Origin of the sequence: Flavobacterium sasangense DSM 21067 (assembly GCF_000686885.1) — a bacterium.
GTDB lineage: Bacteria > Bacteroidota > Bacteroidia > Flavobacteriales > Flavobacteriaceae > Flavobacterium > Flavobacterium sasangense.
In genome coordinates, this window is the sequence record NZ_JMLU01000001.1 from 57,672 (window position 1) to 402,221 (window position 344,550).

Here is a 344,550-nt window from a genome sequence, read left to right on the forward strand (position 1 = left end):
GTCCTTTGTCTTTTATATGCGTTTCGTAAGCTAGATTACCAAAAACTCGATGTTTTGCTTGAAGCGCTCTTTGCATTTGACCTGTTACAAATTGCGTTTGTACATCGTAATATTTGTAAGCCGTTTTAAAAGTCAAATGTGTCATTAAATCAACAGAAAATTCAGCTTGAAATGAATTCGCAAAACTATTCCCTTTTAAATTGTAAAATAAAACATCTTGTGGAGAAGCATCAATATCAACCACCGCTTGATTTTGAAAATCAGTACGATAATAATCTAAAATTACCTCAACATCTTTTCCTACTAATTTGAATTTTTGGATAAAACTCAAACCATAATTCCATGCAATTTCTGGATTTAATCCGTACAATTTCCCATCCGTATTCAAAATTGAGAAATTTCTGTTGGATGCAAATAATTGTTGGTTTTCAGCAAAAATATTAGCCGCACGTTTTCCTCTTCCGGCTGAAGCTCTAATAACAGCTTCTTTCCATGGATTATAACGAATGTGAAGTCTTGGCGTAACAAAAGTTCCTAAACGATTGTGATTATCAACTCTTGCTCCAGCCACTAAACTAAAATTATCAGAATTATCATAAGTGTATTCAAAAAACGCACCAACTGAGTTATCAATTCTTGAAAAATCGCGATTAAAATTCATCGCTACGAATTCGTTGTAATCATCGTAAGAGAAATTTAAACCCGTTGTAAATTTATTCTTTGTGTTATTGATAATCGAATTGAATAATAAATTCGAATAAAAACTTTTTTGATGAATGTCATATTGACTCAAACCAAAATACGAATCTTGTTTGTGCGATTGAAATGAATTTTGAAATCCGAAACTTTGATACGGCATATCTGGAAAAACGTAACCTGTTTTGTTTGAAATTTCAATTTTCTCGGTGTTAATTTCACTTCCCCAAGCGTTTGTAGTTAATCTATCTGTATCGGGATTGAAACTCATTTCTCCGGCTTGTTTTTCATCATTCATGTAGCGAACATTTAAAAAACTTACGATTCCATTTTCAGCATCGTTATATTGCCAACGATTTAAAATATTGACTTGTTTCCCAATTGGACCATCTAAAAATCCGTCGTTGTTCATATCGTTTTTTCCTACACGAGTATTTCCATGTAAAAACAAAGTTGAGCTTAATTTATCTGAAAATTTGTTATTGAAATGCGTATTGATTTCATATCGTTCATCTTGCGAAGCATAGGCATTTAAGAAAAACGGAATATCATTTGAAGGTTTTAAAACCTCATAATTGATTTGACCCGAAATACTTTCGTAACCATTAATTACGCTTCCTGCACCTTTGGTAATTTGGATACTTTCCACCCAAGTTCCGGGTACAAAAGACAACCCATACGCCTGAGAAGCTCCACGAACCGAAGGAATATTCTCTTCCGCAATTAAAATATATGGACTTGTTAAACCTAACATTTTAATTTGACGATTTCCTGTTACAGCATCCGAAAAATTCACATCGATAGATGGATTCGTACTAAAACTTTCAGATAAGTTACAACAAGCTGCTTTAAGCAACTCTTTTTGTCCCATTACTTGAATGTTTTGGACTTTATACAAAGAATGTTCCGTTCCTTTTTTAGTCTTGGTAATCGTTACTTCTTTTAAAGTTTTTACTTCTTTCAAAATAACAGAGATGGTATTATTTACTACATCGATTTTTTGAGTTTCAAAACCAATATAACTGATTACTAAAGAAGACGTTTCTGGAGATTTTTTTATAGTGAAATTCCCATTTTCATCTGTGGTGGTACCTACTGCGGTATTGAACCAAAACACATTGGCACCTAATAAAGGTTGATTATTTTCGTCTGTTACTATTCCTTTTATGGTTTCTTGTGAATAAATAAATTGAGAAACAAAGAATAGCAAAAACGCTATATTTTTAAACATAATAAAGTTATTTATTGTTATTAATTCTTTGATTTACAGAATAAAAAACAATAAACTTATGCGTAAAAAACCAATTGACAATAGAGTTTGTAGAGTGGTGGTGCGTGAGAATCGCAATAATACGCCGCTTCATTTGAAATGGTGTTTTCTGATTCAAATGCAACTAAATTAGGCTTCCAATCAGCAACAAAAACTGCTTGTTCTAAATCTAATTGAAGGGTTTTAACCAATATATCATCGGTCTTTTTTTCAACTTTGATTAGCTTGTTAGAACAACAAGAATCGTGAGAATCTTCTTTTGCACAACATGATTTTACATCTTCAACACAAGGTTCGTCTTCTTGATATTGAAAAGAAACCGATGCAATTTCATCTTTACAATAATGTACAGCAAAACTCAACCCTAAATTGGCAAGCAATACTAAGGAAGCTAAAACTATACTTATGTGTTTTCTGAAATTCATCGGAACAAAAGTAGCAAATTGAATTTTAATTTGCGTTAATTTTAATCTAAATTTCAATGACTTGACCTAAAAATGGCACTTGAGCATCAAAACCATATTGCTCTTGAACTTTCAACCGAAGTTCATCAGCAGCCTCATTTTCACCGTGGACTAAGAATACTTTTTTAGGTTTCGTCTCCAATTCGGATAACCAATTCAGTAAATCTTTTTGGTCGCCATGTGCGGATAAACTTTCAATTAACAAAATATTCGCTTGCACAGGATAATAATTACCGTAAATTTTGATTTCTTGAGCGCCTTCTAATAATTTTCTGCCGCGTGTTCCTTCTGCTTGATAACCAACTAAAGTTACAGTGGTTTCAGGTTTATCGATTAATCGCTCTAAATAGGACAACACTCTTCCACCTGTAATCATCCCGCTTGCAGCGATGACAACTTTTGGTTTTTTATCAAAAACTGCATTCATGCTGTCTTTGTAATCGGAAATTAAGGTGAAAACTTTGCACATTTCATCGCAATCTTCAAAGGAAAGTTTGTGCCAAGTGCTATTGTCTTTAAAAACATCTAAAACACTAATTCCCATTGGTGTATCAATGACAAAAGGAATATCTGGAATGCGTTCTTCTTTTTTCAATTGCCAAATCAAATACATCATGGTTTGCACACGTTCCACTGCAAAACTTGGAATTACAACGGTTCCGCCTTTATTGAACGTATTGTTGATAATGGTTTCCAATTCAAGTAAAGCATCGGTTTGTGGATGAAGTCGATTTCCATATGTACTTTCTAAGAAAACATAATCTGCTTTTTTCGGTTTTTGAGGCGGAAACATTAGCAAGTCATCGTCTTGACCAATATCACCTGAAAACACCAAAACTTTTCCATCAATCGTTAATTTAATTGAGCAAGCGCCTAAAATATGACTTGCATAAAAGAATTTGAATGAAATATCATCATCTAATTTCACATCTAAATCTTTATCCACCACTCGAAACTTCGGAATTACAGCGTCGACTTCGGATACTGTATACAAAGGTTCGGCTGGATCGTGTTTTGAAAAATGTTCTTCATTGGCTTTTTTTGCTTCTTCCTCCTGAATTTTTGCACTATCATATAAAATCAATCGCGAAATTTCTTTCGTTGGTCGGGTACAGAAAATTTTTCCGTTAAAACCTTCGTTAACCAATTTTGGCAACCAACCACAATGATCCAAATGGCCATGCGTAAGAATTACAAAATCAATCGTTTCAGGTAAAATGGAAAGTGGCTCCCGATTTAATTCACGCAATGATTTTATGCCTTGAAACATGCCACAATCAATCAGAATTCGAAGATTATTGTGTTCGATTAACGTTTTTGAACCTGTTACGGTTCCAGCTCCGCCTAAAAAATGAATTTTCATGATTTTTGCTTTTAATTGTTTAATTGATTGGCTTCTTTAAGTACATTTTTAATCCGATTGTGACTTAACTCGATGGTTTTTAAATAATCGGGATGCAGCACCAAATCTTTGATGGTGATACAATCTAAAATAAGTAATTGATCTTTTTCTGCCTTAGTTAAAGTAGTCAAACAAGTTACGGGATATACTCTGTATTTATCTACCAATTCTTTGATGCCATTTTTTTGAGGATAATCCCAACTCAACATATTTAAACCTGAACATTCTCCAAATTGAATTGCATCAGTGGTAAACTTGTTATTGGTTACAATGATACATTTTGAAATATTTCGCTTAGCCGAAAACAAGTCGTATTTTCTATCTTTCACATCATTAAATCGAGACAAAATATACATTGGCACTTTTACATCACTTTTTGCATCTTGACCAGAGTGGAATTTGCATTCAATCATGGAAATCACATCGTTTTTGAGAAGCAAAATATCGATTTCATGTGATATACATTTTCCGTTTAATGTAACACTAACTTTCGTTTTAAAACCTTGTTCCTGCATTACTTTTGCAATGAACTTTTCAAAGAAAAATCCGGCCGGACCAAGTCCTAACAAAGCAGTTCTAAGATTGTATCGCGCCGCATGAACATTAGAAATATTTTTTAATAATTGATAAGCACGCTTGTAGATTTTTTTTGAAGAAATACCTTCATACATTTCGCTTTCAATTTCTTTAACGATAGTTTCCGCCATAGCTTGGTCGGCTCCCGATTTTCGAAGAGAATTGATCAGTTTTTGTTCATCATAATGAACCAACTCACCGGAATATTTAGTAACTTTCATTTCGCTATAAATAATACCTAAAGGTACGAAAATTTAGCGAGAAATTTGCTGATAATAAAAAGCTGGAATAAAAAGTACTAAAAACAAAGGTTGAATTAAAAATCTTCGGATATAGAATAAAATTAAATAATCAGGCTGTTCAAAAAAAGAAAGCAATCCAAAAAACAAAACTATTAATACCACAAAAAAGAAAGCATATAAAAGCATTGCGAATCGAACTAACGGTAATTGCTTGAATAATAGATAGATAATCCCCAAAGAAAGTAACATATTCAAAACATACCGAATTAATAGTCCGAAAAACAAAGAAATACCATCAAAATCAGGCAATGATTTGTTTTGGTAATCTAATTTAAAAAAAGCTAAAAAAGGATCGTAAAAGAGTTGACTTTCGAATGCTCGTATGAAGATTAACCCTAAAAGAGATAAAAGAAGTAAACCAATTCTGAACTTATGCTTATTTATTTTTTTTAACATAGCCCGAATATTTAGTTACCCAAAGAATCCATAAAACAAACACTACTCCATATATGAAAAGTGGAAATAAAGTTCCATGAAGAACTTCTTCGTATTCTGAAAAATAAAATAAAGACAGAGACAGAACAGCAATTCTAATAATGTTTAAAATATGAATTACAGAAATGCCTATTAGAATATACAAAGCGGTTTTTTTCCATTGCGATGAAAACGCAAAAACAAAAGAAGCGAATAAAATCATTACACTTATCGCATTACAACCTTCTATAATTCGCGCTACATATTTGGTTTTGTAGATCATTTTTATTGAAGGCTCATTTTCATTTTTCACTACATTAACGTCATTCTCAAACCACAACATGAATTGTTGAGTCTGATAAGCTACTGACTTTGTGATGCCATCTACTTCGTTTTTTTGCAAATCAAATTGACTTAAATACAACTTGTAAACAAAAATAAAAACGACATAAAACAAAACAAACTTTAGTAAAAAAGTAAAAAAATGCTTGTACTGATTAAAAATATTTTTCAAACCATCTATTTTTAACAAAAATATAGATTTTTTAATACGAAGGAATAAATACTTTTGCAAAAAAAATACAACTATGACATTTGAAGAATTAAAACCAATTGTTTCGAGCATTATTGAAAAAGAAAATGCTACTCGCGATGAAAAACTAAAAGAAATTTGCCAATTATTAAGTGAGAACGTAAGTTATTATGATTGGGTAGGATTTTATTTTGCTAATCACGAAGCTAGAACTTTACATTTAGGTCCGTATGTTGGAGCTGAAACTGACCATACTGTAATTCCATTTGGAAAAGGAATTTGCGGACAAGTAGCAGAATCAAATGCTAATTTTGTAGTTCCTGATGTGAAAGCGCAAGATAATTACATTGCTTGTAGTTTTACTGTGAAATCAGAGATTGTAGTTCCATTATTCGTTAACGGAATTAATATTGGACAAATTGATATCGATTCTCACGTTATAGACCCTTTCACAGAAGCTGACGAACGCTTTTTAGAGTTTGTAAATGAACAAGTTGCAAAATTATTTTAAGTAACAAATAATCTTTAACTCTTTTTTATACATTTGTCGTGATTATAACTAACACGACTCTTGCTATTTATGGAATTTAATGTCCCAAGTTTAGAACTTCCTTTTTTTGCTAATTTATTGCTATTATTAGTTTTAGCACGTTTTTTTGGCGAAATTATGGAGCGTTTTAAACAACCTGCTATGATTGGAGAAATTTTAGCCGGTGTTCTTTTAGGACCAACCATTTTAAATTTCATTCATCGTACTGAGGAATTAAAAGTAATTTCTGAGTTGGGAGTTTTCTTATTGGTTATCATTGCAGGTTTAGAAATTAATTTGGATGAAATTGTGAAATCCATGAAAGGTCGAAATATTGTGATTTCACTTTTGGCCTTTTTTGTTCCAATTGTTTCAGGTTTTTTTGTGGGAAGATATTTTGAATTAGATGTAATGTCAACCATATTCATAGGATTATGTGTTGCCATTACCGCTTTACCCGTTAGTATTCGGATTTTGATGGATTTAGGTAAACTAAATTCTCCTGTAGGACAAAAAATTATTTCGGTAGCCATTTTTGATGATGTAATTGCACTAACCATTTTAGGTATATTATTAGACATTAAAGATGTTGAGCAAACATTTGCTAACATAACTCATGCAACTTTATTAACACTATTAAAATTAAGTTGTTTCTTAATTTTGGTAATTGCCACCTATCGTGTTATCCGAAATGTATCAAGAGAAGAAAATTTAATAGAAAACAAACTAAACAAGATACTTTCACTATTAAAAGGAAAAGAATCGCTTTTTGCAGTATTCTTTGTGTTTATTCTAATCTTTGCTACTATTACTGAAAGTATTGGATTGCATTTTATAATTGGAGCCTTTTTTGCTTCGATGCTTATTTCAAAAGAATTAGTTGGCGAAAAACATCTAAACACGTTTCACAACACAACTAATAGCATGGCAATGGGATTTTTAGCTCCTATCTTTTTTGCTGGAATTGGATTAGAATTTCAATTTTCATCCATTCAAAATTATCCGTTGTTATTTGCCATCATTGCCGTTTCATTCTTTTCAAAAATAATAGGTGGATATGTTGGTGGTCGTTTTGCGCGATTAGATCATAAAATTTCGCTTGCATTAGGTTTTGGATTAAATGCCAGAGGAATTATGGAGTTAGTAATTGCAAACATTGCTTACAAGGCTGGAATTATCAATACCGAAATCTTTTCGATGTTAGTAATTATGGGACTTATTACCACATTGGCTACTCCATTTTTATTAAAAAGGGCGTTCAAATCGATTGATAAAATTGCTTAAGTTTTGAATTTGAAAAAATAATTCCTGATTTATAATTCATAATTCACAATTATTTCTATCTTTGCACCCGAATTGCAACCATACAATTCATACATAAAAATCATTTAAAATAATATTGGCATGTACTTGACAAAAGAAACTAAAGCTGAAATTTTCGCTAAACACGGAGGAAAAGCTGAAAACACTGGATCTGCTGAAGGGCAAATCGCATTATTTACATTTAGAATTTCTCACTTAACTGAGCACTTGAAAAAAAATCGTCATGATTATAACACTGAGCGTTCGTTAGTACTTTTAGTAGGTAAAAGAAGAAGTCTTCTTGACTACTTAAAAAAGAAAGATATCAACAGATATCGTGAGATTATTAAAGAATTAGGTATTAGAAAATAATCAACTAAAGGGGCTTCGTGCCCCTTTTTGTTTTATTTATATTGACAGAAAAAGTTTGGTTTTTCATTGGGTTACAAACAACTACACACACAACAACAACACAACTGACCCTTTGTTTAATTTAGAATTAAAAATTTATGATTCCAAAAGTATTCCAAGAAGTTATCGATTTAGGTGACGGAAGAAGCATCACAATCGAAACTGGAAAATTAGCCAAACAAGCAGATGGATCTGTTGTTGTTCGTATGGGCGATGCCATGTTATTAGCAACAGCAGTATCTGCAAGAACATCAAATCCTGGTGTTGATTTTTTACCTTTAACGGTTGATTATCGTGAAAAATTTGCAGCAGCAGGTCGTTTTCCTGGTGGTTTCTTCAAAAGAGAAGCGCGTCCAAGTGACAGCGAAGTATTAACAATGAGATTAGTTGACCGTGTATTACGTCCACTTTTCCCAGACGATTACCATGCTGAAACACAAGTTATGATTCAATTAATGAGTCACGACGAAAATGTTATGCCAGATGCATTAGCTGGATTAGCTGCTTCAGCTGCATTAGCAGTTTCAGACATTCCTTTTTACAACTTAATTTCTGAAGTTCGTGTAGCACGTATCGACGGAAAATTCGTTATCAACCCAAGTAGAGAAGAATTAGAGCAATCAGACATCGACATGATGATTGGAGCTTCTATGGATTCTGTTGCTATGGTAGAAGGAGAAATGAAAGAAATTTCAGAAGCAGAAATGGTAGAAGCTATCAAATTTGCTCACGAAGCTATCAAAATTCAAATTCAAGCACAAGAGCGTTTAAGAGCTGCTATTGGCTCTCCAGCTTATAGAGAATATGAAGGCGAAAAAGAAGATGAAGCTATTTATGCAAAAGTAAAAGCAGCTGCATACGACAAATGTTATGCAATTGCTCAAGAAGCTTCAGGAAAAAGCGAAAGAGGTGAAAAATTTGCTGCTGTAAAAGAAGAAGTTAAAGCTTTATTTACAGAAGAAGAATTAGCTGAAAATGGAGATTTAGTAGGAAAATATTTCTACAAAACTAATAAAGAAGCGGTTCGTAATGCAATCTTAGAAAAAGGGTTACGTTTAGACGGAAGAAAAACAACTGAAATTAGACCAATTTGGTGTGAAACAGATTATTTACCTTCTGTTCACGGTTCGTCTTTATTTACACGTGGAGAAACACAAGCTTTAGCAACTGTTACTTTAGGAACTTCAAGAGAAGCTAACCAAATAGATTCTCCATCGGAACAAGGTGAAGAAAAATTCTATTTACATTATAACTTCCCTCCATTCTCAACAGGTGAAGCAAAACCTTTAAGAGGAACTTCAAGAAGAGAAGTTGGTCACGGAAACTTAGCTCAAAGAGCTTTAAAAAATATGATTCCTGCTGATTGTCCTTATACAATTCGTATTGTTTCTGAAGTTTTAGAATCTAACGGTTCTTCTTCAATGGCAACGGTTTGTGCTGGTACAATGGCATTAATGGATGCTGGAATTCAAATGGTAAAACCAGTTTCTGGTATTGCTATGGGATTAATTACTGACGGTGAAAAATTTGCTGTATTGTCTGACATTTTAGGAGATGAAGATCACTTAGGAGATATGGACTTTAAAGTAACTGGAACTGCTGACGGTATTACAGCATGTCAAATGGACATCAAAATTGATGGTTTACGTTATGACATCATGGAACAAGCTTTAGGTCAAGCGCGCGATGGTCGTATGCATATTTTAGGAAAAATCACTGAAACTATTGCAACTCCAAGAGCTGAAGTAAAACCAAAAGCACCAAAAATTATTACAAGAACAATCCCTGGAGCTTTCATTGGAGCCTTAATTGGTCCTGGTGGAAAAGTAATTCAAGAATTACAAAAAGCTACTGGAACTACTATCGTAATCAACGAAGTGGATGAGCAAGGTGTAGTTGAAATTTTAGGAACAAGTCCAGAAGGAATTGCAACTGTTTTAGCTAAAATTGACTCAATCATTTTCAAACCTGTTGTAGGAGAAGCTTACGAAGTAAAAGTAATTAAAATGTTAGATTTTGGAGCTGTTGTAGAATATACACAAGCACCAGGAAACGAAGTTTTATTACACGTATCGGAGTTGGCTTGGGAAAGAACAGAAAATGTTACTGATGTAGTAAATATGGGAGATGTGTTTATGGTAAAATACTTAGGTATTGACCCTAAAACACGTAAAGAAAAAGTGTCAAGAAAAGCACTTTTACCAAGACCTCCAAGAGAAGAAAAACCTATCGAGAAGAAAGATAAACCTCAAGGTTAATATACTTATATTAATTCATAAAAAGCCCTGATTCATTTAATTGAATCGGGGCTTTTTGATTTTATTTTAATAACATATTTATGTGTAAGAATAATTTTAACATTTTTGCGTTAAAAATTTAACTAAATTGCCATAAATTAAAATAAACATGAATATGCAAAAGTATTATTCCCTAATTTTCACTTTTTTCCTGCTCTTAAACACCTCTCTTTATTCTCAGGATAAAATAGAAGAATTTTTCGATAATGCAGTTGGAAAAGACAACTTATCATTAAGCAATGGTAAATTATTCACAAATGATTATAAAACAACAGAAATTAATCAATTTTTTTTTCCAACATATTCAATTGAAAATATTACTTATAAAAATCAAGATTATTCAAATATTACCTTGAAATATGATTTATATAGGGATATAGTAATTTATAGACCTTATGGGAATTCAGAAAATTTTGGAATTGAATTGATTCAAGAAAACGTAAATTCATTTACAATAAACAACAGTAAATTCGTTAAACTAAGTGGAATTTATAAAGGCTATTATGAAGAAAAAATAAGCGGCAATAAAATAAGTTTATACATAAAACATAAAAAAGAAATAAGAGATTTAGTAAAAAATAAATTAGTTTACTACAATTTCATTTTAAAAAACGAATATGTAATTCAATATAAAAACGAATTTTTCACAATTAAAAATAAAAAAGATTTAGTTGATATTTTTAAAGAAAATAAAAACGAAATAGCAGATTTTTTTAAGAGAAATTCAAATCTATTCAATGAAAATAGAACTTTGTTTTTTGAAAACTTAGTAAAGCAATTAGAAAATAATATTAAATAATTCAATAGTAAATATGAAAAAGAGACTATCCTTTATATTATTTTTCGTTTGCCTATTTGTTTTTTCACAAGATAAAAAGATTACTATTGAGTTCAAAGATGCTACTATAGAAGAATGTATTAATCAAATTGAAAAAAATTCTGAATATCAATTTTATTTCAAAAAAGAATGGTTAAATAAATCTCAATTGATAAATTTAAATTTCAACAATGCTTCTATAAATGAAATTTTAACAGCAATTTTTAATGAATCAAAGATAAATTTCTATCTGACAGATTCTAAAATAATATTAACCCTAAATAATTTAATTTACGATAAAGTTTCAAGTTCATTTTTAGAAAGTGAATCAAATAAAAATGAGAAAGAGTCAGCCCCAGTTTTAATATCTGATGAAGAAAATTATAGAAATTCTGACAATGAAAATATTTCGCTATATACAATAGGAAAAGAATCAAAAGAAAATCAAAGAGGAATATTTGAAATTAAAGGTAAAATTTTAAATAATAAAACGGGGGAACCAATATCAAATGCCGTCATAAAAATAAAAGGTAAATCCAACTTATTTGTTTCTGATGAAAAAGGAGCTTACAGAATTCAACTTCAATATGGAAAACATATTATTGAAGTTGAATCATTTGGATATAAAAAACTAACAATTCAAATTTTAGTTTATGATAGCGGAACTTTTGATTTCAATGTATCTGAATCAGTTACTGAATTGAACGAAGTTGTTGTAGAAGCAAAAAGTGATAAGATCATAAAAAACACAACGTCTGGTGTTACCTCTTTTAATATGGAAGAGATGAAAAATGTACCAATGGTTTTAGGTGAAAGGGACATACTAAAAATTGCTACAACTTTACCTGGAATTAAAAATACAGGTGAAGGTTCATCTGGAGTAAATGTTAGAGGTGGAAAAGAAGATCAAAATTTATTTTTACTTGATTATGCCACAATATACAACCCAAATCACTTTTTTGGTTTTTTCTCTTCTATTAATCCTTACATTATAAATGAAGCAGACATATACAAAGGAAGCATTCCAGCAGAGTTTGGAGGAAGAATCGCTTCTGTTTTTAATATCACATCAAAAAACGGTAATTCTGAAAAGATATCAGGAGAAGGCGGCTTAGGACCTGTTACTAGCAATTTAACATTAAACCTTCCAATTATTAAAGAAAAATCTAGTTTACAAGTTGCAGCAAGGGGAACATATTCTGATTGGATATTAAAATCGGTCGACAACGAAGAAATTAAAAAAAGTAAAGCTTCATTCTATGATTTGTTCTTGAAATATAGCCATAAAATATCTGAAAAAACAAGCTTTGATGTTTTCACTTACTACAGTAAAGACAAATTTAAATTAACTCTAGATTCCACTTACTCATACAGCAACAGAATATTAGGTATTAAAGCAAGGCATTACTTCAAAGAAGATCATAGTGCACAAATTGGCATTACTAATTCCGAATATAAATTTGATATTGGATATGATGGCAATAATCAAAATTCTTTTGATTTCAACTTCAAAGTAAATGAAACAAAATTATTTTATAAGGGATCTTTAAATTTTAGAAAAAAACACAAAATATCTTATGGTTTAAACTCTGTTTTGTATAATATTAATCCAGGGACATTCTCCCCTACGGATACAAATACAATTTTAGAATATAAATCAGTTGATAAAGAAAAAGGATTAGAAAGTGCGCTTTTTGCCTCTGACATTTTTAATATCACTCCCAAGCTTACTTTAAACCTTGGGCTTAGATATTCAAATTTCCTAGCTTTAGGAAGCGGAAAACAAAGAGTTTATCAAAATAATTCACCAACAACTAACGAGTATCTTATAGAAGAAGTATCCTATGGCAACAACCAAGTAATGAAAGCTTACAATGGTTTGGAGTATAGAATAGCATTAAGACAAATGATTACTGAAACATTTTCTACGAAATTAAGTTATGACACAAACTATCAATATATACATAAACTATCTACAAACACGACACAATCTCCAACAGATACTTGGAAAATTTCCGACCTAAATATTAAACCAACCTATGGACAGCAGATCTCATTAGGTTTATTTAAAAATTTTAAAAATATTCCTTATGAAATAAGTTTAGAAAGTTATTACAAAAAATCTTCAAATTTTATGGATTTTAAAACAGGAGCGCAATTAATCCTTAACGATCACATAGAAACTGAAGTTTTACAAGGAGAAGGTAAAGCCTACGGAATTGAACTATTAGTAAAGAAAACAAGTGGTAGATTAAATGGATGGGCAGGATATACTTATTCGAGAACACTAGTTAAATTAGATAGTCCTTTTGATGGAGAAACTGTAAACAATGGAAAATATTTTCCAGCGAATTTCGACAAACCACATGATTTTAATTTAATTTTAAATTATAAATTTACTAAACGATATAGCGCATCTACAAATTTTGTTTATCAAACTGGAAGACCGATTACATATCCAGTTGGCAGCTATGATTATGGCGGATCACAATATACACTTTATAGTAATAGAAATGAATTCAGGATACCGGATTATTATAGATTAGACATTGGATTTAATATTGAAGGGAACCATAAAATTAAAAAACTAGCACACAGTTTTTGGAATATTTCTATATACAATGTATTAGGAAGAAACAACCCTTATTCTATTTATTTTGTTACAGAAGACGGAAAAATAAAAGGATATAAAACATCTATTTTTTCGATACCAGTACCAACAATTTCATATAATTTTAAATTTTAAGTATGAAAAAAAACATCTTAATTAAATCGCTATTACTATTATTTATAGTTTGCAATTTAAGTTGTACTGAGCCTTATGTATTACAATCAGACGTTTATCAAAACTTATTAGTTGTTGAGGCTACTTTAACTAATGAATTAAAGCATCATGAAGTAAAATTAACAAGAACATCAAGGTTGAATGAAAGTCAGCCAGAAATTGAGACAGGTGCGTTTGTTAGAATAATTGGCGATGATGGTTCTAGTTACGCCTTTGAAGAAATTGACAATCTTTATAAATCTGAAAATGAATTTCAGGCACAACCTGGCATTTTATACAAACTTGTAATTGAAACTTCAACTGGTAAAACATATTCCTCTAATCTTGAAAAATTACCTACCAGCTCACCTATAGAAAGTGTAATTCCATTTGTAGAGAACAACAATGATGGAATAAGAGGAGTTGCAATAAAAGTGAATAGTTATGACCCAACAGCCACTTCAAATTTTTATCGTTACACATACGAAGAAACGTATAAAGTTATTGCTCCTAAATGGTCATCTGAAAAACTAACATTTACAAGTAACAATGAAGTAGTTATTTCTTTGAGAGACGATCCGAATACTCAAGTATGTTATAAAACAGAAAAGTCAAATGAAATTATTTTGACTTCAACCAACAATCTAGCGGAAGATAGAGTAACAAATTTCCCTATCTTGTTCATTCCACAACAAACAACAAAAATAACACATCGATACAGTATTAATGTTACTCAACATATTGAAAATTACGATTCATATGTCTTTTACAATACCCTTAAAAACTTTTCAAGTTCTGGAAATGTGCTTTCACAAGTTCAACCAGGTGAAGTTGTTGGAAATATTAAATGTGAAACTAATCCGAGTGAAACAGTAGTTGGCATTTTTAATATTGCATCAGTATCAAGTAAAAGACTCTTTTTTAATTATGAGGATATTTTTCCAGGAGAACCTCTTCCAGAATATTATGGAAGTTGCGACGTTCAAGTATATGACAGCAGATGTCTTTCTTTGAATGATCCATGCACACCATATGGCTATTTTAATTTGAAATATGGATACGAAAATGGACAACTAGTATATTATAGGAGTGATGGACGTTTTTTTGAAATGGTTGATCCTTTTTGTGGTGATTGTACAGTTTTAGGTTCTAACGTAATACCTCCATTTTGGCAATGAGAAAATATATAATTTTAAATTTTAATTATGAAAAAAAACATCTTAATTAAATCGCTATTACTATTATTTATAGTTTGCAATTTAAGTTGTACTGAGCCTTATGTATTACAATCTGACGTTTATCAAAACTCATTGGTTGTTGAGGCTACTTTAACTAATGAATTAAAGCATCATGAAGTAAAATTAACAAGAACGTCAAGGTTGAATGAAAGTCAGCCAGAAATTGAGACAGGTGCATTTGTTAGAATAATTGGCGATGATGGTTCTAGTTATAACTTTGAAGAAATTGACAATCTTTATAAATCTGAAAATGAATTTCAGGCACAACCTGGCATTTTATACAAACTTGTAATTGAAACTTCAACTGGTAAAACATATTCCTCTAATCTTGAAAAACTACCTAGCAGTTCAACTTTAGAGAGCGTTGTTCCATTCGTAGAAAATAACAACGATGGAATAAGAGGAGTTGCAATAAAAGTGAACAGTTACGACCCAACAGCCACTTCAAATTTTTATCGTTACACCTATGAGGAAACGTTTAAAATCGTTGTACCTAAATGGTCGAATGAAAAACTAACATTTACAAGTAACAATGACATCATTATTTCTTTGAGAGACGACCCCAATACTCAAGTATGTTATAGAACAGAAAAATCAAATGAAATTCTTCTGACTTCAACCAATAACCAAACGGAAGATAGAGTAACTAATTTCCCTATCCTGTTCATCCCACAACAAACAACAAAAATCACACATCGATATAGTATTAATGTAACTCAATATGTTGAAAATTACAATTCATATGTTTTTTACAATACACTTAGAAATTTTTCAAGCTCAGGAAATGTTCTTTCTCAAATTCAACCGGGTGAAGTTGTTGGAAATATCAAATGTGAAACAAATCCGAGTGAAACAGTAGTTGGTATTTTTAATGTTGCATCGGTATCAACTAAAAGACTCTTTTTTAATTATGTTGATCTTTTTCCAGGAGAACCTCTTCCGGAATATTATGGGCGTTGTGACAGTCAAGTATATGACAAAAGTTGTCTTTCTCGAATTTCTCCATGTGCAGCATATGGCTATTTTAATTTGAAATATGCCTATGAAGCTGGTCAAATAGTATATTTTAGAAGTGAAGGGGATCTTTTTGAAATGGTAGATACTTTTTGTGGTGATTGTAGAGTTTTAGGTTCTAACGTAATACCTCCATTTTGGCAATGAGAAAATATATAATTTTATTAGCTTTTACATTTGGATGGTTATCCAAATGTATCGCTCAGAATAACAATTTTGAAAGCGAAACTATTTTTATACATACAAATGAATCAACATTTATAACAGGCGAAACCTTATTGTATAAAATATATTGCTTGAATGCTAATTCTAAAGAATTAAGTAACATAAGTAAAATTGCTTATGTAGAAATTATCGACAATAACGGTACTTGTATAAACCGAAATAAAATAACATTAAGCAATGGCGTTGGAGCCAATGAAATTTTTATCAATACCACATACAATTCAGGTAACTACAAACTAATTGCTTATACCAATTGGATGCAAAATAACTCAAAATCAAAATATTTTGAAAGGGAAATTTTAATTATAAATCCATTTTTATCCTACAAAAACAAAGAAAAAAGCACAAACGAAACAATTACCGAGACCTTGAAAAAGGATACTCAATTTAAAAATCAAGAGGTACTAATTAAATTTCCAAAGAATACTTATTCAAAAAGAGAGAAAGTTGAATTAGATATTACCACTTTATCCGAAAAATATAAGGGTGGGAATTTTTCAGTCTCAGTAAGAAAAACAGACAATCTAGCATTTAATAAAGCAATAAACAGTATAGATTTTATTAAAAATAATTCAGAAAGCTTTATCAATTCGTCAACTATAAAATATTTACCCGAGTTAAGAGGTGAATTGCTATCTGGAAAAATCTCCACTAACGATTCAAATAAAACAACCGATGAAAAACATATTGCTTTATCTATCATTGGAGATCCTTTCGAATTTAAAATTGCTAAAACAAATAGTAAAGGAGAATTTAATTTCATTTTAGATCAAGATTTAAAAAAATCAGATATTATTCTTCAAGTTTTCGAAAATGAAATAAATGATTTTCAGATTACCTTAAATGCTTCGACAAAAACACAAATAAATAACCCGATTTCTAAAAATAATTTAACAATTACAAAAGACCAAATTAAAGATATAGAAGCTCGATTGGTTGCTTGTCAAATTGTAAATACATATGCTACAAAAACAAATTTAGAGCAAAAAAATCAAAGCTCCAGCCCTTTTTACGGCTCTAATGCAGAGGAATTTATATTAGATAATTACAAACGTTTTCCAACATTTAAAGAAATTATAACAGAAATTATTCCATCCGTTTATTTTAAAGAAAATAAAGGCAATTATGAATTATACATTAGTGATTATACCGTTTCTGCTGGTTCTTTTGGAAGTGCATTAGTATTAGTTGACGGACTATTATTACAAGATGTAAATGAACTTTTTACTTACAATACTAATAATATTTATAAAATAGATGTTGTAAAAAAAGCTTATTCTTATGGTTCAAAAATTTTCAGCGGCATAATTTCAATAACAACATTCAATAGAGAGTACAATCCAAAATCAAAGAATATTTTACCGCTACAAATTGAAAGATGTATTGCTGAAAAACCTTATCTAAACATTAACTATGATTTAGAAAAAGATTATTCTCGATTCCCTGATTACAGATATCAACTGGCTTGGGAAACAAATTTTCTTCTATCAAAAGAGAAAAATCCATTTCATTTTTTCACATCTGATATTGAAGGAACATTCGAAATAAGTTTAGAAGGATTTTCGCCAAATGGTGAGCCTATTTCTATAAAAGAATATTTCGAAGTAAAGTAAAACTCTTGATTTTAAGAAATTTAAAAAATTATTTATTATTCTTTGTAACTTTTTTGAAACCTCTTACGTATAACAACCAGAACTTTTAAAAAGTAAGGAGAAATTTAGATGAGACAACTTAAAATCACCAAGCAGGTTACCAATCGTGAAACTGCTTCCTTAGACAAGTACCTACAAGAAATTGGAAAAGTTGACCTTATTACTGCTGACGAAGAAGTAGAATTAGCGCAAAGAATTAAAGCCGGAGATCAACGCGCTTTAGAGAAATTAACAAAAGCTAATTTACGTTTCGTAGTTTCAGTAGCAAAACAATATCAAAATCAAGGACTTACACTTCCTGATTTAATTAACGAAGGAAATTTAGGATTAATTAAAGCCGCGCAACGTTTCGACGAAACACGTGGTTTCAAATTTATTTCATATGCCGTTTGGTGGATTCGTCAATCGATTTTACAAGCTTTAGCTGAACAATCTCGTATTGTACGTTTACCGTTGAATAAAATTGGTTCTATCAACAAAATCAACAAAATGTATGCCTTGTTAGAGCAATCTAATGAGCGCGCTCCTTCGGCAGAAGAAATTGCAAAAGAATTAGATATGACGGTAAATGACGTAAAAGAGTCAATGAAAAACTCAGGTCGTCACTTATCAATGGATGCACCTCTTGTTGAAGGAGAAGATTCTAACTTATACGACGTTTTACGTTCAGGTGAATCTCCAAATCCAGATAGAGAATTAATTCACGAATCGTTACAAACGGAAATCGAAAGAGCATTAGAAACATTAACTCCAAGAGAAGCTGATGTGGTTCGTTTGTATTTTGGTTTAGGTGATCAACACCCAATGACTTTAGAAGAAATTGGAGAAACTTTCGATTTAACTCGTGAGCGTGTTCGTCAGATTAAAGAAAAAGCCATTAGAAGATTAAAACACACTTCTAGAAGTAAAATATTAAAAACATATTTAGGTTAATTCCTAAATACAGCAACAACAGTCTAAGACTGTTCGTTTTTTGATTGATGATTGAAACTCCGGCTGATTACCGGAGTTTTATTTTTAAAAGCAACTTCAAAATTCAACATTTGTTATTCATTGTTCATTGTTGAAAACTAAAAATTTTGAATATTCAACTTGGAATTTTGAATGTTGAAATATTTTAAATATTGTACATTTGCACTTAACAACACACACTTTATAAGTTTATGAAAAACACACTTATTGCTCCATCAGTTTTGGCAGCTGATTTTGCTAATTTACAACGCGACATTGAAATGATTAATGCAAGCGAGGCCGATTGGTTTCACATTGATATTATGGATGGCATTTTTGTTCCTAATATTTCTTTTGGAATGCCTGTTTTAGATGCCATCAACAAACATGCTAAAAAAATCATTGACGTTCATTTGATGATTGTTGATCCTGACCGATACATTGCAACTTTCAAAAAATTAGGTGCTGATGTTTTAACGGTTCATTATGAAGCTTGCACGCATTTACACCGAACACTTCAAGCTATTAAAGCTGAAGGAATGAAAGCCGGTGTTGCATTAAATCCACACACAAATGTAGATTTATTAGAAGATGTGATTCAAGATATTGATTTGGTTTGTATCATGAGTGTAAATCCTGGTTTTGGAGGACAATCTTTTATTGAAAATACTTATGCTAAAGTTGAAAAACTAAAAGCATTAATTAATAGAAAAAACGCATCTACTATAATTGAAATAGATGGTGGTGTAACCAATAAAAATGCCAAACAATTAGCTGATGCTGGTGCTGATGTTTTAGTAGCGGGTAGTTACGTTTTTGGAGCTCAAGATCCAATAGCAACTATTGCTGATTTGAAACAAATCACAAAATAATTCAAAAAAGCCTAACACTTTAAAATGTTAGGCTTTTTCATTTAATATTGATCGATTAAGTATTTTATTAAATCGGTTGTAGTTACAATTCCTACCAACAATTCTCCTTCACAAACGGGTAGTGCATGGAACTCTTTTGTAGCTAAAATTTCAGCTGCTTCTTTAATTGTTGTTTCAGGAGAGATAGAAACTATTTTTTTAGCCATTACTTGCTCCACAGTAAACATATTATAAACTGTTGTATCCACAACATCTTCGTCGTCATAAACAGCATCTGCAAAAGAAATACGCAACAAATCCGTATAACTTAACATTCCTATAATCTTATTACTATAAACTACTGGAATGTGCCTTAAGTGGTACTTTTTAAACAAGCTTTCCGCTTTTGTTAAATCATCTGATAAGTTCAACTTCACTACATTTTTTGTCATGATAGTTGACACGGGCACTTTTTGTTTCATAATACCGAAATTTTAATAACATAAAGTTACTCAATATCCCAGTATAAAAACATGATAGATATCAGTATTTTAGACTACAGGAGAAATAAAATATCTTTCATTAAAATTAATCATATGCTTAACTTTCAAGAATATAGATGGAAATTTTGACTTAAACTCATCTGGTGACTCAAAAAAGTACTCCAATAAAACCGCTACAAATTCAAATTGATTTTCATAAGCATAATCTCTTAAAAATCCAGATTCAACTAAGCGATGTTTCATTTCTGGAATTGAAACCACTCGGAATAAATTCTGAAGTGATTCATTAAACAATACAAAAGTAGCTTTGTCACTTTTTAAGGCATAAATATGAAAGGCATGTGTAAACTCGTGCAATCCTAAATTGAGATTATCATTTGAAATATCAATTCCTTCTTTGAAATGTTTCCATGAAAAAACGATAGATTCCAATCTCGGATTGAATTCTCCTTTGTGGTAATTATCATTTTGGGAAGAATAGTAAATATCTGGATAAATGACAATTCTCTTGAAAAGAGGATTCAAATACTCGCGCATCCCAAAGGTTAACATCACATAAGTAGCTGAAATGGTTACTTTCATTTCTTCTGTTACCTCAATATCTCTTCCGTCAAAATCGTAATGAAGAATTAGTTTTGAGACACGATGTTCAAAATAGCGCTTATATTTAGGCTTTAATCGATTATAGAATTGAAAATTAGAAACTAAAATATGCTTTCTAGTATCACTTAACTTTAAAAAATTAATATTAGCAAATACTATTAGAGGTTTTTTATAATTTCGGAGATAAACGATTTCGGCTACATAAAATGCAAAGGAGAAAAATATTACAGCAAAGGGCGCTACCACTATAAACATACCGATATAATCGGCTAAAAATAATTCGTGTTCTACAGGTGGTGGATTCATTTATTTGAGACTATCTTACAAATAACGTAAAAATAATGTGTTTAAAAAAAATAAACGCCAAGAAATCTTGACGTTTATTTGTGACCTCGGCAGGGTTCGAACCTGCAACCCTCAGAGCCGAAATCTGATATTCTATCCAGTTGAACTACGAAGCCTTTTTTTTAGCTAAAAGAGCAAAAGAGGAAAGAATAAAGACCTCAATCTTTTATCTTTGTTCTTTCTTCTTATTTAAACTAATAATTTCTTTACAATTCCAGAAATTACTTTTCCTTCTGCTTGTCCTCCAATTTGAGCTGTTGCTAATCCCATAACTTTTCCCATTGAAGCAATCCCTGAAGCACCAGTTTCTGCAATGATTTTAGCAATGATTGCTTCTACTTCAGCTTCTGATAACTGAGCTGGTAAAAACTTCTCAATTACAGCAATTTGAGCTAATTCTGGTTCTGCTAAATCAGGACGGTTTTGCGTTGTGAAGATTTCAGCACTATCCTTACGCATTTTAACTAATCGTTGTAACATTTTGATTTCTTGATCTTCTGACAAACCATCTCCTGCTCCAGCTTCTGTTTTAGCTAAAATAATTGCCGATTTAATAGCTCTTAGCGCTTCTAAAGCTACACTATCTTTTGCTTTCATGGCTTCTTTCATGTGATCCATGATTTTTGCTTCTAAACTCATATTGTATTTTTTTATTTATTGTAGTTGATTTATGTCCAAACCCTAAAAACAGGTTTTGCAAACATAGTGCAAAGGTAATAAAAAAACCCGAAAATTGCTCTTCGGGTTCCTTTGGGTAGGTTAGTTTGTTGTAGATTTAATCTACATTATCATGTAGGAAAGAATTGTTTGAACGTAATTGAATATCGTCATTACTATCTGTTCCTAAAGACATTCTAGATTGATTACTAGCTGTGTTTGGTGTAGATGTTACATCAAACCCCATTCTTTTATATGCAGGAACTCTTTCAAACTCATCAATTTGCGAAGCGCTGTTGTTGAATTTATGATTGAATTCTTTCATTTTTCTTTTACGTTCTTCAGCTCTAAATTTTAATGTTTCTTCGATTGACATTTCTAAAGGCGACGTGTTATCTAATTGAGCCGCATCTTCAAACTTTTGAACATTCGTTTTCATCGTGAAGTTCAATTCCTCATCGATAGGTTCTTTAACCACTTTGATAGGTTTAGAAGCCACTAATTCTTCTTCTTTTTCTAAGTAATCTTCTAACGAATATTTGATAATTCCGTTTTGATTTACTTCCGTAACTGGAACCACATTAATTGGATCTTTCACTTCCATTTGACGTGTTTCTGGAGTTAACTCAAAAACAATAGTACTCTCTTGAGTTACTTCTTTTACTTCTTCTTTTGTAGCAAATAAATCGAATGAAAAACTGATTTCTTCTTCTTTAGCTACTACAAATTCAGGATCTTTTACTTCGATTTCTCTGATTTGTGGTGTGATAATTTCGAATGTTGGCGCTACATTTGGTGTAATTACCTCAAATTGAACGTCAATATTTTTAATTAATTCAGAAGTTGGTACTAAATCCATTGCTGGAGCTACTGGAGTATGAATTTCAAACTTTGGCTCCTCAACTTCTTCTTCTAAAGTGAAAACGATTTTTTGTTCTACCACTTCATCACAAATAGGATTGATGATGTCCGCTTTAATTTCTTCTACTTTTGGAGTTTCGAAAATTGGATTATTTACTGTAATATTTGAAGCCGCTTTATTCATTAACTCGTGAACAATTTTTTGTTCGTCTTCTAATGAATGAATAATTTTCTTTGGTTCTGTATTTACGATTTCAGCTTGTTGCTCAATGTTAAAACCTGTAGCAATTACTGTTACCGAAATAGCCTCACCTAAAGCTTCCTCCTCACCAACACCCATAATGATATTTGCATTGTAACCAGCTTCAGACTGAATGAAATCATTGATTTCTCCAATTTCATCGATTGTAATTTCGTTAGCTTCATCTGTTCCAGAAACGATTAACAACAACACATTCTTAGCACCTGTAATTTTATTATCGTTCAATAATGGAGAATCTAAAGCGCTTGAAATGGCTTGTTTTGCTCTATCTGAACCAGCAGCAGTTGCCGAACCCATGATTGCTGTTCCGCTATTTGACAATACGGTTTTAGCATCTTTAAGGTCAATATTTTGTGTATAGTGGTGTGTAATTACTTCAGCAATTCCTCTTGATGCAGTTGCTAATACTTCATCTGCTTTTGAGAAACCTGCTTTGAAACCTAAGTTTCCATACACTTCACGTAATTTATTATTATTGATAACAACTAAAGAATCTACTTGCTTACGTAAACGTTCTACTCCAGCTAACGCTTGCTCAGAGCGAACTTTTCCTTCAAATTGAAAAGGAATCGTAACAATACCCACTGTTAAAATGTCGCGCTCTTTTGCCAATTGCGCAATTACAGGAGCCGCACCCGTTCCAGTTCCTCCACCCATTCCTGCGGTGATGAAAACCATTTTGGTGTTGCTGTCCAACATTTTTTCAATTTCGGCAATACTTTCAATAGCAGACTGTTGACCTACTTCAGGATTAGCACCAGCTCCTAAACCTTCTGTTAAGCTAACACCTAACTGAATTTTATTTGGCACAGGACTGTTTTGTAATGCCTGAGAATCAGTATTACAAACTACAAAATCAACACCTTTAATACCTTGTTTAAACATGTGGTTAATGGCATTGCTACCTCCACCACCAACGCCAATCACTTTGATTACGTTAGACTGGTTTTTTGGTAAATCGAATGAAATGTTTCCAAATTCTGACATAGTATCTCCTTTTATTCTGCGTTATCTAAAAATTCTTTAATCTTATCAATGTATTTATCAAAAAACGAACGTTTGATTTTATCATCAGTTGTTTCGTGCTTGATAGGTTGAGTTGCTTTTGGCTCCTCTTTTTCTTCCTCAATAATTGGCTCTTCAACCACTGCTTGAGGACGAACCACTACTACTGGTTCTTCTTTTTTCATTTCTACAAACGGAGTAGCACTTTTGGTATTATTTCTAATACTGTTCATTACTAAACCAACCGCTGTAGCATATAATGGACTTGACAATTCTTCGTCTGAATCTCCTGCTAAATGTTCGTTTGGATAACCAATTCTAGTATCCATTCCTGTGATATATTCTACTAATTGTTTGATATGTTGCAATTGCGCTCCACCTCCAGTTAATACAATACCTGCAATTAGTTTTTTCTTAGGATCTTCGTGTCCGTACAATTTAATTTCAGCATATACTTGTTCAATGATTTCCACAACTCTAGCGTGAATAATTTTTGACAAGTTTTTTAGCGAAATTTCTTTTGGCTCTCTACCTCTTAAACCTGGAATAGAAACAATTTCGTTGTCTTTATTTTCTCCTGGCCAAGCTGAACCAAAACGAGTTTTTAACAACTCCGCTTGTTTTTCGATGATTGAACATCCTTCTTTAATATCTTCCGTAATAACGTTTCCTCCGAAAGGAATAACAGCTGTATGACGAATGATTCCATCTTTAAAAATGGCTAAATCGGTTGTTCCTCCACCTATATCAATTAAAGCAACTCCTGCTTCTTTTTCTTCCTGACTCAATACTGCATCAGCCGAAGCTAATGGCTCTAATGTTAATCCAGATAATTCTAATCCGGCACTTTTGATGCATCTTCCTAAATTACGAATCGAAGCCGCTTGCCCTACCACTACGTGAAAACTAGATTCTAATCTTCCACCGTACATTCCGATAGGTTCTTTAATTTCTGCTTGACCGTCTATTTTAAACTCTTGTGGCAAGACGTGAATAATTTCTTCACCTGGCAACATCGCTAATTTATGAACTTGTCCAATTAACGTATCAATATCAGCATCACCAATTACTTCTTCTGCATTTGGGCGACTGATATAATCACTATGTTGAATACTACGGATGTGTTGTCCTGCAATACCCACCACAACATCATTAATTTTATAACCTGAATCGTTTTCAGCATCGGTAACTGCTTGCTGAATCGATTGAATGGTTTGTGTAATATTATTTACAACACCTCTGTGAACACCTAAACTTTTTGATTTTCCTATTCCTAGAATCTCAAGCTTACCGTATTCATTCTTCTTCCCTATCATCGCTACAATCTTAGTTGTACCGATGTCTAATCCTACTGCAATGTTGTCTTTGTTCATAACTTCTCCTATTTCTTACAAACCACTTGTTGTGTAAACATCAAGTTTACTTCTTTATAATTTTTAATCAATGTATCTTTAATAGCATGATGGTAAAAAGCTTTGTAATTCTTAAACTTTCTTTCCACATTTTTTGGTTGCCCAAATACTATTTTGTAATCATAACTTCTGTTGGTTAACACCACATTTCCAGAAGGCATAATCTTAGCAGCCGTAATGTTTTTGCTTAAAAAATCATCTTTTTTGATTTCGTTAAACAACTTCAAAAATGGCTTACAATTTTCTTCACTTATTGCGCCGACAACCAGCGGAACACGTGCTGAAAAATTCTCCGACAATGACATCCTATCTCCTTTTGAATCAAGATAGTAACTATCAGCATCAGTAATAACTCTTACGATTGGGGTCTTTTGAGTAATACGCGTATTTAGAAATCCGTCTACTGTTGAAAAAACTTGAGCTTTTTCAATCATCTCGTGATCATCGAGAACAGTTTCTAAAGTATTCAAATCTACTTTATCTTTTTGTATTGATGAAGTACCTCCTAAATTTTGTATTAACAAGTTATTAACCATTTCATGTGTTAAAAACATATTCTCATTCGACTCAAATTTGATATCTATCTTACTGATTTTACGCTGACTATTTCTCTTTGACGAAAAAGAGTACAGGAAAATCATAGCAAAAATGATTAACACCAATCGAATAGTATGCCAATTAATTCTTCTCATGAAGCGCTTTTTTTAGGTCTTTTACTAACTCACCAATGTCGCCCGCACCTATCGTTACAAACACATCAGCATCTGAATTTTCAAAAGCCGTGAACAACTCGTCTTTGCTGACTAATTTCTTATTTGGATTGCTAATTTTATTCAACAACCAAGTCGAATTTACACCTTCCATTGGCAACTCGCGAGCTGGATAAATTTCCAATAATAAAATCTCATCAAATTGACTTAAACTTTCGGCAAAACCATCTACAAAATCTTTCGTTCTACTGAACAAATGCGGTTGAAAAGCAGCGATGATTTTCTTACCAGGATACAATTCACGAACCGCTTGATGCACCGCGTTAATTTCGGTTGGATGGTGAGCATAATCATCAATATAAACCAATTTTTCTTCTCTAATTTGGAACGAAAAACGTCTTCTTACTCCTTTAAAACTTGCTAATGCTGCAATTATTTTTTCATTGGAAACGCCATACGATTTCGCCATAGCAAAAGCTAATAATGCGTTTGTTAAATTGTGATGACCAGGTAATCCAAATTTTACATTTTGAACTACTTCAGTTGGTGTTTTTACATCGAATACATAAAACCCGTTTTCGATTCGGATATTTTGTGCAGAAAAATCGGCATCATTGTTAACTCCGATAGTATTTCCTTCCAATGGTAATCCTTTGATTACGTATAAATTTTCACTTGGAGTTTTGGCTGCGAATTCTCTAAAAGAATCTTCTATACTTGCTGCATCTCCATAAATATCTAAATGATCCGCATCCATAGAAGTTACGCAAGAAACATTTGGATGCAAATGCAAAAACGAACGATCAAATTCATCTGCTTCCACCACCGTAACCGTTTTTCCCGAACCGATTAAATTGGAATTATAGTTTTCAACAATTCCACCTAAAAAAGCAGTTACATCTACGCCACTTTCATATAAAACGTGACCTAAAATACTCGAAGTTGTTGTTTTTCCATGTGTTCCTGCAACAGCGAAACAATAGGTATCTTTTGTAATGATTCCTAAAACTTCAGCACGTTTCTTAATAGTAAATCCTCTTTCGATGAAATAATTCCATTCGGAATGCGAAACTGGAACGGCTGGCGTTACGATTACTAATGTATTTTCAACATAGAAATCGGTTGGAATTAAGCTGATATTATCTTCAAAATGAATTTCTAAACCGATAGCTTGCAACTCATCTGTTAACTGCGTTGGGGTTTTGTCGTAACCCACTACTTTTTTTCCAATGTATTGAAAATAGCGTGCCAAAGCACTCATTCCGATGCCTCCGATGCCGATGAAATAAACGTTATGTATTTGATTTAGATTCATTTCTTTAGTTAAATTGTTTAACTGTTAATTTGTTTAGTTGATTAGCTTAACTATTTCTTCAACAATATCTTTTGTTGCGTTTGGTTTGGCTAATTTCTTTATGTTTTGACTTAATTCAACTTGTTTGCTTTCGCTTGAAATCAAATCAGAAAAAACCGTTTCAAATTGCGTTTCTAATTCTGACTCTCTGATTAAAATTGCTCCGTTTTTATCTGAAATGGCTTTAGCGTTTTTCGTTTGATGATCTTCAGCCACATTTGGTGATGGAATGAAAATCGTTGGTTTTCCCACAATACATAATTCTGAAACCGATGATGCGCCTGAACGAGAAATTACAACATCTGCAGCAGCGTAAACCAAATCCATTCTATCAATAAAAGCTACTACTTGAACGTTTTCTTTTTCATTATATTTTGAGTAATCGTTCAAATATAATTTTCCGCATTGCCATATGATTTGAATGTTTTGACTCAATAGAAAATCCAATTCTTTTTCAATCAATTGATTGATTCTTCTAGCGCCTAAACTTCCGCCTAAAACCAACAATGTTTTTTTATTTGCATCTAATTTAAAATAAGCGATAGCTTCACTTTTGCTTGCTTCGTTAATCAAATCTTGACGCACTGGATTTCCAGTTAAAATCATTTTATCTTTTGGAAAAAATCGTTCCAAATTTTCGTAAGCGACACAAATTTTATTCGCTTTTTTAGCCAATAATTTATTCGTGATTCCAGGATACGAATTTTGTTCTTGAATTACTGTTGGAATACCCAACATCGAAGCCACTTTCAAAACGGCACCGCTGGCAAAACCTCCCGTTCCAATTACAACATCAGGTTTAAAATTTTTGATAATTCGGAATGAATTCCACATACTTGAAAGCAGTTTGAATGGAAACATCGCGTTATCTAAAGTTAATTTTCGTTGAATTCCCGAAATCCACAATCCTTTAATCGCATAACCCGCTTGAGGCACTTTTTGCATTTCCATTTTATCTTTGGCACCTACAAAAAGAAACTCCGCTTCAGGAAAACGAGATTTTAATTCGTTCGCAATCGCAACGGCTGGATAAATATGTCCGCCAGTTCCGCCTCCGCTTATTATGAATCTTGGTTTTTTCATTATTTTTTATTTAAAACTGCGTTCATTGGATTTTGTCCGTTTACTAGCACATCTCCGTTTTCATCTTCGATTAAAGATTCTCTAATCGAACTTTTAATATCGTTTATTTTTTGCTGATTTTCATCGGCATCTTTCTCTTCATTCAAGGCTACTTGCGCATCGATAATTTGCTGTAAAGCTTCATCTCGTTTGCGTTTTTCTTCTAAGTCTAAAGCAACTTCTTCTTCTTTCTTGGTAACACTTAAAATAATTCCGACAGCGATACATGTCATCCAAATCGAAGTTCCTCCACTACTAATCAATGGTAAAGGTTGCCCTGTTACTGGCAATAATTCTACAGCAACTCCCATATTCACAAATGCTTGGAATATGATTGGAAATCCGAGTCCGATGATTAATAATTTTCCGAATAAACTCGAAGCCTTTTGAGCATTGATGACAAATCGAATTAACAATAATAAATACAATCCAATGATGGTTACTGCACCAACCAATCCCCATTCTTCAACAATAATTGCAAAAATAAAATCGGAAGAAGATTGCGGTAAGAAATTTTTCTGAACACTTTTTCCTGCTCCTAATCCAATTACTCCACCTGAAGCGATGGCGATTTTTGCTTTTTCAATTTGGTAATCATCTTCATTTGGCGTGTCTTTTGTAAAACGCTCGATACGATTTTCCCAAGTATTTACACGACTAAAAAACTTATTATCTGGAAAAGCTTTTGCTAATAATATAAACAACAACATGGCTGAAACTCCCATCGCTAAAACATATCCCAAATATTTTAAAGGATATTGTCCGATAAAAATTAACATGCAAATCATCGCAAAAATTAAGGCTGTTGTTGAAAAATTGGCAGGTAAAATCAACACTAAAACTCCTCCAACAGGCACCCATAGTTCTAAAAATGATTCCTTAAACGAATATACTTTATCGCTAACTTTTGCTAAATAGCGCGCTACATAAACCATTATAACAATAAATGCCAAAGTAGAAGTTTGAAAACTTACTCCCACAAATGGAATTTGAATCCAACGACTTGCATTTGCTCCACCAATTTCTGTTCCTTTAAACAATGTGTAAACCAACAATAAGGCTACTAAAGGAATTCCAAAAATAGACAAGGCTTTGAAGTAATGATAGGGCATTTTGTGAATCCAATAAATGATTCCAAACCCCAACAAAACATGGATAGCATGTTTAATTAAATGTCCGATTGTAGTTCCGTTTCCAATAACGTAAACCAAATTAGTACTAGCACTATACACTGGTAAAAAAGAGACCAAAGCCAATAGAAAAACTATGGCCCAAATGGTTTTATCTCCTCGTATTTTACCAATGATATCGAACATTTTTATGCGTTATTATAAATTATAAATGGCTTGTTTAAATTGTTTTCCCCTGTCTTCGTAGTTTTCGAATAAATCGAAACTTGCACATGCTGGTGATAACAAAACGCTATCTCCTTTTTCTGCTAAACGCTGCGCCAATTGAACGGCTTCAGACATAGAAGTTGTTTCTACCATTACATCCACCACATTATTAAATGCGTTAATGATTTTTGTATTATCAACACCCAAACAAACGATAGCTTTAACTTTTTCACGAACTAATGGCATTAATTCATCGTAATCATTTCCTTTATCAACACCACCTACAATCCAAACGGTTGGAGTATTCATACTATCTAAAGCATAAAAAACCGAATTCACATTCGTAGCTTTAGAATCGTTAATATATTGTACCCCTTGAATTTTCAATACTTTTTCTAATCGGTGCTCTACTCCTTGGAAATTAGTCAAACTTTCTCTGATAGTTTGTTTTCTAATGTTCAACAATTGTGCTACAGCTGTTGCTGCCATTGCATTTTTAATGTTGTGTTTTCCTTCTAGTGCTAGTTCGTTGATTGGCATAGTAAATACTTCGTTTTTAATGGTACTGTTGATGTTGTTATCTTCTATATATCCTCCATCATTTTCAGGTTTTCCTGTTAATGAAAAAGGAACTTTATTTGCTTTAATCTTGTTATTTTTTAACCAATTTTGAATCGCTTCGTCTTCATTGTCATATATCAAATAATCGGCTTCTGTTTGATTTTTTGTAATTCTGAACTTAGAATTGATGTACAAATTGTAATCGTAATTGTATCTATCTAAATGATCTGGACTAATGTTTGTAATAATCGCAATATGTGGCTTGTAATTGATGATTCCATCTAATTGAAAACTACTCAACTCTAACACATAAATATCGTGCTTGTTTTCGGCTACTTGCCAAGCGAAGCTTTTCCCAATATTTCCAGCTAATCCAACATTCAATCCACCTTGTTTTAACAAATGATACGTCAAAAGCGTTGTAGTTGTTTTTCCGTTACTTCCTGTGATTCCCACTGTTGTTGCATCCGTAAATTGAATAGCAAACTCGATTTCAGAAATTACTGGAATTCCTTTCTCGATTAGCTTTTTAACAATCGGTGCTTTTTCGGGAATACCTGGACTTTTCATTACTACATCGGCATTCAGAATTAATTCTTCTGTATGCTTTTCATCTTCCCAAGGGATTCCATTAATGGTAAGAACTTCTTTGTAATTTTCTTTTATTTTTCCAAAATCCGATACAAAAACATCATATCCTTTTTTCTTTCCTAAAATGGCGGTTCCTACTCCACTTTCGCCTCCGCCTAAAACTACCAGTCGCATCTTATCTTAATTTTAAAGAAACCAGTGAGAAAATCGCTAATAGAATTCCAACAATCCAAAAACGCGTTACGATTCTACTTTCGTGATAACCTTTTTTCTGATAGTGGTGGTGCAATGGTGACATTAGGAAAACTCGTCTTCCTTCGCCGTATTTCTTTTTGGTGTATTTGAAATAACTCACTTGAATCATTACCGATAAATTTTCGGCTAAGAAAATTCCACAAACTACCGGAATCATTAATTCTTTACGAATAGCAATTGCAATTACCGCGATAATTCCACCAATAGTTAAACTTCCTGTATCTCCCATGAATACTGATGCTGGATACGCGTTATACCAAAGGAATCCAACTAAAGCTCCAACGAAAGCAGCAATATAAATCGTCATTTCACCCGAATTTGGAATATACATGATGTTCAAATAATCTGAGAAAATGATATTACCCGAAACGAAAGTGAACAATCCGAGCGTAAGTACGGAAATTGCGGAAGTTCCTGCGGCCAAACCATCGATTCCGTCAGTTAAATTAGCACCGTTTGAAACAGCTGTGATGATTAAAATTACCATTGGAATAAAAATCAACCAAGCGTAATCTTTGTAATTATCACCCATAAATGATAATACTTCTGCGTAATCGAATTCGTTATTTTTGAAAAACGGAATGGTAGTCGCAGTAGATTTTTCTTCTAAATCTGCTGGTTTTATGTTGTTTTCGATTTTTACTCTTGATGTTAAAGTGTCTTTACGAACCGTTACATCTGGACTCAAATACAAAACAGTTCCAACGATTAAACCTAAACCAACTTGCCCAATAACTTTGAAAATTCCTTTTAAACCTTGTTTATCTTTCTTGAAAATTTTGATATAATCATCAATGAAACCGATAGTCCCCATCCAAAGCGTGGTTACAATCAATAAAATGATGTAAATGTTATTCAACTTCGCCAATAACAAAACCGGAATTAATGTCGCCAAAATAATTATGATTCCTCCCATTGTTGGCGTTCCAGCTTTTGCAGTTTGACCTTCTAAACCAAGTTCGCGAACGGTTTCACCTACTTGTTGGTTTCTCAAATAGTTGATGATTTTTTTACCGTAAATCGTAGCAATTAACAATGACAAAATAAAAGCTAATGCCGAGCGAAAAGTAATGTATTGAAACACTCCTGCTCCAGGAACATCAAAGGCTTTGTCTAAGTATTGAAAGATGTAGTATAACATATTGTTTGCTTAGTTTTAAAGGTTAATTATTGGCTTTTATTTATTTAATTGTTGTAATAATTCTGTTACTATTTTTAAATCGTCGAAATCATGACGGACTCCGTTAATTTCTTGATACGTTTCATGACCTTTTCCTGCGATTAAAATAATATCGTTTGGATTTGCCAATTGACAAGCGGTTTTAATAGCTTGTTTTCTATCTAAAATGGAAACCGTTTTCTTGAAATTTTGAGGCTCTACTCCTTTTTCCATTTCTTCGATAATCGTTTCTGGATTTTCGGTTCTTGGATTATCTGACGTAAAAATGGCTTTGTCGCTCATTGATGAAGCAATGTTTGCCATAATTGGTCTTTTTGTTTTATCTCTATCGCCACCACAACCTACAACTGTGATTAATTGTTCGTTTTTGGTGCGAATATCTTCTATCGTTTTTAATACATTTTCCAATGCATCAGGCGTATGAGCATAATCTACAATTGCTGTGATTTTTGAATCGGAAACTATAAATTGAAAACGTCCAGAAACACTTTCTAATTCTGAAAGTAAGCGTAAGGCTTCTGTCTTTTCGATTCCTAATTCTACTGCTACTCCGTAAATGGCTAATAAATTATAAGCGTTAAACGATCCAATTAATTTCACCCAAACTTCGTTATCATTAATTTTTAGTAACAGTCCTGATAATTGGTTTTCTAAAATTTGAGCTTTGTAATCAGCATACGATTTTAAAGCATAAGTCAATTTCTTAGCTTTTGTATTTTGAAGCATTACCAAACCGTTTTTGTCATCGATATTGGTAATCGCAAAAGCTGATTTTGGTAAATTATCGAAGAACGATTTTTTTACATCTCTGTATTCAGCAAACGTATTGTGGTAATCTAAATGATCGTGTGATAAATTGGTAAAAACACCACCTTCAAAACGCAACGCTTCTGTACGTTTTTGATGAACGCCATGCGAAGAAACTTCCATAAAGCAAAATTCGCAACCTTCTTGCACCATCAAATCCAAATACTTGTTGATAGTTAAAGAATCTGGCGTTGTATGTGTGGCTTTGAATTCTTGTTCGTCAACCATAATTTTTACGGTTGATAACAATCCTACTTTATAACCTGCTTTTTTGAATAATTGATATAATAAAGAAGCAATCGTTGTTTTACCATTTGTTCCTGTTACACCAACTAATCTGATATTTTCTGAAGGATTTTCGTAGTAATTAGCTGCTAAAAAAGCCAACGCTTCGTTAGAATCTTTTACTTTAATATAAGTAACGCCGTTTACAATTACACTTGGGAATTCTTCACAAATTACAGCAATTGCGCCAAGACTTAATGCTTTTTCAATATAATCATGACCATCAGAAAGTGTTCCTCTGATGGCTACGAAAACATCGTTCAATTCAATTTTTCTCGAATCGAATTCAATTTTTGAAACAGTAATATCGGTAGCTCCATGAACTGCTTCAATGTGTACTTTATATAATATGTCTTTTAATTGCTTCACGATAATTCGATTATGATAGTTTGGTTTTTGTTAAAAGCTTGTCCCGATGTTAGTGATTGTTTTTTCACTCTTCCCACACCTATAACTTTTACTTTTAATCCTAAATTTTCTAATAAAGCCACTGCATCCATTCCTTCCATTCCTTTTACATTTGGCACAATTCGCTCTTCTTTTTCTACTTTTTTATAATACTCTGAGTAGTTTTTTTCTTGAGAAACTACTTTAGCATCGATGTTTTTTACATGATTTGTTGACGGAGAATCCGTAAATATTTTTTGTGCGATTCTTTTAAAAACAGGTCCAGCAACATCCGCTCCGTAATATCCCGCGGCAACATTTGGTTTGTGAACTACTACGATGCAAGAATATTTAGGTTCGTCCGCTGGAAAATACCCCACAAAAGAAGAAGCATAATATAATTTCGATTTGTCTTTATAATTCACTTGAGCAGTTCCTGTTTTTCCAGCCATTGAGAAATCTTTGGAATACAATTTAGAACCCGTTCCTTTTCTTACCACGTTTTCCAAAACCGCATGAACTTTATCCAAAGTTTCTTGTGAACAAATTTTCGGGTTGATAACTTGTGTATCAAATTTCTTAATGGTTTTGTTCCACTCTTTGATTTCGCTAACAAAAATTGGTTTTACCATCACTCCGTCATTAGCAACCGCATTATATAATGTTAAAGTTTGCAATGGTGTAACGGATAATCCGTAACCAAAAGCCATCCAAGGCAATGCTACTCCCGACCAACGATTTGTTCCTGGTTGAGGAATAACCGGAATTCCTTCTCCTTTTATTGGCAAACCAAGAGGTTTGTTCAATCCATAACTATTTATTCTGTCTACGAATTGTTTTGGATTATTTTTATAACTCTCGTAAACCGATTGCACTAAAACAGTGTTTGATGAAACTTCAAAACCTCTTGCTAAAGAAATCTTACCATAACCTCCTTTATGTGAATCTCTTACTCTTCTTCCGTAATATTGAATTTCGCCACCAAAAGAATTATAAACCGTTCCTGTATCTGCTTTTTTATCATCTAAAACCGCAATCAAATCCATCAACTTGAAAGTCGAACCTGGCTCATGCGACTCGGTAATCGCGTAATTTTGTGTTTCATAATACGACCCATCCTCAGCTCTTCCTAAATTTGAAATCGCTTTGATACGACCTGTTTTGGTTTCCATTACTACCACACAACCGTGATCGGCGCTGTAATGTTCTAATTGTTTCAACAAGGCATGATGGGCAATATCTTGAATGTAAACATCAATCGTTGAAATAATATCGTAACCATCTTGTGGCTCTTTTTCGTTTACATCATTAATAGGTTTCCACTGATTTTTTGCGATTTTTTGCATCATTCTGTGGCCATTTTTACCGTTTAAATAATCGCGGAAAGCGTACTCTAAACCTTTACCATCTTCGTTTGAACGTTCGTAACCGATAGTTCTTTTTGCTACCAAACCGATTGGATGTTCTCTCACAATTTTTTGCTCAATAATCAATCCTCCTTTATTAGCTCCTTTATTAAATAATGGAAATGATTTGATTCGCATTTGCTCAGTATAGCTCAACTTTTTTGCGATAAATAAATAGCGACTTTTATTTGCACGTGCTTTTTGCAATTTTGCTTGATAATGTCCGGATGATTTTCCAAACATCACTGAAAGTGAATCCGAAAGCGCTTGAATATTTTCTTTGAAAAGTTCTGATGAAGGCGCTACAGCATCGAAATAAATTGAATATTCTGGAATTGATGTAGCTAATAAACTTCCATCTGCCGAATAAACATTTCCTTTATTTGCTGGAATAGTGAAATTTTTAACGGTTCTTTCTTTAGCTAACTTTCGGTAATAAGGTCCTTCAACCCATTGAATATTGTTGAGTTTTATCAATATCAAAACAGCCATCACGAGAAACATGAAAGCTACAAAATACATGCGGTACGATATTTTTTTATCTTCTACTGCCATATTTTCAATTTATCCCAAAAACTCTTATTGTTTTCTTTATCTTCAACTACTATTTTCACAGGTGGCACTTCAGAAGGATAGATTTCGCGAGCTTCCATTTTTTTAGCCACTGTAGATTCCATTTTTAACTTCATCAATTCCGAACGACGATCAACAAATTCAGAACGCAGTTCTTTTACTTGATTGGTTAATTCGGTAATTCGGTAATTTTTTGCATCGTATTGATGATTGTTTGCAATAGCCATCATTCCTAAGATTACCAAAAAAACGATGAATTTCCAGTTCTTAAGAGCGTCATCACTTATAAGAAATTTTGCTTTTAGTAAACTGTAGATTCCGTCTTTCATGTACTGCTATATTTTTTCCGCTACTCTTAGTTTTGCACTTCGTGCTCTGTTGTTTGATGCTATTTCCTCTTCTGTAGGAACAATTAATTTTTCAATGATTTTGAAAGGAACTTTAAAATTTCCGAAGAAATCTCTTTCGGGTTCTCCTTCAAACATGCCGTTTCGCATGTAACGTTTTACCAATCTATCTTCTAGTGAGTGATACGAGATAACACTCAATCGACCTCCGGGTTTTAGAATTTCTAATGACTGCTCTAAAAACTCTTTCAACACATCCATTTCTTGATTCACTTCAATACGAATGGCTTGGTATATTTGAGCTAAAATTTTATTGCTTTTATGTCCAGGTAAAAATTTCGCTAATACTTTTTTCAATTCGTCCGAATTACGGATTTCTTTATCTTTTCGAGCGGTTACGATTACATTTGCCATCGCTCTGGCGTTTTTTAACTCGCCATAATCGAACAACACTCTTGCAATATCTTGTTCATCGTATTCGTTTACTACGTGATACGCACTGATATCGCCTTTTTGATTCATTCGCATATCCAATTCGGCATCAAATCGGGTTGAAAAACCTCTTTCAGCTACATCAAATTGGTGTGATGAAACGCCTAAATCAGCCAAAATTCCATCTACTTGCTTGATTCCATGGAAACGTAAAAAACGTTTTATGAATCTGAAATTCTCATTAATTAAAGTAAATCGCTCGTCGTCAATTGCATTTTTTAAAGCATCTAAATCTTGGTCAAAAGCGAATAATTTCCCTTTTTCTCCCAAACGACTCATAATTTCTCTCGAGTGACCGCCACCACCAAAAGTAACATCCACATACACACCATCAGGATGAATATCCAATCCATCAACTGTTTCTTTTAACAATACTGGATTATGATATTCCATCTTCGTCGTCATTAAAATTACCCATTACTTCTTCTGCCAAATCTGCGAAATCACCCACAGCGTTTTCAATCGCATTTTCGTATTTATCTTTATCCCAAATCTCGATAATATTGATAGCTGAATTCAACACAATATCTTTATCAATTTGAGCAAAAACCACTAAATCTTTCGGAATTAAAAGTCGCCCTGTCGCATCAATCTCAATCATTTTAACTCCTGCTGTAAATCTTCTGATAAAATCGTCATTCTTTTTATTGAAACGATTTAGTTTATTGATTTTCAACATCATTTTATTCCATTCCTCCATCGGAAACAACTCCAAACAAGGCTGAAAAACCGAACGTTTTAACACGAAACCTTCCTCTAAAGAACCCAATTGTTTCTTTAGCGAAGTAGGCAGCATCAGCCTTCCTTTGGCATCCACTTTACACTCGTATGTTCCGATTAATGTTTTCAACTTTTTTTTTCGATTAGAATATGGACAAATTTAGAAATTTTTTACCACTTTTTACCACAAACTACCACTTTGTTAATAAGTTTTTGAATTTTAAAACATGATTTTCCACTTTTAACAAAACATTATTTGCAAAATCAAGATTTCAGAAGAATTTAACCATTAAAACCGACCGATGTCTTTTTTTGTGTTTTTGTTAAAATTTGAATAAAATTGTTGATAACTAACATTTTACAATTCTTAAAATCCAGAAAATATCTGTAATATTTTTTTCTTTACTTTCTTCAATAAAATAGTATATTTGTCAATCATTAGAACTAATACCTTAAGTGGAATTTATGTTAAAAAAAGAAAAAAAATACACCTATTTTGAAGCTGGCGAAGGAACCCCAATAATCATTCTTCATGGTTTAATGGGCGGCTTGAGTAATTTTGATGGTGTAGCTAATTTTTTCCCTCCTAAAGGATACAAAGTGGTGATTCCTGAATTACCAATTTACACGCAAAATATTTTAAAAACCAACGTCAAAGCCTTTTCCAAGTTTGTCAAAGACTTTGTAGTTCATAAAGGATTTGATCAAGTAATTCTTGTCGGAAACTCGTTAGGTGGACACATTGGATTGTATTTTACTAAAATGTATCCAGAACTTGTAAAAGCATTAGTAATTACTGGAAGTTCAGGTTTATATGAAAGCGGAATGGGAGAAAGTTACCCAAAACGTGGTGATTACGAATACATCAAGAAGAAAGCTGAAGATGTGTTTTACGACCCAGCGATTGCAACTAAAGAAATTGTTGACGAAGTTTTTGCAACGGTTAATGATAGAATCAAATTGATTAAAACTTTAACGATTGCTAAGAGCGCTATTCGTCATAACATGGCAAAAGATTTACCAAAAATGACCACTCCAACTTGCATTATTTGGGGTAGAAATGATAAGGTGACACCACCAAATGTAGCTGAAGAGTTTGATAAATTATTACCTAATTCAGAATTGTTTTGGATTGACAAATGTGGACATGCTGCCATGATGGAGCATCCAGAAGAGTTCAATCAAATTTTGTTTGATTGGTTACAAAAGAAGAATTTATAATAGTTCCCCTTTTTGGGGAATTTTATTTTATAGCCTATGAAATCACCACTAACAAACTGTTTACGTAAGTAAACTCCAATTATTAAAAAGGTGATAACATATGTTACCGCTAAAAAATAAAATTTAAACATATGAAAATTAATACCGCCGAATTCGTAATTAGTAATTCAGAAGTAGACAAATGTCCAAAGGACCGCTTACCTGAATACGCTTTTATTGGTCGTTCCAATGTGGGAAAATCATCCTTGATTAACATGTTGACGAATCATAAAAATTTGGCAAAGACCTCATCAAAACCAGGAAAAACGCAGTTAATTAATCACTTTAAAATCAACAACAATTGGTTTTTAGTGGATTTACCGGGTTATGGTTATGCCCGAGTTTCTAAGAAAACGAAAGCCGTTTTCCAACAATTTATTATGGATTATTTTGAGCGAAGAGAGCAACTAGTTTGTGCTTTTGTTTTAATTGACATTCGATTAGAAGCTCAAAAAATCGATTTAGAATTCATGGAATATTTAGGCGAAAGCGAAATTCCGTTTGCCATTATTTTTACCAAATCAGATAAATTGGGAAAAAACAAAGTCAACAATCATGTGGAAGCTTATAAGAAACAATTATTAGCAGGAGATTGGGCTGAAATGCCTCCATATTTTGTTACCTCATCATTGGAAGCCATTGGTAGAGAAGGAATTTTAGAATATATCAATCAAATTAATGAAGATATTTTTAAAGATAATGGATTTGTTTAAAAAATAAACAAAATAAAAAAGTCGCTAGAAATAGCGACTTTTTTTTATGCTTTTAAATCCATTTTTTCAGCGAAGTAATCACAGAAATCACGCATGGTATCTGACATTTTCTCATCAGTAGTAGCGCGTTGAAACGTATCTGCCATTGCTACTAGAGTTTGATGGAAAAATTGTTTCATTTCGTCTACTGGCATATCTTTTGTCCATAAATCTATACGAAGTGTTTCTTTTGCTTTGCTATCCCAAACTGACAATAACATTGCTTTTGCTTCTTCTTGCTCTACGCCACCATCTTGTGCTGTCCACAATAATTTGTCTGGAACGTTATTTTCGTCTAATCCTACGGTGATTTTTATATCGGATGTTTTCATATGTTTTATTGTTTCTTTGGTTTGTATTTTGAATTATCGAAGATGGTTTTAGCATCCATTGCTAATAATTCTTGTAATGTTACTTCTTCGTGGTTTTCCATATAGCTTCTTACGATTTGCCAACCTAACCATTGCCCTACTCTTCCTGGGGTTTGGTTATCAATTTCTAAATAGAATTTCGAAAAAGGAGCTGGTTTTATAAAACGTAATTCGTTCTTTGGATTAGAATCGAACAATAATTTGTTTTCGACTAAATTACTCCACATAAAATATTCGTTTTCTTGACAGAACTTGATTTGCATATCGGTATAACCAATTTTATCCGCATCTGAGTAAAACGGAATCAATTTATCTTTTACATACAATTCTTTTCCGTAATAAATCATTGCAGATAATAAAGTTCTATCAGTTGGAGGTGCAATTTTTCCATAACAGAACGTTGAAACTAAATCGGGTAAAATTTGATTTGGTTCTAAACTTTGCTTTTTATATTCAGGAAAATCCACATAAAAACGGTGTTCCTTTCCTAAATAACAATCTAAAGACACCAAAGCTAATGTATCTACATAAAAAGATTTTGCTTCCGTATCTACTTCATTAATTAAGGTAATTACTCTTGGTGTTTTGAATTTTGGAAAATAATACTGCACGTAAGCAAACATTTTTTCCATATCTGCTTCAATAGGACCCAACGTTGGATATTTTATTTGTACTTCTTTGTACAATTCCTTTAGTAAAGGATTTTTTAACTTGTTTACCCAAACAGAATCTGGATTTCCCGCAGGAAAAAAGAACGGATATTGCGCTTTAATTTTATTTAAATCCTCTGGTTTTGATTGATAAAAGATTTGATCGAAACGTTCTACTTTAAATTCAATTGGAATTTTAGCTACGGCTTCCTCTACCTTACTATCTTCTTTACATGAAAATAAAGTAATAGCAACAAGTACAAATAATAATTGCTTCATATAGCGTATTTTTTATATTTTTATCAAATCTAATTTTGGTTTGCAAATATACAGTTATCGACTAATAAATTTTCATAAAAAAATGACAAATTCATCCACATTCCAAGCCGAAAAAATCAATCAACATATTGTAAAATGGTTACTCGATTATTCTACTAACGCAAAAGTTAAAGGTTTTGTTGTGGGAATCTCTGGCGGAATTGACAGTGCTTTAACTTCTACTCTATGTGCGCAAACAGGATTACCAACATTATGTATAGAAATGCCAATTCATCAAGCGGAAAGTCATGTTAATAGAGCTTACGAACATATTGACCAATTAAAAAAACGTTTCTCAAATGTTTTTAACGAAAGAGCTGATTTGACTCCTGTTTTTGAAACGTTTAAAAATCAAGTTCCGGCATCAGAGAATGAAGCTGTTTTGAATTTATCTTTAGCCAATACTCGTGCACGTTTAAGAATGACTACTTTATACTATTTTGCTGGATTACATGGATTTTTAGTAGCAGGAACTGGCAACAAAGTAGAAGATTTTGGTGTTGGATTTTTTACAAAATACGGTGATGGCGGAGTTGATGTTAGTCCGATTGCGGATTTAGTAAAAAGCGAAGTTCGCTTACTTGCTGAATTTTTGAAAGTTCCTGAAAGCATCTTAAAAGCCAAGCCGACAGATGGTTTATTCGGCGATGATAGAAGCGATGAAGATCAAATTGGAGCAAATTATGATGAATTAGAATGGACGATGAGCCAAATGGAAAAAGGAAAAACTATTGAAGATTTTTCTGGAAGAGAAGCTGAAGTGTTCAAAATCTACAAAAGACTGAATACTATTAACCAACACAAAATGAACCCTATACCAATTTGCAGAATCCCGAAAGACCTTAAATAATTATCTTTATAATTAACAAGTAATTACATTTTTTTTAGTAACTTTGGTGATAAAGTATGAATAATATAATTTTTTAGTTATGACAAAAATAGGTATAGCAGACAGTTTGCCAGTTGTAGTCCATGGATTACAATCATATTTTCATGGTAATACTAAAATGGAAGTTATTGGATCAGCTAAAAACTTAGAATCTTTACTTTCACTTTTAGAGACAAAACGTTTTGATATCCTTCTTCTTGATGTTGAGTTAGAAGGTTTATCTAGCATTAGAGATATTAAAAGTTTATTGAAAGATTTTCCTGAAACTAAAATTATCCTTTTTACTGACGTTTCTGAACAAATGTATGCGCCAACTGCCATTAAAGCTGGGGTTTCGGCTTATGTTTCTAAACGAAGTGATTTAAAAGAACTAGAAGGTACAATTTCAAAAGTATTGGAAGGGAAAGTTGTTTTCAGCGAAACCGTTAAGAAAAGCATTGAAATGCTGAGTAAAGGCAAAAAATCGGAGCGATTGTTTAAAAAATTATCTACGAGAGAAATTGAAGTACTTCGTTACCTAAATGATGGTAAGAAAAACAAAGAAGTAGCCCAAATTCTAGGTTTAGATGAAAAAACAATCAGTACGTATAAATTGCGTTTGTTGGCTAAATTAAATGTAACCAACTTAGTGGATTTATTGAAAAAAGCAAAAGATTTAGATGTAATTTAATTGTATCTTGAAAGAACTCTACCCAAGTTTTTAGAAAAGATATGTGTTAACCCCAAATAAGCCATTACCATTTCCAGAGTTTCTGAGTTATCAGAATTTTCGTCGGTTGAAATTGAATTTTTCAAATCGTCGATAATGTTATTGACTAAATACCATCGCAATGTGATAATCGTCTCGGTTACGTATTGGCTTATGGTGGTTTCTTTTTGTTTTACATAAATTTGCTGTACTTCCCAATTGTGTAATACCTCACGTTCTTCGTTCATAAGAATCGTGGTGACTTCTTGTGCCAATTCTTCAGGCAATTGCATTAAGTATTTATCCAACTCAAAAACCTCATTTTCATTGAAATACGCAATTAAATGATTAAAAATGGCTTTAAAAATTGGGTTAGCCAATTCTACCTCATCTTCTTGCAAACTTAGATAGATTCGTTGAAAAACTTTATAGTTATTTTGCTCTTTTACTTCAACCATTTCCCCATCTTCATTTTGAGCTAAAATGGTATCTTCAAACTCTACTTCTTTGTCACCATACAACAACAAAATCTGAATGATTTTATGTTCCAATTCGTATTGAATATCTACTTTAGTTGTTGGCTGAGCAATATCGTTTCTAACAACTTCAAAAGCTTTCTGTTCCTCTTTAAATTGTTTATTAGCTTCCGATACATCTTTCTTTACTAATTGCGCTAAGGTATTAAAAAGCACATCTTCGGAAATATCCATGATTCGGGAACATTCCTTAATATAGACTTCTCTTTTAATTCGGTCTGGAATTTTTGAAATACTGATGACCATATCGCGAATTAAATCTGCTTTTTTAATGGGATCATTCTTGGCTTCTTGCATCAATAAAGACGCTTTGAACTGAATGAAATCTTTGGCGTTATCTTCGAAATATTGCAATAAATCTTCATAAGAAGTTTTTCGAGCAAAACTATCAGGGTCATCACCATCTGGAAACGTACACACTTTTACGTTCATTCCAGCTTCCAAAATCAAATCGATTCCACGAATCGAAGCTCGAAGCCCGGCCGCATCACCATCAAAAAGTACAGTAATATTAGGCGTTAAACGATTGATTAAACGAATTTGGTCTGGTGTTAAAGCCGTTCCTGAAGAAGCCACAACATTTTCAATTCCGGCTTGATGCATTTGGATAACATCGGTATACCCTTCAACTAAATAACAATTGTTCAGTTTGGCGATAGATTGCTTCGCATGGTAAATTCCGTATAAAACTTTACTTTTGTGGTAAATATCACTTTCTGGCGAATTTAGGTATTTTGCCGCTTTTTTATCATTGGTTAAAATACGACCTCCAAAACCCAAAACACGACCACTCATGCTTTGAATCGGAAACATCACGCGACCTTTGAAACGGTCGAATTGCTTGTCTTCCTTAACAATTGAGAGTCCGGTTTTATCTAAATATTCTAGTTTATATCCTTTTCCGAGTGCTTCTTTGGTAAAAGCATCCCAAGATTCAGGCGAATATCCTAATCCGAATTTTTTAATTGTTTCGGAAGTAAAACCACGTTCTTTGAAATACGATAATCCGATAGCTTTTCCTTCTTCGGTTTCTAATAAAGTATGATGGAAATATTTCTGAGCGAATTCTGAAACCAAATACATGCTTTCCTTTTCATTGGCTTGCGCTACATCTTCGTCGGTTTGAACTGTTTCTTCAATTTCGATATTGTACTTATTCGCTAAATATTTAATGGCTTCGGGATAGGTAAAATGTTCGTGTTCCATCAAGAAAGTCACCGCATTTCCGCCTTTCCCAGAAGAAAAATCTTTCCAAATTTGCTTTACAGGAGAAACCATAAACGAAGGCGATTTCTCGTTCACAAACGGACTTAATCCTTTCAAATTACTTCCGGCACGTTTGAGTTGTACAAAATCACCAATAACCTCCTCAACTCGGGCGGTTTCAAATACTTTTTCTATGGTGTCTTTTGATATCAAACTTAACGTTAAGGTGTTTAACTGTTGAATTGTTTAGAAAATAAGTCAAATTATGCTTGACAAAATTACATCTCTAAATTTGAAGTGGCAAGTTACAAAGTTTTTGAAAAATATAGCTATTAGCATCTAAATCATTTAAAAACAAAAAAAGCACTTCATATGGCTGAAGTGCTTTTTTAAACAGAGAACTTAACTTAACCCTAAATTTAATTAAAATCAAAGCGTAATCCTAATGAAACGTTGTTTTGATCTATATTATTGTTCTTGAACATCGGATTTAAGTCATATTTAACATATAGACTGGTTTGACCATATCCTAAATAAGCGCTTAACCCGTATGTAAAGTCAGAAACATTGAAATCTCCTTTTTGTTTTTCTTTTACTTTAATGTCGTCTGCTTCGTATTTTAAAATTTGCTTTGTTTTGATACGAACACCTCCATAACCTCCAATTCCTAATCGAACTGACTCGTGTGTTCTGAAATAAGTCTTTGTTCCATCTTTTGAAAGTTTCTTAGGCGTAAAGTCGAATTCTAAATGCAATGGCGCTGTTAAATAGACATTTCTAAAACGCGATTCATCTAATTTTACAGTAGATGTAACTAAATCTGTTTGATCTCCGTTTTTTACAAAATAACGATTATCCGTTGGGCGAAGATTATTATACATTAATGAAAGTCCGTATTTTGCGTGAAGCAAATTATTGTTTTTGAAAATTCTTGAATTATAAGTAATTCCCCATTCGTAAAAATGCGAACCCCAAACTCTGTAATCTGAATCTTCTAAATTTTCGCCTTCAGTAATTACGTTATTTAAGCCAAAGGCAAAAACAAATTGCGAGGTTGTTCTTTTGGATTTTCTTTCCACTTTGTCTTTTTCACCCGTGTATATTTTCATAGAACCTAAGTTGATTTCAGTTCTATTTTCTCCAATAGAATCATCTTTATTGCTTCCTAAAACAATCTTAGTCCCTCCTCTTTTTGGCTTATCATCAGAATCTGCGATTTTTCCATCTACTTTATCTTGAACCAATTGCGCTAATTTTGCTTCTTCAATTGCTACTTTTGTTTCTATGTTATTGGCACGTTCTTGAGCAATATTCGTTTTTAATTCTTGTGCTTTTTCAGCTGTAATTTTACCTTCGCTTACTTGTACATCAATGGCTTCAACTTCTTTTTTCAATGCATTTTTCTCTTCGGTAGTAATCATTTCAATGCTGTTTGCAATTGCTTTAGCTTTATCTTCAAATGAAATACTTTTTGAATTTCTACCTTTTATAATTCCTGTTTCTGAAACAGAATCTTCTACAATTTCAAGTTGAATATCTTTAAACCAAATTTGACCTGTTCCATCCAATAAAACTCCGTAAGAAAAATCTGTTGCATCTTGAGGCACAAATAAAACAACTTCGTATTTAGTCCAATCATTTGTTCCTTCAATAGCTCTATTTTGCATATTATCAAAAGAAAGAACTTTATCATTATAGTAATCGATACGCATCCAAAGTCCAGCCCAAGATTTCACTTTTTCACTTTTGACATAACCCGTCATTTTGATAGTTTTACCTAAATATAAATCAGGTTTACTCGATTTCATTAAAGTTCCAAAACCATCTATCTTTTTATCGATAGATCGTATAGTAAAAACTTCTTGCTCGTTAGAAGTTGATTTTTTTGACAAACCCATTTCATAACTCTCGGGCTTAGTTCCGCGTGCCATCCACTCGGTTGATTTTTCTATGGTTTCTAGCTCCTGAGCAACTGCCTTTGTTAGGAAACTAAACACAATAACAATTGTGTACAAAATAATTTTTTGCATGACTGTTTGATTTTTAATTAATGATGATTTTTATTTATTCGTAATTTCTATTGGCTAATGCTGATTTAGCATCTTGAAATTTTCTATTTAATTTATCCAAAGTAGTTTCTCTGTAGTTTTCATCTAATTCTTTCTCAACATTTGTTAGCAACGAATTAGCATCTACTTTCATTTTAGTTTTTGGGCTTATTTTTTTATCTGAAGTGATTACTTTTTCACCTGTTTGAACTTCGGCTAATAAATTTTCTGGAGAAACGTATTTGTATGAGTTTGGTGATGGATGATGGATGATGGATGATGAATTATCTTTAGTTATATCCTCCTCTTTTGTCAATTTATCTGTCTCTTCAGATTTTTTATTTGTTTGCGTTTTTGAAAAACTCACTTCATTTTGAACTAAAACGGGTTGCTCTTTTTCAACTGAAATTTCATCTATTTCATTAGTTTCAACCGTATCAATTTCTTCGTTTATAGTAGTTACAATTGGTGTTGAATTATTAATTTCGGTTTTTTCGTTTGAATTGAAAAGGAAAAATCCCAATCCGAAAAAAAGTATCGTAGAAGCGGCTACAAAGAACCATCCGTAACCTTTCTTTGGTTTTTTTTCTTCTGAAACCGCAAGCATAGCATCCAATCTATCCCAAGCTTGAGCAGAAGGCTGAATCTCTCTAGCATTCAGCTTTTCTCTTATTTGATTATCTATTTTATTTGGTTTCATAAATTTCATTTTATTTTTTATAGGTAATTTATGCAATCGCCTTTAATTCATTGGTGTTTGTTTTCAACAAACTATCTTATAGTGGCGATGCCATTTAATTTGTTTTTTAAGTCGGTGATTTGTTGTTGCAATAACTTTCGGGCGTGTGATAATTGCGATTTTGATGTTCCTTCACTTATTTTGAGCATTTCAGCTATTTCCTGATGTTTGTAGCCTTCAATCGCATATAAGTTAAACACCATTTTATAACCGTCGGGCAAATTGTCAATCATGTTTTGAATGTCATCAACTGAGAAATCTTCCATTTCATAAACCGATTCATTCTCGCTTATCATAACATCATCTATATCCTGGTGATTGAAATTATTCTTTTTCACCCGAAGAAAATCGATACATTCATACACCATAATTCTTCGAATCCAACCTTCAAAACTACCTTTGTGTTCAAAATTTTTCAAATTGGTAAACACTTTCATAAATCCGGTAATCATTACATCTTCTGCGTGGTGAATGTCTTTTATGTATTGGCGACACACACTTAACATTTTAGAAGAAAACTTGGCATAAATTTGCTGTTGTGCTTGTCGATTGTTTTCGACAGCCAACTTAATGAGTTGTTTTTCTTCTTGATGTAATTGAATTACTTTCATTTTCAAGTTCAATGTCAAGTTCAATATCAAAATCAAATTTATACTATTTGAAATTGATTTTTGTTCTTGCTCTTGTTGTTGAATTATTGCTTCTAATTATATAGACGAGAATGATTTTAAAATGGTTGTATGAAATATGAAAAAAATTATTTTTTTCTTTCAATCACGTAATTTACCATTAAAATAAGGGAATCTTTGTATGGAGATGTTGGGAAATCTTGTAATAACGAAAGTGCTTCTTGCTGAAATTGCACCATTTTTTCTTCGGCGTAAGTTAATCCGTTTTTGTCTTTTACAAATTGGATAACTTCTTTTACGCGCTTTTTATCTTTGTTGTGATTTTTAACCGAATTGATTACCCAGCTTTTTTCTTTTGGGGAACAATTATTCAATGCATAAATCAAAGGCAATGTCATTTTTTGTTCTTTGATGTCGATTCCGGTTGGTTTTCCAATGGCATCATCGGTGTAATCGAATAAATCATCTTTGATTTGAAACGCCATTCCAATAAGTTCTCCGAATTTGCGCATTTTTTCAACCAAAACAGCATCTTCTGGAGCCACTGAACAAGCACCAAGTGAACAACAAGCCGCAATTAAAGTAGCGGTTTTTTGTCGAATGATTTCGTAGTAAATATCTTCAGTAATATCTAATCTTCTCGCTTTTTCGATTTGAAGTAATTCACCTTCACTCATTTCGCGAACAGCTACTGAAATGATTTTTAGCAAATCGAAATCGTTATTATCAATAGAAAGCAACAATCCTTTTGACAACAAATAATCCCCAACTAAAACAGCAATTTTGTTTTTCCAAAGCGCATTTAAAGAGAAAAATCCACGACGTTTGTTGCTGTCATCAACCACATCATCATGTACTAAAGTTGCCGTATGAATCAATTCAATAACCGAAGCACCACGATACGTTCGTTCATTAATAGTACCACCCGAAACCATTTTGGCAGTCAAGAAAACAAACATTGGTCGCATTTGTTTTCCTTTACGATTTACAATATAATGTGTGATTCTGTTTAATAAAGCCACTTTTGAAGACATGGAATCGCGAAACTTCTCTTCAAAGAGTTCCATTTCATTTGCGATGGGTAGCTTTATTTGTTCGGTTATTTTCATTGAGATATCAAAAGTACGAAAACAATTGCTAAAGGCAAAAATTTAAGATTTATTCGCCAATTGTCCACAAGCCGCATCAATGTCTTTACCGCGACTTCTTCTTACTTTAGCCACAATATTATTTTTTTCTAAAGCAGTTATGTAAGCATTAGTTGCTTCTTCAGATGCTTGTTGAAACATGCCATCATCAATTGGATTATATTCAATCAAATTTACTTTACAAGGAACATATTTGCAGAATTTCACCAAAGCATCAATCGATCTTTTATCGTCGTTGATTCCCTTCCAAACCACATATTCGTAAGTAATTTTACTTTTTGTTTTTCTGTACCAATATTCCAAACTCTCTCGCAAATCGGTTAAATGAAAATTTTTAGTAAACGGCATGATTTCATTTCGAATTTCTTCCACAGCGGAATGCAAAGAAACCGCTAACTTGAATTTCACCTCGTCATCTGCCATTTTTTTTATCATTTTCGGAATTCCAGATGTGGAAACGGTGATACGTTTTGGCGACATACCTAAACCCTCAGAAGATGTAATCATATCAATCGCTTTCATTACATTTGGATAATTCATCAAAGGCTCACCCATCCCCATAAAAACAATATTGGACAATGGTCGGTCGTAATACAAACGACTTTCATTATCAATAGCAGCAACTTGATCATAGATTTCTCCTGGTTCCAAATTACGCATACGTTTTAATCGAGCTGTTGCACAAAAATTACAATCTAAACTACAACCTACTTGGGAAGAAACACATGCAGTAGTTCGAGTTTCTGTAGGAATTAAAACCGATTCTACAATTAAGTCATCGTGCAAACGAACGGCATTTTTAACGGTTCCATCTTCACTACGTTGTAAGGTATCAACTTTAATGTGATTGATTACAAAATTAGCTTCTAACATAGCACGCGTTTCTTTAGACACATTGGTCATATCTTCAAAAGTATGAGCTCGTTTTTGCCATAACCACTCATACACTTGGTTACCACGAAATGCTTTGTCTCCGTTAGCAACAAAGAAGTTACGCAATTGTTCTTTTGTAAGTGCTCGTATGTCTTTTTTCTCGATTTGCATGGTGCAAAGTTAGGTTAAAATGTCAAAACGTTTAATTGTTAATTTGTATTTTTGTCAAAATTTGATTTTATCATGCATTTCATATCTGAAGATTTAGAAGATTACGTTGCCAATCATTCACAAGCAGAACCTGAATTATTAGCGAAATTAAATAAAGAAACCTACCAAAAAATCATGCAACCTCGTATGTTGAGTGGTCATTTTCAAGGTAGAGTTTTGAGTATGCTTTCAAAAATCATTCGTCCGAAACATATTTTGGAAATAGGAACCTATACAGGTTATGCGGCGTTATGTCTAGCAGAAGGAATGGCTGAAAACGGAACTTTAGACACCATTGATATTGAAGAAGAATTGGTTGATTTTCAGCGAAAATATTTTGATGCTTCGCCATGGAAAGACCAAATTTTTCAACACTTAGGTGATGCGGTAGCTATTATCCCAACTTTAAATAAAAAATTCGATTTGGTTTTTATTGATGCTGATAAAGAAAATTATGTGAATTATTTCCATTTAATAGTTCCCATGATGAATAAAGGTGGAATTATCTTATCCGATAATGTATTGTGGAGCGGAAAAGTTTTAGAAGAAGTAAAACCAAATGATAAAAGCACACCTGTTTTATTAGAATATAATCAATTGTTAAATACCGATCCAAGAGTGGAAACGGTCTTATTGCCTATTCGTGATGGTTTAACCGTTAGCCGAGTTTTATAATGACTTTTAAAGAAAAAATAAACCTATTTAGAAAAAGTATTACAAAAAACCTCTTTGTAAAAACAATTAACGAAACAAAATCAGTACAAAATAGCATTAAAAATCCCTCTGAAATAAAGAGAATACTAATTGTTAGACCTAATCACAGATTAGGAAATCAACTTCTAATCACGCCTTTATTACAAGAAGTAATTACTACTTTTCCTGAAGTAAAAATTGATCTTTTTCTGAAAGGTAATCTTGGTCCAATACTTTTCAAAAACTATCCCGAAGTAAATAAAATAATTGCGTTACCTAGAAAACATTTTAAAGAAATTATAAAATACTTAGGCTGTTGGTTTTACTTACGCAAAAACAATTACGATTTAGTCATTAATACCGTTAGCTACTCATCTTCTGGATCAATTGCTACTAAGATAACAAAATCAAAATATAAAGTATTTGGAAAAATTAAAGATTTAGATTCTTCTGTTCATAGCGATTATATGCATAATGCAAAACGTCCTATTTATGATTTTAGAGACGAAATCAAAGCATTAGGGATAGAAATTCCAAATAATAAAATTCCTAAAATTGATATTCGACTAAACTCAGATGAATTAAAAAAAGGAGCAGAAGATGTATTTGAAATTACTGGAAACACAAAAAAAACCATTTGCATTTTTACTTATGCTACTAATGAAAAGATTTACTCAAAAGAATGGTGGAATGCTTTTTATGAAATTTTAAGAAAAGAATGTAAAGACTATAATATCATTGAAGTTTTACCCGTTGAAAATGTTTCACAAATCGACTTTAAAACACCTAGCTATTACAGTAAAAACGTCAGAGAAATTGCCGCCTTTATAGCAAATACAGAACTTTTTATAGGTGCTGATAGTGGCATTATGCATTTATCAAATGCTACTAATACAACTACTATTGGGCTTTTTTCAGTAACAGACAAAAATTTATACCAACCTTATTATAATAATAGTTTTGGGATAGACACTAATGGAAAAAAAATTGATGCAATTTTAAAAGAAATCAAAACCGTTATTCCGTAATAATTCCTGTATTTAATTCGTATCGTTTGACTACATAATTGTATAGTTTATAAAACGAAAATCCGAAAAGTCCACCAAAGAAATAACCTGTTAAAATATCTCCAGGATAGTGTAATCCTAGATAAATTCTACTAAAAGCAAAGATTAGTGGAAACAAAAACAGTAAATAAGTGTGTTTGTAATATTTTCGAATAATCAAAACTATAAAAGTTGTTGAAGCCATAGAATTTGCAGCGTGACCAGAGAAGAAACCAAAAGATTTTCTAGTGATAACTTCACGCATTAAACCATCAAATTCGGGATTATTACAAGGGCGTAAACGTTCGAATGAATATTTGAATAAATTCGTAATTTGGTCAGTAAAGGTTAACAATACCGTTAAAAAAAGGATAATAATTCCCAAACCTTTCCAACCTAATTTCTTTTGAATTAAATAAAAAACTCCAACAAAAAGAGGTGACCAATAGATTTGTTTGGTGATAATTTTCCAAAAACCATCAAATGGTTCAGAACCCAATCCGTTTAAAAAAAGGAATAATTCTTTATCTAAGTTTATTAAGTGCTCCAAAATTACATTTGTCTTTTTATAGGTCCGGTAATATTTTCAATATCTTCTTTAACTTGCTCTAAAGGGTTTTGAACATCTAAATTAATGTTTTCCATAGGATTTACCATTTTAGTAATCCCTTCTTTTGCTTTAGCTATTTCTTCAGAAACTCCACCAGTTAAAGTATTCATATCTAATCCTGCTTCTTGAGTTCCTTTTTGGATTTCACTCTTAATTTCGTTGGTAGCATTTTTTAATTGCGCCATTCCTTTACCTAAAGCACGAGCAATATCTGGAATCTTATCTGATCCAAATAACATCAAAACAACTAAAATGATGAAAAACAATTCACCTCCTCCAATTCCAAACATTGTATATTTTTGAAAATTAACTTCGCAAAGTTACAAAGTTTTACACCTACTTTATCTTAAAGTAATCAAAAAAAAAGACTATCCGAAGATAGTCTTAATTCTTATTTTTTATCTAATGTATCAAATTTTGATACTATTTCTACTTTAGGCCAGTAATTGTTTTCAACATCTACATCGGCTGTTTCTAATTTAGGATCCAATTGAATTTTAACAACTTTTTTCTCTGTTGCAAAAACACGTTTTGCAGTATCATTGTTTCTTCTCCAAATTTGAGCAGGGAATTTTTGAATTTCGCTTGTTCCATCTTCAAATTGAAGCTCTACGATGATTGGCATGATTAATCCTCCTGGTTTTTCAAACTCTACTTCATAGAAATATTTAGGAGATTTTAAAGCATTCTTTTCTTCAGCTGTATAATTTTTATTTACATAGTCAGAAAGTGCTTGAACACTATTAACATCCATTGCTTTTTTTAATTCAGGTTTAAAATCAGGTGCATCTTCAGCAACTAAGTACAACATTGGTTCTCCATCGCTAATTTTTCTTCCTCTTCTATTAAACATAGCCTGAGTTTCTTTTGAAGCTTCTGTAGAAACATAATATTGTTTTACAGTTTTCACACCAATATCGGTATAATCTGTTGAATAGAACCAACCTCTCCAAAACCAATCTAAATCAACTGCAGAAGCATCTTCCATTGTTCTAAAGAAATCTTCTGGTGTTGGGTGTTTGAATTTCCAACGATTCGCATAAGTTTTGAATGCATGATCAAATAATTCATGACCCATGATAGTTTCTCTCAAGATATTTAAACCTGTTGCTGGTTTTCCATAAGCATTAGCTCCAAAGTTGTAAATATTTTCAGAATTTGACATAATAGGCTCTAAATATTTTTGATTTCCTTTCATATAAGGTACAATATTTTTAGCTGGACCTCTAGATGCAGGGAAATTTGGATCGAAAGAAGTTTCTGTTAAGTATTCTAAGAATGTATTTAAACCTTCATCCATCCAAGACCATTGTCTTTCATCAGAGTTTACGATCATTGGGAAGAAGTTATGTCCAACTTCATGAATAATAACACCTAACATTCCATATTTAATTCTATCACTTACGAAACCTTTTTCATCAGGACGACCGTAGTTCCAACAAATCATTGGATATTCCATTCCTTGATCTTCTGCAGAAACTGAAACTGCTTTTGGATAAGGATAATCAAATGTAAAATGAGAATACGTTTTTAAAGTATGTGCTACCGCTTTTGTAGATAAATCACCCCAAAGTGGATTTGCTTCTTTTGGATAAATTGAAATTGCTAATGGTTTGTTAGTTGGTAAATCAACTGCCATGGCATCAATTATAAATTTTCTTGAAGTTGAGAAACCAAAATCACGAACGTTTTGTGCTTTAAATTTCCATGTTTTCTTTTTATCTGAAAAGCTACTCTCTTTAGCAATCGCTTCTTCTTGGGTAACAATTACTACTGGCTTATCAAAAGTTTTTTCTGCTAATTCCCATCTTTTTACTTGTTCTGCGGTAAAAACTTCGCTTCTGTTTTGTAACACTCCTGTTCCTTCCATAACGTGGTCAGCAGGAACTGTAATATTTACTTCGTAATCACCGAAAGCTAAAGCAAACTCACCTCTACCCCAGAATTGCATGTTTTGCCATCCTTCTACGTCATTGTAAACAGCCATTCTTGGGAAAAACTGCGCCATTACATACAAACGGTTTCCATCAGGAAATTGCTCATATCCAGAACGACCATTATTGGCTTGTTCCTGATAATTTACAATATTGTACCACCACTTGATTGAGAAAGAAACCTTTTCGCCATTTTTTAATGGTTTAGGTAAATCAATACGCATCATGGTTTGATTGATGGTGTATTTCATTGGATTCCCCTTAGCATCTTTAACATATTCGATATTAAAACCTCCTTGAAAAGGGCTTCCCATGTATTTTTTTGCAAAACCACTTGTTGAAATCGCCTTGTCCATGTTTTGATTTTCTACTAAAGGCGTTTTAGAATCAGGTCTTTCGATATTTTGGTCTAATTGTACCCATAAATATTCTAACGATTCTTTAGCGTTGTTGTGATAAGTAATGGTTTCAGAACCATAAAGTTTTTTATTCTTATCATCTAACTCCAAATTCATTACATAATCTGCCTTTTGTTGATAATAAGCTGGTCCTGGAGCTCCAGAAGCGGTTCTAAACATATTAGGAGTTGCCATTTCGTCATACATTTGACGGAATTTATTCTCATTATAATGTCCAGGTTCGCGCTTTTTTTCTTCTGGTTTAACATCCTGAGCGATTGCTCCGAAAGTTACTGCTAAAGTCAAGAAAGCACTAAGTACAATTGATTTTTTCATAATATTTCAATTCTTTTAATAGTCAATTTTTTGTTGCGTATCACTATTAGTAAACAAAAAGCTATTTTTGTTACTATTAATATTTACATGAACAATATTTTGTTGCTCTTTATAAATATCTATTAATAATGAATTAAAGATTTCGAAGGTATTTATTTTTTTTGATATAGCAATTTTAGTATAAAAAATTAACACATCGCCTTCCACTTCTCTAGTTAAATAAACAATCTCTTGAGGTTTTTTATTGATAGAAATTTTAATATTTTCTTTAAGATATGTTTTAATTAATGTTTCAGCTTCGGGCAACTCTTTTGTTGAAGTTAAATACACTTTTTTCTTGTATTTTTTCTCCAAAGCTTTTTCCAAATCATCAATAAAAATTCGATGGGTAATTTCTATTCTTTTTTTATTTGGCACATAGTCGATTTGGGTTACCGAAACATAAAATTTGTGCCAAGCAAATGAGCTCAATAAAACTACTAAAACAATTGGAGTAAAATATCGTAAAAAGTTCTTCTTCATGTGGTAAAAATAGCAATTATTCTTTTTGATTTCCTAATTTGTATTCTTTTGCTTTTATAGTTAAATATTGAATTAGTTGTAATTCATATTCAGGTTTTAAAAACAATGATAAATCTTTAATTGGCATTTCGGCATATTGCAAAAACATTGGAATATCTTCATGCTTAATTTTCAAGGTTTCTGTAAAGAAATTATGTGTAAAACGTTCAAACATATGATCCGAGAATGATTTTGTTTGAATATCACGTTGTCTTCGTTCCTCAAAAACAAACTCTGAGTTCTTTTTTGGATTAGCTTTTATTCCGAGTAATTTCCCAATACCTTTACCTATTAACTTTAAATCAAAATTAGAACCATTAGGAGCTAATGGATTGTAAATTGCAGTATTTACAGGTGTTCCTAAACGAACATCATCCTCATAATATTTCACTGCCTTAGCATCAATACCACTGAAAGCTTCTCCATAAACCTGAATTCGTTTGGTATCTTCTTTTAAAGCTCCAGTTAAAGTGTAAGGAGTAATTTCTACTTCATTAAGCTCAGTAATTTTTAAATGCAATCTAATCTCAAGTTCTTCTAACCAAAAATCTTTTTCAGTTAGCACATATTTTTTAGAATCATAGGAAAGTCCCTGAATATACAATGTATCCGTTGCTTTTGCTTTAATCGAAAACTTTCCATCAACATTTGTAACAGCGCCAATATTTGAGGTGATGTTGAAAACCGTTAGATTTTCCACTTCAATGGAATCTGCTACTATTTTTCCTTTCAAAATTTTTCTCTCAACTTCTTGGGAAAAGAATAATTGACTAAAAAGAAACACAAAAAATAAAATCGGTTTATTTCTCATTCTTAAAGGATGTTGAAGCTTTTAACTCATTTATTTTTAAATATTCCACAGCAAGTTCTGATAGAATAAAAGTTGCCATTGTTTTATTTTTATCTTTCATTGCCGTAACAAATCGGCTATTCTCAACTACATAAAATAAAAAACCATCTACATAATCTACAGGAATTTTTAAAACATCCGTAAAATATTCTTTTTGATAATAATCGGCCGTTACATCAATTAAAAACTCTTTTTTCTCTACTTCAACTTCTTTTTTAAGCATTCTTGTTCTACCAGAAATCCAGTTAAGCAAAGGATCTAAACCTATTTTTGTGTTAGTACCATATAGTCCATCAAGATCGCTTGCCGCTTTAAGTTTTCGTTCTGCCGGTGTGTAGGTTTTTTGATTTTTTGGAATAATTCCTAAAGAAACTGCATTAATATTTTTATACTGAACAATCGTAACTTCTTCCAATTCATTAAGCTTAGATTTCATTTCTACAAACAACAAATTTTCACCAAAATCATCTTTTTCAATGATATGCTTTGTTGCAATTAAATGAATTGCGCTAAATTGTAACGTATCACCAATTGCAACTCGAATAGCAAAATAACCTCTATCATCGGTTGCAATTCCGATTCCTTTATTTAAATTTAAAATATGGATTCCTTCTAAACTACTAGAAGTAGAAACTACTTTTCCTTTTATAATTGTATCAGATTGAGCCCAACCCAACAAAGAGAAAAACATAAAAAAAAGAAGTAATCGTTTTATCATAAAGGAATTGTTTATTTGATATGTAAATGTAATTGGTTCTCTTCAAAATGAAATCCTAACAAGATGATAAACTTATGTTAAGACAAATTTGGTAGTTTTGTAAAAAAATAATCCATGAAAAATATAATTATTGCCAGCACTTCTACTTTACACGGAGGTGAATATTTAGACTATTTATTACCTGAATTGCAATCGTTCTTTTCTAATGTAAAAGAATTACTTTTTATTCCATATGCAAGACCTAGCGGAATTTCGCACGATGATTATACTAAAAAAGTTAGCGAAGCTTTTGTTAAAATTAATATCTCCGTGAAAGGAATTCACGAATTTGAAAACCCAATCGAAGCCCTTGAAAAAGCACAAGCAATTTTTACGGGTGGTGGAAATACTTTTTTATTGGTAAGTCAATTATATAAAAATAACGTTATTGACACCTTAGAAAAAGTAGTCAAAAACGGAACACCTTACTTAGGAACAAGCGCTGGTAGCAATATTTGTGGTTTAACAATGAGCACTACTAACGATATGCCAATTGTGTATCCGCCAAGTTTTAGAACCTTGGGATTTGTTTCATTCAATATCAATCCACATTATTTAGATCCGATTGAAGGTTCAACTCACATGGGTGAAACGCGTGAAACTAGAATCAATGAATTTCATCATTTTAATCCACAACCTGTTGTAGGATTAAGAGAAGGAAGTTGGTTAGAAGTGAAAGGCGATTCTGTAAAATTAAAAGGAACTTTAACAGCAAGAATTTTCAAGAGAAACGAAACTCCTTTTGAAGTAGCTCCAGAAACCGAATTAAACGAATTGAAATAAAAAAAGCCTTGCAAATGCAAGGCTTTTTTTTGTGGAGCGGAAGACGAGGCTCGAACTCGCGACAACCAGCTTGGAAGGCTGGAGCTCTACCAACTGAGCTACTTCCGCAGGTGATAATTTTTAAAACTTTATCTTGTTTTAGAGCGGAAGACGAGGCTCGAACTCGCGACAACCAGCTTGGAAGGCTGGAGCTCTACCAACTGAGCTACTTCCGCATAACAAAAGCGTTAACTTTTGTGGGTGCAAATATACTTTAAAAGTTTTGGTAATTGCAAATTTTTTTTGATATTTTTTTCAAAGCTATTGTACTAACTTTACCCTAGAATTAAAGCTTTTCCCTAAAATATTAACTATTAATTAGTTATATAATTATGAAAATAAAAAAAATCAGTTCGATTGAAACATATCCTGTACGACATGAAGTTTTAAGAAAAGGAAAACCAATCGAAACTTGTCAGTTTAAAGGCGATGATGATGAAAATACGACTCATTTTGGATTGTTTTTAGAAAACAAACTTGTTGGAATCATCTCCATTTTTAAAGAAAACAATACTTTATTTCCAGAATTAAATCAATTTCAAATTAGAGGAATGGCGATTTTAGAAGTGTTTCAAGGAAAAGGATTTGGAGCCGAATTAGTAAAAGAAGCTGAAAATCATTGCATTAATTTGAATGCCGATTTAATTTGGTTCAACGCACGAGAAAACGCGGTTCCGTTTTACAAAAAATTAGATTATAAAATTATTGGCGATTCTTTTCTTATTCCTGATGTTGGCATTCATTTTGCGATGTACAAGAAAATGCACCGAGAAGATTTTCAATAATTCTTCTTATATTTATATCAGAATTGCTGCTCTCTATGAAAAAAATTACTTTTTTATTTCTTATACTCTCTGTTATTTCTTGTAAAAAGGAACCCTTACCTATTGCGTTTGACAATAGTATTATAAAAGATACCGTTTTAAATATTATTATTAGACCCGTTCATCCTGATTTACTAAGCAATAAATCCGACAGTATAAAATTGTACTATCAAAAAATGAATTTTCATGAAATTTGGTATTTAGATGAAAACCGAAAGGATTTGATTAATGAAATTAAGTTTTGCTATCAAGAAGGTTTAAATCCTGAAGATTATGAAATTAAAATTATTGAAGATTTAGAAAGCAAAAGAGCAAAATTAAATGATGAAGACATTGTAAAATACGACATTCTACTTACCGAAACCTTTGAAAAATTAGCCAACCATCTCCACAAAGGAAAATTAAACCCAAAAGAATTATATACCGATTGGGATTTAAAACCAAAAGAAATAGCACTTTCTCCATTATTAGAAAAAGGGATTAAAGAGAAAATGATTGCATCAACCTTTAAAGATTTAAAACCGAATCATATTGTTTACCAATTACTTAAAAAAAGTTTAGTTGAAATTGATAAATTTCCAAACGTAACCTTTGAAAAAATAATTACAAAAAACAAAATTGTTGTAAACGACACTTTACCTGAAATGGTAAAAATTAAAAAGAGATTGGCGTATTGGAAAGATTACAAAAACAAAGATAGCATCATTACTTGGGCTTACGATACTTTGACTCTTAAAGCAGTAAAACGCTTTCAAGCACGTCATGGATTAGCTCCTGATGGCGTTATCGGAATTGGAACACTTAGAGCTTTAAACACCACTAAAAACGAACGAATTGAACAAATATTTGCCAATTTAGAACGTTGGCGTTGGTATCCTTCCGATTTAGGCGAAAAATATTTGATTGCCAATATTCCAGATTACATGTTGCATTATGTAAAAAATAATGACACGATTGCTTCACATCGAATTGTGGTGGGAACTCCAAAGAGAAAAACTCCAATTTTGAGTTCCAAGTTATCTAATTTTGTTTTCAATCCAACTTGGACAATTCCGCCTACTATCATCAAAGAAGATTTAACTCCTGAGGCATCAAAAAACCGAAATTATTTTCCATCAAGAAGACTAACAATATACAATAGTCATGGAAAAGAAGTGAGTCCATACGAATGGAATCCGGCAAAAGCAAACAATTACAAATACGTTCAAAAACCCGGTTATAATAACTCATTGGGGTTGGTGAAATTCAATTTTGTTAACCGCCATTCCGTTTATTTACACGACACCAATCATCGCGATTATTTTGTAAAAACGTATCGTTCATTAAGTTCGGGCTGTGTACGAGTTGAAAATCCATTGGTTTTAACCAAACAAATATTAACTGAAATCAATCCAGAAAAATGGAGCGGAGGCGAAATTGATTCCATTCTGAAACAAGAAAAAACAAAAACAGTGTCTATTAAAGACACTGTGAATGTATATTTGTTTTATTGGACGAGTTGGATTGAAAATGACAAACTGCAATTTAGAGATGACATTTACGAACTCGATAAAGCATTATTTCAAAAACTAAGGAATCGCGATTAATAAAACTTTGCGTTAGCAAAACCAATAAAAAAAGCGATTACATAAATAACAACTTGAAATCAAATCCACATTTATGAAACTAGTTTAGATTTTGCCACATAAGCTCTTGATGGGTGATAAATGAAAATACAAGATTTTCCTTTGATCGTTTCTATTAATTCTTTGTGTATTTCATAAGGAACAGCAGGACAACCTTGACTTCTTCCTAATCTTCCCGTATTTTTAATAAACGATTTACTTACATAATCAGCTCCGTGAACTACAACTGCTCTATTTCTAGCGTTATCGTTAATTCCATATTCCATTCCGTCTAAACGTAAAGACAAACCGTGTTTTCCTGTGTAAGTTTCACCAGTGATATAAAAACCTAAACTACTTTTAAAAGATTCGCTTGCATTAGAAAAATCAGTTGCATATTCAGAACCCGAATTTCTTCCATGAGAAACTAATGATTTTAAAATTACTTTTTGTGTTTTCATATCAACAACCCACATTCTTTCTTGAGATGATGACAAGCTAAAATCAACTATGGTTAAAATTTCATTTTGAATTTTCCCCAATTGCTTTAATTGCTCATATCCTTCAAAAGCTGCAATAAAACTTTCAAAAGAAGGTAAAGAAAAACCATTGGCATCAATAACTGAGTAAAATGATTTAGTCTTAGCTTCAAAAGTAGCTTTCGCATTTGCAGCAATTAATTTTGGATCTGTTGATGTAACTTCATTCTTAGTGCCTTCTGTTGTATTTAAAGGCTTGAACGAAAAAACGCAAAATAAAATTAGGGGCAAAAATCTGTAAATCATTGTTAATCTTGTAGTTATATTATTGTTGTGATGTGCCAAATATATTTATTTTTTTTAAACCTGCAAACTTTTTTATGCATTTTATCGAAAATTTTAACCTTTCGTCGATTATTCCCACAAAAGTTAAACATTATATAAAAAAAGTAGACATATAAAGTAATCCAATATTTTTGCAATCAAAATTCATTACATGACAAACAAATTCGGCATCACTATATTTATTTGCTTCACAAGCTTTCTTTTGTCATTTTCACAAACAAAAAAAAGTGTATCTACAAAGAAAACAACTGAAACCATTTCAATTGATGCTGAATTAAACGAAGCTTCGTGGAAAGATGCTGAAATCGCTACCGACTTTGTTTCTCTAGAACCTAAAAACGGAACACCAATTCCAGAAGAATTTAAAACCGAGGTTAAAATACTATACTCAAACGATGCTATATATATAGGTGCAAAATTGTACGACCCAAATCCAGAGAAAATTTTAAAAGAATTGGTAGAACGCGACGAAATTGGCACTTCGGATTTTTTTGGGATTTTTATTAATGGTTACAACGATGGCCAGCAAGAATTTAGATTTTTCGTTACTGCTGCCAACGGACAAATCGACACCAACTTTACTTCTGCGGAAGGTGAAGATGGTTCTTGGAACGCTATTTGGGAAAGCAATGCAAAAATTACGGATTTTGGCTATGTGGTTGAAATGAAAATTCCTTATGCCGCACTACGTTTTCCTGAAAAAGAAAAACAAACTTGGGGACTTAACTTTTTTAGAGAAGTTAGAAGAGAACGTCAAAAATACACTTGGAGTCCTATTGATAATAAAATTGGAGCCATTTCGCAACAAGCCGGAATTTTAACTGGAATCGAAAACATCAAAACCCCTACCCGATTGTTCTTAATACCTTATTCTTCCTTTTATCTTTCAGGAAGTGACGCTCAAAAAACAAAAGGCGAATTAAAAGGAGGATTGGATGTTAAATATGGAATTAATGACGCTTTTACTTTGGATGCGATTTTAGTTCCCGATTTTGGTCAAACTAAATATGATAATGTAATTTTAAACTTAGGTCCTTTCGAACAACAATTTAACGAAAACCGTCCTTTCTTCACAGAAGGAACTGACTTATTTAGCAAAGGAAATTTATTGTATTCGAGAAGAATTGGACAAACCCCTGATTTGAATTTAAACATAGCTGCAAATGAATCGGTAGCGTATCCCGGAGCTGTAAATTTATTAAATGCAATGAAAATTTCAGGTCGCGATAAAGATGGTTTGGGAATTGGTTTTCTTAATGCAATCACTGAAAAAACAATGGCAACCGCAACAAACTCTATCGATAATTCAACTCGACAAGTAGAAGTTTCTCCTTTGACAAATTATAATGTGATGGTTTTTGACCAACGATTTAATCAAAATTCATCGGTAACTTTCATCAACACAAATGTAACACGAAACGGAAGTTTTAGAGATGCCAACGTAACCGGATTATTATTCGACTTGAACAACAAAACCAACAAATACAATCTTTCTGGAGGATTAAAATCGAGCAGTATTAATGATGTTGAAAATAAAAACGGTTATAATGCATCGTTATATTTTGCAGAAACAAACGGAAAATTTAGATATAGTTTCGGAAGCGAATACATGTCAAAAGATTTCGAAATAAACGATTTAGGAATTAATTTCAGAACCAACTATTATTCGTTTTCTGGAAACACCAACTTTCGTATCCTAAACCCAAATAAAACTTTCAACACCTTCAGAATTAACTTAAATTCTTACTTTGAATTTTATACGCCAACAAACCAAATTCAAGCGAGTAATTTCAATGTTAACTTAAATTCTACAAACAAGAAAAATCATTATTTTGGCGCTGGAATCAACTTTAACCCTTTCAAAAATTACGATTATTACGAACCGCGTGTTGCCGATAGATATTTCGTAAATCCTACAAATATTGGTGGATTTTTATATTTTTCATCGAATTACAATTATAAATTTGCTGTAGACATCAATCCCTATATAACCCACGTTATAAACCAAAACAGATATGAAGCAGGGATAAATGTTAGTCCAAGATATCGATTTAACGACAAATTTTCTTTATCATACAGTTTTGATTATTTCAAACAGCAAAATGACATTGGTTTTATTGATTTTGAAGGCTCAAATATCATTTTTGCCAGAAGAAATAGAGATACTTATACGAATTCAATATCTAGTAAATTTTCGATAAGCAGCGTGATGAATTTTAATTTATCGGTTAGACATTATTGGTCTTTGGCTGAAAACAACAAAATCAACAACTTAAATGAAGATGGAAGTTTAGCACTAAACACCACTTATACAGGTAATAAAAACTCAAACTTTAGCACTTGGAATTTAGATTTAAGTTATTCATGGTGGTTTGCTCCAGGAAGTCAAATGTCGATTTTATACCGAAATAATGCTGCAACTTTTGACAGAACTATTAATAAAAATTTCAATTCGAATTTTTCTAATTTATTACAGGACAATTTGAATCATATTTTATCAATAAGTGTTCGTTATTTTATCGATTACAACCAAGCCAAAAACTGGATTAGAAAAGGTTAAACCACTTAATCGTTTTCGTAATTTTAAGTCGGATTTTCATCTAAAAATTTACCAATTGTTTATCTTTGTACAAACACACAAAAATGAACAAAAAAGTAATTTTAATGATATTGGACGGTTGGGGAAAATCGCCCGATCCAAAAGTTTCTGCAATAGACAACGCCAACACACCTTTCATTGACAGTTTATATACCAAATACCCAAATGCACAATTAAGAACCGATGGTTTAAACGTAGGTTTACCCGATGGTCAAATGGGAAATTCAGAGGTAGGTCATATGAATTTAGGCGCTGGAAGAATCGTTTACCAAGATTTAGCCAAACTGAATTTAGCGGTTGAACACAAAACCATGAGTCAAGAAAAACCACTTATGGATGCTTTCGATTATGCCAAAAAGAACAATAAAGCAATTCACTTCTTAGGATTAGTTTCAGATGGTGGCGTGCATTCTCATACTTCGCATTTAAGAGGTTTGATTGATGCTGCTCAAGAAAGTGGTGTTCAAAAAATGTTTGTTCATGCCTTTACCGATGGTCGTGATGTAGATCCAAAATCAGGAGCAAAATACATTTCTGATTTAGAAAATTATCTTCAAAATACCAATGCAAAATTAGCTTCTGTAATTGGAAGATACTATGCAATGGATAGAGACAAACGTTGGGAAAGAGTAAAATTAGCTTACGATTTAGTAGTAAATGCAGAAGGAAATCACTCAAAAAATGCGGTTACGACTATCAACGAAAGTTATGCAAATAATGTAACCGACGAATTTATCCAACCTATTGTGATGGTGGATAAAAACAACAATCCTGTTGCGAAAATTCAAGACGAAGATGTGGTTATTTTCTTCAATTTCAGAACCGATAGAGGAAGAGAATTAACCGAAGTTTTATCGCAAAAAGACTTCCACGAATTCAACATGCACAAACTGAATTTGTATTATGTTACGATGACCAATTACGATGAAACCTATGAAAATGTTCACGTAATTTACGACAAAGACAACATTACAGAAACACTTGGCGAAGTTTTAGAAAAAGCCAATAAAAAACAAATTCGTATTGCTGAAACCGAGAAATATCCGCACGTAACCTTTTTCTTTTCTGGCGGAAGAGAAGAACCTTTTGTAGGTGAAACGCGTATTTTGAAAAATTCTCCAAAGGTAGCTACTTACGATTTACAACCTGAAATGAGTGCTTTCGAATTAAAAGATGCTTTAGTTGAAGAACTTAAAAAAGGTGAAGTTGATTTTGTCTGTTTAAACTTTGCTAATGGTGACATGGTGGGTCATACAGGTGTAATGGAAGCAGCAATTAAAGCTTGCGAAGCCGTTGATGTTTGCGTTAAAGAAGTGGTTGAAACCGCTTTAGAAAACAATTACACCACAATAATCATTGCCGACCATGGAAATTGCGAAACGATGATAAATCCAGATGGTTCGCCAAATACAGCACACACTACAAATCCAGTTCCAATTATTTTAGTTGATAAAGAATTAAATAACATTCAAAATGGTGTTTTAGGCGACATCGCTCCTACTATTTTAGAGTTAATGGGAATTAAAAAACCAGAAGTAATGACTTGTAAATCATTATTATAAATAACGACTCAAATAAATTTAAAAAAGAGATTCATTAACTTGAGTCTCTTTTTTTATATAACAATTGCAAATTAAAAGTTAAACTTTTATAAGTTGATAGTATTACTATTATATTTGCATTCATAAATATTATGTCATGCAAAATTTACTATCCAATTTAAAAATAACCATCAACGAAAAACTCTATGTTAAAGATCCTGAAACTTCAGAATTAGGACGTAATATCCTAAAAAATAGCATCATACTAATTGACGAAATAGGATTTGAAGCATTTACGTTTAAAAAATTAGGTGAGAAAATTCAATCTAACGAAAGTTCTATTTATCGTTATTTCGAAAACAAGCACAAACTATTGGTTTATTTAACCTCTTGGTATTGGTCTTGGATGGAATATAGAATGGCATTTGCTACAACAAACGTTTCTAATCCGATTGAAAAACTAGAAAAAGCGATTAAACTCGTTACTGAGAATATAGTTGACGATAATGCAACTCCACATATTAATGAAGAAATTCTAAATCGAATAATCGTGGAGGAATTTACGAAAACCTTAATGACTAAAGAAGTTGACAACGAAAATAAAGAAGGTTTTTTCTTAGTTTATAAAAGAGTTATCAATCGTATAATCGACATCATAAAAGAAGTAAATCCAGAATATCCATACGCAAAAAGTTTAGCTTCAAACATTGTCGAAGGTGCGCTGCATCAACATTTTTTAAAAAATCATTTAAAAACTATTACCAACTTATCTGAAAAAGAGTGCGCAACCGAATTCTATACAGATATGGCTAAAAAAATATTACTATGACACCATTAAAAAGATTCAAAAACCTCATTTTAATAGACAAACAAGATATTTATCAAATCTTCTTGTATTCTATTATAGCTGGATTAATCAGTTTGTCTTTACCTTTGGGAATCCAATCAATCATCAACTTTATTCAGGCTGGAAAAGTTAGCACTTCTTGGATAATCTTAGTAGTTATTGTTGTGGTTGGAGTAGCTTTTGTAGGATTACTAAAAATCATGCAATTTAGAATCACCGAAAACTTACAACAAAAAATATTTGTGCGTTCCTCATTTGAATTTGCATATCGTTTTCCGAAAATAAAATTCAATGAACTACACAATCAATATCCGCCAGAATTAGCGAATCGATTTTTTGATACTTTAACAGTTCAAAAAGGATTTACTAAACTTTTATTGGATATTTCTGGAGCTGCTTTGCAAATCTTTTTCGGTATTATTTTACTTTCTTTATATCATTCCTTTTTTATCTTTTTTGGCCTTATACTTTTGATATTGTTGTATTTGATTTTCAAAATCAACTTCAATATAGGATTAGAGACCAGCTTAAAAGAATCGAAATACAAGTATAAAATTGCACATTGGTTACAAGAAATTGCTAGAAATCATTTGAGTTTCAAAAGCAATTCAATTTTTAATTATTCGCTACACAAAAACGATAAATTGGTTAATGAATATCTGAAACAAAGAGAAAGTCATTTTCAGGTTTTGATGAAGCAATTTGTTCAACTAACGGGATTTAAAATTTTAATCACTGCTGGTTTATTAATAATTGGAGGATTATTAGTAATCAACCAACAAATGAACATTGGACAATTCGTTGCAGCTGAAATTATCATTTTGAGTATTATTGCAGCGGTTGAAAAGCTATTTTCTGGATTAGAATTGTTTTATGATGTATTAACTTCTTTAGAAAAATTAGGTTCTGTTGTGGATATGGAATTAGAAGAAGATATTCAAAATTCAAATTATTTAGTGGATCGAAATAAAATTACGATTGAAACTGAAAACGTTTCTTTTTCATATCCAAAATCAGATAAAGAAATACTAAAAAACATTAATTTATCGATTGAGCCAAAACAACACACCTTAATTTTAGGTGAAAATGGTTCTGGAAAAACAACTTTAATTCGTTTGTTAGCGCGATTAATTGAACCAACATCGGGAAGTATTTTTATCAATAATACCAATTACAAAAAGTATTCATCTGACGAATATCGCTCAAAAATTGGAATTATCACAGCTCATGAAATGCCTTTTGAAGGTACAATTTTAGAGAATATCACTTGTAATAATCCAGAAATTAAAATGGAAATGGTTTTTGATTTAATCGAAAAATTAAAACTAACCGAAGCCATCAAAGCACTTCCTCAAGGATTAGATACTAGGATTTCATCTGAAGGAAAACAAATCAATTCTTCAACAATACAAAAAATTGTATTAGCTCGTTGCATCATCAATGAACCAAAATTATTGTTCTTAGAAAATCCTTTAGACAAATCAGACGAACAAACTTGTAAAGAAATCATTGATTTCTTGAGTGAAGAAAAACATCCATGGACATTAGTTGTTGCAAGTAAAAACAATTATTGGAAACAAATTTGTAAGCAAACCATTCTTTTAGAAAAAGGTGAAATTAAATCCATTTAAGCCATGCTAAACATCACAAAAAATAGAATTGATCAATTCGTAAAGTTAGAGCAATTCAAATCAGGACAAATATTTAAAGAACAGAAGCATTACAAAGTAATTCGAAAGATTATTTGGGCTTTTGTTATCATGGTGGTTTTATTTCTTTTTCTTCCTTGGACTCAAAACATACAAGGAACAGGGAATGTAACCACTTTAAAACCAAATCAGCGTCCGCAAACCATTCAAACCATTATTGGTGGCCGAATCGAAAAATGGTTTGTAAACGAAGGTGATTTTGTTAAAAAAGGTGATACTATTTTGTTTATTTCCGAGATAAAAGAAGATTATTTAGATCCAAATTTGATTGAAAATACAGGAAATCAAGTAAAAGCTAAAGAAAATGCAGTTACTTCTTATGCTGATAAAGTAAAAGCATTAGAAGCTCAAATGGGCGCAATTCAAAATGAAAAAAATCTGAAATTAAAACAAGCGCAAAACAAATTAAAACAGTCGTATTTAAAAGTACAAAGTGATAGTATTGATTTTGAAGCAACAAAAACACAGCTTAAAATTGCTAAAACTCAATATACACGTTCTGTAAACTTAAACAAAGAAGGTTTAAAACCAATGACCGATGTGGAAGAAAAACGCATGAAATTACAAGAAACGGAGGCAAAAATTATTACACAAGAGAACAAATATATTACTAGTAAAAACGAGGTTTTAAATGCGACTATGGAGCTTAACAGAATTAGCGCCGAATATGCCGAAAAAAACGCAAAAGCAAGTAGCGACAAACAAACTGCTTTGAGTTCTCAATTTGATACTGAAGCACAAGTAAACAAACTTAAAAACCAATATAAAAACTATCAAATTAGAAATGGATTGTATTACATTACAGCTCCACAAGATGGCTATGTTAACCGTGCTTTGCAATCTGGTATAGGCGAAACCATAAAAGAAGGGACTTCTGTGGTTAGCATTATGCCTTCAAAATATGATATTGCTGTGGAAACTTATATTAATCCTGTTGATTTTCCTTTAATAAATAATGGTGAAAAAGTAAGAGTTTGGTTTGATGGATGGCCTACAATTGTTTTCAGTGGTTGGCCTGATGTTTCTTACGGAACTTTTGGAGGAATCATTGTTGCCAAAGAAAATTTCATTAGTCCAAACGGAAAATACCGAGTGCTAATTGCTCCCGACCCGAATGATAAAAAATGGCCAAAGCAACTAAGCATCGGAGCTGGAACTCAAACTTTAGCATTGCTAGACGATGTGCCAATTTGGTTTGAAATTTGGCGAACTCTAAATGGATTCCCTCCTAATTTTTACCAACCTGCAACCGAAAACACTAAAAAATAATGAAATCGAAACTATTTTATATCTTCATTTTCATTTGTAGTTCAATGAATTTATTTGGGCAAAATAACCCAACAGAATTCACGTACAATGAATTTTTAGGTTATGTAAAAAAATATCATCCGTTAGTAAAACAAGCCGATTTAAAACTGAACGAAGCACAAGCTAATTTAATGCAAGCGCGAGGTGCTTTTGATCCAAAAATTGAAGTTGATTTCAATGAAAAACAATTCAAAGACAATCAATATTATTCTATTTTAAATAGCAGTTTTAAAATTCCAACTTGGTACGGAATTGAGCTAAAAGCAGGATTTGACAACTCTGAAGGAATATACGTAAATCCAGAAAACACATTACCAAACAGCGGATTAACTTCGTTTGGAATTTCGGTTCCTGTGGGGCAAGGTTTGTTCATTAATCAGCGAATGGCTGATATTAGAAAAGCAAAAATTGCACAAAATTTAAATGCTGCCGAACGCAATTTACAGGCAATTGATGTTTTGTATGAAGCTTCTGTAAGTTATGCAAACTGGAAAAGAGCTTTTGAAGAAGTAAAATTATATGAAAATTACCTGGTTAACGCTTCAAATCGATATAAAGGAATTGAAAAATTAATCTCAGAAGGCGACAAACCAGCAATTGACAGCATAGAAGCCGGAATTGTTGTAAAAACCAGATTGTTAAACTTAGAAGATGCTAAATTAAAACTTATTAAGGCGAAGTTAGAATTATCAAACTATTTATGGTTAGAAAATAATGTCCCTTTAGAATTAAAGGATGATTTAACACCAGAAATTACATTATCAAAAACGATAAAAGAAGTTTTACAAATAAACGAATTAAACCCAATTGACTTAAACAATCATCCAAAAATAAAAGCTTTAGACGCCAAAATCGCGATGCTTAAAGTAGACAAAAAACTAAAAGCCAATGCGCTATTACCCAAACTTGATGTAAGTTATAATTATTTATCCGAACCAAGTTATATTGATAATTATCGCTTTGAGGATTATAAAATTGGAGTAAATTTCTCTTTTCCGCTTTTTTTAAGAAAAGAAAGAGCTGGAGTAAAATTAGCTACTATTAAAATTCAAGACACCGAATTTGGATTGCAATTCGAACGAAAAAGTTTAGAAAACAAGATAAAATCGCAACAACAAGAAATTGCCTCTTTAGAAAAACAAAGAGAATATATCCGAAAACTAATTCAAGATTACAACACGCTATTGAATGCGGAAGATCGCTTATTTGAAATGGGAGAAAGTTCGTTGTTTGTAATTAATTCGAGAGAAAACACCTTGGTAAGTTCACAAATAAATGAAATAGCTTTAGAAAATCGGTATTTGAATGCTATAATTGGTTTGTATAAAACTTTGGCAAACCCCAAATAAACTAAAAAGCCTTCGCGATGCGAAGGCTTTTTGCGTTTTATATCCAAAAAGTATATTAATAACGACCTCTTGAGTTGTTATCTCTATTATTAGAATAACCACCTCTACTTCCACCAGCATTACGATCGAAGCTTCTTCTTTCGCCTTCTGGTTTTGGTTCAGATTTGTTAACAACGATTTTTCTACCTTCGATAGTTCCACCGTTTAATTCGTCGATTGCTTTTTGAGCTTCAGCATCATTAGCCATTTCAACAAATCCAAATCCTTTACTTCTTCCGGTAAATTTATCAGAGATAATTTTAACTGATTCTACAGCTCCATACTCTTCAAAATAACCTCTTAAATCTGCTTCCTCTACACTGAAAGGAAGACTTCCTACAAAAATATTCATCTATGAAAAATTTAATTCCTTACAAAGGTAGGCTATTTAATGTTGTCAAAAGGTTAAAGTTTGATTTATTTTCAAAAACAACCCATTTTAGCTAAAAAATTCAAAATCAAAAGGTTAGTTTTTTGAAAAAAATTTAATAAAAAAAGACAACCTTACGATTGTCTTTCTATTACTAACTCAACTTTTTATTATTTATGGCCACCTGTCATATCGTAATAAGCACGTTCTATTGCTTCTTGATGATTAGGATGTGCAATTTTTACTAACTCTGCAACTCTTTGTTTTAATGTTTTTCCGTATAAATCAGCAATACCATTTTCAGTAATGATATAATGTGCGTGAGCTCTTGTTGTTACTACTCCAGCACCTTGTTTTAAATAGGGCACAATTCTACTTTCTCCTCTTTTGGTAATTGAAGGTAGAGCAATAATCGCTTTTCCTCCTTCACTTAATGATGCTCCACGAATAAAATCCATCTGACCTCCAACTCCAGAATACATAGTACTTCCGATAGAATCCGCACAAACTTGACCAGTTAAATCTACTTCGATAGCGGAATTAATCGCCACCATTTTAGGGTTTCTACGAATTCTAGCGGTATCATTCACCATTGAAGATTCCTTCATTTCGATAAACGGATTATCATCCACAAAATCATACAAACGTTTTGATCCCATTAAAAAAGTAGCTAGAGCTCTTCCACGTAAAGTTCCTTTGTAGTTACAATTGATAACGTCGTTTTCTATTAAATCTATAACACCATCTGAAAACATTTCGGTGTGTAATCCTAAATCTTTGTGATTGGTTAATTTACTTAAAGCCGCGTTTGGAATAGAACCAATTCCCATTTGAAGCGTACTTTTGTCCTCAATTAATGAAGCTACATACGTTCCTATTTTTTCTTCTTCGGCTGTAAATGGCGTTACATCATGTGCAAAAATTGGTAAATTAACTTCTACTAAATAATCAATTTCTGAAACGTGTAAAATTCCATCACCAAAAGTTCTTGGCATTTGCGGATTAACCTGAGCTATTACAATTTTAGCATTTTCAATTGCCGCTACCGAAGCTTCAACCGAAACCCCTAAAGAACAATATCCATGACTATCGGGAGGTGAAACGTGAATGAATGCTACATCTAATTTCACCACATTTTTTCTAAACAATAATGGTAATTCACTCAAAAAAACAGGTGTATATGAACCATTTCCTGCTTTTAAAGTATGACGCACATTGGCTCCAATAAAAAAGGAATTCACATGAAAACTTTCAGCTAATTCTGGATTTGCATAAGGTGCATCTCCTTCTGTGTGCAAATGACATAGTTCTACATTTCTAAGCTCTGATGCTCTATCTGTTAATGCTTTTGTTAAGATTGTCGGTGTAGCAGCAGCAGCCTGAACGTAGACCCTATCACCACTTTTTATTACTTGTACAGCTTCCGCTGCAGTTACATATTTTCCCATACCTAATGAAATTTATACTGCAAAATTATGCCCTAATTTAGGGATAAAATATGACAATTCTCATATTTAGTTAGCCGTTTTGGGTTAAAGCAATCGGAGCATCAAATTAAAATTGAATTATGAATTTGTACTTATAATTGAACTTGAATTCGTACTTTTGCTTCGAAATTTCACATTATGATTGTAATAAAAACTTTAGAAGAAATTGAATTAATGCGTGAAAGCGCTTTGATTGTTTCTAAAACATTAGGAATGATTGCGAAGGAAATTAAACCTGGCGTAACTACTTTATATTTAGACAAATTAGCAGAAGATTTTCTTCGTTCGCACGGAGCGGAGCCTGCATTTTTAGGTATGTATGGCTTTCCAAACTCACTTTGCATGAGTCCAAACACACAAGTAGTTCATGGTATTCCAAATAATGTTCCGTTACAAGATGGCGATATTATTTCAGTAGATTGTGGTGCTTTTAAAAATGGTTTTTATGGTGATCATGCTTACACTTTTGAAGTAGGTGAAGTAGCCCCAGAAACTAAAAAATTATTACAAGTTACTAAAGAATCACTTTACGTGGGAATTCGTGAAACTAAAGTAGGAAATCGTGTAGAAGATATAGGACATGCAATTCAGCAATATTGTGAAAGTCATGGTTATGGTGTAGTTCGCGAATTATGCGGACACGGTTTAGGTAGAAAAATGCACGAAGATCCAGAAGTTCCTAATTACGGAAAACGTGGTCGTGGAAAAAAATTAGTCAACGGAATGGTGATTGCCATCGAACCAATGATTAACATGGGTACCAAAAACATCAAACAACATAAAGACGGTTGGACAATTACTACTGCAGACGGAAAACCAAGCGCTCATTTTGAACACGATGTTGCAATCGTTGACGGAAAACCTGAGTTGCTATCTACTTTTGCCTATATCTATGAAGCTTTAGGAATTGTGAGTAATGAAGAGGATGGCTTAAGACAAAAAACCTTAGTGCTGTAATGAAAAAACTATTCAAACTTATACTTAACACCATTCCTCGTCCGATATTGATTCGGTTGAGTATTGTGGTGCGTCCTGTTTTGGCTTTTTTATTAAAGGGAAGTCGTTTTACCGATCCTATTGATGGAAAAAGCTTTCGTATGTTTTTACCTTATGGATATGGAACACAACGAAACAACGTGTTGTCACCAAGCACGCTTTCTTTAGAAAGACATCGTTTGTTATGGCTATATTTACAAAACGAAACGGATTTTTTTACCGCTCCAAAAAAAGTATTACACTTTGCTCCTGAGCAAGAATTTTACAAGCGTTTTAAAAAACAATCGAATTTAGATTACACTACTACCGATTTATTTTCACCATTAGCTGATGTTAAAGCAGATATTTGCAACTTACCATTTGAAGACAATTCATACGATATCATTTTATGTAATCATGTTTTGGAACATATTCCGGATGACACTAAAGCCATGCAAGAATTATATCGCGTTTTAAAACCAGGCGGAATGGGAATCTTTCAAATTCCACAAGACTTATCAAGAGCGACTACTTTTACAGATGATTCTATTACTGATCCAAAAGAAAGAGCAAAAATCTTCGGACAATATGACCACGTGAGAGTTTATGGTAGAGATTACTTTGATAAACTAAGAAGTATTGGTTTTAAGGTTGACGAAGTAGATTATACCAAAAAAATTGCACCTGAATTAGTAGAAAAATACTGTTTAGCAAAAGGAGAAATTATTCCGGTTTGTTATAAATAAATTTTACTTAGATGCTGAAATGAATTCAGCATGACAAAAAAATCTATACTTTTTATAAATAAAAAAATCCCGCAATCATTACAATTGCGGGATTTTGAATTTAATAAAAACCTATCTATTCTTCTGGCATTAACATACCAATTACTTTATCTTTAGCCAAATATTTCTTAGCTACATCTTGAAGTTCTTTAACGGTTAAAGCATTCAATTTAGCTTCAAAATCAAATACTTCTTCTGGATTTACTCCGTCAGTATATTGACGTTTTAAAACTGCCATCCAGTAGCGATTATCTTTTAAACTTTCTTTGTATTCTAATCTTGATGCTTCTTTAAATTTATCCAAATCTTTTTGTTCTGGACCATTAGTAACCATTTTGTTTAATTCTCTTAAAGCAGATTCCGTAAGTTTTTCAGCATTTTCTGGTCCGCATGGGAAAGAAATTGAGAAATTATAACTTCCGTAAGGTACTTTATTCATACTTCCTCTTGCTCCTACTCCATACACACCACTTTCGTTTTCTCTTAATTCTTCTACTAATTTAATTGTTAATACTTCACCTAATGCTTTGAAAGCAAATGCTTCTTTAGCATCGTATTTTGTATCACCATAAATCATGATGTTCACTGTGCTTTTTGGATCTTTTCCTTTGTTTACCACTTTTTTGTGCGAACCTTTAAGCATTCTATAACCTAAATCTTTAGCACTTTCTTTAGTGTTTTTATCAGAAGGTAATGATGCTATATATTTTGCAGCAAAAGCTTCCAATTGCGCTTCATCAAAATTTCCAACAATATAGAAATTAAAATCAGCTGCATTTGCAAAACGCTCTTTGTATTTTTTATACGCTAATTCATAATCCGCTTTATCAAAATCTTCTTCTTTTGGAAACCCTTTATATCTTGGATTTTCTTTATTCAAATAGGTATAAAATTCATTTGAAAAATAAGACGCTGGTTGCGACATCATATTTGCCATAAACCCTTTTTGCTTTGAAATAAAACCAGTAAAAGCTTCTTTGTCAAAGTTTAAATCGGTGAAATATGCATACGTCATTTGAAATAAATACTCTAAATCTTTTGGAGTAGAAGAACCGTTTAATCCTTCATAAATTCCACCAACATATGGATTTATTCTTGCAATTTTACCTGTCATAAATTTGTTGATATCATTTTTAGACATTCCAGAAAAACCTGCTTCAGACAAACCACCCATTGCTAATGAAACTTTTGCCATTTCATCATTTGAAAATAAATTTGAACCACCAAAACTGATTGCTTCAAACATAACTTGATCGTTTTTAAAATCAGTTTTTTTGTAAACTACTGTAGCACCGTTTGAAAGTTTCAAAGTTGTAGTTCCTAATTTAGCATTAATTTCTTTTGAAACTACGCTTCCTTCTTTAACTGGATTTCTCAATAAACTTTCCGAAACTTTTGTTTCCGTGTAAGCAGTCAATTCGTTTTTGTTTACCGTTAATGAATTTAAAACTTCTTGTTCTGTTGGTTTTACTAAACCATCTTTTTCAGGACCAGTTAAAATAACTACTCTATTATCTTCTTTTAAATATTTAGCAATTAAACCATTTGTATCTTCAACAGAAATGGTTGGCAACATCTTTTTAAAGATATCAAACGTCCATTCAATACTTGGAATTGGTTCTTTTTCTAAGAAATTTGCTTGATATTCTGATACGAAATTTTCAGATTCACTTTTCTCTCTTTCGTTATACTGTCTTTCAATTTGTGATAAAAATTCAGCTTTTGCGCGATCTAATTCGCCTTGGGTAAACCCAAATTGCTTTACTCTTTCATTCTCTTTTACTAACACTTTTAAAGCCTCTAGTTGCTTGTCTTGCGCCACCATTGCAAAAGATTGAAATGCTTCTTTTGTTCTTGCAAAAGTACCACCATGATAGGTGTAGCCAAAGTTAAATGGAGGATTTGGACTGTTTTGTAACTCTTCTAATCTGTTATTTAACATCGTAGAAAAAAGTCCTTTGGCAAGATATTCTTTAAAATCTCCAAGAGTTGTAACTTTCTTTGGAGCATCATAATCTTTATATAACAATTGCACCTCTGCAAAAGCCGCTTCTTTATCGGATTCTACAGCTACGAAAGTTTCTTTATGATTAGGAACATCATAAAACTTTCTTTCTTTTTGTTTCTTTGGATTTTTATATTTCCCAAAATGTGCGATAATTTTTTGCTCCATTTCTGCAACATCAATATCTCCAACAACAATTACTGCCATTAAATTTGGGCGATACCAATCTTTATAAAAACTCGTTAATTTATCATAGGTGAAGTTTTCTAAAATTTCTTTTTGGCCAATAGGAAGACGTTTTGCATATAACGAATTGTACATCATTTTTGGCATAAAACGTCCCATCATTCTTTTATCAGCACCTAAACCTAAGCGATATTCTTCTAAAACAACACCTCTTTCTTTATCAATTTCTTCTGGAGTTAAAGTGGTATTGAACGCCCAATCTTCAATAATTTGGAACCCTTTTTCTACTTTTTCCTTATCATCTGAAGGAATTGGTAAAAAGTAAACCGTTTCATCAAAACTCGTGTAAGCATTTAAGTGTTGGCCGAATTTAACTCCGATACTTTGAAGATAATTTACCAATTCATTTTTAGGAAATCGTTTTGTTCCATTAAAACACATGTGCTCCATAAAATGAGCTAAACCTTGCTGTTCATCTGTTTCTTGAATGGAACCTGCATTTACAACTAGGCGTAAATCAACCTTATCTTCAGGTTTTGCATTTTTACGGATGTAATACGTTAATCCGTTTGAAAGCTTTCCGATTTTTACATTAGGGTCAGTCGGAATTGGATCTTCAAGCTTGAAATCCTGCGCAAAAAGAAACGCTGGAGCCAAAAGCAATAAAGAAATGGAAAAGTGAAATTTCTTCATAAAATTTGATTTTGTTTGGATAAAATTATCTTTATAACTACAAAATCAAAAGTTTATTATACAAGTTTTAACAATTATTTTCTTATTTAGAATTAGTCTATAATCAAAGAATTAAAGTTTTCTGTAGTAAATTGCTGCATTTTATTGTCAGAATCCGAGTACAAAAGCATTACATACAATTCTGGATGCTTTTGTAAAAATACCTTACTTTCTTCTAAACTCATTAACATAAAAGCTGTAGCATAACCATCAGATAAACCAGATGACTTTGATAAAACAGTTGCACTTAATACATTATTTTTTTGAGCCAATCCCGTTTTTGGGTTAATGATGTGAACAAACTTCTTACCTGTTTTTTCATCAATCATTACTTTTCTATAATTCCCTGAAGTTGCCATTCCCAAGTTTTCTAAATTAACTTTGGCAATTAACGTGCGTTCTTCTGGTTTTTGTAATGGATCGTCGATTCCTACTACCCAATTTTTATTGTCGATTGTATTTTTCCCTAGAGCGAATAATTCACCGCCAATTTCTACAATCGCATTTTCAATTCCTTTCGATTTTAAATAATTCACTACAACATCAACGGAATAACCTTGTGCAATTGCATTAAAATCGATGAAAGTTTCTTTATACTTTTTTGATATGGTTTTATTTGCGTTTAATGCAATCTTATTAAAACCTACAAATTGCAACAAACTATCGATTTGTTTTAGAGCTAAATCTTGGTGCTTTTTATTTGGTCCGAAACCGTATGCATTCACTAAAACACCAATTGTTGGATCGAACAAACCATTCGTTTCTTTATAAATTTGGTTGGAAAGTTGGAATGTTTCTGTAAAAAAATCATCTACAACAACTGTTGAATCGCCGGCATTAATTTTAGAAATTTTAGAATCTGGTCTGTATGTTGAAAGCGATAAATCAAAAGCAGTTAATAACGAATCGATTTGATTTTTAGTTACTTTTTCTTCCGTTGAAATGTATTTTATAGAATACGTACTTCCTTGTGCTTCGCCTTGAATGGTATAAAAATCTGTAGTTTTATCACATGAAATAAACAGAATAGCTACAACTAGAAAATTACAAAATCTCTTTAATTCCTTCATAATTTAAAATATAATCTTGACTTTTTAAAATCGGTTTTTCGAAATCTTCGGCATTGGCAAAACCAACTCCTGCAAACAAAACTTTAGCTTTTTTTTCTTTAGCATGACTGATGAAGGTTTCCATGAAAACAACATCATATTCAGCAGGATTATCAGGATACGTAACGGCTTGAACCATTACAAAATGCAAGGTATTCGTAGGTTTATCTACACAAACAAATTGCGGATGTTTTTTCAACTGGCTGTTAATGGCAATGAACTCAAATCCTTGTTTTTCGAGTTCTTTTCCCACGTGATTCATGGCCAAATGATGTAAATCTTGAAGTGATAATGGTTCCATGATGCAAAGGTAGTTATTCTATTTGAAAGCATAAAAAAACCGACTCATTTCTGAATCGGTTTTGATAATATATTTATCTCAAATTTCCATAAATATCTTTATTTTCAACTGCTTCTTTTGGAATGGTTTCCCATGTTTGCCCTTCATAATATTGAAAATCTTCTGCCACTGGTTTACTTAAATAGATTCGACTATATTTTGGTTTCTCTACACTAAATTTTACGAAAAACTTTTTGCCAATTACAAGTTTTTGCATTTTTTCAAAATTATATCCAAATTCTTTATAAATTGAATTTTTCAAAGGATCTCCTGGATCACCTTCACTTTGAATCATAATCCCATCTAAAAAGAATGTATAACCAATTGAACTTCCTATCTTGCCTTGATCTTTATAATGAACAACCTCTCCAATGGTATACAAAGTTTCGCCATTTTCAAAGTATTTTTCTCTGTCTCTCATCCCAAAATAAATATAAATGAATACCCCTATAAAAGGTAGTATGCTTATAATATTTAATTTATTTTTAATTAAAAAATCTTTCATTCCTCGTTATATATCAAAATTATATAATACCAAAAATAAACAATTTCACCTTCAATCATAAAAAAACCGACTCATTTCTGAATCGGTTTTGATATATAAAATTTGGATTAACCTCCGAAGTCGTCGAAACGAACATTTTCTTTTGGCACACCCCAATCGTCACACATTTTTACAACGGCTTGATTCATCATTGGCGGTCCACAGAAATAGAATTCGATATCTTCTGGTGAATCGTGTAATTTCAAGTGGTTATCGATAACTACGTTATGGATAAATCCTACGAAACCATCACCTTCTCCATTTGGTCCATCTTTTACTTTCCAGTTATCTTCTGGTAAAGGTTCAGATAATGCAATATGGAATTTGAAGTTAGGGAAATCTTTCTCTAAAGCTCTAAAGTGATCTACATAGAACAATTCACGTTTAGAACGACCTCCGTACCAATACGTAACTTTTCTTCCAGTTTTAACTGTACGGAATAAGTGGTACAAATGCGAACGCATTGGCGCCATACCAGCTCCACCACCAACATACAACATTTCTGCATCAGATTCGTTGATGAAGAATTCTCCATAAGGTCCAGAAACCGTTACTGTATCACCCGCTTTTCTTGAGAAAACGTATGAAGAAGCAATACCTGGGTTTACTTTCATCCAATCGTTTGTAGCTCTATCAAATGGAGGCGTTGCAATACGAACGTTCAACATGATTTTTCTTCCTTCTGCTGGGTAAGAAGCCATAGAGTAAGCTCTTTCAACCAATTCGTTATTTTTCATAACTAATGGCCATAATTTAAACTTATCCCACTCGATTTTGAATTTTTCAGGTTCACCAGGATGTTCCACTGGGTGAGCAGTAATATCAATATCTGTAAATTTAACTTCACAAGCTGGGATTTCAATTTGGATATAACCTCCTGCTTCGTAGTGCATATCTTCTGGTAACTCAACAATAAATTCTTTAATAAAAGAAGCTACGTTGTAGTTAGAATATACTTTTGCTTCGAATTTTTTGATACCAAAAATTTCTTCTGGCACTTCGATTACCATGTCTTGTTTTACTTTAACTTGACATCCTAATCTCCATCCTTCTGCCAATTCTTTACGCGTAAAGTTTGGTATTTCTGTTGGTAAAGGTTCTCCACCACCATCTAATACTTTACATTTACATTGTAAACAAGAACCTCCACCACCACAAGCTGATGGTAAGAAGATTTTATTATTACCTAAAGTAGTTAAAAGTGTACTACCTCCACCTACTTCGATTTCGTTTTCACCGTTAATTTTAATCTTAACAGCACCCGAATTCACTAATTTAGATTTTGCATATAATAGCATAAACACCATCAGTAAAATAAGCGCTAAGAAAGCTAAAATTGAATATGTAATTAATTCTGTTATACTAAACATGAGTTCAATTTTTAATGTTATACTATTATTTAACTACTTGAGTTGAATCTACTTTTACAGAATCTACAGCTACTTGAACTGAATCAACTACAGGAGTTTCAACAACAGCTGGAGCTGGAGTTTCTACTTTTGCTTCAGGCTTTTTATTTAATGCGTTAAGGTCAATTCCTCCAAAACTCATGAAACCAATTGCCATTAAACCTGTTAAGATAAAAGTAATACCTAAACCTCTTAAAGGAGCTAATACGTTAGAATATTCCATTTTTTCACGAATAGCAGCCATTGCAACGATAGCAATTGTCCAACCAAGTCCAGATGCAAATCCGAAAGTTACTACGTGACCTAATGAAGAATATACACCACCATCAACTCTTTGTTGCATGAATAATGAACCTCCTAAGATAGCACAGTTTACTGCAATAAGTGGTAAGAAAATACCCAATGAGTTATATAATGAAGGTGAAAATTTCTCCACAATCATTTCTACTAACTGTACCATTGTTGCTACAGAAGCAATGAATAAAATGAAAGTTAAAAAGCTTAAATCTAATTGAGCTAACGATGGATCTAACCAAGCTAATGCACCAGCGCCTAACACATAATGGTAAATTAAATAGTTTAATGGAACGGTAATTACTTGTACAAAGGTTACTGCAATTCCAAGACCTATAGCTGTTGATACTTTTTTAGAAACGGCCAAAAACGAACACATTCCTAAGAAGTATGCAAAAATCATGTTATCAATGAAAACTGATTTTAAAAATATATTGATATATTCAAACATAGCTATTATTTTTTCTCGATTAATTTCTTGTTAATACTTCTCTGTACCCAAATTACAATACCTACCATAACTAAGGCCATAGGAGCTAATAACATGAATCCGTTGTTAACATATCCTGTAGCATATAATCCTGTTTTTTCAACAGAATTTCCAAAAATTTCGATTCCGAATAATTTTCCTGAACCAAATAATTCTCTAAAAAATGCTACTATCATTAAAATGATTCCATATCCTAAACCATTTCCTAAACCATCTAAGAATGACGGCCATGGTTTGTTACCTAAAGCAAAAGCTTCAAAACGTCCCATTAAGATACAGTTGGTAATAATTAATCCTACGAATACTGATAATTGTTTGCTGATATCATACGCATACGCTTTCAAAATTTGGTCAACCAAAATTACTAAAGCAGCTGCTACAACTAACTGAACAATGATACGGATTCTACTTGGAATTAAGTTTCTTAATAATGATATAATTACGTTACCAAAAGCTACTACCGCAGTTACTGAAAGTGCCATTACAAAGGCATTTTTCATTTGAACTGTTACCGCTAAAGCCGAACAAATACCTAATACCTGAACGGTTACTGGGTTATCGTCATTAAATGGATTCGTAATTAATTTAATATTACTTTTTGAAAATAATCCTTCTTTGTTGTTTTCTGCCATGACGATTATTTTTTATTAGATTTTAAATATTTTTCATATGGTTTTAAACCTCTAACTAACATTTCGGTTACACCATTACCCGTTAAAGTAGCACCAGAAATTGCATCAACTTCACCATCAGCTTTGTTGTCTTTTCCTGAATAACCTTTAACTACTTTTAAACCTTGTAAGTTTCCGTTAGCGTCAAAAACACTCTCTCCAATAAAACTTTTTTGGAAATAATCTTGTGTAATTTCACCACCTAAACCAGGTGTTTCACCTTTGTGGTCAAATACGATACCGTCAACTTTCAAGTTCTCATCTATAGAAACATAACCCCAGATAGCATCCCATAATCCCATTCCTCTTACTGGAATAACATAGAATTTTTTACCATCTTTTTCAGCATTGAAAATTGGAAATTTTCCTTTTTCTTTTGCGATATCAACTGTAAAAGCTTCTTTACTGATTTCTGTTCCGTTCTCGTCAAAAACTACTTCACTAATGATGTGTTTTTTGTATGCTTCTTCAGAAGCATCTCTATCTACAGCTACTCCAAACGATTTTAGAATGTACTGCATTTTTTCTTTCTTAATGTTTGCCTCTTGATCTGGCTTAAGTGCTGTTGCAGCAAATGCTAATGCAGAAGCTACTAACACCACCATTACAGTCGCAAACAAAAATGTATATCCGTTACTTTCTCTATTCATGACTATGCAGATTTTAATTGTTTAGACTTAGCCAATCTTTTCTTTCTCTTAGCAATGTTTCCATTAACTACGAAATAATCGATAGTTGGCGCTAAAGTGTTCATTAATAAGATAGCCAACATTACTCCTTCTGGATACGCTGGATTGAAAACTCTAATTAAAATACTAAAGAATCCTATTAATAAACCGTAGATGATTTTTCCTTTATCGGTTTGAGCCGCAGAAACAGGATCAGTTGCCATGAATACAATACCAAAAGCAAAACCTCCAACTACTAGATGATTCATCCAATCAAAATTCATTAAAGCCGTTAAACCAACAGCATTAAACATCAAAGCAGTTAAAGCCGCTCCAATAACTCCAGAAACCATAATTTTCCAACTACCAACTCCTGTTGCAATTAAAATAAATGCACCAATTAAAATAGCTAAAGTTGAAGTTTCACCAATAGAACCCGGAATGAATCCTAAGAACATATCCATAGTTGAATACGCTACTTCTTTTCCTTGTGCTAATGAACCTAAAATTGTTTCACCTGAAACTCCATCAATTGTTGAAGCATCACTAACCCAAATTTTATCTCCCGACATAAATGTTGGATAAGCAAAGAATGCAAAAGCACGCGCTAATAAAGCAGGGTTGAAAATATTCATACCTGTTCCTCCAAAAGCTTCTTTACCAATTACAACTGCGAAAGCAACTGCAATAGCTAACATCCATAAAGGCAAATCAACTGGCATAACCATTGGAATTAACAAACCAGATACTAAGTATCCTTCGTTAACTTCGTGACCTCTAAAAATTGCGAAAGCAAATTCGATACCTAATCCTACTGCATACGATACAATAATCATTGGTAACACTTTCCATAATCCGTGGAAAAATAAATTTCCAAATGACATGTCAGAACCTTCAATTTGAATGAAGTGTTGGTAACCTGCATTATAAATTCCGAATAGTAACGCTGGAACTAAAGCTAAAACCACAGTAATCATGGTTCTCTTTAAATCTACAGCATCTCTAATATGAGCTCCGTGCTTTGTAGTATGATTAGGCACATATAAAAATGTATCTAATGCATTGATAGCAGGTGCGAATTTTTCAAATTTTCGCCCTTTCTCAAAAGGCTTTTTAATTTGGTCTATTTTATCTCTTAAAAACTTCATAGCTATTATCCTACTTCTTTAATCATTAAATCAAGAGCTTCACGAATTATTTGTTGCGCTTCTAATTTAGATGTGTTAGTATAATCAATTAAAGCAAAATCTTCTGGAGCTACTTCGTAAATTCCTAAGTTTTCCATTTTATCGATATCGCTAGCCAAACAAGCTTTTAACAATTGCATTGGAAAAATATCCATCGGCATTACTGCTTCCATTTCTCCTGTTACAACTAAAGCTCTTTCTTCACCATTTAAATTGGTGTTAGGCGCATATTTTTTACCTGGCATTAACCATGATAATCCTGTTCTTGAAGCACTATGAACACTTGGTGATGCAAATGGCATCCATCCAAACATTCTGTAGGTATTACCTTCAGGAATTACAGTTACGGTATTGCTGTAGAAACCTAAATTTCCATCCATTTTCACTTTAGCACCTGTTAAAACATCTCCAGAAATAATTCTCACATTATCTCCAGCAATTTTACCACCTACTAAATCTTCAATAGCAGCACCAGAAATCACATTATAATATTGAGCTTCTTTAACTTCAGAACCTACTAAAGCAACAGTTCTTGTAGCATTGTATTTTCCAGTTAAAAACAATTCACCAATAATAGCAACATCTTGTGGCGTTACTGTCCAAACTCTCTCACCAGCATTAATTGGCGAAATTTTTGCAATTTGAACCCCAACATTTCCAGCAGGGTGCGGACCGTAAACTTGGTGCATTGAAACTCCTTTAACATCTTTAAAAATTGATTTTCCTTTACCTTTTACAGATAAATGAACTTTTCCTGATGTTAATTTTGCTAAAGCATCGATACCAACTTGAAATGCTTCTAATTTGTTTTCTAAAACAAACTCAACATCTGCAGCTAATGGAGCAGTTGCATAAGCTGAAATAAAAATAGCTTTAGGTGTATCAGCTGAATTAGCAATCACATCATATGGACGTTGATTGATAAATGGCCAACATCCTGAAGCTAACAAATGTGCTTTTACTTCTTCTGTTGATAAATCATTAGGATTTTTCTTGCTATGCTCAACGAAAACATCTTGAGAATCTGCAGCAATAAGAATCTCTAAAATGACTCTTTTTTCACCACGTTTGATTTCTTGAATTTTTCCGCTTACAGGGGCAACGAATTTAACTTTCTCATCTGATTTAGAAAAGAAAATTACTTCTCCCGCTTTAACGTTATCTCCTTCTTTTACTACCATCTTTGGAGTTACTCCATGGAAGTCAGAAGGTTTAACAGCATAGACTTTCGAGCGAGTTACTTGAGCTACTTTGTGAGCCGCTTCACCCTTCAACTTAAGGTCTAAACCTTTTTTAATTCGAATGTCTTTTGACATATTTTTGAAGATATGATTGTTAAAAAATTTACTATAAAACGTGCAAATTTAATCAAATACATAACACCTTACCAAAAATAAAGAAAGAGATTGGCTTTATTTATAACTATTCTAAATTAGAAATTGCTAATAAATTTAAAGGAATTACGTTTGTTCTTAAAGATTTACTATTTTTACGTCTTTATAGCTATAAAATGAATAAAATTATAATTCTATTTTGTCTATCCCTACATGCTTTTATTTTCTCACAAGCAGGAATAGAACAAGATCCATCATTCAATATTAAAACCATCTCATTCCGAGTAAATGGAAACAATGTGATTCCATTTTTTAAACTTGGCGAAACTTTTGAATTAAGTTTTGACGATTTATACGGAGACGAAGCCGATTATTACTACACCATCACTCAGTACAATTACGATTGGTCTGCACCATCTGATTTAGGAAAAGTAGAATATTTAAATGGAATGGATAATCAGCGCATCATAACTTATGAAAATTCATTCAATACTTTACAACTCTATTCACATTACAGACAAGTTTTTCCAAATAGATTTAATCAAATTACCAAAAGTGGTAATTATTTAATTTCTGTTTTAAACGACGAAAATGAAATCGTTTTTTCTCGTAGAATTATAATTTATGAAGAACAAGTAACCGTTGGTCTTTCAATAAGAAGAGCAAGAGACTTTGATAGTCTAAATCAAAAACAGAATGTTGAAATGTCGATAAATTATGGCGACAGAATTCTACAAAACCCCATTCAAAACGTAAAAGTTACACTTTTTCAAAACGGAAATTGGAAAACGAGTATTTCCAATATAAAACCTCAATACACACTTGGTTCTGAATTAATTTACAGATACAATAAAGAAACACAATTTTGGGGTGGAAACGAATGCTATAGCATTGATAACAAAATCATAAGAGCAACTAATAATACTGTTGCAAAAGTAACATCAGGCGAAAACATTTACAACACTCATTTATACACAAATACTCCAAGAAAAAACAAACCTTACACTTATTTCCCTGATATCAATGGAAACTTTTTTATTCAGAATGTAAATTCAACAAATTCTCAAATAGAATCCGATTATTCTTGGGTGTATTTTACCTTAGATGCACCAGAATTTTTAGAAGAAAACATTTATGTTTCCGGTATGTTTAATAATTACTCATTGACTGATGATTATAAAATGGAACTAAATAAAAAAACTGGACTTTACGAAAAAGCCCTTTTAATAAAACAAGGTTTTACCAACTACCAATATTTTGTTACCGATAAAAAAGGAGTAATTGATTTTAAAAATGCAATTGATGGCAATTTCTTTCAAACGGAAAATAACTATACTGCAATTGTATATTATAGAGGAAATAACGACAGATACGATAGAGTAATTGGAATAGCAAACACGAACAGCGAAGTTATCCGCAATTAATAATGAACAGAAAAGATAAAAAATATAGAGGCACTCAATGCATCAATTGTGAAACTAAATTAGATGTTAGCGAAAAATATTGTCACGCTTGCGGTCAATTGAATTCAACAAAAAAACTTACCATAAGAGATTTTATAGAGGAGTTTTTCGCTAATTTTTACGCGTATGATTCCAGATTGCGAAATACTTTCTTTTCTTTATTTTTAAAACCTGGTATTGCTGCAAGAGAATTTTGTGAAGGAAAAAGACACCATCATGCCAATCCGTTTCGTTTGTTTTTGAGTATTTCTATAATACTTTTTATCGTAATGGATTTTGGAAGTTCAATTAAAGAAACACCTTCAAAAACAAAAGAACCTAATAAAAATAGCATAACAAGCGATAGTTTAAAAACAAGTAAGGTCTTTAATCGAAATCCTGAAATTGTTGAAGTTGACCCAAAAACAGCAAAAGAATTTCATCGTGATTCAATATACAAAGCAAACGAATTAGGAAATGACCCTGAAAATCTGAGTCATTTGAATTTAAAATTGACCATATTTAGAAATTACAATATTAAAAATCCAAATTTATCAAATGAGGAGGCTTTAAAAAATCTTGGGTTCGAAAACAAAAACTTGAATCGTTATTTATATGAAAAAGCAAAAAGTCTAAAATCAAATGATGTACTTAGAGAGGCTGGAGACTACATTTTAGGCAAATTACCATTTCTGATTTTTCTATCAATTCCTTTTATTGCAATTATCTTTTGGATTGCCTTCTATGATAAAAAATTCAATTATACTGACCATTTGGTATTCTCTTACAACTTCTATTCATTCATGTTTATATGTTTGATACTTTTTGAATTCGTTGGATTTATTTCCGAAGATATATCACTATTTCTAGTTGGGATAAGTTTTTCCATTTTATTTCCAATTTACCTTTATAAATCTTTAAGAAATTTTTATCAAAACAGTCGTTGGAAAACAATTTTTAAATTCCTACTTTTGAACATATTATTCATACCTATTTCATTATTAGCTGTTTTCGTATTAATGGCAGTGTCAATAATCTTATTTTAATTTATGGTAAGTCAAATTACAAGAGGCATAAAAATTTCAGTTTTAACTAGTTTTGAAGGAACCTACTTCAAGAACTATAAGATACATTTTGCCTTTACTTATCATGTTACTATTGAAAACCAAAGCAAAGATTCGGTACAATTAACTACACGTCATTGGGAAATTTACGACGCATTAAACAATGTTGAAGTGGTAGATGGCGAAGGTGTAATTGGTAAAAAACCAGTTATTAAACCTGGCGAAAGCTACACCTATTCATCTGGATGCTTACTTTCTTCACCAATTGGAGCAATGAAAGGTTATTTCAACATGGTAAACTTTACCTCAACAAGAAGTTTTAGAGTTTCAATCCCAACTTTTAAACTTAGCGCTCCTTTTGCTATTAACTAATAAGCGAACAAATTAGCTTCGTAACATTTGTTATCGATAATTCAAAATATACTTTGTATTTTTGTAATCGTTTACGATTATTTCGTAAATCTGAGTACAAATTTGTCTAATCTCAAAATACAACACCATGTTAAAAGGATTTTTTAATGTCCCAAAAGCGGTAAACGAACCCGTAAAATCATACGCTCCAGGTTCTCCTGAAAGAGCAGCCGTTGCAGCAACTTATACAAAAATGTGGAATTCTCAAGTAGAAGTTCCTTTATATATTGGTAGCGAAGAAATTAAAACGGGCGATACCAAAAAAATGTCAGCTCCACACGATCACCAACATATTGTAGGTGTTTATCATCAAGCAGACAGAGCTTTAGTTGAAAAAGCCATTACCGAGGCATTAGAAGCTCGTAAAAAATGGGCAGCTTTATCTTGGGAAAATCGTGCTAGTATCTTCTTAAAAGCGGCTGAATTATTAGCAGGTCCATACCGCGCCAAAATCAATGCAGCGACTATGATTGCTCAATCAAAAACCATTCACCAAGCAGAAATTGACTCTGCTTGTGAGTTAATCGACTTCTTACGTTACAACGTAGAATTCATGACAAAAATATACGCAGACCAACCCGCTTCAACATCAGACATGTGGAATCGTGTTGAATACAGACCATTAGAAGGTTTTGTATATGCCATTACTCCTTTTAACTTTACAGCTATTGCAGGTAACTTACCTTCAAGTGCAGCATTAATGGGGAATGTGGTAGTTTGGAAACCAGCAGCAACTCAAGTATATTCTGCTAATGTGATTATGCAAGTTTTCAAAGAAGCAGGTTTACCAGATGGTGTTATCAATATGGTAATGGGTGATTCTGGAATGGTTTCTGACGTTGTTTTATCAAGTCCTCATTTAGCGGGAGTTCACTTTACAGGTTCAACTGGCGTTTTCAATGATATTTGGAAAACTATCGGAAACAACATTGCAACTTACAAAACGTATCCAAGAATCGTTGGAGAAACAGGTGGAAAAGATTTCATCATTGCACATCCATCAGCTAATGCAAAACAAGTAGCAACCGGAATTTCTCGTGGTGCTTTTGAATTCCAAGGACAAAAATGTAGTGCAGCTTCTCGTGTTTACATTCCACAAAGTTTATGGCCAGCAGTTAAGTCTAATTTAGAAGCAGATTTAGCTTCAATGAAAATGGGTTCTCCAGAAGATATGAGTAATTTTATTACAGCTGTTATCTCTGAAGCGTCATTTGACAAATTAGCACGTTATATCGACCAAGCTAAAAACGATAGCGATGCTGAAGTAATCATGGGAGGAAATTACGATAAATCAAAAGGGTACTTCATTGAACCAACAGTTATTTTAACTTCAAATCCAAAATACTCTACTATGGAAACCGAATTATTCGGACCAGTAGTTACCATTTATATTTACGAAGACGCAAAATGGTCTGAAACATTAAAATTAGTTGACGAAACTTCAGAATACGCTTTAACAGGTGCAGTATTTAGCCAATGTCGTTATGCGGTGGAAGAAGCAACCGTTGCCTTACAAAATGCAGCTGGAAACTTCTACATCAACGATAAACCAACAGGTGCTGTTGTAGGAATGCAACCATTTGGAGGAGCAAGAGGTTCTGGAACTAACGATAAAGCAGGTTCTGCACAAAACTTATTGCGTTGGGCTTCTGTTAGAACTATTAAAGAAACATTCGTAACACCAGAAGATTATAAATATCCATTTTTAGGTTAATCCGAAATAATTAAAAATCTATCTAAAAGTAACAGAATAAAAAAGCTTAAAATAATTAAATATGGCAGCTATAATTTTTATTTTGTTACTTTTTGTGATTTTTGTTGGAGGTGGTTGGTTTATAGGCAGATCAATAGGCGGAATATTATTTAAAAATGATTCCGAAAACAACTATAATGCACCAATTACAAATCCTATAAAAACAAAAGAAAATCCAAACAAGAATAAAATTACCCCATCTCCTATTAAAATTTCAAAACCTAATTACAAAATCCCTTTAGAGGATATTATCAAAAAAATTGAAATTGTTAAATTTCAATCAAAAAACAACGAAACTTCTATTTACTTTAATAATGTAACTATGAGTCAATATAGGTTTTTACCTATGTATTATGATTCTGTTAATAATGATTTTTTAGGAATTAATTTTAAGATTTTAGGAAATACTATTTTCATCGAAATAGCAATTTCTGACAAAAAAATCAACATATTTAAAGGAACTGAATTATTTTTCTATTTCGAAAATAACGAAAGTGTAAAATATACATTCACAAACAGTTGTGTTAAAACACAAGATTACAATATAAACTTAATTATCCCAAAATTAAATGAGCTAGAATTATTTGCATTTCAAAATTTAGAATATTGGAGTCTAAAGAATCTTAAAAAAGGGATTGATATTGAAAGCGATAATACTTTTTTTGATTTAAAAAATAGAATGAACTCAAAAAAGGACTTTCAAGAAATTTTAAAGTTTTTAACTAATAAAATAGTTCAAGAATTAATAAATCTTAACAAAGGTAAATTAAAATAAGAATTTATTTTTAGAATCCCAATTTTCAGTTGAGAATTGGCGTTCTTTTTATAGCTAATCACTAGTTACTTTTCACTAATCACTTATTTCTTATACTTCAACGGCAAATGCACCACTTTCTTCGTTTCAAAAAACTCATCTGAAAAGAAATCAGATAAATTGTATTGAGTTGCTTTTGGAAAAGCTGCCAATTCTTCGGTTAAATCGCCACCTTTTAAATATAAAATTCCGTTGGCTAATTCGTGATTTTGTTTTTTAGCTACTTTGTCATCTACCCATTTTACAAAATCAGGCATATTAGTTACCGCACGACTTACGATGAAATCGAATTCTTGTTTTACTAATTCGGCACGTTTTTGTTCGGCTTTTACATTTTTTAATCCTAAACCTGCGGCTACTTCATTCACTACACGGATTTTTTTCGCAATAACATCAATCAAATAAAAATCAACTTCAGGAAATAAAATTGCTAATGGAATTCCAGGAAAACCACCACCTGTTCCCACATCCATAATTTTAGAACCTGGACGAAAATCAATAATTTTTGCAATCCCAAGTGAATGTAAAACGTGACGCGTATATAATTCGTCGATATCTTTTCGTGAAATCACGTTAATTTTGGCATTCCAATCTTCGTATAAACCTTGTAATTTTTGAAACTGAAGTATTTGATTATCAGATAAATCAGGAAATTGCTTTAAAATGGCTTCCATTCGTTAAATTTTACACAAAAATACGCTTTTTAGTGAATAAAAAATGACGAATATCATAAATGAAAAAATTATAATAATTATCTTTGACGAAATTTGAATTCACAATATATGAATACCACAGCCCCGATTTTTTCAAAAGAGGACAATCTGAAATTTTTCAGAACTTTAAATAAACGAGTAAACGACTATTTCAAAGAAAATAAAATCAACAAAACTGGAAACTGGAAATTACATTTAAAAACAATTGTAATGTTCGGTCTTTTCTTAACACCTTATTTCTTCCTGTTAGCTATGGATATGCCGTTTTGGGTATATTTATTATTAAACGTAGTAATTGGAGTTGGAATGGCAGGAGTTGGAATGAACGTAATGCACGATGGTAATCATGGTGCTTACTCTACCAAATCTTGGGTAAACAAATTAATGGGCGGAAGTATCTATATCTTAGCTGGAAATGTTTACAACTGGCAAGTACAACACAATGTTTTACACCACACGTATACGAACATCATTGGTCATGATGAAGATTTAGAAGCGGGAAGAATTTTACGTTTTTCTAAAACAGCTAAATGGTACAGCCACCACAGATTTCAACATTATTATTCTGTTTTCTTATACGGATTATTAACGTTCAACTGGGCTATCACTACAGATTTCTTACAGATGAAACGTTATTTAAAAAGACAATTATCTTACGGAGAAGCAAAAAGTCCTGCTTTTCAATGGACCACTTTAATTATAACTAAAACGATTTACTTCTCAATTTGGTTAGTATTACCAATGATTTTAGGAATTACTTGGTGGAAAGTTTTATTAGGATTCGTTGTAATGCATTATACTGCAGGATTAATTTTGAGTGTTGTATTCCAATTAGCTCACGTAGTAGAAGACACAGTAAATCCAATGCCAGATGAAAACGGAGAAATCGAAAACACTTGGGCCATTCACCAATTGTTTACAACAGCGAACTTCGCACCAAAAAACTGGATTGTAAATTATTATACAGGTGGATTAAATCACCAAATTGAACACCATATTTTCCCAAATATAAGTCACATTCATTACAATAAAATTGCTGAAATTGTAAAACAAACGGCAGCGGAATGTAACTTACCGTATCACGAGTTCAAAACTACTCGAGCGGCTATCGCATCTCACTTCAAGCATTTGAGAGAACTAGGAAGAAAACCACAATTAGCATAATAAAATAAAGAGACGCGAGGAATCGCGTCTTTTGTATTAACTATAATAACTAACACACAATGAACCCGTTATCGGACAGAATCAACAACTTAGCTGTTTCACAAACATTAGCAATGGCAGCTTTGGCAAGAGAATTAAAAGCACAAGGAAAAGACATTATCAGCCTTAGTTTAGGAGAACCAGATTTCAACACTCCTGAATTCATTAAAGAAGCTGCAAAAAAAGCTATCGATGAAAACTACAGTACGTATACTCCAGTAGAAGGTTACTTAGAATTGAAAGAAGCGATTTGCAAAAAATTCAAAAGAGATAATAATTTAGACTACAAACCATCACAAATTGTAGTTTCTACAGGAGCAAAACAATCGTTATACAACATTGCACAAGTAATGTTAAACGATGGTGACGAAGTAATTCTTCCAGCTCCATATTGGGTTTCGTATTACGAAATTATCAAACTTTCTGGCGGAGTTCCGGTTGAAGTTCCCACTTCTGTTGAAAGCGATTTCAAAATTACACCAGAACAATTAGAAGCAGCCATCACGCCAAAAACAAAAATGATGTGGTTTAGTTCGCCTTGTAATCCAAGTGGTTCGGTTTACAATCGTGAAGAATTAACAGCTTTGGCCAAAGTTTTAGAAAAACATCCACACGTATATGTAGTTTCTGATGAAATCTACGAACATATCAACTTTTCAGGAACATTTTGCAGTATTGGCTCTATTCCTGGAATGTTAGAAAGAACGATTACAGTTAACGGAGTTGCGAAAGCTTTCGCAATGACAGGTTGGAGAATTGGCTACATCGGAGCACCAGAATTCATCGCAAAAGCGTGTACAAAAATTCAAGGTCAAGTTACTTCAGGAGCAAATTCTATTGCACAAAGAGCTACAATTACCGCAGTTGAAGCAGACCCAAGCGTATTAAACGAAATGGTAACTGCTTTCAAAAATCGTAGAGATTTAGTTGTTGGATTGGTAAAAGAAATTCCAGGATTTAAATTAAATGTTCCAGAAGGTGCGTTTTATGTTTTCCCAGATGTTTCTTCTTACTTTGGAAAAACATTGAAAGGTCAATTAATCAAAGACGCTACTGATTTCTCAATGTTCCTATTAGCAGAAGCAAATGTGGCGACTGTAACAGGAGACGCTTTTGGAAATCCAAATTGTATTCGTTTCTCATACGCAACCAGCGAAGCTTTATTAAGAGAAGCTATGAGAAGAATCAAAGAAGCAGTTTCTTAAAAAAAGAAAAAAACAATTCAACACGAATTGCACGAATTGGCACTAATTAATTGGTGTAAATTAGTGTAATTCGTGTTTTTTTATGCCCTAAATTCTTGAAAAGTAAATTCAACTATGTTTTCCTACAAGGATTTAAGGATTTAAAACAATTAAAAAGAATCAGTAAAAATCCTTATAATCCGTGGCAAAAAAAGGGATTCATTTAAAAAAATCAAATCAGAATTAGAAATCTTGGATTTTTTATAAGAACTTTGCACACTTTTTTTCGGCAAATCCCGAAAGATTAAAGATTTAGAAATGAAATCGCCACAACAAAAAGATTGCGTAAGCAATCACAATTTAAAAAAAGCGATTCCATATGTTACCTCTGAAAAATTATAATCAGAACATATGAAAAAGAAGATTGAAATTTTAGCACCTGCAAAAAACTTAGTACAAGGAATTGCTGCAATAAATAGTGGTGCCGATGCGGTTTATATTGGCGCTCCTTTATATGGCGCTCGTTCAAACGCAACCAATTCTGTGGAAGATATTGCCGAATTGGTAAAATACGCGCACTTGTTTAACGCTCAGGTTTTTGTGGTTATCAATACGATTTTATACGATAACGAATTAGAACCTTGTCGTCAATTGATTTGGAAATTGTATGATATTGGCGTAGATGCTTTAATCATTCAAGACATGGCGATTATGGAAATGGAGTTGCCTCCTATCGTATTGCATGCCAGCACGCAAACCAATAATCGTGATGCCGATAAAATTAAATTCTTAGCGGATGCTGGAATCAAACGTGTGGTTTTAGCGCGTGAATTGAATTTAAGTCAAATCAAAGAAATCCACGAAACTACAGATGTGGAATTAGAATTCTTCGTAACCGGTGCTTTGTGTGTTTCGTTTAGCGGAAATTGCTATATGAGTGTTGCCAATGGCGAACGTTCGGCAAACCGTGGTTCTTGTGCACAAAACTGTCGTTTACCTTATAATTTAATTGACGGAAATGGCGATACTTTAATTAAAAATAGTCACTTACTTTCGATTAAAGATTTTGATGTTTCCAACCAAATTCCAAATTTAGTGGAAGCCGGAATTGTTTCGTTCAAAATTGAAGGTCGTTTGAAAGACATGGTTTATGTAAAAAATAACGTTTCCTATTTACGTCAGAAATTAGATGCTTTCTTGAACGAAAACAGCGATAAATACACCAAAGCTTCTTCTGGAAAATGTACGTATTTGTTTGATTCTTCATTAGATAGAACGTTCAATCGTGGTTACACTGATTATTTTGTAAACGAAAGACATCAAGCCATTGGTTCTTGGGAAAGTCCAAAATCAAAAGGGCAATACATTGGAAAACTGATTAAAACGGTTGGAAATGCTTACGAAATCGAAAACGGTGAATTACTAAATAATGGTGACGGATTGTGTTTTATCAACGAAAACAACGAAGCCGAAGGAATTTACGTGAACCGTGCCGAAAACGGATTTGTATATCCAAACGTATTGAAAGAAATCAAAGAAGGTACTTTCATTTATAGAAATAACGATGCGGCTTTCATTAAATTAGTAGAACGTGAAGATAGTGCGGTTCGAAAAATCAGCACAACTTTACTATTAAAAGAAAACGAAAATGGTTTTGAATTAATCGCAACTGACGAAGATGGAAATGTAAGTGTTGTACATTTGGCTCACCCAAAAGAACAAACAAAAAACAACGAATCTTTAGCTGAAAACTTCAAAACTAATTTAGCTAAAACAGGATTTACGCCTTATACTGCTGATGAAATTACAATTGAATTTTCTGGGAATTGGTTTCTTCCGATTTCAAAAATCAATGAAATGCGAAGAACGGTTTACGAACAATTATCGGAAATTCGTTTGAAAAATTATGTTCGAAAAGAACACCAATTGGTAAAAACATCACATCCTTATCCAGAAACAAAATTGGATTTCATGTACAATGTTGCCAACAAAACCGCTCGTAAATTCTATGAACGCCATGGTGTAACTGAAATTGAAAAAGCGTTCGAATTACAATGGGATCCAGGAAAATCCCGTGTAATGACTACCAAATATTGCATCAAATATGAATTAGAGCGTTGTCCAAAATACCACAGAGAAAACATGGACAAAAAGCTAAAGGAACCTTTAGTTTTGAAACAAGGCGAATTGGAATACAAATTAAAATTCAATTGCAAACCTTGTGAAATGGAAATTTGGGAAAAAGATGCCGAATTTGAAATTGAAGAAGATCACTTTCATTAATATAGAAACCGATGTATAACGCATCGGTTTTTTCTTTTCTAGAAAACCAAAATTAAATTGTATTTTTGGAGTAATGCAATCCATTTTAGAAAATATCGCCAAACATGTTACGCTAACACCTGAAGAGCAAGAATTGTTTTTGTCTAAAACCGAAACCAAACAATTCAAAGCCAAAACCATTTTATTGAGTGCGGGCGAAGTGGCGACTTGCACGTATTTTGTGAATTCGGGAATTTTGAGAAGTTTCAATATTAATGATAACATCATTGAACACGTTTTACATTTTGCTTGCGAAGGTTGGTGGATTGGCGATATGTACAGCTACATTTCGGAAAAACCAGGTAATCTATTCATAGAAGTTCTAGAAGATGCCGAAGTAGTAATCATTACCAAAGAAAACCATCAAAAACTTTATCAAGAAATTCCGAAATTAGAACGCTTCTTCAGAATTTTAGCCGAAAACTCCTTAGTTTCTCACCAAGAACGTTTAATGGATAATTTGAGTTTGACCGCTGAAGAACGTTTTGAAAAATTTTGTTCTAAATATCCTACCTTAATTCAGAAAGTTCCTCAAAAACATATTGCTTCATACATTGGCGTTACACCCGAGTTTTTTAGCAAAATGAAAGCTCGCTTACTGAAAAAATAATTTCTTAATCTAGGTTAAGTGCTCTTCCCTATTCATAGGTGTAAATTTGTATCATAATAATTACTAAATTTATAGAATATGAAAACGATAGTACATAAAGCAAATGAAAGAGGTCATGCTAACCATGGTTGGTTAAATGCGTATCACAGTTTTAGTTTTGCCAATTGGTATAACCCTGAAAAAGTACAATTTGGAATGCTTCGCGTTTTGAACGACGATACCATTGCAGCTGGAATGGGTTTTGGAACCCATCCACACGATAATATGGAAATTATCACGATTCCATTAGAAGGTGATTTGGCTCATAAAGACAGTATGGGAAATGGCACGACTATTAAAAGTGGTGACATACAAGTAATGAGTGCCGGAACTGGAATCCAACATAGCGAATTCAATCCAAATCACAATCATCACACAAAATTGTTTCAAATTTGGTTGTTTCCAAAATATAGAAATGTGGAACCTCGTTACCAACAAATTACGTTAGACAAGTCGTTAGAGAAAAATGATTTTGCACAAATCTTATCTCCAAATCCAGATGATGCTGGAGTTTGGATTCATCAAGATGCATGGTTTTATTTAAGTGATTTTGACAACGGTTTTTCAAAAAAATTAAATTTGAAAAAAGAAGGAAATGGTTTCTACGTGATGAATATTGAAGGGGAAATCGAAGTAAATGGTGAAAAATTAGAAAGAAGAGACGCAATCGGAATTTGGGAAACCAATGAAATCGAAATCAAAGCGAATTCTAATGCGAAGTTTTTGGTAATGGAAATTCCAATGGAGCAATAAATTAATCATTTCAACATTCAAAATTCCTTGTTGAATGTTCCAAGTTTAAAATGTTGAATATTCAATTTTGAATAACGAATGTTGAAATTTAAAAAAAGAATTATGACCGAAGAAGTACATCTTAGAATAAACGACAACAAAGGTGCTTTTTACATTGAAGTAGAAGGCAAACAAGAAGCTATGATGACCTTTGTTTTTGCTGGTGAAGATAAAATTATTATTGACCATACTGAAGTAAATCCAGGAAATGAAGGTAAAAGTTTTGGTAAAAAAATGGTAATAAAAGCTGTGGAATTTGCAAGAGAAAAAGGAATCAAAATCTTGCCTTTGTGTCCGTTTGCGAAAAGTGTTTTTGATAAAACTCCTGAATTTAGAGACGTATTATAAATTTAAAACGACATAATCATGGATCCAAAGAACCTAAAAAAAGAATATACAAATGGTGAAGTAACCATTGTATGGCAGTCTGGAAAATGCACTCATTCTGCAAATTGTGTTAAGAACAATCCAGATGTTTTTAAACCAAAAGAACAACCTTGGATTACACCTGATAATTCAACTACAGAAAAAATTATTGAAACCGTTAACAAATGTCCTTCGGGAGCATTAACTTATTATTTGAACAAGAATGACTAAAAAAATTATCGCTTTCGGAGCTTCTTCAAGCAAGCAATCCATAAATAAACAATTGGCAACTTTTGCTGCTAACCAATTTCAAAATGTTTCTGTTGAAATTTTAGATTTAAACGATTACGAAATGCCTATTTTCTCTGTTGATAAAGAAAAAGAAAACGGAATTCATCCTTTAGCACAAGAATTTTATAGCAAATTAGGAAGTGCTGATTTAATCATTATTTCGTTTGCCGAACATAACGGAAATTACTCTAGTGCATTCAAAAATATTCTAGATTGGACTTCACGTATTAACGCCAAAACCTTTCAAGAAAAACCAATGTTGTTATTAGCAACTTCCCCTGGTGCTCGAGGTGGAAGTTCGGTTTTAGAAATTGCTTCAAAACGTTTTCCGTTTCAAGGTGGAATTGTAAAAGGTAGTTTTTCATTACCAAGTTTCTACGAAAATTTTGATGTGATAAATGGGATTATCCATCCAGAATATAAAAATCAATTATTGGAAATTGTAAATTCAACTGAATTCTAATAAAAATGTTATTTTTGCCACTCAAGAAAAACTTGAAACTTTAAACTTGAAACAAAATTTATGAAAGCATACGTATTTCCAGGTCAAGGAGCACAATTCACAGGAATGGGTAAAGATTTATATGAAAACTCCCCTTTAGCAAAAGAATTATTCGAAAAAGCCAATGATATTTTAGGTTTCAGAATCACCGATATCATGTTCGAAGGAACGGCTGAAGAATTGAAAGAAACTAAAGTAACCCAACCAGCCGTTTTTTTACACTCAGTAATTTTAGCTAAAGTTTTAGACGTAAGACCTGATATGGTCGCTGGCCATTCTTTAGGAGAATTTTCTGCTTTAGTAGTAAACGGTGCTTTATCATTTGAAGACGGATTAAAATTAGTTTCTCAAAGAGCAATGGCAATGCAAAAAGCATGTGAAATTACTCCTTCTACTATGGCAGCCGTTTTAAACTTAGACGACAAAATCGTAGAAGATATTTGTGCTTCAATTGATGGAGTTGTAGTAGCCGCAAATTACAACTGTCCAGGGCAATTAGTAATTTCTGGAGAATACAAAGCAGTAGAATTAGCTTGCGAGAAAATGAAAGAAGCCGGTGCAAAACGTGCTTTAATTTTACCTGTTGGTGGTGCTTTCCACTCACCGATGATGGAACCAGCAAGAGAAGAATTAGCTGCAGCTATAGAAGCAACTACTTTTGCTACACCAACATGTCCTGTATATCAAAACGTTACTGCAAATGCGGTTTCTGATGCAACAGAGATTAAGAAAAACTTGATTTCGCAATTAACAGGAGCTGTAAGATGGACTCAATCGGTACAACAAATGATTGCTGATGGAGCAACAAGTTTTACGGAAGTTGGTCCAGGAAAAGTATTAGTTGGATTAGTAAATAAAATAAACAAAGACGTAGAAACAATTTCTGCTTCTTTATAAAATAAAAATACTTTTAAAATAGAATTCCTCATGAAGTTTATTCGTGAGGAATTTTTTATTTTTGAGAAAAAGAAAATATGGAAAATCTAATTGCTTTGTTCAAATCAATTGAAGCGGCTAAAGTCATTTCACCCGAGATTGATTACTCTGAATATGTTCGCTTGAATCTATCTGTAACTAATCCTGAGTTGAATCAACATAAATTAGAGACCGCTCAAGATTATGAAATTTTCATACAAAACCATTTAGATAAAAATCAAGGTAAAATTGCTTTTGGTGGCTACATTGAAACCCGAAATTTATATCAAAGAAGCACAGTTTTTAAAAACACGAATTCAGACGAACGTAATATTCACATCGGTTTGGATTTATGGATTAATGAAGCAGCTTCAATTCACGCTGTTTTAGATGGAACCATTCACAGTTTTCAAAACAATACCGCTTTAGGTGATTATGGTCCAACTATTATTTTGGAGCACGAAGTTGAAAGTATCAAATTTCACACGCTTTATGGGCACTTGAGCGAAGCAAGTTTAATCGGGAAAAAAGTTGGTGATATCGTAAAAAAAGGAGAACAAATTGCGACTTTAGGATTACCACCTATCAATGGTGATTATGCACCGCATTTGCATTTTCAAATCATCATCAACATGGAAGGAAAAGCAGGAGATTATCCGGGAGTTTGTAATGAAAAAACACTCTCGTTTTACAAATCAAATTGTCCAGATCCTAATTTACTTTTGAAGATTATTTAGAAAATTTGGCATCAATTTTGTAACTTTATTTTCATTAAATCAATTCAACCATGAGAAAAATATTTTTAGGAATTGCAGTTGTAGCAGTCTTATTATCTTGTAAAGAAGAAACGAAAGAAAAAGTAAAAGAAGCTTCTGAAGCAGTAGGTGCTGATTTAAAACAGGCTACTGATTCAGCTAAAGTAAAAGCTAAAAAAGCAATAGATTCTTCAAAAATAGGTGAAAAAGCAAAACACATTATTGCTAAAGGAGCCGAAAAAGTGGAAGAAGGCGCTAAAAAAGTAAAAGAATCTGTAGAAGAATAAAAAAATCCCAAGTAGTTAGTACTACTTGGGATTTTATTTTTACTTCACTTCTATTTCGTATTTCTTCTCAACTGATTTTTCCTGATTCATTTTTTTTGGTCCAATTGGAAATCTAACGTCAACGTGTTTAGATGCAATAGTTCCATCTTTTTCTAACGTATCGGCTCTATTAGCTACCATATTCCATGAAAAAGAAACATTCGATCTACCGTTTTGTAATTCTTTTACTTTAAAACCATTTTTTGTTTTTTCGGTTACATAAACTCCGTTACAATCACCTTCTAATTGAATAAAAACCTTCATTGGATGTCTTTCATCAACAAAAATATGATCGCTCATTAATTCATCTATTTTAATATATGCTTCACCGTTTACTAATTTTCCAGTTCCAAAATCTTCAAATAAAATTTCTGGTGTTTCCGTTGCGTGAAGAATTCTATTGTTTCCATTTCTATCTTCTACCATTGTAGATAAAGAACCGCCACCTAAAACTTTATATGACGTATTATTATTTCTTGCTCCAACAAAAACATAATCGGTTGTTGATGTGTTCGCGTCAAAATATCCACCATAAGTAACATCTCGCCTAGCAGCACTGCCTCCAGTAAAATAATCAACATCTTTACCTGCTATTCTAGCAAAAGGTCCATTACTTGTACTTAAATTATCGTCTTGATCGTATTCAAAATAAGCCGAAAAATAATCAACTCCATTTCCTTTACCAACACCTCTAACATGTAAACCAGTGGTTCCTTGTCCTGAAACCCCTATCGATTCTCCCGGCAATTCAGTAAAAGTTGTTCTTCCTCCAACTCCTAAAACCCCTATTACAGTTGAAGTTGCATTCGCAGCTAAAGCGGCACTAATTCCAATTACACCTCTACCTCCGTTAGGATCTAAATTTCCACCATCAATTACAAATTGAGTATTGGTTGCGTTTAAAGCCCTAATAGTTCTTTGCGAATTATTACTATTAACAAAAAGACCTATTTGTCCAGCACCAGCATTAATTGTTGTTAACGTATTAGTAATCGGAGTTGTATTTGTTCCTAAAATGACCTGGCCGTCGTTTTCAACAGTAACTCTGTTCGTATTATTTGTTCTGATTTGGAAATTTTGATTATCAATAGTTCCTAAAAAATTAGTAGTTGGATTGGTGCCTGTATTTCCTGTTAAAGACCAATCTTGGCTTGCCGCTAATGGAGCAGATTTCAAAGCCACCCATTCTGTTCCTGACCAATAATAAAATCCAGGAGAAACAGCTGTTATTCCTGCTCCAGCAGTTGCCGTATTGAAAACAAGCACTCCAGTTGCAATTGGAGCTGGTCCAACAGGCGCCACAACATTAGTAGCTGTAAGAGCAACCCTTGGAATTAATAATCCTCTCGAATTGCTTTCAATTTGAAATTCAACTCCGTTCTGAATATTAGTTGTTCCAATTCCAACCTGTGAGAATACATTTAAAGTAAATAAGAAGCTTGTAACTAAAAATAATGTCTTTTTCATAATCTGTATGTTTTAATTACTTGCAGTTACGAAAAGAACAAAAGATTGGTTTTCTTAATTTAGAAAAAAGTACGTTTTTAACTTTTGTTTATTTATTTCTGATTTTCTGTTCCCATTGCCAAGCGCTTGACAAAGCTTCTTCTAAAGAATATTGAGCTTTCCAACCTAAAATAGCATTAGCTTTATCGGTATTTGCATATGCTTCAATTACATCGCCTTCTCTTCTACCCACAATTTGATAATTTAATTTTTGATTGGACACTTTTTCAAAAGCATTAATTACTTCTAAAACAGAACTCCCAGTTCCGGTTCCTAAATTAAAAATTTCTACTTTTTCTGAGTTTTGTTTTTTCAACAAACGTTGTAATGCTATTACGTGTGCTTTTGCTAAATCTACAACATGAATGTAATCGCGAATTGCGGTTCCATCAAAAGTTGGATAATCACTGCCAAAAACAGATAGCTTTTCTCTGAGTCCTATAGCAGTTTGTGTAATAAAAGGAACTAAATTTTGTGGAACACCTAAAGGTAATTCGCCAATTTCAGCTGAAGGATGCGCTCCAATAGGATTAAAGTAACGTAATAAAATAGAATTGATGCTAGTTACTTTTGCAACATCAGTTATAATTTCTTCACCTATTTGCTTCGTGTTTCCGTAAGGTGACATCGCAACTTGAATAGGAGCATTTTCGGTAATTGGCATTTTTTCGGCTTGACCGTAAACGGTACAAGACGAACTAAAAATAAAATGAGCTTCTGGCTTTCTCTGTAATTCTTGTAATAAGTATACTAAAGAATTGATATTGTTTTCATAATACAACAAAGGATTTTCAACACTTTCTCCCACCGCTTTTGAAGCAGCAAAATGAATAACTCCTGAAATATCTTGGTGTTTAGAAAAGAAATTTTGAACAGCCGATTTATCTCGCAAATCGATATTTTCAAACAAAGGTTTTTTTCCTGTAATTCGCTCAATTCCGTCCAAAACATCAATAGATGAATTAGAAAGATTATCAATAGCAATTACTTCAAAACCTTCATTTTGTAATTCAACAACTGTGTGAGAACCTATAAAACCTAAACCGCCTGTAACCAGTATTTTCATTCTTTTTTATTAAATTGAGAAACGCGATAAATCGCGTCTCTCAAATATGAATTAAACAAATTCTAAAACCGAATCTGTAATAAATTTAATTTGTTCGTCATCTAACTCCGTGTGCATAGGCAATGCAATGACTTCCTTAACTAATTGATTTGTTACAGGGAAATCAGCTTCGTTATAACGAGCATCTGCATAGGCTTTTTGACTGTGTAATGGAATTGGGTAATAAATTGCACATGGAATTCCTTTTGCTTGTAAATGCTCTAATAAACCATCACGTTTTCCATTCATAATACGGATTACATATTGATGAAATACGTGACAATCACAAGATTCACAAATAGTTGGAACCCAAATATTAGGGTTTTTTCCAAGAATTTCTGAATACTTTCTTGCAGCATCCTGACGTGCTTTGTTGTATGCATCCAAATGTGGTAATTTCGCTTTTAAAACTCCAGCTTGGATACTATCTAAACGCGAATTCACTCCTACTACATCATGATGGTATCTTTCGTACATTCCATGGTTTACGATTCCTCTGATTTTATGTGCTAAAGCGTCATCATTCGTAAAAATCGCTCCACCATCACCATAACAACCTAAGTTTTTAGATGGGAAAAATGAAGTTGCAGCCACATGTCCAATAGTTCCTACTTTCTTTTTAGAACCATCTTTTGAAGTGTAATCTGCTCCAATAGCTTGAGCATTATCTTCGATAACATATAAATTATGTTCGCGAGCAATTTCCATAATCGCATCCATGTTTGCAGCACGACCGAATAAATGTACCGGAACAATTGCTTTTGTTTTTGGCGTAATGGCTTTACGAATTCCGTCAAGCGAAATGTTCATATTGTTCATGTCTACATCTACTAAAACTGGAGTTAATTGTAATAATGCAATCACTTCCACTGTAGCTGCGAATGTAAAATCGGCTGTAATTACCTCATCACCTGGTTTCAAATCCAATCCCATCATGGCTATTTGTAACGCATCGGTACCGTTAGCACATGGAATTACGTGTTTTACTCCCAAATATTTTTCTAAATCGGCCTGAAACTGGTGAACCAAAGGTCCGTTGATGTATGTATTTGTATCTAAAACCTCTTGAATAGAAGCATTCACCTCTTCTTTTATTTTTTCGTATTGACTTTTTAAGTCAACCATTTGTAATTTTCTCATTGAAAAATAAGTTTAAAAGTTTAAAGTTTAAAAGTTTAAAGTGAAATCACCTTCGTTTTTACTTTTAACAAGAACAAAAATAGTCAATAATTGATTAGTTGGCAATGAATTTTCATAAAGAAACTGTATTTTCGCAATAGATATTTACCAACATGTTATTTCTATATAATTTAGTAGTCATTTTAGCCTCACAACTTTTGAAGCTTGTTGCTCATTTCAGTCCAAAAATGAAACTTTTTGTTGATGGACGAAAATCGGTTTTTCAAACTTTGTCTGATAAAATTCAATCTTCGGATAAAACCATTTGGTTTCATGCGGCTTCATTAGGTGAATACGAACAAGGTTTACCTGTAATTGAAGCAATCAAACAACAATTCCCAAATCATAAAATTGTGGTTACTTTTTTTTCGCCTTCGGGTTATGAAGTTCGAAAAAACAATACAGTTGCTGATGTTACGGTTTATTTGCCTTTGGATACGATTTCGAATGCGAAACAATTTATTCAGTTGGTTCATCCCGAAATGGCATTTTTCATTAAATACGAATATTGGCCAAATTATCTGAACGAATTAAAAAAACAGCAAATCAAAACCTATTTGATTTCTGGAATTCTTAGAGAAAATCAAGCGTTTTTTAAATGGTATGGCGGATTTTACAGAAACGCTTTAAAAACATTTGATTACTTCTTTGTTCAGAATGAAAGTTCAAAAAAACTACTTCAAAGTATCGGATTTAACAATGTAAAAGTTTCTGGCGATACGCGTTTTGATCGTGTGGTTTCAATTTTAGAACGTGATAATTCATTAGATTTTATCGAACAATTCAAAGACAACAAAACTACAATCGTAATCGGAAGTTCATGGCCAAAAGATGAAAGTTTATTGATTAATTACATCAATCAGAGTTCGGATGATGTGAAATTTATTATTGCACCGCATAATATTAAACAAGAGCAAATTCAGGAATTGAAAAATGCTATTACTAAAAAGATTGTTTTATTTTCTGAAAATGTTGAGACAAGGCATGCCTTGTCTTTACAAGAATATTCTGTTTTTATAATAGATACTATTGGAATTTTAACCAAAATTTATTCGTATGCCGATATTGCCTATGTGGGTGGTGGTTTTGGAAATCCGGGAGTTCATAATATTTTAGAACCTGCGACTTTTGGAGTTCCGGTTGTCATTGGACCAAATTATTCCCATTTTGCTGAAGCCACGGCATTGGTAAATATGGAAGGTTGTATTTCGATTCAGAATCAAACGCAACTTAATGAGGCTTTTGATTTATTGCTTCACAACGAAGACGAACGATTAGAAAAAGGGCACATTTGCAGCACATTTGTTCAAATGAATAAAGGAGCCACGCAAACGATTATAAATCATATTTTGGACTAATGACAAGCTTCAAACCATTAGAAATTGTAGATATTGAAATCATTACCCAAATGATGCGAGATTTCTATGAGATTGACAATTATCCAATGAATGTTGAAGTAGCTAAAACTTTATTTCAAGAATTTATTACCAATGAACATCTTGGGAAATCTTGGTTGATTTATTCCGAAAATGAAATTGTGGGTTATATCATTCTCACTTTTATTTTCAGTTTTGAATATGGCGGAAAAATTGCTTTTGTAGATGAATTATTCATCAAAGAAACCGCTCGCGGAAAAGGCTTTGGAAAAGAAGCGATTCAATTTATTCAGCAAGAAGTTCCTAAATTATCGTTAAAATTACTGTATTTAGAAGTCGAACCGCACAACGAAAACGCACAAAAATTGTATCTTGCACACGATTTTGAACTTCACAATAGAAAATTAATGAAGTACAAAGTCACTAAATAAAATTATACCTATGAAATTTTTAAAATTACTACTTGTTTTATTTGTTATCCAAGTTCAAGCGCAACAAGGAGGCATGTGGATTCCTTCGTTATTGAAAGGAACCAACGAAAAAGAAATGAAAGCTTTAGGAATGAAAATTAGTGCCGATGATATTTATTCGGTAAATAATTCCAGCTTAAAAGATGCTGTTCCTCATTTTGATGGCGGTTGTACCGCAGAAATGATTTCTCCAAAAGGACTTTTATTAACCAATCATCACTGTGGTTATGACAACATTCAAAGTCATTCTACTGTTGAACATGATTATTTAACGAATGGTTTTTGGGCTTACAAAATGGAAGACGAGTTACCAAACAAGGATTTAACGGTAACATTCATCATCAAAATTGAAGATGTAACTACAAAAATCTTTGAAGGTGTTTTAAATCTTCCTTCCGAAAGTGACAAACAAAAGAAAATCCAACAAAATATCGCGGCTTTAAATAAAAGTTACTCAAGAGAAGCTTGGCAAGAAACAATGATTCGTGCTTTTTACGATGGAAATCAATACTTATTATTTGTAACTGAAACTTTTAAAGATGTTCGCCTAGTAGGTGCACCACCAAGTTCAATTGGAAAATTTGGTTCGGATACTGATAACTGGGTTTGGCCTCGTCACACAGGAGATTTCTCTTTGTTTAGAGTTTATGCAGACAAAAACAATCGTCCAGCTGAGTATTCAAAAGACAACGTTCCTTATACTCCAAAACACTTTTTCCCAGTTTCAGCAAAAGGAATTCAGGAAAACGATTTCACCATGGTAATGGGTTATCCAGGAAGAACTCAGGAGTATTTACCATCATTCGCAGTAGAACAAATTGTAAATGATTTGAATCCGGCTAAAATTGAAATTCGTGATGCTGCTTTAAAAGTACAAGATGGCTTCATGAGAAAAGACAATGCGATTAAAATTCAATACGCGTCTAAATATGCTGGAGTTGCGAATTATTGGAAAAAATGGATTGGAGAAACTAAAGGTTTGAAAAAATCGAATGCAGTTGCCTTTAAACAAGATTTCGAAAAGAAATTCCAAGAAAGAGTTAACAAAGCAGGAAAACAAGCCGAATACGGAACTATTTTAGCAGATTTCGAAAAGAACTACAAAGACATTAGAGAATATGCCATTGCAAGAGATTACTTTACAGAAGTTGTTTTACGTAATTCAGAAATTTTATCTTTTGGATACCGTTTGTACCAATTAGAGCAAGTGTATAACACTAAAGGCGAACAAGCTTTTAACGATAGAAAGAATAATTTAATTTCAGGATTCGAAGGTTTATATAAAGATTACAGCGCTCAAGTGGATGAAAAAGTTTTCGAACAATTGATTAATTTATATGCTACGAAATCACCAAAACAGTTTTTACCTGAAACATTGAACAATATTAATGCTTCAACTTTAACTACAAGTGTTTTTGGTTCTTCGAAATTAACTAGCTTTAATGGTTTGAAAGAATTATTGAATGGTGATGCTAAGTCAGTTTTAGAGAAATTAAATCAAGACAAAGGTTACCAATTAGTAAAATCAATTGCGGATAGTTACCAAAAGAATGTAGCTCCTAAGTTTGATGAAATTAATTTAAAAAACATCGCATTACAAAGAACCTACATGAAAGGAATTATGGAATTCTTCCCTAACGATAGAATTTTCCCTGATGCGAATAGTACGTTACGTGTAACTTATGGAAAAGTAAAAGGCTATAAACCAAGTGATGCTGTTATTTACGAACCTGTGAGTTATTTAGATGGAGTGATTGAAAAATACATTCCAGGTGATTACGAATTTGACGTTCCAAAAAAATTAATCGATTTGTATAACGCAAAAGATTACGGAAGATATGCGGATAAAAACGGAAAAATGCCATTAGCGTTTATTGCAACCAATCATACTACAGGAGGAAACTCTGGAAGTCCAGCTTTAGATGCAAAAGGAAACCTAATCGGATTGAACTTTGATAGAGTTTGGGAAGGTACAATGAGCGACATTTATTATAGTCCAGAAATCTGTAGAAACATCATGGTTGATGCACGCTACATTTTATTTGTGATTGATAAATTTGCAGGAGCTAAAAACCTTATCGAAGAGATGACAATTGTTTATCCTAAGTCACAAAAAGCCAAATAATTACAAATATTTTTAAAAATAAAAAGTTTGGCACACCATTTGAAATAAAGCATTTCGGAATCCAGAGAAAAAAAATGAAAAAAAATGTTCAAAAATATTTTGACATGTTAAAAAATTTATATCTTTGCTCCGAATTAATAATTAACCTTTATAATTTAGTAAGATGAAAAAAGTTGTTTTAAGTTTAGCAATTGTTGCTGCTATGTTCGTTTCATGTAAAGAAAATGCTGCTGAAGAAACTCCAGCTGTTGACTCAACTGTAGTTGAAACTCCTGCTGTTGAAGAAGCTCCTGTAGCTGATTCTACTGCTGTAGTTGCTGATTCTGCTGCTACTGCTGCACCTGCTGCTGAAGCTGCACCTGCTAAGTAATTTATTGCTGACAGAAAAAATCAAGCTCCACAATGTGGGGCTTTTTTTTAAACATATAGAGAAGAGAATAGTGCAATCCTATTCAAAATAAAATTTTAACCTTTTATAATTAAAACAAAATGAAAAAAGTTGTATTAAGTTTAGCAGTTGTTGCTGCTATGTTCGTTTCTTGTAAAGAAGCTGCTGCTGAGGCAGAAACTGCAGTTGATTCTACTGCTACTGAAGTAACTGAAACTGTTGAAGCTGTTGCTGACTCTACTGCTGTAGTTGCTGATTCTGCTGCTGCTAAAGTTGAAGGAGCTGCTACTGAAGCTGTTGAAGCAGTTAAAGAAGAAGTAAAAAAATAATTTTAAATTATTTTATAATAAAAAGCCTTGCAGTGCAAGGCTTTTTTTATTCTGACGGTCCAAATATATCTTCAGCAGAAGAAAAATCCAAAAACTCTGCTTTATCTGCATATTTTACTATTTCATCAATCCCTTTTTGAAGCAGCAATTGGGTCGTATATCTTCTACTAACAGCTATTTCGTGCTCATCCAATATCAATCGAAAGAAAAACTTTCCGCTAGACGATTTAAAACGCATAAAAACGCATCGTTCTAAAGAAGTTTTAAGTTTTTCTATCTCCTCTTCACATTCAAAACGCAATTCGAAATCGTTGCTCGTAAAAATCGTTTTTCCTTTTCTGGAAACAAACTCATATTTATAAACTCCACTTAATCGTTGTGCGATTACAAATGTACCCATATAGTTGTGATTGATAATTTTATAAAGAATTCTTTAAAGATAATAGAAAATTCTAAACTAAGAATTTTATAAACAAAAAAAGCTCCGAACAATGTTCGGAGCTTTTGTACTCAAGGCGGGAGTAAAACCACCGCAAAAATACATTTTATAGCTTCCTACTATTCAAGGGCAAAAATACACTATTCACTTGAGTAATGCAATTTTATTGACTTTTTTATAAAATTAATTTTATGTTTTAAATTGTAATTGATTTTATTTAATTGCAATTTGCCGTACAAATACCGTACAAATTATTTACATTTGTATTACTAAAGGCAAACGTATGGCAACTATTAATTTTTTATACCGTTCAAATAAAGACAAATCAAATCTAAATTTGAGATTACTATACAGAAAAAACGGTATTGATTACGTTATTGGTGGGGTTTCAAAAATTGAAGTTTCAAAAGAATATTGGAGCAAATACCACAACTCAAAACGTATTTCGGATATTGATATCAAAAACCTACAAACTGAAGTTAATAACAAAATTTCAGACCTTGAAAACTACATTTTAAACGAGTTTGAAAACACTATTGAAGAACCAAACAAAGACTGGTTAAAAAGAACTATAAATGAATACTACAATCCTACACCAGTTGAAACAATTCCAAACGAATTGGTTAATTATTTTGAGTTCTTCAAAGACCGTAAAAAAAGCGAAATAACAGAAAGTACAGAAAAAAAATATAACACAATTAAAGCACTTTTAAAGAAGTTTGAAACCTCAACAAACAAAAAGTTTTTAATCAAAGACGTAAACGAAAATTTCAAAAAAGCCTTTGAAGACTTTTGTAATAAAAATCAATATTCACACAATACAATTGCAAGGGCGTTAAGAAGTATAAAAACCATTTGTAAACACGCACAGCATAACGGCATCGAAGTAAGCCACCAGTTAGACGGCTTAAAAGCAAAGTACAAAGAAACTGATAATGTTTATTTGACTTTTGAAGACCTTAACAAAATTGAAACAATAGAACCAAGTAAGTTAACTGAAAGCCTTAACAATGCGAAAGACTGGTTAATTATTAGTTGCTATACTGGTCAAAGAGTTTCAGATTTTATGAATTTTACAAAAGACCAAATTAGAATTGAAGACGGTAAGCACTTACTGGAGTTTACTCAAAAGAAAACTACTAAAAACATGACTATTCCAATACACAAAAAAGTACTGGAAATATTAGAAAAAAGAAACGGACATTTTCCAAAACCAATTTCAGACCAAAAGTATAATGATTACATAAAAAAAGTTTGTGAAATTGCTGAACTTAACGAAATAGTCAAGGGAGGTAAAAAAACAGAAACTGCACCCGAAAGCAAAGTTTACCGTAAAGAAGTCAAAGAGTTTCAAAAGTGGGAATTGGTAACCTCACATATTGGTAGACGCTCTTTTGCTTCAAACTTTTACGGAACTATTCCAACTACTTTTTTAATTTACATTACAGGACATACAACAGAAAAAATGTTCCTTAACTACGTCGGAAAAAGCAATAAAGACTTAGCAATTGAATTAACAAAATACTTTTAATTTGTTGATAACCATTATAAAACAATCATAAACAGGCAAAATATGAGAAATAATAACTCCGAAAATCCAAAAGAATTATCATTAAAAGACAAAATTAGTTTTATTCAAAACTATCAAAGAACTTTTAAAAACTGGGAATCAAACTACCAAAATAGAGTAATTGAATTTATAAATCAATATGAAGACAATTCGGAAAATATTTTTATTGAAAACGAAATTGAAAATGCTGAAAATGTTTTATTACAACTGGGCCAGGCGTTAAAAGATAATTACATTGAAAAAGATAGTATTGATTTATTAGATACAAACCCAATGCGAGATCTTTATATTGATTTAAGAATTGAATCTACTATAAAAAGCAAAAGCACTTACAAAAAAATCAAAGCCTTTTTAGAACAAAGAAAAATTGAATTAAAACAACCTCAACAAATAGAAATCAAACCTCAAGAATCTAAAACAATTGAAGCGGAAAAGGTCGAAATCAAACCTCAAGAACATACTGATTATTTCAAAGATAATGCCTTTGAAATTTGGGAACGTCTTTTTGAAAATTTCAATATAGACAAAACCAAAAGAACTGATTTAAGATTTATGTATGAAATTATGAAGCATAACGGACAAATACATAAAACAGTTACTGTTAAAAGCATTACCGACTGGATAAATGAAACTTATGATTTTGGCATAGATAAACTACAATACACAAATATTAAAAGTAAGTCGAACGAAAACAGAATGAGTATTTACAACCTAATTAAATAAAGAGTACAAACCGTACCCAAAAAGGTACAAAACATAGTCTTTTAGGGTACAATCCCAAACCAATATTTGCACTGTATAACAAATAATACTTTGCAAAATGACAAAAGCAACCTTACTACAAAATTTGAGTCCAGAAGATTTAACGGACTTAATCGGAAACGTATTTGATGCAAAACTCAAAGACTTTCAAACACACCAAAACACCCAAACTGCAAAAGACGAACTATTAAGTCGGGAGCAAGTTTTGGAACTACTACAAATAAACTCTTCTACACTTTGGCACTGGCAAAATAAAGGTAAAATTACCGTTTACAAATTTGCTAATAAATGTTACTACAAGCGTAGCGAATTAATGGAATCTATAACACCATTAAAAAAGTAGTATCATGAGTTTACAGGCAAAAACAAAAAGATACGTTAAATCTGAAGCTATCAAAGTGCTTGAGAATTTAGAATTTGAATTACAAAAAGCTAAATATCCAAACTTTAGATACCCAGTTAAACCAAAGCGAACCGACGCTACTACAAACGGTTTAACTAAATGCGTAATATCATACATCAAATTAAACGGCTTTCATGCTGAACGTATCAACTCAACAGGAGCTATAAAAGACAATCGTAAAACCTCAACAGATATTTTAGGGAACATTAGAACTATTGGGAGCGTACAATGGATTAAAAGCAATACACAAACTGGCACTTCAGATATTAGTGCAACTATTCGAGGGCGTAGTGTAAAAATCGAAATCAAATGTTTTTATAGTGGTGATCGTTACCAAAGCGAATCACAGAAAGAGTATCAAAGGCAAATTGAAAAGTCGGGCGGAATCTACATAATTGTAAGGACTTTTGAAGACTTCTACAATTGGTTTAATGCTTTTATAAAACAATAACACTATGAATAACGAAAAGTACTTAAATTTTCCTATTCAGTTGCTAACTGGTTTTATTACCGACACCCGTAAAACACTGGATAATATAGTGAGTTATTCCGTTTATGAAAAGGCTTTAAAACTGGAACACGGTACGGAATTACAGAAAATGAAATATATCGCTAAAGAGTCTTATCAAATGAAATTGGGAAGTGATAAACATTCATTAGATAACGGCAAATTACTTTATAATAGCGTACCTAATAATTCCCCAAAAGTAGGAATGAATTTATCTATCTGGTGGGACTTTTACAAAAATGAGAAAACTGAATTTGATAAAGTGTGTTTATTAGGCTTTTTAGCAATCAAAAGCATACTAGGGAACAAATCGTATTGTAAGGTTACAAACTTGTATTTGTGGGCAAGAATGGACGGTAAAACAAACACAATAGAAGAGGTTAGCGAATTATCAAATGAAATCAGAAAATACGCCAACAGATACCAAACCGAAAACATTAAAAACGAATTGATATTGAACTGGCATCTTATTTATTACAGTCGCTATACGAGAGGTTTTTATGTTTCATTAAAAATGAGTTTAGAAGATCTAATTTTTGAAGCTGAAAAAAAGAGAAAAAGCATCAAAGACAAACAACAGAAACAACTTCAAAATGAAGCATTAAAGAAAGTATTAGAGAGATTGAAACCAGAACCACCATAACAGCACCATAACAACAACTATATAAAAGGATTTACACGATTATTTTTTTTAATCAACAATTAATTTACAAAACTACAACACCTATATAAAGATTATTTAATAAGATATTCTAAAAAGGTATTTTAAAAAGATAATGTAAAAGAGTGAAAATTTTATTTTTTTTTTGAAATTAAAAATTGATAAAAAAAGTTTGTTAATTCTTAGTAATCTAAAGAGAGAAAAAAGAAAAAAGTTTCGCTAAAAAAGAAAAGAACAAAAATTATAAATCATGAAACAACAAGAAGAGAAAACACCAGAAGAAGTTGAAAAAATAGCTCATGAAGTTATTTCAAATCAAACAGAATCCGAAAAGTTCAAAAAGAACTCAAAGGACAAACCGAGCGAAAAATCCGAAGAAGAAAAAACAGTTGAAGAAATTATTGCAAACTTATAAACAATCACACACCATGAAAAACAGAATTTTAATCAAAGAAGACCAAGAGAGATTTGTAGAAATCTCTAAAGATTTAAAGCAATTTATGCCAGTTCTAAAAGAACTAAAATCAAGTTTTGAAGCCTTAGAAATTGGAGAATTTACAAATGATACTTTTAAGCAAATTATTTTATTAGGAGCGTCAAAACAAATCGAATCCTATATTAAAGATCTAAATAATCAATTAGACAAACAGGGAATTACAAGCTCTATAATACGTCAAAACGCAATTAAAGACCATGAAAGCGTAATTGAAAGATTTAAAAAATCAGTTGATAATGCAAAGCGTTTTCAACCACAAATCTATTCATCAAACCGTCCGAAATTATCCTTAAAATTTATTTCATATGAAAATGGTTTTTGTATTAGTGAAGAAGACAAAGAAATGATTTTAGAATCATGTTGCAGGATCTACTTAGAAACAGAAGAAGAAATTAAGCTTTTTCAAGTTTCTCAAAATTTAGCCGAAGCATTTAATGAATATTTAGAAATCTTCAAACAAACAGGAATACAATCTATTAATAAGCATTACAGCGGGAGCCATGTACTAAAATATGATAACGAAAACAATGTAATGATCATAAATCCTGAGGGAGTAAAAGGTGTTTCTAACTATAAAAAAAGACGTGAAGAGTTAGGTATTTAAAAAATATTACTCTCAAATATCCAAAGGCATTAAACTAAAGTAGATTAAAAATAGTTTCAAAAGTTATGGCAAATACAACAGGAAAAAAATTCGGAGGGCGTCAAAAAGGAACACCCAACAAGGTTAACACCACCACAGCAGAAACAAAACAAATGCTTCAAAATGTAGTTACAAAACAAATTGAAAAGTTAGAAACTACATTAAGCAAGTTGGAGCCAGTAGAGAGAGTTAACGCATTATCAAAGTTGCTTCCGTACATTTTACCGAAGCAACAAGATATTGCAATTACAAACTATGAAGAGTTTTCTGAAGAAGAAAGGGAACGTAGAATAGAAGTATTAAAAAACAAATTATTAGAACCGTGAAAAAACATATAGAATTTACAGATGCTGAGGTTTACGAACTTGAAAATCTATTTATACAGAAGTTTGAACAACTGGAATTTAAATCTATTGACTTTGATAAAAAAGCAAATATTGTAATAATTAAAAATCCAGAGATTGAACAACTTGTAAATACTTTTTACAAAGGGCGTTATTCCAAAGATGAAAACGGAAATATAAAAATGAGTTTATTTATATTTAGATTATTACAGTACCGATTTTTCAGAAACAATAAAAGCTCATATAATACAAAAGAGGGAACTTATTAAAGTTCCCTCTTTGTTTTTAATAGTATCTTACAGGCAATGCAGAAACTAAAAACAAAGTTAATCTTTATATTTTTTAGTTTCATTTTAAACTCAAAATAATCTTAATATTTTGTTTAATAATCGGTTACCGTACAAAAATCGTACATTTTAAAGCATAAAAAAACCGCAAATAATTAATAATCAATTATTTACGGTTAATTAAAGTACTCAAGGCGGGACTTGAACCCGCACGGGCATTACTACCCACTGGATTTTAAGTCCAGCGTGTCTACCAATTCCACCACTCAAGCAAATATTTTTGGTATAGAGCGAAAAACGGGGTTCGAACCCGCGACCTCGACCTTGGCAAGGTCGCGCTCTACCAACTGAGCTATTTTCGCGTTTCGTATTGTAATCTTTTAAAGAACGTTGCTATACTTGTTCCGTATTGCGAGTGCAAATATAGCACATATTTTTATTCTTGCAAGTACTTTTTAAATAAAAATTGAAACTTTTTTATAACCTTTTGATAACGAATTATTTATTTTAAAAATATTTTACTTAAACATACATTACAAAAAAACCAGAAATAAACTTGTAGGAAATTTTAACACAAAAAACTTGTTTTTCATTTTTTTTTTTTTTTTATTTCGAATTCATAATCTTAAATTTTTTATAAATTATGAAAAAACTATTTTTTAGCTTAATTGCTACTGTTATGATTTCATCATTTGCTTTTGCAAATACAAATGAAATGAAAGTAAATGATTTTATTGAAAATCAAGAAATCATTTTAACAAACACTCAAGAATTAAATGAAGATGATTTTTGGTTTTGTTATGAAATTGATAGAGATAGTAGTATTGATTTAATGACAGGTGACACTATCATAACAGTTACTTACAGATGTAGATGGTATTCACTATAAAAAACTAAACAGGCTTTAAAAAGCCTGTTTTAAATTTAAAACAATGAAAACAAAACAAATATTTTTTTTCCTTCTTTTTACTTGTTCATTAATATGCTATTCACAAACAGTTAAAGGAATTTATACTATACAACCTTTAAAAGGCGTTGGAGACACGAGTGAATTATCTGAACGTGCAAAAAAACCATTATACTTTAGCTATACATATGCTAAAAATAAATCCTTACAAGAATTAATAGAAGGTGGCGGAACATTTATAGACACCATTTACAATGAATACAAAGAAGTACCGGGTGAAAAATTTGCTTCTAAATCTGTTACAAACAGACCCAAAAAAGGCTTCTATTACAAAGATTTTACATCTTCAAATTATAGAGTGTATTCTGAGAAAAATAACATTGAAATTTATGTATCAGATAATTTACCAACTTACGAATGGAAGTTAGAAAACGAAAGTAAAACTATCTCTGGTTATAATTGTAAAAAAGCAACAACAATTAAAAAGTCGCTAAGTAGAACAATTAACATTGTAGCATGGTATTGTGAAGATATAGCAATTAATGATGGTCCTCTTGATTTTTCTGGACTTCCAGGTTTTATAATCCAAATTGAAAATAACGATACTACAATAATAAAGTTTGAAAAAATAAAAATAATTTCAAACACAACAACTGAAATTGTTTTACCTGAAATTGCATCAAAACCAATAACTATAAAAGAATACGAAACAAATACTCTGAATGGAAAATAGTTCAAATTTGATTTTAAAATTTAGAATATTCATACTGTTATTCCCATTTATAAGTTTAGGTCAAACATTCAAAGGAAAAATTGAGGATACTAATGGTAATCCAATTAGTAATGCTTCTATTCAAATTAAAAGTTTTGATGATTCAAATACGCTACTTTTTACAACAAGCAACTCAAATGGAGAATTTGAATTGTCAAAAAAATTAAATCAAACTCAAATTTTATTAAAAATCTCATTTATTGGTTTTGAAACCATAAAAAAGCAAATTAAAATTAATGATGGCTTAAATGATTTTGGCACAATTACATTAATTGAAAATATTGAAGAATTAAAAGAGGTAATAGTAAAAGCTGAATCTTCGGGTATTTCTCAAAAAGGAGACACCACAACCTATAAGGTAGAGAAATTTTTAAATGGAACAGAGGAAAATCTAAAAGATGTAATAGAAAAAATACCTGGATTAAATGTAAATGATAAAGGAAAAATTACTGCAAATGGTAAAACAATTGATAAATTATTAATCGATGGTGAAGATTTATATAAAAACCAGCATCAAATCGCAACAGAAAATTTACCTTCTAATTTAATTAATTCCATTGAATTAATACAAAATTATATTGGCTATGAAAATTTAAACAAAGAAGAAAATTCTGGAAAAACGGCTCTTAACATAAAAATCAAAGAAGAATATAAAAACAAAGTTACTGGTTTTATTGAGGCTGGAAAAGGTTTTGACAGGCAGTATAAAATAAAAAATTCAATTTTCAACTTTAATAAAAAATTTCAATTTTCTGTAATAACAAACTTAAATAACATTGCTGAAAATCCTATTTCAATAGATGATTATTTGGATTTAACAGAAGAAAAAGAGGAAAGCAATGAAAGTAAAGTTGTTTTTTCAAATCTCAATGACATTCCTAATTTTTTAACTTCAAAAGACAGGGTTTCTTCTAAAAAAAATATTTTCAATTCAATCAACTTAATTTATAACATTAACAAGAAAACTAAATTCGATTTTTATTCTATAATAAATAACTCCAATCAAACTTTGAATTTATTTAGGGAACAAAAATATTATGATTTAGAAACTGATTTAACAATTATTGAAGATAAAAGAAATATAGAAAAAAACACATTTGGAACACTAAATGCAAAATTAGTTTATAAAAAAAACGAAAATACAATTCATACAATAAAATCCAATTTCTTATTTGATATAAACAAAAACACAAATAATATGCTGAATCTTACGAATTCTATCTCAAAAGAAATTAATCAGGGCAATCAATTAGAAAATCAAACTTTCAATTTATCCTATAATTTAAGCAAAAAAATTAAAAATAGTTATTTTAATTTTAAAACCTTCTACATAAACTCAAACAACAACAATGATTTGGAAATCAAATCTAATGATGTTTTTTTAACAACAAATTACTTAAATAGTGACAATAGCTTAGTTCAATACTCAAAAAAATCAACAAGTGAATTTAAAAACTTAGGATCATATCAGTTCACAAAAAATAAGTTTACGTTTCAATTTTTACAAACTCTTAATATTAATAATTCTAAACTAAATTCAGTATTAAATAATTCTGACAACATAAATAATTTAAAATTAAACAATTTTATAAGTTCGTCAAGTTTGAGTATCAAATATCAAATTAACTCTATTTTTGACATTTCATTTAAACCAAATTATTCTGTTAACAATATTAATTTTAATAACAATTCGCAATTTGTTTCTTATTTTGGATATAACGCAAGTTTAAAAGCGCGATTTAATTCTACAAATATTTTACAAATAAGCAATTCTTTATCAAATAACAATACTAATGTTGACAACTTATTAGTTTATGACATTGTAAAAGATTACCGAACAGTAACTAATAATTATAATGTAGCATCTACAAGTATTTTACCTTCACAACAATATAATTTAAATTATTTTAGTTTTGATATTAAAAATAAATTTTCTTTCATATTTAATGCCTCACACAGAAGAAACATAAAATCTATTGAAAATAACATAATCTCAACAGAAAACATTACTTTTCTTAGTAATAGCATAATTTCAGGAGAAAAATTTAATTCCATGTTAGTTTTCATTGAAAAGCAACCACGAAAATTACCATTCGCTTTTTCTATTAGTACATCTTATACAAATTTATCCAAAACAGTGCTTAATAATAATGACGAAGTAGAATTTAAAAATCACTTATTCTCTGGAATGTTTGAAATAAAATCAAGATATAAAGAATTTCCAGTTTATTTTAATGTAGGCATAAAAGCATCTAACGACACCTATTTATATAACGATTTCAAAAGTGAATTAAACTCATATCAAATATATTGTAAACTAAATGGTAAAGTATTTAGAAATGTCTATTGGAATTTAAATACTGATTATTTTAATTTCAAAAATCAATCTATACAAACTAATTATTTAAACATTAGCCCAATTTTAAGGTTTTCAAAAGAAAAAACAAACTTTGAATATTCATTAATTGGTAATAATATCTTAAACATAGATAATGTAAATGTTTTAGAAAATTACAGTAATTCAAACTATTCAGAACTTGTAAGAAAACCCGTTTTAAGTGGTTATGTACTTTTTCAGCTAAAATATAAGTTCTAAAATTACTTTTTTACCAACATTCGTTTTATTTCATTTAACTTCATTAAAGCCTCAACAGGCGTTAAAGTATTAATATCGATATTCATGATTTCTTCTTTAATATCCTCCAAAAGCGGATCGTCTAAATTGAAGAAACTCAATTGTAATTCATCATTTGCCGATTTAATTCCGGATAATTCTTCGCTGGAATGTCTTTTTTCTAATTGCTTCAATAATTTTTGTGCTTTTTGAATTACAATTTGAGGCATTCCTGCCATTTTTGCTACGTGAATACCAAAACTATGCGCACTTCCACCTTTCACTAATTTACGGATAAATAAAACCGTATCTTTTAATTCCTTTACTGAAACATTGAAATTCTGAATTCTATCAAACGTAACTTCCATTTCATTTAATTCGTGATAATGCGTAGCGAAAAGGGTTTTCGGTTTGTTTGGATGTTCGTGCAGATATTCTGAAATCGCCCAAGCAATCGAAATTCCGTCATAAGTTGAAGTTCCTCTTCCAATTTCATCTAACAAAACCAAACTTCTTTCCGAAATATTATTCAAAATCGAAGCGGTTTCATTCATTTCCACCATAAAAGTAGATTCACCCATCGAAATATTATCGCTCGCTCCTACTCGGGTGAAAATTTTATCCACCACACCCATTCTCACGCTTTCTGCTGGAACAAAACTTCCCATTTGCGCCATCAATACAATTAAAGCCGTTTGACGCAAAATAGCCGATTTACCCGACATATTCGGACCCGTAATCATAATGATTTGCTGGGTTTCTCTGTCTAAATACACATCATTCGAAATATACGGCACACCAACAGGCAATTGTTTCTCAATAACAGGATGACGACCTTCTTTGATTTCCAAATCGAAACTTTCATCTAAATCAGGACAAACGTATTTATTATCAATTGCTAATTGCGTGAAAGATGTCAAACAATCTATTTGTGCGATTAAATTCGCATTCAACTGAACGTGTTTGATATACGTTGCAATCCAATTCACTAATTGTTCAAACAACTGCGTTTCTAATTGATGGATTTTTTCTTCAGCACCTAAAATCTTTGATTCGTATTCCTTTAATTCCTCTGTAATGTAACGCTCAGCATTCACTAAGGTTTGCTTACGAATCCATTCCGCTGGAACTTTATCTTTATGTGTATTTCTTACTTCGATGTAATATCCAAAAACATTATTGAAAGACACTTTCAAAGAAGGAATTCCGGAAGCAGCGCTTTCTCTTTGTTCTAATTCCTCCAAATACCCTTTTCCAGTTGAAGAAATAGCTCTTAACTCATCTAATTCGGGATGAACTCCAACCGCAATTGCGTTTCCTTTATTCACACTTACAGGAGCGTCTTCTTGAATGGTGGTTTTGATTTTTTCTCTCAATAATTCACAAGCGTGTAAACTATCACCAATTACTCGCAACGCTTCATTATCGCTACCTAAAGCCAATGTTTTTATTGGAATAATTGCGTCTAACGAATCTTTCAAGAAATTAACTTCTCTTGGCGAAATTTTCCCTGTAGCTACTTTTGAAATCAAACGTTCCAAATCGGAAATTTGTTTGATTTGATATTGAATTTGTTGTAAAACTTCGGGATTGGTTTTCAAATACGAAATCACTTCATGACGACTTCTAATTTTTGAAATATCTTTCAACGGAAGTGCCAACCAACGTTTCAAAAGCCTTGCTCCCATTGGCGAAAGCGTTTTATCAATCACATCTAAAAGCGTTACTGCATTTGGATTATAACTATGATATAATTCTAAATTTCGAATGGTAAATTTATCCATCCAAACGTAAGCATCTTCTGCTATACGCTGGATATTGGTAATATGTTGAATTTTATTATGTTGCGTTTCGGACAAATAATACAAAATTGCACCCGATGCAATCAAACCTTCAGTTAATTCTTCTACACCAAAGCCTTTTAGTGAATTGGTTTGAAAATGTTTCGTCAAACTTTCTAAGGCATAATCTTCTTTATACACCCAATCTTCCAAAAAAAACGTATGAAAATCATCTCCAAAAACCGAATTAAACTGATTTTTAAATTGTTTCGGAATTAAAACTTCACTAGGACGAAAGTTTTGCAAAAGTTTATCAATGTATTCTTCATTGCCTTGCGAAACTAAGAATTCGCCTGTTGAAACATCTAAAAACGAAACTCCAACCGATTTTTTCCCAAAATGTACCGAAGCTAAAAAGTTGTTCGACTTCGATTGTAACACCTCATCATTCATCGAAACTCCAGGCGTAACCAATTCCGTAACTCCTCGTTTTACAATGGTTTTTGTCATTTTTGGATCTTCTAATTGATCGCAAATCGCCACTCGAAGTCCGGCTTTAACCAACTTAGGTAAATACGTATTTATGGAATGATGCGGAAATCCTGCCAAAGCCGTTTCCGTTTCAGAACCAGCGCCACGTTTGGTTAATGTGATACCTAAAATTTGTGACGCACGCACCGCATCTTCTCCAAAAGTTTCATAAAAATCGCCCACACGAAACAACAAACAAGCATCGGGATATTTGTTTTTTATCTCGTTGTATTGCTTCATTAAAGGTGTTTCCTTGGGTGCTTTATCGGGAGTTGCTGCAGATTTTTTAGCCACAATTTGTAATTTTAAGTATGCTTGCGAAGGTAAGAAAATCAAGTTCAATTTCAAGGGCAAGGACAAGAACAATTTTCAAGTTCAAATGCAAGTTCAAATTCAAATATAAAATTTTAACAACAAATTACAATTCAATTAATTCTTAAAAATTTACATTTGAAAAAACAAACACTGAAAAATGAAGTACATAATTACCCTATTTATGATTAATTTAAGTTGTTTTTCACAAACATATTTAGCAAATTATATTGAAAAACCAATCAATAATGAAAATACTTTCAAAGATTTACCTTTAGAAATTAAAATACACCAAGAAGAATTAAGAAACAAAATTCATAGTTATAGTTTAGTGTATAGTAATGGAATCTCTTTTTATGAAAACACAACTGATGAAACAATTAATTTTAGAACTTTTGACAATAAAAAATATACCTCTACTGATGATAAATATTTTTATTTCAATTTTAATAAAAATAGCATGTTTTTCAAAACAAGGTTCAAAAAGGACTATCTTTATATAGAGGACAAACCTATTGAATTTAATTGGGAGATCACTTCTGATACTTTAACTATAAATAATACACTTTGTAAAAAAGCAAAAACAAATTGGGGAGGTTTTACAACCTATGCTTGGTATACTGAAAGCATTCCTATAAATGCTGGTCCAGAAAAATTTAACGGTTTACCAGGGTTAATATTCAAAGTACAATTGCCTGCAAGAGAATTTACATTAATTGGAATTGAAAAAAAAGAAAATATTACTGAAATCAACAATCCAAAATCAAATCAAAACACTATTTCATTTGATGAACTTGTTAGACTATCAGATGAATTAATAAACACACTTAAAAAACAAAATACTTCTTCCAATCCAAATGTTATTATTATCAAAAAAGAACAGTAAAATATAAATATTTTTTGTTTTTTAATAAACCGATTATCTTTGTTCATTGAAATCAAACAAATGAGAAAATTAGCCAACGCAGAATTAGAACGCAAAAACATCAACGAGTTTAAAGAAGCTCAAAAAACACCCATTATTGTAATCTTAGACGACATTAGAAGTTTACATAATATTGGTTCGGTTTTTAGAACTTCGGATGCTTTTTTGATTGAAAAGATTTATTTGTGTGGTATTACGGCCGTTCCTCCTAATAAAGAAATTCACAAAACAGCTCTTGGTGCTACGGAAACTGTGACTTGGGAATATGCGAAAGACGTTTTAGAAGTGGTAAATCAATTGAAACAAGAAAATGTAAAAGTGTATTCTGTGGAGCAAACTGAAAATGCGATTATGCTGGATGATTTTCAACCTGAAACGAATACCAAATATGCTTTAATTTTTGGAAACGAAGTAAAAGGCGTTTCTCAAGAAGCGATTAATTTAAGCGATGGTGTAATTGAAATTCCGCAGTTGGGAAGTAAACATTCTTTGAACATTTCAGTGAGTGCTGGAATAGTGATTTGGGATTTGTTTCAGAAGCTTCGCTAGAAAAAAGAACAAAGAATAAAGAGTCATAATTTGTCATGCTGAACTCGTTTCAGCATCTCGTCTTTTAGAAGCTGAAATAAATTCAGCTTGACAAGACTAGATTTTAATACTTTTCAATCTTCGCATTAATCTCATTTAACAAAAACACATAATCTTCCTGTTTCTTCACAAAATCTAAATCCGAAACATCAATAATCAAAACATTTAAATCAGTTTGAGTTTTGATGTAATCTAAGTACCCTTGATTGATTTTCTCTAAATAATCAGCTGGAATTTCTTGCTCGTAACTTCTACCACGTTTTTTGATGTTTCCCAAAAGACGATCGGTGTTTTGATACAAATACACATACAAATCAGGTTTTGGCATTTCTTTATGAATGATGTCGAACATGGTTTTGTACAATCGAAACTCATCTTCTTGAAGCGTTACTTTGGCAAAAATTAATGATTTAAAAATATGATAATCTGCCACCACAAAATCTTTGAATAAATCAAATTGTGCTAAATCATCTGATAATTGTTGGTATCTATCGGCTAAAAATGACATTTCTAATGGAAACGCGTAACGACTTTGGTCTTTGTAAAACTTTGGCAAAAACGGATTGTCAGCAAAACGTTCTAAGACTAATTTCGCATTGCAATCTTCCGATAATTTGGTTGATAAAGTCGTTTTTCCTGCTCCAATATTTCCTTCAATCGCGATGTAATTGAATTGCTGTAATTGTAATTTTTCAATTGGAGAAATTAGAGAATGAATTGCTTTTATTTCGCTTGTATCTTCAGTCTGTGATAATAATTGAGCAACCGACTTTTTTAACGTTGGATGTTCCCAATTCAACCCTAAATCCATCATGGGTTGCAAGACAAATTTGCGATTCTGCATTAATGGATGTGGAATTTGCAAGGTTTCGGTCGAGATAATCTCTTCATCAAAAGCGATTATATCTACATCAATTATCCTAGCCTGATAACCCGAATCTTTAGAACGAATTCTTCCTAACTTCTTCTCTACTTTTAAAACCTGATTCAAAATTTTTTGAGCCGATTTTGACGTATGAATTAGAATCGCAGCGTTATAAAAAGGTTCGCTTTCAAAACCCCAAGCAGGTGTTTCATAAATTTTGGAAACCTTTACAACTGTTGCTACTTCGTTATGAATCAAATCAATACAAGACTGAATCGTTTCTAATCGATTGCCTTGATTACTTCCTAACGATAAAATGACTTGGTGCTGACTCATATTGGCAAAATAACAAACTATTTTAGACTTCTAATTTACCTTTTTCATTTTTTTATGAACATGTAACAATTTTATGCTTTTTACTACTTATACAGTAAATTAAAATGAAATTGAAATGAGATTTTTAGGAAATGTATTAGCAACCATAGTAGGCCTTTTCGTCTTTAGTATTATTGCTTTTTTTGGTATAATTATAATTGGAGTTATTGCAGGAAGCAGTGACGAAACCGTTACTGTAAAAAACAATTCCGTTATTGAATTAGACTTATCAAAAGTATCTTTGGATTATGCTGGAAAAACCAATTATAAAGACTTCAATTACTTTGAAGCGCATCATGATGGTGTTACCGATATTTTAAATGCAATTGAAGCGGCTAAAACCGATGACAAAATTAAAGGAATTTCTATTCTTAACAACCAATCACAACTAGGTTTAGCCCAAAGCAAAGCAGTGCGAGATAAATTGGAAGATTTCAAAAAATCTGGAAAATTTGTTTATGCTTACGCTAATTTTTACACACAAGGCGAATATTATTTAAATTCTGTTGCAGATCAAGTATATTTAAACCCAATGGGAGAAGTTGATTTCAAAGGATTATCTTCTGAAATTATTTACATGAAAGAGTTACAAGAAAAATCGGGTGTTAAGTTTGAAGTAATTCGTCATGGAAAATACAAAAGTGCTGTTGAACCTTTCTTAGCTCAGGAAATGAGTTCCGAAAATCGCGAACAAATGACGGTTTTATTAAACTCGGTTTGGAGTACTATTGTAGAAGATATTGCTAAAAGCAGAAAATTATCAATTGCCCAATTAAATGCCATTGCAAATACGTTAGGCGCAAGAACTCCAGACTTGGCATTAGCAAATAAATTAGTGGATAAAGTAGCCTATGAAGACGAATATCATGATATGATTAGAGCAAAATTAAAGCTTGACAAAAAAGAAAAATATGATATCGTAAGTATCACAGATTATGCAAAAACTGCCGCTTCAACAGTTGAAGATTACTCTAAAAAAGATATAATTGCCGTAATTTATGCTCAAGGTGAAATTGCAGGTGGCGAAGGAGATGTAAACGTAATTGGTGAAGGTTCTATCAAACGTTCTTTACAAGAAGCACGTGAAAATGATGATGTAAAAGCTATTGTATTACGCGTAAATAGCCCAGGTGGAAGTGCTTTGACTTCAGAGTTAATTTGGAGAGAAATTGAAATAACTAAAAAAACAAAGCCTGTTGTAGTTTCTATGGGGAATTATGCCGCTTCTGGAGGATATTACATTGCAGCTAATGCCGATCGAATTTTCGCAGAACCAAACACGATTACAGGTTCTATTGGAGTTTTCGGAATGTTACCCAACATGAACCAATTAGGTAAAAACATCGGAATTAACGCCGAACAAGTAAAAACGCATGAAAACGCTAGTGGTTACAGTATTTTTGAACCTATTGACGAAAACTTCAAAGGGTATATTTTAGAAAGCATCGAAAAAACATACGCTACTTTTTTACAACGTGTAGCTGATGGAAGAAAAATGACCACTGAACAAGTTGATGCCATTGCACAAGGAAGAGTTTGGACAGGAGTAGATGCACAAAAACTTGGACTCGTTGACGAAATTGGTGGTTTAGATACAGCCATTAAATATGCAGCAAAACTTGGAAAAACAAATTCGTATAGAACCGAAAACTTCCCAGAATACGAAAAAAGCTTTGAAGATTTACTTGCCAATTTCACCGGAATGGCGATGTTTAAAACTAAAGAGCAATTGTTAAAAGAACAATTAGGTGTAGAAGGCTTTCAAATGCTAGAACAAATCAAACGAGTAAAAAGCAGAAAAGGTATCCAAGCCATGATGCCTTATGAAATTGAGATTCATTAATCTTTACTATAAACACTAAAATCCCAAAGACAAAATGTTTTTTTGGGATTTTTTTTACATATTCACTTAAAATTAATACTTAAATTTACAATTGGTATTACTTTTGTATCATTGAATTTTAATCATCCCTAATTACACTATCATGTTAAAGAAAGTTTTAAAAGGTTTAGGAATATTTCTTTTGGTAACCATTATAGCATTAGCAGCCGCTCCATTTTTGTTTAAAGACAAAATCAAGGAAATGATAGCTAAAACATTAAACGAAAATGTAAATGCTAACATTGCATTCGAAGATGTAGACTTAAGTTTATTAAAGAGTTTTCCAAAAGCTCATGTTACCATTGATAAGCTGAGCATCATAAACAAAGCCCCTTTTGCTGGCGATACGCTTTTGTATGCTGGAGAAACTAATGTAACTATGAGTGTAAAAGAACTTTTTAAAGGAGATGGTGAAACCATGAGCTTAGAAAGTTTTAGCGCCGTTGACGGAATTGTGAACATCATTTTTAACAAAGAAGGTCTTGGTAATTTTGATATCGCACTAAAAGAAGCAGAAGAAAAAAAACCTTCTGAAAGCAAACCTTTTTCTTTAGACATACAAAAATATGGTGTTGAGAATCTTAAATTCAGTTATATTGATGAAGGTTCGAACATGAAAATGGTTTTAGACAGCATTTACCATGAAGGAAAAGGAAATTTTGCTGCTCAAAAATTAGATTTGGAAACTAAAACCAAAGCTAAACTTTCTTTTGAAATGGAGAAAATGAACTACATGAACAATGTAGGAATCACTTTAGATGCTGTTTTAGGAATTGATTTAGAAAAAAGCAAATACGAATTCAAAAACAACAAAGCTTTAATTAACCAATTACCATTAGAATTTAATGGTTTTATTCAAATGGTGGAAGCAGGTCAAACCTATAACTTAACATTCAAAACACCAACTTCTGATTTCAAAAACTTCTTGGGATTAATTCCAGCAGCTTATTCAGGCGATATCAACAAAGTAAAAACAACCGGACAATTTTCAGTAGATGGAAAAGTAAAAGGAAATTTAACCGAAACTACAATTCCAGCTTTTGATGTGAAAATTGCTTCGAATAATGCCTCGTTCCAATATCCAGATTTACCAAAATCGGTAAAAAAGATTGTAATTGATACTCATATTATTAACGAAACCGGTTTAATGAATGACACTTATGTGAATTTACACCAATTGTCATTTGCTATTGATCAAGACGTTTTTAATGCGAAGGCAATTGTGAAAAATATTGCCACAAATGCTTTAGTGGATGCCGAATTAAAAGGAACCATCAATTTAGCAAATGTTACCAAAGCATATCCAGTAAAATTAGACAAACCGCTAACTGGAATTCTAAAAGCCGATGTAAAAACAAAATTCGACATGCAATCAGTTGAGAAAAGTCAGTATCAAAACATACAAAATTCGGGAACTGTGAGTTTAACAGGATTCAATTACGAAGGTCCAGAAATGGCAAAACCATTCAAGATTAATCAAGCTAATGTAGCGTTCAATCCAAACCACATCAACTTAAGTAAGTTTGACGCTAAAACAGGTTCGTCTGATATTCAAGTAAATGGAACATTGGATAATTTCTACGGATTCCTATTCAAAAATCAAATCTTGAAAGGGAAATTCAATATGAATTCGACCAAATTAGTAGTCTCTGATTTCATGGCACCTACTACAACTGTTTCAGAAGAAGGTAAAAAAACTACTGAAGCGGTTAAAATTCCTTCTTTTTTAGATTGCAGTATTACAGCAAAAGCTGGAACTGTAGTTTATGACAATTTAAATTTGAAAGATGTTTCAGGAACTATGCTTATCAAAGATGAAGCGGTAACCCTAAACAATTTAAAAATGGGTGTTTTTGGTGGAAATATTGGTTTAACCGGAACGGTTTCAACTAAAGGGAAAACACCTACTTTCAATATGAATTTAGGTTTAGATAAAGTCAATATTGCAGAATCGTTTACCCAATTAGACATGTTAAAATCGATTGCTCCAATTGCTGGTGTAATTAATGGAAAACTAAATTCGACCATCAAACTTTCTGGAGATTTACAAAACGATATGACGCCTAACTTAAAAACCATTTCTGGTGATTTATTTGGGCAATTATTATCAACTACTATCAATGAAAAGAACTCTGCAATGCTAACTTCTTTAAGTTCTAACTTAAAATTCATCGACATGAGTAAAGTAAACTTAAACGATGTAAAAGCGGCTTTATCTTTTAAAGATGGAAAAGTTAATGTAAAACCTTTTGACATTAAATACCAAGACATTACAGTGAATGTTGGTGGAAGTCATGGTTTTGATCAAACGATGAATTACAATTTGAAATTTGATGTTCCGGTGAAATATTTAGGTAAAGACGTAACTAATTTAATTGCGAAATTAACACCTGCCGACCAAAAACAAATAACCAGCATTCCAGTAAATGGATTGATGACAGGTAACTTTTCGCAACCAAAGTTTAATTCCGATTTAAAACAATCGACCACAAATTTGACTACGCAATTGGTTAAAATGCAGAAAGAGAAATATGTGAATCAAGGCACGAATGCATTAAACAATATGTTGAATGGAACCAAAGGCAATACTTCTGGAACCACTACAACTGCAACAGATACTTCAAAAACCAAAACCACACCTAAAGAAGAAATTAAAAACACGGTAAAAGACAAAGCAACCGGAGCTTTAAAGGATTTATTTGGCAAGAAGAAAAAAGAATAATTAAAAAAAGAAACCCTTTCAAAATTGAAAGGGTTTCTTTTTTTATAAACTCATCTTCACCACATAACCTTCATACGTTCTTACGTTAAAAACGGTTCCGTCTTCAAAAAGTAAGTATTGGCCTTTAATTCCAGTTAAGGTTCCTGAGAAATTGGGAGTTTTATCTAAATTTAAACTCGTTACTTTTTTAGGATATTGCAACACTGGAAAATCGAGCTGAATGATTTTTTCTTCTTTTGGAAAATAATCTTTTACTTCGGTTGGTAACCAATCGAAAACTTTATTGCGTTCTGCAATCAAATCCATTTGTAAATATTCGTTTTTTAGCATTTTTTGCCAATTGGTTTTATCAGCAAAATGGTTTTTCAATGCTACTTCGGTAATTCCCGCTAAATATCTGTTTGGAACTTCTACAATTGGAATGGCTTGCACGGCGCCTTGGTCAATCCATCTTGTAGGAACTTGAGTTTTTCTGGTTACACCAACTTTTACTTCACTTGATAACGCTAAATACACTACATGAGGTTGTAATTGTACACGCTTTTCGTATTCTAAATCGCGGTCTTCAATATCTAAATGAGCGGTGCTTAATTCGGGCTTCATAATCCAATCCCCTACTGCTGGGCTGCTCATAAAACAATCGTAACAAAATCCTTGACGAAAAATTTTCTTAGCTTTTCCGCAATTCAAACATTGGTAGCCTTGAAACTCTATTTCCATTGGTTTTCCTAATAATTGGTTCAGGTTTAAAAAACTATTTTCAAAAACCAAATAGTATTGAATTGGGTTTCCAAATTCGGTTTGCATTTTACTTAGCGTGCCTTGATAATTCATTTGTGTTAAGATTTACTTTTTCGTTTGATTATTTAAAAAAAATGCTATTTTTGGTAAAGTTATTATTCCGTTTTAATAATTCAAAATTAGAAATAGGTAAATGCCATTACAAATTATAAATTCTGTTGCCACTTGGATTTTGAAGAAACGAATTCATCAAATGGAATTGTTTTTAAAATATCCGCATGAAGTACAAGAAGAATTGATTTTCAACCTTATAAAATCAGCTGAAAACACGCAAATTGGTAGAAAATATGACTTTTCTTCTATGAAGAATTACACCACTTTTAGTGAGCGAATTCCTGTTTCTACCTATGAAGAGTTAGAACCTTTAATTGAACGAACAAGACAAGGCGAACAAAATGTTTTTTGGAATTCTAACATCAAATGGTTTGCAAAATCAAGCGGAACGACTAATGCTAAGAGCAAATTTATTCCGGTGAGTTCGGAAGCCTTAGAAAATTGTCATTACAAAGCGAGTAAAGACTTATTGTGTTTGTATTTAAACAACAACGAAGACTCGCAAATGTTTACAGGAAAGAGTTTACGTTTAGGCGGAAGCAAGCAATTATACGAAGACAACAACACGTTCTTTGGTGATTTATCTGCCATTTTAATTGACAATATGCCGATTTGGGCCGAATTTAGTTCCACTCCAAGCAGCAAAATTTCCTTAATGGGCGATTGGGAAACAAAACTTCCAGCCATTATTAACGAAACTATTAATGAAAATGTAACGAGTTTAGCTGGAGTTCCAAGTTGGATGATGGTTTTATTGCAAAAAACATTAGAAACTACTGGAAAATCAAACCTATTAGAGCTTTGGCCAAATGCAGAAGTGTATTTTCATGGTGGTGTAAATTTTGATCCTTATAGAGAGCAATACAAAAAATTATTTCCAAAAGATGATTTCAAATACTACGAAATTTACAATGCTTCGGAAGGCTTTTTTGCGATTCAAGATCAAAATGATTCGAGCGAATTATTGTTGATGCTGGATTATGGCATTTTCTACGAATTCATTCCAATGGATACATTTGGAACACTAAACCAACGTGTAATTCGATTAAATCAAGTAGAATTGAATAAAAATTATGCTTTGGTAATTACTACTAACTCGGGTTTATGGCGTTATTTAATTGGAGATACCATTCGATTTACCTCATTAAATCCATACCGAATAAAAGTAACCGGCAGAACGAAGCATCACATCAACGTTTTTGGAGAAGAATTGATGGTTGAAAATACCGATACTGCATTGACCAAAACTTGTAAAGAATTCAATTGTGAAATTATGGATTATACGGTTGCTCCCATTTTTATGAGTGATAAACAAAAAGGGGCACATGAATGGATTATTGAATTTAAAACCAAACCAGACAATATAGAGAATTTTAGAAAGGTTTTAGATGAAAATCTTCAAAGTATCAATTCGGATTACGAAGCCAAACGTTACAACAACATGACCTTAAATCCGTTAGTATTAAATGTGGCTCGTGAAAATCTTTTTTATGATTGGTTAAAACAACAAGATAAACTAGGTGGTCAACACAAAGTACCAAGACTTTCTAATGAGCGAAATTATCTGGAAAGCCTATTAACACTACAATAAAACAGTATGAAAAGAAGATAATATATACCCTTATGACATTGGTCCTAATAACAGTATCATGCGGACCAAGACGTTATAAATGTGGCCCTTACAGAAAGTGCGAAAACACAATAGAAAAAACTAAAAAAAGTTATTTTAATAACGAATTCTATAAAAACCAATATTGTTAATTTGGTTTTATTGCGAAATCTTCAAGAAAATCGATTTACTCAAAATGCAGTAAATCGATTTTTTTTGCATTATATCGGTTTTTTGACTGATAGTCAATAAATAAATGGTTAGAAAATTTTTTTTATTAAAAATAGCTCTAATTTTGCGCCCGATTTAACCCCTAGATTAACTAACTATTATTTAAGTATTTAAATTATGAAACTAAACAAAATCCTTACGTTATTTTTACTTTTAGGAAGCTTAGTATCTTTTGGACAAGAGCCAAAACGTTCAGAAGGAGCAGAAGCAATTGTAAATGCAATCAATAAAAACACAAAAGGAATTAGCTTCATTACTAGTGATACGGGAATCAATACAGAATTAAATGAAATTGGTACCACTTTCTTTAAGAACAAATACATCATCTTATCTAATAAAAAAAGAAGACATGCTGATGTAACTGTTAATCCAATTACAAATACTCCAAACAATAACTTATACTGTGTAGATGTAAAAGAAGACGGAAACTTATCTTTTCCATTACTTTTCTCTCAAGCGTTGGATTCTGAAAACGATGAAGGTTCAATCGGATTTTCTTCTGACCAAAGAACTATTTTCTTTACTCAAGAAAACCCTAATAATAAACAATTATTTACCCTACACAAAGCAACTCTTAATGAGAAAGATGCTAAAAAATGGACAAACATTACTAATTTAAATGTAGTTCCTGAGCAATATTCAGCTGAAACTCCAAGCGTTTCTCCTGACGGAAAGAAAATCTATATTGCTTCAAACATTCCTGGTGGATTTGGTGGATTTGATATTTATGAAGCTACCATTGCAGAAGATGGAACTATAGGAAAATTAGTTAACTTAGGTCCAAACGTAAATACTGCAGACGATGAGAAATATCCTTATATGTCTTCTGACAGCAAATATTTATATTTTTCTTCGAAAGGACATTTAAATTTAGGTGGTTATGATGTATTTAGATCGGCTTATGTTGACAATTCATTCTTAACAGCTATGAATTTAGGTACTGATTTAAATTCAAGAAGAGACGATGTTGCTTTTGTGATGACTTCTCCTTCTAAAGGATATATTTCAACAGATAAAAAACAATCGGGTAATTTTGATATTTTAAAATTCGAAATTAAAAAGCAAGAAAATTTACACTTTAGCTATACTGTAGTTGAAGAAGTTACTAAAACAGCTTTACCAAACGCAACAGTTGTTGTAACTGACGAATTTGGAACTAAATTAGCAGAAACTCAATCTGATAATAATGGTAAAATTAAATTAGTTCTAGAGCCATTAACAACTTACAATGTTGTAGTTAATAAAGATGGTTACGAAACTAAAAAATTAAATATTGCAACAGGTGATACCGATAAAAACATTGCTTTAACTCAGAAAAAAGCAGTAGTTACTGAAGATGCAATTGTAATTGAAAATATTTATTTTGATTTCAATAAATCAACAATTAAAAAAGAATCTGAATTATCGTTGAACAAAATTGTTGAAGTTCTTAAGAACAATACAAACATGAGTATTACAATTAATGCACACACCGATAGCAAAGGTTCTGAAACTTACAACCAAACACTTTCTGAAAGTAGAGCAAAATCTGCATATCAATATTTACTTAAAAAAGGTATTCCAGCAACGCAATTAACTTACAAAGGTTTTGGTGAAAGCGAATTGTTAGAAAAATGCGAAAAATGTTCAGCTAAACAAGACCAAACAAATAGAAGGGTTGAATTCAAAATCGTAAAATAAAAGCACACTCTCAATTAATCACAACTATAAAAAAATGAAAAAAATCTCTCTAGTATTAGCCTTATCAACAATTGTATTATTAACATCATGCTCTAGCGGCTGGAGTTGTAAATCAAGCTATGTAAATGCTAAACAAACCAAAACAATCGAGCAAAAGAAAAATGCTTAATCATAAAAAAAGGTCGCCAATGGCGACCTTTTTATTTCTATTACTTTCTAATTAGGAAACAGCTTTCAATCTTTGTAATAAATTTTTACTCAAACTGTTTTCAGCATATTCTTTTGTAACTTGTAAGTGTTTGTCATCAGAACTTGGCAATTCGTACATAGCATCGGTTAAAATAGCTTCACATAACGAACGTAAACCTCTGGCTCCAAGTTTATACTCTAGAGCTTTTGACACAATATAATCCAAAGCTTCTTCTTCAATATCTAAAGTTACTTCATCCATTTCAAACAATTTCTTATATTGTTTTACTAAGGCATTTTTAGGCTCCGTTAAAATAGCTCTTAAAGTTTCCGCATCTAAAGGATCCATGTGAGTTAGAACTGGTAAACGACCAATAATTTCTGGAATTAATCCAAAATCTCTTACGTCTTTTGGAATCAAATATTGTAACAAATTATCTTTATCAATTTGGTCTGTTCCAATAGATGAACTATAACCAACTGCTTGTCTATTCAAACGTTTTGAAATGATTCTTTCAATTCCGTCGAAAGCACCACCAGCGATGAATAAGATATTTTGTGTATTTACCTCAACAAATTTTTGGTCGGGATGTTTTCTGCCTCCTTTTGGTGGAACATTTACAACCGTTCCTTCAAGTAATTTCAGCAACGCTTGTTGCACACCTTCACCCGAAACATCACGAGTTATCGATGGATTATCGCTTTTACGAGCAATTTTATCAATTTCGTCAATAAATACGATTCCTCTTTCAGCTTTAGCTACATCATAATCGGCAGCTTGTAACAAACGAGTTAAGATACTTTCTACATCTTCTCCTACATAACCCGCTTCTGTTAAAACAGTTGCATCAACGATAGCCAATGGAACATTCAACATTTTAGCAATGGTTTTTGCTACTAATGTTTTACCCGTTCCGGTTTGACCAACCATTAAGATGTTACTTTTTTCGATCTCAACTTCGTCTTCTAATTGCACTTGCATCAAACGTTTGTAGTGATTGTAAACCGCCACACTCATTACTTTTTTCGTTTGGTCTTGTCCAATTACATAATCATCTAAAAACGCACGGATTTCTTTCGGTTTTAAAAGAATCAAATCGGCAATCAAATTCGAATTACCTGATTGTTTTAATTCTTCTAATACAATTCCGTGTGCTTGTTCGATACACTTGTCGCAAATATGCGCATTAATCCCTGCAATTAATAAATTGGTTTCAGGCTTTTTCCTTCCGCAGAATGAACACTCTAATACTTCTTTAGCCATTTTTTAGTGATTAGTGAAAAGTGATTAGTAAATAGCTTATCACTTTTTACTAATCACTAATTACTTTTTAAATTATCTTGTTAAAACCTCATCAATCATTCCGTATTCTTTTGCTTCGGCAGCAATCATCCAATAATCTCTTTCGCTGTCTTTATAGACTTTATCGTAAGGTTGTTTTGAATGTTGCGAAATGATTTGGTATAATTCTTCTTTTAATTTCAACATTTCCTTCAAGTTGATTTCCATATCAGTCGCAACTCCTTGCGCACCTCCTGATGGTTGGTGAATCATTACTCGTGAATGTGGTAAAGCCGAACGTTTTCCTTCTGCTCCAGCACATAATAAAACGGCTCCCATTGAAGCTGCCATTCCTGTACAAATTGTTGCCACATCAGGTTTTACGAATTGCATAGTATCGTAAATTCCTAATCCAGCATACACACTTCCTCCTGGAGAATTGATATAAATACTGATATCTTTAGAAGCATCAACGCTCTCTAAAAACAACAATTGCGCTTGGATAATGTTTGCTACATAATCATCAACTCCCGTTCCTAAGAAAATGATTCTATCCATCATTAAACGAGAGAAAACATCCATTGAAGCTACGTTTAACTGGCGTTCTTCAATGATATAAGGCGTCATACTGCTAACGATTTTATCGTAATATAAACTGTTTACTCCGTGATGCTTTGTAGCATATTTTTTAAATTCTTTTCCGTAGTTCATAATTTTTTGTTTAAATGTTTAAGCGTTTAAAAGTTTAAATAGGTTGAACTAAAAAACATTATATTTTAAATAGTTATCTTTTATTTTATGAAACAAAATGGTTTCAATAAAAAAGCGCCAAAACTAGTCTGACGCTCAAAGATAATTATTTTTTGTGAGATATTATTCTCCGTACATTTCTTTGATGAATTGCTCGTAATTTACTTCTTTCGTTTTAGCTTTTACTTTTTCTTTGTAAAGACCTAACATTTTTTCGCTCATTACTTGTTCTGATAAACGTTTCACCTCGTCTTGGTTTGACATTACGCGAGCTACAATTCCGTTAATTTCATCTTCTGATGGATTTAATTGACCAAATTGTGCCATTTGTTTCTTAATTAAATCAGCAGTATGTGCTTTTAAATCTTCGAAAGTGATTTGTAAATTGTTATCAGCCATTACTTTTCCTTCGATTAATTGGAAACGTAATCCTTTTTCAGATCTTGCGAATTCTTCTTCTGCTTGTTCAGCAGTTAAAGGTGTTTCACCTACATTTTGAATCCATCTTTTTAAGAATTCTGCTGGCAAATCGAATTTTGTAGTTTCGATTAAGAATTCTGTAACATCGTTTAAGAATTTTTGATCTGCTTGTTGCGCAAATTGTGCTTCAGCATCTTCTTTGATTCTAGCTTTTAAATCTTCAACTGAAGAAAGAACTCCAGGTCCGAATAATTTATCTAATAATTCTTGGTTTAATTCTGCTTTTTCAACCGAATTGATTTCTTCAATTGTAAAATCAACATTGATATCTAAACCATGAACATCATCATGACCTACTTTTAAGTAATCCATTAATTTATGATCATCGTCAAATAAACCTTTTGTTCCGATAGTTACAACATCACCTACTTTTTTACCAATGAATGCTTTTGCTGCTTTTTTATCAGCAAAAATATCTAAACCAAAGTTAGCTGGAGCGTTGATTCCTTTTTCTTCATTTGTAAAAGTTCCTCTTACTTCGAAGTCTGCTTTTACTTCAGATTGAGAAATTAATTTTCCGTATTGTTTTTGGATTCTTTCTACTTGCTCATTCAACATTTTATCATCAGCAATAACGTTGAATTTTGTAACATTATTTTTAGCTGTTAAGTCTACTGAAAACTGAGGCGCTAATCCTAACTCGAAATCAAATGATAAGTTATCATTATCCCAATTGAAATCTTCTGTTACTTTTGGAAGTGGATTACCCAAAATATCTAATTTCTCGGCTACTAAATAATCATTTAAAGACGATTGTAAAATTTTGTTTACTTCATCTAACAACACAGCTTTACCATATTGTTTTTGAATTAAACTCATTGGAACTCCACCTTTTCTAAAACCTGGAACCGATGCATTTTTTCTATAGTCAGCTAATACTTTTTCTACTTTATCTGAATAATCTTCTTTCGTAATTGCTACCGTTACAATAGCATTTAAATCATCAACTTGCGTTTTTGTAATGTTCATTATTTCTTTTGTTTAAGTACCATAAAATTTGGGTTGCAAAATTATAGAATTTTTGCAACCCAAACAAGTTTTTAATTTACTGAAATTCAATTCGCTAAAAATTAATCCTCACTAACAAAGATTTTATTTAAAATTGACTGAATAATAGACAACAAGACACTAAACAAAAGTGCATCTACAAATCCATCAACTCGAAACTCTACAATAAAATAATCGCAGATTAAAATTATTATAGCATTGATTACCAATAAGAATAAACCAAGTGTAAAAAAAGTTACTGGAATAGTAAGCAATACTAAAATAGGCTTTAAAAATGTATTCAAAAGACCTAAAACTACTGCAACTAACAAAGCTCCAGTTAAATCAGTAACATGAACACCTGGTAAAAAATAAGACAGCACAAAAACTACTATTGTACTAATAAGAAGTTTAATTAATAAATTCATTTTATCTTTTTTAGAAATTTAAAATTACAAAAAAAGGCATCAATAATGATGCCTTTTTTAACTATTTTTTTTCAAATTTAATTTGAACCTACAATATTAATTCCTGGGAAAGAACCCGCATTATGTAATGGTAAGTTTGAATTATAATGACGATTAATTACTTTAATTATTTCATTTGCAATTACAGCGTATCCACGAGCATTAGGATGAACTCCATCTAATGAAAATAGTACTTTCCATTCATTTGCAACTCCACTAAAATAATTAGCCGTGTAAACTTGACCAGTTTCAATTCTTAAACCACCTACTAATTGATTCATTATTTGATTCATGTCTGCTACCGCTAAACCATTAGCATTAGCAATTGAAACAATAGCCGCATTATATGCTGCAGTAGCGTTTGCTACTTTTGCTTTTTCATTAGCTGTCAACACCCATTTATTAGAAAGTGGTACACTCACTCCATTAATTAATGATGCATTTCCACCAACTAAAGTACCAATAAAAGAACTTGCAGGTAAAACTATTAAATCTTGTGAAGTAGTCATTCTATAAGAAGGTATTCCCAATCCAGATAAATCCGTTAAATCGCTATCAACTATTACAACAGGATTTTTTCCTGCAACAAAGTTAACTTTTCTTTTCAATCTTTCTTGATTCGTAATTAAACCATTCGAAAAAGCCAAATCTAAACCACCATTATATGCAGCATAAACACTATTCAATTGAGCTGCAGTTGCATTATCTAAAGGAACTGGATTAAACGGAACTGTCGTAAAATAAGGAATAGATGTTACACTTGGAACTGTCGCTACAACTCCTTTAGCTCCACCTGAGATTAAAGTGTTAACTATAGTTGAATAAACACTTGCAAACACATTAGCATTCGTAATATCATTACTTCCATAAGTTGCTGGATTCAAATTTCCTGTAACATTATGGTCATCTGCAGGAGTTACTCCGTCTGATTTTGCACCACCGTTAGTAGCATAAGCTAAAACATCATTAGCTCCAATCCAATTGGTAAAGAAAGTTGGATTTTTCGACATAGCATCTCCTAAAACTGTAGCAGATGGAGAAGTTGCATGTCTAACAAAATAAGGATTTGATTGCCCTAAAGCCACACCAGCAATGTTTCCATAACCTGGCGCCAATAAATGAAACGATTTTGCTCCAGGAACCCCCATGTTATTATATGCCGTTTGTTGTAAAGGATTCGAAATTTCAATATCAACAGGTCCTGACATATCTGCAGTACCTCCAATATACTCTACTCCTCCAGCACTTGCATCAATAATTCTTCTAGTTCCTGAAATAATGTTTCCATATAACTTTAATCCCCCAAAACCACTAACATCATCTGCATATGATGGTTGAGTAAATGCTCCACCACCAACAAGAGCAAATTTTTGAGCTAAAAGATTAGGAAATGAATACGTTTGCCCTACTCTAGAAACCGTCCCATCCATATAACCTGCAGTTAATGAATTTCCAACTGCTACATAGGTTGAAAAGTCAGCATCACCCGAAGTATAATTTGCATTTACTTCATTTTCAAATTCTGGTTCACACGAAGCAAAACCAGCAGCTAAAACAGCTAAATATATAAATTTATTTTTCATTTTTCTTTAAGTTTAAATTAGAAACCGTAAGTTATACCAATACCTGGTGAGAAAACAACTGATTTATATGTCCCTCCAAAGTCAGGATTTGGCTGTCCAGATATTGGATCAGTTGAATGATTATATGAATTATCAATTTCATCAAAATGTAAATACAAGAATGAGAAATCAACACCTAACTTACTATTTACTTGATATGTTAAACCACCTGTATATCCCATTGAGTCATTTCTTGGAGTTTCTGGAGCAAAATAACCATCTTGAACTGGACTTTCATCAAAATAATAACCTGCTCTAAAAGTAAATTTATCATTTGCTTTATATTGAGTACCAACTCTATAAGTACTTACATTTTGATAATTTCTTGGATTTAATGATTCTGTACCATTTCCAAATGTTACATCTAAAGCTTCATAAGCGCTCCACATTGTTCTATTATAGTCAAAAGCTAATAACCATTTATCTGTAACTTGATAAGACAATCCCACTGTTAATTCAGCTGGCAAAGGTAAATCTGCATTAAATGTTGTGTTTGCTAATGGGTTAAAAGTTGGTGTGTCATTATAAATTGCATCTCCATCGCGAGCCTCCATGATAATTTCAGAACGGTAATTCATACCAATTCTTAATTTATCTGTTGGATTGAACATGAAACCAGCTGTATAACCCCATGCCGTAATTCCTTTTGCATCAATTGTTACATCTGAAGGTTGACCATCATCAGAAAGCAATGGATTCATTGAAAGATTTCTATTTAAATTAACTGAACCTGAAGCGTAAATAACACCACCACCTAAACTAAAGTGCTCTCCCATTCTAATTGAAACCGAAGGTTGAACAAAAATTGCTTGTAAATCAATATTATTAACTAAATGAGCCCCTTCCCAATCTTGATCCCAATCAACTGCACTACCATAAGGAGTGTACACCGCTAAACCAGCTGTTAACCAATCATTCAATTTATAAGTTGCATAAACACTAAAAGGAGTTCCTACATTTTTACTTTCTGCAGTCCAATTATAAGTTGAATTTTGAAATTTAACATTTGCAAATAAAGCATTCGCTCCAACAGACAAGTTGAATTTTTTGTCTAAATAAACCATACCCGCTGGATTGAAAAATGCAACCTCAGCACTATTAACTACAGCAACACCCGTGTGCCCCATAGCCAATTGCTTTTGACCTTGAATACTTACTCTATATCCACCTGCAAAAGCAGTAGAGCCAGCCAAAGCCAATAATGTTAAAGAAAGTAATTTTCTCATAATGTAAAATGTGTTAGTTTTTCTTTGTTTGTAAAATCTTAACCTCAAAATTAAAACAAATTATGAATTTTACAAATTTTTTAACAAAAAAATTATGCATGCATAATTTTTTGCCCTTTTATTTAATAAAATCTATTACATACAAATAAAAATCTTTTGGATTTTCAGCATGCAACCAATGTCCTGCATTTTTTACCGTTTCAATTTTTGCTTTTGGAAAATGATGATAGATTGTTTCAAAATCACCATCTAAAATGTAATCTGATTTATCTCCTCTTAAAAAAAGAGCCTCTTTACTAAAAGTGTTTTCAAAAGGCAAAGCTGTTCCGATAGTTTCGATTTTTTCATTAAAAACTTTTAGATTGAAACGAAATGCAAGTTGCTCTTGAGAAGCCCAATATAAATTTTTCAGTAAAAACTGTCGGGTTCCGAAATCTTTAATGTATCCTGCAACAATTTCTTCCACTTCTCCTCTACTCGGTTTTTTAGCAAAATCAACTGCATTCAATGCTGCCAAAATGGTTTGGTGATGTGGCGCATAATATTTTGGACCAATATCCGCTACTATTAATTTAGAAACCAATTCAGGATAAGTTGTTGCTAAAAGCATTGCAACTTTTCCGCCCATCGAATGCCCGATAATATTGATATCTTTTAAATTATGATAATCACAATATTTCTTAACATCTTCTACCATAATATCATATGAAAATTCTTCGGAATGAAAACTTTTACCGTGATTTCGTAAATCTAAAGCATGAACTTGGAAGCCTTCATTAGCAAATTGAGTTCCTAAAGTTTTCCAATTGTCTGACATCCCTAAAAAACCATGGATAATCACTAACGGTTTTCCTTCGCCTTCTATTCTTGAATGCAACAACATCTTATTTCAATTTTTGAAGATACATATTCACTACATTTTCCAATCCTAAATATAAAGATTCTGAAATTAAAGCATGACCAATCGAAACTTCAAGCAAACCAGGAATATTATCTTTAAAAAACTTAATATTTTCCAAACTCAAATCATGTCCTGCATTAATTCCTAATCCTAGTTCATTCGCCTTGATTGCCGCTTTTACGTATGGCTCAATCCCTTTTTTGTTTCCCAAACCATATTCGTGCGCGAAAGATTCGGTATACAATTCGATTCTTTCTGTGCCAGTTGCTTTTGCACCTTCAATCATTTTTTCATCGGCATCTACAAAAATAGAAGTTCGGATTCCATTTCTTTGAAATTCTTGAATTACCTCCACTAAATAGGATTGATGTTTTATTGTATCCCAACCTGCATTTGAAGTTAATGCTCCAATAGCATCAGGAACCAAAGTCACTTGAGTAGGTTTGCACTCTAAAACCAAATCAATAAAATTATGTTGTGGATTTCCTTCAATATTATATTCGGTGTAAACTACCGATTTTAAATCGCGAGCATCTTGATAGCGAATGTGTCTTTCATCAGGTCTTGGATGAATGGTGATTCCATCAGCACCAAATTGCTGAATGTCTTTTGCAACTTTCAATAAATCAGGCACATTTCCTCCTCTTGAATTACGAAGCGTGGCTATTTTGTTGATATTTACGGATAACTTTGTCATAATAATTTTTAATTTATACAAAAATACAAAGTATAAGTTAGCTAGCATGTGGTATTTTTTGATTATTTTGCGATATATTTTCATCCCATCCACAATGAATAATTTAACAAGCTACATCAATAACGAAATAAAACCGCTAAAACACACCGATTCTATCGCTGAAGCACAGGATTTATTTTTGGATTTTCCTTACACACATTTTCCAGTTACCGAAGATGGTATATATATAGGATGCGTTAGTAAAGAAAATGTAGAACTTTTAAATAGCAATGCCATTATTAATGATAGTCGATTTCATTTTGAACGTTTTTTTGTTCGCACAACAACAATTTGGCTTGATGTTTTAGAAATTTTTGCCAAAAATGAAAGCAACTTAATTCCGGTTTTAGATGACAAAAATACTTATTTAGGATATTACGAACTTGAAGATGTAATTCGATTTTTTCATGAAACGCCATTCTTAAAAGAAGAAGGCGGAATTATTGTCGTAGAAAAAGAATCGGATAAATTTTCTATGAGTCAAGTAGCTCAAATTATTGAAAGTAATAATGCTAAAATTTTAGGATTATTTATTTCGAATGTTGTAGGAAATAAAGTAGAAATTACTACAAAAATAAGTCAAAGTGGTTTAAATGATATTATTCAAACATTTAGACGTTATGAATATGAAATTATTTCGGAACATCAGGAAGATTCTTATTTAAATAGCTTAAAAGAACGTTCAGATTACTTAGACAAATACTTAAATATTTAAAATAGATCGTAATGAAAATAGCATTATTTGGTCAATATTATCAAAATAGTACGGCAGAAACGGTTCAAAAAGTAGTGGCTTTTTTAGAATCAAAAGAGATTGAAATTGCTTTTGAAGCACATTTTTTAGACATTTTAAAAGAAAAAAATATCGTTTCAAAAAACTACGAAACCTATTCCTGCCACAAAACATTAAATAATGATTTTAAAGCTTTAATAAGTATTGGTGGCGACGGAACCATTTTAAAAGCAGCCACTTTTGTTAGAGATAAAAACATTCCCATTATAGGAATTAATGCCGGAAGATTAGGTTTCTTAGCAACTATTCAATTTGATAATATTGAACCTCTTTTACAAAAATTATTAGACAATGACTATGCTATTTCTAAGAGAAGTTTATTGAGCATTGAAACTACTCCCGAATACGATAATTTTAGAGAATTAGATTTTGCTCTAAACGAAGTTACGGTTGCAAGAAAAGATACCACTTCGATGATTACTATTATTACGTATTTAAATGGGGAATACCTTACATCCTATTGGGCAGATGGTTTAATCGTTTCGACTCCAACTGGTTCAACTGGATATTCACTAAGTTGCGGCGGACCTGTTCTTACTCCAAATGTAGAAAGCTTAGTTATAACTCCAATGGCACCTCACAATTTAAATGCCAGACCATTAGTAATAACTGATGATATGGAAATTGAGCTTCGAATTTCGGGTCGAGAAGAACAATTTTTAATTTCATTAGATTCCAGAATATCGGCAGTTTCAAAAGACACGATTGTTAAAATTAAAAAATCACCTTTTACCATTTCAATCATTGAATTTAAAGAAGAATCATTCCTAAATACGATTCGAAAAAAACTACTTTGGGGAGAAGACAAAAGAAATTAACACCTTTATTATATCATTTTTCGTTTTTTAACGTTTTTAGTTTATCAAAAGACAACAAAAAAATCCTTTAAAATAGGGATAAGAAGTCATTATTGTTATATTTGCAAACTATTTTAAAAAATGAAGTACTTTTTAATCTATATATCGCTGATTTTCTGCGGGTTTAGCACACATGCTCAAATAAACGAATTAGGTGTATTTGTTGGTGGTGTTAATTATATTGGTGATGTTGGTCCAACGACCTATATCGCGCCAAATGAACCTGCAATTGGAATTTTATATAAATGGAACAGAAGTCCTCGCCATGCTTATCGTTTTTCATATACCCAAGGTAGTTTGAAATCGAAAGATACAGACAGCGATGTTCCAAGTAGAAACCTAAGAGGAAATTCATTTGAAAATAGCGTAAAAGAATTTTCTGCTGGATTAGAATTTAATTTTATGGATTTTGATTTACATGATTCTAAAACAAAGGTTTCTCCTTATGTTTACAGTGGTGTAAGTTATTTTATTTATGATGAAATTTACATATTAGGCAATACAAGCCATGTCGATTATCAAAGTAGTGCTTTTGCTATACCAATGGTGATAGGATTAAAAGGTCGATTTTTTCAGAATTTTGTAATTGGTGCCGAAATAGGATTTCGATATACATTTACTGACAATTTAGACGGAAGTAATCCCAAAAATAACAATTTTGAAACGTTGCGTTTTGGGAATTTAAATAGTAATGATTGGTATGTATTTACCGGTTTAACATTAACATACACATTTGGCAAAAACCCTTGTTTTTGCGCAGAATAAAAAATGGAGCTAGTTCAACAAATAAATACAGCAACTCTACCACAACATTTAGCCATAATTATGGATGGAAATGGAAGATGGGCTAAACAAAAGGGATTAATTCGAGCATTGGGTCATGAAAGTGGAACCAAGTCGGTTAAAACCACTGTTGAAACTTGTGCCAAACTTGGGATAAAAAACCTTACTCTTTATGCGTTTTCAACTGAAAATTGGAATCGCCCAAAATTAGAAGTAGAGACCTTAATGAAACTATTAATCTCTTCTTTAAAAAAGGAAATCAAAACATTACAAGCCAATAATATCAAATTAAATGCTATAGGAAATTTAACAAATTTACCCGTAAGCGTTCAAAAAGAATTACAAGAAGTAATAGACAAAACTTCTGAAAACACTAGGATGACATTAACTTTAGCATTGAGTTATGGTGCTAGAGAAGAACTTATTCAAGCTGTTAAAAAAATTTCAAACAAAGTTAAAAATAATATAATTTCTGAAGAGGCTATTGACGAATCAATTATTAATCAGCATCTTTACACACACAATTTACCAGATGTCGATTTAGTAATCAGAACAAGTGGCGAACATCGTATAAGTAATTTCCTGTTATGGCAAATAGCCTATGCAGAATTTTATTTCACAGAAGTCCTTTGGCCTGATTTTTCAGAAAATCATTTATATGAAGCAATTATTAGTTATCAAAAAAGAGAACGCCGCTTTGGAAAAACTAGCGAACAAATTATACCCGAAAAAAATGTTTAAAAAAGGATTACAACTACTTTCAATTTTTATATTACTAAACAGCTCAGCCATTTTTTCTCAAGACACTAAACTTGAAAACGGAAAAGAATACATATTAGCTAAGGTATCTGTTACAGGAAAAATTTCCTATAACGAACAAACTGTAACAACCTTTACTGGTTTAGAAAAAGGACAATCAATAATTGTTCCTGGAGAAGACATAAGTATCGCTATTAAAAAACTTTGGAAATTAGGATTATTTTCTGATGTGAATTTTTATGTCAACGAAATTAAAGGCGATAGTATTTACCTTGAATTAAACATCAATGAATTACCAAAAATATCTGATGTTAAAATCAAAGGAGTAAAAAAAGGAAAGTCTGAAGAGATAATCAAAGAAACGGATTTAAAGAAAGGGAAAATAGTAAACGAAAATTTACTAACTACTACCAAAAACTATATTGAAAACAAATATAAAAAAGACGGTTTTTATAATGCAAAAGTTGCCATAAATACCATTCCAGACAGCACTGGAAATGAAGTTAAAATGGTGGTTAACATTGACAAAGGAAGCAAGGTTAAAGTTAGTAAAATTGATTTTGAAGGAAATACTAAAATTACAGACTCAAAACTAAAAAAAGCTTTAAAAAATACAAAGGTTAAAAATCCAATTCGAATATTTAAAGCTTCTAAATTTATAAAAGAAAAATACAAAGAGGATTTAAATACAGTTGTAAACAAATACAAAGAAAACGGTTATCGTGATGCAAGAATTGTTTCAGATTCCGTTGGTTACGACAAAAAGAAGAACACCATTGCTATAAAAGTCAAAATTGAAGAAGGTAGAAAATACTACTTTGGAGATATTCGTTATTTAGGTAATACCGTTTATACTGATAATTTTTTAAATTCATATCTTGGGATTAAAAAGGGTGATGTTTATAATGGTACACTTCTAGAAGAACGAATTGCAGACAAAAGCAAACCCGACGGTGAAGATTTAACTAATTTATACCAAAACAATGGATATTTGTTTTCAAATATAAATCCTGTAGAAATCAGAACTGTTAATGATACTATTGATTTTGAGATTAGAATTACAGAAGGTCCAATAGCGTATTTTAATAAAATTACAGTTGTAGGAAACGACAGAACAAATGACCACGTAATCTACAGAGAATTAAGAACAAAACCTGGACAAAAATACAGCAAGGATGATTTAATTCGTTCTATTAGAGAAATTGGACAATTAGGCTTCTTTGACCCTGAAGCAATTAAACCCGATTTTAAAAATGTAGATCCTCAAGCAGGAACAGTTGATATTGAATACAATGTAGTTGAAAAAGGATCTAGTCAGGTTGAACTTCAAGGTGGCTACGGTGGAGGTGGATTCATAGGTACATTAGGTTTGTCTTTTAACAATTTTTCAGCAAGAAATATTTTCAATAAAGAAGCATACAAACCATTACCAATGGGAGACGGACAAAAAATGTCTTTACGCTTACAGGGGAGTTCTTATTTTAGAACTTACAGTTTATCTTTCTCAGAGCCATGGTTTGGAGGGAAAAAACCTGTGAGTTTTTCAACCTCTTTTTCATATAGTAAACAATTTTTATACAACTATCAAACAAGAGCAGTTACAAAAGATCAAAGTTTCAATATTATTTCGCTATCAACAGGTATTGCGAAAAGATTAACTGTGCCTGATGATTACTTTGTTTTGTCACAATCTATTTCTTTTCAGTACTATGATTTAAATAATTACAAAACAGGTTTGTTTACATTTGGAAATGGTTCATCAAGAAACTTAACCTACACTATAGGATTAACTAGAAATAGTAAAGGAGTAAATCCAATATTTCCAACATCAGGTTCTGAATTTAGTGTGATGGCAAAATTCACACCTCCATACTCATTACTTAATGGAGTTGACTACGGGGATCTGAAAAATAGAGCTGAATATAAATTAAAATACTCAAGCACTCTTGGTTACACTTACGTCCCTACAGACCAAGGAATCATCCCAAGAGAAGGTGATTACATAGGAGCTAATTATGATGCTAATGGAAATATTGTATCTGTTTATTATGTTGAAGACCCGAGTGATGCTGCAGTAGACCAAGGAAAAGTAGACCAAAAAAGATTTAATTGGTTAGAATATTATAAAATTAAATTCAAAGGAGATTGGTATACTAGAATTTGGGACAAACTTGTTTTAAGAACTTTAGGAGAGTTTGGATATATGGGAGCATATAATAGTGAGAGAGGAGTTGTTCCATTTGAAAGATTCTATTTAGGAGGAGATGGATTAGCCAATTTCTCACTTGACGGAAGAGAAGTTATTCAGTTAAGAGGTTATCCAAACAATTCATTATCACCTATTCTTGAAGAAGGCCCTCAGAAAGGACAACAGGTTGGTGCCACAGTTTATAACAAATTCTCATTAGAATTAAGATATCCAATTACACTAAATCAATCCGCTTCTATTTATGCATTGTCATTTCTTGAGGCTGGTTCGTCATATAACGATTTTAAAAGCTACAACCCTTTTAATTTACAGCGTTCTGCAGGAGTTGGTTTACGTGTATTTATGCCTGCTTTTGGACTGTTAGGAATTGATTTTGCACATGGTTTTGATCCAATTCCTGGGCAAACAGTTAAAAGTGGTTGGCAAACACACTTTATTATTGGACAACAATTTTAAGGTTTGTTAGTACTTTTTTGTTAAATTCGTAAAAATATTTTACTATTTATTACGTTTAGCAATTATTAAGTTAGGCCAGCTACTAAACAAAATTAAGTTGAAAATGAAAAAATTATTATTTATACTTGTTGCACTAATCACTTTTTCTTCTAAAGCACAAACAGCTAGAGGAGTAAAAATCGGCTATATAGATATGGAATATATCTTAGAAAAAGTGCCTGATTATGCTGATGCTATTAATCAATTAGAGCAAAAAGCACAAAAATGGAAGCAAGAAATTGAAGTTAAAAAAACCGAGATTACCAAGTTAAAAGAAAATTTAAAAACAGAGAGAGTACTTTTAACTAAGGAATTAATTGAAGAGAGAGAAGAAGAAATTGCTTATTTAGAAAAAGAACTTTTAGAATATCAGGAAAAACGTTTTGGACCAAAAGGAGATTTGATAATTCAAAAATCGGTTTTAATTAAACCTATCCAAGACCAAATTTTCACCATAGTTCAAGATGTTGCCGAACAACGAAAATATGATTTTATTTTTGACAAATCATCTGACTTAACAATGTTATTTGCGGCTCAGAAATATGACATTAGTGATTATGTTGTAAAGAAATTAACTGCTTCTCAAAAAAGAGAAGAAATGTCTAAAAAGCAATTGAAAGCCTTAGAAGCAAAAGAGGCACTTGATGAATCTGTAGAAGAAAACCCAGCATTCACGGAAAGACAAAGAATTTTAGATGAGAAAAAAGCAGCAAGAGAAAAACTACTTGAAGAACGCAAATTAGCGAATGAACAAAAGAAAGCCGATGCAGCTGAAAAAAGAAAAAAATTACTTGAAGAGCGCAATGCCAAAAAAAATGGCACAGTAATTGAAAATAAATCTTCTGAAGGTGATAAAAACGAAAAAATAGAAGATAAAAAAGAAGAAAAATCTAGCGAAGAAAAAGACATTGTAAAAGACGAAACAAAAAAACTTACTCCTGAAGAGGCTCGTCAAAAACTTATCGATGAAAGAAATAAGAAAATCGAAGAAAGAAAAAAGGCCTTAGAAGAAAAAAAGAAAAAAATAGCAGAGGAAAAAGAAGCTGTTAAAAAAGCAAAAGAACAGAAAACAGAAACAGAGAACAAAAATTAAATAACTTAAATTTTAAAATTAAAAATGAAACAATTAAAAACTTTAGCAATTGCAATCGTACTTTTTATTGGAACGCAAGTTTCAGCTCAAACAAAAGTTGCTCATATAGACGTACAAGCATTAATGACTTCTATGCCTGAAATGAAAACAGCACAAGATCAAATGAAAAAAATTCAGGAGACTTACGATAAAGATTACAAAAACATGGTAGCTGAATACCAAACAAAATTACAAAAATATGAGCAAGAAGCTCCAACTGCAGGTGATGCTTTAAACGAAACTCGTTCTAAAGAAATGCAAGACATGGGTGCTCGTATTCAACAATTTCAACAAACAGCTCAAAAAGAGTTAGGTCAAAAAGAAATGGACTTAATTAAACCAATCATGGAAAAAGCTCAAGCTGCCATCAAAAAAGTAGCAAAAGAAAAAGGGTTTAACTATGTATTAGACTCAACTACGGGAAGTGGCGTTTTAGTTGCTGACGGTACAGATTTATTAGCTGATGTTAAAAAATCATTAGGTTTCTAATTAATTCAAACCAAAATTTTAAAAACTGCTTAATCTTAGTTTAGATTAAGCAGTTTTTTTTATTTTTGTTGTTATGATAAACGAAAATCCAATAGGCTTGTTTGATTCAGGTATTGGCGGTACTTCAATATGGAAGGAAGTTCATGCCTTAATGCCTTATGAAAACACCATTTACCTTGCCGACAGTAAAAATGCGCCCTATGGACTAAAATCTAAAGACGAAATTATTGCACTTAGCTGTAAGAATACGGAGTTCTTATTAGAAAACAACTGTAAAATTATTGTTGTAGCCTGTAATACCGCCACCACAAATGCAATTAAAGAACTTAGAGCTAAATACAACGTTCCCTTCATCGGAATTGAGCCTGCTATAAAACCAGCTGCACTTCAATCAAAAACACAAACGATTGGTATACTAGCAACGAAAGGCACTCTTAATAGCGAATTATTTCATAAAAGTGTAGCAAACCATCCCGATGTTAAAATAATCGAACAAATAGGACACGGATTGGTACAATTGATAGAAAATGGCGATATGGATTCCGCAGAAATGGAAGAATTATTAAAGAGCTATTTAAATCCGATGGTAGAAAAAAATATTGACTATTTGGTACTAGGTTGTAGTCACTATCCTTATTTAATTCCACAGATTAAAAAAATCATTCCACCGCAAATTAAAATAATTGATTCTGGTGAAGCAGTAGCCAAACAGACACAGAAAATATTAGAACAGAATAATTTATTAAATCTTTCTAAAAGAAAAAGCTCGCAAATATTCTATACGAATAGCGAGCCTGAAGTTTTAAAAAATATACTAGAAAATAATGAAACTGTAATTTATAAGAATTTTTAATCTATTCTTTAAACCAACCCGAATACATCACATAATTATTTGAAATACGTTCAATTTCTCCTGCAAAATCACTTTGGTCAATATCTTTCACTTTTTTAGCAGGAACACCAGCATAGATACAACCCGATTCAACGACTGTATTTTGCGTAATAACAGAACCAGCGGCTACAATTGAATTACTCTCAATTACGCAGTTATCCATCACAATAGCGCCCATACCAATTAAAACATTATCTTTTATTGTACAACCATGTACGATAGCATTGTGTCCAATAGATACATTATTTCCAATAAAAGTTGGATGTTTTTGATATGTGCAATGAACTACTGCCCCATCTTGAATATTTACCTTATTCCCAATAGTTATCGAATTAACATCACCTCTTATTACCGCATTAAACCAAACACTACAATTGGAACCAAAAGAAACTTCACCAACAATAGTTGCATTTTCAGCTACATAACAATCATCTGGGATTTGTGGAAATTTCCCATTAACTTCTTTGATCAACATAATTAATTATTTTAAAAAAAATGTCCCGATAAATCGGGACAAATATACTTGAAATTTATTTTATTAATTAACAGCAGGACAATTACAATCCCATTGTTTGTCTTTACAGAAAACATTAATACCTAAAGTAATTTGATGGAATCCTCCATTATCAAACTTGATATCACCCATTACATGACTATAAGTATAAGAAAACATAAAATTGTTATAGTTAACACCTAAAATCGGCGAAACCCATTGTAAATTTTGTTTACCACCTTCATACTGTGCACTATCAAAACTTCTTCTGTAAGAAACTGCAGCCCATAATTTACCAAAATCAACAGCTTTATAAACTTTAAGATTTAAGTCAATTGAAGATTCTTTAGTTTCAGAAATACGTTGATACATAAAAGAAGGTTCGAAAAGTAATCTATCTTCATTACCAAAAACAGCACCTACACTCCATAATAATTTACTCAAATTGTCAGATTCAAATCCTTCAGAATACAACTCTCTTCTTTGGCTTGCTAAAAAGTTTTTCATTGTAACATGAGTAAAAAAGTCCATATAGTGATATGAAACACCCAAATCAATATTAAAATAAGCATCTTTTTGAATAACACCATTTACAATAACAGGGTCATTACCTGTAAATGTAGAACCATCCAAAGTACTTTGAACGAAAGCAGTACTTAAACCAAAAGACAACTGATTTAAATCAACTGTACCTCTAGAAAATCTTAAATGGTGAGCATATGTTAACTTAGCACCTTTTTGAGAATGATAACCATTTCGATCATTAAACAGAATCATACCAACTCCAGATTTACCATCTTCATCTACAGCTGTATTAAAACTAACTGTTTGTAATGATGGCGCTTCACTTTGTCCAAACCATTGTTGACGACCAGTTAATCTAATTTTACCACAATTGGCAGCACCTGCCATTGATGGGTGAATTAAATAATAATTATCCGATAAATAATCAGAATAAACAGCTATTCCCTCTTGTGCGAAAGAAAATTGTGCCAATAAAAATGCTAAAATAAAATAACTCTTTTTAAAATTCATTGTAGTTATTGTTTAATGAAAACATACCTCTTACTATCCTAATCAAACTCTATGGCTTAAAATTAGAATATTATTAATAAAAAACAATAAGTAAATATGGTTTTTTACTACGAACTTGCCAAAGATATAAATTTTTGTGTTTCTTTTACAATACACTTAAAATATTATTAGATTTAATATGTGATTTTTTATGTTATATAACACTTTTACATTGTATTTATCAAAATCTAATAAAAAGTTAAATAAAAAAAGTGCTCTACTAAAACAAACCACATATCTTATGAACTTTGTATCTTTGCAAAAAAACAAATATCATGCAAGTAATCGCAAATAAAATAACACAAAATCCTGCCATTGTAAAATTTGAATTGGACGAAATTATTGTAAGAACTGAGAATTTTGAATTCAAAAATATTGACGAAACGCAAAATTCTCCTTTAGCAAAACAATTATTCTTTCTTCCTTTTGTTAAAACAGTCTATGTTTCTGGGAATTTCATTGCAATTGAAAAATTTTCAATTGTAGAATGGGAAGATGTTCAAGAAGATGTAGCCAATCAAATTAATGAATTCATTTCTAATGGTGGAGAGATCATCAAAATAGATGAAACCAAAACAAAAAAACAACCAATAACCGTTTATGCCGAAACCACTCCTAACCCATCGGTTTTAAAATTTGTTTGTAATAAACTACTAACGAAAACTGCTCTGGAATGTAAAAACATTGATGAAACATCTGTTTCTCCTTTAGCAAAAGAATTATTTAAATTTCCTTTCGTAAAAGAAGTATTCATCGACGAAAATTATATTTCGGTTACCAAATTTGCTATAACAGAATGGGATGAAATTACTCTTGAATTAAGAACTTTTATTAAAGAGTACATTGAAAACGGAAACATTGTAATTGATGAAACGGCAATTGTGAAAACAGAAATTCATCAAAAACAACAAGAAGCTTATTTTGACACTCTTGATGTTACTTCTCAGCAAATCATAAACATTATTGAAGAATATGTAAAACCAGCTGTTCAAAGTGACGGTGGAAATATTATGTTTGAATCTTTTGACCCAACAGAAAAAAGAGTAAAAGTAGTTTTACAAGGCGCTTGTAGTGGATGTCCTTCATCAACTTTTACATTAAAAAATGGAATTGAAAATATGTTGAAAGACATGTTAAAAGACGAAGGAATAAAAGTAGAAGCCATTAACGGATAATTCTAAACCATATAAAAACAAAAAAGAGCCTTTCGGCTCTTTTTTTATTTCTTATTCTGTTGATTAAATTCTTTAAACAACTCTAATAAATTCATAATTGATTTTATCAAGTCGTTTGTTTCAAGAAGTAAAGAGAAATACAATTTACTGTTTTTAGGACTTGTTTCTGTAGTTCTAATTCTATTAATCTGTTTTGTGATTAATTCAGAAACGGTGTCTAAAAATGCTTTTTTGTCTCTTAAAATCTCATCTAATTTAGAAAAATCTTCAGTTTTAAAACTTTCCTCTAAACGGCTGAACAATTCTTGTAGTTGTGTATCAACAGTTTTAAGATCACGAATTTGATTGAATTTTAATTTTTTATGATTGTTATTTACATGCGAATGACTACTTGATGTTATATAATCAATCGACTGAACCATGTCTTGTAAATAGCCTAAAATTAAAATATAAAATTTACTTGCTTCAACCGAATTTTCATCTAAGTTTTTGATGAAATAGAAAACATTACTTTTTAACTCGTCGATTTCTTTTTCAAGTTTTTTTAATGCTTTTTTATTTTCTTTCAATTTAGCCAAATCTTGTAAACCTAAATTATCAACAACATTTGAATATAAGGCACTAGTTTTTCTTAACACTTTAGAAATCTGAGAAGAACTTTCTGTAATCATTTCTTTTAATGTTACGATGTCTTCTTTTCTTAGTTTCTTAATTTCCTCTTCTTCTTTAACTTTCTTTTTGTGAATTTGGTTACTTCTGTAGAAGAAGATTGCGACAATAATCATGAAAGCAAAGAACGCAAATACTTCTCCAATGAATAAGATGTAAGCAATAATGGCAGAAGATAAAAATGCAGCTAAAGCAGTTACAAACCAACCTCCAATTACATTAAAAACACCCGCAACACGATAAACAGCACTTTCTCTATCCCAAGCTCTATCTGCAAAAGACGAACCCATTGCCACCATAAAAGTTACATAAGTTGTAGATAAAGGCAATTTCATTGAAGTTCCGATAGAAATCAAAATAGAAGCTACAATTAAGTTTACAGAAGCACGCACCATATCAAACATAGGTTGTTCATCTCTTTTTCCTGTATATTCAGGCTGAACAAACTGAGCGTCTAATTTTTTCTGAAGCGATTTTGGTAAAATAAAACTAATAATATTACCAAGATACATAAATCCTCTTACAATGTTTCTTGAAAGCGTATTAGCATTATACTTCTCATTACCTTCACCTTGACGAGATAAATTCTGCTCTGTTTCAATTACTGATCTAGCTTTTTTGGATGTCCATAATGTATAAACCATAATTACACCAGCTAATGCTAAAAATATAAAAGGAGCTGGTAAATTTTCACCTTCAAGTCCCGACATCATAAATTCATTGGCAGCAACTGTTTGTCCTGGTGCAGCCCAAATTTCAAAAGCTTGATAAGCCGCAATTGGCACTCCAATGAAGTTAACTAAGTCATTACCTGCAAAAGCAAGTGCTAATCCAAAAGTACCAACGATAATAATGAATTTAAAAACACTGTATTTAAAAACACTAATTAATAATTGACAAACAATTGTCCATAAAACCAATGAATACGCAATAATTGTAAATGGACTTTCTTTAATAAAATCTTTTACTTCAGAAGGCACAAATGTGATTGATTTTAATCCTTTTACTAAGATAAAGAAAGTAATAGCTGTCATAGCAACTCCACCAAAAAGTGCTGCTACATATTTATATCTTTTTTCGATATGAAATGTGAAAATTAACCTTGACACATATTGTACTAACGAACCTAAAGCAAAAGATAATGCTACAGAAAGTAAAATACTATATACAATTTCAGAAGCTTTTTCAGTATTGATATAGTTTCCAAGAGTATCAAAGCCATCTCCACTAACATATACTTTATAAACCGCTAAAACTACTGAAGCTCCTAACAAAGAGAAAATTACAGAAACTGTCGTTGATGTTGGCAATCCTAATGTATTAAAAACATCTAACAGCAATACATCAGTAATCATTACGGCTAAAAAGATAATAATTACATCGTTGAAACTGAACATACTTGGCGTAAAAATTCCGTTTCTCGCAATTTCCATCATACCGTTAGAATAAAGTGCTCCAACAGCAACTCCTAAACTCGCAACAATCATAATGGTTTTAAACGAAACCGCCTTAGAACCAATAGCCGAGTTTAAGAAATTAACCGCATCATTACTTACTCCTACCATTAAATCGGTAATTGCAAGAATCGCTAATGCGATTAACATTATAATATAAATTTGTTCCATTTTTTTATGAATTAATTTCGATGCAAAATTCCTTTAAGAAATTTAGATTTACGTTAATTTAATGTTATCAATTGCTCCAAAAACAATTATTTAAAATAATTTTCTTAACTTTAATTTAATATTAAAATCTATTTTTTATGGCCGTATTAAAAGTAATTGAAGTATTGTCTAGTTCAACTTCAAGTTGGGAAGACGCCACAAGAAAAGCTGTAACTCAAGCAGCAAAGTCTCTAAAAAACATTAGATCAGTTTATGTTCAAGATCAAAGCGCTTCGGTCAAAGATAACGAAATAACTGAATTCAGGGTAAATTTAAAAATCACATTTGAAATTGAATAACTTAACAAGCGTCTAATAACATAGGCGCTTTTTTATTTTTCTAAGATTTCTGTGTTCAATATCTTTGCAAAAAAAAGAATATGACGTCAATTGAAATTCAAAATTATTTCGAAACCATTAAAAAACTAATCTTAGAGTATTCTCCAAAATTTGTAGTTGCTGTTTTAATTCTTCTTGTTGGACTATGGGCTACCAGCTTTATAACCAAAACAGCAAAAAAGATAATGGTAAAACGTAATGTAGAAGTTACGCTATCAACTTTTATCGGAAATCTTATTTTTTGGACACTTCGTATTTTACTTTTTGTAACTGTAATTTCAAAACTTGGCATTGAAACTTCTTCTTTTGTTGCAATTTTAGGAGCTGCTGGTTTAGCGATTGGTTTATCGTTACAAGGTTCGCTTTCTAATTTTGCAGGTGGTATTTTAATTATTCTTTTTAAACCCTTTAGAATAGGAGATTTTATAGAGGCACAAAATGTTTTAGGAACGGTTAAAGACATTAAAATATTCTCTACAGTTATCACGTCGCCAGATAACAAACAAATTGTAATTCCAAATGCCGCCTTATCAAATGGAGTTATTACCAATTATACAGCAAATGGTTTTAGACGAGTTGACTTAATTATTTCGGTAGATTACAAAACCGATTTACAATTAGCCAAATCTACTTTAGAAAACATTTTAAAATCAATTCCAGAAGTATTACCTGAACCCGCAGCAGTAGTATTTATAAATAATTTAGCCACTAGTTCTATTGACTTTGCTGTAAGACCTTTTACAAGCAATGAAAATTACTGGAAAGTAAAATCAGAAGTGTTAGAAAAAACTAAAGTGACTTTTGATCAAATTGGTATAGAAATACCATATCCACATCAAGTAGAAATTCACAAAGAATAATTATTTTATTTACTTAGATAAAACGAAATCTTTCAAATAATAAGGTTCAAAATAAGCGACATCAACAAAGTCGCTTATTTTGTATTTATCAAACGATAATTCACTCATTTGTATAGCCGATGGAAATATGACATTAGAATGAAACTCAAATTTATCACCGGTTAATGTATTTTTAAATTTTTCTGTTCCATCGCCAACCAAATGCATTTTTTCTGAAATTTCTTGATATGAAGTTTCATCAATAATTTCGGCTTGCGTATTTCTGATTTGCTCGTGATTTTTATCGTAAATAGCCGTAAAAACTTCCATTCTGCGAGCATCAATCATTGGAATGATGATTCCGTCTTTAATTTGAATTTGCTTTGCTAAAAGTTGCAATGTATCAATAGCAATCATTGGAATATTCAATGCATAACAAAATCCTTTAGCCGAAGAAACGCCAATACGCAAACCCGTATATGAACCCGGACCTTGACTTACCGCAATTGCATTCAAGTCAGAAAATTGCAAATTATTTTCAGCCAGTAATTCTTCGATAAAAACGTGTAATTTTTCGGCATGAGAAAAATTTTGCTCTGCAATTTCTTTGCATGCAAGCGTTTTTCCTTCCTTTGCTAAAGCAACAGAACAATTTTTAGTAGCGGTTTCTATATTCAGAATAATAGCCATATTTGGTTTTTTGAATTGCAAAGTTAAGAAGATAAACCCGTAAAAAAAATAAGGCATAGTTTCCTACGCCTTATCTACCCAAATTAACTAATAAGAAATCTATTTCTTACTCTCTTTTTTATCTTTTTCTGTTTCCACACGAACTTTATCATTTGAAACTAAATCTTTTGAAACCGTTGTATAAGGTCCAATAATAATTTCTTCACCCGGTTTTAAACCCGAAATAATTTCAATATTGGTGTCGTCTTGAATTCCTGTTTTAACTACTCTCAATTTTGCTTTATCTCCAACTTTTACAAAAACACATTCGTATTTTTTATCACTTTTTGGAGCCGTTCCTTTTTGTTCTTGCTCTTTTTTATCTAATTCAGCAACAACATCTTTCTTAACCGAAGTCGTATCATCTTTAACTACAACTGCGCTAATTGGCACAGCTACAATGTTTTCTTTACGTTTTGTAATAATGTCAACTGTAGCAGTCATTCCTGGTCTAAATGGAGAGAAATTATCTGGTTTTCCTTCTAATAAATCTTGGTAGGATTCTTTTAAAATTCTAACTTTTACTTTAAAATTTGTAACCTGATCTGCTGTTAAAGTAGAACTTGCTGAATTTGAAATACTCGTAACAATTCCTTTAAACTCTCTTTTTAAATAAGCATCAACTTCAATATTTGCAGAATCACCAATGTTTACTTTTACAATATCGTTTTCATTAACATCCACTTCTACTTCCATATTGTTTAAGTTCGCAATTCTTAAAATTTCAGTTCCTGCCATTTGCTGCGTTCCTAAAACTCTTTCACCTAACTCTACATTCAACAACGAAATTGTTCCGTCAGCTGGAGCATAAATAGTTGTTCTTCCTAAGTTGTCTTTAGCTTCAGTTACTGTTGCAGATGCACTTTGTACTTGGTAATAAGCCGATTGTTTATTGGCAACCGCAACTTCATAAGCCGATACAATTCTATCCCATTCCGATTTTGAAATGATTCCTTTTTCGAATAATTTTTTGTTTCGATCGTAATTGGCTTTAGCTTCTTTTACTTGAGCGTCTGCCTGACTTAAACCTGCTTTTGTAGTTGACATAGAAGCCACAGAACGATTCACTCCAGATTCATATAAATCAGGATTGATTCTTACTAATAAATCTCCTTTTTTAACTTGTTGTCCCTCTTTAATTGGCAAAGCAATGATTTCACCTGAAACTTCAGATGATATTTTTACTTCAATTTCTGGCTGGATTTTCCCTGTTGCCGAAACCGTTTCTACAATTGTAGTTTGAGCAACTTTTGATAATTCAACGACTTTAGATTCATCGTTATTTCCGATTATACCACCTTTTTTAAGTCCAACTAATAACAAGATTAATCCGATTGCACTTCCTAATAAAATGAATATGGTTTTCTTTGACATGACTAGGTATTTATATTTTATTATTGTTTTTTAATTAATGGAATTCCAAAATAGAATTCTAATATTTTGGTTCTAAAAATGTAATCGTATTTAGTTCTTAATACTTCTGATTGTGCGTTTTCATAAGCTATTGTAGATTGAGAAAAATCAAATGAATTCATTAAACCTACTTCATAACGCTCTTTTGAAAAATTGAACGATTGTTTTCTAGCTTCTAAAGTTTTTTGAGCTGCTTCAAATGATTTTTTAGCATTAATAACATCATTATAAGCTTGATACACATTTCGCTCTAAATCTAACTCGGCTTGTTTCAGCTGAAATTCTGAACGCTCTTGATTAATTTTAGCACGTTGTACTCTTCCTCTTGTAGCAAATCCATTTAAAATTGGAACGCTTAACTGTAAACCAACAGCTGTACCATCAAATAATGACAATTGATCTGCAAAATTAAATGGTGTACTTTCAGACCAACGAGTATTATACCCAACAAAACCTGTTAATGTTGGTAAGTAAGAAGAACGTGAAATAGAGACATCTTTTTTAGCAACATCAACATTTGACAAAGCTATTTTCACATCTTTAACCGATTCTTTAGCTTTAGCCAAAATAGCCTCCTGAGTTTCATTTGTTATATTAGACATTGGCAAATCAATCACTTCATCTGAAATATCAAACGTAGCATAATCTTCTAACAATAAAGTTTGACACAAAGCAACTTTAGAAATTAAAAGTGCATTTTCAGTACTAATAATTTGTTGTTCTTGAGTAGCATCTGTAGCTTGTAGTTCGAATATATCTCCCGCAGGAAGTGAACCTGCTTCTATTAACTCTTGAGTTCTTTTGATATTTTCTTTAGTAACTAAATTTTGATTTTTTTGAACTTTCAATTGTTCTTTATTAAACAATATTTGTAAGTACGAATTTGCAATTGAAAGAGCAATATCATCCTTCATTTTGTCTAAACGATATTTATTTGCTATCTGATTTAGTTTAGATCGCTGCAATGTTTTCCAATTAGCCAAACCATTAAACAACATTATATTTGAGTTTGCAGAAGCTGAAAACGATTTAAATGTTTGATTTTGAAACTGGTTTGTAACTGGGTTAATACTTGCTCCTGTATTTATACTATAATTTGCATTTCCATTCAATGTAGGTAAAAAACCACCAATAGCTTCTAGCTTTTCAACATCTGAAGTTTTTAAATCTAATTCAGACTGCTTAATCGAAATGTTATTCTTAATAGCATAATCTACGCACTCCTCTAAAGTCCATTTCTTATTCTGTGCCGAAAGTTGAAAACCTATCAACAATAGAAAAAAAACTATTTTTTTTGTTATCATTTTATGTGCTTTTATTCTCATTTCTTATAAGACCTCTTTTTCAATATTTTGTTACAGTATATCAATTAAAATTTTACTTTTACATCGAAAATTAGATTTCCTATGAAAACATTTCTTGTAATTTTTGCCTTACTTTTTACCTTGCTTCTAACCATTTCATGTGGTACAGCAAAAAAAATTGATGCCATAAAACCAGCACCTTCAAACGACAACCCTGTAGTTTTTAAGAATAAAGTTTCTTTTATTTCAATGCCTGTTGAAATAACATTGAAAGAACTCGAACAACAACTAAATAAAAATGTAACCGGATTAATATTTAACGATTCTATCTTAAATGATGATAAAACCGAAATGAAAATCTGGAAAACAGCTCCAATTAAACTAAGTGAAAAAGACGGAAATATTATTTCTGAAATTCCTCTTAAAATTTGGGCAAAATTCAAATACGGAACTGATTTTATGGGATTAAATGATACTCGTGAAATCAATCTAAACGGAATCATAACTTTAGACAGCAAAACGCATTTAACCAATTGGAAACTTACTACTACTTCTAAAATAGAAGATTTTGAATGGAGTGAAAGCCCTACGATTTTGGTAGCTGGAAAAAACGTTCCAATTACTTATATCATCAATCCTACATTGAGTATGTTTAAATCGAAAATTTCCAAAAAAATTGATGAAGCTATTGACAAAACCTGTGACTTTAAACCTCATGTTTTAGACGCTTTAGACAAATTAAGCAATCCTATTTTAACAAGTGAACAATACGAAACCTGGTTTAAAATGGTTCCTTTAGAATTATATGTTACCGAAGCCAAACTTAACAAAACTAAAATCATGTTGAACATGGGATTAAAATGCAACATGCAAACTATGGTGGGACAAAAGCCAAAAAGCGGGTTTGATGCGACTAAAATTGTATTGAAACCAGTTGAAAAAATTCCGGACAACACAACTGTTTCGGTAGTGGCGGTTTCTACATTTGAAAGCGCAAGTAAAATTGTGACTAAAAATTTTCAAGGACAAGAATTTGCATCGGGAAGTAGAAAAATAACTGTTCAAAAAGTAGATTTATGGCAAAAAGATGGTAAAATGATTATTGCTTTAGATGTTTTAGGAAGTATTAATGGAACAATTTATTTATCGGGGATTCCAAATTACAATCCTATTACCAAAGAAATCTATTTTGATCAAATGGAATATGTTTTAAATACAAAAAGCGTTTTAATGAAATCGGCTAATTGGTTATTACATGGCACCATTTTAAAAAGTATTCAAGAAAATTGTCGCTATTCGATTAAAGGAAATTTAGAAGAAGGCAAACAAAACATGAAACCTTATTTAAACAACTATTCTCCAATGAAAGGTGTTTTTATAAATGGAACTATTAATGATTTCGAATTTGAAAAAGTTGAATTAACAGACAAAGCCATTATTGCATTTATTACCACTAGTGGAAAAATGGATATTAAAGTGGATGGATTAGAATAAAACAAAAAAGTCGTTTCAATTGAAACGACTTTTTTTATATCTCTTTTTTCTTACGGTATTTTAATCTATAAATGGCATAGCCTAAAACCCCAACTAATATATATGGAATCGCCATTAAATATACTATTCCATCGTTAACGGCTTCGGCCTTAACACCACCTTCTTCGCTTTCAAGTGCAGCACGACACATGGCACATTGCGCTTGAGCAGAAATGCTGATGACGAAAAAAACGATTCCAAATAAAAACTTTTTCATCTAATTTGCGTAATAAGGAGAAATCATTAAATAAACAACCACACCAGTAACCGCAACATATAACCAAATAGGAAATGTAATTTTTGCTATTTTTTTATGTTTATCAAATTGTTGTGACCACGCTTTTACATAAGTAGTTAAAACTAAAGGAATGATAATAATTGATAATAAAATATGCGTTATTAGGATAAAATAATACACGTATTTAATTACACCTTCACCACCAAACTTAGTAGAATCAGAAGTCATGTGATACGCTACATACATTCCAAGGAAAGCTACTGAACAAGCAATGGCAACTTTCATTAAATTCTCATGTAATTTTCTGTTTCCATTTTTGATAGCGATAACCGCAGCAACTAAAACCACAGCGGTTAATCCATTAATAGTAGCATAAATTGGAGGTAAGAAAGATAGAGGTTCTACATCATACCCTAATTTTCTCAAATTCACCCCAAAAAGCAAAGCTACTACTGCCGGAATTGCAACTGATAAAACAACAATAAGTTTGTTATATTTTGTTTCTATATTATTTTCCATAATTATTCTTCAAGTAATTTTTTAATATCTTCTTTGATTGCTTCAACTCCGGCAGCATCAAGTCCATCGTAATATAAAATTGGATTTCCTTGTGCGTCTTTTCTGCATCTGATTTTTCCGTCTTTGTCAATTAAAGCGAATAAACCCGAATGTTCAAATCCTCCAGCAACTTTATTATTTTCACCTGCATATAAATTAAAGCCTTTATTTGCAAGGTTGTAAATATATGCTTTGTCACCCGTTAAAAAATGCCAATTATAATGCTTTACTCCTAAAAGTTTGGCGTGTTCTTTTAAAACCTGTGGCGTATCATTTGATGGATCAATGGTAATAGAAACAATTCCAAAATTTGGATTCCCATAAAATTCGTTTTGCAATTGCAACATGCTTTCATTCATTTTAGGACAAATCGTAGGACAAGTAGAGAAGAAAAACTCTACTACATACACTTTTCCTAAATAATCAGCATTAGAAATGGTTTTATTATCTTGATTCGTTAATTTAAAAGATGGAACTGGACCAATTTCAACTAAATCTGATTTTTGAAATTTAGCAATGATTTTTGGTACTGCCCAAATTCCGAAAATCAAAACGATGAATGAAATTCCGATGTATGATTTATTCTTCATGAAAATTACTTTTGTTTTTCAATATTCTCTTTGATGTTATCACGGAAAGCATCTTTTCTTTCGTTTTTATTCTTCTTAAGCGCCAAACGATACTCGCGAAGAATGATTTTTACGTCATCTGTCATTTCATTATGTAAATCGGCTGCCGAAATAGTATTGTAACTTTCTTTGTACTCCTCCTCACCTTTTTTGTTTTTGCCTTTTCTTCCGCGATGATTCAATTCTTTATCTACGATAATTACTGCAGGAGTTCCTTTATTTTCATCCAATTGTCCTATCAATTTATAGCTATCATAGAATTCTTGAATTTTGTCTGGAGTTGAAAAAACAAATCTCCATCCTTTCATATCACCAGTTATTGGTGCTAATTCATCTATGATTTGTTGGCATTTTTTTTCATTTCCTAAAGGAACCACCATTATCATTTGAAAATCTTTAAAGCCTTTATACTTATTATAAATCTTCTGATTTAAATTAAAAAAGTTACCGCGGTTTTCAATAACACTATCACCAACAAAACCTAAAACCGTTATCTTACCTTTCATAGACTCTTTCGAGCCATCTAAACTTGTCCAATCGACTGGAATATCTTTATTATTCTTAGAAATTCTTGGTAAAAAAAGAGAATTATGAGATGCCGTTGAAAAAACTAAATAAATAGCGATAGGCAATATAAAAAGTGAAATGAGGACTAATTTATTTTTCATTATATGAAACTTATTTTGTTCATACAAAAGTAAAAAAAATCCCGATGTAAATCGGGATTATATAATAGAAACAAGTGTTAAAATATCCACTTTAAATGACCTGTTTTATAAACATCAAAAACATAGTTTCCTTCAACTAATAAAATAAAAGATAGATAAAGGATTAAGAAAACTACTGTCCAAACGATAGATCTTCTAAACCATTTTTTCTCACCTTCCATGTGCATAAAAGCCCAAGTAATATAATAAGCTTTTACAATAGTTAAGATGATAAATAACCAGTTAAGCAAGTTCATTCCAGCGAAATTGTTAAAAAACAATGCCTTTGGTTTATAGATACCGAATAAAACTTCTACGATAGTAATTACAGATAGAATTCCAAAAACTACCCAAATTCTTTTTGTATTTGATTCGTGTGCGTGTGCCATGATATACTTTTATTAAATAATTATACTAAATAGAAGAAAGTAAATACGAATACCCACACTAAATCTACAAAGTGCCAGTACAATCCAACTTTTTCAACCATTTCGTAACTTTTTCTTTTCTCGTAAGTACCTAATAACACATTAAAGAAAATGATGATATTAATCAATACTCCTGTAAATACGTGAAATCCGTGGAAACCTGTAATAAAGAAGAAGAAGTTAGCAAATAATTTATGACCGTATTCGTTTCTAACTAAGTTAGCACCTTCTACAACATACTTAGCTTCAGCTAGTCTTTTTAAAGACTCTTCTCTTGATAAAACAGTTTTATGTTTTTCAGCATTTAAATACTCTGAACGAACTAAAATAGACTCATCTGCTTTAAAACCTTCAACAACTTCATTCACAGAATAAGTTGGTAAAGTTGCTTCATCCATGAACCAAACTCCGTTACTTCTTTCGTGTTGAGTTCTTGCTTCTGGTAATGTTGCTGCAAAATCAGCCAATGCTACTCTTTTAAAAGTACCATCTTCTTGTTTTTGAACAAATTGCAAGATTGAACCTCCTTTAGTTTCAACAGCACCATATTCTCCCTTGATGAAGTTTTTCCATTCCCAAGCTTGAGAACCCAAGAAGATAAAACCACCAATAATAGTTAAAAACATGTAGAATGCTACTTTTGTTTTTTTCATGTGATGACCTGCATCTACAGCTAATACCATAGTTACAGAAGAGAAAATTAAGATAAAAGTCATTAACGCAACATAATACATTGGCGCATTAACACCATGTAAAAATGGAAAGTGGTTAAAAACTTCATCGGCGATAGGCCAAGTTTCAATGAATTTAAATCTTGAAAAACCATACGCGGCTAAGAAACCAGAAAAAGTTAATGCATCTGATAAGATGAAAAACCACATCATCATTTTACCATAGGTTGCTCCTAATGGTCCTGGACCTCCGTCTAAAGCGTGTTCGTCTGTAATAACTGTCGCTCCCATAAATTTTTTAATTGTTAAAAAGTTCCCAAATTTATTATTTTTTTTCTATTTGAAAAAATAGAAAAATAAAAACAAATAAACCCAAATAAAATCCATAAAGTGCCAATACATCGCACTTAGCTCTATACCAAGGGTTTGAGCCGAATTGTATTTTTGTTTATAATGATTATAAATTACTACTAAAAGCGAAATAATACCCCCTAAAAGGTGAGCAATGTGAACCAAAACAGCAATATACAAAAATGAAGTCGTTACATTACTTTCACTTCCTGTAAAGAAATAGCCATTATCAATTACTTGTCCAAATCCTTTAAATTGTAATACTATAAACGCGATTCCAAGCGCTAAAGTAATCAATAAAAACATTGAAGCACCATTTCTGTTATCTTTTTTTGTTGCTTGTAATGCTAAGTAAAAAGTAAAACTACTTACTAACATAGCTACTGTACTGATTACAAATGCAGAAGGCAATACAAAATCTTTCAACCAATCTGGTCTTGATTTACTTACTACATAGGCACTTGTTAGTCCAGCGAAAATCATACAGATGCTAATCATTCCAAACCACAACAACATTTTGTACGTTCTGCCTTTGCGAGCTTGTTCTTCTTCCAAAGTCATTCTATTTTCCATAACTATCGTAAAAATTTATCTATAACATATATTATTTGCAACAACGAAATATACGAAACACTAACAATCATTAATTTTCTTGCCGCTTTTGCATCCATTTGTTTGTGTAATTGTACCGCATAAAACAACATCCATAATCCTAACAAAAATACGATTACCGCTGCAGTTTTCGATAAAATCAAATTACCGGTAAATCCGAAAGCTGGAATTATCGAAGCTAAAATCATCCAAATCGTATACAAAATAGTTTGAAGTGCAGTTTTTTTATCGCGTTCTCCTGTTGGCAACATAAAGAAACCAGCCTTTTTGTAATCGTCATATAAGAACCAACCGATTGCCCAAAAATGTGGGAATTGCCAGAAGAATTGAATAATAAATAACGTTCCAGCTTCAATTCCGAATTGACCTGTTGCCGCTACCCAACCTAACATAAAAGGAATAGCTCCAGGAAATGCTCCAACAAAAACAGAAAGCGGAGTTAATGTTTTTAATGGAGTATATAAACTCACATACATGAAAATCGAAATCGCGCCAAACATAGCAGTTTTAGGATTTACATTATACAAAATAGCTAATCCTAAAATGGTTAAAACGCAACCTAATATAAAAGCATTTTGTTTAGAGATTCTTCCAGAAGGTAACGGACGGTTTTTAGTTCGGTCCATTTTGGCGTCTAATTCAATTTCGATGATTTGGTTGAAAACATTTGAAGCACCAACCATGCAATAACCTCCAACGATTAATAGCACTAAAACTAACCATTGAAACGGTTGTTCCTCGTTAAATCCTAACAAATAACCAGCAATAGTAGAAACCACTACACTAATAGATAAGCGTGCCTTTGTAATTTCTACAAAGTCTTTGTAAAGAGATTTTTTAATTTGAGGTTGTGTATTTGTGTCCACTTTAGTGTTTTTCGCTGTGAAATTGCGCGCAAAGATACGATATGAAAATTAGAATTTAGAATTTAGAATTTAGAAAATTCGTTAAATCTATTAATAATCAAAATACCAGTTAAATAAATCGCTTCTTAGTCCAATTGAAAACCAAGTTGTGTTTGATTTTACAGTTGCAGCAGTTTCAGTAGTTGGATCGAAATTTCTGAACATAACATTTCCAAAAACTTTTAAATTTGAAGCTGGATTAACCAAATACCCTACTTGTAAATCGGCAATCATAACCGTTGTTTTATTTCCTTGTGCAATCGAAACCCCGGTATCGTAAGGACGATTTTCATCGTAATCTAAATAGATATTACCTCCGTAGTTGAAGTTATCAGTTCCGTTATTGAAATCAAATCCGCGTTGGCCGTAAATTAATTTCGCATCAGCAAAATATCTTCCTTTGTAATAACGTGCAATAGCAATAAATTCTCTAAAATTCGCTCCCCATAAATGCCCCATACTTTGATTGTTGTGACCATAATTAGTAATAGGATCACTATGCGAATACACATAAGGCCGCACTTGGTTGTATTCTACTTGAAGTAATAAATTCTTTATTTTAAACGCATCATAATATTTTACTCCAATTTGGTAAGCAAATTTATTTCTCCAACTTTGATTGCTTTGTTTTACATCACCAATTGCAAACTCGTCAATTAAAAACTGTCCGTAGAAGTTAATTTGATTGTTCCATTTGTATTTTGAAGTTAATCCAAGTAATGCATTTCCTGTTTTAGACGATGAGCCAAACTCAACCGTTCTGTAAAAAATTAATGGATTCACAAAATTGAAATCGAAACCTCTATCGTTGGTATTCGTCCAAACCACATTTTCAAAGAAACCTAAATTCCATCTTTTCGTTACATTCCAACTCAAATAATGACTTGCCATGTATTTAGTAGCATAGGTTCCGTCAACTGTAGCAGCATCACGAACGTCTTTTAGCCACATGTAGGTATTGGTGTATTTAATTTTCCAAAAAGTAGTGTTGATTTTGAAATACGGATATGGGCTTGCACCATCACTTTGTAATAAAGAACGATATCCATCACCTAAGAAATTTCTTCCGTAACCTAGTTGTAGATTTATAAACTTACTTGGTTGGTATTTGATATTTGCTTCAGCTAATGGAAAATCATAAGCATCATCTTTAAAACGTTTCGCAATTCCAATTCCTGGAATAATCGCTGGATTTCCTCCCGAAGGACGAATACTTTCTGCATATGCATTGTAATAATCAGCAAATCTTCCTTGACTTTCATAGATAGAAGTTGTGAAAGTTAATTGCTTTCCTAGACCACCATTAACAATTAAACCTCTAGTGTTAACAAATGTATTCGAAGCTTCACTTTCTGTATCTTTTCCAATTCTAAAATCGAAAATTGGATTTAGAGTGAACCAATATTCTTCACCTTGAATCGCTACTAAATTTTCGTTCCATAGTTTTCTTCCCCACCAAGATGCTTGTTGTTTCAGAAAAGATTGGTTTGCCGTTTCGAAATCATAATATTTTGCTACTTCATCATACGAATAAGGTTTTGAAGCCGTATGGTTATTGCTTCCTACTTGATTTAACAAAGCATCGAAAACACCATAATTTTGATGTGAAAACTGCACAATTCCCGAACTTTTAAATTGCGGATTTTCGAATGGTTTTATCACCAAATTATCGTATTCAGATAATTCTTTTTTGTTATCAATTAACAGCGTATTTGTTTTGGCATACTTAGTAGCTACATCTTCTTGTTTGTTTGGAGCAACTAAAGGAATATTGATTTTTATAGAAAATTTGGAATACGTTGGCTTTCCTGCATAAGTAGCAGGTGAAACTTTTGGCAACGATTCAAAAACGCGAGCAGCTTCTTTTTTTAGTGACTCATGTGCTGCGTCGGTATACAAAACCTTGAAATTACCTGTAGTATCGACTTCAAAAACAGCAATTACGGTTCCTTTGTAATTTTGTTCTTGAAGTTCTTGTGGTACTTTAAAATTATTATAAAAATAATTTTGAATCGTATTATAAAAACAAGATTCTTGTTGTTTACCAATTGCATTTACGCAATCAGGAAATTTCGGAAATTGTTCGCTTGAGGAATTTTGAGCAAAAGTCGTAAATCCGAAAACCAACAACAGTAAACAGTATATTTTTCTCATAAGATATTTTTAATAATCGCTATTTGAAATTTCGCCATTTGCAATTGCTTTAGCAGCTGAAGTTCCAATTCGCTTTACGCCTAATTGAACCATTTCTACAGCTTCATCATAGGTTCTTACTCCACCTGCAGCTTTAACTGGTAGCGGACAAGAATTTTCAAGCATTAATTTAATGGTTGGAACTGTAGCTCCATTTGGAACACCCTCTGGCGTTTTATAAAAACCTGTTGATGATTTCACAAATACCTTATCGTATTCTTTTTCGCTGAAATTAGCAATCACCACATTCTTAATTAATGCCGATAATTGTACAATTTGATGATTATCTAAAGCTGCTACTTCAATAATCCATTTTACAATTTTATTGTGAGCTAACCCTAATTTAGTTCCTTGTAAAACTTGTTCTTTTACAATATCAATTTCACCTCTTTTAAAAGCTTCATAATCTACAACATAATCTAAATCATCAACACCATTTTCTATAGCTTGTTTGGCTTCAGTCAATTTATCCTCTAAAGTTCCATTTCCTAATGGAAAATCGATAACCGTTCCAATTGTAACTTTCGAATTAGCCTCATGAATCATTTTTCTTGCCATAGCAACTTTGTCTGGTCGAATCATGATTAATTTAAAATCATTATCAATGGCTTCTTGAATACAATTTTTCACAACTTCAGTATTTTCTTTTTCAGAAAGATTCGCCTGAGCTGCGGTTTTAAGATAGGTTGAGTCTAAATATTGTTTGATGTTCATTTCACAAAGAATTATAAAGTGTAAAAATAAAAAAATCCCATCGAAATGGGACTTTTTATCACAAATAATATTTAATTATTGAATTTTAAACACAACTGGGATGGTATATTTAATTCTTACCTCTTTATTTCCTTGTTTAGCAGGAATTAATTTAGGTATTCTTTTCACGGCTCTTTCGGCTGCTTTTTGCATTTCTGACGAAGCTCTCTTATTATTTATCGCTACAACATTTGTAATAGCTCCGTTTTCATCGATAACAAATTCCACTTGGGCAACCCCTTGTTTTCCTATCGCCAAGTCTCCTTCAGGATACACCAAGTTTTTCACAATCGCTTTAGCCAATTGCTCATCAAAACATGCTTTTTGTTCTGCTCTACTCAACCCCTTACATGCTGGAAACATAGGTAACTGCTCAACAGTAAATGCTGTTGGCGTTTCTACGACACCTCCATTACCATTTTCTTTTGGAATTTCTGATGGAGTTGTATCGGTATTATTTTGATTATCTGATGAATTATCTTGATTAGCCAAGGTTGTTGTGTTGTCCTCTTTTTTAGGCTCGGCTTTTGTTGGCTTAAAAACATGAGTTACTTTAGGAACATTACTTACAACAGGCTTTGTTGTTTCTTGTGGTTTTGTAGTTGGAGCTGGATTATAAACGTAAGTTGGCTCTGAATAAATACCAGTAGAAATAACATGACTAAAGGGTTTTGATACATCCTTAAAATTAAATTCTAAAATAAAAAGCACAACTAACATGGTTGCAATTAAACCAACTTGAAAATAGATAAAGCTATTTTTTACTCTTTTCGGGAAATCAACATTTGCTTTCATGATTATATAGATTAATAGTTAACGGTTTGTTAATTAATCTATACAATTTATATGCCAAAAAAAAATCCCAACTCGAAAGTTGGGATTTAGTATTATTGTAATTTGAATGTAATAGGTTGACTGTATTTAACTCTTACAGGCTTACCTCTTTGCATACCTGGTTTGAATTTAGGTAATTTGTCAATTACACGTTTTGCTTCTTTTTCTAAAAGTTCACCACCTTTAGGACCACGAACTTGAACATTAGTAATACTTCCATCTTTATCAATTACAAATAAAACAGAAACTCTACCTTGAATTCCATCTTCCATAGCCTTTTCTGGATATTGTTGGTTTTTCTTAATGTGCTTAGCCATTTGCTCCATAAAACAATCTAAACGTTTGTTTTTTGCAACACCTTCACATCCAGGAAATACTGGAACATCTTCAATAACTGTAAAAGGAACTTCTTCATCAATTTCTTCAGCAGTTCCACCTTCTTCACCATAAGAAGAAGCTGTATTAACTACAACCGCTTTATTTTCATCAACTTCTGTAGTTTCAATCTTTTTCTCTTCAAGCACTTGTTTGTTATCAACAATTTGAATTACCTCTGGCGCTGGAGGAGGTGGTGGTGGTAGTCTTTGTGTAGGAGGCATTGTAAGAATAACTTCTTCATCTTCCATTGCCATATTATCTGAAACTACAAGTTCAACTTTTTCTTCTCTAGGATCTTCCGTCTTCATTTCAATGCTCACATACGTTAACATTAAAACAGCTGTTAAACCAATAAGGAAATACAACGAACTATTTCTCTTAGGGTCTACATTAGGATTTTTCTTTATTTCCATAATTTTAATTTTGAGGTGCTAATATAGTTAATATTAGAAATGTTTTAAAAAAATTTATTAAAAAATTTATACTTCACACAATAGAATCCGAAATATCCAATAATTGCACCCAATGAGTTTGCAAATACATCATATAAATCAGGCTCTCTTGTAGTTGTTAATAGTTCTTGTAAAACCTCAATAATTATGCCATAAACTATTGCAAATACAACAATAATAAAACTATATTTTTTTGAATAAAAGTTTTTATGCAATGCAATACTCCAAAACACAACAAAAAAGAAGTAAAACAAAAAATGTACAAGCTTATCATTTCCTGGTATTGCTACCTTGGGGACGCTATTAAAACTCACTAAACTTGCAACTGTAATGAAAACAGTCCAAACAATAGCGAAAAATAAAAAATTACGCTCCGATAAGTGCTTTATAATCTTCACTCGATAAAAGTGCATTTATTTCAGAAGCATCAGAAATTTTCACTTTCACCATCCATCCATCTCCATAAGGATCTGAATTTACTTTTTCTGGATCTGATTCTAAAGAATCATTAAATTCAATAATTTCACCAGATAGTGGTAAAAACAAATCAGAAACCGTTTTAACAGCTTCTACTGTTCCAAACACCTCGTCTTTATCTAACGTTTGATCTAAAGTTTCCACTTCTACATATACGATATCACCCAATTCTTTTTGAGCAAAATCAGTAATCCCTACAGTTGCAACATCGCCGTCAACTGAAACCCATTCGTGGTCTTTAGTGTATTTTAAATTAGTTGGTATATTCATTTGGTTATAATTTTTTGACGTACAAATGTAATTGTATTTATTGAATTGAAAAAAAGGTTTTTGTTATTTTTTTACATAAAAAAACACCCGTTTAAAAAAATACTTTCTAACGGGTGTTTTACTTTATAGTTAAATTATTTAATTCCCAAAATTGTATCGTAAGGTAAATCCACTTCTAATATTAGTTGTTGGAAAAGATGTTGAAATAACTGCTTGAGAAAATTGATGATCATAGAAGAAAATTGCGGTTAAATACTTACTAAACGAATAATCTGCTGTTAATTTTATAGACCATAAATCTTGTCCTCCTCCCAATTGATTATTATCATAATCTAAATATCGAACAATGGTATTACTTTTTCGTAATGAAAAATCAGCCTTTATATTGATATCACTCTTTATAACTCCCGCAGTATTATCCGCTAAAGCAGAATTAATGGTAACATCTTTAATTCTATATCCAAGACCAATTATGTATTCGTTATCACTAACCTCAGTAAGTAGATTATTATCAAAACTCATATTAAGTGTTCTTCCTTTTTTAATTTCCGCTAAGAATTTAAATGAATTTTTTAACGTCATATCAACTTTCACTAAAGGATTAAATTGTTCAGTAAGGTTAACATTAGACACAATCTTATTCGCATAAAAATTACCATTAGCATCTACTGGAGCGTCATTCAAATTAGAACGAAAAGCATTAACATTATAACTTGCTCTGTAACCATGTTGGATTGAGAAGGTTTTGAAATTATCTTTAAACCAAGAATAACGCATTAAACCTGTATATTTAATATTCCAATTTGGTAATGGCGTATTTCTAAAAACTCCCGTTGCTACTTTACTTGCATCTTGACCGGAATAAGCTGCAATGAAGGAAGGCAATAATACTTGTTGGCTATTTTTACCGTAACCAACCGGATATCCTTCAGCATCTCTCGGGAAAGTTGCAGAACCGTAGTAACTTTCTGCTAATCGATTTGCTACAACCAATCTGTTATCTCTCAAATCTTGAAAGGCTTGAGAAAAATTCACATCGCTTTGAGAGAATGAAGTTTTAATTAATATTGTTGAAATATTAAAATTACCAAAATCGTATGGCGAACGAGAATTATAATTCCCATTAGTCACATCGTACTGCTCTGAAAAATTATAAGTATAAGAACGATCTGCACTTAAATCTATTTTCAAATCAGGGAATACTTCTAACTGAGCTGTCAAATTCAATTTTTTATTTTCTACTTGAGTGAAATTTTGGTTAAACTCTGGAAATGATGTCAACCATCCATTTCTTGCAGCTTCATAACGCACATCCGCTTGGCTTCCAAAAACAAAACCTAAAGAAGGTTTAGAAGAACCAAAGAAACCTAAACCAGGTAAATATCCCGGCAACACAGTCCCTTTATTTTCAGTATAATTTACTTGAATATTTTTTACGCTTGTTATAACACCTATTAATCCCGACATAAAAAGATTGCGTTCATTAGAAATATTATTATTTCCAGCTGAAGTAACTTTTTGACCAGGTTTTGGCGCTACTTGCTTATTTTTAGGTGCATTTTTACCTTTATTTGACTTCGCTTTAGTTAAACCTACATACTTATAAAACATATCCATATTCAAAATAGTATTCAACTTATGAGAACTCGCGTTTTGAACTGTATTACCTAATTGATACGTTGTTCCATCTTCTGCTTCTATACTTGAAAACGCATCTGAAGAACGTTGCCAATTATAATCTCCTGTGTAAGTATAAGTAGATTTTACAAAACTAAATATTGGTAACTTATTAATTGGAAGATCATAATTTACCACAAATTGTTGATTGTGTTGATTTGCTGTTCCTGTATTCCAGTAATCATCCCAAATGTCCAATCCATCAATTGGTAAGTTGTTTTCATCTAAATAATTTCTAACGATATTATTAGAAGCCGCTGTATAATTTACACGTAATGATTTTGTGATATTATAATTGAAACCATATTGATAATTAAAGAAATAATTTCTTCTATATAAATCTCCTAATCCAACACCTTCAACATCTACTAAACGGAATCTCTGTTTGTTAAACTGTCTTAGTATGGTAGAACTGAATGAAATATTTGTTGGTAAGAAATTAAAATTAAAATCACTCAACAATTTATAATAATTACTCTTTTTAAATACTTTAGTTTCTTTAAAAGGCTCAACAGTTAACGGTTTAAATGAAAAAGCATAATCTACTGTAGATCTATTTTGTTGATCAATTAAATTTTCAATTTCATAATCATGATGTTGCGTTTCGTTTAATGAGTACGAAAGTGTTAAATTCTCAACATCATAAAAATGAGGTTTTTTCTCTGGATTTTTCTCTTTTTTAACTCCAATTAAGTTGATACTTGTTCTCTTTGTATAATCAATTGCTCGATTTTCGATATTAGAACGATCAGTCGGATTTGTAGTAAGATCTAACAATTGTTGTAGTTCAATATCTTGATAAAAAGGATCGTATTTTGGCGTAATAGTTTGTTCACCTACTCCGTAATTAAAAGGTAGATTAATTCCCCATTTTTTTGGTAATAATTTCCCTAAATTTATATTTGTTACAATGTCATATTGAAAAACATCTTCTCTACTTCTTTCGTTTGGACCTTGTTCTAAAGATCCAAATCCAATAGTACTCATTCTGGTAGTTGCAGATACGGTAGCAAAATCAGCTAAATTAGAATCTAAATTAGCTACAGCAGCATAACCGCCTTTATTATCCATATCAGACATACGCAACTCATTGAACCAAACTTCACCTCTTTGAATTTGCCCTGATTTATTTTTTACACCAATCATTAAAGTTCTAACTAGACCAAAATTAGGATTTCCTTTTATTCCTAATGTTAACCTATCATTTGAAGAACCTAAATTTTCCTCTTCAACAAAACCTATTCCGTTTGCATCATAAGTGATTGAAGCATCATTAGCTAAAGCCAATATTTTTAATTGAGTTAAAAGAGAAAATGGCACATCTATTTCATTTTCCGATGGCCAAATTGCCTCAGGAGATGATGCTCCATAAGCGGTTACCTTTAAAGGAATTTCAACTTGATAAAAGTTATCTGTAAAATCATTTCCAAAACGAATAAAAGCGGTTAGGCCTTCATCTTGTAAACCTCCATTTTCAGTAGCTTCAGCATGTAAAAACATACGCAGTTTTTTATACTGACGCATATCGACACTTACATTTTTGAAAACAGCTCTTGAGTCGTTTGGTTGTAAACCATTTGCAATACCACCTGTTTTATCATAAACTCTCAACGACAAAGATTGTTCATTTTGATTTATTACCGTATTGTTATTGTATAATTGTTCTCTAACTACTCCAGGAGGCGTTACATATTTAATTGGAGTTCTATCTCCGTTTTCTTGAATGTTTAAAGCCACAACATCAAACGCAGTATTATCATCATCAGTTTGTGGATCATTAAAATCTAATGAATTTACGTAGCGTCTCCATTCTCCTCTTACTAAATCTAAAGCTCCAAAACGTAATGTGACTTCATCTTTAAAACCAGTCATATACATTCGCATAAAACGAATCGATCTAAAATCGTTGATAGGTCCTACTTTATTTGCATCTGTAAATTCTTGAATTGGAATTTTATATAAAATCCATCTAGCATTAGCCGTTTCTCCATTCGGTAATACTTCTGTAGATTTTCTTGAATCTACAATATAATTTTGACCAACTGGAACTCCATTATCGGCATCCGGATATTTCAAGATTGGCACTTCAAATTTAAAGTAGGCATTAATTGTATTCATCGTATTATCACGATTGATGTCTTCAACATCAGGATACGTTGTGTTACCTCTATTATTATCCGTTACTGATACGGGAGAATTACCCTCAAAACCATTATAATTTTTATATCTTGTAACAATATCACCTGTTGTATTTAAATAAAATTGATAATTATCTGCTGATGGATCCGATTGAGATGCGAATGTTGGGAATTTTAAAACTTCATCGTTATCGGTTAAACCATCAAAACCTGCATCTTGAACCGCTCTATTTCCCCCATTTGTATCAAAGGCATAAATTAATGATTGTGCTGCCGGAACTTCTCCCCAAGAGGTTGAAACTACTGGCTGAAGGGAATTTTCTTCAGGCAAACCATTTTCATATAACTTTCTTCCATCTCTCAAAATATCCTCTGAGATTTCACCTAAATTGAATACTATTTTTCCAGTATTTGTAGGGTCTGCAACATCTCCTGGATTTCCATAATAAGGATCTAACACCCAAAACTGAATATATTCAACATTTGACTGTTCGAAATTGGTTGAATTTATAGAACGCATAATTCCACCCCAATTATCCGGAGCTTCAATATCTGTAAATTGATTAGTAGCAGCCAAAGTAGGATTAAAGTTATATGGACCTCTATCTTTTGGATAATAAGTTAAATCTAAAGTATTAATTACTGTTGATTGTCCTTGAGCAATATCAGTAACTGGATACAACTCTCTACTAAAAATTCTTCTTGTTTTATTCAAAGATAAATCCGCATCAGATATACCTGCTGGTGGCTGAATGTAAAAAATAGGATCAATAGTATACCATGACATTTTAGCTCTTTTGTAACCAACACTTAAAGCATCTACCGAAGTTTCATTTGATGTTGGATCACCATCAAATGCGCCTTCTAAAGGAATACTAGCTAACGACCAAGCTTGTGGGCTTCTCATGTCAATGGTTGACTGCGAACCTTCAAAATCATCAATGTAAGATGTAGGTTCTCCATTAAATTGGTCCGCTTTTGAAGCGCCTGGCTTTAAATAAGCAATTTCTCCTCTTAAGGAAATATTTGAAGGAACATCGGTATCAATATTTGGAAGTTTGTTTACTAATCTTGTTAAAAAAGGAACTTCAGTTGAGTAATTTCCATTAAATCCAAAAATAGTATTATTAACCGATTCTTGTCCATAATTAGATTTGGTTGTAAATGGTCGCTCCGACATGTTTAACATTGTTGCGCCTAATAAGAACTTGTCATTAAACTTATGTTCGACATTGAAACCCCAAAATCTTCTTGTTTGCTGACCAAAAACCGAATTGTTTTCTACCGAAACTTGTATAGGTGTACTAGCTAACGACGGATCTAAGATATTAACTTTACCCATCTGGTAATTAACGGTATAGTCTACACCTTCAACTAAAACTCTTCCTCCAGCAGTTACAACAACAGAACCTTGTGGCACATTAAAAGCACCAATCGAAATTCCATCGCCACCCATAGATTTAAATCGCCCTTTTAATTGAAATTTATTTTTAGCACTCTCTTGTAAAGCGGCAGCTTGTGTTGTTTTATATAAATTTCTAAAAACATACTTAGCCTGATTGCTGTTATAAGTTAATGGGTCATCGTAATTTTCAGCAAGTGTAGAAACATCTAACTTATTAAATAAGTGTTTTCCAAAAGGTTCAACTTTTAAGAAAATAATTCTCCCTTTTTGAGCATCAACAGTTAAACCTGGATAAAAATCGAAAAAACCATCTCCGCCTTCTTGAGGGTCATTCGTAAAATTCAACTTATCTAAATCAAAAACTTTTAATAATGGTGTTTCAACAACATCTGCTGGTAATGGATCCGTTCCCGCTTGAGTAATATAATTTAAAGGAGAAGGATCTGTATATAATATATTTAATTTAAAATCATCTTGTTGTAATTGAGCACCTCCAGGAATTTGATAAATATTTTTCATCATAATGTTCCATGTTGGCATGGTAAAATATGGTCCAGAACCCCCTACTTGATATTTATCAATTGTTAAATTACTTTTTAACAATTTCAAAATTAAGGCTTGAGAACTTGGAACTCCAGAAGCATCAACGTTTGTAGCATCTACACCGTCTGTACCAAATTCACCGACTTGATAAACCTGATCACCAACTGTATATTGATAAGCGACAGCCAAAACTTCATCATTTGCTAAACGCTGATTAAGGGAAATATAACCAAGTTGAGGATGAAATGTAAACTCTGAAGCTGTTAACTTTCTTGCATTTTCTAGTTTAGCAAAGTCAACCCCTTCAGCCATTCCTGGAATATTAAAACCATTAGACGCGGTAGAAACATCTCTAATAGAACTATTCAAAAAGTTACTTCCAATATTTGTTGGGTCAAATTTATTGTTTCCGTTGTTTGATGGGTTATCAGCAGCTACATTATAGAAAGTTGGATTGGCTGTGGTATTAACATGAACAGTTTCTTCAGGCAAAACATTGGTTAAAGGACCTTCACCTATATCTTGTAAGGCTACTATGTTTCTTAAATTATTTTCTGTTGAATTTACTCTATTTTGTTTGTTCGTAATCCAAACTTCAATTCTGTTAATTTGAACACGTGAATTTACATAAGGAAATGTTTCCAAAGCCTTATCATATTTATCCCTAAAGTATTGCGATAAGAAATAGTGACGATCCACATCATAATCTAATGCAAACAACTCAAAATCTTGGAGTGTTCCTCCACCTTGCGCTGTTACCGATTTAGTTTGCGATTTTTGCTCTGAAAAAACTCCAGTAAATGTTGTCTTACCAAATTGTAACTGAGCTTTAACTCCAAACAAACTTTGTGCGCCTCTAATTAAAGAATTAGATAAAGGAAAACTAACGTTACCCACTTCAATTTTTTGAATAATATCATCCTCAGTAGGTGTATATTCTAATTTTATTAGGTTTTGAAAAGCAAAAGTTGATTGTGTATCATAATTTACGTTAACATTCAAACGAGTTCCTACTTTTCCTTGAAGACCAACACTAATTCTTTGATCAAAATCAAAACTTATTGTTTTTCTATTTCTAGGAGAAAAAGAAGGATTATCTTGTTTGGTAAAACGAACTCCTAAATCCAATTCGACAGAACCTGTAGGCTTTACATCGATTGTATTTCCACCAAAAATTGTTTCAAAAAACTTAGAATTAACATAATATCTGGGTAGTAAGTTCTTCTTAGCCTCTTCAGAACCCGCTTTTTTACCATCAATTGCTGCAGATTTATCCTGATAGTATTTACGCATTTGCTCACGCAACACCAATTCTTCATATTGCTTTGGTGTTAGTATCATTGGATAATTGATATTAAAACCGTCTACAGAACTGGTATAAATATAACGATCAGATGCAGGATCATAAGTATATTTATCCAATATACTAGCTGGATTTGGCAAACTTAACTTACCTAAATCAACACCTGTTTTCACAGAATCTTTTTCTTCTTCATCTACCTGAGCTTGTAGCGAAAAAGAAAAAAGCACACATAATAATGCAAGGCTATGTTGTAATTTATTTATTGCTTTTATAATTATGTCTTTCAAGTTTTATAAATTTTTTAAAGCTTGTTTTATTAAGTTTTCAACAGTAGCATTTGGGGTTTCTCTGATGATTTTGTCGATTACTTTTTCGGCTGCTTTTCTTGCAAATCCTAAAACTTCTAAAGCAGATAACGCTTCATCTTTGTTTGTATTGCTTTCAACAACAGAAACTTCATCTAAATTGTACACTTTTAACACTTTTTCTTTCAAATCTAAGATAATTCGTTGGGCTGTTTTAGCTCCAATACCTTTCATCGATTGAATCGTAGCCACGTCATTAGCTGCAATTGCCTGAATAATTTGGGCTGGTGCTAAAGACGACAACATTGTTCTAGCCGTACTTGCCCCAACTCCTGAAACCGAAAGTAATAACTTAAAAAGTTCTCTTTCTTGTTTTTCAACAAATCCAAACAAACTATGTGAATCTTCTTTTACTTGAAGAAACGTATATAATTTTAAACTCTCAGAATCTGGAATTAATGAAAAAGTATGCAATGAAATATTAATATGATAGCCCACACCATTGCAATCAATTACAACTTCGGTAGGTGTTTTTTCAACTAATCTTCCTTGAATGTGCGCTATCATATATCAATTATCTGTTTTGTTTTCTATTTTTTTCTTGTGCATCTACAACAGCAACTGCCGCCATATTCACCATTTCTTCAACACTTGCACCTAATTGAAATACGTGAACTGGTTTATCTAATCCTAAAATAATTGGACCGATTGATTCTGCCTTATTCAACTCTTTCAATAGTTTGTACGTGATGTTTGCTGCGTCTAAATTAGGAAAAATAAGTGTATTTACTTTTTTATTTACCAATTTCGAAAATGGAAACTTACTTTTTAGCATATCTGAATTCAATGCAAAATCCGTTTGAATTTCTCCATCTACAATTAAATCAGGGAAGTTTTCATGTAAATACGCCACAGCTTGACTTACTTTGCTTGGTCCTTCATTGTGTGATGAACCAAAATTTGAGTAAGATACCATTGCAATTACAGGCTCCATTCCGAACATTTTAACTGTTTTAGCAGTCATTAAAGCAATTCTTGCTAAATCATCTGCTGAAGGATTTGGATTGATTGCAGTATCCGATAAGAAAATCGGACCTCTTGCCGTCATCATCATATTCGTAGTAGCAATTTTAGAAACTCCAGGCGCTTTATCAATTAATTGCATTACTGGTTTAATAGTGGTTGGATAACTTCTAGAATATCCCGTTACCATAGCATCTGCTTCACCTGTATTTACCATCATTAAACCGAAATAGTTACGCTCGCGCATCCATTTTTCAGCATCTAACAAAGTAATTCCTTTACGCTTTCTGGTTTCCCAAAAATGATTGGCATAGGCTAATCTTTTAGCTTCCGATTCTTTTGTTTTTGGATCAAAAATTGGCACTTCGGTATCGAAACCAATTTCTGATTTTAACTCTTTAATGATTTCTTGATTTCCTAATAAAATTGGGAAACCAATGCCTTCTTCATGAACAATTTGCGCTGCTTTTAACACATCTATTTGATCTGCTTCCGCAAAAATGATACGTTTTGGATTCGTTCTAGCTCTATTAGTTAACAAACGAATCATTTTGTTATCTGAACCCATTCGTTCTAACAATTCGTCTTTGTATTTTTCCCAATCGGTAATTGGAGCTGTTGCAACACCTGATTCCATAGCAGCTTTTGCTACGGCTGGAGGAACTGCTGCAATTAATCTTGGGTCAAAAGGCTTTGGAATGATATAATCGCGACCAAACGTTAATTTGGTTTCTCCATATGCAATATTTACTTGCTCTGGAACTGATTCTTTCGCTAATTCTGCTAAAGCGATAACAGCTGCTTTCTTCATTTCCTCATTAATTTTAGTCGCCCTAACATCTAAAGCACCTCTAAAAATAAATGGGAAACCTAATACATTATTCACTTGGTTAGGATGATCAGAACGGCCTGTTGCCATAATGATATCTTTACGCGTATCGATAGCTAAGTTGTAATTGATTTCTGGTGTAGGATTTGCCATCGCAAAAACGATTGGATTATCCGCCATTCCTAACAACATTTCTGGTGTAACGATATCTCCCGAAGACAATCCGATAAATACATCGGCGCCTTTCATAGCTTGGGCTAAATCGTCATAATGTTTATCCGTTGCATAACGGCGTTGCATATCAGTAACTCTTGGATCGTCTTTTCTTAAGGCTCCTTTACTGTTGAACATTACAACGTTTTCTGGTTTCACACCAAAAGAAACATATAAATTAGCACAAGCAATCGCTGCCGAACCTGCTCCAGAAATAACCATTTTCACTTCTTCCATTTTCTTTCCTGCTAATTCCACAGCATTTAATAAAGCGGCTGATGAAATAATTGCAGTTCCGTGTTGGTCATCGTGCATTACGGGAATATTCAACTCTTCTACCAAACGTCTTTCAATTTCGAAAGATTCTGGTGCTTTGATATCTTCCAAGTTAATTCCTCCGAAAGTTGGAGCAATATTTTTTACCGTTGCAATGAATTCTTCAATGTCTTTTGTTCCTACTTCGATATCAAATACATCAATATCAGCGAAGATTTTGAACAACAAACCTTTTCCTTCCATTACAGGTTTTGAAGCTTCTGGACCAATATCTCCTAAACCTAAAACTGCGGTTCCGTTTGAGATTACAGCTACTAAATTTCCTTTTGCGGTATATTTATAAACGTTGTTAACGTCTTTTTCAATTTCTAAACAAGGTTCTGCTACTCCTGGAGAATAAGCCAAAGCTAAATCTCTTTGTGTTGCATATTTTTTTGTGGGAACTACCTGAATTTTACCAGGTGTAGGTTTTGCGTGATATAATAAGGCTTCTCTACGTTTACTATCTTTATGCATGATTTTTTTATTTTACTAACTTACAAATATAAGGGTATACGTATAAAATGAGAAATTATTTTGGCATTCTTTTGAAAAAATAAATGGATTATTTGTTGAAATTATTTTGATTTTAGGATTGAAGACCATTTTGAATAATTAATGAATTCAACGTACGCATTCATAACTAAATTCAAAAACACTCGTCTAATTACCAAAAAGCAAATCATAATTATCTTTTAGATAATCTTTTGAACTAATAAATCTTTCAGATTTTCCAAATCTTTCCTCAATCGTAGAATAAGCTTCTTTATAGCCTAATTCATAAGATTTGAGAAGATAATAATTAGCATATACGTTATTAATTTCATTTTTTTCATTGATAATGTCCGTCATCAAAATAGAATAACTAGTGTAAAATGCATAATCATAATTATAAACATTAGCCATAAACGTTGAATAATATAAAAATTCATTTTCATGGCCACTATTGTAATATATTTCTTTTAACTCTTGAAAAGCTAATATATCACCTTCTTTTCTAACTTTATTTTTAAGGCTATCCATTTTAACAACATTAAAAAACTCATCAGAATATACATCATAAGTATTAGTTTCCGACAAATTAGAATTTTTATTTCCACTTTGATTATTTTCTACACGACTATTACATGAAAAAAAACAAGCTGTTAATAAAATTAAAAATATAATTTTCCTCATTTCTTACTTTTATAAAATTAAATTTAACTCATAAAAAAATCTATATTTTAACCAAACCCTTTACCTTCTTAAACCCTGTCATCAACAAAACTGCTAACAACCCGAATGTAATTCCAACGCCAAATTCAGCTATTGTTGATGGAACACTATGTGGAATTAAATGATGGATGTATTCAATATTGTGAAGAAAAATACCTCCAGAAACTAAGATAAGCGCAATCGTTCCTAACACAGCAAGCCCTTTAATTACTAATGGTAAAGCTTTGATTAGAGTTTCTCCAAAAGAAGACATAAATCCTTTATTATCCGATTTTCGCATCAAATAAAAACCAGCATCGTCCATACGCACAATTAAAGCTACGATTCCGTAAACTCCAATAGTTGCTAAAATAGCTACTATACTAACACTAATAATTTGGGTAATAAGGTCATGTTGTTTTTCCATTGCTGTTCCTAGAGCGATGATAACAATTTCAAGCGAAAGAATAAAATCGGTTTTAATAGCCGAACTTACTTTTGCTTTTTCAGAGTGTTCGTCACTTTCTTCCAATTTACTCTCGGTAATTACTTCCTCTCCTTTTTTAGCACGATGAAAAAAATATTCGATAATTTTCTCCACACCTTCGTAGGCTAAATAAACTCCTCCGATGATTAAAGCGGCTTTAATGGCTGGCGGATACAACCAATTCAAAACAAAAACAACCGGAAGAATAATCAACTTATTGATAAACGAACCTTTTGTAATTGCCCACAACACTGGAATTTCTCTTGAAGCTAAAAAACCCGTTGCTTTTTCAGCATTTACAGCCAAGTCGTCTCCTAAAATTCCTGCTGTTTTTTTGGTTGCTAATTTACTTGTCATTGCTACATCATCCATCAATGCAGCGATATCGTCTAAGATTGCGAAAAATCCTGATGCCATAATTTTAAATTTATTTTTTCTTTTTAATAACTCTCAAAACTACGCCAAAGTTTTTTGATGTGAAAAATTTTTTGTCTGAAAAAGACTATGTCATTTTATTTCTTCAAAAAATTGATATTACGAAGTAAGCCTTCATATTTAGTTCTTTTTACAGCTGAATTTTTAAATACCTTTTGAAAAGTATCTACTGAAATTTCTTCCCAATCGGATTTTGAGAAATTCAAAATATCTGAATTTGCTTCAAAAAGTGGTTCATTATGAGGTTTTGAGAATCGATTCCACGGACAAACATCTTGGCAAACATCGCAACCAAACATCCAATCGTCGAATTTGCCTTTCATTTCTTGCGGTAAATTCTCTTTCAATTCAATCGTGAAATACGAAATACATTTACTTCCATCTACCACATAAGGCGCCACAATAGCTTCCGTAGGACAAGCATCTATACAAGCTGTACAACTTCCACAATGATCAGTTGTTGGAGTATCATATTCTAATTCCAAATCAACAATTAATTCAGCAATAAAATAAAAAGAACCGACTTTTTGGGTGATTAGATTGCTGTTTTTTCCAACCCAACCCAAGCCACTTTTTGCCGCCCAAGCTTTATCCAAAACCGGTGCCGAATCTACAAAAGCTCTTCCTGAAACTTCGCCAATTTCGGATTGAATGAAATGTAATAATTCCTTTAATTTTTCTTTTATGACTTGATGATAATCTTGCCCGTAAGCGTATTTTGAGATTTTATACGAATTCTCATTTTGAATTTCGGAAGGATAATAATTCAATAATAACGAAATCACACTTTTAGCATCATCTACCAAAAGCGTTGGATTCAAACGTTTGTCAAAATGATTTTCCATGTAACTCATTTGACCGTTCATTTGGTTATTCAACCAATTTTCAAGCCTTGGAGCTTCTTGTTCCAAAAAGCCAGCTTTAGAAATACCGCATGACAAAAAGCCGAGGCGTTGGGCTTCGGCTTTTATCAACTTTGTGTATTTTTCTTTATTGTTTATCAAACTAAAATAAACCTCCTTGAATATTGTTTTTAATTTTTCCTAAATGTTTGTAAGCTTTTTCGGTAACTTCTCTTCCACGAGGCGTTCGCATAATAAAACCTTCTTGAATTAAAAAAGGTTCGTATACTTCTTCAATGGTTTCGCCACTTTCGGAAACTGCGGTTGCCAATGTAGTTAAACCAACTGGACCTCCTTTGAATTTATCGATAATTGTAGATAGAATTTTATTATCCATTTCGTCTAATCCGTGAGCATCTACATTTAAAGCTTTTAGAGCAAATCTTGCGATTTCAATGTCGATTTTTCCATTTCCTTTGATTTGAGCAAAATCTCTAACACGACGCAATAAAGCATTAGCAATACGAGGTGTCCCCCTACTTCTTCCTGCGATTTCAATAGCCGCTTCCATTGTAATTGGCATCTTTAAAATAGATGAACTACGTTGTACAATTGTGGTTAATAATTCGGTATTATAATATTGTAATCTACTCTGAATTCCGAAACGAGCACGCATTGGTGCTGTTAATAATCCTGAACGAGTTGTTGCACCGACTAAAGTAAATGGATTCAAATTAATTTGAACGGTTCTTGCATTTGGACCCGATTCAATCATAATATCAATCTTAAAATCTTCCATTGCCGAATACAAATACTCTTCAACAATTGGGCTTAAACGATGAATTTCATCAATAAATAAAACATCGCGCTCTTCAAGATTCGTTAATAATCCAGCTAAATCACCTGGTTTATCTAAAACTGGTCCTGAAGTGATTTTGATTCCTACACCTAATTCATTTGCCAAGATATTTGCTAAGGTTGTTTTCCCTAAACCTGGAGGTCCGTGAAACAAAGTATGATCTAAAGCTTCTTTACGCAAATTAGCTGCTTGTACGAAAACAATTAGGTTTTCTAACACTTGTTCTTGTCCAGAAAAATCATCGAAACTTAGCGGACGTAATGCCTTTTCGATATCAATATCTTGCGGAGAATAGGATTCTTTATTGGGATTCAAATTATCGTTCATAAAAGCAAAGATAAGTAAAGTTATAAAACAAAAACCTCTCCGATTGGAGAGGTTTGTATATTGTGGAAAAAATCTTAGTGATGTAAAACTTCTTCTCCTTCTTTCATTGGTGTAACTTGAGTAACGAAATCTTCATCGTGACCTGGTTTACTGTAATCATAAGGCCATCTGTGAACTTCAGGGATTTCTCCAGGCCAGTTACCGTGAATATGCTCCACTGGTGTAGTCCATTCTAAAGTATTCGATTTCCATGGGTTTTGAGTTGCTTTCTTACCATAGAAAATGCTATAGAAGAAGTTCCAGAAGAATACGATTTGGAACGCAGCTCCAACGATTGCAAAAACTGTAATCAATACATTAACATCAGCTAATTCATCGAATAATGGGAAAGCTGAATTGGTGTAGTAACGTCTTGGTAAACCAGCCATTCCAATAAAGTGCATTGGGAAGAAAACTCCGTAAGCGCAAATAGCAGTTACCCAGAAGTGAACATAACCTAAGTTTTTGTTTAACATTCTTCCAAACATTTTAGGGAACCAGTGGTAAACACCAGCAAAGAATCCGTATAATGCAGAGATACCCATTACTAAGTGGAAGTGAGCCACTACGAAATATGTATCGTGAACGTTAATATCCAAAGTTGAATCTCCAAGAATAATACCTGTTAAACCTCCAGTAATAAAAGTAGAAACGAAACCAATAGAGAACAACATTGCTGGATTCAATTGTAAATTACCTTTCCATAGAGTTGTAATCCAGTTAAACGCTTTAACAGCAGAAGGAATTGCAATTAATAGGGTTGTAAATGTAAATACTGAACCTAAGAAAGGATTCATTCCAGAAACGAACATATGGTGCCCCCAAACAATTGTAGATAAAAAAGCAATTGCAATAACAGAAGCAATCATTGCTCGGTAACCAAAAATTGGCTTTCTAGAACTTGTTGCAATAATCTCTGAAACAAGTCCCATTGCAGGCAAAATAACAATGTATACTTCAGGATGTCCTAAAAACCAAAATAAATGCTCAAATAATACTGGAGAACCTCCTTGATAATGTAAAACTTCACCTTGAATGAAAATATCTGACAAGAAGAAAGATGTTCCAAAACTTCTATCAAAAATCAATAACAAAGCAGCAGAAAACAAAACTGGAAAAGAAACTATACCGATAATAGCAGTTAAGAAAAAAGTCCAAACTGTTAATGGAAGCCTAGTCATTGTCATACCCTTAGTTCTCATGTTGATTACTGTTACAACATAATTTAATGACCCCATCAAAGAAGAAGCAATAAATATAGCCATAGAAACTAACCATAAAGTCATACCTAAACCAGATCCAGGAATTGCCTGAGGCAAAGCACTTAAAGGAGGATAAATTGTCCAACCCGCAGATGCCGGTCCTGATTCAACAAATAGAGAACTAATCATGATAATGCAAGAAACAAAGAACAACCAAAAAGACAGCATATTCATGAAACCTGAGGCCATATCACGAGCTCCAATTTGTAACGGAATTAATAAGTTACTAAACGTACCACTTAAACCAGCAGTAAGTACAAAAAATACCATTATTGTTCCGTGAATAGTTACCAAAGCAAGGTAAATATCGTTACGCATTACTCCATCAGGTGCAAAATTATCACCTAAGAATACTTTGAAAATTTCGAAAGATTCTTCTGGCCATGCAATTTGCATACGGAAGAATAAAGATAAAACAACTCCAACAATACCCATCAATAAACCTGAAATAAGGTATTGTTTCGCTATCATTTTGTGATCAAGACTAAAGATGTATTTAGTGATGAAAGTTTCTTTATGATGACCGTGATCGTGTGACATACTAATTCTATTATATTTAATATAAAATAACTTATTTAATAACTTGAGCTACAACTTTAGTTGAATCAACAGCTACTGCATTAGTAGCTTCAGCTGGGGCCGCTGCAGGTGCAGGAGCATTAGCTTCTTTCCATTGTTGTGCTAATGTAGGTTTTTCAGCTAACCATTTTTTGAAATCTGCTGGTGTATCTACAACAATTTTCATTTGCATATTGTAGTGAGACGCACCACAAATTTTATTACATAATAATAAATAATCAAATGTGTAAGGATCTAAAGCAGTACCACCTTCTGCAACAATTTTCTTACTGTTCTCAGTACGAATTTTGTTAATTTTATTCACTTTAGCCATGATAGCTTCATCATTTCTCATATCAACTGTTGTAACTGTTGGAGTAAATGCAAACTGAGTAATCATCCCTGGAACACAGTTCATTTGTGCTCTAAAGTGAGGCATGTAAGCTGAGTGCAATACGTCTTGAGAACGCATTTTGAAGATTACTTTTTTACCAACTGGCAAATGTAATTCCGTTACTACTTTATCATCTTGAGCAGCTGGATCAGCTAAATCAACTCCTAAAGTATTTATACCTTCAATCAATCTAACGTTTGCTTTTCCTAATGTTTTATCATCACCTGCATAACGAGCTTCCCAACCAAATTGTTTTGCGTACAACTCGATAACAATAGCATCTTGCTTGTCTTCTTCATCAACAAACATAATGTTATTCCAAGTATATAAACCGTACATGATTAAACCAGCTAAAACGATAACTGGAATAATTGTCCAAATAGCCTCTAACTTGTTATTATCTGCAAAATATAATGCTTTTTGACCTTCTTTACCTCTGTATTTAAAAGCAAAGTAGTGCAATAAGAACTGCGTAATTGTTTGTACGAAGAAAATCAAAGCCATAGAAATAGCCATCAAATTATCTACGTCTTTACCATGCTCAGAAGCTGGAGTTCCTAATACTAAATCACTCCAAGAATATAATGAATAAATAGTGAATAGATAAATGAAACCAACAAAGGCAAACATTAAGTAACCATTAACACTATTATCTTTGTCATTTGCAATTTCGTCATTGTCTGAAGAACCGCCAATTTGGGTTAAATCAAAAATTTTAGTTAGTTGCCAAATTGCAATACCGACTAGAACTAAAATTATAAATACCAAGAAACTTGTCATTTTTATTTCTTTTTAACTATTAATAATGAAAATGTTTACTTTCCTCAATTAAAGGATTTCCTTTTGCAACTAATGGAGCCTTAGTTAAAGCTGAGAACACAACGAAAATGAATAAACCTAAGAAGAACATTAAAGCTCCAATTTCAGGAATACCAATAAACCATTGATCACCAACTGTTGCAGGCATAATCATATTGAAGAAATCAATATAATGTCCACATAATATTACGATACCTGCCATAACAACAATCCAAGTTAAACGTTTGAAATCTGTATTGATTAAGATTAACAATGGGAAAATGAAGTTTAAAGCTAACATTCCGAAGAAAGGTAATTTGTAATGTTCGATACGAGTTACGAAATAAGTAACCTCTTCTGGGATATTAGAATACCAAATCAACATGAATTGAGAGAACCATAAGTATGTCCAGAAAATACTGATACCAAACATAAATTTAGCTAAATCGTGAATGTGACTTGTATTTACATTTTCTAAATATCCTTTAGATTTTAAATATAATGTAATCATAGCAATTACAGTAATTCCACTTACAAAGAAACTTGCAAATACATACCATCCAAATAATGTACTGTACCAGTGTGGGTCAACAGACATAACCCAATCCCAAGACATGATAGACTCAGAAACGATAAAGAATACTAGGAAGAATGCAGCAAGTTTGAAATTTCTCTTGTAAGGAGCATTGTCTTCAGCGCTATCTTGAGCAATAGAATTTTTTACAAATTTGAAACGTACATAATTCCAAACAATTAAGATGATAGCAGCAGTTCCTAAGAATCTTCCAACATTTAACCATCCTTTTTTAAGGAAAATTAATTTATCAAATTTAACAGATTCTGGATTAACAACTTCTGGATCCATCCATACAAATAAATGATTGTGTCCCCAGTGCATTCCAGCAGCAACTAACAATACGAAGAAAATAATAGAACCAGGTAATAAATACGCAGTAATACCTTCCATTACTCTAAATAAGATTGGAGACCAACCTGCTTGAGCCGCATATTGAATAGCATAAAAAGCTAAAACTCCAACTGAAATTAACATAAAGAAGATACAAGCCACATACAAAGCAGCCCATGGCTTATTCTGTAATTGGTGAAGTACGTGTTCTAAATGTGCTTTGTGGTCATCATGTGAATGAGCATCTGCCTTAGCGTGAGTGTCATGATTATCTGTGTGAGCTGGAGCTTCAGCAACCGCTACAACAGCAGTAGTATCTTCAACATGAGCAGTAGAATCTACTGTAGTTTCATGAGCAACAGTATGAGTTGAATCTGCAACATGAGTTTCAACAGCTTTAACAGTATCAGCTACAACATGAGCTTCTGTAGCATGAGGAGCAACTTTCTCTACATGAGCAGCTTCATGACCGTGATGACTATCTGCTAATAATTTTTCTACATCCTCAATTGTTTTTGGAGCATTTAAGAATCCAATTACAATACCTACAACTCCAAGAGCCATTAGGACGAATGAAAAAGTTTTTAATTTACTTGAAAACGTGTACATATCTATTATTTTCAAAAAGTTTTACTATTATAATCCAGCTTTTAATTTTAAAACGTAATCAGCAACAACCCAACGCTCTTCTTGAGACAATTGATTAGCATGAGAACCCATAGAATTTAATCCATAAGTAATTACGTGAAAAACACTTCCGTCTGTAATTTCTCTATCTTTATAACTTGGTACTCCAAGGAATTTTTCTTTCACCACTAAGTTACCTTTTCCATCCCCTGCATCACCATGACAAATTGCACAGTAAACTGTATATAATTCTTTTGCTTTATCTTGATTGATTGATAAAGAATCTAATGGTGATTTCAAAGTTGCTTTAGCTAAAGCATAACCTTCTGGTGTATTAGGAATTTCGTAAGGCACAAATCCTCTCTTAATTGATCCCTTTGCAGGCACTTGAGCTTCCACTCCACCTTTAAATACATTATGCTCAGAATAGGTTTCGTAAGAAACTGCTTCGTACATATTAGGGAAAAACTGATAGTTAGGTTTTGCTTTATCGAAACATGAAGTTGCCATGAAAGACAAACCTACTACTGCTACTATTTTATATAAACTTTTCATAACTATCTATTAATGCTTTTCTACAACTTTAACTTCTACCGCTCCAGTGTTTGTAAAGAAAGAAACTAATTCCTCTTCGTTACCGTGAACTCCAACTTCCATTAAAAAATGGTCATCTGTAGTTCTTACATCAGGATTTTCAGCTTGTTTAAATGGCCATAATTTACTTCTCATATAAAAGGTGATAACCATTAAGTGAGCAGCAAAGAAAACAGTTCCTTCAAACATAATAGGCACAAAAGCAGGCATATTATCAATATAATTAAAACTTGGTTTTCCTCCAATATCTTGCGGCCAATCTTGAATCATAATATAATTCATCAATGCAGTGTATATCGAAAGACCAACTAATCCATATATAAATGCACAAATTGCAAGTCTTGTAGGCGCTAACCCCATAGCTTTATCCAAACCGTGCACTGGAAAAGGTGTATAAATTTCTTCAATATGATGATGAGCTGCTCTTGTTTGTTTAACAGCATCCATTAAAACATCATCATCATTATATATAGCGTGTATTACTTTATTACTCATGATATTAATGATTATCTGAATGATTATGACCGTGTTGTTCTCTTTCTCTCTTGTAATTATCACCAGACGCTTTTAAGATTGTCTTAACCTCTGCCTGAGCAATTACAGGGAAACTTCTAGAATATAATAAGAATAATACAAAGAAGAATCCGATAGTACCAATATAAATACCAGCATCAACAAAAGTTGGTTGGAACATAGTCCATGATGATGGTAAATAATCTCTGTGTAATGAAGTCACGATAATTACGAAACGCTCAAACCACATACCAACATTAACCACAATAGAGATGATGAAAGACGCCATGATGTTAGTTCTAATTTTCTTAGACCACATAACTTGTGGAGAAATTACGTTACAAGTCATCATTAACCAATATGACCACCAGTAAGGACCAGTTGCTCTGTTTAAGAATGCATATTGTTCGTACTCAACTCCAGAATACCAAGCTACGAATAACTCCGTAATATAAGCACAACCTACAATAGAACCAGTAATCATGATTACGATGTTCATTAACTCGATATGTTGTACAGTGATATAATCTTCTAAGTTAGACACTTTTCTCATGATGATAAGAAGTGTATTTACCATTGCGAATCCTGAGAAGATAGCTCCAGCAACGAAGTATGGAGGTAAGATTGTTGTATGCCATCCTGGAATTACAGAAGTAGCAAAGTCAAAGGATACAATCGTGTGTACAGAAAGTACAAGAGGAGTTGCTAAACCAGCTAAAACAAGAGAAACCTCTTCAAAACGTTGCCAGTCTTTAGCTCTACCAGACCATCCAAAAGAAAGGATAGAATAAACTCTTTTTGTAAAAGGAGTTACTGCTCTATCACGTAGCATAGCAAAGTCAGGTAATAAACCAGTCCACCAGAAAACTAATGATACTGATAAATAAGTAGAAATTGCGAATACGTCCCATAATAATGGTGAGTTAAAGTTAACCCATAATGATCCGAATTGATTTGGAATTGGTAATACCCAGTAACCTAACCATGGGCGACCCATGTGAATGATTGGGAATAAACCTGCTTGCATTACCGAGAAAATCGTCATTGCTTCTGCAGAACGGTTAATAGCCATTCTCCATTTTTGACGGAATAATAATAATACGGCAGAGATAAGAGTTCCGGCGTGACCGATACCTACCCACCAAACGAAATTGGTGATATCCCAAGCCCAACCTACTGTTTTATTTAATCCCCATGTTCCAATACCAGTGGTAACGGTATAAATCATACAACCTAATCCCCATAGGAAAGCGGCTAATGCGATTGAAAATACTATCCACCATTGTTTGTTTGCTCTACCTTCTACAGGTCTAGCCACATCTACCGTTACATCGTGGTAAGATTTACTTCCTACTACTAAAGGTTTTCTAATGGGTGCTTCGTAATGAGACGACATAATCCTTTATATTGTTTCTTTAATTAATACTTATTTATCGTTTCTAACTTTCACGTGATACATCACGTTTGGTTTTGTTCCGATGTGCTCTAATAAATGATACATTCTGTCAGATTCTACTAATTTAGCAACATCTGATTCTGAATCATTGATATCTCCAAATTTCATAGCACCACTTGAACAAGCTGCAGAACAAGCTGTTTGGAATTCATCCTTACCTACTGCTCTACCTTCACGTTTTGCTTTTAATTTAACTGCTTGAGTCATTTGGATACACATAGAACATTTCTCCATAACTCCACGAGAACGTACATTTACATCTGGATTGATAACCATACGACCTAAATCATCATTCATGTGATAATCAAACTCGCTGTTTTTGTTATATAAGAACCAGTTGAAACGTCTTACTTTATATGGACAGTTGTTAGCACAGTAACGAGTACCAACACATCTGTTGTATGCCATGTGGTTTTGACCTTCTCTACCATGAGATGTTGCAGCTACAGGACATACTGTCTCACAAGGAGCGTGATTACAGTGCTGACACATTACAGGTTGGAAAGCTATTTGAGGATTTTCTGAAGGATCTTCCATACTTGAGAAAGTATCGATAGAATTCATTAATCCACCAGCAGACTCTTTTAATTCAATATCACCAGCGAAAGTTTCTTTAGAAGAATAATATCTATCGATACGTAACCAGTGCATATCTCTACTTCTTCTAACTTCTGCTTTACCTACAACCGGTACGTTGTTTTCAGCGTGACATGCAATAACACATGCTCCACATCCTGTACAAGCATTTAAATCAATAGATAAATTAAAGTGGTGTCCAACGCTTCTGTCAAAAGAATCCCATAAGTCAACTTCTGTAGCAGCTGTTGGTTTGTGATCTAATGATACCATTGGAACTGGATTCCAAACTTTAGCATCTTTAGTATTGAAAACTTCTAATGTAGTTTCTTTGATAATATCACCTCTACCCATTAATGTTTTTTGCAACTGAACACAAGCAAATTCATGCTCTCCATCAGCAACAGTAATAGTAGCAGATTGATTTGAGTTTAAGTTAGCGTATAAAGCATAAGCATTAACACCTACTTGCATCTCTTCTTTTAATCCTAATTTTTTACCATATCCAAAAGCTAAACCTAAAGTTCCTTTTGCTTGACCTGGTTGAATTATAACTGGTACATTTTCTAAAGTAGCATTTCCTACTTTAATAGTTGCATAACTTCCGTTTAAACCTCCGTTAGCTACATTCCAGTTTTTGAATCCATTTGCTTCAGCATCTGCTTTAGACATAGTTACGTAGTTATCCCAAGATACTCTTGTAATAGGATCTGGAAATTCTTGTAACCAAGGATTGTTTGCTTGTTGACCATCTCCCATTCCAACTTTAGAATATAATACTAAATCGAAATTAGAAGACTTTGCTTGAGCTAGAGCTGAAGCTGCCGAAGCATAATCAGCAGAAGCTGCAGTTAATGGACTTGCTACAGAAGCAACAAAACCATCATGAACTGCTTGATTCCAAGATTTTCCAGCTAAAGAAGTAGCAGAAAAAGATTTTAAGAAATCATAATAAGCAACTGTATTATCTGTCCAAGTTAATAAAGCGTCTTGGAACTGTTTTGTATTGAATAAAGGACGAATCGTTGGTTGCATGATGCTGTAATTACCTCTAGTAATTGTAACATCACCCCAAGACTCTAAATAATGTGGAGCCGCAGCAGCAATTGTAGTTAAAGTTGAAGTTTCATCTTCTTTCATTGAGAAAGCAACTGAAAGCTTAACTGATTTTAAAGCTGCAGCGAAATCCTTAGAATTTGCTAAAGTATAAGCTGGATTAACACCATTCATAATTAATGTATGAACTTTTCCAGCTTTCATATCTGCTACTAATTGAGCAACCGCTTTTGCATCTCCTTTTCTAGTAAGGATAGCATCAGAAGGATTGAAAGCTGCAGATTGTAAAGCATTGTTAATAGCTAAAACTACTAATTGTGCATTTACATCATCTAAACCAGTCACAACAACACCTTTGCTCTTAGCAGCTGCAAGTTGTTTAGCCGCTTTAGCTATTTGAGCATTTTTAGGTTGAGCACCATTAACAACAGCATAATATAAATCTGCTAAAGCTTGTTTTTGTTGCGCAACTGTCATTGGAATTCTAACATCTGCATTAGCACCTGCTAAAGACATGTTAGATTCAATTTGAATATGTTTAGACATCATTCCGTTTTTAGGAATACGACCTTGAGCATACCCTGCATCAAAACCTCCTCCTTGCCAATCTCCTAAGAAATCTGCACCAACAGAAACGATAACATCTGCTTTTGAAAAATCATAATTAGCTAAAGCTCTTACACCGTAAACTGCTTGAAAAGCATCTAAAGCGTTTGATTCAGAAACTGCATCATAAACAACATGTTTAGTTGTTGGATATTTAGCAACTAGAGAAGCAATTAAAGCATCAGTTGAAGGACTTGCCATAGTATTTGTTAACACTACAACATTTCCACCTTTTGCTTTAGCATCTTCTAAACTAGCTTTAACTTTAGTGTTTACGTCAGCCCAAGTTGCATCTTTACCAGCAATTTTAGGTTGTTTCAAACGTAAACTATCATATAATGAAAGAACAGAAGCATGAACTCTTGCATTTGCTCCAGTTTTTGCTCCTTCTAAATTATTGTTCTCTACTTTAATAGGACGACCCTCACGAGTTTTGATTAAAATATTAGCAAAATCAAAACCATCAGCCATTGTTGTTGCATAATAATCAGCAACACCAGGAATAATTTCTTCTGGTTGAACTACGTAAGGAATTGACTTTACAACAGGACCTTCACAAGCTGCTAATGAAGCTGCAGCCGTGCTAAATCCAACATATTTTAAAAAGTCACGACGAGTAGTTGACGAAGCAGACAAAGATTCTTTATCTCCTAAAAACTGGTCAACCGGAATTGGTTCCACAAACTCGTTGTTTCTTAGCGTCTCAACAATAGAACTATTTTCGTTTAGTTCTTCAACACTTTTCCAGTATTTTTTGTTTGATGCCATTGTATAGTATATTAGCTTCTTAAATTATTTTATTAATAGTGACATTTACCACATTCTAAACCTCCCATTTGAGCCGCAGTTAACTGAGATACTCCGTATTTTTTAGAAAGTTCTTCATGGATTTTTTTGTAGTAAGCATTATCTTCTACTTTCACATTTGTTTCTCTGTGACAGTTGATACACCATCCCATTGTTAATGGAGCATGTTGTTTCATGATTTCCATTTCTTCAACTGGACCGTGACAAGTTTGACACTCAACTCCTGCAACAGTTACGTGTTGAGAGTGATTGAAATAAACGTGATCTGGTAAATTATGAATTCTAACCCATTTAACTGGTTTAGTTTTTCCTGTGTATTTTTGTAACGATTTGTCCCATCCAACAGCATCATATAATTTAGCGATTTGCTCATCATAGAACACTTTAGAATGCTCTTCTGTAGCAGTTGTTTCAGCAACTTCACTAATGTTTTTGTGACAGTTCATACAAACATTCAACGAAGGAATGTTAGAATGTTTACCAACTCTTGCAGCAGAGTGACAGTATTTACAGTCAATTCCGTTTTCACCAGCGTGAATTCTGTGTGAATAGTGAATTGGCTGTACTGGCTCATATCCTTGATCAACACCTATTTGCATCATCCATCCGTATGCAAAATAAGCAGAAACCAACAATAACAAGATTGCAGAAACTAATACTAAAAACTGATTTTTAGCATACGCTTTAAAAATGTTCATTACAGAACGATCTTTTTGCGCAACTTCTAATCCTTTAGCACCTGTGATCTTAGTTAACATATTGTTCACTAAGAACAACATAACAACCAACATCATCATTACTAACGAAAGCACTCCTAATATTATATTATTAGAAACACCTGAATCATCAGCAGCAACATCACCAGTTGCAGCAACAGGCGCTCCAGGAACCGCAGCAGGTGCAGCAGGAGCTTGCTCAGAAGTGTAAGCTAAAATATTGTCAATATCTTCATCTGACAATTGTGGAAATGCAGGCATTGGAACTTTATTGTTCTCCTCAAAAACCTTTACAGCTTGTGCATCTCCTGACTTGATTAATTCTCCACTATTCTTTACCCACTTATACAACCATTCTTTGTCATACTTAGCCTCAACTCCACGAAGTGCTGGACCCGTAGCTTTTGCATCTAATTTATGACATGCTGCACAATTGGTATTGAATATTTCTTTACCCTTTGCTGCATCTTGAGAGAATGCAGATAAAGAAGTTACTAGCACGAATGCTAAACTGAAGAAAATCTTTGAAAACGATTTATGGTTACCCACTTTTTTCATATTTAAAATGATTATCGACTTAATTTGGTATACTTTTAGATATACCTTATCTAAAAACAACACGTTATTTTTTCAAAACTCCGACAAAAATACAATATTCGAACTATTATTAAAACCTTAATTTTATCTTAAAATGTAATTTATATTTATTCTAAATAATTTTCAGTCTTTAAGATATCATCTTAAATTGTACTTTTGTATTAAAATCAATTGCATATGAAAAACTTATCAAAACATAACTTATTGTACTTCTTTATTCTATCTTCATTTTTTTGTTTATCGTCAAGGGCTCAGGACGGAAAAACAAATGTTTCGGTGGACCCAAAAATTGACCAATTGTTAAAAGAAAAAAGAAAACTAAACACCGGTTTATTTTTAAATGAGGGATATAAAATTCAAATTTTTTATGGAAACAGTGAGGAGTCCAAAAAGAAATTACAAGAATTTAAAAAAGAATTCAAAGATCTTGACGGAACTATTATTTTCAACAGCCCCAACTATAAAGTATGGATTGGAAACTTTAAAACAAGAATAGAAGTAGAACGCGCAATGGTAGATATTAAGAAAAAATATCCAACAGCATTAATCATCAAACCTTCTAATTAAAACAAATAAAAACAAAAAAGCCATTCATTTGAATGGCTTTTTTTATTGCTTATAATTGAATTATTTCAATTTTTTCTTCACTTCCACTTCATGGAATCCTTCGATTAAATCGTACTCACGAATATCGTTGTAGTTTTTAATCTGCATACCACAATCGTATCCTTTAGAAACTTCTTTAACATCGTCTTTGAAACGTTTTAAAGTAGCCAATTCACCTGTGTAAATTACAACTCCTTCTCTAATTAAACGTATTTTAGAATTTCTAAAGATTTTACCATCAGTAATCATACATCCTGCAATAGTTCCCACTTTAGAAACTTTAAACAATTCTCTAATTTCGGCAGTACCTGTAATCTCTTCTTTCATTTCTGGAGATAACATTCCTTCCATAGCGTCTTTTAAGTCGTCAATTGCGTCGTAAATAATTGAATAGTTACGGATATCGATTTCTTCTTTTTCAGCTAATTGTTTTGCATTTCCTTGAGGACGAACATTAAATCCGATAATAATCGCATCAGAAGCAGAAGCTAACAATACGTCAGATTCTGTAATTGCTCCAACTCCTTTATGAATAATGTTGATTTGAATTTCTTCGGTAGATAATTTAGAGAATGAATCCGATAATGCTTCAACAGAACCATCCACGTCTCCTTTAAGAATAATATTCAATTCTTTAAACTGACCTAAAGCAATACGACGACCAATTTCGGCAAGCGTAATATGCTTTTGAGTACGAACCGATTGTTCACGTTGTAGTTGTGTACGCTTAGCTGCAATTTGTTTTGCTTCTCTCTCGTCTTCGTAAACATTAAATTTATCACCTGCAGTTGGCGCCCCATCTAAACCTAGAACAGACACTGGAGTTGACGGTCCAGCCTCTTTAATTTGGTGACCTCTTTCATCAAACATGGCTCTAATTTTACCATGATTTTTTCCAGCTAATACATAATCTCCAATACGAAGTGTTCCTGCTTGAACTAAAATAGTAGAAACATAACCTCTTCCTTTATCTAACTGAGCTTCCACTACAGTTCCAAGAGCTAACTTTTTAGGATTGGCTTTTAATTCTAAAATTTCAGCCTCTAACAATACTTTTTCTAATAATTCAGGCACTCCTTGACCAAATTTAGCCGAAATATCTTGAGATTGATATTTACCACCCCAATCTTCAACTAGCAAGTTCATACCCGCTAACTGTTCTTTAATTCTTTCTGGATTAGCAGCTGGCTTATCCACTTTGTTAATAGCAAAAATCATTGGCACACCAGCAGCTTGAGCATGACTGATAGCTTCTTTTGTTTGTGGCATGATTTCATCATCGGCAGCAACTACAATAATAGCTATATCGGTAACTTGAGCTCCACGGGCACGCATTGCAGTAAACGCCTCGTGACCAGGTGTGTCTAAGAATGTGATTTTTTCGCCATTTTCTAAAATTACTCCATATGCTCCAATGTGCTGTGTAATTCCTCCTGATTCACCCGCAATAACGTTTGCTTTACGAATGTAATCTAGCAAAGAGGTTTTACCGTGGTCAACGTGACCCATTACAGTAACAATTGGCGCTCTGTGTACTAAATCTTCTGGATTATCTTGAACTACTTCTGCAGCTTCTTCAATATCTGTTGTAATGAATTCTACTTCATATCCAAACTCATCGGCTACAATAGATAATGTTTCCGCATCTAATCGTTGGTTCATCGTAACCATAATTCCAAGCGACATACAAGTTCCGATTACTTTTGTAATTGGCACATCCATTAAAGATGCAATTTCACCTACAGTAACAAACTCAGTTACTTTTAATGTTTTGCTCCCTTCTTCTTGTGCTTGTAATTCATCATCCACACGTTGACGGTGTGAATCTCTTTTATCTCTACGGTATTTTGCCGATTTTGATTTATTACCCTTGCCTTGTAATCTTTCAAGGGTTTCTTTAATTTGGTTTTTAACGTCTTCTTCAGAAGGCTCTACCTTTTGAATAATTGGTTTTTTACCTTTATTAAAACCTCCTGCTCCATTACCTTTAACAAACTCTTTTTTAGGTCCGCCAGCGTTATTGTTTGTTCCAGGAGCTCCAGGCGTACCTGGTTTAACAATACGCTTACGTTTGTTTTTATTATTAGCCGCATTTGCTCCACCAGCATTTTGACCTTGAGGAGTTCCAGGCTTTTTAAAATCTTTTTTAGGATCTTCTTTTTTCTTTTTAGGTTTATCAAATTGAGATAAATCAATTTTTTGACCCGTGAAAGTAGCTCCTGATAACTTTTGATATTGTGTTTCAATTTTTACTTCACCTACTTCTTCTGAAGGGGTTTCTACTTTTGACTCAACCTCTTTAGCCGGTTTAGCAACTTCAACCTTTTTAACAACAGGAACCTCTTCTTTAACTTCCGTTTTAACTGGTTCTGAAACTTTTGCTTCAACAGACTTAACTTCAGCGACAACAGGCTTTTCTTCTGACACAACAACAGGTTTTTCTTCAGAAACTGGTTTTTCAGACTTAACTTCTTGTTTTTTAGGATCTAAATCGATTTTACCAACTGCTTTTGGAGCAGATAAAACTGCCTTAGCTTTGATAATCTCTTGTCTTTGACGCTCTTCTTCCTGCAAACGTTTCGCTTCTTGTTCTTTTTCAAGTTCGCGTTTTAGCGCCTCTTTCTCTTTTCTCTTTTCTTCACTCACTTCAAGAGAGGCTACCTTATTCCCTTTGTCAGCAGAAAATTGACCACATAAGACTTTGTATTCCTCTTGAGATATTTTAGCATTTGGACTCGACTCAATTTCATGACCCTTTTCTTTTAGAAAATCCACAGCTCTATCAAGAGAAATATTTAACTCCCTTAAAATTTTGTTTATTCTTATTACTCTTTCTTCAGACATATAACCTTTTTAAAATTCTTTGTATTGTTGTGTTGTTTGGTTAGAGAATTATCCTTCTAATTCTTCTTTTAATATATTGATTACATCTAAAATAGTTTCCTCTTCAAGATCTGTTCTTCTCACCAAGTCAGCAACATCTTGATTTAATACGCTTCTAGCTGTATCTAAACCGATTTTTTCAAATTCTTCAATTACCCAAGCTTCGATTTCGTCAGAGAATTCTCTTAATTCTACGTCATCTTCTTCTTCAGTAACACCTTCTCTGATTACATCTATTTCATAACCCGTTAATAAACTAGCCAATTTGATGTTATTTCCACCTCTACCAATAGCTTTAGAAACTTCTTCAATTTTTAAGAATACTTCTGCCGTTTTAGCTTCTTCGTTGATTTTAACTGTAGAAACTTTTGCCGGACTCAATGCTCTTGTAATATATAACTGAGCATTTGTTGTATAATTAATTACATCGATATTTTCATTCCCTAATTCACGAACAATTCCATGAATACGAGAACCTTTCATTCCCACACATGCTCCAACAGGGTCAATTCTATCATCATAAGAATCTACTGCCACTTTTGCTTTTTCACCTGGAATACGAACTACTTTTTTGATAGTAATTAAACCATCAAATACTTCAGGAATTTCTTGTTCGAATAATTTCTCAAGGAATTCAGGAGCAGTTCTTGACATGATGATTTGAGGTTTATTACCTTTCAATTCAACATTTTCAATAACCCCTCTTACATTATCTCCTTTTTTGAAATAATCGTTTGGAATTTGCTTTTCTTTTGGTAAAACAATTTCATTTCCTTCATCATCCATCAAAATTACAGCTTTTGGACGAACATGATGCACTTCTGCCGTATAAATATCACCAATTAAATCTTTAAATTGTTTATAAAGATTTGTATTGTCGTGTTCATGAATCTTAGAAATCAAATTTTGACGCAAAGCCAAAATAGCTCTTCTTCCTAATTGAATTAATTTTACTTCTTCAGAAACATCTTCACCTACTTCAAAATCAGGCTCAATTCTTCTAGCTTCAGACAAAGAAATTTCAGAATTTGGATCTTCAACCTCACCATCTTCTACTACAACACGATTTCTCCAAATCTCCATATCTCCTTTATCAGGATTAATGATGATATCGAAATTATCGTCTGATCCGTATTTCTTTTTCAATGCATTTCTAAATACATCTTCTAAAATTGCCATTAGTGTAACTCTATCTATGAGTTTGTCGTCTTTAAATTCTGAAAACGATTCGATTAATGCAATATTCTCCATGTCAACTCTTTATTTAAAATGATATTATAACAATTGCTTCTTTAATATTCTCATAAGGGATTTCCAGTTTTTTATCCACCGTCTCTTTTCCTTTACCTATTTTTTTTGGCTCACGCGCCTGCCACTCTAAAGTTATTTTTTCATCGTCAGCCATTGATAATTTAGCTTCAATTTCTTCTGAAGAAATGGTCTTAACCTTGATAGTTCTACCAATATTTTTCTTGAATTGTCTTACTAATTTTAACGGACTTGATACACCCGCCGAAGCCACTTCTAAAGAAAAATCTTGCTCTTCACGATCTAAATTATTCTCAACCGCTCTACTTACGTCGATACAATCTTGCAAATTTACACCAAAATCACCATCTAAAATAACACTAATTTTATTAGCATCATTGATGGACAAATCAATTAAAAAAAGATGCTCACGCTCGGCCAATGCCGCATCTAGCACTTCTTGAACTTTACTTTTAAACGTCATATTTTTATAAAAAGAGGCACGCTTTGCGTGCCTCATAATCCTTAGTCCTTTAATAACGATGCAAATATACAAATTTTTTTGAATTAAAAAAAACATTGTCAGTTTGGATATTTTTTGTACTTTTATAGTGTAATTCATTTTACACCATTAAAATAACCTAAAACAAACTTATGAAACGAATTTTAGTACCAACCGATTTTTCAAAACACGCAGAGTACGCATTAAAAGTTGCAGCACAAATCGCCAAAAAAAATGACGGTGAGATTTTTTTACTACATATGTTGGAATTACCAACAACAGGAAACGACGCTCTTTCAAGAGCTCACGATATTCCAGAATTAATGTTTTTCAAAAATGCAGCCGTAGCAAAACTTGATGAATTAATGGATGCTGATTATTTAAACGGCGTTAAAATTTCAAGAATTATTCAATTTGAAATGGCTTTTGAAGGAATTATTAAAAACGGAGAAGCTCACAATGCAGATTTGATTGTTATGGGATCTCATGGAGCAAATGGTTTCCAAGAGATGTTTATCGGATCTAACACAGAAAAAGTAGTAAGAAATTCTGAGGTTCCAGTACTAGTTATAAAAAGAGAAGAAGACACTTTCAGCGCAGCAAAATTTGTATTTGCTTCTGATTTTTCAGACGAAATTAAAAAACCATTTGAAAAAGTTGTAGAGTTTGTAAACAAATTTGGCTCACACCTTTATTTAGCAAACATCAACACTCCGAACAATTTCAAATCTACTAAGGTAGCTCAAAAACAAATGGATGAGTTTATTGCTAACTTTAAAATCGACAATTACTCAACACATATTTACAACGATGTTAATGTTGAAAAAGGCATCTTACATTTTGCAAAAAGCATTGATGCGGACATCATCGGAATGAGCACACACGGTAGAAAAGGTTTATCACACTTCTTCAATGGAAGTATTAGTGAAGATTTAGTAAATCACGCTAAAAGACCAGTTATTACATTCAAAATCTAATTTTCACAGATTTGTATCCATAAAAAAAGACCGCAATAGCGGTCTTTTTTTTATTATAACTTATACAATATTAAATGTTTACAAAAATAAAAAACTCCACTTATTTCTAAGTGGAGTTTTGTTGGCCCACAAGGACTCGAACCTTGAATGACGGTACCAAAAACCGGAGTGTTACCATTACACCATGGGCCAATACCTAACAACCTTTTCGATTGCGAGTGCAAATGTAATGCATATTTTTTATTCTGCAAATTTTTCTAAAAAAAATATTAAAAAAATTATTAAAACGAAATCGTAAACAAAAAAATAGTTTCTTTGTAGGAGAATATAGAAAAATCAAAATACAATATGAATTCATTCAACTTTAAAAAGTGGAACACTATTTTAGGATGGTCTACTTTTATGGTAGCATTAATTACTTATTCATTAACAGTAGAACCTACAATGAGTTTTTGGGATTGTGGTGAGTATATCGCAACTTCGGCTAACCTAGAAGTAGGACATCCACCTGGAGCTCCTTTATTTCAAATGCTAGGTGCTTTCTTCGCAATGTTCGCTTTTAGCCCAGACAAAATAGCTTTAATGGTGAACTACCTTTCTGTATTCTCAAGTGCTTTTACAGTTCTTTTCATGTTTTGGTCGTTAACCATTTTATTGAAGAAATTAATTATTGGAGAAAAAGAACTTTCAACAAACAATGCTGTCATGATTTTAGGCAGTGCCGTTGTTGCAACTTTATCATTTACTTTTACTGATAGTTTTTGGTACAATGCAGTGGAGGCAGAAGTTTATGCCATGGCAACTTTCTTGATTGCCTTGTTATTTTGGCTAGGATTACGCTGGGAACAAGAAATCAATACACCTCGTGGAAATAAATGGCTATTGATTATTTCATTGGTAATCGGACTTTCATTTGGAGTTCACTTTATGGCTTTATTAGCTTTTCCCGCAATTGGATTCTTATATTTCTTTAAAAAATATAACAATGTAACTTTAAAAAGCTTCTTAATAGCTAATGTAGTTATTATTGCTATTCTACTTTTTATTTTTAAATTATTACTCCCATATACGTTAGCTTTCTTTGGTAAAACTGAAATTTTTATGGTGAATAGCCTTGGAATGCCATTTAACTCAGGAACAATCTTTGCCTTTATTTTAATTGTGGCTGCTTTCTATTTTGGATTAAATTATACTAAGAAAAAAGGTCACGTTTTTTACAACACCTTAATTTTAGCAACTCTTTTTATCTTGATTGGATTTTCAACTTGGATGATGTTGCCAATTCGTGCAAATGCTAATACTCCTATTAATGAAAACAAACCATCAGATGCTGCAGAGGTTTTAGCTTATTACAATCGTGAGCAATATGGAGAACAAAAATTATTTTATGGACCTCAATTTTCAGACACTTACTCTGGATTAGATCCTGTTACACCGTATTTAGACGACAAGCCTAACTACGAGCGTGATTACAAAACAAAAAAATATATCATTACCAACGATTACATCAACGCAAAACAAAATACGGACGATGCTCACAAAGCATTCTTACCTAGAATGTGGAGTAATGAGCATAATGAAAATTATATGATTTTTACTGAACCTTTAGAATTCAGAATAAATCCAGAATACGCACACGAGGATGAATTAGTAAATATCGTAACCCAATTTAGAAAAGCTTATGATGCCGGTGAGGTTGACGAAAAAGACTACGATAAATTTTTAAAAGGTTATGGCGAATATTTAATTGTAGACAAACCTACTTTCTTCAACAACATGAAGTTTATGGTACAATATCAATTTGGATACATGTATGTTCGTTATTTGATGTGGAATTTTGTAGGAAGACAAAGCGATGAACAAGGAAAATATGACAACACCAATGGTAATTGGTTAAGTGGTATTGATTTTATTGACGAAATGTTCATTGGAACTCAAAAAAATCTTCCTTCTGACATGGCTAACAACAAAGGAAGAAACACCTATTTCTTCTTACCTTTTATTTTAGCTATTATAGGAATGGTATTCCATGCAAAAAGAGATATTAAAAGTTTTTATGTCTTACTTACATTATTTTTATTTACAGGCTTAGCTTTAAAAATATACTTAAACGAAAGACCTTTTGAACCAAGAGAAAGAGATTACGCTTTAGTAGGTTCGTTTTATGTATTTGCTATGTGGATTGCTTATGGTATTTATGCTATTTTTGATTCTTTGAAAAAATACATTCAACCTAAAATTGCTATTCCAGTTGTATTAGTTCTTTCTTTATTAGCCTCACCAGTAGTGTTAGCGTCACAAAACTGGGACGATCATGATCGTTCTAATAAAGACACTGCTTTAACAATGGCTAAGGCTTATTTAGATTCTTGTGAGCCTAATGCTATTTTATTTACAATTGGCGATAACGACACATTCCCTCTTTGGTACATGCAAGAAATTGAAGGCTATAGAACCGACATTCGTATTGTAAATACTAGCTTATTCATGACGGATTGGTATATTGACCAAATGAAAATGAAAACGCATAATTCTGAACCAATTCCAAGTTCATTTAACAGAGAACAATACAAAGGAAGCAACAGAGATTATAGTTTATTTGTAGAAAGAACTAAAGAACCTTTATTATTAGACGAAATGCTTAAATTCATTGCTTTAGATGATGAAAGAGCTAAAATCGAATTGAATAATGGTCGTAAAATCAATTATTTCCCATCTAAAAAAGTAATTTACCCTATCGATAAAGCAGCGGTAATAAAAAATAAAGCAGTTTCAGAAAAATTCTATGATTCAATTGTTCCGGCAATAGAATTTGAAATTAAAGATGACGCGCTTTACAAAAATCGTTTGATGATGCTTGACATCGTAAATCAAAATAATTGGAAACGTCCTATTTATTTTACAGGTGGAAGTTTTGGTGAAGACGATTATCTTTGGATGAAAGATTACCTTCAATTAGATGGTATGTGTTTTAAACTAGTTCCAATTAAAACGCCTGCTGAATCTCCAAGTCCAATGAAAATGGGACAAATTGATTCTGAAAAAATGTACAATATTGTAATGAAATGGGATTGGGGCAATAGCGGAAAACCAATTATTTATCACGATCCTGAAACACGCAAAAACAGTATTAGTTATAGAACTAATTTGGCTCGCTTGATGGAAACCTTAATTATAGAAGGCAAAAAGGATAAAGCTGAAAAAGTAATTGACTTAGCAATGGAAAAAATGCCAATTCAATATTTCGAATATTATTCTATGCTAGAACCATTTGCAATGGGATATTACGAAGTTGGTAAAAAAGAAAAAGCTAGAGAAATTATTTCTCAAGTAATTAAAAAATATCAGGAAAATCTAACTTTTTACAATAGTTGGAAACCTAGCGAACAAAACTTTGGCGCTATGGATATTGTTACCGACATTGAACAATATAGGAATTTGCTTCAAGTTGCAAAAAACGCAAATGACTTAGAATTTTATAATAAAGAAAAAGTGAAATTTAATAATTTCAATAAAATGTTTCAACGTTTTGGTAGAGACATGGAATAACTAATTTCTAAAACACAAAATGTTCCAAGTGAAAGAAATTTCGTTTGGAACATTTTTTTTATGCTAATTTTACAACATGAACTTCAATTGGGTTAAAACAAATAAATGGATTAAAAAGGTTTTCAATAATCTGGTTTGGGATATTCCAAATTCGGATAATAAAATCTATTTAACGTTTGATGACGGCCCAATTCCAGAGGTAACTGAATGGGTTTTAAATATTTTAAAATCGAAAGACATAAAAGCTACTTTCTTTTGTATAGGTGATAACATGAAAAAACATCCCGAAGTTTATAAAAGAATCCTTGCTGAAGGTCATCAAACAGGAAATCACACCTTTAATCATTTGAACGGCTGGAACACCGAAACTAATCATTATATAGAAAATTTCAAGTTGTGCGAAACTGAACATTCAAAACTGAACACTAAACACTCGTTTTTATTTCGTCCTCCTTATGGAAAAATCAAACCAAGTCAATCTAAAACAATTAGACAATTTGGTTACAAGATAATTATGTGGGATGTGTTAAGCTATGATTTTGACTCAACCGTTTCAGAAGAAAAATGCTTAGAAAATGTAATTTCAAATACGGAACAAGGAAGTATTATCGTATTTCACGATAGCGTAAAAGCAGAAAAAAATCTGAAATATGCACTGCCAAAAGCAATACAAGTTTTAAAAGATAAGGGGTTTGTTTTCGATGTAATTTCTTAGGCTTGTTCTTGCACTAAAGAAATTAAAGTGTTAGCATCAAGTTCACCGCTTTGTCTCCATACCATTTGACCTTCTTTATAAATCATTAAAGTAGGTAAACCTTTAATACGAAGCGCTTCAGCTAATTCCTGATTTTTATCCACATCAATTTTAATTACACGCGCTTTATCTCCTAAAGCAGCCGCTACATGACGAATTACTTCATTCATAGCTACTGAAGGTTCATTCCACTCTGTAAAGAAATCGATTAGTACAGGTACTTGAGCATCGATAAGTTCTCCAAATTTTGACATAAATTGCAATTTATTAGTATCAAAAATATTAATTTTCACACGAAAATAATATACAAATGTAGCATTTTTACTGAATTACGCTACTTTTTCTCCTTTTTTTAGTTCAATAACCGTTATTTCGGGCATAATTCCTACCCTACCAGGATAAGCATGAAAGCCAAAACCACGATTTACATAAATATATCTTCCAGCATTTTCATACAATCCTGCCCATTGTTTGTAAACATATTGTACTGGACTCCATTTTACCCAACCAGGTATTTCTATCCCAAATTGGAATCCGTGTGTATGTCCTGATAATGTTAAATGATAATGATTGTCATCGTGCTGAATTTTCTCATCCCAATGACTCGGATCATGACTCATTACAATTTTGAAATCTTCTTTAGACAAACCTTTAGAAGCTAAATTTAAATCGCCACGTTCACCAAATTTTCTTCCCCAGTTTTCAACTCCAACGATTGCCAATTCTTGATTGTCTTTTTTGATTTTTACATGTTCATTTAACAACAATTTAAAATCAATTTTATTATGAATCGATTTGATATTCTCAAAGTTTTGAAGCTTATCTTGTTTTGATGGCCAATCCACATACTCCCCATAGTCATGATTTCCTAAAACAGAAAATTTTCCATATTTAGGATTATGAATTCCTTTAAAAGTATCAATCCAAGGATCCATTTCGGTAGCATGAGTATTCACAATATCACCCGTAAACAAAACCATATCCGAATTTTGTTCATTAATCAAATCAATTGCATATTGAATTTTTTCTGCATCATCAAAACTTCCACTGTGAACATCCGAAATATGTGTAATCGTTGTTCCATCAAAAGCATCTGGCAAATCAGGAAAAAAAAGCGTTTGTCTGATTACTTTGTAATTATATTTTCCAATGGTAATTCCGTATAAAAAAGAAGCAAACGGAATAGCAGCTATTCCTAAAGCAATCTGACTCACAAAACGCCTTCTTTCTGGCAAAAAACCTTCTGAATCACTGTTAACCAAAGAAAATAAACCCACAAAAAAACGAACAATATCTTCTCCGAATAAAATAATTGTCAATAATAACTTTGGCACATAAAGTAACAATAACAAACCAAAAGTCGTCATGGTTTGTGGCGTTTGACCAACACTTCTGTCAAAATGATATAATTGATAAATAATATATGCTAAGGCAATAGCAGAGGTTACATAATAGAATACAAAAAACCACTTTGATTTTATCAAAGTCTTAAATGCCTGAAAAGCATAGATTTCAAGAATGATTACAAATACTAAAAAAACAATCCAACGAATCATTAGCTCTTTTTTTTGCAAAGTAACTACAACTTTGTCAATTCAATACGTATTTATTAAAATTTTAACGATTAAAAAAGGCTGTAAAACAATTTAGATTTACAGCCTTTGAAATTAATAACTAAAACTCTTTAAAATCCTAAGCCAACAGTCATTGCAGTTACGTTTGGTGAAAAATTCACTACACGAGTTGCAGCACCAGTTGTTAAATTGATTCTGTAAACAGCTTGTGTACCATTTACTGTTAAAATTGAGAAGGCTTCATTACTGTTTCCTCCAATATCAAAACCATTCATAGATGAAGCGGTTATACCTAAACTTCCAACTAAAACTAACGTTCCATTATTTGGTGGATTTTGTAAATATAAATTATTGTTACTTGTGTCAATTACAAAAAGTTGTGTAGTAGTACTTTGTGCAAAATTATTAGTGTAGGCAGCAGCAGTTACAGAAGGTGTTCCTGGATTTAAACTCCCATCCGTTGATACAACCGTTCCTAAATCAGGGTGTAAACGTAAGTTTTGTCCAGTATTACTTACCAATCGAATTCTATCAACTGTTGGGTTAAAGTCGAAGCCGAAATCTGAACCAGAAAGCGCCGGAGTTAATCCAGAACCTACCGCTGTTACTTGTCCGTTTGCCGTATTTATTGTTAACAATCTACTTTGATTCGTTACCGCATATAAAGCACCGTTTGCTGGTCTAAAATCTAATCCTACAATTTGCTCACTAGCATTCATTCCAGTTAAAGCAATTGAATTTGAAGAACCTAAAAGCGGATGAATTCTATATAACATGTTAGAAGAAGAGGTTGCATAAGCAATTGGTTTTGATTTAAAAGCTACTTCAACAATTTGCTGAGAAAAAGTTCCTATCCAAGTAGCTTTTCCAGACATTAAACTGATTGTATATAATCTTGATTCATTATTTTTATTATTCACTGCCATTGCATAGTTAGAATCTGGTAAAATATCCAATCCTCCCGTTCCTTCAAAATCTACTTCTAAAGCCCCTACAAGTTCTAAAGTCCCATTATTTGGTGGGTTTTGAAGATACAACTTGTCAGTAGTATAATCAATATCATACAACATAGTTGCTGTACTTCCCGCAAAACTGTTTGTATAACCAACTGCTTCAATTTTAGTATTCATAACACCATTGATACTTCCATCTGTAGCCACAACAGTACCTAACTCAGGATGTAATCTTAAATTTTGACCGTTATTTGAAACCAAACGAATTCTATCTACCGTTGGATTAAAATCAATAGAACTTGAAGTGCCTTCAATCAGTGGTGAAAACGGAGCAGCTCCAATTGGCGTTGCCAAACCAGAAACTTCATTGATAATATACAAACGGCTAGTAGAACCCAAACCGTATAGCTGACCCGTAGCAGGTCTGTAATCAATGCTCAAAATGTTTTCACCTGATTGTAATCCCATTATTGTTAGATTACGAATTGGTGCTTCCAAATTTCTAGCATTAAAATAGTAAATCTTATTGTCATTACTAAGAGCAGTAAAATTTACCAAAGGAGCCACTTCTGGCATTGGAGTTGGTTCTGGTTGAGGCATTGGAGCAGTATCGTCATCAGAACATGCTACAAAAATTGTCAAAAGACTCATCAGTAAAACTGATTTCACAGGTAATAAAATTTGTCTCATAATTAATTTGTTTTTCTTCACTTACGAAAAACATGAAATCATGGTTTTATTTTATGAGATTTTTTCTGTAATAAACAAAAAAGACCAAAAACACATATATTTTTATAACTTTGAAAAATTAAAGAACACCAATATTATGTCACAAAAACGCCTTTTTTTACTCGATGCTTACGCCTTAATTTTCAGAGGTTACTATGCTTTTATAAAAAATCCTCGTATCAATTCGAAAGGAATGGATACTTCTGCCATTATGGGATTCATGAATTCTTTGATGGATGTAATTAAACGCGAAAAACCTGACCATTTAGCAGTAGCATTTGATAAAGGCGGAAGCGATTACCGTTTTGAAATGTATCAAGAATACAAAGCGCATCGTGACGAAACTCCAGAAGCAATTAAAATTGCTGTTCCTTATATTCAAGAATTATTAAGAGCAATGCACATTCCAATTATCGAAAAAGCAGGTTTTGAAGCCGATGATTTAATTGGAACATTGGCTAAACAAGCCGAAAAAGAAGGTTTTCAAGTGTTCATGGTAACGCCAGATAAGGATTTTGCGCAATTGGTTTCGGAAAATATTTTCATGTACAAACCTGCTCGAATGGGGAATGACATCGAGATTTGGGGAATTCCCGAAGTCTTAGAAAAATTTGAAATTGAGCGCCCAGAACAAGTGATTGATTTCTTAGGAATGATGGGCGATTCTGCCGATAATATTCCAGGATTGCCTGGCGTAGGTGAAAAAACTGCTAAAAAATTCTTAGCGGAATATGGTACTTTAGAAAACTTATTAGCCAATACGCATCAATTAAAAGGTGCGATGAAAGATAAAATTGAAGCCAATAAAGAATTGGGAATTTTATCCAAAAAATTAGCCACTATCCTACTCGATTGTCCGGTGACATTTGATGCTGACGATTACGAATTATCAAAACCTGATGTGGAGAAAACTGATGCTTTGTTTCAGGAATTAGAATTCCGTCAAATGAAAGCGCAGTTTGATAAACTTTTTGGAAGCGGAAAAGAATATGATGAGATTGATTCTAACGGAACTACTTCTGAAATTCAGCAACCCATTAAAAAAGCTCCAGCTAAAAAATCAAACGAAGATCAATTTGATTTGTTCGGTTTTAGTGAAGAATCGGATGAACCAACAGCGAATCATTCGTATTATGCGACTTTAGAAAATACAACGCATTTCTATCAAATTGTTCAAGGCGATTTGCCAGTAAAATTGTTAATGCAGAATTTATTGAATCAAACTTCGGTTTGTTTTGATACAGAAACTACTGGAATTGACGCTTTGAATGCCGAGTTGGTAGGAATGTCATTCTCTTTCGAAAAAGGAAAAGGGTTTTATGTTCCGTTTCCTGAAAATCAGGAAGAAGCACAAACATTAATTGAAAAATTCCGACCATTCTTCGAAAATGAAAACATCGAAAAAATTGGTCAGAACATGAAATACGACTTGAAAATTCTTTCCAATTACAATATTCAAGTCAAAGGAAAATTATTCGACACCATGATTGCGCATTATTTAATTAATCCAGATATGCGACATAATATGGATGTTTTGTCGGAAACCTATTTGAAATATTCGCCTAAATCCATTGAAACTTTAATTGGTAAAAAAGGAAAAAATCAATTGTCGATGCGCGATGTTCCTTTGGAAGATATCAAAGAATATGCAACCGAAGATGCTGATATTACCTTCCAATTAAAAGAACATTTCCAACCGATTTTAGAAAAAGTAGGTACGAAAAAATTATTCGACGAAATCGAAATTCCGCTAGTTCCTGTTTTAGCAGACATGGAAAAAGAAGGAATTCGCTTAGATGTGGAATTTCTAAAAAGTATGTCGGTTGACATGCAAAAAGAAATCGATGCGTTGGAACAACAAATCTATGAAACCGCTGGCGAGAAATTCAATTTGGCTTCTCCAAAACAGTTGGGCGATATTTTATTCGACAAACTAAAAATTGGTGGCGCGAAACAAAAGAAAACTAAAACCGGTCAATATGCCACTGGCGAAGAAGTGTTGAGTTATTTGGCTAACGAACATCAAATCGTGCGCGATATTTTAGAATGGCGTCAAATGGTGAAATTGCAAAGTACCTATATTGACGCTTTACCAAATCAAGTTGATAAAAAAACAGGAAGAGTGCATACTGATTATATGCAAACGGTTGCCGCTACAGGTCGTTTGAGTTCGAATAATCCGAATTTACAAAACATTCCTATTCGTACCGAAAGAGGAAGACAAATTAGAAAAGCGTTTATTGCGCGCGATGAAAACTACACGCTACTTTCTGCCGATTATTCTCAAATTGAATTGCGTATTATTGCGGCTTTGTGTGGCGAAGAAAATATGATTAAAGCGTTTCAAAATCACGAAGACATTCACAAAAGTACGGCCGCAAAAGTGTTCAATGTGCCTTTAGACGAAGTGACAAAAGAGCAAAGAAGTCATGCAAAAACCGTAAACTTTGGAATTATTTATGGTGTTTCAGCTTTTGGATTGAGCAACCAAACCAACTTATCAAGAAAAGAAAGTGCTGAATTAATTGAAGCGTATTACAAAACGTATCCAAGATTAAAATCGTTCATTCAAGAGCAAGTGGATTTTGCAAGAGAACACGGCTATGTAGAAACGATCTCGGGAAGAAGACGTTATTTAAAAGACATCAACTCAGCCAACGCAATTGTTCGTGGTGGTGCGGAACGAAATGCAGTGAATGCGCCAATTCAAGGTTCAGCTGCGGATATTATTAAAATTGCGATGATTAACATTCACAAAAAACTGACTTCTGAAAATTGGAAATCAAAAATGCTATTGCAAGTACATGACGAATTAGTATTTGATGTACACAACTCCGAATTAGAAAAAATTCAACCAATGATCAAACACGAAATGGAAAACGCGTTCAAAATGGCAGTTCCATTAGATGTGGAAATTGGATTGGGTAAAAATTGGTTGGAAGCGCATTAGGAAAGTGTTCAGTGGACAGTAGCAGTTGGCAGTTTATAATAACAATTAAAACAAATATTTAGAAATGAAGAAAATTTTATTAGTAGCCGTTTTAGCAATTTTGGCTTCATGTGAAAACATTACCACAAAAAACAATGCTCCTGAAGATATTGAATTTGCTAAAGAATTAGCAACTAAATTTTATGAAGAATTATCTAATAAAGACACAACCAAAATTAGTAGTTACTTAGACAAATCTATTCCTAAAGAAGAACTTGGCAAATTAGTCAAGAAAAACCTACAAGACTATGGAGAAATAATTAAAGTTGACATCAATAAAACTCAAACTTCTAGCGTAACAAAAAATGATGTTAATGAGACAAAATATAGTATGGAAATATTAACCATTTACCAAAAAGGCAAAACTCTTGATGAGATTTCATTTACAAAAGACAACAATAAAGGAATCACACTAAATTCATATTTAGTCCATGAGGTAATTGAATAAGAAGTCTCAAATATTTATTACAAACCCGATACGTTTCAAAACCTATCGGGTTAATTTTTTTAAAATCATTTTGTCATTTCAAATAATATTTAGATATTTGTCTAAATATATAAATTAATATGAACGCAATTTTCAAAGCCTTAAACGACGAAACCAGAAGAGATATTCTGGAATTGCTGCGTAAACAGGAAATGACAGCTGGCGATATTGCGGACCAATTTCATATTTCAAAGCCTAGTATTTCGCATCATTTAGATATTTTAAAACGTGCCGATTTAGTCACGAGCGAGAAAAAAGGACAATTTGTAGTCTATTCTTTAAATACTACAATTGTTGATGATATTTTACAATGGATTATTACTCTAAAAAAATAGAATATGGAAAAGTTTAAAAAAGAAATTCCGTTTTTAGCAATTGCTTTAATTCCTTTTGCTTATCTAATTTACATTTGGAATCGGTTACCAGAAAAAGTTCCAATGCATTGGAATGGCGCTGGAGAAATTGATCGCTATGGCGATAAAAAAGAACTTCTTGTAACATTATTCATGCTAGTTGGAATCACCTATTTTGTTTTCCTAATTATTCCTTCTATTGACCCAAAACAAAAACTGCAAAACATGGGAAACAAACTGAATAATTTACGAATGATTCTTACTTTATTCATGTCGGGTTTAGCGGTTTTTATTTTGTATAGTGTTCAACAAAAAAGTAGCAATCCCGGATTTGTGTTTGCCATTATTGGCTTACTTTTTGCTTTCTTAGGTAATTATTTCAAAACCATAAAACCGAATTATTTCATCGGAATTAGAACACCTTGGACACTAGAAAACGAAGAAGTTTGGAAAAAAACACATTTAATGGGCGGAAAATTATGGTTCGTTGGCGGGCTTTTAATGGCGTTGACATTTTTGTTACCAAACGAAATGCAATTGTATACTTTTTTAGGAATTACTGCCGTTATTACTATTGTTCCAATTGTATATTCGTATTTAGAATTCAAAAAAATTAAAAATCAGTAACAAAATAAAATCTCAACTACTAATTTGGAAAACAGAATATTATGAAAAAATTACTTCTCTTATTATTTGCTTTTTCGAGCTTCACTTTCGCTCAAGATAAATTCACACGAATGGATAGTTTGTTGAACTATTTACATGAAAACAACAAATTCATGGGTTCGTTAACCATTCGCGAAGGAGAAAATGTGGTTTTTAATAAAGCGTATGGTTATGCTGATATTGAAAAAAATATTAAAGCTGATCGTTTTACACGTTACAAAATTGGTTCTATTTCAAAAACTTTTACGGCCGTAATGGTAATGCAATTGATAGAAGAGAAAAAGTTGACTTTGCAAACCAAATTGAATCGTTTTTATCCAAAAGTTAAGAATGCTGATAAAATCTCAATTTACGATTTATTACACCACAGAACAGGAATTGTTGATTACATAAACCAAGATTCTACTTTTCATAAAGTGTTAGATAAAAAACATTCGAAAGAAGATATTTTAAAAGTAATTACATCTTACAAACCTGTTTTTGAGCCTGGAAGTAAATATCAATATAGCAATTCAAACTTTTTTATTTTAGGCTGTATTATTGAAAAGTTAACTAAAAAATCCTACGCTGAAAATTTACAAAATCGAATCGTTAAAAAAGCTGAATTAGGAACGTACGAAAACAAAACCGAAATGACCGCTAAAGGCGCAGTCAATAATAAAGTTTTCGTTCCAACTACATACTATAAAGAAGAAGCAACAAATACAGCAAATAAAGAAAGTTATTCCTATTATTTTGATGGGACCAATTGGGTGAAATCGTTAGAAAACAACAATTCGATAGCGTTTGCTTCTGGCGGAATTACATCAACTACTGCTGATTTAACGAAGTTTATTTATGCACTTTTCAATGGAAAATTGGTTAGCCCAACTTCTTTAGACCAAATGAAAGAAATTAAAGAAGGTTACGGAAAAGCTTTAATTCAGTTTCCATTTGGCGAAAGACGTTTTTATGGTCATGGTGGAAGAATTGAGAATTTCAGCTCGATGTTAGGCTATTATCCAACCGAAAAATTAAGTTTTTCTTTAATTTCAAATGGCGATAATTTTGTACAAAACGATATTATCATTGGAATTTTAAGTATTTATTATAAAATGCCGTTCCCATTTCCAAAGTTCATGAAGATGGATAAAGCAGAATTAGCAAAATTCATAGGAACTTATGCGTCAAAAGATTTACAAATAAAAATCACAGTTTCTGAAAAAAATGGCGAATTGTTTGCTCAAGCTACTGGACAAGGTGCTTTTCCATTGACATTTAAAGAAGAAACCACTTTTGTTTTTGCAGCAGCTGGAATTGAAATGGTTTTTGGAGATAAGTCATTTGTGCTAATTCAAGGTGGAATGAAATTTAACTTTACAAAAGAATAGTTAAAAAAATGAAATTACTATTTACTTTCCTAATTATTCTATCTTCTAACTTTGTGAAATCACAGAATTTTGACAAGTTTGAAGATTATATTGTTAATGAATGGATTCTTGAGAACTATGAAATAAATGGTACAAAATTTCCGCCAAAATCTGGACATGAAAATGATAAAATGATTTTTACAAAAGAGTATAAATCAGAATCTATAAATAATGGGATTTCGCAAAAAGGAACTTGGAAATTTGATAAATCAAAAGGAATTCTGCTTGTAGTAGACGAAAAAAATAGATTTAATATGGAATTAAAAGTAATTTCATATTCTGAGAACAATTGTATTCTAGAATTAGAAAATCCCGAAAATCAAAAAATAAAAATATTCTTAAAAGCTAATAAATAAAAACTCAAGCTTAATAAAACAATATGCAAAACACCATCGCTACCATCAAAAGCATTACCAATAGCAAATATCTCGATATCATTGGAGTGGTTTTGGTGGTGGGCGTTTCAGTGTATTTAGAATATTACAAAACTACGTACGATTTTAGTTTTAACGGAAAGAATTACTCGTTTTACTTGGGTTATTTTTCCATTCTAAACACTTGCTTATCGATGATGGCAACACGATTGGTTACCAAGAAAAACAATATTGGGAATTTAATCAGTACTTGTAACACCTTATTAAGCGGAAGTATCGATTATCTTTTAGGAAATATTGGTGCGATTTTAACGTATCCCGTTTCGTTTTTTGGAAACTATTTTGCGTTCCGAATTTGGAAAAAGAAACAATATTTGAATGCTATTGACGGTATCTTTTTCCGAAATATGGCAATTGGCTTACTGCTTTCGTTAGTATTGAATTACATTGCTTTCACTACCTTTTCAGACAAAGCGATTGATTGGAAATTATTCTTCGCCATAGCTATTCCGGCTGGAATTAGTTTTGGCGGCACCTTTAATATAGGAAGAATGTATCCTGATAATTGGATCAATTGGCAAGTGTATAATTTATTCAAAATTGTACAAAATGTAATGCTGATGAACATTGCCAACACAGCAAAATATGTGTTTTATATGTTTAATGCGATTTTAGGTTACATCACTTGGAAAGATGATAAAGCGAAACAACTATAGTTTCCTCGTAGATTCTCTCTGACGCAACTCTGTTTTAATTACTACCGTTTGCGGTTGGTAAAACTCGTCTTTAGAATTTAGTTTATGGATTAATAACTCCGCTGCTTTGGCTCCAATTTCTGGCGCGTGTTGACTCACGGTTGATAAACTCGGCGTTAATCGTCTTGACCAAACACCATCAGCAAAACCAATAATATTTAATTCTTCAGGAATTTTGATTCCTTGTTTTAGAGCCATTCGCATCGTCATGGTGGAACTGTGTTCGTCTAATGCAAAAACAGCATCCATTTTTTTAGAAGAAATTAAGGTTTGTAGTTTTACATCAAAATCTTCAATAGCAGTTTCAAGAATAATCAAATCTTCGTCAATTGACATGTTAGCATCTGTGAGGGCTTTTTTATAGCCTTCAAAACGTAATTTTCCAACACTCAAATTATTTACAATAGAGAGCAAGGCGATTTTTTTACTTCCTAATTTAATCAAATGAGTCGTAGCATGATAAGCGGAATCAAAATCATCTACCACTACTTTATCACAATTAATACCATCGGCTACTCTATCAAACATTACGATAGGCGTTCCGCTATTCATAATATCTTTAAAATGTTTGTATTCTTTTAAAGATTGCGTTTCTTCGGCAATGGCCACAATAAAACCATCAATAGTTCCATTATTTAACATATCCATTACTTGTTGCTCTTTATTGAAAGATTCATTGGAAATTCCGGTAATCACGTTATATCCTTTTTCCAACGCTACTTTTTCAATTCCACTGAACACTTTTGCAAAAAAAGGATTCAATATATTAGGTATAATTACTCCTATAGTATTGGTACGCTGATTTTTTAGATTCTTCGCAATACTATTAGGTTTGTAATTCTGCAAAGCGGCATACTCTTGAATTTTTATTTTGGTAGCTTCGCTAATTTCAGGACTATCACTAAGTGCTTTTGATACAGTAGATATGGATACCCCAAATTCTTGGGCAATCTGTTTTAGAGTTGCTTTTGCTTTCATACGTAAAAGTTAAGAGGTAAAAATAGTGTATTTCTCGTATTTAAAAAAACAACTTCAAATGAATTTTAGATAAAGATGTGATGTGTAACGATTTAGAAAAAATAATATTTTACATTAGGGGTTTGCAATTCTAATAAATAATTGTACTTTTGCACTCCCTTTATTGGGAATGGAATGTTTAATTTAAATTAATTATTGTGAACACATTAAGCTACAAAACAGTATCAGCCAACAAAGCAACTGCAGACAAGCAGTGGATTGTTGTGGACGCTGAAGGGCATAACTTAGGTCGTTTATCTACAAAAGTAGCGATGCTTTTAAGAGGTAAATACAAGCCAAGTTATACACCGCACGTTGATTGTGGGGATAACGTAATTGTTATCAACGCAGAAAAAATCAACCTTACTGGTAACAAGTTAGATGACAAAACGTACATCAGACACACAGGTTACCCAGGAGGTCAAAGAAGTTTAACTGCTAGAGTAATGCAACAAAAAAACCCTGCATTATTAGTAGAAAAAGCTATCAAAGGAATGTTACCTAAAAACAAATTAGGTGCTGAATTATTCCGCAATTTAAATGTATATGTAGGTTCTGAGCACAAACACGCGGCTCAATCACCTAAAACCGTTAACCTAAACGATCTTAAGTAATGGGAGTTATTCACAAAATCGGTAGAAGAAAATGCGCTGTTGCACGTGTTTATGTTTCAGAAGGAACAGGTAAAATCACTGTAAACAAAAGAGAATTCACTAACTACTTCCCAACTGCAACTTTACAGTACAAAGTTATGCAACCAATGTCTATGACAGAAAATGCATCAAACTTTGACGTTAAAGTAAACGTATATGGTGGTGGTTCGACAGGACAAGCAGAAGCTGTGAGAATGGCTATTGCAAGAGCAATGTGTGAAGTTGAGGCTGAAAACAGAGCTATCCTTAAACCAGAAGGATTATTAACAAGAGATCCTAGAATGGTTGAACGTAAAAAATTCGGTCAGAAAAAAGCACGTAAGAGATTCCAATTCTCGAAACGTTAATATTCGATATTTATCAGAATATATTTTCAGATTTATTTTTACAATTAAAATTGAATTAAAAACAAAGTTGTCGATATTCCTTGTAAAAAGGGAATTAGTTTAGCATCTAAATGAAGCCTAAAGCCTAAAGCTTAAAGCTTAAAGCCCAACGGAACATTGCTAATCACGGAACGTAAACTATTACACAATGGCAAACAAAATTGACGTTAAAGAGTTATTAGAAGCAGGTGTACATTTCGGACACATGACTCGTAAATGGGATCCAAACATGGCTCCTTACATTTATATGGAGCGTAATGGTATTCATATCATTAACCTATATAAAACTGCAGCTAAAATTGAAGAAGCTAACGAAGCTTTGAAAAAAATCGCTGCATCTGGTAGAAAAGTATTATTCGTTGCTACCAAAAAACAAGCAAAAGATATCGTTGCTGAGAAAGCAGCTGCATGTAACATGCCTTACATCACTGAAAGATGGCCAGGTGGTATGTTAACTAACTTCGTAACTATCCGTAAAGCTGTTAAAAAAATGGCTTCTATTGATAGAATGAAGAAAGACGGTACTTTCATGACTTTATCTAAAAAAGAAAGATTACAAGTAGATCGTTTACGTGCTAAATTAGAGAAAAACTTAGGTTCTATTGCTGACATGTCTAGACTTCCAGCAGCTCTTTTTGTAGTAGACGTTAAAGCTGAGCATATTGCAATTAAAGAAGCACAAAAATTAAACATTCCAGTTTTCGCAATGGTAGATACGAACTCGGATCCACGTCCAATTGATTTCGTAATTCCTGCTAATGATGATGCTTCTAAATCTATTGATAAAGTTTTATCTTTAGTATCTGCTGCTTTAATCGAAGGTCTTTCTGATAGAAAAGTTGAAAAAGACGAATTACCAGCTAAAGAAGTAGAAGCTACTGAAGCTCCTGCTACCGAAACTGAAGCATAAATAAATTAAATTCCAAGAATTAAATTCCAAATTCCAAACTTGTTCTAACCATTCGTTAGCAATTTAGTAAAATTGGAATTTGGGATTTAGTAATTGGGATTTTTTACTTTTATAAACAACAAATAAAAAAAATACAAAATGGCAAATATTACTGCTGCAGACGTAAATAAATTAAGAACTATCACTGGTGCTGGAATGATGGATTGCAAGAAAGCATTAGTGGAAGCAGAAGGAGATTTCGATTTAGCTATCGAAAACTTAAGAAAAAAAGGTCAAAAAGTAGCTGCTAACCGTTCAGATAGAGAATCTACTGAAGGAGCTGCTGTTGCTGTTATCAATGCTGATAATACTGCGGGAGTTGCAATCACTTTAAACTGTGAAACTGACTTCGTAGGTAAAAATGAAGCATTCGTAAAATTAGCAAACGATTTAGCTAACCAAGCATTAAACTTCGCTACTAAAGAAGAATTATTAGCTTCTGATTTCAACGGAATTACTGTTGCTGAGAAATTAATCGAGCAAACAGGAGTTATCGGAGAAAAAATCGAAATCGGTGCTTTTGAAAGATTAGAAGGTGCATTCGTAGGATCTTACATCCACGCTGGTAAAATTGCTACTTTAGTAGCTTTATCTGCTAACGTTGCTGGTGCTGACGAAGCTGCTAAAAACGTTGCAATGCAAGCTGCTGCTATGAACCCAATTGCTTTAAACGAAGCTGGTGTTGATGCTGCAATCATTGAAAAAGAAATCGAAATCGCTAAAGAGCAATTAAGAGCTGAAGGTAAACCAGAAGCAATGTTAGACAACATTTCTAAAGGAAAAATCCAACGTTTCTACAAAGACAATACTTTAGTAAACCAAGATTATATCAAAGACAGTTCTATGAGTGTTGCTGCTTACATTAAATCTGTAGACGCAAACTTAACTGTTACTGGATTTAGTAGAGTTGCTTTAGGATAATCCTATTCTAAACTAATAAATACAAAACCTTAATTCTTTAACAAGAGTTAAGGTTTTTTTCTTTTTAAAATACTGTATATTTGGGGTAAACGAAAAAAGAAAATAGCTTTGAAAAAAATTGCTCTTCTATTTGCCCTTGTATCAGCTTCATTATTTGCTCAAGAAAAAAAATACCAAAGTTTATTGTGGGAGATTAGCGGTAATGGTTTGCAAAAAAAATCATACGTTTACGGTTCTATGCACGTAAGTGATAAAGTTTCGTATCATTTATCGGATAATTTTTTTAAACATCTTCAAGAAGCCGATATCATTGCAAATGAGAGTGAACCAGGAACTTGGACAACGCTTTTCGATTTGTTTAGCTTTTACAGTCAGTATGCCAATCAAGGTAAATTTTATACTAATTTTTATATTCAACCTATTGAAAAAGATAATTTATATCCACTTTTCAGAAGCAGCAATTACAACTTAATAAGCCTTCTTACACGAACAAACGAAGCGCAAAAAGACTATCAAGAAGAAACCTATCTAGATATGTTTATCTACAGAACAGGTAGAAAATACAACAAAAGAACTGTTGGTTTAGAAGACGTAAAGCAATCGACTTTAAACATCATGATGGCGCAAGCAAAAATGGATGAAAGCGAAGTAGATAAAAATCGTCAAGCTATTTTAAAATTATTAAAAAACAAATCATACGACCAAGCACTTAACGATTATTACAGAGAAAAAGACCTAGACATGATTGATTCATTAACCATGTTAAGCTCACCAAAATCATTTTTAAAAGCCATGCTTTTTGACCGAAACATAGAAATGGTTAAGAACATGGATTCAATTATGAAAACTGGAAGTTTATTCAGTGCCATTGGAGCGGCTCACTTGCCAGGACCAAAAGGTGTTATCGAATTACTTCGCGCTAAAGGGTATAAGGTCACACCCGTTTTTGGCAATTATACCGAAAAAGGAAAAGCAGCCAAAAAACAAATTGAAGAATACTTTACCAAACCTGAATTAAAAAATAGAGCAACGGCAGACGGTATGATTTCCTTGCCTTTATTTGAAATTGTACTTGAAAACGGCGAAGATTTAGAATCGCCCGACTTAGTAAATGGTGGTTATGTAAACGTAAAAAGAAAACTCCTAAATGACTTCTTGAACAAGAAAAATAAAACATTCAATATCAAAACTTTAGACAGTTTGTTCTATGAAAATATTCCAGGGGATATACTAGAAAAAAAATCATTTCAAGAAAAAAATTATTGGGTCTACGATATTAAAAGTAAAACCAAAACAGGCAACGCGCAACGTTATCGCTATTACATTACGCCACTAGAAATTATCACAGTAATTATGGGTGGCGAAGGTGATTATGTAAGACGCTTTGAAGAGGATATTTTTTCTAAAATCGAGATAAAAAACAGCAAAAACACTTGGGAAAAAATTAGTCCAATAAAAGGAAATTTTGAAATTCAAGTTCCGGCTTACAATACTTACACTGGAAACAAAAACAACGGCAAAGACAACTCCGACATTGCTATTACGGCTTTAGATGAAAAGAAAAAAAGCTTTTACTTTTTAATCGAAAAAACACTTTCTGAAATTGATAATTTAGAAAATTCAGAATACGAATTAAAACGAATCCACCAAGAATTTTACGCCCAACACGAATTAGATTCTACCCAAACTAAATTCAATAAAGAACGAATTGCTTTCTTTTCAAAATCGAGTATTGAAAACAGAGAGATTCAACTAAAATCGCAATTAAACGGCAATAAATATTACCTTTTAGGAACAGTTAATGCAGAAGATGCAGATACCAAACATTTTTTCGATTCATTTGAAATTAAACCTTCATTAGAATCTGAAAGTTATAGAATATTCCGTGATACAACGAATCATTTTAGTATTGAAATTCCTGAAAAACAAAACGAGCACTTAGACTTCTTAGTGGAAAGAGAACTTCAAAACGGTAGCAAAAAGAAAAATCATTTTACGACACAATCTAAAAACTATCAATTTTTAGGAAGTAATGGTTCAATAATACAACTTAACTATTACAAATATCATCGTTATGAGACTGAAAAATCAATAGATTCTATTTGGAAAAATTATCGTAAACAAATCATAGGTGATGTAACTGCAAATGAAACCCCTGCAGATATTGAAGGTGATAACGAAGTAATTGAAGTACCAATTGTTGAAGAAGACCTTAATTTAGCTTCTGATTATATGTTTTCAGATTGGGATAAAAAACTATTCCCAAAAGATGAACAACTAAAAATTATTGACGAAAAAATTAGTTACGACAAAGATAAAAATGTACATACTTTTGAAGCAATGGTTTCAAAACCAAGTTCAAAACAAGCTATTAAATACAAATTATTACTGAATGGAAATACCATTTATGAGCTATCTACATTGGTTTCTAAAAACTATGATAACAAAGATCCTTTTGTAGAAAAAACATTCCATTCTATTACTTTACAAAACAAAAAAACAGAGAACATTTTAGAAAATAAAATGGACTTATTTTTAAGCGATGTTAGAAGTAAGCACGATAGCATTCGTTATTCTGCCTTAAAATCGATTGATTATTTAACGATAGAAAAAGAAGATTTCCCAAAGTTTAAAACCTTCTTAAATACTTTTAAATTTAGAGATGATGAAACTGAAATTCTTGGGGAATTATATGAAAAATTAGGACGAATTAAATCACCTGAAGTTATTACCTATTTAGAAAATGCTTACAAGAAAGAAAATACAAATACGGTTATTCAATTTGCTGTTTTAAGAGCGTTAACCTTTCAAAAAAGTAAAGAAGCATATAAGAAAATACAAGAACTATTAGAATATGATTTGCCTATTTCAGATAATGAATATGAAATTATCGAACTTTTTAATCATTTTGAAGAAGACTTAGAAAACAGTCAGGTTTTGTTTCCAAATATTTTTCAATATTACAGTATTAAAGAGTTCCATGAGCCTATTGTATCTTTTACACGTCAGCTTTTGATAAAAAATCACGGCAATGCAAAAAAATTAAAATCGTACAAAAAAATGATTTTAACCAATGCAAAACTAGAATACAAACGATTAGCTAGCTGGAAAAGCAAACAAAACTTTAAAAATAAAGACGAGGACGAATACTATGAAAAAGATGAAGCTCCAATAGAAGATTTTATAAGTTATTACACAATTTTATATCCGTTTAAGGCCGAAAAAGATGTGTCAGAATTATTTAAAAAGGCAACCGATTTAAGAATTGAAGAATTGGATTTAGCATTTGCAGAAGTACAATTGGAAAAAACCAATCAAGTTGATTCTCAAACAATGGATAGCGTTCTTGAAAATGAGAAAATTCAGTTTAAAGGGTTTTTAATGCTGCATCACATGAAGCAAAATTCGTATTTAACAAAATATGACGCAAAAACTATTGCCATGGCTGCCGATATTTACTTTGAAGACATCGATAAGGAAAAAGACTCATTGTCCTTCTATGATACTAAGGATATTAAATTTAATGGTAAAAAAATCACGTACTTCTTCTTCAAGAAAATCAACATCGAAGAGAATTCATACAATACCAATCAACAAAAAATTAGTGGCATTGCATTTATAACAGAAAATGGAAAAATCAATATAAAAGAATATTGTAAATTAAATGCTAAAACCTATTTAGAAGAAAAAGAAATTGATGCAATAATTAAATGCATGATTGACGAATCGTTAAACGATAATCATAGAAGAGCCTCTTATGGCAAACTTAAAAACGGAAATCAATTTTCTGTTGAAGATTATTTAGAAGAATATTAATATGTTTCAAAGAAGAAAAGATATCATCTACGTTGTATTAGCTGGAATTTTCATTACCAATGCTTTAGTAGCAGAATTAATTGGAGGAAAACTAATATATATTGGCGATGTAGTCATGAGTTTGGGGATTTTACCTTGGCCAATAGTTTTCATCACAACCGATTTAATCAATGAATATTTTGGAGAAAAAGGAGTAAAGAAACTATCTTTTATAACAGCTGGATTGATTGCCTACACCTTTTTCTTATTACTAATTGGACTTCAAATTCCAGCAGTAAAAGGAAATGGTTTAATAACCGACGAACAATTCACTGCTGTTTTTGGGCAAAGTATGTGGATTATTGTGGGAAGTATTACGGCTTTTTTAGTTTCTCAATTAATTGACGTTACAATCTTTCATTTTGTCAAAAACCGAACAGGAAAAAAGATGATTTGGCTAAGAAGTACGGGTTCAACTGTAATTTCGCAACTTTTCGATAGTTTCATTGTACTCGGAATTGCCTTTTGGTTACCGGGAAAAATCGATACTAAAATGTTTATTGCATCTGCATTAACAGGTTACACAGTAAAATTATTAATTGCTATTGGATTAACACCTTTAATCTATCTAGGTCATTATTTAATAGAAAAATATTTAGCAAAAGATGGAAAATAAAACCCGTTGCGCTTGGTGCGAAAAAGACGATTTATATAGAAATTATCACGATAACGAATGGGGAAAACCCGTTTATGACGATGAAATCATCTTCGAATTTTTGATTTTAGAAACGTTTCAAGCAGGATTGAGTTGGTATACTGTTTTAGCCAAAAGAGAAAATTTCAGAAAAGCATTTGACAATTTCGATTTAATGAAAATAGCGAATTATTCGGAAGACAAAATGGATGCATTAGCAGAAGATGCTGGAATTATTCGAAACAAATTAAAGATTAAAGCTACGGTTACCAATGCGCAAGCGTTTATAAAAGTGCGAGAAGAATTTGGAAGTTTCTCTAAATACATTTGGGGATTTGTAGATGGAAAACCTATTGATAACAAACCCAAAACCTTAAGCGAAGTCAAAGCCACCACTCCTATCTCAGATGCTTTGAGCAAAGATTTAAAAAAACGCGGATTCAAATTTGTAGGCTCTACAGTAATGTACGCCCATATGCAAGCTACTGGAATGGTGAATGACCATGTTGTAGATTGTCACACAAGAAAATAAAAAATGAGCAACGACCCACTTCACGGAAAATCTTTAAAAACGATTGTAGAACAATTGGTTGATTTTTATGGTTTTGATACTTTGGCAGAACTTATAAACATCAATTGTTTTAAGGAAAATCCATCGGTAAATTCTAGTTTGAAATTTTTAAGAAAAACCGATTGGGCAAGAAAAAAAGTAGAGGAATTGTATATAAGAACAATGCCAAAGTTTTAACCTTTCAACACCATCAAAAAATCTTCTCTTTCAATTTCCACACAACCTAAACTTGCTAAATGATCGTTGTAGACTTGGCAATCTAACAAATGATAATTAGCTAATTCTAATTGTTTTGCTAAGGCTATAAAAGCAAATTTACTAGCATTTGGTACTTTTGAAAACATACTTTCGCCACAAAAAACATGACCTAAATCAACACCATACAAACCACCAACTAGTTTGTCATCTTGCCAAACTTCTACACTTTTTGCGATGCCTAATTCGTGTAATTTGCAATAGGCTTCTACCATGTTATCAGTAATCCAGGTGCCTTGTTGGTCTTTTCGAGAAATCTTTTTACAGTTTAGAATTACGTCTCTAAAAGCAGTGTTGAAAGTAACTTTAAATTTCCTTTGATTGATGATATTGCGCATGCTTTTTGAAATCTTCAAATCTTCAAAAAACAAAACCATCCGCTCTGGCGGACTCCACCACAAAATAGGTTCATCATCTTCAAACCATGGAAATATTCCTGATTTATAAGCCAAAAGTAATCGCTCTGGTGATAAATCGCCTCCAACAGCTATAATCCCTTCAGGAGAAGCCATTTCTATTGGTGGAAAATATAATTCTTTGGTTAAAAAATACATCTTTTTAAATTTAGACTTCAGAAATTAGAATTTAGAAAAAGAAAAAGTCAGAAATTATAAAACTTCTGACTTCTAATCTCTAATTTCTAAATTTTAGAAAGGTAAATCGTCGTGCTCTTCTTCGTTAAAGTTAGTTGCAGGTTCAAAAGCAGCTGCTGGTGGCATTGGTGGCATTTGAGGTGCTGCCGCTGGAGCTTCTGCTTGTACTTTTTCTATTCTCCAACCTTGGATAGAGTTAAAATATTTAGTTTCTCCTTGTGGATTTACCCATTCTCTTCCTCTTAAATTGATAGACACTTTAACTTGTTCTCCAACATTATAATTGTTTAACAAATCTGTTTTATCTTGTGCAAACTCAATCAAAATGTGTTGAGGATATTGCTCTTCTGTAGTCACTACAAGCTCTCTTTTTTTGAAAGATGCACTTACTTGTTGTACAGGATTAATTAATTTTACTCTTCCTAAAACTTCCATAATACTAAAATTTATTTTTTTGCTAATAACAATTTCCAAGCATCAATTGCTCTTCCATTATCTACATACTCTTTCGCTTTTTGAAATTTTGTGTCCATATCATCCGCACTTAAAACCGCTTTGACTTCAAAATTTTCTTTTACAAATATAGCAATTTCTTCTTCGGTTGGGATATTTTCTATATTTCCTAATCTTGCTAAATCATTTCCAGTAAAATAACCACTTTCTTTGATGAAATCTGGAATCATATCTACTCCAATTCCCAAAGTAGTTAGTGGTTTTTCAACTTCAAACATGCCTACATTTGAGCGACTGTACCAATTAGCTCCCATTCGGGCAACCAAGTCGATTTTGTATTGGTCAATCATTCCGTTGGCATCTAAAATAGCTTCGTTAATGTGAATTTTTACCACTTCACAAATTACTAAATTTCCAGCACCACCTTGGTCGCCTAAAGCAATCACATCATTAATCTTACATTCAAATTGCACCGGACTTTCAGCAACACGAAATGGTTTTACTTTATCTGATTTTAGCATAGTAAATCCGGCTTTTTCAAACTCATTTACACCATCTGGATATTCCGTACTAGATAATGACATTTGTTCTACGATGTCGTAATTCACAACATTAATCACAACTTCTTTCGTATTTTGAGCGTTGATTAACGTGTGTTTTGTAGTATTATCTCGCACACGTCTAGCAGGTGAAAAAATTAAAATTGGTGGATTAGAACTGAATACATTAAAGAAACTAAATGGCGATAAATTTGGATTCCCATTACTATCCATTGTACTGGCAAAAGCGATAGGTCTTGGCGCTACGGCACTTTGTAAATATCCTTGTAATTTTGCTGGCGCTATTTCTTTTGGATCGATGCTTAACATGTTGAAACTTTTTTACAAAGATAACAAACAATTACAAGTTCAATTACAAGAATAAACATCAAATTAAAAAGGATTTTAGTATTTTTACTTCAAATACGAATACATGCAGTTTTCAGAAAAGCGAAATCTTACGCGTTGGTTTATCATAGTAGCATCTTTTTTCATTGTAATCTTAATACTTTGGAATACCTATAACTTTTTCCAAATTTTTAAAAACGAAGAGCGAGCAAAAATGGAGTTTTGGGCAAGTGCGCAAAAAACGTTAGCTAATGCCAATGAATTTACAGATATTGAATTACCATTCCAAATCATCCAAAACAATACTACAATCCCAATGATTGTAACAGATAGTAAAGATTCCATTATAAGCCACAACAATATTGAGGACGCAATTGCAAATGATACTGCTGCGTTAAAAAAATATTTCAATTCGATAAAAAACGACAACCAACCCATAAAAATGCAACTTTCGGAGAAAAGTTATCAATTGGTTTATTATGGAAATTCGCCTTTATTAAATAAATTAAAATATTATCCTATTGCTTTATTATTGATTATTATTTTGTTTGGTGCTGTAGTGTATAATTTTTATCGTGCAACCAAAATGGCGACGCAAAACAAACTTTGGGCTGGAATGGCAAAAGAGACGGCACATCAAATTGGGACTCCTTTATCGTCTTTAATTGGATGGTTGGAAATTTTAAAATTAGACAATGTTGAAGAAAGTACCATTGTAGAAATAGAAAAAGATATTACTCGATTACAAACCATTACAGATAGATTTTCGAAAATAGGAAGCGAACCTGTATTAGAAAAACGTGATATAGTTGAAGACACGAAAAACACGGTTGATTACTTACAAACTCGAGTTTCTCAGCAAGTTAATTTTACTTTCAAGGCTCCTGAACATCCTATTTATGTGGAAATCAATCCTGCTTTGCATAGCTGGACAATAGAAAATTTAGTGAAAAATGCCATTGACGCCATGAAGGGAAAAGGTAGTCTAAATATTATAATTTCAGAATTAGAAGATATGGTAAAAATCAGTATTTCAGATACTGGAAAAGGAATTCCTAAAAACCTATTCACTAAAGTTTTTGAACCTGGGTTTACCACTAAAAAACGCGGTTGGGGATTAGGATTATCATTAACTAAACGAATTGTTCAAGAATATCACAAAGGAAAAATTAAAGTAGTTCATTCTGAAATTGGAAAAGGAACTACCATGCAGATTAGTTATAAAACAACATAAAAAAATCCCGAATCATCGGGATTTTTATTTATAAGTTTGAAGCAATTTGTTCTGCTAATTCTTGAAACTCTTCAGGTGTTAAACTGGTTTTTCTTTGAAAACGCATATCATCCATATCTTGAAGTGGAATTAAATGTACGTGAACGTGTGGCACTTCTAATCCAACAACAGCTACTCCAATACGTTTACATTCAACCGATTTTTCAACAGCTTTAGCTACTCTTCTAGAAAACTTCATTAATCCTAAATAATGATCTTCTTCCATATCAAAGATTTTATTAATCTCTTGTTTTGGAATACAAAGTGTGTGTCCTTTTGCATTAGGATTCACATCTAAAAAAGCCAAATAATTTTCATCCTCAGCAATTTTATAACAAGGAATTTCTCCGTTTACTATTTTAGTAAAAATACTAGCCATTTTAAATAAATTATTAGTCTCTTGTAATTTCTAAAACATCAAATTTTAACACACCGTTTGGCACGTTAATTTCTGCTACTTCTCCAACAGATTTTCCAAGTAGACCTTTCCCAATAGGAGAAGTTACTGAGATTTTTCCTGTTTTTAAATCGGCTTCACTTTCAGCTACTAATGTATACTTCATTTCCATACCATTAGCTTGATTTTTAATTTTAACGGTAGACAACACCAATGCTTTTGACAAATCTAATTGCGACTCATCAATTAAACGAGCATTTGCCACTAACTCTTCCATTTTAGAAATTCTCATTTCTAATAAACCTTGCGCTTCTTTTGCAGCATCATATTCTGCATTTTCAGATAAATCTCCTTTATCTCTTGCCTCTGCAATAGCTTGCGATGCTTTAGGGCGCTCTATACTTTTAAGTTGATCTAATTCGTCTCTTAATTTTTTTAATCCTTCTGCGGTGTAATAAGATACTGTACTCATAACTTCATAGTTTATATAAATAGAAAGAATCCCACCTGCATGGGATTCCTTTTCACAAAGATAGTGATTTATTTTTAATATTAATTTAAGTAATATTGTAATGTTTAGTCAAAAGTAATTAATTAAATTTGTTTTACAAATGAAAACAAAAAACCTAATGAAAAAATTTCTTATTCTACTTTTAATACCTTTATTTTTTGGATGTGACAAAGAAGATTTTCAAAACAATAACCCATATTTACCAAACTATCCTGTAAACTTAAACATCAATATGAGTTTACCTCAATACAGTAATTTATTAAGTCCTGCTAATGCAGTTTACATCAATTCTGCTGGACAAGGAATTAGAGGAATAATCGTTTTTAACACAGGAAGTGGTTATGTTGCTTACGACGCAGCATGTCCAAATCAGGCTTTAGCCTCTTGTTCCACTATGACTTTAAGTGGCATTAATGCTATTTGTCCGTGTGACGATAAACGTTATAGTTTATTCTCTGGTTTATCACAAGGCATGCAATATCCAATGAAACGTTATCGCATAGAACAAACAAGTGAAGTTTCGCTTCGTGTATACAATTAATAAAAAAGCCTGAAATTTTATATTTTCAGGCTTTTTTCAACTTAACTTAATTTAACTAAAATTTTAAATTCATTCCAAGAAGAAAATTAATCCCTGCTTGCGGATAATAACCTGTTCCCTCTATTGTTACTGGAGTTGGTCCAGACCAAGTATCATCATATGTGTAGAAATACCCGTTTGATTCATATTCTACATTAAAGATATTATTTACCAACGCTGAAAAAACAATCGATTTAATTCCTTTATTGATTTGCCAATCGTAAGAAGCATTAAAATCATTAATGAAATAACTATCCAATATAGAATTTTCTGAATCGATATTTCCCATATACTGTTCTCCAACAAATTTTGACAATAATGACAATTGTAATCCTTTAACTGGCAAGTAAGTAAACCTATTTCCAAAAATAAAATTAGGTGAATACGCAATATTTGTATTCCCTAAATTTAGAATTACACCATCTCTTTGAAAATAGAAATCTTTATTTTGATTCTGACTCAAAGTTATATTTGGATTCAAAATTAATTTATTAGTAATTGCAATTGTAGATTCTATCTCCAAACCTAATCTGTAACTTTTTCCACTATTTGTAAAAATTGGCGAACCTACATCGTTTAGTGCTCCTGTCATAACCAATTGGTCATTATATCGCATGTAAAAAGCGTTTGCTGATAATTTTACTTTTTTAGAATTGTATTTCCATCCCAATTCATAATCAAATAAACGCTCTGGTTTTACAGCGCCATTTTCGTAATCATCTCGTCGTGGTTCTTTGTTAGCAATTCCAAAATAACCATAAAAGGCGTTTTTTTCGTTTAATTGATAATTCAAACCTGCCTTTGGATTAAAGAAGCGAAACGTATCGTTTACATCGTCGAACTTTGTACTAGTAGCATCGTAAAACACCATTCTGTATTGCAAATCAGCAAATAAATTCAACTTGTTTGTAACATTGTATGATGCTTTTGTATAAAAATTTACATCGTCTTTATTACCATAATTATCATAATAGCGATTTGGATTTGGAATGTAATTTTGTGTCCAAACTACTTCACCATAATGCAATCCTAAATAACGATTTGCAGCTCCTCCAAATAATAAATCGGTTTTAGCTGTTTTATAATTTAACGAGAATGTGGCTCCAAAGAAATCATTATCTAACCAACGTTTTCTTACCAAATCAGAAATTGGATTACCATTAAAAGCTGGTAAATTATAGTCGGTTAAATCTGCATCTTCTTTGTATTGTTCAAAATAGCCTTTCCCAATGGTATAATGTAATGCCGCATTTGAAATCCAGTTCTCTGTCCATTTTTCTGTCCAATGCAATTGAAAATGATTTTGCCAATAATTATCGGTTTCATTATTATAGAATTTCATGTTGCCGAATTCATCGAAATACATTCCGGCAGGATTGAAGGTTCTACTTCCATTTAAATCTTCCGTTCCGTACCAAGCTTGATAGGTTTTTTCTTTTCCACCAAAAGCTAAAAACTTAATCAAAGTAGATTCCTTCACATAATTAGCATTAAAAAAATAACCAAACATATTAGAAGTAGCTCTATCGATAAATCCATCCGAAGCTATATTGGAAATTCGACCATTCATTTCGAAATTATTATGCAAACCTGTACCAAAAGAAAGCGTGTGTTTTCTCGTATTGAAACTTCCGAAAGAATTTGAAATTTCGGCATACGCTTTTTCTTGATAGGATTTGGTTGCCATGTTTAAACTCGCGCCAAAAGCTCCGGCTCCATTAGTTGAAGTTCCTACTCCACGTTGCAACTGAACACTTTCTAAAGAGGAAGCAAAATCAGGTAAATTCACAAAAAATGTTCCTTGACTTTCACTATCATTAAAAGGAACCCCGTTTAAGGTAACATTAATACGAGAGCCATCAGAACCACGTACTCTCATGTACGTATAACCTACTCCATTTCCAGCATCGGTTGTGCTAACCACAGAAGGCAAATATTGCAATAAAACGGGTACATCTTGACCTAAATTTCGTGGCGCAATTTCTTCTTTGGAAACATTTGTAAATGTAATTGGGTTTTTGTCTTTTGCTCTAACAGACGAAACGGTTACTTCTTTTAATTCGGTAACTTTTGTGGTATCTTTCTTAGTTTCTTGCGAAAAAGAAATAAAAGGCAAAAGGTAAAAGGCAAAAGGTAAAAGGCAACTAAAATAGCGACTTTTTGTTTTTGGCATTAAGCCATTTTTTTTGAATAAAGTTTTCATTCGTAAAATAAATACGAATAAAAGGGGTAATTATTCCTTGGTTAAAAATTAATTTTAATACTCTTTGACGCTAATAAACGTGCACATTTATTTTTGTCAATTCCCTAAACAGCATTATCTGTTCTAGGTTCTATGGGTATGATCTCAGCTCGTTATTTAGAGCACCCCTTTGAGACGGGGCAAAGATAAGGCAATATCAATGACAATTACAAGAACAATTTCAATTTCAAACTTTTTTATATTGATTTTGAACTTGAATTTGTTCTTGAACTTTTAAAAGTTTGGTTTTTTCCTATTTTGCTTTAAAATGCTCATTACTTTTTTGGCATTCAGGCGTTTTTCTTTTACCGCTCTTGGAATTTTAGTTTCTTTTCGCTCTTTTGGAATAATCAGTGCATTTTCTAGTAACTTAAAACATTTCTTAATGACTTTTTCTTTGTTTTTCAGTTGACTTCTATCTTCTTCGCTAGTTAAAATAAGAATTCCATCTTGCGTTAATTTAGTTGCGATTTTGGTTTGCAACAAAGTTTTTTCATCATCGGTCAATCCTTTTGAATTGACTATATCGAATGTCAACACTACTTTAGAAGAAACTTTATTTACATTTTGTCCTCCTGCACCGCTACTTCTTACCGCTTTAAATGAAAACTCAGATGCGATTATTGATTTATCCATTATCAGGTTGGTGTGAAGATTTTAATAAATCATTTACAGTTTTAACTGGATTGAAAGTTTCTAACGGAACCTCAACAAAAATAGTGGTCCATTTTGCCATAGCGCCATTCCATAACCCAGGAAGTTCAAAAGCTTTAATAGGTTTGCCGTTTTTTGTTTTTTCGGTAATAAAAGCTGCTTTTGGATCGACAAACTGGGTTAAATCAAACTTTTCGCCTTTAAAGTTCTTAACTCCGCAAACAATATCAACCGGGTTAAAATGAGTAGCTTCTTTTGCTATGTTTTTTTGCGATTTATTATTCAAATCTATTTGAGAAGATTCAACAATTTGTAAAGTTTGACGTCCTTTTTCATCTTGTACCCAAAATGGCCCACCACCTGGTTCGCCTTCATTTTTAACCATTCCACAAACACGAATTGGTCGATTTAAGACTTTAATTAAATACTCAATTTTGTATTCGGTTTGGAAAAAATTAAATTCTTCTGGCAATGGAAAAGCTGTTTTATTTTCAGCAAAATCTCTGATTTCGTTAATTTGTGCTTCCGTTACATTTCCGTTTGAAAGCAATTTTAAATAATTGAAAATTTTGTACTGAACAAAAAATAAAACACCACCTAATAACTTCTTATTCGTTTCAATTACTTTTCTATGATTTTGAGAAACGTTATCAATATTTTTAATGTAAATTATATCCGATTGTAACGCATTCAAATTATCAATCAAAGCACCATGCCCACCAGGCCTAAAAAACAACTCTCCATTTTCTACACGAAAAGGAGTATTATCTTCATTAACCGCTAAGGTATCGGTGGATTGATTTTGATACGAAAAACTGATTTCACAATCTGAAAATTGATTGGTAATCTTCTCAAAATCGGGTTGAAATTCTTCCGTTATAGTGAAATGAATTTTTGTCTTTTGATTTTCTTTCTTAAAAAAATCGGACTCAAAAATATTTTCTTCAATTGGAGTAATGATTTTCTCATCTCTCACATGAAAAGGCAAAATACCTTTTGGTTTGTTAGCAAAATCTAATCCTTCCTTACTTAACAAAGTTTTTATTAATGCGTGATATTTTTTATCGCTTGATAACGAATAATAATTCGGATACAATTGAATAGTTTTCTCTTTCAATTCTCTGTAGAAAGGAAAGTTTTTTAATCCGAAAATAAAGATCGAAATATCTTTAGCATTTCGCTTATTAATATAACTATTGATAGTGTCATTCTCGGCATCAAACTCATTCAAAAACTCATTCAAAAATTTGAACATACGAGTAGCCGCACCCGAAGCAGGCACAAACTTTTCAATCGAATAATTGGCTTTGTGTTTATCGAAATAGTTTACAAAAACAGAGGTATCCTCTTCTGAAAATTGCCAAATACCATCGCCTACTTTTGCTGAGCGAACTAGGTTAATTTTGGGAATTCCTTGGATAAAAAAATCCAACTGTTGTTGAATTTTATCGATTGAGTTTCCCCTCTTTTGTATGTATATTAAATCGTCTTCTGTAAAAATCTTTTCCATTCTTTATAGCCTAAAATAGCAATAATCGTAAATAGTATAAATTGAAAACTCGAAAAGGTCAACCCTTTATAAAAGTATAAAGGAATTGAAATTGCATCGGCAATAATCCATAAAATCCAGTTTTCGATTTTTCTTTTGGCCATGAGCCACATCCCAACAAAAAATAATCCTGTTGTGAGTGCATCAACATAAGCTGTCCAATGGGTAAATTTATCAAAAAAATGGTAAACTAATACAACAAACGTCAAGGTAATTGTAAAAATTAGCGTTGAAATTAGAAATTCTTTCCGATTAATAGTTGAAATGGGAAATTCTTCTGCACCGCTTTTTGTTTTGGACCATAAATACCAACCCAAAAAACTCATAATTGTATAATAGAAATTGATAATTAAATCGCCATACAATTGAAATTCAAACAAAATATAAACGTAAAGAATCGTGCTAACCAAACCCGTTGGGTATACCAAAATATTGTTTTTTCGAGCAAACAAAACACTGATAACTCCAAATACGACAGCAATTAATTCTAATGCAATCAAGAAGTTGGAATACTCTTTATACTGAGAAAAAAGAAACTCTATCATAGCGAAAAGAAGTTACTATCGTTTTCAAAAGCTGTTCCAATCACCACCAAATCTGCGCCGGCTTCATACACTTCTTGAATCGTTTTCATAGAACGAATACCTCCACCAACAATCAAAGGAATATGAATATTTTGTGATACAAACCGAATCATTTCTAATGAAACGTGTTGGTTGGCACCACTTCCAGCTTCTAGATAAATCAATTTCTTTCCTAAAAATTCGCCTGCTTTTGCGGTTTTGTAAGCTAATTCGATATTGTTGTTTTCAATTGGTTGGGTTTGACTTACACGTTGCACGGCGGTTTCTTTTCCTCCATCGATTAGTAAATAACCTGTTGGGATAATTTCTAAATTTGATTTTTCTAACGCTTCTACCGAATTAATATGATGCTCAATCAAATATTCTGGATTTCGACCTGAAAGTAGACTTAAAAATAGAATTCCATCAGCTTCATTGGAAATTTGTGATGGATGACCTGGGAAAATTAAAATGGGTAATTGTGTTTCTTTTTTTAATGTAGCTATCAATTCATCCAAATGCGTTCCGCTAAATGTGCTTCCTCCAACAAAAATATGTGTGGCTGGTGATTCTTTAATTTTATTTGACAAAACAATTGCTTTCTCAATAGAAACTTTTTCAGGATCAATCAGAATAGCTAATAGTTTTCTATTGTCTTTTTTAGCTTGAAGTATATTTGAATAGAGATTTTGCATTTTATTTATTTGGAAAAGCACACACAAAGATATAATCTTCTACTTTATAAAATTGAATAGTAAACTTTTCTATTGTGTTATTAAAATGCAATTCTGCCGAACATTTCTCGTCAGATAAACAAAATTCGTCTTCAAAAATATGTTCAGGAAAACTTATTCCTACTTCATTCTTAATTTTGAATATCGATTCTTTAACACCCCAAATAATAGTTGCCTTCATTATTTTTTCAAATTCCGAAAGATTTTCAAGATGCTTCATTTCTAAAAAACGAGGGGCAATTTTCAAGGTTTTCTCTTTTAGAATTTCAATATCAATACCCATTATTTGATTACTTATACAAATGCAAGAAAATGTATGAGAATGCGAAATAGAAATATTTTTACCATCATTTAAAATTGGTTTTCCTGTTTCAGTATATGTTAAATCATAATCATTATATCCAATATGTTGCAACAACATTCTAACGGCTAAAAAACCCTTTTGATGTTCTTTAGATTTCATTCCCTCTAATCTAAATAATGAAGTATCTTTTAGCGAAACCGCTCTAAATAATGAAGTTACATCTTCTGTGATGTGCCAAAAGTATGCGGTTGTAGTTGCATTAATTTGTATGGATGTATAAAAAGGCATCGGATATTTAATTGTGGTTCAAATAATTAGCAAGATAAACAAATCACAAAATTTCAAACATTATTTAGAAAATAAAAACTTATGTTGTAACTTTGCACCCTCAAATTTAAAAATAAATTAATAAATATAATGAGTACAAAAACAATTCCATATGTACCATACAAAGTTAAAGATATTTCTTTAGCAGCATGGGGAAGAAAAGAAATTCAATTAGCTGAAGCTGAAATGCCAGGTTTAATGGCTTTAAGAGCAGAATATGGCGCAAGTCAACCTTTAAAAGGAGCTCGTATTGCTGGATGTTTACACATGACCATCCAAACAGCAGTTTTGATTGAAACGTTAGTTGCTTTAGGTGCTGATGTAACTTGGTCTTCTTGTAACATTTTCTCTACTCAAGATCATGCTGCCGCTGCAATTGCTGCTGCTGGAATTCCTGTTTATGCATGGAAAGGTATGAATGAAGAAGAATTTGACTGGTGTATTGAGCAAACTTTATTCTTTGGAGAAGATCGTCAACCATTAAACATGATTTTAGATGATGGTGGTGACTTAACAAACATGGTTTTTGATAGATACACAGAATTAGTTTCTGGAATTAAAGGTTTATCAGAAGAAACTACAACTGGAGTTCACCGTTTATACGAAAGAATGAAAGCAGGAACTTTATATATGCCAGCTATCAACGTAAATGACTCCGTTACTAAATCTAAATTTGACAACAAATACGGATGTAAAGAATCTGCTGTTGATGCGGTTCGTAGAGCTACTGACGTTATGTTAGCAGGAAAAAGAGTAGTTGTTTGTGGTTATGGTGATGTAGGAAAAGGAACTGCTGCTTCTTTCCGTGGTGCTGGTTCTATTGTAACAGTTACTGAAATTGATCCAATTTGTGCTTTACAAGCAGCAATGGACGGTTACGAAGTTAAAAAATTAGACACTGTTATTGCTAATGCTGATATCGTTATTACTACAACTGGAAATAAAGATATCGTAGTAGGTCGTCATTTCGAAGCTATGAAAGATAAAACTATCGTTTGTAACATCGGACACTTCGATAACGAAATCGATATGGCTTGGTTAAATGCTAACTATGGTGATACAAAACAAGAAGTTAAACCTCAAGTTGATATTTACAACGTAAACGGTAAAGAAGTTATCATTTTAGCTGAAGGTCGTTTAGTAAATTTAGGTTGTGCTACAGGTCACCCAAGTTTTGTAATGTCAAATTCATTTACTAACCAAACGTTAGCTCAAATTGAATTATGGACAAACAGTGCAGCATACAAAAACGAAGTATATATGTTACCTAAACATTTAGATGAAAAAGTAGCAGCACTTCACTTAGCTAAATTAGGTGTTGAATTAGAAACTTTAAATCCAGAGCAAGCTGCTTACATTGGAGTTGAAGTTCAAGGTCCATTCAAACCTGAGTATTACAGATACTAATTTTTAGTAAATAGTGAAAAGTGATTAGTAAAAAGTCACCTAAATTATACAAAACCCTTACAGCAATGTGAGGGTTTTTTCTTTTACCAACTATTTTTCAACAAATTAGCAACAACTTGAAACTTTTGGCGTTAAATTTGTACTAATCATCAATCATCAACCTGTCCGCCTTTGGTGGATCAAAATCAATCATCATGTTAAAACGTTTTTTTATGTTATGCTCGGGCGTAGATTCCGACATAATTAATGGCTGTTCCAATGGCGAGCAAAACAAATATGCCGGAATTGGAGCTACCGTTTTCTTCACTGCCGTAATGGCTTTTATTGCGAGTGCTTATGCCCTTTTTACTGTTTTCGACAATCCTTTTATTGCAATAGCTTTCGGGTTAGTTTGGGGTTTGCTCATTTTTAATTTGGATCGATTTATTGTTTCTACCATTAAAAAAAGAGATAGCTTTCTTGACGAATTTATTCAGGCAACTCCTCGAATTGCATTGGCGATTATTATTGCAATCGTAATTTCAAAACCTTTGGAAATCAAAATCTTTGAAAAAGAAATCAATACCGTTTTATTGAAAGAAAAGAACGAAATGATGTTGGCTAACAAAAAACAAGTAGCCAATTATTTTCAATCCGACTTAGATAAAAACAAAGCGCAAATTGATAGTTTAAAATCGGATATTCTTAAAAAAGAGAAAGAAGTAAACGATTTATATTCAGTCTACATCACAGAAGCCGAAGGAACTGCCGGAACTAAAAAATTAGGTAAAGGTCCGGTTTATAAAGAGAAACGTGAAAAACATGATGCTGCTTTGCAAGATTTAGCGACATTAAAAGCCTCAAACCAAGCAAAGATTACCGATTTAGAAGCGAAAGCTAAAACCTTACAAGCCGATTTAGACAAAAAAGTCACCGAAACCCAACCTATTATTGAAGGTTTCGACGGTTTAATGGCGCGAATTAACGCCTTGAATAAACTACCTTTCTTACCTTCATTTTTTATTATGCTATTGTTTTTAGCTATTGAAACTTCACCAATTATTGCGAAATTATTATCACCAAAAAGCGAATACGACTTTAAACAAGAAGATAACGAAATGGGCATCAAAAACATGCTAGCTCAAAACCGTTACCAAAGCGAATTACAAAAACAAACTGATGCAGAAATTTACGATAAAGTGTATGCCGACATAAAAGAAGACAAAGAACTTTACAACTACAAAAAGAAAAGCGCTATGGAATTGCTAAAACTCCAAGCTGATGGATTTGTGGAGAAGCAAAAGAAGAGTTTGTAATAAAAAAGGCAATGAAATCTAAATTTACATTGCCTTTTCTAATAAAAGTAATTTCTACGTAAAAATGATTTGTGTCCTGTCACCATCACACAATTCGTAAAATTCTCCTATGGTAATAATATCTGTTACTTCTTCAGACAAATCTTCTTTGGAAAGTTTAAACATGTCAACCGCAAGTTTACAAGCGTAAATCATTCCGCCGCCAGCTGTAATCATTTCTAGAAATTCATCAACGGGAGGCATGCCTAATTCATCCATTTGTTTTCTCATCATACTTGAAACTGCAGATTCTACTCCTGGTAGTCCGCCAAGCATAGTTGGAAATGGAATTCCACCTGGCATTTTCATAGCTGGGTTACCTGTTGTTGCTGTATGCAAGTGATTCATTGATTTTTTGGTGATACCTTCTAGTCCAAAGAATGTAAAAAACAGATTCGTTTCGATTCCTTCCATTACCGCCCCATTGGCCATCACTAAAGAGGCGTAAACATCTTCAAGATTTCCTTTGGCACATATGATACACACTTTTTCTAAAGGTTTTTTTTCTTTCGTTTCCATGTTGAAAATTTTAAATTAAATACAACTTTTGGGTCTTGGAATTCCAGCCATTTTACTTGATATTTTTAATGGTCCTTTTGGAAACAAAGTATATAATTCTTTGATATCTACAACGCCACTTTTTCCAACACCTCTAATGGTTAGAGCGATATCTTTTTTATATTGTTCTTGTAAATAGGTTAACACTTCAAAATGCTTTGGTGTTACTTCGTTTATACCTTCTTCATTTCCAATTTCTATTGCAATGTCTTTATTCCATTGTGATAAATCAGTTAAATATCCATTTGTGTCAACATCTACTGATTTTCCTGCTATTACTTTTTCCATCTTTTTATTATTTAATATTAATATTATTTTTAGTCAAAATTCTTTCCTGATTTGCTCATTTTTGGTGTAATGAATGGTAATTTTCTTGCAGGTAAGAGCATGTTCCAATAAATCCATCTGAAGGCTAATTTACCCCAGTGATTTAATCGAGATTCTGTCAATAAATTTAAAGGACCAATTCCTGCAAATGGAAACTTTCCTTTAACTGGCTCGTAATCGTAATTAAAATCAATTAAAAGGGCTTTCCCATGACCAGTTTCAATGAAACAATTGGCATGACCATCAAAATCTGGTTTTAATTCTTTGCCATCAATATATAATAGAATATTTTCAGTTAATATTTCTGCTTGAAAATGGGCTACAGAACCTGCTTTTGAAGCTGGAACATTGGTACAATCACCTATGGCAAAAATATTTTCTTTAACGGTTGTTTGTAGTGTGTTTTTATCTGTAGGAACATAGTTTAAATCATCTCCAAAACCAGAACGAAGCATGACTTCATCTCCCATATTTGTGGGTATTGTTACCAATAAATCAAAAGGAACTTCATCTCCACCATAATCGACAATTACACCTTTTTCACCATCGATATGTTCTACAGCAAAGTCGGGAACGATTTTAATACCTTTTTCTTTTAAGAGGTGGCCTAACGCTGCTGAACTTTTTTCTTTTGTAAACGCTGCTGAAAGTGGCGTAACGTATGTGATTTCAACTTTGTCTCGCATTCCTTTTTTAAGAAAAAAGGAATCGGCAAGAAACGCAAATTCTAGAGGAGCAACGGGACATTTGATAGGCATTTCGGTAATGTGCACGACCATTTTTCCGCCTTTCCAATCTTTAAGTTTGTCTCGTAAGGCTAAAGCTCCTTCAAAGGTGTAAAAGTCGAAAATGGTTTTGTACCAATAATCACCTAACATGCCTTCTACTTCTCCAGGAGCAGTTTTTGTTCCTGTGGCAAGGATTAAAATGTCGTATTTTAATTTTGTTCCGTTTTCTAGGACTACTGTATCTGAATCTTTATCAATTATATCAATCTTTTCTCGAACTAATTTAACTCCTTTCGGTATAAATTCATCAATTGTTTTTTTAACATCTTCTGGTTTGTAGGTGTCAAAAGGTAAAAACAAAAAGCCCGGTTGGTAGTAATGTGTTTTATATTGATCAACTATTGTTATAGTCCAATCTGATATGTTCAACTTCTTTTTAAGGTGACTTGCCATCATAGTTCCAGCTGTTCCTGCACCAAGTATTACTAAATTTTTCATTATTTTGTAATTTTTATGTTCTTAAATATTACAATAAAGTTACTAATTTATAAAAAATCTCAAAGTAACATAAGTTACACAACTAAATTTCAATTACTTTGATTTTTTATGAGTTTAATAATTTTATTTTTTATTTTTAGAATTAATTTTGTAAGAAACACCAAACATTATTAAATCAGTTGTCATATCATAAGCAACCTCACTTCCTGGAATTGCACCATACGGATTTGAACTTGAAGCAAACATTGGATTTAATAATTGACCTGAAGTTTTACCATTACTTATTCCGTGGTGATATACAGCATCGAGAACTAAATTATTAGTAGCTTTATAGCTGAATCCAAACTGAAAAGCATTTTCAATAATTGCAGTAGCTGGAATATTAAACATAGTTACATCACTATCAATGGGATTTGAACTATAGGTATAACCAAATCGTAAAGGTAATTTTTCTATTCCTTTATATTGAATCCCTGCTGATAAAATGGAAACATTTTTCCATCCAAATCCAGCTACAGATGCTGTTGATGTCCAACCTGTATTTGAAAAACCATCAGTATTTTCATAATCAACCATTCTGTAATCTAAAGCCAAGTCAAATTTGTTTTTTGAATAACCTAATCCAAAAGAAATAATTGCTGGGTAATTCATTTTAAATTCATTTGTTCCTGTTGAATTATCTAAATATGTATTTTCGAAATCAAATGCGCTAAAAAACTGTTGGGTTTTATACGAAGCGCCTGCTTTAAATCCAGTTGCAGAATCATAAAATAATCCTAATTGACCTCCGAATCCAGTTGCAGAAGCTTTATTTGTTGAAGGATAACCAGCCATTGAAGGACTGGCTGTAGGATTTGGCATTAATTCTAAACTTGCATAATTAAACGTTGGAGCTAGTCCAATTGACAATTTATTTGAAATTTTATAAGCCCAAGTAAATCCAACTTGTAGTAACATATAATCTGATTCAATTTTACCAAATCCGCCCATGCTTTGAGGCATATTTATTGGATTTATTGTGCTTTGAGGAAATGTAACTCCAAATCCACTAATTCCAAATGCAGAAGCTCCAAAAGTATGCTTACTGTTTTCTTTACCCCAAACCATAGCTAATGCAGGCATAGGAGAAACACCTCTGTCGTCTTTTGTGTTTCCACTATAAAAATTTCCTGTTGGATTTCCAAAAGAATCAAACTCTGGAACAGTTGAATATAATTCAGGAGAAGAATAAAAAAAGCCTAAATCAAACTTAATTATTTTACTATCAAATACAGATATTGCTGCTGGATTCCATTGTAGTGCACCTGATATTTCTAATGGTTGTGCTGTTGAAGCGCCTCCCATAGACATATTAGAAGCTCCAACACCTTGCATAATATGACCTGTTTGAGCATATAAAAAACTTGAAACAAAAAGTAAGCTAAAATTAAATATGACATTTTTCATGATATCGTTTTTTAAAATTTCTATACAAAGTTAAAAGTATAAAAAAATGATATTTATGATATAAATCATTGTAAGCTGTCTTTAAATAGCTATCTTTATAATAACAAAAAAGCCCGAAACGTAAATTTCAGGCTTTAAACAATATTACTATTTTATTATAGATATTTCAAAATCTCCGATTTTAATCGGTCATATTCACCTTGAAGGATTAAACCGTTATCCAATAATTTTTTATAATTCTGAAGTTTCGCAAACAACTCGTCTTGTGTTAATTGCGCTAACCCTTTTTCTTCCGAAATTGGAGCTTCAACTTCCGTATCGCGAATTACATCATTTGGAGTTGGTATAATTTCAGCATAATTAGTTACTTCCTCTGTTGGAGTTTCCTCAATAGCTTCTTCTTGAACTAGAGTTTCCGATTTAACTTCTTCTATAATTGGAGTTGTTATTTTCGGATTTTTCAACAAATCCAATTGCTCTTTCGCGTAAGTGTATAATTTTCGAGCTTGATTTTTTGGTAAATAATCAACTGTGTGTGTTAAATCTGAATTAGTTGTAAAGGTAAAATCTGCTCCTAAAATACCTTCTTTTACAAACGAACCTGCGATATCATCCCAATCATAATCAATGAATTCCATTGACAAACCTAAATTTTTAGGCTTACATAAAATGATACGTTTGTTGGTCACCACAATGCTATCTGGAAAAATAGTTACTGCAGGTTTTTTCTGAACGGCAATGTAGCCTACTTCTTCGTTCGACATTAAAAGATTTTCCAATTTAGCCGTGATTTTCTCAATAGCTTTTGGATCTTGATCTTCGTTTAATATTTTTTTTAAGTTGTCTATCATAATTTATTTCAAAATTCTTTATTCAAAATTGAATATTCAACATTTACTTTTTTACCTACAAGATTTTAAAAACCTCACAGAAATCATTCACAAAAGTAATGCCTAATTTTCTATTCTTGAATTTCTTGTTGGACTTTTTTCGTTAAACTTTTGAAAACAAGTTCGTAGGAATGATTAATCAATTCGCACATCATTTTATCGGAAACATCACCATGAAAACGAACGGTATTCCAATGTATTTTACTCATGTGATAGCCTGGTTCAATGGCTTCATATTCCGCTCGAAGTTCCAAAGCTCGTTTTGGATCGCATTTTAAATTTAACGATGGCGTTCCTTTTTCCCATTCGGATAATGAGGTTAAGCAAAACATTTTTCCACCTACTTTAAATACCAAAGTATCTTCATCAAACGGAAAATGTTCAGTGACACCTTTTTTAGATTGGCAGAATTCGTATAGTTGTTGGATGTCCATTTTGATGATTACTTTTCAATTTTATACAAAATAGGTTTTGATGGTGAAGCATCATTTTCAAACGAAGCGAATTGTAAATTCAATAAATAACTCCCGTCTTTTATTTCTTCATTAACGTAAATCATTTCCGTAATCGTACAATTGAATCGAGCATCTTGATTGACTTGATTCACATCTTTTACATTCCAAAACGCTTTATGTGCTAATAATTTTCCTTCGTCGTGTTCTTTGTCGACACTTGGCAAATCGACAAGCAAATGTTGAATTCCTTTTTCTTTAATAAAAATCGCAGCAGCTTCTTCCAAATAAGGAGGATTTGTATTGGAATAATTCAGATGCTTTTTGCTTTCTGAATTTGGCAATGTTCTGATGATGATTGCTTCTGGCGAATTTCCTCCCAATGCTGATTCAATTTGCTCTTTTGTAATAACTAAATCTTCTCCAACAGCTTTTGGTTCCACTGAAATCAATTCTGCAGTAAAGAAAAACTGTTTCAAACATTGATTTATTGAATAAAAATGGCGGGTAATATGTCCCAAACATTCCGTATGCGTACCATGTGCGTGCGGATTGAAAAAAATATTATTGAAATTAGTAGATGATTTTTCTTCCGAAACTTTTCCTATCCAATCGCCCATTTTTACGGGTTCGATTTCAGGGGCATTTTGATACCAAGCAATTGGATTTTGATCGTCATTGGTTAGTGGAATCGAAATATCAATCGGTTTTGATAAGTCGATTTGAAATGTAGAATTATTGTGAGTGATTGTTGTTTTCAAAGCAATTATTGATTAAATTTACAATGATATTCAGATTTTAAAGATAGACAAAATGAAGAAATTTTTCATAATTTTATCGCTTTTATCTACGTTTTGTTTGTTCTCTCAAACCAAAACTGATACGATTCAACCGATTTTACAACCAATTAAAATCGATGTTAATTTGAATTCGAACAAACATTTTTTCACATTCAATCAACTAAATTTCTACACAAAAAATGATTTTTCTATTTACAATAGAACCACGATGATGAATGATAATTATTCGATTTATAATGGCCAATTTGAATACAAGAATTCCATTTAATTCCACAAAACATGTTGTTTAATTCTAAAATTGATTCGTTCAATCCCAGCGGAACAGATGAATTTGGAAGTACCCTTTTCATGGGTGTTTTAAATTTAGCCGAACAATTATTTCAATCGAAATAAAATTATAAATTCAACAGAAATAAATCACTGGCAATTCCATCGCTTAAAAACTTTCCTTTTTTAGTAGTTCGTAAAATGTTTTCATCTACAAACAACAAATGGTCTTCTATGAATTTTGCTGCTTGACGGTTCAAATAATCTAAATAGGTTTTACCAAATTCTTGCTCGACTCTTTCTAATGAAACACCCCAAATTGTGCGCAACCCCGTCATGATATATTCGTTGTAACAATCGGTTTTGGTTAAGGTTTCAATTTCTATTGGTAATTTATTTTCTTGAATGGATTTGATATAAAGTGAATTATTCGAAACATTCCAACCTCTATTTTTTCCATCATAACTGTGAGCAGACGGACCAATTCCGATGTATTTTTTACCTAACCAATAACTAGAATTGTTTTTGGAGAAATAGTTTTCCTTTCCAAAGTTCGATAATTCATAATGAATGAATCCGTTTTCCGAAAGTTTGTCAACCAAAATATGAAAATGTTCTTGCGCCACTTCATCATCAGGTTGTGGAATAATTCCTTTTTGAATAAACGAATGCAAAGCTGTTTTAGGTTCGACTGTTAAAGCATAACTCGAAATATGCGGCACACCAAAAGACAAAGCCGTTTCGATGTTTTGCAACCATTTTTCATTACTCATTTCGGGAACACCATAAATCAAATCAATAGAAATATTATCAAAATATTGAATAGCTGTTTCCAAACATTTTTTAGCTTCTTCAGCATTGTGCGCACGATTCATCATCTTCAAATCGTCTTCAAAAAACGATTGAATTCCGATTGATAATCGGTTGACTTTATTTTTTGAAAGTTCAATTATTCGATTCTCTGTTAAATCATCTGGATTGGCTTCTACCGTAATTTCTGGATTTTCGACTACTTTATAGTTTCGATACACTTCATCAATTAAAAATCTCAAATCTGCAATCTGCAATATCGAAGGCGTTCCACCACCAAAATAAATCGTTTCTACAATCTCATCCTTAAACTCGTTTTTACGTAATTCAATTTCTTTAGCCAATGCCAAAACCATCTCCTCTTTCTTCTTCAAATTAGTAGAAAAATGAAAATCGCAATAGTGACAAGCCTGTTTGCAGAATGGTATGTGGATGTAAATTCCGCTCATATTTAAGTGCTCAGTGTTCAGTTTTTAGTGTTCAGTACTAGTTACAGTTTTATTTAGTTTTCAGATTTTGAACCGAATTTTCCCGGGTTTAAAATCATGTAATTTATTAATCTTCCGACTTCTTTTGATTTTTCAGTCAAATAGTCAAATGTCTCTTGAGTAATATATTTACAAGCTAAAGCATATTCTAACCAACCTTGCGTTTCGGAATTTTCTGCATCTGCATCAGTTAATTTGCTGTGAAAATATTTTGGATATTCCCTTTTACGGTAAGCTTCAGCTATTGTGATTGTTACACTTCTTGAACTTCTTCTAATTTGATCTGTTAAAGAATAAGTTTCTTCTTTTGGAAAACTTTTTGATATTTCAAAAACTTCCATTGCAACATCAAATCCTTTTTTATAAGCTAATAAATCTTGAAATCTCATATTGTTTATTTACACGATATTATACTGAACACTAAAAACTGAACACTGAGCACTATTTTTTAACTCTCGATTCATTCTGTTTTACAAAAGCATCCCAACCCGAATAACTTTTTCCCACTTCCACTCTTCCTGAATTGAAAAAATGACAAACTGCTGCAGCCAAACCATCTGTTGAGTCGAGGTTTTTTGGTAATTCTTTTAAACCTAATAATTGTTGAAGCATTTTAGCAACTTGTTCTTTGCTGGCGTTTCCATTTCCGGTGATGGCCATTTTAATTTTTTTGGGTTCGTATTCTGTAATAGGAATATCTCTCGAAAGTCCGGCTGCCATGGCAACTCCTTGTGCTCTTCCTAATTTTAACATCGATTGTACGTTTTTACCAAAGAAAGGCGCTTCAATAGCAATTTCATCTGGATTGTGTGTGTCGATTAACTCAATGGTTCGCTCAAAAATGACTCTTAATTTCTGATAATGGTTGTCGTATTTGGATAAAATGAGTTCGTTCAACTGTAGAAATTCCATTTTCTTGTTGACTACTTTGATTAATCCAAAACCCATAATCGTAGTTCCTGGGTCAATTCCTAATATGATGCGTTCGTTTGCCAATTATTTAGTTTCAAGTTTAAGGTTTCAAGTTGAAAGTTTTGTTTCTTTGCAACATGATTTCAATTCCTCACAAAGCTAAGCAATTCCTTGTTTTTACCATCAAACTTTTGATTGTAATTGGTGCGTTTTATTTTATTTATGACCAAATTGCTAGTAATTCAAAGTTAGAATGGAGTAAGTTCCAGACTTTAGTTTTGGAAAAAACTTCAATTACAACTATCATTTTCATTTTATTATTTAGTGTTGCGAATCGCTATTTTGAGATTTTAAAATGGCAAAATTTAGTTGATTTCATCAAACCGATTTCGGTTGGCGAAGCAAGTAAACAAGTTTTGGGAGCTTTAACTGCTGGAATTTTCACACCAAATGGTTTGGGAGAATATGCCGGAAAAGCCATGTTTTTCAAGAAAGAACAAACTAAAAAAGTGGTATTTTTAAACTTGATTTGCAACGGAATTCAAATGATTTTGACAATCATTTTCGGAGCTATTGGATTGATTTTAATTGGGTATTGGAAATGGGCGTTAGCGATAATTGGAATGGCAATCGTGTTATTTTTCGCTTCAATTCTTTCGAAAAATATCACTATTAAAGGTTATTCCATTCAGAAATTGCTCCACAAAATCAACGAAATTCCGAAGAAGATTCATCGAAAAAATATTTTATTGGGCATTTGTCGTTACTTGGTTTTTTCGCATCAATATTATATTTTGTTTTTGGTTTTTGATGTGGATTTACCTTATCTGACTTTGATTAGCTCGATTGCTGCGGTTTACTTTTTAGCTTCTTCGTTGCCGAGTTTTCAATTTTTAGATTTTGCTGTAAAAGGAAGTGTGGCGATGTTTTTCTTCGGAAAATATGGTGTTAACGAATGGATAGTAATTTTCATTAGTACGTTAATGTGGTTTTTAAACGTAGTTTTACCCGTGGTAATTGGAAGTTATTATGTGATGCGATTTAAGTTGAATACTTCAAAATAAATTCTTTATGTTGGAATTAATTCTCGGAATTGTTTTTCTAATTTACATCCTGTTCATCGGGCAACTGATTTATGGATGTAATCGCATGAAACGCTTTTCGAGAAAGGAATTCACTCCAAAAACATCTTTTACCATTGTAGTTCCGTTCCGAAATGAAAAAGAGAATCTCCCGAATTTATTACATTCTATTTCTTTGTTGCATTATCCGAAAGAATTAGTGGAAGTGATTTTAGTGGATGATGACTCTGAAGAAGTGTTCAGTGTTCAGGATTTAGTGTTCAGTTTGAAAGTAATTAAAAACGAACGGAAATCTAATTCACCAAAGAAAGATGCGATTGAAACAGCTATTCAAATAGCCAAAAACGATTGGATTATAACTACCGATGCAGATTGCTTGGTTCAGAAAGATTGGTTGAAAATTTATGACCAATATATTCAGGAAAATGAAGTGGAAATGGTGGCTTCTGGCGTTTGTTATGTTCCAAAAAGTGGCTTTTTATCCGCTTTCCAGAATTTAGATTTTCTAAGTTTACAAGGCGCTACAATTGGAAGTTTTGGAATGAATCAACCTTTTATGTGTAATGGTGCAAATTTTGCGTATTCCAAAGTATTTTTCAAGGAATTAAATGGATTCCAAGGAAATGAAATGATTGCCAGCGGAGACGATGTTTTTTTATTACAAAAAGCAGTATCATATGCTCCGAAGAAAGTTGGATTTTTGTTGGCTAAAGAAAGTATTGTCGCTACAAAACCAGTAGAGAATTGGTCTGAATTATTTCAGCAACGGGTTCGCTGGGCTTCGAAAAGTACGGGTTATTCTTCGTTTTATGGTAAGTTGCTAGCTTTAGTAGTTTTTGGCGGGAATTTAGTCTGGATTTTAAGTTTTTTACTTTGGTTGACAAGTGTATTAGACCAAAACATTTTCATGCTTTTTGTCGCTTTAAAATTCCTAATCGATTTTATCTTAATATACAAAACAGCAAACTTCTTTGAATCGAAATTGCAATATGTGTTAGCGAGTAGTTTGCTGTATCCGTTTTTTAGTGTTTCGGTGGCGGTGTATTCTTTGTTTGGGAAATATAATTGGAAAGGGAGAAAATTTAGTAAATAAATAACTCGCAAAGACGATTTATTTGGAACGCGGATGAGAGGATAAAACTGATATTCACAGATTTTTTCAACCGCAAACTTGTCATGCTGAAAGCATCTCTTTTATGTTAAAAATTAAATTTTTGAGTTTGATTTTTGAACTTGTACTTGAATTTGCTCTTGATTTTGCCCTTGCTTACTTCTCCATTTTAATAATGACCGGAAGCACAAATTGCGTTTTTACTTTCACGCCTCTTTTTATGGCAGGTTCTACTTTTGGGAAATCGGATAATCTTGAGGTTAAAATACTATCGATTTTTGTTTTATCTGCCAAAGCAATGCTGTCATTTGGATATAGGGTTTCGAATTGCAAACTCGAATCGGGATTTACGGTAATTTTTACGTTGATGGTGTCGATTTCTGGATATTCAATACGTAACGTGTCAATTCCTATTCGCTCTTGAATGGTTTGCGCCATATAATCGAAGAAACATTGTCTTTTGATTTCCGCATCTTTTATGGTATCGCATTGCAAAACCGATGGAAATTCATCGACTTCGTCCCAATTGATTTTTTTCAATTCTTGTTCTAGCAATTCTTTCTCATTAGGAACTTCTTTTTCAAAGTACTGACAAGAAACTAATGAAATAAACAATATAAAAATAGCTGTTTTTTTACTCATAAAATTATTGTAATGAATACATCAAAGGAAATGCATGTTTTACCTTAACCACTTTCCCTTTATGTTTTGCTGGTTCAAATTTTGGTAATTTTAATATTGTTTTTCTTAATTCTTCTTTTATCGACTCCGCTTGAGGTGGTCCAATAATTTCTTGAACAACTGCTATCCCATTCTCATCAATTATAAACTTTGCAAGTAATTTCACAGTAATTCTTTTCTCAATTACATCCTCTGGAAATACAAAATTCTTTTTAATATGATTCATTAATTCGGTTTGAAAACACTCTTGAGATTTTTCAACAGCAATTCCTTTACAATTTGGAAATGCAGGTGCTTGTTCAACTATTGTCAAAGGTATAATTTCAGAATTTGAGTCAATAATCTGAACATCATTAATAATAACTGTCTTCTCTTTTTCTTGAGAAAATGAAATTATTGAAAAAACTAAAAAAACCACTTGAATTAATTTTCTCATATTACTCTTGCATCTGAAAGGTTATTGGTATTGCAAACATAATATTTATTGGTTTTCCATCGCAAGTAGCTGGAATAGCTGTTGGCAACGATTTAATTATGCGTATAGCTTCTTCCTCTAAAATCAATCCATTTTTTGGACCATTAGCTTCTTTTATTTGCGGATTTCCTTCTTTATCAATATAAAATTGTACCAAAACTCTTCCTTCTAATTCGTAATCCATTGCAAATTCTGGATATCTAAACTTGTTATAGATATGCTTTCTTATATAATCTGTAAAAGCAATTTTTTCTTCAAAACCTGTTGTTGGGTTTTTTCTAACGTAATAAGGCGATTCTTGATTATTACATATAGGAAGATCTCCTACCTCTTTTTTGACATTATCAGCTAGTTTTGATTTCTCAATAGAATCGGCTTGTTTTTTTTGCTTTTTTGCAATTTGACTTTCTTCAACACGAACTAAATAAGCATCCCATTCTTTTTTTCTAATTTCTTCATATTCCCTTTTTGTTTTTGCCAGTTCATTTAAACGTTCTTGAGTAGACATTTTTTTATCTTGTGCAATAGCACTATTAACAATTATAAAAGAAACAAAAAATAAAAAAACAAATCGCATAGAAATCAATTATTTAAAAAAGTAAGAAACAAAGTTATAAATTTGTTAGACAATAACTAAAATCTTATGGAATACTTTTTATTGATTCTGGGTTTGCTTTTAATGATAGTTGGGATTATTGGAAGTTTACTTCCTGCTTTACCAGGTCCGCCTATTAGTTGGGTTGGGATTTTATTGCTTTATTTTTGTTCAGGAATGGAAACCAATTATTGGTTACTAGGAACAACTTTAGTAATTGCCGTTGTGATCGGTATTTTAGATTATGTAATTCCAGCTCAAGGAACAAAATATTTTGGCGGAAGTAAATACGGAATTTGGGGAACGAATATAGGTTTGGTTATTGGAATTTTCGCACCTATTCCTTTTGGTTTTTTAATTGGACCTTTTGTTGGAGCACTCGTGGGAGAACTTATATATAACTCTCAAGAAAAAGGACGAGCATTTAAAGCTGCTGCTGGTTCATTTATTGGATTTTTAGCAGGAACCTTCATGAAACTATTGGTGAGTTTACTTTTTTTTGGATTATTCTGTGTTTTGGTTTGGCAGAATAGAGGAATTTGGTTTTAACGAGAAGTATAAAAATCAAAAAAGCTCTGCATAAATGCAAAGCTTTCCATTGGTCTAACTACTAAACCTTTTTGGTACTTTCGTACCTAAACAACACAACTATTTTAAATATTTTAAGAGGGCAAAAAAGCCTTTCTTTTACGAAAGGCTTCCTCTTTACTGGCGGTCTGGACGGGACTCGAACCCGCGACCCCATGCGTGACAGGCATGTATTCTAACCAACTGAACTACCAAACCAGTGCTTGATTGCGAGTGCAAATATACTACGCTTTTTCATTCCTGCAAATATTTTTGCAAAAAAAATTAAACTTTTTTCAGTGTTTTCAGCCAAACTTTTGTTTTTCAACCAAATACGTTAGTAAAATTTTTTCAAAATTTTCACCTACAGAAACGGGTACATAACGAATTTGATACTGCATACACGTTGCTTCTATCGTTTTGAAATAATCATGCACCACTTTTTGATACGATTCTTGCGTATTTTCGGCAAATAAATTGATTTCTTCTCCCGATTCTACATCAATAAATTTACGTGGCGCATTGTCGAAACTGAAATTTAACTCGGTTTTTTCATCGTAAACATGAAAAACTACTACTTTATGTTTGTTGTGTTTTAAATGCTGAAGTGCTTTGAAAATTTTATCGTTGTCTTCGTTTTGAAACATATCAGTAAACAAAATCACCATAGAACGACGATGAATGTTTTCAGCAATTTGATGCAAAAAAGTTACCGTGTCGGTTTTTCGTGTGGTTTTGTTTTGTGATAAAACCTCTTCCAGCTTGTTTAAAATCATACGATGATGACGCTCACTTCCTTTTTCTGGTGAATAATATTCATACGTATCGGAATAAACACTCAATCCAACCGCATCGCGCTGCTTTTTAAGCAAATTCATCAAAACCGCAGAAGCCAATACCGAAAATCCAATTTTACTCTCATAAAACGGCTGATTTTCCTTTAATTTCGGATAATGCATCGAAGACGAGTTGTCTAAAATCAAATGACAACGTAAATTGGTTTCTTCTTCGTAGCGTTTGGTGTATAATCTATCGGTTTTAGCGTATAATTTCCAATCGATATGCTTAGTGCTTTCTCCTGGATTGTAGATTTTATGTTCCGCAAACTCTGCCGAAAATCCATGAAAAGGCGATTTGTGCATACCGGAAATAAAACCTTCGACAATTTGGTTGGCCAAAAGTTCTAAATGCTCAAAACTGGAAATTTTTTCTATTTGCTGCTCTAAATTCATATCGTAAAGATAGAAAAAGATTTTAAATTTTGGAACACGGATGAAACGGGTTCGCTAAGGCGAAACGCGGTTAAAAACGGATTTCTTAAATGAACGCTACAAATTGAAATAATTAAAACTTCAATAAAGAAAAACAATCTAACTATGTGTTTTAAAACAAAAAAGACTCAACTTTCGTTGAGCCTTGAATTTCTTTTTCAAATATTATAGTAATGCATCAATTGCATCAGTATACGTTTTCTTTGGAGCAACACCAACTTGTCTTCCTACCACTTCTCCGTTTTGGAATACTAAAACTGTTGGGATATTTCTAACTCCGTATTTTGCAGCAAATTCTTGGTTTGCGTCAACATCTACTTTTCCTACTACTGCTTTTCCTTCGTACTCAGCAGAAATTTCGTCGATAACTGGACCAACCATTCTACATGGACCACACCAAGCTGCCCAAAAATCTACTACTACTGGTTTGTCTGATTTTAATACTACTTCGTCAAAAGTAGCATCTGTTATTGCTAATGCCATATTATTTTTTTTTAGTTTTATACTTATTTGAATTGCAAATTTAGGAATTAATTACGAACAAAAGTATCTTTTAAAATTAGTTTTGATTATACCTACATTGCAATAGCTTATACTTTAATTCAATTTAAAATTTACTTGCATGCGTTCCAATTCTTGAAGCAATTCGGATGAAATCTTAACTTTCAATTTTCGGCTTGGCATTGAAAGTTTTGTTTTTACGATGATTTCTTCTTTTTCAACCGGAACTTCAATATTCATTTCCATTTCTTCATTAGAATCTTCCGAAATTTCGTCTTCCACATCAACGGGACTTGAAACTGGAATATCTTCCACAATTCGCTTTATTCGTTCCAATTCCATCACTTCAAAAGTCACAGAATTATCACCTTTGTTTTCAGAGAATATTCGATTTAATTCGGTTATCACATTTTCTTTTACATCGTTAATTGGGAACATTAAAATCAATTTTTTAGCAAATGTAGGCAATACATCAGCCAACATTTTAGCATCTAAAAACTGAATTCTTGGATCCGATTTTTTACCCGTTTCGCGATTTACCCAACCTTCTTTCACATTGATTTTAAAATACACAAATTGGTTTTGCAACAAGAAATGACGGTATTTTAAATATTCTTCATCAAAAATTCGAAACTCATAACTTTCGTCATAACCTTCTAACACAAAGGTAGCCCAGCCTTTTCCGTTTTTGGCAGTTCGATGTTGGACATTGGTTACAATTCCTCCAAAAGAAAGATTTTTACCTAAATGCTGCTCCAAATTTTTAAGCGATTCCAATTTAGCCGTACAGAAATATTTCATCTCAAACTTATAATCATCCAAAGGATGTCCCGAGATATAAATTCCGACTACTTCTTTTTCTTTGGCTAATTTTTCCATGGTGCTCCATTCTTCACATGGTGGCACTTGAGGTTCTGCAATTTGAACTTCCGAAGCATCACCAAACAAGCTTACTTGCGATGAATTTTCGTTTTCTTGGAATTTCGAACCATAACGAATCGCCTTTTCTAAGAACGTAATTCCGTCGCCATCATGATGAAAATATTGTGCACGATGAGTTTCGGAAAAACCATCAAAACCGCCTGCTAATGCTAAGTTTTCAAATGCTTTTTTATTAGCAGCGCGCAAATCGATTCGTTTGGCTAAATCGAAAATAGACTTGTAATTTCCATCTTTTCTATTCTCAACAATAGTTTGAACTGCTCCTGCGCCAACACCTTTAATCGCTCCCATTCCGAAACGAACGGCGTAGTTTTCGTTAACCGTAAATTTATAGTACGATTCATTCACATCTGGACCTAAAACAGCTAATCCCATACGTTTACATTCTTCCATAAAGAACGAAACTTGTTTGATATCGTTCATGTTATTCGAAAGCACAGCAGCCATATATTCTGCAGGATAATGTGCTTTTAAATAAGCTGTTTGATAAGCAATCCATGCATAACAAGTCGAATGCGATTTATTGAAGGCATAACTCGCAAATGCTTCCCAGTCGGTCCAAATTTTATCTAATTTTTGCTCGTCATGACCATTCGCTTTTGCTTGATCGATGAACTTAGATTTCATTTTATCCAAGACATCTTTCTGCTTTTTACCCATCGCTTTACGAAGTACGTCGGCATCACCTTTAGAGAAATTCGCTAATTTTTGCGACAAAAGCATCACCTGTTCTTGATAAACGGTAATTCCGTAAGTTTCTCCTAAATATTCTTCGCAAGCATCTAAATCGTAAGTAATAGGTTCTTCGCCATTTTTTCTACGAACAAAAGAAGGAATGTATTCCAATGGTCCAGGACGATATAATGCATTCATGGCAATTAAATCGGCAAAAACTGTTGGTTTTAAGTCCTTCATATATTTTTGCATTCCAGGCGATTCGTATTGAAAAACTCCAACCGTTTCACCTCTTTGGAATAACTCATATGTTTTGGTATCGTCAATTGGGAATTCGTCAGGATTCAAATCGATTCCTAAACGATATTTTACCAATTTCACTGTGTCTTTAATTAAGGTTAGGGTTTTTAACCCTAAGAAGTCCATCTTCAACAAACCAGCGCTTTCCGCTACCGAGTTGTCAAATTGGGTTACATATAAATCCGAATCTTTTGCAGTAGTTACAGGAACGAAATTTGTAATATCATCAGGAGTAATAATCACACCACAAGCGTGAATTCCGGTATTTCGCATCGAACCTTCTAACACTTTTGCTTGTTGAATGGTTTCTCCAGCTAAATCTTCTGAATTTGCAATTTCGATTAATTCTTTAACTCGGTCAAATTCTTCCGAACGTAATGCTTTTTTGACTTCACTTTCGTCTTCGGCTAAAAATCTAGCTAAATTCCATTTTGATGGCATCATGCCTGGAATTAATTTGGCAATTCTATCGGCTTCAAACAAGGGCAAATCCAATACACGGGCGGTATCTCGAATCGCTGATTTCGTAGCCATTTTACCATAGGTAATAATTTGCGCCACCTGATTAGAACCGTATTTATTGATTACGTAATCCATAACACGACCACGACCTTCATCATCGAAGTCAATATCGATATCGGGCATGGAAACACGGTCGGGATTTAAGAAACGCTCAAAAAGCAAATCGTATTTAATCGGGTCGATGTTCGTAATTCCTAAACAATACGCCACGGCCGAACCCGCAGCAGAACCACGACCTGGCCCAACGGAAACATCCATTTTTCTAGCTTCGGCGATGAAATCTTGTACAATTAAGAAATAACCTGGATAACCTGAATTGGAAATCGTAAGTAACTCAAAATCCAAACGTTCTTGAATATCTGGTGTAATTTCGCCATAGCGTTTTTTAGCACCTTCCATGGTTAGATGACGTAAATACGCATTTTCGCCACGAACGCCACCATCAATTTTATCTTCCTCTACTTCAAATTCGTCAGGAATTTTAAATTTGGGAAGTAATACATCACGATATAAAGAATACGGTTCTGTTTTATCGATGATTTCTTGAATATTGATTATCGCTTCGGGTAAATCAACAAAAAGTTGCTTCATTTCGTCACCCGATTTGAAATAATATTCTTGATTTGGTAAACCGTAACGATAGCCACGTCCGCGACCAATTGGTGTTGCTTGTTTCTCACCATCTTTTACACACAATAAAATATCGTGAGCGTTAGCATCTTCTTTATTAACGTAATACGTATTATTGGTCGCAACTAACTTCACATTATGCTTTTTTGAGAAAGCTATCAATGTTTGGTTCACACGATTTTCGTCTTCTTGTTTGTGACGCATGACTTCCAAATAGAAATCAGCACCAAATTGGTTTTTCCACCAAATCAAAGCTTCTTCGGCTTGACTTTCACCGACATTTAGAATTTTACTTGGAATTTCACCATATAAATTTCCAGAAAGCACAATGATGTCTTCTTTGTATTGCTCCACGATTTTTCTATCGATACGAGGAACGTAATAGAAACCATCGGTGTAAGCAATTGAAGACATTTTGGCTAAATTGTGATAGCCTTTTTTATTTTTTGCCAACAAAACTACTTGATAACCATTGTCTTTTTTGGTCTTATCTTTATGATCGTCACAGATATTGAACTCGCACCCTACAATCGGTTTGATAACGGTTTCGGTTGGCTCTTCTCCTTTTTCGACTAATTCTTTATTTTTTGCTTCAGCGGCTTTGTTGTGATTTAAAACGGCACTTACAAAATGAAAAGCACCCATCATGTTTCCAGTATCGGTCATGGCAACCGCTGGCATTTTAAATTTTGCCGAAGCTTTTACTAAATCATTAATCGCAATAGTGGATTGTAACACCGAAAACTGCGTATGATTGTGCAAATGTGCAAAGGCAGCGTCTTTTAAATCCGATTTTACTTCTTCTGAAATTGTGGTTTGAACTTCCTCTTGTTCGATTTTTTTCAAACGCGCTCTAATTTCGTCAGAGGCTTGTTTCAGGTTGATATGCTTTAATCCGATTAATTGGATTTCGCCCAAATTTTTTTCTCGGAAACTTCTGAAATATTCTGGCGTTACATCTAATTCTTCTTTGGTGAAAACTTCTCTTTTAATTAACTCAAGAAAACAACGAGTAGTTGCTTCCACATCGGCAGTAGCATTGTGCGCTTCTGCAAAAGGTTGATTGAAAAGATATTGATGTAATTCGGTAAGTGTTGGTAATTTGAATTTCCCACCACGACCGCCTGGTAATTTTAATAAGTTGGCAGTGATTTCAGTACAGGTATCCAAAACTGGCATTTTAGTCATATCGGAACCAATATTCATACGATGGAATTCACATCCCATGATATTAACATCAAATCCTACATTTTGACCAACAATGAATTTTGCTTTTGAAAGTGCGATATTGAATTTCTCTAAAACTTCTGATAGTAGAATTCCTTGCTCCATTGCTAACTCGGTAGAAATACCATGAATTCTTTCGGCATCATAAGGAATATTGAAACCTTCGGGCTTAACCAAATAATCTTGGTGCTCGATTAAATTTCCCATTTCGTCATGCAACTGCCAAGCAATTTGTATACAACGAGGCCAGTTATCGGTATCGGTAATAGGTGCCGACCAACTGCGAGGTAATCCTGTGGTTTCTGTATCGAAAATTAAGTACATCTATCTGATAATTAAGCTTTAGAAAAAATTAAAAGCTGATTTTGAATAAAAACAAAAATACATTTTAAGTTATTGAATGCCAATTTAAGTTATCAACAAAAACAAAAAACCATCTGAATTACTCCAGATGGTTTTTTTATTTTAATTAGCTGTTATTATTAAAATGTAGCTAAAGGTACTTTATAAAACCAACCTTCTGAAAAAGTAACAACATCTCCAAGTTCATCCACAACATTGAATTTAAATTTCCCAGTATATTTCCCGTCTAAAACTTCAGTAATCGTAATTTCTCCGTTACTTTGTTGCACATTAACTACTTTGAATTTAGCATTATTATTACCTCCTACAATAGTAATTAAATCACCAGCTCTATATCCATTACCTCTTGAAACTAAAGTAATAGAAGTAACCGCTCCATTAGTAGTTGTTGTTGCAACTCTAATACCAGAACCAGAACCACCAGTAGTTTGAGCCCCAGCCGCATTATTTGTATAACCACTACCCGGATTTTGAATAGCTGACAACTTGTATGCAGGACCAGAATAAACTCTAGAATCATACGATTTTGATAATTCAGGGCTGTCTAAATCATAAGATGCGAAGTCATTTGTATTAGCAGTTCCCAAAATATATGTCCCTACAGTAGCAGTACTTGTTTTCAACATTACAGTTTCATATTCTGTAAAAGCCGTAATCGTCAACGCTCCACCTGCGTCAATTGAAGCAGCAGAATAATTTGCTCTCCACGCATTATTGTTAAAATTAGCCTGAAAAGCAGGAGTATTAGTCTGAATATCTTCTTGACAAGAAGTAAATAAAACTGTAGCAGCTATTAAAGAAAGTAATTTTTTCATTTTATTTATCCTATATATTATAAGTAGGTAACAAAAATAACTTTTTTATTGAAACAAACACATTTTATCAGAAAAAATATTTTCAAACAACTTATACATTTGTATTGCAAAGTTTTATATATTTGCACCCTTAAATAACCGAGGTCGAGAACCTCAAATTAATCACAAGATTATGTCAGTAAAAATTAGATTACAAAGACACGGAAAAAAAGGGAAACCTTTTTATTGGGTTGTTGCAGCAGATGCAAGATCAAAAAGAGATGGTAAATTCTTAGAAAAAATCGGAACTTACAATCCAAACACTAACCCTGCAACTATCGATTTAAACATCGAAAAAGCTGCACAATGGTTACACAATGGTGCTCAGCCAACTGACACTGCAAGAGCAATTTTATCTTATACAGGTGCTTTATTAAAACACCACTTAGATGGAGGAGTTCGTAAAGGTGCTTTAACTCAAGAACAAGCTGATGCTAAATTAGCTACTTGGTTAGAAGAGAAAGCTGGTAAAGTTGATGCAAAAAAATCTGGTTTATCTAAAGCAGAGGCTGATGCAAAAGCAAAAGCATTTAAAGCAGAACAAGAAGCAAACGCAAAACGTATTGCTGCTCAAGCTGAGGCTGCAAAAGCTGCTGAAGCTACAGAAGAAGTTGCTGAAGAAGTAGTTGAGGCTGCTACTGAAGAAGCTCCTGCTGTTGAAGAAAACAACGAAGAAACTCAAGCATAATTTTATAGCGATTCCATGCGTAAAGAAGATTGTTTCTATTTAGGTAAAATCGCGAAAAAATTTAGTTTCAAAGGGGAAGTATTGGCGTATTTAGACACCGACGAACCCGAATTGTATCAAAATTTGGAATCAGTTTTTGTTGAAATCAACAAAAGTCTGGTTCCATTTTTTATTGAAAGTAGTTCGCTTCATAAAGAAAAATTCTTACGTATTCGTTTTGAAGACATTCAAACTGAAGAAGAAGCAGACGAAATCATGGGAAGCGAAATTTATCTTCCACTTTCTATGTTACCAAAATTAGAAGGAACTCAATTTTACTACCACGAAGTAATTGGATTTGATGTAATTGATACCCGTTTAGGAAATATTGGAAAAATTGCCGCTATTAATGATAGTGGTGCTCAACCTCTTTTTGAAATTGACAAAGACGGAACCGAAATTTTAATTCCGCTTATTGATGATTTCATCATTGCACTTGACAGAGCTAAGAAAACCATTACTTTAGAAACTCCTGAAGGTTTGGTTGATTTATATCTTGGATAATTCCAATGACTTTTACATTCAAACAATTTCACGTTAATCAAGATCGTTGTGCTATGAAAATTGGCACGGATGGTGTTTTACTTGGCGCTTGGACTCCGTTAATCAATAATCCCTATAATGTTTTGGATATTGGTGCTGGAACTGGGATTTTATCTTTAATGTTAGCCCAAAGAAGTAACGCTGAACAAATCGACGCCATTGAAATTGACGAAGACGCTTACGAACAATGTGTTGAAAATTTTGAAACTTCTCCTTGGAGTGATAAATTATTTTGTTTTCATGCGGGTTTAGATGAATTTGTAGACGAACCTGAAGATGAATACGATTTGATAATTTCCAATCCGCCTTTTTATACAGATGATTACAAATCGGATAACACTTCGAGAGATTTAGCGCGTTTTGAAGATGCTTTACCTTTTGAAGAATTGATTGAAGCAGCTGCTTTATTACTTTCGGATAATGGAATTTTTTCAGTGATTATTCCTTATAAAGAAGAAGAACGATTTGTTGCTATGTGTAAAGAATTGGATTTATTTCCTTTAAAAATTACACGTGTAAAAGGCACTCCAACATCGGAAATCAAAAGAAGTTTATTGGCTTTTTGCAGAATGGAACAAACTCCTTTAATTGATGAGTTAGTCATTGAAATTTCTAGACATAATTATACTTCGGAATATATCGAATTAACGAAGGATTTCTATTTGAAGATGTAGCCCTAGCCCAGATGGTAGTGGCATCCTTTTTGTTTTTCAAGCATTTCTTTTATAATGAAATAGCGATTTGTTTTTAGAATTCGATAAAACAAAAAGATAGAGCGGACAGCTGGAAAAAGCTTCTTAAAAAATTATAACACTTGTTCGTTGATTTGTTAAAAATCTTTACTTACTTTTGTGACTTTCAAATCAAAAACTATGAGACCAGACTTATTTCAATCTCCAGATTATTATTTATTAGACGAATTATTATCTGACGAACATAAAATGGTGCGTGATGCTGCACGTGCTTGGGTAAAAAAAGAAGTATCTCCAATTATTGAAGACTTCGCGCAAAGAGCAGAATTTCCAAAACAAATCGTAAAAGGTTTGGGAGAAATTGGTGGATTTGGTCCGTATATTCCAGTGGAATATGGTGGTGCTGGATTAGACCAAATTTCTTATGGATTAATCATGCAAGAAATTGAAAGAGGAGATTCGGGTGTACGTTCGACTTCATCTGTTCAGTCTTCATTGGTAATGTATCCAATTTGGAAATACGGAAATGAAGAACAAAGAATGAAATATTTACCAAAATTAGCTACTGGGGAATTCATTGGTTGTTTTGGTTTAACTGAGCCAGATTTTGGTTCAAATCCAGGTGGAATGGTAACTAATTTTAAAGATATGGGTGATCATTATCTTTTAAATGGTGCTAAAATGTGGATTTCGAATGCACCTTTTGCTGATATTGCAGTAGTTTGGGCTAAAAACGAAGAAGGAAGAATTCACGGTTTAATCGTGGAAAGAGGAATGGAAGGTTTCTCAACTCCTGAAACACACAATAAATGGTCGTTAAGAGCTTCTGCAACTGGAGAGCTTATTTTTGACAACGTAAAAGTTCCAAAAGAAAACTTATTACCAAACAAATCTGGATTAGGAGCACCACTAGGATGTTTAGATTCAGCACGTTATGGGATTGCTTGGGGAGCGATTGGAGCAGCAATGGATTGCTATGATACTGCTTTGAGATATTCAAAAGAAAGAATTCAGTTTGATAAACCAATTGGAGCTACTCAATTACAACAAAAGAAATTAGCTGAAATGATTACTGAAATCACTAAAGCGCAATTATTAACTTGGAGACTTGGAGTTTTACGTAACGAAGGAAAAGCTACTACAGCTCAAATTTCGATGGCAAAAAGAAACAACGTTGATATGGCGTTAACTATTGCTCGTGATGCACGTCAAATGCTAGGTGGAATGGGAATTACAGGTGAATATTCAATCATGAGACACATGATGAATTTAGAATCTGTAGTGACCTACGAAGGAACTCACGATATTCACTTGTTAATTACAGGTATGGATGTTACAGGTTTCCCTGCATTCAAATAATTGAACAATAGATAAAATTGATACAAAATGCTTCTCTTTTTAGGGAAGCATTTTTACATTTGTAGTGTACAGATTCGAAACCAAAAGAAGTTAGAATTTCGTATATAGAAATAAAAATTACCCTATGAATATTCAAACCATAAACCAATCGATTCAAAATCAGAAAGAACAATTATTAAATCATTCGTTATACAACAAAGTTAAAACGATTGACGATTTACATTGTTTCTTAGAAAACCACATTTATGCGGTTTGGGATTTTATGTCATTACTAAAAGCCTTGCAGAATAAACTAACTTGTACTACAACTCCGTGGTTACCCATTGGAAATCCTGAAATTCGTTATTTAATTAATGAAATTGTTATCGCCGAAGAAACCGATTTAACATTGGACGGAACGCGTCAAAGTCATTTTGAGATGTATTTGGATGCGATGACACAATGTGGTGCTTCAACAAATCAAATTAATGCGTTTTTGAAAAATGTAGAAGAAACGAAAAACATATTTGTATCGATAAAACAAAGTGATTTACATCCGAGTGTGAAAGCGTTTTTGGATTTTACTTTCCGTGTGATTGAACAAGGAAAACCACATGAAATTGCTGCTGCTTTTACTTTTGGACGAGAAGATCTGATTCCGAATATGTTTACTGAAATCTTGAAAAACTTTCAGCAAAACTTCCCAGAAACGGATTTACCAAAACTAATTTATTATTTCGAAAGACATATTGAATTAGACGCCGACGAGCACGGTCCAATGGCAATGCAAATGATTACTGAACTTTGTGGTGATTCTGAACAAAAATGGAAAGAAGTTCAAGAAGTTTCGATTACAGCTTTAGAAAAAAGAATCGGACTTTGGAATGCTATTGAAGAACAAGTGGAACATAAACATGAATTAGTATAATTTTACTTGTTGTTCTTCCAAATAAAACCATCTAGTAGATAGTGAGTAAATTGTGGAATCGTAAGTAATGGAACTAAAAGGAATTGCCAATTAAAAGCATTAATTCCTACATTAAAATTTTCGTTCCAAACAAAAATTTCCCACAAATATTCTTCGGTAAAAGCAATTCCGATTAGAATTAAAACGAAGAAAATGACTCCTTTACTGTTTTTAAAATGAAATAATTCGCCCATTTCTTCTTTAGGTTTTGAATCGATTTCTTTTAAATATATTAATGCCATGTAAGGAATTCCGTGAGAAACTACATTTAAAAGTGTAAAAACTAAATCATTATTAAAATATACAATTCCAAAAAACCATGATAGTAAAGTTCCAATAATTATCAGGTTTTTTGGAATATTAAAATAGCTGATTTTCAAATAAAGATAAAGTGTTCGACATAAATAATATGCCACAACAAGAACATAAATTACAGTTGAAACTTGAATTAAAAACTGGCTTTCGTATCTAAAAAACTCTTTTTCTACAAACCAATTAAAAGCTCTTGGCGAAGAAAAAAACCAATACAACATAGGATAAATAGTTGCTGTGTAGATTATTAATGCATCTGAATATCGATTAATTTTTGTTTTTTCTTCTTTTCTTGCATACAACCTAACAAATCCATATTGCTGTCTAATAAAATGAAAAACAGCCACATAAGCTAAAACTGACCAAAAAACAGAACTTCCAAAACCAAATAAAAACAAACCTATTAGTAAACAAATTATTGGCAATCCAATGTACAGTTTTTTTCTCCTTTGAAATTCTGATTTTACAAAGTAAGTTTTGAAGAGAGTCGCATAAACGTGCGCCACATCAATAAAAACAATCAAAAACAACCAAGTGTAAAAGGAGTAATCTTCTTGAATTTGCGACAACCAATCCTGGAAAACAAATACAATTCCCAAAACAAAAAATGCTGGAAAAAGTATCAACCAAAAATCGGTTTTTGATTTATGAATCCAAGGTTGTTCCATCTACAATATTATTAACTACATTAATTCCTTGATGAAAAGCTTCTTCAAAAATAGAAATTCCAGCTAAATCACTGTGGGCGAAAAATATTTTATTTTCTATATTTTTTGAAGCTTCTTTGAGCGATTTACTTTTTAAAAAATTAGGAACAGGACTTATCATTCCGTGACCAATTCTGTGAATTTCAATCGTACTTATATATTGATCTATATCAGGATGTGCTATTTTTAAATCGGATAAGACTAATTCTTTCCAATGTTCGATTGGTCTTTTTAACAACTCTTTTCTATCTTTCTTTATGTCATTTGAACTAAAGCTGTAATAATATGTAATGACCTTTTTATCAATAATTTGCTCCAAATTTTGATGTTGATTATAAACGTATCCAAGACCTTTTGCTTTGTAAATTACATTATCCCAAGACAGAGGAAAACTTCCATTATCTGGAATATCGGTCAATGTGATAGAAGCCGTAAACCAAGGGGCGTAATGAAAATTATTTGCCGTATTTTTTCTTTCAGAAACCAAATACTTTGTGATATATTGTGGTGTGGCCAAAATTACTTTTTCGGCTAAAATAGTTATTGATTCATTAGATTTAGCATTAAAAACTAACACTTTAACTCCATCTGAATTAAGTTGGATATCATATACTAAATGATTTTTCAATACTTTATTTTCAATAGCTGATTTTAAATGTTTTACCAATCTACCATTCCCTTCTGGCCAAGTTAAGACCGTATCGTCATATTTTTTGTTTTCGTGTTTTCTAGCAGCAAAATAGTGAATCCCAGCCCAAGCCGAAACAAATTCGATTCCTAGACCAAAATCATCTTTACAACAATAATCTACATATTCTAAAATTTCTTCCGCAATGAAATTATTGTCTAACAACCATTTTTTCATCGTTATTTCATCCAGTGAATTTAAAGATTCATCCGAGGAGCAAAAAGACATTGGAATATCAAAAAAGTACTTTTTATCATTACCTTTTCTCTCACGAAACTCAGTCATTTTTTGAAGAAACAAATCTATTTGATTATCAACTTCTTTGGAGTTTCCATATCTTGGAATTAAATCCGTTTGCCAAGAATTACGAATAAATAATCGTTCGTTTGGATCAAAGCACAATTGCGTTTCATCAAAAACAGGTAAATTATCTTTGTAAGATACTATGATTTTTGATTCTTCTAAAAAGTTTAAAAGTTCTTTATCTCTTACATTAGGTAAAGGTAAATAATGTGCTGCTAAAGGAAATTTAGAATACTGATTTTCTCCATTTGCAGAATTTCCGCCTAATTTATTTTCTAGTTCTAAAACTAAAAAATCTTCAATTCCTTTTTTCTTAAATTGTCGCGCTGCTGAAAGTCCAGTAATACCACCACCAACAATTAAATAAGGGATTTGAATTTCTTTCGTTGGTTTTGGAAAATTCTTCAACCACAGTCGATGTCCTAAAATATGATTGGTTCCAGTAAGTTTTAGTGTAATTTCAATTAATTTATCTTTGCAAGAAACCAACAAACTGGGTACGGCAGCTATAATGGATAAAGCTGCTATTCTTTTGATAAAGGTTCTTCGTGAATTATAATTTCCCCCACTCTTCATCAAAATAGCGTACTAAAATTTGGTTATCCAATCGATTTACTTCAATGTCACTAGCTTTCATATCATTTGTAAATTGATTCAATGAATTGTATTGGTAATTATAAAAACGAAGGTTTTTGACTTTTCTATTTACGGAATTAAAATCAAAACTTGGGTTGTTTGAAGTAATGGTAAAACCCCATTCGCCAAAAGATGGCACATAAACATGATAAGCATCTGTATTTGAAAAAGACGTCTTTACAGTTTTATTGATGCACCAAAATGATTTAGGTGCAAAATAAGGCGAAGTTGTTTGAATCACTACAACAGCATTTGGTGCTAAAATTTTGGAAAGCGATTGATAAAAATTAACCGAATATAATTTTCCCAAACTATAATTGGATGGGTCAGGAAAATCAATTATTACAACATTATATTTTTTTTGAGCTTCTTTAACCCAAAGAAAAGCATCATTGTTAAAAACGCTTACTTTCTTATTTTCAAAGGAATGATTATTCAAATTTTTAAGTACAGGATTGGTTTTAAATAATTTGGTCATTCCGTCATCTAAATCTACTAACGTAATTTTTTTTACGTCATCGTATTTTAAAATTTCCCTCACTGCCAAACCGTCTCCACCACCAAGAACTAAAACCTCTTCAACAGAGTTTGCACTTGACATAGCAGGATGTACCAATGCTTCATGATAACGATATTCGTCGGCTGAACTGAATTGTAAATTATTATTCAAATACAATTTATAGTCATTTTTCAAATGCGTCAACACGATTCGTTGGTATGAAGTGGTTTTTGTAAAAACAATATTCTCACCATATAATTTCTCTTCAGAAAAAGAGAGAATTTTTTCGGAAAAAATGAAAAACCCTACTAAAATTAGAAAAGAGATTATCGCTTTAGCTTTCAAAAAATACACTTTCTTGATTTCTTTTTCCAATATAAAACAAAGCGCAATAGCAACACTTAGATTAATCATTCCAAAAAACAAGGAAGTTCTTATAATTCCTAATTGCGGAATAAAAACCAAAGGAAATAATACTGAAGCAAGTAAAGCACCAATATAATCAAAGGTAAAAACGTTAGAAACCAAGTCGCTAAACTTTACTCTATCTTTAAGAATATTCATTAAAAGCGGAATTTCTAATCCGACTAAACAGCCTGTAATGAATACTAAAAAATAAAGAATAAATTGAAAGTAAGCCACTTTTTCAAAAAGCAAGAATAATATAACCGAACTTAATCCGCCAACAATTCCAACTACGATTTCAATTTCGATAAAGGTATTGAGTTGATTTCTTTTGATAAATTTTGCAAAATATGAGCCTATTCCCATAGAAAATAAATATACTCCTATGATGAATGAAAATTGCTTTACAGAATCTCCCAAAAGATAACTCGCTAACGTTCCCGCGACTAATTCATAAATTAAGCCACAAGTTGCGATAACAAAAACTGCAAATAGTAATAGGTATTCAAACCTAAAAAATTTACCCATGAATTGCTGCGCTAATAATAAGAGAAATTCCGATAATTAATGCTGCAAAAACGATAGCCAGTGCCGTGTTTTTATTTTGAACAATTTCTTTCCATGTGTTTTCTGGTGTTATTTTTTCAATTATATAATAACTGATTATTAAAACAACAACTCCAACAACTGAGAAAATTAACGCATTTATTATGCCTTTTAATGCAATATATTCCATATTAAATTATTTATGATAAAATCGATTTACTGTACTATGTCCACTAGAACCTCCTGAATTATATTTTTCTGTAGATTCGCAATCACAAATTCTACTTCCTGTGAAGGAATATCCTAAAAATAGCATATAAACAAAAAGTCCAAATGCTATAGCCCATTTATTATCTTTTATAAACTGTGTCATATTATTCTTCATAAGGTGTGAAATCACTATTTTCCCATCTTCTTTGTTCGAAATTTTTCTTAAAATAGAAAATTATTGCAAATATTCCACCTAGAAAAACTAAACTCAGCATAAAGTTCCAAACCGAAGATTCGTTCCAAACGGCTTTTATATTCATGTTTTGATTAGAAGTGTCCGTATCTTGTTTTGAAGGTATTATTACCAAGTGATACTTTCCTTGAGCCACACCACAAAAATTAAAAGTCGTACTTGTACTTCCTTCTGTCCAACTTTCTCCATCAGTATAACCACTGTAGTATTCTATATCTTTTTGAGCGTATTCTTCTTCATTAGTTGTTTCATTCACTAAAGAAACTTGAGCGTTTGCCCATGAATTGTTTACATCAGAACTGGCTGAAACAATCAAAGGTGCTGGGCTTCCTTTTAATTCAAAAGAAGACGAAATGAATTCTTTATTTTTAAATTCTTCAAAATTCAAAGACGTATACAACACGTTTTTCTCCGTTCTACCAATATTAAAAAAGATATAAGTGGCTAAAATTAATATCGCAAATGACACAAAAACAAGAAGTGTGTTATAAATATTAAATAAAAATGGCTGAACAAGTCCTACTCCTGATTTATAAGGAAGTTGCGACACATTAAAGATCTTTTTTACTTCATTTGAAGAAAAATGCTTTCCTAAATAAGTTGTATCATCCTTATCAAATTCCTCAATAGAAATTATAAATGGCGGATTAATGTATTCAACCATTTTAACTGGCCTATTGCTTATTTCAAATTCATAAAAACCATAAACTCTTGCAACAAAAGCATCAGTATATTCATAAAGATTATAGGATATTTCTTTGTGTGTAAGTTTTTTATATTTACGAGAAACATCATACGATTCTGGAACTTCTTCCAATAAAATCCAATGTCCATCTGTTTCAGAAAGATATTTTACTTTACCCGATTTTGACATTAATGTATATTCACGCCAATAATAAATAGCATGAGCTCTTTTTATAATTAATCCAACAATTTCATAAGTTTCTCCATCAATGATTCCTTTTGTCCCAATCTTTAGAATGGTATCTTTAGGATTATAATCGTATGACTTTTCAAATTTTAACTTCGAATTATCGTAGGAAAAAAAACTATTACAATGCGAACAACCAAAGCTTTTAATTTCAAAACTTGATTCAATAGCTGTACTTTGATTACATTTAGGACAAGTAAACTCCATAATTATCTTTCCACTTCTATTTGTTTAACAATACTTGCTTCAAAATAAGCTATAAAATCTTTTGCAACACTTCTAACTTTATTAGAATTATCTTGGGAATAATTACAGAGATAAACATCCATAGTTAACGTATTAATTTCTGGCCAGGTATGAATACAAATATGAGATTCTTTTAAACAATAAGCAATCGTAAAACTTCCGTTTTCAAAAACAAATGAAGTATTTCCAACTTTTTCTAATTGGTTTTGAACCAAAAGTTTGTCGGTAAAAGACACAAAACCTAATAAATCTATTAATTTATTACTATTTGAAACCTCGAGCGTTAATAATTGATGTAATCCTAAAAGATTGCTTTGTTTTTCCATTATTTAAAAGTAAACCTATTCTTTATACGTTTCATTTCTACAAATGTTACAATAAAAAATAAAAAAAGCGAGAAAAATCTCGCTTTATTGTTCTGGTGCTATTTCAATTTCTAAGCCTTCTAAATCTTCTGTGATTGGAATTTGACAACCTAACCGTGAATTATCCTTTACGTGATAGGCTTCCCAAAGCATCGCTTCCTCATCTGGGTTGCGTTCTAAAGAAACTACATCATTTAAAATATAACACTGACAAGAGGCGCACATAGCCATTCCTCCACAAACACCAACGGTTCCCTCTTCGGCTAATTCATAAGAACGAATTAACTCCATAATGTTCATGTTCATGTCGGTTGGAGCTAACACTTCATGTTTAACTCCGTTTCTGTCGGTTATAAAAATGGTTACGTCTTGTGGCATGCTATTTCAAATAATTTATGATATATTCTTTATAATATAAGTGCTTCTTGCTTTGATTTTTAAACTTTTCTAACAATTCTTTATTATCAGAAATTATATTTTTAACAACTGCATTTGTCAGTTTCTTAACTTCAGCAGTTTGAAGATCAAGCACTTTCTCAACTCGTGTCACCATATAAATATCCATAACTTGAGCAGACTCAGTAGAATAAAAATAACACAATTTATTAACGAATTCTAATTTATAAAAAGCATAATCATTAATCTTTGACTTATAACCATCAACGATATATATATTTTTACCATCAGAAAAACCAAATACCTTTCCAATACTTTTTACTTCTTCTTTTTCAACATCTTGAAAATACACTTTCAAATATTCAAAAGAAAAATTAGTATTGTATTTTACATTGTGAGATTTAATTTCTCCAGCCAATTTCTGAGATGGATTATTATCCCTAAACTCTTCAAAACTTTTATAAATTCCGGGTTTTATCAAAGTATCTGATAAAATTGGAAATTGAGCAAAAGAACAAATACTTATAAAAAAGAAAAGAATTGTAATTAAATTTCTCATATTAATCAATTGATTTTACAACGGCTTTTTCTGCTTCTTTTCTTGTCCCATCAAAACCATCTACTCCTGAAACGGTGGTGTATTTCAATACGTAACGTTTTCCTGGATTGATTCTGTTGTAAACACTTTGGCACATTAAAGTAGCTTCGTGGAAACCACATAAAATCAGTTTTAATTTTCCTGGATAGATATTTACGTCACCAATAGCGTAAATTCCGTCGATATTGGTTTGATAATCTAACGCGTTATTTACTTTTATGGCGTTCTTTTCGATTTCCAATCCCCAGTTAGCAATTGGTCCTAATTTTGGCGTTAATCCGAAAAGTGGAATAAAATAATCACATTCTGCTTTCATTCTGGCTCCGTTAACTTCAATATCAACAGCGGTAATTCTTTCACTACCATTAAACCCAACAACTTCTGCAGGAGTAACTAATTTAATTTTTCCAGCGTTCTTTAATTCTTGTACTTTTTCAACTGAATCTAAAGCACCTCGAAATTCGTTTCTTCTGTGTACCAATGTTACTGAATTTGCAACATTGGACAAGAAAATACTCCAATCTAAAGCCGAGTCACCTCCACCTGCGATAACGATATTTTTTCCACGATATTTTTCTGGATCTTTTACAAAGTAATCTACTCCACGATCTTCTTTTTCGTAGAATTCGATATCTTTTAAAATAGGTTTTCTTGGCTCAAAAGTTCCTAAACCGCCTGCAATAGCTACTGCTTTTGCATGATGCTCTGTTCCTTCATTAGTGGTTACTATAAAAGTTCCGTCTTCTAATTTTTGGATGGTTTCTGCTGTTTCTCCTAAAGTAAATCCAGGTTGAAACTGTTTGATTTGTTCCATCAAATTATTCACTAGTTCTCCAGCTAAAACTGAAGGATAACCAGGAATATCGAAGATTGGTTTTTTAGGATACAATTCTGCTAATTGCCCGCCAGGTTGTGGCAAAGCATCAATGATATGACATTTAAGTTGTAAAAGTCCTGCTTCGAAAACGGCAAAAAGTCCCGTAGGACCAGCACCGATTATAAGAATATCTGTTTGAATCATTTTTTTAATTTTGAAAGTAGCAAAGTAACAAACTAGTATAATGTAGAAATATGATTTATGTCATACTATTGCTTTACTAGGCAATATTTTCTACCGTTTCAATTTGAGGCACGTATTTTTTAATTGTTGTTTCCACACCAGCTTTCATGGTGCTGATACTTAAGCTACAATTCGTACACGCTCCTTCTAAACGAACTTTTACATGTTTGTCTTCAATAATTTCTACTAATGAGATGTTTCCACCATCTGAATTCAAAAACGGACGAATTTCGTCTAGTGCTTTTTCAACATTCTCCTTTATTTCTAGTGTAGTCATATTTTTGATGTGTCAATTTTTCAATGTGTCGATGTATCAATATGTTTCAATTTCTAAATTGGCTAATTGACATATAGACTAATTGATAATTATTTTTTTACAGCAGAACAACCTGCCATTGTTGTTATTTTGATAGCTTCTGTTGGTGGTAATGTTTCGTTACGATTTACCGTTTCTTGCACTACATTTCTTGTAATATTTTCGAAAACACCTTCTAAAACTGAAGCCGTTTGCAATGCTGCTGGGCGACCGTAATCTCCTGCCTCACGAATACTTTGTACTAATGGCACTTCTCCTAATAAAGGTACTTGTAAATCTTCTGCTAAGTTTTTAGCACCTTCCTTACCAAAGATATAATATTTATTTTCAGGAAGTTCTTCTGGAGTGAAATATGCCATGTTTTCGATAATTCCTAAAACCGGAACATTAATCGATTCTGACATAAACATTGAAACCCCTTTTTTAGCATCAGCTAGAGCAACTGCTTGTGGCGTACTTACTACAACAGCTCCTGTAATTGGCAACGATTGCATAATTGATAAGTGAATATCCCCTGTTCCTGGTGGTAAATCGATTAACATGAAATCTAATTCTCCCCAGTTGGCATCAAAAATCATTTGGTTTAATGCTTTGGCTGCCATTGGACCTCTCCAAATCACCGCTTGATCTGGTTTTGTGAAAAATCCGATAGATAGAATTTCTACTCCATAACTTGCAACAGGTTGCATTTTTGATTTTCCATCTACCTCAACTGAAATAGGTTTCGAATTTTCAACATCAAACATTATGGGCATTGAAGGTCCATAAATATCAGCATCTAAAACCCCAACTTTGAATCCCATTTTAGCTAATGAAACAGCTAAATTTGCTGTAATTGTAGATTTACCAACACCACCTTTTCCTGAAGCAACTGCAATAATATTTGAAATTCCAGGGATTTGTTTTCCGCGAATCAAATTAGGATTTTCTGGTTTTTCTGGTGCTTCTACTTTGATGTTTACTTTTACTTTCGCTTTTTCGTATACTTTCTCGTGAATTACCTTGATAATATCTACTTCAGCACGTTTTTTAATATGCAAAGCAGGTGTTGATAAAAGTAAATCTACTACAACCTCATCGCCGAAAGTAATTACATTTTGAACTGCACCACTTTCCACCATATTTTTTCCTTCACCAGCTACCGAAATAGTTTCTAATGCAGCTAAAATTTCTTTTCTATCTAATTTCATTTTTTTAAATTTTTAACAAATCAGTTTAAAGCAGAATAATTTACGTTTTTATTCAGACTGATTTTAGATTGCAAAGATAATAAGAAGTTTAGGAGTTTAAAAGTTTAGATGTTTAAAGTTTTCTTATAATTGAATTGTTAAAATTTATTGTGTACTGAATATTAATTGTATTCACAAAAAAATCAAATATTTTTCCGAAAACTAAAAATTTGGCTCCCAAAAATGTTTGTCAAAATCGATAATTTGATTATCTATCACTTTTATTCCTTCGTTTTCTAAAAGTTGTTGCATCAGATTTGTGCCTTCAAAATGATGTTTTCCAGAAAGCATTCCAATTCTATTTACAACGCGATGCGCTGGGACATCTTCTAAATTGTGAGAAGCATTCATAGCCCAACCCACCATTCGTGCTGAACGTGCTGCACCAAGTGCTTTTGCAATGGTGCCATAAGAAGTTACCTTCCCTTCGGGAATTTGGCGAACGATTTCATAAACGCGTTCAAAAAAGTTGTCGTTATTTGATTTTAATTTCGTCAAAAAATTAAAAAAACATTTTATAAAGTGATGAAACTGCAACAATCCCTGTTAGTGTTGCAATTAAAAAATTTATGTTCTGAACTATAAAAGTAAGTTTATGTTCGATTTTCTTGAAGAATTTGGCATATAAATAAAACACAAAATAAGTTCCTGAAGCTGCTGCTAATGAAAACAAAAGAATTGAAACAATATCATATTGAAACAATTCTTTTGAAGACATCATTAAAGTAGTTAGCGCATACCAAGGAATTGCAAACATATTAAAGGAAGATAACGCCATTCCATAAAGGAAACGATTTCTTTTTTTATCGATCTTCACTTCAATTTCTTTTTTCTTTTTGGCATTGAATCCCATTATGGTAAAAGCAATGGTTAACCCAATGAAAATAAAAGTTCCTATTTTTTTCAATCCTTCACTGAAAACTGGATTCGCATCTAAGAATTTTGCAAAATACGTCCCCAAAAAACTTTGGATAAAAACCACTACAACTGCTCCTAAAGCAAAATTTAAGGCTTGTTTTTGACTTTCTTTGATGCTGATTTTAGCAATCGTCATATTCAACATACCTGGAATAATGATACCGCCAATGGAAATTATCAAACCTAAAAAAATAGCTAAAAGAAATGTCATAAATTGATTTTTATCAAAATTAAGGAAGAATATTGAAATGAATGTAACAAAAATTACTTAATTCGGAACTTGATATAGGTAATAGGTTTGTTTACTTCCAAATACTGACTTTCGTAAAACGTTTGAATTCCGGTCACTTCAGCTGGTGCTCCTTCGTTTTTGTAAATATTGTGATTCGCATAGATTACTTCATGACCCAAACCATGTAACAACCCTAATGTATAACCATGCATAAATTCTGAATCGGTTTTTAAATGCATCAATCCGCTTGGCTTTAGGATTTTTTTGTAGCGTTCTAAAAACTCCGCATTGGTCATTCTGTGCTTCGTTCTTTTGTATTTGATTTGTGGATCTGGGAAAGTAATCCAAATTTCAGACACTTCATTTTCAGCGAAAATATGATTGATTAACTCGATTTGCGTTCTTACAAAAGCTACGTTATTCATACACGATTCTACCGCAGTTTTTGCACCACGCCAAAATCTCGCTCCTTTGATATCAATTCCAATGAAGTTTTTTTCTGGAAATCTTTCGGCTAACCCAACAGAGTATTCACCTTTTCCACAACCTAATTCTAATACAATTGGGTTATCGTTTTTAAAGAATTCACTATTCCATTTACCTCTTAACGGAAATTCATTCCCTACAACTTCTTCTCTTGTTGGTTGAAAAACATTAGAAAACGTTTCGTTCTCACTGAATCTTTTTAATTTATTTTTACTTCCCACTTCTAAATAATTTTGGGCAAAATTAATCAAATAATTAGCAACACAAATAAACTTTTAATAATGTTTCAATAACCTTAACATTAGATACGTTTTCGTTTTTTGCATAAAACTTTTATTTTGAAGAAACGTAAAGTTGAAGTGGCTGTTATTTCCGATGTTCATCTTGGAACGTATGGTTGCCATGCGAAAGAATTATTGGATTATTTATCTTCGATAAAACCTAAAATTTTAATTCTAAATGGCGATATTATTGATATTTGGCAATTTAGAAAATCCTATTTTCCATCGAAACACTTAGAAGTAATTAAGAAAATTATTTCTATGAGTACCAAAGGTACAAAAGTGTACTACATTACCGGAAATCACGATGAATTTCTTAGAAAATTTACCGATTTACATATGGGAAACATCAGTTTAATTGATAAACTCGTATTAGAATTAGACCATAAAAGAGCTTGGATTTTTCATGGTGATGTTTTTGATGCTTCGATTACTCAAGCAAAATGGTTAGCAAAATTAGGCGGTTGGGGTTACGACATCCTCATTTTAATTAACCGATTTATCAATTGGGTTTTAGCCCGATTTAACAAAGAACCGTATTCGCTTTCTAAGAAAATTAAAAACAATGTAAAATCTGCTGTTAAATTTATCACTAACTTTGAAAATGTTTGTGTGGAATTGGCGATAGAAAACGACTACGATTATGTAATTTGCGGGCATATTCACGAGCCCAAAATTGAGTTTATGGAAAATGAAAAAGGAGAAGTTTTCTATTTGAATTCGGGCGATTGGGTAGAAAATTTAACCGCATTAGAATACAACAACAAAAAGTGGAAATTATACCAACACGATAGAAATTTTAGTTCGGAAGAAAATGAGTATAATTTTGAAGATGAAAATAAATTAGCCGAACAATTTATTGCGGTTTTGAAAAAGTAATGAAGAAAAAAATACTTATTGCGCCACTCAATTGGGGTTTAGGACATGCCACAAGATGTATTCCTATTATAAAAGCATTGGAAGAAAATGGTTTTGAACCCATTATTGCTTCTGACGGAGTAGCTTTAGCTTTGTTGAAAAAAGAATTCCCAAATCTTTTGAGTATTGAATTGCCTGCCTACAACATTCAATATGCAGAAAAAGGCAAAAACTTTAAGTGGAAATTAGCGCTTCAAATGCCAAAAATGATGTTGGCCATCAAAAAAGAGAAATCAAAAATCAATAAGATTATCGAAAACTATGAAATTGATGGAATTATTAGCGATAATCGATTGGGTGTTTATTCTTCAAAAGTCCCTTCGGTTTTCATTACACATCAATTGAATGTACTTTCTGGAAAAACCTCTTGGTTGACTACCAAATTGCATTCGCGTTATATTTCTAAATTTGATGCTTGCTGGGTTCCTGATGTAGCTGGCGCGGAAAATTTATCAGGAAAATTAGGTCATCCCGAAAAAATAGTGGATAAAATCAATTACATTGGACCTTTAAGTCGAATTGAAAAAAAATCACTCCCAATCAAGTACGATATTATGGTTTTATTATCAGGACCAGAACCACAGCGTACTTTATTGGAAAAGAAACTTATCAAAGAATTAGAAAACAGTTCAAAGGAAATTCTTTTTGTAAAAGGTATTGTGGAATCGCAACAACAAATGGAGAAAGTAAATTCGATTACCTATTACAATTTCATGAATTCGGAACAATTAAGTACCGCTTTTAACGAAAGTGAATTTATAGTTTGTCGTTCGGGTTATACAACGGTTATGGATTTGGCAAAATTGGAGAAAAAAGCATTTTTTATTCCGACGCCTGGGCAATACGAACAAGAATATTTGGCTAAAAAGTTTAAATCGGAAATTGTGGCTCCAAGTTGCAAGCAAGAGAAATTCAAAGCTTCCAAATTAGAAAAAATTCACTTTTACAAAGGATTTAAGGATTTTTCGGTTGACCCGAATTGGAAAGAATTATTTCGTCTTTTCCAAAGTAAATGAAAATTCTGAACCAACTCCGATTTGACTTTCTACATAGATTTTTTCATCGTGACCTTCAATGATGTGTTTCACGATAGCTAATCCTAAACCTGAACCGCCTTCGCTTCTTGCACCACTTTTATCTACTCGGTAAAAACGTTCAAATAAACGTGGAATGTTTTGTTTTTCGATACCTTCACCGTTATCGGTAATTCTTATGATGACTTTATTTTTGGTTAAATCTTCTATTCCTACTTCAGTTGTTCCCCCTTTTTTACCGTATTTGATAGAATTTACTACCAAGTTCGTCACTACTTGTTGGATTTTCTCTTGATCGGCCATTACCCAAATTGGTTTAGCGTATTTGGTGTCAAAAGTCAAGGTAATGTTTTTGTTTGCGGCTTTCATTTCGAACAAATCAAATACATTCTGAATTACCTCAACAATATTAAAACGAGTTACGTCTAGATTAATTTCACCAACTTCTAATTTGGTAATCATATCTAAATCTTTCACGATGTAAATCAAACGTTCCACTCCTTTTTCGGCACGTTCTAGATATTTCGTTCGGATATTTTTGTCTTCCATCGCGCCATCAAGAAGCGTAAGCAAATAACCTTGAATCGTAAAAAGTGGTGTTTTTAATTCGTGCGAAACGTTTCCTAAAAATTCTTTTCGGTATTCTTCTCTAATTTTTAAGGTTTCGATTTCTAATTTTTTATCTCGGGCAAACTTTTTTACTTCTTTCGTCAACGTTGCCATATCGGTTGTCACAGGTTGATTTACATAAGAAGTAGTTTCTAAAAGCGAAACGTCGTCATAAATTTTCTTTACTCTTTTATAGATAAAATGCTCCACTCTAAATTGAATTAAAAAGAATGTCGCCGCATAAAAAATTAGCGAAAAACCTAAAACAACCAGTAAATTTAATGACTGAACAAAATAATGATATAAAAAAATAGTCGCTAAAAAGAACAAGGTTACGTATAACGATGACTTTAAAGCGAACTTATAAGATTTTTTAAATTTTAATTGCATTAAAATTCGATTTTATATCCCACTCCTTTAATGGTTTTAAAGAAGCTATCTCCAATTTTTTCTCTTAATTTTCTGATGTGAACATCGATGGTTCTTCCACCCACTACTACTTCGTTACCCCAAACTTTGTCTAAAATTTCTTCGCGAGTAAATACTTTTCCCGGTTTTGTAGCTAGTAAATAGAACAATTCAAATTCTTTACGAGGCAAGATAATTTCTTCACCATCTTTAATGATTTTGTATTCTTCTCTGTTGATTTCGATATTACCTACTGTTAAAGTTGTAGTTGACGAAACGCCTTCTACTCCTTTCAATCTTCTTAACAATGCTTGCACTTTACTTACCAAAACTTTTGGTTTGATTGGTTTTGCAATGTAATCATCAGCCCCAGCATCAAAACCTGCTACTTGCGAATAATCTTCGGAACGAGCAGTTAAAAAAGTAATAATCGTATCTTGAAGTTCTGGAATTTTTCTGATGTTTTCACAAGCTTCCATTCCGTCCATTTCGGGCATCATTACATCCATAATTATTAAATGAGGGTGCTCTTTCTTTGCTTTTGCGATAGCTTCTTTTCCATTAGAAGCCGTAACAATTTGATAGCCTTCTTGAGAAAGATTATATCCAACAATTTCTAAGATATCTTGCTCATCATCAACCAATAAGATCTTAATGTCTTTTTTCTTCATTACAAAATTTGTTATGTTTTGGTTTGTAAAGGTAAAGATAAAATAAAATGTTCAAAGGAGTTTACAATTATTTAATCTATTAACAATTCGGTAACGCATTCACAACTAATTCATAACAGGCAAGTAACTTTACTATAACACTCTGGCAGTTCCTTTGCACCAAAATTTAACAACACAAAATGAAACTACGTTATCTATTATTATCATTATTCTTTTCAGTAGCAATGTTTGCTCAAAATGGAACTGTAACTGGAACTATTTTAGATAAAGAATTTAACAACGAACCTTTACCTTTTGCTAACATAGTAATTAAAGGAACAAAACAAGGAACTTCTACAGATGAAAATGGTAAATATTCCATTTCATTAAAACCAGGAAATTATACTTTAGTAATTGGATATTTAGGATACGAAACTAAAGAAATACCATTTACCTTAAAAGCCAATGAGAAAAAAGTAATCAATCACACTTTAGAAGCTAGTGGCGTTCAGTTAGCTGATATTGAAATTATTCAAGTGGTTTCTAAAGAAAAAGAAAGTGCTTTATTACAAGAACAACAAAAAGCAGTTGAGATCAAACAAAGTATTGGTGCTGAAGAAATTTCTAAAAAAGGAATTGGAGATGTAGCAGCAGCAGTTGCAAAAACATCGGGTATTTCTAAACAAGAGGGTTCAAGCGATATTTTTGTTAGAGGTTTAGGTGATCGATACAATTCTACTACAATGAATGGATTACCATTACCATCAAATAATCCTTCTACTAAAAATATGTCTTTAGATGTTTTCTCAACTGACATTGTGGAATACATTGGAATTGATAAAACATTCAATTATAAAAACTATGGAGACTTTGCAGGAGCAAACGTTGATATTGTTTCTAAAACATACAAAGGAAGCGGAATGATTGAAGTAGGAAGTGGTATGAATGCAAATTCAAATGCAATTTCACAAAACAAATTTTATTTGCAAGACGGACCAAGTTTTAATGGTTTTAGTAATCAACCTATACCAAATAATCCATTAGCTAGTTATAATTTTACTACAAGTTGGGACAAACAAGCTGCAACTCCAATAGGAAGTTCATTTTACTTAAGAGGAGGCGATTCTTACTCAGTAGGTTCTAACGGGAAATTAAGCTTCTTTTTAAACACTTCATTTGATAATAATTATAATTACAAAGAAGGTGTAAGAAGAGGTGGTGTTGAAGCTAGTCAAGGTGTAGCTTATAAAGATTTATTTAGAAAAGCATATGAATACCAAACAAGTTCAAATGCTATGGCTAATATTAACTATAAAATAAACAGTAATCATAACATCAAATTAAATACGATGTATATTAATTCTACATCTCAAAAACACGAAGAGTTTACAGGTGTAATTGATATTTTTGATGCAGCTCCTAATGGCGGAGGATATTTAACACGTTCAACATTTGAAAGAACTTCATTACTTATTAATCAGTTATTAGGTAATCACACTTTGAGTAATCGTATCAACTTTGATTGGGGACTTTCATACAACATGATGACAAACGTAATTCCTGATCGTATGCAAAACACATTCGTACCATCAGATAATGACAACCCAACAACATCTCCACTAATTGTTTCAAACTTAAACAAATCGGATAATCATAGATATTTTCAAGAAATGACTGATGATGAATTAGCTGGGAATTTTACTTTGTCATATAAATTTGGGAAAACAGCTGAAGACAAATATAAAGGGAAATTTATCGCAGGATATAGCGCCAGATATAAAGAAATTAATTTTGATGCAACTCAATTTAACTTCAAAATTAACTCGCAACAAATTATAGATTTGAATAACATTGATGGATATTTTAATCAAAATAGCTTCAATTTAGGATATTTCGATATTCAAACATTTAGAGGTGGTTTAAGTGCTCCAAATGCATTAGATCCTCAAAATTTTAATGGTCAACAAATTATTTCTGCAGGTTTTGGAGCTATTGAATATCAGTTTACACCAAAATTATTCGTAATTGCTGGTTTCCGTTCTGAATATATTATCCAAGATATTTTTTACAGCACTTCATTAAAGTCTGGGAAAAAATTATCTGATACCATGGAATATTTACCTTCATTAACTGCAAAATATGAAATAAGCGAAAAACAAAATATAAAATTTGCAGCTAGTAAAACTTATACTTTACCTCAGTTTAAAGAAAGAGCACCTTTCTTATTTGAAGAAGTAGGACAAAGTTTCTTTGGAAATGAAAACTTATACAACTCTACTGATTATAACTTTGATCTAAAATGGGAAATGTATCCTAAAAATGGTGAAGTTATATCATTTACAGGATTTGGTAAATATATTCAAAACCCAATCAATCAAGTTACAGTTGCTTCTGCTACAAATGATATTTCTTGGGTAAATACAGGAGAAAAAGCAATCGGTTTAGGGATTGAAGGGGAATGGAGAAAAAACATTATTTCAAGAGAAAATAGTACAACAGGTGAAAAAACTAATTTAGGTTTTGGATTAAATGTTTCTTATTTATTTACTAATCAAGATTTAGATACTCAAAAAGTAATTGAAGAAAATCCAGGAATTAGTGTGGCATTTACAAATAAAGATTCAAGACTTACAGGAGCTTCTGATTTATTAGTAAACTCTGATATCAGTTTCAACAAAGATTTTAAAAATGATAAATCGCTAACGGCAACTTTAGCTGGAGGTTACTTTTCAGACAGAATTTATGCGCTTGGTGTTACCGGAAAAGGGGATTTAGTAGATAGTGAAGTTATTACTTTAGATTTTGTATTAAAATATAAAATAAACAAAAATATTGGGTTTGGATTTAGTGCAAAGAACTTAACCAACCCAACTATCGAAAGAACACAAGATATTCAAAATGTTGTAGTTGACTCTTACAAGAAGGGGAGAAACTTTAGTATTTCGATGAAATATTCTTTCTAAAACAATTAGTTAACAATAATTAAATATTTGGCAGATTTTATTTCAAAATCTGCCTTCTTTTTTAATAAACTAATAACATTAGGATAAACACTAAAAAACAATTCAGGTCTACATTTGCTTCAATAAATTAAATAACACAAAAATGAAAAATTTACTATTATCAGCTTTAGCTATAGCTGTTTTAACTTTCACTTCTTGCTCAAGAGATGAAGAATCTGATAACAACAATAATGCTGTGACTATTAATCCAGCAGATTTTAAAGGAGAATTGTTAGCAGGACAATCTGCTACATTAGACCCTACACAAGTATACAACTTAACAGGTTCATTTATCGTTAGAGGTGGTGCAACTTTAACTATTCCAGCTGGAACAAGAATTGAAGCTACTGGAGGAACTGCTTCTTACATTGCAATCGCTCAAGACGGGTTACTTTATGTGAATGGAACATCTACTAATCCAGTAGTAATGACAAGTGGTAACGCTGTTAAAGCTACAGGAGATTGGGGTGGATTAGTAATTTGTGGTAGAGCAAACACAAACAAAGGAGGTTCAACTGGTCAAACTGCTACTTCAGAGGTAGGAGATTTAACTTATGGAGGCACAGAAAACACAGATAGTTCAGGTGTTATTCGTTACTTAAGAGTTGAATACACAGGTGCTGCATTTAACGCAACTAAAGAATTTAATGGTGTATCATTATTTGGTGTAGGTAGCGGTACGGTTTTCGAATATGTTCAAGCTTACAAAAGTGGTGATGATGGAATTGAATTTTTTGGTGGAGCTGTCAATCCAAGATATTTAATTGCATTACATAGTGAAGATGATGCGGTTGACTTTGCTGATGGTTTCTCTGGAACAATTGATTATGTGTTTATCAAAGATGTAGCTAAAGCAGGAGTTGAAGGTTCAAACAATGGAGACAATGGAGCTGCAACTCCAACAACAAACGCAACATTAAAAAACTTTACAATCTTAAAAGGAAGTTTAGCTGGTTCTGAGCACGGAATGTATTTAAAAGAAGGTACTGGTAAATGGAACTGTCAAAACATCTATATTGATGGATTTACTAAAGGTTTAAAAATCAATTCATCAACAGCTGATGCTAATTCAAACTTAAACGTTGATAATGGTTTTGTTACTTTCAATCCTATTTATTTTGGAGCAACTATAACAACGAATTCTGAATACGCTGGTACAAATACAACTTACTTAACTGTAGGAACAAACACTGGAGCTGGAAATAGTGGTGCAACACCAACTTGGGCAACTGGCTGGACAACTGGTTTTTAATTAAAAACAAAATTGTATTACATAATCCCTCTTCGTGAGGGATTTTTTATTTGGCATTGTATTTGCAATTAAAAAAATTATTATCTTTACACTCAATAATAGTTGTACATGAAAAAAAATTACTTTTATATTTTTCTTCTTATGTTTTTGTTTTCTTTTAGCCTTCAGGCACAAGAGAACAAATCTGCTATTGCAACTAAAACTCAAGAACCCACAATTGAGGGCTTAGCTATTTATCCAAACCCCGTAAACTCTGATAAAATTTACATTACTACCAAATCGTCATTAGACAAAAAGGTGGAAATTTTTAATGTACTTGGAAAAAAAGTACTAGAGACGGTTATTACTTCAAAAGAAGTAAATGTGAGCAATCTTGCCGCCGGTGTTTATATCATCAAAATTAAAGAAGGTGAAGCTACCGCAACAAGAAAGTTAATTATCAATTAGTTATATTTTTAATTAAATAAAATTAATTTAAACTTAACATCTTTTTATTAGTAAGAAATTTAATTTGTTTCTATCTTTGTACCATTAATTAAAAAATGAAAAAATGAAAAAACTTTACACTTTATTATTTGTTGCTTTAACTGGGATTTCTTTTGGTCAGGTTGCTTTGTATGAAGATTTTAATTACACTGTACCTGGTTTTGTTGGCGGCAACACTAACACTACCGATGCGACTGGTTCCAATAATTGGTCTACCCACAGTAACTCACAAATTGGAACTATTGATGTTATTTCAGGAAATTTAACATATCCAGGTCTAGCAAACTCAAACGGTAATAAGATTTTATTACCTGGAAATAATACAACAGTACCTAGAGATATTAATAGAGGATTCACAACTACAGCTACAACAATTTATTACTCATTTTTATTAAACATTGTAGACAATACTCAACTTACGGCTACGATTTCTGGCACTAACAATTACTTTATAAGTTTAGGCGGAACTACAGGAACTAGTGTTTCAAGTTTATTCGGTAGAGTTGCTGCAACAACAACAAATTCAGGAGCTAATTTCAGACTTTCAATTTCTAACACATCAACAGGTACATTAACGTATACTGAAAATCCAGTTGATCTTAATTTTGGAACAACTTACCTAGTAGTTGTAAAATATGATAGAAGTGCAGCGCCTACAGTTGCTACGATGTGGGTAAACCCTTCTAACTTAGGAGGAACTGAGCCAACTTCAACTATTACAAACAATTCAGGGACAGCTGCTGTTACTGCATTCGCTTCTGTTGCTATAAGAAATGCTTCTGCTACTCCAAAAGCTGAAATTGATGAAATAAGAGTTGGTGAAACTTGGGCAAGCGTTACTCCAGAAGCTCCAGCTAGCACAAATTCAAATTCAATTTCAGGTTTAACAATGTATCCAAACCCATTAAAAGGAAATACATTATTTATTACTTCAACTGCTAATGCTGAAATGAATGTAAAAATCTACAATGTCTTAGGCAAAGAAGTTTTATCAACTAAAGTTAACAATACTTCAGTTGACGTAAGCAACCTAGCTTCAGGTGTTTACATTGTAAAAGTTACTGAAGAAGGCAAAACTGCTACAAGAAAATTAGTTATCCAATAATTAGTTTTTAAAACATATTGAAAAGCATCAACGAAAGTTGGTGCTTTTTTAGTTATGATAAATTTGTTTCCTATTTTTGCACCATGATTCCACAAGAAGATATTTTCCAAATTGGCTCTAAAAAAGAATTTGAAAAAATTACTTTAAAAGTATTTCGTCATCAGTACGATAACAATTTGGTGTACCAACAATTTTGCAACTTCTTAAAGAAAGACAAAACCAATGTGAAATCGTTAACCGAAATTCCATTTTTACCCATTCAGTTTTTTAAAAGTCATAACGTTTTAAGTTCTCCAGAAACTATTCAACAAACGTTTACCAGTAGCGGTACAACAGGAATGCAAACCAGCAAACATTTAGTTACCGATGTAAGTTGGTATGAAATGAGTTATCGTTTAGGTTTTTCAGAATTCTATGGTAATATTGAAGATTATTGCGTTTTAGCCTTACTCCCATCCTATTTAGAGCGTGAAGGTTCTTCATTAATTTATATGGTAGAAGATTTAATTCAAAGTAGCAATCATGAAGATTCTGGATTTTATTTAAACAATTATGATGAATTGATTTCAAAATTGATTGAATTGGATGATTCAGGTCAGAATGTGATTTTAATTGGAGTTACGTATGCTTTGTTGGATTTAATTGAGAAGCAAAAATTCCAATTAAAAAACACTATCATAATGGAAACCGGCGGCATGAAAGGCAAACGCAAAGAAATGATCCGTGAAGAATTACATTCCATTTTATGCAAGGGATTTGGTGTTTCAAAAATCCACTCCGAATATGGCATGACCGAATTACTATCGCAAGCGTATTCTTTAGGTGATGGTATTTTCGAATGCCCGCCATGGATGCAAATTTTAGTTCGCGACACTGAAGATGCTTTGACTTATGTTTCCGAAGGAAAAACTGGCGGAATTAACGTTATTGATTTGGCCAATATTAATTCGTGTTCGTTTATTGCTACGCAGGATTTGGGAAAAAAATATCCCAACCATTCTTTCGAAGTGTTGGGACGTTTTGATAATTCAGATATTCGTGGTTGTAACCTGATGATTGTTTAAGTGTTAATCTGATGATTTGTTTAATCGATTCTACAACTTAACAATTTAACGATTAAACAATTTTTATCACGTAATAATTTTTCTTTCCTTTTTGCAATAACAAGAATTGATTGTTGATTAAATCCTCTTTTGTAATGATTTTATCTTCCCCTACTTTTTCCTTGTTTAAGGAAATCGAGTTTTGTTTCAATTCTCTACGCGCATCACTATTTGAAGCTAAGAAGTTTGTTTTTGCTGCTAAAGCTGCAATCATATCCAAACCTGCATTCAAATCTTCCATAGAAATCTCAGCTTGAGGCACACCATCAAACACTTCTAAAAACGTTTTTTCATCTAACTTTTTCAACTCATCCATAGATGGACTAAAGAACGCATTTGAAGCAGCAATTGCATTTTCTAAATCTGCTGCAGAATGAACCATTATCGTAATTTCTTCTGCTAAACGTTTTTGTAATGTTCTTAAATGAGGCGCTTCGTTATGTTCAGCGATTAACTTTTCAATTGTTTCTTTATCTAAGAAGGTGAAAATCTTAATGTATTTTTCAGCATCAACATCCGAAGTATTTAACCAGTATTGGTAAAATTTGTAAGGCGAAGTTCTCTCAGCATCCAACCAAATATTTCCACCTTCTGATTTTCCGAATTTCGTTCCATCTGCTTTTGTAATTAATGGACAAGTTAACGCATACGCTTTCCCAGATTCAATTCTACGAACTAATTCAGTTCCTGTAGTAATATTACCCCATTGATCACTTCCTCCCATTTGTAGCGTACATTTTTTAGCACGGTATAAATGTAAAAAGTCGTAACCTTGAACTAATTGGTATGTAAATTCAGTAAACGACATTCCTTCTGAAGTTTCTCCAGTCAAACGTTTTTTAACCGAATCTTTCGCCATCATGTAATTCACGGTAATGTGCTTTCCAACATCACGAATGAAATCTAAGAAAGAGAATTCTTTCATCCAATCGTAGTTGTTTACTAACTCTGCAGCATTTGCTTCGGCTGAAGTAAAATCTAAAAAGCGAGCCAATTGTCCTTTAATCGCTTCTTGATTATGACGCAAAGTAGCTTCGTCTAATAAATTTCTTTCATTAGATTTTCCTGATGGATCACCAATCATTCCGGTTGCTCCACCTACAAGCGCTAATGGTTTATGACCACTCAATTGGAAATGTCTCAACAACATAACTCCAACTAAATGTCCTATATGCAATGAATCGGCGGTTGGATCAATACCCACATACGCCACACGCATCTGCTCCATCAAATGTTCTTCTGTGCCTGGCATTACGTCGTGGAGCATTCCTCTCCAAGTCACTTCTTCAATAAAATTTTTCATGATTCTTAAATAATTTGAGCAAAGATAGTTTTTAGTTTAAAAGTTTAAAAGTTTTATTCAAAATTCAAGGGCAATTTCAAGTTCAATTTCAAATGCAAAAATCAATAATAAAGTCAAGTCTGTTTTCTAACTTCTAATACCTATATTCTATCTTCTCAAAAAATATTATCTTTACAACATGATTTTAGTCACAGGAGCAACAGGATTAGTAGGTTCGCATTTATTAGTGCAACTTCTTCAAGAAAATGAGGAAGTCAAAGCCTTATTCCGTTCTGAAAAACAAATTGAAAAAGTGAAAAATGTTTTTGCTTTTTATAATCAAACTAGGCTTTTTGATAAAATCAATTGGGTAAAAGGCGATATTACTGATATTCCGTCCTTAGAAATTGCTTTTGAAAATGTCACTCATGTTTATCATTGTGCTGCTTTGATTTCGTTTGACCCAAGCGACGAAGACGAACTTCGAAAAATCAATATCGAAGGAACAGCTAATGTGGTGAATTGCTGTATTGATTTTGGAGTAAAAAAACTCTGTCATGTAAGTTCGATTGCCGCTTTAGGAACTCCAAAAGAACACGAAACTACCATTACAGAAGAAACCGAATGGAATCCAGAAGAATTACATAGTGATTATGCGATTACAAAATATGGCGCTGAAATGGAAGTTTGGCGTGGACATCAAGAAGGTTTAGAAGTTGTAATTGTGAATCCAGGTGTGATTTTTGGTTACGGTTTCCCAAAAAAAGGGAGCGATGTGATTATTCAATCGGTAAAAAAAGGATTGTCTTTCTATACCAATGGTAATATTGGAATTGTTTCTGTTGAAGATGTAACAAAATGCATGATTCAACTTATGAAAAGTTCAATAAACGGAGAGCGTTATACTTTAGTTGGCGAAAATATTTCCACAAAAGCTTTACTTGATTTTATTGCAGAGGAATTAAAAGTAAAAAAACCTTCTATTGAAGCAACAAAATTAATGACTTCTATTGCTTGGCGAATGGATTGGTTGATTTCAAAATTACTAAATCGAAAAAGAAGATTAACACAAAGCATTGCCCACTCATCACATTCTGAGACTACTTTTGATACTTCAAAAATTGAATCGGAATTGGATATTATTTTTCAAAAAAAAGAAACGTATCTAAAGACTATTCTACAGGAACATAAATTTGTTTCTCACCATTAGTTCCATTTACCTTACTAGCATCTTGCTCAACTTTAATTTTTTCTTGCTCCAATCTTTCAATTACTTTTTTATAAATCTTTTTGTATTTTCGGGCATTAGCCGCATAATATTTTTGATTTTGACGATAAGTAGTACTGTCTATTTTATATTTATCTAAAATATATTTATCCATTTCAACATTATATTCCATCAACTTGTAAGGCATAGACCCATCTGCAGCTTGAAGAATTGAAATATCAAAAATAATATCTACCATCACTTCCTCGTCCAGTAAATTATCCGGTTTAGGAACGGGATTATTGGTACAAGAAAGCACCAATAAACTTACCAATAAAAACAGTATTTGCTTCATTACACTTCTCTTTCAAATAATAATCGTTGGCCTACTTTTACATCTTTTACTTTACCATTGTGATAAACTAATTTTCCATTAACAAAAGTATGTGTTACTCTCGATTTGAAGTTATATCCTTCAAAAGGCGACCAACCACATTTATATAAAATATTTTCTTTTTTTACATTCCAAGGTAAATAAGCATTTACAATGGCAATATCAGCATAATATCCTTCCTTAATAAAACCTCGCTTTTCAATTTTGAAAATTTTTGCCGGATTGTGACACATTTTCTCTACAATCTTTTCTACCGAAATTTTTCCTTGATGATGCGCTTCAAACATAGCCACAACTGCGTGCTGAACTAACGGTCCACCAGAAGGGCATGTCATATAGGGATTGATTTTTTCTTCTAAAGTATGTGGGGCGTGATCGGTTGCAATCACATCAATTCTATCATCTAATAACGCTTTCCATAACGCGTCTTTATCTTCTTGTGTTTTTACAGCTGGATTCCATTTGATTAATGAACCTTTCGTTTCATAATCAGCATCGGTAAACCATAAATGATGCACACAAACTTCGGCAGTAATTTGTTTTTGTTCTAATGGAATTTTATTGGTAAACAACTCCATTTCTTTTGCCGTTGATAAATGAAAAACATGTAAACGAGCACCTGTTTTTTTAGCTAATTCAATCGCTTTTGACGAAGACAAATAACAAGCTTCTGCACTTCTAATTAAGTGATGGTATTTCATTGGAATATCATCTCCGAATTCCTCTCTATACTTTTCAGTATTAGCTTTTATAGTTGCTTCATCTTCACAGTGAACCGCGATTAGCATTTTTGTTGAGGAGAAAATCTTTTCTAAAACTTCTGGATTATCTACCAACATATTTCCTGTTGAAGAACCCAAAAATAATTTGATTCCTGCAACATTTCTTGGATTTGTTTTTAAAACTTCCTCTAAATTATCGTTGGTTCCTCCCATCATAAACGAATAATTCGCATACGATTTTTGAGAGGCAATTTGATATTTATCTTCTAAAAGTTCTTGAGTAACAGCATTTGGAACTGTATTTGGCTGTTCTATGAACGAAGTTATTCCGCCAGCAACCGCTGCTCTACTTTCTGTTTCTATATTTCCTTTATGTGTAAGCCCTGGCTCTCTAAAATGCACTTGATCGTCAATTGCTCCAGGCATTACATAACTTCCTTCCGCATCAATAATAACGCAATCAGACGATTTAGGACTTATTTTTTCGGCAATCTCTTTAATGAATTCATTCTCAATTAAAATATCACCTTCAAAAATAACTCCTTCATTAACAATTTTGGCATTTCGAATTAAAACAGTACTCATTATAATCTATTAAATATTTTTCTTAACCTCAACATTATTACTCCTACTACGGCTTCGCGGATAATTCCTCCACTCATTTTTGATTGTCCTTTTGTTCTATCGGTAAAAATGATAGGCACTTCAACAATTTTAAAATTCTTTACGAAAGCGCGATATTTCATTTCAATCTGAAACGCATAACCCACAAATTTTATTTTATCCAAATTGATAGCTTCTAAAACTTGTCTTCTGTAACATTTAAATCCTGCAGTAGCATCAGCAATTTTCATGCCTGTTATCATTCGAACGTAAACAGAAGCAAAATAAGATAGTAAAACACGACTCAAAGGCCAATTTACCACATTCACTCCGTTAGAATATCGGGAACCAATGGCAACATCTGCACCATTTTCACAAGCAGCTAACAACTTTTCTAAATCGTTTGGATTGTGAGAAAAATCGGCATCCATTTCAAAAATATAGTCGTATCCGTGAGAAAGCGCCCATTTAAATCCAGCCACATAAGCCGTACCTAAACCCGATTTTTTCATGCGTACTTTTAAATGCAATCGTGTTGGAAATTCTTCTTGCATTTCTTTCACTTTTGCCGCTGTACCATCAGGCGAATTGTCATCTACGATTAAAACATGAAAAGGAGTAGGCAAAGACAAAACTGCCTTTACAATTGCTTCAATATTTTCAATTTCGTTAAAAGTTGGAATTACAACAATACCCTGAGCCATAAAAAATCTTGTATTTCAACTGCAAAAATAAGGTATTTCTAGCTGACAATTCTTAATAATTTTATAATAATGAAAGTGACACTATTTTTTGTAATTTTGCGCCAATTATGTTAGCAATTCAATTACACGACAGAATCATCGAAAGCAAAGATTGGGCAACCATCTTGTTTATTATCTGCGTGGCTATAATTGCCATTAACAAAACCATATCTTCTGTTCGCTTTAACGAGTTTGTTCGATTGGCTTATTCCGATAAATACACCAAGATTTATCGCGATAGTAGTAACTTGATGAGTGGTTTTACGATTTCAATGTTTGTTTTACAGTTAATTTCATTTTCGTTTTTTACGCTATTGGTTTTAAACCAATTCAATAGAGCTGAAAAAACCGATTTTATTATTTACATTCAAATCTTTACTTTTTTGAGTGTTTTTATTCTATCTAAATTCTTAATTGAAAAAATTATTGCAACAGCATTTAAAATTGAGGAGTTTAACGAGCAATTTAACTTATTGAAAGTCAATTATAGAGCTTATTTTGGATTCATTTTATTACCTGTTAATATCATTTTATTTTACAATTCGTTTGATTCGGATTGGTTTTTTTGGACATTATTGATTACCCTAATCACAATAAACATCACTACTTACTTGGTTGCATTGAAATTGTATCAAAATTTACTATTACGTAAAATATTTTATTTTATTTTATATCTTTGCACCCTTGAAATAGCACCTTACTATTTTATTTATAATTGGTTTACAAAAAATTAGAGAGAAATATGTCAAATTTGAAAGTGAAAACAATATTAGTTTCACAACCAGAGCCTAAAGTAGAAAATTCTCCGTATTTTGAGCTTCAAAATAAACTGAAAGTAAAGGTTGATTTTCGACCTTTCATCCATGTAGAAGGTGTTCCGGCTAAAGAAGTTCGCGCTCAAAAAATCGACTTAAATAATTATACTGCCATCATATTAACAAGTAGAAATGCTGTAGATCACTTTTTTAGAGTAGCTGAAGAAATGCGCTACAAAGTACCAGAAGATTTAAAATATTTCTGTCAATCTGAAGCGGTTGCTTTTTACTTACAACGTTATGTAGTATATAGAAAGAGAAAAATTTATGTAGGTCAAAAAGACTTCGCTGATTTAGCTCCGCTAATTAAAAAATATAAAGACGAAAAATTCTTATTACCAAATACCGACCAATTAAACGCCGATGTTCCACAAACATTAGATGGTTTAAAAGTAGAATGGAAACAAGGTATTTTCTACAGAACGGTAATGAGTGATTTATCAGACTTGAAAGATGTTTATTACGACATTTTAGCGTTTTTTAGTCCAACAGGAATTAAATCGTTATTTAAAAACTTCCCTGATTTCCAACAAAACAACACTAGAATTGCTGTTTTTGGAGAAACCACAAAAAAAGAAGCTTTAGAACACGGTTTACGTGTAGACATTATGGCACCAAGCCCTGGAACACCATCGATGACAGGAGCTTTAGAAAAATATGTAGCTGAAGCTAACAAAGGAAAATAAAAACAAACAAAAATATATAGAACCCAAATTCGAAAGAGTTTGGGTTTTTTGTTTGTTATTGAAAATATGAAGAAAAACTACAGCAATGCATTTGAAAAACTTTCTAAAATTTGTTGAAATTTTAAAACAATTAAACATGAAGAACAAATCAAGAAAAAATTATGTAATTTTTAAACACAACTACAAATAATCCAATTGAAAACTATTTTTATCAAAAATATTCTCTTTATGAAAACCAAGTTACTAAAAACTGTTTATAAATTATGAAAAAACAAATTTTAATATTTTTCTTTTTATTATTTAATTCTATAATAATAGGACAAACCAAAAAAGATACTATTTACTTATATTATAACCACAAAAAAGATATGTCAATTAAAGTTACTGCATATAAAAACAAAGAACCTTTTAGTTATTTATATACTTATTACTTTAATGATTCGCAAAATAACAGTCTATCAATTCCTATTTATGTTGATGATATGATTGATTTTGATAATAAAGCAGATGTTAAATCGATTGATAAAAAATTTATCAGGAAAAATGATGAAAAAATCTATTGTATTAAAAAAATGCAAAAGATAGGATATAAAAATATTATTGATAAATTTTATAATTGTGTCATATATTTAATTGATACAAAGACTAAAAAAGACAATAAATATAAAGCAATAGAAGTAAAAATTAACTTTCTAGAAGAGATGTAAATAATATATAGTCGTCCAACAATAATTATTTTAAAATCGTTATTGTTAAAAATAAAAAGTCCCGAAAATTTCGGGACTTTTTTACTATATAAATTTCTTTAATTACAATTGAGGACCAGCTGCCACTAAAGATTTCCCTTCTTCATTGTCTGTATATTGAACGAAGTTTTTGATAAATCTTGAAGCTAAGTCTTCAGCTTTTGCATTCCATTCAGCTGCATCAGCATAGGTGTTTCTTGGATCTAAAATGTTCGTATCAACATTTGGTAAAGCAGTAGGAACTACAAAATTAAATACTGGAACTGTTTTAGTTTCTGCATTTTCGATAGAACCATCTAAAATAGCATCGATAATTGCACGAGTATCTTTAATTGAAATACGTTTTCCAGTACCATTCCAACCTGTGTTAACCATGTAAGCTGTAGCATTATGTTGTTCCATCTTCTTAACTAATTCTTCACCGTATTTTGTTGGGTGTAATGATAAGAATGCTTTTCCGAAACAAGCTGAGAATGTTGGTTCTGGTTGAGTTACTCCTCTTTCAGTTCCGGCTAATTTAGCTGTAAATCCTGATAAGAAGTAATATTTAGTTTGCTCTGGAGTTAATTTAGAAACTGGAGGCATTACTCCGAATGCATCTGCTGTTAAGAAAATAACTTTAGTAGCGTGACCTGCTTTAGAAACGGGTCTTACAATATTTTCAATATGATTAATTGGGTAAGAAACACGTGTGTTTTGTGTAACTGAACCATCTTTGAAATCAATTTTTCCGTTAGCATCAACCGTTACGTTTTCTAATAACGCATCTCTTTTGATAGCTCCGAAGATATCCGGTTCGTTTTCTTTACTTAAATCGATAGTTTTTGCATAACATCCACCTTCAAAGTTGAAAACACCATCATTATCCCATCCGTGCTCGTCGTCTCCGATTAATTCACGTTTTGGATCTGTTGATAACGTAGTTTTTCCTGTTCCAGATAATCCGAAGAAAACAGCAACATCGCCATCTTTTCCTTTGTTAGCTGAACAGTGCATAGAAGCAATTCCTTGTAATGGTAAGTAATAGTTCATCATTGAGAACAATCCTTTTTTCATTTCACCACCGTACCAAGTTCCTCCAATTAATTGGATTTTCTCAGTTAAGTTAAATGCTACATATACTTCAGAATTTAATCCGTGAGCTGCGTAATCTTTAAAACTTGTTTTTGAACCATTCATTACAACGAAATCTGGCTCACCAAAGTTTTCTAATTCAGCTTCTGTTGGACGAATGAACATGTTTTTCACAAAGTGTGCTTGCCATGCTACTTCCATGATGAAACGAACTTTCAATCTTGTGTTTTCGTTTGCACCACAAAAAGCGTCAACAACGTATAATTTTTTATTAGATAATTGCTTTACCGTAGTTTCTTTTAAAGCATTCCAAGTATCTTGAGAAATTGGTTTGTTATCGTTAGCCGCTTTATCAGAATTCCACCAAATTGTGTTTTCTGTAACGCTATCTTTAACAATATATTTGTCTTTAGGAGAACGACCTGTGAATTCACCCGTCATTACGTTTACCGCGCCAAGTTCTGACAACTGACCTCTTTCAAAACCTTCTAAAGCTGGGTTTAATTCTTCATTATATAAATAGTCGTATGAAGGATTGTATATTATTTCTGATACATTAACGATTCCGTACTTTTCTAACGAAATCGATTTCGTAGTTTGAGCATTCGTATCCATAAAATTAGGTTATGTTGTGTTTAAAATAAAGTGCAAAATTATAAATTAAATTTGAGATAGCATTTTAATTTAGTGTTTTTTAGATAAAACCGCATAAAATAAGTATCCCCAAGCCGAAACTAAGAACAAACCTCCAATTGGCGTTATTGGTCCTAAAAATTTCGTCTTTAAATTAGTGATTGTATTTGTTGCTAAAAAATAAATCGAGCCTGAAAAAAACAAAACACCAATGATTGTCAAATAAAAAATAATAGAACGTTCTTTCTCTCCTAAAAAAGTAAAAGTTCCAATAAAAAGTAAAAACAATGCATGATACATTTGATAACGCACTCCAACTTCAAATGTTGCCAATTGCTCCACCGAAAGTACTTTCTTTAATCCATGAGCTCCAAAAGCTCCTAAAATTATAGCTGTAACTCCTAAAATAGCAGCAACCAACAGTATTTTCTTATCCATTTTATAAAATTTGAGACCAAAGATAGCAAAAGTTTTTATGTTAAATTATGACATAAATCAAGAAAATGTTTTCATAAATATAACATTTTACTATCTTCGTGTGATATTTTTACAACACATCCAAAGATGAGACATATTTTAGTCATTGGAGCAGGACGTTCTGCTTCATCTCTTATAAAATACCTTTTAGACCATTCAGAAGCTGAAAATCTTCAAGTTACTATTGGTGATTTGTCAGAAGAATTGGCAAAACAAAAGACCAACAATCATAAAAACGCCAGATCAATTGCTTTTGATATTTTCAATGAAGCGCAACGAAAAGAAGAAATTCAAAAAGCAGATGTGGTTGTTTCGATGTTACCTGCACATTTGCATTTAGAAGTAGCTAAAGATTGTATTACTTACAAAAAACATATGGTAACCGCATCTTATATTAGTCCAGCAATGCAAGAATTAGATGCTGCAGCTAAAGAAAATGGTTTGGTTTTTATGAATGAAATTGGGCTTGACCCAGGAATCGACCACATGAGTGCGATGAAAGTATTGGATGAAATTCGCGAAAAAGGCGGAAACATCATTTTATTCGAATCGTTCTGTGGTGGTTTAGTGGCTCCTGAAAGCGATACCAATTTATGGAATTACAAATTTACTTGGAATCCTAGAAATGTAGTATTAGCTGGACAAGGTGGTGCTGCCAAATTTATTCAAGAAGGCACTTATAAATACATCCCATACACTAAATTATTCAGAAGAACCGAGTTTTTAGAAGTAGAAGGTTACGGAAGATTTGAAGCATATGCCAACAGAGATTCTCTAAAATACAGAAGCGTTTACGGTTTAGATAATGCCTTAACTTGTTACCGAGGAACAATTAGAAGAGTTGGGTATTCAAGAGCTTGGGATATTTTAGTACAACTAGGAATGACTGACGATTCATACACAATTGACAATTCGGAAAACATGACGTATCGTGAATTCACCAATTCGTTTTTACCTTATCACCCAACCGATACTGTGGAAATTAAATTGCGTCACGCGCAAAAAATTGATCAAGATGATATCATTTGGGATAAATTAGTGGAAATTGATTTATTTAATCCGAACAAAAAAATTGGTTTAATAAAAGCAACTCCAGCACAAATTTTAGAAAAAATCTTATCTGAAAAATGGGCTTTAGAACCAAATGACAAAGATATGATTGTGATGTATCACAAATTTGGTTACGAACTAAACGGTGAGAAAAAACAAATTGATTCTACCATGGTTTGCATTGGTGACGACCAAACCTATACTTCAATGGCAAAAACGGTTGGACTTCCAGTTGCAATAGCTACGTTGAAAATCCTAAATAAAGAAATTACTACTCCAGGTGTACAACTACCAATTACAAAAGAAGTATACAATCCAATCCTGAAAGAATTAGAAGATTATGGCGTAATTTTCAAAGAAATGGAAGTGCCTTATTTAGGTTATAATCCATTGAATGTGAAAAATTAAACCTTAATTCAAGATTTGAAAATCCGAAATCGTAACTGGTTTCGGATTTTTTTATTTGGTTTGAAATTGATTTTGTACTTTTACTTTCAAATCAATTAAAAATGAAGATAAATCACTTACAAATTGAAATCGACGGAATCGACAAAGAAATCCTTCGTGATTTAATGGAAGATGCGCGTAAACCTATTTTACAGATTGCAAATAAAATTGGAATTTCAGGCGCTGCGATTCATCAACGTTTACGTAAATTGGAACAAGCTGGTGTAATTTCGGGTTCAAAATTTATTGTAGACACAAAAGTTTTGGGTTATAGCACGATGGCTTTCATTGGAATATATTTGGAAAAAGCATCGAGTAATCCAGAAGTAGTTAAAGAATTAAAAAAAATTCCAGAAGTTTTGGAATGTCATTATACTACTGGGAATTGGAGTATTTTAATCAAAATCATTTGCCGAGATAACGAACATTTGATGCAATTACTCAACAAGAAAATCCAACCCATTGATGGCGTTTCACGAACAGAAACTTATATTTCTTTGGAACAGCAAATTGAAAGACAAATTCAGTTGTAAAGTTTAATTACAATTTCAAAAATCAATAAAAAACCCAAACTCTGAATGAATTTGGGTTTAAAATATAATATCAAACTAATTACTCTCTCGAACCTAAAATTTGAAAAGCCCAATATAATAAAGACGCTAATGCTCCTAAAGCCGCCACCACATAAGTTCTTGCTGCCCATTTTAATGAATCTTCGGCACCTGCATATTCTTGTTGGCTCACCATATTTTTATTTTTTAACCAAGCCAAAGCTCTGTTACTTGCATCGTATTCTACTGGTAGTGTTACAAAACTAAACGTTGTTGCAATTGCCATTAAAATCAAACCAGCAACCGCTACATAAAAACCAATACTAGATTTTGAAGCGAAACCTAAAATCAAACCACCCATAATTAACCATTGAGACATACTTGAAGAAATGTTTACCACTGGAACCATTTTTGAACGCATTGTTAACCAACTATAAGCATGAGCATGTTGTACTGCATGCCCAACTTCGTGAGCCGCAACAGCAGCCGCAGCCGCATTTCTTTGATTGTAAACTGCTTCTGACAAGTTTACAGTTTTATCCATCGGATTGTAATGATCCGTTAATCTTCCTGGTGTTGAAATGACTTTTACATCAAAAATTCCGTGATCGTGAAGCATTTTCTCTGCGATTTCTGCACCACTCATTCCGTTTCTTAACGACACTTTTGAATAATATTCAAACTTGCTCTTCAAACGCGAGCTTACTAACCAACTTACTAGAGCTATCGCTCCAATCATAATATAATATCCTAACATATCTATTTTTTTAATTTCTAAATTTAGTAAAATCAATAACAAATTACAAGCCAAAGTTACAAAATGACAATTTGGCATTCGTTAAATATTTCAAAAAACAATTATTCTTGCATTTGTTTTACAGGAGATTTCTTCGAAACATCCATCACTGGAACCATTCCGTTTGTTGGCACATAGATAATTTGAGGCAAATCGCCTTTATCAGCTAGCTTTTCTAAGGTTCTAATGAATAAATATTGGTTATAGGTTTCGCTCAAAGTTCCGTTTTCAACTCGCATTGCTTCTGCCATACCTCTTGCGCGTTCGATTTCGGCTTGCGCGTTTAATTTTTCAGCTTCTAATTTGGCTTTAGCTTCTTCTACTAAAATTCTTCGATTTTGTTCGGCCTTTGCCATTTCTGCTTTTCCTGCCATTTCTTGTTGCCAAACATTATATCTTGGCAAACCGAACATTAATGCTGCAATAAATACAAATGCAATGATTACAACTCCAGCAATTAGTTTTCCAACGTTTCTTTTTTCCATTTTTATAGTTTTTTAGTTTACCTATTATACGTAAAAAATGAAAAATGTTACAAAAACGAATAGAAAAAACCGCAGATTCTCAGATTTCAAATTAATCTGCGAATCTGCGGTTTAATATTATACACCTAGTTTGTCACTGTGAAAGAATTTCTACAAAGTTTGCGTTAGACTTTTACGTAATGACAAAAATGTGCCGAAATTACCCCACCAAATTAATAATCTTACCTGGAACGATAATCACTTTGTTTGGTGTTCTTCCTTGTAATTGGTTTTGTGTTCTTTCATCAGCCATTACGATTTCTTCGATTTGAACTGCTGTTAAATCTAAAGGCAATTTAATCGTGAAACGCATTTTTCCGTTGAATGAAACTGGATATTCTTTTTCTGATTCTATTAAATATTTTTCTTCAAATTTTGGAAAACCAACTGTTGCTACAGAACCTTCGTGACCTAAAGCGCTCCATAATTCTTCTGCAATATGAGGTGCGTAAGGCGAAACTAAGACCGCTAATGGTTCTAAAATCGCGTGGTGATGGCATTTTTGTTGAGCCAACTCATTCACGCAAATCATAAATTGCGAAACCGAAGTATTGAAAGAGAAATTCTCGATATCTTCTGTAACTTTTTTGATGGTTTTGTGAAGCGATTTGTACATTTCTGCGGTTGGTTCATCGTTAACAATTACTGAACCGTTGTCATCAAAATATAATCTCCACAATTTTTTCAAGAAACCAGAAACCCCAGTAATTCCAGCTGTATTCCAAGGTTTAGATTGCTCTAATGGACCTAAGAACATTTCGTATAAACGTAACGTATCTGCACCATATTCTTCACAAATATCATCTGGCGAAACTACATTGTATTTCGATTTCGACATTTTTTCTACTTCACGACCTACGATGTATTTTCCATCTTCTAAAATAAATTCTGCATTGGCATAATCAGAATATAAAGGATGATTTTTGAATTTTTCGATATCCAATTCATTAGTGATGTCGTTGATTACGGATAAATCAACATGGATTGGATGAACATTTTTATCTTTTATTAATCCTTTTGAATATAAAGTTTTAGAATCTTCACTTCTATACACAAAAGCACTCATTCCCAAAATCATTCCTTGATTAATCAATTTTTTGAATGGTTCTTCGGTTGGAGCATAACCTCTGTCTTTTAAGAATTTATTCCAAAAACGAGAATATAATAAATGTCCGGTGGCGTGCTCGCTTCCTCCAATATATAAATCTACGTTTTCCCAATATTTTAATGCGTCTTCGCTTGCAAAATCGTTTTCGTTTTGAGCATCCATATAACGCATCCAATACCAAGAAGAACCTGCCCAACCAGGCATAGTGTTTAATTCTAACGGGAAAATATTCACGTTATCCATTAACTGATTACTAACCACTGAACACTGAACACTATCCCATGCCCAAACTGTTGCATTTCCTAATGGTGGTTGACCGTCTTCAGTTGGTAAGTATTTTTCCACTTCTGGCAACACGATTGGCAAATGTTTTTTGTCAATCATTTGTGGTAAACCATTCACGTAATATACTGGAAAAGGTTCGCCCCAATAGCGTTGACGAGAGAAAACCGCATCACGTAAACGGTAATTTACTTTTGCTTTTCCTGCGCCTATTTTTTCTAATTCTTCGATTACTTTTTTCGTTCCGGTTTTGTAATCTAATCCGTTTAAGAAATCAGAATTGACTAATTCGAAACCGCCTTTTTCTCCGTAAGCTGCTTCTGAAATATCTTGATTGAAAATATTTTTAATTTCTGGCATTCCGTGAGTTCCTTTAAAGAAATTCGCGAAAGCATAATCACGCTCATCGCCACATGGAACTGCCATAACAGCTCCAGTTCCGTAACCTGCTAATACGTAATCGCCAATCCAAACTGGAATTGGTTCTTTTGTAAATGGATGTTCAGCATACGCTCCAGTGAAAACTCCTGAAATTGTCTTAACATCTGCCATTCTTTCTCTTTCCGAACGTTTTGCAGTAGCTTCAATGTAAGCATCAACCGCTGCTTTTTGTTCTGGAGTTGTGATTTGTGCAACCAATTCGTGCTCTGGCGCTAACGTCATAAATGTTACTCCGAAAATGGTATCAGGACGCGTTGTGAAAACTTCGATTACTGCATCATGATTTTTTACATTGAAAGTTACAGAAGCTCCTACACTTTTCCCAATCCAGTTTCTTTGTGATTCTTTGATCGATTCACTCCAATCGATGGTTTCTAAACCTTGTAACAAACGCTCGGCATAAGCTGAAATTCGCATCGACCATTGGGTCATTTTTTTACGAACAACTGGATGTCCCCCACGTTCAGAAACTCCGTTTACGATTTCGTCATTAGCTAAAACCGTTCCTAATGCTGGACACCAGTTCACTTCGGTTTCGGCTAAATAGGTTAATCTATATTGTAATAAGATTTTTTGTTGTTGTTCTAATGAAAAGGATTTCCAATCCTCTGCTGAAAATGGTATGATGTTATCATCACAAACCGCATTTACATTCGCGTTTCCATTTTTCTCAAATTCTTGAATTAACGTGCAAATGCTTTCTGCTTTATCGGTAGCTTTATTGTACCAAGATTCGAATAATTGAATGAAAATCCACTGTGTATGTTTGTAATAATCAGGATTTGAAGTACGTACTTCTCTGCTCCAATCAAATGAAAATCCGATTTTGTCCAATTGTTCACGGTAGCGTGCAATATTCTCACGAGTTGTTTTTTCAGGATGTTGTCCAGTCTGAATCGCATATTGTTCCGCTGGCAAACCAAACGAATCGTACCCTTGAGGATGCAACACATTAAAACCTTGATGTCTTTTATAACGTGCCACAATATCAGAAGCAATGTAACCTAGCGGATGCCCTACGTGCAACCCAGCTCCAGAAGGATAAGGAAACATGTCTAATACATAATACTTAGGTTTATCTGAATTGTTTTTAGCAGCAAAAGTTTGGTTTTCTGCCCAATATTGTTGCCATTTGGCTTCGATTTTTTCGTGGTGGTATTTCATGAGTTTGTTTAAATGTTTAAAGTTTAAATGTTTAAAAGAATTTCTTCTAAATCATTTAACGCTTAAAAATCGGTGCAAAAATACGTTTTATAAAACTTTTATAAAACTAATCTTTAAAATATAGTGTTCCGTTTGGATTAGCATAGCCTTTGAAGTTTTTGTTTTCGTCTTCTAATGCGATGTATTCTATTGCTTCCAACAAGGAAATTCCTTTTTTACTACTACTAATAGAGTATTTAATTTCTCTAACAGGATACGGATAATAATTAGGAAGTAACGTCAATACATAATCCGAATTACTGTAGTAACTAATGTATGCCGAATGTTGGTTTCCTTTTTTTACTCTCAAGAAACTTTGATTTTCTGAATTAAATGTGATACTTTCAAATTCAATCGGCAATTTAATTTCTTTCTTTTCGGAAACCAATCCAAACAAGTTGTTTTTCTTAACCAAAAACACTTGCTCTTTAAACGATGATGTTATGGTGTAGCCCATTTTAATTTCGTCATATTCAGCAGGCAGAATAAAAGCATGATTAACATCAATAACACCATATTTCATGATTTTGGTTTTTTTATCTAACATCCCAACTTTAAAATAATTTTTAAAACCCGAATCATATTTTTTTTCAGACTTCATAGGTTCTAAGAAATCATATTCCACACTTTTTTGAAATGGGAATTGGTATACTAAACCGTATTTGTTTTTCTTTTGGTAAATAATATAATTAAAGTATGATTGTGTGGAATCAGAAAATGATTTTTCGTCTACTACAAGTCCTTTTGATTTAAAAATTTCTATTTTATCTGCTTTAATTGGAAACTTTATAAGCTTTACATTTTTTTTGACATTGTTTGAAACCTCAACTTCTATTTGGTTTTCTTTTAAAACATATTTGTAGTAAGAAGTTCCTTTTGGCGTTTTTCTGGTAGTATTCCCTCTTCCTGGTCCATCTCCACTTCCAGAACCAGTTCCTGAATAACCTCTAGGCTCTTCAACAACCATTTCACTATCCATATTTGGAACTACAATATTATCTTCGTAATTGTTATATCCTTCTTTTTTCTTTTTTGTCCCTGTATTTTCTTGAATATACTGACTATCTTTTTTGTTATCTAAAAGAATGATTCGACTTTCTTCTACTCTAAAATATTTAGTTTCAACAGCACTTGTTGCAGTTTGTTTTACATAAGCAATTGCTAATTCTTCTTTTGATTTTTTATTGTCTAATTCTATCGAAAAAACGTCTTTTAACACATAACTTAGCTTGTTATCATTGTAATAATCCAAATTTACTAACGATTCTCTTCCTTCTAAATCCTTTATGTAAAAACCAATAATAAAAGTAGTATCATAACGCTTATCATTTCCTTTAATTCCTTTTAAATAAGAAAGCGGTTGATTAATTAGTAATTCCCCTTTTGTGTTGTATAAATAGTTGATTTCTTTTTTATCAGCTCCTTTTTTAACTGCAATTATCAAATTAGTTGACACATACTGCAATTTTTGAAATTCAACAGGAATTACATTTTTTGAACCTATGTAAACACCTGAGTTATTTCCTGAAGTGACTTCAAAGAAAAACTTTTCATTACTTGAAGCTTTTCGTATCGCATCGTATTTAGGAGTCACCAAAACCTTAGCATTTTCATCACACAATCCCCATAAATTTCCTTCTCGATAAGGGAAAATATTTTCTTGCGCCATTAATGTTAGTGCAAAAAAGAATAAAAGTGCCGAAATCTTAAATCGTAATGTCATTTTTATGAATTTAAAACTTCAAATTTACTGATTATAAATACTAAAGTTAAAACTTTGTTGTTATATTCTATGTAAACAAAATTTCTTTACTATTTTTACGGCTTAAATAAAATTATATGGCATCATCTTTTGAAAATTACAACAAACGACGTTTGATATCTTCTTACTTTTCGGTAGTATTGAGTATCTTTTTAGTATTGTTCCTTTTAGGAGCTTTAGGACTTTTTGTAATTAATTCGAAAAAGATAACCAACGATTTTAAAGAAAACATACCTATGACCGTTTTCTTTGATAACGATGCAAAAGACTCCACTATTAGCGCTTTTGACACGGAATTAAAAAACGCCAAATTCATCAAAGAATATGCTTTTGTTCACAAGGATAGTGCTGCTAAAAACAATGTGGACATCGTTGGAAAAGATTTTATGGAGTTTTTAGGATTCAATCCACTTCAAAATTCATTTGATATTCACTTAAAAGGAGATTACGTTAATGCAGATAGTATCAAGAAAATTGAGCGTAACATTCGTAAAAACGAAATGGTTTCGGAAATTATCTACGATAAAGAATTGGTTGACATGGTAAACGAAAACGTAACAAAAATCACGTTTTGGATTTTAATCATCAGCGGAATTTTAACGGTTGTAGCGATGTTGTTAATCAATAGCTCTATGCGATTATCGATTTATTCTCACCGTTTTACTATTAAAACCATGCAAATGGTGGGAGCAACAAAATCGTTTATTAGAAAACCTTTTATTTGGAGAAGTATTAAACTAGGATTAATTGGTTCTGGATTAGCTATCATAGGAATTATCGCTTTAGCTATTTATGTAGATGGCATATTCCCAAGTTTAGGCATTGCTAAAGATTACGTTTCACTTGGAATAGTAATTACAGGTGTTTTAGGAATTGGAATTCTAATCACTTGGATTAGTACCTTCTTTGCTACACAACGTTTCTTGAATTTAAAAACAGACGATTTATATTAATTGATGGAAGTTGGATGATGGAAGATGGATGAAAAAAACTGTTTTCTCTCAATAATTTAACTTAATCAATAAAAAAATAAAATATATGAACAACGAAAATAACAAACCCGAATTTCTTTTTGATAAAGTAAACTATAAAATTCTTTTAGTTGGATTGGCTGTAATTGGCTTAGGATTTCTTTTAATGAGTGGTGGCGGCAGCGAAGATCCTAACGTTTTCAATGGTGAAGAATTATTTAGTTTTAGAAGAATTCGTTTAGCTCCAACCGTAGTTTTAATTGGATTTGGAATTACAATTTATTCGATTTTAAAAAATCCGAAGAAGTAACACTTTATGGATATTTTACAAGCTATCATTATTGCAATCATTGAAGGTCTAACGGAATATTTACCCGTTTCTTCAACGGGACACATGATTTTTACGAGTTCTTATTTTGGAATTGAAAAAGAGGAATTCACCAAACTGTTTCAAGTTTCTATTCAATTTGGAGCTATTTTAGCAGTTGTAGTTTTGTATTGGAAGAAGTTTTTCGATTTCTCAAAATTTCAATTCTTTATTAAATTAGCTTTTGCCGTTATTCCAGCCTTAATCTTAGGAAAGTTATTTGACGATAAAATTGAAGCGGTTTTAGAACACCCAACACCAATTGCAATTGTACTTATCATTGGTGGAGTAATTCTGTTATTTGTTGATAGATTTTTTAAAAATCCTACCATCTTTAAAGAAGAAGATATTACCATAAAAAAAGCAGTAACTATTGGTTTTTGGCAATGCTTAGCTATGATGCCTGGCACAAGCCGAAGTGCCGCAAGTATTATTGGTGGTATGCAACAAGGATTATCACGACAAGCAGCAGCTGAATTTTCGTTCTTTTTGGCAGTACCAACCATGTTAGCGGTTACTTGTTATTCTATCTTTTTAAAATCGTATGAAGCGAGTGGTTTGAAAGGATATGAATTGATTTTAAAAACACCCGAAAACACAAAAATGTTCATCGTCGGAAATGTTGTGGCTTTTATTGTAGCGGTTTTAGCTATTAAGTTTTTTATAGAAATCATCAAAAAATACGGTTTCAAACCTTGGGGATGGTATCGTATTGTAGCTGGAATTCTATTATTAGCGTACTTTAATTTATATAAATAAAATGAGTGCCGAAGAATTTTTAGCAGGAAAAGTACTTTTAATCGACAAACCTTTGACTTGGTCTTCTTTTCAAGCGGTGAATAAATTGAAATACATTTTAAAACGCAAATACGATTTACCTAAAAAATTCAAAATTGGTCACGCTGGCACATTAGATCCGTTAGCAACTGGTTTATTAATTATTTGCACAGGAAAATTCACCAAGAGTATTACCGAAATTCAAGCACAAGCTAAAGAATATACTGGAACTATACTGGTTGGAGCTACTACTCCATCGTATGATTTAGAAACTGAAATTGACGCTACTTTTCCAACCGAACATATTACTGAAGAATTAATCTTAGAAACAACAAAACAATTCATTGGCGAAATCGACCAAAAACCACCTGTTTTTTCTGCCATTAAAAAAGATGGAAAACGCTTGTACGAACATGCTCGTGCTGGTGAAGAAGTTGAAATTCAATCGAGAAAAACTACTATTTACGAATTTGAAATCAAAAGAATTCAATTACCAGAAATCGATTTTAGAGTCAAATGTAGCAAAGGAACTTACATTCGTTCGTTAGCTTACGACTTTGGTTTAGCCTTACAATCAGGCGGACATTTAACCGCGCTTCGAAGAACTAAAATTGGAGATTATTCAGTTGAAAACGCAATTACTCCTGATGATTTTGCACAATTGCATGAAGATGAAAAATAAAACTTTACTTCTATTATTTCTTTTATTCCAATTTGGTTTTTCCCAAAATATAAAACTAAAAACAGGTGACCTTTTATTTCAATCGATGAACTGCGGACCACTTTGCGAAGCTATTAACGAAGTTACTGAAGGTTATCAGGGAAAAGATTTTAGTCATTTGGGAATGGTTTACATCAAAAACGATTCGGTTTTCGTAATTGAAGCTGCAGGAAAAGCTGTAAAAGTAACACCTTATGAAACATTTAAAACCTACACAAAAGAAGAAATGTTTGTAGGAAGATTAAAAAGAAAATACCGAAAATACATTCCTGAAGCTATCACTTTTTCGTTACAACAAGTTGGTGTTCCTTATGATGACGAATATTTGTACAGTAACGGAAAATATTATTGTTCGGAATTAATTTATGATGCGTTTTTGCATTCATACAAAAAACCACTGTTTGATTTATTTCCGATGACATTCAAATCACCAAAATCAAATCAGTATTTTGAAGTTTGGGCAGACTATTACAAGAAACTAAAAATGGAAATCCCAGAAGGCCAACTAGGTTGCAACCCTGGTGGAATTTCCACTTCTGATAAGTTGAAAATTATTGGAACTTTACGCTAAGATATTTTCATGCAGTTCCACGATTTCATTCTGAATCGAAACCCCTTTATCGTGTAAATACCATTTTTGTAATTCTATTTTAGCAGTTTCATCTACAACTCCGTGTGTTGCTTTGTAATCTAAAATAAGTTGTTTTGCTCCTGCTGGTCTTGGACCCCAATCCGCCAAAACTTCTAAAGTTTCAGCATCTAAAAGAATTAATTTTGGAATTGCTTTTCCTCCATTCGTTAAGAAATGTTGCATTAAAGCATCGTTATCATCACGCAAAGCAATTTTTAATTCAACATTTTCTGCAACTTCTGCCATTTTGTGAATTACAGGAACGATTTGAGCCGCATCGCCACACCAACCTTCGCTTAATACCAACCAAATGTACTTTTTGTCTAAATTTTGTAATTTAGCTTTTACCTCTGGAGTTACTTCAATAGTTTTATCTAAACGATGCATTCTCGTTTCGTTCAATTCTGAATAATGAAGTAAATCGGCTGATTGTTCGTGACCAGTAGATTTTCCTTCAGTGATTAAACTAGTTATCTTTTTTCTGTAATCGGCATAAGAAAAACTGTTTTCTAGTGCTTGTTTTATAGTATTTATCATCTTCTTAACTTTATTTGGCAAATTTAATTCTAATTTTGGTAATTATCTGTAAGAAATGTTACATATGGAAAATCCTTCTAAATCTATCGGAATCGTATTGTCAGGTGGTGGTTCTAAAGGAATTGCACATGCTGGCGCTTTACAATTTTTAAACGAGCAAGGTTTTCAACCCTCTTGTATTGCTGGAACAAGTGCTGGTGCCATCGTTGGCGGTTTGTATGCATTTGGAAAAACGCCTGAAGAAATTCTAGAATTTTTTAAATCGATTTACTTTTTTCATTGGAAACATTTTACCTTTAAAAAAGCAGGATTGATTGATTCAGAATCCTTCAAAAGTTATTTTGCTGAAATTTTCGGTGATATCACTATTGGCGAATTAAAAATTCCGGCCTACATCACAGCGACCGACTTGGTCAAAGGAAAACTCAAAATTTTTAATTCCGAAACAAAACTTATCGATGCCATTTTAGCTTCTTCCTCTTTTCCAGGAATGTTATCACCTTATGAAATCAATAACAAATTGTATAGCGATGGTGGTATTTTGAATCATTTCCCCACCGATATTTTACAAGGAAGATGTGACTATTTGATTGGAGTTTATGTGAGTCCAATTCAAAATATAGAATCAAAAGATTTAAAATCCATAAAATCCGTTACAAGTAGAGCTTTCGATTTATTATATGCCAATTATAATTATCAGAAGTTTAATTTATGCGATTGGGTTATTGAGCCTAAGGAATTGGCTAATTTTAGTACATTTGAAACCAATAAAACTAAAATGGATGCCATTTTTGAGATTGGATACAACGAGGCTAAAAAATCATTTCAAAATTTAGATATATAATTGTTAAAACATTTTTTTCTAAAAAAAGCTATTTAACTATATTTGCACCACAAATAATACAACACACGATGAAGTACAAAAGAATTCTTCTAAAATTAAGCGGTGAAGCTTTAATGGGTGATAGACAATATGGAATTGACCCACAACGCTTAGCTGAGTACGCTGCCGAAATAAAACAAATTCACGATAAAGGTGTAGAAATTGCAATAGTTATTGGTGGTGGAAACATTTTTAGAGGTGTAGCTGGTGCGAGCAACGGAATGGACAGAGTGCAAGGAGATTACATGGGAATGTTAGCAACAGTAATCAACGGAATGGCGTTACAAGGCGCTTTAGAAGAAGCTGGAATGCAAACGCGTTTACAAACCGCTTTAAAAATTGAAGCTATCGCTGAGCCTTATATCAAAAGAAGAGCAACTCGCCATTTAGAAAAAGGAAGAATTGTTATTTTTGGTGCTGGAACAGGAAATCCATACTTTACAACAGATACAGCAGCAGTTTTAAGAGGAATTGAAGTAGGTGCTGATGTAATTTTAAAAGGAACTCGTGTAGATGGTGTTTACACTTCAGATCCAGAAAAAAATGCGGATGCAGTTAAATTTGATTTCATTTCTTTTGAAGATGTATTAGCAAAAGGATTAAATGTAATGGACACTACTGCTTTTACATTGAGTCAAGAAAATAAATTGCCTATTATTGTATTCGATATGAATAAAGATGGTAACTTGTTAAAAGTTTGCGAAGGTGAAACTATCGGAACAACAGTAACAATATAATTTTGTTTCATGTTTCATGTTGTTATTGTTCTTAACTTGAAACCTGAAACCTTAAACTTGAAACAAAAAAATGACAGAAGAAATTAATTTTATTTTAGACAGTGCAAAAGAAGCCATGAATGGTTCGATTGCTCATTTAGAAAAAGAATTCTTAAATATTAGAGCTGGAAAAGCTTCGCCTCAAATGTTAGGTGGTGTTTTTGTGGATTATTATGGTTCTCAAACACCTATTTCACAAGTAGCAAACATTAATGCTCCTGATGCGAGAACATTAACAGTTACGCCTTGGGAAAAAAATATGCTGGGTCCAATTGAAAAAGCAATTATGATTGCTAATTTAGGGTTAAACCCAATGAACAATGGTGAAAACATTATCATCAATATTCCAGCTTTAACAGAGGAAAGAAGACGTGATTTAGTAAAACAAGCAAAACACGAAGCGGAAGAAGCAAAAATTGGAATTAGAAATCACCGAAAAGATGCTAATACCGATATCAAAAAAGAAGAGAAAAACGGAACAGCAGAAGATATTTGTAAAAAAGCAGAAGATGATGTTCAGAAACTAACTGATAATTTCATTAAAAAAATTGATGAAATTTTAGCAGTTAAAGAAGCTGAAATTATGAAAGTATAAATTTTAAATCCCGATTAACACTCGGGATTTTTTATTTTGAATATATTTGTATAAAATCTTCTTTTCATGAAATATTTTTGGCTTTTTTTGTGCTTTATCTTTACTACTAGTTTTGTAGCACAAACCAAAATTAAAGGACAAGTTATCGACTTTGATTCAAAAGTTCCTATTGCTTTTGCCACTATTACATATAACAACATCAAATTCAACGCCGATTGGGAAGGAAAATTTTCTATTGAAGTCAAAGATTATAAACTTCCTATCAAAGTTAACTTTAAAGGGTATTATGAAAAAATAACCTATCCACAACCAAAAGTTAATAATTTAACGATTAAATTAATTAACGATTTAAACGAAAAAAAAGCGGAAATCTACACCGAGAACAATGTCAATAACATCATTAAAAAAGTTATTGAAAATCGAAAATTAAATGATCCAGAAAAAGGCCTATCGAGTTTTCAATATAAAAACTATGAATACCTTCAGGTAACGGCAAATCCAGATAGTATCTCTTCAAAAATTGATACTATTTATAAAAATAGGTTTTTAAGAAAGCCTTTAATGAAATTGGATTCAACAAATTACAAGTTTAAAAAATTTTCTGAGAAACAGCATTTATATCAAACAGAGAAAGTAAATTTAATTCAACTTAATCACTCTGAATACAAAGAAACCGTTTTAGCCACTAGAATGGCTGGATTTAAACAACCTATTTACGAATATCTTGGTCTTAAACTAATTTCTTATTCTGTTTATGAGAATCCATTTGAAATCTTAGAAATTCCAGTTCAAAACCCGATTTCAAATTTTGGACGAAAATTATACAACTACAAACTAATTGATACGGTAAAAATTGACGGAAGAAGCGCTTACAGAATTTACTTTGAACCCAAAAAACTCAACACGAATCGTTTGAGAGGTTTGCTGTATATTGACACTATTAATTTTGCTATTTGTAAAGCTTATTTTAGAATTTATGGTGTTGTAAACATCAATGCTACCTACACATTTGATTATAAAAAAGATATTGATATTTGGTTTCCAAAAAACAGAAAATTCAAAGTCTCTAAAGGCAACAATCATGAGGATATAAAAATCTTAGGCGGTACTATAAAATTTAGTTCTGATTTAGATTTAACAGAAAGTAAAAATGCCACTGATCAAGCTTATGTTTCAATAGAATCAACTCCATTTGATATTGAAATTAACAAACCTATTTCTATTTCAAAACCAAGAGTTAAAATTGAAGTACCAAAATCAAGTTTAGAACAAGAAAGCAACTACTGGAATGTTTTCAAAAAAGACACTATTGATAAGAGAAAGCTTAGAACGTACACATCGATTGATAGTTTATCGCTCTCAGAAAAAATTGAACATAAATTATTTTTAGGTAGAAAAATTTTCAATGGCTATTTTCCTGTATCTATTTTTGACATTGATTTACGTAGTATTGCAAAATATAACAACTTCGAAGGTTTTAGATTAGGTATTGGTACTGTAACCAACTCTAAACTTTCAGAAAAATACAAAGTAGCTTTTTATGGTGCATATGGTTTAAAAGATGAGGAATTCAAATTCGGGATTACTCCTTCTTACTTAGCAGATAAAAATTCTGAAACTTGGATAAGTGCATCTTATTCTGAAGACATTTACGAAATTGCTCAAACTAACTTTGTAACTGATTCACGAAGATTCAAAATCTATGATCCTCGACCAATAAATATTTCCACATTTTATAATAACAAAATGAGTTCGGCTTTTATTGAGAGTAAGTTTTTACCAAAAACCTCCAGCTATTTTGGAATTTCTCATAATCAAATTCAGCCTCTTTTTGATTACACCTTTATAAATGACGGAAAATCATATACCAATTATACCATTACTGCTTTACAATTAGCTGTTCAATGGAATCCGTTTAGTAATTACATGCAAACGCCTGTTGGGAAAATTGAATATGAAAAAAGACATCCAAAATTTTCAATTCAGTATACCCAAACAGTGCCAAATTTACTTGAAAATGATTTCGTTTTCTCAAAACTAGATTTCAAAACTTATTATGAATTGCCTTTTTTATCAGGTCAAAAAAGTTCGATTTTATTGCAAACTGGTATAGCATTTGGCGATGTTCCAATTACACATTTATACAGTATTGTTCCTAATAACTTAAACAGAGATGCAATTCTACAACGAATTACTTTTGCAGGAAAAAATAGTTTTGAAACCATGTATTTCAACGAGTTTTTCTCCAATAAATACGCTTCTTTACAGTTAAAACATACTTTTAATAAAATTCGTCTTGGATACAAGATTAATCCTGAATTCACAGTTGTAACCCGAATGGCAGTTGGTTCAAACAACAAAAATAACCAGCACATGGGAATAGGCTACAAGACACTTGAGGATGGATTTTTTGAAAGTGGTGTTGAGTGTAACAAAATTTTCAAAGGTTTTGGTTTGGTTGCCTTTTACAGATATGGCCCCAACCAATTACCTAATTTTGATGACAACATCGCCATAAAAGTTTCTTACTATCTTGATTTAGGTTTTTAATTTTAACTTAAAAATTCCGCTCAACACCAATATTTTAAGCAATAATCCTTACCTTTGCACCCTAATTTTTGAGAGATGTTAAAGTGGTTAAGCACCAGTTTTTGGGATTATATTGCCAGTAGAATTTTAAGAAACCGCGTTTTTTTATTAGTTCTTGTTTTACTTTTTACTATTTTCATGAGTTTTCAGTGGAAAAACATGCGTTTTACCTTTACTGAAGCTAATCTATTACCCGATGATCATGAAGTAAACATTCAATACAATTCTTTTTTAGAAAAATTTGGTGAAGAAGGAAATCTAGTTGTCTTAGGATTTAAAGACAAAACCTTTTTTAATGAAAAAAACATTAAAGCTTGGGAAAAATTCATTGCCGAAATAAAAAAGGATAAAGCAGTTGAACTTACCTTATCTATTGAAGATTTAAAAGTACTTGAGAAAGATACATTAGAACAAAAATTCAAATTAGTTTCTTTCATCAATAATGATAGTATTTCTGACACCTATTTAAAAGAAAAGGAAAAAGAGTTTTTCAACGATTTACCTTTCTATGAAGGCATGCTGTTCAATAAAGAAAGTGGTGCAGTGCGTTTTGCCATTTACATGGATAAAAAAATTGTAAACACACCTGCAAGAAAACAATTTATTGAAAAACATCTTAACCAAGACAGAATTGACGCCTTCGAAAAAGAAACCGGATTAGATCTTCGTGTTTCCGGAATGCCATACATTAGAACACTGAATGCTAATAGCATTATTAGTGAAATTGGATTGTTCGTTGGTGCTGCACTTGGAATTACTTCATTACTATTCTTCTTCTTCTTTAGAAGTTTTAGAGCAACCATGGTTTCCATGTTTGTGGTAATTATTGGCGTAATGTGGTCGTTTGGAACGCTAGGTTTGTTACATTATGAAATAACCGTTTTAACAGCAATTATTCCTCCATTAATCATTGTTATCGGAATTCCTAACTGTATTTTCCTTATCAACAAATACCAGCAAGAAATTAAAAATCACGGAAATAAAGCCAAATCCTTACAACGGGTAATCTCTAAAGTAGGGAATGCTACTTTAATGACGAATTTAACTACTGCTGCTGGTTTTGGAACCTTCATTTTTACAGATAGTAAATTATTGAAAGAATTTGGAATTGTAGCTTCATTAAACATTGTTTTCTTATTTATACTTTGTTTAATTATCATTCCGATTGTTTATAGTTACATGCCAATGCCTAAGGAAAAACATTTAGCTCATCTTGGCAAAAACTACATGGCTACTTTCATGAATTGGATTGAAAACACGATTAGACATCACCGAGTTGCCGTTTTTTCAACAGCAATTGGAATTTTAGTGATGGGAATTATTGGTATTTTTCAAATTAAAATTTCAGGAAGTATTATTGAAGATATGCCTAAAAAGGCACCTTTTTATAAAGACATCTTATTCTATGAAAAAGAATTTGATGGTGTTATGCCATTAGAAATTGTTATTGACACTAAAAAACCAAAAGGCGCTTTAAAATCGGTTACTTTACGACGAATAGAAGAACTTCAAGAAACCATTGAAGAAATTCCTGAATTATCAAAACCTGTTTCTATTGTTAATTTAGTCAAATATTCAAAACAAGCTTACTATAACGGAAATCCTGAATATTACGAATTACCTACCAAACAAGAAGAAGCTTTCATTTTATCGTACATAAAAAATTCGACTAAAAAAGGAAACGAGAATATGCTGAAAAGCTATATTGATAGTACTGGGCAATATGCACGCATCACTACTTTTATGCGAGATATTGGTACGGATAAAATGCAAAAAATTGAAGAACGTTTACAAGACAAAATCAATCACATTTTCCCAAAAGAACGCTACGAAGTTTCACTAACAGGAAAAGCTTATGTTTTTGAAAAAGGAACCCATTATTTAATTGATAATTTAGTACAATCGCTAATTTTTGCTATTGTTTTAATTTCGCTATTAATGGCATACATGTTCCGTTCTTTCAAGATGATAGTTGTATCATTATTACCAAATATTTTACCTTTGGTTATGACCGCTGGATTGATGGGATATTTTGGAATTCCAATTAAACCATCTACCATATTAGTATTTAGTATTGCGTTTGGAATATCGGTGGATGATACCATTCACTTTTTGGCGAAATACCGTCAAGAGTTAAAAGCTAACGATTGGAAAATAAAACGATCCGTTTACGCCACTTTAAAAGAAGCAGGAATTAGTATGTTTTACACTTCAGTGGTATTGTTCTTTGGATTCTCTGTATTCACATTATCTAGCTTTGGCGGAACTGTAGCATTAGGAGGATTAGTTGCTACAACATTACTTTTTGCAATGATTTCAAACCTAATCTTGTTACCAGCATTATTACTTTCGTTAGATAAAACGATTGCTAACCAACAAGAATTTTTAGAACCAACATTAGATATTTTAGCAGAAGATATTGAAGAAGAAAATTCAAACGAGAAATAGTATATTTGCATTATAAATCATAAATCGAAATGAAACACTCAAAAGTAATAGACCTTTTAAACAGCACGAAAACATTACATGAAGTAACAGCAAAAGGTTGGGTTAGAACATTTAGAAACAATCAATTTATTGCGTTGAACGATGGTTCAACCATTCATAATATTCAGTGTGTAGTAGATTTTGAAAACACACCAGATGAAACTTTAAAAAGAATAACAACTGGAGCTGCTATTTGCGTTACAGGAACTTTGGCAGAAAGCCGTGGTGCTGGACAAAAAGTAGAAATTCAAGTAACGAAATTAGAGATTTTAGGCGATAGCGATGCAGAGAAATTCCCAATGCAACCTAAAAAACACTCGTTAGAATTTTTACGCGAAAATGCACATTTACGTGTAAGAACCAATGCTTTTGGAGCAATTATGCGTGTGCGTTCAACTTTAGCGTTTGCAGTACATCAATATTTTCAAGAAAAAGGATTTTTCTATGTAAACACGCCTATCATCACAGGTTCTGATGCTGAAGGTGCTGGAGAAATGTTCCAAGTAACTTCTTTACCAATCGACGGTTCTGCTCCAAGAAACGAAGATGGAAGCATCAACTACAAAGAAGATTTCTTCGGAAAACAAACGAATTTAACTGTTTCTGGACAGCTAGAAGGTGAAACTTTTGCAATGGCATTAGGTCAAATTTATACGTTTGGACCAACTTTCCGTGCAGAAAATTCAAACACTTCTCGTCACTTAGCTGAGTTTTGGATGATTGAGCCAGAAGTTGCTTTCAATGATTTAGCAGATAACATGGATTTGGCGGAAGATTTCATCAAATACGTTATCAAATATACCGTCGATAAATGTGGCGATGATTTAAAATTCCTAGAAAACAGATTGTTAGAAGAAGAAAAATCAAAACCACAAGCAGAAAGAAGCGAAATGACGTTGTTAGAAAAATTAAGTTTTGTACTTGATAACAACTTCAAACGTGTTTCTTATACGGAAGCTATTGATATTTTAAAAGATTCAACACCAAATAAAAAGAAAAAATTCCAATACATCATCAACGAATGGGGTGCTGATTTACAAAGTGAGCACGAACGTTTCTTAGTAGAAAAACACTTTAAATGTCCGGTAATTTTATTTGATTATCCAGCAAAAATTAAAGCGTTTTATATGCGTTTGAATGACAATACTGAACCTGGAAAAGAAACCGTTAGAGCAATGGATATCTTATTCCCTGGAATTGGTGAAATCGTTGGAGGTTCGCAAAGAGAAGAACGTTACGATGTATTAGTAGAAAAAATGAAAGCCTTAGGAATCGACGAAGAAGAACTTTGGTGGTATTTAGATACGAGAAGATTTGGTTCGGCAGTTCATTCAGGTTTCGGATTAGGTTTTGAAAGATTAGTACTTTTTGTAACAGGAATGAGTAACATTAGAGACGTAATTCCGTTCCCAAGAACACCACAAAACGCAGAATTTTAGAATCTTGTTAAATTGTTTAACTGTTGATTGTTAAATCGTAAATTTGATAAACAACTCAACAGTTAAACGATTAAATCAATTAAACAAACATTAATGTTAAAACACAGTTTACAATTCAAATTATCTCAAAAATTATCGCCTCAACAAATTCAGTTGATGAAGTTAATTCAATTGCCTACGCAAGCTTTTGAGCAACGTCTTCAAGAAGAATTAGTAGAGAATCCTGCTTTGGAAGAAAGTAGCAAGGAAGATAATTATGATTTAGATGATTATGGAAGTGATACTGATGATTACGACGATTACGATAACGAACACATCGATACAGGCGACATCAATATTGACGAATATTTAAGCAATGATGAAACGCCAGATTACAAATACCAAACCAACAATTATAGCGATGATGATGAAGACAAAACTATGCCATTTGCGGCTCCAGTAAGTTTTCATCAGGATTTAATTAATCAGTTAAATACGTTTATTTTAACCGATGAAGAACGCGATATTGCTGAATTTTTAGTGGGAAGTATCGATGACATGGGCTACATCAGAAGAAGCATTCAAGATATTGTGGATGATTTAGCTTTTACACAAGGAATTTATACGGATGAACCGACTGTTGAACGCATTTTGCATTTGGTTCAAGATTTAGAGCCGGCTGGTGTTGGTGCTCGCGATTTACAAGAATGTTTGTTGTTGCAATTGAAACACAAAACGCCTTCGGATTCTATTGCTTTAGCAATTAATGTGATTGAACAACAATTTGATGCTTTTACCAAAAAACATTACGATAAATTACTACAAAAATTCGATGTTTCCCAACAGCAATTACGCAAAGCTATTGATGAAATTGAAAAACTAAATCCAAAACCAGGAGGTAGTTTCGACGGTAATCAAAAAGCTGTAGAACACATTGTTCCGGATTTTACCATTCGAATTGTAGATGGCGAATTAGAACTTTCGTTAAACGGTAGAAACGCTCCAGAATTGCACGTTTCTAAAGATTATCAGGAAATGCTGCAGAGTTATAAAGACACTTCTGAAAAATCGAGTTCTCAGAAAGATGCCGTTCAATTTATCAAACAAAAATTAGATTCGGCAAAATGGTTTATTGATGCGATTAAACAGCGTCAGGAAACTTTATATGTAACGATGAATGCCATTATGCATTATCAAAAAGAATATTTTTTAGAAGGAGAAGAAACCAAACTTCGTCCGATGATTCTAAAAGATATTGCTGATATGGTAGGATTAGATATTTCAACAGTTTCGCGTGTAGCCAACAGCAAATATGTTGATACGCCTTATGGCACTAAATTGATTAAAGAATTCTTTAGCGAAGCGATGACCAACGATCAAGGGGAAGAAGTTTCAACTATCGAAATTAAGAATATTTTACAGCAAGTAATTTCGGAAGAAGATAAGAGAAGACCATTACCAGATGATCAATTAGCTGAAATTTTAAAGGAAAGAGGTTATCCAATTGCCAGAAGAACCATCGCAAAATACCGCGAACAATTAGACATTCCAGTGGCACGACTAAGAAAGAAAATCTAAGAAAATGGATTTAAAAAAAATATTACCTGTTTTCTCTTATATTTTTCATCCCATATTTGTGTCTTTATATGGGACTTTGTTTTTCTTTTTAATTACCAATTCTTTCTTTTATAACTCGCAAATCATCGTAACGTTAATTCAAGTAACGATTTTGACTTTGTTATTACCTTTATCGATGTATTTTTTATTTCGATCATTAGGAGTTGTTTCCTCTTTTACCGAAGCCAGCATTAGCGAGAGAAAAATGCCAATAGCTGTTCAAGCTATTTTATTATTTATTTTAATAAAATTCAGTGTTTCAAAAGATACTGTGGCAGAATTGTATTTTTTTTTTCTTGGTGGCTTTTTAAGTAGTGTAATCGTTTTAGCCAGCGTTATTTTAAAATTCAAAGCCAGTTTGCATATGATTGGAATTAGTGCGTTAACGTGCTTTATTTTTGGTCTGTGCATGTATTACCAACTCCCTTTTATAAATCTTGTGGCATTTTGTATTGTTAGTATTGGTTTAGTAGCCTCTTCACGTTTATATATGAAAGCACATACGTATCCAGAACTTATTGCAGGAATAATAATTGGAGCTGGACCACAGTTGTTTTTGTATCAATATTGGTTATAAAATATAAAACATCAAACCAATTTTTAATGTAGTTACATTGTTCTCAGTAGTCGTTTTATCTTTATCAAAGAAAGGATTTAATCCGTAATGAATATAAGCATTCCAAGTATTAAATCCGAAAGTTAAGTACGTTGCGTATTGAATCTTATTTAATAAATCATTTATATTTTCAGTTCCGGAACCAAAACTTCCCTCATATTTAAACTTACCATTGATTAAATAACTTGCCATAAAACCACCGTAAATTCTCCAAAATTTATGGCTATCTGGCGTTGCATTTCGCCAACGTATTTCTAAAGGTAAATCAATATAATGCAATAAAATTCTACTTTTGACGATTTCAGTTTCTGAACCGTTAGATATAGATGAAAAATCGATATTCTGCTTTAAATCATTAAACGAATAACCAATACCTGGAGCAATTGCCCAATGTCTATTTTCTGAAATAGGAAAATCTCTCAAAAAACCAGCTGATAAACCTGTGGAAAATGAATACTGGTTAAAATTATCAGGTGTTTTCTGTAAAATATTATATGAAATCGAAACATAGAATTGATCTTCTCTAAATAAAGAATCAGCAATAGTTTCAGTCTCTTTTTGTGAGTAAACAAAAGATATAAAATGTAGAAAAAAAAGGGATACAAATAGTCGCATTATATTTTTTTATAAAAATAATAAAAAAAGGCACGCAAAAGCGTGCCTTTAAATTATATTAAATAAATATTACTCAACAGGATTTCCTTTTGCAGTAGTATAATTTACTTTTAATTGTTCAATTTTACGCAATTCTAATTTGATAGCACTTACTAATCCCATCTTCACATTTCTGTCAATTTTAAGGGAAGCAGTAAGATATTTTTCATCGTCAGAGTTACGTTGCGCTCTTTCCGTGATAATGAAGTTTCTGATATCTGCAGGCGAAGCCATTTTATCAGCTAATTGAATACGATCAGAACCTCCAAGAGTCGCTCTATATCGCTCACTTGGTTTTCCTGCGTAAATATACATTACATACTCTTTCTTGTGCAATTTTGCAGTTTGATTAGCTTTAGGTAATGTATTATCAATCTTTAAATCAGTATCTTTCATGGTTGTAGCCGTCATGAAGAAGAACAAAAGCATAAATACAATATCAGGTAAAGACGCTGTTGAAATTGCAGGAGTTCCCTCCGTATTTTTCTTTTTGAATTTAGACATACTTTCTTAATATTATATTATTATTTTTTTGGCTCAGCTTCAGAAAGTCTCATAGGAAACAATTCTTGAATCTTTTTTACTTTTGGTTCTAAATCTTCAACCAAACCTTCGGTTGCTTTAGAAGCTGGATCATTGTAAATGTATTCCATTTCTGTAAAAGTCATACCGTAACGCATCTTACATTCTCTATCTCTTAAAAAATTATATGCTGCTACAAGTTCATTTTGAACCGCAATATAAGTTTCATAAGTAGTTTGCCCATCATTGTTTAATGAAATAACCGCATCATCAGGACCGTCTGACGAATTTGGATCTCTTTTTCCATTACAATAAGTACAAGCTCCTTTTCCATTATTTTCAAGAAAATCGATAGCAGTTTGTCTTAAGTCTTTAAGGTCAACCAATTTCTCTTCAACAAGCAACTGATTGTCTTTATTAACTAAAACTGTTAGAATATTTCTTTCATTAATTGGCGGAACAGGTGGGTTCTCTTCATAACGAGGTAAGAGTCTATTAATCCCTTGATCTACTCCAATAGTGGTAGTAACTAAAAAGAAAATTAAAAGTAAGAATGCAATATCTGCCATAGAACCTGCATTCACTTCTGGCGGTGCACCTCTTTTTTTACCCATGATTTATTATCTTTTAATTTTTGAAAAACCAGTCCAACCCAATACTCCAACTGAAATAATAGCAAGAATATAAAAAGTGTTTAAACTAGTACTAATTAATTTAGAAGCTGTAGAAGTAATAACTCCTCCATCTTTCAATTTCACTTCTGTACTATCTGCTAGTATGAAAGCAACTAAAATGATAGCTGCAAAAATTCCTAATGAAATAAGTGCTCTTTTCAATTGTTCTTTGTGTGTAATTAAGTTTTTGAAAACGAAATATACAACAGAAAAGAAAGCAACTGCCATTGCTATATAGGAAATATAGATAAAGTAATCTACAATATAAGAATTATTGTCCATAGAAACCTCCACACCTAAAGTAGATACGAATAATATAGAAGCAATAATACCTAGTATGATTACTAAAATTTTTGAAATTTTGTATACGTTCATAACAATAATTTGTTAATGTATTATTTGTTTAATTTCTCTTTGAAATAATCTGATAACATATCAACTAAGCTGATAGAAGCATCTTCCATATCGTTAACGATAGAGTCGATTTTAGCCGTGATATAGTTATAGAATACTTGAAGAATCATCGCAACAATAAGTCCAAATACCGTTGTTAATAACGCTACTTTAATACCTCCAGCTACTAATGATGGCTCCATAGATCCAGCAGACTCAATTTGGTCAAACGCAACAATCATACCAATTACTGTTCCTAAGAATCCTAACATCGGTGCAAGTGCAATAAATAAAGAAACCCAAGATACGTTTTTCTCTAATTGACCCATTTGAACACCACCGTAAGCAACGATAGATTTTTCAGCAGACTCTAAACCATGAGAAGAACGCTCTAAACCTTGATAGAAAATAGATGCAACTGGACCAGCTGTATTTTTAGCAACTTCTTTAGCAGCTTCAATACCACCTGAATTTAATGCATTTTCTACTTCAGAAACGAATTTTTTTGTATTGATAGTAGAAAGATTTAAGTAAATAATTCTTTCAATAGCAATAGCCAAACCAAGAATTAAACACAATAATACTGGAGACATCCAAATTGGATCTCCTTCAATGAAACGTTTTTTCATTGATTGAGTAAAAGTAACTTCTTCAGCAGCCGCAGCATCGTCAGTTGTTGCTGTAGCCTCATCAGTTGTTGCTTCAGTAGCAGTTGTATCAGCTACTTGTTCTGTAGCAGGAGCTGCTGCTTGAGTTGAATCTTGAGCTTGAACATTTCCAAAAGTCATAAGCCCCGTGATTGCTAAAATAGAAAATAATCTTTTCATCGCTTTTGTTCTTAAATTTAATTAGTTAATTGGGTTTAAAGATATAAAATAATTATAAAATTTTTTAAAATTAATATCATTCTGCAGAGAGGAAGGGATTCGAACCCTCGATACCCTTGTGGAGTATACACACTTTCCAGGCGTGCGCCTTCGACCACTCGGCCACCTCTCTATCGAAACGACACTCGATTTTAAGGGTGCTAAATAACGTAAAAATTCTCATGTATAAAAATTTTATATGTTATTTTTACAACATTTCTCCTCTGATTCCAGTTTCAAAAATGGTCTTAAACACATTATGAGATACATTTTGTCCTAAAAGATACATCAATTTTGTAATTGCAGCTTCAGTGGTAATATCTTTACCTGATATAACACCTATATTTTTTAACTGTGTACTAGTTTCATAATTCCCCATCGAAACACTACCTCCGCTACATTGTGTAACGTTGATAATGTGAATATTATTGTGAATTGCTTGCTCTAAAGTCTGCACAAACCAATCTTCAGTTGGAGCGTTTCCAGAACCATAAGTTTCTAAAACTATTCCTTTTAAATTCGGTATTGCAAAAAAAGTAGTCAAAACCTTCTGATTGATACCTGGAAAAATCTTTAAAATTGCCACATTATCATCAAAATCAGTATGCACTTTTAGCTGTTTATTTGCTTTTTGCTTCAGAATAACGTCATAATTTACTTTCAAGTGTACACCAGATTCCGCTAGTTCTGGAAAATTAGGTGACGTAAAAGCATTAAAATGTTCGGCGCTGATTTTTGTCGTGCGATTTCCTCTGTATAATTTGTACTCGAAATACAAACATACTTCTTGAATTACTGGTTTTTTATTTTCTTGAAGCGAGGCGACTTGAATTGCTGTGATTAAATTTTCTTTAGCATCGGTTCTTAAATCACCTATTGGTAACTGCGAACCCGTGAAAATCACTGGTTTTGCTAAGTCTTCCAACATAAAGCTTAATGCAGAAGCACTGTACGACATAGTATCAGAACCATGTAAAACCACAAATCCATCAAATTTTGAATAATTTTCCTCGATAATTTTGGCCATTTTTTGCCAATTGGAAATATTCATATTCGATGAATCAATAGGGATATCAAATGAAATGGTTTCGATTTGACAGTCTAATAAATGTAATTCGGGAATTCTACTTAACAACTCATTAAAATCAAAAGCTTTCAAAGCTCCTGTTTCAAAATCTTTTACCATTCCGATGGTTCCACCGGTGTAAATTAAAAGTATTTTTGGTTTATGAGATGTCATCAGTGTATTTCAATTTATTCACAACCGGATTTGCGTACATCGCCAAAAACCCTTCTCTCATAGTTTCATTATCGGCATCAATTCGCATTTCTAATCTTCTTTCAAACAATTGACGTTCTTTTTCGTTGTACAAATGTGCAAATCGAGTTGTTTTGTATAAAATATCGTAAGCAATAAAGTTCGTTGGCCACAATTTATACGATTGTAAAATAGAATCGTCAATTACTTGTGCCAAAGCTTGAATTTGCTTGTTGTTGTTATCGTTTTCGGCAATAATTTTTTCGTATTCGTTTTCTAAAACATCGCCTACATGAATGTGAATGCGTTTTTTTTGTCCGATGATTCCACTTAACAACGTAATAAAATCTTCGTTTTTCTCCTTAATATAAACTTCGTCTTTAGAAAGCGCAATTAATTGTGGCATTTTCAAAGCATCTGTTGGATCGTATTCATAAGAAATAGAAACAGGAACAATTTTTAATTTCTTGAAAAAGTCCATAATTCTAGCCTCATCATTTGCCATTCCTACCATTTTCAGAACACCTTGATGTGTGGCATCGTTACCATCTTTGGTTCTTCCTTCTCGTTGGGCAATCCAAACCGAACGATTTTCTTTAGACAATAAATGATACATATATTCCGACATCAATTTAGAGCTTTGCAATAACTCTCTTGGCGATAAACCACGTTGAACAAGGAAGTTTCGGTTTAATTTTGAAAGTTTTAAAAGAAAATCTTTCTTGACCAAATTATCTCCAATAGCAGAAGCTGTCATCACCAAACCATGATCAATCAGAGAAACATTCAACAAAGAAGTATCTAAAATAATATCACGGTGATTGGAAATAAATAAATACGAAGTATTAGGTTCTAATTTCTCAAAACCAGAAGTCGTAAGTCCTTCTGAACTTCTTTCTAAAACTCTTTGGATCGATTGATAAACAAAATTTACTTGGAAATCGCGAATAGAATGCGTTCTACTCAATTGTTCTTTCCATACTTCATCTTCTAATTCTGGAAACGTAAAATCCATCATAGCCTTCATCATAGGATGATGCAACAAAGACTTCAAAGCTTCGTTTACTTCAGAATCATAATAAGGGCGAATAGAATCGAATTTTGTCATATTTATTTTAAAAACAATTCACAAAAGAACAAAAATTTTATGAATTGAAAATTTATTTTAGGTTAAATTCCGAAAATTTGTTTTGAATTTTCAGTGGTAATTTTTGCAATTTCTTCAACTGGCAGTTGGTAGATTTCAGCTAACTTTTGCGCTACCAACAAAGTATAACTACTTTCGTTTCGTTTTCCACGATAAGGAACTGGCGCTAAATATGGCGAATCGGTTTCTAAAACAATGTGTTTTAAATCTATTTCATTCAAAAATTGGTCGATTTTTCCGTTTTTGAATGTGGCAACTCCTCCAATTCCAAGTTTCATTCCTAAAGAAATCGCTCTTTGGGCTTGACCCAAATCACCCGTAAAGCAATGAAAAATTCCGAATAAATCATCCGATTTTTCACTTTCTAAAACCTCAAAAACCTCATCAAAAGCATCACGACAGTGAATATTGATTCCTAGTTTATACTTTTTTGCTAGTTGAATTTGGTGTTTGAAAGCGTGTTGTTGTTCTTTCAAAAAAGTTTTATCCCAAAACAAATCAATTCCGATTTCACCAACGGCATAAAATTTTCTAGAAGCCAATTCTTTTTCTACATGCACCAACTCTTCCAAATAATTTTCCTTGACATACGTTGGATGCAAACCCATCATTAGAAACACATTTTCGGGATATTGCTTTTCTAATTCATACATTTTAGCTGTGTAATTAGAATCGATAGCAGGAACAAAAAAACGAGAAACACCAGCACTAATGGCTCTTTGCATCATTTCGTTGCGGTCTTGATCAAATTCTTCTGAATATAGATGAGTGTGAGTATCGGTAAGTATCATTTGTCGATTGGGTTACAAAGTGCAAAGTTAAAATAAAAGTAGTAAGATTAAAGAATTAAGTATTAAGACTGAAATTTTTCTATTTTTGAGTCATGGAAGATTTACAAGACTTTTTAAAAGGCAAAAAATATAAAAAGATAAAGTTTACGGTGTTAAAAACCCAACATTTATTAATCAAAGGAAAGATAAATGGCGTAAAAGGTAACTTTATTTTAGACACCGGAGCGAGCAACAGTTGTGTAGGATTTGAAAGTATTGAACACTTCAAATTAGATGCCCAATTTTCAGAAACTAAAGCTGCTGGTGCTGGTGCTACTGGAATTGAAACACAATTGGCAAAGAATAATGAAATTCAATTAGGTAGATGGAAAAACCACAAATTCCACTTAATTGTATTTGATATGAGTCACGTAAATGATGCGCTTCGTCATTACAAAACCAAACCGGTTGATGGTATTATTGGCGCTGATATTTTACTAAAAGGAAAAGCAATTATTGATTATAGCAATCATTGTTTGTATTTGAAATAACTTAGTTTGAATGGTTTTTCTTCAGTGTTCGATAAGCTAAAATCGTGCTAATCAACATAAAAATTCCTCCCAAAATAAAGGGTGCTCCTGGAAATAAAAAAGGTGCTTCATCGTGAGTAAAATAATAAAAAACAGATGCCATCATCGGTGGACCTACAATTGAAGAAGCACTCATTAAACTAGTTAAAGTTCCTTGAATTTCGCCTTGTTCTGACGGAGGTACTTGTTCCGAAACTACGGCTTGCAAGGCTGGCCCTGCAATTCCTCCCAAACAGTAGGGTATTAAGAAAACAAACATCATCCAACTTTCAGTTGCAAAAGCAAATAAGAACATTCCGATTGTATATAACGCTAATCCGAAATAGATACTTTTTACATTTCCGATTTTTGGATTGATCCAACGAATTAAACCTCCTTGAACAATTCCTACTAATAATCCGATGACACCTAGAGAAATTCCTACCATCTTTTCCGTCCAATTAAATTGGTACATGGTGAAGTAATTCCAGTTACTTTGTACCGCATGAGAACCAACATAGAGAACAAAAATAGCTAGAACTAAACCAATCAAATTTGGATATTTTTTCAAATGTAATAAAGCTCCGATTGGATTGGCTCTTTTTAATTCGAATGCTCTTCTTTTGTCCTTATCTAAAGATTCTGGAAGAATAAAATAGCCATATAAAAAGTTTAGCATACACAAAATAGCAGCTGCAATGAAAGGAACTCTAGTGCCAAAATCTCCTAATAAACCACCTAAAACCGGACCAATTATAAAACCTAATCCAAAAGCTGCTCCCATCAATCCAAAATTCTTAGCTCTGTTTTCATGTGTACTTACATCAGCAATATAAGCAGATGCAGTGGTGAAACTTGCTCCGGTAATTCCAGATAAAATTCTACCAATGAATAACCATGTTATTGTTGGCGCAAAGGCTAACAATAAAAAATCTAACGAAAAGGCGAACAAAGAAGTTAACAAAACGGGGCGTCTCCCATATTTATCACTTAAATTTCCTATCACGGGCGCAAAAATGAATTGGGTAATCGCATAAGCGAAAGTTAACCAACCTCCATATTTTGCAGCTTCGCTAATATCGCCATTGATTAGTTCTTTGATTAAATTTGGAATTACAGGAATAATAATTCCCCATCCAATAACATCTAACAAAACGGTAATAAAGATGAAACCAACGGCTGCTTGTTTCTTAGATTTTTTCATAGCTAAATTTTGACTTACAAAGTAAAGAAAAATCCCAAACTCTTTTGGAATTTGGGATTTAATATTGTTTATTTCTTATTACTTAACTAATTTCAACCAAATGAAATCATTCCATCCTTCTATAAGTCTTGTAGGATCTTTCATTTTAGTTCTGTCTTGTTCTTCTATCGGAACAATTTTATTGTTTTGAACCGTAAAATTGTAAACTCTTGGTTTTTTTTCATTTGAAAGAGTTACTTCAATTTTATAGTTACCATCTTTCAAATCACTAAATTTAATCGCTTCTCCATTTGGTTTATCGATTGGTCTTAATGCACAATTGAATTCTTTCCAATCAGCACGTTCAACAATTGCTACGTTTTTGTTTGGATCGTATTGTTTTGCGAATGGCTTTCCATCTTTAAACATTTTCAAAGTCCAATCTACACTTATGTTTGTTTTATTAGCATTAGAAGGATTTGGTTGTAATATTTCATGATTTAAATAAAATCCAAAGATTAAGTTTCCTGATTCAGCATGTTGCATAAATGCGTAGTTGCTCCAAGGTCCACGAGTAACAAAAATTTCATTTGTTTTTGCATAAGGATCATCGCTTACTATTTTAGCTAATTCAAAATCAAAAGTATAAAACATTTTATCTCCCGCATAAAAGTCTAATCTGTAATTTCCAACACCCCAATCTGTAATAAATGATTCTGACCATCCTACCCATTCACCGTCACGTTGATAACGACTACTTGGCCAATTTAATTTTGTTTTTTTACCATCGTCAAAAACTTGATCTCCTGAATATTCAAAATAATTCATGTATTGATTATCTTTATATATCTTAATCTTCAAATATCCAGATTGATCAGCGAAGGCATGAACTTCTTTACCGTCTGCCGTTTTATGAGGAATAAAAGTAGCTGTATAGTTATCAATTCTTCCTGTGCTACTTCCAGTTCCATAAAGTAATGAATTAAAAGTAATAGCTGGAGTTTGCTTAAAAGTATTCCAATCTAACTTTAATGCTGCAGGTTCACCTCCTTTTTTCTTTTTACCTCCTTTAGTAACTTCTTTCCCTTTTTCAACAACTTCTGATGCATCAGAAGCTTGATTTTTTGCTTTGCTAATTTTGTTTAATAGTTGTGCGTTACTACTACCAAATGACATTAGTAATAATCCAAATAATAATACTTGTTTCTTCATGTTAATGTTAAAGTTTTATGTTTATTTTTAAAATATAGAATTTACTCTTTTACAATTTTTACTGTTTTCACTTCATTGTTAGAAGTTACTTTTACCAAATAAGTCTCAGCAGATAAACTTGCAACATTTATTGAACTTTCGTTGCTATTTATAGATTTTGAAACAACTTCTTGTCCTAATAAATTATAAATTGAAACAGTTGTAATTTCTTTATCTAATGAAAGGTTTAAAATGTCTTTTACAGGATTTGGATAAAGCTTCAAGTTTTTTATTGAGAATGATCCCGCAGAAAGCATTTGGGTTGTAAACGAACCTCCTGATGCCCAATCGGTTTGTGTGTTACCACAAATAGATTTTACCCAAAAATAATAAGTCGTGTTTGGTGTTAAATTATTCAAAACAGCAAAAGTATCTGTCGTTGTCCCTGTGATTGCATTTGCAGAAAATGGATCATTAACAGTACTATAACAATAAACATAACCATTGCTTGGTGTAGGTGTAGCTTCTACCCATGCAATATTTACAACTGTTGCCGATTCAGGATCTGTAAATAACTGTGTTGGAGCATTACATTGAGATGCTGGATATGTGGTAAATGAGCCTCCCGAAGCCCAATCGGTTTGTGTGTTTCCACAAATAGATTTTACCCAAAAATAATAGGTAGTATTTGTCGTTAAATTCGTTAAATTCACATAAGACTCTGTCGTTGTTCCTGTAATTGCATTTGTAGAAAACGGATCATTTACAGTGCTATAACAATAAACATAACCATTGCTTGGTGTAGGTACACCTTCTATCCATGCAATAGTATTTGTTGTGGAGGTTAAACCATCATAATATATTTGCGATGGTGCGTTACATCCAGATGCTGGATATGTGGTAAACGAACCACCCGAAGCCCAATTAGATTGTGTTGCGCCACAATTTGATTTTACCCAAAAATAATACGTAGTATTTGGTGATAAACTATTTAAAGTCGCAAAAGTATTTGTCGTAGTTCCTGTGATTGCATTTGCAGAAAATGGATCGTTTACTGTGCTATAACAATAAGTATAACCATTGCTTGGTGCTGGATTTGGTGCCGTCCATGCAATATTATTTGAAGTCGAAGTTAAACCATCATAAAATAGTTGCGTTGGAACATTACAGCTTGCTATTGCAGCACATGTAATTGATCTTACTCTGTTTGTGTTTTGAGTTCCACAACTAGAATTGGCATTCAAATGGTATCTAACTACTCCAGAAGTTGTACCAGATAACCAAGTTAAAGGAGTTAAACCACTGGCTAAAACCGCTGTTCCTGTTGCATTAGTTATGGTAATAAAATCTGTAGAAACTGAACTTCTAAAAGTATATTGTTTATTTGACAAGACATTTACATTTGAATATTCTCCCGCATAAGCATCTGCAACGATTTGTTCTGAACTTCCAGTACAAGCAGGTGTGAAAGTTGCATCAGGATATAAACCATAAATTGCACCGTTGCAAATTAACGCAGGTGGTGTAGTAAAACTACCTCCAGAAATCCAAGCTCCAGTTGTAGCTCCACAGTTAGAGCGTACCCAGTAGTAATAAGTAGTACCTGCCGCAACATTTAAATAGAGAGTAGTATTTAAGTTAGTTGTACTAAATAAGGTAGGAGTAGAATTTGCAGTAGGAGCACTATTGGTTGTAACAATATAAATATCATAATGAGAAGAAGGTACTGGTGATGCCGCTGTCCAAGTCATTTTACAGGAATTGGATGTTATATTGGATACCATCAAATTTGAAGGAGGTGTGCAGTTTGATGCGTCAGCACATCGAATGTAGCGAGTTCTATCCACTTGTTGACTACCACAACTAGCATTTGAATGAAGGTAATAACGAATAACACCTGAAGTACTTCCCGAATCCCAGATTACAGGTTGAACTCCACTTGCATAAACAACAGTTCCTGTTGCATTTGTAATTGTAATATAATCCGTTGTTACTGAGCTTGAGAACGAATATTGTTTGTTTGCGATTACATTCACATTGCTGTACTCGCCTGCATAACCTTGACTAGTTAATGTCTCGTAATTTCCACTACAGTTTGGTGTATAGGTACTAGCTGGAAACAATCCATATGTTGCAGTAGTACATTGCGCAACAGCATTAGGAATGAAATTCAAAAATGCCAATAGGCAGAATAAAGTAATTTTTTTTTTCATTTTCAGTTTTTGATGATTTGAAGCTTAATTAGATTAAATTTCCATCAAAACTATATGATAAGAAGTACTAGTCCAATTTATATATTGGACTATTTATAAATAATCAGAAGATTTAACAATTATTATTTACCTGACTAACAAACACTTAATCTGTATTTTCTAATTTTTCAATGTAATAATTAGGAGAAAGTCCGGTTTGCTTTTTAAAAACGCGAACAAGCGTATTGGCATCTTTATAACCTACTTCTTCTGCTATTGCCTGCAAAGTATATTTACGGAAATAAGGAGCATCTTTCAGCTTTTGAAGTACATAATGAATTCGTAATTCTTGAGTATATTCTGAAAAGCTTTTTTGTATAACCTGATTGAAATATTGTGATAAATAAGCAGTATTTGTATTTAATTTTTTTGCAACAAAAGCCAACTTGAAGTTAGGATCTAAAAAAGTTTCCTTTTGCTCTAACTTTTTTAGACCTAATGCAATTTTTTCAATAAGCTCTTCATCGAGTGTTTGTTTTGGTTGCGTTTCGGTTTTATCAATTTGCAGAATACCAATTTCTGAAGTTCTAAATTCTTTTAGATTTTGAATAATCTTTAAAAATCGATAATGCTTTTCTTTCTGATTTTTGTAATAATAATAAAAAACATAAACCACTACAGCAAAAAGAATCAAAATACCAAAAAGTGAAATTTTAAAATAATTCTTAGACGCAATAACTTTATTAGATTCCTCCTTTATTTTGTTTAAATCATAGTTGTGAAGAAAATTTAAAGATTTACTTTTTATTCCTTCTATTGACTGAATTAACTCTAAACTTTTTTGGGCGTAGCGATACGCGTTTTTAGAATCATTTTTCTCATTATAACACTGTGTCATAATGTTATAAGTCATTAATAAATTTTCTTTGGAAACCTTAGTAATTTGATAACTTTCAACATATTTATTACAATAAAAAAGTGCGGAATCAACTTGTTTTAAATGATAAAAACAATCGGCCATCCCTAAATCAAACAACTGCTCTGTTCTTATATTATCCTGAATAACAGGATACTTTTTTCTCTTTCTATATAACGACAATGATTTCTCGTAATTTCCAGCTAAGGCTGCGCTTTTTGCTTCACGCATACTCAACAATGCTTTGGTGTACTCAGGCTGAAAATTATCTTGCAACATCATTGTAGCTGCTACATTAAAATAATGATTTGCAGAATCTAACAACACTTTTTTCTTCGACTGAATGTAATACTTTTGATAAGCTTCACCAATAATATTATATTTATCAGCAAACAATTTCTTGTTCATTACTTTTTTTTCACCTATTCCCAATTTTAAGTGATGCGACGTTTTTAATTCTCTCTTTAACAAAGCAATTCCATTAACATAATCGCCCATAGCCACTTTTATGGAACCGTATTGTTCGTTAAAATGATTATTAGGCACACTGTTTTTATATTTATCAAGATAAAACAATGCTAAATTGTATTCTCCTAAATTTTTATGGATATAAAACAGTTTGTTTACACACATTCCAAGCAAATCTTGATACACTTTGCTTGATTTATCCATCTTACTTTTTTCAATACTATCTATAAGTATGACAAGCAGTTTCTTTGAATAAGTAAACTCTGACTTATTGTAAAAATAATTGGCTATGTAATATTTGCCATAAAAACGAAATAACTCGTTTTTAGAATTACTAATTTCCAAAGCTTCTGCATATGCTTTTTCAGGATTTGAAATGAGATTTTCCTGAATACTTCTGGTTCTACTAATTTCTGATTCACTCAATTCTTGAGCAAGCATCAAATTAATAAATAATAGTAGCATAACAGAAAAAGTAAATTTGTGCATCATGAAAAAATGGTGGCTCAACCTGAAAATTATAGTCCGCTAAAATAAGAATAAAACTATATTATTTTGTAGATTATTCCCAAGATTAACTTTTACTATTTTTAAATATTACCCAAATAAAAAAAAATCCCAAACTCTAATTGAATTTGGGATTTTTTTTATTTGGGATTTATATTTCTATAATTCTAATGCTTTTTTCACATTACCACCCATTAAAATTTCTGCTGGGTTTTCTAATGCTTCTTTAACCGCTACTAAGAATCCAACTGACTCACGTCCATCGATTATTCTGTGGTCGTATGATAAGGCTACGTACATTACTGGAGCAATTACGATTTGACCGTTTTTAACGATAGCTCTTTCTACCACATTGTGCATTCCTAAAATACCTGATTGTGGTGGATTGATGATCGGTGTAGATAACATACTTCCGAAAACACCACCATTAGAAATTGTGAATGTTCCACCTGTCATTTCGTCTACAGTGATTTGTCCGTCACGAGCTCTTAAAGCTAATCTTTTGATTTCTGCTTCAACACCTCTGAACGATAATGTTTCTGCATTTCTCATAACTGGAACCATTAATCCTTTTGGACCCGAAACCGCTACCGAAATATCACAGAAATCGTAAGAAATTTTCTCTTGACCGTCAATCATAGAGTTTACATCTGGATATAATTGTAAAGCACGAGTTACTGCTTTAGTAAAGAACGACATGAAGCCTAATCCTAAACCGTGTTTCGCTTTGAACTCTTCTTTATATTGGTCACGAATTGCATAAATTGCTGACATATCTACTTCATTGAAAGTAGTTAACATAGCAGTTTCGTTTTTAGCAGATACTAAACGCTCTGCTACTTTTCTACGTAACATTGATAATTTAGTTCTTTCTGAACCACGGTTTCCTCCTGTTGGAGTTCCCATTGATGGTACTGCATTTACAGCGTCATCTTTAGTGATTCTTCCACCTTTACCTGTTCCAACAATTGCAGAAGGTTCGATGTTTTTTTCTTCTAATATTTTTCTAGCTGCCGGAGATGGCGCTTGCGTTGCATACGTTTTTTCTGCTACTGGAGCTGCTTTTGGAGCCTCAGCTTTTGGAGTTTCAACTGCTTTTGCTTCTTCTTTAGCTGGAGCTGCACCACCTTCTGGTTTTGCTGCACCTGTATCGATTAAACAAACTACTGCACCTACTGCTACTGCATCACCTTCTTCTGCTTTTAATGTAATGATTCCACTTGCTTCAGCTGGTAATTCTAATGTAGCTTTATCTGAATCAACCTCAGCAATCGCTTGGTCTTTTTCTACATAATCACCATCTTTTACTAACCATGTAGCAATTTCTACTTCTTTAATTGATTCCCCTGGAGAAGGGACTTTCATTTCTAAAATCATATCTTTTTATTTAAAAAGTTTACCCTTCGACTTGCTTAGGGTGATAATTGAGTTGTTTTTTATTGAAATAATTTTTTATCAAAAACCATAGCAATCGCGTTTGCATGACGTTTTTTAGAACGCTCATAACTTCCTGCTGCTGGTGCACTATATGCTTTTGGTGATGCTAAACGTAGTTTCACTAAATCAAAATTCATCAACATATAACTGTAAGCTCCCATGTTTTTAGGTTCTTCTTGTGCCCAAACGTAATCATCCACATTTGGATAACTGTCGATAATCGCTTTGATTTGGTCAACTGCTAATGGGAACAATTGCTCTAAACGAACAACCGCCACATCGTTTCTACCTAATTCAGCACGTTTTGCAATGATATCATAATAGAATTTACCTGTACAGAAAACCAAGGTTTTAATTGCTTTTTTATCTGTTACATTTGGATCATCTAATACTTCTTGGAATTGTCCGTTTGCTAAATCATCCATTGAAGAAACTACATCTGGATGACGTAATAAACTCTTCGGAGAGAATACTACTAATGGCTTACGGAATTCTGTTTTTAATTGTCTTCTCATTAAGTGAAAGAAGTTGGCTGGCGTAGTTACATCGGCAATGTACATGTTGTGTTTTGCACATAATTGTAAGTAACGCTCCATACGAGCTGATGAGTGTTCTGCTCCTTGGTTTTCATAACCATGAGGCAATAACATTACCAATCCGTTTTGGTTGTTCCACTTGTCTTCACCTGCCGAAATGTATTGGTCAATCATAATTTGGGCTCCGTTAGAGAAATCCCCAAACTGTGCTTCCCAAATGACTAAGGTTTTTGGTGATGCTAATGCATAACCGTATTCAAAACCTAAAACACCATATTCTGAAAGATGTGAATTGTAGATATAAAAGTTTCCTTTTTTATCTTTTATTTTATCTAAAAGAATTACTTCTTCTTCTGAATCTTCTACTTTAACAACAGCATGACGGTGTGAAAATGTTCCACGCTCCACATCTTGCCCAGAAATACGAACATCGAAACCTTCAGACATTAAGGAACCATAAGCTAATAATTCGCCCATTGCCCAATCTAATTTATTGGTTTCAACCATGTTCTTTCTATCCCCAATTAACTTCGTAATCTTACTGATGAATTTTTTATCAGCAGGAAGTTCAGTAATAGTTTTAGCAATTTCTGCTAATTGATTTTTATCAAACTTAGTGTCGAATTTTTGTAGCATTACATCATCCGAAACTTGTTTGTAACCTTCCCACTCGTTCTCCATGAACGGTGTAATTACAGTTAAGTCTTTCTTACGAGAGGCTTCTAAATTCTCATCTAATTTTGCTTTGTATGCTTCTTCCAATTCTTTTACATATCCAGTAGAAATTACATTTTCCTGAATTAATTTTCCAGCGTATAAATCTCTCGGATTTTTGTGTTTTGAAATGGCTTTGTATAAAATTGGTTGTGTGAAACGAGGCTCATCCCCTTCGTTGTGACCGTATTTTCTATATCCTAATAAATCGATGAAAACGTCTCCCCCAAATTCCATACGGTAATCTAAAGCAAACAACATCGCATGAACTACAGCTTCTGCATCGTCTGCATTAACATGTAAAACTGGTGATAATGTTACTTTAGCAATATCCGTACAATACGTTGACGAACGTGCATCTAAATAGTTTGTTGTAAATCCGACTTGATTATTGATTACTAAGTGAATTGTTCCACCTGTTTTATAACCATCTAATTTCGCCATTTGGATAATTTCATACACAATACCTTGACCTGCAACCGCGGCATCACCGTGAACAGCAATTGGTAAAACTTTTGAAAAATCGTCTGCGAAATATCTATCTTGTTTTGCTCTTGTGATTCCTTCAATAACGGCACCTACTGTTTCTAAGTGCGAAGGATTTGGAGCTAAATTTAAGTTGATTTTTTTACCTGAATCGGTTAGTCTATCTGAAGTTAAACCTAAGTGATATTTTACGTCACCATCAAAGTTAGCGTCTTCATCGTAGTCTTTCCCGTCAAATTCAGAGAAAATATTTTGAGTGTTTTTTCCAAAGATGTTTGCCAAAACATTCAAACGACCTCTGTGCGCCATTCCCATTACGAATTGCTCTACACCTCTATCAGCAGCACCTTCAATTAATGCATCTAAAGCTGGAATTGCAGCCTCACAACCTTCTAATGAGAAACGTTTTTGACCTACATATTTAGTATGTAAGAAGTTTTCAAAAGAAACCGCTTCATTTAATTTCTTAAGAATGTGTTTCTTTTGGTCAGCCGAAAAATTAGGCTGATTATCGTTGATATCTAAACGATTTTTAATCCAATCTTGTACTTTAGAATCACGAATATACATGAACTCAACACCGATCGATTGACAATAAACATTATCTAAATGTTTGATAATATCTGCCAAAGTACTTGGTTTCATGTTCACGATTTTTGCCGCATCAAAAACCGTATTCAAATCAGCTTGTGATAATCCAAAATTTTCAAGAGCTAATGAAGGTCCGTGAACTCTTCTATCTCTAACCGGATTTGTTTTTGTGAATAAATGACCACGGGTTCTATATCCTTCAATTAATTTAAGAACATTGAACTCTTTTTGCATTTTTTCAGAAATTTCACCTGAATCACCCGAAGCTACTTGAACTACTTGTGCGGCAAATTCTTCAGAACCATAACCTGCTTGTGCAAAGTCAAATCCTTGAAAAAAACTTCTCCAGCTTGGCTCAACGCTATCTGGATTTTGTAAATATTGATCGTATAAATCGGCAAAGAAAGCCGTATGTGCAGCGTTTAAAAAGGAAAACCTATCCATAGTGTGTTGTCTAAAAGACCTTTTAATTAAAAATTTACGCAAAAGTAAAACATTTTATGATAATCTTTCAAGGATTTTTATACTTTTATAACATTAATTTTTTCAAAATGGAATTATGAAAAAGAATTTCGTAATAAATTTAACATTTTTGTTAACTATTGTGGTTTTATTTAGTTTTAAACCTGAAATTTATGCACAAGAAAATACCGAAAATAAAACAAAAAGTGATTTTTGGAAACATGTGCAATTTGGTGGTGGACTTGGTTTAGGAGTTGGCAATGGCTATGCCGATATTATGGTGGCACCAAGCGCTATTTACAACTTTAATCAATATGTAGCATTAGGTTTAGGAGCACAATACAGTTATGTAAAACAACGTGATTTTTATAATGCCAACATATATGGAGGGAATTTAATTGCTTTATTCAATCCCATCGAAGAAATTCAAATTTCAACTGAATTAGAACAATTAAGAGTGAATAGAACTTTTAATGATTCTTTCGGAAACGATTCTCAAGATTTTTGGAATACGGCTTTGTTTTTAGGAGCAGGATATCGCAATGATAATATAACTTTAGGTATTCGATATAATGTTTTACACCGAGATAGAGATAATATTTATGCTGAGGCGTTTATGCCTTTTGTGAGAATTTATTTTTAATACTTATTACGAAACCAAACTTTTTGCCACTCTCTTTTTAACACCAAAAAAGCAACTTGCTCCGATAATTCTACTAAGTCAGAACCGTCAAGTTTTTTAATTTGCTCTTCTGGAACATCTATTATGTATAGTAAATTTAGGTATTCAGCAAATTTGTATTGAATGAGCTTGTAAATTTTTTCTTGAACCAAATTTTTAAATTCAAACGGAAAAATACTTGATGGCACATCTAAAGATTCATTTGCCAAAGCAAAATCTTTGTTTACTTGCTCAATCAATTTAAAGTATAAATGTTCTTCTTCGGCTTGCGAAATTAAAGCATCAATATTTGCTGGCGGATTATACATTTTCAAGTTCAATTACAAGTTCAAAAGTCAAGTTCAATTAGAAAAATCAATATCAATTACAAGTTTTAAAATCGAATTTTGAACTTGATTTTTGCCATTGTTCTTGATTATACATTTCTTCCCATTAAATTTTCGCCAAAAGCTTTTAAAATGGCTTTCTTTTCGGTTTCGATATCCATTTTTTCTAGCGTTTCAAATGCTTTATAAGTGAAATCTTGAATCGCTTTTTTAGTAGCTTCGCTTGCTCCTGAAGTGTTAAAAATGGCTTTGACAGATTCAATTTTGTCGCTATTGTCTGATGGTTGAATCGAAAACAAATGCAACAATTGTTGTTTTTCTTCTGGTTTTGAAAACTCAATTGCTTTTAAGTATAAATAGGTTTTTTTGTTTTCAATAATATCGCCACCCACTTGTTTTCCAAAAGTTTCTGGATTTCCAAAAGCATCTAAATAATCGTCTTGTAATTGGAAAGCTATTCCTAAATTCAATCCGAAATCATAAATCAAATCCGCATTTTCATCTGAAGTTTCGGCTACAATTGCTCCCATTTTCATTGCAGCACCAACTAAAACAGCGGTTTTGTATTCAATCATTTTTAGATATTCTGGAATGGTAACATCGTCACGCATTTCAAAATCTACATCATATTGTTGTCCTTCGCAAACTTCTAAAGCCGTTTTACTGAATAATTTGGCTAGCTTTTGGAAAGTTGCTGGCTCATAATTTTCAAAAAACTGATATGCTAAAATCAACATCGCATCACCTGATAAAATGCCGGTATTCAAATCCCATTTTTCATGAACGGTTTGGTTGCCTCTTCGTAAAGGCGCATCGTCCATAATATCATCGTGAATTAATGAAAAATTATGAAACACCTCAACCGCAGTAGCCGCAGGAATCGCTTTCTCGCAATCAACATTAAAAACTTCGGTTGCCATTAATGTCAAAACCGGACGCATTCTTTTTCCACCAAGCGATAAAATATACTCGATAGGTTCGTATAAATTTTTAGGTTCTTTATTGGAAACAATTTGCGAAAAATGATTGCCCATTTTTTCTTGATAGTACGATATAGAATGCATTGCTTGAATTTTTTGCTAAAATACTTCAATATTCTGAAACGAAACGAATATATCAAATGTTAAATTTATGTAAAAACATTGGAAACTATTTTGGTGTTAAAAGTTTCCAGCATACATTTGTACCTGAAAATAAAATCCATCAAAGTTGATTTTAGAGAAATGATGAAAGAAAAAATTATAAATAAGGCGAAAGAAATGTTTTTGAGACTTGGTTTCAAGAGCATTACTATGGATGATATTGCTTGCGAAATGTGTATTTCAAAAAAAACGATTTACAAATATTTCAGCAATAAAGACGTATTAATTGAGGAAAGCATCCAAATGGTTCACAAAGAAGTTCATGAAACAATTAAACAAATTGTATCTAAAAACTTTAATGCTATAGAAGAAAATTTCGAAATCAAGAGAATGTTTAAAGAAATGTTTAAATCAGCTGAATCATCACCAATATATCAGCTAAAGAAACACTATCCTGAGGTTTATGCAAAAGCTTTAAGTTCTCAAATTGAAGTATGCGAAACCTGTTTTAGAGATAACATTCTAAAAGGCATCAATGAAGGTTTATACCGAGAAAATTTAGACGTAAATAATTATATAAAATTTTACTATACACTAATCTTCAACATCAATGAAAATACAGCTTCAGGTATTGAAGCTGAAGAGTTAGAAGTAAAAGCTTTGGAATATCACATTAGAGCAATGGCAACATTAGCTGGAATTATTGAATTAGAAAAACACCTTAAAAACCCAATTATATAAACAATGAAGAATACAATCCTCATAACATTATTAACTTTTACACTGTCGGTAAGTGCACAAGAAGTGGCACCACTAACATTAAAAGATGCCATCACTTTTGCACTTGAAAACAAAGCAGAAGCTAAGAAAGCTAAATTAGAAGTAGAAAATAGCGAGTATAAAATTCAAGAAGTTCGTTCGAGAGCTTTACCGCAAATTTCAGCTAATGGAAGCATGACATACAATCCTATTCTTCAATTAAACGCTTTACCAGGCGATTTCTTTGGAGCTCCAGGAACTACAATTCTAGCACCACTTGGACAAAAATGGAATTCTGTGGCTGGAGTTTCTTTAAATCAAGCTTTGTTTGACCAATCGGTTTTTACAGGTTTAAAAGCGGCAAAATCTACCAGAGAATTTTACCAAATAAACGCGCAATTAACTGAAGAACAAGTTATCGAACGTGTTGCAAATGCGTATTATCAAGTATATGTGCAACAACAAAAACTTATTGTGGTTGATAATAACTTGAAAAACACAAACAAGGTAAAAGACATCATCAAAGGGCAATTTGAAAATGGTTTGGCTAAAAAAATTGATTACGACAGAATTACGGTTCGTGTGAACAATATCAATTCACTTCGTCAGCAAATTTTAAATGCGATTTCGCTGCAAGAAAATGCATTGAAATTTTATATGGGAATGCCAATGGAAAACAAAATTATCATTCCTAATACTGCTTTTGAAGTTACACCACAAGACTTATCATCAACAGCTGATGTTACAGGAAGAACCGAATATTTGTTACTTAAAAAACAAGAGCAATTATTAACATACCAAAAAAAGGCAGCTCAAGCAGCTTATTACCCAACACTTTCATTAACTGGAAGTTACAATTACATTGGTCAAGGTCCGGAAATGCCATTATTTGCAAAACCAGCTGATGGCGTTTATTGGTCAGACTTTTCTTCTATTGGATTAAGTTTAAGAGTTCCATTATTTACAGGATTTGGAACAAGAGCAAAAGTAAGACAAGCAAACAACGCATTAAGTTCGATAAAAGTAGATCTTGATGACACAAAATTAGCTTTGGATTTAGCGTTTGATAATGCAAAAAAACAACTTGAAAACAGTTTGATTACCATCAACAATCAAAAAGAAAACGCGCAACTTGCTCAAGAAGTTTTTGATAATACCAACAACAATTACACACAAGGATTAGCTGCATTAACCGATTTATTAGATGCTGAAAATGCATTGGTTGAAGCACAAAACAATTATACCAGTGCTATTTTAGAATATAAATTAGCAGAAATTCAATTCATAAAATCAAAAGGCGAACTTAAAACACTAACCAATAAATAATTAAAATGAAAAAGACAATCATAACCATAGTAATCATTTTAGCCTCATTAGGTTTAATCGGATTTATATTAACTAAAAATAAAACAGAAAACGAAGCTAAAACAGCAATCGTAGCTGAAAAAAACGCATCAGTTTCTGTAAAAGTTGATACGGTAAAAACAGAAGAAGTTTCATTAGATTTCGTATCAAACGGAAACTTTGAACCAATTCAAGAGTTAAAATTTTCTGCTGAAAAATCTGGAAAAGTTACTCAAGTTTTAGTTAAAGAAGGAGATTATGTAAAAGCAGGACAAACACTTGCTATCGTTAGAAGCGATGTTATTAACGTAAATGCGCAAAACGCAAATGCGGTATATCAAAACGCTGTTGCAGATTATACAAGATTTGAAAATGCTTTTAAAACAGGTGGTGTAACGAAACAACAATTAGACCAAGCAAGATTAGCAATGGTAAATGCAAAAGCGAATTTAACTCAAGCTAATATCAACGTAGGTGACACTAGAATTAAAGCACCAATTAGTGGTTTTATCAATAAAAAATTCATTGAACCAGGTTCTATTTTATCTGGAATGCCACCAACAGAATTGTTCGAAATTGTAAACGTATCTAAATTAAAATTAAAAGTTACGGTTAACGAAAGTCAAGTGGCGAGCTTAAAAGTAGGAAGTGTAATTAAAGTGGGGTCAAATGTTTATCCTGACAAAGAATTTACAGGAAAAATTACTTTTATTGCTCCAAAAGCAGATGCAAGTTTAAACTTCCCTGTTGAAATTGAAATCACAAACAATACTTCAAATGATTTAAAAGCAGGTATGTATGGAACAGCAAAATTTGCTTCAAACCAACAAAAACAAACGTTGAAAATTGTACCAAGAAATGCATTTGTTGGAAGTGTTAGCAGCAACGAAATTTTTGTAATTGAAAACGGAACTGCAAAACTTAAAAAAGTAACAGCAGGTAGAATTTTAGGAGACAAAGTAGAAATCTTAGACGGATTATCTAACGGAGAAATTGTAATTGTAACCGGACAAATCAACTTACAAGACGGAAACGCTGTTGAAGTTATTAAATAATAAAAACATATGAAATTAGCAGAAATATCGATCAAACGTCCGTCGTTAGTAATTGTATTGTTTACAATTCTAACACTTGGTGGACTGTTCAGTTATAGCAATTTAGGTTACGAATTGATTCCTAAATTTGAAACCAACGTAATTACAATTGCCACAATTTATCCTGGTGCATCACCAAGTGAAATTGAAAACACGGTAACCAAAAAAATTGAAGATGCCGTAGCTTCTTTAGAAAACATCAAAAAAATTGATGCCAAATCGTACGAAAGTTTATCAACCGTATCCATTACATTAACTTCAAATGCTGATGTAAATGTTTCGATGAACGATGCGCAACGTAAAATTAACGCCATCATTAGTGATTTACCAGATGATGCAGAAACACCTTCGTTAACTAAATTCTCCTTGAGTGATTTACCAATTATGACAATTGGTGCCAACGGAAAAATGGACGAAGTTGCTTTTTACGACTTAATTGATAAAAAATTAGCTCCAATTTTATCTCGTGTTCAAGGTGTCGCGCAAGTAAACATTATTGGTGGACAAGAGAGAGAAATTCAAGTAAATCTTGATGCAGTAAAAATGCAAGGTTACGGACTTTCGATTCCGCAAGTGCAACAAAATATTTTATCGTCAAATTTGGATTTCCCTACAGGAAACATTCAAACGCGTGACCAAAAAATATTAATCCGTTTAGCTGGAAAATATAAGAATGTTGAAGAATTAAGAAACTTAATTGTATCTTCTAAAAACGGAATTCAAGTTCGTTTAGGTGATATTGCTGATGTTCAAGACACTCAAAAGATTGCTGAAAAAGTTGCTCGTGTAGATCAAAAAAGTGCTATTCTTTTACAAATTGTAAAACAATCTGATGCGAATGCTGTAGCGGTAAGTGAAGAATTAGTAAAAACCATCAACAAATTAGAAAACGATTATAAATCAAAAGGATTACAATTAGAAATCGCAAAAGACAGTACGATTTTTACTTTAGAAGCAGCAGATGCGGTAGTTCACGATTTACTTATTGCGGTTATATTAGT

Annotated in this window: 322 protein-coding genes and 8 tRNA genes (1 of these 330 cut by a window edge); 143 read left to right on the top strand and 187 right to left on the bottom strand. The window is 32.3% G+C overall.

Annotated features, from left to right (window positions below; genetic code table 11):
* The 6 genes in view from BP92_RS15550 to xrtF are tightly spaced (at most 56 nt apart) and all read right to left on the bottom strand, a layout consistent with a single transcriptional unit that may run on beyond the window.
* Positions 1-1,927 carry the 5' portion of a TonB-dependent receptor gene (locus tag BP92_RS15550; RefSeq protein WP_051604330.1) on the bottom strand. Its footprint begins 374 nt before the window's first position, so the window shows 1,927 of its 2,301 coding nt (coding positions 1-1,927); its start codon is at positions 1,925-1,927; its stop codon lies beyond the left edge, outside the window.
* Between the two features lie 56 nt (positions 1,928-1,983).
* Entirely contained in the window at positions 1,984-2,448 is a 465-nt protein-coding gene (locus BP92_RS0100290) for an HYC_CC_PP family protein (RefSeq protein WP_051604331.1), read from the bottom strand.
* Positions 2,438-3,793 carry an MBL fold metallo-hydrolase gene (locus tag BP92_RS0100295; protein WP_026724199.1) on the bottom strand — a complete coding sequence of 452 codons (1,356 nt, stop codon included), beginning with the start codon at positions 3,791-3,793 and terminating at the stop codon, positions 2,438-2,440. Before BP92_RS0100295 ends, BP92_RS0100290 begins: the two co-directional genes overlap by 11 nt.
* Positions 3,794-3,804: 11 nt before the next feature.
* On the bottom strand, positions 3,805-4,629 hold the full coding sequence (locus BP92_RS0100300; RefSeq protein ID WP_026724200.1) for a restriction endonuclease: 825 nt from the start codon (positions 4,627-4,629) through the stop codon (positions 3,805-3,807).
* Positions 4,630-4,662: 33 nt separating this feature from the next.
* Positions 4,663-5,106, bottom strand: coding sequence for an exosortase F system-associated membrane protein (locus tag BP92_RS0100305; protein ID WP_026724201.1), 444 nt, complete (start codon positions 5,104-5,106; stop codon positions 4,663-4,665).
* Complete coding sequence (gene xrtF, locus BP92_RS0100310) at positions 5,087-5,638, bottom strand: exosortase family protein XrtF (protein ID WP_035692620.1); 552 nt, start codon at positions 5,636-5,638, stop codon at positions 5,087-5,089. The genes BP92_RS0100305 and xrtF overlap by 20 nt, the downstream gene beginning before the upstream one ends.
* A 73-nt stretch (positions 5,639-5,711) precedes the next feature.
* Here xrtF and BP92_RS0100315 point away from each other — a divergent pair, with 73 nt between their 5' ends.
* The 11 genes from BP92_RS0100315 (at position 5,712) to rpe (ending at position 19,728) form a co-directional block, all read left to right on the top strand.
* Positions 5,712-6,167, top strand: a complete 456-nt coding sequence (locus tag BP92_RS0100315) for a GAF domain-containing protein (RefSeq protein ID WP_026724203.1) — start codon at positions 5,712-5,714, stop codon at positions 6,165-6,167.
* Positions 6,168-6,236: 69 nt separating this feature from the next.
* Positions 6,237-7,469, top strand: a complete 1,233-nt coding sequence (locus BP92_RS0100320) for a cation:proton antiporter (RefSeq protein WP_026724204.1) — start codon at positions 6,237-6,239, stop codon at positions 7,467-7,469.
* 120 nt (positions 7,470-7,589) lie between these two features.
* Positions 7,590-7,859, top strand: a complete 270-nt coding sequence (gene rpsO / locus BP92_RS0100325) for a 30S ribosomal protein S15 (RefSeq protein ID WP_026724205.1) — start codon at positions 7,590-7,592, stop codon at positions 7,857-7,859.
* A 137-nt stretch (positions 7,860-7,996) separates the two neighbouring features.
* The gene (locus BP92_RS0100330) at positions 7,997-10,156 is read left to right on the top strand and encodes a polyribonucleotide nucleotidyltransferase (protein ID WP_026724206.1); all 2,160 of its coding nucleotides are present in this window, start codon (positions 7,997-7,999) and stop codon (positions 10,154-10,156) included.
* Positions 10,157-10,310: 154 nt separating this feature from the next.
* Positions 10,311-10,994 carry a hypothetical protein gene (locus BP92_RS16590; protein ID WP_150111839.1) on the top strand — a complete coding sequence of 228 codons (684 nt, stop codon included), beginning with the start codon at positions 10,311-10,313 and terminating at the stop codon, positions 10,992-10,994.
* Between the two features lie 13 nt (positions 10,995-11,007).
* A complete protein-coding gene (locus BP92_RS0100340) occupies positions 11,008-13,758 on the top strand; it encodes a TonB-dependent receptor (protein WP_026724207.1) in 2,751 nt (916 codons plus the stop codon).
* 2 nt (positions 13,759-13,760) lie between these two features.
* Positions 13,761-14,954 carry a DUF4249 domain-containing protein gene (locus BP92_RS0100345; protein WP_026724208.1) on the top strand — a complete coding sequence of 398 codons (1,194 nt, stop codon included), beginning with the start codon at positions 13,761-13,763 and terminating at the stop codon, positions 14,952-14,954.
* 27 nt (positions 14,955-14,981) lie between these two features.
* A complete protein-coding gene (locus BP92_RS0100350; protein ID WP_026724209.1) occupies positions 14,982-16,175 on the top strand; it encodes a DUF4249 family protein in 1,194 nt (397 codons plus the stop codon).
* Positions 16,172-17,866, top strand: a complete 1,695-nt coding sequence (locus BP92_RS0100355) for a hypothetical protein (protein WP_026724210.1) — start codon at positions 16,172-16,174, stop codon at positions 17,864-17,866. Before BP92_RS0100350 ends, BP92_RS0100355 begins: the two co-directional genes overlap by 4 nt.
* 108 nt (positions 17,867-17,974) lie before the next feature.
* Complete coding sequence (locus BP92_RS0100360; protein WP_014389330.1) at positions 17,975-18,838, top strand: sigma-70 family RNA polymerase sigma factor; 864 nt, start codon at positions 17,975-17,977, stop codon at positions 18,836-18,838.
* A gap of 230 nt (positions 18,839-19,068) precedes the next feature.
* Positions 19,069-19,728, top strand: a complete 660-nt coding sequence (gene rpe / locus BP92_RS0100365) for a ribulose-phosphate 3-epimerase (protein ID WP_026724211.1) — start codon at positions 19,069-19,071, stop codon at positions 19,726-19,728.
* A gap of 41 nt (positions 19,729-19,769) precedes the next feature.
* On the opposite strand, the gene BP92_RS0100370 is transcribed toward rpe, so the two are convergent.
* The 17 genes from BP92_RS0100370 to mraZ all read right to left on the bottom strand — a co-directional run bounded on the left by BP92_RS0100370 (position 19,770) and on the right by mraZ (position 37,612).
* Positions 19,770-20,189 carry a CBS domain-containing protein gene (locus BP92_RS0100370; protein ID WP_026724212.1) on the bottom strand — a complete coding sequence of 140 codons (420 nt, stop codon included), beginning with the start codon at positions 20,187-20,189 and terminating at the stop codon, positions 19,770-19,772.
* Between the two features lie 69 nt (positions 20,190-20,258).
* The gene (locus BP92_RS15560; protein WP_035692571.1) at positions 20,259-21,119 is read right to left on the bottom strand and encodes a zinc-dependent peptidase; all 861 of its coding nucleotides are present in this window, start codon (positions 21,117-21,119) and stop codon (positions 20,259-20,261) included.
* Between the two features lie 81 nt (positions 21,120-21,200).
* Positions 21,201-21,274, bottom strand: a tRNA-Arg gene (locus BP92_RS0100380).
* Positions 21,275-21,347: 73 nt separating this feature from the next.
* A complete protein-coding gene (locus tag BP92_RS0100385; RefSeq protein WP_026724213.1) occupies positions 21,348-21,797 on the bottom strand; it encodes a GatB/YqeY domain-containing protein in 450 nt (149 codons plus the stop codon).
* A 136-nt stretch (positions 21,798-21,933) separates the two neighbouring features.
* Positions 21,934-23,925 (bottom strand): cell division protein FtsZ, encoded by a 1,992-nt coding sequence (gene ftsZ / locus BP92_RS0100390; protein ID WP_026724214.1) that lies wholly within the window; start codon positions 23,923-23,925, stop codon positions 21,934-21,936.
* Positions 23,926-23,936: 11 nt separating this feature from the next.
* Positions 23,937-25,316, bottom strand: coding sequence for a cell division protein FtsA (gene ftsA, locus BP92_RS0100395; protein WP_026724215.1), 1,380 nt, complete (start codon positions 25,314-25,316; stop codon positions 23,937-23,939).
* 8 nt (positions 25,317-25,324) lie between these two features.
* Positions 25,325-26,047 carry a cell division protein FtsQ/DivIB gene (locus BP92_RS0100400; protein ID WP_026724216.1) on the bottom strand — a complete coding sequence of 241 codons (723 nt, stop codon included), beginning with the start codon at positions 26,045-26,047 and terminating at the stop codon, positions 25,325-25,327.
* Positions 26,034-27,380: a UDP-N-acetylmuramate--L-alanine ligase gene (gene murC, locus BP92_RS0100405; RefSeq protein WP_026724217.1), complete on the bottom strand. Its 1,347-nt coding sequence runs from the start codon at positions 27,378-27,380 to the stop codon at positions 26,034-26,036. The genes BP92_RS0100400 and murC overlap by 14 nt, the downstream gene beginning before the upstream one ends.
* A 33-nt stretch (positions 27,381-27,413) precedes the next feature.
* On the bottom strand, positions 27,414-28,502 hold the full coding sequence (gene murG / locus BP92_RS0100410; RefSeq protein WP_026724218.1) for an undecaprenyldiphospho-muramoylpentapeptide beta-N-acetylglucosaminyltransferase: 1,089 nt from the start codon (positions 28,500-28,502) through the stop codon (positions 27,414-27,416).
* On the bottom strand, positions 28,502-29,857 hold the full coding sequence (locus BP92_RS0100415) for an FtsW/RodA/SpoVE family cell cycle protein (protein ID WP_026724219.1): 1,356 nt from the start codon (positions 29,855-29,857) through the stop codon (positions 28,502-28,504). Before BP92_RS0100415 ends, murG begins: the two co-directional genes overlap by 1 nt.
* 12 nt (positions 29,858-29,869) lie before the next feature.
* Positions 29,870-31,204, bottom strand: a complete 1,335-nt coding sequence (gene murD, locus BP92_RS0100420; protein WP_026724220.1) for a UDP-N-acetylmuramoyl-L-alanine--D-glutamate ligase — start codon at positions 31,202-31,204, stop codon at positions 29,870-29,872.
* A gap of 1 nt (position 31,205) precedes the next feature.
* Positions 31,206-32,426, bottom strand: a complete 1,221-nt coding sequence (gene mraY, locus BP92_RS0100425) for a phospho-N-acetylmuramoyl-pentapeptide-transferase (protein ID WP_026724221.1) — start codon at positions 32,424-32,426, stop codon at positions 31,206-31,208.
* Between the two features lie 36 nt (positions 32,427-32,462).
* Complete coding sequence (locus tag BP92_RS0100430; protein WP_026724222.1) at positions 32,463-33,926, bottom strand: UDP-N-acetylmuramoyl-L-alanyl-D-glutamate--2,6-diaminopimelate ligase; 1,464 nt, start codon at positions 33,924-33,926, stop codon at positions 32,463-32,465.
* Positions 33,923-35,905, bottom strand: coding sequence for a penicillin-binding protein (locus tag BP92_RS0100435; RefSeq protein ID WP_026724223.1), 1,983 nt, complete (start codon positions 35,903-35,905; stop codon positions 33,923-33,925). Before BP92_RS0100435 ends, BP92_RS0100430 begins: the two co-directional genes overlap by 4 nt.
* Positions 35,896-36,252, bottom strand: coding sequence for an FtsL-like putative cell division protein (locus tag BP92_RS0100440; protein ID WP_026724224.1), 357 nt, complete (start codon positions 36,250-36,252; stop codon positions 35,896-35,898). The genes BP92_RS0100435 and BP92_RS0100440 overlap by 10 nt, the downstream gene beginning before the upstream one ends.
* Before the next feature lie 6 nt (positions 36,253-36,258).
* Positions 36,259-37,167 carry a 16S rRNA (cytosine(1402)-N(4))-methyltransferase RsmH gene (rsmH, locus tag BP92_RS0100445; protein ID WP_211252185.1) on the bottom strand — a complete coding sequence of 303 codons (909 nt, stop codon included), beginning with the start codon at positions 37,165-37,167 and terminating at the stop codon, positions 36,259-36,261.
* Positions 37,142-37,612, bottom strand: a complete 471-nt coding sequence (gene mraZ, locus BP92_RS0100450) for a division/cell wall cluster transcriptional repressor MraZ (protein ID WP_026724226.1) — start codon at positions 37,610-37,612, stop codon at positions 37,142-37,144. Before mraZ ends, rsmH begins: the two co-directional genes overlap by 26 nt.
* Positions 37,613-37,947: 335 nt before the next feature.
* On the opposite strand from mraZ, the gene BP92_RS0100455 reads away from it, so the two are divergent.
* Positions 37,948-38,703, top strand: coding sequence for an alpha/beta fold hydrolase (locus tag BP92_RS0100455; RefSeq protein ID WP_150111840.1), 756 nt, complete (start codon positions 37,948-37,950; stop codon positions 38,701-38,703).
* A gap of 131 nt (positions 38,704-38,834) precedes the next feature.
* Positions 38,835-39,455 carry a ribosome biogenesis GTP-binding protein YihA/YsxC gene (gene yihA, locus BP92_RS0100460; protein ID WP_026724228.1) on the top strand — a complete coding sequence of 207 codons (621 nt, stop codon included), beginning with the start codon at positions 38,835-38,837 and terminating at the stop codon, positions 39,453-39,455.
* Between the two features lie 44 nt (positions 39,456-39,499).
* Here yihA and gldC read toward each other — a convergent pair whose 3' ends face one another.
* Complete coding sequence (gene gldC / locus BP92_RS0100465) at positions 39,500-39,826, bottom strand: gliding motility protein GldC (protein ID WP_026724229.1); 327 nt, start codon at positions 39,824-39,826, stop codon at positions 39,500-39,502.
* 5 nt (positions 39,827-39,831) lie between these two features.
* A complete protein-coding gene (gene gldB, locus BP92_RS0100470; RefSeq protein ID WP_026724230.1) occupies positions 39,832-40,794 on the bottom strand; it encodes a gliding motility lipoprotein GldB in 963 nt (320 codons plus the stop codon).
* Between the two features lie 82 nt (positions 40,795-40,876).
* Between gldB and nadE the strand changes: the two genes are divergently transcribed.
* On the top strand, positions 40,877-41,683 hold the full coding sequence (gene nadE, locus BP92_RS0100475; protein ID WP_026724231.1) for an NAD(+) synthase: 807 nt from the start codon (positions 40,877-40,879) through the stop codon (positions 41,681-41,683).
* A 79-nt stretch (positions 41,684-41,762) separates the two neighbouring features.
* On the top strand, positions 41,763-42,392 hold the full coding sequence (locus BP92_RS0100480; RefSeq protein WP_026724232.1) for a response regulator transcription factor: 630 nt from the start codon (positions 41,763-41,765) through the stop codon (positions 42,390-42,392).
* Here the strand turns inward: BP92_RS0100480 and dnaG are convergent.
* From dnaG to rlmN, 6 genes are all read right to left on the bottom strand, one after another.
* Positions 42,389-44,365, bottom strand: a complete 1,977-nt coding sequence (gene dnaG, locus BP92_RS0100485; RefSeq protein ID WP_026724233.1) for a DNA primase — start codon at positions 44,363-44,365, stop codon at positions 42,389-42,391. The two genes, BP92_RS0100480 and dnaG, sit on opposite strands and share 4 nt — an antisense overlap.
* 206 nt (positions 44,366-44,571) lie before the next feature.
* On the bottom strand, positions 44,572-46,182 hold the full coding sequence (locus BP92_RS0100490) for a hypothetical protein (protein ID WP_051604333.1): 1,611 nt from the start codon (positions 46,180-46,182) through the stop codon (positions 44,572-44,574).
* A 34-nt stretch (positions 46,183-46,216) separates the two neighbouring features.
* Positions 46,217-46,900: a hypothetical protein gene (locus BP92_RS0100495; RefSeq protein ID WP_150111841.1), complete on the bottom strand. Its 684-nt coding sequence runs from the start codon at positions 46,898-46,900 to the stop codon at positions 46,217-46,219.
* 71 nt (positions 46,901-46,971) lie between these two features.
* On the bottom strand, positions 46,972-47,550 hold the full coding sequence (locus tag BP92_RS0100500; RefSeq protein ID WP_026724236.1) for an RNA polymerase sigma factor: 579 nt from the start codon (positions 47,548-47,550) through the stop codon (positions 46,972-46,974).
* 146 nt (positions 47,551-47,696) lie between these two features.
* Positions 47,697-48,677 (bottom strand): polyprenyl synthetase family protein, encoded by a 981-nt coding sequence (locus BP92_RS0100505; protein ID WP_026724237.1) that lies wholly within the window; start codon positions 48,675-48,677, stop codon positions 47,697-47,699.
* Between the two features lie 42 nt (positions 48,678-48,719).
* Positions 48,720-49,760, bottom strand: a complete 1,041-nt coding sequence (gene rlmN, locus BP92_RS0100510; protein WP_026724238.1) for a 23S rRNA (adenine(2503)-C(2))-methyltransferase RlmN — start codon at positions 49,758-49,760, stop codon at positions 48,720-48,722.
* A gap of 72 nt (positions 49,761-49,832) precedes the next feature.
* Between rlmN and BP92_RS0100515 the strand changes: the two genes are divergently transcribed.
* Complete coding sequence (locus BP92_RS0100515; RefSeq protein ID WP_026724239.1) at positions 49,833-50,474, top strand: O-methyltransferase; 642 nt, start codon at positions 49,833-49,835, stop codon at positions 50,472-50,474.
* The gene (locus BP92_RS0100520) at positions 50,474-51,520 is read left to right on the top strand and encodes a glycosyltransferase family 9 protein (RefSeq protein ID WP_026724240.1); all 1,047 of its coding nucleotides are present in this window, start codon (positions 50,474-50,476) and stop codon (positions 51,518-51,520) included. The genes BP92_RS0100515 and BP92_RS0100520 overlap by 1 nt, the downstream gene beginning before the upstream one ends.
* Here the strand turns inward: BP92_RS0100520 and BP92_RS0100525 are convergent.
* The 6 genes from BP92_RS0100525 to BP92_RS0100550 all read right to left on the bottom strand — a co-directional run bounded on the left by BP92_RS0100525 (position 51,510) and on the right by BP92_RS0100550 (position 56,945).
* Complete coding sequence (locus BP92_RS0100525) at positions 51,510-52,088, bottom strand: phosphatase PAP2 family protein (protein WP_394331849.1); 579 nt, start codon at positions 52,086-52,088, stop codon at positions 51,510-51,512. The two genes, BP92_RS0100520 and BP92_RS0100525, sit on opposite strands and share 11 nt — an antisense overlap.
* A gap of 2 nt (positions 52,089-52,090) precedes the next feature.
* Positions 52,091-52,438 (bottom strand): Sec-independent protein translocase subunit TatA/TatB, encoded by a 348-nt coding sequence (locus BP92_RS0100530; protein ID WP_026724242.1) that lies wholly within the window; start codon positions 52,436-52,438, stop codon positions 52,091-52,093.
* Between the two features lie 101 nt (positions 52,439-52,539).
* Positions 52,540-54,816, bottom strand: a complete 2,277-nt coding sequence (locus BP92_RS0100535; RefSeq protein WP_026724243.1) for a M1 family metallopeptidase — start codon at positions 54,814-54,816, stop codon at positions 52,540-52,542.
* Positions 54,817-54,831: 15 nt separating this feature from the next.
* Positions 54,832-55,338, bottom strand: coding sequence for a DUF6702 family protein (locus BP92_RS0100540; protein WP_026724244.1), 507 nt, complete (start codon positions 55,336-55,338; stop codon positions 54,832-54,834).
* A 16-nt stretch (positions 55,339-55,354) separates the two neighbouring features.
* Positions 55,355-56,188, bottom strand: a complete 834-nt coding sequence (locus BP92_RS0100545; protein ID WP_026724245.1) for a hypothetical protein — start codon at positions 56,186-56,188, stop codon at positions 55,355-55,357.
* Positions 56,178-56,945, bottom strand: a complete 768-nt coding sequence (locus BP92_RS0100550) for a peptidase associated/transthyretin-like domain-containing protein (protein ID WP_026724246.1) — start codon at positions 56,943-56,945, stop codon at positions 56,178-56,180. Before BP92_RS0100550 ends, BP92_RS0100545 begins: the two co-directional genes overlap by 11 nt.
* Positions 56,946-57,059: 114 nt before the next feature.
* Between BP92_RS0100550 and pepE the strand changes: the two genes are divergently transcribed.
* Positions 57,060-57,767: a dipeptidase PepE gene (pepE, locus tag BP92_RS0100555; RefSeq protein WP_026724247.1), complete on the top strand. Its 708-nt coding sequence runs from the start codon at positions 57,060-57,062 to the stop codon at positions 57,765-57,767.
* Between the two features lie 32 nt (positions 57,768-57,799).
* Here pepE and BP92_RS0100560 read toward each other — a convergent pair.
* Together BP92_RS0100560 and BP92_RS0100565 are read right to left on the bottom strand one after the other, a co-directional pair.
* Positions 57,800-57,875: transfer RNA gene (locus BP92_RS0100560), tRNA-Gly, on the bottom strand.
* Positions 57,876-57,909: 34 nt separating this feature from the next.
* A tRNA-Gly gene (locus tag BP92_RS0100565) sits at positions 57,910-57,982 on the bottom strand.
* 156 nt (positions 57,983-58,138) lie between these two features.
* Here BP92_RS0100565 and BP92_RS0100570 point away from each other — a divergent pair.
* Positions 58,139-58,591 carry a GNAT family N-acetyltransferase gene (locus tag BP92_RS0100570; RefSeq protein ID WP_035692572.1) on the top strand — a complete coding sequence of 151 codons (453 nt, stop codon included), beginning with the start codon at positions 58,139-58,141 and terminating at the stop codon, positions 58,589-58,591.
* Positions 58,592-58,626: 35 nt separating this feature from the next.
* Positions 58,627-60,216, top strand: a complete 1,590-nt coding sequence (locus BP92_RS0100575; RefSeq protein WP_026724249.1) for a L,D-transpeptidase family protein — start codon at positions 58,627-58,629, stop codon at positions 60,214-60,216.
* A gap of 71 nt (positions 60,217-60,287) precedes the next feature.
* Here the strand turns inward: BP92_RS0100575 and BP92_RS0100580 are convergent, their stop codons facing one another.
* Complete coding sequence (locus BP92_RS0100580; RefSeq protein ID WP_026724250.1) at positions 60,288-61,019, bottom strand: murein L,D-transpeptidase catalytic domain family protein; 732 nt, start codon at positions 61,017-61,019, stop codon at positions 60,288-60,290.
* A gap of 190 nt (positions 61,020-61,209) precedes the next feature.
* Between BP92_RS0100580 and BP92_RS0100585 the strand changes: the two genes are divergently transcribed.
* The 6 genes from BP92_RS0100585 (at position 61,210) to BP92_RS0100610 (ending at position 70,411) form a co-directional block, all read left to right on the top strand.
* Complete coding sequence (locus tag BP92_RS0100585; RefSeq protein WP_026724251.1) at positions 61,210-63,618, top strand: DUF5916 domain-containing protein; 2,409 nt, start codon at positions 61,210-61,212, stop codon at positions 63,616-63,618.
* 83 nt (positions 63,619-63,701) lie between these two features.
* On the top strand, positions 63,702-65,219 hold the full coding sequence (gene gpmI / locus BP92_RS0100590) for a 2,3-bisphosphoglycerate-independent phosphoglycerate mutase (protein ID WP_026724252.1): 1,518 nt from the start codon (positions 63,702-63,704) through the stop codon (positions 65,217-65,219).
* Between the two features lie 136 nt (positions 65,220-65,355).
* Positions 65,356-66,027, top strand: coding sequence for a TetR/AcrR family transcriptional regulator (locus BP92_RS0100595; protein ID WP_026724253.1), 672 nt, complete (start codon positions 65,356-65,358; stop codon positions 66,025-66,027).
* Positions 66,024-67,676: a peptidase domain-containing ABC transporter gene (locus tag BP92_RS0100600; protein WP_026724254.1), complete on the top strand. Its 1,653-nt coding sequence runs from the start codon at positions 66,024-66,026 to the stop codon at positions 67,674-67,676. Before BP92_RS0100595 ends, BP92_RS0100600 begins: the two co-directional genes overlap by 4 nt.
* 3 nt (positions 67,677-67,679) lie before the next feature.
* Positions 67,680-69,023 (top strand): HlyD family secretion protein, encoded by a 1,344-nt coding sequence (locus BP92_RS0100605; protein WP_026724255.1) that lies wholly within the window; start codon positions 67,680-67,682, stop codon positions 69,021-69,023.
* Entirely contained in the window at positions 69,023-70,411 is a 1,389-nt protein-coding gene (locus tag BP92_RS0100610) for a TolC family protein (protein WP_026724256.1), read from the top strand. Before BP92_RS0100605 ends, BP92_RS0100610 begins: the two co-directional genes overlap by 1 nt.
* Positions 70,412-70,466: 55 nt before the next feature.
* Here BP92_RS0100610 and BP92_RS0100615 read toward each other — a convergent pair whose 3' ends face one another.
* On the bottom strand, positions 70,467-70,802 hold the full coding sequence (locus BP92_RS0100615; RefSeq protein WP_026724257.1) for an RNA recognition motif domain-containing protein: 336 nt from the start codon (positions 70,800-70,802) through the stop codon (positions 70,467-70,469).
* A 188-nt stretch (positions 70,803-70,990) separates the two neighbouring features.
* Entirely contained in the window at positions 70,991-72,268 is a 1,278-nt protein-coding gene (locus BP92_RS0100620) for an acetyl-CoA hydrolase/transferase family protein (RefSeq protein ID WP_026724258.1), read from the bottom strand.
* 177 nt (positions 72,269-72,445) lie between these two features.
* Here BP92_RS0100620 and map point away from each other — a divergent pair, with 177 nt between their 5' ends.
* On the top strand, positions 72,446-73,264 hold the full coding sequence (map, locus tag BP92_RS0100625; RefSeq protein ID WP_026724259.1) for a type I methionyl aminopeptidase: 819 nt from the start codon (positions 72,446-72,448) through the stop codon (positions 73,262-73,264).
* Positions 73,264-74,028 carry a class I SAM-dependent methyltransferase gene (locus BP92_RS0100630; RefSeq protein ID WP_026724260.1) on the top strand — a complete coding sequence of 255 codons (765 nt, stop codon included), beginning with the start codon at positions 73,264-73,266 and terminating at the stop codon, positions 74,026-74,028. Before map ends, BP92_RS0100630 begins: the two co-directional genes overlap by 1 nt.
* Before the next feature lie 115 nt (positions 74,029-74,143).
* Here BP92_RS0100630 and BP92_RS0100635 read toward each other — a convergent pair whose 3' ends face one another.
* The 10 genes from BP92_RS0100635 to BP92_RS0100680 all read right to left on the bottom strand — a co-directional run bounded on the left by BP92_RS0100635 (position 74,144) and on the right by BP92_RS0100680 (position 85,018).
* Positions 74,144-76,951 (bottom strand): M16 family metallopeptidase, encoded by a 2,808-nt coding sequence (locus BP92_RS0100635; RefSeq protein WP_026724261.1) that lies wholly within the window; start codon positions 76,949-76,951, stop codon positions 74,144-74,146.
* Positions 76,952-77,043: 92 nt separating this feature from the next.
* Complete coding sequence (locus tag BP92_RS0100640; RefSeq protein ID WP_026724262.1) at positions 77,044-78,060, bottom strand: FAD:protein FMN transferase; 1,017 nt, start codon at positions 78,058-78,060, stop codon at positions 77,044-77,046.
* On the bottom strand, positions 78,035-78,400 hold the full coding sequence (locus tag BP92_RS0100645) for a Na(+)-translocating NADH-quinone reductase subunit F (RefSeq protein ID WP_084329601.1): 366 nt from the start codon (positions 78,398-78,400) through the stop codon (positions 78,035-78,037). The genes BP92_RS0100640 and BP92_RS0100645 overlap by 26 nt, the downstream gene beginning before the upstream one ends.
* A 73-nt stretch (positions 78,401-78,473) precedes the next feature.
* Positions 78,474-78,944, bottom strand: a complete 471-nt coding sequence (locus tag BP92_RS0100650; RefSeq protein WP_026724264.1) for a hypothetical protein — start codon at positions 78,942-78,944, stop codon at positions 78,474-78,476.
* A 107-nt stretch (positions 78,945-79,051) separates the two neighbouring features.
* On the bottom strand, positions 79,052-80,353 hold the full coding sequence (gene nqrF, locus BP92_RS0100655; protein WP_035692573.1) for an NADH:ubiquinone reductase (Na(+)-transporting) subunit F: 1,302 nt from the start codon (positions 80,351-80,353) through the stop codon (positions 79,052-79,054).
* A gap of 25 nt (positions 80,354-80,378) precedes the next feature.
* Positions 80,379-81,137, bottom strand: a complete 759-nt coding sequence (gene nqrE / locus BP92_RS0100660) for an NADH:ubiquinone reductase (Na(+)-transporting) subunit E (RefSeq protein WP_026724266.1) — start codon at positions 81,135-81,137, stop codon at positions 80,379-80,381.
* Between the two features lie 5 nt (positions 81,138-81,142).
* Entirely contained in the window at positions 81,143-81,808 is a 666-nt protein-coding gene (locus BP92_RS0100665; RefSeq protein WP_026724267.1) for an NADH:ubiquinone reductase (Na(+)-transporting) subunit D, read from the bottom strand.
* Positions 81,809-81,813: 5 nt separating this feature from the next.
* Entirely contained in the window at positions 81,814-82,497 is a 684-nt protein-coding gene (nqrC, locus tag BP92_RS0100670; protein ID WP_026724268.1) for an NADH:ubiquinone reductase (Na(+)-transporting) subunit C, read from the bottom strand.
* A gap of 2 nt (positions 82,498-82,499) precedes the next feature.
* On the bottom strand, positions 82,500-83,663 hold the full coding sequence (locus BP92_RS0100675; RefSeq protein WP_026724269.1) for an NADH:ubiquinone reductase (Na(+)-transporting) subunit B: 1,164 nt from the start codon (positions 83,661-83,663) through the stop codon (positions 82,500-82,502).
* A gap of 5 nt (positions 83,664-83,668) precedes the next feature.
* Positions 83,669-85,018 carry a Na(+)-translocating NADH-quinone reductase subunit A gene (locus BP92_RS0100680; RefSeq protein WP_026724270.1) on the bottom strand — a complete coding sequence of 450 codons (1,350 nt, stop codon included), beginning with the start codon at positions 85,016-85,018 and terminating at the stop codon, positions 83,669-83,671.
* Positions 85,019-85,212: 194 nt separating this feature from the next.
* Here BP92_RS0100680 and BP92_RS0100685 point away from each other — a divergent pair, with 194 nt between their 5' ends.
* The 5 genes from BP92_RS0100685 (at position 85,213) to BP92_RS0100705 (ending at position 90,481) form a co-directional block, all read left to right on the top strand.
* Positions 85,213-86,460, top strand: coding sequence for a type IX secretion system plug protein (locus tag BP92_RS0100685; protein WP_026724271.1), 1,248 nt, complete (start codon positions 85,213-85,215; stop codon positions 86,458-86,460).
* A gap of 2 nt (positions 86,461-86,462) precedes the next feature.
* A complete protein-coding gene (locus BP92_RS0100690) occupies positions 86,463-87,524 on the top strand; it encodes a DUF3667 domain-containing protein (protein WP_026724272.1) in 1,062 nt (353 codons plus the stop codon).
* A gap of 3 nt (positions 87,525-87,527) precedes the next feature.
* Positions 87,528-87,914: a Co2+/Mg2+ efflux protein ApaG gene (gene apaG / locus BP92_RS0100695; RefSeq protein WP_026724273.1), complete on the top strand. Its 387-nt coding sequence runs from the start codon at positions 87,528-87,530 to the stop codon at positions 87,912-87,914.
* A 127-nt stretch (positions 87,915-88,041) separates the two neighbouring features.
* Positions 88,042-89,667, top strand: a complete 1,626-nt coding sequence (pruA, locus tag BP92_RS0100700; RefSeq protein WP_026724274.1) for an L-glutamate gamma-semialdehyde dehydrogenase — start codon at positions 88,042-88,044, stop codon at positions 89,665-89,667.
* A 61-nt stretch (positions 89,668-89,728) separates the two neighbouring features.
* Positions 89,729-90,481, top strand: a complete 753-nt coding sequence (locus BP92_RS0100705; protein ID WP_026724275.1) for a hypothetical protein — start codon at positions 89,729-89,731, stop codon at positions 90,479-90,481.
* An 83-nt stretch (positions 90,482-90,564) separates the two neighbouring features.
* Here the strand turns inward: BP92_RS0100705 and rsmG are convergent, their stop codons facing one another.
* Positions 90,565-91,194 (bottom strand): 16S rRNA (guanine(527)-N(7))-methyltransferase RsmG, encoded by a 630-nt coding sequence (gene rsmG, locus BP92_RS0100710; protein WP_026724276.1) that lies wholly within the window; start codon positions 91,192-91,194, stop codon positions 90,565-90,567.
* A 108-nt stretch (positions 91,195-91,302) separates the two neighbouring features.
* Here rsmG and BP92_RS0100715 point away from each other — a divergent pair, with 108 nt between their 5' ends.
* From BP92_RS0100715 to BP92_RS0100765, 11 genes are all read left to right on the top strand, one after another.
* Positions 91,303-92,397, top strand: a complete 1,095-nt coding sequence (locus tag BP92_RS0100715) for a fatty acid desaturase family protein (protein WP_026724277.1) — start codon at positions 91,303-91,305, stop codon at positions 92,395-92,397.
* Between the two features lie 59 nt (positions 92,398-92,456).
* Positions 92,457-93,641 (top strand): pyridoxal phosphate-dependent aminotransferase, encoded by a 1,185-nt coding sequence (locus BP92_RS0100720; protein ID WP_026724278.1) that lies wholly within the window; start codon positions 92,457-92,459, stop codon positions 93,639-93,641.
* A gap of 390 nt (positions 93,642-94,031) precedes the next feature.
* Positions 94,032-95,903, top strand: coding sequence for a peptidase U32 family protein (locus tag BP92_RS0100725; protein ID WP_026724279.1), 1,872 nt, complete (start codon positions 94,032-94,034; stop codon positions 95,901-95,903).
* Between the two features lie 73 nt (positions 95,904-95,976).
* A complete protein-coding gene (locus BP92_RS0100730) occupies positions 95,977-96,552 on the top strand; it encodes a Crp/Fnr family transcriptional regulator (RefSeq protein ID WP_026724280.1) in 576 nt (191 codons plus the stop codon).
* 78 nt (positions 96,553-96,630) lie between these two features.
* Complete coding sequence (locus BP92_RS0100735; RefSeq protein ID WP_026724281.1) at positions 96,631-97,344, top strand: pirin family protein; 714 nt, start codon at positions 96,631-96,633, stop codon at positions 97,342-97,344.
* A 102-nt stretch (positions 97,345-97,446) separates the two neighbouring features.
* Positions 97,447-97,731, top strand: a complete 285-nt coding sequence (locus tag BP92_RS0100740; protein ID WP_026724282.1) for a GNAT family N-acetyltransferase — start codon at positions 97,447-97,449, stop codon at positions 97,729-97,731.
* A gap of 18 nt (positions 97,732-97,749) precedes the next feature.
* The gene (locus BP92_RS0100745; RefSeq protein ID WP_026724283.1) at positions 97,750-97,980 is read left to right on the top strand and encodes a (4Fe-4S)-binding protein; all 231 of its coding nucleotides are present in this window, start codon (positions 97,750-97,752) and stop codon (positions 97,978-97,980) included.
* Positions 97,973-98,503, top strand: coding sequence for an NADPH-dependent FMN reductase (locus BP92_RS0100750; protein WP_026724284.1), 531 nt, complete (start codon positions 97,973-97,975; stop codon positions 98,501-98,503). Before BP92_RS0100745 ends, BP92_RS0100750 begins: the two co-directional genes overlap by 8 nt.
* Positions 98,504-98,563: 60 nt before the next feature.
* Complete coding sequence (gene fabD, locus BP92_RS0100755; RefSeq protein ID WP_026724285.1) at positions 98,564-99,439, top strand: ACP S-malonyltransferase; 876 nt, start codon at positions 98,564-98,566, stop codon at positions 99,437-99,439.
* A gap of 77 nt (positions 99,440-99,516) precedes the next feature.
* The gene (locus BP92_RS0100760; RefSeq protein WP_026724286.1) at positions 99,517-100,194 is read left to right on the top strand and encodes a peptidoglycan DD-metalloendopeptidase family protein; all 678 of its coding nucleotides are present in this window, start codon (positions 99,517-99,519) and stop codon (positions 100,192-100,194) included.
* Positions 100,195-100,244: 50 nt separating this feature from the next.
* On the top strand, positions 100,245-100,499 hold the full coding sequence (locus BP92_RS0100765; protein WP_026724287.1) for a hypothetical protein: 255 nt from the start codon (positions 100,245-100,247) through the stop codon (positions 100,497-100,499).
* Between the two features lie 39 nt (positions 100,500-100,538).
* Here the strand turns inward: BP92_RS0100765 and BP92_RS16595 are convergent, their stop codons facing one another.
* From BP92_RS16595 to BP92_RS0100780, 3 genes are all read right to left on the bottom strand, one after another.
* Positions 100,539-102,005: a hypothetical protein gene (locus BP92_RS16595; protein ID WP_026724288.1), complete on the bottom strand. Its 1,467-nt coding sequence runs from the start codon at positions 102,003-102,005 to the stop codon at positions 100,539-100,541.
* An 88-nt stretch (positions 102,006-102,093) separates the two neighbouring features.
* The gene (gene galE, locus BP92_RS0100775; RefSeq protein ID WP_026724289.1) at positions 102,094-103,110 is read right to left on the bottom strand and encodes a UDP-glucose 4-epimerase GalE; all 1,017 of its coding nucleotides are present in this window, start codon (positions 103,108-103,110) and stop codon (positions 102,094-102,096) included.
* Positions 103,111-103,161: 51 nt separating this feature from the next.
* Positions 103,162-104,289, bottom strand: coding sequence for a DegT/DnrJ/EryC1/StrS family aminotransferase (locus BP92_RS0100780; RefSeq protein ID WP_026724290.1), 1,128 nt, complete (start codon positions 104,287-104,289; stop codon positions 103,162-103,164).
* Positions 104,290-104,441: 152 nt separating this feature from the next.
* Here BP92_RS0100780 and BP92_RS0100785 point away from each other — a divergent pair, with 152 nt between their 5' ends.
* The 5 genes from BP92_RS0100785 to BP92_RS0100805 all read left to right on the top strand — a co-directional run bounded on the left by BP92_RS0100785 (position 104,442) and on the right by BP92_RS0100805 (position 109,016).
* Positions 104,442-105,686 carry a 3-deoxy-D-manno-octulosonic acid transferase gene (locus BP92_RS0100785; protein WP_026724291.1) on the top strand — a complete coding sequence of 415 codons (1,245 nt, stop codon included), beginning with the start codon at positions 104,442-104,444 and terminating at the stop codon, positions 105,684-105,686.
* The gene (locus tag BP92_RS0100790; protein ID WP_026724292.1) at positions 105,686-106,135 is read left to right on the top strand and encodes a GNAT family N-acetyltransferase; all 450 of its coding nucleotides are present in this window, start codon (positions 105,686-105,688) and stop codon (positions 106,133-106,135) included. The genes BP92_RS0100785 and BP92_RS0100790 overlap by 1 nt, the downstream gene beginning before the upstream one ends.
* A gap of 10 nt (positions 106,136-106,145) precedes the next feature.
* Positions 106,146-108,299, top strand: coding sequence for a S46 family peptidase (locus tag BP92_RS0100795; RefSeq protein WP_026724293.1), 2,154 nt, complete (start codon positions 106,146-106,148; stop codon positions 108,297-108,299).
* 163 nt (positions 108,300-108,462) lie between these two features.
* Positions 108,463-108,669 carry a hypothetical protein gene (locus BP92_RS0100800; RefSeq protein ID WP_026724294.1) on the top strand — a complete coding sequence of 69 codons (207 nt, stop codon included), beginning with the start codon at positions 108,463-108,465 and terminating at the stop codon, positions 108,667-108,669.
* 119 nt (positions 108,670-108,788) lie between these two features.
* The gene (locus tag BP92_RS0100805; protein ID WP_026724295.1) at positions 108,789-109,016 is read left to right on the top strand and encodes a hypothetical protein; all 228 of its coding nucleotides are present in this window, start codon (positions 108,789-108,791) and stop codon (positions 109,014-109,016) included.
* A gap of 46 nt (positions 109,017-109,062) precedes the next feature.
* On the opposite strand, the gene BP92_RS0100810 is transcribed toward BP92_RS0100805, so the two are convergent.
* Positions 109,063-109,416 carry a YegP family protein gene (locus BP92_RS0100810; protein WP_026724296.1) on the bottom strand — a complete coding sequence of 118 codons (354 nt, stop codon included), beginning with the start codon at positions 109,414-109,416 and terminating at the stop codon, positions 109,063-109,065.
* A 322-nt stretch (positions 109,417-109,738) separates the two neighbouring features.
* Between BP92_RS0100810 and BP92_RS15570 the strand changes: the two genes are divergently transcribed.
* The 9 genes from BP92_RS15570 (at position 109,739) to BP92_RS0100855 (ending at position 115,111) form a co-directional block, all read left to right on the top strand.
* Positions 109,739-110,986 carry a phage integrase SAM-like domain-containing protein gene (locus BP92_RS15570; RefSeq protein ID WP_051604336.1) on the top strand — a complete coding sequence of 416 codons (1,248 nt, stop codon included), beginning with the start codon at positions 109,739-109,741 and terminating at the stop codon, positions 110,984-110,986.
* 42 nt (positions 110,987-111,028) lie between these two features.
* Positions 111,029-111,748 (top strand): hypothetical protein, encoded by a 720-nt coding sequence (locus tag BP92_RS0100820; protein WP_026724297.1) that lies wholly within the window; start codon positions 111,029-111,031, stop codon positions 111,746-111,748.
* Positions 111,749-111,845: 97 nt separating this feature from the next.
* Complete coding sequence (locus BP92_RS0100825) at positions 111,846-112,130, top strand: helix-turn-helix domain-containing protein (RefSeq protein ID WP_035692577.1); 285 nt, start codon at positions 111,846-111,848, stop codon at positions 112,128-112,130.
* Positions 112,131-112,134: 4 nt separating this feature from the next.
* A complete protein-coding gene (locus BP92_RS16600; protein ID WP_051604337.1) occupies positions 112,135-112,641 on the top strand; it encodes a hypothetical protein in 507 nt (168 codons plus the stop codon).
* A 4-nt stretch (positions 112,642-112,645) separates the two neighbouring features.
* The gene (locus tag BP92_RS0100835) at positions 112,646-113,341 is read left to right on the top strand and encodes a hypothetical protein (protein ID WP_026724299.1); all 696 of its coding nucleotides are present in this window, start codon (positions 112,646-112,648) and stop codon (positions 113,339-113,341) included.
* 268 nt (positions 113,342-113,609) lie between these two features.
* Complete coding sequence (locus BP92_RS17085; protein WP_160169105.1) at positions 113,610-113,774, top strand: hypothetical protein; 165 nt, start codon at positions 113,610-113,612, stop codon at positions 113,772-113,774.
* Positions 113,775-113,787: 13 nt separating this feature from the next.
* The gene (locus BP92_RS0100845) at positions 113,788-114,459 is read left to right on the top strand and encodes a hypothetical protein (protein ID WP_026724300.1); all 672 of its coding nucleotides are present in this window, start codon (positions 113,788-113,790) and stop codon (positions 114,457-114,459) included.
* A 65-nt stretch (positions 114,460-114,524) separates the two neighbouring features.
* On the top strand, positions 114,525-114,824 hold the full coding sequence (locus BP92_RS15585) for a hypothetical protein (RefSeq protein WP_051604338.1): 300 nt from the start codon (positions 114,525-114,527) through the stop codon (positions 114,822-114,824).
* A complete protein-coding gene (locus BP92_RS0100855; RefSeq protein ID WP_026724301.1) occupies positions 114,821-115,111 on the top strand; it encodes a hypothetical protein in 291 nt (96 codons plus the stop codon). Before BP92_RS15585 ends, BP92_RS0100855 begins: the two co-directional genes overlap by 4 nt.
* A gap of 204 nt (positions 115,112-115,315) precedes the next feature.
* Here the strand turns inward: BP92_RS0100855 and BP92_RS0100860 are convergent.
* Positions 115,316-115,401, bottom strand: a tRNA-Leu gene (locus tag BP92_RS0100860).
* A 17-nt stretch (positions 115,402-115,418) separates the two neighbouring features.
* Positions 115,419-115,491: transfer RNA gene (locus tag BP92_RS0100865), tRNA-Gly, on the bottom strand.
* Between the two features lie 281 nt (positions 115,492-115,772).
* On the opposite strand from BP92_RS0100865, the gene BP92_RS0100870 reads away from it, so the two are divergent.
* From BP92_RS0100870 to BP92_RS0100880, 3 genes are read left to right on the top strand one after another with little or no spacing between them, the layout of a single operon-like run.
* Positions 115,773-116,018 (top strand): hypothetical protein, encoded by a 246-nt coding sequence (locus tag BP92_RS0100870; RefSeq protein WP_026724302.1) that lies wholly within the window; start codon positions 115,773-115,775, stop codon positions 116,016-116,018.
* 43 nt (positions 116,019-116,061) lie between these two features.
* Complete coding sequence (locus tag BP92_RS16605) at positions 116,062-116,769, top strand: GLPGLI family protein (protein WP_026724303.1); 708 nt, start codon at positions 116,062-116,064, stop codon at positions 116,767-116,769.
* Positions 116,759-119,404, top strand: a complete 2,646-nt coding sequence (locus BP92_RS0100880) for a carboxypeptidase-like regulatory domain-containing protein (RefSeq protein ID WP_026724304.1) — start codon at positions 116,759-116,761, stop codon at positions 119,402-119,404. Before BP92_RS16605 ends, BP92_RS0100880 begins: the two co-directional genes overlap by 11 nt.
* Positions 119,405-119,406: 2 nt before the next feature.
* Here BP92_RS0100880 and mutS read toward each other — a convergent pair whose 3' ends face one another.
* Positions 119,407-121,974, bottom strand: coding sequence for a DNA mismatch repair protein MutS (mutS, locus tag BP92_RS0100885; protein ID WP_051604351.1), 2,568 nt, complete (start codon positions 121,972-121,974; stop codon positions 119,407-119,409).
* A gap of 232 nt (positions 121,975-122,206) precedes the next feature.
* Here mutS and BP92_RS16610 point away from each other — a divergent pair, with 232 nt between their 5' ends.
* Positions 122,207-122,932 (top strand): GLPGLI family protein, encoded by a 726-nt coding sequence (locus tag BP92_RS16610; RefSeq protein ID WP_026724306.1) that lies wholly within the window; start codon positions 122,207-122,209, stop codon positions 122,930-122,932.
* Positions 122,933-122,992: 60 nt separating this feature from the next.
* Complete coding sequence (locus BP92_RS0100895) at positions 122,993-123,520, top strand: RNA methyltransferase (RefSeq protein ID WP_026724307.1); 528 nt, start codon at positions 122,993-122,995, stop codon at positions 123,518-123,520.
* Positions 123,521-123,623: 103 nt separating this feature from the next.
* Here the strand turns inward: BP92_RS0100895 and folK are convergent, their stop codons facing one another.
* Positions 123,624-124,760: a 2-amino-4-hydroxy-6-hydroxymethyldihydropteridine diphosphokinase gene (gene folK / locus BP92_RS0100900; protein WP_026724308.1), complete on the bottom strand. Its 1,137-nt coding sequence runs from the start codon at positions 124,758-124,760 to the stop codon at positions 123,624-123,626.
* 115 nt (positions 124,761-124,875) lie between these two features.
* Here folK and sppA point away from each other — a divergent pair, with 115 nt between their 5' ends.
* Both sppA and BP92_RS0100910 read left to right on the top strand, forming a co-directional pair.
* Positions 124,876-126,642, top strand: a complete 1,767-nt coding sequence (gene sppA / locus BP92_RS0100905) for a signal peptide peptidase SppA (RefSeq protein ID WP_026724309.1) — start codon at positions 124,876-124,878, stop codon at positions 126,640-126,642.
* Between the two features lie 142 nt (positions 126,643-126,784).
* Complete coding sequence (locus tag BP92_RS0100910; RefSeq protein ID WP_026724310.1) at positions 126,785-129,403, top strand: AsmA-like C-terminal region-containing protein; 2,619 nt, start codon at positions 126,785-126,787, stop codon at positions 129,401-129,403.
* Between the two features lie 42 nt (positions 129,404-129,445).
* Here BP92_RS0100910 and BP92_RS0100915 read toward each other — a convergent pair whose 3' ends face one another.
* Positions 129,446-130,237 (bottom strand): DUF2797 domain-containing protein, encoded by a 792-nt coding sequence (locus BP92_RS0100915; protein ID WP_026724311.1) that lies wholly within the window; start codon positions 130,235-130,237, stop codon positions 129,446-129,448.
* A 100-nt stretch (positions 130,238-130,337) separates the two neighbouring features.
* Between BP92_RS0100915 and BP92_RS0100920 the strand changes: the two genes are divergently transcribed.
* Both BP92_RS0100920 and BP92_RS0100925 read left to right on the top strand, forming a co-directional pair.
* A complete protein-coding gene (locus tag BP92_RS0100920; RefSeq protein WP_026724312.1) occupies positions 130,338-131,849 on the top strand; it encodes a GH3 auxin-responsive promoter family protein in 1,512 nt (503 codons plus the stop codon).
* Between the two features lie 366 nt (positions 131,850-132,215).
* On the top strand, positions 132,216-133,778 hold the full coding sequence (locus tag BP92_RS0100925; protein ID WP_026724313.1) for an OmpA family protein: 1,563 nt from the start codon (positions 132,216-132,218) through the stop codon (positions 133,776-133,778).
* A gap of 220 nt (positions 133,779-133,998) precedes the next feature.
* On the opposite strand, the gene clpX is transcribed toward BP92_RS0100925, so the two are convergent.
* The 8 genes from clpX to BP92_RS0100965 all read right to left on the bottom strand — a co-directional run bounded on the left by clpX (position 133,999) and on the right by BP92_RS0100965 (position 142,379).
* The gene (gene clpX / locus BP92_RS0100930) at positions 133,999-135,231 is read right to left on the bottom strand and encodes an ATP-dependent Clp protease ATP-binding subunit ClpX (protein WP_026724314.1); all 1,233 of its coding nucleotides are present in this window, start codon (positions 135,229-135,231) and stop codon (positions 133,999-134,001) included.
* Positions 135,232-135,303: 72 nt separating this feature from the next.
* On the bottom strand, positions 135,304-135,960 hold the full coding sequence (gene clpP, locus BP92_RS0100935; protein ID WP_026724315.1) for an ATP-dependent Clp endopeptidase proteolytic subunit ClpP: 657 nt from the start codon (positions 135,958-135,960) through the stop codon (positions 135,304-135,306).
* A gap of 162 nt (positions 135,961-136,122) precedes the next feature.
* Entirely contained in the window at positions 136,123-137,448 is a 1,326-nt protein-coding gene (gene tig / locus BP92_RS0100940; RefSeq protein WP_026724316.1) for a trigger factor, read from the bottom strand.
* Positions 137,449-137,549: 101 nt separating this feature from the next.
* Entirely contained in the window at positions 137,550-137,894 is a 345-nt protein-coding gene (locus BP92_RS0100945) for a phage holin family protein (protein WP_026724317.1), read from the bottom strand.
* A gap of 77 nt (positions 137,895-137,971) precedes the next feature.
* Positions 137,972-139,516, bottom strand: coding sequence for a lipase (locus BP92_RS0100950; RefSeq protein ID WP_026724318.1), 1,545 nt, complete (start codon positions 139,514-139,516; stop codon positions 137,972-137,974).
* Between the two features lie 17 nt (positions 139,517-139,533).
* Positions 139,534-140,781: an OmpP1/FadL family transporter gene (locus BP92_RS0100955; protein ID WP_026724319.1), complete on the bottom strand. Its 1,248-nt coding sequence runs from the start codon at positions 140,779-140,781 to the stop codon at positions 139,534-139,536.
* Positions 140,782-140,899: 118 nt separating this feature from the next.
* Positions 140,900-141,661: an alpha/beta fold hydrolase gene (locus BP92_RS0100960; RefSeq protein ID WP_026724320.1), complete on the bottom strand. Its 762-nt coding sequence runs from the start codon at positions 141,659-141,661 to the stop codon at positions 140,900-140,902.
* Positions 141,662-141,665: 4 nt separating this feature from the next.
* Positions 141,666-142,379 carry a pyridoxine 5'-phosphate synthase gene (locus BP92_RS0100965; protein WP_026724321.1) on the bottom strand — a complete coding sequence of 238 codons (714 nt, stop codon included), beginning with the start codon at positions 142,377-142,379 and terminating at the stop codon, positions 141,666-141,668.
* 94 nt (positions 142,380-142,473) lie between these two features.
* Between BP92_RS0100965 and BP92_RS0100970 the strand changes: the two genes are divergently transcribed.
* The 8 genes from BP92_RS0100970 (at position 142,474) to murI (ending at position 150,788) form a co-directional block, all read left to right on the top strand.
* A complete protein-coding gene (locus tag BP92_RS0100970; RefSeq protein WP_026724322.1) occupies positions 142,474-143,133 on the top strand; it encodes a CBS domain-containing protein in 660 nt (219 codons plus the stop codon).
* Between the two features lie 11 nt (positions 143,134-143,144).
* A complete protein-coding gene (locus BP92_RS0100975) occupies positions 143,145-144,029 on the top strand; it encodes an NAD kinase (protein WP_026724323.1) in 885 nt (294 codons plus the stop codon).
* Between the two features lie 120 nt (positions 144,030-144,149).
* Positions 144,150-144,833, top strand: a complete 684-nt coding sequence (gene porG / locus BP92_RS0100980; protein WP_026724324.1) for a type IX secretion system protein PorG — start codon at positions 144,150-144,152, stop codon at positions 144,831-144,833.
* Positions 144,834-144,836: 3 nt separating this feature from the next.
* Positions 144,837-145,592, top strand: a complete 756-nt coding sequence (locus BP92_RS0100985) for an isoprenyl transferase (protein ID WP_026724325.1) — start codon at positions 144,837-144,839, stop codon at positions 145,590-145,592.
* Positions 145,510-148,275, top strand: a complete 2,766-nt coding sequence (bamA, locus tag BP92_RS0100990) for an outer membrane protein assembly factor BamA (RefSeq protein WP_026724326.1) — start codon at positions 145,510-145,512, stop codon at positions 148,273-148,275. Before BP92_RS0100985 ends, bamA begins: the two co-directional genes overlap by 83 nt.
* Before the next feature lie 103 nt (positions 148,276-148,378).
* Positions 148,379-149,407, top strand: a complete 1,029-nt coding sequence (locus BP92_RS0100995) for an OmpH family outer membrane protein (protein WP_035692581.1) — start codon at positions 148,379-148,381, stop codon at positions 149,405-149,407.
* A gap of 24 nt (positions 149,408-149,431) precedes the next feature.
* Positions 149,432-149,935, top strand: a complete 504-nt coding sequence (locus BP92_RS0101000; RefSeq protein WP_026724328.1) for an OmpH family outer membrane protein — start codon at positions 149,432-149,434, stop codon at positions 149,933-149,935.
* 73 nt (positions 149,936-150,008) lie between these two features.
* Positions 150,009-150,788 (top strand): glutamate racemase, encoded by a 780-nt coding sequence (gene murI / locus BP92_RS0101005; protein WP_026724329.1) that lies wholly within the window; start codon positions 150,009-150,011, stop codon positions 150,786-150,788.
* A 1-nt stretch (position 150,789) separates the two neighbouring features.
* Here murI and BP92_RS0101010 read toward each other — a convergent pair whose 3' ends face one another.
* On the bottom strand, positions 150,790-151,302 hold the full coding sequence (locus tag BP92_RS0101010; protein WP_026724330.1) for a gamma carbonic anhydrase family protein: 513 nt from the start codon (positions 151,300-151,302) through the stop codon (positions 150,790-150,792).
* A gap of 63 nt (positions 151,303-151,365) precedes the next feature.
* The gene (locus tag BP92_RS0101015; RefSeq protein ID WP_026724331.1) at positions 151,366-152,355 is read right to left on the bottom strand and encodes a PorP/SprF family type IX secretion system membrane protein; all 990 of its coding nucleotides are present in this window, start codon (positions 152,353-152,355) and stop codon (positions 151,366-151,368) included.
* A gap of 314 nt (positions 152,356-152,669) precedes the next feature.
* On the opposite strand from BP92_RS0101015, the gene BP92_RS0101020 reads away from it, so the two are divergent.
* Positions 152,670-153,569, top strand: coding sequence for a NifU family protein (locus BP92_RS0101020; RefSeq protein WP_026724332.1), 900 nt, complete (start codon positions 152,670-152,672; stop codon positions 153,567-153,569).
* Between the two features lie 44 nt (positions 153,570-153,613).
* Here BP92_RS0101020 and BP92_RS0101025 read toward each other — a convergent pair whose 3' ends face one another.
* A complete protein-coding gene (locus tag BP92_RS0101025) occupies positions 153,614-155,863 on the bottom strand; it encodes an inorganic phosphate transporter (protein ID WP_026724333.1) in 2,250 nt (749 codons plus the stop codon).
* Between the two features lie 137 nt (positions 155,864-156,000).
* On the opposite strand from BP92_RS0101025, the gene BP92_RS0101030 reads away from it, so the two are divergent.
* Together BP92_RS0101030 and BP92_RS0101035 are read left to right on the top strand one after the other, a co-directional pair.
* Positions 156,001-156,201 carry a dodecin family protein gene (locus tag BP92_RS0101030; protein WP_026724334.1) on the top strand — a complete coding sequence of 67 codons (201 nt, stop codon included), beginning with the start codon at positions 156,001-156,003 and terminating at the stop codon, positions 156,199-156,201.
* Between the two features lie 80 nt (positions 156,202-156,281).
* Positions 156,282-157,100, top strand: a complete 819-nt coding sequence (locus BP92_RS0101035) for a mechanosensitive ion channel family protein (protein ID WP_026724335.1) — start codon at positions 156,282-156,284, stop codon at positions 157,098-157,100.
* 9 nt (positions 157,101-157,109) lie between these two features.
* Here the strand turns inward: BP92_RS0101035 and tsaB are convergent, their stop codons facing one another.
* The 3 genes from tsaB to BP92_RS0101050 form a co-directional block, all read right to left on the bottom strand.
* Entirely contained in the window at positions 157,110-157,769 is a 660-nt protein-coding gene (tsaB, locus tag BP92_RS0101040; RefSeq protein ID WP_026724336.1) for a tRNA (adenosine(37)-N6)-threonylcarbamoyltransferase complex dimerization subunit type 1 TsaB, read from the bottom strand.
* A 99-nt stretch (positions 157,770-157,868) separates the two neighbouring features.
* The gene (locus tag BP92_RS0101045; protein WP_026724337.1) at positions 157,869-159,182 is read right to left on the bottom strand and encodes an efflux RND transporter periplasmic adaptor subunit; all 1,314 of its coding nucleotides are present in this window, start codon (positions 159,180-159,182) and stop codon (positions 157,869-157,871) included.
* Positions 159,183-159,202: 20 nt separating this feature from the next.
* Positions 159,203-160,522 (bottom strand): TolC family protein, encoded by a 1,320-nt coding sequence (locus BP92_RS0101050; RefSeq protein ID WP_026724338.1) that lies wholly within the window; start codon positions 160,520-160,522, stop codon positions 159,203-159,205.
* Between the two features lie 105 nt (positions 160,523-160,627).
* Between BP92_RS0101050 and BP92_RS0101055 the strand changes: the two genes are divergently transcribed.
* Positions 160,628-162,019, top strand: coding sequence for a DUF4403 family protein (locus tag BP92_RS0101055; protein ID WP_026724339.1), 1,392 nt, complete (start codon positions 160,628-160,630; stop codon positions 162,017-162,019).
* Between the two features lie 34 nt (positions 162,020-162,053).
* Here BP92_RS0101055 and BP92_RS0101060 read toward each other — a convergent pair whose 3' ends face one another.
* The 29 genes from BP92_RS0101060 to BP92_RS0101200 all read right to left on the bottom strand — a co-directional run bounded on the left by BP92_RS0101060 (position 162,054) and on the right by BP92_RS0101200 (position 197,876).
* Complete coding sequence (locus tag BP92_RS0101060) at positions 162,054-162,275, bottom strand: hypothetical protein (protein WP_026724340.1); 222 nt, start codon at positions 162,273-162,275, stop codon at positions 162,054-162,056.
* On the bottom strand, positions 162,276-162,815 hold the full coding sequence (locus BP92_RS0101065; protein ID WP_026724341.1) for a DUF420 domain-containing protein: 540 nt from the start codon (positions 162,813-162,815) through the stop codon (positions 162,276-162,278).
* A gap of 2 nt (positions 162,816-162,817) precedes the next feature.
* Complete coding sequence (locus BP92_RS0101070) at positions 162,818-163,444, bottom strand: SCO family protein (RefSeq protein WP_026724342.1); 627 nt, start codon at positions 163,442-163,444, stop codon at positions 162,818-162,820.
* 5 nt (positions 163,445-163,449) lie between these two features.
* The gene (locus BP92_RS0101075; RefSeq protein WP_026724343.1) at positions 163,450-164,151 is read right to left on the bottom strand and encodes a hypothetical protein; all 702 of its coding nucleotides are present in this window, start codon (positions 164,149-164,151) and stop codon (positions 163,450-163,452) included.
* A 77-nt stretch (positions 164,152-164,228) separates the two neighbouring features.
* Complete coding sequence (locus BP92_RS0101080; protein WP_026724344.1) at positions 164,229-164,579, bottom strand: cytochrome C oxidase subunit IV family protein; 351 nt, start codon at positions 164,577-164,579, stop codon at positions 164,229-164,231.
* Positions 164,580-164,599: 20 nt separating this feature from the next.
* Complete coding sequence (locus BP92_RS0101085) at positions 164,600-165,580, bottom strand: cytochrome c oxidase subunit 3 (RefSeq protein WP_026724345.1); 981 nt, start codon at positions 165,578-165,580, stop codon at positions 164,600-164,602.
* 45 nt (positions 165,581-165,625) lie between these two features.
* Positions 165,626-166,213 (bottom strand): cytochrome c oxidase subunit 3, encoded by a 588-nt coding sequence (locus tag BP92_RS0101090; protein WP_026724346.1) that lies wholly within the window; start codon positions 166,211-166,213, stop codon positions 165,626-165,628.
* A 2-nt stretch (positions 166,214-166,215) separates the two neighbouring features.
* Entirely contained in the window at positions 166,216-167,118 is a 903-nt protein-coding gene (gene cyoE / locus BP92_RS0101095; protein WP_026724347.1) for a heme o synthase, read from the bottom strand.
* Between the two features lie 90 nt (positions 167,119-167,208).
* Complete coding sequence (locus BP92_RS0101100) at positions 167,209-169,311, bottom strand: energy transducer TonB (RefSeq protein ID WP_026724348.1); 2,103 nt, start codon at positions 169,309-169,311, stop codon at positions 167,209-167,211.
* 9 nt (positions 169,312-169,320) lie between these two features.
* Positions 169,321-170,064, bottom strand: coding sequence for a deoxyribose-phosphate aldolase (gene deoC / locus BP92_RS0101105; protein WP_026724349.1), 744 nt, complete (start codon positions 170,062-170,064; stop codon positions 169,321-169,323).
* A gap of 75 nt (positions 170,065-170,139) precedes the next feature.
* The gene (locus BP92_RS16615) at positions 170,140-170,898 is read right to left on the bottom strand and encodes an energy transducer TonB (RefSeq protein ID WP_051604339.1); all 759 of its coding nucleotides are present in this window, start codon (positions 170,896-170,898) and stop codon (positions 170,140-170,142) included.
* 92 nt (positions 170,899-170,990) lie between these two features.
* The gene (locus tag BP92_RS0101115) at positions 170,991-171,728 is read right to left on the bottom strand and encodes an energy transducer TonB (protein WP_026724350.1); all 738 of its coding nucleotides are present in this window, start codon (positions 171,726-171,728) and stop codon (positions 170,991-170,993) included.
* Positions 171,729-171,772: 44 nt separating this feature from the next.
* Positions 171,773-172,180 (bottom strand): VanZ family protein, encoded by a 408-nt coding sequence (locus BP92_RS17490; RefSeq protein ID WP_084329603.1) that lies wholly within the window; start codon positions 172,178-172,180, stop codon positions 171,773-171,775.
* A complete protein-coding gene (gene gcvH, locus BP92_RS0101125) occupies positions 172,134-172,514 on the bottom strand; it encodes a glycine cleavage system protein GcvH (protein ID WP_026724352.1) in 381 nt (126 codons plus the stop codon). The genes BP92_RS17490 and gcvH overlap by 47 nt, the downstream gene beginning before the upstream one ends.
* A gap of 138 nt (positions 172,515-172,652) precedes the next feature.
* Entirely contained in the window at positions 172,653-179,867 is a 7,215-nt protein-coding gene (gene sov, locus BP92_RS0101130; RefSeq protein WP_394331850.1) for a T9SS outer membrane translocon Sov/SprA, read from the bottom strand.
* A 3-nt stretch (positions 179,868-179,870) separates the two neighbouring features.
* On the bottom strand, positions 179,871-180,452 hold the full coding sequence (gene ruvA / locus BP92_RS0101135; protein ID WP_026724354.1) for a Holliday junction branch migration protein RuvA: 582 nt from the start codon (positions 180,450-180,452) through the stop codon (positions 179,871-179,873).
* A gap of 7 nt (positions 180,453-180,459) precedes the next feature.
* The gene (locus tag BP92_RS0101140; protein ID WP_026724355.1) at positions 180,460-182,742 is read right to left on the bottom strand and encodes an NADP-dependent malic enzyme; all 2,283 of its coding nucleotides are present in this window, start codon (positions 182,740-182,742) and stop codon (positions 180,460-180,462) included.
* Between the two features lie 186 nt (positions 182,743-182,928).
* A complete protein-coding gene (locus BP92_RS0101145; protein ID WP_026724356.1) occupies positions 182,929-183,441 on the bottom strand; it encodes a hypothetical protein in 513 nt (170 codons plus the stop codon).
* A 40-nt stretch (positions 183,442-183,481) separates the two neighbouring features.
* A complete protein-coding gene (locus BP92_RS0101150) occupies positions 183,482-184,363 on the bottom strand; it encodes a DUF808 domain-containing protein (protein WP_026724357.1) in 882 nt (293 codons plus the stop codon).
* Positions 184,364-184,458: 95 nt separating this feature from the next.
* Positions 184,459-185,385, bottom strand: a complete 927-nt coding sequence (queG, locus tag BP92_RS0101155) for a tRNA epoxyqueuosine(34) reductase QueG (protein ID WP_026724358.1) — start codon at positions 185,383-185,385, stop codon at positions 184,459-184,461.
* A 1-nt stretch (position 185,386) separates the two neighbouring features.
* Positions 185,387-186,409 carry a Holliday junction branch migration DNA helicase RuvB gene (gene ruvB / locus BP92_RS0101160; RefSeq protein ID WP_026724359.1) on the bottom strand — a complete coding sequence of 341 codons (1,023 nt, stop codon included), beginning with the start codon at positions 186,407-186,409 and terminating at the stop codon, positions 185,387-185,389.
* A gap of 74 nt (positions 186,410-186,483) precedes the next feature.
* The gene (locus BP92_RS0101165; RefSeq protein WP_035692584.1) at positions 186,484-188,250 is read right to left on the bottom strand and encodes a cytochrome c oxidase subunit I; all 1,767 of its coding nucleotides are present in this window, start codon (positions 188,248-188,250) and stop codon (positions 186,484-186,486) included.
* A gap of 31 nt (positions 188,251-188,281) precedes the next feature.
* Positions 188,282-189,442 (bottom strand): cytochrome c oxidase subunit II, encoded by a 1,161-nt coding sequence (locus BP92_RS0101170; RefSeq protein ID WP_026724361.1) that lies wholly within the window; start codon positions 189,440-189,442, stop codon positions 188,282-188,284.
* A 19-nt stretch (positions 189,443-189,461) separates the two neighbouring features.
* Entirely contained in the window at positions 189,462-190,976 is a 1,515-nt protein-coding gene (locus tag BP92_RS0101175) for a quinol:cytochrome C oxidoreductase (RefSeq protein WP_026724362.1), read from the bottom strand.
* A gap of 27 nt (positions 190,977-191,003) precedes the next feature.
* Positions 191,004-191,549 (bottom strand): c-type cytochrome, encoded by a 546-nt coding sequence (locus tag BP92_RS0101180; protein ID WP_026724363.1) that lies wholly within the window; start codon positions 191,547-191,549, stop codon positions 191,004-191,006.
* Between the two features lie 9 nt (positions 191,550-191,558).
* Complete coding sequence (locus BP92_RS0101185; RefSeq protein ID WP_026724364.1) at positions 191,559-192,083, bottom strand: DUF3341 domain-containing protein; 525 nt, start codon at positions 192,081-192,083, stop codon at positions 191,559-191,561.
* Positions 192,084-192,087: 4 nt separating this feature from the next.
* Positions 192,088-193,497, bottom strand: a complete 1,410-nt coding sequence (nrfD, locus tag BP92_RS0101190; protein ID WP_026724365.1) for an NrfD/PsrC family molybdoenzyme membrane anchor subunit — start codon at positions 193,495-193,497, stop codon at positions 192,088-192,090.
* A gap of 30 nt (positions 193,498-193,527) precedes the next feature.
* Positions 193,528-196,563: a TAT-variant-translocated molybdopterin oxidoreductase gene (locus BP92_RS0101195; RefSeq protein ID WP_026724366.1), complete on the bottom strand. Its 3,036-nt coding sequence runs from the start codon at positions 196,561-196,563 to the stop codon at positions 193,528-193,530.
* Positions 196,564-196,595: 32 nt separating this feature from the next.
* Complete coding sequence (locus BP92_RS0101200) at positions 196,596-197,876, bottom strand: c-type cytochrome (RefSeq protein ID WP_026724367.1); 1,281 nt, start codon at positions 197,874-197,876, stop codon at positions 196,596-196,598.
* 216 nt (positions 197,877-198,092) lie between these two features.
* On the opposite strand from BP92_RS0101200, the gene BP92_RS0101205 reads away from it, so the two are divergent.
* Positions 198,093-198,482, top strand: a complete 390-nt coding sequence (locus BP92_RS0101205; protein ID WP_026724368.1) for an SPOR domain-containing protein — start codon at positions 198,093-198,095, stop codon at positions 198,480-198,482.
* Between the two features lie 60 nt (positions 198,483-198,542).
* Here the strand turns inward: BP92_RS0101205 and infB are convergent, their stop codons facing one another.
* Genes infB through rimP form a run of 3 tightly spaced genes read right to left on the bottom strand, consistent with a single transcriptional unit; the run spans position 198,543 to position 203,136 of the window.
* The gene (infB, locus tag BP92_RS0101210) at positions 198,543-201,365 is read right to left on the bottom strand and encodes a translation initiation factor IF-2 (protein WP_026724369.1); all 2,823 of its coding nucleotides are present in this window, start codon (positions 201,363-201,365) and stop codon (positions 198,543-198,545) included.
* Positions 201,366-201,413: 48 nt separating this feature from the next.
* Positions 201,414-202,655 (bottom strand): transcription termination factor NusA, encoded by a 1,242-nt coding sequence (gene nusA / locus BP92_RS0101215; RefSeq protein ID WP_026724370.1) that lies wholly within the window; start codon positions 202,653-202,655, stop codon positions 201,414-201,416.
* Positions 202,656-202,668: 13 nt separating this feature from the next.
* Positions 202,669-203,136, bottom strand: a complete 468-nt coding sequence (rimP, locus tag BP92_RS0101220) for a ribosome assembly cofactor RimP (protein ID WP_026724371.1) — start codon at positions 203,134-203,136, stop codon at positions 202,669-202,671.
* A 170-nt stretch (positions 203,137-203,306) separates the two neighbouring features.
* Here rimP and BP92_RS0101225 point away from each other — a divergent pair, with 170 nt between their 5' ends.
* A complete protein-coding gene (locus tag BP92_RS0101225) occupies positions 203,307-204,131 on the top strand; it encodes a universal stress protein (protein WP_026724372.1) in 825 nt (274 codons plus the stop codon).
* Between the two features lie 121 nt (positions 204,132-204,252).
* Here BP92_RS0101225 and BP92_RS0101230 read toward each other — a convergent pair.
* Positions 204,253-204,323 (bottom strand) — tRNA-Gln (locus BP92_RS0101230).
* A 156-nt stretch (positions 204,324-204,479) separates the two neighbouring features.
* Between BP92_RS0101230 and BP92_RS0101235 the strand changes: the two genes are divergently transcribed.
* Together BP92_RS0101235 and BP92_RS0101240 are read left to right on the top strand one after the other, a co-directional pair.
* Positions 204,480-207,680: a glycosyltransferase family 117 protein gene (locus BP92_RS0101235; protein ID WP_026724373.1), complete on the top strand. Its 3,201-nt coding sequence runs from the start codon at positions 204,480-204,482 to the stop codon at positions 207,678-207,680.
* A 76-nt stretch (positions 207,681-207,756) separates the two neighbouring features.
* Positions 207,757-208,395, top strand: a complete 639-nt coding sequence (locus BP92_RS0101240) for a polysaccharide deacetylase family protein (RefSeq protein WP_026724374.1) — start codon at positions 207,757-207,759, stop codon at positions 208,393-208,395.
* Here BP92_RS0101240 and BP92_RS0101245 read toward each other — a convergent pair.
* The 3 genes from BP92_RS0101245 to BP92_RS0101255 form a co-directional block, all read right to left on the bottom strand.
* On the bottom strand, positions 208,392-208,688 hold the full coding sequence (locus tag BP92_RS0101245; RefSeq protein WP_026724375.1) for a thioredoxin family protein: 297 nt from the start codon (positions 208,686-208,688) through the stop codon (positions 208,392-208,394). The genes BP92_RS0101240 and BP92_RS0101245 overlap by 4 nt on opposite strands.
* A 75-nt stretch (positions 208,689-208,763) precedes the next feature.
* Positions 208,764-209,990, bottom strand: coding sequence for a metallophosphoesterase (locus BP92_RS0101250; RefSeq protein WP_026724376.1), 1,227 nt, complete (start codon positions 209,988-209,990; stop codon positions 208,764-208,766).
* A gap of 128 nt (positions 209,991-210,118) precedes the next feature.
* The gene (locus tag BP92_RS0101255; RefSeq protein WP_035692586.1) at positions 210,119-211,651 is read right to left on the bottom strand and encodes a DUF4394 domain-containing protein; all 1,533 of its coding nucleotides are present in this window, start codon (positions 211,649-211,651) and stop codon (positions 210,119-210,121) included.
* 133 nt (positions 211,652-211,784) lie between these two features.
* Here BP92_RS0101255 and polA point away from each other — a divergent pair, with 133 nt between their 5' ends.
* The 7 genes from polA to BP92_RS0101295 all read left to right on the top strand — a co-directional run bounded on the left by polA (position 211,785) and on the right by BP92_RS0101295 (position 218,684).
* Positions 211,785-214,640, top strand: coding sequence for a DNA polymerase I (gene polA, locus BP92_RS15605; RefSeq protein ID WP_035692673.1), 2,856 nt, complete (start codon positions 211,785-211,787; stop codon positions 214,638-214,640).
* A 64-nt stretch (positions 214,641-214,704) separates the two neighbouring features.
* Positions 214,705-215,127, top strand: a complete 423-nt coding sequence (locus BP92_RS0101270; protein WP_026724378.1) for a hypothetical protein — start codon at positions 214,705-214,707, stop codon at positions 215,125-215,127.
* A gap of 119 nt (positions 215,128-215,246) precedes the next feature.
* Positions 215,247-215,501 (top strand): autorepressor SdpR family transcription factor, encoded by a 255-nt coding sequence (locus tag BP92_RS0101275; protein ID WP_008256034.1) that lies wholly within the window; start codon positions 215,247-215,249, stop codon positions 215,499-215,501.
* A gap of 3 nt (positions 215,502-215,504) precedes the next feature.
* Positions 215,505-216,146 carry an SdpI family protein gene (locus BP92_RS0101280; protein WP_026724379.1) on the top strand — a complete coding sequence of 214 codons (642 nt, stop codon included), beginning with the start codon at positions 215,505-215,507 and terminating at the stop codon, positions 216,144-216,146.
* Between the two features lie 41 nt (positions 216,147-216,187).
* Entirely contained in the window at positions 216,188-217,555 is a 1,368-nt protein-coding gene (locus BP92_RS0101285; protein ID WP_051604341.1) for a serine hydrolase domain-containing protein, read from the top strand.
* Positions 217,556-217,563: 8 nt separating this feature from the next.
* Positions 217,564-217,950: a hypothetical protein gene (locus tag BP92_RS0101290; RefSeq protein ID WP_026724381.1), complete on the top strand. Its 387-nt coding sequence runs from the start codon at positions 217,564-217,566 to the stop codon at positions 217,948-217,950.
* 23 nt (positions 217,951-217,973) lie between these two features.
* A complete protein-coding gene (locus tag BP92_RS0101295; protein WP_026724382.1) occupies positions 217,974-218,684 on the top strand; it encodes a nicotinamide mononucleotide transporter family protein in 711 nt (236 codons plus the stop codon).
* On the opposite strand, the gene BP92_RS0101300 is transcribed toward BP92_RS0101295, so the two are convergent.
* Positions 218,679-219,701 carry a LacI family DNA-binding transcriptional regulator gene (locus tag BP92_RS0101300; RefSeq protein ID WP_026724383.1) on the bottom strand — a complete coding sequence of 341 codons (1,023 nt, stop codon included), beginning with the start codon at positions 219,699-219,701 and terminating at the stop codon, positions 218,679-218,681. The two genes, BP92_RS0101295 and BP92_RS0101300, sit on opposite strands and share 6 nt — an antisense overlap.
* Positions 219,702-219,898: 197 nt before the next feature.
* On the opposite strand from BP92_RS0101300, the gene rplM reads away from it, so the two are divergent.
* The 8 genes from rplM (at position 219,899) to BP92_RS0101340 (ending at position 227,886) form a co-directional block, all read left to right on the top strand.
* Positions 219,899-220,354, top strand: a complete 456-nt coding sequence (gene rplM / locus BP92_RS0101305; protein ID WP_026724384.1) for a 50S ribosomal protein L13 — start codon at positions 219,899-219,901, stop codon at positions 220,352-220,354.
* Positions 220,354-220,740 carry a 30S ribosomal protein S9 gene (gene rpsI / locus BP92_RS0101310; RefSeq protein WP_008256015.1) on the top strand — a complete coding sequence of 129 codons (387 nt, stop codon included), beginning with the start codon at positions 220,354-220,356 and terminating at the stop codon, positions 220,738-220,740. The genes rplM and rpsI overlap by 1 nt, the downstream gene beginning before the upstream one ends.
* 187 nt (positions 220,741-220,927) lie before the next feature.
* Positions 220,928-221,689 (top strand): 30S ribosomal protein S2, encoded by a 762-nt coding sequence (rpsB, locus tag BP92_RS0101315; protein ID WP_008256012.1) that lies wholly within the window; start codon positions 220,928-220,930, stop codon positions 221,687-221,689.
* Positions 221,690-221,827: 138 nt separating this feature from the next.
* Positions 221,828-222,649, top strand: a complete 822-nt coding sequence (gene tsf / locus BP92_RS0101320; RefSeq protein ID WP_026724385.1) for a translation elongation factor Ts — start codon at positions 221,828-221,830, stop codon at positions 222,647-222,649.
* Positions 222,650-222,757: 108 nt separating this feature from the next.
* Positions 222,758-226,465 (top strand): TraB/GumN family protein, encoded by a 3,708-nt coding sequence (locus BP92_RS0101325; RefSeq protein WP_026724386.1) that lies wholly within the window; start codon positions 222,758-222,760, stop codon positions 226,463-226,465.
* A gap of 1 nt (position 226,466) precedes the next feature.
* The gene (locus BP92_RS0101330; protein ID WP_026724387.1) at positions 226,467-227,120 is read left to right on the top strand and encodes a queuosine precursor transporter; all 654 of its coding nucleotides are present in this window, start codon (positions 226,467-226,469) and stop codon (positions 227,118-227,120) included.
* Positions 227,110-227,670 carry a DNA-3-methyladenine glycosylase I gene (locus BP92_RS0101335; protein WP_026724388.1) on the top strand — a complete coding sequence of 187 codons (561 nt, stop codon included), beginning with the start codon at positions 227,110-227,112 and terminating at the stop codon, positions 227,668-227,670. The genes BP92_RS0101330 and BP92_RS0101335 overlap by 11 nt, the downstream gene beginning before the upstream one ends.
* Before the next feature lie 3 nt (positions 227,671-227,673).
* Complete coding sequence (locus BP92_RS0101340) at positions 227,674-227,886, top strand: VF530 family protein (RefSeq protein ID WP_026724389.1); 213 nt, start codon at positions 227,674-227,676, stop codon at positions 227,884-227,886.
* Here the strand turns inward: BP92_RS0101340 and aat are convergent.
* The 3 genes from aat to BP92_RS0101355 form a co-directional block, all read right to left on the bottom strand.
* Positions 227,883-228,518 carry a leucyl/phenylalanyl-tRNA--protein transferase gene (gene aat / locus BP92_RS0101345; RefSeq protein ID WP_026724390.1) on the bottom strand — a complete coding sequence of 212 codons (636 nt, stop codon included), beginning with the start codon at positions 228,516-228,518 and terminating at the stop codon, positions 227,883-227,885. The two genes, BP92_RS0101340 and aat, sit on opposite strands and share 4 nt — an antisense overlap.
* A 93-nt stretch (positions 228,519-228,611) precedes the next feature.
* Positions 228,612-228,992 (bottom strand): DUF3127 domain-containing protein, encoded by a 381-nt coding sequence (locus tag BP92_RS0101350; RefSeq protein ID WP_026724391.1) that lies wholly within the window; start codon positions 228,990-228,992, stop codon positions 228,612-228,614.
* Between the two features lie 11 nt (positions 228,993-229,003).
* Positions 229,004-229,879: a flavin reductase family protein gene (locus BP92_RS0101355; RefSeq protein WP_026724392.1), complete on the bottom strand. Its 876-nt coding sequence runs from the start codon at positions 229,877-229,879 to the stop codon at positions 229,004-229,006.
* Positions 229,880-229,982: 103 nt separating this feature from the next.
* Between BP92_RS0101355 and BP92_RS0101360 the strand changes: the two genes are divergently transcribed.
* On the top strand, positions 229,983-231,131 hold the full coding sequence (locus BP92_RS0101360; RefSeq protein WP_026724393.1) for a sensor histidine kinase: 1,149 nt from the start codon (positions 229,983-229,985) through the stop codon (positions 231,129-231,131).
* Positions 231,132-231,159: 28 nt separating this feature from the next.
* Here the strand turns inward: BP92_RS0101360 and BP92_RS0101365 are convergent, their stop codons facing one another.
* Together BP92_RS0101365 and greA are read right to left on the bottom strand one after the other, a co-directional pair.
* On the bottom strand, positions 231,160-231,549 hold the full coding sequence (locus BP92_RS0101365; RefSeq protein ID WP_026724394.1) for an HIT family protein: 390 nt from the start codon (positions 231,547-231,549) through the stop codon (positions 231,160-231,162).
* A 13-nt stretch (positions 231,550-231,562) separates the two neighbouring features.
* Positions 231,563-232,039 carry a transcription elongation factor GreA gene (greA, locus tag BP92_RS0101370; RefSeq protein ID WP_026724395.1) on the bottom strand — a complete coding sequence of 159 codons (477 nt, stop codon included), beginning with the start codon at positions 232,037-232,039 and terminating at the stop codon, positions 231,563-231,565.
* 157 nt (positions 232,040-232,196) lie between these two features.
* Here greA and BP92_RS0101375 point away from each other — a divergent pair, with 157 nt between their 5' ends.
* Positions 232,197-232,619, top strand: a complete 423-nt coding sequence (locus tag BP92_RS0101375) for a Rieske (2Fe-2S) protein (protein WP_026724396.1) — start codon at positions 232,197-232,199, stop codon at positions 232,617-232,619.
* Positions 232,620-232,674: 55 nt separating this feature from the next.
* On the opposite strand, the gene BP92_RS0101380 is transcribed toward BP92_RS0101375, so the two are convergent.
* From BP92_RS0101380 to BP92_RS0101405, 6 genes are all read right to left on the bottom strand, one after another.
* Positions 232,675-234,861 carry a TonB-dependent receptor gene (locus BP92_RS0101380; RefSeq protein WP_026724397.1) on the bottom strand — a complete coding sequence of 729 codons (2,187 nt, stop codon included), beginning with the start codon at positions 234,859-234,861 and terminating at the stop codon, positions 232,675-232,677.
* A 273-nt stretch (positions 234,862-235,134) separates the two neighbouring features.
* Positions 235,135-235,536, bottom strand: coding sequence for an alternative ribosome rescue aminoacyl-tRNA hydrolase ArfB (gene arfB, locus BP92_RS0101385; protein WP_026724398.1), 402 nt, complete (start codon positions 235,534-235,536; stop codon positions 235,135-235,137).
* Positions 235,529-237,064 carry a DUF4301 family protein gene (locus BP92_RS0101390; RefSeq protein ID WP_026724399.1) on the bottom strand — a complete coding sequence of 512 codons (1,536 nt, stop codon included), beginning with the start codon at positions 237,062-237,064 and terminating at the stop codon, positions 235,529-235,531. The genes arfB and BP92_RS0101390 overlap by 8 nt, the downstream gene beginning before the upstream one ends.
* Complete coding sequence (gene pnuC, locus BP92_RS0101395; protein WP_026724400.1) at positions 237,034-237,648, bottom strand: nicotinamide riboside transporter PnuC; 615 nt, start codon at positions 237,646-237,648, stop codon at positions 237,034-237,036. The genes BP92_RS0101390 and pnuC overlap by 31 nt, the downstream gene beginning before the upstream one ends.
* A complete protein-coding gene (locus BP92_RS0101400; protein ID WP_026724401.1) occupies positions 237,645-238,361 on the bottom strand; it encodes a geranylgeranylglyceryl/heptaprenylglyceryl phosphate synthase in 717 nt (238 codons plus the stop codon). The genes pnuC and BP92_RS0101400 overlap by 4 nt, the downstream gene beginning before the upstream one ends.
* A gap of 1 nt (position 238,362) precedes the next feature.
* Positions 238,363-238,992 (bottom strand): 4'-phosphopantetheinyl transferase family protein, encoded by a 630-nt coding sequence (locus BP92_RS0101405; RefSeq protein WP_026724402.1) that lies wholly within the window; start codon positions 238,990-238,992, stop codon positions 238,363-238,365.
* A gap of 129 nt (positions 238,993-239,121) precedes the next feature.
* Between BP92_RS0101405 and ahcY the strand changes: the two genes are divergently transcribed.
* Both ahcY and BP92_RS0101415 read left to right on the top strand, forming a co-directional pair.
* Positions 239,122-240,438 (top strand): adenosylhomocysteinase, encoded by a 1,317-nt coding sequence (ahcY, locus tag BP92_RS0101410; protein ID WP_026724403.1) that lies wholly within the window; start codon positions 239,122-239,124, stop codon positions 240,436-240,438.
* 194 nt (positions 240,439-240,632) lie between these two features.
* Positions 240,633-241,733 (top strand): DUF4407 domain-containing protein, encoded by a 1,101-nt coding sequence (locus BP92_RS0101415; RefSeq protein ID WP_026724404.1) that lies wholly within the window; start codon positions 240,633-240,635, stop codon positions 241,731-241,733.
* 54 nt (positions 241,734-241,787) lie between these two features.
* Here BP92_RS0101415 and BP92_RS0101420 read toward each other — a convergent pair whose 3' ends face one another.
* The 7 genes from BP92_RS0101420 to BP92_RS0101450 form a co-directional block, all read right to left on the bottom strand.
* Positions 241,788-242,291 carry a DsrE/DsrF/DrsH-like family protein gene (locus BP92_RS0101420; protein WP_026724405.1) on the bottom strand — a complete coding sequence of 168 codons (504 nt, stop codon included), beginning with the start codon at positions 242,289-242,291 and terminating at the stop codon, positions 241,788-241,790.
* Positions 242,292-242,306: 15 nt separating this feature from the next.
* Entirely contained in the window at positions 242,307-242,618 is a 312-nt protein-coding gene (locus BP92_RS0101425) for a TusE/DsrC/DsvC family sulfur relay protein (RefSeq protein ID WP_026724406.1), read from the bottom strand.
* Positions 242,619-242,647: 29 nt separating this feature from the next.
* Positions 242,648-243,883 carry a type III sulfide quinone reductase, selenoprotein subtype gene (gene sqr / locus BP92_RS0101430; protein ID WP_026724407.1) on the bottom strand — a complete coding sequence of 412 codons (1,236 nt, stop codon included), beginning with the start codon at positions 243,881-243,883 and terminating at the stop codon, positions 242,648-242,650.
* Between the two features lie 123 nt (positions 243,884-244,006).
* Positions 244,007-245,329, bottom strand: coding sequence for an OmpP1/FadL family transporter (locus BP92_RS0101435; RefSeq protein WP_035692590.1), 1,323 nt, complete (start codon positions 245,327-245,329; stop codon positions 244,007-244,009).
* 155 nt (positions 245,330-245,484) lie between these two features.
* Complete coding sequence (locus BP92_RS0101440) at positions 245,485-246,180, bottom strand: PH domain-containing protein (protein WP_026724409.1); 696 nt, start codon at positions 246,178-246,180, stop codon at positions 245,485-245,487.
* 110 nt (positions 246,181-246,290) lie between these two features.
* Positions 246,291-246,653, bottom strand: coding sequence for an MmcQ/YjbR family DNA-binding protein (locus BP92_RS0101445; protein ID WP_026724410.1), 363 nt, complete (start codon positions 246,651-246,653; stop codon positions 246,291-246,293).
* 8 nt (positions 246,654-246,661) lie between these two features.
* Positions 246,662-247,432 (bottom strand): cyclase family protein, encoded by a 771-nt coding sequence (locus tag BP92_RS0101450; RefSeq protein ID WP_026724411.1) that lies wholly within the window; start codon positions 247,430-247,432, stop codon positions 246,662-246,664.
* Between the two features lie 52 nt (positions 247,433-247,484).
* Here BP92_RS0101450 and BP92_RS0101455 point away from each other — a divergent pair, with 52 nt between their 5' ends.
* The gene (locus tag BP92_RS0101455) at positions 247,485-247,739 is read left to right on the top strand and encodes a hypothetical protein (RefSeq protein WP_026724412.1); all 255 of its coding nucleotides are present in this window, start codon (positions 247,485-247,487) and stop codon (positions 247,737-247,739) included.
* 127 nt (positions 247,740-247,866) lie between these two features.
* Here BP92_RS0101455 and hemW read toward each other — a convergent pair whose 3' ends face one another.
* From hemW to ruvC, 3 genes are read right to left on the bottom strand one after another with little or no spacing between them, the layout of a single operon-like run.
* Positions 247,867-248,997, bottom strand: a complete 1,131-nt coding sequence (gene hemW / locus BP92_RS0101465; RefSeq protein ID WP_026724413.1) for a radical SAM family heme chaperone HemW — start codon at positions 248,995-248,997, stop codon at positions 247,867-247,869.
* Between the two features lie 53 nt (positions 248,998-249,050).
* The gene (locus BP92_RS0101470; protein ID WP_026724414.1) at positions 249,051-249,425 is read right to left on the bottom strand and encodes a four helix bundle protein; all 375 of its coding nucleotides are present in this window, start codon (positions 249,423-249,425) and stop codon (positions 249,051-249,053) included.
* 52 nt (positions 249,426-249,477) lie between these two features.
* The gene (gene ruvC, locus BP92_RS0101475) at positions 249,478-250,032 is read right to left on the bottom strand and encodes a crossover junction endodeoxyribonuclease RuvC (RefSeq protein ID WP_026724415.1); all 555 of its coding nucleotides are present in this window, start codon (positions 250,030-250,032) and stop codon (positions 249,478-249,480) included.
* Between the two features lie 53 nt (positions 250,033-250,085).
* On the opposite strand from ruvC, the gene BP92_RS0101480 reads away from it, so the two are divergent.
* Positions 250,086-251,012 carry a hypothetical protein gene (locus tag BP92_RS0101480; protein ID WP_026724416.1) on the top strand — a complete coding sequence of 309 codons (927 nt, stop codon included), beginning with the start codon at positions 250,086-250,088 and terminating at the stop codon, positions 251,010-251,012.
* A 7-nt stretch (positions 251,013-251,019) separates the two neighbouring features.
* On the top strand, positions 251,020-252,123 hold the full coding sequence (locus BP92_RS0101485) for a glycosyltransferase family 2 protein (RefSeq protein WP_035692594.1): 1,104 nt from the start codon (positions 251,020-251,022) through the stop codon (positions 252,121-252,123).
* A 174-nt stretch (positions 252,124-252,297) separates the two neighbouring features.
* Here BP92_RS0101485 and BP92_RS0101490 read toward each other — a convergent pair whose 3' ends face one another.
* The 3 genes from BP92_RS0101490 to BP92_RS16620 are packed head-to-tail and all read right to left on the bottom strand — an operon-like array spanning position 252,298 to position 253,805.
* Positions 252,298-252,783 carry a hypothetical protein gene (locus BP92_RS0101490; RefSeq protein WP_035692597.1) on the bottom strand — a complete coding sequence of 162 codons (486 nt, stop codon included), beginning with the start codon at positions 252,781-252,783 and terminating at the stop codon, positions 252,298-252,300.
* Positions 252,784-252,787: 4 nt separating this feature from the next.
* Positions 252,788-253,258 carry an energy transducer TonB gene (locus tag BP92_RS0101495; RefSeq protein WP_026724419.1) on the bottom strand — a complete coding sequence of 157 codons (471 nt, stop codon included), beginning with the start codon at positions 253,256-253,258 and terminating at the stop codon, positions 252,788-252,790.
* Position 253,259: 1 nt separating this feature from the next.
* On the bottom strand, positions 253,260-253,805 hold the full coding sequence (locus BP92_RS16620; RefSeq protein WP_160169107.1) for an energy transducer TonB: 546 nt from the start codon (positions 253,803-253,805) through the stop codon (positions 253,260-253,262).
* Between the two features lie 135 nt (positions 253,806-253,940).
* Here BP92_RS16620 and BP92_RS0101505 point away from each other — a divergent pair, with 135 nt between their 5' ends.
* Entirely contained in the window at positions 253,941-254,441 is a 501-nt protein-coding gene (locus BP92_RS0101505; RefSeq protein ID WP_026724420.1) for a DUF456 domain-containing protein, read from the top strand.
* 160 nt (positions 254,442-254,601) lie between these two features.
* On the opposite strand, the gene BP92_RS0101510 is transcribed toward BP92_RS0101505, so the two are convergent.
* From BP92_RS0101510 to BP92_RS16625, 5 genes are all read right to left on the bottom strand, one after another.
* Positions 254,602-254,678, bottom strand: a tRNA-Asp gene (locus BP92_RS0101510).
* 86 nt (positions 254,679-254,764) lie between these two features.
* A complete protein-coding gene (locus BP92_RS0101520) occupies positions 254,765-255,691 on the bottom strand; it encodes a DUF58 domain-containing protein (protein WP_026724421.1) in 927 nt (308 codons plus the stop codon).
* Positions 255,692-255,895: 204 nt separating this feature from the next.
* The gene (trxA, locus tag BP92_RS0101525; protein WP_026724422.1) at positions 255,896-256,213 is read right to left on the bottom strand and encodes a thioredoxin; all 318 of its coding nucleotides are present in this window, start codon (positions 256,211-256,213) and stop codon (positions 255,896-255,898) included.
* Positions 256,214-256,327: 114 nt separating this feature from the next.
* Positions 256,328-260,851, bottom strand: a complete 4,524-nt coding sequence (dnaE, locus tag BP92_RS0101530) for a DNA polymerase III subunit alpha (RefSeq protein ID WP_026724423.1) — start codon at positions 260,849-260,851, stop codon at positions 256,328-256,330.
* A gap of 158 nt (positions 260,852-261,009) precedes the next feature.
* Positions 261,010-261,705 carry a DUF6252 family protein gene (locus tag BP92_RS16625; RefSeq protein ID WP_051604343.1) on the bottom strand — a complete coding sequence of 232 codons (696 nt, stop codon included), beginning with the start codon at positions 261,703-261,705 and terminating at the stop codon, positions 261,010-261,012.
* A 172-nt stretch (positions 261,706-261,877) separates the two neighbouring features.
* On the opposite strand from BP92_RS16625, the gene BP92_RS0101540 reads away from it, so the two are divergent.
* The 5 genes from BP92_RS0101540 to BP92_RS0101560 all read left to right on the top strand — a co-directional run bounded on the left by BP92_RS0101540 (position 261,878) and on the right by BP92_RS0101560 (position 265,972).
* The gene (locus BP92_RS0101540; RefSeq protein WP_026724424.1) at positions 261,878-262,432 is read left to right on the top strand and encodes a 30S ribosomal protein S16; all 555 of its coding nucleotides are present in this window, start codon (positions 261,878-261,880) and stop codon (positions 262,430-262,432) included.
* 15 nt (positions 262,433-262,447) lie between these two features.
* A complete protein-coding gene (gene rimM / locus BP92_RS0101545; protein WP_026724425.1) occupies positions 262,448-262,975 on the top strand; it encodes a ribosome maturation factor RimM in 528 nt (175 codons plus the stop codon).
* A 53-nt stretch (positions 262,976-263,028) separates the two neighbouring features.
* Positions 263,029-263,688 carry a tRNA1(Val) (adenine(37)-N6)-methyltransferase gene (locus BP92_RS0101550; protein ID WP_051604352.1) on the top strand — a complete coding sequence of 220 codons (660 nt, stop codon included), beginning with the start codon at positions 263,029-263,031 and terminating at the stop codon, positions 263,686-263,688.
* 198 nt (positions 263,689-263,886) lie between these two features.
* Positions 263,887-265,065 carry an acyl-CoA dehydrogenase family protein gene (locus tag BP92_RS0101555; RefSeq protein WP_026724427.1) on the top strand — a complete coding sequence of 393 codons (1,179 nt, stop codon included), beginning with the start codon at positions 263,887-263,889 and terminating at the stop codon, positions 265,063-265,065.
* Between the two features lie 124 nt (positions 265,066-265,189).
* Positions 265,190-265,972 (top strand): DUF3050 domain-containing protein, encoded by a 783-nt coding sequence (locus BP92_RS0101560; RefSeq protein ID WP_026724428.1) that lies wholly within the window; start codon positions 265,190-265,192, stop codon positions 265,970-265,972.
* 2 nt (positions 265,973-265,974) lie between these two features.
* On the opposite strand, the gene BP92_RS0101565 is transcribed toward BP92_RS0101560, so the two are convergent.
* The 15 genes from BP92_RS0101565 to trmB all read right to left on the bottom strand — a co-directional run bounded on the left by BP92_RS0101565 (position 265,975) and on the right by trmB (position 277,568).
* The gene (locus BP92_RS0101565; protein ID WP_026724429.1) at positions 265,975-266,991 is read right to left on the bottom strand and encodes a hypothetical protein; all 1,017 of its coding nucleotides are present in this window, start codon (positions 266,989-266,991) and stop codon (positions 265,975-265,977) included.
* Positions 266,969-268,597, bottom strand: coding sequence for a flavin monoamine oxidase family protein (locus BP92_RS0101570; RefSeq protein ID WP_026724430.1), 1,629 nt, complete (start codon positions 268,595-268,597; stop codon positions 266,969-266,971). The genes BP92_RS0101565 and BP92_RS0101570 overlap by 23 nt, the downstream gene beginning before the upstream one ends.
* On the bottom strand, positions 268,575-270,089 hold the full coding sequence (locus tag BP92_RS0101575; RefSeq protein ID WP_026724431.1) for a polyamine aminopropyltransferase: 1,515 nt from the start codon (positions 270,087-270,089) through the stop codon (positions 268,575-268,577). The genes BP92_RS0101570 and BP92_RS0101575 overlap by 23 nt, the downstream gene beginning before the upstream one ends.
* On the bottom strand, positions 270,082-270,297 hold the full coding sequence (locus BP92_RS0101580) for a DUF350 domain-containing protein (protein WP_026724432.1): 216 nt from the start codon (positions 270,295-270,297) through the stop codon (positions 270,082-270,084). The genes BP92_RS0101575 and BP92_RS0101580 overlap by 8 nt, the downstream gene beginning before the upstream one ends.
* 6 nt (positions 270,298-270,303) lie before the next feature.
* Positions 270,304-270,480 carry a hypothetical protein gene (locus tag BP92_RS17195; RefSeq protein WP_162833731.1) on the bottom strand — a complete coding sequence of 59 codons (177 nt, stop codon included), beginning with the start codon at positions 270,478-270,480 and terminating at the stop codon, positions 270,304-270,306.
* Between the two features lies 1 nt (position 270,481).
* Positions 270,482-271,708 (bottom strand): DUF4178 domain-containing protein, encoded by a 1,227-nt coding sequence (locus BP92_RS0101590; RefSeq protein WP_026724433.1) that lies wholly within the window; start codon positions 271,706-271,708, stop codon positions 270,482-270,484.
* 2 nt (positions 271,709-271,710) lie between these two features.
* Entirely contained in the window at positions 271,711-272,073 is a 363-nt protein-coding gene (locus BP92_RS0101595; protein ID WP_026724434.1) for an S-adenosylmethionine decarboxylase family protein, read from the bottom strand.
* Between the two features lie 84 nt (positions 272,074-272,157).
* Complete coding sequence (locus BP92_RS0101600; protein ID WP_026724435.1) at positions 272,158-272,490, bottom strand: 2Fe-2S iron-sulfur cluster-binding family protein; 333 nt, start codon at positions 272,488-272,490, stop codon at positions 272,158-272,160.
* Between the two features lies 1 nt (position 272,491).
* Positions 272,492-273,067 carry a hypothetical protein gene (locus BP92_RS0101605; RefSeq protein ID WP_026724436.1) on the bottom strand — a complete coding sequence of 192 codons (576 nt, stop codon included), beginning with the start codon at positions 273,065-273,067 and terminating at the stop codon, positions 272,492-272,494.
* Between the two features lies 1 nt (position 273,068).
* The gene (locus BP92_RS0101610) at positions 273,069-274,127 is read right to left on the bottom strand and encodes an NAD(P)/FAD-dependent oxidoreductase (protein WP_026724437.1); all 1,059 of its coding nucleotides are present in this window, start codon (positions 274,125-274,127) and stop codon (positions 273,069-273,071) included.
* 76 nt (positions 274,128-274,203) lie between these two features.
* Positions 274,204-274,443, bottom strand: coding sequence for a NifU family protein (locus tag BP92_RS0101615; RefSeq protein WP_026724438.1), 240 nt, complete (start codon positions 274,441-274,443; stop codon positions 274,204-274,206).
* Between the two features lie 89 nt (positions 274,444-274,532).
* Positions 274,533-275,672 carry an Mrp/NBP35 family ATP-binding protein gene (locus BP92_RS0101620; RefSeq protein WP_026724439.1) on the bottom strand — a complete coding sequence of 380 codons (1,140 nt, stop codon included), beginning with the start codon at positions 275,670-275,672 and terminating at the stop codon, positions 274,533-274,535.
* A gap of 201 nt (positions 275,673-275,873) precedes the next feature.
* Positions 275,874-276,209, bottom strand: a complete 336-nt coding sequence (locus BP92_RS0101625; protein ID WP_026724440.1) for an MGMT family protein — start codon at positions 276,207-276,209, stop codon at positions 275,874-275,876.
* A gap of 4 nt (positions 276,210-276,213) precedes the next feature.
* The gene (locus BP92_RS0101630) at positions 276,214-276,840 is read right to left on the bottom strand and encodes a LysE family transporter (protein ID WP_026724441.1); all 627 of its coding nucleotides are present in this window, start codon (positions 276,838-276,840) and stop codon (positions 276,214-276,216) included.
* A gap of 53 nt (positions 276,841-276,893) precedes the next feature.
* On the bottom strand, positions 276,894-277,568 hold the full coding sequence (gene trmB / locus BP92_RS0101635) for a tRNA (guanosine(46)-N7)-methyltransferase TrmB (RefSeq protein ID WP_026724442.1): 675 nt from the start codon (positions 277,566-277,568) through the stop codon (positions 276,894-276,896).
* Positions 277,569-277,685: 117 nt separating this feature from the next.
* On the opposite strand from trmB, the gene BP92_RS0101640 reads away from it, so the two are divergent.
* On the top strand, positions 277,686-278,507 hold the full coding sequence (locus BP92_RS0101640; protein WP_035692608.1) for a UDP-2,3-diacylglucosamine diphosphatase: 822 nt from the start codon (positions 277,686-277,688) through the stop codon (positions 278,505-278,507).
* Entirely contained in the window at positions 278,507-279,562 is a 1,056-nt protein-coding gene (locus tag BP92_RS0101645) for a glycosyltransferase (protein WP_026724444.1), read from the top strand. The genes BP92_RS0101640 and BP92_RS0101645 overlap by 1 nt, the downstream gene beginning before the upstream one ends.
* Here the strand turns inward: BP92_RS0101645 and BP92_RS0101650 are convergent.
* Together BP92_RS0101650 and BP92_RS0101655 are read right to left on the bottom strand one after the other, a co-directional pair.
* On the bottom strand, positions 279,536-280,579 hold the full coding sequence (locus tag BP92_RS0101650) for a sensor histidine kinase (protein WP_026724445.1): 1,044 nt from the start codon (positions 280,577-280,579) through the stop codon (positions 279,536-279,538). The two genes, BP92_RS0101645 and BP92_RS0101650, sit on opposite strands and share 27 nt — an antisense overlap.
* A complete protein-coding gene (locus BP92_RS0101655) occupies positions 280,579-281,268 on the bottom strand; it encodes a response regulator transcription factor (protein WP_026724446.1) in 690 nt (229 codons plus the stop codon). The genes BP92_RS0101650 and BP92_RS0101655 overlap by 1 nt, the downstream gene beginning before the upstream one ends.
* A 179-nt stretch (positions 281,269-281,447) precedes the next feature.
* Between BP92_RS0101655 and BP92_RS0101660 the strand changes: the two genes are divergently transcribed.
* The 5 genes from BP92_RS0101660 (at position 281,448) to BP92_RS0101680 (ending at position 288,156) form a co-directional block, all read left to right on the top strand.
* Positions 281,448-284,210 carry a TonB-dependent receptor gene (locus BP92_RS0101660; protein ID WP_026724447.1) on the top strand — a complete coding sequence of 921 codons (2,763 nt, stop codon included), beginning with the start codon at positions 281,448-281,450 and terminating at the stop codon, positions 284,208-284,210.
* A 142-nt stretch (positions 284,211-284,352) separates the two neighbouring features.
* Positions 284,353-285,501, top strand: a complete 1,149-nt coding sequence (locus tag BP92_RS0101665) for a hypothetical protein (RefSeq protein ID WP_026724448.1) — start codon at positions 284,353-284,355, stop codon at positions 285,499-285,501.
* Positions 285,502-285,609: 108 nt separating this feature from the next.
* A complete protein-coding gene (locus tag BP92_RS0101670) occupies positions 285,610-285,948 on the top strand; it encodes a T9SS type A sorting domain-containing protein (RefSeq protein WP_026724449.1) in 339 nt (112 codons plus the stop codon).
* A 103-nt stretch (positions 285,949-286,051) separates the two neighbouring features.
* Entirely contained in the window at positions 286,052-287,092 is a 1,041-nt protein-coding gene (locus BP92_RS16630) for a T9SS type A sorting domain-containing protein (protein ID WP_051604344.1), read from the top strand.
* 83 nt (positions 287,093-287,175) lie between these two features.
* A complete protein-coding gene (locus BP92_RS0101680; RefSeq protein WP_026724450.1) occupies positions 287,176-288,156 on the top strand; it encodes a LuxE/PaaK family acyltransferase in 981 nt (326 codons plus the stop codon).
* Between the two features lie 52 nt (positions 288,157-288,208).
* Here the strand turns inward: BP92_RS0101680 and tyrS are convergent, their stop codons facing one another.
* Positions 288,209-289,498 carry a tyrosine--tRNA ligase gene (gene tyrS, locus BP92_RS0101685; RefSeq protein ID WP_026724451.1) on the bottom strand — a complete coding sequence of 430 codons (1,290 nt, stop codon included), beginning with the start codon at positions 289,496-289,498 and terminating at the stop codon, positions 288,209-288,211.
* Positions 289,499-289,676: 178 nt separating this feature from the next.
* Between tyrS and BP92_RS0101690 the strand changes: the two genes are divergently transcribed.
* Positions 289,677-290,687, top strand: a complete 1,011-nt coding sequence (locus BP92_RS0101690; RefSeq protein WP_026724452.1) for an NAD-dependent epimerase/dehydratase family protein — start codon at positions 289,677-289,679, stop codon at positions 290,685-290,687.
* On the opposite strand, the gene BP92_RS15630 is transcribed toward BP92_RS0101690, so the two are convergent.
* The 3 genes from BP92_RS15630 to BP92_RS0101705 are packed head-to-tail and all read right to left on the bottom strand — an operon-like array spanning position 290,650 to position 293,107.
* The gene (locus tag BP92_RS15630) at positions 290,650-291,039 is read right to left on the bottom strand and encodes a DUF4296 domain-containing protein (protein WP_051604345.1); all 390 of its coding nucleotides are present in this window, start codon (positions 291,037-291,039) and stop codon (positions 290,650-290,652) included. The genes BP92_RS0101690 and BP92_RS15630 overlap by 38 nt on opposite strands.
* Positions 291,039-292,385: a dihydroorotase gene (locus BP92_RS0101700; RefSeq protein WP_026724453.1), complete on the bottom strand. Its 1,347-nt coding sequence runs from the start codon at positions 292,383-292,385 to the stop codon at positions 291,039-291,041. The genes BP92_RS15630 and BP92_RS0101700 overlap by 1 nt, the downstream gene beginning before the upstream one ends.
* Positions 292,385-293,107, bottom strand: coding sequence for a polyprenol monophosphomannose synthase (locus BP92_RS0101705; RefSeq protein WP_026724454.1), 723 nt, complete (start codon positions 293,105-293,107; stop codon positions 292,385-292,387). The genes BP92_RS0101700 and BP92_RS0101705 overlap by 1 nt, the downstream gene beginning before the upstream one ends.
* Before the next feature lie 107 nt (positions 293,108-293,214).
* Here BP92_RS0101705 and BP92_RS0101710 point away from each other — a divergent pair, with 107 nt between their 5' ends.
* The 3 genes from BP92_RS0101710 to BP92_RS0101725 all read left to right on the top strand — a co-directional run bounded on the left by BP92_RS0101710 (position 293,215) and on the right by BP92_RS0101725 (position 295,354).
* On the top strand, positions 293,215-293,880 hold the full coding sequence (locus BP92_RS0101710; protein ID WP_026724455.1) for a DUF4271 domain-containing protein: 666 nt from the start codon (positions 293,215-293,217) through the stop codon (positions 293,878-293,880).
* 17 nt (positions 293,881-293,897) lie between these two features.
* Positions 293,898-294,647, top strand: coding sequence for a uroporphyrinogen-III synthase (locus BP92_RS0101715; protein ID WP_026724456.1), 750 nt, complete (start codon positions 293,898-293,900; stop codon positions 294,645-294,647).
* 263 nt (positions 294,648-294,910) lie between these two features.
* On the top strand, positions 294,911-295,354 hold the full coding sequence (locus BP92_RS0101725) for a hypothetical protein (RefSeq protein WP_026724457.1): 444 nt from the start codon (positions 294,911-294,913) through the stop codon (positions 295,352-295,354).
* Positions 295,355-295,456: 102 nt separating this feature from the next.
* On the opposite strand, the gene pckA is transcribed toward BP92_RS0101725, so the two are convergent.
* Both pckA and BP92_RS0101735 read right to left on the bottom strand, forming a co-directional pair.
* Positions 295,457-297,082, bottom strand: a complete 1,626-nt coding sequence (gene pckA / locus BP92_RS0101730) for a phosphoenolpyruvate carboxykinase (ATP) (protein ID WP_026724458.1) — start codon at positions 297,080-297,082, stop codon at positions 295,457-295,459.
* Positions 297,083-297,151: 69 nt separating this feature from the next.
* A complete protein-coding gene (locus BP92_RS0101735; RefSeq protein WP_026724459.1) occupies positions 297,152-297,538 on the bottom strand; it encodes a DUF423 domain-containing protein in 387 nt (128 codons plus the stop codon).
* Between the two features lie 126 nt (positions 297,539-297,664).
* Between BP92_RS0101735 and BP92_RS0101740 the strand changes: the two genes are divergently transcribed.
* Both BP92_RS0101740 and BP92_RS0101745 read left to right on the top strand, forming a co-directional pair.
* Positions 297,665-299,035: a saccharopine dehydrogenase family protein gene (locus BP92_RS0101740; RefSeq protein ID WP_026724460.1), complete on the top strand. Its 1,371-nt coding sequence runs from the start codon at positions 297,665-297,667 to the stop codon at positions 299,033-299,035.
* A gap of 101 nt (positions 299,036-299,136) precedes the next feature.
* Complete coding sequence (locus tag BP92_RS0101745; protein ID WP_026724461.1) at positions 299,137-299,607, top strand: Lrp/AsnC family transcriptional regulator; 471 nt, start codon at positions 299,137-299,139, stop codon at positions 299,605-299,607.
* A 79-nt stretch (positions 299,608-299,686) separates the two neighbouring features.
* Here the strand turns inward: BP92_RS0101745 and BP92_RS0101750 are convergent, their stop codons facing one another.
* The 4 genes from BP92_RS0101750 to BP92_RS0101765 form a co-directional block, all read right to left on the bottom strand.
* Entirely contained in the window at positions 299,687-300,382 is a 696-nt protein-coding gene (locus BP92_RS0101750; protein WP_026724462.1) for a zinc metallopeptidase, read from the bottom strand.
* Between the two features lie 101 nt (positions 300,383-300,483).
* A complete protein-coding gene (locus tag BP92_RS0101755; protein ID WP_026724463.1) occupies positions 300,484-300,906 on the bottom strand; it encodes a hypothetical protein in 423 nt (140 codons plus the stop codon).
* A gap of 199 nt (positions 300,907-301,105) precedes the next feature.
* Positions 301,106-303,940 (bottom strand): leucine--tRNA ligase, encoded by a 2,835-nt coding sequence (leuS, locus tag BP92_RS0101760; protein WP_026724464.1) that lies wholly within the window; start codon positions 303,938-303,940, stop codon positions 301,106-301,108.
* A 106-nt stretch (positions 303,941-304,046) separates the two neighbouring features.
* The gene (locus BP92_RS0101765; RefSeq protein ID WP_084329609.1) at positions 304,047-305,702 is read right to left on the bottom strand and encodes a WG repeat-containing protein; all 1,656 of its coding nucleotides are present in this window, start codon (positions 305,700-305,702) and stop codon (positions 304,047-304,049) included.
* Between the two features lie 116 nt (positions 305,703-305,818).
* Here BP92_RS0101765 and BP92_RS0101770 point away from each other — a divergent pair, with 116 nt between their 5' ends.
* The 5 genes from BP92_RS0101770 to BP92_RS0101790 all read left to right on the top strand — a co-directional run bounded on the left by BP92_RS0101770 (position 305,819) and on the right by BP92_RS0101790 (position 309,148).
* On the top strand, positions 305,819-306,694 hold the full coding sequence (locus tag BP92_RS0101770; RefSeq protein ID WP_026724466.1) for a cell division protein FtsX: 876 nt from the start codon (positions 305,819-305,821) through the stop codon (positions 306,692-306,694).
* An 85-nt stretch (positions 306,695-306,779) separates the two neighbouring features.
* Complete coding sequence (locus BP92_RS0101775; RefSeq protein WP_026724467.1) at positions 306,780-307,022, top strand: DUF3098 domain-containing protein; 243 nt, start codon at positions 306,780-306,782, stop codon at positions 307,020-307,022.
* Positions 307,023-307,028: 6 nt separating this feature from the next.
* On the top strand, positions 307,029-307,838 hold the full coding sequence (locus tag BP92_RS0101780; RefSeq protein ID WP_026724468.1) for an undecaprenyl-diphosphate phosphatase: 810 nt from the start codon (positions 307,029-307,031) through the stop codon (positions 307,836-307,838).
* A gap of 1 nt (position 307,839) precedes the next feature.
* Positions 307,840-308,538, top strand: coding sequence for a tRNA pseudouridine(55) synthase TruB (gene truB, locus BP92_RS0101785; protein WP_026724469.1), 699 nt, complete (start codon positions 307,840-307,842; stop codon positions 308,536-308,538).
* Complete coding sequence (locus BP92_RS0101790) at positions 308,528-309,148, top strand: YiiX/YebB-like N1pC/P60 family cysteine hydrolase (protein WP_026724470.1); 621 nt, start codon at positions 308,528-308,530, stop codon at positions 309,146-309,148. The genes truB and BP92_RS0101790 overlap by 11 nt, the downstream gene beginning before the upstream one ends.
* Here BP92_RS0101790 and BP92_RS0101795 read toward each other — a convergent pair.
* Positions 309,140-309,745, bottom strand: a complete 606-nt coding sequence (locus BP92_RS0101795; RefSeq protein WP_026724471.1) for a thioredoxin family protein — start codon at positions 309,743-309,745, stop codon at positions 309,140-309,142. The two genes, BP92_RS0101790 and BP92_RS0101795, sit on opposite strands and share 9 nt — an antisense overlap.
* Before the next feature lie 64 nt (positions 309,746-309,809).
* Here BP92_RS0101795 and BP92_RS0101800 point away from each other — a divergent pair, with 64 nt between their 5' ends.
* From BP92_RS0101800 to BP92_RS0101835, 8 genes are all read left to right on the top strand, one after another.
* Positions 309,810-310,589, top strand: coding sequence for a patatin-like phospholipase family protein (locus tag BP92_RS0101800; RefSeq protein WP_150111844.1), 780 nt, complete (start codon positions 309,810-309,812; stop codon positions 310,587-310,589).
* A gap of 68 nt (positions 310,590-310,657) precedes the next feature.
* Positions 310,658-311,365: a UMP kinase gene (pyrH, locus tag BP92_RS0101805; RefSeq protein ID WP_026724473.1), complete on the top strand. Its 708-nt coding sequence runs from the start codon at positions 310,658-310,660 to the stop codon at positions 311,363-311,365.
* A gap of 70 nt (positions 311,366-311,435) precedes the next feature.
* Complete coding sequence (gene frr / locus BP92_RS0101810; RefSeq protein ID WP_026724474.1) at positions 311,436-311,999, top strand: ribosome recycling factor; 564 nt, start codon at positions 311,436-311,438, stop codon at positions 311,997-311,999.
* Between the two features lie 66 nt (positions 312,000-312,065).
* Complete coding sequence (locus BP92_RS0101815; RefSeq protein ID WP_026724475.1) at positions 312,066-314,549, top strand: DUF5686 family protein; 2,484 nt, start codon at positions 312,066-312,068, stop codon at positions 314,547-314,549.
* 75 nt (positions 314,550-314,624) lie between these two features.
* A complete protein-coding gene (locus tag BP92_RS0101820) occupies positions 314,625-317,036 on the top strand; it encodes an efflux RND transporter permease subunit (RefSeq protein ID WP_026724476.1) in 2,412 nt (803 codons plus the stop codon).
* Positions 317,037-317,065: 29 nt separating this feature from the next.
* Complete coding sequence (asnS, locus tag BP92_RS0101825) at positions 317,066-318,514, top strand: asparagine--tRNA ligase (RefSeq protein ID WP_026724477.1); 1,449 nt, start codon at positions 317,066-317,068, stop codon at positions 318,512-318,514.
* A gap of 93 nt (positions 318,515-318,607) precedes the next feature.
* Positions 318,608-320,071: an RNA polymerase factor sigma-54 gene (gene rpoN / locus BP92_RS0101830; RefSeq protein ID WP_026724478.1), complete on the top strand. Its 1,464-nt coding sequence runs from the start codon at positions 318,608-318,610 to the stop codon at positions 320,069-320,071.
* Between the two features lie 4 nt (positions 320,072-320,075).
* Entirely contained in the window at positions 320,076-320,687 is a 612-nt protein-coding gene (locus BP92_RS0101835) for a hypothetical protein (protein WP_026724479.1), read from the top strand.
* Here the strand turns inward: BP92_RS0101835 and BP92_RS0101840 are convergent.
* The 9 genes from BP92_RS0101840 to BP92_RS0101880 form a co-directional block, all read right to left on the bottom strand.
* Entirely contained in the window at positions 320,682-321,341 is a 660-nt protein-coding gene (locus BP92_RS0101840; protein WP_026724480.1) for a porin family protein, read from the bottom strand. The genes BP92_RS0101835 and BP92_RS0101840 overlap by 6 nt on opposite strands.
* Positions 321,342-321,410: 69 nt before the next feature.
* A complete protein-coding gene (locus BP92_RS0101845; RefSeq protein ID WP_026724481.1) occupies positions 321,411-321,884 on the bottom strand; it encodes an ExbD/TolR family protein in 474 nt (157 codons plus the stop codon).
* Between the two features lie 20 nt (positions 321,885-321,904).
* On the bottom strand, positions 321,905-322,516 hold the full coding sequence (locus BP92_RS0101850; protein ID WP_026724482.1) for an ExbD/TolR family protein: 612 nt from the start codon (positions 322,514-322,516) through the stop codon (positions 321,905-321,907).
* A 6-nt stretch (positions 322,517-322,522) separates the two neighbouring features.
* Positions 322,523-322,951, bottom strand: coding sequence for a hypothetical protein (locus tag BP92_RS16635; RefSeq protein WP_051604347.1), 429 nt, complete (start codon positions 322,949-322,951; stop codon positions 322,523-322,525).
* Positions 322,952-322,971: 20 nt separating this feature from the next.
* A complete protein-coding gene (locus tag BP92_RS0101860; protein WP_026724483.1) occupies positions 322,972-323,796 on the bottom strand; it encodes a MotA/TolQ/ExbB proton channel family protein in 825 nt (274 codons plus the stop codon).
* An 84-nt stretch (positions 323,797-323,880) separates the two neighbouring features.
* Positions 323,881-323,968 (bottom strand) — tRNA-Ser (locus BP92_RS0101865).
* A 75-nt stretch (positions 323,969-324,043) separates the two neighbouring features.
* Positions 324,044-325,075, bottom strand: a complete 1,032-nt coding sequence (locus tag BP92_RS0101870) for an asparaginase (RefSeq protein ID WP_026724484.1) — start codon at positions 325,073-325,075, stop codon at positions 324,044-324,046.
* Positions 325,062-326,201: a 1-acyl-sn-glycerol-3-phosphate acyltransferase gene (locus tag BP92_RS0101875; protein WP_026724485.1), complete on the bottom strand. Its 1,140-nt coding sequence runs from the start codon at positions 326,199-326,201 to the stop codon at positions 325,062-325,064. Before BP92_RS0101875 ends, BP92_RS0101870 begins: the two co-directional genes overlap by 14 nt.
* A 62-nt stretch (positions 326,202-326,263) precedes the next feature.
* Entirely contained in the window at positions 326,264-327,031 is a 768-nt protein-coding gene (locus BP92_RS0101880) for a TatD family hydrolase (RefSeq protein ID WP_026724486.1), read from the bottom strand.
* 92 nt (positions 327,032-327,123) lie between these two features.
* Here BP92_RS0101880 and BP92_RS0101885 point away from each other — a divergent pair, with 92 nt between their 5' ends.
* Positions 327,124-327,561 (top strand): retropepsin-like aspartic protease, encoded by a 438-nt coding sequence (locus tag BP92_RS0101885; RefSeq protein WP_026724487.1) that lies wholly within the window; start codon positions 327,124-327,126, stop codon positions 327,559-327,561.
* Position 327,562: 1 nt separating this feature from the next.
* Here BP92_RS0101885 and BP92_RS0101890 read toward each other — a convergent pair whose 3' ends face one another.
* From BP92_RS0101890 to BP92_RS0101915, 6 genes are all read right to left on the bottom strand, one after another.
* Positions 327,563-328,783, bottom strand: a complete 1,221-nt coding sequence (locus BP92_RS0101890; RefSeq protein ID WP_026724488.1) for a TCR/Tet family MFS transporter — start codon at positions 328,781-328,783, stop codon at positions 327,563-327,565.
* Between the two features lie 78 nt (positions 328,784-328,861).
* The gene (locus BP92_RS0101895) at positions 328,862-329,974 is read right to left on the bottom strand and encodes a hypothetical protein (RefSeq protein WP_026724489.1); all 1,113 of its coding nucleotides are present in this window, start codon (positions 329,972-329,974) and stop codon (positions 328,862-328,864) included.
* 41 nt (positions 329,975-330,015) lie between these two features.
* On the bottom strand, positions 330,016-332,166 hold the full coding sequence (locus BP92_RS0101900; RefSeq protein ID WP_026724490.1) for a T9SS type A sorting domain-containing protein: 2,151 nt from the start codon (positions 332,164-332,166) through the stop codon (positions 330,016-330,018).
* 145 nt (positions 332,167-332,311) lie between these two features.
* Positions 332,312-333,994 (bottom strand): helix-turn-helix domain-containing protein, encoded by a 1,683-nt coding sequence (locus BP92_RS0101905; RefSeq protein ID WP_160169108.1) that lies wholly within the window; start codon positions 333,992-333,994, stop codon positions 332,312-332,314.
* Positions 333,995-334,195: 201 nt separating this feature from the next.
* Positions 334,196-335,413 (bottom strand): 2-oxoglutarate dehydrogenase complex dihydrolipoyllysine-residue succinyltransferase, encoded by a 1,218-nt coding sequence (gene odhB, locus BP92_RS0101910; protein WP_026724492.1) that lies wholly within the window; start codon positions 335,411-335,413, stop codon positions 334,196-334,198.
* A 59-nt stretch (positions 335,414-335,472) separates the two neighbouring features.
* Entirely contained in the window at positions 335,473-338,244 is a 2,772-nt protein-coding gene (locus tag BP92_RS0101915) for a 2-oxoglutarate dehydrogenase E1 component (protein WP_026724493.1), read from the bottom strand.
* 115 nt (positions 338,245-338,359) lie between these two features.
* Between BP92_RS0101915 and BP92_RS0101920 the strand changes: the two genes are divergently transcribed.
* Positions 338,360-338,905 (top strand): hypothetical protein, encoded by a 546-nt coding sequence (locus BP92_RS0101920; RefSeq protein ID WP_026724494.1) that lies wholly within the window; start codon positions 338,360-338,362, stop codon positions 338,903-338,905.
* On the opposite strand, the gene BP92_RS0101925 is transcribed toward BP92_RS0101920, so the two are convergent.
* Positions 338,902-339,252, bottom strand: a complete 351-nt coding sequence (locus BP92_RS0101925) for a hypothetical protein (protein WP_026724495.1) — start codon at positions 339,250-339,252, stop codon at positions 338,902-338,904. The two genes, BP92_RS0101920 and BP92_RS0101925, sit on opposite strands and share 4 nt — an antisense overlap.
* Positions 339,253-339,359: 107 nt before the next feature.
* The gene (locus BP92_RS0101930) at positions 339,360-340,334 is read right to left on the bottom strand and encodes a polyprenyl synthetase family protein (protein ID WP_026724496.1); all 975 of its coding nucleotides are present in this window, start codon (positions 340,332-340,334) and stop codon (positions 339,360-339,362) included.
* Between the two features lie 162 nt (positions 340,335-340,496).
* On the opposite strand from BP92_RS0101930, the gene BP92_RS0101940 reads away from it, so the two are divergent.
* The 4 genes from BP92_RS0101940 to BP92_RS0101955 all read left to right on the top strand — a co-directional run.
* Positions 340,497-341,093: a TetR/AcrR family transcriptional regulator gene (locus tag BP92_RS0101940; protein WP_026724497.1), complete on the top strand. Its 597-nt coding sequence runs from the start codon at positions 340,497-340,499 to the stop codon at positions 341,091-341,093.
* Between the two features lie 3 nt (positions 341,094-341,096).
* Positions 341,097-342,437, top strand: coding sequence for a TolC family protein (locus tag BP92_RS0101945; protein ID WP_026724498.1), 1,341 nt, complete (start codon positions 341,097-341,099; stop codon positions 342,435-342,437).
* 5 nt (positions 342,438-342,442) lie between these two features.
* Positions 342,443-343,510, top strand: coding sequence for an efflux RND transporter periplasmic adaptor subunit (locus tag BP92_RS0101950; protein ID WP_026724499.1), 1,068 nt, complete (start codon positions 342,443-342,445; stop codon positions 343,508-343,510).
* Between the two features lie 9 nt (positions 343,511-343,519).
* On the top strand, positions 343,520-344,550 hold a 1,031-nt coding region (locus BP92_RS0101955), incomplete at its 3' end, for an efflux RND transporter permease subunit (protein WP_026724500.1).

Bases quoted from the DNA above. Each gene is read 5' to 3' on its own strand.
- BP92_RS0100295 (WP_026724199.1), bottom strand. From the start codon at position 3,793: ATGAAAATTCATTTTTTAGGCGGAGCTGGAACCGTAACAGGTTCAAAA.
- BP92_RS0100300 (WP_026724200.1), bottom strand. From the start codon at position 4,629: ATGAAAGTTACTAAATATTCCGGTGAGTTGGTTCATTATGATGAACAA.
- BP92_RS0100305 (WP_026724201.1), bottom strand. From the start codon at position 5,106: ATGTTAAAAAAAATAAATAAGCATAAGTTCAGAATTGGTTTACTTCTT.
- BP92_RS0100315 (WP_026724203.1), top strand. From the start codon at position 5,712: ATGACATTTGAAGAATTAAAACCAATTGTTTCGAGCATTATTGAAAAA.
- BP92_RS0100320 (WP_026724204.1), top strand. From the start codon at position 6,237: ATGGAATTTAATGTCCCAAGTTTAGAACTTCCTTTTTTTGCTAATTTA.
- rpsO (WP_026724205.1), top strand. From the start codon at position 7,590: ATGTACTTGACAAAAGAAACTAAAGCTGAAATTTTCGCTAAACACGGA.
- BP92_RS0100330 (WP_026724206.1), top strand. From the start codon at position 7,997: ATGATTCCAAAAGTATTCCAAGAAGTTATCGATTTAGGTGACGGAAGA.
- BP92_RS16590 (WP_150111839.1), top strand. From the start codon at position 10,311: ATGCAAAAGTATTATTCCCTAATTTTCACTTTTTTCCTGCTCTTAAAC.
- BP92_RS0100340 (WP_026724207.1), top strand. From the start codon at position 11,008: ATGAAAAAGAGACTATCCTTTATATTATTTTTCGTTTGCCTATTTGTT.
- BP92_RS0100345 (WP_026724208.1), top strand. From the start codon at position 13,761: ATGAAAAAAAACATCTTAATTAAATCGCTATTACTATTATTTATAGTT.
- BP92_RS0100350 (WP_026724209.1), top strand. From the start codon at position 14,982: ATGAAAAAAAACATCTTAATTAAATCGCTATTACTATTATTTATAGTT.
- BP92_RS0100355 (WP_026724210.1), top strand. From the start codon at position 16,172: ATGAGAAAATATATAATTTTATTAGCTTTTACATTTGGATGGTTATCC.
- BP92_RS0100360 (WP_014389330.1), top strand. From the start codon at position 17,975: ATGAGACAACTTAAAATCACCAAGCAGGTTACCAATCGTGAAACTGCT.
- rpe (WP_026724211.1), top strand. From the start codon at position 19,069: ATGAAAAACACACTTATTGCTCCATCAGTTTTGGCAGCTGATTTTGCT.
- BP92_RS0100370 (WP_026724212.1), bottom strand. From the start codon at position 20,189: ATGAAACAAAAAGTGCCCGTGTCAACTATCATGACAAAAAATGTAGTG.
- BP92_RS15560 (WP_035692571.1), bottom strand. From the start codon at position 21,119: ATGAATCCACCACCTGTAGAACACGAATTATTTTTAGCCGATTATATC.
- BP92_RS0100385 (WP_026724213.1), bottom strand. From the start codon at position 21,797: ATGAGTTTAGAAGCAAAAATCATGGATCACATGAAAGAAGCCATGAAA.
- ftsZ (WP_026724214.1), bottom strand. From the start codon at position 23,925: ATGTCAGAATTTGGAAACATTTCATTCGATTTACCAAAAAACCAGTCT.
- ftsA (WP_026724215.1), bottom strand. From the start codon at position 25,316: ATGAACAAAGACAACATTGCAGTAGGATTAGACATCGGTACAACTAAG.
- BP92_RS0100400 (WP_026724216.1), bottom strand. From the start codon at position 26,047: ATGAGAAGAATTAATTGGCATACTATTCGATTGGTGTTAATCATTTTT.
- murC (WP_026724217.1), bottom strand. From the start codon at position 27,380: ATGAATCTAAATCAAATACATAACGTTTATTTCATCGGCATCGGAGGC.
- murG (WP_026724218.1), bottom strand. From the start codon at position 28,502: ATGAAAAAACCAAGATTCATAATAAGCGGAGGCGGAACTGGCGGACAT.
- BP92_RS0100415 (WP_026724219.1), bottom strand. From the start codon at position 29,857: ATGTTCGATATCATTGGTAAAATACGAGGAGATAAAACCATTTGGGCC.
- murD (WP_026724220.1), bottom strand. From the start codon at position 31,204: ATGCGACTGGTAGTTTTAGGCGGAGGCGAAAGTGGAGTAGGAACCGCC.
- mraY (WP_026724221.1), bottom strand. From the start codon at position 32,426: ATGTTATACTACATCTTTCAATACTTAGACAAAGCCTTTGATGTTCCT.
- BP92_RS0100435 (WP_026724223.1), bottom strand. From the start codon at position 35,905: ATGGCAGTAGAAGATAAAAAAATATCGTACCGCATGTATTTTGTAGCT.
- BP92_RS0100440 (WP_026724224.1), bottom strand. From the start codon at position 36,252: ATGAAAGACGGAATCTACAGTTTACTAAAAGCAAAATTTCTTATAAGT.
- rsmH (WP_211252185.1), bottom strand. From the start codon at position 37,167: ATGACGACGAAGATGGAATATCATAATCCAGTATTGTTAAAAGAAACA.
- BP92_RS0100455 (WP_150111840.1), top strand. From the start codon at position 37,948: ATGTTAAAAAAAGAAAAAAAATACACCTATTTTGAAGCTGGCGAAGGA.
- yihA (WP_026724228.1), top strand. From the start codon at position 38,835: ATGAAAATTAATACCGCCGAATTCGTAATTAGTAATTCAGAAGTAGAC.
- gldC (WP_026724229.1), bottom strand. From the start codon at position 39,826: ATGAAAACATCCGATATAAAAATCACCGTAGGATTAGACGAAAATAAC.
- gldB (WP_026724230.1), bottom strand. From the start codon at position 40,794: ATGAAGCAATTATTATTTGTACTTGTTGCTATTACTTTATTTTCATGT.
- nadE (WP_026724231.1), top strand. From the start codon at position 40,877: ATGACAAATTCATCCACATTCCAAGCCGAAAAAATCAATCAACATATT.
- BP92_RS0100480 (WP_026724232.1), top strand. From the start codon at position 41,763: ATGACAAAAATAGGTATAGCAGACAGTTTGCCAGTTGTAGTCCATGGA.
- BP92_RS0100490 (WP_051604333.1), bottom strand. From the start codon at position 46,182: ATGCAAAAAATTATTTTGTACACAATTGTTATTGTGTTTAGTTTCCTA.
- BP92_RS0100495 (WP_150111841.1), bottom strand. From the start codon at position 46,900: ATGAAACCAAATAAAATAGATAATCAAATAAGAGAAAAGCTGAATGCT.
- BP92_RS0100500 (WP_026724236.1), bottom strand. From the start codon at position 47,550: ATGAAAGTAATTCAATTACATCAAGAAGAAAAACAACTCATTAAGTTG.
- BP92_RS0100505 (WP_026724237.1), bottom strand. From the start codon at position 48,677: ATGAAAATAACCGAACAAATAAAGCTACCCATCGCAAATGAAATGGAA.
- rlmN (WP_026724238.1), bottom strand. From the start codon at position 49,760: ATGCAAATCGAGAAAAAAGACATACGAGCACTTACAAAAGAACAATTG.
- BP92_RS0100515 (WP_026724239.1), top strand. From the start codon at position 49,833: ATGCATTTCATATCTGAAGATTTAGAAGATTACGTTGCCAATCATTCA.
- BP92_RS0100520 (WP_026724240.1), top strand. From the start codon at position 50,474: ATGACTTTTAAAGAAAAAATAAACCTATTTAGAAAAAGTATTACAAAA.
- BP92_RS0100530 (WP_026724242.1), bottom strand. From the start codon at position 52,438: ATGTTTGGAATTGGAGGAGGTGAATTGTTTTTCATCATTTTAGTTGTT.
- BP92_RS0100535 (WP_026724243.1), bottom strand. From the start codon at position 54,816: ATGAAAAAATCAATTGTACTTAGTGCTTTCTTGACTTTAGCAGTAACT.
- BP92_RS0100540 (WP_026724244.1), bottom strand. From the start codon at position 55,338: ATGAAGAAGAACTTTTTACGATATTTTACTCCAATTGTTTTAGTAGTT.
- BP92_RS0100545 (WP_026724245.1), bottom strand. From the start codon at position 56,188: ATGAGAAATAAACCGATTTTATTTTTTGTGTTTCTTTTTAGTCAATTA.
- BP92_RS0100550 (WP_026724246.1), bottom strand. From the start codon at position 56,945: ATGATAAAACGATTACTTCTTTTTTTTATGTTTTTCTCTTTGTTGGGT.
- pepE (WP_026724247.1), top strand. From the start codon at position 57,060: ATGAAAAATATAATTATTGCCAGCACTTCTACTTTACACGGAGGTGAA.
- BP92_RS0100570 (WP_035692572.1), top strand. From the start codon at position 58,139: ATGAAAATAAAAAAAATCAGTTCGATTGAAACATATCCTGTACGACAT.
- BP92_RS0100575 (WP_026724249.1), top strand. From the start codon at position 58,627: ATGAAAAAAATTACTTTTTTATTTCTTATACTCTCTGTTATTTCTTGT.
- BP92_RS0100580 (WP_026724250.1), bottom strand. From the start codon at position 61,019: ATGATTTACAGATTTTTGCCCCTAATTTTATTTTGCGTTTTTTCGTTC.
- BP92_RS0100585 (WP_026724251.1), top strand. From the start codon at position 61,210: ATGACAAACAAATTCGGCATCACTATATTTATTTGCTTCACAAGCTTT.
- gpmI (WP_026724252.1), top strand. From the start codon at position 63,702: ATGAACAAAAAAGTAATTTTAATGATATTGGACGGTTGGGGAAAATCG.
- BP92_RS0100595 (WP_026724253.1), top strand. From the start codon at position 65,356: ATGCAAAATTTACTATCCAATTTAAAAATAACCATCAACGAAAAACTC.
- BP92_RS0100600 (WP_026724254.1), top strand. From the start codon at position 66,024: ATGACACCATTAAAAAGATTCAAAAACCTCATTTTAATAGACAAACAA.
- BP92_RS0100605 (WP_026724255.1), top strand. From the start codon at position 67,680: ATGCTAAACATCACAAAAAATAGAATTGATCAATTCGTAAAGTTAGAG.
- BP92_RS0100610 (WP_026724256.1), top strand. From the start codon at position 69,023: ATGAAATCGAAACTATTTTATATCTTCATTTTCATTTGTAGTTCAATG.
- BP92_RS0100615 (WP_026724257.1), bottom strand. From the start codon at position 70,802: ATGAATATTTTTGTAGGAAGTCTTCCTTTCAGTGTAGAGGAAGCAGAT.
- BP92_RS0100620 (WP_026724258.1), bottom strand. From the start codon at position 72,268: ATGGGAAAATATGTAACTGCAGCGGAAGCTGTACAAGTAATAAAAAGT.
- map (WP_026724259.1), top strand. From the start codon at position 72,446: ATGATTGTAATAAAAACTTTAGAAGAAATTGAATTAATGCGTGAAAGC.
- BP92_RS0100630 (WP_026724260.1), top strand. From the start codon at position 73,264: ATGAAAAAACTATTCAAACTTATACTTAACACCATTCCTCGTCCGATA.
- BP92_RS0100635 (WP_026724261.1), bottom strand. From the start codon at position 76,951: ATGAAGAAATTTCACTTTTCCATTTCTTTATTGCTTTTGGCTCCAGCG.
- BP92_RS0100640 (WP_026724262.1), bottom strand. From the start codon at position 78,060: ATGAAGGAATTAAAGAGATTTTGTAATTTTCTAGTTGTAGCTATTCTG.
- BP92_RS0100645 (WP_084329601.1), bottom strand. From the start codon at position 78,400: ATGGAACCATTATCACTTCAAGATTTACATCATTTGGCCATGAATCAC.
- BP92_RS0100650 (WP_026724264.1), bottom strand. From the start codon at position 78,944: ATGAAAGATTTTTTAATTAAAAATAAATTAAATATTATAAGCATACTA.
- nqrF (WP_035692573.1), bottom strand. From the start codon at position 80,353: ATGTTTAGTATAACAGAATTAATTACATATTCAATTTTAGCTTTCTTA.
- nqrE (WP_026724266.1), bottom strand. From the start codon at position 81,137: ATGTTTGAATATATCAATATATTTTTAAAATCAGTTTTCATTGATAAC.
- BP92_RS0100665 (WP_026724267.1), bottom strand. From the start codon at position 81,808: ATGGCAGAAAACAACAAAGAAGGATTATTTTCAAAAAGTAATATTAAA.
- nqrC (WP_026724268.1), bottom strand. From the start codon at position 82,497: ATGAATAGAGAAAGTAACGGATATACATTTTTGTTTGCGACTGTAATG.
- BP92_RS0100675 (WP_026724269.1), bottom strand. From the start codon at position 83,663: ATGAAGTTTTTAAGAGATAAAATAGACCAAATTAAAAAGCCTTTTGAG.
- BP92_RS0100680 (WP_026724270.1), bottom strand. From the start codon at position 85,018: ATGTCAAAAGACATTCGAATTAAAAAAGGTTTAGACCTTAAGTTGAAG.
- BP92_RS0100685 (WP_026724271.1), top strand. From the start codon at position 85,213: ATGAATAAAATTATAATTCTATTTTGTCTATCCCTACATGCTTTTATT.
- BP92_RS0100690 (WP_026724272.1), top strand. From the start codon at position 86,463: ATGAACAGAAAAGATAAAAAATATAGAGGCACTCAATGCATCAATTGT.
- apaG (WP_026724273.1), top strand. From the start codon at position 87,528: ATGGTAAGTCAAATTACAAGAGGCATAAAAATTTCAGTTTTAACTAGT.
- pruA (WP_026724274.1), top strand. From the start codon at position 88,042: ATGTTAAAAGGATTTTTTAATGTCCCAAAAGCGGTAAACGAACCCGTA.
- BP92_RS0100705 (WP_026724275.1), top strand. From the start codon at position 89,729: ATGGCAGCTATAATTTTTATTTTGTTACTTTTTGTGATTTTTGTTGGA.
- rsmG (WP_026724276.1), bottom strand. From the start codon at position 91,194: ATGGAAGCCATTTTAAAGCAATTTCCTGATTTATCTGATAATCAAATA.
- BP92_RS0100715 (WP_026724277.1), top strand. From the start codon at position 91,303: ATGAATACCACAGCCCCGATTTTTTCAAAAGAGGACAATCTGAAATTT.
- BP92_RS0100720 (WP_026724278.1), top strand. From the start codon at position 92,457: ATGAACCCGTTATCGGACAGAATCAACAACTTAGCTGTTTCACAAACA.
- BP92_RS0100725 (WP_026724279.1), top strand. From the start codon at position 94,032: ATGAAAAAGAAGATTGAAATTTTAGCACCTGCAAAAAACTTAGTACAA.
- BP92_RS0100730 (WP_026724280.1), top strand. From the start codon at position 95,977: ATGCAATCCATTTTAGAAAATATCGCCAAACATGTTACGCTAACACCT.
- BP92_RS0100735 (WP_026724281.1), top strand. From the start codon at position 96,631: ATGAAAACGATAGTACATAAAGCAAATGAAAGAGGTCATGCTAACCAT.
- BP92_RS0100740 (WP_026724282.1), top strand. From the start codon at position 97,447: ATGACCGAAGAAGTACATCTTAGAATAAACGACAACAAAGGTGCTTTT.
- BP92_RS0100745 (WP_026724283.1), top strand. From the start codon at position 97,750: ATGGATCCAAAGAACCTAAAAAAAGAATATACAAATGGTGAAGTAACC.
- BP92_RS0100750 (WP_026724284.1), top strand. From the start codon at position 97,973: ATGACTAAAAAAATTATCGCTTTCGGAGCTTCTTCAAGCAAGCAATCC.
- fabD (WP_026724285.1), top strand. From the start codon at position 98,564: ATGAAAGCATACGTATTTCCAGGTCAAGGAGCACAATTCACAGGAATG.
- BP92_RS0100760 (WP_026724286.1), top strand. From the start codon at position 99,517: ATGGAAAATCTAATTGCTTTGTTCAAATCAATTGAAGCGGCTAAAGTC.
- BP92_RS0100765 (WP_026724287.1), top strand. From the start codon at position 100,245: ATGAGAAAAATATTTTTAGGAATTGCAGTTGTAGCAGTCTTATTATCT.
- BP92_RS16595 (WP_026724288.1), bottom strand. From the start codon at position 102,005: ATGAAAAAGACATTATTTTTAGTTACAAGCTTCTTATTTACTTTAAAT.
- galE (WP_026724289.1), bottom strand. From the start codon at position 103,110: ATGAAAATACTGGTTACAGGCGGTTTAGGTTTTATAGGTTCTCACACA.
- BP92_RS0100780 (WP_026724290.1), bottom strand. From the start codon at position 104,289: ATGAGAAAATTACAAATGGTTGACTTAAAAAGTCAATACGAAAAAATA.
- BP92_RS0100785 (WP_026724291.1), top strand. From the start codon at position 104,442: ATGTTATTTCTATATAATTTAGTAGTCATTTTAGCCTCACAACTTTTG.
- BP92_RS0100790 (WP_026724292.1), top strand. From the start codon at position 105,686: ATGACAAGCTTCAAACCATTAGAAATTGTAGATATTGAAATCATTACC.
- BP92_RS0100795 (WP_026724293.1), top strand. From the start codon at position 106,146: ATGAAATTTTTAAAATTACTACTTGTTTTATTTGTTATCCAAGTTCAA.
- BP92_RS0100800 (WP_026724294.1), top strand. From the start codon at position 108,463: ATGAAAAAAGTTGTTTTAAGTTTAGCAATTGTTGCTGCTATGTTCGTT.
- BP92_RS0100805 (WP_026724295.1), top strand. From the start codon at position 108,789: ATGAAAAAAGTTGTATTAAGTTTAGCAGTTGTTGCTGCTATGTTCGTT.
- BP92_RS0100810 (WP_026724296.1), bottom strand. From the start codon at position 109,416: ATGGGTACATTTGTAATCGCACAACGATTAAGTGGAGTTTATAAATAT.
- BP92_RS15570 (WP_051604336.1), top strand. From the start codon at position 109,739: ATGGCAACTATTAATTTTTTATACCGTTCAAATAAAGACAAATCAAAT.
- BP92_RS0100820 (WP_026724297.1), top strand. From the start codon at position 111,029: ATGAGAAATAATAACTCCGAAAATCCAAAAGAATTATCATTAAAAGAC.
- BP92_RS0100825 (WP_035692577.1), top strand. From the start codon at position 111,846: ATGACAAAAGCAACCTTACTACAAAATTTGAGTCCAGAAGATTTAACG.
- BP92_RS16600 (WP_051604337.1), top strand. From the start codon at position 112,135: ATGAGTTTACAGGCAAAAACAAAAAGATACGTTAAATCTGAAGCTATC.
- BP92_RS0100835 (WP_026724299.1), top strand. From the start codon at position 112,646: ATGAATAACGAAAAGTACTTAAATTTTCCTATTCAGTTGCTAACTGGT.
- BP92_RS17085 (WP_160169105.1), top strand. From the start codon at position 113,610: ATGAAACAACAAGAAGAGAAAACACCAGAAGAAGTTGAAAAAATAGCT.
- BP92_RS0100845 (WP_026724300.1), top strand. From the start codon at position 113,788: ATGAAAAACAGAATTTTAATCAAAGAAGACCAAGAGAGATTTGTAGAA.
- BP92_RS15585 (WP_051604338.1), top strand. From the start codon at position 114,525: ATGGCAAATACAACAGGAAAAAAATTCGGAGGGCGTCAAAAAGGAACA.
- BP92_RS0100870 (WP_026724302.1), top strand. From the start codon at position 115,773: ATGAAAAAACTATTTTTTAGCTTAATTGCTACTGTTATGATTTCATCA.
- BP92_RS16605 (WP_026724303.1), top strand. From the start codon at position 116,062: ATGAAAACAAAACAAATATTTTTTTTCCTTCTTTTTACTTGTTCATTA.
- BP92_RS0100880 (WP_026724304.1), top strand. From the start codon at position 116,759: ATGGAAAATAGTTCAAATTTGATTTTAAAATTTAGAATATTCATACTG.
- mutS (WP_051604351.1), bottom strand. From the start codon at position 121,974: ATGAAGCAATACAACGAGATAAAAAACAAATATCCCGATGCTTGTTTG.
- BP92_RS16610 (WP_026724306.1), top strand. From the start codon at position 122,207: ATGAAGTACATAATTACCCTATTTATGATTAATTTAAGTTGTTTTTCA.
- BP92_RS0100895 (WP_026724307.1), top strand. From the start codon at position 122,993: ATGAGAAAATTAGCCAACGCAGAATTAGAACGCAAAAACATCAACGAG.
- folK (WP_026724308.1), bottom strand. From the start codon at position 124,760: ATGAGTCAGCACCAAGTCATTTTATCGTTAGGAAGTAATCAAGGCAAT.
- sppA (WP_026724309.1), top strand. From the start codon at position 124,876: ATGAGATTTTTAGGAAATGTATTAGCAACCATAGTAGGCCTTTTCGTC.
- BP92_RS0100910 (WP_026724310.1), top strand. From the start codon at position 126,785: ATGTTAAAGAAAGTTTTAAAAGGTTTAGGAATATTTCTTTTGGTAACC.
- BP92_RS0100915 (WP_026724311.1), bottom strand. From the start codon at position 130,237: ATGAATTATCAAGGCACGCTAAGTAAAATGCAAACCGAATTTGGAAAC.
- BP92_RS0100920 (WP_026724312.1), top strand. From the start codon at position 130,338: ATGCCATTACAAATTATAAATTCTGTTGCCACTTGGATTTTGAAGAAA.
- BP92_RS0100925 (WP_026724313.1), top strand. From the start codon at position 132,216: ATGAAACTAAACAAAATCCTTACGTTATTTTTACTTTTAGGAAGCTTA.
- clpX (WP_026724314.1), bottom strand. From the start codon at position 135,231: ATGGCTAAAGAAGTATTAGAGTGTTCATTCTGCGGAAGGAAAAAGCCT.
- clpP (WP_026724315.1), bottom strand. From the start codon at position 135,960: ATGAACTACGGAAAAGAATTTAAAAAATATGCTACAAAGCATCACGGA.
- tig (WP_026724316.1), bottom strand. From the start codon at position 137,448: ATGAACATTACAAAAACGCAAGTTGATGATTTAAATGCTATTGTAACG.
- BP92_RS0100945 (WP_026724317.1), bottom strand. From the start codon at position 137,894: ATGAATTTATTAATTAAACTTCTTATTAGTACAATAGTAGTTTTTGTG.
- BP92_RS0100950 (WP_026724318.1), bottom strand. From the start codon at position 139,516: ATGAAAAATAAATTTATATATTTAGCTGTTTTAGCTGCTGGTTTTGCT.
- BP92_RS0100955 (WP_026724319.1), bottom strand. From the start codon at position 140,781: ATGAGAAAATTACTTTCTTTAACATTATTGGCTTTGGCTGGCTCTACT.
- BP92_RS0100965 (WP_026724321.1), bottom strand. From the start codon at position 142,379: ATGACAAAGTTATCCGTAAATATCAACAAAATAGCCACGCTTCGTAAT.
- BP92_RS0100970 (WP_026724322.1), top strand. From the start codon at position 142,474: ATGAATAATTTAACAAGCTACATCAATAACGAAATAAAACCGCTAAAA.
- BP92_RS0100975 (WP_026724323.1), top strand. From the start codon at position 143,145: ATGAAAATAGCATTATTTGGTCAATATTATCAAAATAGTACGGCAGAA.
- porG (WP_026724324.1), top strand. From the start codon at position 144,150: ATGAAGTACTTTTTAATCTATATATCGCTGATTTTCTGCGGGTTTAGC.
- BP92_RS0100985 (WP_026724325.1), top strand. From the start codon at position 144,837: ATGGAGCTAGTTCAACAAATAAATACAGCAACTCTACCACAACATTTA.
- bamA (WP_026724326.1), top strand. From the start codon at position 145,510: ATGAAGCAATTATTAGTTATCAAAAAAGAGAACGCCGCTTTGGAAAAA.
- BP92_RS0100995 (WP_035692581.1), top strand. From the start codon at position 148,379: ATGAAAAAATTATTATTTATACTTGTTGCACTAATCACTTTTTCTTCT.
- BP92_RS0101000 (WP_026724328.1), top strand. From the start codon at position 149,432: ATGAAACAATTAAAAACTTTAGCAATTGCAATCGTACTTTTTATTGGA.
- murI (WP_026724329.1), top strand. From the start codon at position 150,009: ATGATAAACGAAAATCCAATAGGCTTGTTTGATTCAGGTATTGGCGGT.
- BP92_RS0101010 (WP_026724330.1), bottom strand. From the start codon at position 151,302: ATGTTGATCAAAGAAGTTAATGGGAAATTTCCACAAATCCCAGATGAT.
- BP92_RS0101015 (WP_026724331.1), bottom strand. From the start codon at position 152,355: ATGAATTTTAAAAAGAGTTATTTTATTTTAGCATTTTTATTGGCACAA.
- BP92_RS0101020 (WP_026724332.1), top strand. From the start codon at position 152,670: ATGCAAGTAATCGCAAATAAAATAACACAAAATCCTGCCATTGTAAAA.
- BP92_RS0101025 (WP_026724333.1), bottom strand. From the start codon at position 155,863: ATGGAACAAATTTATATTATAATGTTAATCGCATTAGCGATTCTTGCA.
- BP92_RS0101030 (WP_026724334.1), top strand. From the start codon at position 156,001: ATGGCCGTATTAAAAGTAATTGAAGTATTGTCTAGTTCAACTTCAAGT.
- BP92_RS0101035 (WP_026724335.1), top strand. From the start codon at position 156,282: ATGACGTCAATTGAAATTCAAAATTATTTCGAAACCATTAAAAAACTA.
- tsaB (WP_026724336.1), bottom strand. From the start codon at position 157,769: ATGGCTATTATTCTGAATATAGAAACCGCTACTAAAAATTGTTCTGTT.
- BP92_RS0101045 (WP_026724337.1), bottom strand. From the start codon at position 159,182: ATGTCAAAGAAAACCATATTCATTTTATTAGGAAGTGCAATCGGATTA.
- BP92_RS0101055 (WP_026724339.1), top strand. From the start codon at position 160,628: ATGAAAACATTTCTTGTAATTTTTGCCTTACTTTTTACCTTGCTTCTA.
- BP92_RS0101060 (WP_026724340.1), bottom strand. From the start codon at position 162,275: ATGAAAAAGTTTTTATTTGGAATCGTTTTTTTCGTCATCAGCATTTCT.
- BP92_RS0101065 (WP_026724341.1), bottom strand. From the start codon at position 162,815: ATGGAAAATAATATAGAAACAAAATATAACAAACTTATTGTTGTTTTA.
- BP92_RS0101070 (WP_026724342.1), bottom strand. From the start codon at position 163,444: ATGAAGAATAAATCATACATCGGAATTTCATTCATCGTTTTGATTTTC.
- BP92_RS0101075 (WP_026724343.1), bottom strand. From the start codon at position 164,151: ATGAAAAATAAATTAGTCCTCATTTCACTTTTTATATTGCCTATCGCT.
- BP92_RS0101080 (WP_026724344.1), bottom strand. From the start codon at position 164,579: ATGGCACACGCACACGAATCAAATACAAAAAGAATTTGGGTAGTTTTT.
- BP92_RS0101085 (WP_026724345.1), bottom strand. From the start codon at position 165,580: ATGGGAGCGACAGTTATTACAGACGAACACGCTTTAGACGGAGGTCCA.
- BP92_RS0101090 (WP_026724346.1), bottom strand. From the start codon at position 166,213: ATGGAAAATAGAATGACTTTGGAAGAAGAACAAGCTCGCAAAGGCAGA.
- BP92_RS0101100 (WP_026724348.1), bottom strand. From the start codon at position 169,311: ATGAGAAAAATATACTGTTTACTGTTGTTGGTTTTCGGATTTACGACT.
- deoC (WP_026724349.1), bottom strand. From the start codon at position 170,064: ATGAACATCAAACAATATTTAGACTCAACCTATCTTAAAACCGCAGCT.
- BP92_RS16615 (WP_051604339.1), bottom strand. From the start codon at position 170,898: ATGAAAGCAAATGTTGATTTCCCGAAAAGAGTAAAAAATAGCTTTATC.
- BP92_RS0101115 (WP_026724350.1), bottom strand. From the start codon at position 171,728: ATGGAAATAAAGAAAAATCCTAATGTAGACCCTAAGAGAAATAGTTCG.
- BP92_RS17490 (WP_084329603.1), bottom strand. From the start codon at position 172,180: ATGCACTTTTATCGAGTGAAGATTATAAAGCACTTATCGGAGCGTAAT.
- gcvH (WP_026724352.1), bottom strand. From the start codon at position 172,514: ATGAATATACCAACTAATTTAAAATACACTAAAGACCACGAATGGGTT.
- ruvA (WP_026724354.1), bottom strand. From the start codon at position 180,452: ATGATAGCGCACATTCAAGGAAGATTAGTTGAAAAAACACCTACCGAA.
- BP92_RS0101140 (WP_026724355.1), bottom strand. From the start codon at position 182,742: ATGCATAAAGATAGTAAACGTAGAGAAGCCTTATTATATCACGCAAAA.
- BP92_RS0101145 (WP_026724356.1), bottom strand. From the start codon at position 183,441: ATGAGGAAAATTATATTTTTAATTTTATTAACAGCTTGTTTTTTTTCA.
- BP92_RS0101150 (WP_026724357.1), bottom strand. From the start codon at position 184,363: ATGGCATCAGGATTTTTCGCAATCTTAGACGATATCGCTGCATTGATG.
- ruvB (WP_026724359.1), bottom strand. From the start codon at position 186,409: ATGAACGATAATTTGAATCCCAATAAAGAATCCTATTCTCCGCAAGAT.
- BP92_RS0101165 (WP_035692584.1), bottom strand. From the start codon at position 188,250: ATGTCACACGATCACGGTCATCATAAAGAAACTTTCATCACTAAATAC.
- BP92_RS0101170 (WP_026724361.1), bottom strand. From the start codon at position 189,442: ATGACAAGTTTCTTGGTATTTATAATTTTAGTTCTAGTCGGTATTGCA.
- BP92_RS0101175 (WP_026724362.1), bottom strand. From the start codon at position 190,976: ATGTACACGTTTTCAAGTAAATTAAAAACTTTTTCATTCGTCCTAATG.
- BP92_RS0101180 (WP_026724363.1), bottom strand. From the start codon at position 191,549: ATGAAAAGTTTATATAAAATAGTAGCAGTAGTAGGTTTGTCTTTCATG.
- BP92_RS0101185 (WP_026724364.1), bottom strand. From the start codon at position 192,083: ATGAGTAATAAAGTAATACACGCTATATATAATGATGATGATGTTTTA.
- nrfD (WP_026724365.1), bottom strand. From the start codon at position 193,497: ATGTCGTCTCATTACGAAGCACCCATTAGAAAACCTTTAGTAGTAGGA.
- BP92_RS0101195 (WP_026724366.1), bottom strand. From the start codon at position 196,563: ATGGCATCAAACAAAAAATACTGGAAAAGTGTTGAAGAACTAAACGAA.
- BP92_RS0101200 (WP_026724367.1), bottom strand. From the start codon at position 197,876: ATGAAAAAAGTGGGTAACCATAAATCGTTTTCAAAGATTTTCTTCAGT.
- BP92_RS0101205 (WP_026724368.1), top strand. From the start codon at position 198,093: ATGAAAAACTTATCAAAACATAACTTATTGTACTTCTTTATTCTATCT.
- infB (WP_026724369.1), bottom strand. From the start codon at position 201,365: ATGTCTGAAGAAAGAGTAATAAGAATAAACAAAATTTTAAGGGAGTTA.
- nusA (WP_026724370.1), bottom strand. From the start codon at position 202,655: ATGGAGAATATTGCATTAATCGAATCGTTTTCAGAATTTAAAGACGAC.
- rimP (WP_026724371.1), bottom strand. From the start codon at position 203,136: ATGACGTTTAAAAGTAAAGTTCAAGAAGTGCTAGATGCGGCATTGGCC.
- BP92_RS0101225 (WP_026724372.1), top strand. From the start codon at position 203,307: ATGAAACGAATTTTAGTACCAACCGATTTTTCAAAACACGCAGAGTAC.
- BP92_RS0101235 (WP_026724373.1), top strand. From the start codon at position 204,480: ATGAATTCATTCAACTTTAAAAAGTGGAACACTATTTTAGGATGGTCT.
- BP92_RS0101240 (WP_026724374.1), top strand. From the start codon at position 207,757: ATGAACTTCAATTGGGTTAAAACAAATAAATGGATTAAAAAGGTTTTC.
- BP92_RS0101245 (WP_026724375.1), bottom strand. From the start codon at position 208,688: ATGTCAAAATTTGGAGAACTTATCGATGCTCAAGTACCTGTACTAATC.
- BP92_RS0101250 (WP_026724376.1), bottom strand. From the start codon at position 209,990: ATGATTCGTTGGATTGTTTTTTTAGTATTTGTAATCATTCTTGAAATC.
- BP92_RS0101255 (WP_035692586.1), bottom strand. From the start codon at position 211,651: ATGAGACAAATTTTATTACCTGTGAAATCAGTTTTACTGATGAGTCTT.
- BP92_RS0101270 (WP_026724378.1), top strand. From the start codon at position 214,705: ATGAAGAAAATTTTATTAGTAGCCGTTTTAGCAATTTTGGCTTCATGT.
- BP92_RS0101275 (WP_008256034.1), top strand. From the start codon at position 215,247: ATGAACGCAATTTTCAAAGCCTTAAACGACGAAACCAGAAGAGATATT.
- BP92_RS0101280 (WP_026724379.1), top strand. From the start codon at position 215,505: ATGGAAAAGTTTAAAAAAGAAATTCCGTTTTTAGCAATTGCTTTAATT.
- BP92_RS0101285 (WP_051604341.1), top strand. From the start codon at position 216,188: ATGAAAAAATTACTTCTCTTATTATTTGCTTTTTCGAGCTTCACTTTC.
- BP92_RS0101290 (WP_026724381.1), top strand. From the start codon at position 217,564: ATGAAATTACTATTTACTTTCCTAATTATTCTATCTTCTAACTTTGTG.
- BP92_RS0101295 (WP_026724382.1), top strand. From the start codon at position 217,974: ATGCAAAACACCATCGCTACCATCAAAAGCATTACCAATAGCAAATAT.
- BP92_RS0101300 (WP_026724383.1), bottom strand. From the start codon at position 219,701: ATGAAAGCAAAAGCAACTCTAAAACAGATTGCCCAAGAATTTGGGGTA.
- rpsI (WP_008256015.1), top strand. From the start codon at position 220,354: ATGGGAGTTATTCACAAAATCGGTAGAAGAAAATGCGCTGTTGCACGT.
- rpsB (WP_008256012.1), top strand. From the start codon at position 220,928: ATGGCAAACAAAATTGACGTTAAAGAGTTATTAGAAGCAGGTGTACAT.
- tsf (WP_026724385.1), top strand. From the start codon at position 221,828: ATGGCAAATATTACTGCTGCAGACGTAAATAAATTAAGAACTATCACT.
- BP92_RS0101330 (WP_026724387.1), top strand. From the start codon at position 226,467: ATGTTTCAAAGAAGAAAAGATATCATCTACGTTGTATTAGCTGGAATT.
- BP92_RS0101335 (WP_026724388.1), top strand. From the start codon at position 227,110: ATGGAAAATAAAACCCGTTGCGCTTGGTGCGAAAAAGACGATTTATAT.
- BP92_RS0101340 (WP_026724389.1), top strand. From the start codon at position 227,674: ATGAGCAACGACCCACTTCACGGAAAATCTTTAAAAACGATTGTAGAA.
- aat (WP_026724390.1), bottom strand. From the start codon at position 228,518: ATGTATTTTTTAACCAAAGAATTATATTTTCCACCAATAGAAATGGCT.
- BP92_RS0101350 (WP_026724391.1), bottom strand. From the start codon at position 228,992: ATGGAAGTTTTAGGAAGAGTAAAATTAATTAATCCTGTACAACAAGTA.
- BP92_RS0101355 (WP_026724392.1), bottom strand. From the start codon at position 229,879: ATGTTAAGCATCGATCCAAAAGAAATAGCGCCAGCAAAATTACAAGGA.
- BP92_RS0101360 (WP_026724393.1), top strand. From the start codon at position 229,983: ATGCAGTTTTCAGAAAAGCGAAATCTTACGCGTTGGTTTATCATAGTA.
- BP92_RS0101365 (WP_026724394.1), bottom strand. From the start codon at position 231,549: ATGGCTAGTATTTTTACTAAAATAGTAAACGGAGAAATTCCTTGTTAT.
- greA (WP_026724395.1), bottom strand. From the start codon at position 232,039: ATGAGTACAGTATCTTATTACACCGCAGAAGGATTAAAAAAATTAAGA.
- BP92_RS0101375 (WP_026724396.1), top strand. From the start codon at position 232,197: ATGAAAAAATTTCTTATTCTACTTTTAATACCTTTATTTTTTGGATGT.
- BP92_RS0101380 (WP_026724397.1), bottom strand. From the start codon at position 234,861: ATGAAAACTTTATTCAAAAAAAATGGCTTAATGCCAAAAACAAAAAGT.
- arfB (WP_026724398.1), bottom strand. From the start codon at position 235,536: ATGGATAAATCAATAATCGCATCTGAGTTTTCATTTAAAGCGGTAAGA.
- BP92_RS0101390 (WP_026724399.1), bottom strand. From the start codon at position 237,064: ATGGAAAAGATTTTTACAGAAGACGATTTAATATACATACAAAAGAGG.
- pnuC (WP_026724400.1), bottom strand. From the start codon at position 237,648: ATGATAGAGTTTCTTTTTTCTCAGTATAAAGAGTATTCCAACTTCTTG.
- BP92_RS0101400 (WP_026724401.1), bottom strand. From the start codon at position 238,361: ATGCAAAATCTCTATTCAAATATACTTCAAGCTAAAAAAGACAATAGA.
- BP92_RS0101405 (WP_026724402.1), bottom strand. From the start codon at position 238,992: ATGCCTTTTTATACATCCATACAAATTAATGCAACTACAACCGCATAC.
- ahcY (WP_026724403.1), top strand. From the start codon at position 239,122: ATGAGTACAAAAACAATTCCATATGTACCATACAAAGTTAAAGATATT.
- BP92_RS0101415 (WP_026724404.1), top strand. From the start codon at position 240,633: ATGTTAAAACGTTTTTTTATGTTATGCTCGGGCGTAGATTCCGACATA.
- BP92_RS0101420 (WP_026724405.1), bottom strand. From the start codon at position 242,291: ATGGAAACGAAAGAAAAAAAACCTTTAGAAAAAGTGTGTATCATATGT.
- BP92_RS0101425 (WP_026724406.1), bottom strand. From the start codon at position 242,618: ATGGAAAAAGTAATAGCAGGAAAATCAGTAGATGTTGACACAAATGGA.
- sqr (WP_026724407.1), bottom strand. From the start codon at position 243,883: ATGAAAAATTTAGTAATACTTGGTGCAGGAACAGCTGGAACTATGATG.
- BP92_RS0101435 (WP_035692590.1), bottom strand. From the start codon at position 245,329: ATGAAAAATGTCATATTTAATTTTAGCTTACTTTTTGTTTCAAGTTTT.
- BP92_RS0101440 (WP_026724409.1), bottom strand. From the start codon at position 246,180: ATGATAGACAACTTAAAAAAAATATTAAACGAAGATCAAGATCCAAAA.
- BP92_RS0101445 (WP_026724410.1), bottom strand. From the start codon at position 246,653: ATGGACATCCAACAACTATACGAATTCTGCCAATCTAAAAAAGGTGTC.
- BP92_RS0101455 (WP_026724412.1), top strand. From the start codon at position 247,485: ATGAAGAAATTTTTCATAATTTTATCGCTTTTATCTACGTTTTGTTTG.
- hemW (WP_026724413.1), bottom strand. From the start codon at position 248,997: ATGAGCGGAATTTACATCCACATACCATTCTGCAAACAGGCTTGTCAC.
- BP92_RS0101470 (WP_026724414.1), bottom strand. From the start codon at position 249,425: ATGAGATTTCAAGATTTATTAGCTTATAAAAAAGGATTTGATGTTGCA.
- BP92_RS0101480 (WP_026724416.1), top strand. From the start codon at position 250,086: ATGATTTCAATTCCTCACAAAGCTAAGCAATTCCTTGTTTTTACCATC.
- BP92_RS0101485 (WP_035692594.1), top strand. From the start codon at position 251,020: ATGTTGGAATTAATTCTCGGAATTGTTTTTCTAATTTACATCCTGTTC.
- BP92_RS0101490 (WP_035692597.1), bottom strand. From the start codon at position 252,783: ATGAGTAAAAAAACAGCTATTTTTATATTGTTTATTTCATTAGTTTCT.
- BP92_RS0101495 (WP_026724419.1), bottom strand. From the start codon at position 253,258: ATGAGAAAATTAATTCAAGTGGTTTTTTTAGTTTTTTCAATAATTTCA.
- BP92_RS16620 (WP_160169107.1), bottom strand. From the start codon at position 253,805: ATGTCTACTCAAGAACGTTTAAATGAACTGGCAAAAACAAAAAGGGAA.
- BP92_RS0101505 (WP_026724420.1), top strand. From the start codon at position 253,941: ATGGAATACTTTTTATTGATTCTGGGTTTGCTTTTAATGATAGTTGGG.
- BP92_RS0101520 (WP_026724421.1), bottom strand. From the start codon at position 255,691: ATGAATTTAGAGCAGCAAATAGAAAAAATTTCCAGTTTTGAGCATTTA.
- trxA (WP_026724422.1), bottom strand. From the start codon at position 256,213: ATGGCATTAGCAATAACAGATGCTACTTTTGACGAAGTAGTATTAAAA.
- dnaE (WP_026724423.1), bottom strand. From the start codon at position 260,851: ATGTACTTAATTTTCGATACAGAAACCACAGGATTACCTCGCAGTTGG.
- BP92_RS16625 (WP_051604343.1), bottom strand. From the start codon at position 261,705: ATGAAAAAATTACTTTCTTTAATAGCTGCTACAGTTTTATTTACTTCT.
- BP92_RS0101540 (WP_026724424.1), top strand. From the start codon at position 261,878: ATGTCAGTAAAAATTAGATTACAAAGACACGGAAAAAAAGGGAAACCT.
- rimM (WP_026724425.1), top strand. From the start codon at position 262,448: ATGCGTAAAGAAGATTGTTTCTATTTAGGTAAAATCGCGAAAAAATTT.
- BP92_RS0101550 (WP_051604352.1), top strand. From the start codon at position 263,029: ATGAAAATTGGCACGGATGGTGTTTTACTTGGCGCTTGGACTCCGTTA.
- BP92_RS0101555 (WP_026724427.1), top strand. From the start codon at position 263,887: ATGAGACCAGACTTATTTCAATCTCCAGATTATTATTTATTAGACGAA.
- BP92_RS0101560 (WP_026724428.1), top strand. From the start codon at position 265,190: ATGAATATTCAAACCATAAACCAATCGATTCAAAATCAGAAAGAACAA.
- BP92_RS0101565 (WP_026724429.1), bottom strand. From the start codon at position 266,991: ATGGAACAACCTTGGATTCATAAATCAAAAACCGATTTTTGGTTGATA.
- BP92_RS0101570 (WP_026724430.1), bottom strand. From the start codon at position 268,597: ATGAAGAGTGGGGGAAATTATAATTCACGAAGAACCTTTATCAAAAGA.
- BP92_RS0101575 (WP_026724431.1), bottom strand. From the start codon at position 270,089: ATGGGTAAATTTTTTAGGTTTGAATACCTATTACTATTTGCAGTTTTT.
- BP92_RS0101580 (WP_026724432.1), bottom strand. From the start codon at position 270,297: ATGGAATATATTGCATTAAAAGGCATAATAAATGCGTTAATTTTCTCA.
- BP92_RS17195 (WP_162833731.1), bottom strand. From the start codon at position 270,480: ATGACACAGTTTATAAAAGATAATAAATGGGCTATAGCATTTGGACTT.
- BP92_RS0101590 (WP_026724433.1), bottom strand. From the start codon at position 271,708: ATGGAGTTTACTTGTCCTAAATGTAATCAAAGTACAGCTATTGAATCA.
- BP92_RS0101595 (WP_026724434.1), bottom strand. From the start codon at position 272,073: ATGGAAAAACAAAGCAATCTTTTAGGATTACATCAATTATTAACGCTC.
- BP92_RS0101600 (WP_026724435.1), bottom strand. From the start codon at position 272,490: ATGCCACAAGACGTAACCATTTTTATAACCGACAGAAACGGAGTTAAA.
- BP92_RS0101605 (WP_026724436.1), bottom strand. From the start codon at position 273,067: ATGAGAAATTTAATTACAATTCTTTTCTTTTTTATAAGTATTTGTTCT.
- BP92_RS0101610 (WP_026724437.1), bottom strand. From the start codon at position 274,127: ATGATTCAAACAGATATTCTTATAATCGGTGCTGGTCCTACGGGACTT.
- BP92_RS0101615 (WP_026724438.1), bottom strand. From the start codon at position 274,443: ATGACTACACTAGAAATAAAGGAGAATGTTGAAAAAGCACTAGACGAA.
- BP92_RS0101620 (WP_026724439.1), bottom strand. From the start codon at position 275,672: ATGAAATTAGATAGAAAAGAAATTTTAGCTGCATTAGAAACTATTTCG.
- BP92_RS0101630 (WP_026724441.1), bottom strand. From the start codon at position 276,840: ATGACATTTCTTTTAGCTATTTTTTTAGGTTTGATAATTTCCATTGGC.
- BP92_RS0101645 (WP_026724444.1), top strand. From the start codon at position 278,507: ATGAAGAAAAAAATACTTATTGCGCCACTCAATTGGGGTTTAGGACAT.
- BP92_RS0101650 (WP_026724445.1), bottom strand. From the start codon at position 280,579: ATGCAATTAAAATTTAAAAAATCTTATAAGTTCGCTTTAAAGTCATCG.
- BP92_RS0101655 (WP_026724446.1), bottom strand. From the start codon at position 281,268: ATGAAGAAAAAAGACATTAAGATCTTATTGGTTGATGATGAGCAAGAT.
- BP92_RS0101660 (WP_026724447.1), top strand. From the start codon at position 281,448: ATGAAACTACGTTATCTATTATTATCATTATTCTTTTCAGTAGCAATG.
- BP92_RS0101665 (WP_026724448.1), top strand. From the start codon at position 284,353: ATGAAAAATTTACTATTATCAGCTTTAGCTATAGCTGTTTTAACTTTC.
- BP92_RS0101670 (WP_026724449.1), top strand. From the start codon at position 285,610: ATGAAAAAAAATTACTTTTATATTTTTCTTCTTATGTTTTTGTTTTCT.
- BP92_RS16630 (WP_051604344.1), top strand. From the start codon at position 286,052: ATGAAAAAACTTTACACTTTATTATTTGTTGCTTTAACTGGGATTTCT.
- BP92_RS0101680 (WP_026724450.1), top strand. From the start codon at position 287,176: ATGATTCCACAAGAAGATATTTTCCAAATTGGCTCTAAAAAAGAATTT.
- tyrS (WP_026724451.1), bottom strand. From the start codon at position 289,498: ATGAAAAATTTTATTGAAGAAGTGACTTGGAGAGGAATGCTCCACGAC.
- BP92_RS0101690 (WP_026724452.1), top strand. From the start codon at position 289,677: ATGATTTTAGTCACAGGAGCAACAGGATTAGTAGGTTCGCATTTATTA.
- BP92_RS15630 (WP_051604345.1), bottom strand. From the start codon at position 291,039: ATGAAGCAAATACTGTTTTTATTGGTAAGTTTATTGGTGCTTTCTTGT.
- BP92_RS0101700 (WP_026724453.1), bottom strand. From the start codon at position 292,385: ATGAGTACTGTTTTAATTCGAAATGCCAAAATTGTTAATGAAGGAGTT.
- BP92_RS0101705 (WP_026724454.1), bottom strand. From the start codon at position 293,107: ATGGCTCAGGGTATTGTTGTAATTCCAACTTTTAACGAAATTGAAAAT.
- BP92_RS0101710 (WP_026724455.1), top strand. From the start codon at position 293,215: ATGTTAGCAATTCAATTACACGACAGAATCATCGAAAGCAAAGATTGG.
- BP92_RS0101725 (WP_026724457.1), top strand. From the start codon at position 294,911: ATGAAAAAACAAATTTTAATATTTTTCTTTTTATTATTTAATTCTATA.
- pckA (WP_026724458.1), bottom strand. From the start codon at position 297,082: ATGGATACGAATGCTCAAACTACGAAATCGATTTCGTTAGAAAAGTAC.
- BP92_RS0101735 (WP_026724459.1), bottom strand. From the start codon at position 297,538: ATGGATAAGAAAATACTGTTGGTTGCTGCTATTTTAGGAGTTACAGCT.
- BP92_RS0101740 (WP_026724460.1), top strand. From the start codon at position 297,665: ATGAGACATATTTTAGTCATTGGAGCAGGACGTTCTGCTTCATCTCTT.
- BP92_RS0101745 (WP_026724461.1), top strand. From the start codon at position 299,137: ATGAAGATAAATCACTTACAAATTGAAATCGACGGAATCGACAAAGAA.
- BP92_RS0101750 (WP_026724462.1), bottom strand. From the start codon at position 300,382: ATGTTAGGATATTATATTATGATTGGAGCGATAGCTCTAGTAAGTTGG.
- BP92_RS0101755 (WP_026724463.1), bottom strand. From the start codon at position 300,906: ATGGAAAAAAGAAACGTTGGAAAACTAATTGCTGGAGTTGTAATCATT.
- leuS (WP_026724464.1), bottom strand. From the start codon at position 303,940: ATGAAATACCACCACGAAAAAATCGAAGCCAAATGGCAACAATATTGG.
- BP92_RS0101765 (WP_084329609.1), bottom strand. From the start codon at position 305,702: ATGACATTACGATTTAAGATTTCGGCACTTTTATTCTTTTTTGCACTA.
- BP92_RS0101770 (WP_026724466.1), top strand. From the start codon at position 305,819: ATGGCATCATCTTTTGAAAATTACAACAAACGACGTTTGATATCTTCT.
- BP92_RS0101775 (WP_026724467.1), top strand. From the start codon at position 306,780: ATGAACAACGAAAATAACAAACCCGAATTTCTTTTTGATAAAGTAAAC.
- BP92_RS0101780 (WP_026724468.1), top strand. From the start codon at position 307,029: ATGGATATTTTACAAGCTATCATTATTGCAATCATTGAAGGTCTAACG.
- truB (WP_026724469.1), top strand. From the start codon at position 307,840: ATGAGTGCCGAAGAATTTTTAGCAGGAAAAGTACTTTTAATCGACAAA.
- BP92_RS0101790 (WP_026724470.1), top strand. From the start codon at position 308,528: ATGAAAAATAAAACTTTACTTCTATTATTTCTTTTATTCCAATTTGGT.
- BP92_RS0101795 (WP_026724471.1), bottom strand. From the start codon at position 309,745: ATGATAAATACTATAAAACAAGCACTAGAAAACAGTTTTTCTTATGCC.
- BP92_RS0101800 (WP_150111844.1), top strand. From the start codon at position 309,810: ATGGAAAATCCTTCTAAATCTATCGGAATCGTATTGTCAGGTGGTGGT.
- pyrH (WP_026724473.1), top strand. From the start codon at position 310,658: ATGAAGTACAAAAGAATTCTTCTAAAATTAAGCGGTGAAGCTTTAATG.
- frr (WP_026724474.1), top strand. From the start codon at position 311,436: ATGACAGAAGAAATTAATTTTATTTTAGACAGTGCAAAAGAAGCCATG.
- BP92_RS0101815 (WP_026724475.1), top strand. From the start codon at position 312,066: ATGAAATATTTTTGGCTTTTTTTGTGCTTTATCTTTACTACTAGTTTT.
- BP92_RS0101820 (WP_026724476.1), top strand. From the start codon at position 314,625: ATGTTAAAGTGGTTAAGCACCAGTTTTTGGGATTATATTGCCAGTAGA.
- asnS (WP_026724477.1), top strand. From the start codon at position 317,066: ATGAAACACTCAAAAGTAATAGACCTTTTAAACAGCACGAAAACATTA.
- rpoN (WP_026724478.1), top strand. From the start codon at position 318,608: ATGTTAAAACACAGTTTACAATTCAAATTATCTCAAAAATTATCGCCT.
- BP92_RS0101835 (WP_026724479.1), top strand. From the start codon at position 320,076: ATGGATTTAAAAAAAATATTACCTGTTTTCTCTTATATTTTTCATCCC.
- BP92_RS0101840 (WP_026724480.1), bottom strand. From the start codon at position 321,341: ATGCGACTATTTGTATCCCTTTTTTTTCTACATTTTATATCTTTTGTT.
- BP92_RS0101845 (WP_026724481.1), bottom strand. From the start codon at position 321,884: ATGTCTAAATTCAAAAAGAAAAATACGGAGGGAACTCCTGCAATTTCA.
- BP92_RS0101850 (WP_026724482.1), bottom strand. From the start codon at position 322,516: ATGGGTAAAAAAAGAGGTGCACCGCCAGAAGTGAATGCAGGTTCTATG.
- BP92_RS16635 (WP_051604347.1), bottom strand. From the start codon at position 322,951: ATGAACGTATACAAAATTTCAAAAATTTTAGTAATCATACTAGGTATT.
- BP92_RS0101860 (WP_026724483.1), bottom strand. From the start codon at position 323,796: ATGAAAAGATTATTTTCTATTTTAGCAATCACGGGGCTTATGACTTTT.
- BP92_RS0101870 (WP_026724484.1), bottom strand. From the start codon at position 325,075: ATGACATCTCATAAACCAAAAATACTTTTAATTTACACCGGTGGAACC.
- BP92_RS0101875 (WP_026724485.1), bottom strand. From the start codon at position 326,201: ATGACAAAATTCGATTCTATTCGCCCTTATTATGATTCTGAAGTAAAC.
- BP92_RS0101880 (WP_026724486.1), bottom strand. From the start codon at position 327,031: ATGATACTTACCGATACTCACACTCATCTATATTCAGAAGAATTTGAT.
- BP92_RS0101885 (WP_026724487.1), top strand. From the start codon at position 327,124: ATGGAAGATTTACAAGACTTTTTAAAAGGCAAAAAATATAAAAAGATA.
- BP92_RS0101890 (WP_026724488.1), bottom strand. From the start codon at position 328,783: ATGAAAAAATCTAAGAAACAAGCAGCCGTTGGTTTCATCTTTATTACC.
- BP92_RS0101895 (WP_026724489.1), bottom strand. From the start codon at position 329,974: ATGAAGAAACAAGTATTATTATTTGGATTATTACTAATGTCATTTGGT.
- BP92_RS0101900 (WP_026724490.1), bottom strand. From the start codon at position 332,166: ATGAAAAAAAAAATTACTTTATTCTGCCTATTGGCATTTTTGAATTTC.
- BP92_RS0101905 (WP_160169108.1), bottom strand. From the start codon at position 333,994: ATGCTACTATTATTTATTAATTTGATGCTTGCTCAAGAATTGAGTGAA.
- odhB (WP_026724492.1), bottom strand. From the start codon at position 335,413: ATGATTTTAGAAATGAAAGTCCCTTCTCCAGGGGAATCAATTAAAGAA.
- BP92_RS0101915 (WP_026724493.1), bottom strand. From the start codon at position 338,244: ATGGATAGGTTTTCCTTTTTAAACGCTGCACATACGGCTTTCTTTGCC.
- BP92_RS0101920 (WP_026724494.1), top strand. From the start codon at position 338,360: ATGAAAAAGAATTTCGTAATAAATTTAACATTTTTGTTAACTATTGTG.
- BP92_RS0101925 (WP_026724495.1), bottom strand. From the start codon at position 339,252: ATGTATAATCCGCCAGCAAATATTGATGCTTTAATTTCGCAAGCCGAA.
- BP92_RS0101930 (WP_026724496.1), bottom strand. From the start codon at position 340,334: ATGCATTCTATATCGTACTATCAAGAAAAAATGGGCAATCATTTTTCG.
- BP92_RS0101940 (WP_026724497.1), top strand. From the start codon at position 340,497: ATGAAAGAAAAAATTATAAATAAGGCGAAAGAAATGTTTTTGAGACTT.
- BP92_RS0101945 (WP_026724498.1), top strand. From the start codon at position 341,097: ATGAAGAATACAATCCTCATAACATTATTAACTTTTACACTGTCGGTA.
- BP92_RS0101950 (WP_026724499.1), top strand. From the start codon at position 342,443: ATGAAAAAGACAATCATAACCATAGTAATCATTTTAGCCTCATTAGGT.